The following is a 443,728-nucleotide window of genomic DNA, read 5'->3' as shown; positions in this document are numbered from 1 at the left end:
CTACACGGCGAACCGCGGGATGCGCGAGTTGCGGACCGAGATCGCCGACCACGTCCAGCGCTACGACCTCGACTACGACCCGGACGAGGAGATTCTCGTGACGACCGGCGCGAGCGAGGCGCTCGACGTCGCGATGCGGGCGTTCGTCGACCCCGGTGACCGAGTCGCCGTCCACCAACCGTCGTACATCTCGTACGTGCCGGGCGTCGTCTTCGCCGGCGGCCAACCGCTAGCGGTGCCGACGCGTCCGGAGAACGACTTCGCGCTGACCTACGAGGACTTGGCGAACGCGGGAGCCGGAGACGCGGAGGCGCTGATGCTTTGCTACCCGAACAACCCGACCGGCGCGACGATGAGTCGCTCGGAACTCGAAGCCGTCGCGGAGTTCGCCGTCGAACACGACCTCACGGTGCTCTCCGACGAGATCTACGCCGCGCTCACGTACGAGGGCGAACACACCTCCATCGCGACGCTGCCGGGGATGCGCGAGCGAACGGTCGTCTTCAACGGCTTCTCGAAAGCCTACGCAATGACGGGACTTCGACTCGGCTACGCGCTGGGACCGCCGGAGGCGATCCGGGCGATGAACCGTATCCACCAGTATTCGATGCTCTCGGCGCCGACGACGGCTCAATACGCCGCGCTCGAAGCGCTGCAGTCGTGCGGCGATGAAGTCGTCGAGATGCGTGACCAGTACGACCGTCGCCGCCGGTTCGTCCTCTCACGGTTCGACGAGATGGGGCTGGACTGCTTCGAGGCTCGCGGCGCGTTCTACGCCTTCCCGCACTGCGGCGGCGACGACGAACGGTTCGCCGAGGAACTCCTCCGACAGGAAGACGTCGCCGTCGTCCCTGGCAGCGTCTTCGGCGTCGGCGGCGAGGGTCACCTCCGCATCTCCTACGCAACCGGTCTCGACGAACTCCGGACGGCGATGAACCGCATCGAGCGGTTCGTCGACGGTCGATGACGGCCTCATAAACTACCCTTTGCGATACGAACTATCGTTCGGACGTCCACGATTCGGAGGGCAGAGAGTTACAGGCCTACTAGTCAGAAGCGAGTGGTCGGAGGCGAATCGTCTGGTGACATCCTCCCCGTCGTAAACGACGGGGCTTCCCACACGGTGGGAATGCCAGTTAGTCGTCACTGGCAGTGGGTTCCGACTCTTGAAACGTTGTGAGTGTCATCTGCGAGGGGGTCCCGCTCTGCTCACACTGAGTCGTGGCGGTGTCACAACCGCTCCCGTCCTGTGGCGAGTCATTGCCTGTCTGTTTCCACGGCAGGCTCTCTCCCCACGGGTCTACGCGACGTGCGATGTTCGCACTCGCGTTAATATCTGCTTATAACGTCGATACGTGGCACTCTGGGTTCTTGCACTTGAACTCGGCTTGTCGAGGGCGATACCCGATGTGCTTGCACGAGTGGCACGTCTGCGAGGTGTACTGCGGGTGGACGTACCGAACCGGAATCCCCTCATCCTTCGCCTTATCCTCGATACGTCCCTGCAAGCGAGCGAACGCCCACGAGTGCAGGCGTCGATTCATATACTTCCCGTAGTCCAGCGACTCGCGGATATAAGCCAAATCCTCCATCACGATGACGGGGTTCTCGAATCGCTTGGCGTATTCGACGGACTCACGAGACGCCTTCTCGATAATGTCTGTGAGTCGGTTCTGGTAGTACGAGAAGCGTTCCTCGATACGCCACTCTGAAGCGTCTCGCTCTTGGAGTCGCTTGAGCGGCGTGAACATCTCTTTGCGGATTCGCTTGGCTCCTTTCCCGTTGATTAACAGTGGTTTCGTGGGAGTGTCGTGCTGGAGGGCACAGCTCGTGACCAACATCGACTCACCAATATCGAATCCAACCCGAGTCGGGTTCTCAGGAAGTTCAGAGGTGGCCTCGATTTCGTATTCGACGGTGACGTGGAGCGTCCACGTCTTTCGGTGTTTCTGCAAGCGAAGTTCGCCCACTTTGGTACTCGATTCCTCATCGAGCATCTCGTCCCACATTTCTTGCTGATCTGGATTCAGTCGGAGTGGTATCCAGAAGTTGGTTCCGCGACCGGGTTGCGGAACATTCCAACAGATTTCGTATTCACGCGAGGAGTCACAGTCGAACTTCCCGGCTCGATTAACAAACCTAAGCAGATGTTCGTCGTCCAACTCTTTGGCGTTGTACGTCTTGTGGAGTTTCGGGACGTAGGATTTGAGGGCGTCTTTCGCTTGATACGGCAGGTTGTACGGTGTCACCACGTCGTTGGTGGCGCTCATCGTCGTACAGTGTTGCTCGAAGGCGTCTTCGAGTGCGTCTCGGTATTCAGACAGTGTTTGCTGGAGGCGTTGCTCTTTGTACCGCGTGGGTGGTGCGAGTGTGGCTTCCAGTGTTTTATTCGCTGTCTGGGCCGTTGGCATTGTAGCCTTCGGATTCGAGTGCTTTGCGAAGGAGTTCAGGGTACGCGCGGGAGTGGCGTATCCCGTGATCGCGGGCGTATTGCTTCACGGCTTCGTGAAGTGGCCCGCCTCGCTCCATATCGAAATCGGCTCTCATCCACAAAAACGTAAGAAATTACGTAAGTTAATAATCACGGTCGGCATTCGGGCCGAGCATCAGAACGTGGTTAGTTCAGCAGTTGTCAGATTCCCTTCCGCCCTAAAGGGCGGGATTCCCTCCTTGCAGGAAGATGGATCGATGGCTCGTCCCGTCAATCGCGTCGAGAGGTACTCAGCGCCACAGGCGCATCCCGATGACGACGGTGAGCACGAGCGAAGCCAGTGAGAGAACGGCGGCGATCTCTCCGTCGCCGTCGAACTGAGTCGTCCCCACCGCGACGAGAAATGCGACGAAAAACCCCAGCGAGATGAGTCGTCGAAGTTTGTACTCGCGGAGGGCTTTCCGCTCGCGTGGAGTGAGGTCCATACCCTCGGGTCCCCGCCGGCAACACATCATTTTTCCGACTACCCCGCGAGTAGCGTCGGGAGTTTGCAGCCTCGTGCGTCTTCGCGTCACGCTCGCGAGAGACGGTGAGTCGACCATTCGCTCGCTCGCGCTTTTCGTCGCCGCGTCGGCACACTGGCGCCGGTGTCGAGTAGAGTACGAGAAAACGCTGCCACGTCGAGCGGTGCGAGTGTCGCCGGGTGAAACGGTGTGCGTCCCGCGTTCGGCAGGAGTAGAGTCGGCTTCGTTCCCCGGCGTTCTGCTTCACCGTCTGTTGGTTTCCCCGAAGTCTTTTCAGCAGGATATCTATACAGATGTATGGATATATTTCCAGACATATTTCCAGATAGGTTGGTGGTGAGTATAGACAGCGCGACCGTCTGACGGAGCTTTATATGCAGTTCCACGGAAACACCGCGCATGAAACGGGCAGTGACGATGTGGAGCGAATCCGGCGGCGTCGGCAAGACGACGATGGCGACGAACACGGCCGCCGCCCTCGGACGACGGAACGCGGACGTTCTCGTCGTCGACCTGGACCCGCAGCTCGGCAGCTTGACCGACCACGTCGGCTTCGGCGACCTGAAGACGACCGACGACGACCACCTCGGCGACGTGCTCCTCGACCAGGACCGGGACGCGAGCGAACTCGTCGTCGACGCGGGCGACTTCGATTTGGTTCCCTCCCACGAAGGACTGGCGAACATCGAGAGCGAGATGGCCGCGCGGAGCACGTCGCTCCGGGAGTTCCAGTTGCGCTCGTCGCTGGCACCGCTGGCGAGCGAGTACGATTACTTCGTCGTCGACCCGCCGGCGACGCTGAACGTCCTCGTCGACAACGCGCTCGTCGCCGCTCGCGACGTGCTCATCCCCATCGAGTTAACGCGGAAAGGGAGCGTCTCCATCGACGGACTGGAGGACACGCTCGACAGCATGGAGCGCGGCTTTCGGACGTTCGACGAGTCGTTCGCGCTCGGCATCCTCGCCGTCGTCCCCAACGAGGTCGGTGACTCGAATATCTACCGGGAGGTCCGCGAGGAGTTGGAGACAGCGGGCAAACCCGTCACACCGTTCGGCATCCGCAAGCGCGACGTGCTGAAGGAGGCGTGGCGCAACCACATGAGCGTCTTCGAGTTCGCCGACAGCGCGGAGACCAGAGACCTCCGCCCGTACGAGGAGGACCTCCTCGACCAGTTCGACACCGTCGCCCGTATCGTCGAGCGCGGGAGCGTCGAGGCGGCCACGGAGGTGGCGCAATGACGAAAGACGATCGCTACGGCGCAGCCGGCGACACCTACGGCGACGTACCGACGCCCGAGGCGGCCGAAAACGGGACGGGGGAGTCGACAAACGGAGAGGCTGCCGACCGTGACCGTGACCGCGACCGAGCGTCCGAGAGCGACTCGACCGAGGGAGACGCGGCGGAGACGAACGGCACCGCTGCACTCCCGTTCATCTTCGCCCGTCGGACGGTGAAAGCCGACCGCGACGCGCTGCCCGTCTACGTCAGGCCGACGACGGCGGAGCGACTCGACGCGCTCGAACGCGACCTCGACGACCGGTTCGACGGCGACGACGTGATGTCGCTCGACGTGCGCGAGGCGGTCGTCACGGCCGGACTCAGAAATATCGACGACGTCGTCGACGTGATGGAACAGTGGGGGTACGGGCGGCGGTAGTCGAGGCGAAAGTCGCCGGTAGCCGCGGAACCGAGGTCGAACTCGTTACTCGTTGCGGAACCGTCTTGCGTTTCTCGTCGACTCGTTGCTACTCCTCGTTGAACTCGTCGAAACCGAACGCGTCCTCGCGGCCGAGGTCGCGGTACATGCCGACGAAACTGTCGTGGTCGCCGAGTTGGAGTTGCTCGTCGAGTTTCGACTGGAGTTCGGTAAGTCGCTCGCTGAGTTGTCGGTACTCCGCGGTCCCTGCGAGGGTCGACTCGTCCTTCTCGGCTTCCAGTACCGCTTTCTTCGAAGCGAGCGCGAACAGTTCGCGGACGCCGTCGTCGTAGCTACTGCGCATGAGCAGGTTCGAGACGGTTCCCTGTAGCGACTCGCGCGTGACCGGTTTGACGAGGTAGTCGTCGAACCCCATCTCGAGGATGTCGAAGTCGGGTTCGACGGCGGTCACCATCGCCACGCGGCAGTCGATGTCGCGCTCTCTGACGGCGCTGAGTACTTCGTCTCCCGATAGGCCCGGCATCCGTCTGTCGAGGAGGACGACGTCGACCGCTCCGTCCAACTCGGAGAGAGCCTCGTGGCCGCCGTACGCGGTCCGGACGCGGTACTCGTCGTCCAACCACGCCGCGTAGAGGTTCGCGAGGTCCGGTTCGTCTTCGACGACGAGGACTAACGGCGGTTCGTCGGTCATCTGTCTCTCCCTGCTGCCCGGCAAACGCCCATATCACCCTTTTGGCGGACGACGCTATATCAAGATACCTCTTGTGGGCGAAATAGCAGCATCAAAAATGTGAGTAATTTGATCATTGGTGCCTACGTCAACGCTTCGACGGTCAGGCGAATCGCCTCCACGTCTTCGATGACCGCACCCCACCCGCCGACGGTTCGCGTCTCCCCGTCGACGGCGATAGTGAGTGCGGTTTCGCCGGCCAGTTGCGACAGCGGCGGTTCGCCGTTCGTCGAACTCCCCGCGTACGAGACGTCGACGAGCGTCCCGGCGAACGACACCGCCTCCCCGCTCTCGGTGTCGAAGCCTTCGACGGCGACGCGAACCGTCGTGCCATCTTCGAGCAGCGGTTCAATCTCGCGGACGAAACGTCTGATGTCGGCGTAGACGAGCGGCGGTTCGGTCGGCCGCGCGTCGTACATCGGTTCCCACACCTCCCAGAGGCAGGTCTGAAAGTACCAGTGGAAGACATAGGTGAGCGTGTAGTCGTCGACGAGGACGCCGTACCGGTTGACCGACCGTGCGTGCGGGGTGAAGCAGGTCTCGTTTCGGTCGACGAGCACGATGAACGGGGCCGGGAGTCGCCGGTGTCTGACCTCGGTGGCGATGCCGTCGTACGCTCTCGTATCCGGCAGTTCGTCGGCGGTCGTCCCCGAGTCGCTGTGTATCGAGACGCTGACGATCGCGCCGTTGTCGTACGCCGTCGCGAGCGCAGGTCGGAGTCGTCGGAACTGTTCGGCCGTCGCCGACACCTGAACCTCCGTCTCCGCCTCGCGGACGATGTCGCAGGCGCGGTCGAACACCGTCTCGAACCGCTTGACAATGCTGACCATGTGGCCGTCGACGGCCGGTTGCTCCCAGCGTTCCTCGATTTCGGCGGCCGCGGCGGTGAACCGCTCGGCCTTGCCGCGAAGGGACGTGAGCACCGCCTGCGGTTCGTTCGCGCGCGCGTGCAGGCTATCCTGTTCGTACGTCTCGATGTAGCCTTTCGCTTCGAGGTCGCGGAGCACGTCGTAGATACGGGCGGTCGGCACCGAACACGCGTCGGCGAGTTCGGTCGCGCTGGCCGACCCTAACCGAAGCAGCGCCGTGTACGCGTCGGCCTGGTACGGCGATAGCTCCGCGTCTTCGAGCGCACGACGTAACTCCGCGGTGTCCATCAGAATCGAATCGACAACATAACGATTAATAACTGTTCCTTCCGTCCCGTCGGCTGGCTATCAGAACGGCTGGTCTCGGAGTGACGTTCGCGGGGGAGGCCAGTGACGAAGGGGGTCAGTCAACGTGTAGAATCAGTTAACGAGGAGAAGATAGTGAGCCGGCGTCGCGAACCGAGAACGCCGACGATAGGGAGCCAGCGGAGGACGCCGACGAAGAGAGTCCGCGAGAGAAGGTCGTCGGGCGCTTACTCCTGCGGGCTGTAGTTCGGCGCCTCGTCGGTAATCATCACGTCGTGGGGGTGGCCCTCGGTCTGTCCGGCCGACGAGACGCGGACGAACCGGGCGCGCTCTTTGAACACGGGGATCGTCTCCGCGCCGACGTAGCCCATCCCGGACTTCATGCCGCCGACGAGCTGGTGGAGTTCGGAGGCGAGCGTCCCCTTGTACGGAGTGGCGGCCTCAACGCCCTCGGGAACGAACTCCTCGTCCTCGTCGGCGTCTTTGAGGTAGCGGTCGCCGCCGCCCGAGCGCATCGCGCCGACGCTACCCATGCCGCGGTACTGTTTGTACTTCTTGCCGTTCATTGTGATGACGCGGCCGGGCGCTTCCTTGGTACCCGCGAAGTAGGAGCCGAGCATCACGGCGTCGGCACCGGCGGCGATCGCTTTGATGGCGTCACCGGAGTAGCGAATCCCGCCGTCGGCGATAACCGGGACGTTCTCTCTGCTTGCGACGTCGGCGACTTCGGCGACGGCCGTAATCTGGGGCATCCCCGATCCGGTGACGACGCGTGTCGTACAGATGGACCCCGGTCCGATGCCGACTTTCACGCCGTCGGCGAAGTCGACGACGGCCTCGGCGGCCTCACGCGTGCCGATGTTGCCGACGACGACGTCGGCGTCGACTTCGGCTTTGATGTCGCGGGCGCTGTCGATGACGTTGAGGTTGTGCGCGTGTGCGCAGTCGATGAACAGCACGTCCGCCCCGGCGTCGTCGGCGGCGACAGCCCGGTCGGTCTCGAACGGACCGACGGCGACGCCGACGACGAGTCGTCCTTCGTCGTCGCGAGCAGCGTATTCGTGCTCGCGGCGCTGGAGGATACCCTGCATCGTGACCAGTCCGACGAGACGGTCGTTCTCGTCGACGATGGGGACGCGCTCTATCTTGTAGTCGTACATCAGTTCGAGCGCCTCGCGGGCAGTCACGTCCTCGCCGGCGGTAATGACCTCGTCGGTCATCGCCTCACGGACCTCGTCGCGCTCGCCGACCTCCAGATACGGGCGGATGTCAGTGCCGGAGATGATGCCGAGCACCTCGTCGTCGTCGTCGACGACGGGTGCGCCGCTGACGCCTTCGGCCTCCATCATTGCGTCGACCTCGCGCACCGTCTGCTCGGGGCTCGCGGTGACGACGTTCTCGCGGCGGATGACGAGTTCGTCCGCGCGTTTGACGCGCTCGATTTCGGCGACCATCGCCTCGACGGGCATGTTGCGGTGCAGCACGCCGAGACCGCCCTCGCGGGCCATCCCGATGGCCATCCCGCTCTCGGTGACGGTGTCCATCGCCGCCGAGAGGACGGGAATGTTGAGTTCGACGCGTTTGGAGACGCGCGTCGCCACGTCGGCGTCGTCGGGTTCGACGCGACTCTCCATCGGTCGGAGCAGCACGTCGTCGAACGTCAGCGCCTCCGGTACTCGTAGTTTCTCCGAGAACGTGTCGTCGGGAACGTCGTTCGCCATGTAAGGGGTCCCGGCCGTCCGGACAAAAACGTTGCGAGATAGCATCCTCTTGTGGATGTTTCACAGTCGACGAGCATCGAATAACCACGATTATGAACAAAATTCGGGCGGCGGAACCGTCGCCCAGATTCGACCGGGTCGGTGCAATATTCGCCTCAGACGCAGCAGTTCGATGTGGATACTACAGCGTAGCGAGTAACTATTCGTCAAATCGTAGGCTGCATTTATAAATTAGGCTGCGAGTACGCTGGCGTATGCCCTCGCTTCCCACACAACACTTAATACTTCTGTCCGAATTAGTTCAGCTATGAACTCCGAGAGTTCAGCCGCACTGCGCACTGCCGGTCGACCAGACTGCGACTCCGGCACCCTCTTTACAGCAATGTGGCTCACAATTAAATCGGGGTTTGTAGGTGGGGGACGACCGTGGTGGTCCGCGTCCTCGGGCTTGCGCTCGTATCACCGGTTGGCCGAAGGTGACGGCCGTTAGTCTCAGATGAGTGTCTCAAAGCACCCGATTGCGCTGCGCCTAGAGCAGCAGGTCGGCGGCGCGACGCGCCTCCTCGCGACGGTGATGGCGCTGCCGCTCGTCGACGGTATCTTCCCCGCGCTCGTGTTAGCGGGGGCGCTGACGACGACGACCGCCAGCGGCGCGACCGCCTTCTCGCCGGTGGGAATCGTCGAAACCGGTTTGCTCATTTTCGGCGGGTCGGCGACGATGGCGGTCATCCTCGCCGAGATGGACGGCACGCCGCGCGAACAGGTCAAATCCGTCCTCCTGTTGGGAGCGATACTGATTCCGCTAGCGGCGGTTGAAGCGGCCCTCGCCGGAACTATCGAGAGCCTCCTCAACATCGCCATCTTCGAGCGGTTCGCCGGACTAGTCATCATCGCCATCGCGGCGAAGACCGCGAGCGCCGAAGTCGGTAAGTATCTGCCGGGACCGGCGGTCATCATCGGTCTCGGTCTCGTGGCAAGTTTCGACCCTGCCGGCGCGCAGTTGGTCGTTGACCTCGACCCCGTGACCGTGTTAGCGGGCGCGGCCGCCGCGGGCGTCGGCGTCGCCTTCGCGCTCGGTGTTGCGCTGTTCGGCGACCAACTGCGCGGCAAGGTCGACATCGACCTGTTCCGCTTCGGAAGTTCGGTCGCGCTGGCGATGCTGGCGCTGACGGTGCTCGGCATCATGAACACCCAGTACCCCGTCGCACTCGGCGTGCTCTGCGTAACGGCGGTGTTCTCCTACGACCCTGGCGGGTCCGACGACGCCGACGTAGTCGACACCGCCGAGACGCCCGACGCCGCGGGGACCGCCGGTGCGGTCCCCGACGGCGGCGACGACTCGCAGTCGGCCGGCGACATCCCGCAGTCGGCGGTGCGCCGCGCGGACGAGGAGGAAGAGGACTCCGGCCCGGCGTACGGCTACCCGGGCGAGGACGACTCGCGCGCCCCGTGGCTCTGAGCGCCGGCAGTCGTCGCGGCGATTAATCCGCGTTCGCGTTCGTTTTCATCGCTGCCACCACCAGAGCCCGACGTTGAGGAGGACGCCTGCCGCCAGCAACCCGAAGTTCACCGGATTCGAGTCGTAGTAGACGAGATCAAGGCCGAGCGACTGCTCGAAGACGGGCCAGAACGGTTCTATCGGCTGTGAGATATCCGGTGCGGAGAGGATGTCGCCGACCAGATGGCTTGCAGCGGCGACGAGCACCGCCAACCCGGCGAACGTCGCCGGAGCGTCGAGCGCGTCGGCGGTTCGCGACAGCGAGTCGCTGGCAGCGAGTCGCGGCAGGAGCGTCCGACCCAGACACGGGCCGAGGACGACGCTCGCGATACCGACGAACAGCAGCGTGTGCGTGACGCCGTGGTGCTGGACAGTCTGTAACGAGGCTCTCAGATAGAGGTCGACGTCTGGCAACATTCCGAACGGGAGTCCGAGCGCGACGAACAGCAGCGCCGACTCTCGGTCGACGAGCAACCAAGCCGGTGCGAGCGCGATCAGCGCGATGCCGAGATGGCCACTAACGTCTACCATAGGAAACGATTCAATCTACAGACCGGTAAGTCTCGGGGCAGACATCCGAGACGGTGCGGTCGACGAAGACAGAGAACTTAGGTGGATTCGTCGTCTGGTGTAGGTATGACAAATCGCGTCGTCGAAGGACGTATGGTGACTGCCGAGCGTCTCGCCGAACTCATCGAGGGTGAGCGTCCGATGGAGGCCGACAGCATCGACGACGCCGACTTCGACTGTCCGGAGTGTGGCGGCAACGTTCTCAGCGTCGGCTACATGCCGAGCGTCACCGAGTTCGTCACCGGTTACAAGTGTCAGGACTGCGAGTGGGCCGACGACGATCGGTAACTGAATCGAAACCCCTTTAGTGGTTTTGCGACAATGAAGTGACGAGGGGTCGTGGCCAAGCCAGGCATGGCGACTGACTCCAGAGGCAACGCCCGGGACGAAACTCCAGACTGATATACTGAGCGGCCGACTGATCATCGGTTCGCGACGACGACCCTCTGGAGTTCCGAGGCGGACCGGAGATATCAGTCGATCGGGGGTTCAAATCCCTCCGACCCCATTTGATATAAAAGTAAACCGGCGGCGTTTGCCGGTTCTTTTCCCTCATCACAACACCTCTAGCTTCGGGGGTGTTCCGTAGATGTCTGGTCGCGAGACCTACATCTGCGAGTCCTGTTCAGTTCGAATCGTCGAACGGGAGCCTCCGCGAACTGACCTCTGTCCTGTTTGTCGTACTGGCGGTGATCCAGCACACTATCCTCCGATTTCCGAGGTCAGAGGTGATTTCCTGTGACGTCGACCGTCGGCTGGCGGCTCGTCGAGTACCGCTGCGGTTCTTGCAAGCAGTGGTGCCTCCTCGATCACCGTGAATCGGCGGCGAAGTACCACGAGTGCCTCGACTGTCATCGAGTTCCCGAACTCGACCAGGAGATCGTCGACCATCGGCGCACGTCTCTCCTTTGGGCACATCTTGCTGCTGCCGAACAAACCACCGCAAGGTCCGGAGAAGCGGCGACCGTCTTGCCCGCGCCGAGCGCCCCGAGGCGCGGGAGGTCGCCGGTCGCCGGAAGCGGCCCCTCGCGGGTCGACCCGGAAGCCGGACCGCAGCGGGAGACCGGCGGTTGGTCTCCCGCAACGAGCGGCGGTGCGGTAGGCGGTGCGGTTCGTCCGGACGGTGGTCGACGTGACTAGCGTCGACGCCGGAACTCCCACCGTTTGCGATGAGTTCCAACCGGGGGTTGGCCCTTGGCCTTCCAAGGAGACTAACTCTGTAACCCCCGTTTTCGGTGGATTTCGTGTCTAGCGAGACAGCGGGTGGCGGGGTCGACGCGACCAGCGGGAGCGTCGATAGTCGCACGACCGACGGGAGTGCGACTACACTCGCTGTCGACGATGCCGTTTCGTCCCTCGAACTCGAAGAGCGGGTTCATGAGAGGGTTCTGGAGTTCATCGAGGAGTATCCCGAATTGGCTGACCTTCCGCTTTCGCGTACGCACGGTCGGAAACTCCGCCGTATCGTAACTGAAGCAGAGTGGCGTGATGCAACCGTTGAGCCTGTCGAACCGCATGAAGACTCGTTCGAGGTAACCGAGCTGGCCGAACGTTCGGCGTCGACGTGGTCAGACGCGCTTTCTGCGTTCCTCACAGCTCACACCCGCTACAGGGGACTACTCGCGCGTTTTTCAAACGATAGTGGTGACCAAATCGAGATCCCTCTAACTGATGCGTGGGGCGAAGAATATTCGAAGAAACAGTACGCCCGCGCGCTCGCACTTCAACGACAGATGGCTGGCGGTGAGAGGCCGTCTGGTGGTAAATCCGTAGCCGCATGGGAAAACGCTGCGACCGCGATGGTGACTCTGACAGGTTCGTCAGTTCCGGATGGGTCTCGACTGCCTCCGGTCGACTTTCTGGATTCGCTCCACGATTCCTTTTCATACAACGGTGTGCGTGATACTCTGCGGAATACGATGGAATACCATCTCGGTCTCGACGCTGATGAGTGGGGATACTGGCTTCAAGCAGAACCACACGGTGTCGGTGGCGATGGCGGGATGAATGCTTGCTATACGCATCTCCACGTCGGGATCTACTTCGATGCTGGTCAGCTCGAAATCCATCGTGTCGAGAAGGAACTTCGACGTGTCGTCGAGAAGCACGTCGGAGTCTGCGAATACGCGAACGAATCGGCTCACCGTGATGCAATTTCGGTCAACGAATCAGTCGAGAACATGGGTTCGTACCTCGCGACCTACATGGGCGGCTATACTGAGGAGCTTTTAGAGAAGCCAGTTGAATACCTCGCTTGGGGTGCAGTCTACTGGTCAGCTGCTCGACGCCGGACGTCGCGCTCGCAACTGCTGAACGACGCGATTGCAGCTGATGCCTGCCAGCAACGCGCTGAATACGAAGGCGCGAATCAGTCTGACGATCATGGTGATTCCGTGGTCTGGAACGACGCGAACGGCCTCGACGTAGTCTGTGAGTGCTGTGGTTCCGGGTGGATGATCGACCAGACACGTCTCGACGAGCCGATACCGGATGCAGATGTTGCTGATGCTGTTGCCGATGGAGGCTCTGACGAGGCCAATCTTACACTCTCCCAACGCTGGCCGTCTGCGACTGCTGCTGCTGCGGTCGGCGAGACGACCCTTCGGGCCAAAATTCGCTCGCGCGTTGAATCGTGGTTAGAACATCACCCTGACGAACAACCATCCGTTCCTCGTCTACTCGGAGATCTCTCCCTCGACCCGGTGCGACATCGGGCTATCGTCAACGACGTACTCCAAGGTGTCCAACCGAAGCAAGAATCGTTCCGCCGTACCTCGCTCGATAGCGAGTGGCAATTAGAGGCTATCGTCGACCGCGACGGCAAAGAACATCAACCCGGTGGCGGTGGCATCGACATGGCTACGCTTCATCTTCCTGTCGACGAGTTTGCGGATGAGATTCCCGTCGACGGTCACACTGTCACCCATTGGCGCTGTCCAAAGTGCAATCTCTACGTCCACAACAAGACGGTCGACCAAATTGCGGGTCACCTCGTCGAAGGGCATGGTCTTCGTGACCCGACTGAAAATGGGTGGAACAGCTACGTTGAACCTCTCAGTCGAGGAATTTGAGCGAGAGAGGTCGCTGAGTCTATTGGGTGTTCTTGGGGGGCAGTCACTCTGTTTCAACTTCTGCGTCTGCTTCGTTGTCCGTATCGTATTCAAATTCCTCTATACTCTGTCCGTTCGGCACAATTTCATCATATGGAATTGTTCTGACTGACTCTGCTAAGGAAAGTCGTTTTAGAAGCATACGTTCTGAAAGCCCCCTACCTGCATGTTTATCGATTATTTCAACCTCATCGTTGGAATTGAAGCCGATCTCGAAAACGTTGTACTTCTCCTCGTCAATATGATAGAACACAGCATCAGTACTGTACTCTCGATTGATTTCTAAGAAACGCTCCCCGTTGGCGAACGCTGAAACTTCTTCAGCAGAAATATTAGAACTAATCTCCCGATATACATCGTAAGATAATGGATTATTTTTGCGCTGATACCACCACTTTCGAACTTGGTCTATACGCTCACAAGCTCTCGTCGGGATACTGAGGATGAATTTTTGAGATCTTCCTTTCCGTTCCCAGTCGAGAAGGTCTTTAAGCTCTTCAGCTTCATCTGAAATACGCTCGCCTCGGTCAAGGTACATATGAGACCGATTTTTCTGCAGAACAAGACTTCGACTTCGGTCCCACAATTCGATTATCTCGTTCATCTTCTCTACTATCTCCGCTGTAGCGTTCTGGTGCGTTCTATGTTCTTTCAATCGCTCTGTGTACTTCTCCATCTCTTCGTCAGTACGTCTCTTCGCCTCTTTTCCTGGACGTACCCCTGAATAGTGCCACGCTTCTTTGATACCGTTGACCGCCCGCTCAACTTCGTCATACCACTCCTTTGTTTCCTGTTTTCGTTTTCGCCACTCTTGGTACTCGAATAACGTTCCTCTCAAGATGAGATAGCCAATAGACGGAAGAAGCCCGATTCCGATGCCGATGAGGAAACTAACCCAGTCAACCATTGTTAGTGAAAACAGTTCGTAGAGATGTGTGGTTCACTCGTGACTTTGTAGTATTCTTCCCAGATTCGCCGAGGCGTGACTTTACCATCGATTCGGTCGATGAGATCGTTGAGCGAGTATTTCTCACCTTCACTCTCGACTATTCGTCCAATGTGACGTTCGAATAGATTCTCTGCTTCATCGTGCTTACCTGCACTTCTATCCGCTGCATGGCCGCAATCATCGTTCGGACACGCCCAGATATTCTTGGATTGGCTTGAGCGAGAGTAACTCGGGTTCCGCCGACGCTGTGGAATCGATGCTTCGAAAGTGTCCTTCTTCATCGGTGTCTGGCACTTTGGGCAAATCGGCTTGTAAGGGAGGTCGTAGTCTACGAGTTGCCCTCTCGATAGTGTAGCTGTTCCTTTCCAGGCGATGCCGTCTTTCTGGATACAACCTTCAATTGCATCCACTCGTTCAGCATCAGTCGTCTCTGAGCCGGCTCGCAGATACCAGCCGAGGGTGAATCCGAGTGTTAGTATCCCTACTCGACTCATCCAGGTGAAGATGAAATCAAGTGGAAGCCAACCAACGAAATCGGTGAGTAGAGGCAGGTAGAAGCTTCCAATCGAAGGGACACCTACGAACAAAATAGTGAGTATAATCGAGATTTTTGTACCTCGTTCCATTGAGAGGAGACAGTAATTCTGGTTTTATGTAGTTACTGGATAGGCTACTGTTAGGAATCGATTTATATACGATTCAGAAGCTCGAACTGTGAATCTTCACCCGGAGACCGACAGCACCGACTGCGACACCGCCATAAATCAGTAAGTCGAGCGGGCCGAGAAATCCTGCTCGTATGAACAACGGAAGAGCGATAGCAATTCCGATAACGACACCTGCAAGGTAGCCGAAGGACCAAAATCGAGATGCATCGACTGTCATCACCGCAGAGAATATTGAGGCAGGAATAACCCACCAGAACAATCCTCGTGGGAGGAGTCCTGCTTCGACTAGGATTGGAACACCCTTACCGATGAGTACGGCTACGATTACGGTCTGGGCAATCATCCCGACTCCTCGTTCGTATCCGTGCTCCAATCCTGGCATCTTATCAATCGATTGAACTTGTGCCAAAAAGAGTGTTTCCCTAATAACAAAAGTTCTGCGAAGAATCATATCTGTAACGGCGAGGTTGAGTGACCGACTTGCTCTGTATTCAGTACGGCCTCACCAATTTATCACTGATTGAGGGTTTCAACAGAGCCAGTGGAAGACATGCGTTCCACATCCCTGAGTAGTCGTGGTTCGACAGAGCTGCAGTCCTCCGGTTTCTACTTTCACTACGTTTCATCTGAGGTATACGTTCGAACCGGACATTTCGGATATTGTATGGCAACTGAAAAGCCTGTCTCGTTCGACGACCTCGAACCAATCGAAGACTCGAACGACGACTACGACGACGGAGAAGAGCTAATCAGATTCGAAGTTGGTGAGCCGGTACTCGGTGTTATCGTCGAGATCGAGCGCGACCTCGGTCCGAATTCAAACAGCATGGTTCATCTGGCTCGCGACGGTCAGCTCGACGACCGGATCAAATTCTGGTCGAACGGACAAATCGACCGGAAAATCCGGGACGCTGGTCTCGGAAACGGTGACTGGCTCGGAGTCTGCAAGCTCTCTGAGACGGACACGTTCGAGAACGACGACGGAGAAGAAGTGGAGTACCACCTCTTCGACGTTCGCGCACCTGGAGGAAACTAATGGCCTCCGCTCGACGACAGATGTCGAACACCCTCGGCAACTACGCACATCTGCGGACGGTGCCTGCGTTCATTGGCATCTTCTTCGCCGTTGCCTCGCTGTACTCGTTCGGCGGCATCTCGTCGGTAGAACTCGTCTGGCTGGAGTACACGCTCACCACGCAGCACGCCTCCCTCGGTTCGCTCGGCGCCTACGTCCTTGCGTTCGCATCCTCGGACACGAAGTCGTTCGACCGCTACGAGGACTGGGAAAAGGTCGCTATCACTGCTGGTCCGGCTGTCATCCTCGGCAACCAGTACGTCGGAATGTTCGCCGATGCGGTTGCCGACTCGACCGCACTCGCTGTGATCGCGTTCATCGCCACTATCGTCTCGTGGGGAGTGGCTGTCCGATGAACAGACACACCACCGTTCGCGGACCGTCCGGTCTCTACCGCGAGTGCTGCGGCACTCGCTTCCCCTACGACGTGAATCAGTGTCCGAACTGTGAACAACTCGTCCCGGAGGCGCGATTCTGATGCGCGGTCGCATCACGGTCGCGCTCGCTGCGCTGCTGCTCCTGCTTGTCGGCGGCTTCGCCATCGGTGGCGTCGCCGCCGAAGTGACCGAACTGCACAACGAGACGCACGCCGTCAACAACGACACCACGGAGATGTACATCGACGTGATGAACACCACCTACGACGACAACGGCACGGCCGTCACGGGTGACGTGACCGTCACGTACACCGGCATCGACGCCAACGGCACCGAGACAGAACTCGGAACCTCGACCGTCTCCGCTGGCGAGAACGACACGGTGACCGACACGCTCGCTGTCGACGGCTCGGCCTACGAAGAGGTCCGAATCACTGTCGACGGTGAGTCGGCCGAACTCATCGAGTCCGGTGTTATCGGACGGATGGGCACCGGAGGTGGCTTCCTGCCTGAGGGCGACTTCGCCGGTATTCCGTACTGGTTCATCGGTGTTCTCGCACTAATCGGCGGCTGGTTCTACTTGGACGAATAACCATGCCACAAAACCAAACCGAAGAGTCGCCTGATCGGCGCGGCGGTCGCGCCGATGATTCGCGCAGCGAATCTACAGCGACTCCGATCACATCACGACTCAACCGACGGACCTTCCTCAAGGGCGTGGGGGTAACCTCCGGTGCTGCTCTCGTCGGCACTGGCTCTATGGCTCTTGACGATGGTCCTGTCCAAGAGGCCGACGCATTCGTATGTGGCGGCGTCTGTGTCGCTGCTGGCGCAGTCGGCGTCGCCGCACTCGGTGGCCTCGCCATCGGCGCTGCAACCGGGTGGGCGCTGCGCGAGTACGAAGTGCTTGGCTCGAACCCGCCGCCCGAAGGCCTCACAGCGGACACGCTCCGCGCGAAGGCCTACGACACTGCCAACGTCCGGCAGAGCACGAACGCCTCGACGTTCGTCGACAACCGCAACATCATCCAAGGCATCGAGCACGCCGCGTATGGCGATGCGAAGATGGCCGCTATCGACGCGCTGAATCAAGAACTGTCACAGTCGGCAGTCCAAGACGCTGCTGTGGCTGCTGTCAACGAGTACGAACTCACTGTCAAGAGGAACTTCCTCAAGACGTGGAACGAGTCGGTCAACGAACTCATGTCCATCCACGCGATGGCCTCTGAGCACTCTGGCTTCCGGTCCGACGCTGCCGACCTCATCCACGGTGGCAACCACAGTACGTACCACTTCAACCAGCCTGTCGAGAACAGCTACAACATCACGCCTGAAGGTGACTCGTTCACCATTCAGACGCTCGAACAGGGCACTGGCTCCGACACGCTGTACCAATGGGACCCGTTCTTCGAGGACACTGGGCAGTACACGAACAACCACGTCGTCGTCGATGGTGGTAGTGCTGGCAACGTCACCTACCTCCAACACGCCGACTGGAAACCTGTCTACGACGACATAGACGCTAAGTTCACCAGCGTCCGAGACGGTATCATCCTCTGGGTTGATACCGTCTACTCACAAGTAGAAGCAGGCGAACTCGACCCTGCTGAACTGCTCACGCCGCGAGAACTCGCGGCGATGACCTCGGACGACGAGGAGTTCAATCAGGCTATCGCTGACCTAATGGCGCTGAACGTAGCTGTCGACCTCGACCGCGAGGCGCGCGTCTACTTCAGCCAAATCGGCGCGACCCTCGACGGCGTTATCGCTACCACCGCTGAGACGACGCTACAAACGGGTAGCGTCGACCCGTCCGCCGACTCTCACTCGTACTTCTTCACCTACGACGCCTCGGAGGCTGAAGGTACGTGGAGTGCGTTCGAGTCTTCCATCGACGCCGGAACCGTCACGTTCACACAGGAGCCGTACTCCGACGTGGACTTCCACATCAGCACGACTGATGGGGAGACGGCAACCGTCACTGCAACCGCTTTCACCAACACCGGTACTGGCTTCGAGGCCGACCTCTCGAACCAATTGGACACCGCCACAACGAGCGTCGACGAGGTGACGTTCGATGCTGGCGTCGACGAGACGACCTACGTCACGGTGCAACTCGTCGACACGTTCGAAATTCTGACCTTCGTCGACTCCGGCGGCGTCGAGCACGACTCCGCCGAGTACACGAAGTCGCAACCGCACGACGACTCGAACTACATCACGAAAGAAGAGTGGAAAGCTCAGGAAGAGCGACACTCCGAACTCATCGAGAAGTTCGAGGAGAGCCAGTCCGGGGGCTCCGCCACTGAAGGGGCCTCGGACTTCCTGAGCGAGAAAATCATGGGAATCCCTATCATCGGATGGGGCGCAGGCGCGCTCGCGCTCGGCGCTGCTGCGAAGAACAGATAACCAGAGCGTACAACCACATAAAACCACAGTTTTTCCTGCTGCTCGTTTTCGTAGCGACAGCTCTGTCGCCTGCGACGGCGCTAGCACAAGAAGCCAACAATTCCTCGGCGGCCGCCGAAGCCGCCGCTGAGGCACTCGACTCGTACAGCACAGACAAACCCGCTGAACCAATCGACTCCGAAACCCGCGTCCTCGACAAGTCCTACAAAAATGGCCGCCTCATCATGGTCATCGAGTCCGACAAGGCTCAATTCGTAACCGTCGTCGACGCCGTGGCCGTGATGCAAGGACAGTCAACACCGAAGCACCGCGTTCCGCTCCGCGAGGGACTGAACCGCGTCGAGGTGCCTGTGGTCTCCGACGACGGCACCGTCGCGGCGACCGTCGACACCGGTCCGCGCATCAAGGGCGTCGTCCTCGAACATAACCCACCGCTCATATCGGGTCCGTTCACACAGTCTGACGTACAACTCGCTGCCGTTGCTGGCGCTTGCTCGGTCGCAATAGTCAGCATCATCGTGGTCTTCCGAACGATCTCCGGGCGCTCCGAATCTCCTGAAAGGTTGAGTGGTCCACGATGAATGACCCTATTAGGCGTTCTGAGCGACCCTCGAAATTCGAGCTACTGCTCGACTTCGTTAAGGCTCGCTTCTGGTCCATCGCAGCTGTAATCGTTATCCTCGTCCTCGGGGCGATGTACTTTGAGTTCGATCCGGTGGTTCCTCGGTGGGCGAAGCTGTTCCTCGTCACAGCACTGCTCATCTCTCCTCTCGGTGTCATCGTCGGCAGCTACATCACTGGACTGCTGTACGACCCGAACTACGTCTACCTCCTCGACGTTGATGCAGCTCGATTCGACGGCGCGCTCTACCAGTTCCCATACGAGTCCTTCATCGAAATCGAGGTTCTGGATGGGAAGCTCGACGACGTGGCCTCGAACCTCTATATCGGCAAAAACGTCGATATCGAAGCGATGACGGTCGAAGGGACGTGGCGCGGTTCGATGACCGACCGTGAACTCCTCACAGCGGTCACGAAGATATGGGAGTTTCGCTACCTCCTCGAACCTGACGCTCGCGAAGGTTTCAAGCTCAATACCTCTCTGTGGGGTATCGTCCGCTCGGCCACCGTCGACACGACGCTGCACGTTATCGACACGTTCGAGAAAGGCTCGCTTCCTGACGAAGGACATGGTATCGAGCAAGCCGTCGACCGTGTACTCGAAGAGTACGACGTTGACCGCTCCGTCCAAGAGGAGATGAAAGACGTCGGCCTCGACCCCGAAGAGGTCGACCTCACTCCTCCCGACGAAGACGCAGATTCGGCTGTTCCTCCGGAACCTTCCGAGCAGGTCGTTGCCAACGGTGAGTCGGCATGACTGACGAGAGACTTCTTACGGCAGCGAAACTGTACGAGCAGGTCGCCGGTGATCTCGACGGCGACCCTCGTCTCCAGCCTCACGCTGGTCTTCCTGTCCCTCCCGATGTCTCTCGTTCGCTGTCGTTCGTCGAGGCGGTGCTTGCTGAAGGCTCCGAGGAGTATGACCTCCCATCGTCCTTCGGCCAAACCGAACTCGGTGAGATTGTCGACTCGACCCTTCGCACCGACGTTGCTCGCGAAGCGGTCGTTAATGAACACGCAACGGCGATGTCCTACCTCGTCGGTGTGACCGAGCAAGACCTCGACGGCTCCGCGCTCCGGCTCCCGCTGCGCATCGTCGAACAGCTCGAAAACAGCGACGCGCCGGCGTTCGTTACCGGAACCGGGAACCCGAACAGCGGGAAGACCAACCTCATGTCGCTGCTCACCGAGTTGCGTGACGCGACCGTCGACGACCTCCTGGTAATCTCGAACTCGCGCAGCTGGTCTCGAACTGATCTCGTCGTAACTGGAGCGCACGACCTCGCCTGCTCACTGATCGAGCATCGGGACCGACCGAAGTTCGTCTTCGTCGACGAAGGCTCGACGCACTTCGACGCCCGGACGAATCGTCGAGAGGTCGCGGTCCAGTTCACACCGCTGGCGAAACGCTTCGCGAAAATCGGCGTCGACGTGTTCGGCACCGTCGGCCATACGGGGAAAGACCTTCATCCCGAACTGAAGCGACTCACGACGCTGGCCTACTACAAACTGGATAAGAAGACGGTCGACTTCTTCGAGGAGTGGCCTGCCGACGCCGATCATCCTGTCGGTCGACTGTTCTCTGGGTCGGTCGAAAACCTCGAACCGTCTGAATCGGAGCCAGACCCGAACGACGCAGCGCCGTGGCGGTGGGACCTCCGAGCGGACGTCTTCTCGCGTGACCTCGACTGGCCCGATCTCCTAGACGAGCTGCGCGACCTCGGTCCTGACCTCGAAAACTGATCTTCCTTTTCCTCTCAAAAACTACTGCCGACCCACCCAGCCGGCCACCCGAATCCCTCCTTGTGAGGGTGAGGTGGCCGGCGGTGGAATTATCGACTATTCTTTCTCATTTCATATCCACGGATTGTGTGACCTATCTGGTCAAGATTGGTATCTTTTGAAGAGAATTCGTATGATTTGTTTGGCGTATGTACTCGGAGAACAGCTCTACGGAGGAGGAATCCATATCCGAGTACCACAATTCCGTAAATGAACCCAGGGATTCCAAGCACAAAAAATAGTGCAGAGAACACACCAGCATCAGGTATCTCGCCGAAAATAGCACCAAGGACAATCAATAACAAACTCCCAGCTGCGATTCCAATTCCCATCATTAAGTATCGTTTTGGATACGAGGGGCTTGTGTACTCAATTGAGTTCACACCATTGAGCGAAATATCTGTTACATCTTTTCCCCGGACGTAAACAACGCGGTGTGGTGTGCAGGCTAGGGTACCTTCTTTACTATCAGATATTGCATCAACACTGTCGAATGCAGTGACGCTGGCAGTGGCTGACTCGTTTTTTACCAGGTAGTCATTCAGTTCCATAGATTCTATCTAAAAAGAATGTACAATAAAACTACGTGTACTCTGTGTTAAATTCCTATAGACTGCTTTTAGACCCAGAGAGCGAGTTGGCTGCTCTTCAAATTCTACTTACAGTCCGATATACGTGGATTAATAGTACCGTAGTTCTTCGACCCCAGTATGTCTACTCAGAGTCAACTTGACGGAAAGCTCTCCGATATCGAGGAGGTGACTGTTTTTTATCGTCCTGTTCAGTCTCGTGAAAGGCTCCGAGAACCCGATCAACAGAGTATCGATTCGCAGTCTGAATTGGTTGATGTCCAAGAACTAGTCAATTATATTAAAGATAAGAAATTGGACTATCCGATGCCACTTAAGGATTCCAACATGAATGAGATGACTAGTGATCGTGTCCGTTCTATATTTGAAAGCGATGCAGCAGACCACTATGTCAAAGATTTACTTGGTCTCTTTTGTTCAACACTAGAAGGTCGTCAAAAGTCGAAGGACAAATTTGCTATGTTAGTCTATTTGGGAGACCAGTATTTACTGGCTCACTCTCGTGCAAAACGGGGGATGTCTCTTCGAGAAGGAGACGGTGAAGAGGAGAACGAAAGTCCTAATGAAATTAAGCTTATAAAGCGGTTTTTAGATGTTGACAATATTCTGAGTGCGGCGTTGTTTGAACAAAAGGCTAGGGCAGTACAGTTTGCTCACTTCACTGACTCTGGTTCAGACTCATTTCGAGGCTTCCTCGGTGTAAACGAACACCAATTGAATTATCGTCGTAAGACTATACAAATTCTCTGCTACTATCGTGGTCGGAGAGAGTATAGTTGTAAATTTGAGTTCACAAATGACGAATTCAGCGACAAATGGCTTCGTGATGATGAAATCGAATTTTCTGGCAATAAGCTCCATATCTCTACGGACGGCAACCACGACCGTCCACATGAGGTAAAAGAAATTCGGTGGGGCAACAACACCTACGAATCAATTGAGAGCTTCAAGAGTGACTTCAAACAAGAGTCACTTGGGTTAGATATTGACGAGGACAAATATGACAATCTCCATAGCTATCCTTCCGAAGACGGTAGCCAGCTTTCGGTATACGACGCAACAGAGGTAATAGACCATCAACGATCAGTAGAAGTTGTGAAGAAAGATGGGGAAAGAGAACTCCAAAAGAAGAGCCAAACTCCAGACAATCTTCATGTGATTTATTCGAGCTCTCATATTCGATTAGATAGTTCGTTTGCTGACGATATATTCACAGATATTGTAAATCAAAATGAGATCCAAATCTATCACCCATCTACTTCTCCAGCAGCTCAAGCGCTTACTATTGGAAAGGTCACGTTTCTGAATATCGACCGAGAGAAGGTTTCGTCAGAACGTATTCGGTTCCTTGAAGAAACATACATGCACGCATTGAACCGCACTGGTGAAACGGTTCGTAAATGCCTTTTGACCTCTATGATGCATGTGCTAAGAGAATCAGCAGAACCATCGCTGGGCAACGCATTGAGCCAGATAATTAATATTTATACGGGAAATCCCTCAGATGGAGCCACAGTTAGTACCAAAGAAAATGAAGGGATTCCATTAATAGAATACAAAAACAAGCTGCATCTTGAAGGTGATGACCCTGCTGCAAAAATAATTTCTGAAATAGAAACGGAGGATGGAAAAGGAGTTGACACGAAAGTCATCCTATGGGGTTTCACTGAGCAAAGTCGAGTTGTTGACGGATTTAGTTCTCAATCTTGGAATGATGATCGGATCTCTAACATTGAAAATGTCGTACGACAGAGATTACAGGACATCGATTTAGAACATAAGGAGTTCATGATGCAACCGATCCCCTTAGACACTTCTGGAGAGCGGATGGCGATTACGGGGGTGTACTTCTAATGGTTTCCCTTGAATTACCAGTAGGTAAGTTTTCACGCGCACTTAATTCTGTAAATGCATTAGTGGATACTGCGCCGGTCTTATTCTCTGAAGACGGATTTTACATTGAGACGGTAGACGAAGCAAATGTAGCTGCGGTGACAATGTGTCTTCAACCTGACGCATTTGATTATTACAATGCAGATGGTTTGGAGGTTCATCTGGATATTGAACAGCTAACTCAAATATTACAGAAATTTGATGCTGATCAGCAAGTTACAATTGAATACAAAAAAGAGGATGGTCGATTCGAGGTGAGTATCGAGAGTTTCACCTTTGATCTCAGTCTCATACACCCCGAAAGTGTACGAGGTGGTCAAAAGGCGGGTGAAATTGAACCTCCAGCCGAAATCGTCATTGATTCTAGTGAAATCAGAAAAGCAGTTCGCTTGGCGGATATGTTTTCTGACGAGCTTATCATGGGCGTCGATGAAAAGAGAGGCGTGTTTTACATAAATGCAATCGGAGATTCAGATAGTATGGCCGTGTCATTCTCTGAGGGTGATAAGGAAGTGACGAAAGTCACACCCTCAAAAGCACATTCTATATATTCTCGGTCATATCTATCACAAATAACCAAGAACATTCCTGCTACTGAACACCTATCGATTAAGCTGGGGCAGGAATATCCTGCAAAAATAACATTTGAAATTGCGGATATGAATGGCCATGTTACGTATGGCCTTGCGCCCCGCTTCCGATGATATTACTTCCCAACATAGTATCTTTTCAGGCTTGCTGCATTACTCGGTAGAATTTATTAATTGATTCTATTCAATTCAAATCTCTATCTAAATTAGAAACATCCAGTTCCCCATCAAGGTACTTTTTCCCATCTTCCGTAATCGTGTAGACCCCGTTCCCCAGATTTCTGGCTAGTCCCGATTCGACCAGGTGATCGCGAAGACGGCGGCCAATGTACTCAGCTCCAAACCGTACGCGGCCGTCTTCTGCCATCTTGGATGGTGGATGTGGGCCTTCCTCTGAAAGAAATTCTAAGATACGGTCATCTGCTCGTACCATCCAATCCGCATCTAATCTCATTAACCTCAGTTCATGCCTAAGCGCGGTATATCCCACGACAATCTCACACTTGACCAATTGAACATTAATCTGAGTAGTACAGAGCAAACTATTAGTAGGTCTAACCTTACGATAGACCTATCGGAAGCTACCTGCTGAACTGACTATCGTCAATAACAGTAGAATCGGCGGGCCGGTGGTGTGACACCGGATCCGCAGTAGCCTCCGTAACCACACTACGGAAGCATGTTCGCAAACACTCTGTGGGGTCTTGAACCCCGCCCAAGAGACGACGAACCGCCTACCGACTGCCCGGCTTGGTCGACGATCTTGAATAAACTAGATAGTCCGGCTCAGACCATGAGTTTCACTTTCGGAAGAACGGCCACTTTCACTCTACACCCATGGCTGAGCTATAATACATCCACGCCAGAATGTCTCGTAACGCTAACGGTCTATCACGAACGCGCAGATCCTGGCAGATGCAGCGCGTTCGTGGACGACCGTGGCTCCCAAATGGAAGCCATGACACGATACGAAAACGGCCGATGTAAGCGTAGCGGACGGACCGAATCTAATGTGTACAATTCCGCTTGTACACAGTACGCCCGCAGTGGGGCTCTGTGAGCCGAAAACGCGAACTCTCACCCCGCGAAGCGCGTGATCGGTTCCTCGCTCGACGCCAGCAGCGCCAGACAGAGAAAACTGTCCGGAGTTACAGGAACCGACTTACCCGCTTCGTCCACTGGGCGGAGAGCGAGGGCATCGAATCGATGTCCGAACTCTCGGGGTGGGACCTCGACGAGTACCAGGCGTACCGCGAAGCGCAGGGTGTCGCGCCCGCGACGCTGAAGGGCCAGCTCATGGCACTGAAGCAGCTGCTCGATTACTGCGTTCGTATCGAGGTCGTCGACGAGGAGATCGCCGACAAACTCGAGATTCCGAAACTTACACCCGAAGAGGAAACCAGCGACAAGAACCTCGCGAGTGAAGAGGCGTTGTCGCTGCTCACGTTCTACCGAGAGTCGCACCAATTCTACGCGACGCCCGAACACACCTTCCTCGAAGTTGCCTGGCACACCGGCGCGCGGATCAGCGGGCTACGCGCTCTCGACCTCGGTGACTTCGACCCGGACCAGCAGTCGCTCGAATTCCATCACCGGCCACCAAAGACCGGACTGAAGAACAAGAAATCGGGAGAGCGCGTCGTCGGTATCAACGCGACGGTCGTGAGCGTTCTTCAGACGTACATCGCACGCGAACGCTTCGACAAGCGCGACGACGATGGCCGCGAACCCTTGTTCTCCTGTCGGCAGGGTCGACCCTCGGACAGTACTATTCGAGCGTGGAGTTACCGGGGAACGCAGCCGTGCGTCTATCGCGATTGTCCTCACGGTAACGAGCGGCGGAGCTGCGAGTTTACTCACCGGAACCATGCGAGTAAGTGCCCGTCCTCGAGGTCGCCTCACGCAATTCGGACTGGCTCGATCACCTGGCAGTTGGACGTCGGGATTCCGATCGAGTTGGTCGCCGAGCGCGTGAACGCGACGCCGCAGACAATCCGCCGATATTACGACAAAGCAGACGAGCAGGAGCGTTTCCGCCTTCGACGGCGTGAGCTATCGACAAATCTCGATATCGAGAATGATGACAATGAGTAACACGGAAATTCGAAATCGGCTAGAACAGGGGCAGAGGTGCTGTAACGCCAGAATTTCACGGGCCCCTCCGACCCCATCAATTTCTCGCGACACTCACCTCGGAGCGCTGCACGGGTACGTGACTTACGTCCCCGAGGCGACCCACCGCTTGCCGGTTGTCGACTGTTACGAAGCGGGAGAGTCGCGTAGGGACCTGTGCGAGAGAGCTCTGCCGTCGAGAACTTCAATCAATGCTGAAGAACCGGGCGGCGTAGTCGGGTTCGCCTCGCCGCGGCGTCACCACGACGAACGACTCCGGCGACATCTTCACGAGCCTCGTGGGAAGTTGTCGGAGATGCGGCGACCACCCGATGCCGCCCTCCCGGGCTTTCAACGGTATCACGAGGACGTCCCCCTCGGCGTCACGCAGCCAACTCCAGAGCGCCTCCCAGTCGCCGACGGAGGTCATGGTCACCTCCATCTGGGGGTCGACGAGATTTATCAGCGGTTCGTACTTCCGGGCCGGCGGCCAGGCTCCGTCTGCGATAACTTCGAGCCCGACGCCGAGATTCTCGGCGAGGCGTTTGACGAGGTAGACGCTCTCGGAGAACTCCTCGTGGTGGCCGATGCTCGGCGGTAAAATCAGCAGAATTCGCGACGTCGTGTTTATCGGCCTACCGGGTCGGGAGATGAGCACCGGGTCGGTCGTCCGTCGGCGAACTTGGTTCGCTGTTCCCCAATCAAAGGCATCGGTTGCGAGTGGTCCCGACCGATACCGATCACTGTACGACAGTTATCCTTTCGTGACGCCGAATCCCGAAACAGGTTCGAGCCACCGGCTACGGCTCGACTTCGGCAATGACAGAAAAGAAGGTTTACATATAGGGAAACGTAGGCGTCTCCATGGACGGGAGGAAGCGGCGATGAGCGACCGACCCAGAGGCGAACCGTACCAGTACACCGGACCCTGCCCGGTCGACGGCTGTGAGGAGCAGTTCGTCGGCATGGGCGTCCCCCACCTTCGACAACACGTCCGCGAGATACACGGTCCGCTCGCCGTACACGAGCAGGTTCCCGAACTCGAACTCGTGCGAGGAACCGAGGCCCAACACCGCCACCGCGAACGCAAGTAACCTACCCGCTGCGACCCCCGAACCCACCCGAGCGTCGCTTCCTCCCTCGATTTTCACTCCGAGGATCCCGCTCTCTCCCACCGTTTCCCCTCGACGTATCCACCGCGACGTTTCACGCCACGAGCGTCGCCGACCAACGTCAACCGACGCCGAGCGACGCGGACCAACTTCGGCCGACCTTCGAGCGGGTCACCGTGTGTCCGCGCTCGCCTCACCGACGAGCGAGTCGAGGAACACGCCGATGCGCGCACTCGTCTCGGCCCACGTCGGGTGGGCGTCGTACGTCGCCAACGCGGCCAGTCCCATCCGTGCGAGGCGCTCGCGGTTCCGACAGAGCGGGACGACCACGTCGGTGAGCTCCGTGGAGTCGGTCGGGTCGACCAGATAGCCGTTCGTCGCGTCGGCGACGAGTTCACTCGCCCCGCCCGATCCGGAGGCGACGACCGGTAGCCCGAATCCCATCGCCTCGACGTAGGCGATGCCGAACCCCTCGTGCGTCGACGGCATCGCGAACAGGTGACTGCGTTCGTACAGCGTCGCCAGCGCCGCGTCGTCTAGCCGCCCGGTAAACTCCACCCTGTCGCCGATCGCGAGTCGGTCGACGGCGCTCCGAAGCGCGGCGACGTACTCCGGGTCAGCGGTGAGGTTTCCGGCGACGACGAGTTCCCACGGCTTTCGGACCCGAGCCAACCCCGCCACCAGCGTCTCGACGTTCTTGCGTCTCGTGACGTTGCCGACGCAGACGACTCGGAGCGGACCGTCGTTCGCGCGTTCGCGGACACGAGCCGGCGAAACCGCCGTCCCGAATCGGTCGCCCGCCGGGTAGGCGACGACTGACGGCTTCTCGCCGCCGACGAGGCGCGAGACGGCCCGACGCGTCGTCTCGCTGTTGCAGACGAACGCGTCGACAGACCGGAGGTACGCCCGTTCGAGACGCCGCACGAACGCGTTCCGCCACGGCGCGCGCGGTTCGTCGCTGCGGAGGTGGTGGACGACGGCGATTACAGGGGCGTCGATGTCGAGTCGGCGGTTGAGCCACGGCAGCGACGGGTGGCAGAGTTCGTCCTGCACCAGCACGTCGAGGTCGGCCGACCGGAGGCGACGGCGGAGCGACCTGTTCAGATTATCCGCCGTCGAGCGGAGATACCCCCGTTCGGGTAGCGAGAAGACGACCACCTCGTCGCCGCGCTCGCGGAGGTGGTCGGTGACTCGCCGGTCGTAGAGGAATCCGCCGGAGCGTTCGTCGAGGTCGCCGTAGACGAGAAAGCCGACGCGCATTCAGAGCGCCGTCTCGTAGGCCGCCGACGCCTCCTCGTTTTCCCACATCGTCACGCGAACCCGTTCGGGACCGTCGAGCGTCGCCTCGTCGACGACCTCCTCGCAGACGATGCGGGCAAACCGCTCGACGCTCGGGTTCGCTCCCTCGAACTCGGGCAGGTCGTTCAGCGTCGCGTCGCGGTAGCGGTCGACGACCGGTTCCAGCGCGGATTTCACCTCGTCGATGTCAACCAGATAGCCGTACTCGTTAAGCGTCGGCCCCTCGAAGCGCAGCTCCGCGCGGAACCGGTGGGAGTGTCGCTCACCCTCCGGTCCGGGGTCGGGCACCGTCAGAAAGTGTTGGGCGATGAACGACCGACGGACGGTTACCGAGTACATACCCCTGTCAAGGGCTGCCGTACGTAAAGAGGATGCCCACGGCGTCCGACGACTCCGAATCGAGCAACTCGTAGGCGCGCTCGGCCTCGTCGACAGGGACGCGGTGAGTGAGCAGGCGCTCGACGTCGAGTTCGGCGAGGCGGTCCCACGCCACGTCGAGGCGGCGGTCGCTGTCCCACCGACCGCGGAGCGACGGATCGAGCGTGCTCACCTGGCTGTTCTGTAGCCGAATGCGGCTGCGGTGAAACCGCCCGCCGAGGTCGAGCGTCGCCGGTTTCGTCCCGTACCACGACCCGACGACGACGCGGCCGTCGTACCCCGTCACCGCGATTGCGGTGTCCAGCGCCGCCGGATTCCCGGAGAGCTCGAACGTAAGGTCCGCGCCGTCGCCGACCGCCCGGCCGCGAGACTCGTCGCCCGTAGGCTCCGAGGGGTCGAAACGCTCGCGAATCTCGTCGGGCGGGAGGCTCTCGTCGGCACCAAACTCCAGCGAGAGCTCCCGCCTTCGGGCGATACCGTCGACGGTGACGAGTTCGCAGAGCGGGAACGACGAGAGGACGGCCGTCGTCAACAACCCGACTACCCCCTGGCCGAAGACGACGACGCGCTCGCCGACCAATGGACGGCCGTCCATCGCGAAGTTGACCGCCGTCTCGACGTTCGGGAGGAGCGTCGCCGCCGCTGCCGAGCAGCCATCCGGGACCGGGTGGAGTTCGTCCGGCGAGGTGCAGAAGTGACTCTCGTGGGGGTTGAACCCGAACACGCGGCGATCCGCCCACTCGTCGTCGACGGCGTCGCCGACGGCGGCGACGGTCCCCACGGCGGAGTAGCCGTACCGGAGCGGATAGTCGAGTGAGCCGCCGAGCGCGCCGATGCTCTCGTCGGCGTCGAGGTCGTTCGGGGCTTCTCCCCGGTAGATGAGCAGCTCCGTCCCGGGGCTGATAGCCGAGTACTCCGTCTTGACGAGTACCTCGTCGGCATCGGGAACCGGGAGTTCGGACTCCGTGACGCGAACTTCGCGCGGGGACGTGAACGTCACGGAGCGGGCGGGCATGGGTCGTTTAGTCGTCGCTGACGTGCGCCGGCGCGGCCTCGAACTCGACTGTCGTCCCCCGGTGACGGCAGTCTTCGAGCGCGTGTTTGGCCGCGAATCCGGCGATGTGGGCGCTCTCGCCTGCGCCGACGCCGACTTTCAGTTCGACGCCGACCTCCGACTCGACGTGGTCGACGGCGTTTCGGTACTCGCTCTCGGAGAGCGTGGGGCAGACGGAGATGATGTTGTCTCCGCCGACGAAGAAGGAGAGCGCACCGTGTGCCTCGCGCATGTGACGCATCAGGCTGGCGTACCCCTGCTCTATCTGGATGAACGAGTCGAACTCGTTGAGTCGGTCGGTGTACTTACCGGTGGCGTCGTTCACGTCGAAGTGGGCGATGTGCAGGTCGTCCGCGCCGCTCCCTTCGTGGAACTCGCCGCCGAGCACCTCCCTGCGATCGCCGTCTTGGGCGCTCCCGGCGAGTTGAATCTCCTCGGTCGCCCGTTCGAGCGCGGCGACCGGCACTTCGTCGACGCCGACGCCGAGGCTCAGGGTGACGGGGTATCGGTTCCGAATCGACTCCTGCAGGAGTTCGTGGTCGGTCCGGTCGAGACCGTTCGTCACCGCGACCATGTTGTCGAAGCGCGTGAAGAAGACGTAACCGTCGCGGCTCCCGACGAACTGCGCGAGGTCGGCAAAGAGGCGAGATTGCAGCGTCTGGAGGTCCATCTCCCGTCGCGGTTCGGGGGTGACCGTCCAGGGTCCGTAGTTGTCTATCTGAATCAGAGTCAACTGCGTTTTCGTCACGGTAGCTGATACGAAGGGGGCAGGCTACATTGTTCTTTGGTTCCGAAGTCGGCTCTCGGCGCGTCAGCCCCGCTCTCTGGAGGGTTCGGCGGCTGTCGTCATCGCCGGGTTCAACACCGCGGACGACTTACGGCGAACGATGGAGTTTCGCGGCGCAGTACTCGACGTAGACGGGACGGTCCTCAGGGGTAACGAGCGGATACCGGGGGCGACAACGGGACTCGACGCGCTCGACCGGGCGGGCGTCGACCGCGTCTTCTTCTCGAACAACCCGACGAAAGCGCCGCCTGCGTACGCTGATCGGTTCGCCCGCGCCGGCATCGACGTTTCCCCCGACGAGGTGCTCACCTCGGGGACGGCGACGACGGCGTACCTCGAAGCCGAACACGCCGACGCCGCGCTGTTCCTCGTCGGCGACCCCGGACTCGAAGCGCAGTTCGCGGACGCTGAGCTGACCGTCACTGACGACCCCGTAGCGGCCGACGCCGTCGTCGTCTCGATTGATCGCGATTTTCACTACGACGACCTCGTGGCGGCGATGGTCGCGCTCGAAGACGAGTCGGTGCCGTTTCTCAGCACCGACCCCGACATGACGATTCCGGCGGTCGACCGCGATCTGCCGGGGTCCGGAGCGATGACCCACGCCGTTTCGGGCGTCTCCGGCCGGTCGCCCGACGCGACGCTCGGTAAACCCTCGGCGCACGCCCGCCGCCTGGCGCTCGACCGCCTCGGTCACGGCGCCGACCGGTGTCTGGTCGTCGGCGACAGACTCGACACCGATATCGCGCTCGGCGCGTCGGCAGGGATGACGACGGTGCTCGTCAAAACGGGTATCGCCGACGACCGCGCGCTCGCCGACTCGCCGATCGAGCCCGACTACGTCCTCGACTCGTTCGCCCACATCGAGCGCGTACTGGACGCTGGGTGATCCCCTGATTCGGCGCTCAGACGTGGTCTTCGAACTCGGCCCCACAGTCCGGACACGCGACGACGGGCCGGTCCGCCTCGCCCAGCACGACGCGCATCTCCTCGTGACCGCACGCCGGACACGGTCGAGGCGAGTACGCAGCGTCGCAGTCCGGACAGACGAGACCGGGTTCGCCCTCGACGCTCCCGAGACGCAAGTCGTCGCGACCGCACTCGCGACACCGAAGCGGCACTCGAATGTTGTCGCTCTCGCGGGGCGCTCCGAGGGCCAGCACGACGAGCTCGTCGCTCGAATCGTTTTTTCCCGACTGGAACTCGTCCGGCGCGAACCGAATCGCCTCGTCTTCCGCGACGATCACCTCGCCGTCCAACGTCTCGAACGTCGCCTCGCCCGCCGTGACGACGAAGATCTCCTCCTGGTCGGCGTGCGCGTGGAGACCGCCGGGCAACCCGCCTCCCGGCGGGACCCGGTAGCGATTGAGCGCGACGCCGGTCGTCGCCAACGCGGCGGACAGGTCGCGACGACGAGTCCCGTCGTCGAAGACGGTCGGGTCGACGTCGTCGACGGTGATTCGCTTCATACGTTCGGCGTCGGTCCGTGCGCCCTCCTATTTTTCGGGGTTGAGACGCCGCCGTCAACTGGCCGAACGAATCTGGGAATCCGACGAAACGTTATCACTGTGTGTGAAGAACTCTCACACACCATGTCAGGCAAGAAACTACTCATGATAGTGGGCGACTTCGGCGAGGACCTCGAGATAATGGTGCCGTTTCAGGCGCTGCAGATGGTGGGTCACGAGGTGGACGCCGTCTGCCCGGAGAAGGAGGCCGGCGACCGAATCAAGACCGCGGTCCACGACTTCCGCGGCGACCAGACGTATCTCGAGGAGCGCGGCCACGACTTCGCGCTCAACGCAACGTTCGACGACGTCAGTCCCGAGAAATACGACGGACTCGTCGTCCCCGGCGGCCGTGCGCCGGAGTATCTCCGGACGTACGACGCGGTGCTGGAGTACGTGCGGCACTTCTTCGAGGAAAACAAGCCCGTCGCGTCGCTCTGTCACGGCCCGCAGATTCTCGCCGCCGCGGGCGTCCTCGATGGCTACGAGATGACCTCGTACCCCGCCGTGCGCGCCGAGTGCGAAGCCGCCGGCTGCGCGTGGGTCGACGAGGTGACCACCGACGGCAACCTCGTCACCGGCCACGACTGGTCGGACCACCCCGAGTGGCTCTCGCAGTTCCTCGACGTGCTCGGGACGAGCGTCGACCACGAACCGGCCTCCGTCGCGGCCGACGACTGACCGCCAAATCAGGAGGCGTGTGAACACGCATCACTATTTTATAGGAGAGCGACGAAAAGCGAGTATGGAAGGCGACGACAGTCCCTACCGTTTCCGCGACGAGCGGACGACGACTCCCGTGTACGACCCCGAAGAGCGCGAGACGGTCATCGTCGACGGTCGAGCGATGAGCTACCGAAGCTATCGTCGACAGTAGCCCCTCCCGAACCTCCAGTACGCCAAAGAATCAGAGTCGAGGAGCGCGCGCTCAGAACGCGCCGTCGTTGACCGCGATGTCGGCGTGAAGTTCCTCGCGGAGCGCCGCGTGGACGTGACAGATGTCCTCTGCGCGCGAGACGACTTCGTCGACCTCGTCGCCGAGGTCGGCTTCGACGTGGATGTCGAAGCGAATCGCGGTGAGGTCGTCGTCCTCGTCGAGGTCAGCCTCCGCGTCGATCTGGAGTTTTCCGAGGTCGTCGAAGCCGCGCTGAGAGCCGCCGACACGGAACGCGGGCAGGAAACACGACGCGTAGTCCGCGACGAGCACCGAGTTCGGGTCCGGTCCCTGTTCGCCCGTTGCGTCGATGGAGAGTTCGAAGTCGCCGACTTCGCTCGTACTCGCGTAACCTTCTTCGCTGACCGTGGTCGTCTGGATGTCCGTCATACGTACCGAGCGTGGAACTGGAACGTCCTAAAGATTGCTTCATCGGTGACCAAATGACAGCGTGTTTCCCCGGAAATAATCGCGTGTTTGTCCTCGCCAACGGGTCGACGGATCCGCGCTGGGACGGAGGACTCGCCGGTCGAACCGACGCTGGTCGAACTGGCCCCGGATGTGGAGGCGACGCGACTCCACCGCCGCGGGTTAGACTGATTCGCCTTCGATGGTCGTCTCCGCGTGGAGGTTCTCCTTCAGCGCGTCGTGGACCTTGCAGAGTTCGAAAGCACGCTCAAGGATTTCCTCGCCCTGGCCATCTTCGAGCGCCGGTTCGACGCGGACGTCGAAGGCGACCGATTCGAGCTTGTCGTCGTCGTTCAACTCCCCGATCACGTCGATCTCGATGCGCCCGAGGTCGACGTCCCGCTGGCGCCCCCCGACGCGCAGCGCCGGGACGAAGCAGGACGCGTACGCGGCGAGCAGGCTCTCGAGCGTGTCGGGGGCCTCCTCGCCGTTCGAGTCGATATCCACCTCGAACTCCCGTATCTGACTGGTCGCGCTGTACCCTTCCTCGGAAACGGTGTGTACTTCTTTCGCCATACACCTTTCTCAACCACTGCCGGCCACAAAAATGGTCGTTTCAGTGGGTTGAAAGACGCAAAATCTGAACAATCGTGGAAGCCGACCGACCCCGGCGGTTCAGTACCCTTCTTCGAGCGTGAACGTCTCGTCCGCTTTGGGGATTTGGACCTCGACGTCGGAACCCGTCGCTTCGACCTCGCGGCGGAAGTCGTCTGGGTCCTGCTCGATGGGCGGAAACGTGTCGTAGTGCATCGGGTAGGCGTAGTCGACGTCCAGCCAGTCGACGGCGATGGCAGCCTGCCACGGCCCCATCGTGAAGTGGTCGCCGATGGGCAGCGCCGCGGCGTCCGGTTCGAGGTACGGGCCGATGACGTCGCGCATCTCGGTCATCAGACCAGTGTCGCCCGCGTGGTAGAACGTCGTCGACTTCTCGTCGGACACCTGCGTCGGGTTCGTATCCGAGATGATGAAGCCGCCAGGCATTCCGACGTCGTACTCGTAGCCGGTGTTGACGCCGTTTGTGTGGTCGGCGCGGTGCATCGTCACGTAGGCGTCGCCGCACTCGACGGTGCCGCCGATGTTCATCCCCATGCCGCCGACGGCGTCCTCGAAGCCCAGCTCCTCTTTTGCGTAGGAGACGAGTTCCGGCACCGCGACGAGCGTCGCGTCGGAGAACTCGCCCGCGTGGCCGATGTGGTCGGCGTGGCCGTGCGTCAACAGCACGTAGTCGGGGTCGTCGACGTCCGACGGGTCGAGCGACGTCTTCGGGTTGTCGAAGAACGGGTCGATGAGCAGGCCGGTCTCGCCGACGGTGACGTACCAACATGAGTGTCCGTGCCAAGTGAGTTCCATAGCGTGTCGTTCTACGGAGCAGTTACGCATAAAAATACGTCCGGCGGTCGGATTCGCTGGCGGCAAAAGGTCAAAAAGCGCCCGAGCGCTTCCGCTGAGCGCTACAGAATCCGAAGCTCTCGGGGCGTCTCGGTCAGCACCTCGGCCCCCGATTCGGTCAACAACACGTCGTCTTCGACCCTGACGCCGCCGACGCCGTCGACGTAGACGCCGGGTTCGACGGTGAACGCGTTGCCGACGGCGAGCGTCGCCTCGTTGCCCTCGACCAGATACGGCGGTTCGTGGCCCTCCAACCCGAGGCCGTGGCCGAGGCGGTGCGGGAAGTACTCGCCGTAGCCGGCGTCGTCGATGACCTGTCGTGCGGCGCGGTCGAGTTCCTCATACGCGACGCCCTCGGCGACCGCCTCGCGCCCGGCGCGGGCGGCCTCCCGGACGACCTCGTAGATGTCGCGGCACTCCTCGCCCGGGTCGCCGACGGCGACGGTGCGGGTGATGTCCGAGAAGTAGCCGTCGACGCGGACGCCGAAATCTATCATCACGAGGTCTCCGTCTTCGATTTGCGAGCCGCCGGTGTTGGCGTGCGGGAACGCGGTTCGCTCGCCGACGGTGACGATACCGCCGCTGTAGGTGTCGGCGTCGCTGTCGATGACACGCTTCTCGATGGCGCGCTCAACGTCGCGTTCGCTCATGCCGACCTCGATATCCCCGAACGTCTCCTGCAGGACGCGGTCGGTGATGCGCGCTGCCGTCCGCATCGACTCGCGTTCGGATTCGTCCTTGTGGGCGCGCAGCGCCGCCGCGGCGGGTTCGAGGTCGCGTATCGACTCGGGGTCGTGGTAGTTCGTGAGCAGATTGTACTCCAGAACCCGAGTCGACCGAAATTCGACGGCGGCTTCACCGGAGAGGTCGCAGTCGGCGGCGAGTCGGTCGAACGCTTCGCTCGCCGCCCGCGTCGGGTCCGTCGCGTCGCCGTAGGTGTAGAACGGCACGTCGGCGCCGAGGGCGTCGGCGACGCGGTCGGTCTCCAGTTTCGGAAGGACGGCCGCCGGCCCGTCCGTTCGCGAGAGAAACAGCAGCGTCGGGCGCTCGCTCTGATGCATCGACAGTCCCGAGAGATAGCGAAGCGTCTCGCTGGGTGCAACGTACGCCGTGTCGACCGAGTCGGGAAGTTTCTCGAACAGCGCCGACCGTCGGTCGGCGTATCGCTCTGTCATGCGTGAGCGAGGCGGACGACGCCTACTAAGTGTATGGCTCCCGGCGGTCGGCTACGGATTGTGGTCGGTCACCTCGACGACGACGGCGTCCTCGACGTACTCCTCGTCGCCGTCCTTGCGGAGTTGTACCGTCTCACCGGGGAGTCCACTGTCGGGTTCGGCGACGTCTCTGGGCACCGAGACGGCGGTGACGCCCTCGAACGTGAGCGCACGCCGTAACACCGTCCGGTCGCCGTACTCGACGGACTCCCAGTCTTCGTCCTTGGTCGCGTCGAGTTCCTCGCCGAAGTACGACTCGGCGTCCGTGTCCGTGCTCTCGCCGCCGACAGTTTCGGTAGCGTCCGACTCCCGATACTGATGCAGGTAGACCAGCATAGGCGACTGTCAACGAGCAGCATGATAGTCGCTGGGGCGAGGATACTTCGCCCGTCCGTGTCGCCGCCTCGCAAAGAACTAAGCGCCGAGCTACACACGCTCATCCATGCATCACGTCCGATTTCGCGACCCGGCAGGAGCGGTTCGAACCGGCGAGTGGCACGACGACAAGGTAACGTTCTGCGGCGAGACGTACGCGCTCGACGACGTCGAGATTCTCCCACCGTGCGAACCGTCGAAAATCGTCTGCATCGGTCGCAACTACGCCGACCACGCGGCCGAACACGGCGCGGATGTCCCCGACAGACCGATGCTCTTCCTGAAAGGTCCTAACACCGTCGCCGGCCACGGTGACACGGTGACGCTTCCGGCCGGGAAACAGCGCCTCGACTGGGAGGCCGAACTGGGCGTCGTCATCGGCGAGCAATGCCGGAACGTCGCCGCCGAGGACGCGATGGACGTCGTCGCCGGGTTCACCTGCTTCAACGACATCTCGAATCGCGACGACCAGCGTCAGGAGCAAAACTGGATACGCGGCAAGGCGTTCGACGGCAGCGCGCCGATGGGGCCGGTGCTCGCCGACCCGGAACACGTCCCCGACGACGCCCGCGTGACGCTCCGCGTCAACGGCGAGACGAAGCAGGACGGCAGCCGAGACCAGATGGTGTTCGACGTACCGACGCTCGTCGAGGAGATAACGACGTACCTGACGCTCGAACCGGGCGACATCATCGCGACCGGAACGCCGGAGGGCGTCGGCCCGCTCTCGGACGGCGACCGCGTCGAAGTGGAGATAGAGGGAATCGGCACGCTCGAACACGGCGTTCGGATCCCGTAGATAGCGAGCAGACGGCGCATCGATTCGCTCGTGAGGGGCACGCCGTTCTCCCGCCTCGACCCCGTCACGGCGTTCTTCAGTTCACGAGGGTAGGTGGTCCCGTTCTCGGTCATAAACCTTCGAGGTCGGCGTCACGGACGTGTACTCCATCTCCGGACGCGGGGCCGCCTCTCGCCCGTTGTAAGCACCCTTAAGACCCGCCACAAACACGTACCGAACATGGAACCACGGGACCTCTCCGCGAACTCACCGTACGTCCCCGGCCGGGGAATCGAGGAGGTCGCCCGCGAACTCGGTCTCGACCCCGACGACCTGGTGAAACTCTCGTCGAACGAGAACCCACACGGGCCGAGTCCCGACGCGGTCGCGGCGGTCGAAGCGGCCGCTTCGGAGCTCGACGTCTACCCGACCACCTCGCACGCGGACCTCACCGAGAAACTGGCGACGAAGTGGGACGTCACACCTGAACAGGTGTGGGTCAGCCCCGGCGCGGACGGCGCTATCGACTATCTTCACCGCGCGACGCTCGACCCCGACGACGAGATTCTCGTCCCCGAACCAGGTTTCGCCTACTACTCGATGAGCGCGCGGTACGTCCACGGCGGGTCGTCTACGTACGGCCTCTCGAAGGACGACGACTTCGCGCAGACGGCAGAGGGCATACTCGACGCCTACGACGGCGAACGCGTCGTCTACCTCACTTCGCCTCACAACCCGACCGGCTCGGAGTTCCCGCGCGAGGAACTCCTCTCGTTACTCGACGCGGTCGACGACAACACGCTCGTCGTCGTCGACGAAGCGTACGGCGAGTACGCCGAACAACCCAGCGCCGTCGACCTGCTGGACGACCACGACAATCTCGCTATCCTACGCACGTTCTCGAAAGCGTACGGCCTCGCCGGACTCCGCATCGGCTACGCCGTCGTTCCCGAGGCGTGGGCCAGCGCGTACGCGCGAGTCAACACCCCGTTCGCCGCGAACGAACTCGCCTGCCGCGCGGCGCTCGCCGCCCTCGACGACGACGAGCACGTCGAGAGATCCCTCGAGAGCGCCCGGTGGGCGCGCGAATATTTGTACGAGAACCTCGACGCGCCGACGTGGGAGAGCGCCGGGAACTTCGTCCTCGCCGAGGTCGGTGACGGAACCGCCGTCGCCGACGCCTGCCAGCGCGAGGGTGTCATCGTCCGCGACTGTTCGAGTTTCGGGCTTCCCGCCTGCATCCGCATCTCCTGCGGCACGGAAGAACAGACCGAGCGCGCGGTGGAGACGCTCAACCGCGTCCTCGCGGAGGTCACGGCGTGAGAGTCGTCGTCACCGGCACGCCCGGCACCGGCAAGACGAGCGCGACAGCGCTGCTCGAAGACGAGTTCGCCGTCGCGCATCTCAACGACGAGGTTCGTGACCGGGAGTTCTGGACCGAGCGCGACGAGGAACGCGACTCGCTCGTCGTCGGCGTAGAGCAGTTAGAGTCGTGGGTCGACGAGGAGTACGGCGCTGCCGGGGGAGAAAACGAGACCACCGTCGTTGTCGAATCACACCTCGCGCACCTCCTGCCCGCCGACCGGGTGGTCGTCCTCCGCTGTCGTCCGGACGTGCTCGAATCCCGCATCCTCGACCGCGGCGAGAACGAGGCGAAAGCCGCCGAAAATAGGGAGAGCGAAGCGCTCGACGTAATCCTCGCCGAAGCGGTCGAGGAACACGGCGTCGACGCTGTCTACGAAGTCGAGACGACGGACCGGTCGCCCGAGGCCGTCGCCGACGCGATTCGCGCCGTCATCGCCGGGGAACGGGAGCCGTCGGCCGGGACGGTCGACTATCTGGAGTACCTATGACGCTCGACCAACTGCGGCCCGTCGCCGACCGACTGCTCGACCCCGTCGTCTCGGGCGCGAACAGGCTCGGACTGACGCCCGACGGCGTGAGCGTCATCGCCTTCGGGTTCGCCGTCGCCGCCGGCGGGGCGTTCTGGGTCGCGTCGGCGGAGTCCCGACTATGGTACGCTCTCGGGGCGCTGTTCGTCTTCGTCAACGGCTGGCTCGACCTGCTGGACGGGGCGCTCGCCCGCGAGCAGGGCGTGGCTTCCTCCGGCGGTGACCTGCTGGACCACGTGCTCGACCGCTACGCCGACATCGCCGTACTGGTCGGGATGGCGGCGGGTATCGGTCGCTACGATCTCGGTCTCGCCGCGGTGACGGGCGTGCTGATGACCTCGTACCTCGGCACGCAGATTCAGGCGGTCGGACTCGGCCGCCAGTACGGCGGCCTGCTGGGCCGCGCGGACCGCCTCGCGCTCGTCGGCGTCGTCGGCGTCGTCGCCGCCGTCGTCCCCGGACCGCTGGTCGCGGGACTCTCAGCTGTCGGCCTGCTGCTCGCGCTGTTCGCCATCGTCGGTCACTTCACCGCGCTCCAGCGCTTCTGGGGTGCGTGGTCGGACCTCGACTGAGTCCGTTCGCTCGGCCACTCGGCCATCGAAGCGTTCGGACTGCTCGGGCCGCTCGACCGTTTTCTGGGGGAAAATCGCGGGTCGACTCGCCGCGGCCTCGTCGTGTATTTTATACCACGTCGTCGTCTACGGGGGCGTATGCCACAGTGCGAGATGTGCGGTGCCGAACAGGCATCGCTCACAACCACGAAAGTCGAAGGTGCCGAACTCCAGCTCTGTGAGAACTGCAAGGGGTTCGGGACCGAGGTCCGCACTGAGTCGACGAGTTCTGCCTCGACGAAGTACTCCACCTCGTCGAGCGGAAAGTCGTCCTCGTCCAGTTCGTCCTCCACCTCCTCGTCCTCGTCCGGCGGGTCGCGCCGGCGCCGCCGCGACATGTTCGACGATATGGACGAGATCGCCGGCGACTACGACGACCGCATCCGGCAGGCCCGCGAGGCCGACGGCCTGAGCCAAGAAGATCTCGCGAAGAAACTCAATGAGAAGGCGAGTCTCATCCGGAAACTCGAACGCGGCGACATCCTCCCCAGCGACAGCGTGCGGAAGAAACTCGAACGTAAGCTCGACATCTCGCTCACGGAGGGCGGGAGCGACGAGGACGCCGAGTGGTCCGGCGGCGGGTCGACGACGACGACGCTCGGCGACGTCGTCAAGCGGAAAGACTGAGCGACGACCCGAACGACTCGTTTTCTTCGCTGTTTCGACGCGACAGCGTGCCGCTATCCGGAGAGTTATGCGCTCTCCCTGTTCTCTGTCCACGCATGCCACGGGAGGAGTTCACACTCGGGGCGGCCCAGATAGAACCGGTCTACCACGATAAGGAAGGGACGCTGGAGAAGACCTGTCGGTGGATCGAGCGCGCCGGTCGGGAGGACGTCGACCTGCTCGTCTTCCCGGAGACGTACTTTCCGGGCTACCCCTACTGGCGCGGGAGCGTCTCGATACCGCGCTGGACGGACCTCGTCGTTGACCTGGCGAAGAACAGTCTCGCGGCGGCGGACGAGGCGACAGAGGTGCTCGGCGATGCGATTCGGGAGGCCGACCTCCACGTCGTCCTCGGGACCAACGAGACCGACGACCGACCCGGGAGCGGGACGCTCTACAACTCGCTGTTCTTCTTCGACCGAGACGGGGCGCTCGTCAGGCGGCACCGGAAACTGATGCCGACGCACGCCGAGCGCGCAATCTGGGGCCGAGGCGACCCGTCGAGCCTCGCGACCCACGAGACGGACCTCGGTCGCGTCGGCGGTCTCATCTGCTACGAGAACCACATGACGCTGTCGAAGGCGGCGCTGACGGCGATGGGCGAGGAGATCCACGCCGCCGTCTGGCCCGGCTTCTGGACGATGGACGGCCACCCCGGCGACAAGACGCGGGCGGAGTCCGCCGAGGCGCGCGACACCTGCGACATCTACCCCGCCGTCCGCGAGTACGCCTTCGAGACGCAGTCGTTCGTCGCCTCCTGCTCGGCGTACATGAGCGACGACGCCGTGGAGGAGTTCGGTGCCGAGGAGCTCGGCTTCAACGTCGCCGCCGGCGGGAGCATGCTCGTCAACCCGGCGGGAATCGTGAAGGCCGGCCCGGCCGTCGGCGAGGAGACGCTGCTGACGGCCGAGTTCAGCCGCGACGAGCGCCGCACGACGAAGGCGTACTTCGACGCGATGGGCCACTACACCCGCTGGGACGCCGTCCGACTGGAGGTCGACGACCGGACGTTCGACCCAATCAGCCGAGCGGACGACGGTTCCCCTCGATCGACGGACGACCGCGGGGCTCGGCGAACGCTCTCGCCGGCGGCGGCCGAGCGAATCGCCACCGAGTACGACGTCTCCGTGGACGCCGTCGAGGCTGTCGCCGAGGCGGTTCGCGACGACAGTTGGTGAGAACGGGGCGACGGGAGGGCCACCTGGCGAGGGCGCTCAGACGTCGGGGTTTCGGTGACCGTGTCCGAGGACGAGCGCCACCAGGTTGAGCACGAGCAGCCCGACGAACAGCAACGTTCGCTCTCCCTCCAAGCCGCCGATCACGATGGCGATGAGCGGGAGGGGGAGCACGACCGCCACCCAGAAGGCGACGAGTTGGACCGCCGGCTGGACGTCTCGAAGTATCTCTCCGACCGGTTGGAGGGTAGTTCTAGCACTCATCCGCTGCACCTCGACATGTGACCTGCGATACGGTCTCCGAGCCTATAGCTATACAGCGCTTACTCCGCGTAAGCAGCGGATACTCGTTCGGTAGTCAGTAGACACACCCCCGACAGTTAGCGGTACAGCAGTCTGGTAGTTCGTGATTCGGCTGTCGGTAGTTCGCGAGTCAGCCGTTCGGTAGTTCGCGGCTCGCTCGTCCGACGTGCCGACCGTCGGACGGTCCGCCCACCAGTCTCGCCGTGAGCAAGCGCCGAGAGCGGGCACGCCCCGACGACGAGTCGATATGGCCAACCTATTTGCGGCCTCCGACCCCTCTCTCGGTATGTTCATCCTGGTGAACCTGAAGGCGTATCCGTGTGACCCGGTCGAAGTAGCGTCGGCCGCCCGCGACGTCGCCGACGACTCCGGCGTCCGCATCGCCGTCGCGCCGCAGGCGGCGCACCTCGCGCGCGTCGCCGAGACCGACGTGGAGACGTGGGCCCAGCACGTCAGCCCCGTCGAGTACGGCAGCCACACCGGTAGCACGCTCGCGGAGGCCGCCGCGGAGGCCGGCGCGACCGGGACGCTGGTCAACCACTCGGAGAACCGCCTCAAACTCGCCGACATCGACGCCTCGATGCAGGCGGCCGACCGGGCGAACCTCGACACCATCGTCTGCGCGAACAACCCGAGACAGTCCGGCGCGGTCGCGGCTCTGGGTCCGGACGCCGTCGCCGTCGAACCGCCGGAGCTCATCGGCGGCGACGTGTCGGTCAGCAGCGCCGACCCCGACATCGTTCGCGACGCCGTCGACGCGGTGACCGCCGTCGACGACAGTGTCGACCTGTTCTGCGGCGCGGGCGTCTCTAGCGGCGACGACGTCACCGCCGCCGCCGAGTTGGGTGCGGAGGGGATCCTGCTCGCCAGCGGCGTCGCGAAGGCCGAGGACCCGCGGGCGGCGCTCGAAGATATAGTCTCGCAACTGTGAGGGCCGCCTAGACGGACGTCTCCGAGCGGCGACGGTTCGTTACCGTCGGTCGGGCAGTCGTCAGTCGATTATCTCCGCGTCGTCGGTCGGCGCCATCTCTTCGTCGGTCGACGCCGCCTCATTGTCGGTTGGTCTCGTCTCATCGTCAGTCGACGCCGCGTCGACATCGGCTTTTGTCTCGTCGTCCGTAGCGCCCCGGCTCACTTCCGAGTCGGCGGCGCCCGACTCCGCGCCGTTCTCGACAATTTCGGCGTCCTCGACCACCTGTCCCACGTCGGACAACGTAGTCGCCGACGACACCGCCTCCTCCGGTTCGCGTTCTCTCCCAGCGTCTCGCTCGCCGTTCGCGTCCTCGACCGTCGACTTGTCGTCCGGAATCGACTCGGCGCGACGGTCGGACTCACCGCTCCCGCCGGGGTGACTGAGAGAGAGGTCCGCGAACGACGATTCGACGGCGGCGACGGTGGCGGCGAACTCGCCGTCGGCGAGGCGGTCGGCGTACTCGTCGCGGACGAGTTCGGGGAGCGTGTACCGGTAGCGCCCCCGGCCGACGTGCTCGATGAACCCCGCCTGCCGGAGCGCCCGGTTCCGGCCGTAGGCGAGCTGTTGGTCGCCGGAGTGGCCCGCGCCAACGTGGGCGTCGACGGGCGTGCTGAGGTCCTTCGCCCGGTAGTGCGCGAGCATCTCGCGCGTCACGTCGTCCAGCGAGTCGACGACCTCGCGGAGTTCGTCGACGATGGCCCGACGAGAGCCACTGCGGGAGTCCGATCCCTCGTCGCCGGCGGCGGGTTCCCGTGTCGTCGACGTCTCCGCCGTCGTTTCGGCCGTTTTCGTCGATTCAGTCGGGTCAGTCGGGTCAGCCAATTCTGTCGTTTCGTCGCAAGCGTTCTCCATCTCGACGTACCCGCCTCCAGTCGTCGCCTGACCCGACGGCGAGGACGCCTCTCCGTTCTCCGCCTCGGCGACTGCGTCCGCCTCGACCGGTCCCACCATTTCCGGCGTCACGCCGGATTCGTACTCGCCGAGCGCCGCCTGTCCGTGTTCGGGGCGGGCGAGATTTCGCCCCTCGCCGCCTCGGTACGGCGCTTCGGCTTTCTGCAGCAGCGCCTGCGCGAACTGGTCGGCCATCCGACTCAGGTCCTGTGCCTCCTCCAGTTCCGATTTCAGACGCCGAATCTCGGCATCTTTCTTCTCTAACTCCTGTCTGAGATCGGCGATGGTGCTCTCTCTCTGGGCCTCTTCGTCGGAGATGTCGCGCAGTTCCGAGACGAGGTCGCCGCTCACCGATTTGAGTTCCGGGCGCTCGAAGTCGTCGAGACCGGGCGTCGCCCCCGCGTCGAACGTCTGCTTGCGGCGGAACTGCACTCGACGAAGGGTCTCGCTCCAGTCGGTCATCAGAAACGCCTCGCCGTCGTTCATGCTCTCGATGGCGTCGGCGTACTCCTTGCCGAGGATACGCCCGACGACTTTCGTGTCGTTGCCCCACGTGAGTCGGTGCCACACCAGCCAGTCGCACTGGGTGATGTAGTCCTTCTTCACGTCGGCGGGACGCTGGCTTATGCCGACGATGCCGAGGCCGTGTTTCCGTCCGCGCTTGCCGATCTTGATAAGCATCTTTCCCGCCTCGCCCATCCCGCCCTTCTCGGGGATGTACTCGTGACACTCCTCGACGAGCATCAGGAAGGGCTTCTTCAGCTTCTTCTCCTTCGCGAAGAGTTGTCGCGCCGTCTGCAGCACCATCTCGTCGGCGTCGGCCTCGTCGAGGTAGCCCGAGACGTCGAGGATGATGGGGACGTTCTGTTCGAGCGCTAGCGTCGCTATCTTCTCGGCGTGTTCGGGGCTGACGACGATGTCGCACTCCTCGTCGGCACCGGCGTGGAGGATCTCGTACTCCTCTTTGAGACCGTAGTACTCGCCGTCGGTGTCGACGATGAGGACGGGAAACTGCGAGTCGAGCAGTTTCTCGATGACGACGCTCGCGGTGTTCGACTTCCCCGACCCCGATTTGCCGGTGATGAACCCACGACCGGTCAGAATCTCGACCGCCGGCAGTCGTACGGTCGTCCCCGGTTCGGCGTCGTCGGTCCCGCCCGGACCCGCGCTCACATCCGCGACGGTGATGGTTTCTTCGTCCGTCATGTGCTCGTTGGTGGCTACTCTGAGGCCGGCACCATAGTTCCTGCTGTCGTTGCACTCTCCCGCGTCAGTCCGACGCCCGTTCGACCGTCTGCAGCGAGAACCCCCAACCGGTCGCGCGCTGTTCGTGGTCGTCGAAGACGAACTCGCCGCTCGTGAGCGACCCGCCGTCGATCTCTGCGCTGCGCGTCTCACGCAGCGTCGTTCCGTTAGCGAGGCGGAGCGTCGCCTCGAACGAGATGTCGACGGCGAACTCGTGTTCGTTTCTGATGACGTAGTTGATAGACACCTCCTCGCCCGGTTCGTCGCCGACGCCGGTGGTGGCCGTGTGTACGTCTATCTTCTCGCGGAGGTTCTCCGGTTCCGGCGTGGGTTCGGGAGTTGCGGTGGGCTCCGGCGCCGTCTCGGTTGCAGTCGTCGTCTCATCGTCGATTCTCTCCGTCTCTGTCTCAGACTCCCCGTCTCCTATCGGCGTATCCGAGGCCTGGTCCGTCTCCGCGCCTTGCGACGACGACTCCGCGGACGTCTCGTTCCCCGTCCCCGTCTCACCTCGGTTCGTCACCCCGTCTTCCTCTCTCTCGCCGACTGCGGCGTCGTCGTCACTACTCAGATACACGAACGACGCCGCGGTCCACCCGAGAGTGACCCCCGCGACGAGGCCGAGGAGCCCTCGTCTGTTCATGATTCGATTGAGAAATGATCGCAAATAAGAGTACCGAGTTCTATCATATCACTGTCTACTCGACTACTCGAACTCGGTCAACGACGCTTGACCGTCCGTCGACTCCGGTTGGTCCTCGACGGCGTCGGCGTCTTTCCGCCGGGTCGAGCGGGCGCGATTTTCCGCCCAGTCGCTCAGCATCGGTCCGGATTGAGCGTCGTCTGTGGTCGGGTCAGCCGTCGCAACGTTGCCCTTCGCGGAGTCGCCCTTTGAGGGATTGCCCTTCGCGGAATCGTCCCCCACGGAATCGTCCGACGTGGAGTCGCTCGGCGTTGACGACGCGGTCACCTCCCCGACTGCATCGTCGTCTGCCTGTTCCCACCCGTCGAGGCTGGCCTGATCGCTGTCGTCGAAATCGAGATTCGAGACGCGGACGCCCAGTTTTCGCACGCGGGCGTCGGCGAACTCCGTCAACAACTCTAACGCCACCGACTCGACGAGTTCGGGGTCGTCGACCGGACCCGGCAGCGACTTCGCGCGGGTGTTCACCTCGAACGGCGGTTGGACGACTTTGATACCGATGGTCCGGTAGAGCGCGCCGCGACTGCGCGCGCGTTCGGCCACGTCCGCCGCCAGCGTCCGCACTTTCTCCCGGGCGGCCTCCGTCTCCGAGGTAGGTTCGGTGAACGCCGACTCTCTGGAGAGACTCTTCGGAAGCCCCGTCGGCGTCACCGCCCTGTCGTCGTCGCCGCGCGCGCGGCGGTACAGTTCGCGGCCGCGCTCTCCGAACCTGTCGCCGAGCGCCCGCGGGTCCGCCGCCGCCAGATCGCCCGCGGTGTCGATATCCATCTCGCGGAGTTCGTGCGCGGTGACGGGACCGACGCCGTGGACTTCCTCGATGTCGAGCGGGTCGAGAAACGCTCGAACCTCGTCAGGTCGGACGACGACGAGACCGTCCGGCTTGTCGTGGTCGCTGGCAACCTTGGCGACACTCATGTTCGGGCCGACGCCGACGCTGGCGGTGACGCCCACTTCGCGGTCGATTCGCTGTTTGACGTGGCGGGCGTAGCCCTCCGCGAGGGTTCTGTCACCACTGCTGACGGTCTCCCACCCGGTTCGCTCGGTCACGTCGAGGTACGCCTCGTCGATGCTCACCTCGCGGACCACGTCGGCGCAATCGTGCAGAATCTCCTTGACCTGCGCGCTCACCTCCTTGTAGAACTCCATGTCGACCGACCGGTAGTAGCCGACGGCCGGGATCTCGGGGTCCGCGGGCTCGCCGTCGTCGTCGAGTTCGACGTCCTCGGAGCGGGGGAGCGCGTCGAGCGCCCCCGTGATGGGTTGGGCGCTGCCGACGCCGTGTTCGCGGGCTTCGTAACTCGCAGTGGCGACGGCGCCGTGACCCTCGCCGGGTTCGTACCCCATCCCGACGACGACCGGTTTGCCCTCCAGTTCCGGCTCTTTGAGGCGCTCGCACGACGCGTAGAAGCAGTCCATGTCGACGTGGAGGACGATGCGCTCCTCGGCGTCTCGCTTCGCGCCGGGCAGCGTCTCACCGCTCATTGCCTCTGGGTTGGCGTCGGGGTGTTCTTAGTGTTTCCCAACCGGAGTGAAAATGATTCGCGTCCGAACGTTCATATCAGTGTGAGAACGAACGGAACGTATGGTCGGCGAACAATTCGTGACCGGCGGCGTGTTGTTCGTCGCGGGGGCAGTCATCCTCTGGGTGGGTCACTACATCGTCTTCGGCGACGGCGACGAACAGTTCACGGACGCTCGCTCGAAGTCCGCGACCGACGAGCGAACGGCGCGTCTGGCGGGCGGGCTGTCGCTGTTCGTCGGCGTCGTAACCGTAGTGTACGGGGTTCTCGCCGCGACGAGCGGGTTGAACGCGGTGCTGTGGGCGGGCTATGGGATGACGGTCGTTCTCGGGTCCGTTGGCGTCGCCGCTCTCGCTGGGTTCGGCCGCCGCTACTGAACTGCCATCACTTCAACCGCTCTTGGAGGAACGAGGGGTGGGCGGCGGTGACGCCGTCGATACTCAGAATCTTGTCGCTGATGACATCGCCGAGCGATCCGCCGTCCTTCGCTCGGACCTCGGCCATCAGCATGTGGTCGCCCGACGAGGTGTACAACGCTTCGACGGCGTCGAGATCTTTCATCGCGCGCGTGGCTTCGACGTAGCGTTCGCTCTCGACGTCGATGCCGACGAGCGCGATGGACTGCCCGGAGAGTTTCTTCGGGTCGACGTCGGCGGAGTAACCGACGATGACGCCGCTGTCCTCCAGTTTTCGGATGTACTTTCGGACCGTCGGTTTCGACACCTCCGCTCGTTCGGCAATATCGGCGTAGGAGGCTTGCGCATCCTGCTCAAGTACGGCGAGGATGCGGTCCTCCGTAGATGTGGCTCCCATACGCGTTTCTTTCGGTTCACAGCAAAAATATGTTGCGAACGCGAAATCAGTTCTTCGTGAAGCGAAATATCGGACGCGAAGGCGTTCGCTCCGGAGGTGTAGTGCAAAAAATTGGGCGCAAACGACGCTGCGGTCGCTTACTTGTGCTTGTCGAGGAAGTTATCGTACGAGCGCTCCCACTCGTAGCTGTCGTCGAAGTAGCGCTCCGCCAGCGGTTCCTCGGGCATCTCGCCGATCTGCTGTTTCTCCTGCTGGTAGGACGGGCGGTCGCTGTCGACGTAGTAGCGACCGGTGAGGACGGTGCCCTCGTGGAGGGCGTCCTCGGTCTCGTGCATCATCTCGGACGCCTCGCGGCGGTCCGAAACGTCGAAGTCGTAGTCGTCGGAGTCCTGGATGTCGACGTACGGAACGTACTGTCGGGCGTCCTTGTTCCACGTCGGACACTGTGTGAGGAAGTCGACGTGCGAGAAGCCGTCGTGCTCCATCGCCTCGACGATGATGTCTTTCGCCTGGTTCGGGTTGACCGCGGCGGTGCGCGCGATGTACGACGCACCGGAGGTCAGCGACAGCGACAGCGGCCGAAGCGGCTGCTTGGCGCTGCCGTGCGGCTGGGTCTTCGACTTGTGACCCATCGGGCTCGTCGGCGAGGTCTGGCCCTTCGTGAGGCCGAAGATCTCGTTGTTGAACACGATGTAGGTCATGTCGTGGTTCTCGCGGGCGCTGTGCATGAAGTGGTTGCCGCCGATACCGTAGCCGTCACCGTCGCCGCCGGCGGCGACGACCTGCAGGCCGGGGTTGGCGAGCTTCGCCGCGCGAGCGACCGGCAGCGAGCGGCCGTGGATGGTGTGGAAGCCGTAGCTCTCGAAGTAGCTGTTGAGCTTCCCCGAGCAGCCGATGCCTGTGACGAGCAGCATCTCGTCGGGCGATTTACCGAGTTCCGCGGCCGCGCCCTTCAGCGCCTTCAAGACGCCGAAGTCACCACAGCCGGGACACCACGTCGCCTGCGGTTCGAGACCGGGCGTGTAGTCGTTACGGTCGATTTCTTTGCCTTCTCCGATTGCGCTGAATGCACTCATGATTAGTCACCCGCTGCTGGGACGTACTTGGTTCGCGTGTGAGGATGTTCGTCGTCCTCGACGATGTTCACCTCGAAGCCCTCGACGATGTCTTGGGGCTCGAAGGGGTTACCGTTGTACTTCAGGAGGCTCGAGAGCTTGTCGCCGTAGCGTCCGATCTCCTTCTGGGTCAGTCCGCGGAACTGCGCGGAGGCGTTCATCTCGACGACGAGCACCTCGTCGACGCTCTCGATGAACTCCGTCACCTGGTCGACCGGGTACGGCGCCATCTCGCTGACGCCGAGCATCTTCACCGAGTGACCCGCGTCGTTGAGACGGTCGACGGCTTCTTCGACGGTGCCCTGCTGGCTGCCGAAGGTGAGGAAGCCGTACTGGGCGTCCTCCTCGCCGTACACCGTGTTGTTGACGCCGTCGCCGTCAAGCTCCTCGCGGATAGCTTCGAGTTTGCGCATCCGCTTGTTCATCTGGAACACACGGTTCTCGGGGGACTCGCTGATGTGTCCCTCCGGCATGTGTTCGTTACCGGTGGCGAGGAAGCGGCCGCCCTTCTGTCCGGGAATCGACCGCGGCGCGACGCCGTTGTCCTCGGGCGTGTCGTATCTGAACCGGGAGAATTTGCCGGACTCGTCGTGCGGCGCGTCCTCGATTTCGGCCTCCGTCAGCGTCGACCCGAGAGACGGGTTGGGTTCCTCGTCGAAGTGGCTCGCCGGGACGTTCACGAGTTCGCCGCCGAGCTTCTGGTCGTAGAGCACGATGCTCGGAATCTGGTACTCGTAGGCGATCTGGAACGCCTTGCGCGTCTGCGTGTACGCCTCGGCGACCGTGCCGGGCGCGAAAACGATGCGGTGGGAGTCGCCCTGCGAGGTGTACAGGACGTGTTCGAGGTCGCCCTGTTCGGGTTTCGTCGGCATCCCGGTCGACGGACCGGCGCGCATCGCCTCGATGAGGACGACGGGCGTCTCGGTCATCTCCGCGAGGCCGAGCGGTTCGGACATCAGCGCGAAGCCGCCGCCGGACGACCCGGACATAGCTTTCACGCCCGCGTGGCTCGCGCCGAGCGCGAGCGCCGCCGCCGCGATCTCGTCTTCGACCTGCTCGGAGATGCCGCCGAGTTCGGGCAGGTTCTGCGACATGATGGTGAACACCTCGGTCCACGGCGTCATCGGGTAGCCCGCGATGAAGCGGCACCCCTCGTCGATGGCGCCGTAGGCGATGGCGTCCGATCCGGACATGAGCACCTGCTCTTCGTCGTGTTCGCCCGACGGAATCTTCACGTCGTGGGCGTCCACGTCGTACTCCTCTTCGACCATGTCATACGCCTCGTGGAGAATCTCGAGGTTCGGTTCGAGAATCTTCTCCGGCATCGCGTCGGTCATCAGCTCCTCGATCCACTCGAGGTCGATGCCCGCGAGCGCGCAGGTCGCGCCGACGCCGGCGGTGTTGCGCATGACCTCGCGACCGTGTTCGCGAGCCATCGTGCGCAGGTCGAGGTCGTAGACGTGCCAGTCGTTCTCCTCGACTCGCTCGTCGAAGTCCTCGATTTCGGAGGCGTCGAGCAGGCCGGAGTCGTAGATGATGACGCCGCCCTCGCGGAGTTCGTCGAGGTTCTCCGAGAGCGGTTTGATCTCCTCGTTACCGTAGTAGGCGTTCTGCTGCGGGTTGCGGGCGAACGAGTCGCCCAGCGCAAGCAGGAAGTTGTAGCCGTCCCCGCGGGACTTGACGGGGTCGGCCGAGGCCCGAATCTCCGTGTACGTGTGACCGCCGCGAATCCGCGACGGGTAGTGTCGATGCGTGAAAACGTTGAGGCCCGAGCGCATCAGGGCCTTCGCGAAGTTCTGGCTCGTCGAGGCGATCCCGTCCCCGGACCCCCCTGCGATTCGCCAGATAAGTTCGTCGTTAGTCATATTTGAGTCCTGGCCCGTGTCGGGCCGCCAGTGTGCGATTGTAGCCATCTACCAAGTAAAGTCTTTGCTATAGGTTGTCATAGAATGATTATGAAGAATTGCCGAATCGCACGGCGCTCGCCCAAATTTACGTCGTTTACTACTACGAACCGAGTTCCTCGTTTACAAATGTATTCGACGAACGGGCCGATAAATTTTCTATCAGTACCGAGTTAGTCTCATTTCTAGACGAATGTCGAGACCGTTACTCGTTCTGCGGACTGCTCGGGTGGTAGTCGGTGTCGTACTCGCCAACCTGCCCGTCCAACCGGTCCGGATTAATCCGACCCGCCAAGAGCATGAAGTCCAGCACGGTCACCCAGAGCATCGCCTCAACGACGGGCACCGCCCGCGGCGGCAACACGGGGTCGTGGCGGCCGACGACCTGCACCTGCTTCTCCTCGCCGGTCTCCCAGTCGACGGTCGTCTGCTCCTTCGGAATCGACGTGGGCGCGTGCCACGTCGCCTCGCCGTAGATGGGTTGGCCCGTGGTGATGCCGCCCTGCAGACCGCCGTGTTTGTTGCCGACCGGCACCGGGTCGCCGTCGTCGTCGAACTCCCAGTCCTCGTTTCGGTCGTGGCCGGTCCACTCGCTGGCCTCCTTGCCGAGACCGTACTCGACGCTCGTCGTCGCCGGAATCGAGAACATCGCCCGACCGAGTCGGGAGGGGAACGACTCGAAGCGCGGCGCGCCGAGTCCGCGGGGAACGCCGCGCGCTTCGAAGTAGATGCTCCCGCCGATGGAGTCACCCGCTTTCTGATACTCGTCGATGAGTTCGCGCATCTCCTCTGCCGTCTCGGTGTGCGCGCAGCGGACCTCGTTCTCCTCTGCGTGTTCGAGCATCTCCTCGAACGTCACCTCGGGCGCTTCGACGTCGCCGATTTTGTTGACGTGCGCTTTGATCCGGACATCGTACTCGGACTGGTCGAGCACCTGTCGGGCGACCGCGCCCGCGGCGACCCAGTTCACCGTCTCGCGCGCGGAGGAGCGCCCGCCGCCGCCCCAGTTGCGCGTGCCGAACTTCGCCGAGTAGGTGAAGTCGCCGTGGGAGGGACGTGGCGCGGTGACGAACGGTTCGTACTTGCCAGAGCGCGCGTCCTTGTTCTCGATGGTCATGCCGATGGGCGTGCCCGTCGTATATCCATCTTGAAGTCCGCTGTGGATGGACACCTCGTCGGGTTCGCCGCGACTCGTCGTGATCATCGACTGGCCGGGTTTCCGCCGGTCGAGTTCGCGCTGAATCTTCTCCTCGTCGAGTTCGACGCCCGCCGGACAGCCGCTGACGACGACGCCCATCGCGTCGCCGTGGCTCTCCCCGTAGGTCGAAAACTGGAACAGTCGCCCGAAGCCGTTGCCGTTCATTACCGGAGCGTCGGTGTCGCGGCCATTTAGTGTTTGTAGAAAGGCGCAAGCGTGGCGACGGGAACGAGCGGCGGAAAGCGGGGGACGATCGACAGCGAGGGACGACCGACGGCAAGGGACGGCCGGCGGAGAGGAACGACCGGGGCAAACGGCGGCTACGAACGACGACGAATCAACGGCATGCTCATCCCGTCATGGACTGAACTCTCTCGCATGACCGAGACTGAACCCGCCGACGCCGCCGACTCTCTCAACTCCGCAGACGCATCCGCCGTCTCACTGCGCACGCGACTCCGAGAGACGTTCTGGCGCAGACACTCGAACCCGTGGAGTGCAGGAACGCGCTTCGTCGTCACCCCAGTGTTGATGTACGCAATCTACCACCGAAAGTGGCGACTGCTCGCGGCCGTCGTCGCCTTCACCACCGTCAACCCGGTGCTGTTCGGCGAACCCGAGCGCACCGACAACTGGTTCAGCGAAGTCGTCCTCGCCGAAGAGGCGTGGCTCGGCGAGGGGAAGGGAACGACGGGCTTCGGTTACCCGAACGTCCTGAACGCGGTGAACGCCGTCTCTGGAGTTTTGGCGCTCGTCTCGGCTATTCGACGAAAGCCCGTCGGGACCGTCGTCGGTACCGCGGGAATACTCGTGTTCAAAACGTGGTGGGTCGAGGCGATTCGGCGGCGGACGGGCGTCAGCGAGCGCTAAGTCGGCGGTTCCGCGCGCTTCTGGCGCCGGGGGTTGACGTCGTACTCGGCCGAACGTTTTTGTACGGAAACGGGGCCAGACCGTCCGTGCTCTAAGGAATCGCCGCGAACCGGCCGAGGCGGGTCCACGGCGTACCGGTTCACGTCAGTCGACGCGCCGTCTATTAGCCAACTCGACCGCGTAGCGCACCGACCAGTTCACCCAGCGTGTTGCACTACTCCCGCAACCGCACGTCCGCACCGAGTTCGGTGAACACGTCGAAGAACGCCGGGAACGACACATCGACGTGCTCGGCCCCCCGAACACGAGTGGTCCCGTCGGCGACGAGTCCGGCCACTGACAGCGCCATGACGATGCGGTGGTCGTGGTAGCCTTCGACCGTCGCACCCGTGAGCGACGATTCTCCGCCCTTCACCGTCAGCACGTCCCGCTCTTCTTCGACGACTGCGCCCATCTCGGTCAGTTCGTCGGCCATCGCGCTCACTCGGTCGGTCTCCTTGTAGCGGACGTGCTCGCAGTTCTCGATGCGCGTCTCGCCGTCCGCAACCGCGCCGAGCGTCGCGATAGTCGGCAGGAGGTCGGGCGTGTCGCCCACGTCGACGGTGACGCCCGAGAGCGCCGATTTCCGGACCGTGATGTGGCCGTTCTCGCGGTCCCAGCCGATATCCGCGCCCATCTGCTCGAGAACGTCGACGATGGCAGCGTCGCCCTGTGCGCTCGGGTACGCGCCCTCGACGACGACCTCGTGGTTCTCGTCGGCGGCGGCGGCGCCTGCAGCGAGGAGATAGGAAATAGATGAGAAGTCGCCGGGGACGCGGTACTCGCCGCCGACGGGGTCGTAGGACTGCCCGGCCGCGACCGAAAATCCGCCCTCGGTCGCCTCGGCATCGACACCGAACCTCCGCAATACTTCGAGCGTGATGTCGACGTACGGCGCGGATTTCAGTTGGGTTTCGAGTTCGATATCGATTCCTTCCTCGGTCACTGCTCCCGCCATCAGCAGCGCCGAGATGTACTGCGACGAGACGTCGCCGGGAATCGACACCTCGCCTCCCGAAATCGGCCCCTTCAGGACGAGCGGCGCTTGGCCGTTGCCGCGGGTGCTCTCGGCGCGGCCGCCGAGGTCGGACACGGCGGCGAGAAGCGGTCCCTGCGGCCGCGAGCGGAGCGACGAGTCGCCCGTCAACACGGTGATGCCGTCGGCGAGCGCCGCGCACGCGGTAACGAGGCGCATCGTCGTGCCGCTGTTCGCGCAGTCGACCACGTCGTCGGCTACACCGGGTCGGCCGCCGAAGCCGTCGATTTCGAGTCGGCTGTCGACGCGCGTCACGTCGCCGCCAAAGGCGTCGACGGCGCGCATCGTCGCCTTCGTGTCGGCGCTGACGAGGGGATCGTAGACGGTCGCCCCGTCGCTGTAGCCGGCGGCGAGAATCGCCCGATGCGTGTAGCTCTTCGACGGCGGTGCGCGGGCCGTGCCGCGCACCCGAGATTCCGAGAGTTCCGCGTCCATACCGCGGTGTCCGTGCGAGCGGGTATCAGCGTACCGAAGGCGGTGACATTCCGCATCGGGTGCGCCGGCCGTCGCCGTCACCGACGCTCGCCTCGCTCTCGCGCCCTCCGGCGCTCACGCGCGCTTCCGGGAAGCCAACCGATTTACCGTCGCGGCGTCCCACCGAAACCATGGAACCCGATCTCTCATCGCTCGCCGAGCACCTCGAAACCGAGGGCTTCGACGGCTACCTTCTCGACGCCGACAGCGCCGACTCCAATCAGTTGTACCTCTCGGACTTCGACGCGCCCGACCCGTTCGTGACGGTGTTCTCGCCCGAGGAGACGCGCCTCCTCGTCAGCGGGTTGGAGTACGGCCGCGCGAAGAAGGAGAGCCGCGCCGACGCCGTCTTCCGCCTCGAAGAGTACGACTTCCGAAGTCGACTCGCCGAGTACGGCCCCAGAGAAGGCCGCGCGCGAACTATCGCCGCATTCCTCGCCGACGCGGGCGTCGAATCCGTCCTCGCGCCCGAACGTTTCCCGCTCGGCACCGCCGACGGTCTCCGCGAACGGGGACTCGACGTGACGGCCGAGAGCCGCGACGTGCTCGGCGACATCCGCGCGGTGAAGACCGACGAGGAAGTCGACAACGTCCGCGCCGCCCAGAAGGCGAACGAGGCTGCGATGAAAGCGGCGGAAGACCTCATCCGCGCCGCCGAGATCGACGACGACGGCGCGCTGGTCTACGAGGGCGAACCACTCACGAGCGAGCGTGTCCAGCAGGAGATCGAAATCACGCTCCTGCGTGAAGGCTGCGCGCTCGACGAGACCATCGTGGCCTGCGGCGAGAACGCCGCCGACCCGCACGACCGCGGCAGCGGCCCACTGTCGGCGAACGAGTCTATCATCGTCGACATCTTCCCGCGGAGCAAGGCGACGAAGTACCACGCCGACATGACGCGGACGTTCGTCAAGGGCGAACCCTCTGAGGAGATCCGCGAGTGGTTCGAGATAACCGAGGAAGCCAAAGCGGCCGCCTTCGACGCACTCGAACCCGGTGCGACGGGCAAGGACGTACACGACGCCGTCTGCGACGTGTACGAGGCCGCCGGGCACGCGACGTTCCGGAGCGACCCGACGACCGAGACCGGATTCATCCACAGCACCGGCCACGGCGTCGGTCTCGACGTCCACGAGGACCCGCGACTCAGCAGCGACGGCGGGGAACTGAAACCCGGTCACGTCGTCACCATCGAACCCGGTCTCTACGACCCGTCGGTCGGCGGCGTCCGAATCGAGGACATCGCCGTCGTCACCAAGGACGGCTACGAGAACTTCACCGACTACCCCGTCGAACTCGTCGTCGACTGAGTTCGAACGGATTGAAGTCAGTTAGATAGAAATTCATTCAAACAGAATAGTTATTAATTGCCGCATTTACCGACAGGTATGAGACACATTGGACTGAAAGTTCGGATGGTCGTCGCGGGGACGGTTCTGTTCGGTTTCTACGCGGCGTTCGCGGGGTTCCTGTTCCAGATTGGGTTCGGTCTCCCAATCGTGCTCGCCGGAAGCGTGCTGTTCGTCGGCGTGCAGTACGTGGTGGGGAAGAAAATCGCGCTCTGGAGCGTCGACGCCGAGGAGATGTCCGAGGCGGAGTATTCGGAGATACACAGGGCCGTCGAGCATCTCAGCGAGGAGATGGGAATCACCAAACCTCGACTGATGGTCGGGCAGATGGGCGTCCCGAACGCCTTCGCCGTCGGACGGTGCGGCGCGGGCGTAGTCGTCGTCTCGGAGACGCTGATGGACCTCTTAGAACAGGACGAACTGGAAGGCGTGTTGGCGCACGAACTCGCGCACATCAAGAACCGCGACGTGGTGATGCTGCTGATCGGACAGAGCGTCGCGTCGATGCTCGGCTTGACCGTGTACTGGGTCGTCGTGCTCTTCGAGGACGGAATCGCCTCCATCGTACTCGGTTGGATTGCGAGCCTCATCGTCGAACTGGCCGTCATGGTATTCGTTCTCGCTATCTCGCGGGCACGCGAGTACGCCGCCGACAGCGACGCCGCCGAGTACACCGGCAATCCGGAGGCGCTCGCGCGGGCGCTCTCGAAACTCGCCTCCGTCGGCCGGCACGAGCGGGCACCGGACGTGAGCGACAACATGAGCGCGCTGTGCATCTTCGGTGGGAAACGCGGCGTGCTCTCGTCGCTGTTCTCGACGCACCCACCGATGGAGAAGCGCATCGAACGCCTCGCGCCCGAGCTGTCGAACTGAGTGTATCGAGTGAACTGACCGACGAGTGACGGAGAACCCTCTGTCACCGCCGTCGAGACGCTACGCTGGGCTAGTCTTTCCGCTCGTAGCTCGAATCGAACAGCTGCGCCGACGTCGGACCGGGATTGGTCCCCTCCACGACAGCGTACTGCGAGAAGTCGGAGACGCCTGCCTCGCGGAGCAACTGCTCGTCATAGAACTCGTTGCCCGTGCACTCCGCCGGGTCGCGCGTCACGAGTTCGAGCATCGCGTCGACGACGACCTGCGGCGTGCGCCAGTCTTCCGGCTGACCGAGGTTGAAGTGCCGCGTCGCCTCCGTCTCGATGGCCGAAACGGGCCAGACGCTGTTGACGGCGACGCCGTCGCTCCGGAGTTCGTCGGCGAGTGAGCGCGCGAGGAACGTCATCCCGTACTTCGAGAGCGCGTAGGCGGCTTTCCCCGGCGACGGCTCCATCGTCGCCGGCGGCGAGTTCATCACGACGTGGGCGTGGTCGCTCTCGCGGAGGTGCGGGAGCGCCGCGCGTGTCGTCACGTACGCTCCGCGAGCGTTGACGTCCATCAGCAGGTCGAAGCGATTCGCGGGAATCTCGTCGAAGCCGCCGAACTGAATCGCGCCCGCGTTGTTGATAACGAGGTCGAGCCCCCCGAACTCGTCGACGGTACGTTCGATGGCCGACTCAACGCTCGACTCGTCGCGCACGTCGAGTTGGACGGCGATCGAGTCGCCGCCGCGCTCACGTATCTCCTCGGTCGTCTGCGTGACAGTGCCGGGGAGACGTTCGTGTTCGTCCATTGTCTTGCCCGTCGAGACGACGGCGGCACCGGCGTCGGCGAAAGCGAGTGCCATCGCCTTGCCGATGCCGCGGCTGGTTCCGGTGATGAACGCGACGCGCCCTTCGAGCGGTTTCTCGGTCATAGCTCACGTTCTCGCGGCCGGACCTTGGCTCTTGGTGTCACTTCCCGCTACGACGGCTCGGCGTCCGGCCGCATCGCTACCCCCGACCGCAGCTCTTCGAGCGTTCCGTCCTCGCGCCACCGGTCGACGACCTGCCGAAGTCCCTTCCGGTACGTCGGGTGCGTCGGCTCCCAGCCGGTCGCCTCGCGAAACGGGTCGTTCGACGTGGGCATTGAAGTGGTGAGCTGCGAGACGGTCTCCGAACCGACGGCCGCTCGCGCGACCCACGCGGGCACCGAAAGCGGTCTCGGCGCGTCGAGGTAGTCGGCGAACGTCCGCAGAAACTCGTGCATTGACACGGGTTCGTCGTCGACGACGTGCCAGATTCCGTCCACCTCCGCCTCGGCGGCGGCGACGAACGCGCTCGCGGCGTCATCGGCGTGAATCGGCGCGACGACCACCTTGCCGCGTCCGAGCGGTCCGCGTCCGACCGCCGGGAGTCGCCGACGTAGGAGTCGCTCGGCGTACTGTCGAGTGTGCGCTGCGTCCGGCGCGTAGAAGACGCCGCAGCGCAGCACCGAGGTCGAAAACGACGCGTCGTCGCTCGCGGCCATTGCGATCTGTTCGGCGTCGACGGCCGACTGCGTGAGTCGCGTCGGCTGCGGCGGCGACGACTCGTCGAACGGGTCGCCTCGCGAGGTGGCCGCCACCCAGACGATACTCTGTTGGACGTAGCGCTCGGCACCGACCGACGCTGCGGCGGTCGTGAGCGCGCGGGTTCCCTCGCGGCGGACGCGGTCGTTTCGCTCCCACGCCTCGTCGCTCGGTCGCGGGTCGGTCGGAATCGCAGTCGCCGCGTGGACGACTACGTCGGCACCTTCGGCCGCGAGTGCGAGCGAGTCCGCATCGAAGAGGTCGCCTCGATACGGTTCGCCGCCGCGGTCGGCGACGAGCTCGTCGCCCTCGGCGTCCCGTGTCAGTCCGACCACCTCGTGTCCGCTCTCGGTGAACTGCGAGACGAGCCGTTGCCCCAACACGCCTGTCGCACCGGCTACGAATACGCGCATAGGAGTGGGGCCGAACGCACAGGCAAAAATGTTGCTCGAATTACAGGCTGTCGCCTGAAATTCCGCTATCAGAACCCACTTGCGCCGGTACCGACAATCCTCGGCGTGAACTGGCGCTACCGGAACACGGTGCTCGTCCTCTGTACGCTCGCGTTCTTCGCGACCATGGTCGCGCGCCTCGCCATCAGTCCGGTCGTCCCCGCCATCACCGACGAGTTCGGGGTGTCGAACGGGGCGGTCGGTCTCGCGCTCGCCGGGATGTGGGCCGCGTACGCGACGATGCAGTTTCCGAGCGGCGTCCTCGGCGACCGGTTCGGCGAGCGCCGCGTCATCCTCGCGGCCGTCGGTCTCACCGCAGTGGCGAGCCTCTTCCTCGCCGTTTCGCCGTCGTTTCCGACGTTCGCGCTGTTCACTGTCGCGCTCGGCGCGGGGGCGGGGTTGCACTACAGCGTCGCCACGACGTTCATCTCCAAGCAGTTCTCGAACATTGGTCGCGCCATCGGCGTCCACGTCGCCGGCGGACCGCTGGCGGGACTTTCGGTTCCGGTCATCGCCGCGCTCGTCGCCGCGCGCTACGACTGGCGCACCGCGATGTTACTCGGCGCCGTCGCCGCGATTCCGGTGTTTCTGCTGTTCGAGCGCCGCGTCGCCCCGACGACGCCCGAGCGCCCCGAGCAACCGATGCACGAGCGGTTCGCGCTCGCACCGCTTTTCGAACTGCTCTCTCGGCCCGAGATCGTCTATACCACCATCCTCGCCGTCGCCGGCGCGTTCACGTGGCAGGCGACGGCGTCGTTCCTGCCGACGTTTCTCGTCGCGTACCACGACCTCTCGACGGCGACGGCGAGCGCGCTGTTCTCTTTGTACTTCGTCGTCCACGGCGCGACACAACCGGTGATGGGATACCTCTCGGACCGATTCGACCGCGATGCCGCCGCCTCGCTGTCGATGGGCCTCGGCGTGCTCGGCTACGCCACGCTCGTTGAGGGGTCGACGCTCCCCGTCTTCGCTCTCGGCGCGTGCATGGTCGGCGTGGCGATGAGTTGGGGCGCGCCGATTCAGTCGCGCTTCATCGACAAACTCTCCGCCGACGAGCGCGGCGCGGGGTTCGGCCTCGTCCGGACGGTGTACATGCTGTTGGGCGCGACGGGGAGTCTCGTCGTGGGCGCACTCTCGGACGCGGCGGGGTGGGCCGTCGCCGTCGGCCTGCTCGTCGCCGTGATGGCTCTCGGCTTCTCCGTGCTCGCGGTAAATCGGGCGCTGAAGTTGGGGCTGTGAGGGCGGGATTCGCGAAAAAGAGTGGTCAGCCGATTCGCTGAGGCGGTGGTCCGTTCAGGTCAGAATCCGTCGCGATAGTGAGCGAGACGACCAGTAGGACGACGCCGGTCCCGACCCCGAACGCTATCCAGAGGGCGTGCGTACCCGCGAGAAACGGGCTGACGAACGCGACGACGGCCAACAGGGCAAATACGGTCGCTCCGAGCTTTCGCCGTCTGGCGTCCTCGGCTCTCGTGTCTCTCATACCGTAAAGGTCTCTCACGTATGTAATAAGGGTTACTCGGATAACAGGTTCGCGTTCAGTACAGACGGCATCGAACGCCTTTTGCGACGCCGCTGGCAACGAACTCGCAATGAAACTGCTCATCGTCGGTGCCGGGTCGATGGGTCGATGGGTCGCCGACACCCTCTCGGCGGAGGTGGCGTTCGCCGACATCGACTCCGAGGCGGCCGAGGCGGCGGCGACGGCCCACGGCGGCCGCGTCGTCATCGCCAATACCGACGAACGGTTCGACGCCGTCTGCCTCGCCGTCCCCATCTCGGCCGTCGAGGCGGCCGCCGCCCAGTTCGCACCGAACGCCGACAGCGCCGTCTTCGACGTGACCGGGTCGATGGCCGGACCGCTCGCGGCGCTACGCGAGCACGCCCCCGACCGCGAACGCGCGAGCTACCACCCCTTATTCGCCCCAGAGAACGCACCGGGCAACGTCGCCGCCGTCATCGACGATGGCGGACCGACGCTCGACCGTCTCGCCTCGGCGTTCGCGGCCGCCGGAAACAACGTCTTCGAGACGACTGCCGACGAACACGACGAGGCGATGCAGACGGTGCAGGCCGGTGCGCACGCCGCGGTGCTCGCCTACGCGCTCGCCGCCGACGACGTGCGCGACGAGTTCGCGACGCCCGTCTCCGCTGCGCTGGACGACGTCGTCGACACGGTCACCGGCGGCACCCCCCGCGTGTACGCGGAGATTCAGGAGACGTTCGAAGGCGCGTCGAGCGTCGCCGAGGCGGCCACCCGCGTCGCCGACGCCGACGGCGAGGCGTTCGAACGGCTGTACCGGGAAGCGGGCCGACATCGGGTGGCAGACCTCGCCGAAACGCTCGACGGAGCGGAGGAGAACTCGGCCGAGCGCGCGTCGAACGGCGGTGACGAGCGATGACCGAGCGCGAGGCCGTCGTCTCGAACGCGAAGTACCTCCGGAACGTCCGACCCATCGACCCCGAGGAGATCGCCGAGTACGTCGAAGGTTACCCGCACCCGGCCGTCGTCAAGCAGACGCTCCGCGAGGAGGCGTTCGACCTCGGTCTGGTCGAACAGGACAACGGCACGTTCGTCCCCGTCGACAACGCGCCCGTCCCAGCCCGCGACTGGCGGCCGAAGGCGATCCCCGAGAGCTACTCCTTTGCGGTCGAGGACCTGCTCGTCGAGCGCTACGGCGCGAACTGGCACACGGGAGCGTCTGGAGACGAACTCCGCGAGGCCGTTCGCCGGCTGAAAGAGGACTACTACTACCAGAACGACGTCGAGTACGACGAGACGGCGGCGCTCGGGTACGCCGTCTACCACCTCGCCGACTACTACGCCGAGGTGGGCTACGTGCTTGCCGACCTCGCCGAGAACGGTCTGCTGCCGAGGAAACTCCGCGTCGTCGACGTGGGCGCGGGCGTCGGTGGCCCGGCGCTCGGCATGCACGACTACCTCCCCGACGACAGTCTCGTCGACTACCACGCGCTCGAACCGAGTCCCGCCGCCAACGTGCTCGACCGACTGCTCGGCGAGACGCGAGAGAACTTCCGGACGACGATTCACCGCGAGACGGCCGAGGCGTTCGACGTCGACGCGCTCGGCGAGGCCGACCTCGTGCTGTTTGGCAACGTGCTCAGCGAACTCGACGACCCCGTTTCGGTCGTGCGGCGGTATCTCGACGCGCTGGCCGACGACGGGTCGGTCGTCGCGCTCGCGCCCGCCGATCGCAACACGAGCATCGGGCTCCGGGAAGTCGAACGCGCCGTCGAATCCGAGACAGGCGCGACCGTCTACTCGCCGACGCTGCGCCTGTGGCCGGGCATGACGCCCTCCGACCGCGGGTGGTCGTTCGACGTGCGCCCCAACGTCGAGATGCCGGCGTTCCAGCGCCGACTCGACGAAGGCGGCGAGGGCGACGGCACGTTCGCGAAAACGTCGGTGCAGTTCTCCTACAGCGTCCTCCGAAAGGACCGAAAACGCCGCGTCGACTTGCGCGCCGACCGGAGTCGCCACGCGCGGATGGCCGACATGGAGAACCACGTCACCGACCGCATCGACCTCCTGGCGGTGAAACTCAGCCAAAATCTCGCCGACGGCGAGGACAGAAACCCCGTGTTCAAGATCGGTGACGGCAGCCAGTCGGTCGACCACTACGCCGTGCTGACGCGGGAGTCGACGCTGAACCGCGAGCTCTCGGAAGCCGAGTACGGCGCGATTCTCGGCTTCGAGAACGTGCTCTGCCTGTGGAACGACGACGAAGCGGCGTACAACCTCGTCGTCGACGCGGAGACGGTCGTCGAAATCGTCGCGCCCTGACCGCGAGCGGACGAAGAGACGCTGACGACCCGGCGCGCTCGCCCTCTCAGTCGAGGTTCTCCAGCGCCGTCTCGATTGGGTCGTCGCCGGCAAGAATCTCGAACGTCTTTCCGCGGGTGTTCTCGACTTCGAACGCGGTCGCGAGCGTCTCCGCGACGTGGTCTCTGGTGATTTCGCCGCGTTCGTCGAGTTTGTCGCTCGCGTCGATTCTCCCCGTTCCCTCCTCGTTCGTCAGCGCTCCCGAACGACGGTGTATTCGAGGTCGCTCTCGCGGAGGTAGCGGTCGGCCGCCGCCTTGGCCTCCAGGTAGTCGCGGAGTTCGCCGGGGCTCGACTCGGGGTCGTCGGCGTTCATCGCGCTGAGCATCACGTAGCGCGACGCGCCGAACTCCTCGGCGGCGTCTATCGTCCGAATCGCCCCGTCTCGGTCGACGCCCTCGACGTCCTCGCCGCTGGAGCCGCAGCGAACAGCACTCCGTCGCAGCCGCAGACCGCACGCTCCACGTCGTCGTCGTCCCGGAGCTCGGCCACTACCGCCTCGACGCCGTACGCCTCCATCTCGGGGACCTGCCCCTCGTCCCGAACCATCGCCCTCACCTCATGATCGCTCTCGCTCAGCAGGTCGGTGACGCGCGTTCCGACTCCCCCGTGAGAGCCTGCGATGAGTATTCGCACGGGGGAGACGACGGTCCGCAGTTGCAAAGAATCGGCCCTGTCGACGCGGTTAGACGTTCGCCGATTCCGCTCGTTCGACCACCGATCGAACCCCGCCGTAGGCGACGACGGCGAGGACAACGTTGCCGGCAACGACGGCGGTCACGGTCGCGTCGGCGCTCCCGATGGCGAGGCGCGCGACGACGTTCGTCGGGCTCAGGGGGGAAAGCGTCGCCCCGGCGAAGGCGACGAGCAGCCCGAGCGAGTAGAGCAGTTGTGCGGTCCGCCGCTCTTCGGTGAGAAGCGAGACGACGACGCCGAGCCCCGACGCGAGCACCGCCAGCGCGGCGACGAGCGCGAGTAGCTGTTCGATCCCCGAGACGGCCGTCCCGTTGAGCGAGATCACCGCGAGCCACAGCACCGCCTGCGCGGGGGCGAGACCCGCCGCCACCAGCAGTTTGCCGTCGACGATGTCGGTCAACGACAGCGGCGCGACGCGGAGAAGTTCGAGCGTGCCGCGCTCGAACTCCTCGGTCACTGAGTCGACGACGAGCGTCCTCCCCGCCCCGTTCGGCCCGACGACGCCGAATATTTCCCCCTCGCCGACCTCGAACGAACTCCCCTCGACGGCGACGAACCCGCCGTACTCCTTTCTGAGGTCCTCGACTGTTATCACGAACGAGTCGAAGCACAACGACGTGATAAAATTATTGAGTGTTTCGGGAGACTTCTATCATCGGACTTGCTGCAGCTAAGATACGTTACAGGCGATTGGCCGGCAGAATATGTCGAGTTGTTCACTCGTGCGACCCTTTACTACGGTAAACGTCGTGGTGGACGGTGTGGGATACGGCGAGAACCTGACGCCGCGCTCGACGCTGCTCATCACCGGAGCGATCGCGCTCGTCTGCTTCGCAGCGGCGGCTATCCTCTCGGTGTTGGGGCCGGGGTTGCTCGGAACGACGGTGCTCGTCGGCGTGTTCGCCGTGCTCGGCGTCGCGATACTGGCCGGCGGAGTCGCCGGGGCGATGTACCTGGTCGTTTTCGCAGAGTGAGAACCGGATAGCCGCGTCCGCTCGCGTTCAGTCGTCGTCTCGGTCCTGCTCGCTTCGATTCCCGCCACGTCGCCAGACGTCGTCCGCGGAGACGCCGTTCGGTGCCGTGTGGCTCACGTCTTTCATCGTTCGTTTCTTTCCGTCTCGTGCGTCGGTGCTCCGTGACATCTTGCGCCACGGTAGCCAGTCACCCGTCTTAACGCTTTCCAGGAGGAAATAATAACACTCAATACCATACTTATGTCCTTATATCGACTCCTACTGTCGCGATAGTCTGACGCTAACGGCCCGATGACGGGGCTTTCCGACCGGTGGTCGAAGGGAGGCCGTGACCCGAAGCGAGGCGACGGTCCGATGAACGCCGGACGGGTTTCGCCTCGTCGTCAGTCGCGTTGTCGACGCCCCTGCCGACCGGGTGTGGAGCCTGCTCGTCGAGACGCGTCACTGACCCGACTGGGGACCGACCGTCGCGGCGGTCGACCCCCAGGACGCGCGGATTCGGGCGGGGACGACCGGAACCTCCGCGTCGCCGCTCTCGGCGTTCGGGTACCGTTCGAGGTGGAGTCGTTCGACGCCGACGAGGGGAGAGGGCGGTACCGCTGGACGTGGCGCGTCGCGGGCGTTCCGGCGATCGGCCACCGCCTCGAACCGATCTGCGAGAATCGATGTCGCGTCGGCTTCGAGATACCGCTCGTCGGTGCCGGCTACTGCGTCGTCTGCGCGAGCGCGCTGCGACGAATCGAGCGACTCGTCGTCTGAGTGAACGTGGGGCGGAGACTCACGGCGGTCGTTCGAGCGAGAACCGCTCGTCGGTCGTCGCGTACTGACTGCCCGACAGACGGCCAACGGCGTCGAGGTTCGTCACGTCCATCTTCCCGTCGGTGAGCAGTTCGTCGGCGACGTGGGCGTGGACGACTTCGCCGAGTATCATCGTCGACCGGCCCACTTCCTGGGCGTCGTAGAGGCGGCACTCGAAGGCGACTTTCGCGTCGGCGACCCGGGCGACGTCGACGGTAGTTGCCTCTACCTTCTCTAACTTCGCGTGATCGAATTCGCTGTTGCCGCGTTCGAGCGTCGCGCTCGTCTCGTTCATCGCCTCCGCGAGGTTGCGGGTGACGATGTGGACGACGAACTCCTCGGTGGCGAGGACGTTCTCTGTCGTGTCTTTTCTGTCTTCGCCGACGCCGACCGGCGAGAACATCACGACCGGCGGGTCGGGCGTGACGACGTTGAAGAAACTGTACGGTGCGAGGTTGTCGACGCCGTCCTCGCTGCGACTGCTCACCCACGCGATGGGGCGCGGGACCACTGAACCGGCGAGCAACCGATAGGGAGAGCCGAACGCGTCGGGAGCGCCCTCCATTCAATCGCCCCCGTAGCCCTTCTCGAACGGGTCGATTTCGCCGCTTCCGGGTTCGTCCTCGTCGTAGGTGAAGCCCGGTCCCATCGTGGCGAGTTCAAAGACGAGGCCGTCGGGGTCGGTAAAGTAGATGCTCTCGAAGTACGTCCGGTTTTTCATCTGCGAGACGCGCACCCCGTGGTCGACGAGGTGTTCGCGCCACTCTTCGAGGGTTTTTCTGTCCTCGACGCCGAAGGCGAAGTGGTGGCTCGCCCCCGGGCCGGGGACGCCGCGCGAGTCGGGGTACTCGAAGTAGGTGACGTTCGTTCCCGGCTCTCCTTCCGGCGTCGAGGAGAAGTAGTAGTGCGGCGTCCCCGGGTCGTCGTAGTTCTGGGTCATCTTCACCGTGTGCCAGCCGAGGACGTCCTCGTAGAACGCCTTGGTCTCCTCTATGTCGGTGCAGATATTCGTCACGTGGTGCAGTCCGGTGGTCGGTGGTGCGTCGGTCATTGGTGGTTTGTTAGGGTGAAGCTCGGTTAACGGTACTGGCGATTCGGGGTCGTTCAGAGCGCGTACGGCCACGATCCGACCGCGCCGAGCGCGAGGAACACGAGCGCGCCGCCGAGCATGGCGACGTTCTTCAGAAAGTTTATCATCTCGTTCTGCTGTTGCCCCTCGGGCGCGGCCCAGAAGTCGTGCATCAACGGCGTCGTCACGAGCAGGAAGACGACGAGCGCCCCGGCGGCGAGCGTCGGGAGCAAGCCGACGGCGATGCCGATGCCGCCGAACAGCAACATCCCCCCCGTGAACGGGACGGCCAGTCCGGGCGCGGGAACGCCCTTGGCCTGCGCGTAGCCGACCATCTGGTCGCCGTTGAGGAAGTGGTTCAGCCCGTTGAACGCGAGTACCGCGCCGAAGAGGACGCGGCCGAGAAGGAACGCAAGTCCCGCGGCGGCCCCGTCGAAGGCGACGGCGCTCTGCAGCAGCGTCATCGGTTGCCCTCCGGCATCTCGCCGATGTCGGTCAGTGAACGGTCCGCCGTTTCTGCTATCGTGGTGAAACGTGGTTGCATCACGTTACCTGGTGTTTGATACGAACCTATATATCCGTTCGCGGACATAGACGTGACCAGGTAACACCGATGTCATCCCAACTCGACACCGAGAAGCCGCTGGCGGTCTGTCCGGTCATCGACTCGCTCGAACAGATCGGCTCGCAGTGGCGACTCATCGTTCTGCACGACCTCCAAGAGGGAGAGAAGCGGTTCAACGAACTGAAACGCTCGACCGACGCGAGTTCGCGCACGCTCTCGCGCGTGCTCGACGACCTCCGCGAGATGGGGTTCGTCGACCGTCGACTGGAGGAAGACGCGCCGGTGGCGACGTACTACAGTCTCACCCCGAAGGGACAGTCGCTCTGCCCGGTGTTCGAGGAAATAGAGTCGTGGGCCGACGAGTGGCTCGCCGCTGACGCCGAGTCGCCGGCGCAGTGACGGCGGGTGAGTGACGCGACGAAGAACGAGGGTGACCGCCGTCCCGTTCTCTCGACACGTCCAAATCCGAGCAGTCCCAACGACGCGTATGTACACGGGCAAAATCGAGAAACCGTGTTGCCTCTGCGGTACGCCGGAGACCGTCACCCGACTCGACCTCCCGCCGCGAGCGGTGACGCTGATGCGGAACGGCGGCCCAATCGCGTGGCGCGACATCGTCGGCGAGGTGTCGATTCACTTCTGCGCCTCCGACTGGGAGACGGTGACCGACCTCGTGTCGAATCGGTATGAGTCCGCTGCCCCGCTGTAACGTCGCCTACGCCTCCTTCGACCTGCGGGAGGATTTCGAGGCATTGTTGAACGCGACGCGCGACGAACCCGACCAGACCGAAACCGAGCGCCGACTGCTCGCGAAGAGCGACCGCGCGCTGGCCGACGACGACGCCGAGCCGCGGGCGGTCGTCGAGGCGAAAGTCGTCCAGTGGGCGCTCGAAGATCTCGGCGTCGCCCTCTCCTGACGGCGACCGACTTCCGATTTTAGAGCCGCCGTCTGACGATATCGTCAGTATCGACGACTGTGATGTATTACCAAAATATTAAATTACTTGAAGAAACAATCTCGGTAAAGAGAGGCGTATCATGGATCACACCGTACTCGTCGTCGACGACGACCCGGACATCGCGCACGGTCACGCCGAGCGCCTGCGGAGCCGGTATCGCGTGCTGGCCGCCACGAGCGGGACCGAGGCACTCGACCTCGCCGACGAAGCCGACGCGGTGTTGCTCGACCGCCGAATGCCCGGCATGTCGGGCGACGAGGTGCTCGCCGCGCTGTACGAGCGCGAAAACCCGCCGCAGGTCGCGATGGTGACGGCCGTCGACCCCACCACAGAGGTCGCGGAGATGCCGTTCGACGAGTATCTCATCAAACCCGTCCGTCGCGACGACCTCTTCGCGACGGTCGAGAGCCTGCTGACCCGTGCGACGTACGACTCGCAGTTACAGGAGTTCTTCGCCGTCGCCTCGAAGGTCGCGCTTTTGGAGACGGAACACGACGCCCGACAACTGGAGTCGGATTCGAACTACCAGCTTCTCCAACGCCGTCTCGCGAAACTGCGGCGACAGACGACCGATCAGTTGGAGGAACTCGGTGCGGAGAGCTACGCCGTCGCCCTCGGTCCGACCGACACCTCGTAACGTTCCTTTCGTCCCGTCGGTCGCTACTCCGTCCGTACGTCGAGCGTCGCGCCCTCGTCGTTGTACGCGGTGACGGTCCACCCGTGGGCGTCGGCGATACGGGCGACGATGCCGAGACCGGTCCCGGAGCCGTTGCCGGTGGTGTGGCCCCACTCGAACAGGCGTGCATCCTCCGGAAAGCCCGGCCCGTCGTCGGCGACGGCAAAGCCCTGCAGCGTCTCGGTGACGCGGACGGTGACGTTGCGCCCGCCGTGGCGGACGGCGTTTCGGAACACGTTCTCCAGAAACAGCGCCAGCAACAAGGGGTCGGCCTCGAGCGAGCGATCGGTCTCCACGAGCAGTTCGGCGTCGTCGGCGTCGACGCGCTCCCACGCCTCCGTCGCTACGTCTTCGAGGTCGACCGTCTCCGGGGAGGCGGTGCCGCGGCCGACCGCTTCGGCCTCCTCGGCCAGTCGACGCAGACGCTTCAGCACGGCGTCGAGTTGCACCACGTCGTCGTCGGCGTCCACCGATTCGGCCACGAAGTCAAGTTTCATCAACTGATTGCCGAGTTCATGGCTGATCGTCGACCCGTACGCGCCGAGCGAATCCACGGACGTCGACTCGGGCACGTCGTTCGTAGCGGCGTCGAGGAGCGCACGCCGGACCCGCGTCGTCGCCTGCGAGGCGTCGGCCGGAACCTGCTCGACGCCTGGCGGAAGCGCGGCCGTCTCGTCGCTCACGAACAGTCCCGGCGCGGTCGAACGCGCCCGGGCCAGCGAGAAAATCTCCGACGGCGACGTCAGCAGCGCCCCGTCGTCGACGACGACGAAACAGCCGACGGTGTCGTCGAGCGCCGCGAGCGCCGACGGGGCGTCGTCGACGATTTCGACGCCGGCGGCCGACCCCCGGAGCGCCTCCGCGAACCGGTCGGCGACCCCGTCACGATCGAGGACGACGACTCGACGGACGTCGGTCCCGGTCTGCGCGAGCGGCACTGTCATCTATAGTGACGTTACGCTCAGTGGATATATCTCTTGTCACTCAGGCTAACCAAATCATTTACCCCCGAGAGAGAACGGGAGGTATGTCACTGAGAGCGGTGATAGACGGCGTCGAAAGTCGGGAGAAGACGTTGACGGTGTTCGACCCCCCGTCTTCAGCCGTCGTCGACGAACTGGCGGAGTACTTCGCCTCCCAGCGGGTGACGGTTCGCGAGGGTAGCGCGACCGTCGGGCCGGAGGGGTTTGCGGTGCTGAGCGAGGGCGACGACGTACTCACCGCCGTCGACCTGGCGTCGTTGACGATGCCGGTGCGGCACGACGTCGGTGAGCGAACCGCCTTCAGCGCGCTTCTCGAACATCTCGACAGGACGACGTTCGCGTCGTACGACGTCGGGCAGATGCTGGCCGCATCGAGGGAGATAGAGGACCGCGCCTGGCGGTCGAAGAAGGGAACGCTCCGCGCCGGGTTCCAGCGCGTCGAAGCGCTCGAAGCCCAGTCGGAGGTGTACCGTCGACTCGGGGGCACTGAACTCGACGTCCACGTCTACGTCGCCTCGGGCGACTCGATAGCCGAGATCGACGGCGTGACGCCGCACATCGTCGACAGCGCGGAGATCGCGAACTCGTGGTTCGTCGCGTACGACGGCGGCGACGTCGCCAGCGACAAGTGCGCGCTCCTGGCCGAAGAGCGCGGTGACCGGCGGTTCTACGGCTTCTGGACCTACGACTCGTCCATCGTCGACGCAATACTCGACTACCTTGGTACGCAGTACGCCGCGGCTTCGTAGTGCCGTTCGTGACGGATCACTAGCAAAGATCGAGCGGTTCGACCCCACGAGAAAACGTAAAGGCTGACACACCACTGCGGAATCTCGTGGACTTCCCTGACACACCACCCTTTCAGGTCGCGAAATCAGGCGAGCGTTTCTGGGAATGCCTTCCGCTCGCCTACTCTGTATCTGTCACGCTACGTGTATCAGCGATTTGGCTAAGAATTTAGTGTGACTGAGGTATCAATAGAGACGTTTGTGGCCGCTTTGGTCGACTCACCGTGCTTCGTCGGACGAACGGCCCCTAGAGGCGTCCTCCGGCGAGTAATCTCGTCTCCAAAACGTATCACCAGATCTCATCTGTCCTGACCGACGGCCATGCCCCTCGAACGAACCACGAACGAGTTTGTAGAAATTTACAACCACTTATGTAGTCTCGGCGAATACCGTCGGCGTAGTCAGTCGGCCATCCGCGCCGACACCGACCGAGTCGCCCGGAACCGGTCGGACGTCGCCGTCCGGGCACCACTCTACACATGCGCAGAAAGGCACTCAGCGTTCTTCTCGTTCTCGCACTGCTCACGACGCCAGCGACGGTGTCAGCCATCGAAGATCCGCGGTTCGAGGTGTACGTCCCCGAACCCACGCTCACGCCGGGCGCACAGTCGAACCTCTCAGTCCAACTCGTCAACGACGCGAACGACGTGGACGAACAGGTCCGGAACGCCCGTAACGTCAAAGCGACGTTGAACTCCGGCGGAACTCCCATCTCCGTCAAGTCCGGCACGCGCCTCGTCGGCACGATGCAGGACGGGCAACCGGCGACCCTCGACTTCAGAATCGGCGTCCCCAGCGACATCGAGTCGGGGACGTACGACCTCGAACTCGAACTGACCTACGAGTACGACAACGACGAGCGGACGACCGACACCGTCGACGTGACCGTCCGCGTCGACGACCGCGCGCGCTTCGTCGTCACCGACACCGAGACGGACGCGCCTGCCGGCGGCAGCGGGACGATGAACGTCACGATGCGCAACGTCGGCGATAGCGTCGCCCGAAACGCCTCGGTGACGGTGCAGACGGCGAGCGCCGACGTCCGTTTCGGCGAGAGCGAGTCCGCCAGTCGATTCGTCGAACAGTGGGAACCCGGCGAGACCCGGACGCTACAGTACGACGTGAACGTCGCGAACAACGCGAACCCGGAGCCGTACACGATGCGCGCGACCACCGAGTACGAGAACGGAAACGGCGAGAGCGCCGAGACGTCGCCCGTCTCCTTTGGCGTGACGCCGCTTCCCGAGCAGTCGTTCGCTCTCGAAAACGTCGAAGGCTCGCTGTACGTCGGCGAGGAGGGAACGCTGTCGGGCGAACTGGTCAACACTGGCGAGACGCCCGCCCGCAACGTCGTCCTCGTCTTCGAGAGCCAGAACTCGAACGTCAATCCCGTCGAGACGGAGTATGCCGTCGGCACGCTCGACCCGGGTGAGCGCGCCGAGTTCGACTTTTCGACGGAAGTAACCGACAACGCCGACGCCGGGCCGCGGCAGTTCTCGCTCGAAGCGAAGTACCGCAACGCCGACGGTACCCAGCACACGAGCGATCCGCTCGACGTGCGCGTCGAAATCGGCGAGCAACGAGACGAGTTCGACCTCGAAGGCGTCAACGCGACGTTCGCGGCGGGCGAGAGCGGCGAACTCGTCGTCGAGGTGACGAACGAACGCGACGAACCGCTCCGCGAGATCTCGGCGAAGATATTCCCGGACTCGCCCATCTCCGCCGACAGCAGCGAGGCGTACGTCGACGAACTCGCGCCCGGCGAGAGCGCGGAACTCGTCTTCGGCGTCAGCGTCGGCGGCGACGCGCTGGCGAAGACGTACCCCGTCCAGATGGACTTCCGGTACGAGGACGCCTCCGGCGACAGCCAACTGTCGGACACGTACCAACTGCCCGTCGAGGTGACCGGCGACGACGGCGGTAACGTCTCGCTGACGCTCCTCGGCGTCGGCGCTGTCGCCGTTCTCGGCGTCGGCGCGGTACTGTACCGCCGACGCAACGGCGGCGTCTGAGCATGGCGCTGGACCACCAGCGCGCCATCGACTGGGTGGACGAGCGCATCGTCGAGCGGTCGGGACGCGTCGTCGTCCTGTTTCTCGTCCTGACGCTCGTCTTCACCGCCGGTCTCGGCAACGTCTCGACGGAGTCGGGCACCGAGCAGTTCGCCGAGGACATCCCGGCGAACCGGGCGCTCGAAGACATCAACCGCGAGTTCGGCGCGCCGTTCGAGAGCGAACCCGGGTCGACGCAGTTGATACAGCGCGGCCAGAACGTGCTGTCGAAACCGGCGCTGTTGGAGATGCTGCGCACGCAGGAGGCGCTCGAAGAGCGCACCGGCCTCCGCGTCTCGTCGACGAGCAGCGCCGCAACGGTCGTCGCGCAGTCGCTCGACCCCGAAGCGACGACGCTCGACGCGCAGATAACCGCCGTCGAGCGGGCGTCGCCCAGCGAGATTCGGGCGGCCGTCCGCGCGAACGCCGACAACCCGGGCTTCACGGGTACCCTGAGCAACGACTTCAACCGCCGGTCGGCGTCGGCGTCGGCGACCATTGGCGTCGTCCGACACGACATCCCCGGCTACGAGTCCGCGGCCGCCGGGCAGGGCGGATCGAGTCCGCTCACGCCGATCCAACGGCAGACCCAGCACGTGGTCGCGGCGACGAGCGACGACATCACCGTCTTCGGCAGCGGCGTCACCGCCGACGAGTTCGGGTCGGTCATCACCGACTCGCTTCTCATCGTCACGCCCGCGGCGGTCATCTTCATCGTCTTCTTCCTCGTCGTCGCCTACCGCGACCTCATCGACCTGCTCTTGGGAGGGCTGTCGCTGTTCATGACCATCATCTGGACGTTCGGCTTCCTCGGTCTCGCCGGCATCCCGTTCAGCCAGATGATGATCGCGGTGCCGCCGCTTTTGCTCGCGGTCGGCATCGACTTCGGCATCCACGCCATCAACCGCTACCGCGAGGACAGACAGGACGGCCACGACATCGACGGCGCGATGCAACTGGCGACCGACCAGTTGCTCGTCGCCTTCTTCATCGTCACCGGGACGACGGTCATCGGCTTTCTCTCGAATCTGGCCTCTGACCTTGCGCCGATTCAGGACTTCGGTATCGTAGCCGCCGTCGGCATTGTGTTCACGTTCCTCATCTTCGGCATCTTCCTCCCGGCGGCGAAGGTGTGGATCGACCGCCGCCGCGACGGCTGGCCGATTCCGACGTTCAGCGAGACGCCGCTCGGTCAGGAAGGCTCGCGCCTCGGCGAGGCGCTCCGCGGCGGCGTCGTCGTCGCCGGGAAGGCTCCGGCGCTGTTCTTACTCGCTGTCGTACTCCTTAGCGCGGGTGCAGGCGCGTACGCGACGGGCGTCGACACGAGTTTCTCGCAGGAGGATTTCCTCCCGCCCGAGGAGACGCCCGCCTACCTCGACGCACTTCCAGAACCGTTCGCGCCGTCGGAGTACTCCGTCGTCGCGACGCTGAACTTCCTCGAGGAGAAGTTCGAGACGACTCAGGGCGGCAGCGCGACCGTCTTCTGGGAGACGAACATGGAACGGGACACGGCGCTCGAAGAGATTCACCGCGCCGGCGACGACCCGCCGGACTCGTTCGTCCACTCGGGCGGGCGCGCGGACTCCGAGAGCATCGTGACGGTCATCCGGTCGCAGACCGCCCGAGACCCCGAATTCCGGGCCGTAGTCGACCGCAACGACGCCGACGGCAACGGCGTCCCCGACCGGAACCTCGGCGACGTGTACGACGCACTGTTGAACACTCCCGCGCGGAGTCAAGCGGTCGATTACCTCTCCGAGGACCGCCGGAGCACCCGCATCACCTACTCGACGAAAGCCAGCGCCAGCCAGAACGCGGTGACCGAAGACGCCCGAGCAGTCGCCGACAAGTTCCGAGGCGGTGACGACGCCGCTGTCGCGACGGGCGACATCGTCGTCTTCAAAGCAGTGTCGGACCTCATCCTCCAGTCGGCGATCTCGAGTCTCGCGCTTGCACTCGGCGCAACGGTGGTGTTCCTCGTGCTCGTCTACTGGCTCGTCGAGGGCTACCCGTCGCTCGGCGTCGCCAACACCGTCCCCATCGGCGTCGCCGTCGCGCTCATCGCGGGCACGATGCGCCTCCTCGACATCTCGTTCAACGCGTTCACGGCGACGATTCTCGCCATCACCATCGGTCTCGGCATCGACTACTCGGTCCACGTTGTCCACCGGTTCGTCGACGAGCGGCGGACACACTCGCTGTTTACGGCGCTCGACCGGACCGTTCGCGGGACGGGCGGCGCGCTCGCGGGGAGCATGCTCACGACGACGTTCGGTATCGGCGTGCTCGTGCTCTCGTTGCTGAGCGTCCTCGGACAGTTCGGCGTGCTGACGGCGCTCAGCATCGCGTACTCCTTCTTCGTCTCGCTGCTCGTCCTCCCGTCGGTGCTCGTGCTCTGGGACCGCTATCAGGGCAACGACCCGGCGGTTCCGATCGGGCACGGAACGGCACAATCCGAAGCGAAACAGTCGAAAAGACGGGCGGCGAGGTGGGAACGATGAACAGCGACGGACCCGACGAACGCGACGTCGAGGAGGCGCTCGAACGCCTCGGCCTCTCGAACTACGAGGCGCGGGTCTTCGTCGCGCTCCACCGGCTCGGCACCGGCACGGCGAAGGACATCCACGAACTCGCGGGCGTCCCGCGCTCGCAAGTGTACGGCGCGGCGGAGGATCTCGAAGCGCGTGGTCTCGTCGAACTCCAGCAGTCGACGCCGAAGCGGTACCGCCCGGTCAGCCTCGACGCGGCCAAGGAACTGCTGACCGTCCGCCTCGAACGCGAACGGGACCGCGCGTTCGACGCCCTCGCGGAACTCCGAAGCGAGGAGCACGGCGAGGAGACCCGCGATGACGTGTGGACCGTCCGGGGGCGCAAACCCATCGACGACCGAACCGTCGACCTGATTCGTCGCGCGGAGTCGCAGGTCGTCTTCGGCGGCGATTCGGTCGACATCGTCGGCGACGACGTGACCGCGGCGCTCCGAGAACGCGCTGCCGCCGGTCTCGAGGTCCACGTCGTCAGCGCCAGCGCGGCTGTTCGCGAACGGTTCGAAGACGACGACATCGGCGTCGCCGCACCGCCGGCGGACGCACCTGGCGACTTCACCGGGAGAGTCGTGCTGGCCGACGACGACATCTTTCTCCTCTCCGTGCTGTACGAGGGCGACGGCGACGACCCGCCCGAGGAGACGGCCATCTGGAGCGCCGGCACCGCGATGGCGGCGGTGTTGACCCGAGCTGCCGGCAGCGGTATCGACGCGCTCATTGGCAGAGACGGGTCGTAGACTCCACAGCGGTTCCTCCGCCACCGCCGCCTCGTTCGAGACGTATTCGCTCGTCATTCTGTCCGAAAACCAAACGTTTCTGGTCGGCGGCGGCGACGTACCGGCCGCGATGAACGACGACGATGCGAGTACCGTCTTCGGTCGAGAACGAACTCCCGTGACGGAGGGTAGCTACCGCGCTGACGCGCGCCGCCAGCTCCGCGGAGCCGTCACCGCTTGAGGTGTTCCGAACACGCTCCAGCGCTCGGCGGTACGGGTTCGCGCTCGCACCGCTGTCAGCAGCGGCGCTCTGGGGGGGCATGTACGTCGTCTCGAAGTGGACGTTCGCGGCGATACCGCCGGTGACGCTCGGGTTTCTACGCGTCGCGCTCGGCGCACTCGTCCTGTTCGCTGTCGCCAAGAGCCGAGGCGTCCGCGTCGAGCGCGAGGACTACGGCCGGTTCATCGTCCTCGGCGGGTGGGTGGCGCTCACCATCGCCACGCAGTTCGTCGGCACCGAACTGACGAACGCGAGTCAGGGGTCGTTGCTCACCGTTCTGACGCCCGTCTTCACCGTCGCGCTCGGGGTCTCGGTGCTGGACGAACGGCTGACGGCGAAGAAGTCGCTCGGCATGGCACTGGCCGTCGTCGGGACGCTTTTCGTCGTCGCCGGACAGTACCGCCTCTCGGACCTCGCCGCCGGAAATCTCGCGGGTCTCGCCGCGCTCGTCGCCGCGAGCGTCGCGTGGGCGGGCTACACCGTCTGGGGTGTGCCGGTCGTCCGCCGCTACTCGGCGCTGACGGCGGCGACGTACGCGACGGTGGCCGCGACGCCGATGCTCGCGCTGCTCTCGGCCGCGGAACTCGTCGCCGGCGGCGTCCCCGCTGACGCGTTCGCGCCGTCGCTCCCGACGCTCGGTGCCGTCGTCTACCTCGGCGTTGCGGCGACGGCGGCGGCGTGGTATCTGTGGTACAAGGGACTGGAGTACGTCGGCGCCGGAACTGTCGCCGTCTTCTTCTTCGCGCAACCGGTCGTCGGTGCGGCGCTCGGTGCGGTGCTTCTAGGCGAACGCGTCGGCCCGGCGTTTCTCGTCGGGGGCCTCGTGATGGCTGTCGGCGTCACCGTCGTCAGCACAGCCCGGGCCTGAGTCGGGGGAGACCCCGGTTTTCGAATGTTCGTGCGAGAGCGCGTTCCTGTGGCCCGAATTCGGCGATTTCGACTCGCTCGTGACGTCGCGGCGGCATCGCAAGCGGGAGTCAGAACAGGACGACGCGCGCCAGTTTCGACCCGCCGAACGCGAGGAGGATGATGGCGGTGATGAACCCGCCGGTGGCGACGAGCAGCGAGAGCGGTTCGAGCGTCGGTCCGCCGAAGAACGGCCCGCGAACGATGAGAAAGCCGGTTGCGAGCGTGGCGCCGAGTCCGACGGCGGTCAGAAGCGCCCACGGAATCGCGGCGACTCTCACGGCATGCCTCCGTCGAGTCGCGGACGAGGGCGGTTCCGTGCGCGTCGACGACGCGCCGACGGCGGTTCGAGATGCATCGAAACGGCCCTCACGCGGGCGAGATATGAAGTTTACCCTCGGATCAGGATGCCGCGCCCGTTCCGGGGGAGTGGATGGCCGGCCGAGGAGATAGGCTTCCCGTGACAGCGAATGGCCGCCGGGAGTCCCCGCCGCTGCCGGGCGTCCTCGACTGCCGACGACCGCCGGTTCCGGACCGTTACCGTCTGACCTCGAATCCGTCGACGCCCTCCGGTTCCTCGTACTCCGCGTCCACGCTCTCGACCTCTGCGGCGGGGCTGCCGCTCTCGCACCACTCGACCATCGATTCGACGAGCGCCGGCGGTCCCTCGAACACCGCTTCGACCCGGCCGTCGTCGAGGTTTCGGACCCAGCCGTCGACGCCCTGTTCGCGCGCCGTATCGCGGGTGTTTGCGCGGTAGAAGACGCCCTGTACGCGACCGGAGACGAAGACGTGAGCGCGAGTCCGTTCGGTGTCGTTCGGTGTGTCGCTCATGGGGTGTCGTTCGACCGCGACGAGGAAAAAGTAGGGGCGCGCGCGAGAGGGTTATCGTCAGTTACCGTCAGTCGGGCGTGCATCGCGTCGAATCGGGACCATCTAAGTACACCGACTGATACCTCCGAGTATGGAACTGTTCGGAACCGCCGGAATCCGCGGAAGCGCGACCGAGCGCGTGACGCCAGAACTCGCCCTCGCCGTCGGCCGCGCGGTCGGCCGCGACGGACGTGAGTTCGTCGTCGCCCGCGACGGTCGGGTGACCGGACCGGCACTCGCGTCCGCCGTCGAGGCGGGACTGTTGTCTGCCGGTGCCGACGTCCGGCGTGCCGGAATGCTGCCGACACCTGCGCTCGCGTTCGCCTCGCGGGGTCGGCGCGGCGTGATGCTCACGGCGTCGCACAACCCGCCGACCGACAACGGCATCAAGGTGTTCGACGACGGCGTCGAGTACGACCGGACGGCCGAGCGCGCGGTCGAAGAACGCGTCGCCGCCGACGACGGGTCCAGCGCGTGGAACGAGTGGGGCGTCAGCGAGAACGAGGCAGCGCTGTCGACGTACCGAAACGCAGTCGTCGACTACGCGCGCGGCCACGGTGCGCCGCTTTCGGGCCTCCGCGTCGCCGTCGACTGCGGCAACGGGATGGCGGGTCTCGCCACCCCGCAGGTGCTCCGCTCCCTCGGCGCGACCGTCATCACACTGAACGCGAACGTCGACGGGCACTTCCCCGGCCGCGAGAGCAAGCCGACCCCGGAGTCGCTTCGGGACCTCCGGACGTTCGTCGCCGACGCCGCCGAAGAAGACGAACCGTTCGCCTTCGGCATCGGTCACGACGGCGACGCCGACCGAATCGTCGTCGTCGCGCCTGACGGCGAGGTGATCCACGAGGACACCGTCGTTGCGATTCTCGCCGAGCACTACGTCCGGACCGTCGAGAGCGACGACCCGGTGGTCGTGACGACGCCGAACGCCTCCGCCCGCATCGACGAGCGCGTCCGCGAGGCCGGCGGGCGGGTCGAACGCGTCCGCCTCGGCGCGCTCCACGAAGGCATCGCAGCGGTCGAGAACGCGGGCGGCGACGTTGTCTTCGCCGCCGAACCGTGGAAACACATCCACACCCAGTTCGGCGGGTGGATAGACGGCATCGCCTCCGCCGCCGTCGTCAGCCGTCTCGTCGCCGACGCGGGTCTCGACGCGCTCCGCGCTCCCGTCACCGAGCGACCCTATCGAAAAGTGAGCGTCGACTGCCCCGACGGGGCCAAACGCGAGACGATGGCGACGCTGGAGCGGACGCTCCCCGACGCTTTCCCCGAGGCGGACGTCGACACCGAGTACGGTGTCCGACTGGAGTTCCCGGACGGGTCGTGGCTGCTCGTCCGCCCGAGCGGTACGGAGCCGTACGTCCGCCTCTACGCCGAAAGCGACGACGTGGGCTCGCTCGTCGCCGACGCTGCCGCTGTCATCGAAAACGCCGTCGAGTCGGCGAACAACTGAGTCCGGAACGGCGGCCACCTGGCCCGAACGACGGGGGGTAGGCGGCCGTTCAGGTCAAACGACGCCTTTATGCCAATTTCCCTGCCATCTCCGTCCAGACGTAACCATGAATGTGGATAGACGGACTCTTATCAAGGCGACGGGTGCGGCAGGAATCGCGGGACTGGCCGGATGTACCGGCGGCCCGACGGAGGACGGAAACGGTGGGACCAACGACACCGGTGGCAACGGTAGCGACGACTCGGGCAACGAGTCGACCGACGGGGGCGCAGAAGCCTCCGGTAGCGCCGACGTGAACGTCGGGATGGTGTACGCGACAGGCGGTCTGGGCGACGGGTCGTTCAACGACCAGGCGCAGACCGGCGTAAAGCAGGCCGCCGACGAGTACAGCGTCACGCACGACGACGTCCAGCCGAGCGAAGTGACGGAGTTCCAGACGTTCCAGCAGCAGTTCGCCCAGGGCGGCGAGTACGACCTCATCTGCTGCATCGGCTTCCTGCAGGCGGAGGCGCTCGCGGAGAACGCGCCGGACTACCCCGAGCAGAACTTCATGATCGTCGACAGCGTTGTCGAGGAGCCGAACGTCGCGAGCTACGTGTTCGGCGAGAACGAGGGCTCGTTCCTCGTCGGCCAACTGGCCGGGCTGTTGACCCAGCAGGAGTTCAGCGCGGGCGCCGGCGAGACGAGCCCCGACCAGGCGAAAGTCGGGTTCGTCGGCGGCGTCGAGGGCGACCTCATCGGCAAGTTCGAGGCGGGCTACCGCGCAGGCGTCGCGGAGGTCAGCCAGGACATCGAGGTGCAGGTCAGCTACGTCGGCAACTTCAACGACACCCAAGCGGGCAACGAGGCGGCGACGGCGATGTACAACGACGGCGTTGACATCGTCTACCACGCGGCCGGCAACGCCGGCAGAGGCGTGTTCGAGGCCGCTCAGGATGCTGGGAAGTTCGCCATCGGCGTCGACAAGGACCAGTCGGTGACCGAGTCCGGCTACGCGGACGTCATCCTCGCGAGCATGGTCAAGCGCGTCGACACCGCCGTCTACACCTCCATCGAGAGCGTCGTCAACGCCGAGTTCGAGGGCGGCAGTGTCACGACGCTCGGTCTCGAACAGGAGGGCGTCGCGGCCGTCTACGGCGACGAGATCGGCGACGACATCCCCGAGGACGTGACGTCATCCGTCTCCGAGTCGCGGCAGGCCATCATCGACGGCAACATCTCGGTGCCTGTCGACCCCTCGAATCTGTAACTCGGTCCAGTCGCCCCGAGTACATATTCGAAATCTGAACAATCCACAAAACCACGCTCTTAAGCGCACACTCACCAAGCCACCACCAATGGAACCGGCCGTCCATCTCGACGGAATCACGAAACGTTTCCCCGGCGTCGTCGCCAACGACGACGTCGATTTGGTCGTCGAGCGGGGGTCGGTTCACGCCCTTCTCGGCGAGAACGGCGCAGGGAAGACGACGCTGATGAACGTTCTCTACGGACTGTACGAACCGACCAAAGGGGACGTGTACGTCAACGGCGACGGACTCGAACCGGCGGACGACGGAGTGCCCAGCCGATACGCCGACGCCCCTCGGCAGTTCGACTCGCCGGGCGACGCCATCGACGCAGGCGTCGGCATGATTCACCAGCACTTCATGCTGGTCGGCCCGATGACCGTCACCGAGAACATCACCCTCGGCAACGAACCCCGGAAGTGGGGCGGGTTGGCCGTCGACGGCGAGCGCGCCCGCCGGGAAGTGGTCGACCTTTGCGACCGCTATGGCTTCGACGTCGGCCCCGACGCCACCATCGCCGATGTGAGCGTCGGCGTCCAACAGCGCGTCGAGATTCTGAAGGCGCTCTACCGCGGTGCGGACGTGCTCATCCTCGACGAACCGACGGCAGTGCTCACGCCGCAGGAAGTCGACGACCTCTTCGCCGTCTTCGACGAACTCACCGCCCAAGGAAAGACTATCATCTTCATCACGCACAAACTGGGCGAGGCGATGCACGCCGCCGACGACGTCACCGTCCTCCGCGACGGGAGGAACGTCGGCACCGTCGCCGCCGACGACGTGACCCGCGAACAGCTCGCAGAGATGATGGTCGGTCGCGAGGTACTCCAGACCGTCGAGAAACCGCCGGTCGAACGCGGCGACTCGGTGCTCACCGTTGACCGCGTCTCCGCGGAGGACGAACGCGGGGTCGAGGCCGTCTCAGACGTCTCCTTCTCGGTTCACGAGGGGGAGGTGTTCGGCATCGCGGGCGTCGACGGCAACGGGCAGTCCGAACTCGTCGAAACCATCACCGGCCTTCGAGAACCGACGACCGGGAGCGTCGCCTTTGAGCGCGAGGATATCACGGAGTGGCCGCGGCAACGTCGCATCGACCGCGGGATGGCGTACATCCCCGAGGACCGCCACGAGCGCGGCCTCGTGATGAAGTTCGACCTTACGGAGAACGGCCTCCTCGGCAGTCAACACAGCCGGCCGTTCGCCGAGAGCGGGCGCATCGAGTGGGGTCGAGCCCGCGACCACGCGCAGGACATCATCGACGAGTACGACGTGCGTCCCCCGAACCGTGACGCGAAGGCGGCTTCTTTCTCCGGCGGCAACCAGCAGAAGTTCATCGTCGGCCGCGAGTTCGAGCGCGACCCCTCGCTCGTCGTTGCTACCCACCCGACCCGCGGCGTCGACATAGGTTCAACCGAGTTCATCCACGACCGTCTGCTCGAACTCCGCTCGGCCGGAAAAGCCGTTCTCCTCGTCTCCTCGAAGTTAGAGGAGGTTCAGGGCATCTCCGACCGCCTCGCGGTGATGCACGACGGTGAGATAATGGACGTGGTCGACCCCGAGACGGTCACCGAGGAGGAGATCGGCCTGCTGATGGCCGGCGAACAGCTCCCCGAGGAGTCGTCGGCAACGAGCCTACGCGACGATGCCGCCGGGACCGAGACGACGGCCGGTGGCGAAGACGCGGGCGTCACCGCCAGGGGTGAGAAACGGTGAGCGCCGGAGACTGGCGGGCGCGCGGGCGGAGCGCGCTCGAACGACTCGTCCGCGCCTCGGCGTTCGAGCGGGTGCTCATCAGCACCGCTGCGCTCGTCCTCTCGATGTTCGTCGGCGTGCTCATCATCCTCGCCGCCGGGCGGATGACGACGTGTACGACGGCGGCGACGACCTTCTTCGGCGTCGGCTTCTGTTACGACCCGTTCGCCGTCTACGACAGCCTCTTCTTGGGCGCGCTCGGCGACCCCATCAACCCGCTGTTCCGGCCGCTCGAAGGCCAGATTCGGCCGCCGTTCCGCGAGGGGTGGACACCGCTGAACAGCCAGATGGCGGTCACGCTCCGGGAGACGACGATTCTCATCTTCACGGGTCTCGGCGTCGCGCTCGCGTTCCGCGCGGGCATCTTCAACATCGGGATGCAGGGCCAGTTGGTCGTCGGCGCGCTGGCGACGGCGCTCACCGTTCTCTGGACCTCCTCGCTGTTCTCGGGTTTCGTCGGAACGCTCGTGCTCGTCCCGCTCGGCCTCGCCGTCGGCGCGCTCGCCGGGGGTCTGTTCGCCGCGATACCCGGCGCGTTGAAAGCGTACGCGGACGCCAACGAGGTCATCACGACCATCATGCTGAACTTCGTCGCGACAAGCGTCGCGCTGTTTCTGGTGGCGGGTCCGTTCAAAGACCCCGAGAGCCCGGCCAACGAGTCGGTCGGTCTCCCCGAGTTCGCCACCATCCCGCCGGTGCTGTACGAACCCCGCGACGACTTCTCGCTCGTCGCGCTCGGCATCGCGCTCGTGCTCGTCGGGGCGGCGTACTACCTGCTCGAACACACCTCGTTCGGCTACGACATCCGGACGAGCGGGATCCAGCCCGAAGCCGCCGAGTACGGGGGCGTCGACGCCGCTCGGACGATCGTCTCCAGCATGACGCTGTCGGGCGCTATCGGCGGCGTCGGCGGCGCGATGTACGTGCTCATGATTCTCGGCAACTACCAGACCGGCGTCCCGGCGTACGGCTTCGACGGCATCACCGTCTCGATCCTGGCGGGTAACAACCCGCTCGGCGTCGGCTTCGCGGCGCTGCTGTTCGGCATTCTGAAAAGCGGCTCCATCATCGTCGACGTGAGCACCGACGTGCCGCCGCAGCTCGTCGGCGTACTCCGCGGGCTCATCATTCTCTTCGTCGCGATGCCGGAGTTCTTCCGCCTCGTCGGCGGGAAGTTCGTCGTCGACGGGAGCGACGAGCAGGCGGTGGCGACGGATGGGGGAGTGGACGCGGGACGGACGACCGACGACGCGGCCTCGGGTTTCGGAGGTGAGTCCGATGAGTAACGCGACGCTCGACCGGAGTTCGAACCTCTCGACGCGACGCCTCGCGGGAATCGTCGTGCTCGTCGGCGCCGCAATCTTCGTGCTCTGGGGTCTCGTCGCGCCGGGATCGACGCCGGGGCGCGTCCTCCGCGTCATGTTCACGAAAAGCGCGCTCTCAGCGACGCTGCGGCTCTCCGTACCCATCGCCTTCGCGGCGCTCGGCGGCATCTTCGCCGAGAAGAGCGGCGTCATCAACATCGGTCTCGAAGGGCTGCTCATCATCTCGGCGTTCGTCGGCGTCTACGCGACGGACGTCACGGGCGACATCTGGCTCGGACTCCTCGTCGGCGTCGTCGCGAGCGTGCTCCTCGCAGCCTTGTTCGCCGTCGTCTGCATCGAGTTCCGTGCCGACCAGATCATCGCGGGCCTCGCGGTGTGGCTCATCGCGCTCGGCCTCGCCCCGTTCGCCTCGCAGGTCATCTACGGCGGCCCGAACACCGCCAGCGTCGCGACGTTCGAGACCATCACGGTGCCTGGTCTCGCGAGAATCCCGTTCTTCGGCGCGCTGTTCGACGCGACGCCGATGGTCTACCTGATGTTCGTCGCCACCGCGGCGTCGTGGTACACGCTGAACCGCACGTCGTTCGGTCGGTGGGTCGTCGCCAGCGGCGAGAACCCGCAGGCGCTCGACACCGCGGGCGTCGACGTGAACCGCGTCCGCTACGCGGCGGTCCTCATCTCCGGGTTGCTCGCGGGTGTCGGCGGCGCGGCTTTGTCGCTCAGCCTCGGCCAGTTCGTCGGCAACGGCCAGACGATGGTAAACGGAAAGGGATTCATCGCCATCGTCGCCTACCTGTTCGGCAACTACAACCCGGTCGGGGCGCTCCTATCGACGTTCCTCTTCGCGGGACTAGACGCACTCCAACTGCGCCTGCAGGCGGCGGCCATCATCGCCGTCCCGCAGTCGCTCGTGCGGACGATTCCGTACATCGCGGTCATAATCGTCCTCGCGCTGTTCGGGAAGACCCGGCTGCCCGAAGCGGCGGGCGAGCACTACGAGTCGGGCGAGGACCGGTAGTCGACGGCGCCGGCAGATCCGGATTCGCACACCGGAAAAATGTCTCGTCGACGCGACGGCTCACTCCGTCGTGAGAAGCGCCTCCAACACCGTCTCGACGAACAACTCGGGAGCGGTGCTCAACGCCTCGTGGCCCACCCCCGGGAGCGTGACGATTCGGGTGTTCGGCACCACCTTGTCGACGAGCGCGGTCGCCTGCTTCATAAACAGCGGCCCGTCACCACCGGACAAAAGCAGCGTCGGGACCGTGAACTCCGCGAAGCGGTCGGGGTCGAAGCGGTAGGCGTCGACGGCGCGAACCTCGCGCGGAACCGTGTGAGCCGCCTCGATTGCCACCTCCCACTCGGGGCTGGCTTTCAGCGACTCGATCTCCGTCCGCGACTCGCCGGCGACCTCGCGCAGAAACAGCGTGAGCGCACCCTCGCGGTCGCCGTCGTCGAACAACGCTTCGATGCGGGCGACGGTTTCCTCGTCGGTGAGCGTCTCGCCTTCCTCGGGAATCGGCGGCTCGTAGAGGACCAGTCGCTCGAGGTTGTCGGTGAGTAGCGCAGCTTCGAGCGAGCAGAGCGCGCCCAAGGAGTGGCCGACGAGGACGACGGGTTCGCCTATCGAGTCGACAACCGCCGCGACGTCCTCGAACTCCCGTTCGAGCGCGTAGTCGACCGCGTCTCCGCTCTCGCCGCGGCCGCGTCGGTCGAGCGCGTACACGGTGAACCGTTCGGCGAAGTCTGAGAGCACCAGCTGCCAGTCGGCGTGCGTCCCAAGCGGCGCGGTTCCGTGGACCAACACGAGCGGCGGTCCCTCGCCGGTTCGTTCGTACGCGATCTCCGTTCTGTCTCTCGACGCGACGCGGTTCATCGCGTATCTCCGACCGCTGCGTCCGGCGCGACGTTCTGATTCAACTGAAACAGGTTCTCCGGGTCGTACTCGGCCTTTATCTCGATCAACCGGTCGTAGTTGTCGCCGAACAGCAGCCGTGCGGGGTCCTCGCCGAAGCCGGGGAAGTTGCCGTACGCCCCCGACGCGACGGTCATCTCCCGGAGTTCGGCGAGTCCGTTCCGCGCCCACGCGACGTTCACGTCGTCCGTCTCCGAGTCCTCCCAGTTCGCCTCGAACGTTATCAGGTAGGCGTCGTCGCGGTGCCAGAAGGCCGTCTCCTCGGGAGCCACATCGGAGATGGCGCCGCCGAGGTGCCAGATATCGACCGTCGACAGCGGCGACGGACTCTCGTCGCCGTAGCGGACGACGAGGTCGAGTACGCCGTCGGTGAGTTCAGAGACGTAACTGGCCTTCCAGTAGTACCGAAGACCGTCCGGGTAGTCCTCGTCAAGCAGCGACTGCAGCGCCGTGTACGCCATCGTATCGCTAAAATCGACGAGGGGTTCGGCAACGGTCCGGAGTGCCTCGAACTCGGCTTCGGCGTCCTCGGTCGGCCCGTCGTAACAGCCGAGGAAGACCACCGCCGACTCGCCCCACGCGCTCTCCGGGAACTCGTCGAGTACCGGCACCGTCGCGTAGAAGGGGAGGACGCTCGCTCTGCGGTCGGCCCCGGCGGCGTACTCGCGGAAGGCTCGAAGCGCCTCGACGGCGGCGTCGCCGCGGTGCCAAACGAAGAGACCGAACACCTCCGGGCCGACTTCGTCGAGTTCGTACTCGAACGACGTGACGACCCCGAAGTTGCCGCCGCCGCCGCGAACGGCCCAGAACAGGTCCGGGTTCACCGTCTCGCTCGCGGTCCGAACGAGTCCGTCGGCGGTGACGATCTCGACCGATGTGAGGTTGTCCAGAGAGAGGCCGTACTTCCGCCGGAGGTGACCTACGCCGCCGTTGAGCGTGAGACCCGCGATGCCGGTCTCGGAGACGACGCCGAGCGCCGTCGCGAGGCCGAACAGTTGCGTCTCGCGGTCGACGTCGCCGAGCGTCGCGCCGCCCTGCGCGCGAACCCGGCGGTCGTCGGGGTCGACGAACACGCCGTTCATCGCCGAGAGGTCGACGACGATGCCGTCGTCGCAGACGGCGTTGCCCGCGACGTTGTGACCGCCGCCGCGGACCGCCAGCGGGAGGTCGTGCTCGCGGGCGAACTGCACCGCTTCGACGACGTCGGCCGTGCCGGAACAGCGGGCGATGAGCGCCGGGAACCGGTCTATCATCCCATTCCAGATCCGCCGCGCCTCGTCGTACCCCTCGTCCGACGGGAGGAGCACGTCGCCGCCGAACGCGTCGACAAACTCGACGAGGGCCTTCGAATCGAGCGTCGCAGCTCGGTCGTCTGTGGGTTGTCGTCCTTGTGAAGACATGGCAAGGAAAGTACGCCTCCGGAGTGAATAATGGCGTATTCTTGGTCGGTGTGTAAGTCGTTTCGTCGATAGGGTAATTCGTGTGTACGTGTGAGCGTGACGAACCGACGAAACTCACGCAGACGGGTATATTGTCGCCGTCCAGAGGACAGATTTGGGAATAAAGAGTTTTGCTCCCGCCTACGAGACTCACGCGTAATGACTACGCACGAGTACGACGTCGTCGTCGTCGGCGCGGGAACCGCCGGTTGCTACGCCGCCGCGACGGCGTCGAACGCGGGTCTCGACGTCGTCGTCGTCGAGCGGAAGGACGAGGAGGAGGCGGGCCACATCGCCTGCGGCGACGCGCTGAAGGGTGCCGACGCGTTCCCCGAGTCGATCCCGAAGGAGCAGATCCAGCCCGCGTTCACCAACACGGGTGTCGACCACGGCCGCTTCGAGATTCCGAGCCACGAGACGGTGCTGGAAATTCCCGTGCCCGGCGAACTCGCGGTTATCGACCGCTGGGAGTACGGCCGCCTGCTCATCGAAGGCGCCGAAAACGCAGGCGTCGAGTTCCACTACGACATCGTGGTTCAGGACGTGACGCAGGACGCGGACGGCACCGTGACGGGCGTCCGCGGCAAGCGGAAGGGCGACATCGTCGAGTACGAAGCCGACGTCACCGTCGACGCGGCGGGCTCGCTGTCGTACCTGCAGGACGCCGCCGACCTCTCGGACGCGACGTTCGACACGAACGTCAACTACTCGCAGTTCTGCTCGGCGTACCGTGAAATCGTCGAGGTGGAGGAACCCGTCGAGTGGGACGACGCGCTCGTGTTCAAGCCGACGAAGCGCGCGGCGGGCTACCTCTGGTACTTCCCGCGCACCTCGACGACCATCAACGCGGGGTTGGGCTTCCAGATGAACGAACAGCCGATGAAACTCGTCGAGGACCTCAAGCAGGACCTCCGCGCGCGCCCCGAGTTCGAGGGCGCGACGGTCACCGACAAACTCGGCGCGGCGCTGCCCACCCGACGACCGTACGACTCGGCCACCGCGCCGGGGTTCATCGCCGCCGGCGACGCCGCGGGCCACGTCAACCCGACCACAGGTGGGGGAATCGCCGGGGCCGCTTACGCCGGGAAGTACGCCGCCGAGCAGGCCGTCCGCGCCATCGAGGCGGGCGACGTGAGCGAGGACGCGCTCTGGCACTACAACGAGCGCGTGATGGACCACTTCGGCGCCCGCTACGCCGGTCTCGACGTGTACAACATCCTCTCGACGGCCGTCGACGTCGACGAACTGATGGGACTGTTGGCGGCGCTCCCGGGGGAGAAACTCGCCGAGGCGCTCTACTCGGGGAAGACTTCGATGAGTCCGCTTCTGATGGCCCAGACCGGGTTCAAGAGCCTCGGCTACTGGCGGGAGATAAAGACGTTCTATCAGACGAAGCGACTCGCCGAGAAATTGATGACCCACTACGACCGCTACCCGACGCGACCGGGCGCGCTCGCCGGGTGGCAGACCCACCGCGATAACCTGATGGACCGCATCTACGAGACGACCGGGGCGGAGCCCAAATACTAGCTCCTTTTGCGCTGCGGGCCGCTGCGCGGCCCTCGGCAAAAGCTGCACCAAAAGCACTCCTCCCTCGCTTCGGCCTCCGGCCTCCGCTCGGTCATCGGCCGAAAATCGCAGAGCGGTTTTCGGGCACATCAGACCGCAAGTCTGAGGGCGGCCCGCTCACTCGTTTCACTCGTTCGCGGTACGACTCATTAGGGAACAACCGCACCGCATCTGCTCTTGCCTCAACCGTTACCTTTCTGGCGGTTGCCACGACCGTATGAGCCAGACGGTTCTCATCACGGGCTGTTCGTCCGGTATCGGACGCGCGACCGCAGAGCGGTTCCTCGACGGCGGGTGGACGGTGTACGCGACGGCGCGCGACCTCGGCGAAATCGAAAACCTCGACGCGCGGGGCTGTCGTACGCTCGAACTCGATGTCACCGACAACGAGGAAGTCGAGCGCGCGGTTGACCGGGTGTTCGACGAGCAGGGGCACCTCGACTGTCTCGTCAATAACGCGGGCTACGGGCAGTTCGGACCAGTCGAGGACGTGCCGATGGACGGCGTGGTTGAGCAGTTCGACGTCAACACGTTCGGACCGCTCCGGTTGATTCGCGCGGCGGTCCCGCGGATGCGCGAGCGGGGACGCGGCACCGTCGTCAACGTCACCGCAGGCGTCGGCGGCCTCACGGTGCCTGGACTCGGTATCTACACCGGTTCGAAGTACGGCCTCGAATCGGTGACCGACGCGCTCCGTCAGGAGACGGGACAGTTCGGCGTCGACGTGGTGACCGTCGAACCCGGAATCGTCGCGACCGACTTCTACGACCGCGTGCTGGAGGAGGTCGCGGAGGCGGACCGCTCCCCTGCGTACGCCGACCTCTACCGCGTGCTCGACGAGATTTCACTGGTCAAGACGAAGCCGCCCGGCGTCAACTCGCCCGAGCGAGTCGCCGACCGAATCCACGACGTTGCGACCGCCGAGAATCCGAAGCCGGTGTACCGCGTCGGTCCCAGCGCGAAACTCGGGACGCTCGCCGGTTTTCTCGTTCGCGGCCGCGTTCGCGACGCCGCGTCCCGGGTTGGACTCCGAGTGCTTTCGAGCGACCCGGCGATACGCGCCCTCCGGTGGTGGCGAAAACGACGGTCGGAATAGCGGCGGTTGGAGTAGCGGCGAAGGGGCGCTTCGGGCGACGACGCGCCGCTCACTCCTCCCAGTCGCGGGGCATCTCGGCGACCGTGTTCTGGAGATACCGCATCGCGGTGGCGATAGCCATCAGCCCGCTCATGAGCGCCTGTTGGCTCGCGCCGTCGGGGTAGATACGGTGTTCGAGTTGGATGGAGTGGGCCTCGGCGAGCGGGCAGGAAACCCCTTCTTCGTCGAGGAAGGTGTAGAACCCCGGCGTCGCCGCCAGAACCGGTCCGAACCGCGTGAGCAACTCTTCGCGCTGCTCGTCGTTCTCGACGAGTCCCCGCACGTCGTCGGTGTCGAAGGCGTTATTGCCGACCAACCGAATCGGCCCCCACGTCTCCTCCTTGATGACGTGCAAGGGGAGCCGCGAGAGTTCTACCTGAAAGTTGAACTCGCTCTCGTCGCTGGAGACGCGCTGGACGTCGCGGACGACTTGGTCGTCCAACCACGAGCGGACTTGGTCGGAACTGATGTGCCTCGTCATACGGTGCAGGCCACGGGAAGGCGGAAAAGGATTCGTCTCAGTCATCAGCCGCGCCGAAATTCCAATCATCCGAACAAAACGCCGACGCTGCACGTCTCGACGTTCGATTCTCGAACCCTGCCGCCCCCAGCACTATCCGTTTGGGCGTCGTGGTTTCCCTATGACGTACCGAACCACTATCGGTTGGTCGCTGCTCTCCTCCGGCCTCGTCACGCTGCTGCTCGCGTATCTCCCCGGAGATTCGTTGTGGTACGGAATCGCGCTCCTCGTCCTCGGAATCGTGACGTTGGTCGTCAGGCGATAGCGGAGTTGCGACGACCTACGGCCGCGTCGCCGCGATTTCGAGAATCGAGTCGGTGAGCACCTCGATACCCAACCCGAGGTCGTCCTCGTTCACGTCGAACGTCCGCGTATGGTGGCCGCCGGGGTGGTCGGTGCCGACGCCGACGTAGGCGGCCTTCCCGCCGTTGTCTTGGACTTTCTGCATGAGGAACGTCGCGTCCTCGCTGCCGCCGAGCGCGTCGCGTTCGACCAGCGAGGTGACGCCGCTGTTCTCGCTGGCGACGGTGGAGACGACGTCGACGAGCGCGTCGTCGCTCGTCGCGCTCGGCGCTTCACCCTCCGTCTTCAGCGACACCTCGCAGCCGTGCATCTCCGCCGCTGCCTCCATCACGCGGTAGGCTTTCTCCTGCATGTACTCCATCAACTCGGTCGTCTCGCCCCGGACCTCGCCGTCGATGAAGGCCTCTTCGGGGATGATGTTCGTCGCGGTGCCGCCGCCGACGAGACCCGCGTTGATTCGGGTCGAGCCGTCGGCGTGGCGGGGAATCGCGTAGAGGTTCTGAATCGCGGCCGCCATCGCCTGCACCGCGTTGTCGCCCTCCTCCGGACGCGCCCCCGCGTGGGCGGGGTGGCCCGTGAACTCCGCGCGGAAGTGGTGGACGGCCAGGAACCCGTCGACGCCCGCGACGATTTCGCCGGAGGGATGGTCGAGACCGATGTGGACGGCCAGGAGGTAGTCCACGTCGTCGAGGTGGCCGCTCTCGGCCATCGGTCCCCCACCCGAGACGATCTCCTCGCTGGGTTGGAAGAACACCTTCAACGTCCCCGAGAAGTCGCTGGCGGTGACCGCGTCGAGGACGCCGAGACCGATGGTCGCGTGGGCGTCGTGGCCGCAAGCGTGCATGAACCCCTCGTGCTCGGAGCGGAAGCCGCCCGAGACCGGCGCGTGGTCGTCCTCGTCGGCCTCGGTGATGGGTAACGCGTCGATGTCGACGCGGAGCGCGACGGTCGGTCCCTCGCCCTTTTCGACGACGGCGACGGCGCCGGTGTAGCCGCCCTCCAGCTTTTCGAGTACGTCCTCGCGTGCACCGGCTTCGCGGGCCCGCTCGAACCACTCGTCGAGTTCCGCGTCGTCCGGGACGCCGGGACGGTCGTCGGCCAGCGCCTCCTTTCCGACGTACAGCGCGTCGAGGTCGCGCTTCTCCAGTTCGTCGACGATGCGGGCGGTGGTGTAGAACTCGCGCCACGCGGGTTCGGGATGTCGGTGCAGGTCGCGGCGGAGCGCGACGAGGTCGTCTGTCGTCTGACTCATATCTCGGTGATGGCGATGCCGATGCATAAAGCCGGACAAGGGGGCAACCATCGGGGTCGGTCGTCCGCCGATCGGGAGGCAACGGCCTACGGAGTCGACGTGGTGGCCGTATACTGTCGGCTGTCCGTCTCTTAAACTGCGTATCAGCCAACGAGATGTCAAATACTGTCGAAATTATCCGTGTCTGAACCGGACGAACGCTCGGCGAGTCGTGTGGATTTATTATAATTCATCCCGCCATGAGCGAACGTGAAACCGTATGGGAACTGATCGCGAACCGCCGGAGGATCCGGAGCGACCGGTCGACGGGTCGGACGGCGAGGACTACGAAGACGAGGTCGAAGAGGAGTTGGCCGAGGCCCAGCGCGCCCGCACGGAGTCGCGCATCGAGTTCTACGGCGGCCCGATCTCGAGTACCGTTCCGCTGGGACTGTTCGTCGTGTGGGCAATCTTCCAGAGCGGCGTGCTTCGAATCGGAGACACGACCGGTCTCGTCGCCGGCATGCTCGTCTCGCTCGTTGTCGGCATGTTCCTCGCGAAGGGCTCGTGGGCGAAGTACGCCAACACCATCTTCGAGGGGATGACCCAGCGCGTGGCCGCGACGGCCATCGTCGCGTGGCTCTGGGCGGGGATGTTCGCCGAGACGATACAGACCGGCGGGTTCGTCGACGGACTCGTCTGGGCCGCGCAGACGCTCGGCGTCGGCGCGTCGCTGTTCCCGGCCATCACGTTCGTTCTCGCCGCGCTGCTCGCGACCGGCATCGGCACCGGCTACGGCACCACCATCGCCTTCACGGCGCTGTTCTTCCCGGCCGGCCTGCTCGTCGGCGCAAACCCCGTGTTGATGTTCGGGTCGATTCTCTCAGGGGCGGTGTTCGGCGACAACCTCGCGCCGGTGTCGGACACGACCATCGTCAGCGCCGTCACGCAGGACGCCGACATCGGCGGCGTCGTCGCCTCGCGGTTCAAGTACGCTATCGTCGCCGCGGTGTTCGCGTTCGCCGGCTACGTCGTCGCCGGGTCGATGCTGCCCGGTCTCGACCTCGGTCCGGGGGCCGCGGAGATTCTCGGCGAGCAGAGCAACCCGTTCGGTCTCGTCCACCTCGTCTCGATGGGCGTCGTCATCTTCACGGCGGTACAGGGTCGCCACATCGTCGAGGCAATCTCGTGGGGCATTGTCGTCGCCTTCGTGTTCAACGTGACGCTCGGTCTCGCGGCGACGAGCGACATGATCAACTTCGCCGCCCCGGAGAATCTTGGCATCGCGCAGGCACTATCGGTGCTGCCGTTCGTGACGCTCGTCCCGTCCGACGAGGCCGGCGTGGGCGGGAGCCTGTACGCGGGGGCGGAAGGGTTCTTCCCGCTCATCGTGCTGACGCTGCTCATCGTCGCCGGCGCTCAGATCATGATCCGCGGCGGCGGCTTCCAGGCGATACAGGACTGGCTGCTCGACACTGTCGCGACCTCCGTGCGCCGCGCGGAGACGACGATGGTGCTCGGCACCGCGCTCGTCAACGCGCTCATCACCATCAACACGGCCGCCGAAATCGCCATCGCGCCGTACATCGCGCGCCTCGGCGAGCGGTTCAACATCAACGGCTACCGGCGCGCGAACATCCTCGACGCGAACACCTCGGCGCTCGGATACATCTTCCCGTGGTCCGGCGGGGTGCTCGTCGGCTACGCCGTCCTGCAGGGGATGCCCGAGCAGTACGAGTGGTTCACCCAGTCGATGGTCGTCAACCCCATCGAGGTGTGGCCGTTCGTCTTCCACGGCTGGCTGCTGCTGTTCGTGTTCCTCTTCGCGGCGCTCACCGGCTTCGGACGAGAGTACACGACCGACCGCGAAACCGAGGAGGTGGCTCGCGTATGAGCCTCCTAGGCAAATACCTGAAAGGATGGGGGCTCCGGACGACCCACCCGACGTTCGAGGCGGGTCAAGAGCTCTCGGCGTTTCTCACGGGCTACGAAGACGGCGTCGCCGTCGCCCGCATCGGCGACACGCGCATCCGCGTCCCCGACGCGCCGAGCGGGATGGTCGACAGCCGCGTCCGACTCCGAGTCACGTCGTTCGATTCGAGCGAACACGTCGGCGAGGCGGAGTTCGTAGAGAAGGTCGGCGACAGCGCGTTCTGAGCGCGCCATCGTCGGTGACTCGCCGAGTCGTTTCGTCGGGTCGGCGGTCGACGGTGTTTCTGCGTTTCTACCGCTGCCGGTGGCCGAGCGGTTTCTTCTGTTCGATTTCGATTTCGACGTGGACGCTGTCGGGGAACTGGCGTTCGGCGACGCTGCGGGCGATCTGGTCTGCGCCGTGGATTTCGAGGCGACGCGTGTACATCGTGTACGACCACGGCGAAAACTCCCGGCCGCGCCCCAACGTCCGGTACTGCGGGACGCTGAGTCGTTCCGGTGGCGACGAGTGCGGTCCTTTGCACTCCGCGCCTTTCCGTTCGAGCATCCGTTTGAGCTCCGAGACCACGTCGTCGAGCACGGTCCGGTCTCCACTTTCGAAAGTGAGCTTGGTTACAAAAGTCATGAGCTGAGGGGTTACTCTCTCTTTCACACGCGGAACGGTAAAAACGCATCTACAGGACACGCACTTCGTGACTGTCACACACGCACAACTGGCGTCGGGGGCGACGCGTCGTCCGGAAACGACGAGTTGCTTATAAAGGACAGTGCGTTTCCGCAGAAATCGCGGCACCGAGGGTCGCCTGTGCGATACTGCGCCGACTCCTCCGATATTCTCTTAACATGGGATGGTCTACGTGAGTGCAATGACGGTCGAAGCGGTCAGTGCTGGAGCCATCCTCTTCCGCGACACCCGCGGCCGACGGGAGTATCTGCTCCTGAAGAGCCGACCCGGGGACTGGGAGTTCCCGAAAGGCGGGGTCGAAGGCGATGAGGAACTACAGCAGACGGCGATCAGAGAGATCGGAGAGGAGGCGGGCATCGACGACTTCCGCCTCGTCGACGGGTTCCGTAGAGAGTACGACTACGTGTTCGAAGCCGGTGGCAAGACCATCCACAAGACGGTCCACCTGTTCATCGCGCGCTCCTTCGAGGCGAGCGCCGAACTGTCGAGCGAACACCGCGACCTGCAGTGGCGCGACTACGAGCAGGCTATCAACACCATCACGCAAGACGGCCCGCGCGAGATTCTCGAGGAGGCACACAACTACCTCAACGAACTCGCCGACGAGAACGGCGACGACCCCGGGCGGCGATACCTCGCCTGAGGCGGGCGTCGTCGCGTATCGCAACACGAATAGCGACTGCGCTCGCACGTCGCCCCCGTGAGCTATCCGGCCGACTCGGAGTTCGTCTTCGAACTGCTGACCTGCCGGTGGGCCGAGCGCGCGTGGCCGCCCGACGGCGACAGAACATCAGCGCTCGTCGTCGCGCGACAACTCGGTACGAAGCGGCGCCGCTGGGACACTGTCGTCGTCGAGGCCGACCCCGAGGGGCTGGCCGCGCGCGCGGCGTTCGGCGCGGACGAACTCGACTCCGACCTGCTGCACGTCGTCCGACATGCTCCCGCCGAGTGGACCTGGTACCGCGACACGCTGCCACACCCGGGCTACCCGTGGCGCTACGTCCTCGCCGCGATTCACCGCGCCGCCGCCCGCGGCGTCGTCGAAAAGCGACGAAACGGAAGACGGATCGAGATTCGCCGAATCGCACCCTACCCCGACTGGGTTCGGCGCATCGTCGCCGTCGAGAACAAACCGGATCTGGACGCCAGCGCCGCGCGAGCGCTCTCGGGACAGTTAGAACACGACGTGGAGGCGGCGTTGGCCGACGAGGTGTGGCTGGCGACGGCGACGACCGGAGCGGCGGTCGAACCGGCGCTGCTCGAAGATATCCCCGTCGACGTCGGCATCCTCGCGCTCGACTTCTCCGAGGGCGTCACCGCCGACGCGGGCGAGGTGGCGTGGTACCCGAGTTCGCTGTCGCCGGAGACCGATGAGAGCGGTGAGACCGACGAGACCGACGACCGCACCGACCGCGTGGAGACGCGCCTGCGACTCGCCGAGCGGGCGTACGGCCGCGGCTGGCGGTCGTACCACGAGACGATGCGACCGGACTGCCGGTTCTTCGAACTTCGGCGCGCGGGCGACGCGCTCCTCCCGTGGTGCGCGGCGAAGAAACGCCATCAGACCGCCGCCGAGTGTTCGGGGTCGTGCACCTCGTTCCAACCCGAACCCCCGCAGTGGCGGACGAAAGGGTGGCCCGTCGAAGGAGGGCCGGGAAAGGGAATCAAACGACTGCTCGAACGGCGACGCGAACGCGTCCGCGAGCGGTCGGCCTCCGAGTGAGCGTCGGTGCCGACGACGCGGCCGTCGCGTCGAGCACTGAGCGCCGACTCGGCGCGACGCCGCTCACGCCGGGTCGTCGTCGATTCGGCCGAACGCGTGCCACGTGCCGGGGTCGCCGCCGTCGACGCAGACCCACCCCATCGGCCCGCCCGGCGACGGCTCCACGTTCCGGATGCGACTCCCGGCGTCGAAGCGCCCCTCGGTCGGCGGCGCGCGACCGGGAAACATCAGCGTCACGTCGGCGCAGTCGGAGTCGACGCGAACGTCGGCGTGCGGCAGTTGCCCCTCGACGTCGCTCGACCCCGAGAGCACCGTCGCCCGCTCGAAGCCGTCGGCGTCGTTGTCGCGGAAACGGAGTTCCTCGCAGTTGTCGAGTCGGTAGCCGACGTCGCCCCCGTCGCCGACGACGTCGGTGTCCCGAAAGAACGCGCGCCGGACGCCGAGCAGTTCGACGCCGCGGGCGACCCGCCGGCAGTCGTTGCCGTCGAGTCGGTGGTCGAAACCGCCCCGGAGGCGGATGCCGCACCGCGACTCCGAGCGGCCTTCGAGGGTGTTGCCCGCCACTCGTATCCGGGCGGTCGGGACGGGGTCAGAGACGGCGAGAACGCCGACCTCGAACCCGAACAGTTCGTTCGCCGTGACCGCGACGTTGCGGCCGCCGCGGACGACGAACCCGACGCCTGCGACGTTGCGACAGACGTTGTCGGTGACGGTGACGCCGTCGCCGCGCTCGACGACGACGCCCGACGGTTCGTGGACCGGCCGACCCACGAGGCTCCCGTCCTCGCGACCTTCGTTCGATCCGTCGTCGCCTGTTCGGGGTTCGCCCCGCTCCTCGCCCGCGAGTCCGACGTCGTAGACGTAGTTGTCGGCAACCTCACCCGACGCCCGGCGGAGCGCGATGCCGGCCCCGCCGACGCGTTCGATGGTATTGTCGGAGACGCTGACGCCCTCGGCGACGGCCTCGTCGACGGAAGAATCGACCTCCTTCGACGCTCCATGGCCGCCGGGGTGGACGGTGATGCCGTCGCCGCCGTGGTTCCGGACCGTGTTGTTCTCGACAGAGATGTTTCGGTAGCGACCGTCGAGACGGATGCCCGTCGACGTCGGGGTTCCCTCGACGATGTTGCCGCTCACGCGCACGTCGTGCCAGTCGGTGCCGTCGTCGCCGAGGATGCCCACGTCGGTGCAGCGGCGAATTTTGTTCTGTTCGACCGAGAGGTCATGGCCGCCGCTTCGGTGGAGGTGGACGCCGCGCGTGCAGTCCTCGGCGACGTTGTGAACGATAGCGACGTTCTCGTTGGCCGACCCGTCGACGACGGCGTTTTCGACCGGTCCCTCCGGCGGGGCGACGACGAGGCCGCCGTACTCGGTGAGGTTGTCCGCCTGGTAGGCGGCCGACCGGAGGCCGACGGCGTAGCAGTTTCGCACGAGTACGTCTTTGCCGCCCGCAACGTCGACGAGGTGCCACCGGAGTCGCTCGCCGCGGCAGTCGCGGACGGTGACGTCTTCGGCGTGGGCAACGCCGATGCCGTTCCCCCTCGCGGGGTCGGCGGTGGTAAGCGTCAATCCGTCGACGACGACGTGTCTGACCGGGTCGCCGCCACCGTAGCTTCGGGGGACGAGCGCCGTCGCGTCGGGGTCTGGCGGGTCGAACAGCAGCGTCGCGCCGTGTCCGGCGACGACCAGATTCGACCCGTACAGCAGGGACCGACGGTGGCGGTACGTCCCCGGCGGGAGCGAGACGGTGCCGCCGCCGCGGTCGGCGACCGCGTCGAGCGCGGTCTGCAGCGCGGGTCCGTCGTCGGCCTCGCCGTCGCCGACCGCGCCGAACGCCGTAACGTCGACCGGCTCCGCGGGACGGTCGTCTTCGGGTGCGTCGGTCTCCGTGTTCGGACTGCCGGAGCCATCGGAGCCACCAGAGCGACCGCCATCGTCGCCGTCGTCTTCCATGAGAACGAGTAACGGTCGGCTGGTCGGAGAACGTTTCGGCGAGCCACTGGTAGAGACGGGTTTCGAGGGAGGTACTAGCGTCGATTTCGGCGTCGGTCGCGACGAGGTTAGACCACTTCCACGTCGACGTCGTCGCGTTCGACGATGAGTTTGAACGTCGGCACGGTCCGGTAGACAACCTCGACGACGCCCTTCCGCTTCAGGCTCTGGAGCGCGCGGCGAACGTCGGCGGCCTCGGGGTCGACGTCGAACGTCTCGCGAAGTTTGTTCAGCACGCTGACGACGCTCTCGGAGCGTTCGTTCGGCCCGGCGACGACCTCGAACACTTGCGACTCCAGTTCTGGGACGCGAAGAGTGCTCGGCGCGCCCTCGTCGCGGTCGTCCTCGACCGGCGGTTCGATGCCGAGCAGCTCCGCGGCCTCCGTCGTCGCCCGGATGAGGCTGTTCTCGTCGCGGTAGTAGTACTCCTTGAGCGTGCCTTCGAGGTAGCGGTGGACCTCGCTGCCGCTGTCGAGGTCCCAGCGGTCCTGCAGTTCTTTGTTCTTCGTCGGTTGGAGTTTCACCACGTCCGCCAACCGCTCTTTGTCCTCGTCCGAGAGGGTCATTGCCCGGGTGTTGGGGGAGGGAGGATATCGGTGTTCTGGAGTGCGGCGACCGACCGTGGGGCGTCGGAACGTACCGTGGTCGTACTCCCACTGAGAACGAGCGCCGTCGTGCTATCGACCGCGGGGCGAACGATTATCCCGGATCGGTGTGACTCTGGCCTATGGCGGAAACCGTACTCCTCGACATCGACGCCGACGACGTGGCGACCATCACCGTCAACCGACCGGACCGGCTTAACGCGCTCAACGTCGAGACGCTCGAAGCGCTCGAAGACGCCCTCGACGAGGCCGAGGCGGCCGACGCGCACGTCGTCGTCCTCACCGGCGCGGGTGAGAAAGCGTTCGTCGCGGGGGCAGACATCTCGTACATGAAGGAACTCTCGGTGCCGGAGGCGCAGGCCTACGCCGAACTCGGCCACCACGTCGCCGAGCGCCTCGAAACGTTCCCCGCGCCCGTCATCGCCGCGATCAACGGATACGCCTTCGGCGGCGGCTGCGAACTCGCGCTCGCCTGCGACCTCCGCGTCGCGTCCGAACGGGCGGTCATCGGGCAGACCGAGATCGATCTCGGCATCACGCCCGGCTGGGGCGGGAGCCAGCGACTGCCGCGACTCGTCGGCGACGAACTCGCCCGGCGGATGATCTTCTTCGGCGACCGAATCGACGCCACCGACGCCCACGAACACGGTCTCGTCGGGGAAGTCGTCGCCCACGACGAACTCGACGACGTCGTCTCCGAACACGCCGCCGACCTCGCCGCGAAACCGAAGTTCGCGCTACAGACGGCCAAGGAGACGATCAACGCCGTCCACGAGGAACCGCAGGGCGCTGGTCTCGTCTACGAGCGCCGGGCGTGGAGCGGACTGTTCGGCACCCACGACCAGCGCGAGGGGATGGACGCGTTTCTCGACAAGCGCGACCCCGAGTTCGAGTAGTTTTTTGTCTTTGTCTGAGTGTCTCTAAAACAGTAATTTCGTTCGTTTAGCACAGTCATTACAATGGTATATACATCCGTTGACCGGGCTATGAACCCGCTGGCGACTATCTTCGACCGACTCACCAACGGCGAGGTGACCGGCGGGCCGTACGAGTGTCAGGGGTGCGGCGAGACGTACCCGGTCGAGTATCACGTCTGTCCATGCTGCGGCGGTTACTCCGTCGAGAGCGAGTACGACCCGGTCGCCGAGTTCCGCGACGACCCAACCGAGTGACGGCGTCAAGTGTCGAGGCACGACTCCCTCGCGAGCGTCGAGGAGTCCGACCGCCGTCGCCGTCGGTCAGCGCTCGGGACCCTCATCGGGACTGACAGTGGAGCTATGTGTTCGGCAGCCGATACACTACGTATGAGCGACACCGTCAAGCTAAGCCGCGTCGACACGGAGTTCGACCAACTGTCCTACCCGATCTCCCGAGACGAGGCGGCCGCGGAGTATACCGACACGACCGTCACGTTCGCCGACGGGCAGGCGAACCTCGGCGAACTCGTGTCCGAGACGCGAAGCGAGACGTACCGAAGTCCCGAGGAACTCTCCGAGGAACTGTACAACACGCTCCCCGTCGAAGCGCTCGGCGAACCGAGGCAGTCCGACGGCGACGCCTGAAAACTGACGGACGCGCGGAGGCAGGGGAGACCCAGTCCAGTGGTTTCGGCGTCGAATCCCGACGTTTAAGTAGCCAAGTACGCTGGTATCACTCCTATGGAGTTCTGCGACGAATGCGGTTCGATGATGCAGACGCAAGGCGACAACTGGGTCTGTACGAAGTGCGGCCACGAAAAACTACGCGACGAGGCCAAAGAGCAGGCGATGGTGACGACGCAAGCTCAAGAGGAGTCGGAAATTATCGAGTCCGAGGGCGGCACGAGCGGCCTGCCGACGACGACGGCGCACTGCCCCGACTGCGGCAACGACACCGCCTACTGGTACATGCAGCAGATTCGCTCGGCCGACGAGTCCGAGACGCGCTTTTTCGTCTGTACCGAGTGCGAGCACAAGTGGCGCGAAGACGACCACTGAGCGATGAGCGTGCCCCCGCCGACGGTCCCCGAAGACCGTCTCGGCGGGTGGGTGCTGTCCGAATCGAGCGTCGACCGCCCGTTCGACGCGGGTCTCGTCCGGGCGACGGCTCACACCGCCGTCTACGAGGACGCGGCGTTGCACGAGCATCTCGCCGAACGCACCGGACGGGACCGAATCCGACGCTTCTTCTTCGCGAGTCGACTTTTACTCGAGCCGCGCCCGCCCGCGTCGCGGACGCTTTGGCGTCTCGTCGCCGACCGTTCGATGGCAGGGTTCGAGGACGAACTCCGCGAACGCGGCTTTCTCGCCGTCGAGAGAACCGAGGAGCGTCGGTTCGACGTTCGGGGGACCGAGGCGCGGCTCGCGCGCTACGACGCCCGCTCACGGGCCGGTGAGGCGGTCGTCTCCGTGCGGGGGTGGCTCGCGGTCTGGCCGACCGACGCCCGCGGCGAGTTCCTGCTCGCCGGCGGCGCGTATCCCACAAGCGTCGTCGAATCACCGCGGGACGAGGAGGACACGCGGTCGAGTGACGAGAACGCGCCGTCGGGCGACGGAGACGGGCCGAGCGCCGACTCGGCAGCGTCGCTGACCGGGGCCTTCGACCCCAACCGATTCAGAGAAGAGCTGTTCGCGTTGATTCGGGCGACTCAGTGAACTGCGGGGGTGACGGGGCTACGGACGCGTCCTGCGGAGCAGCGCCAACGCTGCGCCGCCGAGCGAGAGTCGGGCGGGGGCGACGCCGAGTTTACGCGAGAGGTAGCCTGGTCGGACGCCCGGACCGAGGCGGGCGATGCTCACGCCGTCGACGCGCACGTCGACGGTCACGTCCGCGGCGCGAACGTCCGCGCCGAACTGATCGGTCGGCAGTCGCTTCGTCCCCTGCAGGAGCGCGAACGCCCCACCGAGCGACGGGGTATCGACGACGACGAGGTCGCCGAAGCCGACGACGCGGATATCCTCGTCCTCGATGGTGAGCGTCAGTTCGGCCGTGACGTCCAGCGGGCGGCGGGTGCCGGTCACTCGTCCGGTTCGCGGGTGCTGATGCGGAGCGTCCCGTCGAGTCGCCAGTGGGCGTGTTCGGCGTCCTCGCCGGTCTTGCTCGGCACGTCGACTTCCATCTCCTCGAACTCGTAGGTAATCTCCGCGCCTCGTCCGGTCAGTCGCTCGTAGAGACCGATCGCGAGTTCTGGCCACGTCCGCGTTTCGCCGATATCTGACATTTCGTCGGTGCTCATGGTACGGAGTCCTGTAAGAGGGCTGTAGACTTAGTGGTTCTGCGGCCGGAGGAAGTTCGGAACCTGTCTCCGTTCTCAAAGGCAACCGAGGGCGACTTCGCTACTCGTTGCGCGCGAACGTCAGGTAGCCCGTGTGTCCGACGCCCGCCGTCGACGGCCGCGACCCGCGGTCGCCGAAGTCCATCCGCCGCTGGATGGTTTCGAGCGTTTCGACGCCCGAGAGACCGACTTCGCGGGCGGTTCGCACCGTCTCTCGGGAATTCTCGACGAACGGCGAGTAGACGGCGACGAATCCGCCGGAGACGAGCAGGTCTGGCGCGCGGGCGACGACATCGGGCGCGTCGCCGGTGTCGAGCGTTAGGAGGTCGAATCCGGAGAGCGAATCGAGTTCCTGCGTCAGGTCGCCGGTTCGCACGTCGACGCGGTCGGAAACGCCGGCGAGGTCCATGTTCTCGCGGGCGACGTCGGCGAAGCCGGGGTCACGCTCGAACGTCGTGACTTCCGCGCCGAGGCGGGCGAGATACGCCGAGAGCACGCCCGTTCCGGTTCCGGCGTCGAGCACGCGGTCGCCCGCTGCCGCGCCGGTGTGGCCGACGATGAGACCGACGTCGCGTGGCATCATCGGTGCGCCGGTGCGCTCGAAGTGGTTGAACAGGTCGGGACCACGCGGGGCGCGGACGAGGAACTCCTCGCTGAGATGCGTCTCCAGCACGTCGCCCGGCGAGACGTCCTCGGGGACGGTGAGCACGCCGAGGTCCGTCTGCAGTTCGTCACCGGGGCCGCGAAGATACTCGCGGTCGCCGTGGACGAGGAGTATCACTCCAGGCGCGAGATCGCCGAGGCGAGGTCACCGTTTTCGGCTTCGAGCGCCTCTCGGGCCTCCTCCTCGCTCGCGCCGGCGCGCGTCGCGACGATTTCGACGTCCGAGTCGGGGATCTCCTCGCCGTCCGCCTCACCGCCCGCCTCGCCCGCTGCGTCGACGTCCACGGTATCCTCGGAACGGGCGCCGCTCGCACCTGCGGTGTCACCCGGGCCAAGCGCTCGGGACTCGGGTTCGCCGACGATCTGGTACGTCTGCTGTCCCTGTGCGTCCATCTGCGTCACCTGCGCGTCGCTGAAGACGAGTTCTTCGTCTGCTGTTCGGATGATGACCTCCTCGGCGTCGATTTCGGAGACGTCGATGCCCATCTGCTTCATCATCTGCTTCATCTTCCGCGGGTTCATACCGCCGCCACCAAACATACCCGGAGCGTCGTGGCGGGCGGGCAAAAACGTGGCGAACGCCAGCGAGAACGCGGGGACTGCGCGGGCGAGCGGCGACGACTGTCTCCGCCACGTCGCATCGACCGTCTACGTGACGGCGCGCCGACTCTCTCACCACCTAACTTCTTGGATCCTCCGCCCCTCCTCCGTCCATGTACGTCGCCGACCGGACGTGGCCGGAACTCGGAGAGTACGTCGCCAAACAGTCGCTCGCGGTCGTGCCGCTCGGTTCGACCGAGCAGCATGGGCCACACCTCCCGCTCGCGACCGACCACCTCATCGCCGAGTCGCTGGCGCGCGCGGCGACGGAACGGACGGGCCACCTCTGCACGCCGACGATTGATATCGGCGTCAGCCCCCACCACCGCCAGTTCCACGGGACGATGTGGGTCGACCCGCCCGCCTTCCGCGACTACGTCGAGAGCCTCACGCGCAACCTGACGTACCACGGCATCGACCGGGTCGTCTACGTCAACGCCCACGGCGGCAACACCGTCCACTTGCGCGAGGTAGGGCGTCGTCTCCGCGACGACGGCGCGGGTTACGCCATCGAGTGGATGTGGGACGAGTCGATTCCGGATCTCGTGAGCGATCTGTTCGAGCACAACGGCCCCCACGGCGGGCCGAAGGAGACGGCGATGATTATGCACATCGCCCGTGAGTTGGTTCGTGACGACGAACTCGAATCGGCGCGCGGCGGCGGCGTGCGGAGTCTGGCCGACGCCAACCCCCGAAAGTTCGGCGCACGCACCTTCTACGACGCGGCCGACAATACCGAAAACGGCGTGCTCGGCGACCAGACGGACGCGACGCCGGAGAAAGGTGCGGAACTGTTCGAGGCGGCGACTGACCAACTCGTCCGCCTGTTGGAGTGGCTCGACGCGCAGCCGTTCGAGGCGCTGCTGCCGAAACCGCACGTCGACCCGCAACCGGGGAGTCGTCGCTGACGTTACGGTTCTGAACACTGTCGTATTTCAAACAGTGATAACGAGGGAAACGTTGAGATGCTCGGAGAACGACTGGGCGGACGATGCCCGACTCACGTCGCCGGACGTTTCTGCGAGCCAGCGGCGTCGCCCTCCTCGCCGCGGTCGCTGGCTGCGGCGACAGCCTCGCCGAAGACGAGATACAGCCCTCCAGCGGCGAACCGACCGCGGACGCCGCGTCGACGGCTACCGACGCTCCGACCGACGCTTCGACCGACGCTTCGACCGACGGCCCGGCGTCGACCGACGGCGGCGCGAACCTCCGCGTCATCCACGCGGTTCCCGACGCGCCGAACTTCGACGTGGTCATCTTCGGCGACGCAGCGTTGAAAGACGAAACGTTTCGGCAGGTGAGCCAGTACCTCTACCTCGGCGCCGAGCAGACCGATCTAAAACTCGTCGCCACCGGTGGCGCGGGCAATGTCCTGTTCGACGAGTCGCTCGATTTGGACGTCGCGAGTTACACCGGCGTCGCCCTTGGCGAACAAGGCTCCGACACCAACAGGGACCTCCAGTTTCGGCTGTTCGAGGAGAACCTCTCGCTTCCCGACGAGGGGAGCGCCCGCCTCCGGTTCGTCAACGCCGCCCCCGACAGCAGCGGCCTGCAGGTCGTCGCCGCCGACGGCGACGAGACGGTGTTCGACGGAGTCGGCTACGGAAGGGCCGCGACCACGACGCTCTCGGCCGGGATGCACCAACTCGAAGTCCGCCCGGCGGACGGCGGCGACGCGGTGACGACGACCGAGGTGAGACTCGACAGTCGCGGCGTCTACTCCGCCTTCGGGATGGGATACGTGGACCCGAGCGACGCTCCGACGGACGCGCCGTTCGAGGTCACGCTCACCGAAGACGGCGATTGAGAAACAGCGAGTGGAGGGACGAGTCGTCTCGCATCGGCGCTGTCGGCCCGAGATTACGGCGTTTTGATGTAGGCGTACCCCTCGCCAGCCTGCAGTTTCGTTAGTTCGCCGACGCCGGAGGGAACCGTCTCGACGCCGTCGACGAGGTCGTCTTCCGTCGCGCTGAACCGTTCCATCGAGTTCTCACAGGCGCAAATTGACACCCCTTGGTCGAGGAGTTCGCGCAGTTTCTCTGCGTGTTCGGTCTGTTCTTCGAGGACGAGTTTGAACCCGGAGCCGTTGACGAGGAGGACGACGTCGTCGAGGTCGACGGTGTCGTCGGCGAGGAGGTTTCTCACGTTTCCGAGTGCGTGTTCCTGGTGCGATTCGTCGGCGGTGAAGTGAAAGACGGTGCTCATGGTCGGGTCAGGAGTTTCGGTTTCTGTCTCTGGTTTGTCGGGCGATTCGGTCGGGTCGGGCGTCGGCGACGCGGCGTCGCCGTTTGACGCCGGGGTGTCGGAAGCGCCGCCGACGCAGCCCGCGAGCGCGAGGCCGGTGCCGACGCCGGCGAGTTCGAGGACTCGTCTCCGGGTGTGCTCCGAATCCATCTCGGTCGACCGAACCTGCGGTGAGGCCTTTATTACCGAGGTGCTAAGCGGGCGGTCGGCGAACGGGTGCGTCTCTCGAACGCTTAAGGTACCGCCTATCTTCATCTTCGACTATGTTCGACCCCGACGATTTGGAGCGGATTCGCTCCGCGAAAGAGGAGTGGGAGGAGGAGACGCTTCGGCCGACACTGGAGCGGTTCGGGGAGCGCGAGGAGACGTTCACGACGGACACCGGGGGCAACGAGGTCGACCGCCTCTACACGCCCGACGACATCGCCGACACCGACTACGTCGACGACATCGGCTTCCCCGGCGAGAAACCGTACACGCGCGGCGTCTACCCGACGATGCACCGGGGACGGCTGTGGACGATGCGGCAGTACGCCGGCTTCGGCACCGCCGCCGAGACGAACGACCGCTACCAGTATCTCATCGACAACGGTCAGACCGGTCTCTCGGTGGCGTTCGACCTGCCGACGCAGATGGGCTACGACTCCGACGCCGAGATGGCCGCGGGCGAAGTTGGCAAATCCGGCGTCGCCATTGACTCGCTGCGCGACATGGAGACACTGTTCGAGGGTATCCCGCTGGACGAAGTCTCGACCAGCATGACCATCAACGCGCCCGCGGCGGTCCTGCTGGGGATGTACGTCGCCGTCGGCGACCAGCAGGGCGTCGACCGCGACCAACTTCGCGGAACGATCCAGAACGACATCATGAAGGAGTACGTCGCGCGCAACCTCTACATCTACCCGCCGGAGCAGTCGATGCGGCTCATCACCGACATCTTCGAGTTCTGCGCGTCCGAGACGCCGAAGTTCAACACCATCTCCATCTCGGGCTACCACATCCGCGAGGCAGGGTCGACTGCCGCCCAAGAGGTAGCGTTCACGCTCGGTAACGGCATCGAGTACGTCCAGGCCGCCATCGACGCCGGACTCGACGTCGACGAGTTCGCGCCGCAACTGTCGTTCTTCTTCAACGCGCACAACAACGTTCTGGAGGAGGTCGCGAAGTTCCGCGCCGCCCGCCGCATGTGGGCGAAGATCATGGAGGAGCGCTTCGGTGCGGAGAACCCCAAGTCGAAACAGCTGAAGTTCCACACCCAGACCGGCGGGTCGACGCTGACCGCCCAACAGGTGGAAAACAACATCGTCCGCGTCTCGTACCAGGCGCTCGCGGCCGTCCTCGGCGGCACGCAGAGCCTCCACACCAACGGGAAGGACGAGGCGCTGTCGCTACCGACCGAGGAGAGCGTCCGCACCGCGTTGCGCACCCAACAGATTCTCGCCCACGAGTCGGGCGCGGCGGACACTATCGACCCCCTTGCCGGGAGCTACTACGTCGAGGCACTCACCGACGAGGTCGAGGCCGACGCCTTCGAGATCCTCGACGAGGTCGACGAACGCGGCGGGATGCTCGACGCGGTGAAAGAGCAGTGGGTCCAACGGCAGATTCAGGAGGTCGCCTACGAGCGCCAGCGCGAGATCGAAGCAGGCGAGCGCATCATCGTCGGCGTCAACGAGTATCAGGTCGACGAGGAGGCGCACGTCGATATCGAGGAGGTGTCCGAGGAGGACGAGAAGCGACAGGTCGAGTCGCTCGAAGCGCTGAAGGCGGACCGCGACACCGAGGCCGTCGAGGACGCACTCGGCGCGATCCGCGATGCCGCCCACGGCGACGCTAACCTCCTGCCGCTCATCGTCGACGCGGTGAAAGTGTATGCGACGGTCGGCGAGATCTGTAACGTCCTCCGCGACGAGTTCGACGAGTACCACCCAAGTAGCGCAGTCTGAGTCCGTTCGTCGACGACAACAGTCAGAAAGTCGTCGCGAACGGGACCTCCGCTGAGACGGTCTCCGTGTTCCGGAGTGGTTCCTCGGAGGATACTCCTACAGAAACATAATAAATCCCACATAGTTACTTCCCGCTCCACGCTGTCTCACTCGGTGTGAAACTCTCATCGAGTCGACGAGAGCTGCTCCGGACGGCTCTCTCGGGGACAGTGATGGGTGCGGTCGGTACGGCGGTGACGACCGAGACCGCCGAGTCGGTATCGACCGACCGATCTCTCGGCGAGACGGCCGGCACGTCGAAACCGGCACAGACGGGAGCGATTCCCGACTCGGTCGGAGTCGAAACGATCGCGGAGGGGTTCGAAATTCCGCTGGACATCGCGTTCGTCCCTAGTTCCGACCAGCGATACGTCGCCGAGCAGCGGGGCCTCGTCTGGGTCACCGAGTCCGGGAGCGTGCGGGACGAACCGCTGCTCGACCTTCGGGACACCGTCGAGGCCGGCGGGGAGAAAGGACTGCTCGGTCTCGCGCTCCACCCGAACTTCGCCGAGAACCGCCGTTTGTTCGTCCGCTACAGCGCGCCGCGCCGACAGAACACGCCGCAGAGCTACAGCCACACGTTCGTCCTCTCGGAGTTCGCCGTGAGTGCCGACAGCAGAACCGCGGACCGCGGTTCCGAGCGCACTGTCCTCGAAATTCCCGAACCGCAACCGAACCACAACGCCGGCGATCTGACGTTCGGACCTGACGGCTACCTCTACGTGACCGTCGGCGACGGCGGAAACGGCTGGGATTTGGGACTTGGCCACGTCGACGACTGGTACGGAGCCGTCCCCGGCGGCAACGCCCAGGACGTGCGTCGCAACCTCCTCGGGAGCATTCTCCGCATCGACGTCGACGGTCGCGAGGGCGGCAAGCCGTACGCGATTCCAGACGACAACCCGCTGGTCGGTCGCCCTGGTCTCGACGAACACTACGCGTGGGGCTTTCGGAACCCGTGGCGACTCTCGTTCGACGGGGACGACCTGTTCGTCGGCGACGTCGGCGAGAGCGAGTACGAGGAGGTGAGCCTAGTCGAGAAGGGCGGCAACTACGGGTGGAACGTGAAGGAGGGGACCCACTGCTTCGCGGCGGACTCCTGTCCGGACCGGACGCCCGAGTCGGTGCGCGGCGGCGAACCGCTCGTCGATCCGATAATCGAGTACTCGCACTCGGGCGGGCCGCTCAGCGGCAACTCCGTCATCGGCGGCTACGTCTACCGCGGGTCGGCACTCCCGCAGTTGCAGGGCGCGTACGTCTTCGGCGACTTGGACGCCAGCGGCCGACTGTTCGTCGCGAGACGACCCGAAGATCAGGGGATGTGGCCGACGCGCGTCGTTGACGCGGTCGGTGCGGGGAGCGAGACCCTCAGCCGCATCTTCTCGTTCGGCCGCAGTCCGTCGGGCGAACTGTACGTGCTCGGCGGAACGTTCGACGGCGGTGCACTCTACCGAATCGTCCCCACGGACGGGTGAGAGACCGAACACCGGAGAAGCCGGATGTTCAGCGCTTCTCGGGATTGACAAGGTGGTACAGCGGTTCGATAGTTCGTTCGGCGTCGTCTCCGACGAGTACCTCGTGCATCACTTCGCGGTGTTCACGGTCGATTTCGTGCGGCGACTCCTCGAACGCCTCGAACACCTCCTCGATGTCGTCGGCTTCCATGTAGTAGACGAGATAATCGCCGTCTTCTGCGTGCTCGACGAACGCGGCCTCCGCGTGCATCCCCTCGTGCTGGAGCGTTTCGAGCGCCTCGTCCTCGCGCGCCCGTATCTCGTCGGTCCACTCGCGGAGTCGGTCGGTTTTCCCGGGTCGAATCCGACTCTTCGTCAGTATCACTTCGCTCGTCCCGCTCATGTTGTCCGAAGACAGGTTCACACGATTCGGTGATAAGTGAAATCATCTGACATCTGTCGATTCCGACGTAGAGACGTAACACACCGATTCCGGCGTGAGACCTAACATACCGACTTCGGATTCAACCCCAACTCGCCCAGCGCGTCGGCGTAGTCGTCGTACACCAACCGAATCACGTACTCCGCCGTCGCCCGCGCGCGCTCCCACTCCTCGTCAGTTTCGCAGGTTTCCTCCAGAAGTTCCAAGCCGCGGTCGAGGGTGTCCCGCGTCTCGCCTTTCAGGTCCCGGAAGAGGTCCGCGCGTTTCTCGTCGGCCTCGTTGACGAAGAAGCCGATAATCTGGGTGTGTGTCCGAAGCGAGAGCAGCGACCGGCCGACCATCCCACCTGCGACGCGCGAGACGGTGTCGTCGCGTCCGCGGAGGTAGCCGTGCATCGGACCGGCGTCGGCATCGGTCGCGTCTTCGAGCGTCTCGTCTGGGCTGCCGTCCATTGCGGCAACGACGCGCTCGTGGTGGTCGGCCTCCTGCTCGGCCACCGCCTCGAACGCCTCGCGCGCCGCGTCGGACACCTCGTCGTCGGCCCACGACGAGAACGTCCCGTAGGCGGCGGCCTCGCTCCCGGCGGCGACGCGGAGGACCGACTCGGCGTCCAACTCCGCGTCGGTCAGCGCGACGAGCAGTTGGCTCGACCCCAATCGGTCGAGTTCGGTTCGCTTCGACGTTTCCACCGTCTCGCGGAACTTCGTGGCGTCCATGGGAGTCGTGACGGCGGCCCGCGAGTTCAACGTTGCTCCCGTCGTGCTACGCGACACCTCGTCCTTCCCGCCATCTTGTCCTCTCCGTCTCCTCTCCGCCGCGGACTTTTGACCTCCCGCAGCGTAGTTCGAGCTATGAGTTCCGACGAAATCGCCCTCTCTCCGTCGTCGCTGGCCGAGACGCTCCGCGCCGGTGAGCGAGTCCGGGTACTGGACGTGCGCAACCGCGACGAGTCCGACCAGTGGCCGCTCGGCGGCGGCGACGTCGAGACGACGCACCTCCCGTACATGAAATTCGTCCAGGCGCAGGCGAAAGACGAAATCGGGGACCTCGCGGCCGAGTTCGACGATGGCGAGCGGGTCGTCGTCATCTGCGGACGCGGCGAGTCGAGCGCGACGGTGGCCGAGGCGCTCCGCGAGCACGGCCTCGACGCAGTGAACCTCGAAGACGGGATGCGCGGCTGGGCGCGGGCGTACCACGCCGAGGAACTCGACGCCGACGCGGACGGCGCGACGGTAATCCAGTACCAGCGACCAGCGAGCGGCTGTCTCGCGTACCTCGTCGTCTCCGGAGACGAAGCTGCCGTTATCGATCCGCTCCGCACGTTCGCCGACCGCTACGTCGAGGACGCCCGCGACCGCGCCGCAGAGCTACGGTACGCGCTTGATACCCACGTCCACGCCGACCACGTCAGCGGCGTTCGCGAGGTGGCCGACCGGAGCGACGCGGTCCGGGTCGTACCCGAAGGAGCGACCGACCGCGGACTCGCGTTCGACGCCGAACTGGTCGGCGATAGCGACGAACTCACCGTCGGCGACGCGACGCTCGAAGCGATGCACGTACCGGGGCACACGACCGAGATGACCGCTTACCGGGTCGGGAAGGTCCTCATTGACGGCGACCTGCTGTTCTCCGAGAGTGTTGCCCGGCCCGACCTCGAACGTGGCGACGACGGGGCCGAGGAGATGGCGCGACAGCTACACCGGACGCTCCACGAGCGAGTGCTCGCGCTGCCCGACGAGACGGTGGTCGCGCCCGGCCACTACGGTGACGACGCCGACCCCGAAGAAGACGGCACGTACACTGCGACGCTCGGCGAACTGAGAGACCGATTGGACGCACTGTCGATGGAGGAAGACGCGTTCGTCGATTACGCGCTGTCGGCGATGCCGCCGCGACCGAACAACTTCGAGGAGATAATCGAAACGAACCTCGGTCGCGGTTCGGTCGACGACGACGAGGCGTTCGAGTTGGAACTCGGCCCGAACAACTGCGCGGCGACGGCGGACTGACGGAGACGACGGAGTGAGGGCGACCCCGAACTGACGGTGTCGGCGCTCGGCAGGCGAGAGAAAGCGAGAGAAGAGGTACTCAGTCGTCGTCGGCCGCGGCCGCATCGCCGGTCGCCTGCGCGTCGCTTTCGATGCTCGGCGGGTACTTCCCGCGGTCGAGTTTCAGGTCGCTCTGCGGGCGGGCCATGCAGGTGAGCGCGTACCGCTCGGCCTCCTCCTCGGTGAGTCCGCGCGCGGCGGGCTGAGTGACCTCGCCTTCGACGATCTCGGCCGAACACGCCAGACACATCCCGACGCGGCAGGAGTACTCCTGTGCGATTCCCTCGTCGATACAGGCTTTCAGGATGGTCTGCTTGTCGGAGACTTCGATGCTCTCGCCGGTGCCAACGAACTCGACGGTGTACTCGGTCATACTCAGCGGTACGAAAACCCCGGAGAAAACTCTTTATGGTGGATACTGTTGCCTCCGAAAGGACGGATAACTGTCTAGGGGTACGTTTTTCCTGACACGCCCCTCTCGTACAGCGTGATGGCACCGATTCGCCGCGTCGTACTCGACCTGTTGAAACCCTACGAACCACCGACCGACCAACTGGCGTCCGAGCTCGCAGGACTCGACGGAATCGACGGGGTGAACGCGAAACTCGTCGAGACCGATCAGGAGGTACAGAATCTGAAGCTGACGGTGGAGGGCGGCCACATCGACTACGAACGCCTCGAATCGACCATCTACGACCTCGGGGGTTCAATACACTCTATCGACGAAGTCGCCGCGGGCGAGTACATCGTCGAAGAGAGCGAGACGCCGCAGGACTGATCGATGGCCGAGCGCAGTTCGCGGCTCGGGACGTTTCTCGAACGGGCGAGCGACCCGATTTCGCGCCGGTACTTCATCTCGAACGGATTCGATGGGACGTTGACGGCCATCGGCGTCGTCATCGGGGCGTTTCTCTCGGGCATCCCGGAGGGAGTTACGGTCGCGAAAATCGGCGTCGGCGCGACGATCGGACTCGGCACCTCCGGCGCCTGGAGTGTCTGGGAGATAGAGCGCGCCGAGAAGCGAATCGAACGACAGGAGTTGGAGGACGCAATGCTGCGCGACCTCGGCGATACGCGCGTCGAGTCCGAACAGGACGCCGCCCGACTGGCGAACGCGACGATGAGCGTGCTCGGTCCCGTGCTCGGGTCGGTGCTGCCGCTCACGCCGTTCCTACTCGAAGGAATCGCGTTCACGATGGCGCAGGCAACCGCGGCGGCGGTGGTCGTCGGGGTCGCGCTCCTGTTCACCTTCGGCGCGTACCTCGGGTCGATCTCGAAACAGCGGTGGTTCGTCGCCGGCGCGCGGATGGGCGTGGCCGGTCTCGTCGTCGCGATGCTGAACTTTGTGCTCCCCGGATGATACGTCGAAAACGAGTACGGCGCTCGAAAGTGGCCGTGTGATTGCCGGGGCCTCGTGCGCCGGCGGGCCTGTGGCGAACCCGCCGACGTGTCCGACAATCGGTATTCGATTCGGCCGTCGCCGACATAGCCGATTTGCTTGTTACTACCTGTAGTCGTCGCACTGTCGGTCGAATCGGTTGCGCCCTTTGCGAGGGCGACGTCCGTTCCGAACGGGTTTCGCGTGCTGATCGCTCGACAATCGGGTTCGGAGAAGGTGGTGTGTCAGGTGTGCCAGCAGAGGCCCGACGCGCAGATTTGCGCGGTCCGGGGCTTCTGTAGCAACAACTGGGTATTAGATAGGACAATGATAAACGTTTCTAAATGTCTTCCTCGATAGAATGTTTGCGCGACGGAGTCGCAAACGACCGTCTCGCGTCGCTCCGGAGTACTCGGGTCGTAAATCCGCTTTCGAGGAACTGATCTGAAGAGTCCGATTCAGGGGGAGAGTACTGAACCGGGGGTGACGCATCCGTGACGCGAACCATGCAAGCTCTCGGACGAACGCCGTCGACGTACCAGGGGGACTGCGCGTCGGCGCGGCGACCGTCCATGCCAGGATGCAAATTATCGAAGAACCCCCTCCCCCAAAGTAACGTGCAGCCAAATGGCGGACAAGATGGTATTTCCCGCCGTTCGACCGCCGTCATGGGCATCGTAATCGACGTGGGGCACCGGTTACGCTACGATTGTCTCCCCGTAGGGACGGCGTGTTCAGCCCCTCGACGGTGACCGTCCTGTCGGTTACAACCCGTCCGGAATGGCACTGTTCGTATGAGTGATTCGTCGCCGGACGAACGCGACGCGCGACAGTCGTACTCGAACTGCGACTGTCTGGGAAACAGTTATGCGTGAGAGGTGCATCCGTCTTCCCGGTTACCGGCGTAGCTGGGCGCTGTTCGCGTCCGGACGTTCCACAGAGTCCGACGGCGTCTGTACGCCGTCGACTGCGCGCGGTGACCATGCCTCTGACACCGGAACCGGCATCCGCCACGGCGGCCGGTTCCGTGCGCATACAACACTCACAGAGCCGCGCTCGGGTCTCGAGTCGAGCGGTGTTGCGCCAGTACGCAGCGCACGCCGACGCTACTCGTCGTGCTCGGAGTGTCTAGCGGTGAGAACCGGAGCGTCTGAGCTCCGAACGACGCGTTCGGTGACGCTACCGAGGAGATACCGGTTCCATCCGCGACGGCCGTGAGTGGCCATCACGACGAGGTCGACGTCGTGGTCGTCGGCGTAGTCGACGATGATGTCCGGCGGTGACCCTGCCTCGACGGTGGCGAGAGCGTCGACACCGGTCTCGGCCGCGCGCGACCGAAGGCGTTCGACGGCGGCCTCTCCCTCCGCTTCGAGCGTCGACAGCACGGCGTCGGCTCCGAGGTCTATCGTCGCGAGTGTCCGCGTGTCGACGACGTAGAGGACGTGTAACTCGGCGTCGAACGTCTCGGCGAGTTCGAGTGCGTGCGGAAGGGCCGATTCCGCTGCGTCGCTTCCGTCTGTCGGGAGGAGGATTCGGTCATACATACGAGAGAGTATGGAGACGAGTGATTAGAACTCTCGCCCGATGGACGTGACGGTCACGCCGAGCGGAGCGACGCGACCGCTTCCTCGCACCGCTTGAGCGCCTCGTACCGCTCCGTCTCGTCGAGCGACGCCGTCTCGGCGGTTCGCCACCCCTCACCGTCGGCGTCGAACACGAGCGCCTTCACCCACGACTCCGTCGCCAACAGCAGCGCCTCCGTCGGGCCGCCCTCGTCGACGGCGATGGCTAATTCCACGGCGTCGGCGCGGTTCAACGCCGCGAGTTCGGCCTCCGAGAGCGGACGCGCCGGCAGCGAATCGAGTATCGACATACGACGCGCTACGCCGGTCGGCTTGTTGACGGTTGCGAAGGGCCTCCGGTCGCGTCCGCGCGGCGATCGAAGCTGAGCGACGAGAACCCGAAAGGCTTCTACCCCACGGTGCGGCAGGAATGGACATGAATCCTCGCGACGACGCCGCCTTCACCCGGTTCGACCGAGCGACTCTCGCCGTCGTCGGTCTCGCGGTCGTCGCTCTCGTCGCCCGCCTCGTCGGTCTCGGGGCCAGAGCGTTCCACTGGGACGAGGCGCGAGTCGGCTACTGGACGCTTCGCTACCTCGACTCAGGCGCGTTCGAGTACCGTCCCGTTGCCGGCGGGACGTTCCTTCCGCTCGTGAACCGCCACGTGTTCGCGCTCCTCGGCGCAAACGACTTCACCGGTCGCCTCGTCGTCGCCCTCGTCGGCGGGCTGCTCCCGCTCGTCGCGCTCCTCTACCGAAGCCGTCTCCGCGATGACGAGACGGTCGCGTTCGCGCTCGTCCTCGCCGTCGAACCGGTGTTGCTCTACTACTCCCGGTTCGCCCGCGGCGAGGTACTTCTCGCCGCGTTCGCGTTGCTCGCTGTCGGCTGCTTCCTCCGGGTCGTCGACGGTGGGCGTCGCCGGTATCTCTACGTCAGCGTCGGCGCGGTCGGTCTCGCGCTCGCCACCTCGGGGTTCGCCGTCGTCACGCTGTTCTGTTGGGCGTTCGCGGCGTTTCTGACGTTCGACCATCTCCGCGTCCGCGGCGACGCGAACCCGGTCGAGACGGCCGAACGCGCGTGGCGCGCGCTCGTCTCGTGGGCGACGCCGCTCGCGCGCTCGCTGTTCGTTCTACTCGGCGTGCTGTTCTTCTTCTACGCGCCCCGTGCGGGCGACTCCGGCGATGTCGGTCTCTGGAACCTCACGACGCTTCCGACGACCGTCGAATCGGCGTTTCTCGGCTCGTTCCGGAAGTTCTGGGCCGTCCGAATCGACTACCGGCGGACGAACGGGCACGAACTGCTCCCGTACCTTGCTGACTACGGCGAACTGCTGGCGGCGGTGTCGCTGCCGGTGTTGGCGCTGGCCGCCGGCGCGTTCTTCTACGACCGGTATCTGACGGGGGGTCGGCGACCGCTGCTCCACTTCTTCGCCTTCTGGGCGGGCGTCTCGCTTCTCCTCGTTCCGACGCTCGCAGAACAGTTCGCCCCGTGGCTCGTCGTCCACACTGTCGTCGCGCTGACGCTCCCGGCAGCGCTCGGTGCGGCCGCGCTCGCCCGGGTCGCACGAATCGGACTTGCGCGCGACCAAGCGGCCCGTGTCGGGGCGGTCGCACTCGTCTCGATGGTTCTGCTGGCCCACGTCGGCGGCGTCGCCGCTACGAACGCCTACGGGCCGCCGGGACCCAACGACCGCCTCGCTCAGTACGCACAGCCCTCGCAGCCGCTCGAACCGATGCTCGAAAACGCTTCCGCGGCGATGGAGCGCACAGAGGGTCCGGATGTCGTCTACGTCGGCGAGGCGTTCTACACCTCCAGCGCCGACGGCGACTTGCAACCGCCGGTCTCCGACGCGTGGGGCAATCGCCTCCCGTTGCCGTGGTACTTCGAGCGCCTCGGCGCGCAACAGACGAGCGTCGCCGCGCCGAGCGACCTGGAGACAGTTACCGGAACACCCGCCGTCGTCGTCGTCGACACCGAGAACCGGAGTCAGGTCGCGCGGCAACTGGAGGGGTACGAGTCAACGGGCTACGAACTCGGTCTGTGGAACCGCGAAGTGTTCGTCTTCGTGCTACAGTGAGCGGCCGGACGTCTCCGCAGTCTCACACGTCCTCGAGGGTGACGGACGCACTGCTGGCAAGTACGTGAATGATTTTGCGGCGGTCGCGTCACCGCCGTCGAGAACGCGAGAGGTCGTTTCGGATTGCAGACTGTTCAGCGGAAGCCCATTGCTTCGATCTGTTCCTGATATCGGTTGCGGATGGTGACTTCGGTCACCTGCGCGACGTCGGCGACTTCGCGCTGGGTCTTCTTCTCGTTGCACAGCAGTGACGCCGCGTAGATGGCGGCGGCGGCGAATCCAGTCGGCGACTTCCCCGAGAGCAGACCCTGCTCGGCGGAGACATCGATGATTTCGGTCGCTTTCGCCTGCACTTCCTCGGAGAGGTCGAGCGCGGAGGCGAACCGCGGGACGAACTGCTTGGGGTCGACGGGTTTCAGTTCGAGCCCGAGCTCCTGGGAGATGTAGCGATACGTTCGTCCGATCTCTTTCTGCGGTACGCGGGATACTTCGGCAACTTCGTCGAGGCTTCGCGGAATTCCTTCCTGTCGGCAGGCGGCGTACAGCGCGCTCGTGGCGACGCCCTCGATGGAACGGCCGCGGATGAGATCCTCGTTGAGCGCACGGCGGTAGATGACCGACGCGACTTCGCGAACCGAGCGCGGGACGCCGAGTGCGGAGGCCATCCGGTCGATCTCGGAGAGCGCGAACTGGAGGTTGCGCTCGCCCGCGTCCTTGGTACGGATGCGCTCCTGCCACTTGCGCAATCGGTGCATCTGACTACGTTTTTCGGACGAGAGCGAACGCCCGTAGGCGTCCTTGTCCTTCCAGTCAATCGTCGTCGTCAGTCCCCGGTCGTGCATCGTCTCGGTGATTGGTGCACCGACACGAGACTTCGACTGGCGCTCGGAGTGGTTGAACGCCCGCCACTCCGGACCCCGGTCGATAGAGCGCTCGTCGATGACGAGACCACAGTCGTCGCAGACGAGTTCACCCTGATCCGCGTCCGTGATAACATCAGTAGAACTACATTCCGGACACTCCAGGGACTCGTCCGACGTCTGTTCCGCTTGCTGCTCTCGCTGACGCTGCCGACTCGGACGTTCCATAAAAAGCTTGTGGGCAACGGAAGGTTTAAACCTTTGTAACAGATTTCTGACTGACAAGAACTCACAAGGCGACGCCTGCTCCCATGTTTGACTATTTATGTATGGGATGTGTAAATTCGGGTGGCCGCTCACTCACCTGTAATTGAGTCTGAAATTCCAGTTCGAAATAGTTCAACAGGGAGATCCGGCGCCGTCGACGCGACGGGAGTCTCGTAGTCGACAGGCGCCGGATTCGAGGGGAGTGGGGGCTGGAGCGTGTGACCCCCGTGAGACGTTATGTCAGCATCGGACATTAGTGTTCGTGACACCCGTCCGAACCGACACGTCTGCGGTACTCTTCGCGTCCACAGTATGAGTACTGCGCATTTACAAAGATTTTTGTATAACCAAAAGGTATCCCGACGTAGCATGAGTACCACCCGTTCGCGGAACGTCCAGCAGGCAGTCGACGGCTGTCGTCCGGCCGACGTCACTCCGGTTCGTCTCGACGCGACGACGCTTGATTCGACCGCGCCGTCGTACCTCCGAGACCTGAAGGCCAAGTTGGGCGACGAAGGCTACCAACCGGCGACGCTCGCCGTCGAGGCGCGTTTCGACGAGGACTGCTCGCTAGCGACTCAACAGGAAGTCGACCGACTTCGCAACCACATCCGCGCCGCCGCGTTCCTCGGCGCCGGCCGCCTCGACGTCGTCGTCGACGAGGTGTGCGCGACTGAGAAAGTCGAACCCGCGCTGGCCGCGCTTCGCGAACGCGCCGACCGCGAGGGCGTCACGCTTACGCTCTCGGGTAGCGCTACTCTCGGCTGATGGGAGACAGGCGCGCGTTGGAGACGCGACTCGCGGTCGTCGCCGGGTTCGAGAATCCGCAGGCTCGCCTCGAACAGTACCCGACGCCGCCGGACATCGCGGCGCACGTCGTCCACCTCGCAGATTTACAGGGCGACATCGACGGGCGTACGGTCGTCGACCTCGGCACTGGAACGGGGATGTTGGCGCTCGGCGCGGCGCTTCGCGGCCCCGCTCGCGTCGTCGGCGTCGAACTCGACGCCGAGGCGCTCTCCACCGCCCGCGACAACGAACAACGCGTCGGGACGACGACGCCGATTCACTGGCTCCGCGGGGACGCGACGCGCGCGCCGCTCTGCGACCGGACCGTCGACGGGTCGGGAACGACGGTGCTCATGAACCCGCCGTTCGGCGCGCAGCACGGCCGCCGCGGGGCCGACAGAGCGTTTCTTCGGACGGCTTCCGAACTCGCCGACGTCTCGTACTCGATCCACAATCAGGGGAGCAGGGAGTTCGTCGAGTCTTTCGCCGAAGACGAGGGCGGAGAGGTCACGCACGCCTTCGGCGCGACGCTGACGCTGGACCGCCAATTCGAGTTCCACGAGGAGGAGACGAAAGACCTCGACACCGAGGTGTTTCGGATTCGGTGGACCTGAGCGCGAGTTGCTGACTCCTTTCCGCCGACGAACCTACTGATACCGTTCCTTCGCCGCGACCCGCACCCGCGTCCCGTTCGTCGTCGCGTACAGCTTTCCGCCGCGGTTCGTGAACTCGACACCTCTGAGCGTCACCGATTCGTTTAGCCGAGGCACCGGCGCGGAGACGGTGTCGTTCTCCGGACCGACGACGAGGCGGAAGCCCTCCTCTTCCGCCGCGATGGAGACGTTCTGTCCGGCGACCACCGGTTCGGCCGTCGCGGGCGGCGACGCGTACACCGGCGTCACGTTACCGTCGACTACGAGCGTCACCCGATAGCTGGCGTTGCTGCCGACGAGCGACCACCCGGTTCGGTTGGCGACGACCGTCTCGCGCCAGCCGACGCCGCCGACGCGGACCGCCGACCGCCCGTCGAACGCGAGTCGCCCTTTCGACACCTCCCTCGTCCAGATGTTGCGGCCGGGGTTGCGGACAACGACGCCGGAGGTGGTGACGCTCGTTGACTCGCCGAACCCTTCGAGTTCGAGCACCGACACCATCCCGTTGGTCACGTTCTCGGCGTACGTCACCTCGTAGCCGCGGACCTGCACCGACTCGCCGGGCAGTTCCTCGCCCGCCGTCGTGACCATGTTGACTGCGACGGCCGGGCCGGTTATCGACGCTGCGCCGACGAGCAACAGCGCAACGGCGACCTGTCTTCCGGTTACCGCGCGGAGACCGCCGCGTCCGCGCCCTCCACTGCCCGCTTCTCCGTCTCCGCCGTTCCGCAGCCGCCTCCCCGACCCATCGCCGAGGATGTCAGCGGTGCGGTCGCGCACCGACGCGCCGACTTGATCGAAAAGTGGCCGATCGCCTGCGCTGGCGGCCGCCGTCACGAGCGTCGCCAGGAGGAAGACGAGTGCGAGACCCGCGGCCCGATAAAGGACGTAACTGTCGGCGCCGCGGTACCAGTACACCGCCCAGAGCGACTGCGAGACCGAAAAGAACAGGACGCCCGTCCAGAGTCTGAGCGCGGCGGGGCGGTCGTCGCCGCGGCGTTCGACCAGCCACAGCGCCAGCAGCGCACCGGTGAGCAGGCCGATGGCGTGCCCCTGAATCGCTATCTGCGCCCACCACGGCGAGACGAACGCCTCTCGCGAGGATGCGACGGTGGTCGGGTCGAAAAGCGAGTCGTAGAGGAGGTCAACGACGCTGCTGGCCGAGAGCGCCAGTACGGTGGTGAGGGGGTAGTAGACGAGCGCGAACCCGGCGAACGCGAAGACGACGCCGGAGAAGCCGATGATGGGACCGACCGAAAACAGCGCGGTGAGCACGCCGACGACACCGACGGCGGCGGGAAAGACGAGAAACGCCCGTACTCGCGGGTCCGAACCCCAGTCGGAGAGAGCCGTCTCGCGCCCGCTTCGCGGGTAGTGACCCCACGTGTACTCAACGAGGGGCGCGAGCGTGAGCGTCCCGACAAGATTCCCGATCAGGTGGCCCGCCCCCGAGTGCGAGAACGCGGCGGTGAGTATTCCCGTCGGATAGAGGTACGACCACGCCCGGAACGGGACGACGACGGGTCGGTACCAGTAATCGAACCCGCCCTGCACGAACAGGTAGACTGCGAGGACGAACAGCGTCGAGACGAGCGTCCCCCACGGCACGCCGTAGAGCAGACGCGAACGGAGCGCGACGACCCGCTGCGCTCGCCGGTCGTCGAGGCGCCACGCGACGAACAGACAAACGGCGGCGACGGCGACGAGCGCGAGTTGGGAGAGGGGGAGCCACGGCGGAACCGCGAACATACCGGCACCAGGGCGGGGCGGAGTATCAAACCTGATGCTTGGGCGGCGACACGTCCGCCGTCCGCCGCTCCCCCTCAGAGCGACCGCAGTTCCGTCTGTGGGTCGACGATCCACTCCGTCCCTTCGTCGGTGATTTCGACCATCTCCTCCTGGCCGACGTAGCCCCACTCGGTGTCGACGCCCAACTCCATCGTGTAAATCTCGCCGACGCGAACGTCTCCGCGCGGTGCGTCGCCGTAGCGGTCCCAGAGCGGTCCGAGGAGCGTCCCCCCGTCGTGGGCGGCGCGACCGACCTGGTGACCGAAGGCGTGGTCGAAGGCGGGCCATCCGGCGTCGGTCAGCGCCTCGCGTGCCGCGGCGTCGACTTCGTGACCCCGTACGCCCGCTCGAAGCACCTCGCGTCCGGCGTCGATGGCCGCGCGAACGTCTTCGAACGCCGACTGGAGACCGTCGGGGACGTCGCCGCGGACGTACAGTCGCTGGATGTCCGCCGAGTAGCCGTCTCGGCGGACGCCGAAGTCGACGTGCAGCAGTTCGTTTTCCGGCACTTCGAGGTCGCCCGGGAGCGTGTGGCCGACTTCGCTCGCGCCGCCCGCGTGGACGGTTGGACAGTACTCCCAACTCCACGCGCTGCCGAGGCCCCGGTCGGTCATCCGCTCGTGCATCCAGATTACTATCTGCGATTCGGTCCACGAGGGGGCCCACGCGTCGACCATCGCGGCAAGCAGTTCCTCGGTTGTCTCGGCGGCGGCGTAGATGCGCTCGCGCTCGGTTGGCGACTTCAGTCCGCGGACCTCGCGAACGATGTCACCTGCGCTTACGAAGTCGTAGTCGTCGCCGACGGCGTCCCGCAGCCGGAGGTAGAGACCGTGCGTGAGACCGTCGGCGACGTTGTCGTCGAGGTCGAAGTTGATGGCGATCGTCCCGGCGTCGGCCGCGACCGTTTCGAGTGCCTTCTCGAGCGGAGGCATGAATGACTCGTCGTACGGGTAGACGTCGTGGACGCCGAGTCGCTCGGCGTTCGGCGCGTCGTGGCGACCGAGGACGACGGCCGACTTCTCGGGACCGACGACGACGGCGGTTGGCCAGACCACGTCGAAGCCTAAAACGTAGGGAAGACAGGGTTCGTGGACTTCGTCGGTCTCGCGACAGAAGGTGATCCAGCAGTCGGCGTCGCTCTGGGCAACGGCAGCGTGCGCTTGCTCGACTTTCCCTGCGATGAGCGCTTGGTCCATGGCCGTCGCTCGCACGGGAGAACGATAGTCGTTCGCGTGGCGGAACGGATTATATCTTGGACTCGGCGTCGTCGGCGAGTTCCTCCATTCGCTTGCCGACGCGGCCCGCGTTGGAGAACTCGTCGTCGCTCATCGCGCTGGCCAGCGCGTTGCCGAGCACGAAGACGGCGTGTTTGTGCTCACTCTTGGATTTGTGGACGTGCGAGGGTTCGACGCTCAGTTCGTCGTAGGGATCGAACAGCGACGAGTCGACGTCCTCCTGCGAGCGGAAGTACTCCATGATGATCACCATCTGTTCGTGCAGTTCGAGCAAGTCGTCCTTGTGCATGGGCACCCGTAGGAACGTTGCTGTTTTAAGGATTATTGCGGCGTTCTGCCACACTGACACGGCAGACTTAGAAGACGTACTCGTCCTCGTGGCCCATCATGCCGTCGTCTTCGAAGCCCGGTTCGTCGGTGTCCATCGGCCCGCTCGTCTTGTAGGCTTTCATGCCCGTCGAGAGCAGTTCTTCGACCGCCTCCTCGCGGTTGACGAACTCGCCCTGTTCGACGAGTTGCGCGATCTGCATCTCGATGTGCTCGGGGATGTTCAGCTTTACTTTCGGCATTTATCGACCGAGGGTTTGGATACGCCGTATTTAAAGTTGACGCCGTTCACGGGAGGCGAGGACGAATCGTGTTACGGTATCCCACGAACATAATTACGGAACTCGCGAACGTCAGTTCAGGTTTCGCGTAGCTATCAGCGGAGCTATTTAAACCCACGGGTCGAGTCGATAACCATAGGTGAGTGGCGACCAAACGGATGCTATGTCCGAGAACGTCACCGGACTTCACGAAGAGTTCAGCGGGGAGCGACTCCCGCCCGGCCAGCGCAAGACCGAGCGATTCCCGGTGCTCTCGAAGAGCGGCACGCCGTCGTGGGACCCCTCGTCGTGGCAGTTCGACGTGTGGGGCGCGGTGGACGAGCAGTTGCAGTTCTCCTACGACGAGTTCAAGGAACTGCCGTCGGAGACCCAGATTCAAGACTTCCACTGCGTTACCGGGTGGAGCAAGTTCGACTGCGAGTTCACCGGCGTGACATTCCCGACGCTGGCAAAGTTGGCTGGCGTCGACGACGACGCGGTCCACGTGATGTTTCACGCGCTCGACGGCTACACGACGAACCTCTCTCTAGACGAATGCATGCGCGAGGAGGTGCTGTTCGTCTACGAGTACGACGGCGAACCGCTCCCGGCGGACCACGGCGGTCCCCTCCGCGTCGTCACCCCGCACAAGTACGCCTACAAGGGCGCGAAGTGGGTCGAGGGCGTCGAGTTCCTCACCGAACCCGAGCGCGGCTACTGGGAGAAGCGCGGCTACTCGAACACGGCGAACCCGTGGGACGAGGAGCGGTACAGCTAATCACGCGGTTTAGTTGAGATATTAGTCCGGCGACGGTTTTGTGAGGCCGTACTGAATAGAAAGCGCGTATCGGTCTCTGACTCGGCATCGATGTGAGCTAATCGAATCATTCAAAGATCGCCCGCTCAAAGTCGTCACTACCACATTGACAACTTCCATCAGTCCCAACTGGACGGTAACTACTATTCCCTGTCTCTTCCGCCGGATAGATGTTCCCGCAGTTGACGCACTTGGTTATGACAGTTGGTTCTCCTCCTGGTTTTGAATCTTCCTTCGTCATTTTTCTTACTGGATTAGGGCTACGTTAGTTGCTTTCAGAGCAACCTCTGCTCGGTTGTTACTCACATTATCACAACAAGAGAAGTAGTTTTCTGACAGCGGACCTCGCACGCCTACTTCGCGGTTGGCTCAGCGCCAAAAAGACGAAATTCATGAGGTATCCGTGAGAGATACATCCGTTGTATTCAGCACGTTACACCTGTCATAGTCTAAATTTCAACGAAGACAGCCACGTGACTCGCCGCGAGCGAGACCGAAGACCGAGCGAACGGACCGAGGAATGAACGGAGAGAGCGAAGCCGTCCGCGCAGCGTAAAGGTCGACGACGAAAGGTGGGGTTCAAAACCCTCGCGTCCTAACCGGGAGTAGATGAACCCGGCGCAGCGCGACCAGCAGGTGACGGCGTCGCACGCGGACGCGACGCTCGTGAGCCGGTCCTGCGAGGTTCCGGACGTTTCGTTTCGGGCTTTCCTCGCCGACCAGAACGCCCCGCGAGTCCACTGGGCCTCACCCAACGGACTCGAGCTCGTCGGCGGCGGCGCGGCCGCCCACCTCACCGCGTCGGGACGCGACCGCTTCGACCGCCTCCGCGACGAGGCCGACGCCGTCTTCGCCGACGTGGACCACGAGGGCCCAGCGGCGACGCGCCCGCGGATGCTCGGCGGTCTCTCGTTCAACGCCGACCACGAGGAGACGCCGCCATGGGCCGGTTTCGCGGCGGCGACGTTCGTCCTTCCGCGCGTGCAGTTGACCCGCGGCGACGACGCGACGTGGCTGACGGTCGCCGAGTACAATCCGGACGCGACGCCAGAGACGGCCGAGGCGTCCCTGGAGACGGCGCGCGACTCGCTCTCTGAACTCCCGATGATGCGTCCGAGCGGCGGGTCGCCCGGCGTCGTCGACCGACAGTGGCGCACGTCCAAAGCCGAGTGGACGACGCAGGTCGAGCGCGTCACCAAACGCATCCAGTCGGGCGACTTGCTGAAAGTCGTGCTGGCGACGGCGCTCGACCTCGAACTGGCCGAGGCGGTCGACATCCCCGACGTGCTCGAACGACTACGCCGGACGTACCCCGAATGTTACCGGTTCCTCGTTCAGCCGACCGACGAGGCGGCGTTCTTCGGTCCGCCGCCGGAGCGCCTCGTCAAATGTGACGGTCGAATCGTCGAGACGGAGGCGCTCGCGGGATCGATGCCGCGGGGCGAGACGCCCGAGGACGACGCCGACTACGCCGCCTCGCTGCTGGAGAGCGAGAAACTCCAGCACGAACAGCAACTCGTCGCCGACACCATCTGCGAAAAGTTGGAGCGCTTCGGCGACGTGACCGCCCGCAACAAGCGCATCCGCAAACTGAGCAACATCCAACACCTCCAGACGCCGATTTCGGCGAGGCTCGACGGCGACACGCACGTCCTCTCGCTGGTCGAAGCGCTGCATCCGACGCCCGCCGTCGGCGGCCTGCCGCTAGAGGCGGCGCTGGAGACGATTCGCCAGACTGAGTCGTTCGACCGCGGCTGGTACGCCTCGCCCGTCGGCTGGTTCGACGGTGACGGCGACGGCGAGTTCGCCGTCGGCATCCGCTCGGGCGTCGCTGGGGGGATGCAGGCGACGCTGTTCGCGGGCAACGGCATTGTCGGCGACAGCGACCCCGAGGCCGAATGGGAGGAGCTCCAGCCGAAAGTGCGGCCGATTCTCGACGAGTTAGAGCGGTAGTTGACCGGCAGGGTGTCGAGAGATCCAGTTCTCCGATTCGCCCGCCGACGTGTCGCTACTCGTCGTCGCCGACGACCGCCTGGTCGGACTCCGACGGCGTGTAGTCCCACTTGTCGTACTCGTCGGCAAACTCGGCGTAGTAGTCCGCCTTCCGGCGGAGGCGCGGGACGATCTCCCGCAGGGTGTACCCCTCGCGTCGGAGGCGACGGACGAGGTGGAGAATCTCGTGGTCTAACTGGTCCTTCGAGTCGATATCGTACTGTTCGACGAGCGCGTTTTCGTCGTTCACGGTCGCCCGTTGACGCGGTCCGTTATAGGCTTCTTGAGGGGCAGCGGCGACGACCCCGGACCGTCGGGCCGACTCCGGACCGACTCGAAGCTATCACGCCGCCTATTTGACGGCGCGTGCCAACGTCCAAGCAATGACCGCGCCGAACCGAAACACGCTGTGGGCGCGAGCGCTCGCCGACGAACTCGCCGAGGCGGGCGTCTCCGCCGTCTGCATCGCGCCGGGGAGTCGCTCGACCCCGCTGACGGTCGCGTTCGCCCGACACGACGACATCCACGTCTTCTCGCACCTCGACGAACGCTCGGCGGCATACTTCGCGCTCGGCCGGGCGCGTCGAACCGGCGACGTGACCCCGCTCGTCTGTACCTCCGGTACCGCCGCCGCGAACTTCCACCCAGCCGTCATTGAGGCGTCGCAAGCGCGCGTGCCGATGCTCGTGTTGACCGCCGACCGCCCACCGGAGCTCCGCGACTCCGGCGCGAATCAGACCATCGATCAGGAGAAGCTCTACGGCGACTCCGTCCGGTGGTACAAGGACCTCCCCGAACCCGAGGCGACGGACCGAAAACTCCGCGGCCTCCGCACGACGGCGCACCGCGCGCTCGCGAAGGCGACCGGCACCCCCTCGGGACCGGTCCATCTCAACGTTCCGTTCCGCAAGCCGCTCGAACCCGTTCCGGTCGACGGCGACGTGCCCCCAGACCTCTCGCCGCTCGCCGCCGATGGTCGAGACAGCCGCGGCGGACGCAGCGGCGCGTACGTCCAGACGACTCGCGGAGTGCCGCAGTTGGACGACCGGGAACTCCAGCAGGTTGCGGAGGCGCTCTCGGCCGAACGCGGTCTCGTCGTCGCCGGTCCCGCCGACCCCCCGGGTGTCGACCCGGAGGCGATGGCCGTCTTCGCACACGGCACCGGATTTCCGGTGCTCGCTGACCCGCTTTCGGGCCTCCGGTTCGGCGGCCACGTCCGCACGACGCCCGTCGTCGGCGGCTACGACGGCTTCCTCGCCGACGAGGCCGTCGCCGACTGGCCCGATCCCGAAGTCGTGCTCCGAATCGGGGCGTCGCCGACCTCGAAACCGCTCAGAAAGTACCTCGCGCGGACCGACGCCCGGCAGTTGGTCGTCGACCCCGCCGCCGAGTGGCGCGAGGCCGAGTTCGCGGCCTCGGACCTCGTCGTCGCCGACCCCTCGCGCCTCGCGGCGCACGTCGCTCGCCTCGTCTCCGGTCCCGACAGTTCGGCGTGGCGCGACCGGTGGCTCTCGGCCGACCGCGAGCACTGGGCGGCGGTCGACGAGACGGACGACCCGTTTGAGGGCCGGATTCTCGCCGACGTGGTCGATCTAGCGCCCGACCCGTTGACGCTGTTCGTCTCCAACAGTATGCCCGTTCGCGACCTCGACCGCTTCGCCCGGCCCTCCGAGGAGAACGTCACCGCGCTCGGCAACCGCGGCGCGTCGGGCATCGAAGGTATCATCTCGACGGCGCTCGGTGCGGGTAGCGCGACGACCGACCCACTGACGCTCGTCGTCGGCGACCTCGCGTACTACCACGACATGAACGGGTTGCTGGCGCTCGGGCGATGTGACGTGGACGCGACGGTTGTCCTCGTCAACAACGACGGCGGCGGCATCTTCCACATGCTCCCCATCGAGCAGTACGACCCGCCGTTCACCTCGCAGTTCAAGACGCCACACGGTCTCGACTTCGAGGCGACCGGCGACCTCTACGACCTCGAGTTCGAGTGCGTCGACGGTCGAGACGCGTTCCGCGAGGCGTACGCGGAGTCCGTCGCGAACAGCGGCACGCAGGTCATCGAGATGCAGACCGACGCTGAGGAAAGTCATCGGACTCGCGAGGCGCTCCACGAGCGCGTCGTCGAACGGGTCGCGGAACTCGACTGACGACCCGCACCGTCGAACTTTTGACGAGTCCGCGAGAGCCTCGGGTTAATGCCCTCCGACGCGTGGAAAGTCCCGACGTGGCTGCTCGTTGCTGCCGTCTTCGCCTACTCGATAATTATCGTCCAACGGCCGCTCTTAGGAGTGTTCGCGGCCACCATCGTCTACTTCGCCGGCTGATTCGTCGGCGAGTTCCTCTCCGCCGGAACGCTCTCCAGTGCGTTCTCGTCGACTCGCGCCGCCGTCACGGCCGCCCTCACCGTACTGATACTAGCGTACTCATTGATAATCACCCAAGAGATTATGCTCGGCGTCCTGACGACGGGACTGGTAGTCGCCGTCGCGTCGCTGACGAGTCCGACAGGGCCGCTCGCGACGCTGCGCGAACGGTAAGCGGCTACGATTACGAGCGGAGTTTTAGGTGCTCCGAGCCGAATGTTTCGCGTATGGCCCCCCAGCGTCGCGGCACCGATCCGTCGACCGAGCAACGACAGCTCCGCCCGCGCGAGGAGTCGGACGGACTCGGTCGCGTCTTGGAAGACCTCTTCTCCGGCGGCGGCGCGGTAGCCTTGTTGACGATTCCCGCCATGTTCTGGGTGCTCTCGGTCACGGCTAGACAGAGCCTTCTCGCCGCTGCCGCCGTCGTCTTCGTCTTCGGCGTCGCCTTCGTCTCGCTCGCCGTGTCGGTGAGCGCGTTCCGCGGCGATTGGTTCGGCGTCGGTCCGGCGTGGCCGCCGCGCTCGTACGCGCTGGCTGGCATTCGCGTCGTCGGGTACAACGTCGCGCTCTGGGCGGCGACCAACCTCGCACTCCTCCCGGCGATCCCGGAGGGGCCGCGCGTCGGCGTCGGGGCGGTCTCCGGCAATCTCGTCGGCGTCGGCGTCGCCGCCGTCGTCCCGGTCGTCGCCACCGCGGCGCTGCTCAGGCTCTGTCACGCGATTCACCGGTTCAGGACGGCGGAGGGCTACGGCTGAACCGCGTCGGAGCGGAACCGACCTTTACCACCCGCGGCACCGTTGTCTCCTCCGATGGTGGAATCCAGTGAGTACGCCGAGCGGCGTGACACGTCCGTCACGGTCGACTCTGTCGACGAAGACGGCGCGCCGGAGGTGAACGTCGGCGTTCTGGTCGCTCACTCGTCGGGCGTCGAGGCGGGCCGCTTGCAGAATTTCGCCCGTGAGGTCGTCGACCGGGCGCAAGAGACGCTGGAACGGGCGACCGGCGCATCGTGGCGGTTCCACGACGAGCACCCGATTCGGCTTCCGAACGACGAGGCGCGCCGACCGTCGGATTTCCTCGACGCGGCGACGCGGGCGATGGTCGACGGTCCGTACGACGCGATGTTCGTCGTCACCGATGCCCCCGTCGTTTCTCGTCGTCGAAAGGAGGTCCCCGGACTGACGTCGCCCGTCAGTCGGGTCGCGGTCGCCTCCTCGCGCCGGCTTGTGAAGAGTACGCGCGGGGAACCGCTGCGCGAGTTGGACGACCCGACGGTGGTCACCAACGGGGCGACTCTGCTCTTGCATCTGTTCGGTCACGTACTTGACCTCGACCACCGCGAAGACTCCGTCATGGCCCCCTTCGACTTCGATCCGGACCGGCGGGACCTCCCGAGCTTCGCCCCCGACCGTCGACCGACGCTACGCGCTCACGCAAAGCGGATGAGCGACGAGGAGGAGCTCCGTCGGGGGGTCGCCGGGCGGCTTCGACTGTACGCCTCCAGCCTCCTCACAAACCCTTCCCGAGTGGGACGGTCGCTAGTTCGGAACCGAGCACCGCTGTTACCGCTGTCGCTGCCGGGGTTGGCAACGGCGGCGGTCACACCGACGCTCATCCTCGTGTTCAGCGCCGAGGCGTGGGACGTCGGTATCCACCTCTCGGACGGCGTTGCCGCCCTGTTTGCGGCGGTGAGCATCGTCGCCGCTGCGACGTACCTGATGTCGGTGCACAACCTCGCCTTTCCCCGAAAGGAGCGGAACGTCCTCACACGGCACATGGCGCTCACGAACGTCGTCGTCTACCTCACGCTCGTGACGGCCGTCGCCGGGTTGTTCCTGTTCGTCGGAGCGCTGATGCTCACGATAGAGCTGCTGGTCTTCCCGCAGAATCTCATCCAGACGTGGCCCAGTCTCGAAGCTCCGACGGTCTCGCTGCTCGACCTCGTCCGCACGGCGAGCTTCATCAGCACTCTCGGCGTCGTCACGGGCGCGCTCGCGGGTGGACTCGAGAGCAGGACGGTCGTCCGTCACCTGGCGCTGTTTCTCGACCGGCCGTGAGAGTGATCGTGGTGTCCGGACCGTCCGACGGGAATCTTTTTGGACGCTCCACTCGCGCCTCCGATATGGTTTCGGAGCTTTTCGACCCCGAGCGCTGGGAGCAGGTCACCACCGACTTCTCGGACGTCACCTACCACCGCGCCGTCGACGCGCCTGTCGTCCGCATCGCCTTCGACCGCCCCGAGGTTCGCAACGCCTTCCGTCCGGGGACGGTCGACGAACTCCACGCGGCGCTCGACCACGCCCGCAAGCAGGCCGACGTGGGCTGCGTCCTCCTGACGGGTAACGGTCCCTCGGAGAAGGACGGCGGCTGGGCGTTCTGCTCCGGCGGCGACCAGTCGGTCCGCGGCGGCTCCGGCTACGAGTACCGCGGCGACGACGAGGCAGCCGAAGACGACGACCCCGCGGTGAAGACGGCGAAGGCGGGTCGACTGCACATCCTCGAAGTCCAGCGGCTCATCCGCTTCATGCCGAAGCCCGTCATCGCCGTCGTTCCCGGGTGGGCCGTCGGCGGCGGCCACTCGCTGCACGTCGTCTGCGACCTGACGCTGGCCTCCGAGGAGCACGCGAAGTTCCTCCAGACCGACCCTGACGTGGCGTCGTTCGACGGCGGCTTTGGCTCCGCGTACCTCGCCCGGCAGGTCGGCCAGAAGAAAGCCCGCGAGATCTTCTTCCGTGGGAAGACCTACTCGGCCGAGGAGGCCGTCGAGATGGGGATGGCGAACGAGGCGATTCCGCACGCGGAGTTAGAGGACGTCGCCTTCGAGTGGGCCGAGGAGATAACGAGCAAGAGTCCGATGGCAATTCGGATGCTGAAGTTCGCGTTCAACGCCGTCGACGACGGGATAGTCGGCCAGCAGATCTTTGCGGGGGAGGCGACGCGACTCGGCTACATGACCGACGAGGCGAAGGAAGGAAGAGACGCGTTCTTAGAGAAGCGGAAGCCGGACTTCGGCCAGTTCCCCTGGCACTACTAACGCACTTTTTTAGCGGGTGGCGTCGAGCGCCTTCGGCGCGCTCAACCCCCGCCAATCGTCGAACAACCAGCGCTCGAAGAGGAGAACGAGATTTCCCGAGAGGTCGCCGACCCGACATGCCAAATTTGACGACACCCTAGCTCCGAGACGAAGCCAATGAGTACGCAGAACATCTCGCGCCGGAAGGCGTGGGTCATCGCGGCGCGGCCGCAGACGCTCCCGGCCGCCGCCGCGCCGGTCGTCGTCGGCGTCGGGTTCGCGCTCCACGACTCGGTGTTCGCCTTCTGGCCCGCCGTCGCCGCGCTCGTCGGCGCGGCGCTCATCCAGATCGGAACGAACTTCGCGAACGACTACTACGACGCGGTTCAGGGCGCGGACACCGAAAATCGGGAGGGGTTCACCCGTGTGACGGCGGGCGGCCTCATCGCACCCGAGGAGGTGAAGCGGGCGATGTATCTCACCTTCGCCGTCGCCATTCTCTTGGGCACCTATCTCGTCTACGTGGGCGGCGTCCCCATCCTCGTCATCGGCCTGCTCTCGGTCGCCAGCGGCATCGCCTACACCGGCGGCCCGTACCCGCTCGGCTACCACGGGTTGGGCGACGTCTTCGTCTTCGTCTTCTTCGGTCTCGTCGCCGTTACGGGGACGTACTACGTCCAGGCCGTCTCCATTCTCTCGGACCCGCTTACGGTGGGGATTCCCGCCGGGACCGTTCCGCTCGAGGTGATTATCGCCTCGCTGCCCATCGCGGCCATCTCGACGAACATCCTCGTCGTCAACAATATCCGCGACAGGGAGGAGGACGCGACGACGGGCAAGCGGACGCTCGCCGTCCGCTACGGCTACGGCTTCGCGCGGGCGGAGTACGTCGCAATGCTCGTCCTCGCGTATGCCGTTCCGGTGTACTTCGCCGCCGTCGAGAGCTTCTCGTGGACGGCTCTCCTCCCGCTTCTGACGTTCCCGCTCGCGGTGCGAGTCACGAAAACCGTCGCCACGGAGACGAAGGGCGAGAAACTGAACCCGGCGTTGGAGCGGACAGGAAAGCTGCTGGCGGCGTACGCCGTCTTATTCGCCGTCGGCGTGGTTCTCGGGACAGTGGTCTGAGATGCGGCGCGCGAAACTCGAACTCGAACCGTTTTCGCTACGCCTGAAAAAGCCGCTCGGAACCGCGAAGGGCGAGATTGGCGAGCGCTGGGGGTTCCTCGTCGGGGTCGAGACCGACGACGGTGTACGCGGCATCGGCGAGGCAACGCCGCTTCCGGGATGGACCGAGTCGTACGAGGAGTGCCGCGCCCGGTTGGAGGAGATGCGGGACACCGCAGGCAAGGGACGCGAATTCGACACGGAGACGCTCGGGTCGGCGGCCCGCCACGCGGTGAATCTCGCGAGGATGGACGCAGAGGCTCGCGCGAAGGGTATGGCGCTGCACGAGCGGCTCGCCGATCGCTTCGGGACGAGGCGCGACGGCGTCGACCGATCGACGACCGTCCCCGTCAACGCCACCGTCGGCGATGGCTCGGTCGACGAAACCGTCTCTGCGGCCGAAACGGCCGTCGAAAACGGCTTCGACTGCCTCAAGCTGAAAGTCGGCGCGAGGGCGTTTGAGGAGGACGAGAAACGGCTCCGGGCGGTGCGTGACGCCGTCGGCGACGACGTGGTTCTCAGAGCCGACGCCAACGGCGCGTGGGAGCGCGAGACGGCGAGTGCGGCCGTCGACCTGCTTTCTGCGCTCGGCTTCGCGTACATCGAACAACCGCTCGCGGCCCGCGACCTGAGCGGTCACGCCGAGTTGAGAGACCGCGGCGTCGGCATCGCGCTCGACGAGACGCTGTACGACTCGTCGGTGTCGCTCCCGCTGAACCTCCGCAAGCACGCCGACGCGGTGATTCTCAAGCCGATGGCGCTCGGCGGACCGGGACCGACGCTGTCGCTCGCGCGATATCTCCGGCGAAGCGACGTCGCGCCCGTCGTCACGACCACCGTCGACGCCGCTGTCGCCCGCGCCGCCGCCGTCCACGTCGCCGTCGCGATTCCTGAGGTTCCGCCGTGCGGTCTCGCCACCGGCGACCTGCTCGCGGAGGACCTCGTCGACGACCCGGTACCGGTGACCGACGGCGAAATTGCGGTTCCCGAAGGACCGGGTATCGCCGGCAACGCGCTCGACTGTTTGCTCTGGGACTGAGCGAAAACGAGAGACGATCGCCACCCGATGCAGTTCATCATCGTTGTTCGAAACAAACCTTTTAGCGACAGCCTACATGGGATGAGATGGCACATGACAAATTTAGTCACAAACATCGCGGAGACCGTCGAGGAACATCCTGACAACCTCGCGATGAGCTTCAAAGGCACCGACCTGAGCTATCGAGAGCTCTGGGGGCAGACCGGGGCCTTCGCCTCCGGACTCGCGGATTCGGGCGTCGGCGAAGGCGACCGGGTCGCCATCTACCTCCCGAACCTCCCGCAGTTCGTCGTCGCGTTCCACGGCACGCTCCGAGCGGGGGGCGTCGTCGTCCCGATGAACCCACAGTACAAGGCCCGCGAAATCGGCCACCTCTTGGCCGACAGCGGCGCGAAAGTCGTCGTCGCCCTCTCCGACCTCGTCCCGTTCGTCGAGGAGGTCAAAGACGAGACTGACGTCGAACACGTCGTCGGCGTCGGCGGCGAGACGGCGGACGCGACGTCGTTCGAGGCGTTCTGCGGCGACCCCGAGTTCGAGACGGTCGACCGCGACGACGACGCCGAGGCAGTCCAGCCGTACACGTCGGGGACGACTGGTCAACCGAAGGGCGTCCTCCTCACCCACCACAACCTCGCGTCGAACGCCGAGCAGTCCATCGCCATCATCCCCGACGGCATCCGCGACGACGACAAGCAACTGGGCGTACTGCCGCTGTTCCACATCTACGGCATGACCGTCGTGATGAACGCGACGCTGTTCGGCGGCGGCGCGTACTACCCGCTGCCGTCGTGGGACGCCCAGGAGGCGATGTCGCTCGTCGCCGACGAGGACCTCACGCTGATGCACGGCGTGCCCGCGATGTACAACGACGTGATAAACCAGCCGAACGCCGAGGAGTTCGACCTCTCGTCGCTGCGCCTCTGCGGCGTCGGCGGCGCGGGCATCCCCGCCGAAGTTCTCAGGAGATTCGAGGAACTCTACCCGGTGAAGATTTTCGAGGGCTACGGCCTCACCGAGACCAGTCCCGTCACCCACTTCAACACGCCCACGGAGGGTCGTCGCGTGGGCAGCATCGGCAAGACGCTTCCCGGCGTCGACGCGCGCATCGTCACCGAGGAGTTCGAGTTCGTCGACCCCATTTCCGAGGGGCCCGTCGACGAGGACGAAGTCGATTTGGACGAGATCACGGGCGAACTCGTCGTCAGCGGCCCGAACGTGATGAAGGGGTACTACAACCTCCCCGGGGCGAACGCGGAAGCGTTCACCGAGCGAGATGGGACGCGCTGGTTCCACACAGGCGACATCGGTTACCACGACGAGGACGGCTTCTTCTACGTCGTCGACCGCGAGAAGCACATGATCAACACCGCGGGCTACAACGTCTACCCGCGGGAGGTTGAGGAGTTGCTGTTCGAACACGACGCCGTCGCCGCCGCCGCCGTCGTCGGCATCCCGGACGACCGCCGCGGCGAGACCGTCAAGGCGTTTATCGTCCGCGCGCCCGGCGCGGAGGTGACCGCCGACGAGATTCGGGAGTACTGTCTGTCGAACCTCGCCGAGTACAAACACCCCCGCGAGGTCGAGTTCGTCGACGAACTCCCGCGGACGACGACAGGGAAGGTCCAGAAGTTTGAACTCGTCGGCGACGCGGAGACTGAAGCATCGGATGACTGACGGCGATACAGGCGACGAGAGCGGTGCCGACGCTGACGCCGACAACTACGACACCGACGCTGGCGACGACACCGAGCCCGTCATCCTCGACAGGGACGAAGAGACGGGCGTCGCCACCATCACGCTGAACAACCCCGGCCTCCGCAACGCGCTCACCGCCGACGTCGCCGACGGCATCGTCGACGCCCTCGACGAACTGGAGGGAACCGACACCCGCTGCGTCGTCGTCACCGGGTCGGAGGGGTCGTTCTCGGCGGGCGGCGACGTGAACGCGATGATGGAACTGCAGTCGGGCGAGTGGAGCCTCGACGAAGCCGTTCGGCACATCATCCAGAACACGGGTCGGTGCGTCCAGCGACTCGCCGAGTGCGAGTTTCCGACCGTGGCGAAGATCGAGGGTGTCGCCGTCGGCGCGGGCGCGAACGTCGCCATCGCCTGCGACGTGCAGCTGATGAGCGGGGAGGCCCGGATGGGGTTCGGGTTTCGTCAGGTGGGTCTCGCCGTCGACTCCGGCACCTCCTACCTGCTTCCTCGAATCGTCGGCGACAACGTGGCAAAGGAACTCGTCTTCACCGGCGAGTTGCTCGACGCGGATCGGGCGCTGGAGTTGGGTCTGGTCAACCACGTCTACGCCGACGAGGCGTTCGACGAGCGGGTCGATGCGTTCGTCGAGAAAATCGCGACGGGACCGACCGTCGCCCTTCGAACCTCGAAACGGCTTCTCGACCAGGGGCGGGAGCTATCGCTCTTGTCGGCCATCGCCAACGAGGCGGCCGCCCAGTCGGCAGTGTTCGAGACGGCCGACCACACCGAGGGCGTCGAATCGTTCGTCGGAAAGCGGTCGCCCGAGTTCCGCGGCGAGTAGGAGTTGAACGGTTACGGCGCTCATGACTGTTCACGGCATTCCGCGGCTTACGACGCTCACGACGGTTCACGGCGCCGTACCGCAACTCACAGCGCCTTCTTCATCTGCCCGAGCGAGACGTTGAGAGCGCCGCGGACGAACGGCATCGGGTCGTCAGCGCTGAAGTAGTCGATGTTCCGGTGTCTCGGGCGGTACATCGACTTGGCCATCTCGGTGACGGTCGTCGTGAGCGTCGGCGGGTCGACGAACGACTCCCCGTCGGCGAGGACGCTCGTCAGGTGAGCGATTTCGCCGCGGAGCAGGTGGGTGGCCACGTCCTCCTCGTACGGCTCCTCAGCGTCGACGGAGACGGGTTCGCCATTGGCCGTCTGCCAGAAGTACAGCGGGAAGTCGGCTCCGGCGCGAACCGAACAGGGAAGCGACACCCAGACGCGCGGGTTTATCTCCATCAGCGTGAACTCGCCGCTGTCGACGTCGCGTTTGAACTGGACGGAAGCGAACCCGTGCCAGTCGAGTTCGTCCAACAGCGCGCACCCAGCCCGCTCCAACTCGGGGATGCGGACCGTGCGCCGATAGACGCTCGTCCCTCCGGCGTAGCTCCAGCCGCGGAGCTGGTGTTTCTGACACGTCGCCACGGGTTCTCCGTCGTCGTAGAGCGCCCATAGCGCGTACTCGTTGCCGTCGACGAACTCCTGGGCGATGGGGTCGTGGCGCATCTCGCCGCGAATCGATCCGACGTCGGGTTCGGTTCCCGCCTCGAGATACCGCGTCGAACCCGAATCGAGCAGTTTCCGCGGCGGAACCGACGGTTCGTACTCGTGGGTGAGCACCGCGTATCGACCCTTGGCGATGCGGTTTTCGCTCCAGTCGTCGACCTCGCTCAACAGTTGCGTTTCCGGGGTGCTCACGCCCGCGCCGTCGGCGATGTCGACGAGGCGTCGACGGTCGTGGACCGCTCGAAGTTGCTCGAACGACGGCCACAGCGTCGAGACATGTTCGGCGAACGCCTCGCGGCGTCTCGCCAGCGCGAACACGTCGGCTTCCCGCATCGGAACGAGCGTCCGCACGTCCGGTCGTTCGGCGAGCGACAGCAACGCGTCCTCGTAACCCCGGAGGTCCTCGGCGGGGTCGGGAACGACGTGACTCTCGGCGCTGTAGCGAGAGGAGAAACCCGAAGCCGTCGGACGCTCCGAAACCGTAATCGGTCTGACGCCGTGACGGCCGAGCGACCTTACGAAGCTCACACAGCTCGGCGCGCTAACCGCGGGGACAACCACCGACGCCGTTCCCGGTTCGGAGGTGCTCATGCCGTGAGTGACACGGCGGAGTTATTCAAACTCGGTATACCCCGCTACGGGGAACTATTCACCAAAAAATCACATTCCGGCGGTAGGTGCCGGCGACCGATGGGTCGGTCGAACGTGTCGGCTCCCGCCCCCCGCCGACTGCTCACCGACCACTCATCACGTTCGTCGACCCGCAGTCGGGACAGCGCGTCATCTCACCCAACCGCGGTACCTCGATTTGGTCCCACTGCTCGCTGCCGGGCGGAGCCTCGAATCCACAGTTGAGACATCGCGAGTGCGCAGTCAGGTCGGATGTTTCGGATTCCATGTGCCGTGATACCGTACGTATCGAAGTGGCAAAATCGTTCGGTGGTTCCGGGTGTCGAGGCGCGAGAACCGTGACGATACAGAGCGAGCCGCGACGGCGCGCGAACTAAGCCCGTCGGACCCCGAGAGGACGTATGGCAGAGTCGAGAGAAACGACCGGTCGGATATTGCTGGCGCTCGCCGCGTTCGCAGTGTTCATGACGATTCTCGGTATCGCCGTCGTCTGGGCGATGAGCTACGGGCCGCTCTGAGCGGGCAGTGGGACGTGTACGGCGGGCGAGCGTCGAAACTCACTCGTCGCCGTACGTGACGCCCTCGCGGGCGTCGGCGCGCTTGCGGCGCACCGCGGCGGCGGCGTTACTCGCGTCGTAGCCGAAGAACACGTCGTTCGCGTACGCTTCTGCGACTTCCGTCGCGTGGATGAGGTCGTCGACGTCGACGTTGACAGCGTAGAGTTCGATGGAGAACTGCGTCCCCTCGCCGTCGCCTTCACCCGACGGTGGCGAGGTACCGTCGGGCGTCCAGTTCAGCCGACTCTGGAACCCCTTGGCGATGGTTTCGAGCCAGTAGGTCGTCCCGTAGTGGATGTCGTACAGGGGGACGACGAACTCGTCGACGTGTTCCTCCAAGGCCTCGATGTCGAGACCGGCGCGCGTGTACAGATGGCCCGGATACGGGTCCGGATAGAGGGTGAGATACGTCCGACCGGGAATGCGCTCGGCGGCGTCGGCGACGAACTCGGTGATGACCGACGCGCGCCACGCGAACCAGTCGTCTAACTCGCTATCTCGCGGGCGATGCCTGCTCGATTCTTCGGCGGAACGCTGTTCCGCCCACTCGTCGAAGAGTCGCTCGCAGCGCTCGCAGTGACAGTAGCCCTCGCGGGGAAAGCCCACGTCGTCGAGGCGCACGTCGGCGTTCTCGGCTGCGCAGTCCTCGATGATCTCGAGCAAGCCCTCGCGGTACTTCTCGTTGGTCGGGCAGATGTACGCCCAGTCGAAGTACGTCCGGTCGCGGGTGGCGGGCTCACCGTCCTCGTTCAGCGGGACGAGTTCGGGCGTCTCGTCGGCGGCGGCGTTGTCGCCGAAACACGAGACCATGTTGACTGCGTTCGAGAGCGGCGCGGCCGCGCGACCGGTGACGTCTTTGACCTCGTAGAACCCGGCGTCGAAATCCGGCCACTCGACTTCCTCGGCGTTGCGCGTGACGACCCCGTACATGCCCGTCGGTTGGCGACGGCCCGCCCTAAGTCGTTCGCTCCGGGCATCGACCCACAGCGCGGTACGACAGCGCCACCGACAGTCCCGAGCGTCCGCGAAAACGCTCATCTCCGTGTGCGATCTACTGACACCCTGCGAACGAGGTGACGAAGATGGCACAGCGAACCGAGGAACGAGAGCGGCGAAACGAGACGACCGTCAGGCGATTCTTCGACGAACTGGTAGTCGAGGGCAACTACGATATCGCGGACGAGGTGCTGACGGAGACCTACGTCCGCCACGAGATGGGACCGAACCCCGAACTGACGGGGCGCGAGGCGTTCACGGCGTTCATCGAGGGGTTGAGAGGCGGGTTCAGCGACGTGCGCGTCGACATCGACGAACTGCTCGTCGTCGACGACTACGTGGTCGTTCGGGCGACAGAGCGGGGCACCCACGACGGCGAGTTCGCGGGTCTTCCGCCGACGGGCGAGCAGTTCGAGGTGGGTGGTATCGTCATCCACCGACTCGAAGACGGGAAAATCGCCGAGACGTACGCCTGCTGGGACATGCTCGGCATGCTCCGACAACTCGGCGTCGACCCGCTGGCGGCGTAACGATGGTCGACGCGAGCCGACGGCGTCGGTCGGCGAAGAAACTCGACGCAGTCGCTCGGCGGACGAGAAGAGAAAAACGGTGGCCGGGCGAGGCTTACGCCTCGACTTCGACTTCGACGGGCTCTGCGCCGCCGGATGCGAGGACGTAGACGAGCGTCATCATCGCCAGTACGAGTACGAGTTTTGCCTTTCCGGACATGGCCTCGGATACAGTGGGGGGGTACAAAGGTATTGTGACCAAATCCGGCGTATCCATCCTCTATCTACGGGTTCGGATGCTCTCGAACGACCGTGTTCGGTCGAATCGCCGTCTCCGCGTTACGTCTGCACGTCGAGGTGGTCGGCAATACCGTCGCGGATGATGCTGTCGCAGTAGGCGCAACGTACCCCGTCGTCGACCACGGTGAACTTCGAGGCGATGGGTTCGCCGTCGTTGGTGATGCAGTTGCGGTTCGGACACGAGAGCAACCCGACGACGCCGTCGGGGCGGTCGACGCGGCTCTTCTCGACGACGTCGTAGTCGCGGATGATGTTGATGCTCGCCTCCGGCGCGATGAGCGACAGCACCTCGACCTCCGACTGGCTCAATTCGCGGTCTTCGACCTTCACCACGTCCTTGCGGCCGAGGCGGTCGCTCGGGACGTTCATCCCGATGCTGACGCCCTCGCCCTCGGAACCGTCGATGCCGAGGATGGCGAGGACGTTCAACGCCTGCCCGGCGGCGACGTGGTCGATGACGGTGCCGTTTCGGATCTTCGAGACGCGGAGTTCGTGGTCGCTCATCGTCCACCCTCCGTGGCCCGCGTCAGCAGTCCGTCCAGCAGCGCCATCCGAACCGGAATTCCGTTGTGCGCCTGCTCGAAGTATGTCGCGTACTGCGTCTCGTCCACCTCGGGCGCGATCTCGTCGACGCGCGGCAGCGGGTGCATCACGCTCAGGTCGTCGCGGGCGGCGTCGAGCGTCTCGCTGTCGATTCGGTACTGCCCGGCGACGGCGCGGTACTCGTTCTCGTCGGGGAAACGCTCGCGCTGGATGCGCGTGACGTAGAGCACGTCGAGTTCGGGCAGCACCTCGTCGAGGTCGGTGTGTTCGCGGACCTGCGCGCCCGCCTCGTGGAGGTCGAATCGGACGTTCCGCGGCAGTCGGAGGCTCTCGGGGCTGATGAAGTGCTGGCGGACGTCGAAGTTCGTCAGCGCGTGCGCGAGCGAGTGCACTGTCCGGCCGTACTTGAGGTCGCCCATAATCCCCACCGAGAGGTCGTCCAACCCCGCCCGTTCGCGGATGGTGTAGAGGTCCAACAGCGTCTGACTCGGATGTTGGCCCGCGCCGTCGCCCGCGTTCACGAGCGGGACATCGACGAACTCCGAGGCCATCTTCGCCGCGCCCTCCGACGGGTGCCGAAGCACGATGGCGTCTGCGTAGCCCTCGACGACGCGGACTGTGTCGGCGAGCGTCTCGCCCTTCTTGACCGACGACGACTCGACGGTTCCCATGTCGACGGTGGTGCCGCCGAGGCGTTTCATCGCGGTGTCGAAGCTCATCTTCGTGCGCGTGCTCGGTTCGAAAAAGCAGAGCGCGAGCACCGCTCCCGCGTGCCGCTGACGGTAGGCCGCCGGGTCGGCGTCGATGGCCGCCGCCCGGTCGAGCACCGCCTCGATACGCTCCCGTGATAAGTTCGCCGCGGAGATGAGGTGGTCCTGACGCATCACGTACGAGCGGGTAGTGCAGCGACTTGAATCAACCGGGAGCGTGGTGTCCAGAACTATACAGTGTCGTGCAACTGAGAGCGAACGTCACCAGCGACGATGGAGGCGATTCAGTAGTTGCGGAGTCGGTCCGATTCGCTGTCGTCGTACTCGGTTCGTCGCCCGCTATCGGCGCCGTCGACACCGTCGTCTAGAATTCGGTCGAGTCGCCGCTCGAACTCCCGTTCGGAGAGTTCGCCGGCGGCGTAGCGTCGTTTTAGCATCTCGACGGGGTCTTCTCTCGGGCCTCTCGGCGCGAACCGCGAGGAGAGGTTCAGCGCCGCGGCCCAGTCGTTGCGAGCCTCCGCCCTGGCGGCGACTGCGCGGAGGCGTTCGCTCCGCGGGAGGCGCGCGCGCCGGGCGAGCGACCAGAGGAACAGGAATCCGAGGACGACGGTCGACACGGTGAGCACGACGGCGCCGGCGGCCCACGGAAACACCGCGGCCGCGAACGCGCCGAGCGGTTGGCCGAGCGACGCGAGGGCGACGAGCGCACCGAGACCGACGACGCCGAGAAGCGAGACGCTGACGACGACGAGGGCGAGGAAGGTGATGCCGAAGCTGTGGCGGCGAAGCCACGAGACGGGACCGGGCATAGGTCTCCGTAAGTCACGGTCGATGGTATATGCTACGGCCCGAGACCGAAACGAGAAGTCGGAACTCGTGACCGTCTACGGCCAGTTGCCGCCCTGTTCGTAGGCGTCGACGACGCGCTGGATGGCTACGACGTACGCCGCGGTTCGGAAGTTCGGCACGTCGTTGGACTCGTAGGCGTCGACGAGGTCTTCGAAGGCGTTGACGATGACCGTCTCCAGTTCGTCGTTGACGCGCTCCTCCGACCAGTGGAAGCGCTGACGGTTCTGGACCCACTCGAAGTACGAGACGGTGACGCCGCCCGCGTTCGCCAGAATGTCGGGGAGGACGGCCACGTCGCGCTCGGTGAGCACGTCGTCGGCCTCGGGAGTGAGCGGTCCGTTGGCCGCCTCGACGACGACGTCGGCCCGCACGTCGTGAGCGAGGTCGCCGTCGATGGCGTTTTCCAGCGCGGCGGGGACGAGGAGGTCGACGTCGAGCGTCAGCAGGTCCTCGTTGCTCATCTCCTCGGTCACACCGTCGAAGCCGCTGAGACTGCCCGTCTCGGCTTTATACTCCTTGGCCTCGCGCGCGTCGAAGCCGTCGGGGTTGTAAATCGCACCGCTGGAGTCGGAGGCGGCGACGACGTTCGCGCCGAGATCCTCGATGAGGTACGCCGCGATGGAACCGGCGTTACCGTAGCCCTGTACCGCGACCGTCGCGCCCTCCATCTCCTTGCCGAGGTAGTCGAACGCTTCTCGGGCGGTGAGCATCGTTGAGCGACCGGTCGCTTCGACGCGCCCCTCGCTGCCGCCGGAGTCGAGCGCTTTCCCGGTGATGACGCCGGGAGCGGTCGTGTTCTCCAGCGTTTCGTAGGTGTCCTTTATCCAGTTCATCTCCCGCTGGCCGGTGTTGACGTCGGGTGCGGGGATGTCCTTGTCCTCGCCAATGAACGGACGGAGTTCTTTGGCGAACGAGCGGGTGATGCGTTCGAGTTCGCTCTCGGTGTACTGGTCGGGGTCGATGACGATGCCACCCTTCCCGCCACCGTACGGAATGTCGACGACGGCGGTTTTGTAGACCATCCAGCCGGAGAGCGCCTTCACCTCGTCGCGCGAGACGCCCGGGTGGTAGCGAATCCCGCCTTTGTACGGCCCGCGGTCGCCGTTGAACTGCGAGCGGTACGCGCGAAACACTTCGAGATGGCCGTCGTCCATCTTCACCGAGAGGTTCGTCTCCAGCACGCGCTCGGGGTTTTTCAGCCGTTCGTGCACGTCCGGCGACACGTCCAGATACGCGGCCGCGTCGTCAATTTGCTCCTGTAGACTCTCGAATGGGTTTGCCTCCTCGGACATATGTTGTGACACACGTCTCGGAGGGCGATTAAAGCTTGCCGAAGCAACAGCAATCACCACCGGTGAGCGCGCTTATAACTCGCCCGCGGCCTCCGCCCGCGCTAATATGCGCTCGGCCTGCGTTACCAGCGGCCCGTCTATCATCTCGCCGTCGACCTGGAAGACGCCGCGGCCCTCGTCGTCGGCCTCCTCTTTCGCCGCGACGACCTTCTGCGCCCATTCGATCCGCTCGTCGCTCGGCGTGAACGCGTCGTTTATCACCGAAACCTGCGCGGGGTGGATGGCCATCTTCCCGTCGTATCCGAGCGTCGTCGCGTACGCTGTCTCCTTGGCGAGTCCCTCCGAGTCTCGGAAGTCGGTGTACACCATGTCGATGGCGTCGATACCCGCCGCGGCGGCGGCGATGACGACGTGTTGGCGGGCGTAGAGCACTTCCGTCGCCTCCTCGGTTCGCGTCGCCCCCACGTCCGCGGCGAGGTCCTCCGCGCCGAACAGCAGCGCGTCTGTCGCGGCGGCGGCCGCGATTTCGGCGGCCGAGAGCACCCCGGCCGCGTTCTCGACGAGTGCGAGAACCGGCAGGTCGCGGCCGTGTTCGGCCAATACGGCCGCGGCTTCGTCAACGTCCGACGCTGCGCCCACCTTGGGGAGCATCACCGCGTCAAGGCGGACGTCGTCGGCACCAAGAATCACGTCGAGGTCGGTCGTCGGGTCGACCAACCTCACGCACACCTCGGCGTCAGGGTCGAACTCGCGGTCGGAGAGCACGTCGTGGATCTCCTCGCGGGCGCCGTCCTTTCGTTCCGGCGAGACGGCGTCTTCGAGGTCAAAAACGACGGTGTCGGCGTCGCTCGTCGGCGCTTTCCGCATGAGTTCCGGACGGTCGCCCGGCGAGAAGAGGACGCTGCGTCGGGTCATAGTCGGACCGACGCGCGGCGGCGGTTTAACTTTCGGCGGTTCGGGTCGAACCGGAGACGGAGAATCGGATCGCGAGCGTTTCCTACGGCCAGAGTCCGCGGGCTTCGTGCGCCTCGGCGACGCGCGTGAGCGCCACGATGTACGCGGCGTCGCGCCACGTGACGTTCCGCTCGTCGACCTCTGCGCGGACCGCGTTCCACGCTTTCAGCATCTCCTGTTCGAGCTCCTCGTTGACGCGTTCGAGCGGCCACGCGCGGCGGTTGATGTCTTGGAGCCACTCGAAGTAGGAGACGGTTACCCCGCCGGCGTTCGCAAGAATGTCCGGAATCACGGGAATTCCGCGCTCCTCGAAAACGGTGTCCGCGGCCGACGTGGTCGGACCGTTCGCACCCTCAACGATCATCTCCGCCTGCACGTCGTTAGCATTGTCGGCGGTGAGAACGTTGCCGACGGCGGCGGGGATGAGGATGTCCACGTCGAGTTCCAGCAGGTCGCTGTTGCTCAGCGTCTCGGGGGCGTCGTAGCCCGAGACCATGCCGGGTTGTTCGTCGTGGCCCTCCACGTCCTTCGTGTCGAGACCGTCAGGGTCGTAGATGGCGCCGTCAACGTCGCTGACGGCGACGATCTTCGCACCCCGGTCGTCGAGGAAGCGCGCCGCGTTCGCGCCGACGCTGCCGAACCCTTGAACGGCGACAGTCGTCTCCGCGGGGTCCCAGCCGTAGTAGTTGATGGCCTCGCGGGTGATGATACCGACGCTGCGTCCGGGCGACTCCTCGCGGCCGTACGACCCGCCGATGGACGGCGGTTTACCGGTGACGACGCCCGGCGTCGTCTCGCCCTCCTGCATCGAGTAGGCGTCCATGAACCACGCCATCGTCTGCGGGTCCGTCCCCATGTCCGGGGCGGGGATGTCGTGCATCGGGCCGATGATGTCGCGGAGTTCCTCGGCGAAGCGCCGCGTGAGTCGCTCCTTTTCCTTCTCGCTGAGCGTCTTCGGGTCGACAACGATGCCGCCTTTGCCGCCGCCGAAGGGGATGTCCATCACGGCACACTTCCAGGTCATCCACATCGAGAGACCGACGCACTCCTCGGCGCTCACGTCAGGGTGGTAGCGCAGACCGCCTTTGAACGGCCCGCGGACGCTGTCGTGCTGCGCGCGGTAGCCGGTGAACACCGTCAGTTCGCCGGAGTCTCGGCGGAGCGGGACCGACACCTGGTGAACCTTGTCGGGGTACGACAGGCGCTCGATGATGCCCGAGTCGACGTCGACGTGCGCTGCCGCTCGCTCTAACTGTCGTCGGGCGGTCTGAACCGCCGACACCGATTCCTCCTCGACTTTCGATGTGCCTTTAGCTGCCATAGATGACTCTCTCGTGACTGTGTGTCGCAATCGCACAGTTCCGGTTCGACCGGTCCGGAGCGTTTGCCGTCGGGAGGCGCCTCCGGAGCATTCGTCTGGGGTTCCCCTCCGACCACCATAATAGTTGTTAATGTCTTTTGGTCAGGTCAGATTTTGCGAGGCGGCGAGCACGGAGCGTCAGCATCGACCGGTAAGATTTTGCGCCGACCGGGTGACGCCGCGAGCATGACCGGACGCTACTACGAGGAGTTCGAGGTGGGCGAGACCATCGAACACGAGACGCGTCGAACGGTGAGCGAGAGCGACAACCAGCGGTTCTGCGACATGACGATGAACCAGCAACCGCTCCATCTGGACGAAGCGTTCGCCGCCGACACCCAGTTCGGCGAGCGCCTCGTCAACGGTCTCTACACGATGAGCCTCGCCGTCGGCGTCTCGATCCCCGAAACCACCGACGGTACTATCGTCGCGAACCTCTCGTACGACGATGTCTCCCATCCCGCGCCGGTGTTCCACGGCGACACCATCCGCGCGCAGTCGACGGTGACAGAGAAGCGCGAGACGAGCGACGGCGAGCGTGGCGTCGTCACGATGCACGTCGAGGCGTTCGTCGTCGGCGACGGGCAGCGAGAGGAGGAGTTGGTCTGCGAGTTCGACCGGACGGTGCTGTCGCTGAAGCGCCCCGAGTAAGGCGAGTAGCGGGGTCGACGAGAGCAGTGGCGAACAGGCGGCCGCGTGGAATCGCCGCGGTCGGATGGCCGCTCACCCGCCTCGCCCGAACCGCGGTGACGGTCACGTCACGAGCGGAAGTGGTTCCGTTTTCGTTCAAAAAGGTGCGGACCGGGAAACGAGAGACGGAGTAGAGCCTTCAGAGCAGCGAGACGATGAGCGAACTGTTGATGCCGACGGCGACCCACGTCGGCAGCGAGAGGCCGGCGGGGACGACGAAGCGGTACAGCGCCGGGAGAATCTTCCACCCGACGTAGGCGACGGCGAGCGAGAACGTCTTGAGGAGGAGCATCGCCTCGACGACGCCGACCGTCTCCATCAGCGTCCGCGCAAGCGGGTTCATCTCCGCCAGTCCGAGTGAAAGACCGTACGCCGTGAGCGCCACGTCGAGGGCAAACCCGAGAAGCGCGAACGCCCAGAGATGGAGTTCAAACTGTGCGAGCGTCGCTACCGGTAAGTATCCCGCGGCGGTTCCGTTCGCTCCGACGCCCCCGAGACTGTTTACGTCCTCTTGACTCATATCGGCGGAGACGCGGGTACGACTCTTGGTAATCCGCAGCGTACTCGCTCCAAACGAGTCGCTACCCGTTCGGTAAGGAAGCGAAACAGTCGGGGAGAACTACCGAACGGGTCGCCTACGCGGCTGTGTTCGGCGGTAAGCCGAGATTACAGCACCGTGCCGTGCTTCTTGTCCGGAAGGTCCTTCTGGATGTCGGCGTAGAACTCGAACCGGTTGGCGAGTTCCCGTCTGAGGTCGCTCGGCGGAACGATCTCGTCGACGACGACTTCGCTCGCCATGCGGTGGATGTCGATGTCCCGGCGGTACTCCTCGCGGAGTTCCTCGGTCCGCTGCTTGCGTTCTTCGGGGTCTTCGATGGCGTCGAGTTTGTTCCGGTAAACGGCGTTGATGGCCGCCTCGGGACCCATAATACCGATTTCGCCCGACGGGAGGCCGATGACGCTCTCGGGGTCGTAAGCGGGGCCGCCCATCGCGTAGATGCCCGCGCCGTACGCTTTGCGGACGACGACGGTCTGTTTCGGTACGGTCGCCGACGACGTCGCGTAGATGAACTTCTTGCCCTTTTCAAGGATCGCGTCCTTCTCGACCTGCGACCCGGCCATGAAGCCCGGCGTGTCGCAGAGGTAGAGCAGCGGAATCTCGTAGGCGTCGCAGGTCCAGATGAACTCGGCGGCCTTCTCTGCGGCGTCGGGGAAGATAGCCCCCGAGCGCTCGGTCGGTTGATTCGCGACGACGCCGACCGGTCGACCGTCGATGCGGACGAACGCGGTGACGATTTCGGGACCGTACGCCGGTTTTAGCTCGAACACCGACTCCGCGTCGGCGACGCGCTCTATCAGGTCGAGCACGTCGTAGGCGCGGTTCGGAGACTCAGGGATGAGTTCGTCGATGCCGTCGGGACTGAATTTGGGCGGGTTGGGTTCGCTCCGCGGCGGCTTCTCGCCCGCCTTGTTCGGCAGGTACGTCATGAGGTCGGAGACGAGTTCCCGGGCGTGTTCCTCGTTGCGGGCGACGAGGTCGGCGCTGCCGGAGTGTTTCGCGTGCACCTCGGGACCGCCGAGCTCCTGCATCGAGATCTCCTCGCCGGTGACCATCTTCACCATCCGCGGCGACGCGATGGCCATCGCCGACATCTCCTCGACCATGATAGTGAAGTCGGCGAACACCGGCGTGTACGCCGCCCCGGCGATGCAGGGTCCGTAGAGCACGCAGATCTGGGGAACGTACCCAGAGAGCATCGAGTGGTTGTAGTAGTACTTCCCGATGCCCTCGCGGTTGGCGAAGAAGCCCGACTGCTGGTCGATGCGGCCGCCCGAGGAGTCCATCAGGTAGAGGACGGGTTTGCCGCTCTTGAGCGCGCGCTGCTGCATCCGGAGGAACTTCTCGACGCCGAGGCGGGCCATGCTCCCCGCCTTGACGGTGAAGTCGTTCGCCATGAAGTGGAGGTCGCGGCCCTCGAACTCGGCCGCGCCCGTCAGCAGGCCGTCGCCGGGCAGACGATTGCCTGGGTCTTCCTCTTCGATCTCGGGGCTGTCGGGGTGCCACTCGTCGAAGGCGGCGAACTTGCCGTCCTCGAACTTCAGTTCACAGTCTTCGCCGCCGAACCAGAGGTCGAGTCGGTCGCGGACGAACAGTTTCCCCTGCTCGGGCAGTCGATCCTTGTACTTCTCGGGACCACCGCCGAGGATGTCCTCGATTTCGGCGCGCAGCGCCGCCTCCCGCTCTCCGGGTTCGAGGTCGTCTTCGATGGGGTATGCGTCGGCCGGGGTCGTCGCCTCGGCGACCGGGTCGTCGCCGTCGCCGACGTGGACCGCTACGTCGGTTCGGAGGTGCGTCGCCAGCGCTCGGGCGATAGCGTTCGCTTCGTCGTCGCTCGCGCCGTCGCCGATGCGGACTTTCATACGCACGACTGCGCGAGGCGGTCGCAAATTGTTTTCCATGTAGAATCGGCTTGGCACCTCGAGAAACGAGTTCCCCCTTCGAGAGCCGAGAGCAACCGCTCAGGTGACGAACTCGAATCGCGCGCCGCCGCTGTCGCTCTCGGTGATGACGACCTCCCACCCGTGCGCCTCCGCGATCTCGGTCACGATGGTGAGTCCGAACCCCGTCCCGGACTCGTTCGTCGAGTAGCCGTACTCCAACACCGCGTCGCGTTCGTCCTCGGGGATTCCCGGCCCGTCGTCGGCGACGTAGAACCCGTTCGGAGACGCACCGGAGCGGACGGTGACCGTCTCTCCGCCGTGTTCGACGGCATTCCGAAAGAGGTTCTCGAACAGTTCGCGCAGTCGAGCTTCGTCGGCTTCGACGGTACAGCCCTCGGAGACCCTGAGCGTCGCGTTCTCCGTCGCGACGTAGCCCCACGCACGTTCGGCGGCGGTGCGCAGGTCGACCGGTTCGGGGTCGTCGACGACCCGACCGTGCCGCGCCAGCGAGAGCAGGTCGTCGATGAGACCGTCCATCCGGTCGATGGCGCGCTCCATCACGTCGAAATGCTCGTCGTCGCCGGTTTCGCGCGCGAGTTCGAGGTAGCCGTCGACGACGTTCAGTGGGTTTCGCAGGTCGTGAGAGACGACGCACGCGAACGCTTCGAGTCGCTCGTTCTGGCGACTCAGCGCCCGCTCGCGCTCGATCCGCTCCGTGATGTCGCGGACGATGCCGACGGAGCCGTCGAACTGGCCGTCTTCGTCGGTCAGCACCGAGAGGTTGTCCTCGTAGCGCCGTCGCTCCCCGTCGGCGTTCTCGATTTCGAACTCGAAGCGCCCCGAGAATCGATCCTCGTCGACGAGCAGTGACGCGATCACCTGTCGACCGCGCGCGATGGCGTCCTCGCTCATGTACTCGCTGATGTGTACGCCGACGGAGTCTTCCACCGAGTCGCCGGTCTGTTCGGTGTGGGCGTCGTTCACCATCCGGATGTACCCTTCCCGGTCAAGCACGTACGTCGCGTCGGGTATCGTCTGCACCACGGTCCGGTACTGTTCGAGTTCGCGCTCGCGCTCGCGGCGTTCGCTCACGTCCCTGGCGATACCGCACGCGCCGACCAGGTCGCCGCCGTCGTCGATCATACGGACCGCGCGCACCTCAAAGGGGACGAGATCGCCCGACTTCGTCAACAGGTCGCCGTCGAACGTCACCGTCCCCTCTCGGAACAGCCTCCGCATCTTCTGTTCGACGCACGCGTCGTCGTCCGGGAAGAACGCCGCCGCGGACATCCCGTCGAGTTCCGAGTCCTCGTATCCGGTTATCTCGCTCAACCGACCGTTCCAGCGGGTGAGTCGGCCCTCGTCGTCGACGACGAAGAACACGTCGTCGAGCGCGTCGAGGGCGGCGTCCGTAAACTGTTTCTCGCGTTCGAGCGCTTGCCGGGCGCGTCTGAACTCCGTCACGTCGTTCAGCACGATTTGAGCGGCGTCTTCGCCCTCGAACGTGACGGGTGCCGTCGCCAAGACGGCGTACAACGGTCGTCCGTCGAGGTCGCGGAGCTGCAGTTCGCTCGGCGGGGCGACGGCCCGCTGCTCGAAGACCCGGCGACTCCGCTCGCGGGCGCGGTCGAGGTCCGACTCGTCGGTCAACTCGAATATCGACCGGCCGACAAGGTCGCACGTGCTCTCGGCGGCGAAGTACTCGGCGGCTGCCTCGTTGGCGTAGACGATGGTGCTGTCTTCGGTGTAGATGCCGATGGGCGACGGCGACGTCTCGACGAGCTGTCGGTACCGCTCCTCGCTGCGGTCGAGCGCGCGTTCGGCGTGGTGCTGCGAGACGTAGTTCGCCACCCGGTTCGCGAGCAACTCGAACTGCTCGGCTCCACCTTTCTTGCGGATGTAGTCGGTGACGCCCGCCGAAATCGCCCGACTCGCGAGTTTCTCGCTTCCCCTCGCGGTGAAGAGAACGAACGGAAGCGTCTCGTACCGTTCTCTGACCGCCTCCAGCAGTTCGAGACCGTCCATCCCCGGCATCTCGAAGTCGCTGACGACGCCGTGGAACGTCTCCCCTTCGAGCGTGTCGAGGGCGGTCGGCCCGTCCGGCGCAGTGATGACGGAGAGTCCCTGCCGTTCGAGGTGTGCCGTCGTCAGTGCGCGAAAACTCGCGTCGTCGTCAACGCAGAGTACGCGTGCCGAACGGCTGTCGCTCATGCCGCGCACTGTGTCGTAGTGATATTAATACGTTCCGGACAGGTTCGCCGAGAACAATTGCCGGCCTGTCAGGACTGCGACCCACGGGGCGCGTCGGCGCCGACCCGCGCTTACGAGGAGGGCATCGACTGTGCTTACGAAGAGGGCGCCGACTGTGCTTACGAGGAGAGTGCCGACTCCAATCGCTCGACGAGTTCTGCGTTGCCGACGTACACCGGCACGCGTTGGTGGAGGTCGGTCGGTTCGACGGTCATCAGCGACCGTGTTCCGTCCGTCGACGCGCCGCCGGCGCTCTCGATGATGTAGCCGATAGGCGTCCCCTCGAACTGGAGGCGGAGTTTCCCGTTTGGCGCCGAGTTCAGTGCGGGGTAGGCGAACACGCCGCCGTAGGTGAGCACCTGGTTGATGTCGCCGATCATCGCGCCGCCGTAGCGGAGTTTCAGCGACTCGTCGGACTCCACGTCGCGGGCGTACGACTCGAACGCGTCGGTCCAGTCGGGAACCCGGCCGCCGAAGCCGTAGACTGTCGGGTCGTCAGGCAGCGTGACGTTCTCGCGGACCGCTTCGAGTTCGCCGTCGTCGACAACGTACTCGGATACTTCGCCCTCGACGGCGGCGATAAGTGTCGTGATGGGTCCGTAGAGGACGTACGCGGCCGCGACAAGGTTCTTCCCGCGCGCGGGTAGCGGCGCGTCGTAGACGCCCACGATGGTGCCCATCGTGTTGTTCGACTTCAGGTTTGACGAGCCGTCGAGGGGGTCGACGGCGACGGAGAGTCCCTCGCCGACCTCGATGACAGACTCGCGCTCCTCGCTCGCGTACTCGCCGACGCTGTCGAGACCGCCGAGTCGTTCCACGAGCAACTCGTCGGCGTACACGTCGGCGGCCATCGGCGTCTCGCCGCTGGGGTTCTCGATGGCGCTCTTCTGTCTGCGACCCGGTAGCGATTCGCGAACCGTCGGGGCGAGGTCGGCGAGAGTTTCGAGAATCTCGCGAACCGTCTCGCTCGTCGTCTCGTCCGCGTCGGCGTCCGTCTCCGCGTCTGCGTTCGTTTTTCCGTCGGTAGGCCGTTCCATCAGTCGTCGGAGGCGGCGGCGGGGTTCTGGCTGGTTGACGACATGAGACCGAGCGCGTCGTCGGCTGTCGCGTCCTCAAAGATGACGGCTTCGAGCGCGTCAAGCAGCTCCGTAGGGTTCTCGCGCTGGAAGACGTTACGCCCGACCGCGAGGCCCGACGCGCCGGCGCGCATCGCCGTCTCGACCGTCGTGAGGAAGTCGCGGTCGGACGTCTTCGACCCGCCGCTCATCACGACTTTCGACCCGGCGGCGGACTCGCAGGCCCACTGCATCGCCTCGGCCGACCCCGGATATTTCACTTTCGTGATGTCCGCGCCGAGTTCCAGCCCCAGTCGCGCGGCGTACGAGATGGTGCCGGCGGCGGTGTCGTTCTTCAGTCCCTGCCCGCGCGGGTACGACCACATGACGACGCCCATGTTGTGCTCGCGGGCGGCCTCGTGGGCCTCGCGGAACTCCTCTACCATCTCTATCTCGTGGTTCGACCCGCCGTAGACGGTGAAGCCGATGGCGTCCGCGCCGAGTTCGGCGGCGTAGTCGACGCTGCAGTTCACCGCGCTGTTCGGTTCGCCCATCCAGAGGTTCGACGTGCCGTTGAGTTTCAACAGGAGGTTCACGTCGTCCTCGTAGGAGGGGTAGTAGCCCTCCGCGAGACCCTTCTGGACCGCCAGTGCCGTCACGGCGTCGTGGGTCGCGACGTCGAACACCGTCTCGGGGTCGCTCGATTCCGGCACGTCCTCGAAGTCCACCGGACCGTGCTCCAAGCCGTGGTCGTAGGCGAGAATCAGCGCTCTGTCGTCCCGTGTGATGGCTGCATCTGCCGATGGAATCATCGGTTCAAAATCCGGTGAACTGCTATATAAATCATTGGTCCGAGTTCGACTCCGGAGAAAACGCGTGTAATCGCCCGAGAGCGACGAAAATCGATCCTCAGCTCTGCCCATAGGAACGGGTGACTTACTACTCTATGAGTAAATAGTTACTCGCGGTGGCGGAGCGCCTCGGCGTGCCACCGGCGAACGACCGTCACGTCCAGTTCGAGCACGTCGGCGACGTGGTCGGGGTTCGCCGTCGTGAGGCTCCGAACCGACGTAATTCCGGCCTCGGCGAGCATCGCGGCGTCGTCGTCGTCCACGCAGTCGAGGACGGTGAGCGGCGTCGGACTGCTGCGCGCGCGCCACGCGGCCTCGGCCGCCGTCGAGTCGCCGCTTCCGTCCGTCTCCGCCGCGTCGGCCGCCGAGGACGAGTCGGCGGTCGGCGACGCCCCGTGAGACCACTCGTCGTCCGGGTCGCTCTCCGGTGCCTCCTGAGACTCCCAGTCGCCGGAACTCGCGGCGACCCACGCTCGCTCGGCGTCGCCGAGGCCCCTGACCTGTGCCGACCGCCGTTCGAGGTCCCGCCCGCTGGACTCGAACGACCACGACAGCGAGTGCGAGCGGCGGATGCGCGCAGCGACGCCCGGATTGACGCCCGCCTCGACCAACTCCGTGTAGGAGACGCGCTTTCGCTGCACGTCGTCAGCGGTCATATCGGCGTCTCGGAGCACCGTCGCGGTCGCTGGTCCGACGTGGTGGAGCGCGGTGAGGTCTCCGACGTTACCCTTCTCTTGACTGTCCGGCACACCAATCAATCATCTCTTTCTGTATCGTCACTTCAACGTTTCTGTAGCTGTCGGTCGAGTGGAACGAAACGCGGATCCGGTCGATTCTACTCGATTCCAGTCGGTGCTCGTCAGTGTTTGCCGATTCACGTCGCCGCGAGCGCGTCGGGTTCGTCCGTTCCAGTCGCTTTCACCGGTCCCACCGACGCTCCGCTACTCTTAGGTAACTCCCCGGAGCAGACGGGACTATGCGGAACGTAGATGACATTCGGACGGTCGGCGTCGTCGGCGCGGGAACGATGGGAAACGGCATCGCCCAGGTCGCCGCCACAGCGGGCTACGACGTGGTGATGCGCGACCTGAAACAGGAGTTCCTCGACCGCGGCTTCTCGGCCATCGAGGACAGTCTCTCGCAGTTCGTCTCGAAAGAGAAACTCGATTCGGACGAAGCCGAGGCGATTCAGGGTCGTATCACCGGCACCACAAAGTTAGGAGAGCTCGCCGACTGCGATCTCGTCGTCGAAGCGGCCGTCGAGAACATGGAGATCAAACAGGATATCTTCGCCGACCTCGACGAAGTCGTTGACGAGGACGTGGTGCTGGCGACGAACACCTCCACCCTGTCGATTACGACCATCGCGAGCGCCACCGACCGCCCGGAGCTCGTCGTCGGCCTCCACTTCATGAACCCCGTCCCGATCATGACCGGCGTCGAGGTGGTCCGCGGCGAGAAGACGGACGCCGACGTGCTCGACTTCGCCCACGAGTTCTCCGAGGATCTCGGCAAGGAGACGTGGGAGTCCGACGACAAACCGGGCTTCGTCACCAACCGTATCCTGATGCCGTGGCTCAACGAGGGAATCCGCGCCTACGACGAGGGCGTCGCCTCCAAGGAGGACATCGACAAGGGGATGAAACTCGGAACGAACGTCCCGATGGGTCCGCTCCAGTTGGCCGACCACATCGGTCTCGACATCTGTCTTGACGCCAGCGAGACGCTGTTCGAGGAGCTCGGCGACCGCTACAAACCCGCCTATCTGTTGAAGCGGAAGGTCGACGCCGGCGACCTCGGCAAAAAGACGGGCAAAGGCTTCTACGAGTACTGAAGGCGCTCAGACACGGTCGGCGGTCGCGTCGTCGCGTTCGTTCGATACGTCGCGCTCGTCCGAACCGCCCTGCGCGCCGTCGACGCGCTGCCCCCAGAATCCCTCGTACTTCGTGACGCCCACGTCGCCTTCGACCCGCGTCTGACAGGAGAGTCTAAGCCCCGAGTCGAGGCTGTGCGGCGGCAGCGAAAGTCTGCGGCGTTCCTGACTCCTCATCTCGCTTACGTCGCCGTCCGCTTCGACGGCGCACGTCCCGCACGTCGCGTGACCCCGGCAGTTCAGTTGCTGTGCGCGCCCGTTGTGCGGCGACAGTCCGGCCGCCAGCAACACGTCGCGGAGTACTGTCCCCTTCTCGCACTCGATTTCTCGTCCGCGGAACTGTACGGTAGGCATAGCAGATGTATGTACTGTGTGAACAAGTATCTATCACTCTCGCAGACTCGTCGTCGACTTCGACGGACGGACCAATCCTGACTTGGTGGCCCGATTCCTAGCGTCCGGCGATGAACCGACTGCGCGGTCTTCGATTCGCGGCGGTCGACCTTCTCGCGGGCGTAATCTGCGTCGCCCGCGTCTCCCGCGTCGGTAAACGTAGCGCGGGTGTCCTCTGATGCGTCGCCGGACGCTCGCCGCCCTCGTCGTTCTCTCGCTTTCACTCGTCGCCGTCGCGGGCGTCGCGCTGACCGACGGCGGGCCCGAGTTGCGCGAACAGTGGATGAGCGACACCGCACGCGACACGTTAGCGAACCACCACGCCGTCGGTGCGGACGGAGATGTCGTCGTCGCGCCGGTGAGCGTCCCGGAGCGCGACGGCGTCCCGCTCGGCGAGTGTTCGCTTGTCCGCCTCGACGACAACGGCGAGACGCGCTGGCGCTACACCGTCCCCGAGGCGAACTGCACGCCGCATGCGCTGACCGAACCCGTCGTCGCCGACCTGACGGGCGACGACTCGCCCGAAGTCGCCGTCGTCACCACCGAGGAAGCGCTCGTCGTCTTCGATGCCGACGGCGCCGAGCGGTACCGCGTTCCGATGGACACCTACGGCTACGGCGCTCCCACGGTGGGCGATTTGACCGGCGACGGCGACTCCGAACTGGTCGCCAGCGACATCGCCGGCGGCGCAGTCGTTGTCGACGGCGAAACCGGCGACGTGCTGTGGCGCGCGGATCTCGGTGCGTCGACGTTCCCGACGCCCGTCGTCGCTGACGTCGACGGCGACGGCGCGAACGAGACGCTGTTCGGAACGAGCGACGGTCCGGTTCTGCTTGACGCCGACGGAAACGTCGAGTGGCGCGGCGGTGGTGAGGGCGGGGGTGTCGCGTCGATGGCGGTCGGCGAGGCGGACGGCGAGGCGAATAGCGACGCGGTCGACATCTTCGTCGGCACGAGCGGCGAAGTCACAGCTCTCGACGGCCGGAACGGAAGCGAGCGGTGGAGCGTCACGTTCGACGGCAACCCGCGCGTCGGTGCGGTCGGCAACGGCGACGACGACAGCGACGCCGAGGTGTACGCGACGCTCACCGACGGGCGCGTCGTCGCATTCGACGCGGACAGCAGCGACACCGAGTGGGAAGCGACGGTTTCGACCGGCGAGGCCGCCCAGCATCCCGCGCCGAAACTCGGCGACCTCGACGGCGACGGCGCTCCGGAACTCGTCGCGCTCACCAACGAGGGTTCGGTGTCGGTTCTCGACCCCACCTCCGGCGAGACGCTCGCGACGTACGAACGCGACGTGCCGGCGTGGGTTTATCCGACGCTCTCCGATATCGACGGCGACGGAGACGACGAGATTCTCGTCCGCTACGGTGACGGACGGGTCGCGGCGCTGGAGTACGCGACCGACTGACCTCGTGACCGCCGTGCCGACGAACCGCGCGGGTTTTCACTGCACTGTCCCACCGTCGAGTATGCGAAGGCTCTCTGGCTGCGCGTCGTCGCACATCACCGGCGTTTTCGCCGCCGTCATCGTCGGCCTCGTCGCCGTCTCGCTGCTGTCGACGCCGGTCGCGGCCCACCAGGTGGCGACGCGCTTCGAGTCGCCGATTCCGCTCTCGCTGCTGTTTCTCGGCGCGGGGGCGACGGTCGGACTGACGGCCGCAGTTCTCGCAGGCCGGAAGAGACGTCCGTCGGCGAAGGGGACCGGACGTGTCGAAACGTCACCGGCCGGTCGTTCCGTGTCGACGCTCGCGGCCGTTCCGTCGACCCCCGCGAAACTCGTTCGCGCCGTCGCGGGCGGAGGCTTCTTCCTCGCAATCGTCGCGGCACTGGTCCACGGCGCGATCGGGCCGAGCGCACCGTCGACGAACTTCGCGACGCTGTTCGTCTGGCCGGTGTGGTTCAAGGGAGTCGCGCTCGTCTCCGTCGTCGTCGGGTCCCCGTGGGGGACGCTCTCGCCGTGGCGGAACCTCTATCGCCTCCTCTGCCGGCTCGAAGGCGGTGAAGTGCGACTCCGAGCGTATCCGGAGCAACTCGGCGAATGGCCCGCAGTCGTCGGCTTTCTGCTCCTCGTCGGCGTCGCCGAGAACCTGACCGTGATACCGTCGCGGCCGTCGCTGACCGCGGCGCTGGTCGCGGGCTACGCGCTCACAATGCTCGCCGGCGGCGTCGTCTTCGGTTTGACGTGGTTCGACCGCGCGGACCCGCTGTCGATTCTCTACCGACTGCTCGGTCGAGTCGCGCCGCTCCGCACGGTCCGCGCTGAGGACGAGGGCAGTGGCGGGAACGGGGAGTGGCAGGTCGTCGCTCGCCCGCCGTGGCGCGGCTGTCTGTCCCCCGTTTCGATCGCAGAAGCCGCGTTCGTCGTCGCCGCGGTCTACACGGTGAGCTTCGACGGCTTCTCCGCCTCACCGGAGTATCAGGCGATCTTCTACAGCCTACGCGACGTGACCGGTCTGGGTCCCGAGGCGAGTTTGACGCTATACTTCGTCGGTCTCGCGGGGTTTCTCGCCGCCTTCGCCACCGTCGCTCGCGTCGTCTCGGCGTATGTCGGCAACGAAGGCGACCACGGCGACTCGCATCACACGTCGGCGACGGCGTTCGCGGCGACGCTTCTGCCCATCGCGGCCGCCTACGAGGTGGCGCACAACTACGGCTACGCGCTCACTGGCCTCGGGGCGTTGCCGAGCGCCGTCGGCGCGGAGACAGTCGATCCGCTGTTTTGGCTCACTTTGCCCGCATTCTGGCTGACGCAGGTCGCCCTGGTCGTCCTCGGCCACGTCGTCGCAGTCGTCGCCGCCGACGCTGTCTCCCGGCGCGTCGCGGGCGATAGTCGGTCGGCGCTCGCGGCCCACGCGCCGCTGGCGACGCTCATGGTCGGCTACACGGTGCTGTCGCTGTGGATCATCTCGCGGCCGGTTGCCGTTTGAAAACGCATTTGTCGTAGCGTTGGTATGTAGGGAACATCACGCGAATGGTGTTTGGCAACCCCGCCTGTCCGAAGTGTGGAAGTAGACTGGTGCTGAGGAAGCGAACCGGCGGCACATACTTCGGAAATAAGCGTATCTACCGCTGTTACCGATGCCTCCAGGCGTTCACCCATGCCGACGGAGATACTGACTCCGACTCCGAGTCAGCCGACAGAGAGCGATAACCGGAAATTCACAGTCCCGGAACCTCGCCGGTCGGCGTCGGCAGCACCCGCAGGCGGCGCGGCGGCACGAGGAAGTTTCCGCGGTTCTTCACGAAGATGTACTCCAGGATGCCGTTGTTCACGCGCTGGCGGATCGCGGGTTCGTCGGTGAGGTCGGTCCCGTTCATCGCCTCTCGCACCTCCTCAAAGTCGGTGATTCGTCGCTGCAGCGACGGGAAGTGGAGGCTCGCCTCGTTCTCGTCGGTCGACTCGAAGTGCCGTCGCAGCAGGCGGACGTTTCCCTCGTCGTCGCGGTTGGCGCGGGCGGCCTTCTGGGCGTGGCCGACCCGACCGTACTGTTGCGCGTGCTCGCGGACACTCTCGATTATCTCCGGGGTGACGCCGCTGTCGTCGCCGAGGTTGTCGCCGATACCCTCGACGAGGCCGCGTTCGGCGTGTGCGGGGCTGAACATCTCGGCCACCCGGTCGTCGAACTCCTGCTCGACGTACCAGTCGTCGAGGCGCTGGCGAAGTTTCGAGACGTGTTTCGTCGTCGCGCCCGCGAACGGACCGTCGGGGATGGTGACGTACTCCTCTGAGGCCTGATTCTTCGCGAACCCGGCTTTGAATCCCATGAACAGCGGCGACTCCTCGGGAACCGGGTCGTCGTCGGGGATGCCTGCCACGTCCTGTTTCTCGGCGGGCATGCCTTTGCCGATGAACCCCGTTCGCCGGGAGTCAACCGAGAACGCGGCGGAAAGCGGCGTCTCGATCGTCACCTCGTTGGCAGTGTCTCGTTCTCCCGTCAGCGCTTCCTCGGCCTCTATCAGCGCGTCGGCGCGGTCGCTGGCGAGGTGCAACAGCGCGTCCTGTCGGTCGAATTCAGGAGTTTCGAACGGCGAGAGCCGTCGCGGTTCCGGCAGGTCGACGTTCTCGGGAAGCGGGTCGACGAAGCGCGAGAAGTACGCCGGCGAGTAGGCGAGCGAGTAAATCAGCCCCCGGTTGCTCCGCTCGTAGGCGCGGTCCAGCGTCGACAGCGCCTCCTCCACCGCGCGCCGGTCGTCGGACGTCGGCGTGCCCTCGCGGTCGAGCGTAAGGTACAGAAGCGTCTGATGCCGTGGGAGTTCGACGTTCTCCGCGCCGTCGCGCGTGAGCAGGTCGTCCCACGCGTGCTGTCGCGCCGGGAGCGTTGAGGGGTCGGAGACGCCCTCTGGGACGGGTTCGTCGGTGAGGTCGAGACAGGCCGAGAGCGCGCCCGCGCCGCCGACGGCGACGGCGGCTTTCAGCACGTCTCTGCGACTCCACTCGTCGGTCCCCGGACTCATCGTCGTCGCTAGGTCCGTTCCGGGGATAGGGGTTCTGGTGCGGCCGTCGAACGCGGGCAAGAACGGACGCGCTGGGTATGGCGTTCGACGCACACACCAATCAGCACATAACCGTCGACGCGTAATCTCGGGGAGACAGAGATGCACTCGTTCTCAGCACACGCCGCGCCGACGATGAGCGCCCCGGAGGTGGCTGCCGTCGTGTTGGCAGGGTTCAGTTCGACGCTCATCGTCGCCGTCGGTCTCATCGCGCTGCTGCGCCGGCAGTCGCGCTCGCACACGCTCGTCGTGCTGGCGCTCGCGGCGCTGCTCGCGCGAAGCGGCGTCGCGATTTTGACTATCGGCGGCGTCATCCCGTTCGCCTCTCACCACGCCATCGAACACGCGCTCGACTTCGTCATGGTCGCGCTGGTCATCGCCGCGGTGTACTACGCGCGGAGCATCGAGCAGGCCGCGCCCGCGGGTGATCGGTAACGATGAGCGCGACGCGCAACCGCATCGCGGCGCACGTCCAGCACAACCCGGGCGTCCACTTCAACGAACTCGTCCGAGCGCTGGACCTCGCACCCGGACAGGTCCAGTACCACCTCCGCCGACTCGGCCGCGACGAGCGGGTCGCGGAAACGCACCTGTACGGGAAGACCCACTACTACCCGGCGACGTTCGACGAGTGGGAACGCGGCGTACTGGCGCTGGTGCGTCGGGAGACGGCCCGCGACGTGCTCGGCGTCCTCCTCGAACACGGCGAGGCGACGCCCGCGGAGGTCGCGGAGGAGGTCGGGATCGCCAGGAGCACGCTCTCGTGGCACACGAAGCGGCTCGAAGAGCAGTCGGTCGTCGAGAAGCAATACGATAGCCGCGGTCGCGTGACGCTCGCGCTGGCGCGTCCCGAAGCGACCACCCGACTGCTCGCGTCGGTGTCACCGTCGCTGCCCGAGCGGTTCGTCGACCGGTTCACGCGCCTCGTCGACGGCCTGCTCGAACAGTGACGGCGACCGTCGCACGCGAACCCAACGCTTCGAGAACCGGACCAGAACCCGTAACTGTCGGACTCGCCTAGTCACTCTCATGAGACGGCGGACCCTCCTCGGTGCAGTCGGCACTGGCCTCGCGGGCTCGCTCGCCGGTTGTACGAGCCTCCTCGACACGACGACGAGTCGCGAACCGCCGCTCGTCGAGAACCGCCCGCGGGCGTCCTACGTTCCCACCCACCAGGAGGGGATGAAGATGGTCGGCATGGCGGACGCAGGGGACCTCAAAGTCGGGGTGATGTACAGTTACGCCCACCGCTTCTGGACCGTACAGGGGCAGGAGACCGAGCGGATCGACGTCGGACGCAACGACGCGATTCACCTGATGGTGAACGTCTGGGACCCCGAGAGCGGTCAGGTCGTTCCGGCTACGGGCGTCACCGTCGAGACGAGTGACGGCGACGAATACCGCGAAGAGGAGGTCGTCTACGAGATGCTCTCCCAGCGGATGGGCTTTCACTACGGCGACAACTGGCCGCTCCCAGGCGACGGGACGTACACCCTTCGCGTCGACGTCGGCGGTGTGAACCTCCGACGGTTCGGCGCGTTCGAGGGGAAGTTCGCGGAACCCGCGACGGCCGAACTGGAGTTCGAGTACAGCGAGCGCAAGCGAAACGACATCCCGTACACGATACTCGAAGAGAAGCAGGGCGACCCCGGTGCGCTCCCGGTGATGGAGATGCAGATGCCGAACGGGATGGCGATGCCCGTCGGCAGAGCGCCCGAACCGGACTCGCTGCCGGGCGAGTCGTTCGGGTCGGAGATGAGCGGCGACGCCGTCTTCGTCGCCATCGCTGTCTCCGCTGGCCGGTTCGGCGACCAGCCCTACCTCCTCGTCTCGCCGCGGACGCCGCTCAACGGACTGGTGATTCCGAGCATGGGGCTCTCCGCGACGGTCGGCGGTACCGACGTCTCGCTCGAACCGGCGCTGGACCCCAAGATCGGCTTCCACTACGGCGCGAACGTCGATGGACTGTCGGCTGACGACGACCTCGAACTCGTCGTCGACACGCCGCCGCAGTCGGCGCGCCACGAGGGGTTCGAGACGGCGTTCCTCGATATGCCGCCGATGACGTTCTGAGGCGCGAGCGGACAGAGACAGGGCTTTCCCGATTCGGTTCGAATGACAGATATGAACGACTCGGCGCGACGTGACCGAATCACGCTCGCGCTCTCGGTGTGGGCGGTGTTGGTGTCGCAGGTTCTCCTCTACCCGGGCGTCTCCGACCTCGTGCGCGCACTCGGCGGCGCAGGCGACCTCGACGCCGGCATGTGGTTTCTCGTCGCGGAGTACGCGGCGTTCGTCGTCTTCGCCGGACTGTGGGGAGCGCTCAGCGACGCCACGGGGCGGCGTGTCCCCCTCATCGTCGTCGGCGCGCTCGGCGGCGCGGCCTGCTATCTTTTCCTCACACTCGTCCCGACGCTCGGCGTCGGCTTCAGCGGCGTACTCCTAGTCCGCGTCGTCGGCGGCGCGTTCACCATCGGCGCGTTCTCGCTGTCGATGACGATGCTGATGGACCTCGGCGGCGGCAACGGCCGCAACATGGGCGCGGCGGGCATCGCCATCGGCCTCGGCGCGGCCGTCGGCTCGGTCGTCGGCGGTCGCCTCTCGACTGCCGACCCGCTCGCGCCGGTGTACGGCGCGGCGGCACTGCTCGGTCTCGTCGCGCTGCTGACCGCGACGGTGACGGACCGCTCGCCCGGCGCGAAACGAAGCGAGAGTCGCGGTGACGACGACCGCACCGGAGCACGGGAGATCCTCGGAAAGATCGTCGACCGCCCGGCGTTGCGGATTCCGTACGCGTTCGGCTTCATCGACCGCCTCACAGCGGGCTTCTTCTCGCTCGTCGGCATCTACTACTTCCGCGACGTGTTCGGCCTCGACGCGTTCGGAGCGGGGCTCGTGCTCGCGATGTTCTTTGGGCCGTTCGCGCTCCTGCAGTATCCGATGGGCGTGCTCTCGGACCGCATCGGACGCTTCCTCCCCGTCGTCGTCGGCTCCATCCTCTACGGTCTCTCGATAATCGTCGTCGGCGCGTCGCCGTCGCTACCGCTGGCGGCGGGGACGATGGTGCTCGTCGGCGTGTTTGGGGCTTTGGTCTCCCCGGCGACGATGGCTCTCGTCACCGACGTCGCCGCGGAGGACGAACGAGGAGCAGCGATGGGCGGATTCAACATCTTCGGCAGTCTCGGCTTCCTGACCGGCTTCCTGCTCGGCGGGTCCTCCGCCGAACTGCTCGGCTACTTCGAGGCGTTCGTCGTCGTCGGCTTCACCGAAATCGGTATCGCGCTCGTCGCGTCGCGGGCGGTACGACGGCTGGTAGCGGACGGTGGGTCAGTCGCTACACCGGTAGTCGGCGAGGCCGACGACTGAGATTCCTCGTTTCTTACGCCGCGTCTTCGACTCGAATCCGGTGTCCGGGCGACGTTCGCTCCGCCGGGTCGACGCGCGCGCCGAGGAACGTTTTGACCGTCGTCTGCGGGACGTAGCCGATTTCGGCCATCACCTCGACGTCGCCGCCAGTGTCGGCGCTCGCGACGATGCGCTCCATGCCGAAGATATTCGCTGCCGCAGGGCTGATGGGGGTCGCCAGTCGCTGGAGTGCCGTGTATACCCTCACCGGCGTGTAGACGGGCCGAACCGGCCGACCGAGCACCTCGCTGTAGACATCCACGACTTCGTTCCACGACAGCGACTCCGGACCGCCAACGTGTACTGTCGCGTTCTCGGCGACCGGGTTGCCCACGCAGACGGCGACGAACGTGGCCACGTCGTCGATGGAGACAAAGGCGTGGCGCGTCGACCCGTCGCCGGGGACGAGCGCTCGCCCACGTCGTTCGACGAGTCGGCCGGTCAGTCGCCGGAACGCGCGGGTGAACCAGAACGGCCGGTTCATCAGCGACTGTTCGGCCCCGCGCGTCGGAATCGAACTCCCGATGAGTGCCAACCAACTGTCCATGAACAGCGACGGTCGGACGATAGTGTGCGTGAGTCTGCTCTCGCGGAGTCGGCGCTCGTTCATCCGCTTGTAGGTGAACGACGGCACCTCGTCGTCCAACGGCGTCTCCGGCGTTGAAATGTAGATGAAACGGTCGACCCGGTGGCGCTCGGCCGCCTCGATGAGCGTTCTGTATCCCAGGTCGTCGACCATCTCGAACGTCGACCCGTCGCGCGGGGCGACCGCGTTCGCCGTCGCGACGACCGTCTCGACGCCGTCGACGGCGCGGTCGACGCTCATCGGGTCGCGCAGGTCGCCGTAGGCGAACTCGACGTTCGGCCCGACCAGATGCCCGTACGCCGACGCCGGGCGGACGAACGCCCTTACTCGGTGGCCGTCGTCGACCAGTTCTTGGACGATTGCGGTTCCTAGCTCACCGGTTGCACCGACAACGAGTATCATACCGGTTAGGAGGCGTCGCGAGGATATCTCGGTTTTTACGGCTTCTCGCGACCGTGCGTGCCGTCAGAGCGTCGCCGGCGTCGGAAGAGCCAGCGGTTCGGTTACTCGTGGCCCGAGACGCGAACGGGCCGGTACGGCTCTTCGAGATACTCGATCTCACTCGAACTCAGGTCGATGTCTAGCGCCTCGACGGCGTCTTCGAGGTGCTCGACGTTCGTCGTGCCAACGATGGGCGCGTCCACCCACTCCTTGTGGAACAGCCACGCCAGCCCGATCTGGGCCATCTTCACACCCTTCTCGTCTGCGAGTTCCTGCACGCGCTCGTTGACTTCGCGGCCGCCGCCCTCCAGATACGGGTGGCCGTGCGCGAGGCTGTCGGTCTCGCCGCGTTTGGTCGAGCGGGCCTCCTCGTGCGGGCGGGCGAGCCAGCCGCGCGCCAGCGGCGACCACGGGATGACGCCGACGTTCTCCTTCTCGCAGAGCGGCAGCATCTCGCGCTCCTCCTCGCGGTAGAGCAGATTGTAGTGGTTTTGCATCGTCACGAAGCGGTCGTAGCCGAGCAGGTCGCTTGCGTACAGTGCCTCCGAGAACTGGTGCGTCCACATCGAACTCGCGCCGAAGTAGCGAATCTTCCCGCGTCGGACCGCGTCGTCGAGCGCCGCCAGCGTCTGGTCGATAGGCGTGTCGTCGTCCCAGCGGTGCGTCTGGTAGAGGTCGATGGTGTCCATCCCCAGACGTTCGAGCGACGCGTCGAGCTGCTGTTCGATGGCTTTCCGCGACAGTCCGCCCGAATTCGGGTCGTCCTCGTCCATCGGGAAGTAACCCTTCGTGGCGACGACGGCCTGGTCGCGGCGGCCCTCCAGCGCCTTGCCCAGGATGCGCTCGGACTCGCCGTTCGAGTACATGTTCGCCGTGTCGAAGAAGTTGATACCGAGGTCGATGGCCCGGTCGACCAGCTCCAGTCCGGCCTCCTCGTCCAACACCCACTCGCGCCAGTCGCTTGTACCGAAACTCATGCAACCGAGGCAGATTCGCGAGACGGTCATCCCCGTGTCGCCGAGGGTGGTGTACTCCATGCGAGAGACTCTCTGGGAAGGGACAAAAAGCCACGCGAAAGGGCGCGAACCGCCTGAAGAGCTATCCGTGCTGACTCCTACTCCTCCTTCGGGCGCGAGTCGAACCACGCGCCCGGTCGCGGCTCTCGTGACTGACGCTCTGGCCGTGGCTCTCCCTCGACGACCCGCAGACTACGCCGACCCGAATGATTATCCGGGATGATTGCGACGTGGCCTGCATGGTACTCTCATACGATGACGAACTGGCTTCGTTCGAGTGGAACATCCCCGCCGACTACAACCTCCCGGCGGTCGTCGAGTCGCACGCCGACTCGTTCGGCAACCGAGTAGCCCTCCACTTTCTGAGCAAGGAGCGTCGAGAAGAACGAACCTACGCCGACCTGCGCGACGACATGAACCGTTTCGCGAACGCGCTGGTGGAACTGGGCGTCGGCGAGGGTGACCGGGTGATGCACCTCCTGCCGCGACATCCCGACGTATTCGCCATCCAGTTGGGCGCGCTCAAGCGCGGCGCGCTTCTCGTCCCCTGTTCGTCGATGCTGAAGCCGAAAGACCTCCAGTTCCGCGCGAACGACTGCGAGGCGACGACCGTCGTCGCGCACGCCGACCTCACCGAGATGGTCGACCCCGTCGTCGAAGACTCGCCGCTGGAGAATCTCGTCTGCGTCGACGGCGAGAGAGACGGCTGGCAGTCGTTCTCGGATCTGCTCTCCGGGCAGTCGACCGACCACGACGGTCCCGACCTCTCCGCGGAGGATCCGATGTCAATCAACTACACCTCCGGGACGACGGGCCAGCCGAAACCCGTGCTCCACAAGCACCGGTGGATGCGCTGCTTTGAGCTCGTCAACGCGCCGTACTGGTGGGGCGTCACCGCCGACTCGGACATGGAAGACGAGTTGCTGTGGGCGACCACGGGCACCGGGTGGGCGAAGTGGTTCTGGAGCCCCGTCGGCGTCGGCGTGACGACGGGGGCGACGCAATTGCTGTACGACGGCGAGTTCGACCCCGACCGGTTCCTCGGAATCATGGCCGACGAGGGCGTCACCCGCCTCTGCGCCGTCCCGACGCAGTACCGGATGTTCACGCAGACGAATCTGGGGGAGTACGATGTGGAACTGAAGGCCGCGCTGTCGGCGGGTGAACCGCTGAACCGTGAACCCATCGAGATGATAGACGACGCTTTCGGCGTGACGCCCCGCGACGGCTACGGCCAGACCGAGACCGTCGCGTTGGTGACCAATTATCCGGGAATCGACGTGAAACCCGGCGCAATGGGCAAGCCGACGCCGGGGCTCGGCACCACGATAATCGACGACGACGACGAGGAGGTCGGCGTCGGCGAAATCGGCGAAATCGCCGTTCCCGTCGACTGCCCGGGCATCTTCGACGGCTACTACGAGAAGCCGAGCCTCGACGAGAAGACGTTCGCGGGCGAGTACTACCGGACGGGGGACCTGGCCTCCCGCGACGAGGACGGCTATTTCTTCTTCGAGGGCCGCGCCGACGACATCATCCTCTCGGCGGGCTACCGCATCGGCCCGTTCGAGGTGGAGGACGCGCTCGTGTCGCACCCCGCGGTCGCCGAGGCCGCCGCCGTCGGCAGCCCGCACGAGAAACGCGGCAACGTCGTGAAGGCGTACGTCATCCTCGCAGACGGCTACGAAGGTGATGACGAGTTGGTCGACGAGATTCAAGAGTTCATGAAGGAGGAGACGGCCCCGTACAAGTACCCGCGCCGCGTGGAGTTCGTCGACGAACTCCCGAAGACGTCGAGCGGGAAGATTCGGCGCATCGAACTCAGAGAGCGGGAAGAGCAGATGTTCGGCGAGTAACCGCGCTCAGTCGTTCAATTCGGTTCTCCGTTTCCGAGGTACACGAAGGCGGCGACGAGTCCAGCAATCACCAGCGATGCGGCGAGAACCGGAACGAGCCAGCCGAGTTCGAGCACCTCGATGGTGAGGAGGACGGCGATGTAGCAGAGTAGCACCGTCTGGAGGGTATCGGACATATCTGTGCCAACTCGGAGACTTATAAAAAAGCGTTTCGTGGCACTCATTGGGAAACTGTGTCAACGAGAACGAGTCGCGCAGAAGTCGCATCCGCGCCGCGACCCTTCGCGAACGCGGCGCGGTAAGCTGACTGTAGTCGCGTCCGTGACAGCGTGCTACGGCGTCGGTAGGGTGCATGCCCGACGTCCGCCGAACGTGAGCCGCGAATCGACGCGGCACATGATAGCACACCACCAAGGAACATAATCGTATCTATCGAACAGCGCAGTCTGTCGGATGCGGCGAAACCGGAACCGAAGAACGGATTACGTCGGGTCGTCGTCGTCCCGTCTGTCGGTTCGGCGATTGTCGGGGGCGTTCGTCGGCGTCAGAGTCGTTCGAGGTTCACCGCACGCGGTCCTTTCTCCGCCGTTTCGATGTCGAACTCGACTTCTTGACCTTCTTCGAGGTCAGGGCCGTCGATATCTTCCATGTGGAAGAACACGTCCTCGTCGGAGTCGTCAGTCTCGATGAAGCCGTAGCCGCCGGTGTCATTGAAGAACACAACCGTTCCAGTCGCCATCGTATATTAACGGACGCGAACGCCTTCAATAAGGTTTGTGTCGTCAGCCGTTGCAGTTTGTCACCGGCAGTGAGGGGATTGCCGTCCGTGTCACAACGGAGACGAACGATTAGCGCAGGAACCCGAGCAGCCGATACTCCTCGTCGGGTTCGTACCGGCGGAACAGGAGGCTGTTCGTCAGCACGGAGACGCTGGAGACGGCCATCGCCGCCGCCGCGAGGACGGGTTGCAGGAGGCCGAGCGACGCCAGCGGAATCATCGCCGTGTTGTAGCCGAGCGCCCAGAAGAGGTTCTGCTTGATCTTCGAGAGCGTCCCCTCCGAGACGCGCATCGCCCGGACCACGTCCACCGGGTCGTCGCGCATCAGCGTTACGTCAGCGGCTTCGATGGCCACGTCGGTGCCGCTGCCGAGCGCCGTGCCGACGAACGCGGCCGCGAGTGCAGGCGCGTCGTTGACGCCGTCGCCGACCATCATCACGCGACGGCCGTCGGCCTGAATCGACTCGACCTCGTCGGCCTTCTCGTCCGGTAGCACCTCCGCGCGGACGTTGTCGGGGTCGATGCCGACGCGCTCGGCGACGGCACGGGCGGTGCGCTCGTTGTCGCCGGTGAGCATGAACACGGAGACGCTGCGGTCGCGGAGCGTCGAGACGGCTTCATCGGCCGACCCCTTTACCTCGTCGGCGACGGCGAGGACGCCGAGCAACTCACCGTCGAGGGCGACGAGAATCGCAGTCTTTCCGTCGGATTCGAGGTCGGCCATGACATCGGCCGCGGGTTCGGGGTCCACGTCGTACTCGCGCAGCAGGTCGGGTTTGCCGACGACGGCGGTACCGCGGTCGATGCGGGCGCGGACACCCTTCCCGGCGACGTTCTGGAACGCGGCGGGGTCGGAGATCTCGATACCTCGCTCCTTCGCGCCGTCGACGACGGCCTCGGCGATGGGGTGTTCGCTCCCCGCCTCGGCGGCGGCGGCGACTTCGAGGAGGAGGCGCTCGTTGACCTCGGACTCGACGGCCGCGCCCACGCTCGTGCCCGAACCCGCGCCGTCGGCGCGAACGTCGTCACCCGTCGGTCTGTCCGCGTCGCCCGCTCCGTCGGCCGTCGGCGAGACGACGACGGCGTCGGTCAGGCGCATCTCACCCTTCGTGAGCGTCCCCGTCTTGTCGAAGACTACGGTGTCGACGTCGCGGACGCGTTCGAGCACGTCGCCGCCCTTGAACAGGATGCCGTGCTTCGCACCGATGGTCGTCCCGACCATCGTCGCCGCGGGCGTTGCGAGGCCCAGCGCGCACGGGCAGGCGATGAGCACTGCCGACGCGAAGACGACGACGGCGAACTCGAACGTCGAGAGCGCCGCGGGACCGCCGCCGACGAGACCCCACAGCGGTAGCGAGGTGACGAGGCCCGAGAGCGTCTCCGGGAACAGGTACCAGACGACGCTCCAGAGGACGGCGTTAGCGATGACCGCCGGGACGAAGTAGGCGCTGATGCGGTCGGCGAGGCTCTGAATCTCGGGCTGGCGGCTCTGGGCGTCGCGCACCATCTGCACGATCTGTTGCAGCGCCGTCTCCGAGCCGACTTTCGTCGTGCGGACGTACAGCAGACCGTTCTCGTTGATGGTGGAGCCGACGACTTCGTCGCCCGGCGACTTCTCGACGGGGACGGACTCGCCGGTGACGTTCGACTCGTCGACGGCGCTTGAGCCCTCGACGACGACGCCGTCGGTCGGCACCTTCTCGCCCGGCCGGACCTTCATCACGTCGCCTTTCTCGACGTCTTCGAGGGGCACTTCGCGCTCGTTCTCGAACGTCTGCCCATCTTCGGTCTCTACCTCGTCGACGACGATGGCGTCGTCGGCCTCGAGTTCGAGTAGTTGGCGGATGGCTTCACCTGCTTGCCCCTTCGAGCGGGCTTCGAGATAGTTGCCGAGCGTGATGAACACGAGGATGAGCGCCGCGCTCTCGAAGTAGAGTTGGCCTACGTCGAGGAGGCCGAAGAGCACGACGACGCTGTACAGATAGGCCGTCGTCGACCCGAGCGCGATGAGCACGTCCATGTTCGCCGTGCGGTTCTTCACGAGCGCCTTGTAGGAGTTGACGTAGAACTCCTTGCCGAGGAAGTACTGGACGGGCGTTGCGAGCAGGAGCGCTATCCAGCCCATCTCGACGCCGAGAATCGACTCGGGCACCGGCAAGCCGACGAGGTGACCCATCATCAAGATAGAAAGGGGAATCGCCAGCGCCGCGCCGAACACCGTCAGGTTGCGTTGGTGGCGAAGTTCAGCTTTCCTGGCGTTCTCACGCCGGTCGCCCTCGCTCTCGCTTTCCTCACCGTCGCTCGCGTCCTCGCGCACCGGCGAGTAGCCCGCGTCCTCGATGGCGTCGTAGATATCCGAGCGCGACACCGCCTCGGGGTTGTACCGGACCGTCGCCTCGTCGGTGGCGTAGTTGGCGTCAACGGCGAGAACGCCGGGCAGGCCGCCGACGGCGCTCTCGACGGTCTGAACGCAGTTCGAGCACGTCATGTCCGTGATGCCGACGTTCACCTCCTCGCCGACGGGGTCGTAGCCCGACCGTTCGATGGCGTCGTACACCTCCGAGAGACTCACCCGCTCTGGGTCGTACTCGACGGTCCCCTCGTCGGTGGCGTAGTTGACGTTCACCTCCCTCACGCCGTCGAGTTCCTCGACGGCCGACGTGACGGTGGACGAGCAGTTCGCGCAGCTCATCCCCCTGACCTCGATTCGCACCCGTTGCATGTGGCTCACTGTCTGACTATACGTACTCCGCACTCATGCGGGTTGTGCATTCGATTCGAAGGTAAGATTCCCGTTTCACTTCGAAGCCAAACCGGAATCACACGTCGCTTTGGATCCGGTCGAACCGCTCGTCGAAGTTCGATAGGCAGGAGTCGCAGCAGAAGTGGTACAGTTCCCCGTCGAAGCGGGCGGACTCGCCTTCGCTCGTGACGGTGTTGCCGCACTCGACGCAGGAGAGCGCGAGCTCCGCCTCGCCGAGTCCGGGCGTCCACTCGTCGGAGACGACGAGGCTCGCGTCGATGCCGCGGACGTCGTCAAGGTCGACAACAGTGTCAAGAAACGCCGTCACATCGCCCTCGCGTATCGGCGCGCGGAAGACGACGCGGGCGTCGGCGGTCCGGAAGACGTGGTCGACGCTGTCGACCGCCGTCAGCGCCACGGCGACATCCTGTACGGCGGCGGGCCGTACGTCCAGTTCGACGAGCATCGGCGTCCCCTCACGCAGCAGCGAGCGGTCCACGTCGAGCGTGAATCGACGGATGACGCCGATTTCGCGCAGTCGGTCAACGCGGTCGGAGACGGCGGGCGCGGAGAGACCGACGCGATCGGCGATGTCGCTGTACGGCCGCCGGGCGTCGTCGAGCAGGAGGCGCAGAATCTGCCGGTCGGTGTCGTCGAGCGTGCGCATAGACGGCAGTTCGGTGCGGAGACACAAGTGAGTTCTGCTCACGCTTTTGATTCGAAGGTGTTTGTCCACGGAAGACCCGACTTCGAAAGGGAAAGGTGGAAGAGTCGATAGCGAGTACACTGAACCATGACGACGACACTCACCGTCGAAGGGATGAGCTGTGATGGGTGCGAGCAGAGCGTCGTAGCGGCGCTCGAAAGCGTCGGGGGCGTCAAGAGCGCAACCGCCGACCACGAATCGAACACCGCGAACGTTGAGGGCGACGCCGACCCGCTGGACCTCGTCGTCGCGGTCAACGACGCGGGCTACGAGGCGCAGGCGTAGGCGCGCGGTTCGGATTCACTCCTCTCGCGGTTGTCGTCCGAGCGAGTGAAAATCGTCGTTCGGGCGCATGTCGGCGAACATCGCCATCCGGTTCGAGAGGTTGAACATCGACGTGACCGCGCCGATGTCCCAAATCGCTTCCTCGGTGTAGCCAACCTCGCGTAGCTTCTCGAAATCAACCTCGTCGACCTCAGCGGGGCGTTCGGTGAGTTTCACCGCCACGTCGAGCATCGCCATCCGTTTCTCGCTCACGTCCGCCGTGCGGTAGTTGGCGACGAGTTGGTCCGCCAGCAGCGGATCCTTCGCGTAGATTCGAACGAGCGCGCCGTGGGCGACGTTGCAGTAGTAGCAGTGGTTGACGCCGGAGACGGCGACGATGATCATCTCGACTTCCTCGCGCTCTAGCGCCGTGTCGTCGACGAGCGCGTCGTGGTACTCGAAGAAGGCTCTGAAGTGCGAGGGTTTGTATGCGAAGGCGGAGAACACGTTCGGAGTGAAGCCCGCGCGTTCGGACTCCGCCGAGATTCGCTCGCGGAGGTCCTCGGGCAACTCCTCGAAGTCGGGAACCGGAAATCGGCGCATCGCGTCGTCCTCGAGCGTGGGTGTCGAATCGTCGCTCATACCCGCGGATTCGGCGAGACCGTACTTAATCGTGCGTCCCTGAACACGGCGAAAACGTCTCGTTCAGACCAGTCCCAGCACGGTGCTGACCCAGGCCGCGGTGACGAACACGCCGAGGACGAACAGGCCGTAGTTCCAACCCGAGCTATCAGCCGTCGTCAGCGACAGCGAGTATCCCTTCCCCGACAACGGCCAGAGGAAGTTGACACCCATCGGCGTGAGCGCGTCGCCGACGAGGTGGCCGACGACGGTCAGAAAGCCGACGGCGAATGCAAAAACGGCGAGGCCGACGCTCGCGTCGCCGAGCGAGACGGCGACGGAACCGAACGAATCCGTCACTACCGCGGCGACGCCCCAGAACAGGCTGCCGACGAGCGCCGCGAACAGCAGCGTGTGCGTTGGTCCGCGGTGGGCGATGCCCGGGAGTCTGTGGTCCACGTCGGGGAGCATCGAGAGCCAGAGCATCGTCGCGCCGAGGACGAACGCGGGGGCCGTCACCCCCGCGCCGACGAGCGCGTAGCCGATGGGCGCGAAGACGAGCAGCGAGACGCCGTAGTGGCCCGTACGGAGCATGGCACGCCGTTTCGGCTCCGGATGTAAAACCCGTCCGTTTTCCGTTGTTTCACCGACAGCAACCATTATCACGGGTGGTTGCTATGTCGGCGCATGTTCGGAGCACTCGCCGCGTCGCTTGACGGGTTACCGGCGTGGCAGGCGACGGCGCTCGTCGTCGGCGCGTCGCTTCTCGCCGCGTTCGTTCTGGAGTTCGTCGTGCTTCGGTTCGCTCGCCGACTCGTCGCCGGGACCGAGACGAGGTTCGACAACGTCCTCGTCGAAGAACTCCGCCCGCCGCTCGTCGTCACGGCCGCGCTCGCCGGCGTCTATCTGCTGACGCAGCTCCCGGCGGTCACCCAGGCCGTCCTCTTCACGCCCGAGGACCTCGCGACGTTCTTCGGCAGGCCGTCGCTCTCGGTCATCCTCCTCGTCTGGGCGTACGCCCTGAATCGGGTGGTCAATCGCGTCGTCGAGGGGATGAACGAACAGGGGTCACGCTTCGACTTCGCCCCCGTCTTCTCGAACGTCTGGACGCTCGTCGTCCTCGTCGGCACCGTCGCGGCGATTCTGTCGCTGTGGGAAATAAGCGTCGAACCGCTGCTCGGCGCGGCGGGTATCGCGGGTATCGCCGTCGGCTTCGCGGCCAAAGATACGGTCGCGAACTTCTTCGGCGGCATCGCGCTCTACTTCGACGACACGTACAAAATCGGCGACTTCGTTGTCCTCGACAGCGGCGAGAAGGGGACGGTGGTGAAAGTCGGCGTCCGATCGACGACGCTTCTGACCCGCGACGAGGTACTCGTCACGGTGCCGAACTCGGTGTTGAACGCCGCGAAAATCGTCAACCAGTCTGCGCCGCAGCACCGAAAACGCGTCCGCGTCCCCGTCGGCGTCGGCTACGGAACCGACATCGACGAGTTCGAGGCGCTCGTCGTCGACATCGCCCAGGAGGAGTCGCTGGTGTTAGATTCGCCGAAACCGCGGATGCGCTTTCGCCGGTTCGGCGACTCCGCGCTGGAGTACGAACTGCTCTGCTGGGTTCGAAGTCCGACGCAGGAGGCGCGGGCGACGCATAATCTCAACCGCGCAGTGTATAAGACGCTCGGCACCGAAGGGATAGAAATCCCGTTCCCGAAGCGAGACGTGACGGTCGAGTACGCCGCGGAAGCGAAGCCGAAGTCGACTTCAACGGCCGCTGTCGAGCGCGTCGCCGACGGTGGGACCAGGGAGACAGTCGACCCGTCGACAGGCGACGACCGCCCGGAGAGTTAACTCTCCTGACTTCCTTCTTCGAGTATTGTGGACTTCGTCGTCGCGTCCGTCGCCTCGTCAACCATCGCCGAACTCGTGCTCCAACTCGGACCGGTAGAGGCGCTAATTTCGACGTTCGGCCCGTTCGTCATCCCCGTGTTGATGTTTGTCGTCGGGATGATCGGCTACCTGATTCTGGTTGCGCTCGGGCGGGCGGGGTTGGTGAACGGAGGCGGCCGGCGCTGAGCGTCGGAGTGCGAGCGCAACGCAGGGGTCGACGAGCGTCATCCCGTCGCGAGAGTTGAAGTACGATGGCGGGACCATCCGCACCCGTGACCTGACGAACGGTCGCGGGGGAGTCAAGGCGGGTGCGCGGCGCGCTCCTCCGCGACGCGGATTCGCGCGGCCTGTTCGCCAAACGGTACCCGAGAGCCGTCTCAGTTCACGCCCCTCGGTTCAGTTCCACGGCGCGCTATCGGGGTCGATAACACGCTTCTGCCGGTCGATACCGTCTATCGTCGCCAGATCCTCCTCGTCCAGCTCTAGCTCCTGCGCGGCGAAGTTCTCGGCGACGTGTTCGCCCGTCGACTTCGGAATCGGGACGATGGCGTCCTGGGCAATCGACCACGCGAGGCAGACTTGCGCGACGCTCGCGTCGTGCTTTTCGGCGACCTCGACGAGTTCTGGTTCGTCGAATATCTTCCCGCGTCCGAGCGGCGTGTACGCGACGAGCGAGTAGCCGTGCTCGCGGGCGTCGGCGCGCAGTTCCTCCTGCGGGAGCAGCGGGTGACACTCAACTTGGTGGGCCGCAATGGGCGAGTCGAGAATCTCGCGCGCTTCGTCCAGCAGTTTGGGGGTGAAGTTACTCACGCCGACGTGGTCGGTCACTCCCTCTTCGCGCAGTTCGTCGAAGACGGGTAGCGTCGCCTCCGCGTCGTAGGCGTGCGTCGGCCAGTGGACGTAGAGCAGGTCGACCGAGTCGACGCCGAGTCGGTCGAGGCTCTTTCGCGCCGTCTCGCGCACGTCGTCGGGCGCGAGGTTCTTGGGATGAATCTTCGTCGCCAGAATCACGTCCTCGCGGTCCACGTCGCTCTGTCGAATCCCGGTCCCGACCGGTTCCTCGTTGTCGTACATCTGGGCGGTGTCGACGTGGCGGTAGCCGATATCGAGCGCCGCGGCGACTGTCGTTGCGCACTCTTCGATGTCGTCGTTACCGGAGGTGCCAAGTCCCAACAGTGGCAAGTCGAGCGTCATGCTCGTCTCGACGGGAGCGACGCAAAAAGAGGTGGGGAAGGCGGCAGGCGGGGCGTTCGAGACGATTCGATTCGAGCGTCGCTCAGTCGGCTTTCGTCGTCGCCGTCTCGTCGCTTCGGACGAACCGGTCGTAGGCGGAGGCGAACTCCTCGTCGGACTCGGCGGCCTCCTCCCACGATTCGAGACCGCGCTCGGCGCGGGTTCCCTCGATAGTGTTGTCGAGGACGAACGCGATGAGGCCGCCCACGGCCATCCCGGTGCTGCCGACGACGTACAGCACGTCGCCGACGAGTTTCGTCCCGAGGATGGGACCGACGAGCGCGACGTTCTGCATTCCCTGCCGGAACGCTTCCGCGCCACTGACGTCGGGGTTCGCAGCAGCGACGTTGCCCATGTACGCCGGAATCGCGAGTCCGGCGAACAGCGCGAAGCCGACGATGAAGACGTTTCGCGAGGAGTTGAGGTCGACGTACTCCAGATTCGAGAGGCCGACGGCGACGATCTGGCCGAACATCGCGAGGAACAGCCCGCCGACGATGGGGCCGGGAATCGTCGCGACGAGTTGGCCGAAGTAGCCGACGAAGCCGACGACGAGCATCATCGCCGCGCCGACTTGCACGACGTAGCGCGAGGCGACGCCCGTGATGCCGATAGCGCCGATGTTCTCCGAGTAGGAGGTCGAACCGCCGGCACCCATCACCCCGGCGAAGACGTTCATGATGCCCTCCATCCCGATGCCGTGGTTGATGCGCTTCTCGCTGGGCGCGCCGAGACCCGAGAGACGAGCGACGGCGTGGTAGTCGCCGAAGCTCTCAACCATCGACGCGGCGACGCCCGCGAGCATCCCGACGACGAACGAGAGCGTCAACTGCGGGATACCGAAGACGAGCGACCATCCGACGACGGGGACGGTGAGCGCGACGGTGTTCGCGCCGCCGGCCATCCCCCACTGGAAGGGATGAATCGGCATGAACGCGGGTGCGGCGAGCACCTCGCCGAGCGGCACGAAGCCGGGCATTCCGGCCTGATAGACGCCGACAACGCTCAACGCGGCGGCGACGACGTACGCCGTGACGACGCCCAGGAGAACGGGAAAGAGTTTGAAGATGCGAGCGGAGCTGTCGAGATACTGCGAGAAGAGGACGATGAGACCGAGCGTCAGCCCCAACAGCCACCAGTCGTTGGTCGCGGCGGTGATCTGAGGGACGTTGAACAGCGAGAGACCGATAAGCGCGATGGTCGGCGCGATGACCACCGGCGAGACGAACCGCCGAAGGCGGCCGAACAATCCGAAGTAGCCGACGACGATTTCGGCCAGCGAGGCGGCGATGATGGCCCCCTGTAGCTGCAGCAGTGCGACCTGCCAGTCCGCGCCGGGCGGATTACCCGTCTTCGCGACGGCGATGACCGCCAGCGCGGGCGCGAGCATCGAGAACGGCGCGCCCTGTACGATGGGATAGCGGTTGCCGAACGTCGTCTGCGCCAGCGTCGCGATGCCGGAGACGACGAAGAACGTCCCGACGAAGCGCGGGATGAGCGAATCTGGGATACCGAGTGCGGCCGCCAGAATCAGCGGCACGGCGATGTTCGCACCGACCATCGTAAGATAGTGCTGTAGCCCGAGAAAGAGGGATTCGCCCAGCGGTGGTTTGTCTTCGATACCGTACTCCACGAAGTCCGACTCTGTTCGTTTACCCGTCATGGTGCCCCTACCATTGGCGCAAACAAGTCGGCGTTCGGTACTTATGCGGTCCGCTTTCGTTGCGACAGTGACAACGAAACACGATTCGAGAGGGACGCTCGGCGACGACACACCCGGCGTCGACACGCCCTCGACGAAAAGCACTTATCGGTCGGAGAGACTGTCTCTGTACGTGATTTCTGACCGCTGGCTCTACGGCTGGGCGACGGGATACGCCGCCGTCGGCGCGGCGTCGCTTCTGATTCCCCTCTACGCCCTGGAACTCGGCGCCGGCGCGACGCTCGTCGGCTTGATGGCCTCGACTGCGGCGTTCTCCGGGGTCCCGGGCGCGATTCTCTGGGGCAAAATCGCGAGCGAAACCGGCCGTAAGCGACCGTTCGTCCAGGTCGCACTGGTGGCGACGGCGGGCGTGCTCGCGATTTTGCCGCTCGCCTCGACGCCGTGGGTCGTGCTCGCGCTCAACGCCGCGCTATGGTTCGCGGTGTCGGCGGCCGCACCCGTGTTGAACCTCATCGTCGTCGAGGGCGTCCCCGCCGACAGGTGGGAGCGCCGCTTCGGACTCCTGAACCACTACCAGGGGTATGGCTGGCTCGCCGGCCTGCTCGCGGGTGCCGGGTGGACCGCCGTCGCGCCGCGATTCGTCGACCTCTCACCCCTGGGTGCCCAGCGCGCGTTCTTCCTCCTCAGCGCGCTCGCGGCCGCGACGGGATTTGTCGCCGTCCGGGTCTGGTACCCCGACCGACGATATCGGCTGGGAAGTTCGAGAAGGCGTACCACGACCTGCCGCACCGCCGAGGCTGGGGCGCCGGTCGGTACGTTCGCGCGGTGCCGTTCGGCCCAAGTAGACTCTACTGGTCGCTGCGTTCGGTGAACCTCGACGCCGTCACCGACCGCTTTCCGTCGCAGTTGGTCCGCTACCTCGCGGCGGTGACGCTCTGCTTCGTCGCGTTCTCGGTGTTCTTCGGGCCGCTCCCGGCGTATCTCACCGACGCGGGCTACGCGACCGGTGAGATATTCGCGCTGTTCGTCCTCTCGAGCGTCGGGTCGGCGGTGTTATACGTCCGCGCCGGGGAGATGGCTGCTGAGCACGACATCCACCTCCTGCAGTCGGGGGCGCTGACGACGCGCGCCGCCTGTTTTCCGCTAGTCGCGCTCGTCGGTCTCGCCGTGCCGGGAACGACGCGACTCGTCGTCGCGGGTGTGCTGTTCGCGCTCGTCGGCTTCACGTGGGCGGTCATCTCGGTGACGGCAACCGGCCTCGTCTCGCGCCTCGCGTCCGAATCGGTTCGCGGCGACGCCTTCGGCGTCTACGCGGCGCTCGCGGGCGTCGGTGGCGGGGTCGGGAGCGCGCTCGGCGGTGCGCTCGCCGACGGAATCGGGTACGTCTACACGTTCGGCGCGGCGGGTGTCCTCGTTCTAATCGGCGTCGCGGCCGTTCTCGCTTCGCGGCGACGACTCACGCCTCGGCTCTGAGCGCCGGTGTCGGCTCAGAGTTCGGCTTGTTCGTTCCTGAACTCGGCGACCGACGCTCTGCTCGGGAGTGCCGTCATCGCGCCGGGTTCGGTCGTCGTCACCGCAGCGACGGCGTTGGCGAACGCGAGCGCTTCGGCGAGCGACTCACCCTCCGATAACGCTGCAACGACGCCCGCGGTGAACGCGTCGCCCGCGCCGGTCGTGTCGACCGGGTCGACGACGTAGCCCTCGTGGGTCGCTTCCGCCTCCTCGTCGTCGGTCCACGGCGCGTTGGGCGTCGCGTAGGCGTACGCCCCCGCGTCGCCGAGCGTGATGACCGCCGTGTGTGGACCGTACGTACAGATCTCGCGCGCCAGTTCTGCAGCGTCGCCGGTGAGTCCCGCTTCGTGGAGGTCTTCGGGCGTCGCCTTCACCACGTCGGCGAGTGCGAACCCCTTCCGCACCGACTCGCGGTAGGAGAACTCGCTCCACCGCTCGGGGCGGGCGTTCGGGTCGAACGAGACGGTGACGTCCGCCTCCCCGGCGCGTTCGAGCAGGTCGAGGACGGCGGTCCGAGAGGGGTCGGTGTCAAGCGAGAGCACGTCGGCGTGGAGCCAGCCGAACTCCGCGAGGGCGGCGTCGTCGACGGTGCCGGGTTCGAGTCGGGCGTCGGCGGCCACGTCGCGGTAGAAGCTGAACTCCCTGTCGGCGTCGTCGCCGAGACTGACGAACGCGAGCGTCGTCTTCCCGTTCGGGTCGCGTTCGACGTACTCACCGGAGAGTCCTTGTTCGTCGAGGAACTCGGCGAGGTAGTCGCCGAACGGGTCGGTTCCGAGGCGGGTCCAGAAGGAGATGGGCGCGTCGAGGTGCGACAGCGCGACGGCGACGTTCGCTGGCGCGCCGCCGGGTCGTCGGGAGAACGACTCGACCGACGCGAGGCGACCCGACGAGTCGGGGATGAAGTCGATGAGCGTCTCGCCGGTGACGAGGATCCGTGTCATACGCGACGGTATGCGAGCGGCTACCATCAATCCGGACGGTTCCGTTACGGTTTCGCTGTGATTCGGGGACCGTCGGAGATGCTACTCAGCGCTCAGCGAGCAGTGCGTCGAGCTGGTGCTTGCTCGTCTTGATGTAGTCGAAACCGAACGTGAACACTTCGAGCGAGAGCGTCCCTCGCCACTCGTCAGGGAACGCGCCCAGGATTTGATCGAAGTCGAGGTTCCCCGCGCCGAACGGCAGATGTTCGTCCGCGGCCTGCCGTGTGTCGTTGAGGTGGACGTGGCTGATTCGGTCGGCGTGTTCCTCGACGAACGCCGCGATGCCGCCGGAGTCGCGACCGTCCATCCGTGCGTGTCCGGTGTCGAGCGTCATCGACGCCTCCGTCTCGGCGAGCAGTTGGGGAAACTCGTGGGTTCGGAAGATGCTTCTGGGTATGTTCTCGGCGCAGACCTCGAACCCGCGCTCGTCCGCGTGCGCGACGAGTTCGCGTATCGAGTCGAGCGCGTTGTTCCGCAGCGACGAGCGGTCCCACGCGGGCGACCACGCGTCGGTCGTCGGGTGGAGGACGCCCTTCTCCGCACCGAGCGCCGCGGCGGCGTCGATGGCGGCTTTCTGCTCGGCGACCGTGCCCGCCCGAACGTGTTCGAACGGCGACCCCACGTCGATACCGCCGAACGGCAGGTGGACCAGCAGGTCGAGGTCCCGGTCGGCGAGCGCCCCCCGAATTTCGTCGGCCCGGTCGTCGAGGCGGCGCCGCTCGGCGTCGCCGTCCATCATCACCTCTACGAAGTCGAACTCGTACTCGGCGGCCGCCTCGATAGCCGCGTCGAGGTCCATACTCATCTGGGTGACGAACCCAGTTCGGGCGTCCATGGCGTATCTCGGGCCGCGAACGGTTTAGGTGGTTCCCCGAGCGGGAGGTTTTTTCGCCCGCCTCGACCCTCGTTCGAACTATGACGCGCGACCCCCTCGACGGGTTCGACGCCGACCTCGTATCGAGCGTCGCCGCCGACCACGAGACGACGCCCGAGCGACTGTCCGAACTGGTCGCCCGACACCAACGGTCGGTCCGCGACCTCCCCGGCGTCGACGACATCGTCTACGAGTGGCGCAAGGCGTTCGCGGAGAATCCGGTCGTCGAGCGGCAGACGGAACGCTATCTGCTCTCGGTACCGTCGCACGTCTGGCCGGAGTTCGCGTCGGCGCTGTCGCTGTCGGACACCGAGTTGGCGGCGTTGCAGGCGGTTCACGCCGCACAGATGCGGGTTGACGTGGGCGAGGATACCGACGTGAACAATGTCAGAGACGACGGCGACGACAGAGAAATCGCCGGAAACGATGACGGCGGCGACGACCCGATGATACTCGTTCGACCCTGATAGGGCGCGAACCCGTGACACACCACCGAACGATTCAGTAGCGCGCGCCGAGAGCCTCACCTATGCCCGGACCGATCTTTCTCCGAGGCGAACGCGTCGAACTTCGGACCGTCGAAAAGGGAGACGTCGACTTCCTGCAGCGACTCGTCAACGACCCGGAGGTGTGGTCGACGCTCGGAGCCTCGCGGCCGAAGAACCGCCAGCAGGAGACGGAGTGGCTGGAGTCCGTCGGCGACGACGGCGACGACCAGTTTCTCGTCTGCGTCGACGGCGATCCGGTCGGCGTGGTCGGAATGCAGTCGAACGAGACATGGGGGAACGCCGAACTCGGCTACATGATAACGCCGGAGGCGTGGGGCAACGGCTACTGCACCGACGCCGTCCGGACGGTGGCGCGCTACGCGTTCGAGGAGCGCCGGATGCACAAAGTCGTCGCCGAGGCGTACGACCACAACGTTGGCTCGCAGCGTGTGCTCGAAAAAGCCGGGTTCACGCTCGAAGGAACGCACCGAGAAGAGGCGTACGTCGGCGGCGAGTATCGCGACTTGCTGCACTACGGACTGCTCGAAGACGAGTTCGAGGCGTGAGGGCGACGCGCGTTAGAACGCCGGACCCGACACCCTGGTCGACCGCTGCGGTTAGTCCTCGGATCGAGACACGCTGCCGACGGTTTCTTCGCATTCCTCGTTCTCAGTGTCTCTCTCGCATTCCTCGCTCTCCGGCGTCGCCCCGCGGAGGCGAAGCGTGGCAACGGTTCCCCGCGGATCGTTCTCGGCGAATCCGAGGTCGCCGTCGGCCTCGGTGGCGATCCAACTCGCGAGCCAGAGACCGACGCCGCTGCCGTGTTCGAGCGGCGTCTCGACGCCCGATTCGAGCACGCTCCGCTCTACGTCCGGGATGCCGGGACCGTCGTCGGCGACGGAGACCTCGACGATCGTCCCGCTGTCGTCGACGACAGTAGTTTCGACGCCGACGTCGACTGTGGGTGACTCCTGGTCGCTGTGTTCGACCGCGTTCTCAAGGAGGTTTCCGATGGCGACGCGGATCCGGTCGTCGCCGCGAACCCAGTGCTCGCCGGAGGCGCTGGCGGAGAACGTCGCATCGGGGTGGTTTCGGCGCGCGGCGGCGAGCTCCTCGTTGACCAGTCTCGCGACATCGACTGCACCGAACTCCTCGGGCGCTCGGTTGAGCGTCCGGTCGACAAACCGCGTACGGTCGGCGAGATCGACGAGTGACGCCGCCCGGTGGTGAATCTTCCGCGCGTACTCGTGCACCTCCGGCGCGCTCGGGTTCTCGCGGAGCAAGTCGGCGTACCCGAGGACGACGTTCATGTCGTTTCGCAAGTCGTGCCGGAGCACGCGGTTCAACACGCGGAGTCGTTGCTCGTACTGCTGACGCTCAGTCACGTCACGTGCGCTGATGACGATACCCTCCACCGCCGGGTCGTCGAGCAGGCTGACGCCGACGGCCTCGAACGTCCGCCAGGTGCCGTCGACGTGGCGGTACCGGTACTCGGCGCGCTCGGGGGTACCGGACGCCATCGCGCGCTGCAGCACCGTCATCGCCTGCTCGCGGTCGTCGGGGTGGATGTAGTCGAACGGATGTTCGTGGACGTGTTCGCTGGGCTCGTAGCCCATCACCGCCTCCATTGAGGGGCTGACGTACTCGAAGTTCGCCGCCGCGTCGAGCACGACGACGATGTCGTGGGAGTTCTCGATGAGCGCACGGAACTGTCGCTCGGCGTGGCGGCGTTCGGTGATGTCACGGAAGACGAGAATCGCGCTTCCGTTCGGCCCGTCCGCCGCCGCCGTCGCGTCGAGGATTCGACGCTCGGTTCCGTCGTCGACGACGAGTTCGACGTGGTCCTCGTCGTCGTCGAGTAGCGAGAGCACCGCCGACGCCCTCGGGAGGACGGTTGCCGCGGGCACGCCGACGGGAGTACGCTCGAATCCGAGCGCACTGCAGGCCGCGCGGTTCATCTCGACGACGTGACGGTCGGGGTCGAGAATGACGATGCCGTCGTCGAGTCGCTCGAACAGGTGCGAGTGCGCGCCGGGGACCACGTCCAGGAGGCGATACCGAAGCAGTGCGAGGAGGATGAGACCGTTGTTCAGCCAGAACGTCATCGGCGTGAAGTCGAGCGCGGGACCGATGTCGAGAACCGTCGGCAGGGCGCTCACGAGCGGGATGAGCGCCGCCAGCACCAGCACGACCACCTGTTTGCGGTAGACGCCCTTCGACCGCACGAAAAGTCGGGCGAGCAGCGCGAGCGCCACCGCGTTCAACAGGAACGAGTAGAGAACGTGCGCGGTGTACAGCGGGCCGGGGACCAGCGCAAGCGTGGTGTATCCGGCCGCTGCTTCGACGACGGTGTCGCGGACGAGGAGCGAACTCCCGGTCGTGGCGAATCCGACGACGACGAGCGGTTCGACCGCGAGCGCAGCGGTGAGTTCGCGCGTCCCGAACCGCTCGTGCCCCGCGTAGGCGAGGACGAAGACGAACCAAAGCGTCGAGACGAGCGCCGTACAGGCGAGCACGAGTCGGAACCACGGCACCATCTCGGACCGCGTCGGCGCCAGAAGGAGTGCGGCGTACGAAACCGCCCAGACGGTCCCCGTCGCCGACAGCGCCGCGAACGGGTACCGAACCCTCCCCGAGTAGCCGTCCGCGGCGCTCGAAACCGCGACAGCGACGAGCGTACATACAGCTCCGGAGAGCAGCAGCAGCGCGATGGGAGCGGTGAGGGAGACCATCTGCGTTCTGTTCGAAGCGCGAAACTTCGGTTTCAGCTACTCGATGAGGAACTATAATATAAAATCCACTGGTCGACGATCGAACCGTTACGTCGGCGGGTCGACCCCGTTCAGAGACCGAGTTGCCGACCGAGAACGAGGTGCTGAATCTCGCTCGTCCCCTCGCCGATCTCCATCAGTTTCGCGTCGCGGTAGAACCGCTGCGGCGCGAAGTCCTCGGTGTAGCCGTAGCCGCCGAGCACCTGCACGGCGTCCTCCGCGACCTCGCGGGCCGCCTCGCTGGCGTCGAGTTTCGCCAGCGCCGACTCCGTGGTCACCGACTCGCCCGCGTCGTAACGGACGGCCGCCTTGTGGGTCAGCAGGCGTGCCCGCTCGGTCTTGCGGTACATGTCGACGACCTTGTCGCGAATGGCGTCGAACTTCGAGATTGGCTGGCCGAACTGCTCGCGTTCGCCCGAGTACTGCTTCGCCGCCTCGTAGGCTCCCTGCGCGAGACCCGTCGAGAGCGCGGCGATGGAGATTCGTCCGCCGTCCAGCGTCTTCATGGTTTGCTTCCAGCCTTCACCCTCCTCACCGAGCAGGCGGTCCTCCGGGATGCGTACGTCGTCGAGCGAAATCTCGCAGGTCGGCGAGCAGTTCAAGCCCATCTTGTCCCAGACGGTCGTCACCTCGAAGCCGTCATCCTCCTCGGGGTCAACGATGAACGTCGAGATGCCGTCGTAGCCCTCGCCGGGGTCGGTAACGGCTTTCACGAGGACGCTCCCGGCGACAGAAGCGTTCGTGATGAACTGCTTCGTGCCGTTGAGGACGTACTCGTCGCCCTCCTTCACGGCCATCGTGTCCATGTCGCTGGCGTCGCTCCCGCTGCCGGGTTCGGTGAGCGCCCACGCGGCCATTGCCTCGCCCGACGCCAACGGGGTGAGCCAGCGCTCCTTCTGCTCGTCGGTGCCGAACATCTCGATGGGTTTCGACCCGAGCGAGACGTGCGCGGCGTAGGAGAGGCCGATGCCGCCGGAGACGCGGCCGAGTTCCTCGGTGACGAGCGCGTACATCAGCTGGTCGCCGCCGAGACCGCCGTACTCCTCGGAGATGGGGACGCCCATCATGTCGAGTTCACCGAGTTCCTCAAACACCTCCGCGGGGAAGCGGTGTTCGTTCTCGACCTCCTGGGCGATGGGGGCGATCTCCTCCTCGCAGAACTCCCGGACGCTGTCGCGAATCATCCGGTGCTCCGCAGAGAGTTCGAAGTCCATACCGACGACTCCGGGGAGACGAGTGATAAAGTCAGCGAACGACCGTGAGGAATTCGAAAGCGTCGTCGGTACTGTCCGTCTCGCTGTCGTTTCGCCGACGCACGGGGTGTCACTTATTGCGTTTGCCTGCGTTTCACACGCCGATGGAACTCCGCCGTCTGGTCCGCGGCCGAATCGACTGGGACCGCCTCGAAGGAGTCGTTTACGCGCTCGCGGAGCGACTCGACCGAGAGGAGGTCCACGTCCGGTTTCTCGACGCGGACAACTGGTTGTCGACGCCGCTCGTGTTGGACGACGAGTGGTTCGTCAAGATAATCAGTCGGCAGAACTCGCTCGTCCACGCGCTGTTCACCACGGGACGGAACCTCGGCGCGTTCTCCAGCGGCACCGAGGGCTTTTTCGAACATTTCGGCACGCCGTACCAGATGGCCGAACACGAACTGGAGGCGACAAAACGGATGCGCGAGATCGGCATCAACGCACCGGAGCCGGTCGAAGCGCTCGAAATCGATGGCTTCGGGGTCGTCATCCTCGAGTACCTCCCCGAGTTCCGGTCGCTCGACGAGTTGGACCGCGAACGGGAGCGGGAACTGGCGCCGGACCTGTTCGCTGCGCTGAAGACGCTACACGACAACAGCCTCGCCCACGGCGACCTGCGCAGCGAAAACGTGCTCATCCTTGACGGCGAACTCTACTTCATCGACGCGACGAGCGTCCGCGAGGACGGCCGCGAGGACGCCCGGTCGTACGACATCGCCTGCGGACTGGCCGCGCTGGAACCGCTCATCGGCCCGTCGGCGACCGTCGGCTCCGCGCTCTCGGCGTACTCGACGGAGGACGTGCTCGCGGCGCTGGAGTTTCTCGACTTCGTCAACATCCGCCCCGACCACGACTTCGACGCCGCGGCGGTCAAAGGCGAGATCGAAAAACGCGCGTCGTAACCGTCGCTACCGTTCTCTGCGACGCTCGACGGCGACCCGAAGTAGTCCGCTCGAAGTAGTCCGCCCGTGGGCGATTACTCCTCCTCGATCTCTATCTTCACCGGGTCGCGCTCGAGACCGTCCGAGTCCGAGGACTCCGCCATCGATTCGAGGTGGTCTTCGACCATCTCGACGTTCTTCACGTTCGCCTTCCACACCGCGTCGAACAGCGTTCCGAGGACCGGAATCGAGCCGACGACGGTGTCGACGGTGACGTTGGCGATCATCCGGAGAAGTTTGTTCAGCGGGACGCCGAGGTTCGCCGCTTCGGCGACGATGTACACCGACAGACCCGCGGAGACGAGGTCACCGGCGACCGGCAGGACGCCGAGGATGGGGTCGGCCCCGATTCGGTAGCCGATACCCGGAACTCTCACCGACTCGTCTAGGAACGTGGCGACCGCCCGGATCCGTTTCAGCGCGGGTTCGTCCAGCGAGTCGGGCGCGTCTTCGAGGGAGTGCTCGTCCATGTATCCACGGTGGGCGTCCAAACGTATGACGGCTGTGCCTGTTCACTCGCCCACGGGTCGGCGGAGCGGACGGTTCGACACGGAAGTCGGTTGTCAGCCGACCTTTCGAAGAGGACGCGGCGACGCTTCCCGTGACCGGGTGTCTTTTAAGTACCCCCGTCGCAAATTTTGTCACCGTATGAGTCAACAGACGGGCGGTATCTACCAGCAGTACATCGCCGGAGAATGGACCGACGGCGAGGGAGAGGAGACGTTCGAGAGCACGAACCCGGCGACGGGCGAGACGCTCGGCGAGTTCCGACGCGGCACCGAGGCGGACGTGGACCGCGCGCTCGAAGCCGCCGAGGAGGCGTTCGACGAGTGGCGCGACCTCTCGCACATCAAACGCGCGGAGTACCTGTGGGACATCTACCACGAACTCCGTGAGCGCACCGACGAACTCGGCGAAATCGTCACCAAAGAGTGCGGCAAGGAGATAAGCGAAGGGAAAGCCGACGTCGTCGAGGCCGCGCACATGGTCGAGTGGGCCGCCGGCGACGCTCGCCACCCGAAAGGCGACGTGGTTCCCTCCGAGATTCCGAGCAAAGACGCCTACATGCGCCGCAAGCCCCGCGGCGTCATCGGCTGTATCACGCCGTGGAACTTCCCCGTGGCCATCCCGTTCTGGCACATGGCCGTCGCGCTCGTCGAGGGCAACACGGTCGTCTGGAAACCCGCCGAGCAGACGCCGTGGTGCGGCCAGGTCATCGCAGAGATGTTCGAGGACGCCGGTATCCCCGAGGGCGTGTTCAACATGGTGCAGGGCTTCGGCGACGCCGGCGCGGCCATCGTCGAGGATCCGCGCGTCGATACCGTCCTCTTCACCGGCAGCGCGGAGGTCGGCCAGGAGATTGCCTCGAAAGTCGGCGGCGAACCGGGCAAACTCGTTGCCGCCGAGATGGGCGGCAAGAACAACATCGTCATCACCGAGAACGCTGACCTCGACACGGCCGTTCACTCCGCCGTGATGTCCTCGTTCAAGACGACCGGTCAGCGCTGCGTCTCCTCCGAGCGCCTCGTCGTCCACGCCGACGTCTACGACGAGTTCAAGGAGCGCTTCGTCGACATCGCCGAGGACATCGCCGTCGGCGACCCGCTCAGCGAGGACACGTTCATGGGACCGCTCATCGAACCCGAACACAAGGAGAAGGTCTCGAAGTACAACGAGTTAGCCAAAGAGGAGGGCGCCAACGTCCTCGTCGACCGCACGGAACTCGACGAGAGCGAGATTCCAGAGGGCCACGAGGACGGCAACTGGATCGGTCCGTTCGTCTACGAGGCGGACCCCTACGACGACCTGCGCTGCACGCACGAGGAAGTGTTCGGTCCCCACGTCGCGCTATTGAAGTACGACGGCGACATCAAGGAGGCCGTCGAGATTCAGAACGACACCGAGTACGGTCTCGCCGGCGCCATCATCTCCGAGGACTACCGCCAGATCAACCACTTCCGCGACTACGCGGAGGTCGGTCTCGCTTACGGCAACCTGCCGTGCATCGGCGCAGAGGTCCACCTGCCGTTCGGCGGCGTCAAGAAGTCCGGTAACGGCTACCCCTCGGCCCGCGAGATCATCGAAGCCGTCACCGAGCGCACCGCGTGGACGCTCAACAACTCCTACGACATCGAGATGGCGCAGGGGCTGTCGGCGGACATCAAGACGAAAGACGAGTGAGTAACCCGCGACTGACGTCGCGGTGAGAGTCGGAGACAGTCGTCTCCGGGACGACGATTTTTCCCGCCGTCGCGACGTGGTCGGAGAGTCGGTCGCGGATTTATGGTCCCGCCGGCCGAACGTCCGGCTAGCCCCTACCGAGTGACTCGGTTGATACACCGTGGCCAGTACCACCATCTCAGACAGGGAGAACCGTCGTTTGAACCGAACGTCGCGGCGCCTCGCGGGCGTCGCCGCGTTCCTCGGGACGCTCCTCGTCACTGCGAGCCTGCTCCGGCGGGCGCTCAGCGACGTGACCGCCGGCGGCGACGTGGTGTTCGACGTACAGAACACGGTCTTCGTCGTCGACCAGGGGTTACTCGTCGCGGGTATCCTGCTGCTTCTCGTCGCGCTCGTCGGGTTCGTACTGTATCACGAAGAGGCGAAGGGCGCTTACTGGTGGCTCGGCGTGCTCGGCACCGGAAGCGGGATGGCGCTCAGTCTCGTCAGCGCCGGCGTGCAGGTTGTTTTCGACATGCTCGGAATGGCGACGCTCACACAGTACGCCGCCTACGGCTTTCTCGCCGGGAACGTCGCGTTCATCGGCGCGTCGCTGCCGCTCGGCGTCGCGCTTCTGTTGAGCGGGTGGGCGAAGGCGCCCGAACTCCGCGTCGCGGGTCTCGCGTTCGCCGGAACCGGTCCGTCGATATCGCAGGGGGCCATCTTCTACGGTCTCAACGGTCTCTTCGGCGGACTGCTGTTCGTCGGCGCGTACGCGACGGCGTGGCTGCTGGTGGCGTACAACCTGCTCCGCGCCGACAGCTGAACGCCTCTGGCGGGTGCGTTCCGCGACCGATTCGACGACCGACTTCCGAGCCGACGTCGGGGACTGACGACAGTCGGTCGGCGCGAACCGACCGTCGAAGTATCACTTTTGTGTTGGCCGCCGTACGCGACGTATGCACGTCCACGACTACTTCGACGACCTGACGCGGCGCGACTGGGACACCGGGACAGACGGACCTGACGGAACCGTCCGATTCGCCGTCGTCGGCGTCGGTGGATTCGCCCGTAAGGCGGCGCTCCCCGCCATCGCCGACGGCGACTACGCCGAGGCGACGGTGCTCGTCACCGGGTCGCCCGGAGACGTCGAGGACATCACCGAGGAACACGGTATCGAGCGCGTTCTCACATACGAGGAGTACCACGACGGCGCGGCGACGGACGCATACGACGCCGTCTACGTCGTCACGCCGAACGCGCTCCACCCCGAAGCCATCGAGACCGCGGCGGGGCAGGGGAAAGCGGTTCTCTCCGAAAAGCCGTTAGCGGCGACTGTCGAGGGAGCAAAGCGCGCCGTCGCCGCGTGCGAGGACGCGAACGTGCCGCTGATGACCGCCTACCGGATGCAGTTCGACCCGGTCGTGCGCCGACTCCGCGAGCTTGTTGGTGAGGGCGGCGTGGGCGACCCGCTCCAACTGCACGGCGGGTTCGCCTTCGAAGTGCTGGGCGGGAGTCGAGGACCGGACCAGTGGCGGCTCGACGCCGACCTCGCGGGCGGGGGCGCGCTGATGGACGTGGGCGTCTACCCGCTGAACACGGCGCGCTACCTCGTCGACGCCGACCCGGTGGCGGTCACCGCGACGACGCGCGGCGAGGGCGTCTTCGCCGACGTGGACGAACAGATCGCGTTCCAACTGGAGTTTCCCGACGGCGTCACCGCCTCCTTCACCGCCGGGTTCTCCGGCTACCGGGAGAGCCACCTCTCGATTCGGGGGACCGAGGGCAGGGTCGAACTCTCCGACTCCGCGTTCGGCACCGAAGACGCGCGCCGAGTGAGCGTCTACCGCGACGACGTTCGCGCGGTGGTCGACGGCCCGGAGACGAGCGAGATTCGCGAGGAGTTCGATTACTTCGCGCACGCGGTGCTCACGGGAGGGGAAATCGCTCCGGACGGCGAGGAGGGACTGCGGGACGTGCAGGTGACGGCCGCGGCGTACGAGGCCGCCGAGAGCGGCGAACGCGTCGAGATACGGTACTCGCGGGAGTAAATTCGAAGCGACGTACTCGCGAGTCGGCGCTCGGGGGCGAAGAGAACGGTTGGCGAAGGCGAGGTGGGAGCGCTCCCCACCGGGCGAGGGGGAGCGATGCGACGATGGCCGCAGTGGACCCCTCACTGCAGCGTGGTGCGGCGGTTGATTTGTGCCGAGTCATCGACGAGAAAAGCGTCGATATCGTCGGCGAATTCGGCTAAGGTGTGCGTCTCAATAAAGGCATCGACACGGTGAACGTATCGTGGTATCGTGGACCGTGGTAGTGTTACCGCCGGTCGGCGAGTGCGGGAAACTCCTCGCGGACCCGCGTCACCTCGTCGGGGTCGAGGTCAGCAGTGACGTGCGCCGGATCGTCGCCCGTGCCGGCTAGCGGATTCCCCCACGGGTCGTAGACGGCCGAGCGGCCGAGCAGCGTCGCCGACTCGAAAGTCCCGACGCCGTTTATCGCGCCGAGATACCAGAGGTTCTCGATGGCTCGCGCCCTCGTCAGCGTCTGCCAGTGCTCCACGCGGGGGTAGGGCCACGCGCTCGGTACCAGAAGTAGCGTGACGCCCGAGTCGACGAGTCTGCGAGTCAGTTCGGGAAAGCGGAGGTCGTAACAGGTGCAGGTGCCGACGGTGAAGCCGTCGAACTCGACCGGTTCGAGTTGCTCTCCCGCCGTGAGCAGGCGGGATTCGGCGGACTCGTAGCCGAACAGGTGGTGTTTCCGGTACGTCGTCTGGAGCGCGCCGTCGCGGTCGAAGAACGTCGTCGTGTTCGCCAGTCCGGTGTCGTCCGGGACATCGTAGCCCGCGTCGGCGCTCGCTCCGAGGTCCTCGACGTGGCTACCGGCCAACAGTCCCACGTCGTTGTCGGCGGCGATGTCGCGGAGGCGGCCGAACGTCGGCCCGTCGAGTCCTTCGGCCACTCGCGCGTACGACTCGAACGCGAAGTAGCCGACGGCGAACAGTTCGGGGAGCGCGACGAGGTCCGCACCGTCCGCCGCCGCGGCTTCGACGGCGGATTCGGCGTCGTCGAGCGCCGTGTCCACGCTTCCGGCGTCCTGCTCCAGTTGGGCGAGGGTGAGGCGCATCGGTCAGCGCTCCACCTCGGCCATCTCGCGACGAAGCGCGCGCTCTAAGTTGTCCAGTTCGCGATCGAGGTTCCGTTTGAAGAAGCGCTCGACGCCCGGCAGACTGCCGTCGACGACGAACTCGTTGACGAGGCGACAGCCGTCTTCGGTCTCTTTGATGGTGTGTTCGCCGGTGACGCGGAGCGCGTGCGAGCGGCCGACGAACTTCACGTACCGCGGCGGGTCGCGCGCGACGTCCTCCGTTTCGACGGGGACCGTCGACCTAATGACGGGGATGGGGAGCGCGACGCGCCACGTCGCCTTCCGGTCGTCGGTCGGGTCGACCTCGTACTCCTCAACGACGCTTATCGCGCCCGCTCGTTTCTCTGGGTCGGCGATGAACGCCCACACGTCTTCAGGGGGCCGATCGAACTCGAAGGTCCGCGTAACCCGGACAGTCATGTGTGTATCTCTGGAGGAGAGGGCAAAAATCCGTGGATTAGCTGCGCGTGACACGCCACGTCGTCGAGCGCGCTCGGCCCCACTTTTCGATTTCGACGTCTTCGGACTTCTCGGCGAGCCGCGGCAGTCGTGACCCGACCTGCTTCGCCGAGAGACCGATGGCTTCGGCGATGTTCTTCGCCCGGAAGTACCGCTCACCGCGAGTGACGCTCTCCCGGAGGTACGCGATAATCCGCTGTTCCTCGTCGGTGTACTCGGTCATTTACGCCCTAGCTTAGGGTCTGACGATATTAACGGTTACTTGGTCGGTCGAGCGACTCGCGATCAGTCTGCGTACACCTGCACGGCGACGACGGCCAGCGACGCGGCGACCATCGCGCCGGCGAAGCCCCACGCTTTCGTCAACTGTCCGGGTCCGCCGAGCATCACCGCCGCACTGACGAGTGTGAGCACGGAAAACACCATCGCGATACCGATGCCCATGTCGGTCTGAGACGTCTGCGTTACCATATCACCCGGTTCGGCGGTGCGTACTTAATTTATTCGACAGCGGGTGCGTCAGTTCGTGAGACCGCCGACCGGATCGCTCGTAGTCACACAGCATAAGAGGTTTCGCTGAGTTGGCGCGCTCATGGATCTGAGCGGGCTTCGGGCGCTAGCGCTAGGGAGTCGCCTCCGCGTCGCGGCGACGGCGATAGTGGCACTCGCCGTCGTCGTTGTCGGGGCCGTCGCGCTCGGTGTCGTCGGGACGCCGAGCGTCGTCGACATCGACAACCGGTTCGCGGGCGTCAACAACGAGACGACGACCATCGAGACGAACATGACGGTGAACAATCCGAACCCGATCGGCGTCCACATCGCCGACCTCACCGTCGACTACCAGGTGTCGATGAACGACGTTCGGATGGCCGGCGGGAGTCGCGAGGGCATCCGAGTCGACCGCGGCAACACGACGCTCGATTTCCGGACGCAGATGCGAAACGAGAAGATCCCCGCGTGGTGGGCGAGTCACATCGAGAACGACGAACGGACCACCCTTCGCATCGACGCGGACGCCCACTGGTCGACGGTCAACCGAACGTTCGACGCGCCGACCGTCGAACGCGAGATAGAGACCGATCTCATCTCCTCGTTCAACTCCTCGGAGACGCGGCCGGTCGACGCAAACCAGCCGGTCGTCTCGGACCCCGTCGCCTACATCAACCAGACGAACGCGACGTGGGGCAACGTGAACGAGTCGCAGACGCCGCTCGACCTCACGTTCGTCACGTATAATCCGAAATCGTACCCCGTCGCCGTAACGGAGGTCGGCTACACGATCACGATGAACGACGTGCAGGTCGGCGAAGGATCGACCGACCGTGAGTATGTCATGCAACCGAAGCGGACGCAGGCCATCGAGACCAGAGCGTTCATCGACAACAGTCGACTCGACGAGTGGTGGGTAACCCACCTCCAGCGAAACGAGGTCACCGAACTGCGAATCGACTTTTACGCGGTCATCCGGGTGACCAGCGGGACGACCGTCAGGGTGCCGCTGGACGCGATTACCTACACCGAGACCATCGAGACCGACATGTTCGACAACAAGCCGGACGGCGAGAGCGCGACCGACTCCTCGGCCACCGACGACTCGACCGGCGGCGGGAACTCGACCCGGACCGCCGACGGGACGGCGACGGCTACGACGACAGCCGGCGCGGACACTGCGGCCCCGAGCGGCACGTCCACTGCGACGGAGACGCCCGGCGGAAACGAAACGACGGACGGCGGCGGATTGTTGTCGGAAACCGGACTGTTCTCGTAGCCGGATACCGGACTGTTCTCGCAGACCGAACTCCGCCCGCGGCCAAACCTGCGCACGTCGACAACGTTTTTACCCCGTCCGTTCATGAATCGGGTACATGCAACGGAGTACCCAGTCTCCTGGTCGAGTTCTTCTCCCGCGATGAGAACGCCGTATCCGTGACGAGCGACGACGAATCGATTTTGCTGCGCATCGGCGACCGCACGTGCGAACTGTCGAGAGCCGACGCCGCGAAACTGCAAGACACCATCGGGAACGCGCTGACCGAGAAGCGCGAGTTCTTCCGCACTGCGGGCGAGTACCGCGACGACGGCAGTTACGTCGTCTCGCGTCGCGGCGCGGACTCCGCGGGCAACGCGAAAGTGTTCGAGAGCTTCGAGGCGCTGCGCCGGCTGTACGACCGCCTGCCCCGCGAGTTCACCGCTGAGGACGTGGGCAGGACCGGTATCACCGGGTCGCGCCGCCACATGCTGATTCGGCACTTCGGCGAACATCCGGCGTTCGACTGTCGAATCGTCCACAGAAATCCGCTGACCGCCGAGCAGACCGAGACCGACGCCGCAGACGCCCCTGTCGACGACGCACCGACAGAGATGGACGCGACGGCCGACTGAGCGGACGAGACGCCGACTGAGCAGACCAGACGCCGTCTTTCGAGTCAGAACAAAAAACCGAGAGGACCGAATAGAGTTCGCACCGCTGAGCGTCGCCGCTCAGGAGATGGTGACGTGGTCGGACTTCTCGTTGAGCGAGAGATTCGCCGCTATTTCGGCGTTTCGCATCGCGTACTGCGCCGTCTGCTGGAGGCTGACGAGCACTTCGCGGATGCGCAGCAGTTCCTCGTTCGAGACCTCCGGAATCTCCGAGAGGATGTCCTGTTCGCGGTCGGTGAGTTCGCGGAACTGCTCTCTGACCTCGATGGTGAGGTCGTAGTCGCGATCGACGACCGACTGGACAGCCTTCGCCGTGATGTCGTCTATCTGGTCCGTGAACTCGCGGATGCGCCGCATCGTCGCCGAGTCGACGTCGATGGTGTGGCCCTCCGTGTTCAGGACGATTTCGGCGATGTCCTCAGCGTTGTCGGCGGTGAGTTCGAGGTTCTTCGCAACCGAGCGGTAGCCGATGAGCGGGAAGCCGGATTCGAGGCCGACGGCGCGACAGAGGTTCGGGTTCTGGTAGGCCGTGAAGATGAGGCGAAGCAGGAGGACGAAAATCTTGTTCGCCTGTCGCTCGCGATTGAGCGCCCGCTCTGCGAGGTCGGGATTGCCGTGCGCCAGCGCTTTAACCGCTTCGCCGCGCATCGTGCTGCCGGTGTTTTCGAGGCGTTCGAGCAGGTTGTCGAGGGTGAAGTCCTCTGGGTCGACCGAACACCGGATGGCGATGCGCTCGGGCGTCTCCTCGATGACCCCGAGACCCATCAACTGCGTCTCGGCTTTGTAGACGGCGTTGATGTGCTCGCTACTGAGCGCGCCCTCCGACTTCTCGACGTGAATCACGCGCCGCCCGAGCACGTACTGGGCGACGATGGCGCGTTCGAGACCGTCCGCGTCGAGGTTGTCGGCGTGGATAACCGCCTCCGAATCCTCCGTCGACGCTGATTCGGGGAGGACGGTGAGCGTCCCTTTACCGCCCATCCGAATCGACACCTCGTCGCCTTTGTTCACGCCGTGTTCTTTCGCCCACTCCGCCGGGAGCGTCATCGCCAGCGTCGAGGGGCCGAGTCGCTGGACTTTCCGCGTCTCCATGGCACTCAGTATCCCTTCTATGACCTTAATCTTCACTATAGGGGGATAATACATCATAAATCGGGAGAATTCATCGCTAGGTCACTACGGATGCACGGCTCCGCGGATACGGAGCGAGGTGGTCGAAACGGGGAGACGGGGCGAGAGAGACGAAGACGGAACGTGATTAAGAGTAACAAAGGGTGAGACGAGGAGGCGGAAACGGCGACGACGTTCAGACCACCTTCATCATCCGGCGCTCGAACCGGCCGACGCGGACTTTCGTCCACCCGCGCAGTTGTTCGTCGAGTTCGGGGTTGTCGGTGTCGACGCGGAGGACGGAGATATCGTCGAGTTTCGAGCGGGAGGCAACGATTTCGACCGAACACCGCCCGATGACCGCGGGCGATAGCTGCGGGTTGCCGCGGCCGAAGACGAACCCCTGTCCGCCGATGGGCGAGACGACGATGACGTTCTCCTCGCAAAGTGCGTCGAGAATCTCCGACTCGCTGCCGTCGCGGACGATTACCTCACCATCTCGCCACACGTCGACGCCGATGGCCGACCCCTCGAACCCCAGGGCTCCCTTCACCGCGCCGACGGTGGAACCGGGACCGAGCACGTAGGTGACGCTCGATTCCACGTCGGCGGCGACGCCCTCGGCGAGCGCCTCGACGGTGCCGCCGCCCAACTGCTTCGAGGATTGGAGGTCGTCGGCGACTGGGACCGTGGCGACGGCTCGGAGTTCGGGGTGTACTTTGCCCTCGCGGTAGTCGTCCTCGTCGATGTCCATAACCTCGCGGCGCTCGGTGCGCTCGAAGGAGGCGACGATACCGGCGGCGTCCTCCGGCGAGACGGCGAACACCGACGAGTACACCTTCACGCCCGCGGGGACGCCGAGCATCGGCGTTCGACTCTCCAACTCCGCGAGCGCCTCGGCGACGTCGGCAGCGGTGCCGTCGCCGCCGACGAAGAGGACGAGGTCGACGCCGGCGGCGACGAACGCCTCAACGGCGCGCCGAGTATCGTCGGCTGTCGTTTCTGGCCCCTCCGGCGCACCGACGACTTCGGGGTCGAACCCGGCGTCGCGGGCGGCATCTTCGCCCATCTCGCCGCCGTAGACGACGAGTTCCGCGTCGTGGATCCGATCGGCCAGTTCGGTCAGTGCGCGCCTCGCTCGGGCGGGCGCGCGCGCCTCAGCCCCCCGGGCGCGCGCTTCGGCGACCTTTCCGTCCGTCCCTTTCAGTCCGACTCGTCCGCCCATCCCAGCGATAGGGTTGACGACGACGCCGATTCGCATAGCCGAACACTGCGGCGGCGGCGGCAAAAGCCCGCCGACTCGGCGGCCGTCGGGAGCGCCGCGGGCGCGTGGGGGACGCGACTCTCCGGAGACTTCTGGTCGAAACGATCTCCAGTTAGCGCTATCGCCGATCGAAAGCTCCCCGGTGGAAACTGTACGGGGCAGTGTCGCGACGAGGAACCGAGTGCAGCGGCGATATCGGCGGAGGATGGGGTATGTGCGGAGTGTGCGGAGTATCCCGAGTATGCGGTGTGTGCGTGCGATTTCAGCGGGTCGATTCGGACGTCTGGTCGAAGACGACCACGGTACCGTCGCTGGTGATCAGCACTTCGTAGCCGGAGAGTCCGAACGCGACCGACGCCGCCGACTGTCTGACGAACAGCGCGTCGAGCGCGTCGGGGTCGACGAACCGATACAGTTGCTGCATCTCGCAGGGGTCGACGCCCTGGGCCTCCGCGACGGCCACCGCAGCGGCGGTGCTCGGCGGCGTCGACTCGTCCCACGACGCGACGTTCACCGCACCCTCCGGTAGTGGCGTCGCTCGGTCAACCATAGACGTAGCTCATTAGAGGAGTGCAATTCAACTTTTGCATGTCGTCGTGCGCCATCGTTCGTATCGTCCGGTGCGCCGAGCTGTGGCCTCGGGGCGATACTGACTGATGCGAACCGTCAACAGTTAAACGACCTGCCTGATAACGCGCACCCATGTACGTACTCGCGTCGGGTCAGTCGCTCCCGGCCGCCGAAACCGGTGGCGTCGTTCTCCTGTTGAGCCTGCTCATCACTGTCGGCTGGTTGCTCTACCTCTACCGCTGAGCCGACCTGGGAGGTGCGACTTACGGACCGACGACGTCGGCGCACCCGCGGAGCCACTCGGCCGCCTCCTTCGCCGTCTCCGGGTCGGCGGCACTGATTTTCACGCGGACGCCGTCACCCGGATGGCTGCCGACGGCGACGCCGAAGCGCCGCTGGAGTTCCAGTAGCCTGTCGGCGAGCGCGCTCTCGGGCTCGTCGACGAGAACGCGCTCGACATGCGTCTCGGTTCCCGAAAACTCGTCTTCGACGCGCTCGAACATCGCTTTCATCTCGGCGGGCACCCCGGGGAGAACGTACACCGACTCGACGACGGCCCCCGGAGCGACGCCCTCGTCGTTCGGGAGGAAACGCGCTCCGGGGGGGAGTTCGACTGTTCGCGAGTCGCCGTCGTCGGCGGCGTAGCCGCCGCGTTCGGCCAGCCACGCCGACGCCTCTGCGTGCGGTTTCAACGGTTTACCGACCGCCGCCGCGACGCCCTCCATCGTAACGTCGTCGTGCGTCGGTCCGAGTCCGCCGGTGACGACCACCGCGTCGTACGCCGCCAGCGACTCGTTGACGACCTGCGCGATGTCGGCGAGTCGGTCGGGGACCGTCGTCACGCGTTCGACCGTCGTGCCTCGCGCGGCGAGCCGTTCGCCGAGCCACGCCGCGTTCGTGTTCACCGTGTCGCCGACGAGCAGTTCGTCGCCGACGCTGACGATTGCGGTTCGCATCGACCGAACAAGGGGCGGCGCGACGAAAAGCGCCGCGTTCCCCCGACCGGGTTACCGCGACTGTCGCTCCGTCGCTCCATCGTTCCGTCACTCCGTCGCCTATCGCGCTATCGACGACTCACCGCATTCCCGGCGGCGGGCCGCGGTCGGAGTCGTCCGAGACGTCGACGTCGAGACCGAGTTCTTGGCGCTGCCGTCGGAGTTTCTCTATCTGGCGACGGTAGTAGAGACCGCCGACGAGCGCGACGATTGCCGAAATGCCGACGATACCGCCGAAGATGTACAGGTCGCGCTGGAGGTAGTACTGCACCGAGATTACGTCGCGCTCCACGTCGTCCCAGTAGAGGTGGACGCGGCCGTCAATCTCGCTCCGCCGGTCGGTGTTTGGCGTCGTGCCGCTCAGGATGGGGACGTCGAGACGGCGGTCCTCCGGGAGGACAATCTCGTACGACCCTTTCACGAACGTCGGGAGCGAGAACTGTTTCGGCGAGCTCTGTCCGGTGAACGCCAGCTGTCCGGCTTCGTCGCTCGGCGCGTCCGCCGGCGGCGTGACGACGACGGCGTCCCTGCGTTCCTCGATGGTGCCGCCGCGCGCGACGAGCGTCGTCCCGTTGATGACGCTTCCGTTCGGGTAGCGATACCGGACCGCTTCGACGTACAGGGGGTTCTCGCTGCCGAGGCCGTCGTTCCGGTACAGACGTAGCTCCTCGCCCTCGAAGCGGTAGACCGCCTGGTACGTCGCCTGCTCGGAGATGTTGATGTGCACGTCGGCGTCAGCGTTCCACTCGTACTCGCCGGAGACGTTCCCGTCAAGGCGGCCCTCGGGAATCTCGTTGTCGCCGAAGAAGCCGAGACAGCCCGATGTGGCCAGAAGCAAGACGACGGCGACGGACGCGAGGACGAGTCGACGGTTCATGGGATGACGCAGCGGAGCTCCGACGGGAGGTACGACCCGATACTGGCCAGAAGCCCCGGCGGGTCGGTACCCTCCGCGCAGATGATGCTCTGTTCGAGGAGGCCGAGTCGCTCGACGGTGATGATGTCGTTGGCGTGCCCAGCGCGGTTCACCGTCGCGCGGACCTCGCCGCGGGTGGCGCTGTTGACGTTGACGCGCCCCGCGCCACGTCGCCAGTCGTACAACTGGTCGCGCGTCTCGTCGGCAATGCGCGACGGATCGTCGTCGCCGCCGTAGACGAAAGTGAGGCGCTGGTGCTGGACGAGTCCGAACCGTTCGCGTATCTGGGCGGGGCTCCCTCGTCCGAGACCGATCTCGTCGGTCGGGATGCGAATCTCCTCGCCCGCGTCGAGGACGAAGCCGTCATCGTCCCACGATTCGAGCGTTCCGATGTACGTTTCACCCGCGTCGAGATGCGTCGGGATTTCGCCCCACTCCTCACGGAGCGCGTTGCGGGCGACCGTCTCGTCGTCGCCCTCGACGGTGACCGCGACGAACTCGTCGTGGCGGACGCCGACGGTGAACTCCATGTCAAGCGAGCCGATTTCGTTTTCGACGAGCGACCGGAGGCTGTCGAGCGTTCGCTCGCGGGCGTCGCCCTCGACGTAACATTTGGTTGCGAGAACGACCATCAGCTAGTCACGTCGACGTTCAACTCCTCGCGGAGTTCGTCGACTCGTCGGTCCATCGATTCGACGAGGCGGTTGTTCTCCATCGATTCGAGGGGCGACCCGCACTCGGGGCACTCGAACCCGAAATCCATCGCCTCGCCGAACTCGAAGCGAATCGAGCAGACCTCACAGAGGTAGAACTCGTGGGTTCGTTCGTACTCTTGGCGCTCTTCGAGCGCGTCGAGCAGGCGGTACATCTCCTCTTCGAGGTTCTCGGGGATGTTGTCGTACTCGAACGTCCAGAGGTAGGTGAGCCATCCGGAGTCCTCGTCGCGGACGCGGCGGTACGTCGCGAGGTCGTTCTCGTAGAGGATGAACAGCGCCCGGCGAACGTCGTTGAGTTCGAGACCAAGTTCCTCCGCGAGTTCCTCATCGGTGACCTCGCCGTCCGGCGGCGCGGCGGCGACGGGCATCCCCGTCGGCCCGACCAACTCGTGGAGGTACTTCTGAATGACAGGGTTTCCCAGCAGGTCCTCAAAAGCCATTATTCTACCAGTTTATCCCAGAATCGTTTAAAAGCACCGGATAGCGGCGTCGAGCGGGACTGTCAGGTCCGCCGCCGCCGGAGCGCGACGGACGTAGCTTTTTGTACGGAAACAGGACGATTCGACGTCGTGAGCTAACCGCCGTCCGCGGTCGGTCGAGGCGGGTGTACAGTGCGCCGCCGCGGATACCTCGAAAGCGCCGTCTGTTCGCCATTCGGTCCGCTCGGAGCGGCCGTCAGGTCGTTTCGGGGGCCGCTCTTGACGGCCGCAACACGCTCACTCCACTTCCTCGACGCGCTTGCCCGTCTCCATCGGCACGACCTCCCTGTCGGCGTCCTCCCACTTCCGGTCGAGTTCTCGGCCCTCGAACAGTCGGTCGAGGAACACCGCCAGCGCTGCCACCTCCGAGTGCGGTTGGCTCGTCACCCCGACGTTGTAGTCGGCGTAGTCGTACACCTCGAACGGCACCTTCTCCGCGCCGACGATGACAAGAAGCGGCCCCTCGCCGTGCGCCGCTTTCACGTCTTCTTCCACGTCCTGGACGCGCTCGCCGTACATCGTCAGGTGGACGACCGTCCCCTCCCAGTCGCGGATGATATCGCGGTAGGAGTCGACGACCTCGACCTCGAACGGACCGCCGAAGCGACTCGTGATGTCGGTCACCGTCGCTTCGGACTGGTTCGCGTCGCCGACGAGGAGCGCGCGGTCCGCGCCGAGCGCCCGCGCCGTCAACCCGATGTGCGTCGTCATCCGGTCGTCCCGGCCCGGTCGGTGGCCGAGACGCAGGACGACGACCTCGGATTCGCCTTGCATGCTCTGTCCGAAGAGAGGCCACGGTTAGGGGGTTTCGGAAGCCAACGGTGAACGCCGAGGCTCTGCACCTCGACCGTCTGGGACTCCTGCGGCATCTACGGACAGTCTCTCGCGGCGCGCGAGTAACCACAATCGACTTACTGTCGTCTCCGGAGGGTGAAGTATGGACCTCGTAGACAAACGAGTCGTCGTCACCGGCGGGGCGGGTCTTGTCGGGTCGCACTTGGCCGCTAGACTGTCGGCCGAGAACGATGTAGTCGTCGCCGACGACCTCTCGAAAGGAACCGAGTCGCGCGTCCCCGACAGCGTCGAGTTCGTCCGCGCGGATATGCGCGAACCGTCCGATGTGGCCGAGGTAATCACCGAAGACGTGGAGATCGTCTTCCACCTCGCGGCGTACACCGACACGAACTACGAGGACCCCCGAAAGCTGTTCGAGGAGAACACCGAGATGACGTACAACGTCCTCGAACGGATGGACGACGTCGGCGTCGACAGCGTCGCGTTCACGTCTTCGTCGACTATCTACGGCGAGGCCCCGCGACCGACGCCCGAGGATTACGCGCCCATCGAACCCATCAGCGCATACGGTGCGAGCAAACTGGCCGACGAGGCGCTGATGTCGACGTACGCGCATTCGCACGGCTTCACCGCGTGGGTGTTCCGCTTCGCCAACATCGTCGGCCCGAAGCAGCGCGGCAACGTCATCCCGGACTTCATCGAGAAACTGCTCGACGATCCCGAGACGCTCACCATCCTCGGCGACGGCCGCCAGGAAAAGTCCTATCTGTACGTCGACGACTGCGTCGACGCCATCTGCCACGTCGTCGAGAACGCCAATCAGTCGATGAACACCTACAATCTGGGAACACGGACGACCACCTCGGTGAACCGCATCGCCGACATTGTCGCCGACGTGATGGGCCTCGACCCCGACTACGAGTACACCGGCGGCGAGCGCGGCTGGAAAGGCGACGTGCCGAAGATGCGACTCTCCATCGAGAAGCTCTCGGCGCTCGGGTGGGAACCGCCGACGGCCAGCGATGAGGCGGTCGAACGCGCTGCGGGCGAACTGTACGAGGAGCTCCGCGCCGAGCGCGAGTCGTAATCAGGCCGGCACCGAAAACTGCGTCTCCGCCTCCGCGTCGGCGTCCGCGGCCGCAAGTTCGCCGACGGCGACGTAGCCGCCCGGTTCTGGGTCGTCCCAGACGCCCTCGAACGTTGTCGACTCGCCAGGGGCGAGCGTCTCGCTGCCGAGCATCTGCGCGAACATCCGACCGTCGCTCCAGCGCCACTGTTCCTCTTCTCCCTCCACGTCGACGACGAGGAACTCCGCGCGTCTCGCGTCGCGAAACGAGAGCGTCACCTCCTCAGTCCCTTGGTTTTCGACCTTCAGTTCGAAGTCGACACGGTCCACTTCCGGTTTCGCCGTGAGTGTCGCAGTAAGCATATGTGAGGTACGAGAAAGTGAGGAATAACTGTCTGGGTCTGTCAGACTCTACAGGTCGTCGGAGGAGTCGAGACCGAGCGCCGCCGCGGTGTCGAGCAGTCCGGCACCCTGTTCGTTCGACGCGAGACCGATGTCCTCGGCCGTCGAGATCAGGCGGTCGCGGGCTTCGACGTTCGTGTAGCCGTTCGCCATCAGTTGCGCGCCGGCACCGGCGACGTGCGGGCACGCCATCGACGTGCCGGAGAACACGTCGTAGCCACCGCCGGGGACGGTCGACTCGACGTCGACGCCGGGGGCGGCGATCTCGACCTCCGACCCGGTCGAGGAGAAATTGGCCAACGCGTCGTTGCTGTCGGTGGCGCTCACGGCGACGACTTCCGAGTAGGCGGCTGGGTAGCCGACGCAGTCGCTACACGGCCCGTCGTTGCCAGCGGCGGCGACGAGGAACACACCGCGGTCGTAGGCGTACGTACAGGCGTCTTTGACCGTCTGCGACCCGCTGGACGCGCCGAGGCTCATGCTGGCGATATCCCAGCCCTGGTCGGCCGTATACTCGATGCCCGCCGCGATGTCGGAGAACGACCCGCTGCCGCGCTTGTCGAGCACTTTCACCGCGTGTAGCGTCGCCTCCGTGCTGACGCCGACGACACCCTCGTCGTTGTCGACGGCGTCGGCGGTTCCGGCGCAGTGGGTGCCGTGGTCGTTGTCGTCGTCCCACGGTTCGCTGTACGAGCCCCTCGCCGAGACGAACGCCTTTCCCTTCCCGAGATTCGCCTGCAGGTCGGGATGGTTCGAATCGATACCGGTGTCGAGGATGGCGACGTCCGCGCCAGCGCCGGTCTCGCCGTTAGCGTGCGCGACCTCCGCATCGACGCGGTCGATCCCGTACGGCAGCGACTGCGCGAACGCGTGCATCTGGCCGTTCGCCTCGACGTACCGAACGTCGCCGCGGTTTTGCAGGCCTTTCACTGCGTGTTCGTCGACGCGGATGGTCATCGCGTCGAAGTTGAACCGGCGGACGACGGAGGAGGCGGCGTTCTCAGCCGCTCGCTTCCCGCTCTTGTCCCGATAACCGACGTTCACTTCGACGAGGTTGTCGTTGCCCTTCGCCGTCGCGAGTCCGGTTAAACCGCCGACGCCGACCGCTACGCCAGTCGTCTTCAGCACGTTACGTCGAGTTACACCCGTGGTATCATCTACCATTGCAGCCGCCCAAACGCATTAATCTATTTTAAACATTCATGAATAGAAGAATTTTGCCGGTAAATTTCACCATTGTATTAGTAATCTACAACAGTATATTTCACCGACCGTATTTCAATCGTCTTCGCCGTCGAGGTCTAACGCGGCGGCGACGTTCAACAGACCGGCACCCTGTCTTGTCTGTCCGAGACCGAGGTCGTCGGCGGTCTCGATGAGTCGCTCGCGCGTCTCCGACGCCGTGAGACCCGTCGAGACCAGTAGCGCCGCCGCCCCGGCGACGTGCGGGCACGCCATCGACGTTCCCGACTGCGTTCTGTAGCCGCCCGGAACCGTTGAACGGACGTTCGCGCCCGGCGCGGCGATGTCGACACGCGGTCCCGTCGAGGAGAAGGGGGCGAGCGCGCCGTTCCGGTCGACGGCGCTAACCGCTAGCACCGTCGGGAGCGTCGCCGGGAACCCGACCGTGTTCGGACGCGACCGTCCGTTGCCCGCGGCGGCGACGAGGAGTACGCCCTCGTCGGCGGCGTAGCGACAGGCGTCGCGGACGAGGTTCGTCGGTCGCTGCGACCCGAAGCTGAGACTCGCCACGTCCCACCTTCGGTCGGCGACGTGTTCGATGCCTGCGGCGATGTCCGAAATCAGTCCGACACCGGCGCAGTACAGCACTTTCACCGCATGCAACGTCACCTCGGGAGCGACGCCGACGACGCCTTCGTCGTTGTCGACGGCGGCGACGATGCCCGCGCAGTGCGTGCCGTGGTTCTGGTCGTCGTCCCAGTCGGTCCTGCAGGCGTTCTCGTTTCCGGCGACACGGCAGAGTCGCGGCCGTCCGCGACAGTTGACGAACGCGCGCCCTGCGCCGAGATTCTCGCGGAGATCCGGGTGGTCGGAGTCGACGCCGGAGTCGACGATAGCCACGTCGACGCCCTCGCCCGTGATTCCCGCCTCGCGAGCGAGCAGCGCGCCGACTTGGGAGATACCGTAGGGAACAGACTGCGCAGGCGACTGCTGATACGCTCGCATCGTGCCGTTGGTCTCCACGTACCGTATCTCGGGTCGTCGACGAAGCGTCTCGACGGCAGTACGCGGCAGCTCGACCGTCAGCGCGTCGAACGCGAACCGTCGAACCACCCGGTCGGCGACGCGCCGAACGATGTCGGTATCTCCGTCGACGCCGACGTTCACCTGAACGCTGTCGCCGGTGCGGTCCGTCGCTCCCCGGACGTCCGTTGCCGCGAGTCCAGTCGCTGCCCCGCCGCCGACCGATCGGAGCACGGTTCGACGCGTCGCCGCTGACTGTGTCGGCATCTTCGGGACGTTCGGGCCAGCGACCCTTATCTGTAATTTCGATCGGCGCGACTGTCGCGGCAGACGCTCTCTCAGTCGTATCGAACGGTCGCGTGCGAGCAAACGTCGCCTACGGCTGCCGCGACGGAGTCGTCGCGGAGGGACGGAGTCGCCGCCGGTGAACGGAGCCATCGGCCGAAGGACGGAATCTCGCCGAGGGACGACCCGCGCCGTCGAAAGAGACGCTTTTACCGTCGGAACGGATACTGCAGGTGTGCAAGTCGTCGGCTACGATTCACTCGACGGAGGGCTCTATCTTGCGCCGAGCGAGGAGACGAGGCTCGGCGACGGCAAGGCGACGGACCCGTCCGAGGTCGAGTACCTCTCGCTCGACGCCGGCGACGAACTCGCGTACCGACTCGGCATGCGACACTGCGCTGGAACCGTCGCCGAGGAGGGGCACTACGCCTGCGAGAACGACGCCGCGCCGTACTGCGAGTACCACCGGAGCACGTGGGTCTGCGCCCGCTGTACGGGCACCTGCCTGAAAGACGAGATGGACTGCTTCGACGACCACGCCGTCTACCTCGCGGCGTTCGCGCCCGACGTGTTCAAAGTCGGCGTCACCAAGGAGTGGCGACTCGACACGCGGCTTCGAGAACAGGGTGCCGACAGGGCCGCCCACCTCCGGACCGTCGACAACGGCCGCGTCGCCCGCGAACTCGAATCCGAACTCGCCCGCGAGTTGACCGACCGGGTGCGCGTCCCGACGAAGCGTGCGGGCCTCCACCGACGGGTCGACGCCGACGCGTGGGAGTCGCTACTCGCGGAGTTCGACCCGCTCGACACCTTCGAGTTCGACTACGGCTTCTCGCTCGACAGTCGACCGATGGACGAGACTATCGCCGCCGGGCGCGTCGTCGGAACGAAAGGTCGGTTACTCGTCCTCGACAACGCGGGGACGACGTACGCCGTCGACATGCGCGACCTCGTTGGCTACGAACTCCGCGAGGGCAAGAGCGACCGAAATCTGCAGTCGAGTCTCGGCGCGTTCGGGTGACGGGCGAGCCGGCAACCCGAGGGACGAGAATCGGATCGTTCCCGAGTATGTCCCACCGAGAGTAATGTGTGGGAACGTCTAACACGTCGCTGCGCGAATCCACTTCCAGAGGGAGTGGCGACGATGACCTTGGCGACGGTTCCGCGGTACGACAGCGAGCAGGTGTCCGAGTGGGGCGAACGCGCGGTAGTGGTCGGAGCGGGCATCGCGGGACTACTCGCGGCGCGCGTCCTCGCCGACGGGTTCGCGGAGGTGGTGGTCGTCGAACGAGACTCGCTCCCAGACGAACCTGTCGCCCGGCGCGGAGTACCGCAGGCGCGCCACGTCCACGTTCTCCTGAAAGGCGGTGAGTCGACGATAGAAGACCTCTTTCCGGGCTACGGCGAAGAAATGCTCTCCGCGGGCGGCGTCGTGTTCGACGGCTCCCGAGACGTACACTTCTACCTCGAAGGTGACTACCTCGCCGACGGCCCGCAGCGCATCCCGCAGTACGGGGCGACTCGCTCGCTGTACGAACAGTTACTCCGCCGTCGCGTTGCTGGCCTCGACGGCGTCGAGTTCCAACCGAACTGCCGCGTCGTCGACTACCGACTCGACGGCCCGGGGACCACCGTAAGGGGCGTCACCGTCGAAGACGAAGCGTCCGGCAGAATGGAACTCGCCACCGATCTGGTGGTCGACGCTTCCGGTCGGACGAGTCGAACGCCGGCGTGGCTGGAACGCGCCGGCTACGAGTCGCCCCCCGTGGACGAGGTGTATATCGACCTCGCGTACAGCACAACCCTCGTCAACCGACCGCCGGCCGAACGTCGCTCGTACGTCGTCGCAGCCTCGCCGGCGTGCCCTCGTGGGTCAGGTATGGTCCCTATCGAGGACGACCAGTGGTTGGTGACGCTGTACGGCGTCCACGGCAACCGTCCCCCGACGAACTTCGAGGAGTTCGAGTCGTTCGCCGCGACGCTTCCAGTCTCGGACGTGGAGAAACTGCTCGCCGACCACGACCAGACCGCCGAGGAGGTGGTCCAGTATCGGTTCCCCTCGAACGTCAGACGCCGGTACGAGGATCTCGACCGATTCCCCGACGGCCTCGTCGTCGTCGGCGACGCGATTGCGAGTTTCAATCCGATATACGCGCAGGGAATGTCGGTAGCGTCGCTGGAGGCGGTGCTTCTGCACCACGCGCTTGCGGCGGGCGGCCGCGACGACCTCGCCCGGCGATTCTTCGGGCGCACAGAGGAACTCGTCGACATCGCGTGGATGATGGCCGTCGGCGGCGACTTCCAGTTCCCGGAGACAGCGGGTCCGAAACCTCGGGGCACAGACCTCGTCGGTCGGTATCTCTCCCGGTTGTTTCGTAGGAGCCACACCGACGGCGTGTTGCGGGATGCCCACTTCCGCGTGATGATGATGGAACAACCGCCGACGACGCTGTTTCGGCCCGCAATCGCGTGGCGCGTACTCAAGCCGACCGGCGGCGTTCCGAACTACCGTCGAAAGATGCCGAGAATCCGAGAATTTCCGTATCTCAAACGATGATTTGTGCCTCCGCCGCGCTTATATCGACTCCTCGTGAGCTCCGAGTATGCGCCGTCGCTCCCTCCTCTCGGCCCTCCCCGCGGTCCTCGCAGGCTGTACCGTTCGCGGAACACAGTTAGGAAACAACGTGACCCGCGACGACGCCGAGGACGGCTGTCCCGGTTTTCACGACCGCACCGACGAACTCGTCTGCGCCGGAACGAGCGTCGAAGGAATCGAATTCGCCGCGAGCGGTGATCTCCTGTCGCTCGACGAAAACAGGGCAGGCCTTGAATTCGAGTTGATGAATCGCTCTGAGCAGCCGTTCTCCTGTAATCCGTACGCCTGGGCCGTGTACCGGAAGAACGGTCTGCTGTGGAAACACGTCGTTCCCGACGCAGTACTGCTGCCGTTGCTGACTGTAGGCCCCGGCGACTCGCTTCGCTGGCGACTGCGCAATGCGAGCGATGAGACTGGAGACACCGACAGCGACGAGACTGACGACGGGAGTCGGGGGACGGGGGTCCCTGACGACGAGGAACGGGTTTACCCGGCGAGCGCAGACCTCAAACCCGGCACGTATGCGTTCTCGTTTTCCGGGAACCTCGGCGAGTCGCCGATGGCACGACACCTCTCGTCGAACGGGACCGAACCCGAGTCCGAACGCGACGCGCCGCCTCGAACGCGAGTCGAGTGTGTCGCCACGTTCGTCGCCGAGTGAGCTACCAGAGCTGAAGAAACCGCCAGACGCCGCCGCTCCGTCGCCCGAGTGCCAACGCTTTTCGGCGTGGGGTGCGAACGCGAAGCTATGCCAGAAGACGAACCCGACGAGCCGACGGAGTCCGAGGACGTGAACATCGAAGCCGAGGAGAACGCCGACGCCGAATCCGGCGACGAGGAGGAGAAATCGTTCCGCGAGCGCGTCGAGGAGATTCGAGAGCGGCGCGCGAAGGAACGAGAAGAACGCGGCGAGGAGGGTGAGGACCCGATGGCCGAGATGATGGGCGGCGGCGGACCGGGCGGTCCCGGCGGCATGGGTGGCGGCGGCAACCCGTTCGCACAGATGATGAGCGGCATGATGGGCGGCGGACCGGGCGGTCCCGGCGGCATGGGCGGCGGTCCGGGCGGCCGACCCGAGGAGAGCGGCAACGACAACGAGGCGCTCGTCCGCGAGGTGCGCCAACTGCGCGACGAGGTCCGCGACCAGACGCGACAGCTCCAGCGCATCGCCGACGCGCTCGAAGACCGGTAAGTCGATCAGAAGTCGACCGACTGTCGGCTCCGATTTTCTCGTTAAGCTCCGCTACCGGTGACCGCGTCGTACACGTCCGCGAGTCGGTCGACGGCGTGTTCGACGCTCAGCGACTCGCGCCGGTCGAGACAGCGACGTTCGAGCTCCGCCGTCTCGTCGAGCGTCCGCTCGATAGCCGCTCGAAAGCCCTCGGTGTCGCCGAGGTCGTAGTGGTAGCCAGTGACGCCCTCCTCGATGGTGTTGGAGAGCGCCCCGCGGTCGACGCCGACGACGGGGGTCCCGCAGGCGTTCGCTTCGAGCGCGACCAGCCCTTGCGTCTCGACGGGACTCGGGAAGAGAAACGCGTCGAGCGAACTGTAGAACGCCGGGAGCTCCTCGCGGTCGAGGAATCCGAGGAACCGGGCGTCGACGCCGCGCTCTCGCGCCGTCGCTTCGAGATGCTCGCGCGCGGGACCGTCGCCGCCGAAGACGACGGTCGCGTCGAGTCCCGCGGCGGCGTCGATGATGTCGCTGAGACATTTCTCGTAGCCGTGTCGTCCCGTGTAGCCGACGAGAGTGTCCGAGTCCGAGAGACCGTGCCGGTCGCGGAACGCCGTCGCGTCGACGGGGCGGAACCGGTCGACGTCGACGCCGTTGGGGACGACGCTGATCCCCACGTCGTCGCCGACTCGGCTCCGAAGGTCGTCGCGGGTCGCCTCGCTCGGGACGACGACGGCTGCCGCGTGGCCGAGGAACCACCGCTCGTACGACTCCGAGAGGCGTTCGATGCCGTCTTCGAGTCGCCGGCGCGAGGTGAGATACGAGGCGTACTCGCTGCTCGGGGTGTGGTAGGAGACGACGAACGGCAACCCCTCGCGGCGGGCGAGGCGCAGGCCGCCGAGACCGAGCGCGAACGGCGTGTGCGCGTGGACGACGTCGACGTTCCGCACCGCACGGGGGACGCGAGGGAGACCGAAGCGGAAGCCGTCGTAGAAGGGAAAGGGGAGACTGCGGATGGGGTACTCCCCGTTCTCCGGTTCGTACCCGTCGGCGTCGGGGTAGACCACGTCCATCCGACCGCCACGGGCCTGCCAGCGATCCCGCCACGAGTGGACGGTGTAGGTGACGCCGTTGACGGTAGGCAGGTAGGTGTCGGTGAACGCGACGACCGAGTGCATTGTCACGAGATTCGAAGACTCGGGGTTAAGTCGTTTTGACTTTCCGCCCCGGTCGGCGTTCCGTTCGGAGGTCGTCGGCCTCAGACGCGGCCCGCCGACACGTCCTCATACGCCTCGACGAGTTGCTCACCGACGCGGTCGAGTCCGTGTTCTTCGGCCGTCTTTCTGGCATTTTTGCCGAGTCGCTCCCTGAGGTCGGGGTCCGCGGCGAGGCGGTCGAGCGCCGCTTCGAACTCCTCACGCGTCGAACAGAGCAGGCAGTCGTGGCCGTCGGTATAGAACTCGCGGAAGACGGGGATGTCGCGGAGCACGACTGCCTTCCCGCAGGCCATCGCTTCGAGGACGACCAATCCCTGGTTCTCGACTTTCGTCGGGAAACAGAAGATGTCGCCCGCCGCGAACGCGCCGCGCTTGTCGTCGACCCAGCCCGAGAACGTGAGATTTTGCGGAGGGTTCTGCGTCCAGTGCCGGACCGTCGACGACGCGTGCGGCCCCTCGTCGTACGTGCCGAACCAGACGAACTCGTACTCTGTCGCCTGCGCGAGTTCGCAGAAGGTGGTGAGTCCCTTGCGCTCGAAGACGCTGCCGACGGCGAAGACGACCGGTCCCGAGAGGTCGTAGCGCTCGCGGTACTCCTCGCAGAGGGCCTCGTGGCCTTCGAGGGAGTCGAGGTCGACGCCGTTGCTCATCGGGCGGACGGGCGCGTCGACCGGGTAGGATTCGAGGACTTCCTTGGTGTACTCGCTCGGACAGAGCACGAGGTCGGCCTGCGAGTAGAACCACTTGAGGTAGCGGCCGAGCGGTTTCGCGGCGAGTGTCGACCCGCGAAAGCTCTCGGCGAAATCCTCGCGCGTTACGTGCGCGTGGAGGACCAGTGGCCGGTCGTTGCGCTCGGCGTGGCGGGCGACGGCGACGCTGCCGGGACCGATGAGGTTGCAGTGCGCCACGTCGTAGTTCGCGAACGCACGTCGTCCGCGGAGCGCCTCGACGGCGGCCCACGCCGGGTGGTCACCGCGCCACGGCGACGTCACGACCTCGACGTCGGTTCGTTCGAGGGCGGCCCGCTGCTGGTCGGTCGCGGTCCCGATGCCGCTCCGGTCGAGTTCGGAGGCGAGTTCGAGATAGTTGAGGACGCGCATGCTCGTCGGTTCCCCGGAGACCGCATTAGTGTACGGGGATTCGCCGCCGCAGGCGAGCGAAGACGGCCAACCCGCCGCGCTTCGCAACATCTATTGGCGCGTCGCGAACCATCTTCACGAGTGACGACGATCGCCGAGGAGCGCATCGCGCGGTTACACGAACTCGCTTGCGAAGCGACGAAAGAACGCGAGTTCGACCGCTCCCGCGAGTACGTCCGCCTCGCCCGCCGCCTCGACGAGCGACATCGGTGCGGGCTGCCCCGCCAGTTCAAACGTTTCTCCTGCGACGCCTGCGACGTCTACCTCGTTCCGGGCGTCAACGCCCGCGTCCGCCTGCAGGACGGACACGTGGTGATTCGCTGCGACTGCGGCCACATCGACCGCTACCCGTACCGCGACTGAGCGTTCGCCTGCGGCTGTATTCGCTCCTCGGCGCTCGCCCCTCCGACTGGTATCGACGGCAGGTAACGCCGGTCGGTAACTAAAGGTTCAAACCGCGTCGCTTGCTACGACGGGACAGATGGTAGACAACGAGTTACGCGAGCAGGCTCACGACGTCGACGTGACGGTCTGGGTCGGCAAGAGCGGTATCGAAGCGGTCACCGACGAGTTACGCGACCAACTCGGCGACCGGAAACTGGTGAAAGTGAAGTTCCTCCGAGCGGCCCGCGGCGGCAGTTCGACCGAGGAACTCGCCGACGAACTCGCCGAGGCGGTGAACGCCACGCTCGTCGAGACACGCGGGAACACAGCGGTCTTCCACTGATGGTAATCGTGCTGCAGGCGGGCGAAGTCGTCCCGAAAGGTCCGATAGCGAAGTTCCTCGTCAACTCGCTCGGGTTCGACAGCAACGTCGCGACGGCGAACGCTATCGACGCGGCGATGATGTTCGTCGTCGTCTTCGCGGCAGTGTATCTCGCTGGGCGACTCCTCGTCATGCCGCTCGTGGGGCGTCTGCTGGACACACGGGGACTGGAAGAACACGCCCAGAAGCCGCTCCGTAAACTGCTGGGCGTCGTCGTCGTCTTCGTCGCCGTCGGCGTCGCGTTCGCCGCCGCCGGGTTCGGGAACATCCTCACCGCGCTAGCGACCATCGGGGCGGCGGCGACGCTCGCCATCGGGTTCGCGATGCAGGACGTCATCGCCAACTTCGTCGCGGGCGTGTTCATCTTCACCGACAAACCGTTCCGCATCGGTGACTGGATAGAGTGGGATGACAACTCCGGCATCGTCGAGGACATCAGCTTCCGCGTCACCCGCGTCCGGACGTTCGACAACGAACTCCTGACCGTGCCGAACTCCCACCTCACCGACGGCGTCATCAAGAACCCCGTCGCGAAGAACAAACTCCGCCTGCAGGTGCCGTTCGGCATCGGCTACGACGACGACATCGAGAAAGCGACGGAGATCATCCTCGAAGAGGCGAAGAAGCGCGACGACATCCTCGCCAACCCCGAACCGTCGGTCCGCCTGACGGAACTCGGCGACTCGGCGGTCGTGCTAAACTCGCGCATCTGGATCTCGCAGCCGAGTCGTTCGGACTTCGTGAGGACGCGCGGCGAGTACGTGACGGACGTGAAACAGCGGTTCGACGCCGAGGGAATCAGCATCCCGTTCCCGAACCGCACTCTCACAGGATCGATCGACATCGAAGGGCTGGACCGCGTGATGTCCCGCGCCGACGACTGAGCGACGCCGGATATCTTTTTTATCGGTCGACCGACCCGAGGACGATGTCGAGACTGCCGAGCGCCGCGACAAGGTCCGGGACGTACTCGCCGTTGGCCATCTCGGGTAGCGAGTGGAGGTTGTTGAAGCAGGGGCTCCGTATCTTGAACCGCGCGGGCGAGTCGGTGCCGTCTGCGCGGATGTAGATGCCCATCTCGCCCTTCGCCGCTTCGACCGCCTTGTACGTTTCCGTGTCGTCGTTGGGGCGCAAGGTCCGCGGCACGTTCGACTGGATGGTTCGTTCCTCCTCGGGCCAGTCTTCGAGGATATCGATACACTGGCCGACGATCTTCGCCGACTCCTCGACCTCGCGGAGGCGAACGAGTAACCGTGCGTAGTTGTCGCAGCCGTCCTCGACCGCAACGTTCCAGTCGAGTTCCGAGTAGTAGCCGTAGGGGTCGTCACGGCGCAGGTCGTAATCGATGCCGGAGGCGCGGGCGACGGGGCCGGTGACGCCGTAGTCCTTGGCGACCTCGGGTGGCAACACGCCGGTGCCGACGGTGCGCGACTGCAGAATCTCGTTGCCGGTGATGAGGTCGTGGTACTCTTCGAGCGTCGGGGGGAGCTCTTCGAGGAAATCCCTGACGTTCTCGAAGAACTCCTCGCGCGGTTCGGGGAGATCCCAGACGACGCCCCCCAGCCGGAAGTAGTAGAACATCATCCGCTGGCCGGTGAGGTCTTCGAGGATGTTCTGGACCTTCTCCCGGTCGCGGACGGCGTACATGAAAATGGCCGTGAAGTCGCCGTACACGTCCAGTGCGAACGTCCCGACGGCGAGGAAGTGGCCGAGCATCCGGCCTAGTTCGACCGACATAGTCCGGAGCACGTCCGCGTACTCGGGCACGTCGATATCTGCCAAATCTTCGATGGCCCGCGCGACGGCCCATTCGTTCGGGATATTGGCGGTGTAGTCCCAGCGGTCCGAGTACGGGATTATCTGGTAGCGGTAGGTGCCTTGCTGACACATCTGCTCCTCGCAGCGATGCAGATAGCCGATGTCGGGATCCACGTCGGCGACCTGCTCACCGTCGAGCGTACACTTGAGGTGCAGCACCCCGTGAGTCGCTGGATGATGCGGGCCGATGTTGAGAAACATCGTATCCGAGTCCTGGTCGCCGCGGTGGTCGTCCCGAAGGGGGTTCGCGTGCTCGCGCAAGGCGACGATTTGCGGTCGCTCCTGGTCGTAATCGAGCGCCAGCGGATGACCCTGCCACGTCTCGGGGAGGAGGATGCGCCGGAGGTCGGGGTGGCCCTCGTACTCGATACCGATGAGGTCGTACGCCTCGCGTTCGTGCCAGTCCGCGGTCCGAAACACGGGTTCGGCCGACTGGCTCACCGGACGGTCCGTCGGCGTCGGAACGACGATGCTCACTTCGTCGGTCGGGTCGGCGTACTTCTTCAGGTGGTAGATGGACTCGTAGCGGTCGACGTACTCTTGGGCGGAGAGACAGGAGAGGTGGTCAAATCCGGCCTCCTCCTTCAGCGTCGAGAGCACGTCTTGGACGGCGTCTGGTCGGACGACGAACGCCGGAGCGTTCTTGTGGTCGTCGCGCTCGACGACGCGGTCGCCGAGCAGGTCGGCGAGCGCTTCCTCACGAGTCTGCTCGACGGCTGGCGTCGTCGCCTCGGACTCCGCTCCTTCGGACTCTTCGAGGCTCACGCGGACGCACCACCGCTCACCGCGGGTGTGTCTCCGCTGTGTCGTTCGGTTCGGCTCTCGGCGCGTCGGTCCGAACGTGTCGGCGTTGGTAGGTGGTCGTCTGGTAGCATCGGTTATCTCCCAGTAGCGACGAACTGTCGTGACGGTCCGGAGCGCGGTGAACTGCCTGACGGGTCGTCGGTTCCTTACTGAGAGTCCGCCGCGACCGCTGAAAAGAATTGTCAGAAGATAGTGGGAAACTCGCCCGTGGTGAATAGACATGCTGGTCTGAGTGTGTTCTATGAGAGAAGGACACGCGAAAGTCGTGTTATCGAAAGCGTCTCACTCCGTGTCGGTCGTCGCCGGAGAACGATTTTCTCGTCGTCGCTCACTTACGAGTCGTCTGCTTCGGAACTTCGATCACCTCTGCGGCCGTCGAATTCTCACCGTCTGGGTTGCCACCGTCGGCATTCGTCTGTGGCGACGGAGCCGACGGCTTCAGTCCAGCAACTGCGCGGCGATGGTGTTGCGCAGGATCTCGCTCGTCCCTTCGTAAATTTCGTTGAGTTTCGCGTCGCGGTAGTAGCGCTCGGCGGCGAAATCCTTCGTGTAGCCGTAGCCGCCGTGAATCTGGATGCCCTCGTTGGCCACCTCGCGGCTGATTTCGCTGGCGTACAGCTTCGCCTGCGCGGCCTCCTTGATGAAGTTCTCGCCGCGAATCTTCTTGTCCGCCGCCCGGTGCATCAGCAGTTTGGCTGCCTGAATCTTCGTGTCCATGTCGGCCAGTTTGTGTTGGATGGACTGGAAGCGGGCGATCTGCTGGTCGAACTGCTCACGTTCTTGGGAGTAACGGAGTGCGTCGTCGAGCGCGGCGCGAGCGATGCCGATGGAGCGCGCTGCGATGGTGATGCGACCGCCGTTGAGCGTCTTTAGCGCGTGGACGAAGCCGTCGCCCTCCTCGCCGAGCAGGCGGGTTTCGGGGATGCGCATGTCGTCGAAGCGGAGTTCGGCGGTCGGACAGCCCTTGTCGCCGAGTTTGTGCTCGGTGCCTTCGACGACGAAGCCGTCGTCCTCCTCGGGGCGGACGACGAACGAACTGATTCCCTTGTTGTCCGCTTCGGGGTCCGTCTTGGCGAACAGCGTGACCGTGTCGGCGACGGAGCCGTTCGAAATCCAGAGTTTTCCGCCGTTGACGACGTACTCGTCGCCGTCTTTCTCTGCTGTCGTCGTCATCGACGGAACGTCGCTGCCGGCTCCCGCCTCCGAGAGCGCGAACGCGCCGATGTCCTCGCCCGTGTTGAGCGGCGTGAGGTACTCCTGCTTCTGGTCCTCGTTGCCGAACGCGTAGACCATGTTACCTGCGAGGCTAGTGTGAGCGGCGACGATGGTGCCGAGACCACCGCTGCCGCGCGAGATCTCTTCGAGACCGATGGCGTAGGAGTGGTAGTCGAGACCCGCACCGCCGTACTTCTCGGGGAAAGGCATCCCCATCAGTCCGAGTTCGGCCATCTCGGAGACGAGGTCGGCGGGGAACTCGTCGGTTTCGTCGATGTCGGCGGCGACGGGACGGATCTCCTCGTCGACGAACTCCGCGACCATATCCCGAATCTGCTTCTGCTCGGCCGAGAGCTGGAAGTCCATGCTGCGGTCTTTCACCGTCTTCCGTTTAGGTTTTCCGGGTGGGCGCCGCGACGGAGGCGAATTCGAAGAAAGTGCCACGAGGCTTTTTATGTCTCCTGCCGTAAACACGGATACTTCGGATGCCTGAAGACGCAGATGCCCGCCCGCCCGGGAACGACGCAGACTTGCAGTGGTGTCACGACGCCGTCCAAGGCGTCTCGCGGACGTTCGCACTCACCGTGCGCGTCCTCGACGAGCCGATGTCATCGTACATCTGTCTCGGCTACCTCGTCTGCCGTATCGCCGATACCGTCGAAGACGCAGAGCACATCCCCGCAGACGAGCAGTCCCGACTGCTCCACCTGTACGATGCCACGCTCAACCCGACAGACGAGACGAGTATCGAACAGTTCACCGAGGCCGTTGAGCCTTGGTTACCCGCCCCGGAGGCTCGAAACGACGATTGGGAGGTCGTCGCCGAGTCGCCGCGGGTGTTCCGCACGTTCGAGTCGCTCCCCGAGGATGTTCGGGAGGCAGTGACGCCGCCGGCCCGCGAACTCGTGCAGGGAATGGCGATGTTCGTCGAACGCTACGCCGACACCGACGGTCTCCGCATCCAGTCGCGTGAGGAACTCGAAGAGTACTGCTACTACGCCGCCGGAACCGTCGGCAACCTCATCACCAACCTCGTCACCCGCGGCGACATCGACTCCGAGCGCCGCAAGCGCCTCTACAACACCGCCGAGGAGTTCGGCCTCCTCCTCCAACTCGTCAACATCTCCAAAGACGTCTACGACGACTACACCGAGGAGAACAACGTCTACCTCCCGGCGGAGTGGCTCGAAGACGAGGGCATCGCGCAGGATAACGTGGTCGACCCCGCGAACAAAGCGGGGGCGACGACGGTCGTCCGCCGAACGGCCAACCACGCCCGGTCGTTCCTCGACGACGCGCAGACGTACCTCGAAACGGTGCCGACGACCGACGGCAACACACTCGCTGCGTGGGCGATCCCGTTCCTCCTGGCCGTCGGCACGCTCCGCGAACTGTCGGCCAACCCCGAGGACGCGCTCACCGGCCGCGGCGTGAAGGTGTCTCGACAGGAGGTGTTCGCCGTCGTCGGCGCGATGACGAGCGGGGGACGCGAGTCGCTTGCCGAGCTCCGCGAGGCAATCTCGCGCGCGCCGTACCACCGCGTCGCCCAGCAAGCAGACTGACGCCCGACTCCGAGACGCCCGACTCTGAGACGCGCGTTCCTGCGCGGACGACTTCCGGGACGTTTAACCCGCAGTCGCGCACGCCTTCTGGCATGAAAGCCACCGCCCGAGCACACCCGATTCAGGGGCTCGTGAAGTACCACGGGATGCGCGACCCGGAACTCCGACTCCCGTACCACGACAGCATCAGCGTCTGCACCGCCCCGTCGAACACGACGACGACCATCGAGTTCGACCCCGACGCGAACGACGACCTGTTTCTCATCGACGGCGAGGAAGTCGACGGTCGCGGCGCAGAGCGGATTCAGGCCGTCGTCGACCACGTCCGCGAGTTGGCCGACCTCGAGCACGCCGTCCGCTTCGAGAGCGAGAACAACTTCCCCTCGAACGTCGGCTTCGGCTCTTCTTCGTCGGGGTTCGCCGCCGCGGCGATGGCGCTTTCGGAGGCCGCTGGACTCGACCTCACGCGGCCGGAAATCTCGACTATCGCCCGCCGCGGTTCCTCCTCGGCGGCCCGCGCCGTCACGGGCGCGTTCTCCCAACTGTACACGGGGTTGAACGACGAGGACTGCCGCTCCGAGCGCATCGTAAGCGACCTCGAAGACGACCTCCGTATCGTCGCGGGACTGGTTCCCGCGTACAAAGAGACCGAGCAGGCGCACGAGGAGGCCGCAGAGAGCCACATGTTTCAGGCGCGGATGGCGCACATCCACGGCCAGATCGCGGAGATGCGCGACGCGCTCCGCGACGCCGACTTCGACCGCACCTTCGAGTTGGCCGAGCACGACTCGCTGTCGCTGACGGCGACGACGATGACCGGTCCCTCGGGGTGGGTGTACTGGCAACCGGAGACCATCGCCATCTTCAACGCCGTCCGCGAACTTCGAGAGGAGGGCGTCCCGGTCTACTTCTCGACCGACACCGGCGCGAGCGTCTACGTCAACACGAAGGACGCGTACGTCGACGAAGTCGAGGCCGCCGTCGCCGACTGCGGCGTCGAGACGATGGTCTGGGAAGTCGGCGGCCCCGCCGAGATTCTCCCCGACTCCGACGCGCTGTTCTGAGAGGGACCGATCGACTTCGTCCGAACACCGCCTCGTACCGGCGTTGCAATTAGAGGAGGTGTGTCCCGGTTCGGTATCCCAGTCTGACGACCCGATAACGTGTCAAACAGTCGTTGGATTCGACAATCGACCTGCTAACCCTACGAAGCCTCGTCCGCGACACCATCGGAAAGTGTGAATAGTGATAGCAAACAACATTCGGCTGGGTTTCGATGCGTTCGACGGGACCGACTGGGAGGGACCACGACCACGACCACGACCACGTTCACGAAATCCAGAGGAGACCATGGTATCAGACCAGATGCGAGCGGAGATAGAAGCGTATCTCGGACAGGTGCCGAGTTGGCTCGACGCGCTTTCAGAGCCTGCAGCCGACCATAGCTGGGGAGTCGTACGTGACCTCGAACTTGGCGAGACCGAACTGCCGAATCGTGAAAAGGCGCTCGTCGCGCTCGGGGCCGCCGCCGCGATGAACTGTCCGTACTGCATCCACTTCCACGCCGAAGAGGCAAGATTAGAGGGAGTCGAAGAGAGAGGCCGCAACGAGGCCGTAAACGTCGCCGCCAACGTTCGATACTTCTCGACTATCCTTCACGGGGCGGAAGTCGACCTCGACGAGTTCAGACACGAGACGAGCGAAATCGTCGGATACATCGAAGAGCAGGGTGCGGAAGCGGCCGATGCCGACTGACCTGGCTACGCCACATTCTCTTTTTTCCGATAGTCGCAGATTTCGGGCGGAGAGTCACCTCTTTCGTCTCGGTTTGATGTATCCGTGATAACACGAGGGTCGAACAGGAGAGCGAGAGAATGGGATAAACAAGAGAGGAGACGGTCGTAGTCGACGCCGAGACGGCTGTTATCTGGAACACGCGTAACCCGTCAGACGAACCGCTCGCGCCGACGGGTCAGTCGGCCGGGTCTGAAGTAGTGATTGCATTTCGGACACTGGACGTTTGCGCGAACGTACTCGGGTACCTCGAAGCGGTTCTTGCACTCGGCGCAGCGAACGATCATTGGCTCATGTTACCGTGACGAACGGGAAATAACGGTTGGTCCGTATACGTGAAAGTCAGTTGTTACTGTGCGAAACGGGTACAATCTGGCGGCGAGACGGACGAATCAGCCGCAACGAACGTCGCGGACGGCCCACATCCTCATTGTCTCGTGGCTCTAACCCCCGGCTATGAGAGTCGCCGTACTCGGTGCCGGTTACGCCGGTCTGGCCCTCGCGCAACGTCTCGAAACGCGTCTGCCCTCCGCCGTCGACGTCGTCGTCGTCGACGAATCGCCGACGCATCTCGTCCAACACGAACTCCACCGCGTGATTCGCCGCCCTTCCGTCGCCGACGCTATCACGCTTCCGCTGCGCAACGTACTGGACCACGCGGAGATCGTTACCGAACGCGTCGACCGAGTCGACGCCGAGGCGGGCCTCGCGACGCTCGCCGACGGGACGGAACTCGACTACGACTACGGCGCGGTCTGTCTCGGCGCGCAGACCAACTTCTACGACCTCCCGGGCGTCGAGGAACACGCACTCCCGTTGAAACGCGTCCGCCACGCCGAGGCGATTCGCGAGCGGTTCCTCGACGTCTGCGAGTCCGGCGGCACCGCCGTCGTCGGCGGCGCGGGTCTCTCCGGCGTGCAGACGGCGGGCGAACTCGCCGCGCTCGTACAGGAACGCGACGCCGCCGACCGCGTCGACGTCGTCCTGCTCGAACAGTTCGACAGCGTCGCGCCCACCTTCCCCGAGAACTTCCAGCGGGCGGTCCGAGACGAACTGGAGGCCCGCGACGTAGATATTCGGACGAACACGCCGGTCCGGCGCGTGGATGCCGACGCCGTCGAACTGGCCGACGGCGACCTCTCGTACGACCTGTTCGTCTGGACCGGCGGCATCCGCGGCGCTGACGCGATGAGTGGCGAGCGCCCGGTCGTCCGCAACGACCTCCGGCTCACCGATCGGACGTTCGTCGTCGGCGACGCCGCTCGCGCCGTCGACGTCGACGGCGAGGCCGTCCCCGCCAGCGCATCCGCGGCGATTCGAGAAGCCGGGACGGTAGCGAGAAACCTCGAGCAGCTCGTAACTCACCGACTCGACGGCGACGGCTCCTGCTTCGAACCGCGGATGAAACCGTACCGCTTCGAGGTGCCGGGGTGGATCGTCTCCGTCGGCGACGGCGCGGTGGCGCAGGTCGGCCCGAAGGTGGTCACCGGGGCGGCGGCGAAGGCGATGAAAACGACCGTCGGCGCGGGGTATCTCGGGTCGGTGAGAGCGGCCGAGAAAGCCGCCGAACTGGTCGACGAAGAACTGAACGCGTAGTCCGTGGGGTTCCACTCGCCGGTTCTCCGACCTCCCGCGACGAAGGTTCAAGTACGGAGGCGGGACCACCCACCCGCGTGTTCTGACGACCGATCGCGAGCGAACAGCGGGTGTGCGACCGACCGCTCGCGGCCGCCAACCCTCGAACCGGTCGCCTGTTAGTCAGCGTTTCAGCGCCGTCACCTCCGGAAAGCGGCGACTCCGGTAGCCCGCGACGGCGACCGACTAACTACGACTCTACCGCTTCGATCAGTTCTCGGACCCGCGTCTCGTCTACGGGGTTCGTCGTCTCCCCGCCCCGTTTGAGTGCTGTCCCTATGATGATTCCGTCGGCGACGTCGAGCAGGTCGGAGACGTTCTCTACGGTCGTCCCGCTCCCGACGACGACGGGCGCGTCGAGAGCTAGTTCGTCGCGGCGAGCGACCACCTCACCGAGGGCTTCGCGGTCGACCGCTTCGCCGGTGCCGACGCCGGAGACGACGACGCCGTCAGCGAGTCCGCGATCAAGCGTCTCGGCGACGACTTCGTCCATTTCGCGGGGCGTTACCGGCGCGGAGTGTTTGACGTCGATGTCAGCGAGGACGGCCACGTCGGTGTCCAGTCGGTCGCGGAGACGCATCGTCTCGTGCGCTCGGCCGGTGACGACACCCTGGTCGGTCACCCGCGCGCCGGTGTGGACGTTCACGCGGACGAACGACGCGCCGGTTGCAGCGGCGACAGAGAGCGCCGCCGCCGCGTCGTTGCGCAGGACGTTGACGCCGACGGGAACCGACACGGCCCCGCGAACAGCGCCGACGAGCGCCGTCATCGACGCGACGGTGTGTTTCGGCACATCGTCGGGGTGAAACGGCGCGTCGCCGAAGTTTTCGACCATCACGGCGTCGACACCACCGGATTCGAGCGCCGCAGCGTCGCGTAGCGCGCGTTCTCGGAGTTCGGCGCGGTCGCCCGCGAACTCGGGCGCTCCGGGGAGCGGCGGGAGGTGAACCATCCCGACGACGGGTGCGTCCAGCGAGAGGAAGTCGTTCATACGGGTCGCTCGCGGGAGCAGCAAAAAGGTGCGACGGATTCGGTTCGACCAGTCCGGCGGCGCGGAGAACCGACGCGTATAATCCGTCGTTCAAGAGATGACCGTATTATGACCGAGACGATTCGATGCGAGGAGAACGCCTTCACCGCAGTCTGCGAACGGCTGCCGGAGATAGCGCTTCTGGACAATCAGGAGCTAATGCGTGCGACCGCCGCCGCGTTCTTCGAGGGACACGAAGACTACTTCTGGACCGCGCCCGCCGCGTCGAGTTACGCGCACCACAACCTCTACTGCTGCGCCGAACGCGGACTCTGGATTCACACGAAGATGGTGTTCGCCGCGTTCGAGCGCCTCGTCGACTCGTACCTCGAACAAGGTCTTCTCACCGAGACGGAACGGGATCTCGGTCGGGCGGCGTGTCTCCTCCACGACGTGAAGAAGTACGGCGAAATGTACGAGGAGGGCGACCACGCCGACCGCGACCACGACGTGCAGGCGGCCGACTGGCTTCGCGCGGAGACGGAGCTCGATTCGCGTGTCGCCGACGCTGTGGAGCGACACATGGGCCCCTGGTACAACGGTCCCGAACCGGAGACGCCGCTCCAGCAACTCGTCCACCTCGCGGACATGACCGCGTCGACGAAGAACGCCACCGTCGGCGTGTTCCAGCCGCACGAGAAGATTCGGTCGCAGTACCCCTCGATTGCGGAAGCGACGTTCTGAGACCGTCAGACGCCGTTTCGCATCCGAAGTACCGTCCTACGTCACGCCGCCGTCTTGCCGGTCGAATCGTTCGTACGCTTCTTCGTCCAGCAGCGTTCGGAGTTCGGCGACGACCTCCCACACGTCCACGTGGCTGGTGTACAACGGCGCGGGACAGACGCGGACGACGTTCGGCGGACGGAAGTCGACGACGACGCCGCGCTCCTTCAGGGCGAGACTCAGCCGATAGGCTTCGGGGTGTTCGACGGCGACGTGGCCGCCGCGTCGGTCCGGTTCCCGGGGCGTGCCGACGTCGCAGTCGTAGCCCGCGTCCGCGAGCGCGTCGACGAGTTCCACGAGGTAGCCCGTGAGCGAGAGCGACTTCTCGCGAACGGTCCCGATACCGGCCTCCTCGAACATCCGAAGCGAGCCTTCCAGCGGCGCGGCGCTGAGCATCGGTACCGTCCCGATCTGCCACGCGCCCGCGTCGTCGGCGGGGGTGAACGTGAGGTTCATGTCGAACTGCGTCTCCTTGTCGTGGCCCCACCACCCGGCGAGCGCCGGCGTCGTCCCGAAGTGGTCTCGGTTGACGTACAGTCCCGCAATCGCGCCGGGACCCGCGTTCAGATACTTGTAGCCGCACCAGACGGCGAAGTCGACGCCGACACCCGAGAGGTCGTGGTCGACCGCGCCGACCGAGTGCGCGAGGTCGAACCCGGCGAGGACGTCGCGATCGTGCGCCGCCTCGGTGATTCGCTCGACGTCGAGCAGCTGCCCGCTGCGGTAGAGCACCGACGGGAGGAAGACGATGCCCGGGTCGTGGTCGTCCATGGCGGCGACGACGTCGTCCTCGTCGATGGTTCGTCCGTCTCGGCTCTCGACGGCCACGAGGTGCTCGTCGGGGTCGTAGCCACGCTGGCGCAGTTGGGCGCGAATCGCGTAGTGGTCGGTCGGAAAGTCGAGGTCGTCGACCAACACTGTCGGCAAGTCTACGACGTCGAGGAACGTGCCGACGAGCGTGTGGATGTTCACCGTCGTCGAATTAGCGACGACGACTTCCGTCTCGTCGGCCCCGACGAGCGGCGCGGTCATCGACCCGAGTCGCTCGGCGTAGCTGAACCACGGTTCGTCGGCGTCGGTCCAGCCGCGAATCGCGAGTTCGCGCCACTCGTCGACGACGCGTTGGAGGCTTCGTTCGGCGTCCTCGGAGAGGGGACCGAGCGAGTTGCCGTCCATGTAGTGGCCGTCGGGAATCTCGAAGCGGTCGGCGAACTCGGCCAGCGGATCGGTACGGTCCAACTCGCGGGCCGCCTTGCAGGGCGGGAAGTCGCTCATGGCCGACACTGTGCGGCGGCGACCATAGAGATGGGCGATGCGGAAAGCCGGCATAGCGGAATGACGGCATCGTTTTACTCGCCGCGTTCGCACGTCCCGTATGTCCGATCTCGGGAAGATCGACCCCGACTTCTTCGACGAGTATCTGTATCCGCGCCTCGGCGCGACCCGCGACGACGTGGCGCTCGGCCCGAAACACGGTGTCGACTTCGGGATGCTCGACGTGGACGGTACCGCCGTCGTGCTCGCCACCGATCCCCTCTCCGTCCTCTCGGAACTCGGCTTCGACCGCGCCGGTCGGTTCGCGCTGCACATCGTCCTCTCGGACGTCGCGGTGTCAGGCCTTCCGCCGTCGCACCTCACCATCAGTTTCTCGTTGCCGCCGGAGATGACGAACGAGCAGTTCGCCGAACTCTGGGCGGCCATAGACGACGAGGCGCGGGAGTTGGGAATCAGCATCGTCACGGGCCACACTGCGCGCTACACTGGTTGTTCGTTCCCGTGGGTCGGCGCGGCGACGGCGCTGGCGGTCGGCGACCGCGACGACGTGATTCGCCCCGACGGCGCGCGCCCCGGCGACCGAGTGCTCGTCACGAAGGGGCCTGCAGTCGAGGCGACGGGGTTGCTCACGACGCTGTTCGGCGACCGGATGGAACTCCCAAAAGCGACGCTCGCCGACGCCCGAGAACGGCTGGACGAGACGCGAACGGTGCGCGACGCCCGCGCCGTCACAGAGGCGGGCGGCGTGACCGCGATGCACGACGCGACGGAGGGCGGGCTACAAGGAGCCCTGTGCGAAGTCGCCGAAAGCGCGTGCGTCCGCATCGACGCCGAGCGCGACGCGGTTCCGCTGCGGCCGGGCATCGCCGAAACCTGCGAGTACCTCGACATCGAACCGTGGCACGCGACGAGTTCGGGGACGCTCGTGGTGACAGTCTCGGACTCCGCCGTCGACGACGTGATCTCGGCGCTCGAAGCGCGCGGAACGCCCGTCGGCGTCGCCGGAACCGTGTCGGAGGGGTCGGGCGTCTACCTCGACGGAGAGCGAGCCGAACATCCGCGGGTCGACCCGTCGTGGGCCGTGTACGAGGCGTTCGCCGAAGGCGAGTCCGACTGAACTGAGGCTGGAGGGCGTCGACTGAGACCAGAGGGGCGCGGCCGACGGCGAGGTTGCCGCGACACCCACCGTTATACTCCGGCGACGAATCTCCGGAGATTGAATGGATATCCGCCGCGTCGTCTCCCTCATTTTCCTCTGGCAACTGGCCGCGAGCGTCTGTTACTACGCCGTCTTCGCGGCGACGCCCTTCTTCCGCGACCAGTTCGGCCTCTCGGGGACGGCCGTCGGTCTCGTCGTGACGTCGCTGACGCTCGGCTACGCGGTTTTTCTGCTCCCGCTGGGCGCGCTCACCGACCGCTTCGGCGAACGGCGGACCTTGACGGTCGGTCTGCTCGGCCTCTCGGTCGGCGCGGTGCTCGTCGCGGGCGCGTGGTCGTACGCCACGCTGCTCGTCGGCGCGTTCCTGCTCGGGTCGCTGTACGGGACGGCGATGCCGGGGACGAACAAGGCGATATTCGACAGCGTCCCGACGAGCCGACAGAACCTCGCCGTTGGCGTGAAGCAGGTGGGCGTGACGGCCGGAAGTGGGGTGAGCGCGCTGCTCGTCACGGGTATCGCGGGGGTGCTCTTCTGGGAGGCCGGATTCTACGTTGCCGCGGCGAGCGGTTTCGCCGTCGCCGTCGCCTTCTGGCTCGCTTACCGCGGTGCCGAGACCGACGGCGACGCCAAGTTTCCGAGCTTCCGACGACTGCTCCGTAACCGGCCGTACCGCTCGCTCACGGTGGCGGGCGCGTTCCTCGGCGCGGGGCTGTTCACGACGACCGGCTACACGATTCTCTACGTCGAAGAGTCCGTCGGCGCGTCCGTCGCCGTCGGCGGCCTCGTGCTCGCTGCGCTTCAGGTGTCCGGCAGCGTCGGGCGCGTCGTCACGGGCTGGCTGAGCGACGCGCTCTCTGGCGACCCTCGCCGACGTATCGCGAAGATTCTGCTCGTGCAGACAGTGGCGAGCGCTGCGCTGTTCGTCGTCGTCGCCTTCGTCGACACGACGGTCGCCGCGGCGGTGGCGTTCGTCGTGCTCGGTTTCTTCGTGCTCGGATTCACCGGCGTCTACTACTCCTGCATGGCGACGGTCGTCTCCGCGGAGGAGATGGGCGGGGCGACCGGCGGCGGACAGTTGGCGCTCACCTCGGGCGCGCTCGTCGCGCCGCCGGCGTTCGGCTATCTCGCGGACACCTTCGGCTACCGGACGAGTTGGCTCATGCTCGGCGGACTCGCGCTCGTCGCGACCGTGTTCGTCGTGCAGGTCATCCGGACCGAACCGCCGGCAGACGTCGTCGCCGCCGCAGACTGAGCCGGGAGGGTGACGGGACGACCAGAGTTCCGATTACAGACCCCGTTTGCGGAAAAACGCTATTTCACTGGCGCGTGACCCTCGGCCGATGCCGTATCTCGCGCTCGATACCACCTACGAACCGACTGCCGACGAACGACGCGCCTGCACGGAGTCGCTGACGCGGCTCTACACGGAAGAGATGGCCACGACCACGGGCCACGTCGCCGTCGCCGTCAGAAAGCACCCTCCGGCGGCGATGTCGCTCGGCCGCGCCGTCGACGGGCCGATAGCGGTGTTGAACGCGGATATCCGACGGGGACGGTCGTTCGAGCGCCGACGGACGTTCGCGCTCTCAGTCGTCGACTGGCTGGAAGCGGAGTGGGACGTTCCGCGACTGAACGTGAAGGTCGTCTTCACCGAACACGACGGGCACGACCTGATGGGTGCCGACCGCGTCGGCGGCGAGTGGTCGCCCGAAGAGGAGACGTAACAATACGGTAGCGACGCCGTCAGAGCCGCTCGACGAGTTCGACGACGTAGCCGTCGGGGTCCTCGACGAAGGCGACCCGGCGGTCGATCCGCTCTATCGTCGTCGGTTCGGTCACGACCGGCGGGTCGCTGCGGTCGACAAGACGCTCGAACGCCTCGTCGGTGCTGTCGACGCCGACGGCGAGGTGGTCGAAGCCGCCGCCGGGACCGGTCGCGTCGTCGCCCTCGGGATCGTACTTGAACTGGAAATCGCAGTGTTCGCCGCCGACGTAGACGTTACGAACGCCATCTTTCGTGAACTCCCAGTTCCGTTCGAGACCGAGACCGTCGACGTAGAACGCGACCGTCGCGTCGATGTCGGACACCCGGAGCGCCGTGTGGATAATGTCGTTCGTCACGGCAGAGGGTCCCGCGTCGCTCGCATAAGCGTTCCCGTCGCTGCGACCCCCGCCGCGGACGAATAGTTAATAACCGATTGTTCACGATTCAGGGGTCATGTATCGCATTCTCATGCCAGTCGACGGCGACGACAACCGGTTCGACGCCCAGTTTCGGACGCTCAGGGAGTTCCCCGGACGCGACGACCTCGCGGTGACGGTGCTCCACGTCCACGAGGAGATCGACGCCCCGGCGGACGAGGCCGGGCGGTCGATAATCGACGCCGTCAACGAGGACATCGAGTCGCTGCAGGGCGTCCCCGAGACGGTCGGGCGCGCGGTCTCCGAACTCGAAGCGCTCGGCGTTCCGACCGACTCGGCGACGACGCGGGGCGACCCCGTCAAGACGATTCTCGACGCCGCCGCCGAACTCGACGCGGACGCGATACTCGTCGCCGCCAGGAAGCGCAGCCCGGTCGGCAAAGCGGTGTTCGGCAGCATCACCCAAGGCGTCATCCTCGACGGAGACCGACCGGTCTTCGTCGCGAACTGACCGTGGACCTCGGACTCGACAGCCAGCGCGCACTGCTGTTCGCTGCGAGCAAGGGACTCGGCCGCGCCGCTGCGGCGGAACTCGCCTGCGAGGGAGCGCGGGTGGCCATTGCCTCGCGCGACCCCGACAACCTCGCCGACGCCCGCGACCACCTCGTCGAGGCCGCCGGCGGCGACACTGCGGCGGTGGAAACCTTCACCTGCGACCTCGCCGACCCGACGGCCATCGAGGAGACGGTCGCCACCGCCGTCGACGCGTTCGGGGGTCTCGACGTGCTCGTGACGAACCACGGCGGCCCGCCCGTCCAGTCCATCGCGGAGACCGACGTGGAGACGCTCGACCGCACCTACGAGCGCGTCCTCCGGAGCACCGTGGTCGCGCTCCGCGCCGCGCTCCCGCACCTCGCCGACGGCGACGGGGGGTCGGTCGTCAACGTCGTCTCCGCGACCGCCGCCGAACCGCTGCCCGGCGACGTGTTACAGGCGGCGTTCCGGCCGGGCATCTACGCCCTCTCGAAGAGCCTCGCGAACGAGTACGGACCTGAGGGCGTCCGCGTCAACTGCGTCTGCCCCCGCGGCATCGTCACCGACCGACTGGACGAGAAGATTCGCCTGCTCGCCGAAAGAGATGACATCTCGGTCGCGGAGACCGGCGAGCGCCGCGCTGCCGAACTGCCGGTGGGAGCCCTCGGCGAACCGCCGTCGTTCGGCCGAGCCGTCGCCTTTCTCGCGTCGCCCGCGGCCGACTACGTCACCGGCGAGACGCTCGCGCTCGACGGCGGCTGGCTCGGGGGGATGTCGCCGTGAGCACCGACCGAACTGACGTCAGTACGGCCGCCGAACGGCTCGCGGCGCACGCGCTCGACGCCGAGTTCTCCGACCTCTCCGCGGACGTTCGAGCGGCCGTCGGAAAGTATCTCGCCGACTGGACTGGCCTCGTCGTCGGCGGGGCGTCGCTCGCGGAATCCTCGGATAGCATCTCGGCGGCCGTCGACGCGCTCGCCGGGGGTCGGCGACCGACCGGCGACGGCGAAGTCGCTTCCCACGTGGGTTCTCCGGGAGACGGCCTCGCGACGGACCTCTCGTCGGGTGCGCGACTCGCCCCGGACCGCGCCGCGCTCGCCAACGGCACCTACGCGCACAGCCTCGACTTCGACGACACGCACCGGGCGTCCTCGCTTCACCCCGGTGCGCCGGTCGTCTCGGCCGCGCTGGCCGTCGGCGAGGCCGAGGGCGCGAACGGCGAGGAACTGGCGACAGCCATCGTCGTCGGCTACGACGTGGCCTGCGCGCTCGGGCGAGCGGTCAACCCCGACGCTCACTACGGACGGGGGTTTCACATCACGGCGACCTGCGGGACGTTCGGCGCGACGGCCGCGGCGGGGCGTCTCCGCGGCCTCTCGCAGAACGAACTCGCGTCGGCGTTCGGCGTCAACGGGAGTCAGGCCGCCGGGTTGCTGCAGTTCCTCGAAAACGGCGCGTGGAACAAGCGGCTCCACCCCGGCCTCGCGGCCTCGCGGGCCGTCGTCGCCGCCGAACTCGCGGCGAGCGGCTTCCGCGGCGCGGCCGCGCCTCTCGAGGGCGACAACGGCTTCTTCGCCGGGTACACCGAGGACGCGGAGCCGGAACGCCTCGTCGACCTCGAACCGGGGCGCGCGCTTCTCCGGACGGCGCTGAAACCGTACCCCTGCTGTCGATACACCCATGCAGCAATCGACGGCCTGCTTGACCTGGCCGATGCGGTCGACCCCGCCGACGTGACGGCCGTGCGCGTCGACCTCCCGGCGTCGGGCGTGACGCTCACCGGCGACCCCATCGACGCAAAGCGGCGGCCGTCGAACTTCGTCGACTGCCAGTTCAGCATGCCGTTCGCCGCCGCGCTCGTGCTCACGGAAGGGGATGCGGGGCTGTCGGCGTTTCTGGACGCGCAGGACAGACTCGACGACCCCGAACTCCGCCGTCTGATGGACGCGACGACGGTGACCACGACCGACCGCACTCGATTGCGGTTCCCCGAAACGTGGGCCGCGGGCGTCGAAGTCGAAACCGAGTCGGGAACGCACGAACGATTCGTCGAGCACGCTCGAGGTGAACCCGAGTGCCCGCTCTCCGAGGAGGCGGTCGCGCGGAAGTTCGAGGAACTCGCCACCGCGGCCGACTGCGACCCCGAGGCAGCGACGGCGGCGCTCGAGGCTTGCCGCGAACTGGGACGGAGCGGCGACGCGCCGTACGACGCCCTGCGCGCGCTGAGCGGGTGAGCGGGCGACTCGTCCGACACCGCTCCGAAACAGTCCCGCCGTCGCCGTCGTCTCCGGTCGTTGAGAAGTGGCAGGAATCGTATCCCACCCGCACGTTTATGCTCGGTTCACGGACTTGCACGAACGATGGTGAATTACTTCGAGCGCGAACTGGCGCTCACGCCGACGCAGCGGGCCGTTCGCGACGAGGTGCGTGAGGTCTGTCGCCGGTTCGACGACGCCTACTGGCGCGAACACGACGCCGAGGGGGCGTACCCCCATGAGTTCGTCGACGCGCTCGCCGCCGAGGGGTGGCTCGGCGTGCTCCTCCCCGAGGAGTACGGGGGGAAGGGGTACGGAACCGAGGAGGCCGTGGCGATGATGCACGAGATCGCCGCCAGCGGCGCGGGCTTCAGCGGCGCGCAGAGCGTTCACGCCGCCATCTACAACTCCGCGCCGCTGGTCAAGTACGGCAGCGACGAGCTCAAGGAGGGACTGCTCCCCCGCGTCGCCGACGGCAACGCGTGGATCCAGTGTTTCAGCCTCACCGAACCGGAGGCGGGGTCGGACTCGACGGCGATGACGACGCGGGCCGTCCGCGCCTCCGCCGAGGAGACCCCGGCTGACCCCCGAGACGCAGACGCGTCTCGGGAGGGCGACGAGTACGTCGTCAACGGCGAGAAGCTCTGGACCTCCCGAATCGACGTGAGCGACTACCTTGTGCTCGCCGCCCGGACGACGCCCCGCGAGGAGGTCGAGAAGAAGACCGAGGGCGTCTCGCTGTTCCTCGTCGACATCGAGCGCGGCGTCGAGGAGGGGAGCATCGTTCTCGAAGAGATAGAGAAGACGGTCAGCGGCGTCGTCAGCTCCTTCCGCGTCACCTACGACGACCTCCGCATCCCGGCGGGGAACCTCATCGGCGAGGAGGGCCGCGGCTTCTACCACGTCCTCGACGGACTCAACGAGGAGCGCCTCGTCATCGCCGCCGAGGCAGTAGGACTCGGCGAACTCGCGCTCGAAAAGGGCGTCGCCTACGCCCGTGACCGCGAGGTGTTCGGCCGGCCCGTCGGACAGAATCAAGGCATCCAACACCCGCTGGCGGCCGCCTTCACCCGGGTGCAGGCCGCCAAGCAGTTCACCTTCGACGCGGCAACGCACACCGGCGACGAGGACCGAAAGGCCGTCGGCGCGTGGGCGAACACGGCGAAGTATCTCGCCGCGGAAGCGGCGTTCGAGGCCGCGGACGCGGCCGTTCAGGCACACGGCGGCCGCGGCGTCGCCCGCGAGTACGACGTGGAGCGATACTTCCGGGAGGCACGGCTCACGCGCCTCGTCCCCATCACGCAGGAACTCGCGCTGAACTACCTCGGGGAGAACGTGCTCGACCTCCCCCGGTCGTACTGAGACCGACAGCGAACACACCGAAACCAACCAATGACAGACGAACTCACCGATTCGACGCACGAACCGACGCCGACGACCGACCTCACGCCGGCAACCGACGGCGGAGTTGACGAGGATGAAACGACCGACACGCGCCTCGTCGAGGGCTGGCAGGGCCGCTACTACGAGGACTTCACCGTCGGCGATGTCTACAAGCACCCGTTCGGCCGCACCGTCACCGAGACGGACAACGTCTGGATGACGAACGTCACGATGAACCTCAACCCGATGCACTTCAACGAGGCGTACGCCGCTCAAACGGAGTTCGGCGAGCGGCTCGTCGACGGCACGTTCGTCATCGCGCTCGCCGTCGGGATGAGCGTCATCGACGTCTCCGTCAACGCTACCGCGAACCTCGGCTACGACCGGATTCGCCACCACGCGCCCGTGTACCACGGCGACACCATCTTCGCCGAGAGCGAGGTGCTGGAGAAGCGCAAGAGCTCTTCGCGCGACCACGTCGGCATCGTCACCACGGAACTGCGGGCGTACAACCAGGAGGGCACGAAGGTGCTGTCGATGGAGCGCACGCCGATGGTGCTGAAGCGCGAGTACGCCCAGCCGAGCGCCGCGCAGCCGCCGGGGTGGCCCGAGGGCATCGGCACGCAGCCGGAGAACCCCGAACCCGACGACGGGTCGGGCGGCGAATGACCCGCGACCGCATCGCCGACGGCCTCCCGGTCGTCTCGGCCGAGGCGGCCGCCGAACACGTCGGCAGCGACGATACGGTGCTCGTCAGCGGCTTCGGCGGCGTAGGCTACCCCAAACGCGTCCTCGTCGCGGCCGCCGAGGGCGACCGCGAGATGTCGCTGACGGTCGTCTCCGGCGGCGGCGTCGGCGGCGAGGTCGACGACGTGCTCATCGAGGCGGGGAAACTCGCCCGTCGCTACCCGTTCCAGACGCGGCGCGCCTCCCGCGAGGCCATCAATGAGCGGCGCGTCGAGTTCCACGACCGCCACATCTCCCGGCTCGGCGACGAGGTGCGCCTCGGTCACCTCGGCCACCCCGACGTGGCGGTCATCGAAGCCGTCACCGTCGGCGAGGACTGGCTCGTTCCCTCGACCTCCATCGGCCACACGCCGTCGTTCGTCTCAGCCGCCGACCGTCTCGTCGTGGAGGTCAACAGCGCCCAGCCGCGGGCGCTCGAACGCGTCCACGACGTCTACCAGCGCGACCTCCCGCCGAACCGCGACCCGATTCCGGTGTCGGAACCGACCGAGCGCGTCGGATCGGCGCGCGTCGAGTTCGACCCCGAGAAACTCGTCGCGGTCGTCGAGACCGACCGGGCGGACGACCCCTACGAGTTCCGCGACCCCACCGACGCGGACCTCGCCATCGCCGACGAACTCGGCACGTTCCTGGAGGCAGAACTGGAGCGCGACCCGACGCTCGCGGAGGCCGTCCACCTCCAGTTCGGCGTCGGCAGCCTCGGCAACGCCCTCATGGGCGAGCTCTCGAGCATCGACTTCGGCGACCGAGAGGTCGTCTACTTCGGCGAGGTGTTCCAGGACGGACTTCTGGACGCGCTCGACGAGGGATTGCTCTCGGGGGCGAGCGCGACGTCTCTCGCGCTGTCGCTGGAGGGCCAAGAGCGGCTGTTCGAGGAGATCGACCGCTACGCCGACGACGTGGTGCTGCGCCCGGCGGACGTCTCGAACAACCCGGCGCTCATCGAGCAGTTCGGCGTCGTGGGCGTCAACAGCGCGGTGGACGTCGACCTCTACGGTAACGCAAACGCCACGCATATCGGCGGCACGCAGGTCGTCAACGGTATCGGCGGCGGCGGTGACTTCAACCGAAACTGCCGACTGGGGATCATCGCGCTCCCGTCGACGGCGGGCGGCGACGACATCTCGCGAATCGTCCCCAAGGTGTCGCACGTCGACCACACCGAACACGATCACTCCGTCGTCGTCACCGAGTACGGCGTCGCGGACCTCCGCGGGGCGAGTCCGGCCGAGCGGATGGACGCGCTCGTCGAGGTGGCCCACCCCGACTTCCGCGAGCGCCTCCGCGCGTACCGCGACCGAGCGCTCGAACGCGACGGGCACGTCCCCTTCGACGCCGACGCCGCGAACTCGTGGCTCGAGTGACATGACGGTTCACTCGGAAGCGAAGAAATCGCGGCCGTTGACGGGGTGAAATCCCCGAAGAAACTGACGAGGACGGCAGGCTTAAATAAAGGAACAATAATTTACGTTCCGCATGACTGACGACCAGCGTATCAACAGACGTGACGTACTCAAAGGGGCGACAACCCTCGGTGTAATCGGTGTCGCCGGCTGTACCGATATCGGCGGCGGCGGTGGCGGTGACGGGAGCGGAGACGGAGAGAGCTACGAGATCGTCATCGGCGGGACGTCGTCCGGAAGTTCCACGCAGCAGGCCGGGCAGGCGCTGGCACGGGCGGCGAGTCAGCACAGCGACATCCTCGACATCTCGGTGCAGGTGACCGACGGGTGGACGGCGAACCTCTACGAGTTCGACGGTGGGAACCTCTCGAGCATCGGTGTCGACAACAACTCGCTGTCGAAGGCGATGAACGAGGAGGGACCGTTCGCAGACGACCCTGTCGACAGCATGCCGATGCAGGGGTTCATCTTCACCAGCCTCGAGATCTACTGGGTCGCGATGGAGGGGTCGGGTATCGAGTCGACGGCCGACCTCGCGGAGGGCGGCTACACTATCTATCCCATCCAACCCGGCTTCGGTACGCGACTGCTGACCGAGGAGGTCATCCGGACAGCGGGTCTCTGGGAGCAGAACGACATCCTCAACCTCGACACGAGCGACATTGCCGGTGCCGTCGAAGAAGGCAGAGCCGACGCACTCTGTATCTACGGCGCCAACGGGAAGGAACTCTCGAGTTGGGTGCAAGAGGTCGACGTGCGCAGCAACGGCGAGCTCTACGCCATCGAGGTCGACGACAACTTCCGACAGGCCATCGAGGACACCCCCGGCGCGCTCCTCACCGAGTTCGAACCGTACGGCTGGGAGCAGGACGTGACGCGGGTGACCGACAAAGTCACCTCATGGGCGCTCGCCGGTCAGTGGGCGTTCGGTCCCGATGTCCCGGCGGGAGCGACCAAGGAGGTCGCTCGCCTCTCAAGCGAACACTGGGAGGCCATCCAGGAGTCGGACCCGACCGCGCTCGACCACTCCGGCGTCGAGTCGATGACGCAGGCGGTGATTCCGGACCTCGAAGTCCACCCCGGCGTCGCCGAATACTGGGAGGAGAACGACGTCTGGAACGACGAGTGGACGAAGGGCGAAACGAACGAATAGCCTCGTAACAACCCGTTTTTGAACATCTCAGGAACAATGCATACACACGAAAACGACGACCAGCGGCAGTGCGGAGAATCGACAGAGAGCGTCGGAGGTGACGTCGTGTGAGCGGGGCGAACGTCAGCGGCGCCGAACCGAGTACCGAAAACAAAATCGACCAGGAGCAACCGGGCGACGCCGAGTTGCTGTCGATGCGCAACGTCTTCATCCTATTTTCGGTCCTCTTCTGGGGCGTGGTCATCTGGTACGCCTACAGCCAGATGATGCCGCGCGGACAGTACGGCGTCCTCTTCCTCGGCGGAATCCTCGAACTGTACATCTTCATGGAGATTATGTCGCTTGCGGGCGGCGGACGGGAGCGGTTCGGCGCGGACCTGAAACGCGCGTTCAGCCGCGAGAACCTCGTCGACACGGTTCCGTTGTCAATCTCGTCGGTCGTCGTCGCCGGGACCTGTGGCTACCTGTTCGTCAACTACCAGGCGGTCGCCATCGACCGCGCCGGGCGCGCACTGCCGAACGAGTACGTCATGGCCGCGGCGTTCAGTATCGTCATCATCTACCTCACGTGGCGGTCGTTCGGCCAGACGTTCCTCATCGTCGTCCTCGCCGGCTTCGCCTACGGCTACTTCGGGATGTACGCCCCCGGACCGCTCGAACACGGCGGTCTCGGCATCGAGCGCATCCTACGGACGGTCGTCATCAGCGTCGATGGCTTCTTCGGGTTCCTGACGCGACTCGTCGCGGCGTGGATCGCGCTGTTCCTCCTCTACGCCGGCTTCCTGAAGGCGTACGGCGCGTTCGACCTCATCATGCGGATCGCGTTCCGCTCCGCGCGGTACATCGACTCCGGCATCGCACAGACCGCGGTGCTCTCGAGTGCGGTCATCGGCTCCGTCAACGGGAGCCAGACCGCGAACGCGGGGATGACCGGTTCGTTTACCATCCCGCTGATGAAGCGAAACGGCATGAAACCAGAGACTGCGGGCGCCATTGAGGCGGTCGCGTCGACGGCTGGACAGGTGCTCCCGCCGGTGATGGGCGCGGGCGCGTTCATCATGGCCTCGCTCATCACGGGGATCACCTACGCGGACGTCATCGTCGCCGGACTGATTCCGGCGGTCATCCTCTGCGTGACCATCTTCGTGGCGGTCCACTACGTCTCCGTCCCCCAGCTCGACAACACCGATCCCGAGCGACTCATCTCCGAGCCGATGCCCCGCGCCGAGTTCCTCACGGAGGTAGTGAAGTACGGCCTCCCGCTCGCCATCCTCATCTACCTGCTGGGCATCATCCAGGTGACGGTGATGACTGCGGCGCTGTGGACGGCCACCGCGATGCTGCTCACCGGCACGCTCATCCCCATCGTGCAGGCCGCAGTCGGCGTGGCCGACGAGACTCCGGTTGAAGCAGTCCTGCGCGTCGTCTGGGAGACGCTCAACGGTGCACGCGAGGGTGTCATCGTGCTCGCACCGGTGACCATCATCCTCGCAGCCATCAACGGTGTCGTCGACATCCTCACCACGACGGGTGTCCCGACGGCCATCTCGCTCACGCTGATGGACCTCTCCGGCGGCGTGTTGCTGTTCGCCGCCATCCTCGCGATGATCATCTGTATCGTCCTCGGACTGGGGATGCCGACGACGGCGTCCTACACCATCGTCGCGCTGCTCATCGCGCCGACGCTGACCAACCAGTTCTTCCTACCCGAACTCGCCAGCAACTTCTTCGTCTTCTACGCAGCTATCCTCGCGGGACTCACGCCGCCTATCGCGACCTGTGTCGCGGTGGCGTGCGGGATCGCGGGCGGCGACTTCTGGAAGAGTTGCGTGGAGGCGATCAAAATCTCCGCGCCGCTGTTCGTGCTCCCGTTCGTGTTCGTCTATCACCCCGAGATCGTCTCCTCGGAGTTCGACTCGCTGTCGCTCACGTCCGGGGCGCTCGCGCTGCTCGGCGCGGTGGCCATCATCCACGGCATCAACTACCGGTTCGCGTTCGGGCGACCCATTACTCTCGGCGCGCGCATCGCGTTCTTCGCGACTGGCGTGCTCGCGATGCTTCACCCCTCGCGGACCGTGCAGTTTGCCGCCGTCGGCGCCGCTATCTTGATGTATGTCGTCCAGTCGAGCGTCGGGCGACCGAAACCCATCGCGACGATTCGCTCGGTGTTCGGACTCTCGGGGCGCTCTGCACCGAAGGCCGGACAGACGGACCGCGAGTAAACGCTCGCCTCTTACTCCCTTTCTCCCGACTTCCGTTCGAGCGCGCTGCGAACGTCTTCCGCCACCGCATCCATCGCCTCGTCGGCGACGTCCACGTCGTCGGTCAAGCTGAGAAAACCGTGGATCATCGCGGGGTAGTGGCGGCGTTCGACGGCGACGCCGGCCTCCGAGAGTCGTTCGGCGTACGCGACTCCTTCGTCGCACAACGGGTCGAACCCGGCGGTGACCACCGTCGTCGGCGGGAGCCCAGAGAGGTCCGACGCCCGAATCGGCGCGGCGAAGGGGTTGTACGCGTCGACTGGACTGCGGAGATACTGCTCCCAGAACCAGCGAACGTCGCGCGCGGAGAGCAGATACCCCTCGGCGTTCTCGACGTACGAGTCGCGCTCGAAGTTCCGCTCTATCATCGGGTAGAGAAGCGTCTGGTGGGCGAGTTCGGGTCCGTCGAACGCTCGGACGCGAAGCGCCGTCACGGCGGCCAGATTCCCGCCCGCGCTGGTTCCGGCGACCCCGACAGAGCCGGCGTCGCCGTCGAACGTCTCCGCGTTGGCGGCGGCCCACTCGACGGCGGCGTAAGCGTCGTCGACGGCGGCGGGAAACGGATGCTCCGGCGCGAGGCGGTAGTCGACGGAGACGACGAGACAGTTCGCGCGCCGAGCGAACGCGCGGCAGACGCCGTCGATGGAGTCGAGCGTCCCGAGCGTCCACCCGCCACCGTGGTAGTAGACGAGCGTCGGGAACGGTCCCTCCCCGTCCGGTCGGTAGACGCGTATCGGTACCTCCCCGTCGGGACCCTCGAACGCCAGGTCGCGGACGAACTCGATGCCGTCGTCGTTCGGCGGCCCCTCGGGCGTGAAGAGGTCGTCCTCGACGCGTCTGGCGCAGTCGACCGACATCGTGCGCCACTCGGGGACGCCCAGTCGCTCGATACCGTCGACGACGGCTTCGGCCTGCGGGTCGAGCGCGCCTCGTCTCTCTCGCATACCTCGCGCTCGCGGGCGGCGCTCTTAGTCGTCGGGGTATCTTAGTCGTCGGAGTATCACGTCGAAAAAGCCGAAACAGGGAGCGTTACCGGCTCGGGAGACCGCGCTGCGCCGCCGCCGCGATGATGAACACCGCGAACAGGGCGACGACGAGCCACTGGCCGGTCTGAGACGTCAAGGCGTCGGCGACGACCCCTAAGAGGTCGAAGCCGACGGCCTGTCCGAGTGCGAACAGCAGCAAGACGAAGCCGATGATCGCGAGACCGCTCCGAAGAGCCGCCTCCGCGAACCACGACGACATGCGTTCGAACGCACCCGGTCGCTCCGTCCGTCGTTCGGTAGTCGCTGACGCGCGGGCGTCGGCCGAGTCGTCGGCCGTCGCTCGGTTGTCGGCGGTGCCGGACTGACGAGCGTCACTTCGTCCGTCTCCGCTATTTCGTGCTTGGGGCATGTTGGTTCCCCGGTCGGTGGAGACTCCGGAGAGGCAATAGTATGCACAACTTAACCGAGGGTCAGGTATCGGGTAGTGTCATCGTCACCGAACGATGCGTTCGGCATCGAAAGAGCTACACAGGCGCTCTCGGAGACGGGAACATCGAATGAACGGTTCCGACCCGACCGAAGTGCTCGCTTCGGCGTCCGGCTTTCGTCCCGTCGACGCGCCGTACGTCGGCGCAACGCTGTGGATTCTGGGCACGCTGCTGGCGGGCTACGAGCTATTCGTCCATCAGTTGCGATATCCGGCGCTGTGGGGCGTCTCTATCGTACTGTTGGTTTTTTCGGTCGTCGTCCTCGGGCAGTATCTGTTCCGAGCGCGGTACTGAGCCGAGAGTCGTCGGGCTTTCGATGTCGACGTGGATGACTCCCCGAGGAGTCGGTCGGTTCCGGTGAGTTCGCCCCCTCTGACAGGATTCGACCGGCTTGGTACGATGAGGACGAGACGACACGGTCGGTACTGAATCGTCAGTGCGCGAGTCCGTCCAAGCAGGCTTGTCAGCTCCCGACCGAGGCGGACACCGCGGAGTCGAGAGTATAATAGCTTGAAATCTGTACCGAAGCGCGTGTCTGAACCGATGTCAACGGTACGGAGTGGTCGCCGCCGAGTGTTCGTCCCGGCGTTTCGGGTACGAAGCAGCCTGATTGCTCGTCTGCTGGGTGCATGAACAGTGACGAAAGCTGTCCTCGTCACGGGAGCGACGGGAACCGTCGGTCGACACGTCGTCAGTACGCTTTCGGACCGACCCGCGACTGTGCGCGTCGGTCTCCGCAACCCCGATGCTTCGTCGAGACGTGTGCCGGAGACTGCCGATGTCGTGGAGTTCGACTTCGAAAAACCCGAGGCGTGGGGGTCGACGCTGGCTAACGTTGACGGCCTCTTCCTCGTCCGCCCACCCACCGTCGATGCAGAAACCGTCGGGAGGTTCGCAGAGGCGGCCGCCCGTGTCGGCGTCGCCCACATTGTATACCTCTCGACGCTTGGTGCAGAGAGGAACGTGCTCATTCCGCATCACCGGATCGAGAAGCGAATCATGGCGACGGAAGCCGACTATACGCTCCTCCGAGCGTCGTTCTTCATGCAGAACTTCCTCGAAGTTCACCGAGCCGATATCGTCGAACATAACCAAATTTTCGTACCCGCTGGCGACGGGAAGACCAGCTTCGTCGACGCACGCGACCTGGGCGAGGCCGGCGCGACCGTGTTGACCGAACGCGGACACGAAAACCACGCCTACGATCTCACTGGGTCCGAAGCTGTAGGCTACACGGAGGTGGCTGCCGTCTTCACTCGCGTACTCGATAGGCAGATTACGTATCCGAAGCCGTCTCTGTTGGAATTCGGAGTACGGATGCGACGGCGTGGGAACTCACTGGCGTTCATCGCGCTCATGGGTGGCATCTACACCACCGCACGTCTCGGATTAGCCGCTCGCGTGACTGACGATACGAGCCGGATTCTTGGTCGGGAGCCGCGAAAGATGAGGACGTTCGTCGAAGAGTACGCGGACGAATTTCGAGCCGATTCGGAGACTCCCGACCAGGACTGAACGCGACTGGGAATCGAACACGAACGAACTCCGGGCGAATGCTACAAGCGGCGCTGCGGGATTGTGAACTACGCCTGAGAACCTGCGCTTCGCGCAGAACCTCGGTCTCGTTCAAATCCTTCGCGATACTCTCGTCAGTCACCCACGTAGTTCGCGACAGAATTCGATGGGCGCTGCAGGATTTGAACCCACGGCAACTTGGTCCGAAGCCAAGCACTCTGTCCAGACTGAGCTAAGCGCCCTTCACGATAACCGAACACCGGGTGAGATTTAAATTCCGTGGTTTGACGTCGCGCCCACTCCGCGCGATTTATCATCGCCGGTGAAGCAGACCCTGCTATGTCTCTCGGCGAACGCCTCCGCGGTCTGCTCGATCTCACCCGACCGGGCAACACGATTGCGGCGGCGTTGCTGACGGCGACCGGCGCGTTCATCGCCACCCCGGACGCGATACTCGGCGGCCAGAGGGCAGCGTTGGCGGCGGTCGCGGCGACGGCCTGCGCGACCGCGGCAGGCAACGCGGTCAACGACTACTTCGACCACGAAATCGACCGAATCAATCGCCCCGACCGGGCGATTCCGCGCGGTGCCGTCTCCCCCGGCGGCGCGCTCGCGTTCAGCGTCGCGCTGTTTCTCGGCGCGGTTGTCTCGGCGGTAGTGCTGCCGCCGCTCGCCATCGCTATCGCGGTGACGAACCTGCTGGCGCTGGTCGCGTACACGAAACTGTTCAAAGGGCTCCCCGGCGTCGGCAACGCCGTCGTCGCGTATCTCACCGGTAGCACGTTCCTGTTCGGCGCGGCGGCTGTGGGCGACCCCGCCGACGCGTTCGTCCTGTTTCTCCTCGCGGCCGTCGCTACGTTCACCCGCGAAATCGTCAAAGACGTGGAGGACGTCGACGGCGACCGGGAGGAGGGGCTGCGGACACTCCCCATCGTCGTCGGTGAGAGGCGGGCGCTGTGGGTCGGCGTCGCCACGATGGCAGTCGCGATCCTCGTGAGTCCGGTTCCGTACGTCTACGGCACGCTCGGCATCGTCTACCTCGTGTTGGTGGTTCCCGCCGATGCGGTGATGCTCGGCGCGGCCGTCCAGTCGTTCCGCGACCCGGCCGCCGGACAACGGCGGTTGAAAATCGGGATGTTTCTGGCTGCGGGGGCGTTTCTCGCCGGTCGAGCGACGACGTTACTGTGAGCCAAAGGGAGATGCTACCTAATCAAAAAGAATAATATCGGGACACTATATGGTCAGATCACCCTATGACTCCGGGTGAGGCATTGTGCCACGCTGACCGCTATCCTCGACCAGTGCACTTGGTGGTGAGCAGCGCGCATGTATGACCTCTCACCCGTCCTCGACGAGCAGGTCGAACCGGGAACGAACCTTCTCGTCTCCGGTCCGCCGCTCACCGGAAAGCGAACGATTGCGTTGGACATCCTCGCATCCGGAGCCAGTGCCGGCGACGGCTGCATCTTCGTAACGACGAAAGACAGCGCCACGCGCGTTCTCGAAGAGTTCGGCGAGCGAATCGCCTACGACGACCGTCCAGTCGCCGTCGTCGACTGCGTCACCCGGCAGCGCGGCGTCGGCGACGCGCGGGACGACGACCGGGTGAAGTACACCTCGTCGCCGGTCGACATGACGGGCATCGGTATCAAGCTCTCGGAGTTTCTCCAGGCGTTCTACGCCGAGCAGAACGTCGCGCGGAACCGCATCGCAGTCCACTCGCTCTCGACGCTTCTGATGTACTCGAACCTTCAGACGGTGTTTCGCTTCCTCCACGTCTTTACGGGACGAATTCAGAGCGTCGACGGTCTGGGACTGTTCTGCATGGACTCGACGGTCCACGACGACCGAACGCAGAACACGCTCAAACAGCTTTTCGACGGCATCGTCACGACCAGCGAGGACGCGCCGCCGACGCTTCGTCTCTGAACCCCACAGTTCGAATCACCGCCCGCCGCCAAGGCTTTTGCTCGCAGCCTCCCACGTCTAGGTATGCCAATCACCGACGACGACGGACTGCGAAAGCTACTCAACTACGACACCGTAGCGGTCGTCGGCTGTTCGTCGACGCCCGGAAAAGCCGCCCACGACATCCCGGCGTACCTCCAAGAACGCGAGTACGACGTGATTCCGGTCAACCCCTACGCCGACGAGATTCTCGGCCGGGAGGCGTACGACTCGATAGGTAACGTCGAGGAGGAAATCGACCTCGTGGACGTGTTTCGCCCGAGCGAGGAAGTCGCGGGCATCGTCAACGAAGTCGTCGCCCGCAAGAAGGAGCGCGGCGACGTGAAAGCGATCTGGCTCCAGCTCGGAATCAGCGACGACGAGGCCGCCGCCCGCGCGGAGGAAGCCGGACTCGAAATCACGCAAGACCACTGTATGAAAGTCGAACACGGTCGGCTGATGGACTGACTCGGTGCGGACAACAGGAAGACAGGCGGAAACGCGGCACTCTTCTTTCCGTCGCAACTACCGAGCAGTATGAGACTGTTCGAGTCGTTGCCCGACCGGGCGCTGACCGACGCCGAACTGCGAGCGCTCCGCGAGAGCGACACCATCACCGAGGCGGCCCCGATGGCGCTCGTCGCGCAGGAACCCAGAATCAGACTGCTCGCGCTCCAGAACGAGGAGACGCTGTACGGACTCGGCTACGACCCCGAGGAGGGGTGGACCGTCGTCACCGAGCGCCCGGCGGACGACCCGAAAGACCTCGAAGCCGTCCGGGACGTCCTCCGCGGGTGGGCCGATGGCGTCTATCGGGACGCCACGCACGTCGACTGACGTTCGACTACGAACGCGAGGAAACTACTACCGCAGAAGCGCTACGAACGGTAGAAGGCGATGAAAGCACGGACTCAGAACGAGAACGGAATGGCGTGCCGAACGCCGAGCGGTATCACTCAAATCGAACGACAGTCTCCTTCGGTAGTTGGAATGGTGAAGTAGAACGTGGATCCCTCGTCGGGTTCGGACTCGACCCAGATTTCGCCGCCGTGACGTTCGACGATTTTCTCGCAGAGCGACAGTCCGATCCCAGTTCCGGGGTACTCGTCTTGGGTGTGAAATCGCTGGAAGATATCGAAGATGGCCTCAGTCTGCTCGGGTCTCATTCCGATACCGTTGTCAGTTACTCTGAGCTCCCACTCTCCATCGTTTCGCTCGGCACCGATCTCGATCTGCGGCGGATCCTCGTCGCAGTACTCGATCGCGTTCGAGATCAGGTTCTGGAACACCTGCGCTAGCTGCTTGCGGTCGGCGGTAATCGTCGGGAGTGATTTCACATCGATCTCCGCGTTGCTCTCTTCGATCCGCACCTGGAGGCTCCGGAGTCGGCGACGACGTCTCGAATCTCGTCCCGGATTAGCTCGCGCTTGTCCCGACCGACCGCGGTCTCGCGGTCGAGACTGAAGTACCGCTCGACCGTCGCGTCGATCCACGCGACGTCGAAGTCGGCGTCGAGGACGAAGACGCCGACATCAGCGGTGTCGAGGACGGTCCCGAGGGGGGCGAGACTCTCGATGGCGGGGGGCGGACACGAGTCATTCCCGACGTCCGTCGTGCCGGATGTCGTCTCGAGCGCCGCATCCTGGAAGGGTCGCCACCACACCCGTCCGTTCCCACCGACTTTCTTGGTAGCAAGTCGACCCTGGTCGACGAGGCGTTCCAAACGTTCGTACGTAGTCCGTCGACCGAGACCGAGGTGTTCCGCCACCTCGGTCGTCGTCTTCGGAGGCCCGCCGCTGTCGAAGAGTGTGAGTGTTTCCCGAAGTGCCTCGGTCAACGGGTTGCGTTCCATTACCCTGTAGCGGGCCACTCTAACTTATTAACCCTCCGCTGTTAGAGGGGTTCTCTTCGTCAGAAATTCTGTGGTCTGGTATTTATCTCAGCAACGGTAGTCGACAACGAACTAGAGAACGACTTTGTAATAGATACACTCTCTCGACCCATACAAAAACACGCGAAATTACGTATTCAATTTTCCCACTCCTCGAAGGATCCGTAGACGCGTTTCGAGAGATAGCGCTCGCTGGAGTCCGGAAACACCGTCACCACGGTGTCGTACGGCGCGTCGATTTCGCCCGCCGCGATGGCTTCGGCCACGTCACGCGCGACGAGGCTGTTGGCGGCCGCGCTGGAGGCGACGAGGTGACCCTCCTCGGCGGCGAGTCGCTGCATCTCCGCGTGGATGTCGCAGTCGGCGACGGCGACCACGTCGTCGACGAGTTCCGGGTCGAACAGTTCGTTCGTCGTCGGGTCGTGTGTGCCGATTCCCTCGGTCTTGTACTCGCCTTCCTCGGCCTCTTTCCCCGTGAGCGTCCGGTAGAGCGACCCCTGCGGTTCGACGGCGACGACGTGGGTGTCCGGATGCCGCTCTCGGCCGTAGCGCGCCATCCCCATCAGCGTCCCCGCCGTCCCACAGCCGGCGACGATTGCACCGACCTCGTCGTCGAGCGCCTCGTACACCTCCGGACCCGTCGTCTCGTAGTGCGCCTCCGTGTTCAGCGGGTTCGAGAACTGCTGGGGGACGACGGCGTCGTCCAACTCCTCGGCGAGTTCGTGGGCGCGGTCGATGGCGCGGCCCATCCCGTCCTCGCTGGGCGTGTTGACGACTTCTGCGCCGAGCGCACGCATCAACTGCTGCTTCTCGACGCTGAAGCGCTCGGGGACGACGAAGACGGCGTTCAAATCTAGCTGCCCGGCGGCGACGGCGATACCGATGCCGGTGTTGCCCGCCGTCGGTTCGATGACCGTGCCGCCGGGGGCGACGTCGCCGCGTTCGAGCATCCGTTCGAGCATGTACTTCCCGATGCGGTCCTTGACGCTCGCGCCAGGGTTGAACGACTCCAGTTTGGCGTAAACGGGCACCGCTTCGGGGGCGGCGTGCACCGAGACGAGCGGCGTCTCGGCGATGGCGTCCAGCACCGAGTCGAGCGGGGCGGCGTGGGTGGTCATGCGCTGGCAAAAGTTGCCCCCGGACCTTAGTGTTACCATCGCCCGCGACGCGGTGGCGAAAATGAGAACCGGTGGGCTACGCGCCGTCCGTCGTGGTCGGGGCGCCGTCTTCGTGGGCTGACGAATCGTCGGAGACCGCCTCACCGTCTTCCGACCGTTCGCTGTCGGCGGTGCTCGCCTCGGCGTCGGCCGCTTCGTCTTCGGCCTCGGCGATGTGCGCCTCGGCGGTCACCGCGTCCACGTCGATATCCTGTGCCTCCGCGACGGCTTCGAGGAGCGCGCGCTGTTCGGCAACCTCCGCCTCCAGCGTCGAAACGCGGTTGTTCGTCTCCGCGACCGTGTCCTGCATCGCCTTCATCTGCTCGCGGACCTCGTTCAGTCGTTTGTACACATCCTCGCCCATATCGGCGACTTTCTGCAGCGTCCGTGCCGTATTTCCGAGTCCCATAGGGGGTCATACGTCCGCTGCTTTGTGTGCGTTCCGACTCTGTGTCGAAACGCTTGGTGTGTCGGCTCGAACGGCAGTGTCAACTCGCACGACGTCGACTCACACGGTGGTGTCGACTCGAACGGCAGCGGCTACTCACGCGGCGCTTCGCCGATCGCCAAACCGACAGCGAACGGAGGGCTTTTGCGGCCGCCGCGTGAGTGTCCGACATGGATAGGCCTCGCATCCTCTTGACGAACGACGACGGCATCGAGAGCGTCGGGTTCGTCGCGCTGTACGACGCGCTCTCGGAGGTGGCCGACGTGACCGCCGTCGCCCCCGCCGACGACCAGAGCGCCGTCGGTCGGAAGATGTCTCACCGCGTCGACGTGACCGAACACGAACTGGGCTACGCCATCGAGGGGACGCCCGCCGACTGTACGGTCGTGGGTCTCGAATCTCTCTGCCCCGACGTGGACATGGTCGTCGCCGGGTGCAACAAGGGCGCGAACCTCGGAGCGTACGTTCTCGGGCGCTCCGGGACCGTCAGCGCCGCCGTCGAAGCCGCCTTCTTCGACGTGCCCGCCATCGCCGTCTCGCTGTACATTCCCGCCGGCGAAGTGCCGTGGGAGGAGGCCGCAACGGACACCGAAGACTTTCGGGAGGCGACGGACGCCACCACCTACCTCGTCGAGAGAGCCTTCGACGCGGGCGTCTTCGAGCACGCGGAGTACCTCAATGTCAACGCACCGCTGCCGGACGACGGTCCCGCGCCGATGCAGGTGACGCGCCCGTCGACGATGTACGAGATGACCGCCGAACACGACGCGGAGAACGGGCACATCACGCTCACCGACCGCGTCTGGACGCGAATGCGAAACGACGACATTCCGGACCCCGACGGCACCGACCGCCGCGCCATCGTCGACGGCAAAATCAGCGTGTCGCCGCTGACCGCGCCGCACACGACCGAACACCACGAATCGCTCGACGGGCTGGCCGAGTCGTATCGGCAGTAGCTTCGTCGGTTCTCTCGACGCTCTGATTCTCGACGCTACACCGCGGTACTCCGTTCCAGAGCACTACGGTACTCTGTTTCGGAGGTACGGCCGAACTAATCGGCGTCTTGCACCCCAACGACCGCCTACGCGGACTCGTCTCTGACCGTCTCGATGTGGCGGCCGACGCGTTCGAGTCCTTCTTCCAGTTCGTCAGTGTGCAGGCCGAAGCCGAGGCGGAATCTGTCGGGGTACCCGAACACGTCGCCCGGCGCGAGGACGACGCTCTCGGCTTCGAAGACCGACCGACAGAACGCCTCGCCGCCCTCGAACCCCTCCGGAACCGTCGGAAACGCGTTGACGCCAACCGGTTCGAACCACTCCAACTCGTACTCGTCGACGAACGCCGCGACGCGCTCTCGATTCTGTTTCGCGTGTTCGCGGTTCTCGCGCAGAATCTCGGCTTCCTGTTCGCCGAGCGCCTGCTTGGCGACGTGCTGGCCGAGCATCGGCGGCGAGATGGTGGTGTAATCTTTCCACTTTCGGACTGCGTCGGCAAGTTCGGGTTCGGCGACAGTCCATCCGACACGCGCACCCGCCAGTCCGTAGGATTTCGAGACGCCGGCGGTCGAGATCGCCCGCGGGCCGAGCGCGGCGGCGGGAGCGTGCGGGTCGTCGACGAGCATCCGGTACACCTCGTCGACGAGCAGGTAGGCGTCGTTTTCCGCCGTGAGGTCGTACAGTGCCTCCATCGTCTCCGGACCGAGATACTTCCCCGTCGGGTTGCTGGGGTTCGTCAACACCAGCAGTCGCGTCTCGGGGCGAATTGCGTCGGCAACGGCGTCGACGGAGAGGTCCCAGTTCGGCGGTTCCGTTCGAACCTCGGTCATCGAGCCGATCGATTCGGGGACGCTCTTTAGCGACTGGTACGTCGGCGAGACGACGACGGCGTGGTCTCCGGCATCCAACAACGCCATGAACGTGAGGTAGTCCGCCTCCTGGGTGCCGCAGGTGAGCACGACCTCGTCGGCCGTCCGACCGTACCGCTCGCCGATTTCGGCTCTGAACTCGGGATCGCCGTCCGTCGGGATGACGTAGCCCAGTTCGCCGACGTCGAGGTCGAACCGGTCGACCGGAAGACTCCGGACGCCGCTCTCGGCGAGCATCAGGTCCGCACTCGGTTCGTACTCGTCGAGCCAACGCTCCAACTCGAACGGTGGGAGTTCCATGCGCGTGAGACGGAGAGGCCGATGTTACCTGTTCTGGTCGCACTCGCGGGCGTCTCGCATCGCCCATCAGCCCCACCCGAACCGGGAGCGCGGTGCGCTGGGCGGTACGCGTCGCGCTCGACGGTGCCAAGACTCAAGAATTATAGGTGGAGGAGCGCGTCTACGGGACCATGAATCGGACTTTCGTCGAGTTGTTGCGGCGCAACTCTGAACACGCTAGCGAGTTCGAGAACCGGTTCGATGACGTGCAGGACTCCCAGCATCCGAACGCAGTCACCGTCTCCTGTTCGGACTCGCGCGTCCTCCAGGACCACGTCTGGGGCAACGAGAACCCGGGAGAGCTGTTCACCTGTAGCAACATCGGAAACCGCGTCGTGCAGCGAAGCGACGCCGGAGAAGTGGTGTCCGGCGACGTCCTGTATCCGGTCGAACACACCGGAACGGAGATCGTCGTCGTGATGGGACACACAGGTTGCGGGGCCGTCACGGCGACGTACGACGCGTTGACCGACGGCGTCTCTGACGCCGCCGGTATCGAACACTGTCTCAGTCTCCTGAAACCCCGCCTCGAAGCGGGCATCGACGCGCTCCCCTCGGACGTGGACCGCGCGGGAGCCATAAATCGACTGGTCGAGTACAACGTCGACAGACAGGTCGAGTGCCTCGTCGAGAGCGACGACGTTCCGAAGCACGTCGACGTCGTCGGCGTCGTCTACGACTTTCAGGACGTGTACTCGGGGCGTCGCGGGGAGGTCCACGTCGTCAACGTCGGCGGCGAGACGAGCGTCGAGAAACTGCGGGACGACTACCCGGAAATCGAGTCGCGAATCGACCGACTCTGGGAGTACTGACACGGACCGGACGGCAGAACGACTATCTTCGTTTACGGGGACGAAGCGCAAAGAACCGGGCGCTGTTCTATCAGGGAGCTTCGCTCCCCGACCGGGGCGCCTGAACCGAAACTGTCCGCCACGCTGAAAGGACGAACAGCTATATCAGGGGTGTGCCTATCTTTACCATGATGCCGAAAACCGCGAGTGGACCGCTCGACGACATCGCGTTCCTCGCGCGGTCGGAACACCGCGTTACCGCACTCGACGCAGTAGCCGACCGCCCGAGGAGCCGTGCCGACCTCCGAGCGAAGACCGGGGCGTCGTCGTCGACTATCGGACGGACGTTACGTGCGTTCGAAGAGCGTAGCTGGATTCGCAAAAATAAAAACCGATACGAAGCGACGGAACTCGGCGTGTTCGTCGCGGCGGGAATGCGAGAGCTGGTCGGTCGATTCGAAACCGAACGCAAACTCCGCGACGCCTGGCAGTGGCTTCCGGACGAAGTGGGTAGTTTCACCATCGAGATGGCTTCCGACGCAGTCGTGACGGTCGCGAAGGCCGACGCTCCGTACTGTCCAGTCAACCGATTCGCGTCGCTGCTGCGAGAGACGGAGCGGTTTCGGTTCGTCGGCTTCGACATAGCCTTGCTCGAACCCTGTAAGGACGAACTTCGTCGGCGAATCGTCGACGGAATGCACACGGAGATTATCGACCCGCCGAACGTCGCCAAGTACATCCTCTCGACCTATCGAGAGCATTGCTCCGCACCCCTCGAGAGCGACAACCTCGCGGTTCGAGTACACGACGAGTTACCGCCTTACGGCATCAGTCTCTTCGACGACCGAATCGCCATCAGTTGCTACAACCAAGACAGCGGGATCGTCCGAGTATTGATCGATACCGACTCACCGGAGGCACGCGAGTGGGCGGAATCGACCTTCGAGTACTACCGACGCGAGGCCCGCCCCCTCGGTCTCGAACTGGTTGCGGAGTGACCACGCCGTCGCGAGCGGTGCCGAAACCGCGGTGCGTCTCGGTGCGTCTCGGCACATTCCCTTGCCGTTCTTCGCCCAACTCCGTTCAGTGACCAGTCACCGACTTGCAAGCGGTGATCGCTGTTCAGCGTCTGCAAGGGAGCCAGCGACTGCACGGAGTTCACTAGATGCCTACATATCTCCTCGTACTGTGCCTTCTATCGCCGGGAGACGAGACAAACGATGGATACCGAACGAGTAACGGACGAGAGTACGACAGCGTTGCAAGTAGCGTGCGATACGGAAGTTTCGGGGTGCGTCTTCCTCATGCGAACGGAGGAAAACGACAGAGACCGACTGCTGCAGATCACGCGCGACCACGTCAGAGAACAGCACGGAAAGGAGTACAGCCTCGACGAGATCGAACAACGGCACGTAACCGAGGTCGAGGTCTGAACCGGGAGATGGACGACACCGTCAAACCATGAGCGTAGACCAAGCAACCGCAGAGCAGCACGGAACCGACTACGAACTCGGCCGCGGGGCGCGAACCGGATCTCTGCTGATGGCGCTCGCAGGCGTCGCTTTCGTCGGCTACGGAGTAGTGTTCCTCGCGAGGACGTTCTTCGGCACAGGCTTCGAACTCGGTGTCGCGACCCTCAATGGGATCACACCGGCCGACCTTGACGCCGTCGACCCGGCCGTCATGCACTACATCAACCACCTGCACGTCGCCACCGCGGCGTTCATCATCACCACCGGCATCGCCATCGCGGCACTGGCGTGGTACGGGGTTCGATCGGGCCTGCTGTGGGCGTGGGCGACGGCAGTCGTCGCGGCCGTACTCGGACTGGCGCTCGCGCTGCCGATGCACTACATGGATCTCTTCACGCACAACTGGGTAACGCATCTGGGGCCGATCTACCTCGCGTCGGTGGTGTTCGTAGTGGGGGCAGTCGTGGCGTACCGGGGTCTGCAGTCCGAACCCCGGTTGGTGGATTCCGAGGGGGAGACGAGACCGTAGCACTCGCTGCGGGAAGCGACTTTTCGACTCGGGGACGGTGCGACCGATAGCCGCGCCCGGCGCTCCTGACACTACGGCTCAGAACAGGCCGACAATGAACCCCCCGCCCATGAGGACGAGAACCGTGGCGGAGAACGCCGGGAGGTACGGCGTGTACCGCTCGACAGTCTCCTCGTGGTGCTGGTAGCCCGCGATCAACAGCATCGTCAGTCCGACGATACCGACGACGACGGTGATGGCGTACGCGCTCATCAGTTCGAGGCAGTGAGTCGACCCGGCACAGAGCGCGATAATCTCGAACTCCTCTTCGTGTGCGAAGCCGAGGACGAACGCGAACCACGCGATACCGAGAAGCCCGCGGTCGGCGGCCTCGTCGGGGTTGACGCGCGAGTGAGAGTGGCCACCGACGAACGGAACGAACCCCTTCAGTCGGGCGATGAGTCCACCGCCGTGGTGGTGGGACTGGCCGTGGTGGTGGGAATGACCGTGGACGTGTGCGTCGTCGTGCGAGAGTTCGTGATCGTCGTCGTTTGAGTGTCCGTGTTTGTGCTTGTACTCGTGCGGGGTTCCGTGCTCACCAGCGTGAGAGTGCCGGCAGTGATGGTCTGAACCGTCTCTCTGGTCGTCACGGTGACTCCCGTGAGAATGGCCGTGGAAGTACTCGCGGACGCCGAGCGCGACGAGCAAGACGCCGGCTGCGATACTGACCGGCCCGTTGATTTGGATGCCACCGAGTATCGTGATGGGTTCGTTGACCTGCGTGAGGTTGAAGTACGACTTCGCGTAGAAGAACGCCCCGACCATCGCGATGCTGCTGACGAGGTGGCCGAGACCGAGGATGACGCTCGCCGCGAAGCCGTACAGCCACTTGTTCGCTTGGTCGAGCGCGTACGACGCGGCGACGGGCCATCCGTGCCCCGGTTCGATACCGTGGACGGCACCTAGTGCGATCGCGCCGAGGAGCGGTCCGAGCGCTTCGTTGTGTAACATCTCGGTACCGAACTGTCGGCCAAGGGGGTCGATAACGGTTGTTACTACCGAAACAGGTGAATCGTCATACAGGAGAAACCTTGTTGAGCCGTGACGAGCCAGTGTACGTATGCGAACAAGCTTCAGCATCCCCGACGACGTCGTCGAAGAGTTCGACCGGGTGTGGCGGGAGCAGGAACTCGAAAACCGGTCTCGGGCGGTCAGAGAAGCGATGCTGGAGTACATCGAGGCTCACTCCCGACTCGAAGAGACGACCGGGGAAGTCGTCGCGCTCGTCGCCTTCGACTACCGTCACCACGACGTGATAGGGGAACTCCACGCCGTCCAGCACGAGTATCAGGACGTCATCCTTAACACGAGTCACACCCACCAGGGGGAGTGGTGTCTCGAATCGCTGTTCTGTCGGGGGTCGGCCGAGCGGGTTCGCGAGCTGACCTACCGACTCCGCGATTTCGACGGCGTGCGTCGAGTGAAGCTGATGGTGATTCGCGATAGCGTCGAATGAGCTACCTTCTTCGTCGTAGCGGTTCGTTTGTGCACTCGTTTTCGATCTCATTGATCGAGCGACAATCGAAAGAGCAACTTTCGAATGATGTATTCGTCCAGCAGCCGTCAATAGGGGGCCTGAAACGGCCGAATTCGGCTACCTGCTCTCGCGCTGCTCGACCTTGTTCAACTCGATGAGCAACCGGAAAATCGCCTTCACGAGATTCGCGTCCACCTCGAACGTCTCGGCGTTCTCGCCGGCGCGCTCCATCACCTTGTCCTCCTGAGCCTCGTCCGTCGTCGGGAGGTCCCGTTCGGCTTTCACCTGCGCGATGGTGTCGGCGACGTACGTTCGGCGGGCGATGAGTTCGACGAGTTCGCGGTCGATATCCTCTATCTCCTCGCGGAGTTCGTCGAGACTCATCTCGTCGGGTTGCAGTCGGTGCTGGTCTGTCTCTGTGAGTTCGTCAGTCATGGATGCGTGCTCCGTCAGTTCGCGTTTCGGTCAGCAGCGTCTCGCCGGGGCGTTTGTCCCACCGCTTTCGGACGCCGTCGAGCGCCTCCGCACCGCCGACGGCGACGACGCTCGGTCCGGTGCCCGACAACGAGACGCCCGCCGCGTCCGGGAGCGCCTCTATCGCTGGTTCGGCCGAGAAGCCGAGCGCCGCCGAGAAGGCGAAGCCGTTGACGGTCATCGCCTCGGCGTACCGCCCCGCGAGCGCGAGGTCCGCCACCGTCTCGGCGACGGAGGCGACGCGGGTACACCGCTCGGCGTCGGCGTCGGCGCTGTAGGCGCGCTCCGGCGGCGTCCACACCAGCACGTTCCACCCGACTTCGTCGCGGACGAGCAGTTCGTCCTCGCGGTTGTCGGTGACGGTGACGCCGCCGAGCATGCTGGCGGAAGCGTCGTCGAACGCGCCGGTCACCGTCACGCCCGCGTCGCGGGCCGCTTCGACGCCCATCCGACAGGCGTTGAGGCGAGTCACGACGGGTTCGTCGCGTTCGTCGGCGTCTCCGAGCGGGTCGTCGCCCTCGCCGTCGACGACTTCGACGCCGAGCGCGGAGAGCGTCGCCAACACGGTAGCGTTGGCGGCGGCGCTGGAACTCTTGAGTCCAGCGGCCATCGGCACGTCGCTTTCGGTGCGGACGACGCCGCCTTCCCCGTCGCCGAAGCGTTCGACGCAGTGTTCGACGCAGCGTTCGACGAGTCGCGTGTCGGCGTCGGGATCCTCGGCGACTTCGCCGCGAACGGTGCCCGAGTCGTCGAGTTCGATGGACGCGCGCGTCTCGGCGTCAATGGCGAACGCCGAACCGACACCCGTCGCGAGCGCGTTCAGAACGGTTCCCGCCCCGAGGGCGGACGCGCGGCCGTGCATAGCGGGAGGCGGCGACCCGCCACATTAGGTGTGACGGTCGATGCCGATTTCGCTTCTATCCTACCGGAACCCGTCGTCGAGACGCGACGCTTTTGCCCGCCCCCTCTCTACGTCGGGTATGAGCGCGCGCAACGACGTCGCGCCGAGCACGCTCGGCGTCGAACTCCTCGACATCGGCGTCGAGGTCGAGTATCTCGACGGTCGAACGACGCTGTACCGCGGCGTCCCGCAGAAACACAGCGGCCCGCTCCGAACCGGACCGGGCAAGGAGACGCACGTCCTCGTCACCGACCCCACCGAGACCGAGGGAGTGATGATGTACGTCAACGACCTGAAAACGCACGACGAGATCCTCGATGACAGCGGCGTCGGCCGAATCATCCTCGACGACGGCGACGAGGAGGAACTGTTCCCCGGCGTTGTCGTCCGCCGCGTCGGCGGGATGCGCACCGAAGTCGACGCCGATCCGGAGGTGACCCGCGGCCGCGTCTTCGTCTTCGTTGAGGACGACTGGGGCGAACAGAGCTTCGAGTTAGTGTCGGAGGAGTAGTTCGACCCCGCAACCGAGGGCGCGGCGGTTCACTGGAGGTACGATGGGTCCTCGGCGTCGCAGTTGCCCTCGTGCTGTTTCGCGTCCGCCTCGTTCTCGAAGAGGAGTCCGCACTCCTCGCACTCGTACCACGTCATGTCGTCGCGTTCTGTCGTGGCGACCATACTGTGAATAAAGGTAGCAGCCGACAAATGTGTTACCCGGCGGAGGGTCGAGGCAGGACGCCGTGGCGACATGACATTGCCCACTTCCGCAGCAACGCCGTCGCCGGCCGCCCGTGAGGAAGCGTAAAGAGCCGTCACTGCAAAGGCGGTGACATGAGCGACGACTCGGGCGTCGAACTCACGGTCCGCGCCGCCGAGAAGCGCGACGCCGGCCGTGGCATCGCCCGCCTCCCCGACTCCGCTCGACGCACGCTCGGCGTTCTCAGCGGCGACACCGTCGTCATCGAAGGCGAACGCGAGACGGTCGCGAAAGTGTGGCCCGCCGGACCGACCGCCCCCGCCGGAACCGTCCAGGTCGACGCCGACACTCGGACCAACGCCGGCGCGAAAGTCGGCGAGAGCGTTCGGGTGCGAAAAGTTCCTGTCGAGACGGCCCGCTCCGTGACCATCATCGTCTCCGCGAGCGTCGGCACCGACGACGAAGACCTCCTCCGGCGCATTCTCAAGCGCGCGCTGCTGGACCGCCCCCTGCTGCAAGGCGAGCAGGTCCACATCGAACAGCTCGGCGACGCGCCGTTCGTCGTGAGCGAAACGACCCCCGACGGGACCGTCCGCATCGCCGACTCCACGACGGTTCGTGTCGACGTCGAGAAGGGCGACGGCAGCGGAAGCCGAGTGTACAGTCCCTCCGAGCGAGACGGAGGGCAGACGGCCGGCGGCGACACAAGTGAAAACACTGGTGCCGGTGTCGGCACGAGTGCCGGTTCCGGTCCCGGTCCCGCCAAACCGGCGACGGGAATCAACTACGAAGATATCGGCGGGCTCGACGAGGAACTCGAACTCGTCCGCGAGATGATCGAACTGCCCCTGTCGGAACCGGAGGTGTTCACTCGACTCGGCGTCGAACCGCCGAAGGGCGTCCTCCTGTACGGGCCGCCGGGAACGGGCAAGACGCTCATCGCGAAAGCCGTCGCCAACGAGGTGGACGCGCACTTCGTCACCATCTCCGGGCCGGAGATCATGTCGAAGTACAAGGGCGAGTCCGAGGAGCGCCTCCGCGAGACGTTCGAGGAGGCCCGCGACAACTCCCCGGCAATCGTCTTCTTCGACGAAATTGACTCCATCGCCCCCAAGCGCGACGAGGGCGGCGACGTGGAGGACCGCATTGTCGGCCAACTGCTCTCGCTGATGGACGGTCTCGAAGCCAGAGGCGAAGTCATCGTCATCGGCGCGACCAACCGCGTCGACGATTTGGACCCCGCGCTTCGCCGCGGCGGGCGCTTCGACCGCGAGATCGAAATCGGCGTCCCCGGCGAGGCGGGACGGCGCGAGATTCTTGACGTCCACACGCGGAACATGCCGCTGGCCGACGACGTGGACCTCGACCGCATCGCGTCGCGGACCCACGGCTTCGTCGGCGCGGACCTCGAATCGCTCGGCAAGGAGGCGGCGATGACCGCGCTGCGTCGCTCGCGAGAGGGGACGGAGCCGATTGCACTCGAGGAACTCGAAATCACCCGCGCGGACTTCGAGGGCGCGATGGCCGCCGTCGACCCGAGCGCGATGCGCGAGTACGTCGCCGAGACGCCGACGACGACGTTCGAGAACGTCGGCGGTCTCGACGAGGCAAAGGACGTGCTCGAACGCGCGGTGACGTGGCCGCTGACGTACGCTCCGCTGTTCGAGGCCGCGAACACCGCGCCGCCGTCGGGCGTCCTCCTGTACGGGCCGCCGGGAACGGGCAAGACGCTGCTGGCGCGGGCTATCGCGGGCGAGAGCGGCGTCAACTTCATCCACGTCGCTGGGCCAGAGTTGCTGGATAGGTACGTCGGCGAGAGCGAGAAATCCGTTCGTGAGGTGTTCGAGCGGGCGAGACAGGCCGCCCCGGCCATCGTCTTCTTCGACGAGATAGATGCCATCGCGGGCGACCGAGACATGGCCGGCGGCGACTCCGGCGTCGGCGAGCGCGTCGTCTCGCAACTGCTGACCGAACTCGACCGCCTCAGCGACAACCCCAACCTGGTCGTCCTGTCGGCAACGAACCGCCGCGACTCGCTGGACCCGGCGCTACTCCGACCGGGGCGACTAGAGTCGCACGTCGAGGTGCCCGCACCCGACGAGGTGGGTCGCCGAGCGATTCTCGACGTACACGTCCGCGACAAACCGCTCGACGGCGAAATCGACCTCGACGACGTCGTCTCGCGGATGGACGGCTTCACCGGCGCGGATATCGCGGCGGTCTGTCGCGAGGCGACACTCTTGGCCATCCGTGATGTGGCCGAGCGCTACGACGGGCCGGAGGCGAACGAACACACCGGCGAAGTGCTCGTCACGCAGGAGCACTTCGACGCGGCGCTGGAGACGGTCGAACCGACGCTCGGGTGAGCGTCTGGGTCATCTCCTCTTTTCGAGAACCGCCCTGTAGTAGGCCTCGTCGATGTCTCTGAGAACTCCGGCGACGCGCCACCGCGTCCCGACGGTCGCATCGACGAGTCGCTCCGAGGAGAACAGCAGAAACGAGAGCGTCCGACCGACTTCTCGCACGGTCTCGTCACCGCGATCGTTTTCGCTCCTGTGGTACTCGACGTGGAACGCCCGACGCGCGACGCCGCGCCGGGGGTCCGGTCGATGACCGAAGAACGACTCCGAGTCGAGGCGGGTCGGGTCGTAGTTGTCGACGACGGCGACGCCCGACTCGTCGGTGACGGTCGCGAGGTCTGAGAGGAAGGCGCGGACGCCCGCGAACGACCCCGCAAGACCGAGTTGCGTCCCGTTGAGAAGCACGGACCGAAAGCGGTTCCGCGGGAAGTCGAGCGCGAACATGTCCGTCACGCGAACGTCGTCGACGCCGCCGTCGCGGGCGGCTTCGACCGCCCCCGGACTCACGTCGACGGCGACGACTTCCCGATCGTCCTGTAGGTACAGTGCGTGTTGGCCCGCGCCGCAACCAAGGTCGAGAACCGGACCGTCGAGCGAGTCGAGAAGCGACTTCCAGCTATTGGACCAGTCTGCGGGTGACGAGAAGTAGTGTTCCTCGATGCGGCCGTCCGTTCGCGCCGCACCGTCGACGTAACGACAGACGCCTCGGAGGCCGCCCCGACGGTAGTCGAGCATCGCGTGTCCGAGCGGGTCTGCTTCGACTGACGGGGCGTCGCTCTCTACCGATTTACTTCCGTGTCTCGAATCGTGTTCCGTCACAGTCCGTCACATGCTCACAGTTGTAATAACTCTGTAACGAGACTCGGTATCGACTCGCGAGGGCGTTTCTGAGGAGTTGCGTCCGCCGTCGCTTATTTGTGAGTGGCTCTCACAGAGGAGGTATGAGTGAGGGCTTGCTCACGGAGAAAGCACAAGACAGACTCGCGACGACGTGTCGAACCGCCGTCGGCGACAGCCTCCGATCGGTCACCTACTTCAGCCGATTCGACTACGAGCAAGTGTATCTCCGCAGCGACTTGCAGCAGGACGCCGACCTAAGTTCGTTCATCGGCAACGAGTGGCACGATTTCAAGACGACGCAGGACGCCTACCACAACTCGGAGTTGGGCGAGTACCGCTACACGATTCGCGTCTTCGACAACGGCTTTCTCGTCCGCATCACCACCGAGGACACCGGAGTGTTCGTCACCACCGACGGCATCACGATGAAGGACTTCCAGTCACTCGCGGCGGCCGTCGAACCCGTTCTCGAAGACTGGTCCTGAGGCGGCTACGCGGCCTCCAGCCACGGTTGCCGCGGTCTGGTCCCGTTCGACCAGTTCGCGAGCCTGAAAAGTAACTAATATTTCTTGAACGGGCAACTACTCTACCGTGCTAGATAGTGGCACGAACACGCGAGACGAGCAACAAAAACCCGAGTCGGAGTCTGAGGTCAGTCCCAGAACGACTGCGTCCGGGCGTACTGACGCTCTTGGGCGAGGATATCCCGGTAAAAATCGTCCTCGTCCTCGCGGAGTTTCGCGATGATGCGTGCGGCGTTGTGCGGGCCGACGCCGCGGGCGGCCATCGCGACGACGGCGCGCTTGCCGTGACTCTGGACGAGACTCGCCGACCGGTACGCCCGCCGCGTCATCTTCTCCTGTTCGTCGTCTTTGTCGTTCGAGCGAACCGCTTTCACGACTTCGTCGGCCCACGGGTTCAGCGAGGCGATGCGCGTCGACCCGCAGTCTGGACACTCCGGTCGCTCGGCGACGCGTCGGACCTTCGTCTTCCGCTGCCACTCGGTACAGTGCAGACAGAAGAGGATGACGCGGTCGTTTCGGATGCGCTCTCGAATCGCTTCGATGACGCTCGCGTCGGCGTTCTCGGGGACGAGGAACTCCCGGCCGCTCGACCGCCCGGCGACGCCAACGGGCGTGCGCTCGCGGGCGACGGCGAGTTCGATCTCGCCCGATTCGATTCGGCGGAGCACCTCGGTCGCGCCTGGAACGTCTAAATCCCGGTGGAACACCTCTCTGACCGCTTCGTCGTAGACGGATGTGTCTTCGAGCGCCGCCAGGAGCCGATCGGCGCCGAAGCGGTTGTTCCCTTGGTATCGTTTGAGCGCGCCGAACTTCGCGGCGACCTGCGCGAGCGTGAACTTGAGCGCGTCCGAGTTCTTCAGCGCGAGTTCTAACAGCGCCTCAACGTGGTCGGGGTCCGTCGACTCCAGCACCTCGACGAACTCCGGCGCCCGAACTTTCGGCGGTACCTCGAACTCGATGCGGTACGGGCTGACCTCCATGCCGACCGACGACCCGGTTCGCTGGCCGACGAGCGCCGACAGCAGTCGTCCGAGCGTCTCGTTGACCTGGTGGCCGAAGCAGGCGTTGACGACGACGCTCCGACCCTGTCCCTCAACGACGATTCGGTCGGCCGTCGGCAGCGGTTCGCCCGTCTCAGCGTGGCGGTCGAGCAGCGTCAGCGCCTCCGTCATAGTGCGTTCGTCGGTCGGGTAGCGGGCGAGGAACTCTCGGGCGACCGACTCGACCGAGGCCCCCGACTCGAACTGCGGCCCGGCGACGCCGCGCATCTCGCCGACCTCCCGAGCGACGGCCATCGGCACCGGAATCTCGCGGCCGGTCCACGAGGGAACTTCGCCTGCCGGATTCTCGATGGGCGCGACGTTCACCCGCGCCTCCTCGTCGTCGATGTCGTTGATTCGCCACATCTCGCCACGCTGGATGAACACCTCGCCGGGTTGCGCGAAGTTGACGACGAACCGCTCGTCGAGCGTCCCGATCTGCTTTCGAGAGCTCATGTCGTGGACCTCGTACGTCTCCTGGTCGGGGATCATCGAGAGGTTCGCGTAGAAGTACTGCCACGTGCCCCCCGACTTCTCCAGCAGGTCCTTCTCCTCGTCGACCCAGAGCAGGCGGTTGCCCGAGAGTTCGCGGACGACCTGTCGGAACTGCTCTTCCTCCAACTCGCGAAACGGGTACGCCCGGCGGACGAGTTCGTACGCGCCGCGGGCGCTCACCTCGCCGGTGTCCATCACGATTCCGACGATTTGGTTCGCCAGCACGTCGAGACTGCCGTGGTGGATCTCGGCGGGTTCGACGTCGCCGTCGACGGCGCGGCGGGCGATGGCCAGCGCCTCGAAGGTGTCGTCGGGGTCGTTCGTGACGATAGTGCCACGGGAGACGGCGTCTCGGCGGTGTCCCGCCCGGCCGACGCGCTGGAGCAGGCGGGCGACTTCGCGCGGACTGCCGTACTGGACGACGTGGTCGACGCGGCCCACGTCGATGCCGAGTTCCATCGACGACGTGCAGATGAGGCCGTCGATGTCGCCAGCTTTGAACCGGTCTTCGATGTCGATTCTGGCCTCTTTCGAGAGCGACCCGTGGTGGACGCCAACGTTCTCGCCGAGCGCGTTGAATCGGGAACCGAGCGCTTCGGCAGTCTGGCGCGTGTTGACGAAGACGAGCGTCGACTCGTGGTCGCGGACTAAATCCCGAATCGTCCGGACGTGGCTCGCGATTTCGGCGTCGGTTGCGAGTTTTCCCGCGAGGCGCTCGTCCTCGGGCGTCACCTCGGGGTGCGTCACCGTGAACTCGACTTTGCTCCCGACGTCGACTTCGACGATCTCGAAGTCGCGGTCGCCGGGGTCCGCCGCCGGGCCGACGCCGACGAGGAACTTCGCGACCTCCTCGGGGGAGCCGACGGTCGCCGAGAGACCGATTCGCTGGAACGGTCCCGCCACCTCCCGGAGTCGTTCGAGACCGACGGTGAGTTGCGCGCCGCGCTTCGAGGAGGCGAGTTCGTGAACCTCGTCGACGACGACGTGCTCAACGTCCGACAACGCCTTCCTGAGCTTCTTCCCCGTCAGCATGGCTTGCAGCGTCTCGGGCGTCGTCACCAGCACGTCCGGCGGGTTATCGGCCTGTTTTCCGCGCTGGTACTGCGTCGTGTCGCCGTGGCGGACCTGGATGTCGAGGTCCAGCGTCTCTCCCCACCAGTCGAGGCGCTCGCGCATGTCGCGGTTGAGCGCCCGAAGCGGCGTGATGTACAGCGCGGAGATGCCGAACGGTTTCTCGTCGCGCTCGACGATCGAATCGAACACCGGGAGCATCGCCGTCTCGGTCTTGCCAGTCCCGGTGGGCGCGATGACGAGCGCGTTCTTTCCGGCGGCCAGCGGCGGAAGCGCCCGACGCTGCGGCTCAGTGGGCGTGGTGAAGCCGCGTTCGGAGAGGGCCTCACGCACGGTGTCGCCGAGTGCGGTGAAGGCCCGAACTCCGGTCGCGGCCTCCGACTCAGACATTGACCAGATTAGCGGTGCGAGGGGGTTAAGGCCTGCGCTTGTGGAGGAATCCGGCCTCGCTCACACCGACCGATAGTCGCCTAACCGCGTTCCATCGAGCAGATACAACTCACCCGACGCCAACCCCTCCGGCAGAAACGGCGAGAGGAACTCCTGTCCCTCGACGTTCACCCACGTCCCGCCCGACCTGTCGTTGAACACCGGGAAGACGACGAGTTCCGGGTCGGCCCAGTCGAACGTCGCGGAGTTGTCAACATCAACGCCGAACTGTTCGGCGAACACCTCACAGCAGAGCGGACCGCGGAGCCACGCCGGTTCGACGCGGCTTCCGCCGACCGAATCCTGCAGTTTCACGGTGACGTGTTCGTGGCCCATGCAGATGGTTTCAGCGCCCAGTACCTCCCGATTCGGCCACGTGTGGCCGTGAAGGAATCCGACGTTCCCCATCCGCGCCCCGTCGCCGGGCGTCGCGTCGATCCGCTCGGCGAACGCGTCGGCGACGCCGCCGTCGTGGTTCCCGGTAACGAGCGTCAGCGGCACGCCGCGTGAATCGAGCGCGTCGAACAGCGCTTCCAGTTCCTCGCGTTCGTCGCCCTTCGGGTCGCCGATTCGGTGGCCGATGTCGCCGAGGACGACGACCCGGTCGGCGTCGGTCCGGTCGAGGAGCGACAGCAGTCGGTCGCGGCGGGCGTCGGCGTTGCTCGCGAGTTCGACGCCGCGCTCGTAGCGGAGTCCGGCCTCGATGCCGGCGTGGAAGTCGGCGACGACGAGCGCCCGTTCGTCGCCGAGGTCGGCGGTCGCCGCCGGTTCGCCCGGCACGGGTTCGACCGCGGGTCGCGCCATTAGATGGCTTTCAGCTTCCCGTCGGCGGGTTCGTAACACTGCCCGCTCATCAGCGCGTCCTGAATTGCGTCCTCGACGTTGCCGGGGTCGGCGCCGTACTCGTCGACGACGGCGGCGACGACTTTCTCGCGGTCCGCGCCGTCGCCGTCGTCGAGGTCCGACATGGCGTCGACGGCAGCGGCTTTGAGGTCCGCCTCGTCCATCGGTTCGCTCGACTCGTCGTCTGGTTCGTCGCCCTGAGTAGCGTCTGCGGCGTCTGTGGCTTCGGCGTCTGCGGTGTCGACATCTTCGGTCTCCGGATCGGTTGCCTCGGCCGGTTCGGCGGCAACGGTCTCGGTCGACTCCGCGCTGTCGTCGACGACCGAGTCAGTCGTCTCGGCGGTAGTCGTCTCTGGGTCGGCCGGTTCGTCCGACGCCTCGGCGGAGTCGTCGTCCATCGGGACATCGATGTCCGCGTCGCCGGGGTCTTCGACCTCTGCGCCGCTCGTGAACTCCGTGCCGAACTCCTCCTCGACCTCCTGGCGCTCGTCCTCGTCGAGTTCGTACATCCCGTCGTCGAAGTCGTCGAGACCGCCATCTCCCGGTTCGTCTGCGTCTTCGGTCGACGTCTCCGCCGTTCCGGCGGGCCCGGAGGCGTCGTCTGTCGCCTCGTCGAAATCGCCGAGTGTATCGGTGTCGCTCGTTCCGGTGTCGCTCACCTCGGAGTCGAGGACTGTCTCGGCCGAAACATCTTCAGTTTCCGTCTCGGTCTCCGTCTCCTGCCTGTCCGGGGCGACCGCTTCGGCGGGTTCTGCGGCGGTGTCGGACGCTGATTCGTCGGCGTCGACCATCGACTCGGTCGACGCCGCAGCGGTCGACTCCTCGGCGACGGGTTCGGTATCGGAGCCGGTTTCGGTGCTGGCGTCGGTGCCGGTATCGGCGCCGGTGGTCGCTTCGAGGGTCTCTGCGGATTCGGCCTCGGCTTCCTCGGTTTCGGTAACCTCGGGAGTTTCGACGCCCTCCTCGGCTTCGACCTCGTCGGTCTCGTCGACCGCAGGCTCGGCGGCGTCAGTCTCGACGGCCGAGAGGTCGGGACGCTCGACGCCCGCCGGAAGCGGACCGAGTTCCGTCGCCTCGCCCTCCGCGGGACCGACGGTCAGCGGTCGAACCTCGTCGCGGTCGCCCGCGACGACCTCTAGCGCGTCGACGGCCAGTTGGCGGACGGCTTCGAGGTACGCCGTCGTCGTTCCGTAGTGATCGATAGCGCGCGGGATGCCCGCGGCGAGCGTCTCGTCGACGCCGGCGGCGAGCAGCACGCGTTCGAGGTCGTCGCCGCGTCGGTCGTCGGTGAGCGCGGCGTCGAACGCGGCGACGCGGCGCAGCGTCGCCTCGGCGGTCGAGACGACCCAGCGGTCGCGCGTGTCGGCGTCGACGGCGTTGACACTCTCGGGACGGACGGACGTGAACACCCGGTCGGAGTCCTCCGGTTCGAAGGTGCGCGCCTTGCCGGTCAGTGCGACGAACTCGGGCGGCGTCGTCCGGTCGATAAACGCCATCGCCTCCGGTTGGTACTGTCCGGCGTAGGTGACGAACGCGCCCGTGGGATCGGCGACGCGTCCGCGGAGCACGTCCTCGTTGACCTGCTCGACTTCGGTCATCACGCCGACGGCGAACAGGCGGTTGACCCGCGCGCCGGTGGGCGTGACGACGTAGTTCGGCGCGCGCTCCTCGTCGCTCTCGGAGTACGACATCGAGGCGTCGTCGTACTCGGCGGCGAACAGGCGGTAGGCGACCTCGCGGCGCCCCGGGGCGTCGGCGCTCATCGCGCCACCTCCTCGTCGTCGGCCGACGAGTTCGCGGTCGAGAGGTCCGCGAGCAGCGTCCGGGCGCGCTCGGCCGGGTCGTCGTCGGTCGCCTCGAACTCGCTGGCGTCGAGGTTCGCGCCGTACTCGTCGACCGAGAGGTTCCCGCGGACGCGATGTTCGAGGCCGACGAGCTTCTCTCGGATGTCGTCGGCGACGACCTCCTTGTCCATCGCGTCTCGGGCTGCCTGTTTCGCGTCCTCGATACTGCCGCCGTACACCTCGCTCGTCGCCTCGGCGTCGAGGACGACGGTGACAGTGTCGGTGCCGTCGTCGAGAATCGCCTTCACACGGAGGTCGTCCTCGCCGTCGACGTTGCCGTGACTGCGGCACTGGCCGTTCTGGACGACGCGGCCGCACTCCGGACAGCGTTCGATGAGGCCGGAGCCGTCGCGGACGGCGATGACGTTGCCGACGAGTTCGACGTCGAACATGCCGCCGGCGTCGACGGCTTCGTCGATGGGCAGGCGGGGGGCGGCGTCTCTGACTTCGACCGAGTCGGCCAGTTCGGTGACGGTGGTGAACTCCGAGAGGTTCACGGAGGGGACGCCGCGGAACTCGCGGATGTACACGTCCTCGATGCGGAGGCTCGCGCCTTCGACGACCTCCTCGCGGGGGTTCCAGTCGGTGAACGGGAGTCGGGCGGTCTGGTCGGCGAGGACGCCCGAGAGAATCTCGGTCTCGCCGTCACGGCCGTCGATAGTCCGGTTCTCGACTTCGAGCACTCGGACTTCGACGTTGCGGCCGCGGTCTCCCGGTTCGAGCGCCAGGAGGGTGGCGTCGCCGCCGACGTCGTAGTCGGTCTCGACCGTCTCCGACGCCACCGCAACGCTGCTACTCTCGCCGAGGTTCAGTTCGGGTTTGCCGTCCCACTCGCGGACGTTCGCGTTGCCGATTGTGATACTGTCGCCCGCCTCGAACCCGAAGTCGGTCCACGCCGTGTACGAGATTTTGCCGGACTCGTCGGCGAGTTCGCCCTCGCGAATCGTCTGGTTCTCGCCCTGATAGCGGATCGAGCGGGTTCCAACGGTGAGCACCTTCGCGGTGACGGTGACGCTCCCGTCCTCGGGGGTGACATCGGCGACGTTCTTGGAGGTCGGCGTCGCGCCGCCCCCGCCGCTTCCGCCGTACTTCCGGCGAACGCTCTGTTTGGCTTCCTCGATGGGGACGCTGTACTGTAGCAGGTTCTCCAAGTCGCGTGTGACCTCCTCTTTGTCGACGCCGAGAGCGGAGGCGAGCTCCTCGGCATGGTCGTCTACTTGCATCGGACGGGGTTTCGACCCGCTGTGTTAAAAAGCGTTGCACGCGCGGGCGCGAGAGAGGTGCGTGCCGCGACGAACGAATCGACGCACTCCACGAACGACCCGGCACGCGGACAAACGTCTAAGTAACGTCGCTGAGAGTGTTGGGCATGGACAAATTCACCTTCGAGACGAAGATCGACGAAGACGGCGACACGACGATAGACGTGGTCGGTAACAGAGCCATCGCCGTTGTCGTCCGGTCGGCCTCCGGCGAGCGCATCTACCTGCCGCCCGAGGGGTTCGACCGACAGCGGCAAGACGACAGCCCGTATCAGTCGCGCGATAGCCCGTACCAGAGCTCCGGCGACAGTCCGTATCAGAGCAGCGCCGACAGCGATAGCCCCTATCAGAGCAGCGCCGACAGTCCGTACCAGCGGAGCAGCGCGCCGAAGAAGAAGGGCGTCTCGTTAACCACCGACGGGCTGCGGATTAGGCATCCCGAACCCGTCACGCACGTCGAACTCTATCGCGGCGACTGAACGCGGTTTCTACGCTATCTTTCGGTAGTAGTCGGACGTCTCCTCGACGACCTCGTCCCAGCCGCGACGCTCGTATTGCGGGGGTTCGTCGCGCGAGAGCGCCTCCTCGATGCCCTCGGCGATGGAGTCCGAGTCCGGTTCGACCTCGACGAGGCAGTCGTCGGGGAGGATTTCGGCGACGCCGCACTCGGTGGCGACGACGTGCGTCCCCACCTCCAGCGCCTCGGTGATGGTGATGCCGAACGGTTCGGCGAGCGACGGCGAGACGAACACGTCTGCGGAGGCGTAGTAGTCGCCGAGCGCCTCCTCGGGCACGTAGCCGGCGAATATCACCTGATCTTCGACGCCGAGCAGTTCGGCGAACCGCTTCAGTTGGTCGGTCAGGTGGCCCTTCCCGCCGATGACGAGCGTCACTTCGGAGTCGCGGAGCTTCTTGATGGCGTACAGCAGGTGTGCGATGCCCTTCTGGTCGGTGTGTCGACCGACGTACAACAGCATCGGGCCGTCGATTCCCAACTCTTCCTTGTAGTCGCGCCCGGTCGTCTCCGGCGTCGAGAAGCCGTTGTGGATGACCGTCGACTCGCCGCCGTACTCCTCTTTCAGGTTGCGTGCGAGGAGGTGGCTCACCGACAACAGGTGGTCGGAACGGTCGGTGACGCGGCGTTCGGTCTCGAGTTCGCGCTGCGGCGGGTCGATGTTGCGGTCCGACGAGAGCGAATGGAACGTCGTGACCCACGTCACGTCGGCCTGTTGTTTCGCGCGCGACGCCGGGCCGTAACCGAACCAGTCGTGCGTGTGGACGACGTCGAACTCGGGCGCGCGTTCGGCGAACCGTTTGCTGATACGACCGATTCGCGTGACGATGTCGCCGTCGCCGGTCGGCACGCCGACGATGTTCTCGCGGCCTTCGGGCGCGTACTCCGCCGGGAGCATCAGTTCGGCTTCGATATCCGTCTCTTCGAGACCGTCGAACAGCGCGCCGACGTGCGTGTCCAGACCGCCCGCGACGTTCGGTGGGAAGCCCCAACCCAGCATGAGAACGCGTGGTGGCATTGTCCACGATTCTCGGAGACAACACTTAGTGTTTTGCTGAAACCCCCTGTCGACGTTCCAACGGGTTCGAGCAAACGCCGACACGAGCATCGAAAGGAGCATCCCGTCCGCCAACGAGTCGCGTGACATGCACGTTGTGGTCAACGCGGCGACGAGTGTCGACGGCAAACTCTCCTCGCGACGACGCGAACAGGTCGTCATCAGCGGCGAGGACGATTTCGACCGCGTCGACCGACTCCGCACGGACAGCGACGCTGTGATGGTCGGCGTTGGAACAGTGCTCGCCGACGACCCGCACCTCACGCTCGACGCCGAACGCAGACGGACCGCGCGGCGTAAGGAGGGGCGCGCCGAGAATCCGGCCCGCGTCGTCGCCGACTCCCGCGCGCGCACGCCGCTCGACGCTCGAATCCTCGACGACGAGGCCGACACCTACCTGCTCGTCTCCGAGTCCGCACCCGCGGACCGCCTGGACGCCCTGCGCGCTCGCAGCGCGAACGTCATCGTCGCCGGAGACGAACGAGTCGACGTTTCGGCAGCGTTCGAGGCGCTCGAACGGGAGGGTGTGGCCCGACTAATGGTCGAAGGTGGCGGCGAACTCATCTTCTCACTGTTCGAGGAAGCACTCGTCGACGAACTCTCCGTCTACGTCGGGTCGAAGATAATTGGCGGCCGCGACGCCCCGACGCTCGCCGACGGCGAAGGGTTCGTCGATGAGTTTCCTGCGCTCGCGCTCGAGGAGATGGAACGAGTCGACGACGGCGTGCTGCTGCGATACTCCGTACCGTGAGTGCTCTGTACGTGCCCTGTGAACGTCTGTTTCTCTGTCGTGTGAACGTTTGGTACTCCGTCTGTGAGCGCTTGCTACAGTGGCTCACGACGGTATTGCAGGAGTCGAGACACACTGCTCAACGCTTATCAGCGACGAACGACTAACTCGAAGTACATGAGCACTCCAAAGAATGCGGAACAACCAGTGTACGTCGAAGACGAATCCCACCTCGAATCGCTCGTCGCGGAGAACGACGTCGTCGTCGTCGACTACTACGCCGACTGGTGCGGTCCGTGTAAGATGCTCGAACCGACGCTCGAAGAACTGGCCGCCGAGACGGACGCCGTCGTCGCGAAACTCGATATCGACGAGCACCAGCAACTCGCCCAGTCCGCGGGCGTGCGGAGCGTTCCGACGCTGGAGTTCTACGCGAACGGCGAGGCCGCCGAGCGAGTCGTCGGCGTCCAGGAGAAGTCGGCGCTCGAATCGCTGATTTCGCAGCTTTCGTCCTAAACGAATACTCGCGCTTCTACGTCCGCTCGAACGTCCCGAACGCCGCGACGAGTTCGTCGTGCGCGGTACCGTTCGAAGCCACCAACCCCTCGGAGTCGTGTCGCCACCGCTCGCCGGTCAGGTCGGTCACCCTCCCTCCCGCTCGGCGAATGAGATACACCCCTGCAATCGTATCCCACGGGGAGAGATCGACCGTCGACACGGCGGCGTCCAACTCGCCGCTCGCGACCATCGACAGCGTCGTCTGTCCGCTTCCGACCCGGCGCAAGTCGCCGAACTCTGTGATTATCGTCCGCGAGACGCGAGCGAGCGCCTGGCGCTCCGCTTGGCTCAAGCCGAACACGGGGTCGATGGTGAACGTCTCCGGTGCGGTAGTGTCACTGACGCGAACCGAGTCGTCGTTTCGCTGCGCGCCTTGAGAGGTCGCGACGTATCTGTCGTCGATCGCCGGGAGGTAGTTCGCCGCGGCCACCGGCTCGCCGTCTTCGACGAGTGCGATGCTCGTCGCCCACCGTCTGTTGCCGGCGATGTAGTTGTTCGTCCCGTCGATGGGGTCGATGACCCACGCGATGCCGTTCTCGGGGACATGCTTCGCCGCGTCGTCCTCCTCGCCGACGATGTCGTCCTCAGGGAATCGTTCGGCGATTCGGTCGACGATACGTCGTTGCACCGCTCGGTCGACTGCCGTGACGACGTCCATTGGACCGGCTTTCGTCTCGACGGAGAGCTCCTGTCGGAACGAATCGAGCGCTAGTTCGCCGCCTTCGTGCGCGACGTCGACCACCAGTCGTTGACGCGCTTCGAGGTCGTCCATAGTCTTCCCTCGAAAGCGACACTGAAAGCGTTACGCGATTTTACGGAACGTGACGCGGTGACCGGAGCGACTGCCGTGTTCGTCGGACAATTTCGACGCCGCGGACTCGCTCGCGGTAAGATGCTCGGTTCGGCAATTGCGACAGACGACGTGGTACGTCTGTTTGTTCATCTTGGACGCGAAAACGAAACAACGGGATATAGTTATCCGTCTCTTTTCCGAGTTCTGGGTGACCCTGTGGCCACAGTGCTGATAGATTACCGGCACTCCCGTTCAGAACGGAACGTCGGAGAAATCGTCGTCCGGAGTCGTCTCGAACCCACCCATTCCCGTGGAGGCGTGAACGGCGTTGATCTCGTCGAACTCGGACACCATCCGACTCTTCAGCGCTTGGACGGTCATCGGCGAGATGCCGCACCCCGAGCAGGCACCGCCGAGGGCGACCCACACTTCGCCGGTCTCCTCGTCGATAGCTTCGATGGCGGCGCTGCCGCCGTGCATCTGAATCTGCGGGAAGTTGCGCATCATGAACAGTTCGATGCGATCTTCGAGGCTCTTTTCGGCGTCAACAGTGCTCATGCCGAGAGAGAAGTGGTGGGGAGATATAGCGTTTCGTACCTCGTTCTTGAAGCCAGATGTTCAGAAATCGATGTAGTCAGACATACTTAAGTAGGCGTTTCAACACAAGGGTGGACCACTTTGAAAGAGTGTACATAGAACAGAGATGAAGATATTATATACAAAAAGCGTAGAAAGTAATAGTGCGGTTAATACTATGATTAGATAACCACCATCAGCCTGTGCTTTTTTCATCATCGAAAACCCATCGAAGCAGTAGGATACGAATGATTTCCAATATACTTCTCACTATAATTCATTCTTTGTTTATTATAGGCGAAAATCGTGATTAGACCCGAAACAAGAAGTAAGGCTACTCGCATCCCAAGATTGGAGAGAATCACTAAGCCTGCTGTATGTGCTATTGTATAAGCCAATACACCAAGGAATCGAAGGAACATGAACGCACCAATAATACTCCCTATCATGAGGAGCAACTTGGCGTCTTGATAGCTCTGAAGTGCATCGAATGTAAACGGACCCTGAGACTGGTAATATTGCAATTCTACGAGAACCTGTTTAAACGGGTTACCCAATCCTTTCCAGAGGCCTCAAAAGAAAGCCCCACAGTACAGTGTGCCACTGATGAATGCCCTCTATTTCTTTGATATTCATATACTGACACTATTTCAAGATACTTAATAATATTTTATATTCTTCTGTTATCGTCTGGAATTTGACTTACTCCGTAAGAAATTGTCGCATAATCCGTACAAACACGATATTCATCGTTTTCCAGAACACCGCTATTGAAACCAATTGTCGGGGAGTCCTTTTAACCCCGGAGGGAGTATCCCGTGGTATGATTTCGCTTGACGACGCCGTGACGGCCCGACTCGAATCCCACGGTGCGCGCTTCGAGGTACTCATCGACCCCGACGCCGCACTCGCGATGAAACGCGGCGAGTTCGACGGCGAACTGGAGGAGGTCATCGCCGCTGAGGACGTCTTCGAGGACGCCTCTCGCGGCGATAGACCCGCCGAGGAGGACCTCGAGAAGGTCTTCGGGACAACCGACCCGATGGAGATAATTCCCGAGGTCGTCGAACGCGGCGAGATTCAGATTACCGCCGAACAACGCCGCGAGATGCAGGAGCAGAAGCGACGCCAACTCATCAACCGCATCGCGCGCAACGCGGTCAACCCGCAGATGGACGACGCGCCGCACCCGCCCGAACGCATCGAGCGCGCGCTCGAAGAGGCCGGATTCCGCGTCGACCCGATGGAACCCGTCGAGACGCAGGTCGACGACGCGCTCGAAGCGCTTCGACCAGTGATTCCGATTCGCTTTGCCGAGGTGACTATCGCGGTCAACATTCCCGCACAGTACGCCGGGAGCGCACAGGCGCGCGTCCGGCAGTTCGGCGACTTAGAGCGCGAGGAGTGGCAGAACGACGGGTCGTGGGTCGGCGTGATGACGTTCCCTGCCGGGATGCAGAACGATTTCTACGACCTCGTCAACGAACACACCAGCGGCGAAGCCGAGACGCGGATAATCAAAGACAAAGACGACCTGAAGACGAGATAGGAGCGTCGAATCTCCCTTCAGCCGTCTGATTTCACCCCAACTTGTTTCGTCTACTTCGTAGTACTCCCGGTATGAGCTTTGCAGATGAAAGGTCGGGAGCTGGCGATACGCCGATCAGCAACCGAGTGATTCGGTATCTGTTCTTGGACGCGAATCGGACGGCGATTGCTTTCGCGCTGTGGCTCCTCGCGTTCGGTCTCATCTACGGACTCGGTCTCGCCGGTATCATCGGGGTCAGCAAAAGTAGCCCTGTCAGCGCGCTGCTTCGAGCCGTCGTCTCGGGACTGTTCACGATGGTCACGGTCGTCATCACCATCAACCAACTCATCCTCTCTAGGGTGTTCGGGGAGCCCGGCGACCTCCTCGATCGCATGAACGAGTCCATAGAGTTCCGTGAGGATATCGCGGACCGGACGGGCGTCACCGAACTGCCGACCGATCCCGGAGCGTTTCTCCGAATTGTCGCCAAGGCAGTCCGAAACCGAAGCGAGGCCCTTACCGACGCTATGTCGGCGGAAACGGACGAGGCGACGGTCAAAGACGTGGAGCGATACGTCGAACGCGTTCGGCCGCTCGTCGACCACATCGTCGACGAACTCGGCGACGACCCGGATACGTACGCCGTGCTCTCGACGGTATTGTTCCACGACTTCTCGGAGACCATCGCGGCTGGTCACGACATCCAGCGGAAACACCGAGAGATGCTCCCGGAGGAGGCGAACAAAGCGCTGAGTGACCTCGTCGAACTGTTCAAGAGCATCAGTGTCATGCGACAGTACCTGAAGACGCTGTACATCCAGCAGGAACTGTCTCGCGTGTCGCGGCAAGTGCTATATCTCGGATTTCCGGCGCTAGTCGTCCTCGGCATCGCACTACTGGTGTACGCCCGCGCCAGCGGCACGATCGTCTCAGGGAACCGACTGCTACTGCTCGTCACGTTCGCGTTCTCGGCGTCGCTCGCCCCGCTCGCCGTCCTTCTGTCGTACGTGACTCGGTTCGCGACTATCGCTCGCCAGAGTACGTCGGTCGGTCCGTTCGTGCCCAAAGAAGAAGCGATCGACTGAGTCCTGAAAGGCTGGTTAACGCGCGGGAAAGTGCCGTGAAACGGGCTACCGGCTGAAAGTGAAAAGAAGGCGAACGACTACCCCTTCTTGAAGCCGACGAGGAACCCGCCGGTGAATCCGGCGGAGATGGAGAGCGTCGACAGAATCGTCATTACCCAGTCCGGCGGCGCACCCGTCGTGGCACTCTCCCCGGTCTTCAGCAGGCCGGCGGTGAGTCGATCCCAATCGACCGTGAGAATCCCGCGTGATTCGAGAAATTTGAACAGCGCGAGTTCGAGACCGACGAGGACAGCGATGATCTTCGCGACTTTCTTCGCCGCGAAACCGACGATGGCTCCGATGATAGTGCCAGTTCCGGCTTCCACCGCGAGTTGTTGCACGTCCAGTTCTAACATGGATGACTGTCCTCACAACTAACTTATTACCTTTGTGGATATGTGTCGGCTCGACGAAGTGAGCGCAACTCCGTTCCGAGGACGATAACCGACCCCCCGACCCAGGAAAGTTCAAAAGTACGCACGACATACACTCGAACATGCGAACCGAGGTGGAGAGCACCCATCCCTGAAGACGGGACCGCCGTGGTCGCAAAGCGCGTCGACTCCGGGAGTGCGGACCTCAGCGAGATAACGGAACTGGCGCGCGCGGCCGGGTACAGAGTGGTCGGTGAACTCACACAGAGCCGCGAGGAGGACCCCGCCTACGAGTTCGGCGAAGGGAAGGTTGACGAACTCGCCGCGTTAGTCCGCCGTAGCGACGCGGAGACGGTCATTATCGACAACCGGTTGGGACCGTACCAGACGTACAACATCGGCCAGAAACTGCCCGAAGGTGTCGAAGTCGTCGACCGGTTCACGCTCATCCTCGACATCTTCGGCCAGCGCGCCCAGACTCGAAAAGCACAGTTGCAGGTCGAACTCGCCGAACTCAGGTACGAACTCCCGCGCGCGGAGGCGAAGGCGAGTCTCGCGAAGCGCGACGAGCGACCCGGGTTCATGGGTCTCGGCGAGTACGACGAGAGTCGCGAACGGGACATCAAGGCCCAAATCGCGAACATCAAGCGCGAACTCGACGCCATCGCCGACAAAGAGGAGACGCGTCGCGAGCAACGCCGCGAGTCCGGGTTCGATCTCGTCGCGCTCGCGGGGTACACGAACGCCGGGAAGTCGACGCTACTCCGGCGTCTGGCCGCCGAACTCGACGTCGACGAGAACGAAGATTTACACCCGGACTTGGACGCGACAGCCGAGTCCGAGGACCGTCTGTTCACGACGCTCGGAACGACGACACGCCGGGCAGAGACGGGCAAGCGAAATGTCCTCCTGACCGACACCGTCGGCTTCATCTCGAACCTCCCGCACTGGCTGGTCGAGTCGTTCAAGTCGACGCTCGATTCGGTGTACCGCGCCGACCTCGTACTGTTGGTCGTCGACGCCTCCGAACCCGTCGAGGAGATGCGCGAAAAACTCGTGACGAGCCACGACACCCTGTACGAACGCAATGAAGCACCCATCGTGACCGTCCTAAACAAAATCGACCGAGTCGACAACGACGAACTCGAAGAGAAGAAGGCGGCGCTGACCGCGCTCGCGCCGAGCCCCGTCGCCGTGTCGGGGAAGACGGGCGAGAATGTCGAGGAACTCAAAGCGCGCGTCGAAGCCGAACTCCCCCCGTGGGAGCACGAGCGGCTGATGATGCCCCTCGTCGACGAGACGATGAGCGTCGTCTCGTGGATTCACGACCACGGTCACGTCGAGACCGAAGAGTACGACGACGAGCACGTGCTCGTCGAGTTCGAGGCGCGCCCCGCAATCGTCGAGCAGGCGCGGGCGAAGGCCGCCGACTTGACGGCCGTAGAGTCGACGTAAGCGACTCGACGTAGTCGACTCATTTGACCGCTTTTTCGTCTCTGTCGTTCGCACCGCTGAAACGGAGCTTTATTGTCGCGGCTTCCCCTCGATTGTCGGGGACAATGCTACTCTCTGGAACCGTCGTCGTCGACGCGGAGACCGTCATCGAGAACGGAGCCGTCGTCGTCGACGGCGACCGCATCACGGCCGTCGGCGAGCGTTCGGAGCTCCTCGACCGCTATCCGGACCGCGAACGGCGGTCGTACGACGTGCTGCTGCCAGGTCTCGTCGGAGGCCACATCCACTCGGTGCAGTCGCTCGGCCGTGGCATCGCAGACGACACCTCCCTCCTCGACTGGCTGTTCGACCACGTGCTCCCGATGGAGGCGAACCTCGACGCCGACGGGATGCGCACCGCTGCGGAACTCGGCTACCTCGAACTCGTCGAGTCGGGAACGACGACCGCCATCGACCACCTCTCGGTCCGCCACGCCGAGGAGGCGTTCGAGGCCGCCGGCGAGGTCGGCATCCGTGGGCGAATCGGCAAAGTGCTCATGGACAAAGACTCGCCGCTGGGACTTGTCGAAGATACGCAGGCCGCCCTCGACGAGACGGAGGAACTCATCCAGAGATATCACGGCTCGTTCGGCAACCGCATCCGCTACGCGGTGACGCCGCGCTTCGCCGTCAGTTGCACCGAGGAATGTCTTCGCGGCGCGCGCGAACTCGCCGACCGCTACGACGGCGTCAGAATCCACACCCACGCCAGCGAGAACCGCGACGAAATCGCCACCGTCGAACGCGAGACCGGGATGCGCAACATCCACTGGCTCGACGAGGTCGGACTGACCGGCGAGGATGTCATTCTCGCGCACTGCGTCCACACCGACGAATCCGAACGCGAGGTCCTCGCCGACACCGGCACGCACGTCACCTACTGCCCGTCGTCGAACATGAAACTCGCCTCGGGTATCGCCCCTATCGTCGACTACCTCGACCGGGGGATCAACGTCGCGCTCGGCAACGACGGTCCGCCCTGCAACAACACGCTCGACGCATTCACCGAGATGCGGCAGGCGAGTCTCCTCCAGAAGGTGCAGACGCTCGACCCGACGACGACCCCTGCAGGAGTCATCTTCGAGATGGCGACCCGAAACGGCGCGAAGGCCGCCGGATTCGAGCGGGTTGGAAAACTCGAAGCAGGCTGGAAAGCCGACGTCGTCGGCCTCACGACGGACCTCACACGCGCGACGCCACTGCACGACGTGCTCTCCCATCTCGTCTTCTCAGCGCACGGCGACGACGTGCAGTTCACGATGGTCGACGGCGAGATTCTGTACGAGGACGGCGAACACGTCCGCGCCGACGCCGACGAAATCAGAGAGAGAGCCAGAGAGTACGACATCGCCGAAGAGCGTCGCGGGCACGAGCACCCGGCGTAGTCGCACCTTCGACAGGAAGCGCTCTGCCGACCGATGCCTCCTCCGAGCGTTTAAATCCGAGAACGGGACCACTGCGGTCCGTGCGCTGAGCAGCGCCGCGATTCGGGCGAGGCGGGAGTACGGCGCCCCGGTCGCGGAGCGGTCGGAAGTACGGTACGCCGTCTGTTCGCCCTCGTTCCTTCGACCTACTCCAGCGTCCGCTTCTCCTTCGAGACGACGGATACTTCCTGAATCGAGGTTCCGGGATACTGGCCGTCGTCGTCCTTCTCGGCGGCTTTCACCATATCCCAAACGACGTTCAGTCCGGTGGTGACGCCTTCGAGCGCCTCCATCTCGCAACCGGTCTTCCCGGTAGTTTCGACGGCGACGGAGAGCACTACTCGGTCGTCTCGCACGTCGAACTCGGTGTCGACGTTCGTGATGGGGATCTGGTGACACATCGGAATCGTTTCCCACGTGTGTTTGACCGCCTGAACTGCGCCGACGCGGGCCGTCGCCAGCACGTCTCCCTTCTCGATTTCGTCGACCCGAATGGCGTCGAGAGTGGATTCGCTCAACCGTATCTCGCCTCGCGCCTCCGCGCGCCGGGCCGTATCCGGTTTCGCGCCGACGTCGACCATCTGGACGTTACCTCTTTCGTCGGTGTGAGTCAACTGCGAGCGACCGCCTTCAACGTCGGAATCAGTGCCGGTGTTGCTCTCAGCGTGAGAGTCGCTGTCGGCGCCGCTCTTGGCGTCCGATTCGGCGTCGTCAGGGTTGGTGTGGTCTGCGGGGTCGCCGGAGTCGTCAGTGTCGACCGGTCCGGTGTGGTCGGCGGGTCCAGTTGGTCGTCGTTCTTCGGTCATACTCCTTCAACCTCGCCGCCGCGGTTCATCGCTTTCGGTAACTGGTCGGCGAGGTCCGTCGCGACGAGTCCGTAGCCGCGCTCTTCGGCGACGACGTCCCCGGCGCGACCGTTCGCCCACGCGGCGACGCTCGCGGCTTCGAAGGGGTCTTGCGTCGCCGCGAGCGCGCCTGTGACGCCGGCAAGTACGTCGCCCGTGCCGCCGACAGTCATCCCTGCGTTGCCGGTTCGGCTAACGCGCGTCCGCTTGCCGTCGGAAATCACGTCGTGCGCTCCCTTCACGAGGAGCGTCTGTCCCAGTTCGGCGGCGAACTCCTCGACCAACTCGGCGCGCGCCTCCCAGTTGTCGGCCGTCTCGCCGCCCATCTTCTGCAACTCGCCTTGGTGCGGCGTGCAGACGAGCGTCGCGTCGGTGTCCACCTTAGGGACGACCTGCAGCGCGTCGGCGTCGACGACGGCGGTTCCGTCGAACCCCGAGAGGAACTGCCGGACGGCGTCGAGCGTCTCGTCCGCGCCGCCGAGTCCGGGTCCTAGCACGACGGCGTCTTTGCTCTCGGCCCGACCGAGCAGTTCGTCGATGTGCGCCGGTCGGAGACGATTGCCGTCGAGGTCGTGGACGATGAAGTTCTCGCTGTAGCCGCGGACCGCGTCGGCGACGTTCTCGGGGCACACGACGTTGACGAGGTCGGCGCCCGCCCTGAGCACCGCTCGCGCAGACAGCGCGGGCGCGCCGGAGAACGGCCCGCCGCCGATGACGAGTACGTCGCCGTTGTCTCCCTTGTGGCTCTCCGGGTCCCGGACGAGGACGTTCAAGTCGCCGGGACCGACGAACCGCTCTGCAGCCGCCGGGATGCCGATATCAGCGACGGTGACCGTCGCGTCGAGACCGCCGAGTCCGGGTTTGTCGTCGTGAAACGTTACGACGTGGTCGGTGTCGACGGCGACGCCCGCGGAGTCGCCGGTATCGGCGTCGACACCGGAGGGAACGTCGACGGCGAGCACCGTCGCGTCGGCGTCGTTTATTGCTTTCGCGGCCGACGCCTCGGGGTCGCGGAGCGCGCCCGTGACGCCGGTGCCGAGCATCGCGTCGACGACGAGGTCCGGGTCGCCGAGTTCCAGCGCCTTGGAGTCGCGAACGACTCTCGCGTCGAACTCGGCGTTTCCAAGCGCCTCCCAGTTCTCGCGGGCGATATCGGTCGAAATCGTCTCCGGACGGCCGAGCAGGTGGACCGTCACGTCGTACTCCTTCAGAAATCGAGCGGCGACGAACGCGTCGCCGCCGTTGTTACCGCGTCCGGCGACGATGCTCACCGACGCGCCGTCGTCGACGAGCGAGCGAACCTCGCGAGCGATGGCGTTCCCGCTCGACTCCATCAGTTGCTTTCGCGGAACGCCGAGCGCCTCCGCGTTCTCGTCGACGGCGGCCATTCGACGGGACGTTATCATACGGTGATATTCGAAACCACAGGCGAAAAGCGATAGGGTTGACTCGGCGGCGTCGCCGAGCCGACGAGAGGTACCGAAGAGACCTGACGAGCAGCGACGCGCGTCGAAGAAGACCGAAAGACGTCGAAGAACGCCGAAAGCGTCCGATTCCGCAACGTTTGAACCGTCGCCCGACGAATGCCGCGGCAGTGACACGCCGCCTCTTCGGGACGCTCTGCGGACTCGTCCTCCTCGTCAACTTCGGGCGGACGGCGTTCGCCCCTCTCGTCGAACCGCTGCAGGCGGCGTTCGGCGTCGGTCCAGCGGCTATCGGACTCGTCACGTCGCTCGTCTGGTTCGGCACGGCCGTCCCCCGGATTCCGGTCGGCTACCTCCTCACGCGCATCCCTCGCCACCGCGTCGTGTTGGGAACCGGCGTGTTGCTTGCCGTCGCCGCCGCGTTCACCGCGACGGCGACGTCGCTGCTCGCGCTCCAACTCGGCGCGTTCGCCATCGGTATCGCCTCCGGCGCGTACTTCGTTGCCGCGGTTCCACTCGTCGGCGAACTGTACCCCGACGCCGTCGGGCGGGCCGTCGGTATCCACGGCACTGCGAGTCAGGTCGCTGCCGTCATCGCTGCCCCTGTCGTCGTGACGCTCTTAGCCGCCGGCGAGTGGCGTCACGTGTTCTGGCTGCTGGCCGTGTGCGCGTCACTGCTCACCGTCGTCCTCTTGGCGGTCGTTCGTGCGCGGGGGACGGTTCCGTCGTCGGCCGGAGACGACCGAAACTTCCGCGAGGCGCTGTCGCACTGGCGCGTCATCGTCACCGGCGTGGCGATGGTCGGCGTCGCGGGCTTCGCGTGGCAGGGACTGTTCAACTTCTACGTCCCGTACCTCACCGCGACGAAGGGGTTCACGCCAGCGCAGGCGAGCACGATGCTGACCGTCGTCTTCGCCGCCGGCGTCCCGGCGTTCTGGTTCAGCGGGCGTCTCGCCGACCGCCTCCCGCATCTCCCCTACGTCCTCGGAATCGTCGCCGCGTTCGGCGCGTGTCTGTTCGCGCTGACGGCTGTGTCGGGTTTTCTCCCGGTGTTGGTCGTGACGGCGGCGTTGGGCTACGTCGTCCACAGCCTGTTTCCGGCGCTCGATACGTACATGCTCGGCGCGCTTCCGGCGAGAAACCGCGGCAGCGCCTACGCCGTCTACAGCGGCGTCGCCCTCCTCATCGAGTCGGGTGGCAGCGGAACCGTCGGCTTCCTCACGGGCGCGGACGTTCCGTTCGACGCCGTGTTCCGACTGTTCACCGTCGTCCTCGCGGCCGAGTTCGCCGTCCTGCTCGCGCTCTACGTCGCAGGACGGCTTCCGAAGGGGCGTGGGAGCCTCGACGCGGTCGCCGACTGACGGATTCGTTCCGGAGTGGCTGACTATCGGGCAAATTGTAGATAACGAGACGGACGCAGGACGTAATCTGTCGAAGGGTTTACTAACCCGTCCATGGAATGTGAATCCATGTCAGGACTGCTCCCGTCCGACAGAGACGCAGAGCGTGAGGCGCGACCCCCTCGCGTCCTGTGGCTCGACGACGACGACGCGGAGCAACTCATCTCGTCGCTCTCCTCGGAGAACGCTCGGTCGATTCTCACCGAACTGTACGAGCGAGACGCGACGGCCTCGGAGTTGTCCGACGCCGTCGACACCTCGCTGCAGAACGTCCGGCACCACCTCGGAAACTTACAGGACGCTGGACTGGTCGAGATCGTCGGCACGGAGTACTCGGTGAAAGGCCGCGAGATGAACGTGTACGCGCCCGCCGACGGCCCGCTCGTCGTCTGCGCTGGACAGGAAGACGACCGCGCGTCAGTGCTCGACTCGTTGCGGAAGTTCGTCGGCGTCGCCGCGCTGCTGGCGGTCGGGACGCTGCTCGTTCAGTGGCTCTTCGGCGCGGCGACGACCGTCACCGACCTCGGCGGGCCGGGAACCGCCCCGCGCGTCGGCGACAGTGTCGGCAACGGCGTCGCCCCGGTTCTCGGCCAACTCTCGCCGGGTCTCGCGTTCCTCGCAGGCGGCGTTATCGTCCTCGCGGCGGTGCTGGCGTGGGAGGCTGTCGAACGGTGAACCGATCCGACCGAGCCGACAGCACGCCTGCGACGAGGTATCCGTAGGAGTCGATGGGAGCGATGAGCCGGCGCCTCGTAACGTGTGTCGTGGTCGTCTGCGTGCTCGTCGCGACGTCGAGCGCACCGCTGACCGGTTCTGTCGCCGCGACGGTGCCGCTACTGCCGGAACCCGACTTGACGACGCCCGCCCCATACGGACAGGTGAGTCGAGCCGGCGGGCACATCGTCGCGGCAGAACGCGTCCACGACCGGGGAATCACCGGCGGCGGCGTCGCCGTCGGCGTCATCGGCACGTCGTTCGAACCCGAAGGGTCGTCGATTCAAGAGCAGGTCGCCGGTCACCGCCGTGCGTCCGAGCAAGGCAGACACGGGGAGGTCGCTGTCGGTCCGCGGCGAGTCGACAGTCGCCACGACACCGCCGTCGCCGCCGTCGTCGCCGAAACGGCACCGGAAACCGAGCTGTATCTCGCCGCCGTCGGCGACAATCCCACGCCCGAAGAGTACGAGGCAGCAGTCGAGTGGCTAGTGGCGAACGACGTGACCGTCGTCGTCGACGCCGGGAGCTACTTCGCGTCGAACCCCGCGACGAACGAGCGGATAACCGCCGTCGCGGAGCGCGCCGCCGCAAACGGCACCGTCTTCGTCACGTCGGCGGGCAACTACGCGAACAACCAGTGGGTCGGCGCGGGACCCTCGGATGGGTGGGTGAACTTCTCGAACGAGTCGCAGGGGAACCGATTGGCCGGCGGCAACGTCACCGGCGGAGCGGTCTCGCTGCGTCTCTCGTGGAACACGTCCGCCGACTACGACCTCTACCTATACCGCGATCGCGAGAGCGGTCCGGACCCCGTCGTCGCTAAATCCGTCCGCCGCCAGAACTCCTCGAACGCCTCAAACGACTCCGTCCAATCGTGGGAAGCCATCGACGCCTCGGTTCCGCCCGGACAGTACTACGTCGCCATCGACGCCTACAACGGGTCGAACGAGAGTCAACTCAGACTGCTGTCGAGTCGCCAGTCGCTGGACAACGCCGTCGCCAACGGAAGCGTCGTGGCGCCGGCGACGGGCGAACGCGTCATCGCCGTCGGCGCTGTCGACGTCGAGAGCGGTCGAGTGACGGGCTACAGCTCCCGGAGCGACGCGTTCGTCGACGTGTGGGGACCCGCCAGCGTTCGAACCGAGTCCGGGTCGCTCGAAGGAACGTCCGCCGCCGCGCCCTACGTCGCCGGAACGGTGGCGCTCGTCGCGTCGGCGTCGTGCGAGGAGCGAATTCGCTCCGAGGAGATGGTCGAACTGCTTCGGGCGTCGGCGGCTGACGGGAGTCAGCACCGACCCGGGTCGGTCGTCGCCGTCGACGCAATCGAGCGGGTTGAGGCGAACAACGGAACCGCCGTCTGCGACGCGGCGGAGTAATGTCTCGGAGTGACGCGTTCGCCAACATCTCTCCCGCGACGAAGCCGACGGCTTCTGCCCTCGACTTTATTCGCGAAGACGGGACCACTCCAAGACACCGTGTCGACACCGAACCCGCGGAGTTCCTCCGACACCGATAAGCGTCCGCCCCGGCGAAAGTCGGACGTGACCTGGCGCGAGGTGTTCGGACACGACGAGCCGTATCCAGAGCAGGCAGACGGTATCGAAACCGCCACCGAGACGGCCGACGACGGCGGCTTCACCGTCGTCGAAGGCGCCTGCGGGACTGGCAAGACGATGCTCGCGCTGACCGCCGGTATCGACCGGGTGCGCGACCCCGACTCGCCGTACGAGCGCGTCGTCGTCCTCACCAGCGTCAAACAGCAACTCCGGCAGTTCGAAGACGACCTCCGGACGATCAACGCGAACCTCCCCGACGAGTGGCGACCAGTCTCGGGACTGACGCTCGTCGGCAAATCAGACGTCTGCCCGTACAGCAGAGAGCGCGCCGCGGGCGTCGATGACTCGAACGTCTACGAGCGCTGCGAGGGCCTCCGCGAGCGGACCAGAAACCTTGCCGCAGAGAGCGGCCCGACGACCGCCGCGGCGCTGACCGGCGAGGCCCGACGGGCCCAGACCGGTCTCGCCGACACCGGCGCCGGCGGCCCCTCATACCTCAAAACGGCCGGCGAACCGACGCCGTATCTCCCCGAGATGCCCAAGCACGGCGACTCCGAGTTCTGCCCCTTCTACGCGCAGTTTCTCGACGACCTTCCCGAGGACGGCGAGCCGGTCGAGGCGGTGCCGTTCGACTTCGAGGACGCCGGATTGTTGGAACCGACCGACCTCGTCTCGCTCTCCGCGGGGTTCGGCACTTGCCCGCACTCGACGATGGGCGCGGTGCTCCCGCACGTCGAGGTCGTCCTCGGCAACTACTACCACGCGTTCGACTCGACGACGGTGGCGACGTTCACTGGCCCCTTGATCGACGAGACGACGTTTCTCGTCTGCGACGAGGCGCACATGCTCGAACCGCGCGTCCGGGACCTGGTAAGTTCCGGCATCGGCGACCGAAGCCTCCGCGACGCCGAAAACGAGGTGACGCGCGTCATCCAGCCCGTCGAGTTCGACGAGGCGGGCAGAGAGATGCGCGGGTCGTCGGCCGACGCGGACCTCGTCCGCGGCGAACTGAAGAAGAGCGACGTGACCCTCCGCGAACTGAAGGAGACGCGCGACTTTTTCCGCGACCTGCGCGAGGAACTCGACCGCCGAGTGACCGCCCACCTCGACAGCGAGACGCCGGATTGGCGGGCAGACCTCACCCGACTGGAAGATGCGGAAATTCCGCTCCGAGACCCCGAGAAACCCGCCGTCGACGAAATAAGCGATTGGGCCGAAGAAGCGGGGTACGACGGCGGGACGTGGGTGCGCGCCGAGACCGTCGGGGCCGTCGTCGGCCGCATCCTGAACTCCGCCGAGGAGGACGACAAACGCCGCGCCGCGCCGGGCGTCGGCCGCGTTCTCGGCGAGTGGTACCGCTACGACCACGAGCGCTACTTCCGCGAACTCGAACTGGAGCGGACGTGGGACGAGATGGAACCGCCGGACTCGTGGCGGCGCGCGTACAACGCGCGCCTCGCGCTCTACAACTGCGTTCCGTCGGACGCCATCGGCGACCGCCTCGCCGAGTTCGGCGGCGGCGTACTGATGAGCGCAACGCTCGCGCCGATGGACATCTTTCGAACGGTCTCGGGACTCGACGCGCTCGCGGAGTCGGGACGGCCAGTCGAGGAGCGAACCTACGGACTGACGTTCCCCGAGGAGAACCGCGCGAGTTTCGCCGTCGACGCGCCGAAGTTCACCTACGCGAACCGCGGCGCGCCGGGCGAGGAGAACCCGACGCGGCAGGCGTACGAGGACGCCGTCTCGTCGGTGGCGCAGTCGCCGGGCAACGTCCTCGTCGGGATGCCGAGTTACGGCGAGGCCGAGTGGATGGCGGGTGTGCTCGAACGGCGCGTCGATAAACCCGTGCTACTGGACGAGTCCAGCGACGACGGGACGACCGAGTCGCTGAAGGCGGAGTTCTTCGGCGGCGACGGGAAAGTGCTCGTCACCAGTCTCCGCGGGACGCTGACCGAGGGCGTCGACTACCGCGGGGACCGCCTCTCGGCGGCCGTCGTCTGCGGCGTTCCCCTCATCAACACCTCGAGCCCGCGGACGAAGGCGGTGAAGACGGCGTACGACCGCGCGTTCGACGGTTCGGGCTTCGAGACGGCGCTGACGGTGCCGGCAGTCAGAAAGGCGCGACAGGCTGTCGGCCGCGTCATCCGCGGCAGCGACGAGGTCGGCGTGCGCGTCCTCGTCGACGCGCGTTACGCGCGCGAGTCGTGGAACGGCGTGCGGGAGTACTTCCCCGAGTACGAACGCGAGGAGTTTCAGCCCGTCAGCCCGGACATGCTCGGGTTCGGACTGGAGCGGTTCTGGTCGAACCGATAAGTCGGCGTTCGCAGTCGGCGCAAGGCGCTCAGCCGGCGTAGCCGTCGCGGCAGTCGTCGTCGCAGAAGTGGCGATGTTGAACGGTACCGTCTTCGACCCGCGTGACGACGCGGTGCGTCGGCGACCGGACGATTTTCTCGCCGCAGGTGGCACACTCGGGGGCGTTCTCCTCGTCTACGTCGTCGCCGAGCGACGAAGTGGGGTCGACCATGTCGTCGCTGTAAGCGACCCGGGCACTTTACTGCTCTCGTAGTAACTCCTTTCGCCGAGGTCCGAAACCGACCCGCGAGTTCGTCTCATCCGCTCGACGGGTGGGTGACCGTCTGCTCGGTACGCGGCGTCGGGTCGTCGACGACGCGAACGTGCCCGTCTGGCCACCGCGTGACGAGGCGCGTCGGCCTCGCCTCGCCGAGACCGAAGTGAGCGACGGGTTCCGACTGGTTGTGCCCGCCGCTGCCGGCGTCGACGAGTCGTGACTGGACGCCGTCGCTCGTCTCCAGCGTCACGCTCGCGCCGCGAGCGGGCGCACCCGCCTCGGTGAGGGGACGAACTCTGAGCCAGTCGTTGTCGTTCGGCGCGCGGAAGAGAGAGAGCGGTTGGGCCCCCGCCTCGCCGTGGACGACGAGCAGTTCGAGCGTCCCGTCGCCGTCGAAGTCGGCGACGGTCGCGCTCGTTCCCAACCCTCGCGGTTCGGACGCGTCGCCCGCGCTGACCCGCCTCCAAGTGTCGTCGCTCCGTCTGAACAACCGGTTCGGTGCGCCGAGCGCGTTGACGAACAGTTCGAGCGCCCCGTCGTTGTCGAAGTCGGCGGCGACGACGGATCGCGTCCGGGTCGGCTGTGCGAGTTCGGGCGGCGCGACGTCGCGGAACCGGTCGCCGGTTCGAGCGAACAGGCGCGCCGGGCCTTCCCAGTTGCCGCAGACGAACTCGCCGGTCGGCTCCGCACCGCTCCCGACGAACGAGAGACAGCGGGTGTCGCAGGTGGCATCAGCGACGCCGCTTTCGGCGGCCACGTCGGTGAACCGGCCGTCGTCGTTTCTGAGGAGGCGGTTCGGGCCGCGCTCTGTCGCCGCGAACACATCCATCCGCTCGGTGACGAACGGGCCGCTCGCGAGCGCGCGAACGTCCGCTTCGACGTCCAGCCCGACGGATTCGGCCATGTCGGTTACCTCGCGGTTGTCGCCGAGTTCGTAACACCGCATCGGCGACCCGTCGCCGGCGACGAGCATCCCGTAGCGGCCGGTTCCGTGGCGGTCGACGGCCGCGACAGACCAGCCGTCGCGTCGGTTGCTCCGGCCCGCGTTCACGTCGAGCGAGAACGCGTCGACCCACTCGGTGTCGTTGCAGTCGAAGAGGCGGTCGAAGGCCCCGCCCGTCCGGCCATGGCTGCCCGCGTTCTGGACGTACACCTCCTCGCGGCCGTCGCCGTCTAAGTCGGCGGCTGCAACGGCGATTCCGCGCCGCCGCCTGTCGGCGATGATGCCGGTAGCGATGTCGACGAGCGCGCCGTCGTCTCCTTGCTCTCGGTCCCATCGGAGGAGCTTGTTCGCGCCACTACTGGAGGTGACGTACGTGAGCGGTCCCCGCGGACCGACGGTGACCGCAGCGCCGTACCCCTTGAACGAGGGGTTGGCGGCGAGTAACTCCGAACGCTCCTCGAACACACCTGTTCCAGTCGACCCGACTATAAGAGTAGACGGTCTCGGGTGTCGTCGTCAGATTCAAATTCGCCGCCGTCTTCGGCTTCGGGTCGCCGAGCGGGGACCGGTGCGTCGCTCTCGGTCACCGCAGCACGCCGTCGAAAATCTCTCGCACGCGAGCGCTCGGTCCCATCGCCTCGAGTTCACTTTCGACGTCTATCTCGCCGACAGCGGCGGCGATTTCGGGGCGGCGGCGCAGCGTCGCTGCGTGGTAGAGATACGAGAGGCGCAGGAGCCACCGCGCGTCGTCGACGTCCGCGTCGGTCCGGAGTCGGAACGTCGTCCACCCCGAGTCGGGGACGACGTGGTGCTCGCCCGTTCGACCCTCGTCGACGAGCGCATCGCGGAGACGCTTCGGGTAGTTGATGTCGAGGATTCCGAATCGGTGGACGTGGCCGATTTCTCGCGGGCCGAGCGTGAACTCGCTGCCGTCGAAGCGGTGCGGGTTGACTTCGATACCGGGCCACGTCGAGGCGTCAGCAGTGACTCGGTCGACGAGTTGCTCGTGGGCGGGTGTGATAGAACTCATACCTCTTGTACGGGGGCAGCGGAGATAACCCACTCGCGGTGTGGTGACACTCATCGAGGACGCGGCATCGAGTACCTGCTTCCGAACAGAGATAGAGAGTCGGGTCGGCAGGACGCCGACACCGAGGACTGCAAAGCACGAAAACGCCGGATTCTCGTCCCATGAGAAACGCTCGGGGAGACTCACTACCGGTATAGCGTACTATAGAGCGGTCTTAGCAGCAGTCATGTACTCGGCTGTGGGAGTTCTTCTCACCCGGTTACGGGACGACTCTCCATGAGCCTGCCTACGAGCGACGACCTGTCCGACGTTCCTCCCGCACACGACTACCAGATGGACGGCCGCGCGTTCGACCTCCACAGCGTCACCGTCCGGTACGAGAACGGTCCGGACCGCTGTACGATATACCCCAGAGACACGCCCGCAGAAGAGCGGGTGACCGTCTGGCTCACCGCAGACCGCAGCGCGTTCGTCGGTCTCGAATCAATGCGGTAACTCGCCGACGCCGCTACTCGCCGCGCCAGCGCGCGTCCGACAGCGTCTGTTGACCCGCCTCCTCGCCGACGGCCGCCGCGAAACACAGACCAGATACCGAACCGTCAGGAACTGAGCGTCGTCACCGTCTCGGAGATGACCTCCACACCGATGGTCAAGCTTCGTTCGTCGACATCGAACCTGCTCGAGTGATGTGGTGCAGGGTGGTCGGTACCGATAATCGCGTACGAGACCGTCCCACCCTGTTCCTCGACGGTCTTCATGAGGTAGGTGGCGTCCTCGCTCGCTCCGAATTCACTCGTCTCCGTAACGTTCATGACAGAACTATGTTCCCGTGCAACGTCGGCGATAGTCCTGCTAAACTCGGGATCGCTGTCGGCTCGTGGCGCTTCGCCCGTGACCTCGAATTCGCTGACGCAGGAGTGCATTTCGGCGGCCGCGTCGATGATCCGTTCTGTCTCCACACGCAGGAACTGGAGGAGTTCGTTCGTTTCCCCTCGGACCTCCCCTTCGATACGCACCTCCTCCGCGATGATGTTCGGCGCAGTTCCACCGTCGATACGGCCGACGTTGATTCGGGTCACTCCGTTGGTGTGACGGGATATCGAGTACAAGTTCTGGACGGCTGTTGACGCTGATTGCATGGCGTTCCGCCCCTGATTCGGATTCTTACCCGAGTGGGCGGACTCACCGTGGAATCGAGCTTCGAAGTTCGCGACGGCGAGTGGTTTCACGATCCCACCGACGACTTCTCCTGTCGGGTGACCCAGACCGACGTGGAGCCCGAGGAAATAGTCGATGTCATCGGTGTGCTGAGAGAGCGCCATCGGTTTTCCACCGCCGGCGCGCTCCTCGGCAGGCTGGAAGATGAGCTTAAACGTCCCGTCAAACTCGTCGCTCCGATTCACGGCTTCGAGCACTCCGAGCCCTATCGTGATATGCGCGTCGTGGCCACAGGCATGCATCACGCCTTCGTTCGTCGATCGGAACTCCTCGACAGAGGGCAGGTGTTCCGAATCGTTCGCTTCCCGTTGGGGGATCCCGTCGATATCAACACGGAGAGCGACCGTAGGGCCGTCAGTCCCCTTCTCGAGGACCGCGATAGCCCCTGTGTGTCCGCCATCTGTCAATTCCAAGACGTCCGGCCGTGCTCCGGCGTCTGCGGCACTGTCGTACCACTCCTGGAGCGTCGCGCTGTCCGGGACGGCCATCCGATGTTCACTCGCGTACGCCTCCTCTCCGATATAGAGCTGGTCGACGCCGATTCGTTCTACCTCGTCGACTATGCGACTCGTCGTATAGTACTCACACCATGCGGGCTCCGGGTACCGGTGGAACTGCCGGCGAAGCTTACGCAACCGGTCCCGAACGAACTCATCACTCATCGTCGAGTTCCCCAGCGTCGGCGTCGATGTCGAACGCCCAATCTAACTTCTCTTTGGAGATGTTTCGGCCAGAGAGTTGGAGGACGACAGTTTTCCCGGCGATTTCGTCGGCTAATGCCAACGCTCCCGCGACACTCGCGGCCCCAGCACCCTCGAGGAGGATGTGCTCTCGTTCGACCATGGTCCGGACGGCCCTCCATATCGCTTCGTCCGAAACGGTCAACATGTCTGTTAGCTTCTCACTGAGAATCTCGGAGGTCAACGCGAACGGCACGCGCGACTGGAGCCCCTCCGCGAGGGTGTCCGCACTCGGCTGGGGATCGAGGTGCCCCTCGTTCCACGCTCGGTACATCGCGTTCGCGTTAGAGGACTGGACACCAACGACGTCCGCGTCCGCCACGTCACCGACGGTCAGACAGTACCCTGACGCACTGCTCCCCCCGCCAATGGGACAGATGACGGTGTCGACATCCGGAAGGTCGTCGAGAACTTCCAATCCCGCCGTACCGACGCCGGCGATGAGAAGTGGTTCGTTGGCCGAGTGGACGTACCGATACCCGTGCTCGCTTGCCTGTTGCTCGGCCCACTCTCGGGCGTCGTCATAGTCACGTCCCTCCCTGTGAACCTCCGCTCCGAATCGCTCGATCGCCTCGACTTTGTCCTCGTTCGGATCCCCGGGAACTGCAATCACGGCAGGGATATCGAACGTCTGCCCGGCATATGCGATGGACTGGCCATGGTTCCCCGTACTCGCCGCTATCAGGCCACGGTCGTGGAATTCGGGGTCGAGTTGGGAGCACAGATTGAGCCCCCCTCGAACTTTAAAGGCGCCCGTCGGGAGGGTATCGTCTCTCTTCAGATACACGTCTGCGTCCAGTTCGCTAGAGAGGTACTGGCTTCGGACGAGAGGAGTCTTTGGGAGGTGGTGGTCGGTGACTTGTCGTGCTCTGAAGACGTCCACGAGCGTTGGAGGTGTGAGATCGTGATAGGGAAACACCGTCGTTTCGTCCGGTGATTCTACTGGCTCATACGCTGTCATGCTTGAGATTGGTCCACACGATTCATAATTGTTCTCCTCGTCTCACGTCCTGTCGTAATCAGTTTATGTCGTACCTCGGAGCTGGCTTCGGCCCTTCAGTGGCTCCAGTCGACGGTGCCCAGACTACGACTTTTGGTGGTGGGAACTCCAACGACGGGAACGGTCGTCTTCCGTCCATATCATCTCTCTCCCCTCGACCGTACCAACTCTCCCGTTTTGACCCGCTCCCGCGACCGCGCCCTCTTTCGAGTTCGACCGTCACTCCCGCCAGCGCGCGTCCGACAGCGTCTGCTGCACCGCCTCCTCGCCCACGGCCGCGGCGAGTGTCTCGAATCCCTGTCGCTCGACGTTGTTCTTCGCGTTCGCGACGAGTCGCGAGACGATGAACTCCGGCGTCGACTTACCGATCGTTCCGAACCGCGGTTGGTAGTCGACGCGGAGTTCGAGGTCGGGCGTCAGTCCCTCCGCGAAGATGCCGTCGATGCGCGCCGCGGCAGGTAACGGGCTCAGGTCCTCCGCGAGGTGCGTGACGTAGACGCCGACCGCGTTTCGGTCGACGGTCAGTCCGACGAGCCCACCCAGTAAATCCGCTGCCCGGCCGGGTTCGGTGATGGCCTCGAACTCGTCGACGAGCATCAGCGTCCGTCCCTCCCCGGACAGCGGCGGCACGATGGATTTGAGCGTCGATTCGAGCACACCGGCGTTGAAACTCGCGTGCCGACGGTGGAAGACGACGGTGTCGAAGTCGCCGACCTGTGCGCGACTCGCCGGGACGGGGAGGCCCATCGCGGCCAACAGCGCCACCTGACAGAGCGTTTCGAGCAGCGTCGTCTTCCCGCCGGAGTTCGCGCCCGTCAGGACGGTTACGCGCTCGTCGGCGGGCGGTTGCGGCTCCGACGAGAGCGTGTGGTGACCCACCGCGTACGTCACCGATTGCACGTCGTCGTCCAGAAAGAGGTGTCGCGCGTCGACGGCGGCGACGCCGAAGGGTCCATCGTCGCCGCCCAGCTCCGGACGGACGAGGTCGTGCGCGTCGGCGAACCGCGCCAGCGAGAGCGCGAACGCGCTGTCTTCGACCGCGCTCACGGCGGCGTCGATGTCGTCGCGGGCGGTCTCGATACTCTCGCGGAGTTCCGCGGCGACGGTCTCCTTGCGCTCGTCGACCTGTTCGCGGAGATCAGCGGTGAGCGTCCGGAGCGTGGTGCTGACGAAGTCGGCGGCGTCGACGGGGTCGTCGGCCGCCGCGCCGAGCACGTCTTCGCGCGAGAGTTCCGTCTCGGCGGCGACGTAGTCGGCCACCGCGTGCTCGAAGTCGTCGAGGCGGCGTGTGCCCGCCTCGCGGACCGTCTCCAGAAGGTCGAACGCGCCGGATTCGAGGCGCTCCGCGGCCGCCAACTGGTCCCGGAGGCGGTCGAGTTTCTTGTCGGCGCCTTCGAGCACGTCGTCGCCGTCGACGTAGCCGAGCGCCCCCACGGCCTCCGAGAGCGCGCCCTCGTCGACGTCTGCCAGCGCGGCGAACGGTCCCGCGTCGAGACCAATGTCGCGAAGCGCGAGCGCCGCTTCCACGGCGGCGCGTTCGGTTCCGCCCGCCTCGTCGTAGGTGGTGAACGCCGCGAGAACCTCGTCCCGTTCGTCGGCGTTCAATGCAGCCCACGCTTCGCGGGCGGCCTCTATCTTGTCGAGTCGCGCGTCGCGGGCGGAGCGCTCCGGCAGCGGCGTGAGCACGCGGATTCGGTCGCCCGCGTGACGCGTCACGGCGTGTTCGCCTGCCAGCGAGAGTAGCTCGTCGTAGACCGAGCGCGCGTCTCTCGTTCCGAGCGTCGCCATCCCGGCGTCGCCTTTGGCCCGCCGGAGGATGCGCGTTGCGCGTCCGGCGGGGATGCCTGCTTCGGTCAGCGCTCGCACGTCGGCGGATTCGATGGCCTCGACGGCGGCGTCGACGCCGAGCGTCCGCTGCAATCTGTCGCTCGTCTTCGGTCCGACCCCCCAGTACTCCTGCAGTCGCATGGTCGTGGCTGACGCGGGTGCGTCTTAGTGGTACTCGTTCGGCGCCGAGGAGAGGACGATCTAGAACCGGCGAGAGTCGGAGAAAACACGAGTCACTCGAACGAGACTGCCGAGCGAGTCGTCGTCTCGCCCGACACCGAGAGCGAGGCGAGAATGTGAGCCAGCGTCGACACTGCCTCCTCGTGGTCGGCCCGCGACGCCTGCAGCGACATCGGCGTGACGCCGATGTCGCGGTACGGCTCGAAGTCCGCCCGGGTCGCGTCGCCGCGCCGGATGTACTCCTGGCCAAGGAGGACGAGCAGGGAGTGGAACTGGACGAGTTCCTGCTTTTTCATAACGCCCGTTCTTGGGGCCGAAGCGGTGTAAGCGCCACGGTGAGCCGAATGTGAGCGTCACGGTCGCCGCGACTACAGTTAGATTTCCGGGGAGATTTCTGTATGGGTTTCTGTATAGCTCGATAGAATACGTCGTCCGATCGACTTAGCGGTTCCACCCGCCGTCGAACGACTCGAACCGTTCGAGGTCGTGGCCGTACAGCACGTCCGCGTCGTGGCGACGCTGGAGTTCCTTGACGAGTTGGAGGCTGTCGAACCAGTCGCGGTCGCTCCACAGTAGGCCCGGACCCAACGGCACCTCGTCAGTGTAGTTGGCGTCGACGTAACACTCGTCACCGGCGACGAGCACTGTCTCGTCGGGGAGGTCGATTTTCGCGCCCATCACGCCGGGGGTGTGACCGGGCAGGTGGAGGAGTTCGAAGTCGTCAAACAGCGTCGTCCGGTGGCGGTGGACTATCTCCCAGTTCAGATCGTGGTCGAAGTCCGAGGCGAGGTAGGCGACGGAGCCTTCCGTCGTCTTCGCGCTGTAGTAGGCGAACTTCAGTTCCTCCTCGTGGACGTAGACGGGGACGTCGGTGTCCGCGAAGTTGCGGAGGCCGCCCGCGTGGTCGAGGTGCAGGTGGCTCATCACGACGGCGTCGACGTCGCCGAGGTCGTAGCCCGCGGCGTCGAGGTCGGATTCGAGGTCGTGGTCGGCGGCGTCGTAATGTTCGAACGCGCCGTACAGTGGCGCGGGCCAGTAGCCGTCGGCCGCCTCCGGGTGCGACCCGGTGTCCCACAGCACCGTCGCCTCCGGGTGGTCGACGACGGCGCTCCAGACGACGAACTCCGCGATATCGTGGTCGGGGTCGGGGTTCTCGGCGCTGGCCATCGCGTAGCCGTCGACGACGTAGTTCATGTCTGCGCGGACACGTCCGCGGTCGAGCAAGTGGATGCTGGCGTCAACCATACCGCATCTTGGGTCGGGCGAGCGATAACTGTTCAGCACGCCGAGAGATGCGACGAGCAAAGTCCTCACACCTCGAATAGTAGGTATGGACGAACCGACCGTGGCGGAGGAGTGGCCCGACCGCCCACTGAGCGGCGACGAAGCGCGCGGGTTGCTGGACGACGAGACCCGCGTCGTCCACGTGATGGACCACGACCCGGCGACCCGCGGCGTCGTACTCAGAGACGACGACCCAGGCCCGGACGAGGCGATTATCGAAATCGTACTCGAAACCGACGACGAGTACCGCATGTACAGCTACACCCGCGACAACGACGGGGCGCGCTGGATGAATTACGGCACTGAGCGAAAGGGAACCAACGGGGCGGAGCCGATGCGTGCGACGCTGGAGAGCTACCGGGTGCTCGCCTCGAAGGACGAGTGAGGAGTCGCGAAGCGCGCGGCAAATCGCGGAAACGCGGGCCGCCACCGAATCGTTCAGGAGGAGCGCCGGAGAACCGGCCGACGTGCGAACCCCATCGTTGGACGCCGTGCGCGGCTTTCGTCGGCCGGTTTATCTCGTCTCGCTCGGCCAACTTGTCAACCTGTTCGGCTCCGGTCTCGTCTACCCGTTCGCGACGGTTCACTTCCACCTCGAGGTCGGCATCTCGCTCGGCGTCGTCGGCTTCGGTCTCCTCCTCAACAACGTCGCCACCGCGGTCGGCACCGCAGTCGGCGGGTTCGCCGCCGACCGAATCGGCCGCAAGCCTGTGATGGTGACGAGCATGGCGCTGTCGACGCTGACCCTCGCCGCCTACGCCGCGGTGACGAACGCGGCCGGTTTCGTCGCCGTTGCGACGGCCGCCGGACTGACGCTCGGTCTCTTTCCGCCCGCGAGTCAGGCGATGATAGCCGATTTGACCGACGGGAGCGAACGCGACAGAGCCTTCGCGCTCCTGAAGGTCGCCAACAACGCCGGGTTCGGTCTCGGATTCGTCGTGGGCGGCGTCCTCTACACCATCGCGCAGTTGGCCGTCTTCGTCGCCGACGGACTCACCTGCGGCGTCGTCGCAGTGTTGCTCTGGGCGACGCTGCCGCGGGTTCGACGCGGCGACGACGGAACGAGTTCGGAGACCACCGCGGCGTCCTCACTGGCGTCGGCGCTGTCGGACTGGCGACGCGCTGTCACGCGACCGCGAATTGTCTTTCTCGCGCTTCTCAACGTCGGCTTCGCGGTAATGTACGCACAGATGCAGGCGACGGTCCCCGTTGTCGCTACCGAGACGCTCGGCCTTACGTCGGCCGAACTTGGGACGCTCTACGTGCTCAACCCGATAGTCATCGTCACGCTCCAGTTGCCGCTCGTCGCCGCCGTCGCCGACTGGCGACGGACCCGGGGACTGGTCGTCTCGGCGGGTTTCTGGGCGGCGGCGATGCTCGCCGTCTGGGTCGTTGCGCTCGGCCCCGTCGTCGGCGCGTCAATTCCGGTCGCTGCAGGCGTCGCACTCGTCGGCACGTTTCTCGTGCTCCGGACGCTCGGCGAGATTCTACACTCGCCGCTTGTCTCCTCGCTCGCCAGCGACATCTCCTCCGAGGCCAAGCGCGGGACAGGTCTCTCGCTCGTCGAAATCGCCAAACGGCTCGGCTTCGGTATCGGCGCAGCTCTCGGCGGCGCGTTCTTCGATCTGGGGATCGAGGTCTGGCTGTGGCCGACGCTCGCGCTCGGATGCGTCGGTCTCGCCGTCGGCGTGCTGGCGCTGGAGCGTCGCGTGACGCCCGCCGAGAACGGGGCGGCGCGAGCGGCGACGGCGGACTGAGCCGCGAAACCGCGTTCAGTCGACGAATCGGAGTTCGATTTCGATGTCGAGAAACCGGCCCACGTCCTCGACTTCGTCTCGGAGCGGCACTTCGAGGTCGGGGTCGAACGGCTCGAACGGGTCGACGACGGCTGCCGTCGTCGCTCGCGAGCGGTCGAGTCGCCATGTTCCGGTGACGTGGCCGTCGACGACGAGCGTCGGACGGATGATGCCCGCACCCGGCCAGACGCGCGATTCGTGTTCTCTCGGTATCGGGCGGTTCTCCTTCTCGTAGCCGAGCAGGTAGGAATCGTAGCCAGGGACGAGTCGGACGCGGTCGGCCGCGTCGGCCGCACCGCGCGAATCGGTCGAGTTCGTCGGCTTCGTCGCCGACTCGTACGCTTCGAGGTCGTCAGTGAGCATCGCGGCTTGCGTTCCGTCGACGGTTACCTCGGTCGTTTCGTCGGCGACGAGGCCCCACGCGAGCTTCACATCGCGCACGTACAGCCCCGACCACGCCGCGAAATCGTCCATCGACGCGGGCTGGAACGCCCGGAGGTAGCGGCGGGCGAGTTCGACGAGCGCGTCCTGCCTGTCCGGCGGGTCGTCGAACTGCACCCACTCGTCGAGCAGGTCGTAGGCCGTCTGTCCCTCCTTGGGCGCGACTTCGCAGAGAATCCCGAGCAGCGCGGCGCGGCGGACCAGATGATACGGCGCTTGACTTTCGGAGTCGACGCCGACGCCGCTTTCGCGGAGGACGCGAGCGATCTCCTCGCGGGTGAGCGGTCCTTCCTCGCGGAGTGCGTCGCGGATCACCTCCATCGCGCGGTCGATTGCGGCCTCGTCGAGACCCATCGCTTCGAGTCGTTTCGGCTCCGGTCCCCGGGAGACGAACGTCGACCCGAATATCGGGAGCAACAGCGCGAGATCCGAAGCGGCGACGAGGTGGAGCGCTCCGCGAATGCACCACGTCCTGACGACCGACCGCTCCTCGTACAGCGCGCGTTCGAGGTCCGCCTTGGTCAGCGTGCTACTTCGTGCGCGCACGCCGAGTGCGGCCGCCGGTTTCTCTTGGGCCTGGATGCCGGAGACGGCGGTGAGAAGGTTCGAGACGGTCGTCTGGTCGTCTGTGCGCGGCACGAGACGCTGCGAGCGGAGGCGGTAGCGGGCGGCGGTGGCGGCGGTGAGTTCGGGTGACACGGTCGGTTCCATCGTCGGACCGTCGGCAAGACGGTCGACGCGCTCGGAAACGTCGCCGACGTGTCTAAGGATTTTGTCGCGTTCGCTGGTAGGTGACTCCCGACGGAGAGTGTGACGGGCGAGAAGGCGGAGCGAACTCGCTTACTTCGACTGCCGGTAGATGAGGTTGCGCTGTATCTCGTTCGCGCCCTCGTAGATGACCGGGATGCGCACGTCGCGGTAGACGCGGGCGATGCGGCGGTCGGTGAGAATAGAGCGCCCACCGTGCAGCTGCATCCCGCGTTCTGCGCAGAAGTTCGCGACTTCGGTCGACTTCGTTTTAGTTGCCGCTGCCCAGAAGCCGGCGTTCTCGCCGTCTTGAACTTTCTGGGCGGCGCGCCAGTTGAGCGCGCGGGCGGCCTCGAACTCCATGCGCATGTCGGCGAGGATGTGCTGGACGGCCTGGAACTCCGAGACGTTGCGGCCGAACGCCTCGCGGTCGTGGACGAACGACCACGCCTCCTCGATGGCCGCCGCGGCGAGGCCGAGACCGTGACCGCCGACGGCGACGCGGCCGTGGTTGAAAAAGTCCGCGAGCATGTAGAAGCCGCCGCCCTCGCTGCCGATGAGGTTCTCCTCGGGCACGACGCAGTCGTCGAAGACGATGTGGCCTTGTTTGGAGGCGCGCATCCCCATCTTCTCGGGGATGTGCTCGGCCTCGTAGCCGTCGGTGTCGGTCTCGACGATGAACATCGAGTAGTTCGAGTAGCGGTCCTCGGCGTCGCCGGTTTTCGCGTAGACGGTGAGCCAGTCGGCTTCGACAGCGTTGCCAACCCAGTACTTCTCGCCGTTGAGCGCGTAGCCCTCGTCGACTTTTTTGGCCGTGGTCGTCATCCCCGCCATGTCCGACCCGGTGTCGGGTTCGGAGACGGCGAGCCCCGAAATCTGCTCACACTCGGCGACCGGTCGGAGGTACTCCTCCTTCTGTTCTTCGCTGCCGTAGTGTTCGACGATTTCGCAGCCGAAACTCGCGAGCATGAGCGTGAGACCGATACCGGCGTCGGCGCGGTAGAACTCCTCGGCCAGCGCAAGTACTTGGTACATGTCGTACCCTTTGCCGCCGTACTCCTCGCCGATGTCTTGGGCGATGAGTCCCGCCTCCTGCCCCGCCTCCAGAACCTCCCACGGGTAGTCGCCCGCCCGGAAGTACTCCTCGGCGTTCGGTTCGATCTGTTCCTCGGCGAACTCCCGGGCCGCCTGCTTGACCTCGCAGGCGTGCTCCGGGACGATAGTGTCGTCCAGAAGGTCCATGGTGACACCTCTGTGGCACGTGGTAAAATAGCTCGTGGAACGGTAACTAACGTGCGTGAGGTTTACTCTGCACGTCTGCGTAGAACCGTTTATCCGGCGAAACGGGTGGTTCCAAACGTTGTCGCGTCGAGAACCGCCGAACCGACCCGGAGTAAACGTCGCGTTGGTGGTTTCCGCATCTGTCAGCGCTCTCGGCGGTTCGCCACCCCGAACTCAGCGGTCGTCGGTCGACGACTCTCGTGACTCGTCGACGCCGACGACGTCGTCGGCGTCGCCAGTATCGTCGGCCTCGTCAGCGTCGTCGATGGTATTGCGGTCGGCTTCGTCAGAGGGTTCGAGCGCGTCGTCGGCCGGCGAGTCGTCTTCGGGGGAATCTTCGGTCGACTCGGCTTCTTCGACCACGTCTCCGACGTGGTCGGCTCCGTCGTCGGCCGACTCCGCCAGCTCGGCTGATACTCGCGTCGCTTCGGCGTCGGTGGTAGCCTCGTCTTCTGCCGTGCCCTCCGGTTCGCTAAGTTCGCGCGTCGGTTCCGACGACTCGGCGTCCTCGATGCGGACGCCGTCGTCCAACCGGTCTCGGAGCGCCGCCCGGTCGACGGTCCCCGAGACCGTTCGGGGGAGTTCGTGGTCGAACTCGATAGTCCGTGGGAGTTTGAACCCCGCGAGCCGCTCCCGACAGAACGATTCGACTTCCTCGACGGTGAGATTGGGATTCTTCGGGACGAGAAGCGCCGCGACCCGTTCGCCCCACTCGTCGTCGGGGACGCCGACAACGGCGGCGTCGGCGACGTCGGGGTGTGAGCGGAGCGTCTCGACGATTTCGCCGGGGTCGACGTTCTCGCCGCCGGTGATGATGCGGTCGTCGAGGCGGTTGAGCACGTAGACGCGACCCTCCTCGTCGCGGTAACCGACGTCGCCGGTGTGGAGTCCGTTCGGGCCGAACGCCGCCTCCGTGGCCTCCTCGTCGTCGTAGTAGCCCGGCGAGACGGTCGGGCCGTCGACGACCAACTCGCCGACTTCGTTCGGCGGAAGTTCGGCGCCGTCCTCGTTGACGACGGTCAGTTGCGTCCAGTAGAGCGGGCGACCGACCGTCCCGGGGTTGTCGAACGCCTCCTGCGGGCGGGCGGTCGCTATCTGCGAAGCCGTCTCGGTCATCCCGTACGTCGGATGCACCGGGACGGAGTAGTCGCGGCAGCGCTTGACGAGCGACCGCGGGGCCGGCGCGCCGCCGAGGAGGACGACTCGCAGCGAGTCGGCGAGCGTCCCGCGCGTGTCGAGCATCTGCGTGAGCATCGTCGGGACGAGCGAGACGCACGTGATGTCGTACTGCCCGACGTCGTCGGCGGTCGACCCGGGTTCGTACTCCTCGCGGAGGACAACGGTGATGCCGTAGAGCGGACCGCGCAGAATCGGACCGATGCCGCCCATGTGGTACAGCGACAGCGGCACCAACCAGCGGTCGTCTGGCGAGATGCCGAGGTGGAACGCGGAGGCGACGGCGCTCGACAGCACGTTCCCCATCTCGAGGACGACGGCTTTCGGGTCGCCGGTCGTTCCCGACGTGAACAGCACCAGAAGCGGGTCCGAGCGCTCCCACTCGGCGGGGACGAACGATTCGGCGGTCACGTCTTTGAACGACTCGACGGCGCTCGTCTGCGGTTCGTCGACCGAGACGAGCGGGACCGCCGCTGCGGTCTCTCCGTCCGCTCCGGTCCCTTCGGCGTGCTCGACCGCTTCGACGGCCGTCTCCTCGGTCGTCTCACCGCAGACGAGCGCTGTCAGGTCGGCGCGGTCTATCTGCGGGCCGAGTTCGGCGGCGGTGAGGCGGTCGTTCAGGGGGACGAGCGTCGCACCGAGTCGCATCGAGGCGTGGACGAACAGCACGTACGCCACCCGACTGTCCATGAGGACGCCGAGGTGGTCGTCCGGTTCGACGCCGAGGGCGGCGAGGCGGCCCGCCGTCTCCTCGACGGCGGCGTCGAGTTCGGCGACGGTCCACTCGGCCCCCGAATCGGCGACGACGAGCGCCGTCGCCGTCGGGGACGTCTGTGCCCGGTGCGAGAGCCAATCGCGCATACCTCCGGATGGCAGTCGGAGCACAACTGTCTTTGCATCGGCATCTCCCGACGGTATCGGCTGTCGTAACCGGCTGTACAGCTTAGACGAACGTCGAGGTGTCGGAGAATAAAACGCGTCTCCCGCTCAGTGCTCGACGAACTCGACGAGGACGCCGCCGGTCGATTTCGGATGCAAGAAGGCGACTTGATGTCCCCACGCACCGGGTCTCGGTTTCTCGTCGATGAGTTCGACGCCCGCCGCTTTGGCCGTTTCGAGCGCCGACTCGATGTCCTCCGTCGCGAGGGCGAAGTGATGGAGTCCGGGTCCGGTGTTGTCGAGATAGCGCGCGATAGCGCCGTCGGCGTGCGGTTCGAGGAGTTCGAAGTAGCCGTCGTCGAGTTCGAGAAAGACGACGGTCATCCCGTCGAACTCCTCGCGGTGGGCCTCTGGGGCGTCGAACAACTCTCCGAACAACTCCGCGAGCGCGTCGGCGTCGGGGGTGGCGACGCCAGCGTGATCGAACTGCATACCCGGGCTTCGTCGGGTGAAAAGATAAATCCCCGAACGACAGCTCGGGGAGATTGTAACTCTCCAGAAGTGATATGACCGCAGGTCGCGAAATCACCGAGACGCTCGGTGTCGTCCGCGAAAACACGGTCCGCGCCCGCAACATCGGCCGCGACATCACCCAAGGTCTGCGAAACGTGGTCGGCGGAGAACTGAAAGGCTACACCGAACTGATGTCCGACGCCCGCGAGGAGGCTCTCGAATGGAAGCAGAAGCCGAGGAATTGGGCGCGGATGCCGTCGTAAACGTGCGGTTCGTCACCTCCAACATCGCCCAGAGCGGGGCGGAGTTGCTGGCGTACGGGACCGCCGTTAAATTCGACTGAACCAGAGCGTCGAATTTCGAAAAGGTCCGCCGTTACTTCCCGAACACGCGCGAGACATTGCGGGCGACGCGCCATCCCGCGTCGCGGACCCAGCCCGGGAGGTGACCGCCGAGAACGAGCGCTCGACCCTGCATCCCGACGGGATAGCGCTCGCGCGGTTTCGGCGCGCTGGCAGCGCGAACGATGGTCTTTACCGCCTCGTCGGCGTCGCCGCCGAGGTCGGCGAGGTCCGGCAACCAGTAGTCGAGCATCCGGTAGAGGTCGGCGTACCGGCCGCCCTCGGCGACTCGGTCGTCGAGTTCCGAGAAGAGGTCGTCGACGAACCCAGTGCCGATGACGCCGGGTTCGACGAGTATCGCGTCGACGCCGAACGGTTCGAGTTCGGCGCGGAGCGCCTCCGTCCAGCCCTCGACGGCGAACTTCGAGGCGGTGTAGGCGGCCATCCCCGGCAGCGGGTAGCGACCGACGACGCTCGACAGATTCACGACGCGCCCGATCTCGGAGTCGCGGAGGTGCGGGAGAGCGGCTCTGGTCAAGCGGTGCATCCCGACGACGTTCACCTCGAAGAGGTCGGAGACGTCCCCGGCGTCGGTCTCCTCGACGGCCCCGAGGTGGCCGACGCCGGCGTTGTTGACAACGCAGTCGAGACGGCCCGCCTCCTTGGCGACGTCGTCGACGACCGACCCCGCCTCGGCGTCGGTCACGTCGAGGACGGCCGTCTCGCAGCCCTCGTCTTCGAGCGGTTCGAGCGCATCCTCGTCGAGACCCGTTGCGTAGACGGTCCAGTCGGCGTCCGCGAACGCTCGCGCCGCCCGTCGTCCGGTACCCTCGTCGCAACCGGTGATGAGTACAACCCGTGTCACGGCTTCCGATACTCACGTGTAGCACATAAATCGGGCGCGCGGTGGCACCGCGTGCAACTGGGCGATGCGTCGCGGGTGAGCGTGCGACTCTCATCGACGACGACTCACCAGTTCGACCCGCGCCGACGAACCGCTTTGTGAGTGGGCGTAATAGCCGAAGTATGGCACACGTCGAAACCATCTTCGTCACCGCTGAGGACAGCGCCCCGATGGAAGAACTCGACAGCGTCGACGCCGTCGAGGGAGGACTCAGCGGCGACCGCTACCAGACGGGGCGCGGCTACTACTCGCCGTACGACGTCTGCGAGGTGACGCTCATCGAAGCCGAGGCTATCGACGAGATTCGCGAGGAGTTCGGCATCGACCTGACAGACGGCCGCCACCGCCGAAACGTCGTCACCCGCGATGTCGAGGTCCACGACCTGCTGCACTCGACGTTCCGCGTCGGCGACGCTCTCCTCCGCGGGACGCGTCCCCGGCCGCCCTGCGCGCACGTCGAGCAAGTGGCGGACGAGGAAGGCGTCGCGCAGGCGCTGAAGAACCGACGCGGCGGCATCTGCGCCGACGTCGTCGAACCGGGGACGATCCGCGCCGGCGACGAACTCGAAATCGTCGAGGAGGACCCGCAGATGATGGGTCGGAAGATAGCCGAGCGGTTGGGGCTGTAAAGACCGCTGTGGGAGCGACGGGCGAGTGCGAGACTACGGGAAGATGCTCTCCGGCAGGTACGCCGTGACAGTCCAGTTAGGCGCGTCGACGACTTCGCTTATCTTCAGATCGACGGCCGCCGAGCAGAGGATGTACGCCTCCCCGCGCGTCAGGCCGCGCTCGTCGTGCAGGTGGTCTATCATGTGCCGGACCGCCTTCCTCGTCGCCTCCATCAGGTCGCTGTCGATGCCCGTCGTCCCGTACATCCGCTCGTCCTGCCCCGTCGGGGTGAACGGGCCGTCGGTCTCGAACTGCGGCTGTTCGATGTTCGTGTCCTTTCGCACGTCGAAGCGCGCGGTCACGAACATCGGTGCCTCGATGCCCGTGACGCACACCTCGCCGTCGCCCTGCGCAGCGTGGCAGTCCGCCGTCGAGAAGAGGCCGCCCTCGGTCTCGACGGGGAGGTACACCGTCGACCCAGTGGTTATGTGTTTGACGTCCATGTTACCGCCGGTGTCTCTCGGCGGGAGCGTGTCGTGTTCGCCCGGTGCGCCCGGCGCGACGCCGATGATTCCGGGGAACATATCGAGTGGAATCTCGATGCCGTTGACGAACTCGGCCGTCTCCTCGCCAAGGTCCCAGATGTACAGACCCGGCTCCTCGAACTCGTCGGGGAGAAGTCCGAGACCCATCTCGCCGGGCAAGTAGCCGGTGAAGCCCCAGCCCTTGTGCTCGAACTCCAGCAGTTCGACGGCGAGCACGTCGCCGGGTTCGGCGCCTTCGACGGCAACAGGCCCGGTCAGCGGGTGGATTGGGTCGAAATTCGCGTTGGCGAGATCCTCGGCCGTCGAGTCTTTCGTCACCTGTCCGTCGAGCGCGTCGCGGCACTCGAACCGAATCACGTCGCCGGGTTCGACGGTCAGTACCGGATCGATTTCGTTGTCCCAAACGTGGTGGACGTTCACGTCGTCGTCGCTCAGTTCGTAGTCGACAGCGTACTCACTCCGAGACATACGGTATCATGGACCTATGAGAGTAAATATTCCCCGTCGCTCGCGACCGATGTGCGACGGCGTCGATACAGCAGATACAGGGTTTCCGGACGTACACTAATACGGACGGGCGTCGTTAGAAGCACAACAGATGTCGGAGCAACTCGACCGAGCGGCCGACGAACTCGTCGCTCAGTTCGGCGAAGGCGGACGTATAGTCGGCGCGACAGCGCCCGGCCGCGTCAACCTCGTCGGCGGCCACACCGACTACAACGACGGCTTCGTCCTTCCAGCGGCTATCGACCGCCGCACCGCCGTCGCCGCGCGCGCTCGCGACGACGAGACAATTCGCGTCTATTCGGCGGATTTCGCCGAGGCGGCGACGTTCGAACTCTCGAAACTTGACCCGCCCGACGCCGCCGAGTGGGTCGATTACGTGAAGGGCGTCGTCGCAGAACTCCGGGCGGTCGACGGAGGAGAGGCGGTCCGCGGCGCGGAGCTCGCCATCGTCGGCGATGTCCCTCGCGGGGCCGGACTCTCTTCCTCAGCGGCGCTAGAACTCGCCGTCGGCGGCGCGCTCGTGACCGCGTTCGAGTTGGACGTTGACCGCCGGAGCCTCGCCGATCTCGCGTGGCGCGCCGAGACCGAGTTCGTCGGTCTCGACTGCGGCATCATGGACCAGTACGCCGTCGCACTCTGTGAGGCCGACGCCGCGCTGTTTCTGGACTGCCGGGACCGCTCGACCGAACTCGTCCCCTTCGACGGCGACCGCGCTCGCATCGTCGCGGTGGACACGAACGTCGAACACGAACTCGTCGACTCGGCGTACAACGACCGGGTTCGGGAGTGCGCTCGGGGCGTCGACCTGCTGGACGACCGACTCGACGCCGAAATCGGGTCGCTCCGGGACGTCTCTCCGGCGGCGCTCAACGCCCACGCCGACGCACTTCCCGAGACGATCCGTCGCCGCTGTCGACACGTCGTCTCCGAAAACGAGCGCGTTCGACGCGCCGCCGCGGCGCTCCGGGAGGGCGATTTTACCGCCGTCGGCGAGTTGATGTTCGACTCTCACGAGAGCCTGCGCGGCGACTACGAGGTTAGCTGTGCGGAACTGGATCTGGTCGTCGATGTCGCCCGCGAAACCGAGGGCGTCTACGGCGCGCGACTCACCGGCGCGGGGTTCGGCGGCTCTGTCGTCTCGCTCGTCGCGCCGGAGGCCGTCGCCGAGTTCGAGGCGGCGATTCGACGGGAGTATCCCGAGCGGACCGGCGTCGAACCGGATATCTACGACTGCGACGTCGTCGGCGGGTACGCGGTGGAACGGTGACCGAACCCACGAATCGGGTGACTCACAGGCGTCTTGGATGTCGTATCGACGTTTGAACCGTATATAAGCCAGCTACTGCGCGAAAACGGACGGCTCAGACGTACCAGAAGCAAATTTTCTCGTCGTGTGAACGCCTTTCGCGCCGGCGGTATGACGAGGCTACGCCTCGTCAAACAGCTCTTCGCCGTCGACCATGCGCTCTTCGACGACGTCCATGTCGAGCGTCAGGCCGAGACCGGGCTTCTCGGGGATCTCGATGTAGCCGTTCTCGATGACGTCTTCCTGCACCAAATCCTCCCACCAGCCGAGTTCGTAGGAGTGGTATTCGACGGCCAACGAGTTCGGGATGGACGCGCCCACGTGCGCGGAGGCCATCGTCGCGACGGGTGAGGCGACATTGTGCATCGCCACGGGTACGTAGTACGTGTCAGCCAGGTCTGCGATCTTGCGCGTCTCTCGCATGCCGCCGACCTTCGGCATATCCGGTGCGATGATGTCGACGCCCATCGACTCGAGCAGTTGGCGGTGACCGTGCTTGCGGTAGACGTTCTCGCCGGCGGTGATGGGCGTCGAGGTGAACTGCGTCACCTCGCGCTGGACGTCGTGGTTCTCCGGTGGTACGGGGTCTTCGAGCCACCAGACGTCGTACTCCTCGATAGCCTTCGCGAGGCGCTTGGCGCTACCTCCGGAAAACGTCCAGTGGCAGTCGAACGCGACGTCGGCGCGGTCCTTGACGCGCTTGGTCACCTTCTCGACGATTTCGGCCTTGTGGCGGATCTCGCCCGGTCGGAGGTGGCGGTTCGCGCGGTCCTTCTCGTGGCCCGAGGGGACGTCGAGATCGAACTTCAGCGCGTCGTAGCCGAGTTCCTCGACGACGCGCTCGGCCTCGTCGGCGCACGCCTCGGGGTCGGCCTCGTCTTCGGTGTGGCAGTCGCAGTAGACACGGACCTCGTCGCGGTACTTCCCGCCGAGCAGCTGGTAGGCGGGCACGTCGAGAATCTTGCCCGCGAGGTCGTGCAACGCGATTTCGATGCCCGAGATGGCCGTGACGGTGACGCCGGCGATGGAGCCTTCGCCGGACATCTTCTGGACAAGGTGCTCGAAGAGCCGGTCGATGTCGAGCGGGTTCTCGCCGACGAGGAACGGTCGCATCCGCTCGATGAGTTCAGGGACGCCCGCGCCCCAGTACGCCTCACCGGTGCCGACGACGCCCGCGTCGGTGTAGATTCGGACGAGCGTCCACGGGAAGTTCCCGTTGATCATCGTCGTCTGCACGTCGGTGATCTCCACGTCGCGGCCGCCGCCGCGCTCGTTGGAGAGCCCCATCGTCTCCGAAGAGAGGTTTCGCATCGTGTACTCCGCGTTCGGGTCGTGGAGCTCCGCGTAGTTTTTCACCATGGCTACTACTTTACTCTCAGCGTAGTAAAACTTTTTATGGACGAAACGCTCGTCCGCTTCTCAGTCGGAGGATTGCGCCGAAGCTGCTTGTAACTACTGGCTGCCTCGGTCACGACAGTCGTTGTCGTTCTCGTATTGGTGGCTGTCGATGACGAGGGCGAGAATACGCCCCTTGGGCGGGTTAGGCACCGCTCTCACCTTCTCACCCGGTTCGACAGTCGTAGTAGTGTTGTGCATCGATTCCTGACCTGTTCCAGTGACGACCGTCACCTCCTTCGTCTCGAACTCGCCGTCGACAAAGGCGTTACCGCAGCCCGTGAACTGCATCGAGAGGGACGAAGGGCCTTCGTCCGGTACGCACGTCACGCGGATCGAGCGCGTCAGTTCGACGGACGTGTCGTCGGTCTCACCCACAATCGTGAGCGCCACCATCTCCGTGGTCGACTCCTCGCACTCCGCGACGGCAGTCACGTCGACGGCTTCGCCCGGTCCTACGGCATCGGTCGGGTGTCTCCTTGGACGGAAGTACCTACAGTATCGCCGAAGCGGGTGACGAGACGCGTCGCTACGAGGTGACGGAGTCCGTCGTCGTTGCGAACGAGCGAGGACCGCTCTGGTCGGCGGGCGGACCGCTGCTCCTCGTGCTCTCGTTGGTTGGCCTCTCGGGCGTTCTCGCCGCCCCGGCGGTTCGGATACGCCGACATCACGGCGGCGGAGCGGCGGCGACTGGCGTACCTCGACGAGCGCTTGGAGTTCGAGGAGTGGATCTCGACCGTTCGACTTCCGTCGTCGGCGCGGGAGAAACCGAGGGCCGAGGCCTCCTCGTTGGGCGACCTCGTTGACATCGCCATCGACACCCAGAACGCGGTCCTGGCCGACCCCGACGAAGAGGCGTACTACGTCGTCGGCGACGAGTACCTGTACGCGTAGGTGGCACCGAGCGAACAGGACTCCTCGGACGGCGCAGATTCGTCGCTCGGGAGTCTCGACGAGACGAGTACGAACGGTGACACTAGATCGGTAAAATCTGCGGACTCAGACGGCGACAGCGACGGTGTCACCGTCGGCGACGGCGATACGTAACCGTTCGATCGGCCGTCGGCGCGACAGGCGGCGAGCGTACAGTCGAGGTGAGATCGTTATTCGACGAGGCAGTCGGGTACGTCGGCGACGGTGCGATGTCGCTCGACGAACCTCTACGCGTCGTTTTTCCGGTGTCGAAGCTCCGGTGGGAGTCCGGCGCGTCCGAGTCGCTGTCGGCGACCGTGTAAGGTGTGTACCGCCGCGGACGCGACGAGAAGAAGCCCGGGAACGAGCGCGCCGACCAGCGCCGGAATCGCCCCGAACGGCGGTACTCCACCGACGACCGCCCCTGCGAAGGAGAGCGAGAACGCGCCCAACAGGAGATAGTAGACGCTCCATGGGATGTCGTTTCCCGGAACGATCTCCAGATACACGTGGAGGTCGGAGGCCTCGGTCGTCGTGGTGATAGTTCCTCGGTCGCGGTCGTATTCGACGATGCCCGTGTCGTGCATCTTCGGGAGGTGCGACTGCTGGAGCGCGTTGTACACCCGTCGACGCTCCTCGGAGGAGACCGCCGACGGAGACTGACCCGTCTCCCACGCCGCGACCTGTCGAGCGAGGTCGCCGAGTTCGACCGACCCCTCCTCCTGTAAAAGCGCGTGAATAGCGTATCGACGCCGCCGGTTGCTCAGCGTCTCGAAGACGTCTTCGCGCGACAGTGAGAACTCCTTCTCGTCCACTTCGATGACACCCATCGAAGAGCAGTCACTAACGGGGATATTTAAAATTTCCTACTGAAATTGAGCGTATCCCACCGCCGAGTCGAATCTATCCGAACGAATGCGTGCTCGTTCTGGGTGCGACAGACGACGCTCAGGCCGAGCCAGTGGTCGCTTCTCTGACCTCCTGAACAAGCGTATACCGTGTCGCCGACTATCCGAGCATCAGACGGAGGTTGTAGACGGTCGTGAACGCGCCGACGATTGCCAGCGCCACCGGCGGTGCGTAGTACCAGAGTCTGTCGCCGTCGCGCATGGCGTCGATGCTGAGCGCGAGACACGCGAATAACGCGATTAGTTTCAGCCCGACGAGACCGCTCTGACCGAACTGGGCGACGGCCCACCGCAGAACCGGATTCCCCTCTATCACGGTCGGGCTGTAGTTCATCAGCGCGATGGTCGTGACGGTGTCACCGACGCCGTAGCCGGCCGCGGCGAGAAACCAGAGATTCGAGAACTCCCGCTCGTCGAACGGCGTCCCCTCAAACGAGAGCCGGTCGCCGGGGGCGAACGACGACTGTGAGGGACGTAACCGCATCGTGACAATACGATACGCATCTTAAACATAGTATTTTCGTTATCAAAGAGTGTTCATTTTCTGTGAGTGTAGTGCGATTCAACCCGCCATCGGGTCACTCGGTTCGCTCCGAATAGCCTCGAAGCGCCCTGATGCACCCTGATTCGCCCCGACGCGACTCACCCCAGTTTTGCGAGCAAGTTGAGGACGTGAATCGTCCGGAGCATCTCTGCCGACCGACCCCTGTCGAACACCAGTTCGTCGGTCTCCATCACATGCCCCAACACGTCGCGGGAGGAGTGATCCGGGGCGGCGGCGAGTCCGGCATCTTCCTCGGCGGCCCACCGCATCACTCGGAGGTCGGATTTGCTGTCGCCCATCACGAGGACGAACGGGTCGTCGACGCCGAGCACGTCGAGCGCGGACTCGACGCCCGCAGCCTTGTTGAGTTCGAGCGATCCGACTTCGGCGGCGTCGGCGTGGTAGTAGGCGACGTCGATGCGGTCGAACCGGTCGGCGACGACCGGGGGTACGTCTTCGAGCGACAGTTCCGGAGCCGCGTGTTCGGACTCGAGCACCTCGCGGATCTCGTTGTCCGCGTCGGCGTAGTACGCCCGCGCCCACGACGGACTGCGTCCGGTCGCGTCACCGGAATCGGCGTCAGCAGTGTCAGTGTCGTCAGCGTCAGCGATTTCGGCGGCGTCGAGCGAGTTGACGACGGCTTCGTCGACCAGATCGAGCAGGTAGACGAGCGCTTCGTCGATGATCGCCGCGGCCTGATTGCTGCCGGTCTCGAAGTTCGGCTTGAGCGTGACGTTGAACTCGTTGCCCTGCAGATGAACCGAGCGCCGCAGTTCGTCGGCGGCGTTGGGCAGCACTCGCGAGCGAATCTCCTCGAACACCGACTGAATCTCGGGGTCGAGATTCTCGTACAGCAGGCGCTTCGTGTCCGACCCATGCCCCGGCGTGAACACGCCGGTGCCGGCCTCGTAGACGATGCTCACGTCGCCGGAGTGGACGAGTTCGTTGCCGAGCCCCTGAATCGTGAAACCCTTGACGTTCTCCAGCGTCTGGCCGGTGCAGATGACGATGGGGACGCCCGAATCGTGGAACTCGGTGAGCATGTGCAGCGTGTCGCGCGGAATCTCGTTGTCCGTGCGCCCCGCCGAGCGGAGCGTCTCGTCGACGTCCAGCACGAGCGCGTTCACCGCCCGACCGTACTTCGAGTGCAGGTCCAACGCGGTGAACGCCTGTTCGCGGTTCGCGCGCGCGGCGACTTCAGCATACGTCGCACCCATCGCGAACGCCGACCGAATCTCGTCTTTTCGCTCCTCCAGTTCGTCGTTCGCCTCTTGCCAGTGGTCGAGTGCGACGCGCGAGTCGACCGGCGGGAAGACATCGACGAAGTCCTGATACTCCCGCAGCGACTTCGTGTCGAACTCGTCGTACAGTCGATACAGCAGGTCGTACCGCTCCATACTCCGAGAGGGTAGGCCGACGTGATAAGCGCGGCGACAGAAAAACGGCCGTCTCGACGGTGTTCGAGGGGGAGTCGCGCCGGGACACAACGCTGATACCGGCGGTGTGCTAATCGTTGGGTATGCAGAACTGGACCGACAGCATCGTCGGCGAGCGGATGACCGTCGACCGGGAGTTCAACCAGCGAATCCGTGACTCGGCGTTCACGAGTCAGGAGTGGGGACTCGTCATGACCGCCACCGAGTTCGAAATCGAGAACGCCGACGACCCCGAGAACGCGCGCATCGTCGCCAACACGGAGAAAGTCCCGCAGATAATCCCCGAACTGGAGAACGTGCGCTCGCAGATGCAGTCGATGGGCGGCGCACCCGAGGGGAGTAACCGCGGCAGCGGCGGCGGTATCTTCGACTCGATAAAGGGCGCGCTCGGCCTCGGCGGCGGCAGCAGCGGCGTCGACCAGGAACAGCTCGAACGCGCCGAGCGACTCACGCAGGAGTACGCCGATGAACTGCAGTCGCATCTCGAACAGAAAGGCAAGTGGCAGCAGGTCTGCGTCGCTTACCAGGAGTGAGCGGGGGGACGAAGTGGCGGGGCTACGGAGACGGCGTCCGCCGCGTTAGATCTCGTCGCCGCTGTGAAACATCGTCAGTTCGCCCGCTTCGTAGATGTTGATGAGTTCGTTGACTATCTCGTCGTACTCCTCGTCCTCCTCGCGGAGGCTGTCGAGTCGACTGACGGTGTCGTCGTCGAGGTGTATCTCCGGCATGGTTCTCTCTTCACGCGCCACGGTCTTAAGCACCGACCACGGACCCGGTGGAGTCGTCGGGGAGGCTCGCGACGAACCACAACTCTCCCGACCGACTCACGGAAAAAGTCGCGTCTCAGGAGAACAGGCGCTTCAGACGGGCGAACAGCCCCTTGTTCGGGTCGCCGCCTATCTGGTCCGGGTTCGGCGTGTCCGCCTGCACCGCGTCGTCCGGGCCGTCGGTCGTCGCCACGGTGCTCTCCTCTCTCGCACCGGCGCTGGTCGCCTCGTCGGAGGCGGCAGCGGTCTCGACGTTGGATTTCCCGGCCGCGGCCGCTGCTCCGTCGCCCGTACCGCTCTCCTCGACGCCCGCGGCCGTCTGCGCCTCCTCGATGAGCCCTTCTGGGTCGTTAACGGCATCTTTGATCGTTCCCTTCACCAGCGGTTTCTCCGCGAAACGGTCGCGGTTGACCGAGGTGTCGGCGGCGATGATGACAGCGTCGGCCTCGTGAATCTGCTCCGCGGAGAGTTCGTTCTCTGCGCCCATCGCGCCTTGAATCTCGACTTTGATGTCGTGGCCGAGGCGTTCTGCGGTCTGTTCTAAGTTCTCTGCGCCCATCTGACTGTGTGCGATTCCGGTCGGACAGGACGTGACTGCGACGAGTTTCATGATTTTGTGTTCTCTATTGTGTCAGTTATCAGCTGTTCTACTTCACGTTTCGTGCTAGCACGGAGCGTTCGCTCCGCGAGCGCCGACGCCGCTTCTCCGTCCGTCTCCGCAACGTTCGCCTTCACGTCGGGAATCGTGACGGCACTCATACTCAGTTCGTCGAGGCCGAGGCCGACGAGCAGTTCGGTGAGGTCGGGATCTCCCGCCATCTCGCCGCACATGCCGACCCACGCGTCGGTTCCTTCGGCGCCTTCGACGGTTCGCGCGATGGCGCGGAGCACCGCCGGATGTCGGGGGTCGTGCAGTTCAGAGACGCGCTCGTTGCCCCGTGAAGCGGCCATCACGTACTGCGTGAGGTCGTTCGTCCCGATGGACAGAAACTCCGTGCGGGCGGCGAACTCGTCGGCCATGAACGCCGCCGACGGCGTCTCTATCATCAGGCCGAACTCCGGAGTCTCGTGGGCGACACCCTCGCTCTCGAGGTCGGCGGCAACCGAGTCGAGCGCCTCGCGCGCTTCCTCGAACTCCTCGACGGTCGCGACCATCGGTACCATCACCGCGAGGTCGCCTGCGCCGTCGGCCGCCGCACGCAGCAGCGCCCGCAGTTGCGTCTCGAAGAGGCCGGCGTCGACGCCGAGCGAGCGCCGAACGCCGCGCTCGCCGAGGAACGGGTTCTCCTCCTCGGGGAGTTCGAGGTACGGGATGGGTTTGTCGCCGCCGACGTCGAGCGTCCGGACGACGACGCGGCCCTCCGGAAACGCGTCGAGTGCGTCGACGTACGCCTCGTACTGCTCGTCCTCGTCGGGCGGCGACTCGCGTTCAAGAAAGAGGAACTCGGTCCGGTAGAGACCGATACCGTCGGCCCCCTGCTCGACCGCGCCCGCCAGTTCGGCCGGTTGGCCGACGTTCGCCGCGACCTCGATGGGTTCGCCGTCGCTGGTCGCGACCGGTTCGGGGCGAACCTCGGCGCGATCGGTGTCGGCGGCCGCCGCGCGCGTCTCCTCGGTCGGGTCGAGAATCACGTCACCGGTGTCGCCGTCGACGACGACTGCCGTGCCTTCCTCGACGGCGAACAAGTCGTCGCCGACGCCGACGACCGCCGGAAGCGCGAGCGACCGCGCGAAGATGGCGGCGTGCGACGTTCGGCCGCCCGTCGCGGTGACGAACCCCGAGACCACCTCGGGGTCGAGTTGCGCCGTGTCGCTCGGGGTGAGCCGCTCGGCGAAGACGACGCTCCCCTCGGGCAGCGCCGAGAGGTCGGTCCGCTCGCCGCCGACGAGTAGGCGGACGAGTCGGTCGCGGATGTCCCGGAGGTCGTCGGCGCGTTCGGTCATCCGACCTTCCATCCCTTCGAACTGCTCGATGGGTCCAGCGAAGCCCTTGCGGACGGCGTGTTCCGCGGGGAGTCCGGCGTCGAGTTGGTCGCCGACGGCGTCCCCAATCTGGGGGTCGTCGAGGAACTGGAGGTGGGCGTCGAAGACGGCGGCTTCCTCGTCGCCGACGCGCTCGCGGGCGCGTTCGCGCTCGGTCTCCAACTCCTCGCGGGCGGTGTCTCTCGCCTCCTCGAAGCGTTCGCGCTCGGCCGCCGGGTCGACGGCGTCCGATTCCGGCGGGTCGTCGAGTTCGAGCGCCTCGCCGGGCCGGTACCAGACGACGCTGCCGACGCCCGACAGCGGCGTCGCGCCGACGCCGGAGAGTGTTCGTTCGCTCACGGTCACTCCTCGGAGTCCCCTGCCTCGGGCGTCGAGAGAACTTCTTCGAGCGCGTCGAGCGCCGCCTCGGCGTCGTCGCCCTCCGCGACGAGGCGCACTTCGTCGCTGTGGGCCGCGCCGAGGCTCGTCACCGCGAGCATGCTCCCCGCGTTCACCGGCCCGCCGTCGGACCCGACTTTTTCGATAGTGACCTCGGCGTCGTGCTCGTTCGCCGCCTGCACGAACTGCGAGGCCGGACGGGCGTGTAGTCCCGCTTCCGGAACGATAGTAACGGTCCGCTCCATCACGCCATCGCCTCCTTCATCACCGACTGGACCTCCGCGGGCGTCTCGGCGTCGTAGAGGCCCTCCCGTACCTCGTCGTGCATGAGCGAACGCGAGAGGCTGCTCAGGATGGCGAGGTGTTCGTCGCCGCCGCTCTCGGGGACGAGAATCATGAACACGAGGTGCGCCGGTTCGTCGTCCATCGACTCGAAGTCGACGCCCGCGTCCGACCGAGTGAACGCTACCGACGGCCGACCGACGGCGTCGGTTTTCGCATGCGGGATGCCGATTCCTTTGCCGACGCCGGTCGTCGTCTCCTCTTCTCGCTGGAGCAATGCCGCGAGCACGGCGTCTCTGTTCTCGACGCGCCCGGCATCGGCGACAATATCGAGGAGGTACTCGATGCACGCCTCCTTCTCCGTCGGCGGGTCGTTCAACGATATCAGTTCGGCCGGAATCAGACGGTCGATGTCGTTTGGATCCATCGTAGTGTGTACGGTACGCAGTGAAAGTTTATTTTTGGTCAGTCGGAGGTCTGCGGACTCTTTTCGAGTTGCTCGCTCGTCTGCCGAACGTCGGCGACGGTGGTCTCGAAGTCCGGCTTGATGGCCGTCGCGATTACTGCGGTGACGAGCGCGCCGAGCGCAATACAGCCGAGGAACAGCAGCGGGCTGTTCGACAGCGGGACGACGAAGATGCCGCCGTGGGGCGCGCGGACGGTGACGCCGAGACCCATCGACGCCGCACCGGCGACGGCGCTTCCGGCGATGATGCTCGGAATTACCCGGAGCGGGTCGGCCGCGGCGTACGGAATCGCCCCCTCGGTGATGAACGAGAGACCGAGCGGCACGGCGCTCTTGGCGTTCTCGTACATTTCGGCGGTGTACTTCTGCGGCGCGATGAAGTTTGACAGCGCGAGTCCGAGCGGCGGGGTCATCCCCGCAATCATTACAGCGGCCATCGGCGCGTAGATGCCCTCGCTGATGAGGCCCACCGAAAAGACGTAGGCGACCTTGTTGACCGGGCCGCCCATGTCGAACGCCATCATCGCGCCGAGAATCGCGCCGACGAGCAGCGCCTGACTCCCCTGGAGCCCTTCGAGCGTCGCCGTCAGCTCGGCGTTGGCGATGGCGACGGGGACGCCGAGGACGAAGATGACGACGGGCACGAGCACGGCCATCGTCGCCACCGGGATGATGAGCACCGGCATCATCGGTTCGATGAACCCCGGCACGTCTCGCTGCTTGAACCACCGCGCGACGTAGCCCGCCAGGAACCCGGCGACCAGCGCGCCGAGGTAGCCTGCACCGGCTTCGCCACCGCCGAGACCGATAACGTTGCCCGCGGCGACGAGAACCTCTCCTTGCTGAATGATGTACGCCAGGAGGAATCCCGGCGCTAACCCGGGCCTGTCGGCGATGGCGTAGGCGATGTACGCGCCCAGAATAGGCACCATAATGGTGAGACCCGCGCTGCCGATTTGCGCGAGGAACCAACCTATTGACCCGGTCTCGTCGAAGACGCCTTCGACGGTCACACCCCCGGGCAACGACGCGACGGCATACCCCAGCGCCAGGAAGATGCCGCCGATGGTGACGAACGGAATCATGAACGATACGCCGGTCATCAGGTCCTCTTTGACCGAGGTGACGTGCGAGCGAAGCGCGCGTTCTGTGGAATCTCGTGCTGACATGGCTCTTACCCTCACGATTGTTACTGTAACTGTTCAAAAATAGTTTCGGATAGGTTCGTTTGTTTTCGTTTTATTCCGATATAATTACGTGACGACAGCGTCGTCTCGCGACGGCGTTCACAACAGACTGAGAGATACCTGTTCGATACGCTCCGAAACGTCCTTGAACGTCGGAACTCGGGTTCCCGAGACGGCGACGACCGCCGCCGCGACGGCGATTCCGGTTTTGATCGCCTCTGGTTCGGAAGCACCGCGAGCGAACGCCGACAGCACGCCTGACAGCAACGCATCCCCCGCGCCGACAGTGTCGACGACCGACGTATCCAGCGCCGACGCGTGGTACGCCCCGTTGTCGGAGACGAGGATCGCCCCGTCGCCGCCGAGGGAGGCGACGACGCGTTCGTACCGTCCGTTCCGCCCGTCTCGGAGTCGCTCGGCCGCGTCGAGACACTGTTCGACGGTGTCGACCGGCGCGTCGGCGGCGACGGCGAGTTCCTCGCGGTTCGGCTTGCAGAGCGCGTAGTCGGCGTTCAGCCGACGAAGCAGCGGTCCGTCGACGTCGACGACGGTGTCCCACGCGCCGGAGTCGGCGATACGGTCGACCGTCTCCGAACCCGTCCCCGGCGGGAGACTCCCGGCGACGACCACCGTCTCAGGGTCGTGTCGGACGACGGTGTCGACGGCGGCGTCGACGGAGGACGCGGACACCCGGGGACCGCTCTGGTTCACCTTGAACTCGCCGTTCGACGCGAGAATCGTCGTGTTGAGTCGGGTCACGCCGTCGATTTTGACGAAGTCGGTCGCGAGATCGGTGTCGCGGAGCCGACGTTCGAGAAACGCGCCGAAGGCGTCGCCGAGAAACCCCGTCGCGAGCGTCTCCGTCTCCAGCGCGTTAAGGTACTTCGAGACGTTGATTCCCTTTCCGCCGGGGTCGTACCGCGCGGCGTCGGTGCGGGTCACCTGCTCGGGCTCCAGCGGTTCGTCGACGGTGAGCGTGTGGTCCAGCGCGGGGTTCGGTGTCACCGTGAGAATCACGCGGACACCACCTCCAGCGCGAGTCCGGCCCCGTCGAACGCGTCGCGAGCCTCGTTCGGGATATCGCCCGCGGTGACGAACAGGTCCACGTCCGAGAGGTCGGCGAACTGCACGAAACTCCGCTTGCCGACTTTCGTCGCGTCGGCGACGAGGACGACCCGCTCGGCCCGCTCGACCATCAGTTCCTTCATCCGCGCTTCGTCCTCGTTCGGCGTCGTCAGCCCCGACTCCGGCGAGACGCCGTTCGTTCCTAGAAAGAGCACGTCGAAGTTCATGCGGTTCATGAACGACTCCGCCGTCGGACCGACGAGCGCGCGGGTCCGCTTTCGGAGCGTGCCGCCGGTGAGTTTCACCTCGGTTTCGGACTCGCCGAGTTCGACGGCCAACCGCGGCGCGTTCGTCACCGCCAGAAACGAACCGTCCCGCGGCGTCCGGCGCGCCACCTCCATCGTCGTCGTCCCGGCGTCGAAGAACGCCACCTGCCCGTCGACGAGTTCCTCGGCGGCCCGCCGGCCGATAGCGATCTTCTGCTCGAGGTTCTGCACCTCGCGCTGGCCGTATGTCTGCTCACGGCCGACCGTCGTCGCCGGGACCGCCCCGCCGTGGGAGCGCTCGACCATCCCTTCCTGTTCGAGTTGGCGTAGGTCGCGGCGTATCGTCGCCTTCGAGTACTCCAGCGTCGACGCGAGCTCTTCGACCGACCGTCCGTCGGACTCGGTCACTAGTTCGACGATTCTCCGTTTTCGCTCCGCGGGTAGCATCTCGAGGTCCCTCCCGTTTGTGACTGTTTTTCTTCGGCCATAATTGTTTATGTGGATTCTCGCTCGGGAGTACAGAGTCCGAACTCACGAGGCGCCGAGAGAGACGGAACAGAAACGACGGGTACCTCGCCGCGCTTAGAGCCGGTCGACGACGGCGGCCGTCACGTCCTCCGTAGACGCGTCGCCGCCGAGGTCCGGCGTCCGCGGGCCGTCTTCGAGGACGCTTTCGACGGCCGACCGGACGTTCGCTCCGGTTTCGTCGTGGTCGAGGTGTTCGAGCAGCATCGCCGCCGAAAAGAGCGTCGCTGAGGGGTTGGCGACGCCCTCACCCGCGATGTCGGGCGCGGTGCCGTGGACCGGTTCGAAGAGCGCGCGCTGGGGACCGACGTTCGCTGACGGCAGGAGGCCGAGACCGCCGACGAGACCCGCCGCGAGGTCCGAGAGCACGTCGCCCGCGAGGTTGGGACAAACGACCACGTCGAACTGCTTCGGATCGAGACAGACGCGGGTCGCGAACGCGTCCATCAACACCTCGTCGGTGTCGACGCCGCGCTCGTCGGCGACCGAGAGCACGGCCTCGCGGAACCGGCCGTCGGTCTCGCGCATCACGTTCGCCTTGTGTGCGACAGTGAAGCCGTCGTGGTTGTCGGTGGAGACGAACTCGCAGGCGTACTTGGCGAGTCGCCTCGACGCAGAGTCGGTGACGACTCGGGTGAGCGTCGATAGGTCGTCCGAGAGGCGGTCCTCGTGACCTGCGTAGACCCCCTCGGTGTTCTCTCTGAGGAAGACGAGGTCCGTCTCCGATCGGAGCGCGTCGACGCCGGGGTACGCCTTCGCCGGGCGGACGTTGACGAACGAGTGGACCGCTCTCCGAAGCGGGAGGATGACGTCCGCGGCCGTCTCGCCCGCCGCGCCGAACAGCGTCGCGTCCGCGGAGGCGACGAGGTCGTACGTTTCTCGGGGCAGGGCCTCGCCTGTCTCCTCTTTCACCCGGTCGCCCGCCTCGGCTTCGACAAACTCGAACTCGCCGACCTCCTCGAGCACGCGTACGGCCGCCGGAACGACCTCCTGACCGATGCCGTCGCCGGGGATGACGACGATTTCGTCGGTCATTGTCGACCCTCCTCGGTCGGCGCGCTCGCCGCTTCAGTCATCGCTCTCCACGTACGGAAGCGACTGGGCGGTCTCCCGAACCGCGTTCCTGTTCGACTTCATCAGCGCGGTGGTGTCCCAGACGCCCTCGACGAGCGCCTTCCGCTGGGCGTCGTCCACCTCCAAGTCGACGACGGTGTCGCCGTAGGTGACCGTCTCGTTTTCGACGTTGACGTCGATGTCGCCGTCGGGGTTCTCGTCGATCCACGCCTGCAGGTCGGCGACGGTCTCCGAGTCGGCGGTGACCGTCGGGATGCCGAGCGCGAGGCAGTTGCCCGCGAAGATTTCGGCGAACGACTCGCCGACGAGGGCGTCGATACCCCAGCGCATCAACGCCTGCGGGGCGTGTTCTCGGGAGGACCCGCAGCCGAAGTTGGCGTTGACGACCAGCACCGAGGAGTCGCGGAAGCGGTCCTCGTTGAACGGGTGCTCCTTGGGTTCGTCGTCGTCGCCGAACCGCTGGTCGAAAAAGGAGAACTGGCCGAGACCGTCGAACGTGACGACCTTCATGAACCGCGCCGGAATTATCTGGTCGGTGTCGATGTCGTTGCCGCGGACGGGGACGCCGGTGCCGGAGACGTGGCGGACCGTGTCGGCCGGTCCGTCGGCGTTTTCCTCACCTGCACTCATACCGTCGTCACCTCCGAGAGGTTCCGCACGTCGGTAACTTTCCCTTCGAGCGCCGCTGCCGCGACCATCTGCGGGTTCATCAGGACAGTACGGCCGTCTTTGCTCCCCTGTCGCCCGATGAAGTTGCGGTTCGACGAGGAAGCACAGGCTTCGTCGCCCTCCAGTTGGTCCTCGTTCATCCCGAGACACATTGAACACCCGGCGTTGCGCCAGTCGAAGCCAGCCTCGCGGAATACGTCGGCGAGTTCCTCCTTCTCCGCCTGCTTCTGGACGCGCTGGCTGCCGGGGACGACCATCGCGCGAACGTCCGGGTGAACCTGCTGTCCTTCAACGATTTTCGCCGCGCGGCGCAGGTCGGGCAGTCGGGCGTTCGTACACGACCCGAGGAACGCCACGTCGATCTCGTAGCCTTCCATCGTGTCGCCGGGTTCGACGCCCATATGCTCCTGCGACATTCTGGCGGTCTCGCGCTTCTCCTCGGGGAGTTCCTCGGGGGCGGGAATCGGCTGGGTGACGCCGACGCCCTGCCCGGGGGTGGTGCCCCACGTGACGACCGGTTCGAGTTCGTCGCCGTCGACGACGACCACGTCGTCGTACTCGGCATCGTCGTCGGAGCGAATCGACTTCCAGTACGGTTTGAGTTCCTCGAATCGCTCGGGGTCGTCCGCGAACTCGTCGGTCTCCGCGAGCCACTCGTAGGTGGTCTCGTCGGGGTTGACGTAGCCCGCGCGCGCGCCGCCTTCGATGGACATGTTGCAGATGCTCATCCGGCCCTCCATGTCGAGGCGCTCGACCGCCTCTCCGGCGTACTCGTACACGTAACCGACACCGCCGTCGGTACCGAGTCGGCGGATGACTTCGAGGATGACGTCCTTGGCTTCGACGCCCTCGGCGAGTTCGCCAGTGACCTCGATTTTGCGCACCTTCTGTTTCTCCATGGCGACGCAGCCTGTCGCGAGCACGTCGCGAATCTGGCTCGTGCCGATGCCGAACGCGAGCGCCCCGAACGCGCCGTGCGTCGAGGTGTGGCTGTCGCCGCAGACGATGGTCTTGCCGGGCTGTGTGATGCCCTGCTCCGGTCCGATGACGTGGACGATGCCCTGATTGCCGCTAGTCGGGTCCGAAAAGTCGATACCCGCCTCGCGGACGTTCTCCTCTAGTTCGGCCATCATCTCCTCGGCGGCGTCGTCGCCGTACGGGCGCGACTGATCCGCCGTAGGGACGATGTGGTCGACCGTCGCGTGGGTGAGTTCGGGGTAGGCGACCTCCATGTCGCGCTCGCGCAGCATGCCGAACGCCTGCGGACTCGTCACCTCGTGGATGAGGTGGAGACCGACGAACAACTGTGTCTGTCCGGTCGGCAACTCCGCGATGGCGTGGCGGTCCCACACCTCGTCGTACAGCGTTCCCTCACTCATCTACCGATGCACCCGTACTCTCTCTATCGTCGCGTACTGCTTGCCGTTCGTTGCCCCCGCGCGCCCACACTTCCGACACGTCCTCACCGTGTCGGGGCGTGTGGTCCACGTCGCGCATCGTTCCGCGTCGGGCGCGCTCACTTCGCTCACCGCCGTCGGCCATCGCCGGCCCGCGCTGGAACACCGCGCCGAACGTCTCACTCGTGTGCGGATGGGTGTGGCTCACGGCGGCCATCGTCGTTTTCTCGTCTTCGTCGTTCACTTCTCGTCGGTCTCGTCGGTTTCGTTCGCTCATGCTTTCACCCGCGATTTCTCGTCTTCGTCCTCGTCGGTCGTCTCGCTCGATTCCTCCGCCCACGCGAACAGGCCCCGAAGCTCCTCGCCGACCGCCTCGATGTCGTGGCTCTTCTCGGCCTCGCGCAGTTGCTGGTAGCTCGGCCGTCCGGCCTGGTTCTCGACGATCCACTCGCGGGCGAACGTGCCGTTCTGGACCTGTTCGAGCACCTCCTCCATCCGCTCGCGGGCGTGGTCGTCGACGATCGCGTCGCCGCGGGTCAGTCCGCCGAACTCGGCGGTGTCGGAGACCGAGTCCCACATTCCGCCGAGCCCACCTTCGTACATGAGGTCGACGATGAGTTTCAGCTCGTTCAGGCACTCGAAGTACGCCATCTCGGGGCTGTAGCCCGCGTCGACAAGCGTCTCGTAGCCCGTCTTCACGAGCGAGGTGACGCCGCCGCAGAGGACGGCCTGCTCGCCGAACAGGTCGGTTTCGGTCTCCTCGCGGAACGTCGTCTCGACGACGCCCGCGCGCGTGCAACCGATGGCTTTCGCGTACGCCAGCGCCTCGCCTTTCGCCTCGCCCGTCGTATCCTGGTAGACCGCGACGAGACCCGGCGTCCCCTGGTTGGCCTGGTAGTTACGGCGGACGAGGTGGCCCGGCGACTTCGGCGCGACCATCGTCACGTCGATCTCCTCCGACGGCTGAATCTGGTTGTAGTGGATGTTGAAGCCGTGGGCGAACTGGAGCGTGTCGCCGGGTTCGAGTTCGTCCTCGATGACCTCGTACACCGCCGGCTGGACCGTGTCGGGAACCAGTACGGAGATGACGTCGGCGGCGGCGGCCGCCTCTACCGGCGTCTCCACCTCCAGTCCGTCGTCCTCCGCCACCGCGCGGGACGAGGAGCCCTCGCGCAGACCGACGACCACGTTGACGCCGCTGTCGGCGAGGTTCTGCGCGTGGGCGTGGCCCTGGCTGCCGTAGCCGAGGACGGCTACCGTCTTGTCGTCGAGGTGCGTTGCGTCCGCGTCGTCGTCGTAGTAGATCGTCGCGTTGAGTTCGTCTGTCATGGTTGGTGTGTCAGTTGTCTTCCGCGTCGGTTTCGTCGCGGTACGTCGAATTCTTGGGTTCGGTGGAGTGGCCAGGTTCCTCGCCGGGCGTCGTCGGCGTGTCGCCGCGGGCGAGCGCCGTCTGGCCCGTCCGCGCGATCTCGATGATGCCGAACTGCCGGAACGCGTCGACGGCGTCGTCTATCTTCTGCTGGTCGCCCGTTATCTGGACCGTGATGGTTCGCGGCCCGGCGTCCAGCGTCTCGCCCTCGTACATCTGAGTGATGGCGTGGACCTTGTCGGGTTCGTCGCCCCGTACTTTCAGGAGGACGAGTTCGGCGCGCACGGCGTCGCCGTCGAGTTCGCCCACCTGGATGACGGGTTTGAGCTTCCCCAGTTGCTTTTTTACCTGGTCGATGCCGGCGTCGGTCTCCTCGACGACGAGCGTGATTCGCGCGTGGCCGTCGACCGTCGTCTTGCCGACGGTGAGGCTCTCGATGTTGAACTGCCGCCGGGAGAATAGCCCCGAGACGCGCGAGAGCACGCCCGGTTCGTGTTCGACCAGCGCGGAGACGACGGCCGTTCGGTAGCGTGGTTCAGCTTCAACCTCCGGATCGATGCGGACGCCGTGGGCGTTGCGTCGACCGTCGGGGTGCGGTCTCTCGTCGGGCGCGGGACCCGGCATGCCGGGTCCGTCGAACTCGTACCCGGGGGCGTCGGCCGATTCGTCGCCGCTCATAGCTGGTCCTCCGAGAGGGCGAACTTGCCGTTTGCGCCGCCGCTTGCGACCATCGGGTAGACGTTCTCCGTCGGATCGATTCGGAAGTCGATCACAGACGGCCCGTTGTAGGCCAGCGCGCCCTCGATGGCGTCGGCGGCCTCGTCGTAGTTCTCGGCGCTGAAGCCGCGCGCGCCGAACGCCTCCGCGAGTTTGGCGAAGTCGGGACACCAGTCGTACTCGGCGGCCATCCGGCGGCCGTCGAAGAAGGCGTCCTGCCACTGCCGGACCATCCCGATGTACTCGTTGTTCAGGACGGCGACGGTGATGTCGAGTTCCTCGCGGACGGCGACCGACAGCTCCTGAATCGTCATCAAAAAGGAGCCGTCGCCGTCGACGCAGACCACGTCTCTGTCCGGCGCGGCGAGTTTCGCGCCGATGGCCGCGGGGAGACCGTAGCCCATCGTGCCGAGACCGTGCGAGGAGACCCACGTCCGCGGGTTCGTGAACGTCCAGAACTGCGCGGCCCACATCTGGTGCTGGCCGACGCCCGTGGTGACGATGGTGTCGTCGGGGGTCGCCTCGTCGAGCGCCTCGACGACGAACTGCGGTTTCAGCGGTTTGTCTTCGGGCGTCTCGTACGCCAGCGGGTACTCCTCCTTCCACGTCTGACACTGCTGTCGCCACTCGCGGGCGTCCGGCGACTGGCCGACTTCGTCGGCAAACTGTTCGAGGACGGCTTTCGCGTCGCCGACGACCGGGTAGTCCGCGTGGACGTTCTTCGAGATTTCGGCCTCGTCGACGTCGACGTGGACGACCTCGGCCTCGGGGGCGAAGGTGTCGACGCCGCCGGTGAGTCGGTCGTCGAACCGGCAGCCGACGGCGACGAGCAGGTCGCAGTGCGTGACCGCCATGTTCGCGTAACCGGTGCCGTGCATCCCTGCCCACGACAGGCAGAGCTCGTGGTCCTCGGGCATCGACCCGATGGCGGGCATCGTCGTGACGACGGGAATGCCGTTGTCGACGGCAAACGCTCGGGCTTCTTCGGTCGCATTCGCCTTGACGACGCCGCCGCCGAACAGCAGCAACGGTTTCTCCGCGCGCTCGATGGCGCGGGCGGCCGTCTTCACCGATTCAATCTCGGCGTCCGTCGGCGGCGTCGTCGTCTCGGGGGGTTTGGCCGGACCGGGTTCGCGATCAGTCTCGGCCATTGTCGTGTCCTTCGGCAGGTCGACCAGCGTCGGTCCCGGTCGTCCCTCCGCGGCGAGCGCGAACGCCTCGCCCACCGTGTCGCCGACGGTGTCGGCGTCGCTCGCGAAGTAGTTGTGCTTCGTGATGGGCGCGGTGACGCCGGTGGTGTCGGTCTCCTGGAACGCGTCGGAGCCGACCATCGTCGACGGGACCTGTCCCGTCAGCGCGAGCATGGCGTCCGAATCCATGTCGGCGTCGGCGATACCGGTGACGAGGTTCGTCGCGCCTGGGCCTGACGTGGCCAGACAGACGCCGGGGTCGCCCCGGACGACGCCATAGGCGTCGGCGGCGTGCGCCGCCCCCTGTTCGTGGGCCATCGTTACGTGGTGGATGTCGGAGTCGTACAGCGCGTCGTAGATGGGCATGATGGCCCCGCCCTGCACGCCGAACGCGGCTTCGACGCCCGCGTTTTCGAGCGCGCGAACGACCGACGACGCGCCGGTGGTGACCGGCGTCCGTTTCCCGTCGGTCTCCGTCGCCGCGTCCGTCGTCTCGTCGGTCGTCGCGGCGGTCTGTTGTTCGCTCATGCTGTGCTTCCTCTTCGGTCTCGGTCGTGTGTGGGTGGTCGGTACGGTCGCATCGGTGGTGTGCGTGTGGCTCGGTGTCGCGGAGCGCACGCGGTGACCGCGCGGCTCCTTCTCGAAAACGGTGCGAAACGGGGTCGGAAGAGGGGGTGGTGAGGGGCTAGGCGGCCCCTACAATAATGAGCGACCGGACGACAGTGCTGTCGCCGCGGGGCGACGGCTCGGGGGCCGTCGCGGACATGCGGCGCGTGACTGACTGTCGCATCTCGTTCACCTGCTATCGCCGGTCGGTAAAAACCCTTTCGTGCCGTGCAAACGTTGCCCGGACGAGTCGCTCTCGCACGGGAGGGTGCTCGGACCCCGTGGCGGGATGGTGTCCAGACCCCGCGGAGCGAGGTGGGAACGCAAGCTGTCCCGGGCGCACGGTTCGTCGCCGAGTGGTACACCCGTGGCTCGCCGGAGCCTGCGACGCCGCGCCGGAACATCAGGCCTGGACCTCCTCCGGTTCCTCGACGCCCGTGTCGCGGGCGAACTGTTCCAGCACGCTCATCGTGACGCGGCCGCCGTCCGCGCCGTAGTCCTTGATGCGGCGGGTTATCTGGCGGACTTCGGCGTCCGTCGGCGAGTAGCCCGCGTCCTCCAGTCGTTTCCGGACCGAGTGCGTGCCGGTGTGTTTGCCCAGCACGAACTCGCGTTTCGCGCCGACCATCTCCGGCGTCATCACGCCGGGTTCGAAGGTGTCGGCGTTCTCGATGACGCCCGCTGCGTGGATGCCGCTCTCGTGCGAGAAGGCGTTCCGTCCGACAACCGGTTTGTTCGCCGGCACCGGGATGTCCGACTTCTCCTCGACGATGCGGGAGAGTTCGGTGATGCGCGTGGTGTCGACGCCGGTGTCGACGCCGTAGATACTCTCGGCGGCCATGACGACCTCCTCAAAGGCGGCGTTGCCGGCGCGTTCGCCGATGCCGTTGACCGACACCTGCGCCTGCGTCGCGCCCGCCTCGAACCCCGCCATCGCGTTGGCGCTGGCGAGGCCGAAGTCGTCGTGTGTGTGGACGTCGATGCGCGCGTCGGTGTGCTCTTTGATGGATCCGATGAGGTCGCCGAAGCGCGTCGGCGTCGCCACCCCACACGTGTCGGGGACGTTGATCCAGTCGACGTCCGCCTCGGTGACGGCCTCGATGATCTCGTAGAGGAACGCCTCGTCGGTCCGCGTGGCGTCCATCGGCGAGAACATCGCGTCGACGCCCGCCTCCTTCACTCGTTCGACCGATGCGACCGCTCGCTCGACCGCCTCATTGCGGGAGGCGTGCATCGAGTCCTGTAGCTGTACGTCACTGGTGCTGACGAACACGTGGACCATGTCGACACCGGCGTCCAGCGCGGCTTCCACGTCGCCGTCGACGACGCGGGCGAGCCCGCAGGTCGTCGTCTCCGTCGCGGCCGCGATGTCGCGGACCGCCTCGAACTCCGCGTCGGAGTTGACAGGGAACCCAGCCTCGACGACGTGAGTGCCCATCGCGTCGAGAATCGACGCAATCTCCCGCTTGTCGTCGTAGCTGAACGAGGTACGCGGCGACTGCTCGCCGTCGCGCAGGGTGGTGTCGAACAGTCGTACCGTCTCGATTTCAGATTCGCAGTTCAGTGTGCCGTCGAAGAACTCGACCCGCCGGGGTATCCGACGTGTCCTCCGTGTCATTGTGAGACATCGTGTCCCGTGCTCGGGGTGACCACATATATAAACCTGTCCCTCCGACAGATTCGCAGTGCGGCGAGGGGGACACGAACGTTCGTGAACGATCATCGAATCGTACGACAGCAACGTCCTATTATTCATTGGGTGTCCTTATATTCAACAGTAGAGTTGGAGGGGAGCTACAGGCGAGCGTCACGCGAAACGGACCGAAAACGGTGGCAGATCACCGTGCTAACGAGTCGCGCGCGGATCGTCACGACGAGTGACGAAAACTGGACACTCGTTCGGAACGGGACTCCAGTTGGCGACGCAGGTGACCGATCGGTCACAGAGAATCGGAGCCGAGCGCGCCCGGGAGTGAGAGCGAGGCGCACGGAGAAGGCGAGGATTTTTCTCACCCTCGCGCAAGTGGCGCAGTATGAGCGAGTTCGACCTCGACCTGCGAAACGCCGAATCCCACATCGAGAACGCCGAGATCCGCGGCGACGTGGTTCTCGGCGTTCTCGACGGGTCGACCGAACCGGCCGAGTGGGTCCGAAATGTCAGAGAAGGAAACGTGCTGGTGTTGTCAGTACACGGCGACCTAAACAAACTCGCTGCCGGGTTCGCCCGCGAGGTCAAGGACATGGGAGGCCAACTGATGCACTTCCGGAAGTTCCTCGTCGTCAGTCCGCCGGGCGTCGACATCGACACGGACCGACTGCGGTGAGAAACGCGACAAGCAGGTGGCGAGACGTGACGGACGGGTAGCGGGGCGCGACACTCACTCGAAGCGCCGCGTCTCGACGCCGCACTCCGCACAGGAGAGGACGTACACCGTCCGCCCAGCGTCTTCGACCGCCTCGTACGTTCGGTCGGTCGCGTCGCCGCAGGCCGGACACTCCTCCTCGATAACCGCGCCGTCGGCGTCTTTCGGCGCGCCGACGGCGACGAATCTGCAGGGTTCCTCACCCGCGGCGACGGCGCGGTTCGGCGCGCCTCTCGGAACGAAGAACGCCTCGTCCGTCCCAACCCGGAACTCGCCGTCGGGCGTCTCGACGCGGAGTTCGCCCGAGAGCACGTAGAACAGTTCCTCGTGATCGGGATGGCGATGGTACCCCCACGGGATCTGCTCGCCCGGTTCGGCGGTGAAGACGTTGAAACCGAACTCGGTCGCGCCGACCGCCTCGTCTATCTCCTTCTTCTCGCGTGTCGGGTTCGGCGTGTTCGGCACCGACTCCACGGACACCTTGCGGTACTCGGGCATGGAACGGGGATTCAGGCCCCTCGCCCTTACGTCCGCGGACCGCGGCAGAACCGACTGGCTACGCGTCGGTCCCGGTTCGTCACCCGAACGACGCGTCGGTGTCGGCAGGGACGAACGTCAGCACGTGCCCGTCTGGATCGCGGAGTCGTCGCTCATCGGCGGCGTCGGTGGCCAGTGACTCACAGGCGAACTCGGAGAACGTCGCCGCGGTCGCTTGGGGGTCGTCGACGGCGAGACCCAACTCCACGTGGACGCCGCCGCGCGCGTCGGCGAGTCCCAACTGCGGTTCCCACAGTTCGAGGTCGAATGGGCGATAAGGCGAGTCTTCGCGAGGCTCGGCCGGTCCACGGAGGCGAACACGCCGCCGGTCGTCGCCGCGGTCGACCTCCTCGAAGCCGAGTTCGGCGTACCGTCGCTCCGCGGCGTCGAGGTCGGTCACTTCGAGGACGACCTCGAAGATACCCGTCAGCGACGGCGGGGAAGCGTCGGCGGCGGCGGAAGCGTCATCCCCACCCCCCTCGCCGTCGGTGCCGCCGATCTCGACGCAGTGGTCGTCGGGGTCGTCGACGTACAGCGACCGGTACGACCCGAACTGCACCTCCTCGGGCTGTAACTCCGCGAGGCGGTCCAGCCACCGGTCGTACTCCTCGCCGGGCGCCGAGAACGCGAAGTGGGTGTGGAGTCCGCCGCGCGGGACGCCCGTCGGACGGCAAATTCGCAGGTCGACGGGACCGACGGGGTAGACGAGCGTCCGCTCTGAGGCGCGCTCTGGATCGAGACCGAGGCGGTCGCCGTAGAACGACCGCGCGCGGTCGAGGTACTTCACTTCCAGCCCGAGGTGTGCGAGACCGACCAGCATGGACTGACGGTACGCTCGTGGGCGTCAAGAGGGCGTCGCCGAATCGGAACGCGTCGAGGAGCGAACGTCAGGGGCGGACGCCGAGAGAGACCGTCGCCGAAAGCGACTACGCGTCGTCCTCGGGACGGAGTTCGTCGATGAGATACTGAAAGAGCGCGTCGCGGAGTTCGTCGGGCGCGTCGTCCTCGTCGAGCGTCACCCAGCGGACGCGCGCGCCCTGCAGCGCCGAGAGCACGAGCGTCGCGACGGCGTCGGGGTCGACCTCGCGGAACGTCCCCTGTTCGACGCCGTCGGCGACGATGTCGACGAACAGGTCGTGGATGGCGGCGTCGTTGGTCGCCAACTGCTCGCGGAACGCCTCGTTGTGAGGCGCCTGTGCCCGAAGTTCCAAGAGCGTCGTCTGAAACGCCTTGTGCGCCTCGCGGTCAGGACCGAACAGTAGCATGTCGACAAGCGTCGTCAGGCGGTCCAGCGGGTCTGACTCCTCGTCAAGCGCGAGGCGCTCGTCGAGTTGTGCCAGCATGTAGTCGAGCAGCGCGACGAGCAGTTCGTCTTTGGTGTCGTAGTGGTAGTGCAGAAGCGACTTGCTCTTGTCGAACTCGTCGGCGATTTTCTGCATCGTCAGGCCGGCGTAGCCGTGCTTGGTCAGCGCGGTGAACGTTGCCTTCATGATGGCGTCGCGCGTCGGTCTGTCCGTCGTCTCGGTGTCACCCATCGCTCGGTTTGACTCGTCGAACGCGGCGCTTATACCTTCTGTCTATCGCCGGCGACTCGGGAGTCTCGGTCAGTTCTCGTCGTCGGCGACGGCGACTCGCTCGGCGCACCACGGGCAGAACTCCATCCCGGCCTCGAACTCCTTGCCGCAGTTGGGGCAGTTCACCGTCGCGTCGGCGGTCGAATCCGCGGCGGTAGCGCCGACAGCGTCGGCGGCCGAGGTCCCGGTTCCTGCCTCGGCTTCGGCGTCTCTCAGCGACCGAACGCCGACGAGGTACGCGTCGACGGCGCTCGCCGTGGCGACGACCGAGAGCAAAAGCAACTCTTCGAGCACCGCCGACGGAATCGGCGTCTGCGGGGGCGCGAACAGTCCGCCCTGCGCGAACGACGCGTTGACGAAGTCGAGCGTCTCCGGGGAGACGAACACCTGCCCGACGACGATGACGAGAAGTAGCCACGCCGCCGCGCGCCGCCACCGTCGCAGGTAGATATGTCCGAGACCGGTGACGGTCAACCCGAGCAACCCGGCGACGAGCGGCTTCAGCCGTCGGAGATTGACCATAGATGAGAAAATCGACAGTCGAACTTGAACGTTCTGCTCGGTAACAACGAGGCCCCGGAGTTGTCCCGGAGCGATCTTGGAGCGATCCCGGAGCGATTCTGGAGCGACCCGAAAGCCGAAGACAGCGGCCGAGCGAGCCGACGACGCCTCCTCGGAGCGTCATTTATCCGTCTTCCGCCCCAACGAGAAACCATGCCGATGAAAGGCGGCCGCGAGGACCTCCGCGAGATAGACCGGTGGGACCACGGCGTCGGGTGGATCGCTCACCCCCACGAGGAGATGCAGCGGGCGAGTCACGCGCTGGAGCTCGACGGCGATGTGTGGGTCGTCGACCCCGTGGACGCCGACGGCGTCGACGACCTGCTCGATGACCTCGGCGACGTGGCCGGCGTCGTCGTCGGTCTCGACCGCCACAAACGCGACGCCGCAACGCTCGCATGCCGACACGGCGTCTCGGTGTACGTCCCCGACTGGATGAGCGGCGTCGCGAAGAAACTGAACGCCGACGTAGAGCGGTTCGGCCGCGAACTCGGCGACACCGGCGTTCGGGCGCTCACCGTCCGCGACTCAACGGTGCCACCATGGCAGGAGGTCGGCCTGTACGACGAGTCCAGCGGGACGCTCGTCGTCCCCGAGTCGCTCGGAACGGCCCCGTTCTTCCTCGCCGAGGGCGAACGCCTCGGCGTCCATCCGATGATTCGTCTGTTCCCGCCGACGCGTCCGCTGTCGAGTTTCAATCCCGAGCGGATTCTCGTGGGTCACGGAGCGGGCCTCCACGAAAACGCCCGTGGCGCGCTCGCCGACGCGCTGGAGAACTCGCGGAGGCGGACGCCGTCGCTGTACGGCAAGACGCTGAAGATGATGGTCTCCGGTTGACACCGGGACAGCGACCCCGAGCGACCGCCCGCGTCGAGTCAACGAGGTTATACCACCGCACCCAGAACGCCCGCGCGTGGTCTACGTAACCCGCGGGTTGGTCGAGGTGCTCTTGGACCTCGCCGAGGACGCCGAACCGGAACGGACGAACGTCGTGTTGGCGACAACGCCCGCCGACGAGTTCGAGGCGAACCTCGGACTGGCGCCCGAGACGCCCGTGCTGACGCATTTCTACCTGCCCGACGCCGGCCGGTCGGTCAACGCCATCTTCGGCGTCGACCTCGCGACGCCCGCGGGTCGGGGTCGCGCACGGTTTATCAGCCATCCACAGGGGAAGCTCGAAGTGACGAAGCGCGACGACCTCGCCGGGGTCGTGCTCGTCGCCGTCCCACCCTGGGAGGACGAGTCGCTCGCGGCGTTCGACCGGACGGGGACGCGACTCGAACTGTCGATTCTCGACGGCGAACCGCCGAAAGAGTCGTTGACGTGAGGCGCGGGGACCGAGCCACGCGAGAAACAGAACCGTCGCGTCCGCGGAGAGAGGCGAGACGCGAGAGGACGCGGCGCTATTTTAGATAACCGAGGTCGGTCAGTTGGTCGGCGATCTCCTCGAACTCGGCCTCGGTGAGTTGGCCCTGTCGCTGGTGTTGGATGACGATACTCCGGAGCAGGAACCGGACGAGGTCGCTCGTACTGGAGAAACTCGTCCCTTCGATGGTCTCGTCGACGCGTTCGGCGAGTTCCTTCGGAATGGAGACGGTCGTGTACTCCGTCATACGCACCATCAGGGACGGCGGTCGGATAAAGACGCTGACTGTCGCCGGGGTTTTTGTCCTTCGAGTCCCAACAGCGCTCAATGGCAGCGCGGCCCCCACAACGCGATGACTCCGAACCAGACCAGATCGAGTTCGGCATCGCCGCTCTCGACGCGCGGCTCTCGAACGCTGGAGTAGAGTTCCCGGCGACGAGCGACGAACTCGTCGAGTCAATCGACGCCACCGAGATCCCCTGCGACGCGTCGGGGAACACGCTCTCGCTCTCGGAGGCGCTTAGCCGGGTACACCAGGACCGCTTCGAGAACAAGATGGAACTCCTCGACAAACTCCACCCGGTGTTCGAGGAGGAACGGGCGGCCGTCGGCAAGAGCGTCTTCGGTCGCCTCCGCGCGCTGGTTCCGTTCTGAGGGACCCGTTACCGTCTCTGTTTCTGCGTTCGCTTAGCCGGCGACGCGTCCGACTCCCCGTCGTCGAGTTCCTCGATTCGGCGGAGCTGTTCGCGGTGGAAGGTAAGAATCATGTCCGCCAGCACGCCGAAGATGAGCAGTTGGACGCCAAAGAGGATGCCCGCGGCCGCGCCGAGGGCGATGACCTCGTGGGAGGTCCGGGGCGGGACGAACCACTCGAAAGCGACGTAAAAGGCCATGACGACGCCGGTGAGCGTCGAGAGCGTACCGATGCTGCCGAAGTAAAACAGCGGGTTGTTCGTCTTCGCGCGGCGGTACAGTTCGAGGAAGATGACGCTGCCGTCGCGGAACGGGCGGAGGTTCGTGTCCGACCCGTCCGGCCGGGGGTGGTAGGTAACCGGTACGACCGCCGTCGGCACGTTCCGCTTCGCACACTCGATAGACATTTCGGTCTCAATGCCGAAGCCGTCGGCGGTGAGGTTGAGTCGCTCGAACGACTCGCGAGTGAACGCGCGGTAACCGCTGAGGATGTCGACGAAGTTCTCCCCGTGGATGTAGGCGAACGCGCGGTTGACGATGCGGTTACCGAGTTTGTTCAACCTCGTCATCGCGCCCGAGCGCATGTCGGCGAAGCGGTTGCCGACGACGTGCTCGTAGCCGCGGTTGAGCGGTTCGAGCATCGCAGCGGCGTCGCTCGGCGGGTTCGTTCCGTCGCCGTCGGCCATCAGCACGTACGGCGCGTCGATGTACTGCATCGCCTCGCGGATCGCTTGCCCCTTTCCCGTCCCCGTCTGCGTCTCGACGCGCGCACCGCACTGGCGGGCGATGTCGCGCGTGCCGTCCGTCGAGTTGCCGTCGATGACGAGGATGTCGGAAAACCCCTCCGCGCGGTATCCGTCGACGACCTCGCCGATAGTCTCGGCCTCGTCGTACGTCGGAATGAGCACACAGACGTCGGCACGGTCCATTTCGAGATGACCTGTGTGAGGGTCGTATAAAAACGCTTCCTCCTGTTTCGGCGTCGGCGACCGAGTTCGAAAACCACATCGCGGGGATTTTTGTCGCCGCGTCGGATATCGGCAGCTATGAAGCGTCTCGCCCGGCTCTCCGGCTTGTTGTTCTTCCTCGCCGGTCTGCCGTACGCGCTGTTCCTGCTACTGTTGGGACTCGTCCGACCGGAGGGGTCGCCCGCCGAGAAGCGCCCGAGAGAACCGACGGTCAGCGTCATCCTCCCGACGTACAACGAGGAGCGAATCGTCGAGAACAAACTCGAAGATATCCTGTCGCTCGACTACCCGATGGAGAAAGTCGAAGTCGTCGTCGTCGATTCGAGCGACGACGCGACGCCCGAACTCGTCGAGGCGTTCTTCGATGAGCGCGACGCGCCGACGCTGACGCTATTGCGCGAGGAGGAGCGCCGCGGACTGGCAATCGCGCTCAACGAGGCGTACGCGGCGGCGACGAATGAGGTAGTCGTCAAGACCGACTGCGACTCGAAAATCGCGCCCGACGCGCTCCGCGAGGCAGTGGCGAACCTCGCCGACCCCGAGGTGCAGGGCGTGACCGGCCGCAACGTCGACGTGCTCGGCGGCAGCGAGGTCGAGGAGGGGTACCGCGACGTTCAGGCGCGGATTCAGACGCTGGAGTCGCATCTCGACTCGACGCTCATCTTCCACGGCCCGTTCTCGGCGTTCGAGCGCGACGCTATCGTCCCTATCGACGAGGACTCCATCGCCGACGACACGGAGTTGGCGCTGAAGATCCGCAAGAACGGGGGCCGAGTCGTCTTCGACCCGGCGATACAGTACATGGAGGCGTCGCACTCGGCGTTCCGAAAGCGACGAAAGCAGAAGGACCGCCGCGCGATGGGCCTCATCCGTCTGCTCTCGCGCAACCGTGACGCGCTGTTCAACCACGGACTGTACGGCTGGGTCGTCCTCCCGTTCAACTGGTGTTTCATGGTGATTTCGCCGTGGGCGCTGGCCGGCGGCATCGTCCTCTTCACGCTCGCACTGGCGGCGTTCGGTGGTCCGCTCGCACTCGCGATTCCGGCGCTTCTTCTGACCGTTGTCGCGCTGGGGTCGGCGGAGCGACTCGGCCCGGCGCAGCCGGCGTACGCGCTGTTCGACACGCAGATCTCGCTGTGGTGGGCTAGCGTCAGGCTTCTGCAGGGCGAAGGCGGTCCCATCTGGGAGGTAGACGCCGAACTGCGGGAGGCGTACGAGTGAACCCGAGCGCCGAGTCGGCGCCGCGGCGACTGCGAGGGAAACGGCGAACGCGCCTCGAGTGAGCCGACGATGCAGGTTCTCCAAGTCACGCACCGATACCCACCCCGAGCGGGCGGCGTCGAGACGCACGTCCGGCGAGTGAGCGAGGAACTTGCCGCTCGCGGTCACGTCGTCACCGTCGTCACCGCCGACGCCGGGTCCGGCGTGTCGCGGCACGAGCGCCGAAACGGCGTCCAAATCCGTCGTTGCCGCGGTGTCGCCCCCGGCGGCGCGTTCCACCTCGCGCCAAGCGTCGCGCGGGTCGTCGCCAACGTGGGCGCGAACGCCGACGTGGTTCACGCGCACAACTACCACTCGTTTCCGCTCGCGCTGGCGGCACTGGGCGTCGGGTCGCGCCCGTTCGTCGCCACGCCGCACTACCATGGATCCAGCGCCGATGGCCTCCGCGACCGACTGCTCGGACTGTACCGACCGGTCGGCGGGCAGGCGCTTCGCCGCGCCGACGCCGTCGTCGCGGTCAGTGAGTGGGAGCGAGAACAGTTGAAACGGGATTTCAGCGTCAACGCGACGGTGATTCCGAACGGACTCGACGTCGCGCGGTTCGAGGACGCGACGCCCCTCGAGCGCTCCCGGCCGTATCTCCTCGCAGTCGGCCGACTCGTCGAGTACAAGGGCGTCCAGTACGCGATTCGCGCGCTCGCGTCGCTACCGGAGTACGACCTGCTCGTCGCCGGAAGCGGCCCGTATCGGACTGAACTGGAGACGCTCGCGCGCGAGAGCGGCGTCTCCGACCGCGTCGAGTTTCTTGGGTACGTCGACGACGGGGAGTTGCCGAGGCTCTACGCGGGCGCGGCGGCGCACCTCACGCTGTCGACGCACGAGGCGTACGGGATGACGGTCGCCGAGTCGCTCGCAGCCGGGACGCCCGCGCTCGTCAGGGAGGCGGGCGCGCTCGTCGACTGGACCGACCGGCCGGACTGCCTCGGCGTCTCGCGGGTCGACACCGAGACGGTGGCCGACGCGGTCAGGACGGTGGTGGAGTTCGACGCGCCCGCGACGCCGCTGCCGACGTGGAGCGAGGTGGTCGACGCGCTCGAGAGAAAGTACCGTGCGCTTTTATCCTCCGACGCGGAGGGTCGGCCATGAACGTCCTCCTCGTCACCGTCGACTCGCTGCGGGCCGATCGGGTGGACGACCGGGTGATGCCGTTCGCCCGGTCGTTCGCCGACGGCGCGCTGGAGTTCGCCGACTGCGTCGCCAACGGGCCGTCGACGCCGGCGTCGTTCCCGGCGATTCACGCCAGTCGCCACTTCGCGAGCATCGAAGGGCTGGGCATCCCCGAGTCGAGAGACTCGTCGCAAGCAACGCGAAGCGGTGGTGTGGTGACGCTCGCCGAGCGACTCCGCGACGCGGGGTACGCCACCGCGGGCTTCACGGACAACCACTTCGCCAGCGGCAGTTACCACTACGACCGCGGCTTCGACCTGATGCACGACGCCAGCGGCTCCGCCGAAGCGGGCAAACTCAAACAGTTCGTCCAGTCGAACCTCGACAAAGACGGTCCCCTGTTCCGGATCATCGAACGCGTCTACAACCGCGTCGACGCCGCGATGGCAACGGCCTCAGGCGGCGACGCTAGCGAGTACGAGCGCGCCGAGTCGCTCAACCGACGCTTCCTCGACTGGGTTGACTTGCTCTCCGACGACCGACCGTGGTTCGCGTGGCTTCACTACATGGACGTCCACCACCCCTACGAGGCGCCCGACGAGTACCAGCGACGGTTTCTCGACGCGCCGCGCAGCGTCGCCGACTGCCGCCGGCTCTCGCGGAAGGGGACGCACCACCCAGAGGAGATGACCGACAACGAGTGGGAGACAGTTCGCCGCCTCTACGACGCCGAGTGTGCCTACGCCGACGACCAGTTCGAGACGCTCGTCGGCGCGTTAGAGGAGCGGGGGGTACGAGACGAGACGGTCGTCTGTCTCACCGCCGACCACGGCGAACTCGTCGGTGAGCACGGCCACGCTGGCCACCCCCCCGAGTTCTGGGAGGGCGTCGTCCGCGTGCCGTTCGTCCTCGACGGCGTCGCTAACGAAGACGAATCAGCGTACGAGAGCGGAACCGTCGACGGCCAGATTCGACTGCTCGACACTGCGCCGACGCTCGCGGACGCGGTAGGCGTCGACGCCCCGACGGCGTGGCAGGGCGAGTCGGCGCTCGAACTCGCGCGGGGCGAGGTCGACGCCCGCGAGTACGCTTTCGGCGACGTGGGCCGACAGGTCGACTACGGGCGCTGCTACGCTCGGCGCGCCGACGGGTGGAAACTGCTCCGCCACGTCGACGACGGCGAGTTCTTCTTCAACGTCCGCGAGACGCCCGACGAGCGACCCGAGGACGACCGCCGCAAGTCGAACCCGACGGAGTACGAGGCGCTGAGCGCGGCGCTCGACGACCACCGCGAGCGGATGCGTCGCCTCCGCAGCGACGACGTCGCCGTCGACGAGGACGACGAGATGGTCGAGAAACACCTGCGGGATTTGGGGTACATGGAATGACGCTGGGCGACTGGGTCTCGGACACCGGAGATAGAGTCCGAGACGACGGCATCGCGGGCCTCCGCGAGAGCGGCTACGAACTGTACCTAGGAGGATTGCGCCGCGTTAACGAGTTATACCCCGCGGGCACGAACGTCTACGACCGCGAGTGGGACGCGCTCGTCCTCCTCGACGCCTGTCGCGTCGATCTGATGCGAGAGGTCGCTGACGAGTATGCCTTCTTGAACCGTCCCGACGAACTGGTCTCCGTCGGCAGTTCCTCTATCGAGTGGATGGAGCGGACGTTCACCGATGACCACCGCGAGGAGATGCGCCGGACGGCGTATGTCACCGGCAACCCGTTCAGTCACCGGGTGCTCTCCGAAAGCGACCTCCTGCGACTCGACGACGTGTGGCGCTACGCGTGGGACGACGACGCCGGGACGATTCCGGCGCGCCCCATCACGGACCGCGCCATCGCGGCGGGTCGAGAGACGGACGCCGACCGACTCGTCGTCCACTACATGCAACCGCACTTCCCGTCGGTTCCGGACCCCCTCGGCGGCGGGATGAACAGCGAGACGCTTGGCGAGGGCGCCGGGTGGGACTCACCGTGGGACCGACTTCGACGCGGCGAACTCACCGAAGAACGAGTGTTGGAGAGCTACCGGGAGAACCTCCGCTACGTACTGGACGACGTTGAACTCCTCCTCGAAAACCTCGACGCCGAGCGGGTCGTCGTCAGCGCCGACCACGGCAACGCGAAGGGCGAGTGGGGCGTCTACGGTCACCCGAAGGTACCGTTGTCCTCGGTTCGGCGGGTGCCGTGGTACGAGACGACTGCTGAGGACGAGAAGACGCACGAACCGACGACCGAGCGAAACGTCGAGCGCGGGGATATTGAGGAGAAACTGGGCGCGCTTGGCTATCTCTAATCTGTCGAAGGTTTCGAGCGCAGACGACTCTCAGTCGATGTACCCAAGGTTCGTGAGGCGCTCCTGCACGTCGCTCATACCGTCACCATCGTCGCCGTCGTCAGCGCCCGCCGAGACGGTGACGCCTTTCCGGTCGCGGAGGTGCGCCCTGAGCACCGCTTCGAGCTCCTCGGGGTGGTCGCCCCAGCGGTCCTCCCGTTCGAGCGGGTCGTCCGGGCGGTAGTAGGCGTGCCATCCCGTGTCAGGGTGGTGGAGCACCTTCCACTCGTCGCCGACCGCTGCCGCTCGGGCGTCGCCCTCGCCCGCTAAGTTCTCGACGACGACCAAATCACGCTTCTCGCGCTCGTCGCCGAGCAGCGACGGCCGGTCTGCGAGGCATTCGTCGCTCCCGGCGATGTCTAGAATCGTGCTTCCGAGGTCGAGGAGCGTGTGTGGGCCGTCGACGCGGCCCGTCTCGCCGACGTTGCGCATCACGAGCGGGACGCGTGTGAGCGTGTCGTACATCCGCTGGGAGGAGTGGCCGTACTCGCCGTGCTCGCCGAGTTCGTCGCCGTGGTCGCTGTGGACGACGAGCGCCGCGTCGTCGTTGCCCGTCTCCTCCAAGAGGCCGTCCAACTTCCGGAGGAACGCGTCTGCGTGGCGTATCTCGTTGTCGTAGGCGTTGACGATGGCCGGGCGTCTGTCGCCGGTGCGTTCGGGGTACCGCCGCATAACGTAGTTCCAGAAGTGCGCGCCGCGGAAGCCCGGTTGGTCCCATTCGCGGTGCTCCGGCGGCGCGCACCACGGGTGGTGCGTATCGACGAGTAGCACCCAGAAGAACCACGGTTCGGGCGCCTCTCTAACGAACTGCTCCACCTCGTCCCACATCTGCTCCCACTCGACGTACGACGGCGTCTTGAGCACGATATTTCGCCCGTGGACGACCGCGCCGCCGACGCCGAGGCGACGCAGCGTCGGCAGCACCCGCTCTTTCTTCACTCGGTTCCACCGCCGCGCGGAGTCGGAGTCGCCGTCGGACTCGGTGACGACGTTGTCCTTGTAGACGTCCCACCCGCGGTCCCAGCCGTAAAAGCGGCTCATGAGCGCGTTCGAGTGGACCGCGCCGGTGTAGTAACCGGCCTCGGAGAGCGCCTCGGAGAGGAAACGCCGGTCGGCGTTAGCCGCCTTCCAGTCCGCGGGTTCGATAGACTGCTGGGTCGCGTCGGCGTGCGCACCGGTGAACGCGCCGGTGAAACTCGTGATGGTGCCAACGCCCGGAACCTGGGCGTCCTCGAAGACGAGACCGTCTTCTGCGACGCTCGTCAGAAACGGGGCGGTCTCCCGCTCGTAACCGTGCGAGGAGAGGTGGTCGGCGCGGACGCTGTCCCAGGAGACGAGGAGGATGTTCGGGCGGTCGGACATATGCCATTAGCATCACCATCTCGTTTGAATTTTGTGGGTCCTAGCGACGCCGAGCGGTGAATCGGCGTTCACCGGGCGTCAGTCGATGTAGCCCAAATCTCGAAGCGTCTCCTCTACCTCCCCTCCCGCCGTCTCTCCGCCGCCGGTCGTCGCCGTCTCCGGTCCCTCCTCGACGCCCCGTTGCTGGGGTTCGCCGACGAGGATGGCCCGCTGGACCTCTCCGTCGACGTCGGCGGGGACGGGCGCACCGAACCAGTGGAGGATGGTCGGCGCGAGGTCGTAGAGGCTGCAGTCGAACCGCCCGGAGCCGAAGCCGTCGCCCCACGCGCCGAAGACGCCCTGTCGCCGGTGGGTCGCCAGCCACTCGGTCCGCTCGCCGAAGACCCGGCCGCCGATTGCTTCGGGGGCGTCGACGCCCGTCGCGTACTCGACGACGAGGTCCGGCGCGCGGTGTAACTCGCCCGAGTAAATCTCGTCGGGTTCGTGGACCGCCGCTGCGACGGGGTCACCGTTGGGCGTCTCCAGCGAGGAAAGTGCCTCGGTCAGCGACTTTCGGTACGACGCGCGCGCAGCGTCGCTCTCGAAGGCGGCGTCGTTGAGGTAGATGGGACCGCGGCCGAGCGAAATCGCCTTCGTCTCCGCCCAGTCGACGGGGGCGTCCTGAATCGCGACGCGACCGCTCTCGCTGGGGAAGAAGCGCTGCATCGACTCGGGAATCAGAGCCTGCGCGAGGTTGACGAGGCCGAGTCGGGCGACCGTGCGCTTGAGACGCTCGCGCGTGATGCCGACGGTGGCGAGCGCGTTCCGCCCGCCCGCGTCGCCGACAACGAGGTCGCCGCGATCGGCGAGCCACTGATTGACGAGGAACGTCTCGTCGATTTCGGCGAAGCCGTGGTCGCTCATCAGGAACACCGCTTCGGTGTCCTCGCGGTCGAGAAGTGCCGTGAGTCGCCGGTCGATGCGCTCGTACAGTTCGCGAATTTTCTCGGGCCGGTCCCAGAGCCGGTGTTGGACCGTGTCGGTGACGAAGACGGTGAGGTGGACGAGGCCGCAGCCCTTCTCGTCGGCGAACCACTCTGCGGCGTCGAAGCGCTGGTCGGCGAGCGTCTTCGCCTCCGAAATCAGCTCCTCCGGCGTCGCCTCGTCGAGGACGAGGTCGGGTTTGGTCCGATACTCGGGGACTGCGTCCAGCAGCTCCGATTTGAGCGAGTTCGGTTTCGTGAACTCGCCGTGCTCGGAAGCGGGACTCCCCGCGACGGTCAACACGCCGTCGTCGGTTTTCGGCGGATGGGTCGTCGGCATGTTAACGACGGCGGGGGTGACCCCCTCGTCGGACAGCACGTCCCAGTACTCCCGCGAGCGGAAGTTCGAGGAATCGTTCGTCGTTATCGACCGCGACTCGCGGTCGAAGCCGAACCACTCGTAGACGCCGAGCTTACCGGGGTTCTTGCCGGTCGAGTAACATTTCCACGCGGGGAAGGTGATGGGCGGGAGGGTGCTCTCCAAGTTCCCGGTGACGCCCTCGTCGACGATGCGGGCCAGTCCCGGGAAGTCGCCCGCGTCGATGCCGTCGCGGAGCAGCGACCAGTCGGCCCCGTCGAGTCCGACGACGTAGACGGTCATGTCCGGGCTATCGGCGTAGCCGCGTTAAAGTGCTTCGAGAACGCCGTCGAACGCCTCGGCGAACGCCGCCTTCCGCCTCTCGGCGTCGAACGTCGCGCCGCGCATGAGCGCACGCGATGAGAGCACTCGGCGCTCTGAGCTGTCGCATCCGAAGTAGGCGACGACGCCCGCCGCGAGCGCCGCCGGCGACGGGTCGACAACGAGTTCGGGCGAAAGCGCCCCTGCCTCCGAGCGCGTCCCCGTCGTCTCGGTGACCAGCGGCGGCAGTCCGGCGCGCATCGCTTCGAGTACGCTGACGGGGAACGTGTCCATCCGCGACGGCTGGACGTAGAGCGAGGCGGGCGCGAGGGCGTCGCCCAGATTCTCGACGTAACCGCGGACCTCGACGCCGGGCGTCTCGGCGTACGATTCGGGGTGACCGCCGCCGACGACGTGGAGTTCCGCGTCGGGGACCGACTCGCGGACCGTTGGCCACGCCTCGACGAGCATGTCGACGCCCTTGTAGCGCCACGGGCGGCCGACGGTGACGGCGACGTTGTCGTCGAGCGCCGGCGTCACGTTGCCGAGCGCGTCGTACACCTCCGGTTGGACATACGGGTGCGCGACTTCGATGGGCGTGTTGGGACCGACGATAGGTCGGGTGAACTCCGCCGCAAATTCGGAGACGGCGACGACGCCGTCGATAAAGCGCGACCCGACCGCGCTGATAGCCGGTTTCCCGAACCGGCCGACGAGCGATTTGAACCCCGAACTCCCCTCGAACTCCGGGTTACCGAGACTGTAGAGACCGTGGTCAGCGCAGAGGTAGACGAGTTTCGAGCGTCGGATTGCGCGGTGTGCGAGCGCCGCGTACAGGGGGCGCGATCCTTCGACCAGATACGCGTCGTATTCGGGGTAGCGAAGCCCGTTGTACACGTCGCCGACGACGCTGTCGGAGAGCGACCCGAGCGAGTGCCGCTGGAAATCGACGAGGTCGGCGCCGATGGCCTCGGCGAACCCCCGGTGAGCGGGGTGGGGGTCCTGATACAGCATTGCGACCCGTGCGGTCCGTCGGTTCACGGGAGAAGCGGCGAGCGAGAGCCGTATAAATCCGCTGGAGTCGGACACGCGGACGAAGCGGAACGGGGGTACACGAAGCCGAAGTCGAGGACGACGCCGAAGCCGAACACGCGAAGGATGCAGAATCCTGACACGCAAGCGATATTGCAGTCGCTTCGGAAACGGCCGTTATGGACTCCCCGACGGACGCGTCCTCGACGGGCGCGCTTTCGACGGACGCACCCGTGCCGAACGTGCTCCTCGTCATCTGCGACACGCTGCGTGTCGACGCGCTCTCCTGTTACGCCGCCGACGCGCCGCCGACGCCGAACCTCGACCGCCTCGCCGCCGAGGGAACGACGTTCGACAACGCGTTCGCCGTCGGGTCGTGGACGCCGCCGTCGCACGGCGCGCTGTTCACGGGTCGGTACCCCTCCGAGACGGGGTTCGCCGGGGCGTGGCCGACGCTGTCAGACGACGAGACGGTTCTGGCCGAGCGGTTCGCCGAGGTGGGCTACGCGACCATCGGGATTCCCGGCCCGTCGAAGATGGGTTCGCCGGTCGGTCTCGACCGGGGGTTCGACGAGTACTACGAGGTGTACGAGGAGATGGCGGCGCGGCCGTCGCTGCCGTACCTCCGCCAACTGCTCACGGACGGGTTCGTCCGCCGCGACCTGTTCCGACTCGCCACCCGCGGCAACGACTACTACACGGAGATCAAACTGGAGAAACTCCGCCGGTTCGTCGCCGACGCCGACGCGCCGTGGTTCGCGATGGCGAACCTCACTACGGTTCACGCGCCGTACTGGGTGCCGAAGCCGTACATGTGCGAGGAGACGCCGGAACTCAGTCGTCCGTTCTTTCCGCTCCTCGAAGAGTTTCTGCCGTCGACGGTGCGGTTCGACCGCGACGACGTGCGACCCGAACGGCTGTTCGCGGCGGCCGACGGCGCGTCGGCGACGAGCATCGCGATGCGGCAGTACGAGACCGGCGAGTATCTCACGGAGGCGGAGCACTCGGTGCTCCGGGCGTGGTACCGCGCCTGCGTCCGGTATCTGGACGCCCGACTCGGCGCGCTGTTCGACTGGCTCGACGAGACGGGGCGCCGCGAAGAGACCCACGTCGTGCTCACCTCCGACCACGGCGAGTGTTTCGGCGACCACCGGACGATGTACCACGGCTACTTCCTGCACGACGAACTGCTCCGCGTCCCGCTCGTCCTGAGCGGCCCGGAGGTTCCCGCCGGGGAGCGTCGCTCGGACCTGGTCTCGCTCGTGGACCTCTTCGACACGCTCTGCGACCTCGCGGGCGTCCCGGCGCCCGAGGCGACGAGCGGGCGGTCGCTGTTCGCCGATGGCGCGAGCGACGCGAGCGACGCGGATACAGTGGATGCCGCACGCGGCGCGGTGTTCGCCGAGACGGCGGTCATGGACGAACGCGACCGGGAGGCGGCCTCGGATGTGTCGGCGGAGACACTCGCGGCGTTTGAGACTGGCAAGAAGTCGATTCGGACGGTGACGCACCGCCTCGAACGCCGGTCGGACGGTAGCGAACGACTGTACGACGTGCGGACGGGCGATGAGATCGACGAACCGGAGGTGGCCGACTCGCTCCGCGAACGACTAGTCGGGACGCTCGGCGAGGAGTTCGTCGTCGATGTCGACGACGAACGCGAGTACAGCGCGGGCGTCGAGCGGAACCTCCGCGAACTCGGCTACCTGGAGTGAGGTCGCCGTCGACCAGCGGTCGACCGAGGGCCGCGTCCGAAAACGACCAGATAGGGAGCGTTTTAACCACCAAGCCTGTGCGCAAAAGCATGCGTACCCTGTTGGTCGGACTCGACGCCGCCTGTCTCCCCGTTCTTCGACCGCTGTTCGACGACGGGGAGCTGCCGACGCTCCGCGAGACGTTCGAGGAGGGCGCGACCGCGCCGCTGGAGTCGCAGATTCCGCCCTGGACCGCGAGCGCGTGGCCGTCGCTGTACACTGGGAAGAACCCGGGCAAGCACGGCGTCTTCGACTTTCTCTCCTTCGACGGCTACGAGTGGGACATCGTCAACTCGACGGACGTGAAGGCGCGGACCGTCTGGGAGTACGCCGACGAGGCGGGCCTGACGAGCGTCGTCGTCAACGCCCCGGTCACCGACCCACCCCGGGAGTTCGACGGCGCGCTCGTGCCGGGCTATCTGGCGACCGAGAAGCCGCGCTGTCACCCCGAGGGAATTCTGGAGGACATCGAGGACGAGGTCGGTCCGTACCGCGTCTACGCCGAGCGAGAGACCGACGAGCGCCGCAGCGACGAGGCGAAGTTCCGCGACTACGTCGAACTGACGCACCTCCGCGGGCGGACGTTCTGCTACCTCGCCGACCGGTTCGACCCCGAGTTCGGTTTCGTCCAGTTCCAGAAGACCGACGCCGTCTTCCACGACTTCCCCGGCGACCAAGCGAAGGTTCGAGACATCTACCGCGCTGTCGACGAGGAACTCGCCGAGATTCTCGACGCCTGCGACCCCGACACGGTCGTCGTCGCCAGCGACCACGGGATGGGCGAGTACGACGGCTACGAGTTCCGCGTCAACCAGTTCCTGAAAGAACAGGGTCGAGTCGTCACCGTCCGCGGCGGACAGGACGTGCCGTCGTGGTTCCAGATAAAGGACAGCGAACTGACCGACGAGTCCGGCGGGGACGAGAGCCGCGACAAGCAACTGCTCTCGGCGGTCGCGGCCGCGGCGGCGCGGGCGGGACTGACGTACCAGCGCGGTAAGGCGATTCTCGACCGCTTCGGAATCGCGGAGTTCGTCGGCCGCCACGTTCCTGTCTCAGTTGTATTCGCCGCCAGTGAGTCCGTCGACTTTGCTGCCTCGGAGGCGTACCTCCGGTCGCCCTCGGAGTTGGGCGTCCGACTGAACGTCGAGGGAAGAGAGCCGAACGGCGCGGTGGCCGAAGAGGAGTACGACGCCGTTCGCGAGGCGCTGATGGACGAGTTGCGCGCGGCAGAGACGCCCGAAGGAACCCCGGTGTTCGACCGCGTCGTTCTGCGGGAGGAACTGTTCGAGGGGCCCTATGCGGACGAAGCCGTCGACATCGTCACTGTGCCGACCGAGTTCGAGCACTCGCTGTCGGCGCTCGTCGGCGAGCAGTTCGGCGACCCCGAATCGTGGAACCACAAACTCGACGGTGTCGTCTCGGTGTCCGGTGAGGGCGTCGACGCCGACGCCGACCTCTCGGAGGCCCACCTGTTCGACGTCGCGCCGACGGTGTTGACGACATTGGGCGTCGCACCGGACGTCGAGATGGACGGCTCGGTACTCTCCTGTGTATCTGGACCAAAGCCCGAGACTTATCCCGAATTCAACGTTGGCGGGCGAGCGCGAACCGACGACGAAGACGTCGAGAGTCGACTCGCTGACTTGGGGTATCTAGAGTAGTTTCAGAACAGTTCAAGCAATGAGACTGGCAGAACACTACTTGTTCTCTGTCAGAGAACTGCTCTGTGTGTTCCTGCTCGACTCACGCCGAACCAGACTCGCCCTCGTCGTACTCGGGATCCTCCTCTGCTGCCTCCCGTTCATCTTCGCAGGAGGAACGTTGGCAGCGTGTAGTGAACCTCCCTCCGTGTTTGACTATCGGATTTCTGAGATACAGTTTCCGACGCTGGAGATGTTTTGGTATGATGGTTGTAATGGGCGCAATAGTTCAGCCTTCCCGATAGTCGTCGGTGTCGGATTGATACTCACAACGCTTGTAAATGTGGTGAGAGCCTCCCGCGGGGATAGCTGAGTGATGGCTCCGCCCGATAGACCGAACGTCTTTTGGTCGGAACCGACATCGCTTCCGGCATGATTGTCCTCGGTTTGGACGGCGCGACCCACTCGCTGATTCGACCGTGGGTCGAAGCGGGACACCTGCCGACGTTCGCCCGTCTCTACGAGGAGAGCGTTCACGGCGACCTCGAGAGCACGATTCCGGAGATCACGGTTCCGGCGTGGCCCGCCTTCGCCACCGGGCGGAACCCTGAACGACTCGACGTGTACGGCTTCACCCATTTCAACCGCGAGACGCGCGAGTTGGACCTCAGCCACGACGAGTACGTCCCCGGAAAGATGTGGGACGCCGTCGACGACCAGGGCGGCCGCTGCGTCGTGTTCAACATCCCCGGGTCGTACCCGTGGCAGGCCATCGACGGCACGATAATCGCCGCCGCACCCGAGTACAAGGAGAGTTACAGCTACCCCGAGGACCGCTGGGACGAACTGGAGTCGGTCGTCGGCGGGTACAAACTCCGCAACGACGCGACGCCCGGAAGCCAGCGCTACGTCGAACAGAGTCTCTCGCTCGTCGACAAACGCTTCGACGGCTTCGAGCACTTCATTGAGGAGGAACAGCCCGAGTTGGCAGTGGGACTCGTCCGCGCGACCGACCGGGTCGCCCACCACTACTGGTCGGCCGAACCCAAGGACTCCAATCCGCTGTTCGAGGTGTACCGCCGAGTCGACGAGCGCCTCGGTGAGTTCCTCGACGCCCACGACGACGAGGACATCGTCGTGATGAGCGACCACGGGTTCGAGGCGGTGACGCGGAAGTTCGCGCCGAACTACGTACTATCGCGGGCGGGGTTCGTCCACCTCCACGAGAGAGGTGACGAGAAGAAACGAGCGCTCGGCAAACTCCGCGACGCCGCCAGCGACGCGCTCGGCCGGGTCGGTCTGCTGACGCTCGCACGCAACGTCGTCCCCGAGAGCTACGTAGCCGACCTTCCGACCGGGTCGACGCTCGGCCTCGACAACGCCATCAGCCTCGGTCGAATCGACTGGGAGCGAACCCGCGCCGTCGCCGACGTGGGCCAGAAGACGACGATGGTGTACGCGCTCACCGACGATCCCGAGGTGCGGTCGGAAATCGTCACAGATGTTCGAAGAAAACTCACTGAAGCGGCCGACGAGGTCGGTCTCAACGTGCGGTTCGTCGAACTCGAACGCGGCGGCCCGCACACGCCGGACCTCGCGATGGTCATCGAGACGCCCGAAGTACACGCTTCCTCGCGGTTCGACGTGGACTCGCCGCTGTTCGACGTCTCGACGAGCGGCCACGCTCGCAACGGCATCTTCTTCGCGCGCGGCCCGTCGTTCCGCACCGGGACCGTCGAGGGCGCCGCCATCACCGACATCGCGCCGACGGTGTTGCACGCGCTCGGACGAACGGTCCCAAAATCGACCGACGGTGACGTGCTAGACGTGTTCGCGCTGGATATCGATGCCGCCGAGCGTGCCCCCGAGTACTACGACTTCGTCGGCAAGCGCGCGGTCAGCGAGGGCGGCGTCGCCGGCGACGACGAGCGCGAGACCGAGGTCAAATCCCGCCTCCGAGAACTCGGCTACCTCGAATAATGAAGGTCGGCGCGGAGGTGTCGAAGCGGTTCGTCGCGAACGTCTTCGGAACCGTCGCCGGGTTCGCCGGGACGGTGTACTTTACGCAGGAACTCGGCGCGCCCGGACTCGGCGTCTACGCCATCTTCACGAGTTTCCAGATGGCGATGGCGACGCTCGTGACGTTCGGCCTGTTCAGCGCCGTCACCAAGCGGGTGAGCGAGGGCGAGAATCAGGCGAAACACTTCACGAGCGGGGTGCTCATCGTCCTCGTCGGCACGACCCTTTCGGCTGTCGCGTTCGCGGCGGCCGCGCCGCTCGTCAACGGCATCCTCGACGTCGAGGCCGCGCTATTGGTCCCCTTAGGGGTTCTCTCGTGGAGCCTCATGCGATTGACCGGTGCGTTCCTCGAAGGGAAAGGTCGCGTCGCGCTGGCGGGCTTCCTCGAAAACGGACGCTACGTCGTCATCGTCGGCATCCAGACCGCGCTGCTGCTCGCCGGGCACGGCGTGTACGCGCTGCTGTGGGGTCTCGTCCTCGGACAGTTGACGACGTTCCTCGTGGCGTATCTCGGCTACGCCCGGGTGATTCCTGCCTTTCCGTCGACCGAACTCGTCGGCGACTTTCTGGCGTTCTCGAAGTACACGTACGTACAGTCGCTCGGGTCGCAGTTGTTCAAGCAGGCCGACTACATTGTCCTCGGACAGCTGTTCGGCACCGGCGCGGCCGGACTGTACAAGATTTCGTTCACCTTGACCGAGGCGGCGATGCTGTTCTCCTCGGCGCTGTCGAACGTGTCGTACCCGGAGTTCTCCCGCCTCGAAGCGAACGACCGCACCGAACGAATCCGCGAACTGCTCGCGAAGTCGGTGACGTACGCCGGGCTGTTCGCGATTCCGGCGCTCGGCGGCGGACTCGTCGTCGGTAACGATCTGCTCAGAGTCGTCTACGGCGTCAACGCCGGAGTCGTCTCGCTCGGCGGCCTAGGCGTAGTCGGCGTCGGCAACCTCCTCATCGCCGTCCTCGCGCTGGCGAACCTCTCGAACGGCTATCGGAGCGTGCTCGAGTCGTACTTCCTCGGGACGAACCGTCCACGAATTAGCGCGCTGAGTTCGGTCGTCCTCATCGCGACGTACGCCGTCCTCGTCGTTCCCCTCGCCGTCGCCGGCGGCCCCATCGGGTTGGGGGTCGTGACGACCGTCAGTTTCGGCGGAAGCTGTCTGTTCCTCTGGCGGAAACTCGACTACCGACCGGCGCGGGAGGTAGCGAAGGACATCGGGAGCCAGTTGGCGGCGACAGTGGCGATGATGGCGGTCGTCGCGGCGCTGTACGCGGTTCTCGGCGGAGTCTCCGGCCCCCTCTCTCTGTGTCTGCTGCTCGGCGTCGGCGGAGTGGCGTACTTCGCGTCGTTGCTCGTCGTGAACGGACGGCTCAGAAACGACGCCTGGTGGGTCGTCCGGGACCTGACCGGTGAGATGCGGTGATGGGCAGCTGTCGACGCAGTGGCTGTTGACACGGTGACCGTTGTGCGGTGGCTGTCGACGCAGTGACCGTTGCACAGTGGCTGTTGGGCGCTGGCGGTCGACGAACGCCGAGGGAGTACCCGCGGCCGTCGTTCTGAGCGAAAGCCGACAGCTCCGGCGGAACCGCACGACGGCTGTATCCCGTCCCCCGGTCGTTTCCACGGCCGCAGCCGTGGATAGATGACAAGGCTTATGCGGGTTTTGCCAGTCCTTTCGGCCAATGAGTCATCGAACAGAGAGCGTCGAGGAGACAGAGGACTCCTACCTCGACTATCTCGAAGACTGGTACCACGTCCCTGCCCTCCTCGGGGTCGTCGCCGTGATGTTCTACATACGGATGCAGGGCTACGGCAACTACATCACCGAGGACGGTACCGTCATCTTCTCGGGCAACGACGCCTGGTACCACCTCCGCGAAGTCGAGTACACCGTCCGACACTGGCCCTTCACCATGCCGTTCGACCCGTGGACCTACTTCCCCTACGGAACCTACCAGGGGCAGTTCGGGACACTATACGACCAGATCGTCGCGACCGCCGCCCTGATAGCCGGTCTCGGCAGTCCCAGCGACCAACTCGTCGCGCAGACGCTGCTCGTCGCACCCGCCGTCTTCGGCGCGCTGACCGCGATTCCGGTCTACTACATCGGCAAGCGCCTCGGCGGTCGGTTCGCCGGACTGTTCGGCGCGGTCATCCTGATGCTGCTACCGGGGTCGTTCCTCCAGCGGTCGCTCGTCGGCGTCTCCGACCACAACGGCGTCGAGCCGTTCTTCATGGCCATCGCCATCCTCGCGTTCATGCTCGCGTTCGCCGTCGCCGAGCGCGAGAAGCCCATCTGGGAACTCGTCGCCGAGCGCGACGTCGACGCCCTCCGCTCGCCGCTGAAGTGGTCCGCGCTCGCCGGCGTCGCCCTCTCGCTGTATATGTGGGTCTGGCCGCCGGGCGTCCTGCTCGTCGGCGTCGTCGGCCTGTTCCTCGTAGTGAAGACGGTGAGCGACACCGTCAACGACGAGTCGCCCGAACCCATCGCCTTCGCGGGCGCGGTGTCGATGGGCGTCACGACGCTCTTGATGACCGTCCGCATCGACACGTTCGAGTTCAGCGCGACGCAGTACTCGCTCATCCAACCGGTGCTCGCGTTCGCCGTCGGCGCGGGCTGCGTGTTTCTCGCGTGGCTGGCCCGCGAGTGGGAGTCGCGCGACCTCTCGGTCTCGCTGTACCCCGTCGCGGTCGGCGGCGCTATCGCCGTCTCGCTCGGCCTCATGGCCGTCGTCCTCCCCGACGCCTTCCAACAGCTGACGAACAACTTCAATCGGATTCTCGGCTTCAGCGCCGGGGCACGAACCCGAACCATCAGCGAGGCCCAGCCGTTCCTCGACCCGAACACCCTCGCGCAGTTCGGGACGACGGCGACGATGCAACTGCTGAGCGAGTACGGATTTGCCATCTTCACCGGCGTCGCCGCGGCGACGTGGATGCTCGCGAAACCGCTGCTCCGCGGCGGCAACACGCGCAAGGTCGGCTACGTCGCCGGCTCAGTCGCCGTTGTTGGCCTCATCTACCTCGTTCCGACGGCTCCGAAAGCCATCGGCGGTGCGCTCGGCATCGACCACGCCCTCCTAGGTCTCATCGTCGTCTTTGGTCTCATCGTCGGCGGGACGCTTTTGACGAGTTACCGGTCCGAACACCTCCTCGTCGTCGTCTGGGCCGCGTTCATGACCGCCGCGGCGTTCACGCAACTGCGCTTCAACTACTACCTCGCGCTGGTCGTCGTCGTGATGAACGCGTACCTGCTCGGCGAGATTCTCGGCTACCTCGGTCTCCGGAAATCCATCACCCGCGTCGCCGACAACGTCGAGGGGTATCAGGTGCTCGTAGTGGCGACGGTCGTCATGCTCGTCATCGCGCCGGTGCTGCTGTTCCCGATAGGCGGCGGGTCGACGGCGACGGCCCAACAGATCGGCGCCGCTAATCAACCGGGCGCGTACACCCAGTGGGACGACAGCCTCGACTGGATGGCGAACAACACGCCCCAGGAAGGCAACTACGGCGGCGCGGGCAACGCCGACGAACTCGGCTACTACGAGCGATTCGAGCGGCCCGCCGACGGCGACTACAACTACCCGGAGGGCACGTACGGCGTCATGTCGTGGTGGGACTACGGTCACTGGATAACGCTCGGCAGCGAGCGGATTCCGAACGCGAACCCGTTCCAGCAGGGCGCGACCGCGGCCGCGAACTTCCTGCTCGCGCCAAGCGAGCAGCAGTCCGAGGAGGTGTTGGCCGACCTGAGCTCCGAAGGTAACCAGACCCGCTACGTGATGATCGACTGGGAGATGGTGTCGACGAGCCAGAAGTTCAGCGCGCCAGTGGTGTTCTACGACGAGAACGAGAGCCTCTCGCAGGCGGACTTCTACCAGCGCATCTACGCGGAAGGGTTCACGACGAGTTTCCTCCTCAAGGACCAGCGCTACTACGACAGCACGATGGTCCGCCTCTACGAGTACCACGGCAGCGCGATGGACCCGCAACCGTTCGTCGTCGACTGGGAACCGACGCCCGCCGTGAACCAGCAGACCGGCGAGGAGGTCACGGTCCCGACGCCCGTCGGCGAGGGCGAGAACGCGACGCTGCTGCGGACGTTCGACAACATGAGCGCCGCCCGCGAGTTCGCCGAGGAGGACGGCACCGCCCAGGTCGGCGGCGTCGGTCCGTACCCCGAAGAGCGCGTCGAGGCGATGGAACACTACCGCCTCGTGAAGGTCAGCGAGTCGTCAGCGACGCAGTCGCGGTCGTACCTTCAGGAACTGTTCAGTACGTCGCAGGTGACCCAGCTCGACAGCCAGTACCTGACGCAGACGCCGCCGAGCTGGGTCAAGACGTTCGAGCGCGTCCCTGGCGCGACGGTGGAAGGCAGCGGTGCGCCCGCCAACAGCGAAGTTCGCGCGGCGGTCGAGATGCGGATGGGAACGACGAACGAGACGTTTACCTACGTCCAGTACGCCGAGACGGACGCGAACGGCAACTTCGAGTTGACGTTGCCGTACTCGACGACCGGCTACGACGAGACGGGCGACGAGTACACGAACGTCAGCGTCCGTGCGACCGGTCCGTACTACGTCAGCACGCAACCGACGGAGAACGAGTCGGGTGAGCAGGTCATCTACGACGGAACGGTCGAGGTCTCCGACGCGAAAGTCGTCGGTGAGGACGACAGCGCGACGCAGGTCGAACTGACCGAGTCGCCGCTGCAAACCGACGCCGGCAACGAGTCGGGTGACGAGACGGCCGGAAACGAGACGGCCGGAGACGATCCGTTCGGTAACGAGAGCGCCAGTGACGGGTCCGGCAACGAGACCGGAAACTCGTCGACGAGCGATTCGTCGAATTCCTCGAACGACGCCGGTAACGAGACGGACGACCAGAGCGCGCTCGTCGCACCCGACGCCGCGACCGTTCGCGGAGCGACGACCGCACTGGTGACCGCTCCGGCGGCGGTGTGGAGCTAGCTCGATGGCCGACGGAGAGACGCTATCCGACGTGAACACGGTGTCCGGCGGTCTCCGGGGGTGGCTGGGCATCTACCTCAGAGGCATCTGTATGGGCGCCGCGGACGCGGTTCCCGGTGTCTCCGGCGGCACCATCGCGCTCATCACCGGCATCTACGAACGGCTCATCGACGCGGTGACGGCCATCGACGCCGACAACATGTTCCGCGTGCTCCGTGGCGTCACCGGCGACACCGGGGACGCGTTCGCGTCGCTGCGGGAGATGGACACGGCGTTTCTCGTGACGCTCGGGTTCGGCATTATGACGGCCATCGTCACCATCACAAGTCTCGTCGAAGTCGCCGTCGAGACGGTGCCCGCGCCGACGTTCGGGTTCTTCTTCGGACTCATCGCGGCGTCGGCGCTGGTCCTCATCACCGAGGTGTCCGTCGACACGCATGGGCGGATGGCCGCGTCTATCGTCGGATTCGCCCTCGCGTTCGTCGTCTCCGGCGAAGCGCAGTCGGCGCTCGGGCACAGCCCGGCCGTGACGTTCGTCGCCGGCGCCATCGCCATCAGCGCGATGATTCTCCCCGGCATCTCGGGGTCGCTCCTGCTGCTCATCCTCGGGCAGTACTTCTACATGACCGACACGCTCTCGACGTTCAGAGACGGCGTGTTCGGTTTGCTCGGCGGCGGGAGCATCGACGCGCTCGCCGGCCCGTTCGTCACCATCGTCACGTTCTGTTCGGGCGCACTCGTCGGTCTGTTCACCGTCGCCCACGCCGTCGACTGGGCGCTCGAACACTACCGCGAGGCGACGTTCGCGTTCCTCATCGCGCTCATCTTCGGCGCGCTCCGAGCGCCCGTCTCTCAGCTCTCGACGAACCTCGCAGAGCACGGGGGGTCGTGGACGACCGAGGTACTTGCCGTCTTCGCCGCCGCGGCGCTGGTCGGCGGTGCGCTCGTCGTCGCCGTGGACCGCTACGCCGGTATCGACCTCGACTGAAACGGAGTTTTTTCGGCGCGACTGCGGCGACTCAAACGGATACGGTACCGCGTTCAGACGGACGCGATACAGAGGAACGTCTCGAGTCGCGACTCGGCGCGGTCGACCGCGAATCCGGCATCTTCGAGCGACGACGCTGCGTCGCTGACGCCGTAGCGCTCGTCCGTCGGCGGACCGTCCGCGCCGTCGCCCGTCTTGCTCCAATCGACGACGACCACGCACCCACCGGGCCGGAGGACACGCGCGAGTTCCGCGAGCGACTCCGCGCTTGCGAACTCGTGGTAGGTCATCGTCGAGAACGCCGCGTCGAGGTCGTCGTCTCCGAACGGGAGCGACGCCACGTCGGCGACGACGGTCTCGACAGTCTCGGGGAGTCCTTTCTCGCGGTAGATGTCGTGCATCGCCTCCTGCACGTCGACGGCGTAGAGGTGACCGACGTGCGGGGCCACGTCGTCGGTGTAGAAACCGGTGCCGCTGCCGAGGTCCGCGACGGTCATCTCGGGGTGAGGACGGAGCGCCGCGAGCAGTTCCTCAGCCGAGAGGTGGCGGTAGCGACTCTCGTCCTCCAAAGCGTCGGCGCGGTCGACGTCGTACGTGTGAAAGCCCATGGCGGCCCGTTCGCGCGGTGACGTAAGGAAGGTGTCGGGTGGAGCGAGACACGTGGGACAGGCGACCGACGGACGGCCGAACGGGGACCGGCGAGCGAAACACCGAACTGTCCCGCCCGAGAGTCGAACCCGCGAACGTCAGAGAGGCAACGCTGGACGACGCCGCCGCGGTCGCCGACATCGCCCGTGGGTCGTGGCACGCGGCGTACGACGACCTGCTCTCGCCGTCCGTCGTCGACGAGACGGTCGACGCGTGGTACGACCCGGCAGACCTCCGCGACCAACTCGACCGCAACAGGATCGGCGGCGTCTACGTCGCCGAAATCGAGGGCGAACTCACCGGCTTTGCGCACGTCTACGACGGCGACGACGAGCGAATCGGCCGGGGCGAGAACGAACTCGGAGGGGCGAACGCGCCCGCCGAACTGGAACTGGGCCGCCTGTACGTCCGCGAAGCCTACTGGGGTCGCGGCGTCGGGACGGCGCTCGTCGAACGGGCGGCGGCGGAGCTCGCCGCCGAGGGCGTCGAGCGTCTTCGCGCAGTTGTGTTCGCCGACAACGAGGTCGGACGGGCGTTCTACGACGCGCGTGGATTCGAGGTGCGCGGGGAGCGAACGGAGAAGTTCGCCGGCGACGCGTACGACGAACTCGTCGTAGTCGCCGCCGTCGACGACCTGCGGGCGGAGTGAGCGCTCGTCAGTCGTCCGACTACTGCAGTTCGTCCAGTTGCACCGTCTCGTCGAGGACGAGGCGCGGTCCCGCGCCGGTCTTCAAGAACTGTTCGGCGTCGGCGAGCGTTCGTTCGCCCGCCTCGGAGTCGAAGGCCGCGCGCATCGCGTCGGTGTCCTCGAAGTACAGTTCGAGCACGCCGTCGTACTCGGTTCGCTCGGGGTCTTTCGGCACCGACGTGACGTACTTGCGGAGGCCGGGCATCTCCTCGGCGATGGGACTGTGTTCGTTCAGCCAGTAGTCGACGAACTCGTCGTGGCTCATCCCGTCTCGGCGCACCAACAGTTCTACCAGTTTAATCATACGAGACCCTCTCGGAGAGGCGACTTGCCCTTATCGGTTACAGTCCTCCCGGAGCCGCCGACTCGCCGTCCGAGAGGCCCCGGTCGGTCGCGGGAAACCGCCGCCGAAAGCGACGCTCTCGGCGGATTGATAGATGCTTGTCTCCAACGGGAGTACGCTTAACTCGCTCGGCGCGCTTCCGACACGTATGAGCAGTGGTGTTCGACTCCGCCGACCGACAGACCGAACCTGTGAGCGCTGCGGCCGCCGCGAGGTATGGAACGACGAGAGCGAATCGTGGCGCGTGGCCCGCGACGCCGAAGAGCCGCAGGCCGGGAGCGTCCACTGCATCCACGAGTGGGACATCAACGGTAACTTCCTCCCCATCGAAGGCTAACCCGAATCGAACTATGCCTACCGCCTACATCACCGCCCCCGAGAGCGACGCCTCGGCGCTCGCGCGGACGCTCGTCGACGAGCGACTGGCCGCCTGCGTCAACCAACTCCCCTGCGCCTCGACGTACCGCTGGGAGGGTGAGGTTGTGGACGAAGACGAAGCGCTGCTGTTGGCGAAGACGACCGACGAGGGGTACGACGAACTCCGGGACCGGGTGCTCGAACTCCACCCGCACGAGACGCCCTGCATCGAGCGGTTCGACGAGGACGACGTGCTAGAGTCGTTCGCGGCGTGGCGCGCGGGCGCGGTCGGCGGAGACGAGGAGTAGACGACCGACAAGTAGTAATCAACCAGTTACCGAAGCGACTTCAGCACCGAGAGCGTCCCATCGCTGTAGCTCTCCTCAATGACGGTTCCGGCGGCGGCGCGTGCCCGGTCGTCGGCGTTGGCGACGGCGTACGACTCGTCGACCAACTCGAACGTCGAGACGTCGTTCTCGCTGTCACCGACGGCGACGAACGTCGTCGGGTCGAGCGAGAGCGTCTCGCAGACTGCTTTCAGACCTTTGGCCTTCGAGACGCCCGGCGACTTCACGTGGTAGGCGTAACCGGTGTCGACCACCTCCATCCCGTACTCGTCGGCGACCGCTCGCAGGAGCGCTTCATCGGCGTCGATGTTGACCGCGATCTCCGTCTCGCGCCAGCGGTTCGCGGTGTCGGCTCTTCCCCAGCCGAGGTCGCCGCCGCGGGCGACGAACTCGTCGGAGACGGCGGCGGCGCTCTCGCGGTCGCTGGTGAACGTCACCTCGTCGGCCGCGTAGACGACACCACCGTTCTCAGCGACAACGGTCTCGGGAATGCCGACGAAGTGACACAGCGCAACCGGGTAGGGAAACGACTTCCCAGTGGCGAGGACGACCGGCGCGTCCCAGTCTCGGAGCACGTCGAAGAGTCGCGGGTCGACCGAGCCGTCCGAGCGAGTGAGCGTCCCGTCGATGTCGAGCGCAAGCGGCGGAGCCATACCGGATGTTCGTCGTCGGGGCGATAAATCTCGCCCTCTCACGAGCGAGGGCGGGCAGTCGAAAACGGCGAGACGTTCCGGACGACGGACGCACGGAGACCGCGGGGATACCGATCCGGCGGACTTTCGACGCGTCGACGCTCGGAGACGGACCCCTCAGCGAGGAAAGCTTTTGGCCCTTTTTCACCATTGATACCACGAACCATGAAGAAACTCATCAACGACCCGGCAGACTACGTAGACGAGATGCTCGACGGAATGATCGCGGCCCACCCCGACCGCGTCCGACGACTCGACGGAACGAAGGTGCTCGTCCGCGCGGACGCGCCGGTCGAGGGCAAAGTCGGCATCGTCTCCGGCGGCGGCAGCGGTCACGAACCGACACACGCGGGCTACCTCGGCAACGGGATGCTCGATGGCGCGGCGGCGGGCGAGGTGTTCACCTCGCCGACGGCCGACCAACTGGAGGAGATGGTCCGCGCCTGCGACAGCGGCGAGGGCGTTCTCTGCGTCGTCAAAAACTACGAGGGCGACGTGATGAACTTCGAGACGGCCGGCGAGATGGCCGAGATAGAGGACGTGGAGGTAGCGGAGGTCGTCGTCGACGACGACGTCGCTGTCGAGGACTCGCTGTACACGAGCGGTCGTCGCGGCGTCTGCGGCACCATCTTCGTCCACAAAATTGCAGGCGCGAAAGCCGCCGCGGGCGGCGACCTGGAGGAAGTTCGAACGGTCGCAGAGAAGGTCGTCGACAACGTCGGTACGATGGGGATGGCGCTCACCTCCTGCGTGACGCCCGAGAAGGGCGAACCGACGTTCGACCTCGGCGACGACGAGATCGAACTCGGCATCGGTATCCACGGCGAACCGGGCGTCGAACGGACCGACGTGATGAGCGCCGACGAGGTCGCCGACCGACTCACCGAGCAGGTGCTCGACGACCTCGACGTCGGCGACGGCGACGAGGTCGCCACCATCGTCAACGGGATGGGCGGCACGCCTCTCTCCGAACTCTACATCGTCAACCGCCGGGTTCAGGAGATTCTCGGTGACCGCGGCCTCGAGACGTGGGACGCGTGGGTCGGCGACTACATGACGTCGCTCGACATGATGGGTTGTTCGGTCACCGTGCTCCGTCTGGACGACGAACTGAAAGAACTGCTCGGCGCGCCCGCGGACACCCTCGCGCTCAAGCGTACGGACTAAGCGCGCGATCAGCCGACCACCCGACCGTTTTTAAGCTGTGATGCGGCTAGACCGCCCGTGTACTGACGATTCGCCGCGCGACGTTTCGCGGAGTACGACACCGCGTCGCGCGGAAGCGGCCATCGGTCGTGTCGTCTGTTCGCTATCAACTACGGAGTGACGACTGCCGAGCGACGCAAACACTTTGCGCCGCGCGGTCCGTGTATCGGTATGGTAGACGCGGAGATTCAGCGAGAGGCCGTTCTGGCGGCCGTAGAGAACGTCGCTGCGCGCATCGCCGACGAAAAGTCGCATCTGACTGACCTCGACTCGGCCATCGGCGACGCCGACCACGGGGCGAACATGAACCGAGGCTTTCAGGCCGTCGTCGAGGCCGTCGACGGCGACGAGGTCGACGACATGGAACCCGACGAACTCGTCAAGTTAGTGGGTAAGACCATCATCTCGAACGTCGGCGGGGCGGCGGGACCGTTGTACGGCGGTTCGACGATGCTCGCCAGCACGGAGCTCGAAGACGGCATTACCGCCGAGACGAGCGTGGCGTTCGCGGAGACGTATCTCCAGAAGGTCCAGGACCGAGGGAAAGCCGAGATCGGCGCGAAGACGATGGTCGACGCCCTCGTTCCGGCGGTCCACACGTACAAGAAATCCATCGAGCAGGACGACCTGCCGCCGTTGACCGCGCTCTCGAAAGCGGTCGACGCCTGCGAACGCGGCGTCCGATACACGGTGCCGCTTCGAGCGCGAAAAGGTCGCGCGTCGTACCTCGACTGGCGCTCCGTCGGTCACCAGGACCCCGGCGCGACGAGCACGCTCTACATCCTGGAGGAACTCCTCGACACGGCCGAGGAGTATCTCGACGGCGAAGTAGTGCGAGACGCCCGGTCGCCGGACGTGCCGGACGAATCCCCCGAGGAAACCGCCGACGAGTCGCTCGGCGGAGAGGACGAGTAGATGGTCGGACTCGTCGTCGTCTCCCACAGCGAGAAAGCCGCGGAGGGTATCTGCGAGATCGCCGCACAGATGGGCGGCGACGACGCCCGAATCGAAGCCGCCGGAGGCGACCCCGACGGCGAAATCGGGACGAGCGTCGACCGAATCGAAGCCGCCATCGACGACGCTGACGACGGTGACGGCGTCGTCGTCCTCGTCGACCTCGGGAGCGCCGTGATGAACACCGAACTCGCGGTGGAGATGGGCGACGCGAACGTGCGAATCGCCGACGCGCCGATACTTGAGGGGGCGCTCAACGCCGCCGTCGAGGCGAGCGGGTCGAAGGCGACGCTCGATTCGGTCGCCGAGTCCGCCGAGGAAGCCCGCGACTACCGAAAGCTGAACTGACGGACGAGACCTATCGGCTTCGAGGCACCTCCGAGGATTTTCGCGGCGTGACGCCAGCTTCGGAGCGTGACGTGTCGGTTCGAGTTTCGTCGCAAGCGCAGTCAGTTTTGGTGTCTGTCCGTGAGAGTCGTGTTTCGGTGTATGTCCGTGAGAGTCGGAAAACCGTTTATCTCACTACTCGTCGACCATTGTTCGAAGGCAGACGGGCACCTCCGCGGCGAGGTTATCGGGAACAACTCAGACCGATACTACCAGATATGACAACAATTGCAGAACTACGTATTTCGGCCGAACAGTTCGCGCTCGAGGAACTCTTCGAGCGCTATCCGGGCGTCTGCGTCGACGTTCTCCGAACTGCGGCACACGACACGGCGAGCCCCGCTTCACTCCTGTGGTTCGACCACAGCGACTCCACGGACGTCGAACCCGCGCTCGCCGCGGACGAATCCGTCGAGGCGGCGACGCTGCTGGCGGATTTGAACGGCAAATGGCTCTATCAGGTCGAGTGGACGGCGTCGGTTCGAGAGACGCTCGCGACGTTACTAGAGAGTTCGACGTTGCTCGGCGCGTCGGCCAAGGAGAGTCAGTGGCGTTTTCGGACGCTGTTTCCGCGACACGAACAACTGGCGACCGCACACGACCGCTGGGAGTCTCACGGCCTCTCGATAACCGTCGAACGAATCTCGGAGCTCGACGAGACGTTCGGGCGCAGCGAGTTCACACTTACCGACGAGCAGCGGGAAGCGTTCGTCATTGCTCACCAGCGCGGCTACTTCAAGGTCCCGCGGGACGTGACGCTTACCGAACTCGCCGACGAAATCGGCATCACCCAGCAGGCGCTCTCCGAGCGCCTCCGCCGAGCGCACAACTCGCTGGCCGAGAGCACGCTTCACCTCGCGGAGATCACCGAGAACGAAGCCGAACCGCTGGGAAGAGGGTGAGGCGAGGTCGTGAGAGCAGACGCGCCTCTCGGGGCGTCGCCGCTCTAGAACCGAAAGTCAGCCGTCGACGAAGCGTCGAGAACAGTCGAAACGAGAGAAAGCGGCTCGCGGTCGGGATTTAGAGCCCGAGGGTCGGCATGTAGGCCGACCCAGCGAGTACGCCGATGATGTGGAGTACGGCGATCAGGAGCGTGGTGAAGACGATAGCGGCGGCCGGCGGGTCCCAGTGGGTGTCGCCGTGGGCGTAGAACACCCGCTGGAACAGTTCGCCGAACAGCGCGGAGATGAGACCGAACAGCGCACCGACGAGGATCGCGAGCACGCCGGCGCTTTCGGGCGAGGCGCTGCCGACGAACGCCCACGCACCTGCGCTCCCGAGGAGCGTGATGTGGTGGGTGACGGGGATCTTCTCGACGCCGCAGTTCAGGAAGAGAAGACTCGCTGCGCTGATACCGAAGCCGAGGAACGGCAGACCGGTCACAGCCCAGATGAACGCGCCGAGCGTCCCGGCGGTCAGACCGATGGCCGCGACGCCGCTCCATTTGTACTGCTGGGGAAGCCACGGTTCGACGGCGAAGCGTTGCTTGGTCACCGTGCCACCGTCGGTCACGGCTTCCGAGCCGTCACCACCCGCGGCGGATTCGCCCATCACGCGCATCTCCTCGCGCTCGAACGGCGACATGTCGAGAACGCCGTCGCCGCGGACTTTCCCGATGAGGTCGTAGCCGAACGCGAGACGGTGCAGCAGCGCGGAGAGGACGACCCCCATCGCGATACCGTCCCACGGGAGCAGCAGTTGCCCCGACAGCGTCTGAATCCAGTAGCCGACGACGCCGAAGACAGCACCGACAGCGAGCACGTCGGGTCGCGTCCCGAGCGCCGCGGCGATGTTCTTCGCCTCGTGATAGTCGAAGCCGAAATCCATGTACCCGCGGTCGGCGGCGTACGCGGCCGCCGCCGCGCCGCCGGCGAAGCTGATGGCAGGCGAGAACACCGGACCGAACGCGATGAGGCCGGTGATGTCGGCGGCGTCGGGGTTCAAGTACTCGGCGGTCTGGCCGTAGACGACCATGAAGCCGGTGAAGATGAAAGCGGGCAACGCACCGAGCGCTGCGCCGAACGCACCGCCCGCCAGCGCGGCGAGCAGCATCATCGGGTCGAACAGCGCGCCGAAGTCGATCTGAAGAACGGCTGTCGACATCGCTGTCATCTCTACTCACTCCCGTCGCGCGCCCAGTCGAGTGAACGCTTGACCGCCTCTTGCCAGCGTTCGTGGCGTCCCTCGACGTTCTTGCCGTCCTCGGCGTCGAACTCGCGGTCGACCTGCCAGTTGTCGCGGAGTTCGTCGACCGTCTCCCAGTAGCCGACGGCGAGTCCTGCGGCGTACGCGGAGCCAAGCGCCGTCGTCTCGTCGACCTGTGGGCGGACGATGGTCGACTCGACGATGTTCGCCTGCAGCTGGCAGAGGAAGTTGTTCTTCACCGCGCCGCCGTCGACGCGGAGGTCGGTCATCTCGATACCGGAGTCGGCCTCCATCGCGTCGGCGACGTCTTTCGTCTGGAACGCGATGGATTCGAGCGCTGCGCGGACGATGTGTTCGCGGCGCGTCCCGCGCGTCATCCCGACGATGGTACCGCGGGCGCGGCCGTCCCAGTGCGGCGCGCCGAGACCCGTGAACGCCGGAACGAAGTAGACGCCGTCCGTCGACTCGACGCTCCGTGCGAGCGTCTCGCTCTCGGAGGCGTTCGAGATGAGTTGCATGTCTTCGAGCCACTCGATCGCGGCGCCGGTGACGAAGATTGCCCCTTCGAGGGCGTACTGCACCGGTTGGCCCGAGCGCTGGAATCCGACGGTCGTGAGCAAGCCGTGTTCGCTCTCGACGGCCTCCTCGCCCGTGTTCATCAGCATGAACGAACCCGTGCCGTAGGTGTTCTTCGCGTCGCCCTCGTCGAAACACGTCTGACCGAACAGCGCCGCCTGCTGGTCGCCGAGCGCGCCCGCGACGGGCACCTCGCTCCCGAGGAACCCCTCCGAGTCGGTCGTTCCGTAGAGGTTCTCGTCGCTCGACGGGCGAACTTCCGGCAGCATCGCTATCGGGACGTCGAACTCCTCGCAGAGCTCCTCGTCCCAGTCCATCTCGTGGATGTCGAACAGCATCGTCCGCGACGCGTTCGTCACGTCGGTGATGTGGTTCCCCGTCAGTTTGTAGATGAGCCACGTGTCGATCGTGCCGAACAGCACCTCGCCGTCCTCGGCGCGCTCGCGAACGTCGGCCGGTCGTGCGCGTTGCATCTTCATCGGGTCGGCGTTATCGAGCAACCACTCCGCCTTCGTCGCCGAGAAGTACGCGTCGGCCTCCAGACCGGTCTTCCCGCGAATCCACTCGACTTTGTCCTCGGCCTCGAGTTGCTCGACGCGGTCGGTCGTCCGGCGGTCCTGCCAGACGATTGCGTTGTGGACCGGCGTTCCCGTGTCGGCGTCCCACAGCAGCGTCGTCTCGCGCTGATTCGTGATGCCGATAGCCTCCAGTTGGTCGGCCGTCAGATCGGCGTCCTGGAGCGCAGTCGTCATCACCGACTGCGTCTTCTCCCAAATCTCGGTCGGGTCGTGTTCGACCCACCCCGGTTCGGGGTATATCTGTTCGTGTTTCTCGTACGCGCTTGTGACGACGCGTCCGCCGTGGTCGAAGACCATGAATCGCGTTCCCGTCGTCCCTTGATCGATAGCGCCAACGTACGTCTCTGTTGCCATATTGTGTTCACCCTCACGTGTGTCGGACGTAGTCCGCGCTTTACGCTAGCGTGCTAGCGCCCCACACCACAATGAAAAACCGCGAAAGAAGATGATAAACGTTACTCACTTTTGAACCTCGTAGTCGGACTGAGCACCTTCGTAACGTGATATTGCAGACGACAGTCAATTATTCAGTTTATATGTCCCGTAGTTCAACGATCAAACCGTTCCGCGTTTCGGATAATCCGGTTCAGCGGAGGTAGAGTGAAGTCTCCGCAAACCCTCGTCCAAGTGAACCAATGACGGACTCACCCCACGTGCTCGTCGTCGGGGGCGGGTCGACCGGTACGGGCATCGCGCGCGACCTCGCGATGCGCGGCCTCGACGTCACCCTCGTCGAACGAGGCAACCTGACCCACGGAACTACGGGCCGCATGCACGGTCTCCTCCACAGCGGCGGCCGATACGCCGTCTCCGACCAGGCCAGCGCCACTGAATGCATCGAGGAGAACCGCGTCCTCCGCGACATCGCCGCGCATTGCGTCGAGATGACCGGCGGCCTCTTCGTCCAGAAACCCGACGACCCCGACGATTACTTCCAAGAAAAGCTCGACGGCTGTCGCGAGTGTGGTATCCCCGCAGAAGAACTCACCGCCGACGAAGCCAGAGAGATCGAACCCTACCTCGCCAAAGATATCGAGCGCGCTATCAAAGTCCCCGACGGCGCTATCGACCCGTTCCGCCTCTGCGTCGCCAACGCCGCCAGCGCCCAAGAGTACGGCGCGCGCATCGAAACCCACGCCGAAGTCATCGACGTGCTCGTTGAGTCAGGAGAGGTCGTCGGCGTCGAGGTCAAACACGACTCGGGGCCGGGCAAGCGCGTCCACCGAACTCCGGGATCGACCGAGAAGATCCACGCCGACTACGTCGTCAACGCCTCGGGCGCGTGGGCCGGCCAAATCGGCGAGATGGCCGGCGTCGAAGTCGCCGTCCGCCCCTCGAAAGGCGTCATGACCATCATGAACACCCGCCAGGTCGACACCGTCGTCAACCGCTGTCGACCGAAGGGCGACGCCGACATCATCGTCCCCCACGAGACGACGGCGATCCTGGGCACCACCGACGAAGAAGTCGACGACCCCGACGACTACCCCGAAGAGCAGTGGGAGGTCGACCTCATGATCGACACGCTCTCCGAATTGGTTCCGATTCTCAAGGAAGCCCGCACCATCCGCTCCTTTTGGGGCGTCCGGCCGCTGTACGAACCGCCGGGGACCGGCACCACCGACCCGACCGACATCACGCGCGACTTCTTCCTGCTCGACCACGACGACCGCGACGACCTGCCGGGGATGACCAGCATCGTCGGTGGCAAGTTCACCACCTACCGGATGATGGCCGAGAAGATCTCCGACCACGTCTGCGAGCAGTTCGGCATCGACGCTACCTGCCGCACGGCGGACGAGCCGCTTCCGGGCAGCGAGGACTTCTCCGTGCTTCGCGACTACATGGACGAGTTCGGTCTCCGCTCGCCTATCGCCCGCCGCAGCGTCCAGCGACTCGGCTCGCGCGCCGACGAAGTACTCAAAACCGCCGAGCCCAATCCGGTTGTCTGCGACTGCGAGGCGGTCACCCGCGCCGAAATCCAAGACGCTATCGAGCAGTCGGGGTCGGACCTCAACGCCGTCCGCATCCGTACGCGCGCGTCGATGGGCAACTGCCAGGGCGGCTTCTGCTGTCACCGAATGGCGAACGAACTCTACCCCGAGTACGGCGAACCGACGGCGAGAGAGGCGCTCGACGAACTATTTCAGGAGCGCTGGAAGGGCGAACGACACGCGCTCTGGGGCGAACAGCTCTCGCAAGCCATGCTCAATTACGCGCTCCACGCGACGACGATGAACCGCGACGGCGACCCGGCGGCGACGGACGAAGCCGTCGATTTCGCCGCCTTCGACGGCGGCGTCGTCGGCGTCGAGGAAAGCGAGTCGGGGCGTTCGAGCGCGACGGCCGCCGACGGGGGAACCGTTGGCGACGGCCAACGGGGTGAGCGCTGATGCCGATTCGAGAAGACGTGGTCGTCGTCGGCGGCGGTCTCGCCGGGTCGGTGGCGGCGCTCGCAGCCGCCGAGACGGGCGCGAGCGTCCGACTCGTCTCCTACAAGAAGAGCACGTTGCGCTTCGCGAGCGGCCTCGTTGACGTACTGGGTTACCCGAACAGCGACGGTCCCGTTTCAAATCCATACGCCGCACTCTCGTCACTGCCCGACGACCATCCCTATTCACTCGTCGGCGAAGAGGCGATACGCGACGGTCTCTCGCTATTCGACGAGGTGACGGGCGACGGCTACCGCGGCGGCCACACCGACGCGAACGCACTCATCCCGACCTACGGCGGCACCGTCAAACCGACCGCGCGCTACCCCGACGCAGCGGCGGCGGGCGTCGCCAGCGACGCGCGCCCGATGCTCGTCGTCGGCTTCCGCTCGCTGACGGAGTTCGACGCCCGACTCGTTTCCGACCATCTCTCGGCGGCGGGCGTTCCCTTCGACGTCCGCGGCGCAGAGCTCTCGTTCCCCAAGGAGTTCCGGGCGGACGCGAAGATCACCAGATTCGCGAAGGCGCTCGACGCCGACGAGGAGGTTCGTTTCGCGGGCCGGTCGGTGGGCGCGCGCGAGGCGCTTGCCGAAACCGTGAAACCGCGTCTCAAACGCGCAGAGCGCGTCGGTTTCCCGTCGATGCTCGGCGACGACCGCGCCGCCGAGGTGCGCGCGGACCTCGAATCTCATCTCGGCGCGGACGTGTTCGAGATTCCGATGGGGCCGCCGAGCCTCCCCGGACTCAGACTCGAAGACGCGCTCTTCTCCGCGCTCGACGACGCCGGCGTCCGCATCAGTTCCGGCAACCCGGTCGTCGATTGGGTGGGCGACGGCGGGCGAATCGCCGCCGTACACGTCGACCGCAACGGGGCGCGGGTGCCGTACCACGCCGACGAGTTCGTGCTCGCGACCGGCGGTCTCGTCGGCAAAGGCATCGACTCCGACCGCGACGGCGTCCGGGAACCCATCTTCGACTCGTACGTCCCGCACTCGTCGGACCGCTACAACTGGTTCGACGAGAACGCCTTCGGCGAGCATCCGTTCGCGAAGTTCGGCGTCGTCGTCGACGACGAAATGCGCGTGTTGGACGGCGACGGCGACCGCCAGTTCGCGAACCTGCGGGCGGCAGGCGCGGTCGTCGGCGGCGCCGACGGCGCGGCCGAGAAATCGAGCAGCGGCATCTCCCTCGCGACCGGCGTCGTCGCCGGGCGAGGCGCAGGAGCGAGTATCTAATCGAATTCATGAGCGACGCAGAACAACCAGACAGTAACCCGAACGTAGCACAGGACGACTTCGAACCGGTGCAGGTGTTCCCCGAAGCCGACGAGATGGATCTCCGCCCCGGCGCGGACAACTGTTACAAGTGCACGACCTGCGACTCGGCGTGTCCGGTCGCCGAAGTCGACGACGAGTTCCCCGGTCCCAAATTTCAGGGTCCCGAGCAGTGGCGACTCAAACGTAAGGGCGACGAGGACATCGACGCGTCGGTGATGGACTGTTCGAACTGCATGCGCTGCGACAACGCCTGCCCCTCGTCGGTCCCGCTGAGTCAGATGCACAACACCGCGCGAGGCGAGTTCGTTGACGAGCAGATGGAGAAACTCTCCCGCGAGTACATTCGTAATCGTATCCTCGCGAACTACCGCACGATGGCCGAACTCGGGAGTACGGTTCCGCGGCTGACGAACTTCGTGATGGATCTCGGTATTACCCAGCAGTTCAACGAGAAGGTCCTCGGTATCACCTCGGAGCGCGAGTTCCCCGAGTTCGCCACTCAAACGTTCAGGGAGTGGTGGGACGAACGCGGCGGGCCGCAGGTCAGAGACGAGGAGAAACGGGTGGCGTACTTCCACGGCTGTTACTCGAACTACAATACGCCCGAAGTCGGCAAGGCGATGGTTCGCGTGTTCGAATCGTTCGGCTACGAAGTTGTCGTGCCGAAACAGCGCTGTTCGGGCACGCCGATGTTCGCCAACGGGATGCTCGCCGACGCCAAACGAGCGGCGGGCATCAACGTCGAGAACTTCTCAGGCCTGATCGCCGACGGCTACGACGTCATCGCTTCCTGTACGTCGTGTTCTATGTCGCTGAAGCAGGAGTACCCCGAACTCTTCGATTTGGACGGCATCGAAGACGTCTCGGCACACACCTACGAGGCGATGGAGTACCTTCGCATCCACGAGGATTTGGAGGGCGCGCTCGCCGACAGCGAGGTCTCCGAACAATCATATGCGTACCACGCGCCGTGTCACGCGCGCAATCAGGGTCTCGACCGCCAAGCGGTGGAGTTGTTCCGCGATTTGGACGGCATCACCATCGAGGACGTCGGGTCGTCGTGTTCGGGCATTTCGGGCACCTACGGCTGGAAGGAGGAGAAGTACGAGAAGTCGATGAAAATCGGTGAGGAGATGTTCGATCACATGAGTCACGCCTCCGGCGACGTGGGGATGACCGAGTGTCCGACCTGCTCGATGCAGATGGAACACGGCACCGGTTACGAGATTCGCCACCCGCTGCAGGTCCTCGAAGAAGCCCTCGTCTGAGCGGCGACACGACGGAGTATTCACTCGACGCCGCCGACCGGTCTCGGTATGTCCGAAGGCGACACGGAGCCGAGGAGACGGCCGCCGTCGACGAACTTCTCGAGGATATCGGGTCGCTCGAAGCGAGCGTTCAAACGCTCGACGAGCACAGGCGAGTTCGCAGGGCGACGGAAGCGGCACGGCGACTGGCTCGAACGAACCCATCGGCCGTATTCGGACGGGTCGTAAAGGGTTCGGCCGGGGTGACGTGGCCGAAGCGCTCCTCGGGAACGTTCTCTTCGGTATCCCGATGCTCGTCGAGGACGGCACGTTGGACGTTGGCCGGTTCGTCGCCGGCCACCCGGCGTTTCTCGATGGGACGCTCCTCGTCACGGTAGGGCTCGTCATCGGCATCATCTACGTCGCGAACATCCAGGACGTCCGTATCACGAACCCCATCCTCGGCGTGATCCCGCGACGACTGGTCGGCGTGCTCGGCACCTCGTTTCTGACGGCGCCCGTCCCGATGACCGTCTGGGGGCGCGTCAGTTGGACTGAGCCGACGGTCGCGTTCGTCCCGATGGCTATCGGGGCAGCGCTCGGCGACATCCTTCCGGGGACCTGACGGCGATCCGACGAGACTGAGGTCGAGTCCGCGGGCGAATCTCCCCCGCGGAGGGCTTTTCCACGTCGGGTCCTAACACCCGAACTGAGAGCGGGCGAGCGACTCGCCCGACGACTATGACTATCCAAACTGAAGTCCTCATCATCGGCGGTGGAGCAACGGGTGTGGGAATCGCACGCGACCTCGCGATGCGGAGCGTCGACGTGGTCGTCGCCGAACGCGGCGGTCTCGCCAGCGGTACCTCCGGGCGGTCGCACGGCTTACTGCACAGCGGAGCTCGATACGCGGAGGCCGACGAACTCGGCGCGGAGGAGTGTATCCGCGAGAATCGTATTCTCCGTGACATCGCGGGCCACTGTATTCGCGATACGGGCGGGTTTTTCGTCCAACTCCCCGAAGACGACCCGGAGTTCTTCGAGGAAAAATTAGCCGCATGCGAAGACATCGGCATCGAAGCCGAACTGCTCGACAGCGTGAAAGCTCAGGAGGAGGTGCCGGGACTCGCACCCGACGCGGAACGGGTGATGAAGGTACCCGACGGCGTCGTCTACGCCTCGCGTCTCGTCGCCGCCAACGCGGCGAGCGCGGCCGACCACGGCGCGGAGGTGCTCACGCACGCGCCGGTCACCGACATCCGTGTCGAGGACGGGCGAGCGACGGGGGCGGCGCTCGGCGGCGACGTGGACGAGGACGTCGAGGCGGAGTACGTTGTCAACGCCGCCGGAACGTGGGCCGGCGAATGCGCCGAACTCGCGGGCGTCGACGTGGAGATGCGCCCGACGAAGGGCGTGATGGTTTCGGTCGACTACCCCGGACTCGGCCCGGTACTCAATCGCTGCCGACCCCCGGCCGACGGCGATATTATCGTCCCCCACGAGACGCAAGCAGTCTTGGGGACGACCAGCATCGAAGTCGATGACCCCGACGAGTTCGACGAAGAACACTGGGAGGTCCAGAAGATGATCGAGGAGTGCTCGAAGATGCTGCCGGACGTGGCGACGAGCGAGATTCTCCGCACGTGGTGGGGCGTCCGCCCGCTGTACGCGCCCGACGAGGCCGAGCGCGAGACGATGGACGGTGGCGAGGGCAACGCCCGCGGCATCTCGCGCGGGTTCTTCCTGCTCGACCACGAGACGTACGGCGTCGCAAACTTCGCGAGCATCGTCGGCGGGAAACTGACGACGTACCGGATGATGGCCGAGGCGGCGGCGGACCACGTCTGCGAGGCGCTCGGCGTCGACGAACCGTGCCGCACCGCCGAGGAGCGGCTGCCGGGCGTCGACGACGAGCGGGCGGTAGACGAGTTCGTCGCCGAGTACGACGCGCGCTCGCCGACGGACGAGGACGTGCTGACGGCAGACTGAGACGCGACCGTCTCAGTTTAGTTTCGCTCTCGAAGGGTACGCTTCGAGGCCGCGTTTTCGCCGTCGCTTCCGCGGCGAGTGACTTCGTCGGTGTCCAGCAACTTGTCTAACCGGCGCTCGAATTCCTCGTCGGAGAGTTCTCCAGCCGCGTACTTGCGCTTTAGAATCTCCAACGGGTCAGTGTCGGCGGCGCGCGTAGCCGCCGGCGTTGACGGCGAGCCCGACCGACCGTACTCCTCCGGCGAGTCGACGTTGCCGATGAGCGAGAGGTACACCGGCCATAGCGTCAGTACCGTCAGCAACGCGGCGACGACGCCGACGCCCGCCGCGAGCACTCCCGTGAGAAACCAGACGAAGCCGAAGGAAGCTAGTCCGAAGATTGCGAGTAGGAACGCGCCGCCGGAGAGAGCGCCCGTCACCGATGCGAGGAGGAGGCGGCCGAGCATCCCGTCGGGCGTGTAGTGTTCGACGAGTCGGTGCGACTGACGGAGGGTCGACTGTTCGGGCGGGTCGCCAACCATACAGCGAGATAACAGATAAGCTGTAAAACAGTTCTGGAACTGTCTATCGGGAATTTACGGAGGGTACGCGCCGCTCAGTCGTCCTGCGCCGAGGCGGACTGCTCGGCGACGCGGGCGATTCCGATAGTCACCTCGACGCCCTCGACGTCCCACTCCTCGCGGAGATCGAAGTCGGCGTCGGCGTCGACGAACTCGCTGGTCCGCGTCTCCTCGGCGATGAACTCGCGGTTCTCGTCGACGAATCCGGCGACGCGGTCGTCGGCGACGTCGACGTGCGCGCGGATGCGCTCCTCGACGTCGAGGTCGAGTTGCTTGCGCATCTCCTGGATTCTGCGAACAACGTCGCGGGCGTAGCCCTCGGACTCGATGTCGTCGGTCAGACGGGTGTCGACGTACACCGTCCCGCTCTCGAACTCGGCCGCCGAGAGGTACTCGGGCGGTTCGGCGTGGAACTCGACCATCTCCTCGTCGAGTTCGTACGTCTCGCCGTCGACGTCGACGGCGAGGCCACCGTCACGAGTGAGTTCGTCGCGGGACGCACCCTGCACCGCGCTCATGATCTGTTGGGCGTCGCCGCCGAACGCCGGGCCGATGACGCTCATCTGCGGGTCGGCGGTCTCGACGAGTTCATCGAAGCCGTCGACGACTTCGAGCGACTGGCTGTTGACGCGCTCCAGGAGGAGCGATTCGAGCGAGCGAACCGAGTCGGCCACCTCGTCGGCCGTCGTCTCGACGACGACGCGCTGGACGGGCCAGCGGAGTTTCCGGCCGCCCTGCTGGCGGGCGTTCGCCGCCGCCTCCTCCACTCTCCGGAGGACGTCCATGTCGGCCTCCAGTTTCGGCTGGTGGAACTGGTCGTCGACCTCGGGTGCCGAGAGCATGTGGACCGTCGTCTCGCTCCCGTCGAGATGCTGGTACATCTCCTCGGCGAGGTACGGCGTGAACGGCGCGATGAAGCGCACCGTTTCCAGGAGCACCGTCGAGAGCGTGGCGTACGCGCCGCGTTTGGAGTCGGAGTCCTCCTCCTCCCACATCCGTTCGCGGATCGATTTCACGTAGAACCGCGAGACGTCGCCGACGACGAACTCGAGCAGTTCGTTCAGCGCGTCGTGGACGCGGTAGTCGGCCCACGCCTTGTCGACGTTCGATTTAACCGACTGCAAGCGCGAGAGCACCCACTCGTCGACGACGGTGAGTTCGCCGTCGCTCAGGTCGGCCTCGGCGGGGTCGTAGCCGTCGAGGCGCATGTACGGCAGCGGGAAGCGGAACACGTTCCAGAGAATGTTGAGCGTCGACTGCATGTCGGCGAGTCCCTCCCACTCGAACGAGAGGTCGACACCCTGCTGGTCGTGGCTCAGCAGGTACGCGCGCAGCGGGTCGCGACCCGCGCGCTCGATAGCCTCCGCGGGCGTGACGATGTTGCCGACGGATTTCGACATTTTTCTTCCATCTTTGTCGTTGGCGAACCCGTGCATCAGCACCTCCTTGTATGGGATCTCGCCGACGGCGGCGGTTCCCATCCCGAGCTGCGACCAGAACCACCCGCGGGTCTGGTCGTGGGCCTCGACGATGAAGTCCGCGGGCCACAGTTCCTCGTGAGCGGCCTCGTTACCGGGGAAGTCGAGCGTCCCCCACGAGGCGACCGAGGAGTCGATCCACACGTCGAACACGTCGGGGACGCGTTCGTACGTCGTGCCGTCCTCGGTGATGGTCAGCGGGTCCACCGAGGGTCGATGCAGGTCGACCTCCTCGGGATTCACATCTTGGTCGACGCGCTCGGCGAGTTCCTCGCGCGTGCCGACGACGATGAGCTCGTCGGGGTCCGGTGTGGCGTTCCCCTGCGGCACCCAGATGGGCAGCGGGATGCCCCAGTAGCGCTGCCGTGAGATGTTCCAGTCGGGGGCGTCCTCGACGAAGTTGCGGAAGCGACTGTCGCGCGCCCACTGCGGGTGCCACTCGGAGTCCTCGATGTTGTCGAGGAGTTCGTCTTTGACGTCGGTGATGGTGATAAACCACTGGTCGGTGGCGAGGAAGATGATGTCCGTGTCGCAGCGCCAACACTGCCCGTAGCGGTGGCGGTGTCGCCCCGAGGCGAACAGCAGATTCTTGGAGTCGAGGTCCTCAATGATCTGGTCATTGGCGTCGCGGACGAACATCCCCTCGTACTTGCCTGCCGCTTCGGCGAAGTCGCCGTTGCCGCGGACCGGCGAGAACACGTCGAGTCCCAACTCTTGGCCGCGTTCGAAGTCCTCCTGCCCGTGGCCGGGCGCGGAGTGGACGAGACCCGTCCGGTCGGCTTCGACGTAGTCGGCGGTGTACACCTCTCCCGCGCCCTCGAAGTCGGCGTGGTCGGGCACTTCCTCGGCGAGCGGGTGGTCGTACTCCCAGCCGACCATCTCCTCGCCGGTGACCTCGTCGACGACTTTGTACTCCTCGTAGCGACCCTCTTTGAGGGCCTCCTCGACGACGGGTTCGGCGAGGTAGAGCACCTCGCTCTCGCCGTCTCGCTCGGCGCGCACGCCCACGTAGGTCATCTCGTCGTCGACAGCGACGAACGTGTTTGCGGGGATGGTCCACGGCGTCGTCGTCCAGATGACGAGGTTGCCCTCTCTCCCCTTCAGCGGGAACTTGACGTAGATGCTGGGAGACTCGATCTCGTGGTACTCGACCTCGTTGTCGGCGATGGCCGTCTCACAGCGCGGGCACTGGTTGATGGAGCGCTTGCCCTGACTGAGCAGGCCGTTCTCGTGGACCTGCTTGAACGCCCACCACCCGGACTCCATGTACTCTGGCGAGAGCGTCTTGTACGGGTTCTCCCAGTCCATCCAGACGCCGATAGACTGGAAGTCCTCGTCCATGTTCTCTCTGTTGCGCTCGGCGAACTCCTTGCACTCCTCGATGAACGCTTCCATCCCGTACTCCTCGATGTCGCGCTTGGAGTCGAAGCCGAGTTCCTGTTCGACTTTCACCTCGATGGGGAGGCCGTGCATGTCGTAGCCCGGCCGGTCGGTGACGCGGTGGCCCTCCATCCGCTTGCGGCGGATGATGGCGTCTTTCAGGGTCTTGTTCCACGCCGTTCCGAGGTGCATCTGTCCGGAGGTGTACGGCGGGCCGTCGACGAAGAAGAAGGATGGGTCGTCGGCGTGCGCCTCCTTCGTCGCCTCGTAGGCGTCCGTGTCGTCCCAGTGCGCCTGCGCCGAGGACTCCACGTCCTCCGGGGCGTACTGGTCTGCGACGTCTTCCATATAGGGTGCTGTCGCCCGGCGTATATCAAAACGGTGGTCCCGTGTGTGCGGTTGTGAGACGGGTCACGCGCGGGAGGCGCACAGTAATCGCACAGTCGTCACACGACCGTCGCGCAGTCGCTCACCGTCGAACGACGTTCGGCACTTCCGGACTCCCGTTTTTCGTCTCCAGATACACGTCCCAGACGAGGTCCGACAGGAGATGGCCGTAGAGGACGACGGCCGTCAGGAGTGCGAGCGCCGGACTCACGAGCGCGAGCACCGGAATCACGACGCCGACGATGACGACGTGGCTGAGCAGTCGTCGCAGCGTCCCGACCTCGCCGTCGTCGAAGATGTCGTCCTGTCCGGCGAAAACGCGCGTCGGAGTTCGGAGGCAGTCGCGGGCGGCGCGCCAACTCCCGGTGTTGACGCGGGCGACGAGAAAATGGTCGAAGTCGATGCCGACGCCGATAACCGCCGAGTACGCGAGGACGAACCACAGCGGAAGCGACGAGTCGGCGACAAAGACGAACAGTGCGCCGAGCGCCAGCGAGATGACGAGATGGTGTTTGGAGTAGATGACGAGTCACCTGTCGTGTGAGTCACGCGGAGAGGTGATTAATCCGGCGGCGGGCGCTCGAATCGACCGAAACGATCGGCCGACATCGATGCCGTCAGTCGAAATCTGGCAGATCGTCGGGCGCTTCGAACTCCGCCTCCCAGTCGACGTAGTCGTCTTTCAGCACGTCGCAGACGATCTGCCCCAGTTCCGTGAGTCCGGCGTTGATCGAGGAGACTGCCGACCAGCTGCCGAGGTCCGGATGAATCTCTCGCTCCTTCCAGTCCTCGGGGATGCCCGGGGCGTGGTACCCGACTCGGTCGGCGAAGTCGTCCCAGAAGAAGTCGAACCGCCCGACGAGTCCGAGGTCTTCGACGATTCGCCATTCCGACTCGCTGACTTCGGTCGTTTCGGCCCACTGCTCGAACGACTCCGCCCACGCGCCCGATTCGAGGAACTCGCCGAGTTCGTCGCGGCGGTAGTCGTCGTCCGCGATGACCTCGGCGTCGTCGTACTCGCTCGGGTCGACGGCGGACAGTTCCGGCGGGTCGGGGGTTGAAACGTCGAGTGCCATGGTTCGTGCGTCGCGGGCGAGAGAGAAAAGTACCGCGACGGGTGCCGTCTCGGTGAGTGACCGTTTCGGTGAGTGACCGTTTCGGTGAGCCTCTCCTTCTCGCGGCGATCACCGCGAGAGCGCGAACGGACTCTCCATCGTCTCCGGCGGGGGCGTAGACAGACCATCTGATCGGCGGCCGAAAGCATACGCGCAGCAAGTATTGGGGTCCGAGAGTCCCAAGGGAAGTCGGTGTCAGGGCTTAACAAGGATGGCTCTAACGTGTCGGTATGAGACGAGAGCAAACGCGCCGCGCGGTGCTCGGGGCGCTCGGCACGGCGGTCGCCGGGTCCGTCGCCGGTTGCGGGACGACCGCTCCGAAAGCGTCGTCCCGGCAGAACGAGACGACGAATACGACCGAGGCGACCGCACAGCAGACGTGGTCGGAGAGTCCGTACACGCGTGTGTACCGCGACGTCCGGGACTCGGTGGTGCTCGTTCGCGTCGGCGGACCCGGCGGGGGCGGTCAGGGCTCTGGATTCGTCTACGACGTCGAAGGCGGCGGCGACGGCGACGACAGCGACGACAGCGACGATGGCGGGGGCGATAGCGGGAGTGGCGGCGACGGTAGCGACGGCAAGTCGTCCGAACAGGAGCCGTCAGACGAGCGGTACGTCGTGACGAACCAGCACGTCGTCGCCGGTGCCGACCGGATCCGAATACAGTTTCGCGAAGGCGAATGGCGGCCGGCCGAACTCGTCGGCGCGGACGTGTACAGCGACCTTGCGGTGCTGCGCGTCCGGAACGTGCCGGGGTACGCGACGCCGCTTTCGGTGGCGGAGCGCGACGGCCCGGTCGGGACGGAAGTCGTCGCCATCGGGTCGCCGTTCGGTCTCGGCGGGTCGGCGTCGGCGGGCATCATCAGCGGCCAGAACCGCTCACTGACGGCGGCGTCGGGCTTCACCGTCCCCGGCTCGGTCCAGACCGACGCGGCGGTGAACCCGGGCAACAGCGGCGGGCCGCTCGTGAACCTCGACGGAACCGTTGTCGGCGTCGTCAGCGCGGGCGGCGGTGACAATATCGCGTTCGCCGTCTCCGCGGCGCTGGTGCGCCGCGTCGTCCCCGCGCTCGTCGAGACCGGCGACTACCGCCACGCGTTCATGGGCGTCCGCCTCGCGGCCGTTACGCCGCCGATAGCGACGGCTAACGACCTCGACGTCGTACGGGGCGTGCTCGTCGTCGGCGTTGTTCCGGGCGGACCGTCGGCGGGGACGCTCCGCGGAAGCGACGGCGAGGAGGCCGTCGGCAGCACGCGCGTCCCGGTGGGAGGCGACGTGATCGTCGCGCTCGACGGCACTCGAATCGGCTCTCAGAGCGACCTCGCGACGTATCTCGCCATCGAGACGAGTCCCGGCGACGACCTCGACGTGACGATTCTGCGCGACGGCGAGCGACAGACGGTGACGGTGACGCTCGGTGCGCGTCCGGAGCAGTAGCGACGGCACATCCGGAGCGTCGTCGAACCCGAATCTACTTTCACTCGCACGCCAAGTCGGTACGCACCCGTGACGACAGAGAAGGAGAGAATGCTTCGTGGCGATCCCTACGACCCGTTCGACCCGCAACTCGTCGAGGAACGAAACCGCGCGCGGTCGCTCACCCGCTGGTACAACGATACCGAGGAGACCGAGGCGGAGACGCGTCGGGCGCTGCTGTCGGAACTGTTCGGCGCCGTCGGTGAGAACGCCTTCGTCGAACCGCCGTTTCGTTGCGACTACGGCGCACAGATCCACGTTGGCAATGGCTTCTTCGCCAACTTCGGCTGCGTGATGCTGGACGTCTGCGAGATACGCTTCGGGTCGCACTGCCTGCTCGGGCCAGGCGCCCACGTTTATACGGCGACGCACCCACTCGACGCCGAAGCGCGACGTGAGGGCGTCGAGTTCGGCGACCCCGTCACCGTCGGGGACGACGTGTGGATCGGCGGGCAGGCGGTGCTCAACCCCGGCGTCTCGGTGGGAGACCGCGCCGTCGTCGCCGCCGGGTCAGTGGTCACCAAAGACGTGCCCGCAGACGTCGTCGTCGGCGGCAACCCGGCGCGCGTGCTGAAGGAACTGGAAGAACCATAACAACGGTCGCGAACGATACGTCGCCACGTTCATCCGGTCACCCCTCGAAACGGAGAGACATGACCGACCTGATGGAGACGTACATCGAGAACCGCCATCTCATCCAGCCGAACGACACGAACAACTACGACATGGCCCACGGCGGCAACGTCCTGAAGTGGATGGACACCGACGGGGCGCTGTCGGCGATGCGATTTGCGGGTCAGACCTGCGTAACTGCCCGAATGGAGCAGGTCAACTTCGTCCAACCCATCCCGCGCGGCGACACGGCGCTGATACAGGCGTACGTCTACAAAGCCGGCGAGACGAGCATCCGCGTCCGTATCAAGGCGTTCCGCGAGAATCCACAGACCGGCGAGACGGAACTGACCACGGAGTCGCTTTTCGTCTACGTCGCCATCGACGAGGGGCACAAGCCGTCGCCGGTTCCGGAGTTGACCGCCGAAAGCGAGGAGGGAGAGCGCCTCCGCGAGCGGGCGCTGGCAGCGGAGGCGGAACTGGCGAACGGGCGGTAACCGCAGTTTCAGGCTATTTCACTCCGATTTAATGATAGACGTCACCATCGAGAGATGAGAGATGCAATAACCCCGACTCCGAGGCGAAAACAACAGAGAAGCGAGTGTACCGACTACTCTGCGAGCGATATTTCGTAGTCGTCTGCTGCCGTCACACGCTCCCACCCGAGCCACGACATTTCGAACAACCACGTCTCTCCGGCGGGAATATCCGTTACATTCGTCCATTCATCGCCGAGTACGATTCCGCCCTCGTCATATATTTTTCCGATGACTTCGAGGTAGCTCACGTTGTCGCCGGTTCCATTTTCAATCTGTCCACTGATGATTACCTCATCTTCGCCGACCTTCATCTCGGAATCGAGGAGTTCCAGTCCGTCACCGACGGGAATTGGTGGTTCGCGGTCATACTCTCCTTCCAACTCGTACGCGGCTACCTCTTCAGCACTGGTACCCAGATACGAGACGCGGGCAGCCCACGTCTCACCAGCGCCGAACGATTGAAGATACGCACTACTGTTGTCCATGTAGTGATCGTCGCCGTCTACCAGTTAGCCGTGAGTTCGATGGAACCAGATGCAGCGTCGCCGGTGTTCTCGACAGTCGCCGAGACGTAGACATCGGTAGAGTAGTCGCCTTCTTCAACGACAAGTTCTTCATTAGTGATGTCGAGCGACGCTTCACCCGACGGTTCCGGGGTCGCCGTTTCGGTCTCGGACTGATCGGTTTGCTGGCTTTCTTCTGTTGACGATTGACTGTCTTCGGCAGTATCAGTTGGTCGGTTCCCCTCACCTTCGACTTCGTTTGAACTCGTATCCGGGCAACCGGCAATCAGAGATGAACCAGTAAGGCCTGCAGCAGCGAGATATCGACGACGGCTCCACACATCTTGTGACATGGCTGACTAGATGATTGGCAACATAAAGAATAAATGACAATTATCACGAAATGACGAGCGAATAGGGAGGTTTGTAATTTTGTATGGAACTCTAGTTGAAATAATTGTCATTGATAGCAGAAGTCGATTGCCGAAAGCGACTATCTGGTGGCGTCAAGTATCGTCGAAGACGAGAATCCGACAGTCGATGCGGACTGCCAGCGTGATAGTATCGTTCGACCGGGCATCGAAGAAGTACCCTCTATTTGCCGTTATATCCCCAATATCTCGCTTAGATTGCTGTTTTAACCTTCAGTTCCCGATTGGTTTATCCCCCGTAGCCGACTGTATAGCCATCAGCATGTCTTGGGATGCCGAGACTGACGAACCGCGGACGCCCGAGGAGCGTGCCCGGAAACTCCAGCGGTACGAGTCGATTATCGATACGGTCGGCGACGGAATATACCACCTGGATCTCTCCGGGCGCTTCGTCGACGTGAACGACGTCCTCCTCGACGTCACGGGCTACTCGCGCGAGGTGCTCATCGGCGAAAGCGTCTCGATACTGCTGGACGACGACGACATCTCGCAGTTCGCCTCGGATATTCTCGACCTCCTCCGCGAACCGGCGGTCGACGTGCGGACGCGAGAGATAACCGTCCGCGTTCGTGACGGGCGGAAGATTCCGGTCGAGGTTCGGTTCGGTCTCCTCGAAGAGGACGGTGAGGTGGTCGGGACGGTGGGCATCGTCCGCGACATCACGGAGCGCCACGAACGGGAAAAACAACTGCGGCGCGAGCGTGACCTGTTGGAGAACGTCCTCGAAACGAGTCCCGTCATCATCGGCGTCTTCGACGCCGAGAGCCGCGAACTCGTTCGGGCGAACGACGCGGCCGTCGAGGTTCTCGGTGCCCGCGAGCGAACACCCGAGTTAGGGTACTCGGCGGGGGAAATCCCCGTGTACGACGAGACGGGAGAGCCCATCCCTCGCGAGGAGCGACCCTACGCATGGGCGCTCGAGAGGGGCGAACCGGTCTACGACTGGCAGGCGCAGATGGAGCATCCCGATGGCGAGCGGCGGTGGTACTCGATCAACGCCATGCCGCTTTTCGACGACGATACCGTCGAGCAGGTCGTGGTCGTCGGCGACGACATCACGCAGCTGAAGCGACAGGCCGAGTGGCTCCGTCGCGAACGCGACGAACTTCAGTCCGAACTCGACGAGGTGTTCGCCCGCGTTACGGACGCGTTCTACGGACTCGACGCCAACTGGACGTTCACGTACGTCAACGACCAGGCCGAGTCGCTGCTGGCGCGATCGGCCAACGAACTCGTCGGATCGAACGTCTGGGAGGAGTTCCCCGAGGCGGTCGAGATGGCGTTTAGAACCGAGTACGAGCGCGCGATGCGAACCCAACGACCCGTCTCCTTCGAGGAGTACTACCCGCCGTTGTCGACGTGGTTCGAGGTGCGAGCGTATCCGTCGAAGACGGGGCTTTCGGTCTACTTTCAGGACGTAACCGAGCGTAAAGGGCGCGAATCCGAGCTCGAACGCTACGAAACCATCGTCGAGACGGTCGGCGACGTCGTCTACGTCGTCGACGAGAACCAGCGGTTCATCCTGGTCAACCGAGCGGCCGAAGAGTTGTCGGGCATCCCGCGCGAGCGGATCATCGGGAGATCGGTCGCCGAGTTCATCGGCGAGGAAGCCGCGACGCAGGCCGACGAACTCGCCTCCGCGCTCCCGCACGACGGACTGAACGTCGCCACCGGCGAGTTCGAGTTGGGGACCGTCGACGGTCGACAGATTCCAATAGAGGCGCGGTTCACCCGTCTCCCAACCGACCACGGACCGGCCGATCGGGTGGGCGTGGCTCGGGACATCACCGAGCGGAAGGCACGGGAGCGCGAGCTCGAACTGTACGAAACCATCGTCGAGACGGTCGACGACGGTATCTACGCCGTCGACTCCGACGCGCGGTTCGTGTTCGTGAACGACTCCTTTTGCAAGTTGACCGGCTACGACCGTGAGGAGTTGCTCGGCGCGCACGCCGCGACCGTCCACGACGCCAAAATCACGCCGCGCGCCGAACGGATGGCGACGGAGATAAGGGCGAACGAACGCGAGGACGCGACCATCGAACTGGAAATTCGGCGAAAGGACGGCGAACACGTACCCGTCGAGAGTCGACTGGGTCCGTTTCCGATGGAGAACGGCATCGGTCGGTGCGGCGTCGTCCGCGACGTCACCGAGCAAATCGAGCACCAGCGGGAACTACAGGCACAGATCCGCCAGCAACAGGTCGTCACCGACCTCGGCCAGCAGGCGCTCGCCGAGCGCGACCTCGACGCGCTGATGGCGACGGTCGTCGACGGCGTCGCCGACACGCTCGAGATGGACTACTGCAAAGTGTTGGAGCTACACCCCGAGCGTGAAGAGCTACTCCTCCGGGCGGGCGTCGGCTGGTACGACGGTCTCGTCGGCGTCGCGACCGTCGAAACGAGGGGAAAATCACAGGCGGGGTACACACTGCTTTCGGACGAACCAGTGGTCGTCGAGGACCTCGACGCCGAGACGCGCTTCACGGGGCCCGACCTCCTTTTCGATCACAACGTCACGAGCGGCATGAGCGTCATCATCGGCCCGCCTGACGACCCGTGGGGAATTTTGGGCACGCACGACACCGAGCGTCGAGAGTTCGCACAGAACGACGTGAACTTCCTGCAGAGTGTCGCGAACGTCCTCGCGACGGCAATCGAGCGCGCCGAGTACGAGCGGGCGATGGAGGAGAGCGAGCGACGCTACCGGACGCTCGCGGAGCACTTCCCCAATGGCGGCGTCGCGCTCTTCGACGAGGAACTCCGGTACACCCTCCTCGAAGGGGCTATCGTCGACGAGTACGAGGTATCGAAAGAACGGCTGCTGGGAACCGACGTCGGCGATCTTTCCCCGAACCGCGAGATGCGCGACCGAGTGAGGCAGTACTGCCGGAACGCGCTCGACGGCGAAACGACGCGCTACGAGTTCGAGTGGAACGACCGCGCGTTTCGGGCGTGGGCGGTCCCCGTCGTCGGCGAGAGCGGCGAGCCGTTCGCTGGCATGCTCGTGACCCAGGAGATCACCGACCTGCGCGAGCGCGAGCGAGCGCTCGAACAGCAACGCGAGCGCCTCGCCGCGCTCAATAACCTGAACGCGGTCGCCCGCGAGATAACCGAAGCGGTCATCAACCAGTCTACGCGCGAGGAGATCGAACGGACGGTGTGCGAAGCGCTCGCCTCCTCCGACTCGTACCTCTTTTCGTGGATCGGCGACGTGGACACCGAAACGAACACGGTCCACCTCCGCGAGGAAGCAGGCGTCGAAGGGTATCTCAGCGACGTCACGATCTCGATTGCGTCCGACGGTTCGGTAGGACCGACGGCGCGGGCAGTACAGACCAAACAGACGCAGGTCACGCAGGATATCGTCTCGGACGTCGACTACGCCCAGTGGCGCGAACGCGCGAAAGCCTACGGCTATCGCTCGTCGGCCGCGATTCCGATCGTCTACGAGGGAAGCCTGTACGGTGTACTGAACGTGTACGCGGCGCGGCCGAGGGCGTTCTCCGCGGAGGAGAGCGAAGTGCTGACTCGACTCGGCGAAGTAATCGGACACGCAATCACCGCCATCGGCCGCAAACACGCGCTCACGAGCGACCAGGTGATCGAAGTCGGCTTCGAGATCAACGACGTTTTCGACGAACTCGACCTCCAGACCGAGGCGGCCGGCGAGATCACGCTCGACCAGGCCGTCCCCATCGGCGGCGGCGAGTATCTGGTCTACGGAACGGTGGACGGAGACGACCTCGACGTCGTGAGAGAAATCGTCGAACGAGTGCCTCACTGGGACTCCGTCCGCGTGCTGAGCGAGGGGTTCGGCAGAACGAAGTTCGAACTCCGCCTCTCCGAGCCGCCGGTACTCTCGGCCATCGCGTCGCTGGGGGGGTACGTCAAACGCGCCAGAATCGAGAACGGCGACTACTACATGGGGATCCAGCTCCCGGTCACGGCGGACGTTCGGGAGTTCGTAGAAACCGTCCAGACGGCGTATCCGTCGGCGGTGTTGCGCTCCCAGCGTCAGGTCACGCGCACCGACGACAGCCCGAATAAGGCCAAAAACGCCTTTCAGAGGGACTTAACCGACCGGCAGCGGGCCGCACTGGAGTCGGCGTACTACGCCGGGTTCTTCGAGTGGCCCCGAGAGAGTACTGGAAGGGAGGTCGCCGAGTCGCTCGGGGTCTCGGCACCGACGTTCTCCCAGCACCTTCGGAAGGCCGAAAACAGGATATTCGGGGCGCTGTTCGCCGATAGCACCGTGTTCTGAGCATCGTCGGACTCGACACGGAGCGAGACTGAAAAAGGCCGCCGCCGAGAATACGAGCGGCTAGAACTCGTCGTCGTCGGGCGAGAGATCGATAGCCGAGGGCGGTCGACCGGCGGCGTCGAGAATCTCGTCGGAGACGAAAATCGGACAGTCGACGCGGACCGCCAGCGCGATGGCGTCGCTCGGGCGAGCGTCGAAGACGTAGCTCACGGGTTCGCCGTCCTCGTAGCGCTCGGCGTCGAGTTTCGCGTAGAACGTCCCGTCGGTGAGGTCGTCGATACGGACGCCGTCGATGGCGCCGCCGAACTCGGTCACCATCTCGACCAACAGGTCGTGAGTCAGCGGTCGCTCGAACGGTTCACCGGCGAGACCGAGGCGGATGGTCTGTGCCTGGTCAGCCGTGACGAATATCGGAAGGACCTCTTCGCGGGCGCGGAGGACGACGGCGGGGACGTTCGTCCCGTCGGAGCCGACGCCGACGCCGATGCCCTCCACTTCGGCAGTATGCTCCATGCTCACACGTTCGTCGTGGAGGGTAAATAGCTACCTGCGACCCGCAAATCGCGCGAACAGACAGGCGGCGCGGAGAGAGTATCGAAGGGGAAGATGACGACGGTTGATACGTCGGTTGGCGTTGCGTCCGGACGCTCAGCGCCGAGCGTACCAGAGCGCGAACCCGAGCGCGAGGACAGCGACGCCGCCGAGGAAGAAGGCCAGCCCGGGCGGGAACGGTTGCGACGCTGCCGTCGACGCCGTCGTCTCCGCGGCGGAGGTGGCGAGTTCGGCGCTCCCGCCGTCTCCGGAGGCCGACTGCGTGACGAACGGGAGTCGACCGGTGACGACGATCTGGACGACGAGGCTGACGGCCGCGAGGATACCGACGCTCGCCAGCAGGCGTTTCAGTGCGGTTTTCAGGCCGGCGCTCTCGGACTCGCGCCCGGCGAAGACCACGAGGGGGCGGTCCGACGGCGCGTAGACGTTCATCTCGCGGCCTTTCTCGGAGTAGACGGTGTCGACGACGCCGACGAGGCCGGCGTCCTCCAGTTTCCGGAGGTGGTACTGGACGTTCTGCAATGACGAGTCGACCCTCGACGCGAGACCGGAGGGCGTGTCAGGTTCGTCGTGGAGTTTCGAGAGCAGCGTTCGGGCGGTGTCGGAGGAGAGCGCCGACAGCAGGTCGTCGGCGTCTTCGCTGTCGACGCCGATGACGCGGGGTTCCGCCTCGTCGGCGGCGGAGGTGTCGGGCGCGGAGGGCAACAGTTTCGCCATATCGAGAGAGTACCCACCGGTGAACAAAACCGTTTTTGTCAGCAGACCGGGGCTACTCGACGACGACGACCCGCAGGTCGTTGACGTTCGTCCCCGTCGGGCCGGTCTCGACGATAGCGTCGCGGGCGTCGAGGTACGTGAGCGCGTCATTGTCCGCGAGGGCCGCGTGCGCGGCGGCCACATCGTCGACGGTTTCGGCGTCGACGACGGCACCGGCGACCTCGGTCCCGCCGTCTCGGCCGTCGGTATCGACGCTCGCGAGGACGACTTCGGTCTCGCCACGCCACGCCGTCGCAAACTCGATTGCGGCCGAGAGCGCGAACTCCTGGTTCGGCCCGCCGGTGCCGTCGCCGCGAACCGTCACTGTCGTCTCGCCGCCCGAGAGCACCACTGCCGGGGGGGACACCGGGTTTCCGGTGAAAATTGCTTCTTCGGCGACTGCGGCGTGCGTCTTCGCCGCTTCCCGCGACTCGCCTCGAACTCGCGAAGAGAGGATACAGGTGCCATACCCTCTCGATTCAGCTTCGTTTCTGGCGGCGTCAAGGGAACTGAAGTTGCTCGCGAGCACGACGTTTCGGACGTGGTCGAACACCGGGTCGTCCGCTCGGGGCGTCTCTTCGAGTCCGCCCGTCGCACCGCGTTCGCCCGTTGCACCGCGTTCGAGTCGGTCGCGGACCGCTGCGGGCGCGTCGACGTCGTACCGATTCAGCACGTCGAGGGCGTCGGCGTAACTCGTCTCGTCGGGCGCGGTGGGTCCGCTGGCGATGACGCTCAGGTCGTCGCCGACGACGTCGCTGAGGACGAGTCCGACCACCGTCGCGGGCGCTGCAGCGCGGGCGAGGCGTCCGCCCTTGATGGCTGAGAGGTGCTTGCGGACGGAGTTCATCTCGTCGATAGTCGCCCCGCTGTCGAGCAGCGCGTCCGTCGTCCGCTGGAGATCGGTGAGGCTCACGTCTCCGGCGGGGGCGGCGAGGAGCGCGCTCCCGCCGCCGGTGACGACGGCGAGGACGAGCGTCCGCTCGTCGGCCGCCCCGGCGAGTTCGAGCAGCCGTTTCGTGCCCGTGACGCCGCGTTCGCTCGGGACGGGGTGGTCGCCGACGACGACCGAAACCTGAGTGAGTTCGGCGGCGTCGGGGACGACGACCACGCCGTCGGAGATGCGGTCGCCGAGGACTCCTTCGAGCGCGCGGGCGACGCCGACGCCCGCTTTCCCGCCGCCGAGGACGACGACGTCGTCGAACTCCCGGAGGTCGTAGCTCTCGTCGGCGATCCATAGCTCGTTACCGTCGAGCGTCACCGCGTCGGCGACGACACGTTCGGGGTTCGCGGCGTCGATTCCGGCGTCGAGACAGGCGAGCGCCGTCTCGCGGGCCTCGGTGCCGCCGAGTTCGGCGGCGTTGCGGACGAAGGTCATACCGGAACGTCGCGCGGGGGTGATAAAAACGTGGGTGAGCGGGGAAGACCGAACGGGACCGAACCGAGATGCCACCCGTCGAATCGCACGGGAGATTCGTTCACGAGTCCGACACTGATAACAGGGGTGAACTTGTAGCGGAGGGCGATGAGTAACAGAGCGGAGTCCGCCCCCACAGAGGGAAGCGTGCGCGTCGTCGGGACGGCGCACGTCTCCGCCGAGAGCGTCCGCGAGGTCGAAGAGACCATCGACGCCGAGCGGCCCGACGTGGTTGCCGTCGAACTCGATGAGGGGCGCTACCGGCAGATGCAGGGCGAGACGCCCGACGATATCGACCCCAGCGAGTTGCTGCAGGGGAACACGGTCTTTCAGTTCATCGCCTACTGGATGCTCTCGTACGTGCAGGCGCAGATGGGCGACCGGTTCGACGTGAAACCGGGCGCGGACATGCTCGCGGCCGTCGAGACGGCCGAGGAACTCGGCATCGACGTGGCGCTCGTCGACCGCGACATCCAGACGACCATCCAGCGCTTCTGGGCGCGGATGGGGTTCATCGAGAAACTCAGGATGGCGGGCGGCCTCGCCTTCGGCGTCACCGACGCCCGCGTTGTCGGTCTCATGCTCGGCCTGCTGGCCGGTGTCGTCGCCGGACCGTTCATCGCGCTGTTCGGTGGCTTCCTCGGTATTACGGACGCGATTCTCGTCCGCGCGGGCGGCAGCGCACTCCTGGCCGTCGTTTCGGGCGTTGCTATCTCGTGGGTCGCCTCCCTTCTCGTCGGCGACGGCGACGATATCGTCGCGGGCATCGCGGGCGGCCTCGCCGTCGGCCTGCTCGGCGGCGCGACGCTCGGTCTCGCGGACCCGTTCGTTCGGTCGACGTTCAACGGTCTGACGGTGCAGATACTCGGAAGCCTCGCCATCGGTATCTCCGGGGGCGTCGTCGTCGGCCTGCTCGCCGGCTTCGTCGCGGCCGCAACGGGGCTGGACCGCGGCGAGGAGATGGAGGACCTCGACATGTCGGAACTCACGGATACCGACGTGGTGACGGTGATGATGGAGGAGTTCCGCGCCTTCAGCCCTGGCGGGGCCGAGGCGCTCATCGACGAGCGCGACGCCTACCTTGCGCACAACCTCGTCGCGCTCCGAAACCAACGTAAACGCGTCGTCGCCGTCGTCGGCGCTGGCCACAGAGAGGGCATCGAGAACTATCTCCGGAATCCGGAGACGCTGCCGCCGATGGAGTCACTGACGGGCGTCGCGAAGAAGCGGGGCATCCCGTGGATGAAGATTATCGGCGCGCTCGTCTCCGTCGGCTTCGTCGCCTTTTTCATCCTCCTGGCGATGGCGGGCGTCCAAAACGGCTTCCTGCTGCGGCTGTTCGGCGCGTGGTTCCTCGTCAACGGCATCTTCGCCGCCAGCCTCGCCAAGCTGGCAGGGGCGCGGTGGTCGTCGGCGACCGTCGGCGGCCTGGTCGCGTGGATGACCTCGGTCAACCCGCTGCTCGCGCCGGGGTGGTTCACCGGCTACATGGAACTGCGCCACACCGCGGTGAACGTTGCCGATATCGGCCGACTGAACGAACTCCTGACGGACGAGGAGACGCCGCTGGGCGAACTGCTGGGCCAGATGTTCGACGTACCGCTGTTTCGGCTCATCATGGTCGTCGCGATGACGAACATCGGGAGCATCGTCGCCAGCCTGCTGTTCGTGACGTACATCCTGCCGCTGTTCGGCGCGGAACTCGGCGGCGTGGACGCCGTTACGCGCCTGATGCTCGATGGCGCGCGTAACAGCGCCGAACTCATCTGGGGGGTGCTGACGTGAACCTCACCTTCAGCGGCCGCGAGATACGTGATCTGGCCGTCGCGTGGGTGGCGCTCGGGGTCGCCTTCGCGCTCTTTTTCGCCGGTGGCGACCCCTTCGCGCTCCTCGAACGGGGGCTCGTCTCCGGACTCCTCGTCAGCCTCCTGACCGCCGGCGTCGGCTTCCTCCTCCACGAACTGGGGCACAAGGTCGTCGCCGTCCACTACGGGCAGGTCGCCGAGTTCCGCGCCGACTACAGTATGTTGGTCTTGGCGCTTCTGAGCGCGTTCCTCGGCTTCATCTTCGCCGCGCCGGGGGCGGTTCACCACCGCGGGATGCTGACCGAACGACAGCACGGCCTCATCGCGCTGGCGGGACCGGCCGTCAACGTCGTGCTGGCGCTGCTGTTTCTGCCGCTCGTCTTCGTCGTCCCCTCGGGCGGATTCCTCGCCGAAGTCGCGAACCTGGGCGTGATAATCAACCTCTTCTTGGCCGCGTTCAACATGATCCCGTTCGGCCCGCTCGACGGCCGGAAGGTGTTCGGTTGGAGCAAGATCGTCTACGTCGTCTTCACCGTACCGACAGTGACTGTGACGGCGTTTATCTTCATCTTCTGAAGAGGGTTCGGCCGCCGGCGGAGACCCCCCGACTGCGGCCCGGAGAACGACTTTACGCGTGGCTTCGGTAGGTCGTGTATGGAGAGTGTGAACCCGGCTACCGGTGAGCAACTGGAGACGTACGACTCCCACACCGACGAGGAGGTCGACGAGTTCCTCGACCGCGCCGCCGGCACCGCCGACTCGTGGCAGGAGACCAGCTTCGCCGAGCGGCAGGCGCTATTGAACGAGGCCGCCGACGTTCTCCGGGAGAACGAGGACCGCTACGCGCAGTTGATGACCGAGGAGATGGGAAAGCCCATCGCGCAGTCGCACTCCGAGGTGCAGAAGTGCGCCTGGGTCTGCGAATACTACGCCGAGCGCGCCGAAGAGCACTTGCAGGACGAGGTCATCGGCACGAAGCCGAACGCCCACGCGTTCGTGAGCTACGATCCACTGGGCGTCGTGCTGGCCGTGATGCCGTGGAACTTCCCCTTCTGGCAGGTGTTCCGCTTCGCCGCGCCGAATCTCGCGGCCGGCAACGTCGGTCTGCTGAAGCACGCCTCGAACGTCCCCGGCTGCGCGAAGGCTATCGAGGAAGTGTTCCGCGAAGCGGGCTTCCCCGAGGGCGCGTTCACCAGCCTGCTCGTCGGCTCGGATACGGTCGACGACGTCATCGGCGACGACCGCGTCGCCGCGGTCACGCTCACCGGGAGCGAGGGGGCGGGTCGGTCGGTCGGCGAGAGCGCCGGCAAGCACCTCAAGCCCTCGGTGCTCGAACTCGGCGGGAGCGACCCGTTCGTCGTCCTCGAGGACGCGCCGCTCGATCAGGCTGCGGAGACGGGTGCGTGGGCCCGCGTGCAGAACTCCGGGCAGTCCTGCATCGCCGCCAAGCGCTTCATTGTCGTCGAGGAGGTGTACGACGAGTTCGTCGAGCGGTTCGTCGAGGAGGTGGAGTCGCTCACGGTGGGCGACCCGACCGACGAGGAGACCGAAGTCGGGCCACAGGCCCGGGAGGACCTCGTCGAGGTCCTCCACGAGCAGGTGCAGGAGACGGTCGACGCCGGTGCCGAGGTGCAGACCGGCGGCGAACCGATGGACCGCGAGGGGGCGTTCTACCCGCCGACCGTCCTCACCGACGTGCCCAAGGATTCGACCGGAGCCACCGAGGAGATCTTCGGCCCCGTCGCGACGGTCTTTCAGGTGCCCGACGAGGAGGCGGCGATCCGCCTCGCCAACGACGTGAAGTTCGGACTCGCTTCGAGCGTCTGGACGGAGGACCTCGAACGCGGCGAGCGCGTCGCCCGCCGACTAGAGGCGGGCATGGCGTTCGTCAACGAGATGGAGAAATCCGACCCCCGCGTCCCCTTCGGCGGCGTGAAGAACTCCGGTTACGGTCGCGAACTGAGCCGACACGGCATCCGCGAGTTCGTCAACGCAAAGACGATTTGGGTCCAGCACGGCGCAGGCGAGCGCGATCTGGTGGAGTGATTCGGCGGATGAAGGCTGCCGACCTCCTCGTACGCTGTCTGGAGGCGGAAGGCGTCGACGATGTCTTCGGCGTCCCGGGTGAGGAACTGGAGGACGTGCTGTTCGCGCTTCGAGACTCGTCGATACGATTCATCCCGGTGCGGCACGAACAGGGCGCGGCGTTCATGGCCGATGTCCACGGGCGCTTGACCGGCGATGCAGGCGTCTGTCTCGCCACACTCGGCCCGGGCGCGACGAACCTCATCACGGGCGTCGCCGACGCCCACCTCGACAAATCGCCGCTCGTCGCTATCACCGGACAGGGCGGCCGCGAGCGACTGCACAAGGAGAGCCATCAGGCGCTCGACGTCGTCCACACGTTCGAGGCCGTCGTGAAGTGGAACACGCAACTGAACGACACCGAGATAATTAACGAGTCGGTCAGGAAGGCGTTCAAACTCGCCGAGTACGAAAAACCGGGTGCGACGCACCTCGAGTTCCCCGAAGACGTGGCCGCCGAACCCGTCGACTACGAACCGCTGACGGTCCGCGACAGAGTTCGCCGTCCCGACCCGAATATGGCATCAGTCGAACGCGCGGCGGACCTGCTCGCCGCAGCAGAGAAGCCTATCGTCCTCGCCGGAAACGGCGCGGTTCGAGCGAACGCCGCGGATCGCCTCCGCTCGTTCGTCGAGGCGACGGATGTGCCCGTCGTCGCGACGTACATGGGCAAAGGCGCGGTGTCGGACCGAAGCGCCCACTCGCTGATGACGCTCGACTCCGGGCCGGACGGCGAGACGGAGTCGGTGATGGAGCGCGCAGACTGCGTCGTCGCCGTCGGCTACGACATCGCCGAGCACGACCCGAAGCGCTGGAACCCGAACGACGATACACGGGTCGTCCACGTAGACCACGAACCCGCCGAGGTGTACCAACACTACAATCCAGATGTAGAAATCGTCGCGGACATCTCGATGGCACTGAAGCGTCTCGAAGAGACGGTCGACGAGACGTGGGGCACGTGGTGCGCCGACGTGCACGAAGACGTGCTCACCCACGCGCTGGACACGCCCGACGACTCCGACCCGTTCTCCGTCGCGGGCGTCCTGCCGTACCTCCGAGATGCGATGGCCGACGAGGACGTGCTCATCTCCGACGTCGGGAACCACAAGATGGCGATCGCAAAGCGATTCCCGGTGTTCGAACCGAACACCTGCATCATCTCGAACGGCCTCGCGAGCATGGGTATCGGCGTCCCCGGCGGCGTCGCCGCCGACCTGGCGCTCGACTCGAACGTCGTCGTCGGCACCGGCGACGGCGGCTTCCTGATGAACGCCGCCGAACTTGAGACGGCGACGCGTCTCGGTCTCGGCTTTACCGTCTTGGTGTTCAACGACGACGACTACGGACTCATCTCGGCGAAACAGCGCGAACACACCGGCGACGCGTTCGGAACGGATCTCACCAATCCCGACTTCGTCGCCTTCGCGGAGAGCTTCGGCGTCGACGGCTACCGAACCGAGTCGTGGGCGGAGCTGCGGGACGTTCTCGACTCGGTGGTCGGCAGCGACGAGATGGCGCTCGTTGAGGTTCCGCTGGGGAGGTGACGCGGTCGAACGCGACCGAACCCGAGCGCGTCCGCGTCACCGCCTGTAGTTGTGCCCGACGACGAGCGCGAGCACGTTCACACCGACGAGGGCGGCGAGCACCAGCGAGCGGTCGCCGGCCAACCCGTCGACGAGGAGCGCGAGCTGGCAGAACGGCAGTGCGACCGCCAGCCAGAAGGCGGCGAAACGGATCGCCGAGACGACGACGGCGCGAACCGTGGGGCCGAACTGAACGTCTGCGGGGCGAGTGATACGGCGGTCGGCAGTTGAAGGCGCACTTGCCATGGACTGCGTTCTATTCGACTCCTTCTGTGCGTATATAAGCATAAGTTCGTTCTACACCGTTCTGAAAAGTTGTCGATGCCTACCGGACCGTGGGAATAACTCGCATGCCGAAGTCGGGCCGCCCGCTCGCGGTCTGGTCAAGTTTTCGCGCCCGCTGCCGACGCGACGTTTAGGCGGTGCCAACCTCGCTGTCACCGCTGTTAGGCGGCGTCAACCGACGGAGTTGGCTCGGCTTATCACAGAAGCGGGCCGACACGCAGTTCCGTTACGGACCGCGTACCGCGGGGAAGGCGACCCGCGAGCGGTGGGCTTTTGAGGAGTCACCGCGCCGGTTCGCGCATGGGAGACGACGAACTCACGTACTCCGAGGCGGGCGTCGACATCGAGGCGAGCGAGGCAGCGACGGCCGCGCTCGTGTCGGCCGTCGGCGACAGCGAGGGCGACTACGCCGGACTACTCGATATCGGCGACCGGTATCTCGCGCTGGCGACCGACGGCGTCGGGACGAAACTGCTCGTCGCCGAGGCGCTCGGCGACTACTCGACGGTCGGTATCGACTGCATCGCGATGAACGCGAACGACCTCGTCGCCGCCGGCGTGCGGCCGGTCGCGTTCGTCGACTACCTCGCCGTCGACGAACCCGACGAGACGTTCGCCGAACAGGTGGGTGAGGGTCTCGCCGCCGGTGCCGAGGAGGCGAACGTCGAACTCGTCGGCGGCGAGACAGCGGTAATGCCTGAAGTCATCAACGGACTCGATCTCGCGGGCACGTGCGCGGGGCTGGCGGCGAAAGACGACATCTTCGAGGGGTGCGCCGAACCGGGCGACGCGCTCGTCGGCTTTCGCTCGTCGGGCATCCACTCGAACGGCCTGACGCTCGCGCGGACGGCCGCGACGAGGAACCACGAGTACGACGACGCCTTCCCAGGCGACGGCTACGAGACAGTCGGCGAGGCGCTGTTGGAACCGACGCGGCTCTACACAGACCTGCTCGACCCGATGCGCGAACACGGCGTCCGCGGCGCGGCGCACGTCACCGGCGGCGGGTGGACGAACCTCGAACGCCTCGGCGAGAATCGGTACGTCGTCGACGACGCGTTCGACCCGCAACCCGTCTTCGAGTTCGTCCAGTCGGAGGGCAACGTCTCCGACGAGGAGATGCACCGGACGTTCAACATGGGCACCGGGTTCGTCGCCGCGCTTGACCCCGGGAATGCCAAGGCGCTTGCCGAGGCGACCGAGGGGCGCGTCGTCGGCCGCGTCGAAGACGGCGACGGTGTCTCGATTCGCGGACTGGAACTGTAGTCAGGAGGCCGTACGCGACGCTCGAAGGGGAGAACAGATGGCGAACAGACGACGAACCGAGAACCCCCGGACGCGCAGCGGGTTCACCGTGCACCCGCCTCGACCACGCTGCGCCGACTCGTCAGGTCACGCGGCGGAGTGGTTCCGTCTTCTTACAAAAAGATCCGGAGAGCGAGAGGGGAATCGTTGATTCCTACGACAGTTGCGCAGCCACGTCCGCCTCGGTGATGATGCCGACCGTCTCGCCGCCCTCCGTGACCATCACGGCTTTGTAATGGTCCAACAGGTTCCGGACTTCGTCGACGGTGGCGTCGCGGGCGACGGTCGGGAACGACTCGCTCATCAGTTCGCTCACCGGTTTCTCGCCGACGTTGTCGCCGCCGTGAATCACGTCCGACTGGCTGATCGAGCCGACGGGAATTCCGGACTGGAGGACCGGCAGTTGCGAGTACGCCTCGTCTTCCATCGCGCCGATAGCCGCGCGGACGGAGTCGTCGGGCGCGACGCTGATGACCGTCTCGTTCATGATGTCGGCGGCGCGGAGGACGTCGCCTTCGGCCTCGTCGAGCGCCTCGACGATGCGGCGGAGCGTCGACAGACGGGGGTCGACGTCGCCGCCTTCGATGCGAGCGATGAGCGGTTGTGAGACGCCTGCGGCGTCCGCCAGCGCGCTCTGGGTCAACCCGAGCGCGTTTCTGCGTTCGCGCAGGTCCTGCGGCGTCGGAAGTTCCATATCCGCTGATAACCAGCGGTTATTGAAAAGGTTTCGGCTGCCCGCGCCGCCGCTCGCGAGTGTATCGGGTGGAGAGGAAAATCGGGAGCGCCAGCGCTACTCGTCTTCTTCTTCCGTCTCGACGATTTCGATGACCGAGAGCGGCACGTCGCGGAGTGCGCCGCCGACTTCGCTCTTGGCGATGCGGGCGGCGTGTTTCTCGCCTTCGGCGTTGAAGACGTCGATTTCGAGGAGCAGACCGACGAGCGCCGTGTTGGCCGCGATGAACGCGGAGTCGAACGGTTCGCCGCAGGCCGGACACGGTGTCGCGCCGACTTCGACTTCGACGTACTCCTTGTTCTGTTGGTTGAGGCGTTTGCCCGCCTCGCTGACGGCGACGCCGATGGCGTCGTCGATGTCTTTCACGTCGCGCACGAGCCAGGCCGCCTCCATAGCTACGAGGTAGTTGCTCATACCGGTAGGTGGGGACAGGGGGTTTCGTGTCTTGTGATTCGGTCGTGGCCAGAATTCGGCGATATGTATCGGCAGACGGACCGTACAGCGGTGCGCGGAACGGGTCGGACGCGCCCCCTCACACCACAGCGGATTATCTCCGTAAGTTATGTGTGAGACAGCGGTTGGCCACGCACGGTATCCGTCGTGGTTGCCAAAAAATCCAGTTTGCTTGGTGTGAATACAAATGTGGTTTAATCGCAAGCGGGCGTCGAGTTCGTCGGATGAGAGAACCGAGAAAGTTTATATACTGCTACGGCGGACCCCGGAGTAGGCAATGTTCGCATCGCTGTCCCGTATCAGCCTGTTCGCCCTGTACCACCTGACGCTCGCGCTGGGCATCGCGCTCCTCCCGCTCACGCTTGTCGTCCGACAGTTTGGCGTCCGTCTGCCCGTCGGCCGCCTCGTCGAAATCGTCGGCACCGCCTACGAGAACGCCGCCGCACAGTAACTCCGAAGACCGTCGTTTTGCCGTACTCGCTCGGCCAGCGGCGGCGCCGTCGTGCGATCTATAATCGCTTCGACGGCGGCGGCAACGAGTAACCGAAGGGGTGCATTTATCTGCGCGGCCGCGCAAGTGGAGGTAATGCGTCCACCGACACAGGATTTCTCTGGGAGCGATAGTCCCCTCGACGGTGACCGTTCGAGCGTGTTCGGGCCGGAACTCGGCGAATTCCCGAACGCCGGGCAGTCGTCGGAACCGCGAGAGGGAGAGATGAAAACCGGGACGACGACCGTCGGTCTCGAAACCGAAGACGGCGTCGTCCTCGCGACGGACATGCGCGCCAGCGCCGGCTACATGGTGGCGAGCAAAGACGTCCAGAAGGTCGAAGAGATTCACCCGACGGGCGCGCTCACCATCGCCGGGTCGGTGTCGGCCGCGCAGTCGCTCATCGCCTCACTCCGCGCGGAGACGCGCCTCTACGAGGCCCGCCGCGGCGAAGAGATGAGCATGACCGCGCTGTCGACGCTCGTCGGTAACTTCCTCCGCTCGGGCGGCTTCTTCATCGTCAGCCCCATCCTCGGCGGCGTCGACTCGGAGGGCTCGCACATCTACAGCATCGACCCCGCGGGCGGCACGACCGAAGAGGAGTACACCGTCAGTGGCTCCGGTTCGCAGTACGCCCTCGGTGTGCTCGAACAGGAGTACGACAACAGCCTCTCGATCGACGACGCGAAGAACGTTGCGACGCGCGCCATCAAGAGCGCCGTTGAGCGCGACCTCGCCTCCGGCAACGGCATCAACATAGCCGTCGTCACCAAGGAGGGCGTCGACATCGAGCGTCACAAAGACATCGACGCGCTGCTGTAAGCGGCGGGTCGCCGCCGCTCCGACGCGGACCGGGACGCGCGAACCTACGCCTCGCTCGCGATGTCTGGTCTGCCGATTTCTGACCTTCGGGAGTTCTCTCCGCAAGTGCCGCTGTTTTCGACTGATGTGCGGCGACAACGGGATCCCCGGCGACTTTCGCACTCGAGATTCGAATGCGAGTGTTCACAACGCTTTCAGTTCGTCGCGGCGTCCTCCACCGCTTCTCTCGTCTCCGAGACGAGGTCGTCGAAGTCCGGGTTCTCACCGTCGCGAACCCACCGGTACGTCACAATTCCCTCGGTGTCGACGACGAAGATACTGCGCTGAGCGACCTCTATCATCGCGTACATGTCGTCGAGCACCACGTCGTAGGCATGAATGACGTCGTGGTTCCAGTCCGAGAGCATCGGGAAGTTCAGCTCCTCTTCCCGTATCCAGATGTTCTGTGAGAACGGGAGATCAACGCTGACCCCGTACACCCGTGCGTCGAGTTCGTCGAACCACTCCATCGAATCTCGAAACGCGCACATCTCCGCCGTGCACCCACTGGTGAACGCCGCTGGGTAGAACGCGAGGACTGTCGGCCCGTCGTCGACGACGTCGGCGAGTGTGAACGGTTCGACGTCGTTGTACGTCTCCCCGCCGGCCTTCGGCACCGTGAAATCGGGCGCTTTGTCTCCGATATCGACCATATCGAGCAGTCGACTCGACCGATAATCACGGTTTCCCCGCTATCGGTGTGCGTAAAAGCGAGGGTAGCACGCGTCGGGACGCGCTACGCCCAGTCGGCGAACGTTCCTTCCAGCAGCGTCTCCTCCTGCGCCTTGATGTACGTCCGCTGCATTCCGGTGATAGCGTCGGCCAGCGACGCGCCGTCGTCGAGTCGCTTTCGGACCTCGCGGCGCTTCCACGTCGCGGGTGTCTCCATCGCATCGACGCGCCAGCGAAGCGGTGCGATGTAGCGTTCGGCCTCCGTCTCCGAGAAGCCCGAGACTTCGAGACCGTGGCGGGCGTGGGCCAACAGGTCCTCGTACAGTTCGACCGGGTTCGTCGTCTCCTGGCCGTCGTTCGTGATCCAGCGCTGGCCGCTGTCGAGACCCATCCGCGTCGCGGCGGTGAAGTTTTCGCGCGCCTGCTCCCAGTCGAGCGACAGCACGGGGTGTTCGCGCCGCGGAAGCGCCTCCATCAGACCTGCAAAAGCCGCCTGGAAGGCGATGGAGTCGCGCACCGTCGGCTGAGCGGGAATCGGGCGGAACTCGATGCGGGCGTTCGCCGCCGAGCGCGTCGGCCCGTCGAACACCGGGCGAACCCACCGCCAGTACGTGCCGTGTTTCGTCCGCAGCGTCGCGAACGCGTCGTCGAAGCGGTCGCCGCGCTCGACGGGCATCGGCACGAGCGTCGAGTCCTCGACGACTCTGTCGACGGCCTGCTCAACGGAGTTCAGATCTTCGGGGAACGCCACCTTGTCGTCGTCGTCGTCGTTCAACACCGACTCGAAGACGGCGATGCGGTGTTCGTCCCACGCGTCGTCGAGGATGGTCTTGGCGTCGACGCCCTCCTCGTAGAGGTCCGGCGGGAAGAACGGCGAGTTGACGCCGAGCGCCAGAAGCGGTCCGGCGATGCGGAGCGCGTAGTTGTGGTAGACGGGGAGGTCGTCGGCGTGGGCGACCTGGTAGTGCGGTTGGATGGAGGTGATGAGGCTCTCGGGCATTACCGTGTCGGCTGTCATCTCGACGTTCGGCGCGTCGACGGAGAAGAAGTCGGCGGACTCCTCCGTGTTCGCCATCGCGTGGTACCGGACGGAGTCGCTCATGTTGGTGGCGATTCGAACGTCGTCGTCGACGACGCTGTCGGCGAGGTAGCTCCTGGCCGTCTCGCCCGTCGGCGGGATCGTCCACATCGCGTCGCTGACGAGGCGCATCCCCTCGGCGGCGGTGCAGTCGAGCGCCGCCGCCAGTCGCGCCTGCACCTCCGACTCCTGTGCGCGGATGCCGTACGGCCCGAACGGTTGCGGACTCGTCGACATCTCGGCGTTGTGTAGGCCGAGTTCCTTCTCGAAGCCGATGAGTTCGAGCAGTCGACGCGGGACGCGCATCAGGGAGTTTACGTCGTCGGTCGACCCCGTCCACCGGCCGTCTGCGACGGCGTAGAACTCGTACTCGAAGCCGACGATGGACTGGTAGTTGTCGAACGTGCCCGCGTCCAACTCCTCCTTGACGAGTTCCCCGTCGGCCGCGGCCTGTGCGCGGAACTCGTCGGTGTCAACGTTGAGTACATCCGACACGCGTTCCGCGAACGTCTTCTCCATACCGCCTCATGCGCGAGGAGTATCTAAAAGTGCGGCGGCATCGGCCGATTAGTACGGGCTGTCGACGACGTGTAACTCGGAGTCGGTGATGGGACTGGCCCACTCCTCGTCGTACGGAAGGTAGGTGACCGTGAACGACCACTCCGACTCAGCGGCGAGGTTCGTCGTGCTCGCGTAGTTGGAGGTGAGCACCGTCGTCTCGTCGGCGTAGAACTTCGACTCGGCTTTGAGGTAGTCGAACTGTTCCTCGCCGACGTTCCGGAGCTGCCCGGTCAGTTCCGCCTCGACGCCGTCGGTGTCGAGTTGGCTTTCGAGAAGGTCGATTCCCTCCGGAACGCGCGGCAGTGGGTCGACCTGAAACGCCGCTTCGAGTTCGTGTGAGGCCACGTCCGACCCGTCGTCGTAGTACGGGATGTACGCCTTCCACCTCTCGCCCGGGTTCAGACCGATGAGGTACTCCGTGGCGACGTCAAGCGGGTTATCGTCCTCGTCGAAAAAGCGGGCGGTCACACGGATACCGCCCGAGGGGGAGGGACCGACGTTCTCCATCATCGCCAGGACGGCCGCGGATTTACGGTACTGCTCCTGCGTCGTGACGAGTTCATGCGAATTGACGACGATGTCGGGGCTGTCGTCGGCGTCGTCACTCCCGCCGCTGTCGTTACCCGAGAGCGCGTCGATGACGCCGCTTTCGGTCTCAGTCGGATCGTCGGTTGTCGTGTCGACGGTTCGCGTGTCGCGACTCGTACAACCACCGATTCCCACGAGTGCGCCGCTCGCAAGCGTGAGGAACCGCCTCCGATGCATACGTGAAGTAAAGAGAGTGCAACATAAGAACGCTCCTACTTTCTTCCTCAGAATAATGTATAATACCTTATCACATTCGTGGGGCGCGCTACCTATCGAGTCGACGAAACGTGCAGACCGCGGATTTCTCGAACAGTGTCGACGGTGGAGTCGGCGGAGTCGGCGAGACGGGATAGTTAAACCGGGGAGACGAGTATCCACCAGCGATGGAGTTCGCGGCGTTTGCAGACCGGATGGCAGCTATCGAGGCGGAGTCGGCGGACCTCGAAACCGTCTCGCTGCTGGCGGAGACGTTCGGCGAGGCGGAGTCGGAACTGGCGGTGGTCGCGCGGTTTGTTCAGGGTCGCGTCTTTCCGGCGTGGCAGTCGGCGACGCTCGACGTCGGCCCGAACCTCTGCTACGAGGCTATCGCCCGCGCCGCCGGGCCGAACGTCGACGCCTCGGACGTCGAGACGAAACTCGCCGAAGTCGGCGAAATCGGAACCGTCGCCGCCAGCTACGAGTTCGGCGGGCAACGGGGACTCGCGGCGTTCGGTTCGGGCGGGCCGACCGACCTGAGCGTCGCCGAGGTGGACGGAAAACTGCGCACGCTCGCGGCAGCGGAAGGGTCCGGCAGCCGAGACCGGAAACTTGACACGCTGTTCGGCTTGTTCAACCGGACGACGCCGGAGGAGGCGCGCTACCTCGCGCGCATCGTCCTCTCGGAGATGCGCATCGGCGTCGGCGAAGGCGCCGTTCGAGACGCGATTGCGGAGGCGTTCGAGGTGCCCGTCGAGACCGTCGAGCGCGCGATTCAGGTGTCGAACGACTACGGCCACGTCGCCGAAGTCGCCCGCGACGAGGGCGTCTCCGCGAGTAGCGCGGAACAGAGTTCCGCGGACCATTCGAGCGGGCAGAGCCCGCGAGAAGACAACGCAAGCGGAGGCTCGTCACATGCGAAGCGAAGCGACGGCGTCGGCGGACTGGACGCGATGGGACTCGAAGTCGGGCGACCCGTCCAGGCGATGCTCGCGCAGGCGGGGACTGTCACCGACGCCCTCGACGAGTGGGAGGAGGCGGCTGTCGAGACGAAGTACGACGGCGCGCGAGTCCAGATCCACCGCGAACCGAACGACGTGTCGGTGTTCTCCCGTAACATGGAGGACGTGACGGATGCGCTCCCCGAAATCGTCGAGTTCGTCGAGGCGTCGGTCGACGCGCCCGCGATTCTCGACGGCGAGGTCGTCGCCGTTGACGACGACGGCGACCCGCTTCCGTTCCAGGAGGTGCTCCGGCGCTTCCGCCGCAAACACGACGTCGAGCGGATGCGCGAGGAGGTGACGCTCCGCCTGCACACCTTCGACTGCCTGCACGCCGACGGCGACGACTTGCTCGAAGAACCTCTCGTCGACCGCCACGCGCGGCTCACCGGCGTTCTCGACGGTGACGACGCCGAATCGGCCGTTTCGACGCTGCTTTGCTCGGCCGACGCCGACGAGATAGCCGACGTCGAAGCCGACGCGCTCGAGGCGGGTCACGAGGGAATCATGCTCAAAGATCCCGAGTCGACGTACTCGCCGGGGCGGCGCGGGCGGAACTGGCTGAAGCGAAAACCGGGCGTGGAGACGCTGGACCTCGTCGTAACGGGCGCAGAGTGGGGCGAGGGACGGCGCGCGAAGTTCCTCGGGACGTTTCTGCTCTCGGCGCGAGATGAGGACGAGGAGTTCCACACGCTCGGGAAGGTCGCCACCGGCATCACCGACGAGAAACTCGCCGAGTTGACCGAGCGACTCGAACCCGAGATCCTCTCACAGGACGGTCGCGAGGTTGATATTCGGCCCTCGACGGTGTTCGAGGTCGGCTACGAGGAGATTCAGCGTTCGCCGACGTACTCCTCAGGATACGCGCTCCGGTTCCCGCGCTTTCTCTCGGTGCGCGAGGACAAGACGCCGGAGAGCGCCGACTCGCTCTCCCGGGTCGAGCGGTTGGCCGAGTCGCAGTAGCGGCAAGTCGCTGTAGCGGCCGGTGGTCGGTCGCGACTCCGCCGGGGAAGCAGTCGGTCGGAGGGACGCCCACTGAACCACGGTCTTCGGAAACGTGCCTACCGGAGCAACGTTTGACTACGTGCAGAGTGCACTGTCGGTATGGACACGAGCGCCCAACTCTACGAGTCGGAGGCGACGGGATGGAAACGCGGCCTGTACGAGGATGTGAAGGGAACGTTCCGCGCCCCGTTCGTCAACTGGATCTTTCGGACGGCGATGGCGAATGAACCGGCGCTGCTGCGCTACGCGTGGGGACAGGTCAACCCCGTCTTCGGGACCCGCGCGTTCGGCGAGTTCGCGACCGCCTACCGCGACGAGATACTCTCGGTCGACACGGAGTTCGACCTCCCGTCGTACCGCCGCGAGACGCTCGGTGTCCGCCCCCCCGAGTACCGCGAACTCCGGGGGCAACTCGCAACGTTCGACGTCGTCGCGCCGCGACTGCTGGTGTTGTTCGAGCTGATGGACCGGGCGCTTCACGACGAACCCGTCGGCGTAGAGCCGGACGAGTCCCGGTCGGCGACCGAACCGCTGCCGTCGTGGCTCGACCGCGGCCGGGGCGCCCCGCCGACGATGGTCGGTGCCGACGACGTTCCCGACCAGTTGGACGACACGCTCGATTCGCTTCGGAGGTACCACGGTCTCGACGACTCGCTGCCGAGCATCTACCGGTGTCTCGCGCAGTGGCCGGAGTACCTCTCGACGGCGTGGCGCGACCTCGAACCCGTCCTCGAATCCGAGGCGTTCGCCGACGCACGCGCCGGTGGCGACGAACGAGTCGGGGCGTTCGTCGACGCGACGCCGTACCGTCCGCGACTCGACTCGGAGACGCTTCGAAAGCTGGGCTTCGAGAGCGAGAGCATCGAGGGGATGCAGTCGCTGTTTGCCGGATTCAACGACGACCCGGTTCGAAGCGTCGTCGCGACACTCCCCGTCTGGGCGGCGACGGTCGACGCCGGGGGCGAGCGGACGCTGCACTGAAAGTCGCTGTGGACGCCAGGGTATCGGTGTCCGGTCACAGCGCCTGCGAAGACGTGCGAGATTTATCCCGGCGCGGTTCGACTCACACGGTATGACGATCCGACACGACGGTCTCTCGGTAGAGTGGCTCGGCTACGCGACGGTCAGGATCGAGACGCCGGACGGCTTCGTCGTCTACCTCGATCCCGGTCGCTACGGCGTCCTCGACGGCTACGACGCCAAGGATGGGGATTTAGTCTGCGTCTCGCACATCCACCACTACGACTCCGACGGCATCGAGCGCGTCGCCAAGGAGGACGCGACGGTCGTCGCCTACGGCGGCATCGACGTCGACGACACCGACCGCGACGTGACGCCGCTGTCGGAACTCGACTACGAGGTAGTGGCCCTCGGGCAGGAGGACCGCTTCTCGGCCGAGGGCGCGGACGTGTGGACGCTCCCGGCGTACAACGAACCCGACGGTCCCCACACCCGTGACGACGGCGAACCCTACCATCCGGAGGGGTTCGGCGTCGGCTACCTCCTGTCGGTGGGCGGTCGAACCGTCTTCTGGCCGGGTGACTCCGACGTGCTCGAGGGCCACGAGCAATTGGAGGTGTCGCTGTTTCTGCCGCCCATCGGCGGCGCGTTCACAATGGATCGCGAGGAAGCCGCCGGTCTCGCGGAGACGCTTGACCCCGACCTCGTCTTACCCATCCACTACGACACCTTCGAGGCGCTGGAGACCGATTCGAGCGCGTTCGCCGCCGACGTCGCCTCGCGCGGCGTCCCGGTGGTCCTGGACGAACGGTGAACCCGATGAGGAACCGAATCGACTACGGCCACCTGAACGGGCGACTGCCGTACTACCGCGTCGGCGACGGACCGCGACGCCTCGTCGTCTTTCCAGGCCTGCGCGACGCGCTGTGGGGGCGCGACTCGTCGCGTCTGCTCGCCGAGTACCTCGCCCGATACCGCTACCGCGAGTTCACCGACGAGTACACCATCTGGGTGCTCAGTCGGCCGCGCGGCCTCCCAGCGGGCCACACGACGCGCGACATGGCCGCCGACTACGCGGAGGCGCTCGATGACATCGGTTCCGCCTCGATTATGGGCCACTCGATGGGCGGTCTGGTCGCCCAGCACTTCGCCGCCGACTACCCCGAGTTGACGCGACGAGTCGTCCTCGGGTCCAGCGGCTGTTACGTCGGGAGAGAGGGCGCGGAGACACTCGGCCGGTGGCACTCGTGGGCCGAGCGAAACGAGTGGCGCGAGATACAGCTCGACGGCGTCGCCGTGACGTACTCCGGCTACCGGTCGCTTCTGTATCCGCCGCTTCTGGGCGCACTCGGTCAGCGGTTGCGCCCGGAACCGACCGTCGATTCGGACGTCGGCGTCTCGTGTCGCGCCTGTTTGAACCACGACGCGCGCCGACGCCTCGTCGACATCGACGTACCGACGCTCGTCATCGGCGGCGCGCACGACCACTTCTTCCCCGAAGAGATACTGCGGGAAACTGCGGCCGGAATCCCGAACGCCCGCGTCGCCGTGCTTGGCGGCGTCGGTCACGGCGCGTTCGAGGAGCGAAAGGCCTCGGTCGACGCGACGATACGGGCGTTTCTCGGCGACCGAACCGAACCGATGGCTAGACTCGACTGACTCGTCGGATCGCCTCACGTAAATTACTTGTTTCGCGGATGTCGATTTTCGAACATGGTCCTCGACTCGTCGACGCCGAACTTCTGCGCGAACTGCGGAGCGTCTCTCTCCGCGGGGGCGTCGTTCTGCTCGCAGTGTGGTTCGGGCGTCTCCTCCTCGGCCGGTTCCGGCGCGGACACGACACTCTCACCCTTCCGTCAGCGGGTCCACGAGTACACCGTCCACGGCTGGGAAGTAGAGCACGATTACGGCGACCGGGTCGTCGTCAAGAAGCGCGGCTTCGGCTCGATCCCGGTTCACGTCCTGCTGTTTCTGTTCACCGGCGGCGTCGGCAACGCCGTCTACGCGTGGTACCGCTACTCGCCCGGCGCGTCGCGGGCGGAACTCCGAGCCGACGGCACCGAACGGTGGGTCGACGGCCAGTCGTCGAGCCGTTCGAAGTTCGGCGTCGACCTCGCGACGGCGGGCGGCGTCGTCGTCGGATTCTTCCTCGTCTGGGCGGCGGCGGTCGCCGCCGTACAGGGCGTCCTCTCGGGGTTCGTCGTCGCGTCGCTCGTCGCCCTCGTCGTCGGCCTGTTCGTGATTCGGCGACGCTCGGCGGCGACGAAGCGGCGCTCGCCGACCGCGTTCGGTCGCAAGCGCGTCGTCGACACCGAACCCATCGACGAGGGCGAGCGCTGCGTCGTCTGCGGCGAGCGCGCTCGCGACGGTGTGACGCGGACGTTCGCCGACAAGACGTACCTCGCCTGGTTTCCGGTCAAGACCCACGACGAGGGGTCGAACAGTTACTGTCGGCGGTGCGCGGTCGACGACTCCCACGCCGACGAGGGCGAGCGAGAACTGGACGAACTCCGCGAGTCGGCCTGAGGTCGGAGTCGCTTCGACGCCGCGCGAGCCTCGCTTCGAGGCCGGCCGCAGCTTCACCTCGATTCTACGTGGATGAGCCAGACGCCGACGAGGACGAGCGCGCCGCCGACGAACGTCGTCGGCGGGAGGGGTTCGTCGAGCAGCAGAACCCCGAGGACGACGGCGACGATGGGTTCGACCGTGCTGACGAGGCCGGCCCGAGAGGCGCCGATGCGCCGGATTCCGCCGAAGAACGTCACGACAGGGACGACGGTCGCGAGCACGGCGATACCGACGACCGTGAACCACCCGGAAGGCGTCGCTGGCAGCGCCAGCGACCCAGTGGTTGTCCCGTAGGCGAAAAACGACACCGCGGCCGCGGGGAGGACGTGTCCGGCGAGCACGAGACCGTCGGTATCGGCGAGTGCGACCCGACTGACGACGATGTAGCCGGAGTAGACGACCGCCGATCCGAGCACGATGGCGATGCCGACCGACGAGACGCCGACGGGGTCGACGCCGGCGACGAGTGCGACGCCGCCGAGGACGAGCGGGAGGGCGACGAGTCGTCGCTGCGTCAGCGGCTCGCCGAGAAACAGCGCCGAGAGGACGAGCACGAACGCCGGGTACGTGTATAGCACCAGCGTCGTCACGCCCGCGGTGAGGTATTCGAGCCCCCAGAAGAACAGCGCGCTCTGGCCCGTGTAGCCGACCAGTCCGAGCGCGACGGCGACGAACAGGAGTCGCCCGCGGAGTCGGAGTCGCTCGGACGCGCCGGCCCGGCGTCGACGAGCGACGAGAACGGCCCAGACGAGAAGCGTCGCCAGCGCGAAGCGCAGCGCGAGCACCGACGGCACGTTCAGCCCGGCGGCGAAGGCGAGTTCCCCGAGAACCGCCAGCGTGCCGAAGCCGACGGCGGAGACGACGACGAGCACCATCCCGACCCTCTCGGAGCTACGGTCCCGGTCGCCGTGCGAATCCATCGTCTCACTGTTCGTGAGAATCCACAGAAGCATCTACCGATACGGCGTCGGTGCTATCTCGCCGTCGGGGGTGCCGTCGAATTCCGTCGAACTCGGTCGAATCCGTCGAGTCCGAACGAATTCCGCTGAGTTCAAGCGAATCCCGGCGAATCCCGGCGAACCCCGCCGCGTTCGATGAACGACAGCCTACAGGACACCCATCTCGCCGAGTCGCTCGGGGAGGTAGGTGTCGGTGACGAAGTCCAGCCCACGCGAAGCGAGCGCCTGCTGTTCAGCCTTCTTGCCGATGTCGAGCTGGAGCTCTATCTGCTCGGTCCAGTACTCCGTCTGGAACCGCGGGTCGTCCAACTCGCTCTGCAGCGCGTTGACGTCGGAGTCCGAGAGTGGGTCGGTCGGCAGGTCGTAGTCGACGATGTCCTGCGGCTGGATGCCGACGAATTTGGCTTCGGGCGTCGCAAGATACTCCGAGAGGTGCGCGGACTTGATGGAACCGTACGCCACGGAGCCGTAGATGCGGTACGACCATGGGTCGCCGTCGGTGAAGACCACGACGGGTAAGTCGAGTTCGTCGTGGAGGCGTTTCGTGATGCGGCGGGTCGCGCGGGCGGGTTGGCCCTTCAGGTGGACGACCATCGCGCCGTGCTCCTCGTCGAAGCCGTTCTCGACGAGGCGGTCGCGCATCCCACCGGTCTCCACGCAGAGGATGAACTCGATGTCGTGGTCGAGGAACTCGATGGTGTCCGGGTTGTTCGGAATCTGGTAGCCGCCCTCGCCGACGTCCTGCTGGCAGTGAATCTCGCGTTCGCCGCGTCGCGTCTGCTCGCGAATCTCGAGCGGTCCCATCAGGGTCGCCCCGGACTCCTCGGGGCGCATGTGGAAGTCCTCGCGGGTGACCTTCGAGACGATTTCGAGGTCCTCGACCAACTGGTTCGACTCGTCCTGGTCGTTGAAACCTGCCTCCTCGGAGTCCCACGACTCCGAGAGGTAGTACAACTCACGCAGCGTCGATGAGCGGTCTTCCTCCAACTGCTGGGCGAGGAAGTCGATGGTGTAGACGGCCTTGAGCAGTTTCCGCGCACCGCGAACGCTGTTGGCGCTTCGGGTGCTGGTGCGGTCGCCGTACACCCAGACCTTGCTCTCCTCGTCGTACTCGATGTTGCTCTTTGTTCGGGTGGGCAGTTTCATCTCCGGAATCTGCCCGCCCGCGAACTGGTCGTAGAACTCCGCTGCGAGGTCGATGAGACGCTCGCGGGCTTTCTCGTCTTGAATATCCGTGTTTGAACTCATATCAGGCGTTCACCGTGAGTCGTTCCGCGTCGATCCCTTCGACGTTGATGTCGAACGATGCGTCCGAACCGACCGTGTACGTGAGCGTCGCCGTCTCGCCCGACGGCACCGACGGCTTCCACTGGACGAACCACTCGTCGTCGAGGTCGACGACGGTCGCCTCGCCGTTGAGACCCTGCGGTTCGACCGAGACGATGTCGGTGATGTCCAACTCCTCGCTGCGGTCGGAGTAGTTGCGGACGCTGAGCGTCACCTCGTCGTCGTTGACGCGGCGCTCAACGCTCACGTTGTTCATGATGCGGGCCATCGCGCCGTCGATGTTCGGGCGTTCTCGCCCGGTAACCTCCGACACCTTGTCGGCCATCTCGGGGAGAATCTTCCCGAGGACGTTCTGCTTCTGGCGGCGCTGCTGCATCGAGCGCCGCTTCTTCAAGTAGGATTTCAGTTCGCGGGCGGCCTCGCGGATGGCGAGTTCTATCTCGTCTTCGATGGCCGGGATGTTCGCCAGCGCGTCCTTCGACTCGCTCGTGAACGGGACGTTCGTCGAGGCGACGTGGATCATGATGACCGCGGGACCGTTCGGCATCCCGCTGCCGCCGGGTTGGTCCAACCCGTAGTTTCGCCAGCCGATCTGTTTGACCACGTCCGTCGTCGCGCACGCGCCGCGCTGGTAGACGAGCGGGACGCGGTTGGCGAAGCGGAGCAGGTCGACGCTCCCCTCGGCGGCGAGTTCGCCACCGTAGGCGATGCCAGCCTCGACGATGAACGGATCGCCGCCGTGAACCTCCGCGTCACGGGTCGCCGCCGCGTAGAAGTCGGCGTCGTACTCCTTTCGGAGCCCCGCCTCGACCAGTTCAGCGGTGATGGGCGAGAGGCACTCCGTCGGCGGCGCGAGGATGTCGGTCACGCGCATCGCTTCGAGCAGGTCGCTCGCGGCGTCGCGGTCGTCCGCCACATCGCGAACCGGCGGCGTTTCGTCGGGAACCGTCCGCATCGATTTCCAGAGCGCCTCCGTGACGTTCTCGCGGGCTTTCTCGCCGATAGTCGCATCGTCGTACTCGACGGTTGCGTCGGCGGCGTCGGCGACGAGCGCCCGGAGCGCTTTCTTCGAGAGGCGGTGCCGGTCGTCGTCGAGCGCGGCGAACTTTCGGGCGAGACGTTCGGCGAGGCCGTGGACCGTCGCATCGTCCTTCTGGGTGCTCGTCGCCCCGTCGACGGCGGCGTATAGCGACGGCGTCAGCGACGACTCGACGCCGTCGTCTGCCTCGTCGTGGCGGGTCAGTTCGGCCCACGCCGCGGCGACTGCCTTCTCGCGGACCGTCTTGCCGAACGTTTTGCCAGTCTCCTCTTGTACTGTCTCGGCGACGTTGTCGACGATGTCGACGAGTTCGTGATGGCTCGTCCGCTCGCGGGAGGTCAGCACTTCGGCGACGCCGGACGCGAACTGCGTCGTCGCCTCCGGACCCTTACCGGAGACGGCGTCGGCGACGGCGGTTTCGAGTTCGTCCGCGTCGGCGACGGCGGGCCACGCCATCTCGCGGCCGTAGTGGTTGTCGCGGAAGTTGTCGAGCACTTTCCCCGCCGTCTTCTGGCCGACGCGGGTGAACTCCTCCTGGAGAAAGCCCGACAGCGAGTACGAGTCCGTCGCGCCGAGCATCTTCAGGAGTGTTCCGAGTTCGACGCCGTGGGGGTGCGGGCGAATCTCCTCGGTCTTGGCGGGGAGTTGGTCGGTCGCCCGCTCGAACTTCAGCGGCGCGTCGAGACCCGGTTCGCGGAGTTCGAATCGCGCGTGGGGGTTGACGACCGCCGTGTGCTTGATGTAGTCGTGCAGTTGCTGGCGGGCGCGCATGTTCGCCTCCATCTCCAGTTCGATGCGCGTGCCGTGGGGACGGTCCCACGAGGTGTCCCGGGATTCGCGTATCTCGGGTTCGTTCTTGTCGGTGTCGACGACGAGTTCGAAGTATCGCGCGTCGGCACTTCCTTGCGTTCGGGAGGTGATTTTGGCGGGCTTGCCGCTCGTCAACTGCGAGTAGAGGACGGCCGCGGAGATACCGATACCCTGCTGGCCGCGCGACTGCTCGCGGGCGTGAAAGCGAGAGCCGTAGAGCAGTTTCCCGAACACCTTCGGGACCTGCTCTTTGGTGATGCCCGGTCCGTTGTCTTCGACGATCAGGCGGTAGTAGTCGTCGACCTCCGCGATTTCGACGTAGATGTCGGGGGCGATTTCGGCTTCTTCGGTGGCGTCGAGCGCGTTGTCGACGGCCTCCTTGACGGCGGTGACCAACCCTCTGGCCCCGCTGTCGAAGCCGAGCATGTGTTTGTTCTTCTCGAAGAACTCGGCGATGGAAATCGACCGCTGGTTCTCGGCCAGCTCGTCGGCGATTCCCGCCTCGTCGCCGAGTGTCGACTGAAACGAGGTCATTCTGTGAACGCTGATATCAACGGGACGCTTAAAACGTGTTCGGGACCGGGGTGAAAGTGAAAACTTACCGAGTTGGCTGTTGACACACCGAGTCGTTAGCTCTACAGAAAGACTCGAAATCAGATTGGTACGACAATCGAAGAGTCCGATGTCCCGGCTGATACCCTGGGGGTTGCGTGCTCGAAAACCCGCTCTACGGGAACGAGCGCCAACCGACCGACAGAACCAGGACGCGTCGACGTACCGGCCGCCGGATGGCCGTGAAACGCCGGGAGAACGGCGTCGTTCGCGACTCTCCCGAGTCGCCGTCGCTCGCCTCTTGGGTCTATTCGGTCTCCGCGCGCCCGCGCGTACGAGGGCTTTAAGGAGGGCGGTATCTTAGCTGAGGTAGATTCTATGTCCCAAGACAGCGAGTACGGCGCCGGGCAAATTCAGGTCCTCGAAGGCCTGCAAGCTGTCCGGAAACGCCCGGCGATGTACATCGGCTCGACAGACGTTCGCGGACTCCATCATCTCGTCTACGAAGTCGTCGACAACTCCATCGACGAGGCCCTCGCGGGCTACTGTGACAGCATCGAGGTGACGATTCACGACGACGGCTCGGTGTCGGTCTCCGACAACGGCCGGGGCATCCCGGTCGACACCCACGAGCAGTACGAGCGCCCGGCCGTCGAGGTCATCATGACCATCCTCCACGCCGGCGGGAAGTTCGACAACAAGTCCTACCAAGTGTCGGGCGGCCTCCACGGCGTCGGCGTCTCCGTCGTCAACGCGCTCTCCCACTCGCTGGAGGTCGAAATCAAGCGCGACGGCGGCGTCTGGAGACACCGCTTCGACCACGGCGAACCCGAGGAGGGGAAGTTCGAGCGCGTCCGCGACCTCGACTCCGACGAGAACACGGGAACGACGATTCGTTTCTGGCCCGACTCGGACATCTTCGAGACGACGGAGTTCGACTTCTCCACGCTCGCGACCCGCCTCCGCGAACTGGCGTTTCTCAACTCCGGCGTCGAGATAACGCTCGCCGACGAGCTCTCCGAGGAGTCAGAGACGTTCTACTACGAAGGCGGCATCCGCGAGTTCGTGGAGTACCTCAACGAGACGAAGACCGCGCTCCACGACGACGTGGTCTACTTCGAAGACGAGGACCAGAACATCCAGGTCGAAGTCGCGATGCAGGCGACCGACGAGCTTCAGGGCTCGATTCACGCGTTCGCAAACAACATCAGCACTCGCGAGGGCGGCACCCACCTGACCGGGTTCAAGACGGCGCTCACGCGCGTCGTCAACGACTACGCGAGCAAGCAGGGCCTCATCGACGATCTGGACGAGAACCTCCGCGGCGAGGACGTTCGCGAAGGGCTGACCGCGGTTATCTCCGTCAAACACCCCGATCCGCAGTTCGAGGGGCAGACGAAGACCAAGTTGGGCAACTCCGAGGTCCGCGGCATCGTCGAGAGCGCAGTGCACAAACACCTCTCGACGTACTTCGAGGAGAACCCCGGTACGGCGCAGGGGATAATCCGCAAAGCCGCCGAGGCCGCCAAGGCCCGGAAAGCCGCCAAGAAGGCCGAGGAACTGACACGCCGCAAGAGCGCACTCGAATCGACCGCGCTCCCGGGCAAACTCGCCGACTGCCAGACGCGCGAACCCAGCGAGTCCGAACTGTTCCTCGTGGAGGGCGACTCCGCGGGTGGCAGCGCCAAGCAGGGTCGCGACCGGCACAATCAGGCGATTCTCCCCCTCCGCGGGAAGATTCTCAACGTCGAGAAACACCGCCTCGACCGCATCCTCGAGAACAACGAGGTGCGCGCGCTCATCACGGCCATCGGCGCGGGCATCGGCGAGGAGTTCGACGTCGAGAACGCCCGCTACCACAAGATCATCCTGATGACCGACGCCGACGTCGACGGCGCGCACATCCGGACCTTGCTCCTCACGCTCCTGTACCGTCACATGAAGCCGCTTCTGGAGGCGGGCTACGTCTACGCGGCGCAACCGCCGCTGTACCGCATCCGCTACCGCGGCGAGACGTACGACGCGATGACGGAAGCAGAACGCGAGCGCATCATCGAGGAGAAGTGCAACGGCAACCCGACGCGCATCCAGCGGTTCAAAGGACTCGGCGAGATGAACCCCGAACAGCTGTGGGAGACGACGATGGACCCCGACAAGCGCATTCTCAAGCAGATCACCATCGAGGACGCCGCCCAGGCCGACCGCATGTTTAACGTGCTGATGGGAGACGCCGTAGAGCCGCGAAAACAGTTCATCAAAGAACATGCCACCGACGCCGAGTGGGTGGACATCTAACTACTACGTATCCATAATATATGAGTTCAGAACTCCCGGACCCGGACGTGAACGCGGAGGCCGCGCGCGTCCAGACCGCACGCATCGAAGACGAGATGGAACAGTCGTACATCGACTACGCGATGTCCGTTATCGCCGGACGTGCCCTCCCGGACGTCCGCGACGGACTCAAACCCGTCCACCGTCGCATCCTCTACGCGATGCACGAGGCGGGCGTCACCTCGCGCTCCTCGCACCGAAAGAGTTCCTCCATCGTCGGCGAAACGATGGGTGATTACCACCCGCACGGCGACTCCGCCATCTACGACGCGCTCGCCCGCATGGCGCAGGACTTCTCCATGCGCTACCCGCTGGTCGACGGTCAGGGGAACTTCGGCTCCGTCGACGGCGACCCGCCGGCGGCGATGCGGTACACGGAGGCCCGCATGTCCGCCATCGCCGAGGAACTGCTCGCGGACATCGAGAAGGACACCGTCGACTACCGCGCGAACTACGACGACCGCCTGCAGGAACCCGACGTGCTTCCGGCGGCGTTCCCGAACTTGCTGGTGAACGGCTCCTCCGGCATCGCCGTCGGGATGTCCACCAACGTCCCGCCGCACAACCTTGCGGAGGTCATCGACGCGACGGTCCATCTCATCGACAACCCCGACTGCACCGTCGAGGACCTGATGGAGTACGTGAAGGGACCGGACTTCCCGACGGGCGCGAGCATCGTCGGCCGAAACGCCGTCCATCAAGCGTACAAGACGGGGCGGGGACGTATCCGCGTCCGCGCCGAGTTCGAGGTTGAAGACGACGAGCGCATCGTCATCACGGAGCTACCGTTCCAGCAGAACAAGGCGCGACTCGTCGAGCGCATCGCCAACAACGTCAACGAGGGGAAGATAGAGGGCGTCCGCGACCTGCGCGACGAGTCCGACCGCGACGGGATCCGCATCGTCGTCGAACTGAAGCGCGACGCCATGCCCGAGGTCGTCAAGAACCAACTGCTCGAACACCACCTCGAATCGACGTTCGGCGTCATCAACCTCGCGCTCGTCGACGGCGAACCGCGTGTGCTCACCCTCAAGGAGACGCTCGAAGAGTACGTCCGACACCGCCGCGAGGTCGTGCGCCGCCGCAGCGAGTACGACCTCGAGGAGGCCGAAGACCGAGCGCACATCCTCGAAGGCCGTCTGACCGCGCTCGAACACGTCGAGGAGGTCGTCGACCTCATCCGCGACTCCGAGAACCGCGACGACGCGAAGGAGGCGCTGATAGAGGCGTACGACTTCTCGGAGGCGCAGGTCGACCACATCGTCTCGATGCAGCTCGGGTCGCTGACCTCGATGGAGGCCGAGGCCATCGAAGAGGAGTACGAGGACGTGCAGGCGACCATCGAGCGTCTCAACGAGATTCTCGAGAACGAGTCCGAACTGCTCGGCGTCATCAAAGACGAACTCCGCGAGATAAAGGATGAGTACGGCGACGAGCGCCGGACAAGTTTCATCGAGGACACCGGAACCGTCACCCGCGAGGACCTCATTCCGCAGGATGACATGGTCGTCGTCGTCACCGAGGATGACTACATCAAGCGGATGCCCGCCGCCGACTTCCGCGCGCAGGGCCGCGGCGGGAAGGGGATCATCGGCACCGACCTCAAGGAGGGCGACCGGGTGTCGTCGGTGTTCTTCGCGAACACCCACGACTACCTGCTCGTCTTCACCACCCACGGGCAAGTGTACCAGCTCAAAACCTACCAGATACCGGAGATGGGCCGGACCGCCCGCGGAAAGTCCGCGGTGAACCTGCTAGACCTCGACGCCGACGAGGAGATTACGGCCGTCGTCAACACCGACGAGATGGACGACGACGAGTTCCTCACGATGGTCACCCGCGACGGCTACGCCAAGCGGACCGCCGTCGACGAGTTCGCGAACATCCTCTCGACGGGTATCCGCGCGATTCGCCTCGAAGACGGCGACGAACTCGTCGACGTGGAGGTGACAGACGGTGAGCGCGACCTCGTCGTCGCCACCGAAGGCGGCATGAGCATCCGCTTCGACGAGGACGAAGTCCGCGCGATGGGCCGCAGCGCCCGCGGCGTCCGCGGCATCCGCCTCACCGACGGCGACGTGGTCGCGGGCGTCGCCGCCGTCGATCCGAGCCAGCACGACTGGCTGCTCACGGTGACGCAGAACGGCTACGGCAAGCGCAGCGACCTCGAAGATTACCGCAAGCAGTCCCGAAACGGAAAGGGTCTCATCGACATCAAGACGAACGAGCGCAACGGGACGGTCTGCGCCATCGACGCCGTCGCCTCCGGCGACCACCTGCTGGTGATGAGCGAGGACGGTCAGATAATGCGCACCCGTGTCGACGACATCTCGAAGTACGGCCGCAACACGATGGGCGTCATCGTGATGGACTTAGTCGAGGGCGACTACGTCGCCGCCGTCGACGTGATTCCGGCCGCGAGCGTCGGCGACGACGCGGAGGACGAACTGGAAACCGTCACCCCAGAGACGGACGGAGGCGACGAGGTCGAAGCCGACGAGACCGACGACGACGACGCGGAGGACGAACTGGAAACCGTCACCCCAGAGACGGACGGAGGCGACGAGGTCGAAGCCGACGAGACCGACGACGACAACGGCGAGACAGACGTCGAGTAGTTCGTCTGCGAGTAGTCGACGAACCGGACGCGGACGACGGGGTTCTGTTCCGTCGCCGCTCGTATCTGTTGCTGTATCTCACCCGGGAGCGACGAGTACGGTCGATCGGTCAGCCGGACGACGGATACCGTCACCGTTTCGCGGTCGGCAAACCCGACCGGATATGCGTACTGCACGCTGACGCTCGTCGCTTGGAGGTTACTGTACTGCTCCTGTCCGAGCACCTCCTCGACCTGCTGATTCACCGTCTGCTGGTAGTTCATCTGCTGTGCCGTCCCAACGGTGACGACGCCGACCCCCGCGAGCAGGACCAGCGCCACGAGCGCGACGGCGGGCACGTTGACCGAATCGTTTTGCAAGTAATTGCGGAAGCTCTCGACGCTGGAGTGGTAGCCCAGAAACGACAGCGTGGCCACCATCGAGACGTCGATGGCGAGCACCGTCGCCACCAAGAGGAGCACGGTTCCGAGCGCGACCAACGGTGTGCCCCACGCGATGCCGATACCGACGACACCCGCCGCGGGGATGAGCGCCGCTGCGACCATCACGCCGATGAGCGACAGCGGCCCCTTCGTCGTGACGCCGAACGTCGCCGCGGCCCCAGCGGCGATGCCAACGAGGATGGCGACGGAACTGGGCGCGAGGCGGAGACTGACGAGTTCGATGCTCGCGGGGGCGAGCGTCGACGTGACGATCGAGAGTTCCTTCATCGCGAAGGCGGTGACGGTCGCGCCGACGATAGCGACGGCGAGGCCGAGCACCTGCTGGCGGACGCCGGCGACGGCCATCTCCCAGTTGTTCGTCGTCGCGCCGACCGTCGCGGTGAGTATCGGGCCCATGATGGGCGCGATGACCATCGACCCGACGACGATGGCGGGCGAGTCGATGAGCAACCCCGCCGTGGCGATGATAGCGCTGAGAAAGAGCATCCAGACGTAGGAGTAGTCGTCTCGACTCAGCGACTGCGCTTTCGACTGGAGTTCGAAGCCTGCGAGGGGAGTGAAATCCTGCGCGTAGCGCTTCTGCAGTCGGTCGACGTTCGGGGTCAACACCGCCTCCGTGCTTCCGACGACGGTGTAGGACTCCTGGTTCACTCCGGCGTCGTGGAGATCTTCGAGCACCTCCCGAACGCCGTCGGCCGGAACGGGGAACTGGAAGAGCACCTTCGCCTCTGTACCGCTGCCGTCGCTCGTGACGGCGTAGTCGACCTCTAACTCCGAGAGCGTCTCTTCGACCGCCGGGCGCTCCTCGGCGGGGACGAAGATGTGGACGTGTCGCACGTGGTAGGTACCGACGGACGACTGAAAAACGGGGTGTCTGTGTATTCAGGGTGCGTCGGTGGCGAACGCGAGTTCGACGGCACCGGGGAGGCCGAACGGCCGATTCCGAAGGGTGCTTCGGGGGCCGGGCGTCAGAGAATCGTCTTGCCCAGCGCGCTCGCAGCCAGTTCCGTCGCCAGCGCCGCCGTCTCGTTGTGTTCGTCGAGAATCGGGTTCACCTCGACGACTTCGAGCGACCGCAACGCCTCTGACTGGGCGACCGTCTCCAGCGCCGAGTGCGCCTCGCGGTAGCTGACGCCGCCGCGGACGGGCGTCCCGACGCCGGGGGCTTCCTTGGGATCGAGCCAGTCCATATCGAGGCTCACGTGGACGCCGTCGGTGCCCTCGGTGACCACGTCGAGCGCGTCGTCGACGACATCTGTGATGCCGCGTTCGTCGATGTCGGACATGGTAAAGGCAGTGAGGTCGGTGTTGCGGATGAGTTCGCGCTCGGCGTCGTCGAGGCTCCGGAGACCGACGAGCGCAACGTTCTCGGGACGGAGACCGTCGGCGTTGGCCCACTCGACGCCCCCGAAGTCGGCGACGCCGAGACCAGCCGCCAGCGGCATCCCGTGGACGTTACCGCTGGGCGTCGTCGTCGGCGTGTTGAGGTCGCCGTGGGCGTCGAACCAGATGGCCCCGATGTCGGCATCACGCGCGGAGCCGACGAGCGACCCGATGGCGACGGAGTGGTCGCCGCCGAGCACCAGCGGCGTCACGTCGTCTTCGAGCGCGGCGGCGACGTCGTCGGCGAGACGTACCGAAACTTCCTCGGTCTCGCGGAGGAACTTCGCGTGGCCCTTCGTCGGTTGGTTGACTTCCGGGTCGCGCTCTTCGGCGCGCGGAACCGGCAGGTCGCCCGCGTCCTCGGGGACGACGCCCGCATTCTCCAGTTGCTCGGCGAGTCCGGCGTAGCGAATCGCCGACGGACCCATGTCGACGCCGCGTCGATTCGCCCCGTAGTCGGTCGGTGCTCCGATGATTCGGACCGTTCGGGTCATACCCGAACGTTCGTGACCGAGCGGGTAGTGATTCCGGTTCCCGGTCGTCGACGTGACGAGGAGGCGACCAGAACGTTTCGCCGAATGCGACAGTCCGCCACGCTCAAGGCGAATACGCGTATCGATGTGGTAGATGCGGCTCATCAAGCTCCTCGTGAGCGAGGACACCAAACAGAGCGTCGTCGACGTTCTGGAGACCGAGAACATCGACTTCGTTGTCACGAAGGATGCGACGGAGCACGAAAACGACGTTCTCGTCGAGTTCCCGCTGCCGACGCAGGCGGTCGGATACGTCATCGACGAACTCCGCGACGCGGGCGTCGACGACAAGAAGTACACTGTCATCGCCAGCGCCGAGACAGCGAAGACCCGCAACTACCACGAACTCGAAGAGCGGTTCGTCGCCGGCGTCGAGGAGGACGACGCGGTGGCGCGCGAGGAGATTCGTGCGAAGGCGCTGGACATGCACCGGAGCAAGCTGACGTACTACTCGATGACGATGTTCAGCGCCATCGTCGCGGCGGCGGGACTGCTGATGGACTCGCCCGCCGTCGTCGTCGGCGCGATGGTCATCGCCCCGCAGGTCGGCTCCGCGCTCATCGCGGGCGTCGGCATCTCGCTGAACGACCGACGCATGATCCGTATCGGCTTCGCGCAGCAACTGTTCGGGTTCGGCGCGGCGATTCTCGGCGCGTTCGCGCTCGGACTCCTCCTCCAGTCGGGACAGATAGTCACCTCCGTCCTCGACGTGTCGACGGTCAGCCAGATAAGCAAACGAATTTCGCCGGGGTTGCTCTCGTTGCTCGTCGGCCTCTGCGCCGGAGCCGCCGGAGCGTTTGGTCTCGCGACGGCGCTGCCCGTCTCGCTCGTCGGCGTGATGATCGCCGCGGCGCTCATCCCCGCGGCGGCGGCCATCGGAATCGGGTTGGCGTGGGGGCTTCCAGGCGTCTACCTCGGCGCGAGCGTGCTGCTCGTCGCCAACGCGGTGGCGGTCAACGTCTCGGCGTTTCTCGTGCTCTGGTATCTCGGCTACCGACCCGACTCGTGGACCGAGAACACCCGCGAGACCAACGGCGGCGAGTCCGTCGCCGCCGCCGAGACGGACGGCCACGCCCAGTACGCCGCCGCCGCCGTCGCCCTGCTCGTCCTCGCGGGCATCTTCGTCGGGGCGGGCGGCCTCCTCGTCGGCCAGATCGCGTTCGACAACGACGTGAACACGGCCGTCGAAGACGTGCTCGAACAGGAGCAGTACGGCGAACTCGAACTCACGTCGATGCGGGCGGAGGTCGGAATGGTGCGCTACTTCGGGCAGACGCCCGAAATCACCGTCGTCGTGATGCGACCGGCCGACGAATCGTATCCGGATCTCGCGTCGACGATTCGCGAGCGAATTCGGCAGGAGACCGGATACGACGTCGCAGTCGCCGTGGAGTTCCGCGAGGGCCAGCGCGTCGGACACTCGGTGGCTGGACAGAAACGGGTCGACGGACGGTCGTCGTCCGCTCTCGCCTCGGTGCCGACTCCTTCGTCGCCGCCGCCCGCTTCAGTGACCCGCGCTCACTCGTCGAGGTAGGGCGCGCAAACGCGTCGGACGCCCTCCTCGAAGCCGATTGTCGGTTCCCAGCCGGTCTCCTCTCGCATCTTCGAGGCGTCGGCCATCGTGTCGTGGACGTACACGTCCAGCGGGTTCTCGACGTACTTCGGTTCGACGTCGGTACCGAGCACATCGTTTATCATCGACACCATCTCGTTGAAGTCGTAGCTCTCGCCGGTGCCGAGGTTGTAGACGCCCTGTAGTTCGTGGTCGGCGGCGAGTTCGAGCCCCCGGACGATGTCGTCGACGTGGGTAAAATCGCGGGTCTGCGAGCCGTCGCCGAACAGTTCGGGCCGCTCGCCGTTGGCGATCTTGTGCGCGAACTGCGCGACCGTGTTGGCGTACTGGCCTTTGTGTTCCTCCGCGCCGCCGAAGCCCTGGTACACCGAGAAGAAGCGCATCCCCGCCGTCGACATCTCGTAGTGGTTATGGAAGTACTCCGCGTACCGTTCGCGCGCGAGTTTCGAGGCCTCGTAGCCGGTTCGCGCCTCGACGCTCATGCTCTCGGGCGAGGGTTCGGTTCGACTGCCGTAGATGGAGGAGGTAGACGCGTAGACGACGGTGTTACAGCCGTCCTGTCGGGCCTGGTCGACAGTGTTGACGAACCCCTCGACATTGACGCGCGCGCCGTGGCGCGGGTTCTCCTCGTGCATCGCGTACGAGGAGAGCGCCGCGAGGTGGAACACGACGTCGACGTCCGTGGGGAGATCGTCGTCGAGAACGCTCGCCTCGACGAACTCAACGTCGTCGGAGAGGTTCTCCGGCGTCCCGAGATAGAGGTCGTCGACGGCCACCACGTCGTTGTCGACGGCGAGGTGGTTCGCGAGGTTCGATCCAATAAATCCGGCCCCGCCGGTGACGAGAACTCGCTCGTTCTGCATACCTATACGCCCCAGAGGCGCCGGTAAAGGCCTACCGGTTACCCTCAAGCGAGCTGAAAAGTTCGAGACAGAAACGGGCGGCCGTACGTCATCGAACGGACATTCTCCGAAGGGACAGTTACTCAGCCGAGAGCTTCGGCAGAATATTCATTGAAAAGCCCCCTATCCGTCGAATTTAAGAACATCAATTGCGAACGTTCGTTTATGTCGTCTATCGAACTCACCCCGAGTCAGAAACAGATACTCACGGCGCTAATAAATCTCTACCGTCAGGCCGAGGACGCAGTGAAGGGCGAAGATATCGCCGCGGAAGTAAACCGCAACCCCGGCACGATTCGTAACCAGATGCAGAGCCTGAAGGCGCTGCAGTTGGTCGAAGGCGTTCCGGGACCGAAGGGCGGCTACAAGCCGACGGCGAACGCCTACGAGGCACTCGACGTACAGGAGATGGACGAACCGGCGACGGTGCCGCTGTTCCACGAGGGCGAACGCGTCGAGAACGCCAACGTCGAGGAGATAGACCTCTCGAGCGTCCACCACCCCGAACTCTGCCGCGCGGAGATTCACCTGCAGGGGTCGGTTCGCAACTTCCACGAGGGCGACAGCGTCGTCGTCGGGCCGACGCCGCTATCGAAACTCGTCGTCGAGGGAACCGTCGACGGAAAGGACGACACGAGCAACATCCTCATCCTCCGCATCGACGACATGACCGCGCCGGCGGAGGAGCCGGAACACTAAACTGATTCGGGAAAAAGCCACGCTCTCGCGGTTCTTCGTTTTCTCTGTCTCTCCGGCACGTCGAGCCGAAGGGATGTCCGGCGCAACCGCTCTGCGGGGCGACGGAAGGGAAAAACAGCGACGGAAAGAGGAGGAAGCCCAGAGACGGAGACGACGCCGCGCGAGGCGTCCGGCTCCTACATGTCGTCCCAGGCGGTGACGGCGCGCTTGGCCGACGAGATATCGGCGATCCAGCGCGTCGCGACCGCTTTCTTGAGGATTTTCGCGCCGGTACCGCCGAACGTCTGGACGGGCACGCCCATCACGTCGTGGGCGACGGCCATGTCGCCGACGGAGACGAGCGTCCCTTTGTCCTTGTGCGTCCACGTCTTCAACGGCTGACCGCGGACGGATCGGGCGAGGTTCTCGCCCGCGACTTCCGCCGCCTGCCACGCCGCCTGCGCGGTGGGCGGCGCGACGTTGTCGTTACCCTGGTCGACGAGCGCCGAGTCGCCGATGGCGAAGACGCGCTCGTCGCTCGTCGCGAAGTCCGAGCCCGCGAAGATGCGGTTCGAGCGCTCGTCCTTGTCGATTTTCGCCTCTGCGACTTCCTTCTGGCCGGTGATGCCGCCGGTCCATATGAACACGTCGTAGTCAAGCTCCGTCTCGTCGCCGACGTAGATGGCCTCGTCGTCGACTTTCGAGATGAACTCGCCAGTCATGATCTCGATATCCTGGAGTTCGAGGCGCTTGCGGAGCGCACCCTGCAGCTCGGGGTCGTTACCGGGGAGCACCTCGTCCAGCCCTTCGACGAGTTTGATGTCGATGGGCGCGCGGTGTTTGTCGCGGAACTCCGCGATTTCGCCAGCGGCCTGAATGCCCGAGAGCCCCGCGCCGCCGACGATGACCTGGGCGGGTTCGCTGCGCGACGCTTCCTCGGAGGCGGCTTTGATTTGCTCGTGAATCTCGCGGGCGTCGTCGAGGCTCTTGAGCGTGAGCGAGAACTCCTCGAGTCCTTCGATGCCGTAGAAGGCGGTGGCGCTGCCGAGCGCCACGAGCAGGTAGTCGTACTCGACGGTTTCGTCGTCAGCGAGTTCGACGACGCGCTCTTCGACGTCGACGTTCTCAACGCGGCCCTTCACAAACTCCGTCTCCGGCGATTTGATGTCGTCGACGGGGACGGCGACTTTCGATTCGACGCTCGGGTCGCGGATGACCCGGTGGACCTCGTGGAGAACGAGGTGGTAGTCTCGATCCGAAATCCACGTGAGTTCTGCTTCGTCGTCTTCGATCTCGTCTTCGAACGCTTTCACCGCGCCGGCACCGGCGTACCCGGCGCCGAGAACGACGACCTTCTGAGTCATGCGTGTAGGTGCGAAGCCATGAGATAAAGGGGCTTTGGAACGAGAACGGCCCCGTCGCGACCGAGAACGCACGATTTTGGACTGCGTCACGGTTCTGTGACGGCGGTTGACCGTCACCGACTCAGGCAGTCACCGGCTCAGACAGTCACCGACTCACAGCGAGAGACCGGCGTGCCACGTCTCGACGCCAGCCTCTCGTTTCACCTCATCCATGCGCGCGAGGAGCGAGACGGCGAGACTGGCCGTCTCCGCCGCTCGCGACTCGCCTTCGGTCCGGAACTCGCCGGTGATGCGGTTCGCGTAGACCGAACAGACTGCGCCCGCGCGGAGACCGTAGACGTTCGCGATGGTCAACAACGCGCTCGCCTCCATCTCGATGTTCTTCACGTTCGCCGCCCGCAGTTCCTCGACGAGCGATTCGCTGCCCGCAGCGCGGAAACCGTCGAGACCCGGGCGCCCCTGCCCGGCGTAGAAGCTGTCGGCGCTCATCGTCAGTCCGACGTGGTAGTCGTAGCCGAGGCGCTCGGCGGCGGCGACGAGCGCGGAGACGACCTCGTGATCGGCGACCGCCGGGTAGTCCTCGCGGACGTACTCGGCGCTGGTTCCCTCCTGCCGCACCGCGCCGGAGGTGATGACGAGGTCGCCGACGTCCATCTCCGGCTGAATCGCGCCGCAGGAGCCGACGCGGACGTACGTGTCGACGCCGACGCGGGCGAGTTCCTCGACGGCGATGGCCGCGGACGGACTGCCGATACCCGTCGACGTGACCGAGATGGGCGTGCCGTCGTACGTACCCGTCGCCGTCCGGTACTCGCGGTGATGGGCGACTTCCTCGTACTCGTCCCACAGCGCGGTGATCTTGTCCACGCGCTCGGGGTTCCCGGGGAGCAACACGGCGTCGGCGACGTCGCCCTCGCCGACTTCAATGTGGTACTGCACCTCGTCGTTCGGGTCCTCGCTGGCGTCAGTGTCGGTCATACCCGCTCTGGGTGACGACGTAACAAATAATCCGAGGATAGCCAGTGTTCCGGCGAGACCGAGCCAGTCGTCGTTAGTCGTCGTTAGTCGGCGACGGTCGGCGACGGTCGTCGGTAGGTGGCGACGGTCGGCGACGTACTCACTCGGCGAATGAAAACGCCCGCGACGGCTCACCGACGTCCGTGGACGGCGTCGGCGACACGCGCTGGTGGGATGACAGACGATAGTATGGTATCGTTCCGCGGGCGTGTCGCCTGTTACCCGTTCACAGTATAAATCATTCGATTGATGCAGTATACAGGGGTGAAAAAGAAAACCGGTCGGGTCAGCGGTCGGCCGAGCGCTCGGCGTCAGAGAGCGTCCCTTCGGAGATGGTGTTCGGCAGCAGTTCGCCGAGCGTGTACTCGCTCGTCCGCTCGCCGCCCTCGTCGCAGACGACGACGAACGGCTCGTCGCAGAACTCCGAGAGCGTCTGCCGACACATGCCGCAGGGCGTGACGCCGTCGCGGACACCCGAGGTGACGGCGATGCGGTCGAACTCTCGGTAGCCATTCTTCACCGCCTCGGCGACGGCTACCTCCTCGGCGTGGAGACTGTTGCTGTAGTTCGCGTTCTCGATGTTGCACCCGACGAACACCGTGCCGTCGACCGTTCGCAGCGCGGCCCCGACGCGGTACTCCGAGTACGGGACGTGGGCGTTCGAGAGCACCTCGCGGGCCTTCTCGACGAGTTCGTCAGCCATGGACCTTCGAGGACGCACGCGACCGACATAATCGCTCCGCCAGCGGTTTCGGTGCCGGAACGGGTCTCAGGGCGGTCGGTCGTTCCGTCGGCGACGGGGTACCGCTCCGTCGCCTCCTCGACGCGACTCCTTCGACCCTGGTGAGAAAGAGTCTATAACCGACGCCTCCGAGTTCGACCGTGAACGAATCAGACCGCGGTCGTCGCATCCTCCTCGGCGTCGGTGGTATCGTTGTCCTCGTCGCGGGACTCATCGGCCTGTTCGTCGGCGAGAACAGCGCGGGTGCGTCTATCGACCTCCTCGGCGTCGCGACGCTTCCAGTGAGTCCGGTGACGATGGCCCTCTACGGCGCCGTTCTGGCGACGGTAGCGCTCTCCGCGCTGTTCGCCGCCGTCGAGTTCGTCTCGCGGCTAGAAAATCGAGACCGAGTGTAGTCGACGCGTCGAACGGAGCGCGGGCCTTTTGGGGGTCGGACACGGAGTTCGGGTATGGCCGCCACGACGAGCGACTCCGACTCCGACTCGCCGGACTCGACGCCGCTAACGGAGGAGAACACACCGCTGACGGAGGAGAAGGGGCGAAACCGAAAACGGGCCGCGCTCGCCGTCGCACCGTTTCTCGCCCTGGGCCTCTTCGACGTGGTGCTGTTGCTGTTTTGGGGCATCGAACCGCTGTGGGCGTTCGCCATCCTCCCGCCCATCCTCTTCTGTTCGGTGCTGGCGTGGATCGTCTTCAGCACCGACTTCCTTGACGACCGGACCTGAGAGGCGGAGTCGGTCCGCTCGTCATCGCCCCGTGTCGTACTTGTACGTCGCCGAGTCCGGGTCGATACCGAAGTCCTCGGCGCTCTCCTCTGGTTCCGCCGACTCCGGGTCCAACTCTGGTGCGGCTCGCTTGAACGCCTCTCGAGCCTCTGTCGACATCTCGAACGCCTCGACGGGCAGCGAGAGCGCCACCGCGTCGGGCATCACGCTATCGCGCTTGGCTTCGAGTCGCTCGCGAACCGCTGGGCGGAGGTTCTCCGACTCAACCGGTTCGAAACCGAACTGCACGAGATACCCCGGTTCGTCTGTGAAGCAGTACACCTGCTCGAACACCTCGTCGCCGGCGGTCTTCACGAGTCGTTCGACGACGTGCGCGCCGACGCCCTGTCCGCGCCACGCCTCCAGCACGCCGATACCTGTGAGTTCGCAGAAGTCGCCCTCGTCGTGTTTGTGGATACGGATGCGTCCGAACCCCGCGCGAGTGTTCGACGACTCGTCGACGGCGACGACGTAGTCGCGCGAGCGGAACGCGGCGTCGTCGAGTCCCATCGCCTCGATGTGGTCGAGTAACCAGACCTCGTCACGGTTCTTGGCGTCCCGCACGTACATGTTACCCGATAGTCACCGAGCGGGCAAAAGAATTTACGCAGCACTCAGCGTCCGCGAACGACAGCGTCCGAGTTCACATGTCGCGGACGACGACACGCGAACTGGTGACCTCTCGAACGTCCGACCCCGAGAGGGTGTAGGTGTCGTCGTCGACGTCGCCCCAGTTGAGTTCCGCTTTCAACCGGTCGGTGAGACTCGGCGACGGGTCGACGTGGATGACGTCACCTTCGACTTTCGCAACGATGCCGACTTCTCGGCCGCTCTCGTCGACGATATCTTTCCCTTGGTCGCTCTCGTCGAGGTGCGCCTCGGGGGCCTCCTCGTCGGCGGTACTCTGGTCGGTCCCGGCCTGCGCACCTTCGGTCGACTCGGTCGCCTCGCTGGTGAACGGTTCCGTCTCCTCGGTCTCGGTCGTGTCGGCCTGTTCGACCGCTTCCGAGCGGTTCTCCTCGGCGGCCGCCGTGCCTTCCGTCTCCGTCGGCGCTGCGGTCCCTCCGCCCATCTCGAGCTGGTCCAGACGCTCGGAGAGAGTGGTCGTGCGCGCCGCGGCCGTCTCTCTCTCGACGGCTTCCATGCCTTCGTACTCTCGGTCGACGATCTCGCGCTCGATGATTTCGGTGTCGAAGACGTCCGTTTCGAGGAGCTCCGTCTCCGAGAGGGTGTAGATGCCGCGCTTTCGCTCTTCGACCTCCTCTTGAACGACGAGCCGCTGGAACAGTTCGCTCTCGATGATGTCGCCCTCGATCACCTCGCTCTCGATGACGCCCGCCTCGACGATCTCGCTACCGACGGCTTCCGTCCCGATGATGTCGCTTTCGACGAGCGTCTGTTCGACGCCGCCGATGTCGACGCTCGCTTCCATCGTGTCGCTCTCGACGGTGTCGGTCTCCTCCAGTTCCGTGTCGACGACACGACTGTGGATAGTCATCCGTTGGAGTATCTCGTAGGTGTTCGTCCACACCTCCTCGATGGTCGCTTCGACCCGCGCTTCGTCGAGGAACGACGCCTCCACGAGTTCTCGACTGACGAGGTCGCGGTCGACGAGCGTCTCGCCGATAGTCTCGGTGTCGACGACGTTGCTCTCGATAGTGTCGTGTTCGACGATTTCGCGCTCGACGACTTTCGTCTCGGTGACCTCCGTCGTTACCGTCTCACCCTCGATCAACGCCTCTTCGACCTCCTCGTTGTCGAGAGCGGCCCGCCCGGCGATGTCGGAGCGTGTAACGAACTGCCACGGTTCGGCGTCGCCCTCGACCTCCTCTTCGGGGTACGCGAACGCCACGTTCTGCGACTCCAACGTCTCGAAGAACTCGTCCCACTCGCGTCGGTCGTGAGTGTCGTCTATCTCACTCTCTCGGACGAATCGGTAGTTTATCGCTCCGTCGTCGCGTTCCTCGTACACAGGAACGTATTCGCGTTCGTCGGCCCAGGTTCGAATGTGCTCTCGGTCCGTCGTGACGTTTCGTTCACGATCTGTCGGGTCGTCGGAGTTCGTCGGGTCGTTAGACATGTTTCGTCACCGTGTCTACGTACCACGACGAGACACTTAACAGATTGGTGACATTGGTTCGAATCCATGTATATGTGCGAGAATAGAGACTCCACCGGCAACGAAAGTAGGTTCAAAAATCTACTGCAACTTTACATATTCGATAGCTGATACGGGGATTCGAGCGCTCGAAGGGAACTAGGTCCCGACTGCGAGATTCTCGAACTGTCCGACGCAGCGCCCGACGAGAGAGCGGCCTCGCTCAGTTCTTCACAGACGATGGTGAGCAAGCTACTTGACGGCGGCAGTAAAAGGTGCGGACGATGGACACGCTCCCCGACACCGACGAGGTGGTTCACGAACCGACCGAGGCATTCGTCGAATCCACCAACGTCCACGCATTCATGCAGGAGTACGGAATAGAGGACTACGAGGAGCTTATCGCCCGTACGTGCGGCGAGGGAGACGGCGAAGGTGCCTCGGGCGTCGACTGGTTCTGGGACCTCCTCCCCGAGTATCTGGACATCGAGTTCTACAGCGACTACGACGCTGTCCGCGACGACGCCGACGGTCCGCAGTTCTCCCGATGGTACCCCGGCGGCACCATCAACGTCGCGCACAACACGCTCGACAAACACGCCGCCGTCGACTCCGAGACACGGGACAAAGTCGCCTGCATCTGGGAAGGCGAACCCGGCGACGTGCGCGAGGTGACCTACCTCGAACTTCACCGACAGGCGAACCGTGTCGCCAACGTGCTCGAAGAACGCGGCATCGAGACAGGCGACACGGTAGGACTCTACATGCCGATGGTGCCCGAAGTCATCTCGATTCTCTACGGCTGTTTCAAAGTCGGCGCTATCGCAGTTCCTATCTTCTCGGGGTTCGGCGTCGACGCGACGGCGACACGAATCGAAGACAGCGAGTGCTCGGTGCTCTTTACGGGCGACGGCTTCTACCGCCGCGGCAGCGAGGTGACGCTCAAGGACGCCGCCGACGAGGCCATCGAACAGGCCGGACACGTCGAGCACACCATCGTCTACGAGCGTCTCGGGAGCGAGGGCTCGCCGGACTCGTTCGATGGGGTTCCGTGGGACGACGAGCGCGACGAGTGGTGGCACGAAACGGTGGAGAGCGCCGACAACGAGTACGAGACGAAAGAACTGCCGAGCGAGCAGGAGTCGATGCTCCTCTATTCGTCGGGGACGACGGGCAAGCCGAAAGGCATCGTCCACACCCACGCGGGCGTGCTGATGCAGTGCGCCAAGGAGATCTACTTCGGCTTCGACCACAAGCCGTCGGACCGATTCTTCTGGGTTTCGGACATCGGCTGGATGATGGGCCCGTGGACGCTCATCGGAAACCACGCCTTCAGCGGCACCGTCTTCATGTACGAGGGTGCGCCGGACCACCCCGAACCCGACCGCTTCTGGTCGATGATCGACCGCCACGAGCTCTCGGTGTTCGGCATCTCGCCGACCGCGATTCGCGCGCTTCGAAAATATGGTGACGACTGGCTCGACGGCTACGACCTCTCCTCGCTGCGCCTGCTCGGATCGACTGGCGAACCATGGGACCCCGAGTCGTGGATGTGGTTCTACGAGAACGTCGGCAGCGAGGCGCCCATCATCAACATCTCCGGCGGCACCGAGATCTGCGGCTGCTTCCTCATGCCGATGCCGACACAGCCGCTGAAACCCTGCACCCTCGGCGGTCCGGGTCTCGGGATGAACGTCGACATCGTCGACGCGACGGGCGAGAGCATTGCCGACACCCACGAGCGCGGCTACCTCGTCGCGCGCGACTCCTGTCCGTCGATGACCAAGAGCCTCTGGGACGGCGACGAGCGCTACCTCCAGGAGTATTGGTCGCGCTTCGACGACATGTGGAACCACGGCGACTGGGCCCAGAAGGACGAGGACGGCTTCTGGTTCCTCCACGGCCGCGCCGACGACGTGCTCAACGTCGCCGGGCGGAAAGTCGGCCCCGCCGAAGTCGAGGGTGCGCTCATCGACCACGACGCGGTGAATCAGGCCGCCGCCGTCGGCGTCTCCGACGACACCAAAGGGACGGCGGTCATCGCCTACGTCGTCCTCGAAGATGGCGTCGAAGGAATCGACGACCTGCGCGCGGAACTCCGCGGCGTCGTCGGCGAGGAACTCGGAAAGCCGTTCCGCCCGCGCGAGGTGCTGTTCGTCGACGAGTTCCCGAAGACCCAGAGCGGGAAGATACTCCGCCGCGCCATCGCCTCGGTGTACGAGGGCGAAGAGCTCGGCGACATGAGCAGCATCGAGAACCCGGAGGCGCTGGAGAAGGTGAAGGCGGCGAAGTGAGGGGGTGAGAAAGACGAAGAACGCTCTAAACGCCGAGAAGCACCACGGAAAGCTTATTCTCTCACCCACGGTCGTCCTATTAGTCTATGAGCCCTCCACTGACACGTCGTCGTATGGGTCGACTCACGGCCGCCGCACTCGCATTCGGGTTGAGCGGGTGCGCCGGTCGGACGGATGCGACCAGAGACGAGAGTCTTGGAGAACCCAAAATCGAAACCTCGACCACGACACCGGAATCCGAAACGGACACGAACGTTGGACGCATCGTTCTCCTGAACTGGAATTCGACGGCGCACGAACTGGACGTCGTCGTCAAACGCTACTGAGAGGAAGTTCACCGACAAACGCACACAGTGAAAGCCGACGACAGAAAGACAATTCCCCTTCGAGAGCCGGGAAGCTACAGTATCACCGTCGGTCTCGGCGGAGAAACCGTCTCGTACCGCGAGTCGCTCACGGAGTCGAACCGCTGTCGGGAGAGGGAGCTCTCGGTCCGGGTGACAGCAGAAGGAACGCTGAAACGAGTCGTGACGGTGTGTCCGGAGTAGTTCAGTCCGCGTCGCAACCTGTCCGACACTCGGTGTCGCGACCGCCGTCAGTCAAGACTTTCGACGACCCGCCCGTCGGGAGCCGGGCCACGAACTCCGGCAACCAACCCTCGCTGTCCTCGGAGCCGAGAATCGCGAATCCGGCGAAGATGACGCCGAAGCCAGCGACGGTGGAGAGCGAAATCGATTCGCCGAGCAACGCCCACCCCCCGAGCGTCGCGACGACGGGGCTAACGTAGAAGACGAGGCTCGCCCGAATCGCGCCTACCTGGTCCAGCAGACCGAAGTAGGCGATGTAGGCCACCGCACCAGCGAACACGCTGACGTAGACGAGCGCGGCGAAGGCGGCGGGCGTCCACGACACCGCCGAGAGCGACTCGCCCGCGCCGAGGCTCATCCCGTGGACCATGAGCGCGCTCACCGGGAGCGCCCACGCAGTCCGGACGGTGCTCGACAAGGTGCCGTCGGCGCGGTGGATGAGCACGCTGCCGAGCGCCGCGCTCGCCGCACTGCCGAGGATGATGGCCTTGCCGACGACTCCGCCGCCGAGTAGGTTCTCGGGGTTGACGCCGACGACGAACGCCACGCCGAGGAGGCCGACGAGCACGCCGACGGTGCCGCGGCGGGAGAGTCGCTCGTCGGAGAGCAGAAACGCCGCGAGAAGCGGCGTGAAGATGGGCGAGAGGCTGAAGATGATGGAACCGACGGCGCTGGAGACGTACTGCTGGCCGACGAACAAGAGACCGTTCGCGAGGCCGATGGCGAGCACGCCGGTGGCGAGGATACCCGCAACGTCGCCGCGGGTCCGGGGAAGCAGGTCCTCGCGGGCCGTCGTGACCGCCGCGTAGCCGAGCAGCACCGCCGCCGCCACGTCGAAGCGGAGCGCGACGAACAGCAGCGGCGGGAAGTACGCCTGCCCAGCCTTCGCAGCGACGAACACGCCGCCGAAGAAGACGCTCGCGAGCGCGAAGAACGCGAGTGCACGCTTTTCGACCACTACGGCGACACCTCTGGCGTCGACGGTGCGACGGCCGCGGACCGATTGGCCTGTAGAGTGAAAGAAGTCCTCATCAACTGTGTAGAGGAGCGCAGGGTTTAAACATATATTCAGTAAATATTTCAAGGCAAGAAAGAACGCCGACGTTCATCGCTTTTTCACGTATTGAAAGATATTCACGGTGCGAAAACCACTTGTGTAACGCCGGCAAAGACCGCCCATGGAGTCGGCGCTCGAAGACATCGAATTTCTCGCCCTCTCGGCGAATCGCGTCGAGGTGCTCGACGCGCTCGCCGACGAACCGCACACGCGGCGCGCGCTCGAAGAGCGCACAGGCGCGTCGCAGCCGACGCTCGGCCGCATCCTCCACGATTTCGAGGACCGCAACTGGGTCGAGCAGTCGGGTCACGAGTACGCGGCGACGCCGACGGGGCGATTGGTCGCGGAGGGGTTTTCGGACCTCCACGAGATCGTCGAAACCGAGCAGCGACTGCGCGACGTGGCGAACTGGCTGCCAACCGAGACGATGACGTTCGACCTCCGACGACTTCGGAACGCGAACATCACGGTTCCCTCGCAGACCCGACCGAACGCGCCGGTGCAACGCGTCCTCGACCTGCTCCGAGACGGAAGCGACGTTAAAATCGTCTCGCACGCCTTCAACGAGCAGAGTATGAGCGTGGTTCAGCGGCGCGTCGCCGACGGCGAACAGTCGTTCGAGGGCGTCTTCTCGGCGAGCGCTATCGACGCCATCGCCGACGACTCGGCGCTCTGCGAGCGTCTCCGGGAGTTGGTCGACTTGTCCGGCGCGGAACTCCGCATTGTCGACGACGACGTTCCCGTGGCCGTCACCGTCGCCGACGACGTGGTGCATCTCTTTCTCCGCGACGGCGACGGGCTCCTGCAGGCGGCCGTCGACACCGACGACGACGCCGTGCTGTCGTGGGCGCGAGACGTTCACGACCAATACTGGAGCGACGCCCGGCCGCTCGACCCGGCCGACCTCGCCGAGTGAGTCTTTAGCCTTTGTACTCGCCGACGATCGTCTCTCGCATTGCCCGAACCGTCTCCAGATACTCCGCTTTCGAGCGCTTCTCCGCCTTCGCCGCACGAATCGCGGCCTGCTTTTCGGGGGCGGCCAGAAGGTCGACGACAAGCATCGCCGTCAGTTTCGCGGGAATCACGTACGCCATCTCCTCGTCCACGACTTCGAAGTCGCGGGCGTGGACGGCCCCCGAGAAGCCGCCGACGTAGGGGTGGATTCCGGGGATGATCTGTGTCACGTCGCCCATGTCGGTCGACCCGGTGAGGTGCGGTTTCCCCGGCGTGAGTGTCTCCTCGCCCAGCAGTTCCGAGACGTTCGCGTCGTACGTCGAGACCATAGTCTCGTCGGTGCGAAGCGGCATGTAGCCCGGGTAATCCTCGATTTCGACGTTCGCGCCGACGGCCATCGCACCCGATTCGAGTGCGCGGTTCGTCTTCTCGTTGGCGTCCTCGACGGCCTCGACGGTGCTCGCGCGGACGTACGACTCCATCTGCACGTCGCTCGGGACGACGTTGACACCGTCGCCGCCGTTGGTGACAATGGGGTGGACGCGGACGTGGTCGTCGTCGGCAAACGTCTCGCGGTTAGCGTGGACGGCGTTCATCCCGAGCATCGCCGCGTTGAGCGCGTTGACGCCCTCCTCGGGGGCAGCCCCCGCGTGCGACTCCTTGCCCTCGTAGGTGACGAACTTGCCGACGAAGCCGTTCGAGGAGAAATCGCTCGTGACGACGCGCTCGGGCGTGTCGCTCCCGGCGTGAATCATCATCGCGCAGTCCGCGTCGTCGAGGTGCCCGCGTCGGATGAGTTCCTGTTTGCCGCCGAGGAACTCCACTTCGCCGCTCTCGACCAGTTTTCGGCGGTAGCCTAGGTCGAGATACTCCTCGGCGGGCACGGCGATGAAGTCGATAGCGCCGTCGAGGTCCTCGGTGACGCCCGCCGCGGTGAGACCGTAGGCAGCACCGACCAAGTTCGCGAGTTGGGCGTGGTGGCCGCAGGCGTGACACGCGCCCGTTTGGGGGTTCGCCTTCGGATGTGCAGGGTTGACGAGCGCGTCGAGTTCGCCGAGAACCACGACCACGAACTCGCTCGCGTCGCTAGCTCCCAATCGGGCTTTCGCGCCGGTGACGGCGATGTTCTCCTCGACGTCGAGTCCCATCCCTTCGAGTTCGGCGACGACCTTGCGAGTCGTCTCGGTCTCTTTGAACCCGAGTTCCGGTTCGGCTTCGACGTTTTTCGCGAAGTCGACGATGTCGTCGGCGCGGGCGTCGATGGCCTCGACGGCCCGGCGTTTGCGGTCGGCTACGTCGGTCATACTCGGAGATTCCGCCCGACGAACGTAGCGTTTGGGTGTCCGGCAGTTCGCGCAGTCGTCCGCACTCGTCTGGAGAGAAACGAGACCGGCTGTCCCCTCAGTCGTCGCCGAAAACGGCCGAGCGAGCGGTCGTATCCGACCAGACGCCGGCGGTGAAGTCGACGGCGTCGTTCCACTTGCCGACGACCGTCGCGACCGAGAGGTCGCCGAAGACGTTCGTCATCGTCCGCATACGGTCGAGAAACGGGTCGACGCCCGCGACGAAGCCGACGATCTCCAGCGGGAGGCCGAGTTGGGTGAGGACGAGCGTCAGCATGATGAGGCCGGTACCGGGCACGCCCGCGGCGCCGATGCTCGCGAGGACGGCGATGACGACGACCGTGAGTTGCTGGCTGATCGAGAGCGTCACGCCCGCGAGGTTCGCCGCGAAGATGGCGACGACGCCCTGGTACATCGCCGTCCCGTCCATGTTGATGGTCGCGCCGAGCGGGAGCGAGAAGCCGTAGATTCCCTCGTCGATGCGGAGGTTGTCCTACGCGTCGGTCATCGACACGGGGAGCGTCCCGCTGCTCGAACGGATACTGAGCGCCGTGACGAGCACGTCTTTCACCCCGACGAGGAAGGCCACCGGCGACTGGCCGGCGAGCAGTCCGACGAAGAGACCGAGGTGGACGACGGCGATGTGAATCGCGCAGGCCAGCGCCACCGTCGCGATGAGCATCGCGAACAGGACGATGGCGTCGACGCCTGCTTCGCCGAAGACGGCCGCCATCAGCGCGAACACGCCGATAACACCGTACTCCATCACGCCCCAGACGAGTTTGAACATCGCCTCCGCGCCCGCTTCAGCGAGGTCGAAGAACGTCTCGACACCTCGCCGAACGGACTCCTCTTCGGCCGTCTCCTGCAGGAGTGCGAGCGTGAGGCCGAACACGACGACGAAGAAGATAGTCGGCAGCACGTCACCCGCGGCCATCTCGCCGAGTGGACTCTTCGGGACGATGTTGAGCAGGACACTTACGAGGTCCGGCGCCTCCGCGGTTTCGGCCTCACCGCCGGTCAGCGTCAGGCCGGTTCCGGGGTTGATCAGGTTCCCCACTGTGAGCCCGATGAGGACGGCGACTGCCGAGGTAACCGCGTAGAGCCCTACGACTTGGACCCCGACGCGGCCGAGTTGGCTCGGCGTGAGGTTTCGCACCCCCATCAGGAGCGTGAAGACGATGATGGGGATGATGAGCATGCTCAGCAGTCGGACGAAGAGATCGCCAAGCAGTTGGAGCCGCGTCGCCGGTTCTCCGACCACGAGTCCGAAAATCGAACCGAGGACGAACGCGGCGGCGATTCGATAGACGATAGGGACGACCCGATACCGTCGCCACGCGCGCGCTGTCGATGTCGTCACTCCCATGAACAAGATATGCGTCGTTATACCACAGTTTTTAGTTCCTCGATTGACGGAGAAAGACAAAAGCATGGAGCGACGTAACCGCTATGCGACTACGTCCGACGGATCGACGGCGACGGGTTCCGGAACGACGTCGACAGCATCAACCGCAGTGACGGCGATGTCGCCGGAGGACGTCGCTCCGTCGTCGCTGGGGAGAACTACCGTCCCGCCGACGAGAAGCGGGGCGACGACGCCCGCGACGATGACGCCGGGGTGCGAGAGCGACCCGCGGACGACGACGCGCGACGCGTCGGTCAGGTCGTAGTCGTTGACGACGCGCTCGGCGAGGGTCAGTAGTTCCGCGTGCGCGTACGTCGCGTCGTCGGCAACGAGCGCGGGCGTAGACGGCTCCACCTCGTACGGCGGAATCGCCGGGTTCTCGCTCCAGACCTCCGTCTCCCAGTGGGTCGTCGTCGGTCGTTTCGGGCAACCGCCGTAGACGACGAGTTTCGTCCCCGCTCTCGGGTCGAGTTCGTCCTCGCGCTCTGCGGTGGCGACGACGACGCGCGTCTCGTCCTCGCCGCGAGCCTCGAACCGAACCGGCGACCCGAGCAGCGCCGCACCGAAAAAGGCGAGCAGCGACTCCGGCGACGCGACCGGTTGGAGTTCGACGCGCCGCCCGGCGGCGACCCCGAGATGGCGAAAGACGTTCCCGGCTTTCCACGCCGTCGTACAGAAATCGTGGTAACTCATCGTTCGGTCGGCGGCCGGGAGGTGGACCGCCGGACGGTCGGTCCGCCGTTCGCGCGCGACGATCTCGCCGAGAGCGTTCACGGTCATCGTACGGAGAGACCGAAGAAAAACACACCGAGAGGAGGAGAGACGACGGACGACCGGTTCGAGTTTACCACTATGGCCACCGTTGATGGTAATGCAACTGCGTTCGATGCTAACATCCGTCGAGTAACTCAATTTGTCGTGAAGTAGATATAAACGGTTGTCTGATGGGTTACCACGTGAGGTTCTAACGAATGTCAATGAACGCAGTGGTTTACAAAGGGCCACACGAAGTCGCGGTCGAGGAAGTAGACGAACCGGAACTCGAACACCCGAACGACGTCGTTATCGACATTACGACGTCGGCCATCTGTGGTTCGGACCTCCACATGTACGAGGGTCGAACCTCCGCGGATCCGGGTATCGTCTTTGGCCACGAGAACATGGGGGTCGTCGAGCAAGTCGGCGACGGTGTGGACACGTTGGAAGAAGGAGACCGCATCGTCTTGCCGTTCAACGTCGCCTGCGGCTTCTGTCGGAACTGTGAGAACGGATACACCGGGTTCTGTACGAACGTCAACCCCGGCTTCGCGGGCGGGGCGTACGGCTACGTCGCGATGGGACCGTACAAGGGCGGACAGGCCGAGAAACTCCGCGTCCCGTACGCCGACTTCAACGCGCTAAAGCTCCCCGAGGGCGACGAACACGAGGATGCGTTCGCGCTTCTCGCCGACATCTTCCCGACTGGGTGGCACGGAACCCGACTCGCCGACCTCCAACCCGGCGAGTCCATCGCCATCTTCGGCGCGGGTCCGGTCGGCCTGATGGCGGCCTACAGCGCAAAGATTCAGGGCGCGTCCGAGATTTACGTCGTCGACCGAGTTCCGAGTCGCCTCGAACTCGCAGAGCAGCACTGCGACGCGATGCCCATCAACTTCGAGGACTCGGACCCCATCGAACAGATCAAGGACGCTCACGGCGGTGGAGTCGACAAGGGCGTCGACGCCGTCGGCTATCAGGCCATCGACCCAGAGACCGACGTCACCGACGACGCCTACGACCCGGCGCGGGAGAATCCGGCAGTCGTCCTCAATCAGCTCATTCAGACCGTCCGTCCGACGGGGAAACTCGGTATCCCCGGACTCTACGTCCCCTCGGACCCCGGTGCGCCTGACGAGATGGCCGCGCAGGGCCGCCTCGGCATCGACTTCGGGAAACTGTTCGAGAAGGGCATCGCGCTCGGCACCGGCCAGTGTAACGTCAAGCGGTACAACCGACAGCTACGTGACATGATAATCGAAGGTCGCGCCGACCCGACGTTCGTCGTCTCTCACCGCGTCGGCATCGACGAAGCGCCGGAGATGTACGAGCGGTTCGACAACCGCGAGGAAGGCGTCACGAAGGTGCTTCTGGAACCGTAAGGCGACGGACCGTCGAACTTCCTTCTTTTTTACGTGCGAACCCACACGTCGTGGTGGTTCTCTCTGAGGTGCGTCTGAAACGCCTGCACCATCTCCGGGTGCGACGTAGCGAGCATCGACCAGTTACAGTGGTCGCAGCGTCCAGTTATCACAGTCGGTGACTGACTCTCACGAGCTCCTACTTATCAATTTTCTTATTTCGTCGGGGCGAAAGCGTCACTAGTGGTAGATATAAACCTCAACGGGACGTACCTATCGTGACAATGTGCCAGTACTGTAACTACGCGATGGAGGGCTGGACGGAACTGCTGCAGTACGACGCCGTCTACCAAGACGCGGTCGGGAAGCAGAAGGCCGCGAACGCGAACTACGGGTTCGACGAGTCGTGGGACGAACTCCGCGAGGAGTTCGCCTGAGCGGAATCGAGCGAGTTCACTCGTCGACAGTCACCGCGAGTGGGAACGGGTCGTCGCGTGCCGCCGGTTCGGCGTGTTCGTGTTCGTCTAAAAGACAGTCGTCGAGTTCCGCCCGGAGTCGTTCCTCGTCCATCTCGCTCCCGATGAAGACGAGTCGCGTCCGCGGCGTATCCGCGTCGTCCCACTCGCCGATGGGACCTGCCTGTACCGACGGTCCCGCCTGGCTCAACCCCATCACGGACTCCTCGCGTCCGGCGAGCAGGAAGAAGCCTTTCGCGCGGACGATGCTGCCGTCCCAGTCTCGAAGCCACGCCTCGAAGCGTTGGGGGTGAAACGGCACCTCCGTGGCGTACACGAACGACGACACGCCGTGGGCCTCCGCGGCCGTCAAATCGCCGTGGTCGTGGCCGTCGTGGCTCTCGCCGCTCTTGTGGCCGCCTTCCCCGTCGTGGCCGTGGCCCGCTTCGTGCTCGGCGAGGCGGCGTTTCCAGCCGACGTTCCGTCGAGCCTCGTCCACGTCGAACCGGCCGGTGCCGAGGATTCGCTCGGGGTCGACCTCCGAGTGCGTCGTCCGGGTGAGGTCCGCGCGGGGTTGCAGTTCCCGAACCACCGCCTCGATGCGGTCGAGTTCGTCGTCGGGCACCATGTCGCACTTGTTCAACAGCAGCACGTCGCAGAACTCGATCTGGTCGACGAACACGTCGGCGAGCGGCCGGTCCACCGAGGCCGACTCCTTACGAGTCGTCGGATCGAACTCCTTCCAGAAGCCGTAGGCGTCGACGACCGAGACGGTGGTGTCTAGCCGATAGTAGTCGGTCGGGTCGACGTCGCTCTCGGGCGACCCTTCGACGAACGACCGCGCGACCGGCAGCGGTTCGCTGATACCCGACGACTCGACGAGCAGGTAGTCGAACGACCGCGTCTCCGCGAGTTTCGCTGTTTGTTCGAGCAGATCACCCTGCAGCTCGCAGCAGATGCAGCCATTCGAGAGGTCGAGGATACTCTCCTCGCTGTCGTTCCCGTCACTGCTGTCCGCTGCATCGGCGAGCAGTTCGGCGTCGACGTTCACCTCGCCCATGTCGTTAACGACGACGGCGACTTCCATGCCGCGTCGGTTCTGGAGGACGTGGTTGACGAGCGTCGTCTTCCCCGCACCGAGATAGCCGCTAACGACGGTGACCGGAATTCGGTCGGCGTCGGAGGTACTCATAGACTGTTAAACGGTACCGAGTAACGTAGCGTCTAGCACCGCCATCGGATGGTGACACTCACCTATGCGAACGAGACGGGACCGACGGCTCCGTTAGGGTGCGCCTGCGAGCACGAGCGTACTCGCCTCGTCACCGACCCGAATCTGCCGTGTCGCGTCCGGCGGGATACGGACGGTGTCGCCGGGTTCGAGCGTCACGTCGTCACCGTCGACGGTGCGGCGACGGTCACCGTCGACGAGCAGATAAATCTCCTCGTGACCTGTTCCTCGTGGTCGTGCTCCATCCCAGACCAGCCCGATTCGCAGTCGAGCACCGTCACGCCGAGGTCGTCGGCGTCGAGCGCGTCGCGGAGGAAGTACATCCCGTCGGCATTCGGTTCGACGTCTCGGTAGTTGACTTTCGAGTAGGACACACGGACGAATCGGCCGCCAGTTGGAAGAGAGTTTGTCGCGGGGGCTGGCCTCCGTCACCTTCGCTGTACCGCGAGCGAGTGAAACGAGCGACGAGGGATTTTGGTCCGAGAGCAGACGCGAAGCGTCTGCTAAGCCTTCGCGGCTTCGCCGCGAAGAGAGTTTTCACCGAGCGAGCAAAGCGAGCGCAGCATAAAAGGTCGGTCTAGAATGAATTTTTTATCTTCTCGAAGAAGCCTTCCTTCACGTCGACTTCCTCGCCGCCGGCCTCGGCGAACGCTTCCAGCGCCTCGCGCTGTTCTTTGCTCATCTGTTCGGGCGTCACGACTTGCACCTGCACGTAGAGGTCGCCCTCGCCGCGGCGGCGGAGTCGTGGCATCCCCTTCCCTTTGAGGCGGAACGTCTCGCCGCTCTGGGTTCCCTCGGGGATATCCATCTCGACGCTGCTCCCGAGCGTCGGAATCTCGACGGTCGCGCCGAACACCGCCTGCGGGAACGAGATGGGGTGCTGGTAGTGGAGGTCGTCGCCGTCGCGCTCGAAGTCGTCGTGCGGGCGAACCTGTACGTCGATGAGCAGATCGCCGTTCGGCCCGCGGTTCTCGCCGGGTGCGCCCTCGCGCTCCATCCGGAGGGTCTGCCCGTTCTGAATGCCCGCGGGCACGTCGACGGTGAGCGTCACCTCCTCGCGGACGACGCCGTCGCCGCTGCAGGTGGCGCAGGTCTCGTCGTACAGTTCGCCGTCGCCGCCGCAGCGCCGACAGGTCGTCGTCTGCTGGACGCGGCCGAACGGCGTCTGCGACACCTGCGTGACCTGTCCTTGCCCGTTGCACTCGGGGCAGGTCCGGGCGTCAGCGTCGGCGGGGTGTCCTTCGCCGTCGCAGTCCGAACAACGCTCGGGCCGCGTGATAGTCACCTGCTTCGAGACGCCCTCGTACACGTCTTCGAGGTCGAGCGTCAGGTTCGTCCGGAGGTTGCGACCCTGCCGCGGGCGGTTCTGTTGTCTGCGCCCGTTGCCGCCGGCGCCGCCGCCGAAGAACTGGTTGAAGATGTCCTCGAAGCCGCCTCCGCCGCCCGCGCCGCCGAAGGGGTTGCCGCCGCCGAAGCCGCCACCGCCGCCGCCGACGCCGCCGCGCTTCTGGGCCTCCTCGAACCGGTCGTGGCCCACCTGGTCGTACATCCGGCGCTTCTCGTCGTCGGTGAGCACCTCCTTGGCTTTCTTGACCTTCTTGAACTTCTCGTCGGCGTCTGGGTCGTCGCTCACGTCCGGGTGGTACTCGGCGGCTTTCTTCCGGTACGCCTGTTTTATCTCGTTCTCGTCGGCGTCGCGCGACACCCCGAGTACGTCGTAGAAGTCCTCGCTCATCAGTTATCTCTCGTTATTCGGGGAACTACTTGAACGGAATGGCTCGGCACGGAACGAGACGAGTGTCGTTCGGCGCGCGAAGGTCGAGTTACTGCTCGTCCTCGTCGTCTTGCACGTCCTCGAAGTCGGCGTCGACGTACTCGTCGCCGTCGCCCGACTCGTCGCCGCCCATGCCGCCGGGTCCTGCGCCGCCCGGACCGCTCGCGGCGCCGCCCGCGCCGCCGGGACCGGCCTGCGCCTGCTGCTGGTACATCTGCTTTCCGATCTCCTGAAGCTCTTGCGCGAGGTTCTCGGTCGCGTCCTCGAGTTCATCGGTGGAGGCGTCCTCGTCTTCGAGCGTCGCCTCGACGTCCTGGATGGCCGCCTCGATGTCGGCATAGAGGTCGTCGTCGATGTTCTCTTCGTTTTCGTCGAGCAGTTTCTCGGCGCGCTGGACCGCACCCTCGGCCTCGTTGCGGGCCTCAATACGCTCGCGGCGCTCCTTGTCCTCCTCGGCGTGCTGTTCGGCCTCCTGCTGCATCCTTTCGACCTCCTCGTCGGAGAGACCCGCGCCGCCTTCGATAGTGATGTCCTCCTTGTTGCCGGAGCCTTTGTCCTCGGCTTCGACGTTGACGATGCCGTTCTCGTCGATGTTGAACGTCACCTCGATCTGCGGCGTTCCGGCGGGCGCCGGCGGGATGCCTGTCAGTTGGAACTCGCCGAGCAGTTCGTTGTTCTGCGCCATCTCGCGCTCGCCCTGGAAGACGCGCACCTGCACCGAGGTCTGGTTGTCCGCCGCCGTGGTGAAGATTTTCGACTCCTCCGTCGGAATTGTCGTGTTCTTCTCGATGAGGCGCTCGAACAGGCCGCCTTTGACCTCGATACCGAGGCTGAGCGGCGTCACGTCGAGAAGTACGATGTCGTCGACTTCGCCGCCGAGAACGCCGCCCTGAATCGCCGCGCCCAGCGCGACGGCCTCGTCGGGGTTGACGTTCTTCTTCGGCTCTTGACCGACGAGCTCTTCGACTTTCTCCTGGACCTGCGGCATCCGCGTGCTGCCGCCGACGAGGATGACCTCGTCGATGTCGGACTTCGAGTAGCCGGCGTCCGAGAGCGCCTGCTCGGTCGGTTCGACGGTGCGGTCGATGAGGTCGGAGGTGAGACTCTCGAACTTCGCGCGGGTGAGCGACTGTTCGAGGTGGACCGGGCCGGAGTCCGTCGCCGTGACGAAGGGGAGGTTGATGTCGGTCTCCTTTCGCGAGGAGAGTTCGATTTTGGCCTCCTCCGCGGCGTCCTTCAGGCGCTGGAGCGCCTGTCGGTCCTCGCGGAGGTCGATGCCGTGGTCGTTTTTGAACTCCTGAGCGAGGTAGTCGATGATGGCTTCGTCCCAGTCGTCGCCGCCGAGGTCGTTGTCACCGTTCGTGGCGACGACCTCGTAAACGCCGCCGCCGAGGTCGAGGATAGAGACGTCGAAGGTACCACCGCCGAGGTCGTAGACGAGCACCGTCTGATCGGAGTCGTCGTCGAGACCGTACGCCATCGACGCCGCCGTCGGTTCGTTGATGATGCGCTCGACGTCGAAGCCAGCGATTTCGCCGGCGTCCTTCGTCGCCTGTCGCTGTCGGTCGTTGAAGTAGGCTGGCACCGTGATGACGGCCTTCTCCACGTCGTCGCCGAGGTACTCCTCGGCGTCGCGCTTGATCTTCTGGAGGATCATCGCCGAGATCTGCTCGGGCGTGTACTCCTCGCCGTCGACGTCGACGGTGAACTCCTCGTCGCCCATGTGGCGCTTGATGGAACGGAACGTCCGTTCCGGGTTCTGGATAGCCTGGTTCTTCGCCGGTTTACCGACGAGTCGCTCGTCGTCGGTGAACGCCACGACGGAGGGTGTCGTGCGGTCGCCCTCGGCGTTGACGATGATTTCGGGGTCGCCACCTTCCATCACCGCGAACGCGCTGTTCGTGGTACCGAGGTCGATACCGAGAATCTTGTTACTCGCCATTTGCCCACACCTACCGGTTTGCGCCGGTTAAAGGTTACTAGACTAAACGGCGGCCGCGACGAAAATACCCCGCTCCCCTCGTGCGATTTCGTCTCGGCGCGCCGAACGAGGTCGGCGGCTTTTTATCGACGCGCTTTCGGAGGAGACTGTCTCGGTGACCCCGGTCGTCGACTACTCGTCGCCCTTGCTTACGGTGACCTGCGCCGCACGAATCACCTTATCGGCCATCTCGTAGCCCGGCTGGTAGACGTCTGCGACGGTCCCCTCGGGGTGGTCGCTGTCGACGCGCATCATCACCTCGTGGCGCTGCGGGTCAACCGACTCGCCCGGGTCGGGTTCGATGGGTTCGACGTTCTCGTCGTCGAGGACGCGGTCGAACTCCTTGAGCGTCGACTCGACGCCGGGTCGGATGTCGGTTCCCTCGTCCTGGTCGAGCGCGCGCAGGAGGTTGTCGCGGACGCCGACGAGGCGCGAGACGAGATCCTCCGTCGCGCGCTCGCGGATGTCGTCCTGTCGCTTGTTCGCGCGCTTCTTGTAGTTCTGGAAGTCCGCCTGCGTGCGGCGGAGACCCGCCTCCAGTTCATCGACGCGGTCGTCTTTCTCGGCGAGTTCGGCCTCGAGTTCGTCGGTGCGGCTCTGTAATTCGCCGACTTCGGCGGCGAGTTCCTCGTCGTACTCGGCGACGCGTGCGGAGAGCGCGTCGCGCGTCGGTTCCTCCTCGGCGGATTCGCCGGCGTACTCGCCGCTTTCAGTCACTTCGGCGTCCGCCGTCGACGCGTCCGCAACCGATTTCTCGGTGTGCTCCTCGGTATCTTGCTCTACCGCTGACTCGTCGGGTGCGTCGTCGGTCATAGTCGGACTGTGCCGCTGGTTCGGCTTAAGGATTGCAGAAACAAACGGCGGTGGCGGAGGCAGGGGTGGATGCGGTCTGCGGTGCGGAGTGGTAGCAGCACCGGTCGTACCGCGAGCGAGTGAAACGAACGAGTGGGCCGAGGAACCCTCAAAGGCGCGTAGCGCCCGATGGGGTGACGCTGTGCTTTTGGTCGAGCTTTTGCCGAGGGCGCGCTTCGCGCGCCCGTAGTTCAAAAGGTCGTGGTTATTGATACATCCGCAGCGGCTGGGCCTGCGAACTCTCGTCTTCGGCGTTCCGAAGCCGCTGGGCGAGACGCTGCTTTGCCTCGCGAATCTCCTCGGCGTGGTTGACTAGGTCGTCGGTCGGAACGTCCAAGTCGGTGAGCGCGTTGAGCCCCTCGGTGACGACGACACGGGCCGCCTCCGGGTCGGGGAACTGCGGGTCCGACTCGACGACGAGACCCACGGCGGCCATGTCGTTCTCGACGGCGTGGTTCAGCAGCGCGCCGGTCGGCCCGGAGACGAGACCCATCTCCGAGGGGGCGTCGATGCCGGCGTCGTCGAGTCTCGCCGCCGCCGCACCGGTGCCGATTCCGTAGAGCTCCGGCGGCTCCTCGTCCTTGTCTCTCGGGAGACCGCTGATGTAGATGGGCATGAGTTGTTCCTCGTCGAACCAGTCGCCGAGGCAGTCGGCGAACTCTGTGGCGGCGCGCGGCGAGATGGGTACGTCGCTCTGGAGCACCAGCAGGTCCCGGTCGGCGTCGCCGTAGATTCGAACCGGCGGGTGGATGCCCCGGTCGTCGTCGCGGTAAACTGCGACCTTGGGGATGCTGTCGCAGTGGACGTTCGCGTAGTGGGTCATTTCGAACTCCTCAACGAGGTGGTCGGCGGCGATTTTGCCGACCAACCCGACGCCGGGAAGCCCCTCTACGAGCAGCGGTTCGTCGAACGCGAGGTCGTCCGCGAGCACGTTGATTCGCGCCATAGCCGGAGAGATGACGGCCACCGTTGTAAAACCGCACTGCGAGGGTGACGGCGTCTCGGTCGCGGACGGCCGTCACGAAGGTGCGTGCGCTCCGACCACGAATGCGCGCGCACTCCGAAACCGACAAACGCACCGCCGGGAAAGTCGACCGTATGAATCCCTTAGAGCGGTACGCGCCGCTCGTCGACGACGAGGAGGCGTTCTTCGCGGCCTGCGAGCGACCGCTTCCCTCCGTCGTCCGCGTGAACACCATCAAGACGACGCCCGCCCGCGCCCGCGAGGCGCTCGACGACGAGGGCGTCGGCTACGAACCGGCCGGTTGGCACAACGAAATTCTGAAACTCGACGGGCGAAGCCCCGGCACCACGTGGCCGTACTTCCACGGCTGGCTCCACGGTCAGGAGGAGGTGTCGGCGCTCCCGGCGCTTGCGGTCGACCCGCAACCGGGCGAGTTCGTCTGGGACGCCTGCGCCGCGCCGGGGAGCAAGACGACCCAACTCGCCGCGCTGATGGACGACACTGGTCTCCTCGTCGGCAACGACAACAACCTCGGGCGCCTCTCGGCGCTCCGGCACAACTCCGAGCGACTCGGCGTGACGAACCTCGCGGTGACGAACCAAGACGCGAGAAACTTCTCGCTCAAACCGTTCGGCTCCGACGCGTTCGACGGCGGCGAGAGGAGCGTCGACGACGATAACGCCGGGGCCGCGCGGGAGGCGCGAGAGGCGTTCGACCACGCGCTCGTCGACGCGCCCTGTTCCTGCGAGGGCACGGTCCGGAAGAATCCCGACGTGCTCGACCAGTGGACGATGGACCACGTCTACAGCGTCGCCGGCATCCAGAAAGGTATCCTCCGCCGGGCGGTTCAGGCGACGAAACCCGGCGGCACCGTCGTCTACTCCACCTGCACGTTCGCCCCGGAGGAGAACGAGGCCATCCTCGACCACGTCCTCTCGGAAGAGGACTGCCGGATGGTCGAGTTTGACTCGCCGCTCGACACGGTTCCGGGCGTCACCGAGTGGGAGGGCGACGAGTACCACCCCGACGTGACGAAGGCGCACCGCGTCTACCCCCACCACAACGACACAGGGGGCTTCTTCTGCGCGAAACTGGAGGTGGAGGCATGAGCGACGGGAGCGAGGGCGACGACGGCAGTGTCGGGACGAACGGCGACGAGGGTACGGAGACGCCGACGAACTCCGGCCAGCGGTTCGACCGCCTCCCCGCCACCGCCGACGAGCGCGTCGTTCCGGGTAGAGCGACGCGCGAGGAGGTCGTCGGTTGGTGGGAGGGGCGCTTCGACGTCCCGCCGGAGACGTTCGACGGCTTCACGTTCTGGGAGAAGGGCAAGGGGAAGATCTGGACGTTCCACGGCGACACCGTCGACCCGATACGCGTCGAAGGTCTCGGAATGGCGTTCCTCCGGACACGACAGGAGCACTGGAAGCCGACGACCAATGCGGTTCAGCGGTTCGGAACGAAGGCGACGAAGAACGTCGTGGAGCTCTCGGGCGAGGCGGCGAGGCGGTTCGCCGCGGGAGAGGACCAGGAAGTCGACTGGGACGGCGATTGGGGCTATCTCGTCGTCGCCCACGAACTCGTCGGCGAGACCGAACCGATGGGCGTCGGACTGTACCTGCACGGCGAACTCCGGTCGACGGTCCCGAAGGGGCGACAGGAGTCGCTTCCGACGCTCGACTGAGCGACTCTCAGATCAGCCGCGTTCGGTAGCCGTAAACCGTTGCTTCGGGGCGTCGGCGTACAGCGTCTCCACGTCCTCGCCGAGGCGGTCGAGCGCGCCGGTCGTCCCGCAGGCGACGCGGAACAGCGACACCGTGTCAAACACCGAGCCGAGCCAAACCGCGTCGTCGAAGAGGACGCCGAACCGGTGTCCCGTCGCCTCGAACGGGTAGGTGTCGTGCTCCCGACTGTCGAGACGCCACGCGACGTACACCGCGCCGCCGCCGGGCGGTCGCCACGGTTGGAACCACCCCCGAAACTCCCCCTTCCGACCGACGAGTTCGTGGTGGTGAATCTCGCCGGTGGCGGCGGCGTCCGGCGGAGCCAGAAACACCTCGCTGTCGAAGACTGTGGGTATCGCGCCGAGATGCGGCGAGCGCATCGACTCGGTGAGCGCGACGAGCTCCGAGCGAAGTCGGCTGGAGACGGCATCCGAGAGCGTCGCGGCGTACCGACGTGCCCCCGGTCGCTCGGGGAACGAACTGTACCCGAAACGGAGTTCGTCGCCCGAAACGCGGAACGTACCCAGTCGACCCAACACCGGCCCGACTCGCCACGCGACGTAGAGACCGCCGGTCCGGCCGGCCCACGGTTGTATCCCCCCCTCGTACTCGGCGTCGTCACCCCCGAAGGTGCAGGGAATCAGTTCGCCGCGTCGAGCGTTCTCGGTCGGCGCAGGTCCCACTGAGTCGGTCATATCGTCGGAACGCAGGCGAGCGGTAAGTGCTTTTTATCGGTTGATTGTCAACCACGAGCGTCGAGGCCGCCGAACGCGGCGACGACGACCGAAACCGAACCCGTCGAACCGCGTCACGTCGGCGGTTTCTCTCGGACGGAGACGGCGCGTCGATCGAGCAACGCGTCGAAAACCTTCTTCTCGGCTTTCCGGCGGTGTTGGTGGAACGTCGGCTGCGAGACGCCGAGCGACGCCGAGATGTCGTCGCCGGATTTCGCGGGGCCACTCGGAAAAAAGTCGGTTCGGTGGGCGCTCGGAGGGCTTCGGTCAACGTCGCTGCGGTCATGGCTCTCTACGAGGGTCGGTCGAATTCACACCCTCCGTCGACGGAGCCTCGATCACCGGTTGCTCCGACACGATTGGTCGAAAAACCGTCGACGACGAGAGTTCCGCGGAGAACGCTTCTGAGCGGTGTCCGGAGCGAGGGGAATACCTAACTGGTTATGCTCAGCGCTTACGCCCGGGTAGCTCTCTGTAACAGCTCAAGGGCATCTTCGGAACGATGCCGGAACAGGCTAATACATGGATCAACCCAAACGCGAAGTCGATCGATGGATCGCATCCGAGGGCTTGTCCGAAGGTGACCGGATCCGGGTGCTCGCCGCCGAACAGCGGCGACTCGTTCTCGACATCTTGACGGAGGAGACCGCGCCGGTTCGTCTCGAACAGTTGGCACAAACCGTTACCGAACGAAGCGCGAGCGTCGGTGGGTCGGACGCGAGCACCGTCGAGCGGACGAGCGTCAGCCTCTATCACTGCCACCTCCCGCTGATGGACGATTTAGGAGTAATTTCGTTCGACCGGGAGAGACTGCAGGTCGCGTTACTCCACACAGTCGCGTAATCGACCGGAGAAACCGGGTCGCTCACTCCTTGCGCCGAAGCGTCCCGCCGCTGAGTCCCTCCCAGGCCACCTCGTACCCAGCCTCCGAAAGCACCGAACTGGAGTCGGTGATGCCTTCGCTCGACAGCACCGATTCGGCGTCCCCAAGCGACATTCCCGGTTCAAGCGCCGCCGCGATATCCTCCAACACGTCGAAACGAATCAGCGTTCGACCGACTCGCCGGTGGTCGGGGAACTCGACGTCTTCGAGGGCAGCCTCACTCACGCCGTGCGCTTCGGCCAGCGCCTCGAAGGAGATAGCGTCGGCGTCCGGCCGTAACTCGGCAGGAAGCTCCGAGGCCGATTCCGTCACCAACCGTTTTTCGTAGCTCCTGAGTGCGTCGCGAACGTCTTTCAGGCGGACCGACCCCGAGTACGGAATCGCCCGGTGGTCGCGCGCCTCGATTCGTTCGCTGACGCCGAGACTCTCGTCGACGGCGACAAACATCTCTACCCCCTCGACCCCCTCTAGCTGCCCGAGTTTCTTCTCGACGTACTCGGGCGTCCAGAAGCCCATGATCTCGAAGTAGATGCGGAAGTCGGCGTACTTGTAGTCGAACGCGAAGTCGGGAATCATCACCCGGTACCCCGTTTCAAGCGGCTCGGGTTCGCGGACGAGGTCCCAGTCGAGGTCCAGCGCCGCGAAGCGGGCGGCGAAGTCGGCTTCGACGCCGCTGTCGTACGTCGGTTCGGCGACCGGTTCGACGCCCGGCACCGACACGTCCTCGTGCGTGAGCGTCATCTCGCGGTCAGTTCCCCGGTCGTCGACGGTCGCCGTGAGCGACCACTCCGACGCTTTGGCGACCGTCCGCAGCAGGCGCGCGAAGCCGGTTCCGTAGCGGCGGGTCCGCCGAAACAGCGCGTCGGGACCGGTGACGACGACTTCTCTGCCCTCCTCGGTTTTGTTAATCTCGTACATCAGTCGCCGTCGCTTCACCGCCGAGACGAGCGCCTTCGGGTCCGAACTCCGCACGCGGACTTCGGTGGCGTCGAAAAGGACGGTTTGAGCGAGCGAAAGATTGTACTGAGTGAGGAGTTCGTCGGGCGACCACCGCGAGTCGAACTCGGCAAGTCGCTGGTTCACGTCCCTGTCGGCGTACAGCGACGTTTCGACGTCGTCGCCGTCGACGCCCAACCGGTCGGCTGCCGCGTCGAGCGCCGCGGTTCGCTCCTCGTCGGTCGCGACGCCGCCGACGGCCTCGGCACTCTCGAAGGCGACGCGGCGGGCGCGCTCCGGCGGCAACGCGGCGTCGGTCTCGAACGTCGCCTCCCGGTCGGCGAGCGCGGCGAAGCCGCGGACGAGTTTGAAGTCGTCCGCCTCGGCTTCGAGGTCGTCCAGCGCGGTGGAGAGCGTCTCCCGACGCTCGCCGACGTGACGCTGATAGGTGCCGAGCACCGTCGCCGCCAGCGGACGCCGCGCCGAGTCGACGAACTGCGGGCGGTAGCCGCCGCCGCGGCGCGACACCCGGAGGAGGTCTTTCGTCAGCACAGGTGTCGTTTCGTCTCGGGTGATAAAAGCGCCGCGGGGTACGGGTCGGCGGAATCCGCCGACCCGACGCCACCGACGGAGGACAAGGCTCATACGCCCGCGCGCAGACGCTCGGCTATGAAGCGACGGACGCTCGTCACTGCGCTCCTCCCGGCGCTCTCGGCCGGGTGCCTCTCCTCGCTCCCGTCGGCGACCGGACCGCGCGGCCCGCCCGAGGAACCGACGACCGGCCCCGGTGAGGGGCCCGAGTACGACCCGCTCTCCGTCGAGACGTTCGACTTCGAGGGGACGGAGGAGGACGAACTGCGCGCGTTCGGGACCGTCAACAATCGAACGCCCGAGGAACGGACCGGGACCGTGAGCGTACGCGTCACCGTCGACGGCGAGGAGACCGTCGAGACGACGGAGGTGACGGTACCGGGCGATTCGACCGCGGAGTTCGAGACGGTCGTTCCGGTGTCGTTTGAGGCGTTCGAGCGAAACGGGCAGTTGCAGGTGACGGTCGAGGCGGCCGGATCCGGATGACCTAGCGTCGCCGCGCGGCCACCCGCTCCTCCGCAGTCTCGGCGCTCACGAGTTCGTACAGCGTCGCCATCTGTCCGTCGTCTTTCGGCCGCAGAATTCGCCCGAGTCGCTGGGTAAACTCGCGTTCGCTCCCGCTGCCCGAGAGGACGACGGCGACGTTCGCGTCCGGCACGTCGACGCCCTCGTCCAGAACGTTCGCGGTGACGACCCGCGAGTACGTGCCGTCGCGGAACCGTTGGAGGATTTCGCGGCGCTCGGGCGCGCCCGTCTCGTTCGTGATAGCCGGGAGCAAGAATCGCTCAGAGAGGCGGTAGACGAGGTCGGTGTGGGCGGTAAAGACGATGACGCGGTCCTCGCGGTGGCGGTCCAAGATGCGACCGAGTTCGCGCACCTTCTCGTCGGCGTTCATCATGATGTCGCGGGCGCGTTGTTTCGCGAGGAGGGCCTCGCGGGCGCGCGGGTCGTTTCCGGAGCGCTTGACTAGTCGCTGGTAGTCGCTGCCGCTTCGGAACGTAATGTTCGCCGTCCGGAGGTAGTCGACGAACGTTCCCTGTGCCTTTTCGTAGCGCTCGCGCTCCTCGTCCGTGAGTTCGACCTCGATACGTCGAATTGCGTAGTCGGCGAGGTGGTCGCCCGCCAACTCGTCGACCGACACGCTGTACACTCTGCTGCCGACCAGTTCCTCGACGACCTCGTGCGCGCCGTCGGGGCGCTCGAACGTCGCCGTCAGCCCCATCCGTGCGGGCGCGGCCAGGAGGCGGCCGATGTCGCGGTAGCCTTCGCCGCCGAGGTGGTGGACCTCGTCGAAGACGACGAAGCTGAACGCGCCGCCGATGTCGTCGGCGCGCAGGTACGCGGAGTCGTACGTCGAGACGGTAATCTCCTCCCGAGTCTGCTCGCCGCCACCGAACTGCCCGATCGGGACGTCGAACTCCGTTTCGAGTTCGCGCCGCCACTGTTCGAGCAGGTCGATTGTCGGAACGACGACGAGCGTCGGCACGCCGAGTTCGACCATCGCGGCGATGGCGACGACGGTTTTCCCGCTTCCAGTAGGAAGTTCCAGAATTCCGCGCCGGCTGTTCGACAACCACGCGTCGAGCGCGTCGCGCTGGTACTCGCGGAGGTCGTATGTGGTCGAGAGGTTAAGCGAAGCGTCGGGGAGCACCTGGTCGTCGCACCCGACACCGCATCCGTCGAGGACGCGCCGTAGTTGCGCGTAGCGGTACGCGGGTGCGCGGGCGACGCCGCTCCGCGGGTCGTCCTCGACGAACGGGAGCGACGGCACCGACTCGTCGGCATCGGCGTTGATGCGGATGGTGCCGTTCTCGTAGCGCAGCGTGACGGTCACTGCTCGACGGTTCGCGGGTGGAGAGTAAAGGCGCTCCGGAGGCGACTCCGCGCTCTCACCGTGGTAGAATCCGATGAGACAAGGGGCTCCGAGCCGACGTAGCGCGTATGGTAGACGAACTCGAATCGACGGTCGAAACGTTCCTCGAAGACGCTGACGACGTCCTCGGCGAGTACGAACAGGGTTACATGGACGCCGACGCCGCGCTGGGACTGCTGCAGTCGCACATCGAAGACCTCAGAGA

General features: G+C 65.2%; 451 protein-coding genes, 2 tRNA genes and 11 pseudogenes (2 of these 464 running past the window's edge). 229 read left to right on the top strand and 235 right to left on the bottom strand.

The annotated features are described in order from the left end of the window. Positions 1-967: the 3' portion of a pyridoxal phosphate-dependent aminotransferase gene (locus LAQ58_RS08550; RefSeq protein ID WP_224447030.1), read on the top strand. It extends 173 nt beyond the left edge of the window; only the last 967 of its 1,140 coding nucleotides appear in the window; its start codon lies off the left edge, out of view; the stop codon is at positions 965-967. A gap of 169 nt (positions 968-1,136) precedes the next feature. Here the strand turns inward: LAQ58_RS08550 and LAQ58_RS08545 are convergent. Together LAQ58_RS08545 and LAQ58_RS08540 are read right to left on the bottom strand one after the other, a co-directional pair. Next, a pseudogene (locus tag LAQ58_RS08545) lies at positions 1,137-2,411 on the bottom strand (RNA-guided endonuclease TnpB family protein). Positions 2,412-2,721: 310 nt separating this feature from the next. Continuing rightward, on the bottom strand, positions 2,722-2,916 hold the full coding sequence (locus LAQ58_RS08540; protein WP_224447029.1) for a hypothetical protein: 195 nt from the start codon (positions 2,914-2,916) through the stop codon (positions 2,722-2,724). A gap of 438 nt (positions 2,917-3,354) precedes the next feature. Here LAQ58_RS08540 and LAQ58_RS08535 point away from each other — a divergent pair, with 438 nt between their 5' ends. Next, a complete protein-coding gene (locus tag LAQ58_RS08535; protein ID WP_224447028.1) occupies positions 3,355-4,194 on the top strand; it encodes a ParA family protein in 840 nt (279 codons plus the stop codon). Continuing rightward, positions 4,191-4,613, top strand: coding sequence for a DUF7970 domain-containing protein (locus tag LAQ58_RS08530; protein WP_224447027.1), 423 nt, complete (start codon positions 4,191-4,193; stop codon positions 4,611-4,613). The genes LAQ58_RS08535 and LAQ58_RS08530 overlap by 4 nt, the downstream gene beginning before the upstream one ends. Positions 4,614-4,701: 88 nt before the next feature. On the opposite strand, the gene LAQ58_RS08525 is transcribed toward LAQ58_RS08530, so the two are convergent. The 3 genes from LAQ58_RS08525 to guaB all read right to left on the bottom strand — a co-directional run bounded on the left by LAQ58_RS08525 (position 4,702) and on the right by guaB (position 8,239). Beyond that, the gene (locus LAQ58_RS08525; protein WP_224447026.1) at positions 4,702-5,304 is read right to left on the bottom strand and encodes a HalX domain-containing protein; all 603 of its coding nucleotides are present in this window, start codon (positions 5,302-5,304) and stop codon (positions 4,702-4,704) included. Positions 5,305-5,426: 122 nt separating this feature from the next. Continuing rightward, positions 5,427-6,500 (bottom strand): TrmB family transcriptional regulator, encoded by a 1,074-nt coding sequence (locus tag LAQ58_RS08520; RefSeq protein WP_224447025.1) that lies wholly within the window; start codon positions 6,498-6,500, stop codon positions 5,427-5,429. A 245-nt stretch (positions 6,501-6,745) separates the two neighbouring features. Next, positions 6,746-8,239: an IMP dehydrogenase gene (gene guaB, locus LAQ58_RS08515; protein ID WP_224447024.1), complete on the bottom strand. Its 1,494-nt coding sequence runs from the start codon at positions 8,237-8,239 to the stop codon at positions 6,746-6,748. 307 nt (positions 8,240-8,546) lie between these two features. On the opposite strand from guaB, the gene LAQ58_RS19255 reads away from it, so the two are divergent. Both LAQ58_RS19255 and LAQ58_RS08510 read left to right on the top strand, forming a co-directional pair. Next, positions 8,547-8,729: a DUF8099 family protein gene (locus LAQ58_RS19255; protein WP_484494499.1), complete on the top strand. Its 183-nt coding sequence runs from the start codon at positions 8,547-8,549 to the stop codon at positions 8,727-8,729. A 6-nt stretch (positions 8,730-8,735) separates the two neighbouring features. Continuing rightward, the gene (locus LAQ58_RS08510; RefSeq protein WP_224447023.1) at positions 8,736-9,698 is read left to right on the top strand and encodes a DUF5794 domain-containing protein; all 963 of its coding nucleotides are present in this window, start codon (positions 8,736-8,738) and stop codon (positions 9,696-9,698) included. Positions 9,699-9,743: 45 nt separating this feature from the next. On the opposite strand, the gene LAQ58_RS08505 is transcribed toward LAQ58_RS08510, so the two are convergent. Then, positions 9,744-10,268, bottom strand: a complete 525-nt coding sequence (locus tag LAQ58_RS08505) for a metal-dependent hydrolase (protein ID WP_224447022.1) — start codon at positions 10,266-10,268, stop codon at positions 9,744-9,746. A 105-nt stretch (positions 10,269-10,373) separates the two neighbouring features. Between LAQ58_RS08505 and LAQ58_RS08500 the strand changes: the two genes are divergently transcribed. Together LAQ58_RS08500 and LAQ58_RS08495 are read left to right on the top strand one after the other, a co-directional pair. Next, positions 10,374-10,595 (top strand): DUF5795 family protein, encoded by a 222-nt coding sequence (locus LAQ58_RS08500; RefSeq protein WP_224447021.1) that lies wholly within the window; start codon positions 10,374-10,376, stop codon positions 10,593-10,595. A gap of 45 nt (positions 10,596-10,640) precedes the next feature. Next, a tRNA-Trp gene (locus tag LAQ58_RS08495) sits at positions 10,641-10,815 on the top strand. A gap of 194 nt (positions 10,816-11,009) precedes the next feature. Here LAQ58_RS08495 and LAQ58_RS08490 read toward each other — a convergent pair. Beyond that, the gene (locus LAQ58_RS08490; protein WP_224447020.1) at positions 11,010-11,198 is read right to left on the bottom strand and encodes a hypothetical protein; all 189 of its coding nucleotides are present in this window, start codon (positions 11,196-11,198) and stop codon (positions 11,010-11,012) included. Between the two features lie 353 nt (positions 11,199-11,551). On the opposite strand from LAQ58_RS08490, the gene LAQ58_RS08485 reads away from it, so the two are divergent. Next, the gene (locus tag LAQ58_RS08485; RefSeq protein WP_224447019.1) at positions 11,552-13,378 is read left to right on the top strand and encodes a hypothetical protein; all 1,827 of its coding nucleotides are present in this window, start codon (positions 11,552-11,554) and stop codon (positions 13,376-13,378) included. Positions 13,379-13,421: 43 nt separating this feature from the next. Here the strand turns inward: LAQ58_RS08485 and LAQ58_RS08480 are convergent, their stop codons facing one another. Then, positions 13,422-14,324, bottom strand: coding sequence for a hypothetical protein (locus LAQ58_RS08480; RefSeq protein ID WP_224447018.1), 903 nt, complete (start codon positions 14,322-14,324; stop codon positions 13,422-13,424). Between the two features lie 741 nt (positions 14,325-15,065). Next, positions 15,066-15,377 (bottom strand): hypothetical protein, encoded by a 312-nt coding sequence (locus LAQ58_RS08475; protein ID WP_224447017.1) that lies wholly within the window; start codon positions 15,375-15,377, stop codon positions 15,066-15,068. Between the two features lie 198 nt (positions 15,378-15,575). On the opposite strand from LAQ58_RS08475, the gene LAQ58_RS08470 reads away from it, so the two are divergent. From LAQ58_RS08470 to LAQ58_RS08440, 8 genes are all read left to right on the top strand, one after another. Beyond that, positions 15,576-16,070 (top strand): hypothetical protein, encoded by a 495-nt coding sequence (locus LAQ58_RS08470; RefSeq protein ID WP_224447016.1) that lies wholly within the window; start codon positions 15,576-15,578, stop codon positions 16,068-16,070. After that, positions 16,070-16,465 (top strand): DUF8023 family protein, encoded by a 396-nt coding sequence (locus tag LAQ58_RS08465; RefSeq protein WP_224447015.1) that lies wholly within the window; start codon positions 16,070-16,072, stop codon positions 16,463-16,465. The genes LAQ58_RS08470 and LAQ58_RS08465 overlap by 1 nt, the downstream gene beginning before the upstream one ends. Beyond that, the gene (locus tag LAQ58_RS18935) at positions 16,462-16,587 is read left to right on the top strand and encodes a hypothetical protein (RefSeq protein ID WP_255594717.1); all 126 of its coding nucleotides are present in this window, start codon (positions 16,462-16,464) and stop codon (positions 16,585-16,587) included. The genes LAQ58_RS08465 and LAQ58_RS18935 overlap by 4 nt, the downstream gene beginning before the upstream one ends. Continuing rightward, the gene (locus tag LAQ58_RS08460) at positions 16,587-17,078 is read left to right on the top strand and encodes a hypothetical protein (RefSeq protein WP_224447014.1); all 492 of its coding nucleotides are present in this window, start codon (positions 16,587-16,589) and stop codon (positions 17,076-17,078) included. Before LAQ58_RS18935 ends, LAQ58_RS08460 begins: the two co-directional genes overlap by 1 nt. 167 nt (positions 17,079-17,245) lie before the next feature. Beyond that, entirely contained in the window at positions 17,246-18,895 is a 1,650-nt protein-coding gene (locus LAQ58_RS08455; RefSeq protein ID WP_224447013.1) for an Env/VP5 family phage fusion protein, read from the top strand. After that, complete coding sequence (locus LAQ58_RS19250) at positions 18,847-19,476, top strand: DUF8063 family protein (protein ID WP_484494498.1); 630 nt, start codon at positions 18,847-18,849, stop codon at positions 19,474-19,476. The genes LAQ58_RS08455 and LAQ58_RS19250 overlap by 49 nt, the downstream gene beginning before the upstream one ends. Before the next feature lie 113 nt (positions 19,477-19,589). Continuing rightward, on the top strand, positions 19,590-20,273 hold the full coding sequence (locus tag LAQ58_RS08445) for a DUF8125 domain-containing protein (RefSeq protein WP_224447011.1): 684 nt from the start codon (positions 19,590-19,592) through the stop codon (positions 20,271-20,273). After that, the gene (locus tag LAQ58_RS08440; RefSeq protein ID WP_224447010.1) at positions 20,270-21,259 is read left to right on the top strand and encodes a hypothetical protein; all 990 of its coding nucleotides are present in this window, start codon (positions 20,270-20,272) and stop codon (positions 21,257-21,259) included. Before LAQ58_RS08445 ends, LAQ58_RS08440 begins: the two co-directional genes overlap by 4 nt. Positions 21,260-21,348: 89 nt before the next feature. Here LAQ58_RS08440 and LAQ58_RS08435 read toward each other — a convergent pair whose 3' ends face one another. Further along, entirely contained in the window at positions 21,349-21,849 is a 501-nt protein-coding gene (locus tag LAQ58_RS08435; protein WP_224447009.1) for a hypothetical protein, read from the bottom strand. A 159-nt stretch (positions 21,850-22,008) separates the two neighbouring features. Between LAQ58_RS08435 and LAQ58_RS08430 the strand changes: the two genes are divergently transcribed. After that, complete coding sequence (locus tag LAQ58_RS08430) at positions 22,009-23,742, top strand: hypothetical protein (RefSeq protein ID WP_224447008.1); 1,734 nt, start codon at positions 22,009-22,011, stop codon at positions 23,740-23,742. Beyond that, the gene (locus tag LAQ58_RS08425) at positions 23,742-24,485 is read left to right on the top strand and encodes a beta clamp domain-containing protein (RefSeq protein ID WP_224447007.1); all 744 of its coding nucleotides are present in this window, start codon (positions 23,742-23,744) and stop codon (positions 24,483-24,485) included. The genes LAQ58_RS08430 and LAQ58_RS08425 overlap by 1 nt, the downstream gene beginning before the upstream one ends. 70 nt (positions 24,486-24,555) lie before the next feature. Here LAQ58_RS08425 and LAQ58_RS08420 read toward each other — a convergent pair whose 3' ends face one another. Then, the gene (locus LAQ58_RS08420) at positions 24,556-24,825 is read right to left on the bottom strand and encodes a MarR family transcriptional regulator (protein WP_425490706.1); all 270 of its coding nucleotides are present in this window, start codon (positions 24,823-24,825) and stop codon (positions 24,556-24,558) included. 602 nt (positions 24,826-25,427) lie between these two features. On the opposite strand from LAQ58_RS08420, the gene LAQ58_RS08415 reads away from it, so the two are divergent. Then, a complete protein-coding gene (locus LAQ58_RS08415; protein WP_224447005.1) occupies positions 25,428-26,465 on the top strand; it encodes a tyrosine-type recombinase/integrase in 1,038 nt (345 codons plus the stop codon). A gap of 223 nt (positions 26,466-26,688) precedes the next feature. Here LAQ58_RS08415 and LAQ58_RS08410 read toward each other — a convergent pair whose 3' ends face one another. Then, positions 26,689-27,141: a hypothetical protein gene (locus tag LAQ58_RS08410; protein ID WP_224447004.1), complete on the bottom strand. Its 453-nt coding sequence runs from the start codon at positions 27,139-27,141 to the stop codon at positions 26,689-26,691. Between the two features lie 226 nt (positions 27,142-27,367). On the opposite strand from LAQ58_RS08410, the gene LAQ58_RS08405 reads away from it, so the two are divergent. Next, the gene (locus LAQ58_RS08405; RefSeq protein ID WP_224447003.1) at positions 27,368-27,577 is read left to right on the top strand and encodes a hypothetical protein; all 210 of its coding nucleotides are present in this window, start codon (positions 27,368-27,370) and stop codon (positions 27,575-27,577) included. A gap of 189 nt (positions 27,578-27,766) precedes the next feature. Here the strand turns inward: LAQ58_RS08405 and LAQ58_RS08400 are convergent, their stop codons facing one another. The 4 genes from LAQ58_RS08400 to LAQ58_RS08385 are packed head-to-tail and all read right to left on the bottom strand — an operon-like array spanning position 27,767 to position 31,074. After that, on the bottom strand, positions 27,767-28,855 hold the full coding sequence (locus LAQ58_RS08400; RefSeq protein ID WP_224447002.1) for a glycosyltransferase family 4 protein: 1,089 nt from the start codon (positions 28,853-28,855) through the stop codon (positions 27,767-27,769). Beyond that, positions 28,856-29,233 carry a 6-pyruvoyl trahydropterin synthase family protein gene (locus tag LAQ58_RS08395; RefSeq protein WP_224447001.1) on the bottom strand — a complete coding sequence of 126 codons (378 nt, stop codon included), beginning with the start codon at positions 29,231-29,233 and terminating at the stop codon, positions 28,856-28,858. It abuts the gene before it with no gap. A gap of 7 nt (positions 29,234-29,240) precedes the next feature. Then, positions 29,241-30,287 (bottom strand): zinc-dependent alcohol dehydrogenase, encoded by a 1,047-nt coding sequence (locus LAQ58_RS08390; RefSeq protein WP_224447000.1) that lies wholly within the window; start codon positions 30,285-30,287, stop codon positions 29,241-29,243. Positions 30,288-30,294: 7 nt separating this feature from the next. Then, positions 30,295-31,074 carry a GTP cyclohydrolase III gene (locus tag LAQ58_RS08385; RefSeq protein ID WP_224446999.1) on the bottom strand — a complete coding sequence of 260 codons (780 nt, stop codon included), beginning with the start codon at positions 31,072-31,074 and terminating at the stop codon, positions 30,295-30,297. 139 nt (positions 31,075-31,213) lie between these two features. On the opposite strand from LAQ58_RS08385, the gene LAQ58_RS08380 reads away from it, so the two are divergent. Further along, the gene (locus LAQ58_RS08380; protein WP_224446998.1) at positions 31,214-32,002 is read left to right on the top strand and encodes an HAD-IIA family hydrolase; all 789 of its coding nucleotides are present in this window, start codon (positions 31,214-31,216) and stop codon (positions 32,000-32,002) included. 16 nt (positions 32,003-32,018) lie between these two features. Here the strand turns inward: LAQ58_RS08380 and LAQ58_RS08375 are convergent, their stop codons facing one another. Further along, positions 32,019-32,582, bottom strand: coding sequence for a cupin domain-containing protein (locus tag LAQ58_RS08375; RefSeq protein ID WP_224446997.1), 564 nt, complete (start codon positions 32,580-32,582; stop codon positions 32,019-32,021). A 123-nt stretch (positions 32,583-32,705) separates the two neighbouring features. Here LAQ58_RS08375 and LAQ58_RS08370 point away from each other — a divergent pair, with 123 nt between their 5' ends. Together LAQ58_RS08370 and LAQ58_RS18930 are read left to right on the top strand one after the other, a co-directional pair. Next, entirely contained in the window at positions 32,706-33,302 is a 597-nt protein-coding gene (locus LAQ58_RS08370) for a DJ-1/PfpI family protein (RefSeq protein ID WP_224446996.1), read from the top strand. Positions 33,303-33,366: 64 nt separating this feature from the next. Further along, a complete protein-coding gene (locus LAQ58_RS18930) occupies positions 33,367-33,498 on the top strand; it encodes a hypothetical protein (RefSeq protein ID WP_255594707.1) in 132 nt (43 codons plus the stop codon). A gap of 51 nt (positions 33,499-33,549) precedes the next feature. Here LAQ58_RS18930 and LAQ58_RS08365 read toward each other — a convergent pair whose 3' ends face one another. The 5 genes from LAQ58_RS08365 to LAQ58_RS08345 form a co-directional block, all read right to left on the bottom strand. Next, complete coding sequence (locus tag LAQ58_RS08365) at positions 33,550-33,945, bottom strand: OsmC family protein (protein ID WP_224446995.1); 396 nt, start codon at positions 33,943-33,945, stop codon at positions 33,550-33,552. Between the two features lie 201 nt (positions 33,946-34,146). After that, positions 34,147-34,539, bottom strand: coding sequence for an OsmC family protein (locus LAQ58_RS08360; protein ID WP_224446994.1), 393 nt, complete (start codon positions 34,537-34,539; stop codon positions 34,147-34,149). Between the two features lie 99 nt (positions 34,540-34,638). After that, positions 34,639-35,373 (bottom strand): metal-dependent hydrolase, encoded by a 735-nt coding sequence (locus tag LAQ58_RS08355; RefSeq protein WP_224446993.1) that lies wholly within the window; start codon positions 35,371-35,373, stop codon positions 34,639-34,641. Between the two features lie 101 nt (positions 35,374-35,474). Then, positions 35,475-36,587 carry a M24 family metallopeptidase gene (locus tag LAQ58_RS08350; RefSeq protein WP_224446992.1) on the bottom strand — a complete coding sequence of 371 codons (1,113 nt, stop codon included), beginning with the start codon at positions 36,585-36,587 and terminating at the stop codon, positions 35,475-35,477. Positions 36,588-36,638: 51 nt separating this feature from the next. Continuing rightward, positions 36,639-36,962 carry a hypothetical protein gene (locus LAQ58_RS08345; RefSeq protein ID WP_224446991.1) on the bottom strand — a complete coding sequence of 108 codons (324 nt, stop codon included), beginning with the start codon at positions 36,960-36,962 and terminating at the stop codon, positions 36,639-36,641. 106 nt (positions 36,963-37,068) lie between these two features. Here LAQ58_RS08345 and LAQ58_RS08340 point away from each other — a divergent pair, with 106 nt between their 5' ends. From LAQ58_RS08340 to LAQ58_RS08315, 6 genes are all read left to right on the top strand, one after another. Continuing rightward, positions 37,069-37,800 (top strand): fumarylacetoacetate hydrolase family protein, encoded by a 732-nt coding sequence (locus tag LAQ58_RS08340; protein WP_224446990.1) that lies wholly within the window; start codon positions 37,069-37,071, stop codon positions 37,798-37,800. Between the two features lie 219 nt (positions 37,801-38,019). Continuing rightward, on the top strand, positions 38,020-39,102 hold the full coding sequence (hisC, locus tag LAQ58_RS08335) for a histidinol-phosphate transaminase (protein ID WP_224446989.1): 1,083 nt from the start codon (positions 38,020-38,022) through the stop codon (positions 39,100-39,102). Beyond that, positions 39,099-39,632, top strand: a complete 534-nt coding sequence (locus LAQ58_RS08330) for an adenylate kinase family protein (protein WP_224446988.1) — start codon at positions 39,099-39,101, stop codon at positions 39,630-39,632. Before hisC ends, LAQ58_RS08330 begins: the two co-directional genes overlap by 4 nt. Next, positions 39,629-40,243 carry a CDP-alcohol phosphatidyltransferase family protein gene (locus tag LAQ58_RS08325; protein ID WP_224446987.1) on the top strand — a complete coding sequence of 205 codons (615 nt, stop codon included), beginning with the start codon at positions 39,629-39,631 and terminating at the stop codon, positions 40,241-40,243. The genes LAQ58_RS08330 and LAQ58_RS08325 overlap by 4 nt, the downstream gene beginning before the upstream one ends. A 138-nt stretch (positions 40,244-40,381) precedes the next feature. After that, positions 40,382-40,909: a multiprotein bridging factor aMBF1 gene (locus LAQ58_RS08320; protein ID WP_224446986.1), complete on the top strand. Its 528-nt coding sequence runs from the start codon at positions 40,382-40,384 to the stop codon at positions 40,907-40,909. Positions 40,910-41,004: 95 nt separating this feature from the next. Continuing rightward, positions 41,005-42,126 (top strand): carbon-nitrogen hydrolase family protein, encoded by a 1,122-nt coding sequence (locus LAQ58_RS08315; RefSeq protein WP_224446985.1) that lies wholly within the window; start codon positions 41,005-41,007, stop codon positions 42,124-42,126. Between the two features lie 36 nt (positions 42,127-42,162). Here LAQ58_RS08315 and LAQ58_RS08310 read toward each other — a convergent pair whose 3' ends face one another. Continuing rightward, complete coding sequence (locus LAQ58_RS08310; protein WP_224446984.1) at positions 42,163-42,387, bottom strand: DUF8028 family protein; 225 nt, start codon at positions 42,385-42,387, stop codon at positions 42,163-42,165. A gap of 325 nt (positions 42,388-42,712) precedes the next feature. Here LAQ58_RS08310 and tpiA point away from each other — a divergent pair, with 325 nt between their 5' ends. Then, positions 42,713-43,357 (top strand): triose-phosphate isomerase, encoded by a 645-nt coding sequence (gene tpiA, locus LAQ58_RS08305; protein ID WP_224446983.1) that lies wholly within the window; start codon positions 42,713-42,715, stop codon positions 43,355-43,357. A 60-nt stretch (positions 43,358-43,417) separates the two neighbouring features. Here tpiA and LAQ58_RS08300 read toward each other — a convergent pair whose 3' ends face one another. The 3 genes from LAQ58_RS08300 to LAQ58_RS08290 form a co-directional block, all read right to left on the bottom strand. Further along, complete coding sequence (locus tag LAQ58_RS08300) at positions 43,418-45,496, bottom strand: helicase HerA domain-containing protein (RefSeq protein WP_224446982.1); 2,079 nt, start codon at positions 45,494-45,496, stop codon at positions 43,418-43,420. A gap of 64 nt (positions 45,497-45,560) precedes the next feature. Then, positions 45,561-46,175: a hypothetical protein gene (locus LAQ58_RS08295; protein WP_224446981.1), complete on the bottom strand. Its 615-nt coding sequence runs from the start codon at positions 46,173-46,175 to the stop codon at positions 45,561-45,563. Between the two features lie 63 nt (positions 46,176-46,238). Continuing rightward, a complete protein-coding gene (locus tag LAQ58_RS08290; protein WP_224450128.1) occupies positions 46,239-47,717 on the bottom strand; it encodes a DNA polymerase Y family protein in 1,479 nt (492 codons plus the stop codon). Positions 47,718-47,817: 100 nt separating this feature from the next. On the opposite strand from LAQ58_RS08290, the gene LAQ58_RS08285 reads away from it, so the two are divergent. Next, the gene (locus LAQ58_RS08285; RefSeq protein ID WP_224450127.1) at positions 47,818-48,132 is read left to right on the top strand and encodes a hypothetical protein; all 315 of its coding nucleotides are present in this window, start codon (positions 47,818-47,820) and stop codon (positions 48,130-48,132) included. Positions 48,133-48,139: 7 nt separating this feature from the next. Here LAQ58_RS08285 and lrpA1 read toward each other — a convergent pair whose 3' ends face one another. The 4 genes from lrpA1 to aroC all read right to left on the bottom strand — a co-directional run bounded on the left by lrpA1 (position 48,140) and on the right by aroC (position 52,950). Then, positions 48,140-48,568 (bottom strand): HTH-type transcriptional regulator LrpA1, encoded by a 429-nt coding sequence (gene lrpA1, locus LAQ58_RS08280; RefSeq protein WP_224450126.1) that lies wholly within the window; start codon positions 48,566-48,568, stop codon positions 48,140-48,142. Positions 48,569-48,705: 137 nt separating this feature from the next. After that, positions 48,706-49,644, bottom strand: a complete 939-nt coding sequence (locus LAQ58_RS08275) for a thiamine pyrophosphate-dependent enzyme (protein WP_224450125.1) — start codon at positions 49,642-49,644, stop codon at positions 48,706-48,708. A 2-nt stretch (positions 49,645-49,646) separates the two neighbouring features. Further along, complete coding sequence (locus LAQ58_RS08270) at positions 49,647-51,548, bottom strand: 2-oxoacid:acceptor oxidoreductase subunit alpha (RefSeq protein ID WP_224450124.1); 1,902 nt, start codon at positions 51,546-51,548, stop codon at positions 49,647-49,649. A 244-nt stretch (positions 51,549-51,792) separates the two neighbouring features. Then, positions 51,793-52,950 carry a chorismate synthase gene (aroC, locus tag LAQ58_RS08265; RefSeq protein ID WP_224450123.1) on the bottom strand — a complete coding sequence of 386 codons (1,158 nt, stop codon included), beginning with the start codon at positions 52,948-52,950 and terminating at the stop codon, positions 51,793-51,795. 213 nt (positions 52,951-53,163) lie between these two features. Between aroC and LAQ58_RS08260 the strand changes: the two genes are divergently transcribed. After that, positions 53,164-53,655, top strand: a complete 492-nt coding sequence (locus LAQ58_RS08260) for a DUF6653 family protein (RefSeq protein ID WP_224450122.1) — start codon at positions 53,164-53,166, stop codon at positions 53,653-53,655. A gap of 214 nt (positions 53,656-53,869) precedes the next feature. Here LAQ58_RS08260 and aroA read toward each other — a convergent pair whose 3' ends face one another. Beyond that, complete coding sequence (gene aroA, locus LAQ58_RS08255; protein ID WP_224450121.1) at positions 53,870-55,165, bottom strand: 3-phosphoshikimate 1-carboxyvinyltransferase; 1,296 nt, start codon at positions 55,163-55,165, stop codon at positions 53,870-53,872. Between the two features lie 170 nt (positions 55,166-55,335). Between aroA and LAQ58_RS08250 the strand changes: the two genes are divergently transcribed. Beyond that, a complete protein-coding gene (locus LAQ58_RS08250) occupies positions 55,336-56,514 on the top strand; it encodes a M24 family metallopeptidase (protein WP_224450120.1) in 1,179 nt (392 codons plus the stop codon). A 78-nt stretch (positions 56,515-56,592) separates the two neighbouring features. Next, positions 56,593-57,426, top strand: a complete 834-nt coding sequence (locus tag LAQ58_RS08245; RefSeq protein ID WP_224450119.1) for a M48 family metalloprotease — start codon at positions 56,593-56,595, stop codon at positions 57,424-57,426. Positions 57,427-57,496: 70 nt separating this feature from the next. Here the strand turns inward: LAQ58_RS08245 and LAQ58_RS08240 are convergent, their stop codons facing one another. Further along, complete coding sequence (locus LAQ58_RS08240) at positions 57,497-58,342, bottom strand: SDR family oxidoreductase (protein ID WP_224450118.1); 846 nt, start codon at positions 58,340-58,342, stop codon at positions 57,497-57,499. 47 nt (positions 58,343-58,389) lie between these two features. Beyond that, complete coding sequence (locus tag LAQ58_RS08235; RefSeq protein WP_224450117.1) at positions 58,390-59,388, bottom strand: NAD-dependent epimerase/dehydratase family protein; 999 nt, start codon at positions 59,386-59,388, stop codon at positions 58,390-58,392. Between the two features lie 105 nt (positions 59,389-59,493). Between LAQ58_RS08235 and LAQ58_RS08230 the strand changes: the two genes are divergently transcribed. Beyond that, positions 59,494-60,666 (top strand): MFS transporter, encoded by a 1,173-nt coding sequence (locus tag LAQ58_RS08230; RefSeq protein WP_224450116.1) that lies wholly within the window; start codon positions 59,494-59,496, stop codon positions 60,664-60,666. A 25-nt stretch (positions 60,667-60,691) separates the two neighbouring features. Here the strand turns inward: LAQ58_RS08230 and LAQ58_RS08225 are convergent, their stop codons facing one another. Beyond that, complete coding sequence (locus tag LAQ58_RS08225) at positions 60,692-60,910, bottom strand: hypothetical protein (RefSeq protein WP_224450115.1); 219 nt, start codon at positions 60,908-60,910, stop codon at positions 60,692-60,694. 109 nt (positions 60,911-61,019) lie between these two features. On the opposite strand from LAQ58_RS08225, the gene LAQ58_RS08220 reads away from it, so the two are divergent. Continuing rightward, complete coding sequence (locus LAQ58_RS08220) at positions 61,020-61,829, top strand: prephenate dehydrogenase/arogenate dehydrogenase family protein (protein ID WP_224450114.1); 810 nt, start codon at positions 61,020-61,022, stop codon at positions 61,827-61,829. Beyond that, entirely contained in the window at positions 61,826-63,232 is a 1,407-nt protein-coding gene (locus LAQ58_RS08215; RefSeq protein WP_224450113.1) for a small ribosomal subunit Rsm22 family protein, read from the top strand. The genes LAQ58_RS08220 and LAQ58_RS08215 overlap by 4 nt, the downstream gene beginning before the upstream one ends. Positions 63,233-63,278: 46 nt before the next feature. On the opposite strand, the pseudogene LAQ58_RS19075 reads toward LAQ58_RS08215, so the two are convergent. The 3 genes and pseudogenes from LAQ58_RS19075 to LAQ58_RS19070 form a co-directional block, all read right to left on the bottom strand. Further along, positions 63,279-63,906: pseudogene (locus LAQ58_RS19075) on the bottom strand (SDR family oxidoreductase). 49 nt (positions 63,907-63,955) lie between these two features. Next, positions 63,956-64,423, bottom strand: a complete 468-nt coding sequence (locus LAQ58_RS08205) for a hypothetical protein (RefSeq protein ID WP_425490705.1) — start codon at positions 64,421-64,423, stop codon at positions 63,956-63,958. 15 nt (positions 64,424-64,438) lie between these two features. After that, positions 64,439-64,561, bottom strand: a pseudogene (locus tag LAQ58_RS19070) (ABC transporter ATP-binding protein); the annotation flags it as partial. A gap of 166 nt (positions 64,562-64,727) precedes the next feature. Between LAQ58_RS19070 and LAQ58_RS08200 the strand changes: the two are divergent. Further along, complete coding sequence (locus LAQ58_RS08200; protein WP_224450111.1) at positions 64,728-64,940, top strand: hypothetical protein; 213 nt, start codon at positions 64,728-64,730, stop codon at positions 64,938-64,940. A gap of 27 nt (positions 64,941-64,967) precedes the next feature. Here the strand turns inward: LAQ58_RS08200 and LAQ58_RS08195 are convergent, their stop codons facing one another. Beyond that, a complete protein-coding gene (locus LAQ58_RS08195; protein WP_224450110.1) occupies positions 64,968-65,108 on the bottom strand; it encodes a DUF7989 family protein in 141 nt (46 codons plus the stop codon). A gap of 249 nt (positions 65,109-65,357) precedes the next feature. Here LAQ58_RS08195 and LAQ58_RS08190 point away from each other — a divergent pair, with 249 nt between their 5' ends. Continuing rightward, positions 65,358-65,699, top strand: a complete 342-nt coding sequence (locus tag LAQ58_RS08190; RefSeq protein ID WP_317988545.1) for a polyketide cyclase — start codon at positions 65,358-65,360, stop codon at positions 65,697-65,699. A gap of 19 nt (positions 65,700-65,718) precedes the next feature. Here the strand turns inward: LAQ58_RS08190 and LAQ58_RS08185 are convergent, their stop codons facing one another. The 3 genes from LAQ58_RS08185 to LAQ58_RS08175 are packed head-to-tail and all read right to left on the bottom strand — an operon-like array spanning position 65,719 to position 67,262. Beyond that, on the bottom strand, positions 65,719-66,303 hold the full coding sequence (locus LAQ58_RS08185; RefSeq protein WP_224450109.1) for a flavin reductase family protein: 585 nt from the start codon (positions 66,301-66,303) through the stop codon (positions 65,719-65,721). Further along, positions 66,304-66,789, bottom strand: coding sequence for a VOC family protein (locus LAQ58_RS08180; RefSeq protein WP_224450108.1), 486 nt, complete (start codon positions 66,787-66,789; stop codon positions 66,304-66,306). Between the two features lie 53 nt (positions 66,790-66,842). After that, positions 66,843-67,262, bottom strand: a complete 420-nt coding sequence (locus LAQ58_RS08175) for a DoxX family protein (RefSeq protein WP_425490704.1) — start codon at positions 67,260-67,262, stop codon at positions 66,843-66,845. A 158-nt stretch (positions 67,263-67,420) separates the two neighbouring features. On the opposite strand from LAQ58_RS08175, the gene LAQ58_RS08170 reads away from it, so the two are divergent. The 3 genes and pseudogenes from LAQ58_RS08170 (at position 67,421) to LAQ58_RS08160 (ending at position 68,968) form a co-directional block, all read left to right on the top strand. Next, on the top strand, positions 67,421-67,771 hold the full coding sequence (locus LAQ58_RS08170) for a winged helix-turn-helix transcriptional regulator (protein ID WP_224450106.1): 351 nt from the start codon (positions 67,421-67,423) through the stop codon (positions 67,769-67,771). Positions 67,772-67,859: 88 nt separating this feature from the next. Continuing rightward, positions 67,860-68,289: pseudogene (locus tag LAQ58_RS08165) on the top strand (DUF7960 family protein). A gap of 121 nt (positions 68,290-68,410) precedes the next feature. Next, positions 68,411-68,968, top strand: a complete 558-nt coding sequence (locus tag LAQ58_RS08160; RefSeq protein WP_224450105.1) for a response regulator — start codon at positions 68,411-68,413, stop codon at positions 68,966-68,968. Between the two features lie 23 nt (positions 68,969-68,991). Here the strand turns inward: LAQ58_RS08160 and LAQ58_RS08155 are convergent, their stop codons facing one another. Then, positions 68,992-69,951: a sensor histidine kinase gene (locus tag LAQ58_RS08155; protein ID WP_224450104.1), complete on the bottom strand. Its 960-nt coding sequence runs from the start codon at positions 69,949-69,951 to the stop codon at positions 68,992-68,994. Positions 69,952-70,034: 83 nt separating this feature from the next. On the opposite strand from LAQ58_RS08155, the gene LAQ58_RS08150 reads away from it, so the two are divergent. The 5 genes from LAQ58_RS08150 to LAQ58_RS08130 all read left to right on the top strand — a co-directional run bounded on the left by LAQ58_RS08150 (position 70,035) and on the right by LAQ58_RS08130 (position 77,239). Then, the gene (locus tag LAQ58_RS08150; RefSeq protein WP_224450103.1) at positions 70,035-70,739 is read left to right on the top strand and encodes a DICT sensory domain-containing protein; all 705 of its coding nucleotides are present in this window, start codon (positions 70,035-70,037) and stop codon (positions 70,737-70,739) included. 518 nt (positions 70,740-71,257) lie between these two features. After that, positions 71,258-72,790, top strand: a complete 1,533-nt coding sequence (locus LAQ58_RS08145) for a COG1361 S-layer family protein (protein WP_224450102.1) — start codon at positions 71,258-71,260, stop codon at positions 72,788-72,790. A gap of 2 nt (positions 72,791-72,792) precedes the next feature. After that, entirely contained in the window at positions 72,793-75,330 is a 2,538-nt protein-coding gene (locus tag LAQ58_RS08140; RefSeq protein WP_224450101.1) for an efflux RND transporter permease subunit, read from the top strand. Beyond that, positions 75,327-76,112 carry a TrmB family transcriptional regulator gene (locus LAQ58_RS08135; RefSeq protein WP_224450100.1) on the top strand — a complete coding sequence of 262 codons (786 nt, stop codon included), beginning with the start codon at positions 75,327-75,329 and terminating at the stop codon, positions 76,110-76,112. The genes LAQ58_RS08140 and LAQ58_RS08135 overlap by 4 nt, the downstream gene beginning before the upstream one ends. 221 nt (positions 76,113-76,333) lie before the next feature. After that, the gene (locus LAQ58_RS08130) at positions 76,334-77,239 is read left to right on the top strand and encodes a DMT family transporter (protein ID WP_224450099.1); all 906 of its coding nucleotides are present in this window, start codon (positions 76,334-76,336) and stop codon (positions 77,237-77,239) included. Between the two features lie 109 nt (positions 77,240-77,348). Here LAQ58_RS08130 and LAQ58_RS08125 read toward each other — a convergent pair whose 3' ends face one another. Both LAQ58_RS08125 and LAQ58_RS08120 read right to left on the bottom strand, forming a co-directional pair. Continuing rightward, positions 77,349-77,558, bottom strand: coding sequence for a DUF8132 family protein (locus LAQ58_RS08125; protein WP_224450098.1), 210 nt, complete (start codon positions 77,556-77,558; stop codon positions 77,349-77,351). 256 nt (positions 77,559-77,814) lie between these two features. Then, positions 77,815-78,111 carry an acylphosphatase gene (locus LAQ58_RS08120; RefSeq protein WP_224450097.1) on the bottom strand — a complete coding sequence of 99 codons (297 nt, stop codon included), beginning with the start codon at positions 78,109-78,111 and terminating at the stop codon, positions 77,815-77,817. A gap of 130 nt (positions 78,112-78,241) precedes the next feature. On the opposite strand from LAQ58_RS08120, the gene LAQ58_RS08115 reads away from it, so the two are divergent. The 5 genes from LAQ58_RS08115 to LAQ58_RS08095 all read left to right on the top strand — a co-directional run bounded on the left by LAQ58_RS08115 (position 78,242) and on the right by LAQ58_RS08095 (position 84,990). Further along, positions 78,242-79,606: a phosphopentomutase/phosphoglucosamine mutase gene (locus tag LAQ58_RS08115; RefSeq protein ID WP_224450096.1), complete on the top strand. Its 1,365-nt coding sequence runs from the start codon at positions 78,242-78,244 to the stop codon at positions 79,604-79,606. A gap of 106 nt (positions 79,607-79,712) precedes the next feature. Next, complete coding sequence (locus LAQ58_RS08110) at positions 79,713-80,855, top strand: BMP family lipoprotein (protein ID WP_425490701.1); 1,143 nt, start codon at positions 79,713-79,715, stop codon at positions 80,853-80,855. A gap of 88 nt (positions 80,856-80,943) precedes the next feature. Then, the gene (locus LAQ58_RS08105) at positions 80,944-82,608 is read left to right on the top strand and encodes an ABC transporter ATP-binding protein (protein WP_224450094.1); all 1,665 of its coding nucleotides are present in this window, start codon (positions 80,944-80,946) and stop codon (positions 82,606-82,608) included. Next, positions 82,605-83,933 carry an ABC transporter permease gene (locus LAQ58_RS08100; protein ID WP_224450093.1) on the top strand — a complete coding sequence of 443 codons (1,329 nt, stop codon included), beginning with the start codon at positions 82,605-82,607 and terminating at the stop codon, positions 83,931-83,933. Before LAQ58_RS08105 ends, LAQ58_RS08100 begins: the two co-directional genes overlap by 4 nt. Continuing rightward, positions 83,926-84,990: an ABC transporter permease gene (locus tag LAQ58_RS08095; protein WP_224450092.1), complete on the top strand. Its 1,065-nt coding sequence runs from the start codon at positions 83,926-83,928 to the stop codon at positions 84,988-84,990. Before LAQ58_RS08100 ends, LAQ58_RS08095 begins: the two co-directional genes overlap by 8 nt. A gap of 60 nt (positions 84,991-85,050) precedes the next feature. Here the strand turns inward: LAQ58_RS08095 and LAQ58_RS08090 are convergent, their stop codons facing one another. Next, positions 85,051-85,848 (bottom strand): alpha/beta fold hydrolase, encoded by a 798-nt coding sequence (locus LAQ58_RS08090; protein ID WP_224450091.1) that lies wholly within the window; start codon positions 85,846-85,848, stop codon positions 85,051-85,053. Then, positions 85,845-87,287 carry an FAD-binding oxidoreductase gene (locus tag LAQ58_RS08085; protein ID WP_224450090.1) on the bottom strand — a complete coding sequence of 481 codons (1,443 nt, stop codon included), beginning with the start codon at positions 87,285-87,287 and terminating at the stop codon, positions 85,845-85,847. The genes LAQ58_RS08090 and LAQ58_RS08085 overlap by 4 nt, the downstream gene beginning before the upstream one ends. 198 nt (positions 87,288-87,485) lie before the next feature. On the opposite strand from LAQ58_RS08085, the gene LAQ58_RS08080 reads away from it, so the two are divergent. Further along, on the top strand, positions 87,486-88,856 hold the full coding sequence (locus tag LAQ58_RS08080) for a geranylgeranyl reductase family protein (RefSeq protein WP_224450089.1): 1,371 nt from the start codon (positions 87,486-87,488) through the stop codon (positions 88,854-88,856). 256 nt (positions 88,857-89,112) lie between these two features. Continuing rightward, entirely contained in the window at positions 89,113-89,991 is an 879-nt protein-coding gene (locus LAQ58_RS08075) for an SDR family oxidoreductase (RefSeq protein WP_224450088.1), read from the top strand. A gap of 49 nt (positions 89,992-90,040) precedes the next feature. Here the strand turns inward: LAQ58_RS08075 and LAQ58_RS08070 are convergent, their stop codons facing one another. Continuing rightward, on the bottom strand, positions 90,041-90,511 hold the full coding sequence (locus LAQ58_RS08070) for a hypothetical protein (protein WP_224450087.1): 471 nt from the start codon (positions 90,509-90,511) through the stop codon (positions 90,041-90,043). A 160-nt stretch (positions 90,512-90,671) separates the two neighbouring features. Here LAQ58_RS08070 and LAQ58_RS08065 point away from each other — a divergent pair, with 160 nt between their 5' ends. Further along, a complete protein-coding gene (locus LAQ58_RS08065; protein ID WP_224450086.1) occupies positions 90,672-90,815 on the top strand; it encodes a hypothetical protein in 144 nt (47 codons plus the stop codon). Positions 90,816-90,830: 15 nt separating this feature from the next. On the opposite strand, the gene LAQ58_RS08060 is transcribed toward LAQ58_RS08065, so the two are convergent. Then, positions 90,831-92,105: an amidohydrolase gene (locus LAQ58_RS08060; protein WP_224450085.1), complete on the bottom strand. Its 1,275-nt coding sequence runs from the start codon at positions 92,103-92,105 to the stop codon at positions 90,831-90,833. 259 nt (positions 92,106-92,364) lie between these two features. Here LAQ58_RS08060 and LAQ58_RS08055 point away from each other — a divergent pair, with 259 nt between their 5' ends. Both LAQ58_RS08055 and LAQ58_RS08050 read left to right on the top strand, forming a co-directional pair. Beyond that, the gene (locus LAQ58_RS08055) at positions 92,365-93,978 is read left to right on the top strand and encodes a Na+/H+ antiporter NhaC family protein (RefSeq protein ID WP_224450084.1); all 1,614 of its coding nucleotides are present in this window, start codon (positions 92,365-92,367) and stop codon (positions 93,976-93,978) included. After that, positions 93,975-94,241, top strand: a complete 267-nt coding sequence (locus tag LAQ58_RS08050) for a DUF7513 family protein (protein ID WP_224450083.1) — start codon at positions 93,975-93,977, stop codon at positions 94,239-94,241. The genes LAQ58_RS08055 and LAQ58_RS08050 overlap by 4 nt, the downstream gene beginning before the upstream one ends. A gap of 67 nt (positions 94,242-94,308) precedes the next feature. Here LAQ58_RS08050 and LAQ58_RS08045 read toward each other — a convergent pair whose 3' ends face one another. Beyond that, positions 94,309-94,641 (bottom strand): uS10/mL48 family ribosomal protein, encoded by a 333-nt coding sequence (locus tag LAQ58_RS08045; RefSeq protein WP_224450082.1) that lies wholly within the window; start codon positions 94,639-94,641, stop codon positions 94,309-94,311. Between the two features lie 241 nt (positions 94,642-94,882). Here LAQ58_RS08045 and LAQ58_RS08040 point away from each other — a divergent pair, with 241 nt between their 5' ends. Both LAQ58_RS08040 and LAQ58_RS08035 read left to right on the top strand, forming a co-directional pair. Beyond that, positions 94,883-95,344 carry a bis(5'-nucleosyl)-tetraphosphatase gene (locus LAQ58_RS08040; protein ID WP_224450081.1) on the top strand — a complete coding sequence of 154 codons (462 nt, stop codon included), beginning with the start codon at positions 94,883-94,885 and terminating at the stop codon, positions 95,342-95,344. A gap of 57 nt (positions 95,345-95,401) precedes the next feature. Then, positions 95,402-96,424: a DUF5787 family protein gene (locus tag LAQ58_RS08035; protein ID WP_224450080.1), complete on the top strand. Its 1,023-nt coding sequence runs from the start codon at positions 95,402-95,404 to the stop codon at positions 96,422-96,424. Positions 96,425-96,487: 63 nt separating this feature from the next. Here LAQ58_RS08035 and LAQ58_RS08030 read toward each other — a convergent pair whose 3' ends face one another. Both LAQ58_RS08030 and LAQ58_RS08025 read right to left on the bottom strand, forming a co-directional pair. Continuing rightward, entirely contained in the window at positions 96,488-98,377 is a 1,890-nt protein-coding gene (locus LAQ58_RS08030; RefSeq protein ID WP_224450079.1) for a right-handed parallel beta-helix repeat-containing protein, read from the bottom strand. 107 nt (positions 98,378-98,484) lie between these two features. After that, a complete protein-coding gene (locus LAQ58_RS08025; protein ID WP_224450078.1) occupies positions 98,485-98,982 on the bottom strand; it encodes a DUF5797 family protein in 498 nt (165 codons plus the stop codon). 161 nt (positions 98,983-99,143) lie between these two features. On the opposite strand from LAQ58_RS08025, the gene LAQ58_RS08020 reads away from it, so the two are divergent. The 5 genes from LAQ58_RS08020 (at position 99,144) to LAQ58_RS08000 (ending at position 101,654) form a co-directional block, all read left to right on the top strand. After that, on the top strand, positions 99,144-99,917 hold the full coding sequence (locus LAQ58_RS08020; RefSeq protein ID WP_224450077.1) for an enoyl-CoA hydratase/isomerase family protein: 774 nt from the start codon (positions 99,144-99,146) through the stop codon (positions 99,915-99,917). Positions 99,918-99,980: 63 nt separating this feature from the next. Continuing rightward, complete coding sequence (locus LAQ58_RS08015; RefSeq protein WP_224450076.1) at positions 99,981-100,193, top strand: hypothetical protein; 213 nt, start codon at positions 99,981-99,983, stop codon at positions 100,191-100,193. A 132-nt stretch (positions 100,194-100,325) separates the two neighbouring features. After that, complete coding sequence (locus LAQ58_RS08010) at positions 100,326-100,583, top strand: DUF5789 family protein (protein WP_224450075.1); 258 nt, start codon at positions 100,326-100,328, stop codon at positions 100,581-100,583. 96 nt (positions 100,584-100,679) lie between these two features. Continuing rightward, positions 100,680-100,997: a transcription factor S gene (locus tag LAQ58_RS08005; protein WP_224450074.1), complete on the top strand. Its 318-nt coding sequence runs from the start codon at positions 100,680-100,682 to the stop codon at positions 100,995-100,997. Positions 100,998-101,000: 3 nt separating this feature from the next. Further along, the gene (locus LAQ58_RS08000) at positions 101,001-101,654 is read left to right on the top strand and encodes a DUF6517 family protein (RefSeq protein WP_224450073.1); all 654 of its coding nucleotides are present in this window, start codon (positions 101,001-101,003) and stop codon (positions 101,652-101,654) included. Between the two features lie 18 nt (positions 101,655-101,672). Here LAQ58_RS08000 and LAQ58_RS07995 read toward each other — a convergent pair whose 3' ends face one another. The 4 genes from LAQ58_RS07995 to LAQ58_RS07980 all read right to left on the bottom strand — a co-directional run bounded on the left by LAQ58_RS07995 (position 101,673) and on the right by LAQ58_RS07980 (position 103,477). Continuing rightward, complete coding sequence (locus tag LAQ58_RS07995) at positions 101,673-102,020, bottom strand: peptide ABC transporter ATP-binding protein (RefSeq protein WP_224450072.1); 348 nt, start codon at positions 102,018-102,020, stop codon at positions 101,673-101,675. After that, positions 102,017-102,235 carry a hypothetical protein gene (locus LAQ58_RS07990; protein ID WP_224450071.1) on the bottom strand — a complete coding sequence of 73 codons (219 nt, stop codon included), beginning with the start codon at positions 102,233-102,235 and terminating at the stop codon, positions 102,017-102,019. The genes LAQ58_RS07995 and LAQ58_RS07990 overlap by 4 nt, the downstream gene beginning before the upstream one ends. A 100-nt stretch (positions 102,236-102,335) precedes the next feature. Further along, on the bottom strand, positions 102,336-103,055 hold the full coding sequence (locus LAQ58_RS07985) for a methyltransferase domain-containing protein (protein WP_224450070.1): 720 nt from the start codon (positions 103,053-103,055) through the stop codon (positions 102,336-102,338). Next, on the bottom strand, positions 103,052-103,477 hold the full coding sequence (locus LAQ58_RS07980) for a nascent polypeptide-associated complex protein (protein WP_224450069.1): 426 nt from the start codon (positions 103,475-103,477) through the stop codon (positions 103,052-103,054). Before LAQ58_RS07980 ends, LAQ58_RS07985 begins: the two co-directional genes overlap by 4 nt. 173 nt (positions 103,478-103,650) lie before the next feature. Between LAQ58_RS07980 and LAQ58_RS07975 the strand changes: the two genes are divergently transcribed. Further along, positions 103,651-104,445, top strand: coding sequence for a creatininase family protein (locus LAQ58_RS07975; RefSeq protein ID WP_224450068.1), 795 nt, complete (start codon positions 103,651-103,653; stop codon positions 104,443-104,445). 83 nt (positions 104,446-104,528) lie between these two features. Then, positions 104,529-105,344, top strand: coding sequence for a DUF4397 domain-containing protein (locus LAQ58_RS07970; protein ID WP_224450067.1), 816 nt, complete (start codon positions 104,529-104,531; stop codon positions 105,342-105,344). A 53-nt stretch (positions 105,345-105,397) separates the two neighbouring features. Here LAQ58_RS07970 and LAQ58_RS07965 read toward each other — a convergent pair whose 3' ends face one another. Further along, a complete protein-coding gene (locus tag LAQ58_RS07965; protein ID WP_224450066.1) occupies positions 105,398-106,036 on the bottom strand; it encodes a DsrE family protein in 639 nt (212 codons plus the stop codon). An 8-nt stretch (positions 106,037-106,044) separates the two neighbouring features. Here LAQ58_RS07965 and LAQ58_RS07960 point away from each other — a divergent pair, with 8 nt between their 5' ends. Both LAQ58_RS07960 and LAQ58_RS07955 read left to right on the top strand, forming a co-directional pair. Then, the gene (locus tag LAQ58_RS07960) at positions 106,045-107,727 is read left to right on the top strand and encodes an acyl-CoA mutase large subunit family protein (RefSeq protein WP_224450065.1); all 1,683 of its coding nucleotides are present in this window, start codon (positions 106,045-106,047) and stop codon (positions 107,725-107,727) included. Positions 107,728-107,939: 212 nt separating this feature from the next. Next, positions 107,940-109,241 (top strand): PQQ-dependent sugar dehydrogenase, encoded by a 1,302-nt coding sequence (locus LAQ58_RS07955; protein WP_425490703.1) that lies wholly within the window; start codon positions 107,940-107,942, stop codon positions 109,239-109,241. 28 nt (positions 109,242-109,269) lie between these two features. On the opposite strand, the gene LAQ58_RS07950 is transcribed toward LAQ58_RS07955, so the two are convergent. Both LAQ58_RS07950 and LAQ58_RS07945 read right to left on the bottom strand, forming a co-directional pair. Then, on the bottom strand, positions 109,270-109,623 hold the full coding sequence (locus tag LAQ58_RS07950; RefSeq protein WP_224450063.1) for a DUF6176 family protein: 354 nt from the start codon (positions 109,621-109,623) through the stop codon (positions 109,270-109,272). 101 nt (positions 109,624-109,724) lie between these two features. Next, the gene (locus tag LAQ58_RS07945) at positions 109,725-110,378 is read right to left on the bottom strand and encodes a rubrerythrin family protein (protein WP_224450062.1); all 654 of its coding nucleotides are present in this window, start codon (positions 110,376-110,378) and stop codon (positions 109,725-109,727) included. A 135-nt stretch (positions 110,379-110,513) separates the two neighbouring features. On the opposite strand from LAQ58_RS07945, the gene LAQ58_RS07940 reads away from it, so the two are divergent. Then, positions 110,514-111,671: an MBL fold metallo-hydrolase gene (locus LAQ58_RS07940; protein ID WP_224450061.1), complete on the top strand. Its 1,158-nt coding sequence runs from the start codon at positions 110,514-110,516 to the stop codon at positions 111,669-111,671. A 79-nt stretch (positions 111,672-111,750) separates the two neighbouring features. Here LAQ58_RS07940 and LAQ58_RS07935 read toward each other — a convergent pair whose 3' ends face one another. Further along, a complete protein-coding gene (locus LAQ58_RS07935) occupies positions 111,751-112,083 on the bottom strand; it encodes a 2Fe-2S iron-sulfur cluster-binding protein (RefSeq protein WP_224450060.1) in 333 nt (110 codons plus the stop codon). 117 nt (positions 112,084-112,200) lie between these two features. Here LAQ58_RS07935 and LAQ58_RS07930 point away from each other — a divergent pair, with 117 nt between their 5' ends. After that, positions 112,201-112,488, top strand: coding sequence for a DUF211 domain-containing protein (locus tag LAQ58_RS07930; protein ID WP_224450059.1), 288 nt, complete (start codon positions 112,201-112,203; stop codon positions 112,486-112,488). Positions 112,489-112,491: 3 nt separating this feature from the next. After that, complete coding sequence (locus LAQ58_RS07925; protein WP_224450058.1) at positions 112,492-113,070, top strand: VIT1/CCC1 transporter family protein; 579 nt, start codon at positions 112,492-112,494, stop codon at positions 113,068-113,070. A 1,124-nt stretch (positions 113,071-114,194) separates the two neighbouring features. On the opposite strand, the gene LAQ58_RS07920 is transcribed toward LAQ58_RS07925, so the two are convergent. Further along, positions 114,195-114,632: a universal stress protein gene (locus LAQ58_RS07920; protein ID WP_224450057.1), complete on the bottom strand. Its 438-nt coding sequence runs from the start codon at positions 114,630-114,632 to the stop codon at positions 114,195-114,197. A gap of 53 nt (positions 114,633-114,685) precedes the next feature. After that, on the bottom strand, positions 114,686-114,961 hold the full coding sequence (locus LAQ58_RS07915) for a DUF7964 domain-containing protein (RefSeq protein WP_224450056.1): 276 nt from the start codon (positions 114,959-114,961) through the stop codon (positions 114,686-114,688). Between the two features lie 125 nt (positions 114,962-115,086). On the opposite strand from LAQ58_RS07915, the gene LAQ58_RS07910 reads away from it, so the two are divergent. Then, the gene (locus LAQ58_RS07910; protein ID WP_224450055.1) at positions 115,087-116,727 is read left to right on the top strand and encodes a flippase activity-associated protein Agl23; all 1,641 of its coding nucleotides are present in this window, start codon (positions 115,087-115,089) and stop codon (positions 116,725-116,727) included. A 134-nt stretch (positions 116,728-116,861) separates the two neighbouring features. Here LAQ58_RS07910 and LAQ58_RS07905 read toward each other — a convergent pair whose 3' ends face one another. After that, positions 116,862-117,815 carry a transcription initiation factor IIB gene (locus tag LAQ58_RS07905; RefSeq protein WP_224450054.1) on the bottom strand — a complete coding sequence of 318 codons (954 nt, stop codon included), beginning with the start codon at positions 117,813-117,815 and terminating at the stop codon, positions 116,862-116,864. Positions 117,816-118,223: 408 nt separating this feature from the next. Between LAQ58_RS07905 and LAQ58_RS07900 the strand changes: the two genes are divergently transcribed. Then, entirely contained in the window at positions 118,224-118,622 is a 399-nt protein-coding gene (locus tag LAQ58_RS07900; protein WP_224450053.1) for a DUF7961 family protein, read from the top strand. After that, positions 118,622-119,257, top strand: a complete 636-nt coding sequence (locus LAQ58_RS07895; protein WP_224450052.1) for an METTL5 family protein — start codon at positions 118,622-118,624, stop codon at positions 119,255-119,257. The genes LAQ58_RS07900 and LAQ58_RS07895 overlap by 1 nt, the downstream gene beginning before the upstream one ends. A gap of 33 nt (positions 119,258-119,290) precedes the next feature. On the opposite strand, the gene LAQ58_RS07890 is transcribed toward LAQ58_RS07895, so the two are convergent. From LAQ58_RS07890 to LAQ58_RS07875, 4 genes are all read right to left on the bottom strand, one after another. Beyond that, positions 119,291-121,045 carry a rhomboid family intramembrane serine protease gene (locus LAQ58_RS07890; RefSeq protein ID WP_224450051.1) on the bottom strand — a complete coding sequence of 585 codons (1,755 nt, stop codon included), beginning with the start codon at positions 121,043-121,045 and terminating at the stop codon, positions 119,291-119,293. Positions 121,046-121,119: 74 nt separating this feature from the next. Beyond that, positions 121,120-122,280 (bottom strand): M24 family metallopeptidase, encoded by a 1,161-nt coding sequence (locus LAQ58_RS07885; RefSeq protein ID WP_224450050.1) that lies wholly within the window; start codon positions 122,278-122,280, stop codon positions 121,120-121,122. 49 nt (positions 122,281-122,329) lie between these two features. Next, the gene (locus LAQ58_RS07880) at positions 122,330-122,608 is read right to left on the bottom strand and encodes a UPF0058 family protein (RefSeq protein ID WP_224450049.1); all 279 of its coding nucleotides are present in this window, start codon (positions 122,606-122,608) and stop codon (positions 122,330-122,332) included. A 67-nt stretch (positions 122,609-122,675) separates the two neighbouring features. Then, complete coding sequence (locus LAQ58_RS07875; protein WP_224450048.1) at positions 122,676-122,888, bottom strand: DUF7120 family protein; 213 nt, start codon at positions 122,886-122,888, stop codon at positions 122,676-122,678. A 202-nt stretch (positions 122,889-123,090) separates the two neighbouring features. Here LAQ58_RS07875 and LAQ58_RS07870 point away from each other — a divergent pair, with 202 nt between their 5' ends. Together LAQ58_RS07870 and LAQ58_RS07865 are read left to right on the top strand one after the other, a co-directional pair. After that, complete coding sequence (locus LAQ58_RS07870; protein ID WP_224450141.1) at positions 123,091-123,684, top strand: sulfite oxidase-like oxidoreductase; 594 nt, start codon at positions 123,091-123,093, stop codon at positions 123,682-123,684. 648 nt (positions 123,685-124,332) lie between these two features. After that, on the top strand, positions 124,333-125,676 hold the full coding sequence (locus tag LAQ58_RS07865) for an isochorismate synthase (protein WP_224450047.1): 1,344 nt from the start codon (positions 124,333-124,335) through the stop codon (positions 125,674-125,676). Between the two features lie 55 nt (positions 125,677-125,731). Here LAQ58_RS07865 and LAQ58_RS07860 read toward each other — a convergent pair whose 3' ends face one another. After that, the gene (locus LAQ58_RS07860) at positions 125,732-125,965 is read right to left on the bottom strand and encodes a hypothetical protein (protein ID WP_224450046.1); all 234 of its coding nucleotides are present in this window, start codon (positions 125,963-125,965) and stop codon (positions 125,732-125,734) included. A 133-nt stretch (positions 125,966-126,098) separates the two neighbouring features. On the opposite strand from LAQ58_RS07860, the gene menD reads away from it, so the two are divergent. From menD to LAQ58_RS07820, 9 genes are all read left to right on the top strand, one after another. Next, a complete protein-coding gene (menD, locus tag LAQ58_RS07855) occupies positions 126,099-127,868 on the top strand; it encodes a 2-succinyl-5-enolpyruvyl-6-hydroxy-3-cyclohexene-1-carboxylic-acid synthase (RefSeq protein WP_224450045.1) in 1,770 nt (589 codons plus the stop codon). Positions 127,869-127,916: 48 nt separating this feature from the next. Continuing rightward, the gene (locus tag LAQ58_RS18915) at positions 127,917-128,045 is read left to right on the top strand and encodes a hypothetical protein (RefSeq protein WP_255595049.1); all 129 of its coding nucleotides are present in this window, start codon (positions 127,917-127,919) and stop codon (positions 128,043-128,045) included. 266 nt (positions 128,046-128,311) lie between these two features. Then, positions 128,312-128,839, top strand: coding sequence for a DUF8215 family protein (locus LAQ58_RS07850; protein WP_224450044.1), 528 nt, complete (start codon positions 128,312-128,314; stop codon positions 128,837-128,839). Positions 128,840-128,893: 54 nt separating this feature from the next. After that, positions 128,894-130,141: a hypothetical protein gene (locus LAQ58_RS07845; RefSeq protein ID WP_224450043.1), complete on the top strand. Its 1,248-nt coding sequence runs from the start codon at positions 128,894-128,896 to the stop codon at positions 130,139-130,141. Positions 130,142-130,206: 65 nt separating this feature from the next. Next, entirely contained in the window at positions 130,207-131,118 is a 912-nt protein-coding gene (locus LAQ58_RS07840; protein ID WP_224450042.1) for a 1,4-dihydroxy-2-naphthoyl-CoA synthase, read from the top strand. 156 nt (positions 131,119-131,274) lie between these two features. Beyond that, positions 131,275-132,222 (top strand): 1,4-dihydroxy-2-naphthoate polyprenyltransferase, encoded by a 948-nt coding sequence (locus LAQ58_RS07835; protein ID WP_224450041.1) that lies wholly within the window; start codon positions 131,275-131,277, stop codon positions 132,220-132,222. A gap of 1 nt (position 132,223) precedes the next feature. After that, complete coding sequence (locus LAQ58_RS07830) at positions 132,224-133,300, top strand: mandelate racemase/muconate lactonizing enzyme family protein (protein WP_224450040.1); 1,077 nt, start codon at positions 132,224-132,226, stop codon at positions 133,298-133,300. Positions 133,301-133,393: 93 nt separating this feature from the next. Beyond that, a complete protein-coding gene (locus LAQ58_RS07825; protein WP_224450039.1) occupies positions 133,394-134,974 on the top strand; it encodes a long-chain-fatty-acid--CoA ligase in 1,581 nt (526 codons plus the stop codon). Continuing rightward, positions 134,967-135,839, top strand: coding sequence for an enoyl-CoA hydratase/isomerase family protein (locus LAQ58_RS07820; protein WP_224450038.1), 873 nt, complete (start codon positions 134,967-134,969; stop codon positions 135,837-135,839). Before LAQ58_RS07825 ends, LAQ58_RS07820 begins: the two co-directional genes overlap by 8 nt. An 86-nt stretch (positions 135,840-135,925) precedes the next feature. Here LAQ58_RS07820 and LAQ58_RS07815 read toward each other — a convergent pair whose 3' ends face one another. The 3 genes from LAQ58_RS07815 to LAQ58_RS07805 form a co-directional block, all read right to left on the bottom strand. After that, positions 135,926-137,083, bottom strand: coding sequence for a carboxylate--amine ligase (locus tag LAQ58_RS07815; protein WP_224450037.1), 1,158 nt, complete (start codon positions 137,081-137,083; stop codon positions 135,926-135,928). 205 nt (positions 137,084-137,288) lie between these two features. Then, a complete protein-coding gene (locus LAQ58_RS07810) occupies positions 137,289-137,453 on the bottom strand; it encodes a hypothetical protein (RefSeq protein ID WP_224450036.1) in 165 nt (54 codons plus the stop codon). 289 nt (positions 137,454-137,742) lie between these two features. After that, positions 137,743-138,672 carry an alpha-amylase family protein gene (locus LAQ58_RS07805; protein WP_224450035.1) on the bottom strand — a complete coding sequence of 310 codons (930 nt, stop codon included), beginning with the start codon at positions 138,670-138,672 and terminating at the stop codon, positions 137,743-137,745. Positions 138,673-138,824: 152 nt separating this feature from the next. Here LAQ58_RS07805 and LAQ58_RS07800 point away from each other — a divergent pair, with 152 nt between their 5' ends. Beyond that, complete coding sequence (locus LAQ58_RS07800) at positions 138,825-139,268, top strand: ester cyclase (RefSeq protein WP_224450034.1); 444 nt, start codon at positions 138,825-138,827, stop codon at positions 139,266-139,268. A 318-nt stretch (positions 139,269-139,586) separates the two neighbouring features. Here the strand turns inward: LAQ58_RS07800 and pyrI are convergent, their stop codons facing one another. From pyrI to gdhB, 6 genes are all read right to left on the bottom strand, one after another. Further along, positions 139,587-140,051, bottom strand: a complete 465-nt coding sequence (gene pyrI, locus LAQ58_RS07795) for an aspartate carbamoyltransferase regulatory subunit (RefSeq protein ID WP_224450033.1) — start codon at positions 140,049-140,051, stop codon at positions 139,587-139,589. Continuing rightward, positions 140,048-140,974, bottom strand: a complete 927-nt coding sequence (pyrB, locus tag LAQ58_RS07790; RefSeq protein WP_224450032.1) for an aspartate carbamoyltransferase — start codon at positions 140,972-140,974, stop codon at positions 140,048-140,050. Before pyrB ends, pyrI begins: the two co-directional genes overlap by 4 nt. A gap of 110 nt (positions 140,975-141,084) precedes the next feature. Continuing rightward, entirely contained in the window at positions 141,085-141,609 is a 525-nt protein-coding gene (locus LAQ58_RS07785; RefSeq protein WP_224450031.1) for an SHOCT domain-containing protein, read from the bottom strand. Positions 141,610-141,684: 75 nt separating this feature from the next. After that, on the bottom strand, positions 141,685-142,941 hold the full coding sequence (locus tag LAQ58_RS07780; RefSeq protein ID WP_224450030.1) for a Glu/Leu/Phe/Val family dehydrogenase: 1,257 nt from the start codon (positions 142,939-142,941) through the stop codon (positions 141,685-141,687). Between the two features lie 72 nt (positions 142,942-143,013). Further along, on the bottom strand, positions 143,014-143,856 hold the full coding sequence (locus LAQ58_RS07775) for an HpcH/HpaI aldolase/citrate lyase family protein (RefSeq protein ID WP_224450029.1): 843 nt from the start codon (positions 143,854-143,856) through the stop codon (positions 143,014-143,016). A gap of 82 nt (positions 143,857-143,938) precedes the next feature. Next, positions 143,939-145,216: a glutamate dehydrogenase GdhB gene (gdhB, locus tag LAQ58_RS07770; protein ID WP_224450028.1), complete on the bottom strand. Its 1,278-nt coding sequence runs from the start codon at positions 145,214-145,216 to the stop codon at positions 143,939-143,941. Positions 145,217-145,441: 225 nt separating this feature from the next. Here gdhB and LAQ58_RS07765 point away from each other — a divergent pair, with 225 nt between their 5' ends. Next, a complete protein-coding gene (locus LAQ58_RS07765) occupies positions 145,442-145,906 on the top strand; it encodes a MaoC family dehydratase (RefSeq protein ID WP_224450027.1) in 465 nt (154 codons plus the stop codon). Positions 145,907-146,084: 178 nt separating this feature from the next. On the opposite strand, the gene LAQ58_RS07760 is transcribed toward LAQ58_RS07765, so the two are convergent. The 6 genes from LAQ58_RS07760 to LAQ58_RS07735 all read right to left on the bottom strand — a co-directional run bounded on the left by LAQ58_RS07760 (position 146,085) and on the right by LAQ58_RS07735 (position 153,292). Continuing rightward, positions 146,085-146,465 carry a DUF5658 family protein gene (locus tag LAQ58_RS07760; RefSeq protein WP_224450026.1) on the bottom strand — a complete coding sequence of 127 codons (381 nt, stop codon included), beginning with the start codon at positions 146,463-146,465 and terminating at the stop codon, positions 146,085-146,087. Between the two features lie 146 nt (positions 146,466-146,611). Then, positions 146,612-148,366: an acyl-CoA carboxylase subunit beta gene (locus tag LAQ58_RS07755; protein WP_224450025.1), complete on the bottom strand. Its 1,755-nt coding sequence runs from the start codon at positions 148,364-148,366 to the stop codon at positions 146,612-146,614. Between the two features lie 99 nt (positions 148,367-148,465). Next, complete coding sequence (locus LAQ58_RS07750; RefSeq protein WP_224450024.1) at positions 148,466-150,598, bottom strand: response regulator; 2,133 nt, start codon at positions 150,596-150,598, stop codon at positions 148,466-148,468. Positions 150,599-150,756: 158 nt separating this feature from the next. Next, complete coding sequence (locus LAQ58_RS07745) at positions 150,757-151,674, bottom strand: class 1 fructose-bisphosphatase (protein WP_224450023.1); 918 nt, start codon at positions 151,672-151,674, stop codon at positions 150,757-150,759. Next, the gene (locus LAQ58_RS07740; protein WP_224450022.1) at positions 151,674-152,504 is read right to left on the bottom strand and encodes a class I fructose-bisphosphate aldolase; all 831 of its coding nucleotides are present in this window, start codon (positions 152,502-152,504) and stop codon (positions 151,674-151,676) included. Before LAQ58_RS07740 ends, LAQ58_RS07745 begins: the two co-directional genes overlap by 1 nt. 146 nt (positions 152,505-152,650) lie before the next feature. Further along, positions 152,651-153,292, bottom strand: coding sequence for a DUF7409 domain-containing protein (locus tag LAQ58_RS07735; protein WP_224450021.1), 642 nt, complete (start codon positions 153,290-153,292; stop codon positions 152,651-152,653). Between the two features lie 227 nt (positions 153,293-153,519). On the opposite strand from LAQ58_RS07735, the gene LAQ58_RS07730 reads away from it, so the two are divergent. Further along, positions 153,520-154,377, top strand: coding sequence for a 3-hydroxyacyl-CoA dehydrogenase family protein (locus LAQ58_RS07730; RefSeq protein ID WP_224450020.1), 858 nt, complete (start codon positions 153,520-153,522; stop codon positions 154,375-154,377). Between the two features lie 6 nt (positions 154,378-154,383). Here LAQ58_RS07730 and LAQ58_RS07725 read toward each other — a convergent pair whose 3' ends face one another. Beyond that, entirely contained in the window at positions 154,384-154,770 is a 387-nt protein-coding gene (locus LAQ58_RS07725; RefSeq protein WP_224450019.1) for a 2Fe-2S iron-sulfur cluster-binding protein, read from the bottom strand. 217 nt (positions 154,771-154,987) lie between these two features. On the opposite strand from LAQ58_RS07725, the gene LAQ58_RS07720 reads away from it, so the two are divergent. Beyond that, a complete protein-coding gene (locus LAQ58_RS07720) occupies positions 154,988-156,223 on the top strand; it encodes an outer membrane protein assembly factor BamB family protein (protein WP_224450018.1) in 1,236 nt (411 codons plus the stop codon). A gap of 61 nt (positions 156,224-156,284) precedes the next feature. Continuing rightward, positions 156,285-157,742, top strand: a complete 1,458-nt coding sequence (locus LAQ58_RS07715) for a hypothetical protein (RefSeq protein ID WP_224450017.1) — start codon at positions 156,285-156,287, stop codon at positions 157,740-157,742. 232 nt (positions 157,743-157,974) lie between these two features. Here LAQ58_RS07715 and LAQ58_RS07710 read toward each other — a convergent pair whose 3' ends face one another. Next, positions 157,975-159,270, bottom strand: coding sequence for a DUF7405 family protein (locus LAQ58_RS07710; protein WP_224450016.1), 1,296 nt, complete (start codon positions 159,268-159,270; stop codon positions 157,975-157,977). Positions 159,271-159,411: 141 nt separating this feature from the next. Between LAQ58_RS07710 and LAQ58_RS07705 the strand changes: the two genes are divergently transcribed. The 4 genes from LAQ58_RS07705 to LAQ58_RS07690 all read left to right on the top strand — a co-directional run bounded on the left by LAQ58_RS07705 (position 159,412) and on the right by LAQ58_RS07690 (position 162,675). Then, positions 159,412-159,744 carry a DUF7471 family protein gene (locus LAQ58_RS07705; protein ID WP_224450015.1) on the top strand — a complete coding sequence of 111 codons (333 nt, stop codon included), beginning with the start codon at positions 159,412-159,414 and terminating at the stop codon, positions 159,742-159,744. Positions 159,745-159,746: 2 nt separating this feature from the next. Further along, on the top strand, positions 159,747-160,259 hold the full coding sequence (locus LAQ58_RS07700; protein WP_224450014.1) for a winged helix-turn-helix transcriptional regulator: 513 nt from the start codon (positions 159,747-159,749) through the stop codon (positions 160,257-160,259). A 79-nt stretch (positions 160,260-160,338) separates the two neighbouring features. Next, positions 160,339-161,382, top strand: a complete 1,044-nt coding sequence (locus tag LAQ58_RS07695; protein ID WP_224450013.1) for an iron transporter — start codon at positions 160,339-160,341, stop codon at positions 161,380-161,382. A 51-nt stretch (positions 161,383-161,433) separates the two neighbouring features. Beyond that, positions 161,434-162,675 (top strand): MFS transporter, encoded by a 1,242-nt coding sequence (locus LAQ58_RS07690; RefSeq protein ID WP_224450012.1) that lies wholly within the window; start codon positions 161,434-161,436, stop codon positions 162,673-162,675. Between the two features lie 13 nt (positions 162,676-162,688). Here the strand turns inward: LAQ58_RS07690 and LAQ58_RS07685 are convergent, their stop codons facing one another. Together LAQ58_RS07685 and LAQ58_RS07680 are read right to left on the bottom strand one after the other, a co-directional pair. After that, positions 162,689-163,702, bottom strand: a complete 1,014-nt coding sequence (locus LAQ58_RS07685) for an SDR family oxidoreductase (RefSeq protein WP_224450011.1) — start codon at positions 163,700-163,702, stop codon at positions 162,689-162,691. Positions 163,703-163,803: 101 nt separating this feature from the next. After that, a complete protein-coding gene (locus LAQ58_RS07680; RefSeq protein ID WP_224450010.1) occupies positions 163,804-164,778 on the bottom strand; it encodes an aldo/keto reductase in 975 nt (324 codons plus the stop codon). Between the two features lie 218 nt (positions 164,779-164,996). On the opposite strand from LAQ58_RS07680, the gene LAQ58_RS07675 reads away from it, so the two are divergent. Next, complete coding sequence (locus LAQ58_RS07675) at positions 164,997-166,613, top strand: acetate--CoA ligase (RefSeq protein WP_224450009.1); 1,617 nt, start codon at positions 164,997-164,999, stop codon at positions 166,611-166,613. A gap of 14 nt (positions 166,614-166,627) precedes the next feature. Here the strand turns inward: LAQ58_RS07675 and LAQ58_RS07670 are convergent, their stop codons facing one another. The 4 genes from LAQ58_RS07670 to LAQ58_RS07655 form a co-directional block, all read right to left on the bottom strand. Next, positions 166,628-166,789 (bottom strand): hypothetical protein, encoded by a 162-nt coding sequence (locus LAQ58_RS07670; protein WP_224450008.1) that lies wholly within the window; start codon positions 166,787-166,789, stop codon positions 166,628-166,630. A gap of 368 nt (positions 166,790-167,157) precedes the next feature. Further along, positions 167,158-167,352 carry a cold-shock protein gene (locus tag LAQ58_RS07665; RefSeq protein ID WP_224450007.1) on the bottom strand — a complete coding sequence of 65 codons (195 nt, stop codon included), beginning with the start codon at positions 167,350-167,352 and terminating at the stop codon, positions 167,158-167,160. A 109-nt stretch (positions 167,353-167,461) separates the two neighbouring features. Then, entirely contained in the window at positions 167,462-170,113 is a 2,652-nt protein-coding gene (locus tag LAQ58_RS07660; RefSeq protein WP_224450140.1) for a heavy metal translocating P-type ATPase, read from the bottom strand. 97 nt (positions 170,114-170,210) lie between these two features. Further along, positions 170,211-170,801 (bottom strand): winged helix-turn-helix transcriptional regulator, encoded by a 591-nt coding sequence (locus tag LAQ58_RS07655; RefSeq protein ID WP_224450006.1) that lies wholly within the window; start codon positions 170,799-170,801, stop codon positions 170,211-170,213. Between the two features lie 126 nt (positions 170,802-170,927). On the opposite strand from LAQ58_RS07655, the gene LAQ58_RS07650 reads away from it, so the two are divergent. Further along, the gene (locus tag LAQ58_RS07650; RefSeq protein WP_224450005.1) at positions 170,928-171,125 is read left to right on the top strand and encodes a heavy-metal-associated domain-containing protein; all 198 of its coding nucleotides are present in this window, start codon (positions 170,928-170,930) and stop codon (positions 171,123-171,125) included. A gap of 15 nt (positions 171,126-171,140) precedes the next feature. On the opposite strand, the gene LAQ58_RS07645 is transcribed toward LAQ58_RS07650, so the two are convergent. After that, entirely contained in the window at positions 171,141-171,746 is a 606-nt protein-coding gene (locus LAQ58_RS07645; protein WP_224450004.1) for a peroxidase-related enzyme, read from the bottom strand. 63 nt (positions 171,747-171,809) lie between these two features. After that, positions 171,810-172,319 (bottom strand): metal-dependent hydrolase, encoded by a 510-nt coding sequence (locus LAQ58_RS07640; protein ID WP_224450003.1) that lies wholly within the window; start codon positions 172,317-172,319, stop codon positions 171,810-171,812. Positions 172,320-172,412: 93 nt separating this feature from the next. On the opposite strand from LAQ58_RS07640, the gene LAQ58_RS07635 reads away from it, so the two are divergent. Both LAQ58_RS07635 and LAQ58_RS07630 read left to right on the top strand, forming a co-directional pair. Beyond that, on the top strand, positions 172,413-173,573 hold the full coding sequence (locus tag LAQ58_RS07635) for a mechanosensitive ion channel family protein (protein ID WP_224450002.1): 1,161 nt from the start codon (positions 172,413-172,415) through the stop codon (positions 173,571-173,573). 27 nt (positions 173,574-173,600) lie between these two features. Further along, a complete protein-coding gene (locus LAQ58_RS07630; RefSeq protein WP_224450226.1) occupies positions 173,601-173,798 on the top strand; it encodes a hypothetical protein in 198 nt (65 codons plus the stop codon). A gap of 210 nt (positions 173,799-174,008) precedes the next feature. On the opposite strand, the gene LAQ58_RS07625 is transcribed toward LAQ58_RS07630, so the two are convergent. Then, complete coding sequence (locus LAQ58_RS07625; RefSeq protein WP_224450001.1) at positions 174,009-174,806, bottom strand: aldo/keto reductase; 798 nt, start codon at positions 174,804-174,806, stop codon at positions 174,009-174,011. A gap of 82 nt (positions 174,807-174,888) precedes the next feature. Next, a complete protein-coding gene (locus LAQ58_RS07620) occupies positions 174,889-176,508 on the bottom strand; it encodes a uracil-xanthine permease family protein (protein ID WP_224450000.1) in 1,620 nt (539 codons plus the stop codon). A gap of 172 nt (positions 176,509-176,680) precedes the next feature. On the opposite strand from LAQ58_RS07620, the gene LAQ58_RS07615 reads away from it, so the two are divergent. Both LAQ58_RS07615 and LAQ58_RS07610 read left to right on the top strand, forming a co-directional pair. After that, a complete protein-coding gene (locus tag LAQ58_RS07615; RefSeq protein ID WP_224449999.1) occupies positions 176,681-177,379 on the top strand; it encodes an MFS transporter in 699 nt (232 codons plus the stop codon). Then, entirely contained in the window at positions 177,376-177,981 is a 606-nt protein-coding gene (locus LAQ58_RS07610; RefSeq protein ID WP_224449998.1) for an MFS transporter, read from the top strand. Before LAQ58_RS07615 ends, LAQ58_RS07610 begins: the two co-directional genes overlap by 4 nt. Positions 177,982-177,995: 14 nt before the next feature. Here LAQ58_RS07610 and LAQ58_RS07605 read toward each other — a convergent pair whose 3' ends face one another. Beyond that, positions 177,996-178,961, bottom strand: a complete 966-nt coding sequence (locus tag LAQ58_RS07605) for a carbohydrate kinase family protein (RefSeq protein WP_224449997.1) — start codon at positions 178,959-178,961, stop codon at positions 177,996-177,998. 85 nt (positions 178,962-179,046) lie between these two features. After that, a complete protein-coding gene (locus LAQ58_RS07600) occupies positions 179,047-179,835 on the bottom strand; it encodes a sugar phosphate isomerase/epimerase family protein (protein ID WP_224449996.1) in 789 nt (262 codons plus the stop codon). A gap of 80 nt (positions 179,836-179,915) precedes the next feature. Here LAQ58_RS07600 and LAQ58_RS07595 point away from each other — a divergent pair, with 80 nt between their 5' ends. Both LAQ58_RS07595 and LAQ58_RS07590 read left to right on the top strand, forming a co-directional pair. Further along, entirely contained in the window at positions 179,916-180,341 is a 426-nt protein-coding gene (locus LAQ58_RS07595) for a DUF8048 family protein (RefSeq protein WP_224449995.1), read from the top strand. Between the two features lie 62 nt (positions 180,342-180,403). Next, the gene (locus LAQ58_RS07590) at positions 180,404-180,928 is read left to right on the top strand and encodes a GNAT family N-acetyltransferase (protein WP_224449994.1); all 525 of its coding nucleotides are present in this window, start codon (positions 180,404-180,406) and stop codon (positions 180,926-180,928) included. A gap of 51 nt (positions 180,929-180,979) precedes the next feature. Here LAQ58_RS07590 and LAQ58_RS07585 read toward each other — a convergent pair whose 3' ends face one another. Together LAQ58_RS07585 and LAQ58_RS07580 are read right to left on the bottom strand one after the other, a co-directional pair. After that, on the bottom strand, positions 180,980-183,094 hold the full coding sequence (locus tag LAQ58_RS07585; RefSeq protein ID WP_224449993.1) for a histidine kinase N-terminal 7TM domain-containing protein: 2,115 nt from the start codon (positions 183,092-183,094) through the stop codon (positions 180,980-180,982). Positions 183,095-183,204: 110 nt separating this feature from the next. Next, positions 183,205-184,347, bottom strand: coding sequence for an acyl-CoA dehydrogenase family protein (locus LAQ58_RS07580; RefSeq protein ID WP_224449992.1), 1,143 nt, complete (start codon positions 184,345-184,347; stop codon positions 183,205-183,207). A 143-nt stretch (positions 184,348-184,490) separates the two neighbouring features. Between LAQ58_RS07580 and LAQ58_RS07575 the strand changes: the two genes are divergently transcribed. After that, positions 184,491-185,288, top strand: a complete 798-nt coding sequence (locus LAQ58_RS07575) for an RIO1 family regulatory kinase/ATPase domain-containing protein (protein WP_224449991.1) — start codon at positions 184,491-184,493, stop codon at positions 185,286-185,288. Between the two features lie 74 nt (positions 185,289-185,362). Here LAQ58_RS07575 and LAQ58_RS07570 read toward each other — a convergent pair whose 3' ends face one another. After that, complete coding sequence (locus tag LAQ58_RS07570) at positions 185,363-185,797, bottom strand: DUF4112 domain-containing protein (RefSeq protein ID WP_224449990.1); 435 nt, start codon at positions 185,795-185,797, stop codon at positions 185,363-185,365. A gap of 178 nt (positions 185,798-185,975) precedes the next feature. Here LAQ58_RS07570 and LAQ58_RS07565 point away from each other — a divergent pair, with 178 nt between their 5' ends. The 3 genes from LAQ58_RS07565 to gfo6 all read left to right on the top strand — a co-directional run bounded on the left by LAQ58_RS07565 (position 185,976) and on the right by gfo6 (position 189,538). Continuing rightward, entirely contained in the window at positions 185,976-187,508 is a 1,533-nt protein-coding gene (locus tag LAQ58_RS07565; RefSeq protein WP_224449989.1) for an aldehyde dehydrogenase family protein, read from the top strand. A 199-nt stretch (positions 187,509-187,707) separates the two neighbouring features. Next, complete coding sequence (locus LAQ58_RS07560) at positions 187,708-188,313, top strand: hypothetical protein (protein ID WP_224449988.1); 606 nt, start codon at positions 187,708-187,710, stop codon at positions 188,311-188,313. Positions 188,314-188,446: 133 nt separating this feature from the next. Continuing rightward, positions 188,447-189,538, top strand: coding sequence for a D-xylose 1-dehydrogenase Gfo6 (gene gfo6 / locus LAQ58_RS07555; RefSeq protein ID WP_224449987.1), 1,092 nt, complete (start codon positions 188,447-188,449; stop codon positions 189,536-189,538). 268 nt (positions 189,539-189,806) lie between these two features. Here gfo6 and LAQ58_RS07550 read toward each other — a convergent pair whose 3' ends face one another. From LAQ58_RS07550 to LAQ58_RS07535, 4 genes are all read right to left on the bottom strand, one after another. Then, positions 189,807-190,613 carry a nitrilase-related carbon-nitrogen hydrolase gene (locus LAQ58_RS07550; protein ID WP_224449986.1) on the bottom strand — a complete coding sequence of 269 codons (807 nt, stop codon included), beginning with the start codon at positions 190,611-190,613 and terminating at the stop codon, positions 189,807-189,809. A gap of 3 nt (positions 190,614-190,616) precedes the next feature. Then, a complete protein-coding gene (locus LAQ58_RS07545) occupies positions 190,617-191,054 on the bottom strand; it encodes an SRPBCC family protein (protein WP_224449985.1) in 438 nt (145 codons plus the stop codon). A 37-nt stretch (positions 191,055-191,091) separates the two neighbouring features. Then, positions 191,092-191,316, bottom strand: a complete 225-nt coding sequence (locus tag LAQ58_RS07540) for a DUF7123 family protein (RefSeq protein ID WP_058581661.1) — start codon at positions 191,314-191,316, stop codon at positions 191,092-191,094. A 62-nt stretch (positions 191,317-191,378) separates the two neighbouring features. Then, entirely contained in the window at positions 191,379-191,564 is a 186-nt protein-coding gene (locus LAQ58_RS07535) for a DUF7525 family protein (protein ID WP_224449984.1), read from the bottom strand. A 121-nt stretch (positions 191,565-191,685) separates the two neighbouring features. On the opposite strand from LAQ58_RS07535, the gene LAQ58_RS07530 reads away from it, so the two are divergent. Then, positions 191,686-192,861: an LEA/WHy family protein gene (locus LAQ58_RS07530; protein WP_224449983.1), complete on the top strand. Its 1,176-nt coding sequence runs from the start codon at positions 191,686-191,688 to the stop codon at positions 192,859-192,861. A gap of 212 nt (positions 192,862-193,073) precedes the next feature. Beyond that, the gene (locus LAQ58_RS07525) at positions 193,074-193,475 is read left to right on the top strand and encodes a DUF7528 family protein (protein WP_224450139.1); all 402 of its coding nucleotides are present in this window, start codon (positions 193,074-193,076) and stop codon (positions 193,473-193,475) included. Between the two features lie 99 nt (positions 193,476-193,574). On the opposite strand, the gene LAQ58_RS07520 is transcribed toward LAQ58_RS07525, so the two are convergent. From LAQ58_RS07520 to LAQ58_RS07485, 8 genes are all read right to left on the bottom strand, one after another. Continuing rightward, entirely contained in the window at positions 193,575-194,606 is a 1,032-nt protein-coding gene (locus LAQ58_RS07520; RefSeq protein WP_224449982.1) for a phosphate signaling complex PhoU family protein, read from the bottom strand. Between the two features lie 214 nt (positions 194,607-194,820). Further along, positions 194,821-195,885: an ATP-NAD kinase family protein gene (locus LAQ58_RS07515; RefSeq protein WP_224449981.1), complete on the bottom strand. Its 1,065-nt coding sequence runs from the start codon at positions 195,883-195,885 to the stop codon at positions 194,821-194,823. Positions 195,886-196,150: 265 nt separating this feature from the next. Then, positions 196,151-196,438, bottom strand: coding sequence for a HalOD1 output domain-containing protein (locus tag LAQ58_RS07510; protein WP_224449980.1), 288 nt, complete (start codon positions 196,436-196,438; stop codon positions 196,151-196,153). Positions 196,439-196,721: 283 nt separating this feature from the next. Then, complete coding sequence (locus tag LAQ58_RS07505; protein ID WP_224449979.1) at positions 196,722-197,414, bottom strand: competence/damage-inducible protein A; 693 nt, start codon at positions 197,412-197,414, stop codon at positions 196,722-196,724. A gap of 118 nt (positions 197,415-197,532) precedes the next feature. Next, a complete protein-coding gene (locus LAQ58_RS07500; RefSeq protein ID WP_224449978.1) occupies positions 197,533-198,330 on the bottom strand; it encodes a DUF5803 family protein in 798 nt (265 codons plus the stop codon). Continuing rightward, positions 198,327-199,001, bottom strand: a complete 675-nt coding sequence (locus LAQ58_RS07495; protein ID WP_224449977.1) for a DUF2110 family protein — start codon at positions 198,999-199,001, stop codon at positions 198,327-198,329. The genes LAQ58_RS07500 and LAQ58_RS07495 overlap by 4 nt, the downstream gene beginning before the upstream one ends. After that, positions 199,001-199,525: a transcription factor gene (locus LAQ58_RS07490; protein ID WP_224449976.1), complete on the bottom strand. Its 525-nt coding sequence runs from the start codon at positions 199,523-199,525 to the stop codon at positions 199,001-199,003. The genes LAQ58_RS07495 and LAQ58_RS07490 overlap by 1 nt, the downstream gene beginning before the upstream one ends. Before the next feature lie 276 nt (positions 199,526-199,801). Beyond that, positions 199,802-200,338 carry a tRNA (cytidine(56)-2'-O)-methyltransferase gene (locus LAQ58_RS07485; RefSeq protein ID WP_224449975.1) on the bottom strand — a complete coding sequence of 179 codons (537 nt, stop codon included), beginning with the start codon at positions 200,336-200,338 and terminating at the stop codon, positions 199,802-199,804. A 163-nt stretch (positions 200,339-200,501) separates the two neighbouring features. On the opposite strand from LAQ58_RS07485, the gene LAQ58_RS07480 reads away from it, so the two are divergent. Next, complete coding sequence (locus tag LAQ58_RS07480; RefSeq protein ID WP_224449974.1) at positions 200,502-201,446, top strand: NAD-dependent epimerase/dehydratase family protein; 945 nt, start codon at positions 200,502-200,504, stop codon at positions 201,444-201,446. On the opposite strand, the gene LAQ58_RS07475 is transcribed toward LAQ58_RS07480, so the two are convergent. The 3 genes from LAQ58_RS07475 to LAQ58_RS07465 all read right to left on the bottom strand — a co-directional run bounded on the left by LAQ58_RS07475 (position 201,447) and on the right by LAQ58_RS07465 (position 204,299). Continuing rightward, on the bottom strand, positions 201,447-201,788 hold the full coding sequence (locus LAQ58_RS07475; RefSeq protein ID WP_224449973.1) for a BsuPI-related putative proteinase inhibitor: 342 nt from the start codon (positions 201,786-201,788) through the stop codon (positions 201,447-201,449). A gap of 48 nt (positions 201,789-201,836) precedes the next feature. Next, positions 201,837-202,991: a S8 family peptidase gene (locus LAQ58_RS07470; protein WP_224449972.1), complete on the bottom strand. Its 1,155-nt coding sequence runs from the start codon at positions 202,989-202,991 to the stop codon at positions 201,837-201,839. A 114-nt stretch (positions 202,992-203,105) separates the two neighbouring features. After that, the gene (locus LAQ58_RS07465; protein ID WP_224449971.1) at positions 203,106-204,299 is read right to left on the bottom strand and encodes a S8 family peptidase; all 1,194 of its coding nucleotides are present in this window, start codon (positions 204,297-204,299) and stop codon (positions 203,106-203,108) included. A 253-nt stretch (positions 204,300-204,552) separates the two neighbouring features. Here LAQ58_RS07465 and LAQ58_RS07460 point away from each other — a divergent pair, with 253 nt between their 5' ends. The 4 genes from LAQ58_RS07460 to LAQ58_RS07445 all read left to right on the top strand — a co-directional run bounded on the left by LAQ58_RS07460 (position 204,553) and on the right by LAQ58_RS07445 (position 208,105). Beyond that, positions 204,553-205,338: a DUF2797 domain-containing protein gene (locus LAQ58_RS07460; protein WP_224449970.1), complete on the top strand. Its 786-nt coding sequence runs from the start codon at positions 204,553-204,555 to the stop codon at positions 205,336-205,338. A gap of 123 nt (positions 205,339-205,461) precedes the next feature. Continuing rightward, a complete protein-coding gene (locus LAQ58_RS07455) occupies positions 205,462-206,874 on the top strand; it encodes an NAD(P)/FAD-dependent oxidoreductase (RefSeq protein WP_224449969.1) in 1,413 nt (470 codons plus the stop codon). A 46-nt stretch (positions 206,875-206,920) separates the two neighbouring features. Further along, positions 206,921-207,574: a hypothetical protein gene (locus LAQ58_RS07450; protein WP_224449968.1), complete on the top strand. Its 654-nt coding sequence runs from the start codon at positions 206,921-206,923 to the stop codon at positions 207,572-207,574. Positions 207,575-207,661: 87 nt separating this feature from the next. Beyond that, on the top strand, positions 207,662-208,105 hold the full coding sequence (locus LAQ58_RS07445) for a hypothetical protein (protein ID WP_224449967.1): 444 nt from the start codon (positions 207,662-207,664) through the stop codon (positions 208,103-208,105). Positions 208,106-208,146: 41 nt separating this feature from the next. Here LAQ58_RS07445 and LAQ58_RS07440 read toward each other — a convergent pair whose 3' ends face one another. Both LAQ58_RS07440 and LAQ58_RS07435 read right to left on the bottom strand, forming a co-directional pair. Then, on the bottom strand, positions 208,147-209,262 hold the full coding sequence (locus LAQ58_RS07440; protein ID WP_224449966.1) for a glycosyltransferase: 1,116 nt from the start codon (positions 209,260-209,262) through the stop codon (positions 208,147-208,149). Positions 209,263-209,342: 80 nt separating this feature from the next. Beyond that, on the bottom strand, positions 209,343-210,401 hold the full coding sequence (locus tag LAQ58_RS07435; protein ID WP_224449965.1) for a glycosyltransferase family 4 protein: 1,059 nt from the start codon (positions 210,399-210,401) through the stop codon (positions 209,343-209,345). On the opposite strand from LAQ58_RS07435, the gene LAQ58_RS18910 reads away from it, so the two are divergent. From LAQ58_RS18910 to LAQ58_RS07420, 4 genes are all read left to right on the top strand, one after another. Continuing rightward, the gene (locus LAQ58_RS18910) at positions 210,400-210,525 is read left to right on the top strand and encodes a hypothetical protein (RefSeq protein ID WP_255595040.1); all 126 of its coding nucleotides are present in this window, start codon (positions 210,400-210,402) and stop codon (positions 210,523-210,525) included. The genes LAQ58_RS07435 and LAQ58_RS18910 overlap by 2 nt on opposite strands. Continuing rightward, positions 210,522-210,803 carry a ribonuclease P protein component 4 gene (locus LAQ58_RS07430; RefSeq protein WP_224449964.1) on the top strand — a complete coding sequence of 94 codons (282 nt, stop codon included), beginning with the start codon at positions 210,522-210,524 and terminating at the stop codon, positions 210,801-210,803. Before LAQ58_RS18910 ends, LAQ58_RS07430 begins: the two co-directional genes overlap by 4 nt. A 118-nt stretch (positions 210,804-210,921) precedes the next feature. After that, positions 210,922-211,167, top strand: coding sequence for a YhbY family RNA-binding protein (locus LAQ58_RS07425; RefSeq protein WP_224449963.1), 246 nt, complete (start codon positions 210,922-210,924; stop codon positions 211,165-211,167). Next, positions 211,167-212,090, top strand: a complete 924-nt coding sequence (locus LAQ58_RS07420; protein ID WP_224449962.1) for a mechanosensitive ion channel family protein — start codon at positions 211,167-211,169, stop codon at positions 212,088-212,090. Before LAQ58_RS07425 ends, LAQ58_RS07420 begins: the two co-directional genes overlap by 1 nt. Before the next feature lie 19 nt (positions 212,091-212,109). Here the strand turns inward: LAQ58_RS07420 and LAQ58_RS07415 are convergent, their stop codons facing one another. Next, positions 212,110-213,789: an NADH-quinone oxidoreductase subunit D gene (locus LAQ58_RS07415; protein WP_224449961.1), complete on the bottom strand. Its 1,680-nt coding sequence runs from the start codon at positions 213,787-213,789 to the stop codon at positions 212,110-212,112. Between the two features lie 477 nt (positions 213,790-214,266). After that, on the bottom strand, positions 214,267-215,409 hold the full coding sequence (locus LAQ58_RS07410; RefSeq protein WP_224449960.1) for an acyl-CoA dehydrogenase: 1,143 nt from the start codon (positions 215,407-215,409) through the stop codon (positions 214,267-214,269). 119 nt (positions 215,410-215,528) lie between these two features. On the opposite strand from LAQ58_RS07410, the gene LAQ58_RS07405 reads away from it, so the two are divergent. From LAQ58_RS07405 to LAQ58_RS07395, 3 genes are all read left to right on the top strand, one after another. After that, complete coding sequence (locus LAQ58_RS07405) at positions 215,529-216,605, top strand: phytoene/squalene synthase family protein (RefSeq protein ID WP_224449959.1); 1,077 nt, start codon at positions 215,529-215,531, stop codon at positions 216,603-216,605. 92 nt (positions 216,606-216,697) lie between these two features. Then, positions 216,698-217,669: a phosphomevalonate decarboxylase MvaD gene (mvaD, locus tag LAQ58_RS07400; RefSeq protein ID WP_224449958.1), complete on the top strand. Its 972-nt coding sequence runs from the start codon at positions 216,698-216,700 to the stop codon at positions 217,667-217,669. 286 nt (positions 217,670-217,955) lie between these two features. After that, positions 217,956-218,360 (top strand): carboxymuconolactone decarboxylase family protein, encoded by a 405-nt coding sequence (locus tag LAQ58_RS07395; RefSeq protein ID WP_224449957.1) that lies wholly within the window; start codon positions 217,956-217,958, stop codon positions 218,358-218,360. A gap of 191 nt (positions 218,361-218,551) precedes the next feature. On the opposite strand, the gene LAQ58_RS07390 is transcribed toward LAQ58_RS07395, so the two are convergent. Beyond that, on the bottom strand, positions 218,552-218,686 hold the full coding sequence (locus tag LAQ58_RS07390; RefSeq protein WP_117591248.1) for a zinc-ribbon domain-containing protein: 135 nt from the start codon (positions 218,684-218,686) through the stop codon (positions 218,552-218,554). 169 nt (positions 218,687-218,855) lie between these two features. Between LAQ58_RS07390 and LAQ58_RS07385 the strand changes: the two genes are divergently transcribed. Continuing rightward, positions 218,856-219,995 carry an NAD(P)/FAD-dependent oxidoreductase gene (locus LAQ58_RS07385; protein WP_224449956.1) on the top strand — a complete coding sequence of 380 codons (1,140 nt, stop codon included), beginning with the start codon at positions 218,856-218,858 and terminating at the stop codon, positions 219,993-219,995. A 229-nt stretch (positions 219,996-220,224) separates the two neighbouring features. On the opposite strand, the gene LAQ58_RS07380 is transcribed toward LAQ58_RS07385, so the two are convergent. Next, on the bottom strand, positions 220,225-221,025 hold the full coding sequence (locus tag LAQ58_RS07380; RefSeq protein ID WP_224449955.1) for a BtpA/SgcQ family protein: 801 nt from the start codon (positions 221,023-221,025) through the stop codon (positions 220,225-220,227). A 108-nt stretch (positions 221,026-221,133) separates the two neighbouring features. Here LAQ58_RS07380 and LAQ58_RS07375 point away from each other — a divergent pair, with 108 nt between their 5' ends. Continuing rightward, positions 221,134-221,748 (top strand): HD domain-containing protein, encoded by a 615-nt coding sequence (locus tag LAQ58_RS07375; protein WP_224449954.1) that lies wholly within the window; start codon positions 221,134-221,136, stop codon positions 221,746-221,748. Positions 221,749-221,784: 36 nt separating this feature from the next. Here the strand turns inward: LAQ58_RS07375 and kynU are convergent, their stop codons facing one another. Continuing rightward, positions 221,785-223,062 (bottom strand): kynureninase, encoded by a 1,278-nt coding sequence (gene kynU / locus LAQ58_RS07370; protein WP_224449953.1) that lies wholly within the window; start codon positions 223,060-223,062, stop codon positions 221,785-221,787. 100 nt (positions 223,063-223,162) lie between these two features. On the opposite strand from kynU, the gene LAQ58_RS07365 reads away from it, so the two are divergent. From LAQ58_RS07365 to LAQ58_RS07355, 3 genes are all read left to right on the top strand, one after another. After that, a complete protein-coding gene (locus tag LAQ58_RS07365; RefSeq protein ID WP_224449952.1) occupies positions 223,163-224,179 on the top strand; it encodes an AIR synthase family protein in 1,017 nt (338 codons plus the stop codon). 103 nt (positions 224,180-224,282) lie between these two features. After that, positions 224,283-225,473: an MFS transporter gene (locus tag LAQ58_RS07360; protein WP_224449951.1), complete on the top strand. Its 1,191-nt coding sequence runs from the start codon at positions 224,283-224,285 to the stop codon at positions 225,471-225,473. Positions 225,474-225,561: 88 nt separating this feature from the next. Beyond that, the gene (locus LAQ58_RS07355; protein WP_224449950.1) at positions 225,562-225,945 is read left to right on the top strand and encodes a tautomerase; all 384 of its coding nucleotides are present in this window, start codon (positions 225,562-225,564) and stop codon (positions 225,943-225,945) included. A gap of 19 nt (positions 225,946-225,964) precedes the next feature. Here LAQ58_RS07355 and LAQ58_RS07350 read toward each other — a convergent pair whose 3' ends face one another. After that, positions 225,965-226,342, bottom strand: coding sequence for a VOC family protein (locus tag LAQ58_RS07350; protein ID WP_224449949.1), 378 nt, complete (start codon positions 226,340-226,342; stop codon positions 225,965-225,967). A 97-nt stretch (positions 226,343-226,439) separates the two neighbouring features. On the opposite strand from LAQ58_RS07350, the gene LAQ58_RS07345 reads away from it, so the two are divergent. The 8 genes from LAQ58_RS07345 (at position 226,440) to LAQ58_RS07310 (ending at position 236,060) form a co-directional block, all read left to right on the top strand. Next, entirely contained in the window at positions 226,440-226,874 is a 435-nt protein-coding gene (locus LAQ58_RS07345) for a universal stress protein (RefSeq protein ID WP_224449948.1), read from the top strand. 2 nt (positions 226,875-226,876) lie between these two features. Continuing rightward, positions 226,877-227,680: an SDR family NAD(P)-dependent oxidoreductase gene (locus LAQ58_RS07340; RefSeq protein ID WP_224449947.1), complete on the top strand. Its 804-nt coding sequence runs from the start codon at positions 226,877-226,879 to the stop codon at positions 227,678-227,680. Continuing rightward, entirely contained in the window at positions 227,677-229,131 is a 1,455-nt protein-coding gene (locus LAQ58_RS07335) for an MmgE/PrpD family protein (protein ID WP_224449946.1), read from the top strand. Before LAQ58_RS07340 ends, LAQ58_RS07335 begins: the two co-directional genes overlap by 4 nt. A 126-nt stretch (positions 229,132-229,257) precedes the next feature. Then, on the top strand, positions 229,258-230,514 hold the full coding sequence (locus tag LAQ58_RS07330) for an acyl-CoA dehydrogenase family protein (protein WP_224449945.1): 1,257 nt from the start codon (positions 229,258-229,260) through the stop codon (positions 230,512-230,514). A gap of 30 nt (positions 230,515-230,544) precedes the next feature. After that, positions 230,545-231,204, top strand: coding sequence for a MaoC family dehydratase (locus tag LAQ58_RS07325; protein WP_224449944.1), 660 nt, complete (start codon positions 230,545-230,547; stop codon positions 231,202-231,204). After that, positions 231,201-232,646, top strand: a complete 1,446-nt coding sequence (locus LAQ58_RS07320) for an acetyl-CoA hydrolase/transferase C-terminal domain-containing protein (protein WP_224449943.1) — start codon at positions 231,201-231,203, stop codon at positions 232,644-232,646. Before LAQ58_RS07325 ends, LAQ58_RS07320 begins: the two co-directional genes overlap by 4 nt. A 112-nt stretch (positions 232,647-232,758) precedes the next feature. Beyond that, on the top strand, positions 232,759-233,838 hold the full coding sequence (locus LAQ58_RS07315) for a TAXI family TRAP transporter solute-binding subunit (RefSeq protein WP_224449942.1): 1,080 nt from the start codon (positions 232,759-232,761) through the stop codon (positions 233,836-233,838). A 194-nt stretch (positions 233,839-234,032) separates the two neighbouring features. After that, positions 234,033-236,060, top strand: a complete 2,028-nt coding sequence (locus tag LAQ58_RS07310; protein WP_425490702.1) for a TRAP transporter permease — start codon at positions 234,033-234,035, stop codon at positions 236,058-236,060. 11 nt (positions 236,061-236,071) lie between these two features. Here LAQ58_RS07310 and LAQ58_RS07305 read toward each other — a convergent pair whose 3' ends face one another. After that, complete coding sequence (locus tag LAQ58_RS07305) at positions 236,072-237,043, bottom strand: alpha/beta hydrolase (protein ID WP_224449940.1); 972 nt, start codon at positions 237,041-237,043, stop codon at positions 236,072-236,074. 85 nt (positions 237,044-237,128) lie between these two features. After that, the gene (locus tag LAQ58_RS07300) at positions 237,129-237,494 is read right to left on the bottom strand and encodes a hypothetical protein (RefSeq protein WP_224449939.1); all 366 of its coding nucleotides are present in this window, start codon (positions 237,492-237,494) and stop codon (positions 237,129-237,131) included. Positions 237,495-237,642: 148 nt separating this feature from the next. On the opposite strand from LAQ58_RS07300, the gene LAQ58_RS07295 reads away from it, so the two are divergent. Both LAQ58_RS07295 and LAQ58_RS07290 read left to right on the top strand, forming a co-directional pair. Further along, a complete protein-coding gene (locus tag LAQ58_RS07295) occupies positions 237,643-237,867 on the top strand; it encodes a hypothetical protein (protein WP_224449938.1) in 225 nt (74 codons plus the stop codon). Between the two features lie 342 nt (positions 237,868-238,209). Further along, positions 238,210-239,088 (top strand): SDR family oxidoreductase, encoded by an 879-nt coding sequence (locus LAQ58_RS07290; RefSeq protein ID WP_224449937.1) that lies wholly within the window; start codon positions 238,210-238,212, stop codon positions 239,086-239,088. Between the two features lie 167 nt (positions 239,089-239,255). Here LAQ58_RS07290 and LAQ58_RS07285 read toward each other — a convergent pair. Continuing rightward, positions 239,256-239,330, bottom strand: a tRNA-Arg gene (locus LAQ58_RS07285). Between the two features lie 97 nt (positions 239,331-239,427). Here LAQ58_RS07285 and LAQ58_RS07280 point away from each other — a divergent pair. The 4 genes from LAQ58_RS07280 (at position 239,428) to LAQ58_RS07265 (ending at position 241,872) form a co-directional block, all read left to right on the top strand. Next, positions 239,428-240,276 (top strand): geranylgeranylglycerol-phosphate geranylgeranyltransferase, encoded by an 849-nt coding sequence (locus LAQ58_RS07280; protein ID WP_224449936.1) that lies wholly within the window; start codon positions 239,428-239,430, stop codon positions 240,274-240,276. Between the two features lie 138 nt (positions 240,277-240,414). Next, complete coding sequence (locus LAQ58_RS07275; RefSeq protein ID WP_224449935.1) at positions 240,415-241,017, top strand: RAD55 family ATPase; 603 nt, start codon at positions 240,415-240,417, stop codon at positions 241,015-241,017. A 63-nt stretch (positions 241,018-241,080) separates the two neighbouring features. Then, positions 241,081-241,503 (top strand): CoA-binding protein, encoded by a 423-nt coding sequence (locus LAQ58_RS07270; RefSeq protein WP_224449934.1) that lies wholly within the window; start codon positions 241,081-241,083, stop codon positions 241,501-241,503. A 69-nt stretch (positions 241,504-241,572) separates the two neighbouring features. Further along, positions 241,573-241,872 (top strand): DUF7964 domain-containing protein, encoded by a 300-nt coding sequence (locus tag LAQ58_RS07265; protein WP_224449933.1) that lies wholly within the window; start codon positions 241,573-241,575, stop codon positions 241,870-241,872. 119 nt (positions 241,873-241,991) lie between these two features. Here the strand turns inward: LAQ58_RS07265 and LAQ58_RS07260 are convergent, their stop codons facing one another. The 4 genes from LAQ58_RS07260 to LAQ58_RS07245 form a co-directional block, all read right to left on the bottom strand. Next, positions 241,992-242,372: a sensor histidine kinase gene (locus LAQ58_RS07260; protein WP_224449932.1), complete on the bottom strand. Its 381-nt coding sequence runs from the start codon at positions 242,370-242,372 to the stop codon at positions 241,992-241,994. Beyond that, a complete protein-coding gene (locus tag LAQ58_RS07255) occupies positions 242,369-242,758 on the bottom strand; it encodes a PAS domain-containing protein (protein ID WP_224449931.1) in 390 nt (129 codons plus the stop codon). Before LAQ58_RS07255 ends, LAQ58_RS07260 begins: the two co-directional genes overlap by 4 nt. A gap of 305 nt (positions 242,759-243,063) precedes the next feature. Continuing rightward, the gene (locus LAQ58_RS07250) at positions 243,064-244,044 is read right to left on the bottom strand and encodes a PLP-dependent cysteine synthase family protein (protein ID WP_224449930.1); all 981 of its coding nucleotides are present in this window, start codon (positions 244,042-244,044) and stop codon (positions 243,064-243,066) included. 76 nt (positions 244,045-244,120) lie between these two features. Next, complete coding sequence (locus tag LAQ58_RS07245; RefSeq protein ID WP_224449929.1) at positions 244,121-244,492, bottom strand: DUF5798 family protein; 372 nt, start codon at positions 244,490-244,492, stop codon at positions 244,121-244,123. 209 nt (positions 244,493-244,701) lie between these two features. Here LAQ58_RS07245 and surE point away from each other — a divergent pair, with 209 nt between their 5' ends. Further along, positions 244,702-245,490, top strand: a complete 789-nt coding sequence (gene surE / locus LAQ58_RS07240; protein WP_224449928.1) for a 5'/3'-nucleotidase SurE — start codon at positions 244,702-244,704, stop codon at positions 245,488-245,490. A gap of 125 nt (positions 245,491-245,615) precedes the next feature. On the opposite strand, the gene LAQ58_RS07235 is transcribed toward surE, so the two are convergent. Beyond that, entirely contained in the window at positions 245,616-246,698 is a 1,083-nt protein-coding gene (locus tag LAQ58_RS07235) for an aminotransferase class I/II-fold pyridoxal phosphate-dependent enzyme (protein WP_224449927.1), read from the bottom strand. 170 nt (positions 246,699-246,868) lie between these two features. On the opposite strand from LAQ58_RS07235, the gene LAQ58_RS07230 reads away from it, so the two are divergent. From LAQ58_RS07230 to LAQ58_RS07220, 4 genes are all read left to right on the top strand, one after another. Then, complete coding sequence (locus LAQ58_RS07230) at positions 246,869-247,549, top strand: carbonic anhydrase (protein WP_224449926.1); 681 nt, start codon at positions 246,869-246,871, stop codon at positions 247,547-247,549. A 167-nt stretch (positions 247,550-247,716) separates the two neighbouring features. Next, positions 247,717-248,526: a helix-turn-helix transcriptional regulator gene (locus LAQ58_RS07225; RefSeq protein WP_224449925.1), complete on the top strand. Its 810-nt coding sequence runs from the start codon at positions 247,717-247,719 to the stop codon at positions 248,524-248,526. 222 nt (positions 248,527-248,748) lie between these two features. Beyond that, positions 248,749-248,961, top strand: coding sequence for a hypothetical protein (locus LAQ58_RS19065; protein ID WP_425490697.1), 213 nt, complete (start codon positions 248,749-248,751; stop codon positions 248,959-248,961). Positions 248,962-248,989: 28 nt separating this feature from the next. Then, on the top strand, positions 248,990-249,529 hold the full coding sequence (locus LAQ58_RS07220; RefSeq protein ID WP_224449924.1) for a hypothetical protein: 540 nt from the start codon (positions 248,990-248,992) through the stop codon (positions 249,527-249,529). A gap of 78 nt (positions 249,530-249,607) precedes the next feature. Here LAQ58_RS07220 and LAQ58_RS07215 read toward each other — a convergent pair whose 3' ends face one another. After that, positions 249,608-250,519: a sulfite exporter TauE/SafE family protein gene (locus tag LAQ58_RS07215; protein WP_224449923.1), complete on the bottom strand. Its 912-nt coding sequence runs from the start codon at positions 250,517-250,519 to the stop codon at positions 249,608-249,610. Positions 250,520-250,628: 109 nt separating this feature from the next. Between LAQ58_RS07215 and LAQ58_RS07210 the strand changes: the two genes are divergently transcribed. Further along, entirely contained in the window at positions 250,629-251,024 is a 396-nt protein-coding gene (locus LAQ58_RS07210; RefSeq protein WP_224449922.1) for a CopG family ribbon-helix-helix protein, read from the top strand. A gap of 138 nt (positions 251,025-251,162) precedes the next feature. Here the strand turns inward: LAQ58_RS07210 and LAQ58_RS07205 are convergent, their stop codons facing one another. After that, complete coding sequence (locus LAQ58_RS07205) at positions 251,163-251,480, bottom strand: chorismate mutase (RefSeq protein WP_224449921.1); 318 nt, start codon at positions 251,478-251,480, stop codon at positions 251,163-251,165. Beyond that, positions 251,473-252,381 carry a shikimate kinase gene (locus LAQ58_RS07200; RefSeq protein WP_224449920.1) on the bottom strand — a complete coding sequence of 303 codons (909 nt, stop codon included), beginning with the start codon at positions 252,379-252,381 and terminating at the stop codon, positions 251,473-251,475. The genes LAQ58_RS07205 and LAQ58_RS07200 overlap by 8 nt, the downstream gene beginning before the upstream one ends. A 118-nt stretch (positions 252,382-252,499) precedes the next feature. Here LAQ58_RS07200 and LAQ58_RS07195 point away from each other — a divergent pair, with 118 nt between their 5' ends. Then, entirely contained in the window at positions 252,500-252,931 is a 432-nt protein-coding gene (locus LAQ58_RS07195) for a DUF5796 family protein (RefSeq protein WP_224449919.1), read from the top strand. A 29-nt stretch (positions 252,932-252,960) separates the two neighbouring features. Here the strand turns inward: LAQ58_RS07195 and LAQ58_RS18900 are convergent, their stop codons facing one another. Further along, positions 252,961-253,095: a DUF7128 family protein gene (locus LAQ58_RS18900; protein ID WP_255595036.1), complete on the bottom strand. Its 135-nt coding sequence runs from the start codon at positions 253,093-253,095 to the stop codon at positions 252,961-252,963. A 153-nt stretch (positions 253,096-253,248) separates the two neighbouring features. Here LAQ58_RS18900 and LAQ58_RS07190 point away from each other — a divergent pair, with 153 nt between their 5' ends. Continuing rightward, on the top strand, positions 253,249-255,480 hold the full coding sequence (locus tag LAQ58_RS07190) for an AAA family ATPase (RefSeq protein WP_224449918.1): 2,232 nt from the start codon (positions 253,249-253,251) through the stop codon (positions 255,478-255,480). Between the two features lie 9 nt (positions 255,481-255,489). Here the strand turns inward: LAQ58_RS07190 and LAQ58_RS07185 are convergent, their stop codons facing one another. Next, positions 255,490-256,293: a methyltransferase domain-containing protein gene (locus LAQ58_RS07185; protein WP_224449917.1), complete on the bottom strand. Its 804-nt coding sequence runs from the start codon at positions 256,291-256,293 to the stop codon at positions 255,490-255,492. Positions 256,294-256,415: 122 nt separating this feature from the next. Between LAQ58_RS07185 and LAQ58_RS07180 the strand changes: the two genes are divergently transcribed. Next, positions 256,416-256,799, top strand: coding sequence for a DUF7522 family protein (locus tag LAQ58_RS07180; protein WP_224449916.1), 384 nt, complete (start codon positions 256,416-256,418; stop codon positions 256,797-256,799). Between the two features lie 167 nt (positions 256,800-256,966). On the opposite strand, the gene LAQ58_RS07175 is transcribed toward LAQ58_RS07180, so the two are convergent. The 4 genes from LAQ58_RS07175 to LAQ58_RS07160 are packed head-to-tail and all read right to left on the bottom strand — an operon-like array spanning position 256,967 to position 263,783. Continuing rightward, positions 256,967-259,834 carry a DEAD/DEAH box helicase gene (locus LAQ58_RS07175; protein ID WP_224449915.1) on the bottom strand — a complete coding sequence of 956 codons (2,868 nt, stop codon included), beginning with the start codon at positions 259,832-259,834 and terminating at the stop codon, positions 256,967-256,969. Between the two features lie 60 nt (positions 259,835-259,894). Next, complete coding sequence (locus tag LAQ58_RS07170; RefSeq protein WP_224449914.1) at positions 259,895-260,677, bottom strand: metallophosphoesterase; 783 nt, start codon at positions 260,675-260,677, stop codon at positions 259,895-259,897. Beyond that, the gene (locus LAQ58_RS07165; protein WP_224449913.1) at positions 260,677-262,479 is read right to left on the bottom strand and encodes a hypothetical protein; all 1,803 of its coding nucleotides are present in this window, start codon (positions 262,477-262,479) and stop codon (positions 260,677-260,679) included. The genes LAQ58_RS07170 and LAQ58_RS07165 overlap by 1 nt, the downstream gene beginning before the upstream one ends. Continuing rightward, positions 262,476-263,783: a Single-stranded DNA binding protein gene (locus LAQ58_RS07160; protein ID WP_224449912.1), complete on the bottom strand. Its 1,308-nt coding sequence runs from the start codon at positions 263,781-263,783 to the stop codon at positions 262,476-262,478. The genes LAQ58_RS07165 and LAQ58_RS07160 overlap by 4 nt, the downstream gene beginning before the upstream one ends. A gap of 146 nt (positions 263,784-263,929) precedes the next feature. On the opposite strand from LAQ58_RS07160, the gene LAQ58_RS07155 reads away from it, so the two are divergent. After that, positions 263,930-264,301, top strand: coding sequence for a DUF7510 family protein (locus tag LAQ58_RS07155; RefSeq protein WP_224449911.1), 372 nt, complete (start codon positions 263,930-263,932; stop codon positions 264,299-264,301). A gap of 9 nt (positions 264,302-264,310) precedes the next feature. Here LAQ58_RS07155 and LAQ58_RS07150 read toward each other — a convergent pair whose 3' ends face one another. Further along, positions 264,311-265,336: a glycosyltransferase family 4 protein gene (locus tag LAQ58_RS07150; protein WP_224450138.1), complete on the bottom strand. Its 1,026-nt coding sequence runs from the start codon at positions 265,334-265,336 to the stop codon at positions 264,311-264,313. Between the two features lie 145 nt (positions 265,337-265,481). Here LAQ58_RS07150 and LAQ58_RS07145 point away from each other — a divergent pair, with 145 nt between their 5' ends. Next, the gene (locus LAQ58_RS07145; protein ID WP_224449910.1) at positions 265,482-266,144 is read left to right on the top strand and encodes a 2,5-diamino-6-(ribosylamino)-4(3H)-pyrimidinone 5'-phosphate reductase; all 663 of its coding nucleotides are present in this window, start codon (positions 265,482-265,484) and stop codon (positions 266,142-266,144) included. 156 nt (positions 266,145-266,300) lie between these two features. Beyond that, positions 266,301-266,639 (top strand): thioredoxin, encoded by a 339-nt coding sequence (gene trxA, locus LAQ58_RS07140; RefSeq protein ID WP_224449909.1) that lies wholly within the window; start codon positions 266,301-266,303, stop codon positions 266,637-266,639. Positions 266,640-266,655: 16 nt separating this feature from the next. On the opposite strand, the gene LAQ58_RS07135 is transcribed toward trxA, so the two are convergent. Continuing rightward, positions 266,656-267,453, bottom strand: coding sequence for an inositol monophosphatase family protein (locus tag LAQ58_RS07135; RefSeq protein ID WP_224449908.1), 798 nt, complete (start codon positions 267,451-267,453; stop codon positions 266,656-266,658). A 273-nt stretch (positions 267,454-267,726) separates the two neighbouring features. After that, positions 267,727-268,032 (bottom strand): NifU family protein, encoded by a 306-nt coding sequence (locus tag LAQ58_RS07130; protein WP_224449907.1) that lies wholly within the window; start codon positions 268,030-268,032, stop codon positions 267,727-267,729. A gap of 841 nt (positions 268,033-268,873) precedes the next feature. Between LAQ58_RS07130 and LAQ58_RS07125 the strand changes: the two genes are divergently transcribed. Continuing rightward, positions 268,874-269,599 (top strand): ribosome assembly factor SBDS, encoded by a 726-nt coding sequence (locus tag LAQ58_RS07125; RefSeq protein ID WP_224449906.1) that lies wholly within the window; start codon positions 268,874-268,876, stop codon positions 269,597-269,599. 71 nt (positions 269,600-269,670) lie between these two features. Next, positions 269,671-270,663, top strand: a complete 993-nt coding sequence (locus LAQ58_RS07120) for a DUF7972 family membrane protein (protein WP_224449905.1) — start codon at positions 269,671-269,673, stop codon at positions 270,661-270,663. Positions 270,664-270,740: 77 nt separating this feature from the next. Here LAQ58_RS07120 and LAQ58_RS07115 read toward each other — a convergent pair whose 3' ends face one another. Next, positions 270,741-271,058, bottom strand: coding sequence for an FUN14 domain-containing protein (locus LAQ58_RS07115; RefSeq protein WP_224449904.1), 318 nt, complete (start codon positions 271,056-271,058; stop codon positions 270,741-270,743). Positions 271,059-271,244: 186 nt separating this feature from the next. Between LAQ58_RS07115 and hflX the strand changes: the two genes are divergently transcribed. Together hflX and LAQ58_RS07105 are read left to right on the top strand one after the other, a co-directional pair. Beyond that, on the top strand, positions 271,245-272,531 hold the full coding sequence (hflX, locus tag LAQ58_RS07110) for a GTPase HflX (RefSeq protein ID WP_317988544.1): 1,287 nt from the start codon (positions 271,245-271,247) through the stop codon (positions 272,529-272,531). 104 nt (positions 272,532-272,635) lie between these two features. Continuing rightward, entirely contained in the window at positions 272,636-273,955 is a 1,320-nt protein-coding gene (locus LAQ58_RS07105; protein WP_224449903.1) for a 5'-deoxyadenosine deaminase, read from the top strand. Positions 273,956-274,140: 185 nt separating this feature from the next. Here LAQ58_RS07105 and moaC read toward each other — a convergent pair whose 3' ends face one another. Next, on the bottom strand, positions 274,141-274,800 hold the full coding sequence (moaC, locus tag LAQ58_RS07100; RefSeq protein WP_425490696.1) for a cyclic pyranopterin monophosphate synthase MoaC: 660 nt from the start codon (positions 274,798-274,800) through the stop codon (positions 274,141-274,143). Beyond that, positions 274,797-276,245 carry an NAD(P)H-hydrate dehydratase gene (locus LAQ58_RS07095; RefSeq protein WP_224449902.1) on the bottom strand — a complete coding sequence of 483 codons (1,449 nt, stop codon included), beginning with the start codon at positions 276,243-276,245 and terminating at the stop codon, positions 274,797-274,799. Before LAQ58_RS07095 ends, moaC begins: the two co-directional genes overlap by 4 nt. 188 nt (positions 276,246-276,433) lie before the next feature. Here LAQ58_RS07095 and LAQ58_RS07090 point away from each other — a divergent pair, with 188 nt between their 5' ends. The 4 genes from LAQ58_RS07090 (at position 276,434) to LAQ58_RS07075 (ending at position 282,249) form a co-directional block, all read left to right on the top strand. Then, the gene (locus LAQ58_RS07090) at positions 276,434-277,624 is read left to right on the top strand and encodes an MFS transporter (RefSeq protein ID WP_224449901.1); all 1,191 of its coding nucleotides are present in this window, start codon (positions 276,434-276,436) and stop codon (positions 277,622-277,624) included. Between the two features lie 108 nt (positions 277,625-277,732). Further along, complete coding sequence (locus tag LAQ58_RS07085; RefSeq protein ID WP_224449900.1) at positions 277,733-278,338, top strand: ArsR/SmtB family transcription factor; 606 nt, start codon at positions 277,733-277,735, stop codon at positions 278,336-278,338. A gap of 62 nt (positions 278,339-278,400) precedes the next feature. Next, positions 278,401-279,753 carry a S8 family serine peptidase gene (locus LAQ58_RS07080; RefSeq protein WP_224449899.1) on the top strand — a complete coding sequence of 451 codons (1,353 nt, stop codon included), beginning with the start codon at positions 278,401-278,403 and terminating at the stop codon, positions 279,751-279,753. Positions 279,754-279,918: 165 nt separating this feature from the next. Further along, a complete protein-coding gene (locus LAQ58_RS07075; protein ID WP_224449898.1) occupies positions 279,919-282,249 on the top strand; it encodes an ATP-dependent DNA helicase in 2,331 nt (776 codons plus the stop codon). Between the two features lie 28 nt (positions 282,250-282,277). On the opposite strand, the gene LAQ58_RS07070 is transcribed toward LAQ58_RS07075, so the two are convergent. From LAQ58_RS07070 to LAQ58_RS07060, 3 genes are all read right to left on the bottom strand, one after another. Then, positions 282,278-282,460 carry a DUF7576 family protein gene (locus LAQ58_RS07070; protein WP_224449897.1) on the bottom strand — a complete coding sequence of 61 codons (183 nt, stop codon included), beginning with the start codon at positions 282,458-282,460 and terminating at the stop codon, positions 282,278-282,280. Between the two features lie 85 nt (positions 282,461-282,545). Continuing rightward, positions 282,546-283,913, bottom strand: coding sequence for a CRTAC1 family protein (locus LAQ58_RS07065; RefSeq protein WP_224449896.1), 1,368 nt, complete (start codon positions 283,911-283,913; stop codon positions 282,546-282,548). Between the two features lie 118 nt (positions 283,914-284,031). Beyond that, the gene (locus LAQ58_RS07060; protein ID WP_224449895.1) at positions 284,032-284,478 is read right to left on the bottom strand and encodes a luciferase domain-containing protein; all 447 of its coding nucleotides are present in this window, start codon (positions 284,476-284,478) and stop codon (positions 284,032-284,034) included. 276 nt (positions 284,479-284,754) lie between these two features. Between LAQ58_RS07060 and LAQ58_RS07055 the strand changes: the two genes are divergently transcribed. Then, a complete protein-coding gene (locus LAQ58_RS07055; protein ID WP_224449894.1) occupies positions 284,755-284,973 on the top strand; it encodes a DUF7511 domain-containing protein in 219 nt (72 codons plus the stop codon). 104 nt (positions 284,974-285,077) lie between these two features. Here LAQ58_RS07055 and LAQ58_RS07050 read toward each other — a convergent pair whose 3' ends face one another. The 5 genes from LAQ58_RS07050 to LAQ58_RS07030 all read right to left on the bottom strand — a co-directional run bounded on the left by LAQ58_RS07050 (position 285,078) and on the right by LAQ58_RS07030 (position 290,688). Then, on the bottom strand, positions 285,078-286,358 hold the full coding sequence (locus LAQ58_RS07050) for an amidohydrolase (protein ID WP_224449893.1): 1,281 nt from the start codon (positions 286,356-286,358) through the stop codon (positions 285,078-285,080). Then, the gene (locus LAQ58_RS07045; protein WP_224449892.1) at positions 286,351-287,397 is read right to left on the bottom strand and encodes a threonine ammonia-lyase; all 1,047 of its coding nucleotides are present in this window, start codon (positions 287,395-287,397) and stop codon (positions 286,351-286,353) included. Before LAQ58_RS07045 ends, LAQ58_RS07050 begins: the two co-directional genes overlap by 8 nt. 258 nt (positions 287,398-287,655) lie before the next feature. Then, complete coding sequence (locus LAQ58_RS07040) at positions 287,656-289,404, bottom strand: DNA mismatch repair protein (RefSeq protein WP_224449891.1); 1,749 nt, start codon at positions 289,402-289,404, stop codon at positions 287,656-287,658. Positions 289,405-289,496: 92 nt separating this feature from the next. After that, positions 289,497-289,739 (bottom strand): UPF0058 family protein, encoded by a 243-nt coding sequence (locus LAQ58_RS07035; protein WP_224449890.1) that lies wholly within the window; start codon positions 289,737-289,739, stop codon positions 289,497-289,499. A gap of 145 nt (positions 289,740-289,884) precedes the next feature. Further along, positions 289,885-290,688: an N-acyl homoserine lactonase family protein gene (locus LAQ58_RS07030; protein ID WP_224449889.1), complete on the bottom strand. Its 804-nt coding sequence runs from the start codon at positions 290,686-290,688 to the stop codon at positions 289,885-289,887. A gap of 85 nt (positions 290,689-290,773) precedes the next feature. Here LAQ58_RS07030 and LAQ58_RS07025 point away from each other — a divergent pair, with 85 nt between their 5' ends. Both LAQ58_RS07025 and LAQ58_RS07020 read left to right on the top strand, forming a co-directional pair. After that, positions 290,774-291,112 carry a hypothetical protein gene (locus LAQ58_RS07025; RefSeq protein WP_224449888.1) on the top strand — a complete coding sequence of 113 codons (339 nt, stop codon included), beginning with the start codon at positions 290,774-290,776 and terminating at the stop codon, positions 291,110-291,112. An 82-nt stretch (positions 291,113-291,194) separates the two neighbouring features. Beyond that, positions 291,195-292,484, top strand: coding sequence for an MFS transporter (locus tag LAQ58_RS07020; RefSeq protein WP_224449887.1), 1,290 nt, complete (start codon positions 291,195-291,197; stop codon positions 292,482-292,484). 15 nt (positions 292,485-292,499) lie between these two features. Here LAQ58_RS07020 and LAQ58_RS07015 read toward each other — a convergent pair whose 3' ends face one another. From LAQ58_RS07015 to mce, 4 genes are all read right to left on the bottom strand, one after another. After that, positions 292,500-293,675: a winged helix DNA-binding domain-containing protein gene (locus LAQ58_RS07015; RefSeq protein WP_224449886.1), complete on the bottom strand. Its 1,176-nt coding sequence runs from the start codon at positions 293,673-293,675 to the stop codon at positions 292,500-292,502. A gap of 129 nt (positions 293,676-293,804) precedes the next feature. Further along, positions 293,805-294,953: an acyl-CoA dehydrogenase family protein gene (locus LAQ58_RS07010; protein ID WP_224449885.1), complete on the bottom strand. Its 1,149-nt coding sequence runs from the start codon at positions 294,951-294,953 to the stop codon at positions 293,805-293,807. A 213-nt stretch (positions 294,954-295,166) separates the two neighbouring features. After that, a complete protein-coding gene (gene menE, locus LAQ58_RS07005; protein ID WP_317988543.1) occupies positions 295,167-297,029 on the bottom strand; it encodes an o-succinylbenzoate--CoA ligase in 1,863 nt (620 codons plus the stop codon). A 126-nt stretch (positions 297,030-297,155) separates the two neighbouring features. Next, positions 297,156-297,539, bottom strand: coding sequence for a methylmalonyl-CoA epimerase (gene mce / locus LAQ58_RS07000; protein WP_224449884.1), 384 nt, complete (start codon positions 297,537-297,539; stop codon positions 297,156-297,158). A gap of 74 nt (positions 297,540-297,613) precedes the next feature. On the opposite strand from mce, the pseudogene LAQ58_RS06995 reads away from it, so the two are divergent. Continuing rightward, positions 297,614-297,903, top strand: a pseudogene (locus tag LAQ58_RS06995) (YbjQ family protein). 32 nt (positions 297,904-297,935) lie between these two features. Here LAQ58_RS06995 and LAQ58_RS06990 read toward each other — a convergent pair. Next, entirely contained in the window at positions 297,936-298,766 is an 831-nt protein-coding gene (locus LAQ58_RS06990; protein ID WP_224449883.1) for an SDR family oxidoreductase, read from the bottom strand. Positions 298,767-298,927: 161 nt separating this feature from the next. On the opposite strand from LAQ58_RS06990, the gene LAQ58_RS06985 reads away from it, so the two are divergent. After that, positions 298,928-299,434, top strand: a complete 507-nt coding sequence (locus LAQ58_RS06985; RefSeq protein ID WP_224449882.1) for an MOSC domain-containing protein — start codon at positions 298,928-298,930, stop codon at positions 299,432-299,434. 33 nt (positions 299,435-299,467) lie between these two features. Here LAQ58_RS06985 and LAQ58_RS06980 read toward each other — a convergent pair whose 3' ends face one another. Further along, on the bottom strand, positions 299,468-300,427 hold the full coding sequence (locus LAQ58_RS06980) for an acetamidase/formamidase family protein (RefSeq protein WP_224449881.1): 960 nt from the start codon (positions 300,425-300,427) through the stop codon (positions 299,468-299,470). 130 nt (positions 300,428-300,557) lie between these two features. On the opposite strand from LAQ58_RS06980, the gene galK reads away from it, so the two are divergent. Beyond that, positions 300,558-301,733: a galactokinase gene (gene galK, locus LAQ58_RS06975; protein WP_224449880.1), complete on the top strand. Its 1,176-nt coding sequence runs from the start codon at positions 300,558-300,560 to the stop codon at positions 301,731-301,733. A 159-nt stretch (positions 301,734-301,892) separates the two neighbouring features. Here galK and LAQ58_RS06970 read toward each other — a convergent pair whose 3' ends face one another. Then, on the bottom strand, positions 301,893-303,131 hold the full coding sequence (locus LAQ58_RS06970; protein WP_224449879.1) for a mandelate racemase/muconate lactonizing enzyme family protein: 1,239 nt from the start codon (positions 303,129-303,131) through the stop codon (positions 301,893-301,895). Between the two features lie 93 nt (positions 303,132-303,224). Then, positions 303,225-303,602: a hypothetical protein gene (locus LAQ58_RS06965; RefSeq protein WP_224449878.1), complete on the bottom strand. Its 378-nt coding sequence runs from the start codon at positions 303,600-303,602 to the stop codon at positions 303,225-303,227. Between the two features lie 183 nt (positions 303,603-303,785). On the opposite strand from LAQ58_RS06965, the gene LAQ58_RS06960 reads away from it, so the two are divergent. Together LAQ58_RS06960 and LAQ58_RS06955 are read left to right on the top strand one after the other, a co-directional pair. Further along, on the top strand, positions 303,786-304,061 hold the full coding sequence (locus LAQ58_RS06960; protein ID WP_224449877.1) for a DUF5305 family protein: 276 nt from the start codon (positions 303,786-303,788) through the stop codon (positions 304,059-304,061). After that, a complete protein-coding gene (locus tag LAQ58_RS06955) occupies positions 304,062-304,214 on the top strand; it encodes a hypothetical protein (RefSeq protein WP_224449876.1) in 153 nt (50 codons plus the stop codon). It abuts the gene before it with no gap. Positions 304,215-304,327: 113 nt separating this feature from the next. On the opposite strand, the gene LAQ58_RS06950 is transcribed toward LAQ58_RS06955, so the two are convergent. From LAQ58_RS06950 to LAQ58_RS06940, 3 genes are all read right to left on the bottom strand, one after another. Continuing rightward, positions 304,328-304,909 (bottom strand): DUF7344 domain-containing protein, encoded by a 582-nt coding sequence (locus LAQ58_RS06950; RefSeq protein WP_224449875.1) that lies wholly within the window; start codon positions 304,907-304,909, stop codon positions 304,328-304,330. A gap of 178 nt (positions 304,910-305,087) precedes the next feature. Next, positions 305,088-305,471, bottom strand: coding sequence for a DUF5658 family protein (locus tag LAQ58_RS06945; RefSeq protein ID WP_224449874.1), 384 nt, complete (start codon positions 305,469-305,471; stop codon positions 305,088-305,090). A gap of 158 nt (positions 305,472-305,629) precedes the next feature. Beyond that, a complete protein-coding gene (locus LAQ58_RS06940) occupies positions 305,630-306,928 on the bottom strand; it encodes an HAD family hydrolase (RefSeq protein ID WP_224449873.1) in 1,299 nt (432 codons plus the stop codon). Positions 306,929-307,050: 122 nt separating this feature from the next. Here LAQ58_RS06940 and LAQ58_RS06935 point away from each other — a divergent pair, with 122 nt between their 5' ends. Next, positions 307,051-307,500 carry a DUF5799 family protein gene (locus tag LAQ58_RS06935; RefSeq protein WP_224449872.1) on the top strand — a complete coding sequence of 150 codons (450 nt, stop codon included), beginning with the start codon at positions 307,051-307,053 and terminating at the stop codon, positions 307,498-307,500. 45 nt (positions 307,501-307,545) lie between these two features. Here LAQ58_RS06935 and LAQ58_RS06930 read toward each other — a convergent pair whose 3' ends face one another. From LAQ58_RS06930 to LAQ58_RS06855, 16 genes are all read right to left on the bottom strand, one after another. Further along, positions 307,546-307,695: a DUF7557 family protein gene (locus LAQ58_RS06930; protein ID WP_224449871.1), complete on the bottom strand. Its 150-nt coding sequence runs from the start codon at positions 307,693-307,695 to the stop codon at positions 307,546-307,548. Between the two features lie 115 nt (positions 307,696-307,810). Beyond that, positions 307,811-308,344 carry a PTS fructose transporter subunit IIB gene (locus LAQ58_RS06925; protein ID WP_224449870.1) on the bottom strand — a complete coding sequence of 178 codons (534 nt, stop codon included), beginning with the start codon at positions 308,342-308,344 and terminating at the stop codon, positions 307,811-307,813. Beyond that, on the bottom strand, positions 308,341-310,056 hold the full coding sequence (ptsP, locus tag LAQ58_RS06920; RefSeq protein WP_224449869.1) for a phosphoenolpyruvate--protein phosphotransferase: 1,716 nt from the start codon (positions 310,054-310,056) through the stop codon (positions 308,341-308,343). The genes LAQ58_RS06925 and ptsP overlap by 4 nt, the downstream gene beginning before the upstream one ends. Positions 310,057-310,058: 2 nt before the next feature. Then, positions 310,059-310,340: a phosphocarrier protein HPr gene (gene ptsH1, locus LAQ58_RS06915; protein WP_224449868.1), complete on the bottom strand. Its 282-nt coding sequence runs from the start codon at positions 310,338-310,340 to the stop codon at positions 310,059-310,061. Further along, positions 310,340-310,804 (bottom strand): PTS sugar transporter subunit IIA, encoded by a 465-nt coding sequence (locus LAQ58_RS06910; RefSeq protein ID WP_224449867.1) that lies wholly within the window; start codon positions 310,802-310,804, stop codon positions 310,340-310,342. The genes ptsH1 and LAQ58_RS06910 overlap by 1 nt, the downstream gene beginning before the upstream one ends. Positions 310,805-310,842: 38 nt before the next feature. After that, entirely contained in the window at positions 310,843-312,012 is a 1,170-nt protein-coding gene (locus LAQ58_RS06905; RefSeq protein ID WP_224449866.1) for a PTS fructose transporter subunit IIC, read from the bottom strand. A 117-nt stretch (positions 312,013-312,129) separates the two neighbouring features. Continuing rightward, complete coding sequence (gene pfkB / locus LAQ58_RS06900; protein WP_224449865.1) at positions 312,130-313,047, bottom strand: 1-phosphofructokinase; 918 nt, start codon at positions 313,045-313,047, stop codon at positions 312,130-312,132. Next, complete coding sequence (glpR, locus tag LAQ58_RS06895) at positions 313,044-313,808, bottom strand: HTH-type transcriptional regulator GlpR (protein ID WP_224449864.1); 765 nt, start codon at positions 313,806-313,808, stop codon at positions 313,044-313,046. Before glpR ends, pfkB begins: the two co-directional genes overlap by 4 nt. Before the next feature lie 135 nt (positions 313,809-313,943). Further along, the gene (gene leuB / locus LAQ58_RS06890; protein WP_224449863.1) at positions 313,944-314,921 is read right to left on the bottom strand and encodes a 3-isopropylmalate dehydrogenase; all 978 of its coding nucleotides are present in this window, start codon (positions 314,919-314,921) and stop codon (positions 313,944-313,946) included. Between the two features lie 33 nt (positions 314,922-314,954). Continuing rightward, positions 314,955-315,590: a 3-isopropylmalate dehydratase small subunit gene (gene leuD / locus LAQ58_RS06885; protein WP_224449862.1), complete on the bottom strand. Its 636-nt coding sequence runs from the start codon at positions 315,588-315,590 to the stop codon at positions 314,955-314,957. Next, the gene (leuC, locus tag LAQ58_RS06880) at positions 315,587-317,008 is read right to left on the bottom strand and encodes a 3-isopropylmalate dehydratase large subunit (protein ID WP_224449861.1); all 1,422 of its coding nucleotides are present in this window, start codon (positions 317,006-317,008) and stop codon (positions 315,587-315,589) included. The genes leuD and leuC overlap by 4 nt, the downstream gene beginning before the upstream one ends. Then, positions 317,001-317,303: a DUF7989 family protein gene (locus LAQ58_RS06875; protein WP_425490695.1), complete on the bottom strand. Its 303-nt coding sequence runs from the start codon at positions 317,301-317,303 to the stop codon at positions 317,001-317,003. The genes leuC and LAQ58_RS06875 overlap by 8 nt, the downstream gene beginning before the upstream one ends. Next, complete coding sequence (ilvC, locus tag LAQ58_RS06870) at positions 317,300-318,355, bottom strand: ketol-acid reductoisomerase (protein WP_224449860.1); 1,056 nt, start codon at positions 318,353-318,355, stop codon at positions 317,300-317,302. The genes LAQ58_RS06875 and ilvC overlap by 4 nt, the downstream gene beginning before the upstream one ends. Before the next feature lie 10 nt (positions 318,356-318,365). Continuing rightward, positions 318,366-319,073, bottom strand: a complete 708-nt coding sequence (gene ilvN / locus LAQ58_RS06865) for an acetolactate synthase small subunit (protein WP_224449859.1) — start codon at positions 319,071-319,073, stop codon at positions 318,366-318,368. After that, positions 319,070-320,830: a biosynthetic-type acetolactate synthase large subunit gene (gene ilvB, locus LAQ58_RS06860; protein WP_224449858.1), complete on the bottom strand. Its 1,761-nt coding sequence runs from the start codon at positions 320,828-320,830 to the stop codon at positions 319,070-319,072. Before ilvB ends, ilvN begins: the two co-directional genes overlap by 4 nt. A gap of 481 nt (positions 320,831-321,311) precedes the next feature. Continuing rightward, entirely contained in the window at positions 321,312-322,526 is a 1,215-nt protein-coding gene (locus LAQ58_RS06855) for a LeuA family protein (RefSeq protein WP_224449857.1), read from the bottom strand. Between the two features lie 415 nt (positions 322,527-322,941). Between LAQ58_RS06855 and LAQ58_RS06850 the strand changes: the two genes are divergently transcribed. Then, the gene (locus LAQ58_RS06850; RefSeq protein WP_224449856.1) at positions 322,942-323,232 is read left to right on the top strand and encodes a DUF5779 family protein; all 291 of its coding nucleotides are present in this window, start codon (positions 322,942-322,944) and stop codon (positions 323,230-323,232) included. A gap of 54 nt (positions 323,233-323,286) precedes the next feature. Here LAQ58_RS06850 and LAQ58_RS06845 read toward each other — a convergent pair whose 3' ends face one another. The 4 genes from LAQ58_RS06845 to LAQ58_RS06830 all read right to left on the bottom strand — a co-directional run bounded on the left by LAQ58_RS06845 (position 323,287) and on the right by LAQ58_RS06830 (position 325,904). Next, positions 323,287-323,769 carry a cupin domain-containing protein gene (locus LAQ58_RS06845; protein ID WP_224449855.1) on the bottom strand — a complete coding sequence of 161 codons (483 nt, stop codon included), beginning with the start codon at positions 323,767-323,769 and terminating at the stop codon, positions 323,287-323,289. A gap of 79 nt (positions 323,770-323,848) precedes the next feature. Continuing rightward, complete coding sequence (locus LAQ58_RS06840; protein ID WP_224449854.1) at positions 323,849-324,628, bottom strand: VOC family protein; 780 nt, start codon at positions 324,626-324,628, stop codon at positions 323,849-323,851. Between the two features lie 106 nt (positions 324,629-324,734). After that, positions 324,735-325,343: a TetR/AcrR family transcriptional regulator gene (locus tag LAQ58_RS06835; RefSeq protein WP_224449853.1), complete on the bottom strand. Its 609-nt coding sequence runs from the start codon at positions 325,341-325,343 to the stop codon at positions 324,735-324,737. 69 nt (positions 325,344-325,412) lie between these two features. Further along, positions 325,413-325,904: a zinc ribbon domain-containing protein gene (locus LAQ58_RS06830; protein ID WP_224449852.1), complete on the bottom strand. Its 492-nt coding sequence runs from the start codon at positions 325,902-325,904 to the stop codon at positions 325,413-325,415. A gap of 192 nt (positions 325,905-326,096) precedes the next feature. Between LAQ58_RS06830 and LAQ58_RS06825 the strand changes: the two genes are divergently transcribed. Both LAQ58_RS06825 and LAQ58_RS06820 read left to right on the top strand, forming a co-directional pair. Beyond that, entirely contained in the window at positions 326,097-326,780 is a 684-nt protein-coding gene (locus tag LAQ58_RS06825) for a hypothetical protein (protein ID WP_224449851.1), read from the top strand. Positions 326,781-326,841: 61 nt separating this feature from the next. Further along, a pseudogene (locus LAQ58_RS06820) lies at positions 326,842-327,270 on the top strand (JAB/MPN domain protein-containing protein); the annotation flags it as partial. 76 nt (positions 327,271-327,346) lie between these two features. On the opposite strand, the gene LAQ58_RS06815 reads toward LAQ58_RS06820, so the two are convergent. Continuing rightward, the gene (locus LAQ58_RS06815) at positions 327,347-327,556 is read right to left on the bottom strand and encodes a ribbon-helix-helix domain-containing protein (protein WP_224449850.1); all 210 of its coding nucleotides are present in this window, start codon (positions 327,554-327,556) and stop codon (positions 327,347-327,349) included. Positions 327,557-327,636: 80 nt separating this feature from the next. On the opposite strand from LAQ58_RS06815, the gene LAQ58_RS06810 reads away from it, so the two are divergent. Further along, complete coding sequence (locus LAQ58_RS06810; protein ID WP_224449849.1) at positions 327,637-327,963, top strand: hypothetical protein; 327 nt, start codon at positions 327,637-327,639, stop codon at positions 327,961-327,963. 8 nt (positions 327,964-327,971) lie between these two features. On the opposite strand, the gene aglJ is transcribed toward LAQ58_RS06810, so the two are convergent. Then, entirely contained in the window at positions 327,972-328,931 is a 960-nt protein-coding gene (aglJ, locus tag LAQ58_RS06805) for an S-layer glycoprotein N-glycosyltransferase AglJ (protein ID WP_224449848.1), read from the bottom strand. Positions 328,932-329,048: 117 nt separating this feature from the next. Here aglJ and LAQ58_RS06800 point away from each other — a divergent pair, with 117 nt between their 5' ends. From LAQ58_RS06800 to LAQ58_RS06785, 4 genes are all read left to right on the top strand, one after another. Then, a complete protein-coding gene (locus tag LAQ58_RS06800; protein ID WP_224449847.1) occupies positions 329,049-330,191 on the top strand; it encodes a glycosyltransferase in 1,143 nt (380 codons plus the stop codon). A gap of 69 nt (positions 330,192-330,260) precedes the next feature. Then, entirely contained in the window at positions 330,261-331,337 is a 1,077-nt protein-coding gene (locus tag LAQ58_RS06795) for a glycosyltransferase family 4 protein (RefSeq protein ID WP_224449846.1), read from the top strand. Then, complete coding sequence (locus LAQ58_RS06790; RefSeq protein WP_224449845.1) at positions 331,334-332,746, top strand: sulfatase family protein; 1,413 nt, start codon at positions 331,334-331,336, stop codon at positions 332,744-332,746. Before LAQ58_RS06795 ends, LAQ58_RS06790 begins: the two co-directional genes overlap by 4 nt. Next, positions 332,743-333,660: an LTA synthase family protein gene (locus LAQ58_RS06785; protein ID WP_224449844.1), complete on the top strand. Its 918-nt coding sequence runs from the start codon at positions 332,743-332,745 to the stop codon at positions 333,658-333,660. Before LAQ58_RS06790 ends, LAQ58_RS06785 begins: the two co-directional genes overlap by 4 nt. 30 nt (positions 333,661-333,690) lie before the next feature. Here LAQ58_RS06785 and LAQ58_RS06780 read toward each other — a convergent pair whose 3' ends face one another. The 3 genes from LAQ58_RS06780 to LAQ58_RS06770 all read right to left on the bottom strand — a co-directional run bounded on the left by LAQ58_RS06780 (position 333,691) and on the right by LAQ58_RS06770 (position 337,743). Next, positions 333,691-335,061, bottom strand: a complete 1,371-nt coding sequence (locus LAQ58_RS06780; RefSeq protein WP_224449843.1) for a sulfatase family protein — start codon at positions 335,059-335,061, stop codon at positions 333,691-333,693. A 78-nt stretch (positions 335,062-335,139) separates the two neighbouring features. After that, on the bottom strand, positions 335,140-336,684 hold the full coding sequence (locus tag LAQ58_RS06775) for an alkaline phosphatase family protein (RefSeq protein ID WP_224449842.1): 1,545 nt from the start codon (positions 336,682-336,684) through the stop codon (positions 335,140-335,142). Between the two features lie 24 nt (positions 336,685-336,708). Beyond that, positions 336,709-337,743 (bottom strand): glycosyltransferase family 4 protein, encoded by a 1,035-nt coding sequence (locus LAQ58_RS06770; protein ID WP_224449841.1) that lies wholly within the window; start codon positions 337,741-337,743, stop codon positions 336,709-336,711. A gap of 170 nt (positions 337,744-337,913) precedes the next feature. Here LAQ58_RS06770 and LAQ58_RS06765 point away from each other — a divergent pair, with 170 nt between their 5' ends. From LAQ58_RS06765 to LAQ58_RS06740, 6 genes are all read left to right on the top strand, one after another. Then, positions 337,914-339,449, top strand: coding sequence for a sulfatase (locus LAQ58_RS06765; protein ID WP_224449840.1), 1,536 nt, complete (start codon positions 337,914-337,916; stop codon positions 339,447-339,449). An 89-nt stretch (positions 339,450-339,538) separates the two neighbouring features. After that, positions 339,539-341,149: an alkaline phosphatase family protein gene (locus tag LAQ58_RS06760; RefSeq protein ID WP_224449839.1), complete on the top strand. Its 1,611-nt coding sequence runs from the start codon at positions 339,539-339,541 to the stop codon at positions 341,147-341,149. 411 nt (positions 341,150-341,560) lie between these two features. After that, positions 341,561-343,108 (top strand): alkaline phosphatase family protein, encoded by a 1,548-nt coding sequence (locus tag LAQ58_RS06755; RefSeq protein WP_224449838.1) that lies wholly within the window; start codon positions 341,561-341,563, stop codon positions 343,106-343,108. Continuing rightward, entirely contained in the window at positions 343,108-344,571 is a 1,464-nt protein-coding gene (locus LAQ58_RS06750) for an oligosaccharide flippase family protein (RefSeq protein ID WP_224449837.1), read from the top strand. The genes LAQ58_RS06755 and LAQ58_RS06750 overlap by 1 nt, the downstream gene beginning before the upstream one ends. A 259-nt stretch (positions 344,572-344,830) precedes the next feature. Next, positions 344,831-348,118, top strand: coding sequence for an oligosaccharyl transferase, archaeosortase A system-associated (locus LAQ58_RS06745; protein ID WP_224449836.1), 3,288 nt, complete (start codon positions 344,831-344,833; stop codon positions 348,116-348,118). Between the two features lie 4 nt (positions 348,119-348,122). Then, on the top strand, positions 348,123-349,106 hold the full coding sequence (locus LAQ58_RS06740; RefSeq protein ID WP_224449835.1) for a DUF368 domain-containing protein: 984 nt from the start codon (positions 348,123-348,125) through the stop codon (positions 349,104-349,106). Between the two features lie 53 nt (positions 349,107-349,159). Here the strand turns inward: LAQ58_RS06740 and LAQ58_RS06735 are convergent, their stop codons facing one another. After that, on the bottom strand, positions 349,160-349,714 hold the full coding sequence (locus LAQ58_RS06735; protein WP_224449834.1) for a class I SAM-dependent methyltransferase: 555 nt from the start codon (positions 349,712-349,714) through the stop codon (positions 349,160-349,162). 38 nt (positions 349,715-349,752) lie between these two features. Here LAQ58_RS06735 and LAQ58_RS06730 point away from each other — a divergent pair, with 38 nt between their 5' ends. Then, positions 349,753-350,403: a GNAT family N-acetyltransferase gene (locus tag LAQ58_RS06730; RefSeq protein ID WP_224449833.1), complete on the top strand. Its 651-nt coding sequence runs from the start codon at positions 349,753-349,755 to the stop codon at positions 350,401-350,403. A 19-nt stretch (positions 350,404-350,422) separates the two neighbouring features. Here the strand turns inward: LAQ58_RS06730 and LAQ58_RS06725 are convergent, their stop codons facing one another. Then, positions 350,423-350,746, bottom strand: a complete 324-nt coding sequence (locus LAQ58_RS06725) for an EthD family reductase (protein ID WP_224449832.1) — start codon at positions 350,744-350,746, stop codon at positions 350,423-350,425. A 187-nt stretch (positions 350,747-350,933) separates the two neighbouring features. Here LAQ58_RS06725 and LAQ58_RS06720 point away from each other — a divergent pair, with 187 nt between their 5' ends. Continuing rightward, positions 350,934-351,122 carry an HEWD family protein gene (locus LAQ58_RS06720; RefSeq protein WP_224449831.1) on the top strand — a complete coding sequence of 63 codons (189 nt, stop codon included), beginning with the start codon at positions 350,934-350,936 and terminating at the stop codon, positions 351,120-351,122. A gap of 13 nt (positions 351,123-351,135) precedes the next feature. After that, positions 351,136-351,450, top strand: a complete 315-nt coding sequence (gene cutA, locus LAQ58_RS06715; protein WP_224449830.1) for a divalent-cation tolerance protein CutA — start codon at positions 351,136-351,138, stop codon at positions 351,448-351,450. A gap of 26 nt (positions 351,451-351,476) precedes the next feature. On the opposite strand, the gene LAQ58_RS06710 is transcribed toward cutA, so the two are convergent. Beyond that, complete coding sequence (locus LAQ58_RS06710; protein ID WP_224449829.1) at positions 351,477-352,142, bottom strand: phosphoglycolate phosphatase; 666 nt, start codon at positions 352,140-352,142, stop codon at positions 351,477-351,479. Positions 352,143-352,346: 204 nt separating this feature from the next. On the opposite strand from LAQ58_RS06710, the gene dhaK reads away from it, so the two are divergent. From dhaK to LAQ58_RS06690, 4 genes are all read left to right on the top strand, one after another. Beyond that, positions 352,347-353,348 (top strand): dihydroxyacetone kinase subunit DhaK, encoded by a 1,002-nt coding sequence (dhaK, locus tag LAQ58_RS06705; RefSeq protein WP_224449828.1) that lies wholly within the window; start codon positions 352,347-352,349, stop codon positions 353,346-353,348. Between the two features lie 210 nt (positions 353,349-353,558). Further along, positions 353,559-354,302, top strand: a complete 744-nt coding sequence (dhaL, locus tag LAQ58_RS06700; protein ID WP_224449827.1) for a dihydroxyacetone kinase subunit DhaL — start codon at positions 353,559-353,561, stop codon at positions 354,300-354,302. Next, positions 354,303-354,689, top strand: coding sequence for a dihydroxyacetone kinase phosphoryl donor subunit DhaM (gene dhaM, locus LAQ58_RS06695; protein ID WP_224449826.1), 387 nt, complete (start codon positions 354,303-354,305; stop codon positions 354,687-354,689). Between the two features lie 257 nt (positions 354,690-354,946). Continuing rightward, on the top strand, positions 354,947-355,630 hold the full coding sequence (locus tag LAQ58_RS06690; RefSeq protein ID WP_224449825.1) for a helix-turn-helix domain-containing protein: 684 nt from the start codon (positions 354,947-354,949) through the stop codon (positions 355,628-355,630). 118 nt (positions 355,631-355,748) lie between these two features. Here the strand turns inward: LAQ58_RS06690 and LAQ58_RS06685 are convergent, their stop codons facing one another. Beyond that, positions 355,749-356,831, bottom strand: a complete 1,083-nt coding sequence (locus tag LAQ58_RS06685; protein WP_224449824.1) for a DUF7973 family transport facilitator — start codon at positions 356,829-356,831, stop codon at positions 355,749-355,751. An 11-nt stretch (positions 356,832-356,842) separates the two neighbouring features. Further along, positions 356,843-358,381: a glycerol kinase GlpK gene (gene glpK, locus LAQ58_RS06680; RefSeq protein ID WP_224449823.1), complete on the bottom strand. Its 1,539-nt coding sequence runs from the start codon at positions 358,379-358,381 to the stop codon at positions 356,843-356,845. Positions 358,382-358,662: 281 nt separating this feature from the next. On the opposite strand from glpK, the gene glpA reads away from it, so the two are divergent. From glpA to LAQ58_RS06655, 5 genes are all read left to right on the top strand, one after another. Continuing rightward, positions 358,663-360,420, top strand: a complete 1,758-nt coding sequence (glpA, locus tag LAQ58_RS06675) for an anaerobic glycerol-3-phosphate dehydrogenase subunit GlpA (RefSeq protein WP_224449822.1) — start codon at positions 358,663-358,665, stop codon at positions 360,418-360,420. After that, a complete protein-coding gene (glpB, locus tag LAQ58_RS06670; protein ID WP_224449821.1) occupies positions 360,420-361,694 on the top strand; it encodes a glycerol-3-phosphate dehydrogenase subunit GlpB in 1,275 nt (424 codons plus the stop codon). Before glpA ends, glpB begins: the two co-directional genes overlap by 1 nt. Before the next feature lie 8 nt (positions 361,695-361,702). Continuing rightward, positions 361,703-363,004: an anaerobic glycerol-3-phosphate dehydrogenase subunit C gene (locus LAQ58_RS06665; RefSeq protein ID WP_224449820.1), complete on the top strand. Its 1,302-nt coding sequence runs from the start codon at positions 361,703-361,705 to the stop codon at positions 363,002-363,004. Between the two features lie 247 nt (positions 363,005-363,251). Next, positions 363,252-363,608, top strand: a complete 357-nt coding sequence (locus LAQ58_RS06660) for a hypothetical protein (RefSeq protein WP_224449819.1) — start codon at positions 363,252-363,254, stop codon at positions 363,606-363,608. 116 nt (positions 363,609-363,724) lie between these two features. Continuing rightward, on the top strand, positions 363,725-364,972 hold the full coding sequence (locus tag LAQ58_RS06655; protein WP_224449818.1) for an FAD-dependent oxidoreductase: 1,248 nt from the start codon (positions 363,725-363,727) through the stop codon (positions 364,970-364,972). Positions 364,973-364,989: 17 nt separating this feature from the next. Here LAQ58_RS06655 and LAQ58_RS06650 read toward each other — a convergent pair whose 3' ends face one another. From LAQ58_RS06650 to LAQ58_RS06640, 3 genes are all read right to left on the bottom strand, one after another. After that, a complete protein-coding gene (locus LAQ58_RS06650) occupies positions 364,990-365,493 on the bottom strand; it encodes an SHOCT domain-containing protein (protein ID WP_224449817.1) in 504 nt (167 codons plus the stop codon). Between the two features lie 74 nt (positions 365,494-365,567). Beyond that, positions 365,568-368,738, bottom strand: a complete 3,171-nt coding sequence (ileS, locus tag LAQ58_RS06645; RefSeq protein ID WP_224449816.1) for an isoleucine--tRNA ligase — start codon at positions 368,736-368,738, stop codon at positions 365,568-365,570. Positions 368,739-368,859: 121 nt separating this feature from the next. Beyond that, a complete protein-coding gene (locus tag LAQ58_RS06640) occupies positions 368,860-369,009 on the bottom strand; it encodes a hypothetical protein (RefSeq protein WP_224449815.1) in 150 nt (49 codons plus the stop codon). Positions 369,010-369,027: 18 nt separating this feature from the next. Here LAQ58_RS06640 and LAQ58_RS06635 point away from each other — a divergent pair, with 18 nt between their 5' ends. Next, entirely contained in the window at positions 369,028-369,321 is a 294-nt protein-coding gene (locus LAQ58_RS06635; RefSeq protein ID WP_224449814.1) for a hypothetical protein, read from the top strand. Positions 369,322-369,394: 73 nt separating this feature from the next. Here LAQ58_RS06635 and LAQ58_RS06630 read toward each other — a convergent pair whose 3' ends face one another. Then, entirely contained in the window at positions 369,395-369,853 is a 459-nt protein-coding gene (locus tag LAQ58_RS06630) for a DUF7992 family protein (protein ID WP_224449813.1), read from the bottom strand. Positions 369,854-370,122: 269 nt separating this feature from the next. Between LAQ58_RS06630 and LAQ58_RS06625 the strand changes: the two genes are divergently transcribed. The 3 genes from LAQ58_RS06625 (at position 370,123) to LAQ58_RS06615 (ending at position 372,476) form a co-directional block, all read left to right on the top strand. After that, positions 370,123-371,328 carry a S1C family serine protease gene (locus tag LAQ58_RS06625; RefSeq protein ID WP_224449812.1) on the top strand — a complete coding sequence of 402 codons (1,206 nt, stop codon included), beginning with the start codon at positions 370,123-370,125 and terminating at the stop codon, positions 371,326-371,328. Between the two features lie 69 nt (positions 371,329-371,397). Further along, positions 371,398-371,961, top strand: a complete 564-nt coding sequence (locus tag LAQ58_RS06620; protein WP_224449811.1) for a sugar O-acetyltransferase — start codon at positions 371,398-371,400, stop codon at positions 371,959-371,961. Positions 371,962-372,020: 59 nt separating this feature from the next. Beyond that, positions 372,021-372,476, top strand: a complete 456-nt coding sequence (locus tag LAQ58_RS06615; protein WP_224449810.1) for an acyl-CoA thioesterase — start codon at positions 372,021-372,023, stop codon at positions 372,474-372,476. Between the two features lie 113 nt (positions 372,477-372,589). Here the strand turns inward: LAQ58_RS06615 and LAQ58_RS06610 are convergent, their stop codons facing one another. Together LAQ58_RS06610 and LAQ58_RS06605 are read right to left on the bottom strand one after the other, a co-directional pair. Beyond that, a complete protein-coding gene (locus tag LAQ58_RS06610) occupies positions 372,590-373,003 on the bottom strand; it encodes an FxLYD domain-containing protein (RefSeq protein ID WP_255595025.1) in 414 nt (137 codons plus the stop codon). Positions 373,004-373,020: 17 nt separating this feature from the next. Further along, complete coding sequence (locus LAQ58_RS06605; protein ID WP_224449809.1) at positions 373,021-373,374, bottom strand: hypothetical protein; 354 nt, start codon at positions 373,372-373,374, stop codon at positions 373,021-373,023. A gap of 340 nt (positions 373,375-373,714) precedes the next feature. On the opposite strand from LAQ58_RS06605, the gene LAQ58_RS06600 reads away from it, so the two are divergent. Then, positions 373,715-377,716 carry a PAS domain S-box protein gene (locus LAQ58_RS06600; RefSeq protein WP_224449808.1) on the top strand — a complete coding sequence of 1,334 codons (4,002 nt, stop codon included), beginning with the start codon at positions 373,715-373,717 and terminating at the stop codon, positions 377,714-377,716. A 60-nt stretch (positions 377,717-377,776) separates the two neighbouring features. Here the strand turns inward: LAQ58_RS06600 and LAQ58_RS06595 are convergent, their stop codons facing one another. The 3 genes from LAQ58_RS06595 to LAQ58_RS06585 all read right to left on the bottom strand — a co-directional run bounded on the left by LAQ58_RS06595 (position 377,777) and on the right by LAQ58_RS06585 (position 380,399). Then, a complete protein-coding gene (locus LAQ58_RS06595; protein ID WP_224449807.1) occupies positions 377,777-378,229 on the bottom strand; it encodes a bifunctional nuclease family protein in 453 nt (150 codons plus the stop codon). Between the two features lie 135 nt (positions 378,230-378,364). Further along, a complete protein-coding gene (locus tag LAQ58_RS06590; protein ID WP_224449806.1) occupies positions 378,365-378,985 on the bottom strand; it encodes an ArsR/SmtB family transcription factor in 621 nt (206 codons plus the stop codon). Between the two features lie 52 nt (positions 378,986-379,037). Then, a complete protein-coding gene (locus tag LAQ58_RS06585) occupies positions 379,038-380,399 on the bottom strand; it encodes a glycerate kinase type-2 family protein (protein WP_224449805.1) in 1,362 nt (453 codons plus the stop codon). A gap of 147 nt (positions 380,400-380,546) precedes the next feature. Between LAQ58_RS06585 and LAQ58_RS06580 the strand changes: the two genes are divergently transcribed. From LAQ58_RS06580 to LAQ58_RS06565, 4 genes are all read left to right on the top strand, one after another. Beyond that, on the top strand, positions 380,547-382,223 hold the full coding sequence (locus LAQ58_RS06580; RefSeq protein ID WP_224449804.1) for a TraB/GumN family protein: 1,677 nt from the start codon (positions 380,547-380,549) through the stop codon (positions 382,221-382,223). Continuing rightward, a complete protein-coding gene (locus LAQ58_RS06575; RefSeq protein WP_224449803.1) occupies positions 382,220-382,819 on the top strand; it encodes a zinc metalloprotease in 600 nt (199 codons plus the stop codon). The genes LAQ58_RS06580 and LAQ58_RS06575 overlap by 4 nt, the downstream gene beginning before the upstream one ends. A 78-nt stretch (positions 382,820-382,897) precedes the next feature. After that, entirely contained in the window at positions 382,898-384,289 is a 1,392-nt protein-coding gene (locus tag LAQ58_RS06570; protein WP_224449802.1) for an NAD-dependent succinate-semialdehyde dehydrogenase, read from the top strand. A gap of 8 nt (positions 384,290-384,297) precedes the next feature. Further along, on the top strand, positions 384,298-385,875 hold the full coding sequence (locus LAQ58_RS06565; protein WP_224449801.1) for an acetolactate synthase large subunit: 1,578 nt from the start codon (positions 384,298-384,300) through the stop codon (positions 385,873-385,875). 36 nt (positions 385,876-385,911) lie between these two features. Here the strand turns inward: LAQ58_RS06565 and LAQ58_RS06560 are convergent, their stop codons facing one another. Further along, positions 385,912-386,160 (bottom strand): DUF8028 family protein, encoded by a 249-nt coding sequence (locus LAQ58_RS06560; protein ID WP_224449800.1) that lies wholly within the window; start codon positions 386,158-386,160, stop codon positions 385,912-385,914. Positions 386,161-386,499: 339 nt separating this feature from the next. On the opposite strand from LAQ58_RS06560, the gene purM reads away from it, so the two are divergent. Further along, entirely contained in the window at positions 386,500-387,465 is a 966-nt protein-coding gene (gene purM / locus LAQ58_RS06555) for a phosphoribosylformylglycinamidine cyclo-ligase (RefSeq protein WP_224449799.1), read from the top strand. 193 nt (positions 387,466-387,658) lie between these two features. On the opposite strand, the gene LAQ58_RS06550 is transcribed toward purM, so the two are convergent. Together LAQ58_RS06550 and LAQ58_RS06545 are read right to left on the bottom strand one after the other, a co-directional pair. Beyond that, positions 387,659-388,198 carry a CBS domain-containing protein gene (locus LAQ58_RS06550; RefSeq protein WP_224449798.1) on the bottom strand — a complete coding sequence of 180 codons (540 nt, stop codon included), beginning with the start codon at positions 388,196-388,198 and terminating at the stop codon, positions 387,659-387,661. 96 nt (positions 388,199-388,294) lie between these two features. Next, positions 388,295-388,651, bottom strand: coding sequence for a DUF555 domain-containing protein (locus tag LAQ58_RS06545; protein WP_224449797.1), 357 nt, complete (start codon positions 388,649-388,651; stop codon positions 388,295-388,297). A gap of 316 nt (positions 388,652-388,967) precedes the next feature. Here LAQ58_RS06545 and LAQ58_RS06540 point away from each other — a divergent pair, with 316 nt between their 5' ends. Both LAQ58_RS06540 and psmB read left to right on the top strand, forming a co-directional pair. Continuing rightward, positions 388,968-389,141: a hypothetical protein gene (locus LAQ58_RS06540; protein WP_224449796.1), complete on the top strand. Its 174-nt coding sequence runs from the start codon at positions 388,968-388,970 to the stop codon at positions 389,139-389,141. 135 nt (positions 389,142-389,276) lie between these two features. Continuing rightward, positions 389,277-390,002 carry an archaeal proteasome endopeptidase complex subunit beta gene (psmB, locus tag LAQ58_RS06535; RefSeq protein ID WP_224449795.1) on the top strand — a complete coding sequence of 242 codons (726 nt, stop codon included), beginning with the start codon at positions 389,277-389,279 and terminating at the stop codon, positions 390,000-390,002. A gap of 194 nt (positions 390,003-390,196) precedes the next feature. Here the strand turns inward: psmB and LAQ58_RS06530 are convergent, their stop codons facing one another. The 3 genes from LAQ58_RS06530 to LAQ58_RS06520 all read right to left on the bottom strand — a co-directional run bounded on the left by LAQ58_RS06530 (position 390,197) and on the right by LAQ58_RS06520 (position 393,117). Beyond that, entirely contained in the window at positions 390,197-390,694 is a 498-nt protein-coding gene (locus LAQ58_RS06530; protein ID WP_224449794.1) for a redoxin domain-containing protein, read from the bottom strand. 83 nt (positions 390,695-390,777) lie between these two features. Continuing rightward, positions 390,778-392,310, bottom strand: coding sequence for a glutamate-cysteine ligase family protein (locus tag LAQ58_RS06525; RefSeq protein WP_224449793.1), 1,533 nt, complete (start codon positions 392,308-392,310; stop codon positions 390,778-390,780). 48 nt (positions 392,311-392,358) lie between these two features. Continuing rightward, positions 392,359-393,117 (bottom strand): FxLYD domain-containing protein, encoded by a 759-nt coding sequence (locus LAQ58_RS06520; RefSeq protein WP_224449792.1) that lies wholly within the window; start codon positions 393,115-393,117, stop codon positions 392,359-392,361. Between the two features lie 206 nt (positions 393,118-393,323). Between LAQ58_RS06520 and LAQ58_RS19060 the strand changes: the two are divergent. The 6 genes and pseudogenes from LAQ58_RS19060 to LAQ58_RS06495 all read left to right on the top strand — a co-directional run. After that, positions 393,324-393,956 (top strand): annotated as a pseudogene (locus LAQ58_RS19060) (DNA ligase); the annotation flags it as partial. Positions 393,957-394,076: 120 nt separating this feature from the next. Further along, positions 394,077-395,099, top strand: a pseudogene (locus LAQ58_RS19055) (ATP-dependent DNA ligase); the annotation flags it as partial. Between the two features lie 141 nt (positions 395,100-395,240). Continuing rightward, positions 395,241-396,122 (top strand): halocarboxylic acid dehydrogenase DehI family protein, encoded by an 882-nt coding sequence (locus LAQ58_RS06510; RefSeq protein WP_224449790.1) that lies wholly within the window; start codon positions 395,241-395,243, stop codon positions 396,120-396,122. A 91-nt stretch (positions 396,123-396,213) separates the two neighbouring features. Further along, positions 396,214-396,915: an MBL fold metallo-hydrolase gene (locus LAQ58_RS06505; RefSeq protein ID WP_224449789.1), complete on the top strand. Its 702-nt coding sequence runs from the start codon at positions 396,214-396,216 to the stop codon at positions 396,913-396,915. A gap of 5 nt (positions 396,916-396,920) precedes the next feature. Continuing rightward, positions 396,921-397,760 (top strand): alpha/beta fold hydrolase, encoded by an 840-nt coding sequence (locus LAQ58_RS06500; RefSeq protein WP_224449788.1) that lies wholly within the window; start codon positions 396,921-396,923, stop codon positions 397,758-397,760. A gap of 54 nt (positions 397,761-397,814) precedes the next feature. Beyond that, positions 397,815-398,627 (top strand): zinc ribbon domain-containing protein, encoded by an 813-nt coding sequence (locus LAQ58_RS06495; protein ID WP_224449787.1) that lies wholly within the window; start codon positions 397,815-397,817, stop codon positions 398,625-398,627. A 53-nt stretch (positions 398,628-398,680) separates the two neighbouring features. On the opposite strand, the gene LAQ58_RS06490 is transcribed toward LAQ58_RS06495, so the two are convergent. The 3 genes from LAQ58_RS06490 to LAQ58_RS06480 form a co-directional block, all read right to left on the bottom strand. Then, on the bottom strand, positions 398,681-399,622 hold the full coding sequence (locus LAQ58_RS06490; RefSeq protein ID WP_224449786.1) for a DMT family transporter: 942 nt from the start codon (positions 399,620-399,622) through the stop codon (positions 398,681-398,683). A 153-nt stretch (positions 399,623-399,775) separates the two neighbouring features. Next, a complete protein-coding gene (locus LAQ58_RS06485; protein ID WP_224449785.1) occupies positions 399,776-400,876 on the bottom strand; it encodes a DNA topoisomerase IV subunit A in 1,101 nt (366 codons plus the stop codon). A 1-nt stretch (position 400,877) separates the two neighbouring features. Next, positions 400,878-403,298: a DNA topoisomerase VI subunit B gene (locus LAQ58_RS06480; RefSeq protein WP_224449784.1), complete on the bottom strand. Its 2,421-nt coding sequence runs from the start codon at positions 403,296-403,298 to the stop codon at positions 400,878-400,880. 396 nt (positions 403,299-403,694) lie between these two features. Here LAQ58_RS06480 and gyrB point away from each other — a divergent pair, with 396 nt between their 5' ends. Together gyrB and gyrA are read left to right on the top strand one after the other, a co-directional pair. Then, positions 403,695-405,611, top strand: a complete 1,917-nt coding sequence (gene gyrB, locus LAQ58_RS06475; protein WP_224449783.1) for a DNA topoisomerase (ATP-hydrolyzing) subunit B — start codon at positions 403,695-403,697, stop codon at positions 405,609-405,611. Positions 405,612-405,631: 20 nt separating this feature from the next. Next, complete coding sequence (gyrA, locus tag LAQ58_RS06470; RefSeq protein WP_224449782.1) at positions 405,632-408,268, top strand: DNA gyrase subunit A; 2,637 nt, start codon at positions 405,632-405,634, stop codon at positions 408,266-408,268. Between the two features lie 440 nt (positions 408,269-408,708). On the opposite strand, the pseudogene LAQ58_RS06465 reads toward gyrA, so the two are convergent. Both LAQ58_RS06465 and rocF read right to left on the bottom strand, forming a co-directional pair. Then, a pseudogene (locus LAQ58_RS06465) lies at positions 408,709-409,125 on the bottom strand (DUF389 domain-containing protein); the annotation flags it as partial. Positions 409,126-409,679: 554 nt separating this feature from the next. Next, positions 409,680-410,588, bottom strand: a complete 909-nt coding sequence (gene rocF / locus LAQ58_RS06460) for an arginase (protein WP_224449781.1) — start codon at positions 410,586-410,588, stop codon at positions 409,680-409,682. A 133-nt stretch (positions 410,589-410,721) separates the two neighbouring features. Between rocF and LAQ58_RS06455 the strand changes: the two genes are divergently transcribed. Beyond that, complete coding sequence (locus LAQ58_RS06455; RefSeq protein WP_224449780.1) at positions 410,722-412,161, top strand: DUF389 domain-containing protein; 1,440 nt, start codon at positions 410,722-410,724, stop codon at positions 412,159-412,161. On the opposite strand, the gene LAQ58_RS06450 is transcribed toward LAQ58_RS06455, so the two are convergent. After that, positions 412,146-413,063 (bottom strand): NAD-dependent epimerase/dehydratase family protein, encoded by a 918-nt coding sequence (locus LAQ58_RS06450; protein ID WP_224449779.1) that lies wholly within the window; start codon positions 413,061-413,063, stop codon positions 412,146-412,148. The genes LAQ58_RS06455 and LAQ58_RS06450 overlap by 16 nt on opposite strands. Before the next feature lie 204 nt (positions 413,064-413,267). On the opposite strand from LAQ58_RS06450, the gene LAQ58_RS06445 reads away from it, so the two are divergent. Then, positions 413,268-413,801: an Rrf2 family transcriptional regulator gene (locus LAQ58_RS06445; RefSeq protein WP_224449778.1), complete on the top strand. Its 534-nt coding sequence runs from the start codon at positions 413,268-413,270 to the stop codon at positions 413,799-413,801. Between the two features lie 176 nt (positions 413,802-413,977). Here the strand turns inward: LAQ58_RS06445 and LAQ58_RS06440 are convergent, their stop codons facing one another. The 3 genes from LAQ58_RS06440 to cdd all read right to left on the bottom strand — a co-directional run bounded on the left by LAQ58_RS06440 (position 413,978) and on the right by cdd (position 416,864). Next, complete coding sequence (locus LAQ58_RS06440; protein WP_224449777.1) at positions 413,978-415,144, bottom strand: NAD(P)/FAD-dependent oxidoreductase; 1,167 nt, start codon at positions 415,142-415,144, stop codon at positions 413,978-413,980. A gap of 153 nt (positions 415,145-415,297) precedes the next feature. Next, positions 415,298-416,122 (bottom strand): nucleoside phosphorylase, encoded by an 825-nt coding sequence (locus tag LAQ58_RS06435; protein WP_224449776.1) that lies wholly within the window; start codon positions 416,120-416,122, stop codon positions 415,298-415,300. A gap of 325 nt (positions 416,123-416,447) precedes the next feature. Beyond that, positions 416,448-416,864, bottom strand: coding sequence for a cytidine deaminase (gene cdd, locus LAQ58_RS06430; RefSeq protein WP_224449775.1), 417 nt, complete (start codon positions 416,862-416,864; stop codon positions 416,448-416,450). Positions 416,865-417,043: 179 nt separating this feature from the next. Here cdd and LAQ58_RS06425 point away from each other — a divergent pair, with 179 nt between their 5' ends. Together LAQ58_RS06425 and LAQ58_RS06420 are read left to right on the top strand one after the other, a co-directional pair. Further along, entirely contained in the window at positions 417,044-417,298 is a 255-nt protein-coding gene (locus tag LAQ58_RS06425) for a DUF7520 family protein (RefSeq protein WP_224449774.1), read from the top strand. 54 nt (positions 417,299-417,352) lie between these two features. Beyond that, positions 417,353-417,628, top strand: a complete 276-nt coding sequence (locus LAQ58_RS06420; protein WP_224449773.1) for a DUF8142 family protein — start codon at positions 417,353-417,355, stop codon at positions 417,626-417,628. A gap of 21 nt (positions 417,629-417,649) precedes the next feature. On the opposite strand, the gene LAQ58_RS06415 is transcribed toward LAQ58_RS06420, so the two are convergent. Beyond that, positions 417,650-418,237, bottom strand: coding sequence for a GNAT family N-acetyltransferase (locus tag LAQ58_RS06415; RefSeq protein ID WP_224449772.1), 588 nt, complete (start codon positions 418,235-418,237; stop codon positions 417,650-417,652). Positions 418,238-418,310: 73 nt separating this feature from the next. After that, on the bottom strand, positions 418,311-419,747 hold the full coding sequence (locus LAQ58_RS06410) for a hypothetical protein (RefSeq protein ID WP_224449771.1): 1,437 nt from the start codon (positions 419,745-419,747) through the stop codon (positions 418,311-418,313). Between the two features lie 302 nt (positions 419,748-420,049). Between LAQ58_RS06410 and LAQ58_RS06405 the strand changes: the two genes are divergently transcribed. The 3 genes from LAQ58_RS06405 to LAQ58_RS06395 all read left to right on the top strand — a co-directional run bounded on the left by LAQ58_RS06405 (position 420,050) and on the right by LAQ58_RS06395 (position 422,607). Further along, entirely contained in the window at positions 420,050-422,059 is a 2,010-nt protein-coding gene (locus tag LAQ58_RS06405; protein WP_224449770.1) for an AMP-binding protein, read from the top strand. Between the two features lie 113 nt (positions 422,060-422,172). Continuing rightward, the gene (locus LAQ58_RS06400) at positions 422,173-422,385 is read left to right on the top strand and encodes a hypothetical protein (protein WP_224449769.1); all 213 of its coding nucleotides are present in this window, start codon (positions 422,173-422,175) and stop codon (positions 422,383-422,385) included. A gap of 27 nt (positions 422,386-422,412) precedes the next feature. Beyond that, positions 422,413-422,607 carry a hypothetical protein gene (locus tag LAQ58_RS06395; protein WP_224449768.1) on the top strand — a complete coding sequence of 65 codons (195 nt, stop codon included), beginning with the start codon at positions 422,413-422,415 and terminating at the stop codon, positions 422,605-422,607. A 1-nt stretch (position 422,608) separates the two neighbouring features. Here the strand turns inward: LAQ58_RS06395 and LAQ58_RS06390 are convergent, their stop codons facing one another. Then, the gene (locus LAQ58_RS06390) at positions 422,609-423,604 is read right to left on the bottom strand and encodes a DMT family transporter (RefSeq protein ID WP_224449767.1); all 996 of its coding nucleotides are present in this window, start codon (positions 423,602-423,604) and stop codon (positions 422,609-422,611) included. Positions 423,605-423,824: 220 nt separating this feature from the next. Here LAQ58_RS06390 and LAQ58_RS06385 point away from each other — a divergent pair, with 220 nt between their 5' ends. Further along, positions 423,825-424,619 carry a helix-turn-helix transcriptional regulator gene (locus LAQ58_RS06385; RefSeq protein WP_224449766.1) on the top strand — a complete coding sequence of 265 codons (795 nt, stop codon included), beginning with the start codon at positions 423,825-423,827 and terminating at the stop codon, positions 424,617-424,619. 4 nt (positions 424,620-424,623) lie between these two features. On the opposite strand, the gene LAQ58_RS06380 is transcribed toward LAQ58_RS06385, so the two are convergent. From LAQ58_RS06380 to LAQ58_RS06370, 3 genes and pseudogenes are all read right to left on the bottom strand, one after another. Further along, positions 424,624-425,961, bottom strand: coding sequence for an amidohydrolase (locus LAQ58_RS06380; protein ID WP_224449765.1), 1,338 nt, complete (start codon positions 425,959-425,961; stop codon positions 424,624-424,626). A 97-nt stretch (positions 425,962-426,058) separates the two neighbouring features. Beyond that, positions 426,059-427,369, bottom strand: a pseudogene (locus LAQ58_RS06375) (dicarboxylate/amino acid:cation symporter). An 81-nt stretch (positions 427,370-427,450) separates the two neighbouring features. Beyond that, complete coding sequence (locus LAQ58_RS06370) at positions 427,451-428,188, bottom strand: class I adenylate-forming enzyme family protein (protein ID WP_224449764.1); 738 nt, start codon at positions 428,186-428,188, stop codon at positions 427,451-427,453. A 197-nt stretch (positions 428,189-428,385) separates the two neighbouring features. Here LAQ58_RS06370 and LAQ58_RS06365 point away from each other — a divergent pair, with 197 nt between their 5' ends. Continuing rightward, positions 428,386-429,546, top strand: a complete 1,161-nt coding sequence (locus LAQ58_RS06365; RefSeq protein WP_224449763.1) for a glutathione-independent formaldehyde dehydrogenase — start codon at positions 428,386-428,388, stop codon at positions 429,544-429,546. Between the two features lie 29 nt (positions 429,547-429,575). On the opposite strand, the gene LAQ58_RS18895 is transcribed toward LAQ58_RS06365, so the two are convergent. After that, on the bottom strand, positions 429,576-429,698 hold the full coding sequence (locus tag LAQ58_RS18895) for a hypothetical protein (RefSeq protein ID WP_255595024.1): 123 nt from the start codon (positions 429,696-429,698) through the stop codon (positions 429,576-429,578). Positions 429,699-429,809: 111 nt separating this feature from the next. Between LAQ58_RS18895 and LAQ58_RS06360 the strand changes: the two genes are divergently transcribed. Continuing rightward, on the top strand, positions 429,810-429,962 hold the full coding sequence (locus tag LAQ58_RS06360) for a hypothetical protein (RefSeq protein ID WP_224449762.1): 153 nt from the start codon (positions 429,810-429,812) through the stop codon (positions 429,960-429,962). Between the two features lie 16 nt (positions 429,963-429,978). On the opposite strand, the gene LAQ58_RS06355 is transcribed toward LAQ58_RS06360, so the two are convergent. The 6 genes and pseudogenes from LAQ58_RS06355 to LAQ58_RS06330 form a co-directional block, all read right to left on the bottom strand. Beyond that, complete coding sequence (locus LAQ58_RS06355) at positions 429,979-431,172, bottom strand: CobW family GTP-binding protein (RefSeq protein WP_224449761.1); 1,194 nt, start codon at positions 431,170-431,172, stop codon at positions 429,979-429,981. 93 nt (positions 431,173-431,265) lie between these two features. Next, positions 431,266-431,585 (bottom strand): annotated as a pseudogene (locus LAQ58_RS06350) (cupin domain-containing protein). A 203-nt stretch (positions 431,586-431,788) separates the two neighbouring features. Further along, a complete protein-coding gene (dnaJ, locus tag LAQ58_RS06345; protein ID WP_224449760.1) occupies positions 431,789-432,946 on the bottom strand; it encodes a molecular chaperone DnaJ in 1,158 nt (385 codons plus the stop codon). Positions 432,947-433,034: 88 nt separating this feature from the next. Next, positions 433,035-434,927, bottom strand: a complete 1,893-nt coding sequence (gene dnaK / locus LAQ58_RS06340) for a molecular chaperone DnaK (RefSeq protein WP_224449759.1) — start codon at positions 434,925-434,927, stop codon at positions 433,035-433,037. Between the two features lie 171 nt (positions 434,928-435,098). Next, the gene (locus LAQ58_RS06335; RefSeq protein WP_224449758.1) at positions 435,099-435,779 is read right to left on the bottom strand and encodes a nucleotide exchange factor GrpE; all 681 of its coding nucleotides are present in this window, start codon (positions 435,777-435,779) and stop codon (positions 435,099-435,101) included. Between the two features lie 244 nt (positions 435,780-436,023). Further along, positions 436,024-436,764 carry a proteasome assembly chaperone family protein gene (locus tag LAQ58_RS06330; protein WP_224449757.1) on the bottom strand — a complete coding sequence of 247 codons (741 nt, stop codon included), beginning with the start codon at positions 436,762-436,764 and terminating at the stop codon, positions 436,024-436,026. A gap of 152 nt (positions 436,765-436,916) precedes the next feature. On the opposite strand from LAQ58_RS06330, the gene LAQ58_RS06325 reads away from it, so the two are divergent. Then, positions 436,917-437,891: an RsmB/NOP family class I SAM-dependent RNA methyltransferase gene (locus LAQ58_RS06325; protein ID WP_224449756.1), complete on the top strand. Its 975-nt coding sequence runs from the start codon at positions 436,917-436,919 to the stop codon at positions 437,889-437,891. Next, positions 437,888-438,466: a DUF7122 family protein gene (locus LAQ58_RS06320; RefSeq protein WP_224449755.1), complete on the top strand. Its 579-nt coding sequence runs from the start codon at positions 437,888-437,890 to the stop codon at positions 438,464-438,466. Before LAQ58_RS06325 ends, LAQ58_RS06320 begins: the two co-directional genes overlap by 4 nt. 12 nt (positions 438,467-438,478) lie before the next feature. Here LAQ58_RS06320 and LAQ58_RS06315 read toward each other — a convergent pair whose 3' ends face one another. Both LAQ58_RS06315 and LAQ58_RS19050 read right to left on the bottom strand, forming a co-directional pair. Then, on the bottom strand, positions 438,479-439,201 hold the full coding sequence (locus tag LAQ58_RS06315; RefSeq protein WP_224449754.1) for a hypothetical protein: 723 nt from the start codon (positions 439,199-439,201) through the stop codon (positions 438,479-438,481). Positions 439,202-439,314: 113 nt separating this feature from the next. After that, positions 439,315-439,440 (bottom strand): helix-turn-helix domain-containing protein, encoded by a 126-nt coding sequence (locus LAQ58_RS19050; RefSeq protein ID WP_224450132.1) that lies wholly within the window; start codon positions 439,438-439,440, stop codon positions 439,315-439,317. A 322-nt stretch (positions 439,441-439,762) separates the two neighbouring features. Here LAQ58_RS19050 and LAQ58_RS06305 point away from each other — a divergent pair, with 322 nt between their 5' ends. Further along, complete coding sequence (locus tag LAQ58_RS06305; RefSeq protein WP_224449753.1) at positions 439,763-440,083, top strand: DUF7344 domain-containing protein; 321 nt, start codon at positions 439,763-439,765, stop codon at positions 440,081-440,083. 22 nt (positions 440,084-440,105) lie between these two features. On the opposite strand, the gene LAQ58_RS06300 is transcribed toward LAQ58_RS06305, so the two are convergent. Then, positions 440,106-441,611: a DUF790 family protein gene (locus LAQ58_RS06300; protein WP_224449752.1), complete on the bottom strand. Its 1,506-nt coding sequence runs from the start codon at positions 441,609-441,611 to the stop codon at positions 440,106-440,108. A 117-nt stretch (positions 441,612-441,728) separates the two neighbouring features. On the opposite strand from LAQ58_RS06300, the gene LAQ58_RS06295 reads away from it, so the two are divergent. Then, positions 441,729-442,136, top strand: coding sequence for a transcriptional initiation protein Tat (locus LAQ58_RS06295; protein WP_224449751.1), 408 nt, complete (start codon positions 441,729-441,731; stop codon positions 442,134-442,136). A 1-nt stretch (position 442,137) separates the two neighbouring features. Here the strand turns inward: LAQ58_RS06295 and LAQ58_RS06290 are convergent, their stop codons facing one another. After that, a complete protein-coding gene (locus tag LAQ58_RS06290) occupies positions 442,138-443,484 on the bottom strand; it encodes a DEAD/DEAH box helicase family protein (protein ID WP_224449750.1) in 1,347 nt (448 codons plus the stop codon). A gap of 107 nt (positions 443,485-443,591) precedes the next feature. Between LAQ58_RS06290 and LAQ58_RS06285 the strand changes: the two genes are divergently transcribed. Beyond that, positions 443,592-443,728, top strand: the 5' portion of a protein-coding gene (locus tag LAQ58_RS06285; protein ID WP_224449749.1) for a hypothetical protein. Its footprint extends 16 nt past the window's final position; the window shows 137 of its 153 coding nt (coding positions 1-137); the start codon lies at positions 443,592-443,594; its stop codon lies off the right edge, out of view.

It is taken from the genome of Haloprofundus salilacus (assembly GCF_020150815.1).
Taxonomy (GTDB): domain Archaea; phylum Halobacteriota; class Halobacteria; order Halobacteriales; family Haloferacaceae; genus Haloprofundus; species Haloprofundus salilacus.
This window is presented reverse-complemented; position numbering and strand designations above follow the sequence as displayed.

Excerpts from the sequence above, each read along its gene's own strand:
- LAQ58_RS08250 (WP_224450120.1), top strand. The coding sequence starts at position 55,336 with ATGGAACCCGATCTCTCATCGCTCGCCGAGCACCTCGAAACCGAGGGC.
- LAQ58_RS06765 (WP_224449840.1), top strand. The coding sequence starts at position 337,914 with ATGGACTCCCCGACGGACGCGTCCTCGACGGGCGCGCTTTCGACGGAC.
- LAQ58_RS06410 (WP_224449771.1), bottom strand. The coding sequence starts at position 419,747 with ATGTCTAACGACCCGACGAACTCCGACGACCCGACAGATCGTGAACGA.
- LAQ58_RS06750 (WP_224449837.1), top strand. The coding sequence starts at position 343,108 with ATGAAGGTCGGCGCGGAGGTGTCGAAGCGGTTCGTCGCGAACGTCTTC.
- LAQ58_RS06655 (WP_224449818.1), top strand. The coding sequence starts at position 363,725 with ATGACTATCCAAACTGAAGTCCTCATCATCGGCGGTGGAGCAACGGGT.
- LAQ58_RS08040 (WP_224450081.1), top strand. The coding sequence starts at position 94,883 with ATGACGGTCGAAGCGGTCAGTGCTGGAGCCATCCTCTTCCGCGACACC.
- purM (WP_224449799.1), top strand. The coding sequence starts at position 386,500 with ATGGGAGACGACGAACTCACGTACTCCGAGGCGGGCGTCGACATCGAG.
- LAQ58_RS06580 (WP_224449804.1), top strand. The coding sequence starts at position 380,547 with ATGAGTAACAGAGCGGAGTCCGCCCCCACAGAGGGAAGCGTGCGCGTC.
- LAQ58_RS07825 (WP_224450039.1), top strand. The coding sequence starts at position 133,394 with ATGACAAATTTAGTCACAAACATCGCGGAGACCGTCGAGGAACATCCT.
- LAQ58_RS08015 (WP_224450076.1), top strand. The coding sequence starts at position 99,981 with ATGGTATATACATCCGTTGACCGGGCTATGAACCCGCTGGCGACTATC.
- LAQ58_RS08535 (WP_224447028.1), top strand. The coding sequence starts at position 3,355 with ATGAAACGGGCAGTGACGATGTGGAGCGAATCCGGCGGCGTCGGCAAG.
- LAQ58_RS08085 (WP_224450090.1), bottom strand. The coding sequence starts at position 87,287 with ATGTCTTCACAAGGACGACAACCCACAGACGACCGAGCTGCGACGCTC.
- LAQ58_RS08460 (WP_224447014.1), top strand. The coding sequence starts at position 16,587 with ATGCGCGGTCGCATCACGGTCGCGCTCGCTGCGCTGCTGCTCCTGCTT.
- LAQ58_RS07315 (WP_224449942.1), top strand. The coding sequence starts at position 232,759 with ATGACTGACGACCAGCGTATCAACAGACGTGACGTACTCAAAGGGGCG.
- LAQ58_RS07425 (WP_224449963.1), top strand. The coding sequence starts at position 210,922 with ATGGTAGACAACGAGTTACGCGAGCAGGCTCACGACGTCGACGTGACG.
- LAQ58_RS07930 (WP_224450059.1), top strand. The coding sequence starts at position 112,201 with ATGGCACCGATTCGCCGCGTCGTACTCGACCTGTTGAAACCCTACGAA.
- LAQ58_RS07035 (WP_224449890.1), bottom strand. The coding sequence starts at position 289,739 with ATGAAAAAGCAGGAACTCGTCCAGTTCCACTCCCTGCTCGTCCTCCTT.
- LAQ58_RS07875 (WP_224450048.1), bottom strand. The coding sequence starts at position 122,888 with ATGCCGAAAGTAAAGCTGAACATCCCCGAGCACATCGAGATGCAGATC.
- LAQ58_RS07605 (WP_224449997.1), bottom strand. The coding sequence starts at position 178,961 with ATGACACGGATCCTCGTCACCGGCGAGACGCTCATCGACTTCATCCCC.
- LAQ58_RS06440 (WP_224449777.1), bottom strand. The coding sequence starts at position 415,144 with ATGACTCAGAAGGTCGTCGTTCTCGGCGCCGGGTACGCCGGTGCCGGC.
- LAQ58_RS08105 (WP_224450094.1), top strand. The coding sequence starts at position 80,944 with ATGGAACCGGCCGTCCATCTCGACGGAATCACGAAACGTTTCCCCGGC.
- LAQ58_RS06590 (WP_224449806.1), bottom strand. The coding sequence starts at position 378,985 with ATGGCGAAACTGTTGCCCTCCGCGCCCGACACCTCCGCCGCCGACGAG.
- LAQ58_RS06630 (WP_224449813.1), bottom strand. The coding sequence starts at position 369,853 with ATGGCACTCGACGTTTCAACCCCCGACCCGCCGGAACTGTCCGCCGTC.
- LAQ58_RS06875 (WP_425490695.1), bottom strand. The coding sequence starts at position 317,303 with ATGAGCGAACGAAACCGACGAGACCGACGAGAAGTGAACGACGAAGAC.
- LAQ58_RS07900 (WP_224450053.1), top strand. The coding sequence starts at position 118,224 with ATGAGTACCACCCGTTCGCGGAACGTCCAGCAGGCAGTCGACGGCTGT.
- LAQ58_RS08185 (WP_224450109.1), bottom strand. The coding sequence starts at position 66,303 with ATGGAGGGCGCTCCCGACGCGTTCGGCTCTCCCTATCGGTTGCTCGCC.
- LAQ58_RS08360 (WP_224446994.1), bottom strand. The coding sequence starts at position 34,539 with ATGGCGAAAGAAGTACACACCGTTTCCGAGGAAGGGTACAGCGCGACC.
- LAQ58_RS08530 (WP_224447027.1), top strand. The coding sequence starts at position 4,191 with ATGACGAAAGACGATCGCTACGGCGCAGCCGGCGACACCTACGGCGAC.
- glpR (WP_224449864.1), bottom strand. The coding sequence starts at position 313,808 with ATGCTACCCGCGGAGCGAAAACGGAGAATCGTCGAACTAGTGACCGAG.
- LAQ58_RS07935 (WP_224450060.1), bottom strand. The coding sequence starts at position 112,083 with ATGACCGAGTACACCGTCGAGTTCGTTGGCACCGGCGAGAGCATCGAA.
- LAQ58_RS08030 (WP_224450079.1), bottom strand. The coding sequence starts at position 98,377 with ATGGAAGACGACGGCGACGATGGCGGTCGCTCTGGTGGCTCCGATGGC.
- LAQ58_RS06530 (WP_224449794.1), bottom strand. The coding sequence starts at position 390,694 with ATGGTCGATATCGGAGACAAAGCGCCCGATTTCACGGTGCCGAAGGCC.
- LAQ58_RS07915 (WP_224450056.1), bottom strand. The coding sequence starts at position 114,961 with ATGTCGATACTCGATTCGCTGCCGGCGCGTCCGCTCTCGGAGGCCGAA.
- LAQ58_RS07070 (WP_224449897.1), bottom strand. The coding sequence starts at position 282,460 with ATGGTCGACCCCACTTCGTCGCTCGGCGACGACGTAGACGAGGAGAAC.
- LAQ58_RS06525 (WP_224449793.1), bottom strand. The coding sequence starts at position 392,310 with ATGGAGAAGACGTTCGCGGAACGCGTGTCGGATGTACTCAACGTTGAC.
- LAQ58_RS06320 (WP_224449755.1), top strand. The coding sequence starts at position 437,888 with ATGAGCGACGGGAGCGAGGGCGACGACGGCAGTGTCGGGACGAACGGC.
- LAQ58_RS07245 (WP_224449929.1), bottom strand. The coding sequence starts at position 244,492 with ATGGGACTCGGAAATACGGCACGGACGCTGCAGAAAGTCGCCGATATG.
- LAQ58_RS07880 (WP_224450049.1), bottom strand. The coding sequence starts at position 122,608 with ATGCACAAGGACGACTTGCTCGAACTGCACGAACAGATGGTGATCATC.
- LAQ58_RS07050 (WP_224449893.1), bottom strand. The coding sequence starts at position 286,358 with ATGAGTGATGAGTTCGTTCGGGACCGGTTGCGTAAGCTTCGCCGGCAG.
- LAQ58_RS07220 (WP_224449924.1), top strand. The coding sequence starts at position 248,990 with ATGAGCGTAGACCAAGCAACCGCAGAGCAGCACGGAACCGACTACGAA.
- LAQ58_RS07760 (WP_224450026.1), bottom strand. The coding sequence starts at position 146,465 with ATGAGTCAAGAGGACGTAAACAGTCTCGGGGGCGTCGGAGCGAACGGA.
- LAQ58_RS18930 (WP_255594707.1), top strand. The coding sequence starts at position 33,367 with ATGGAAGGCGACGACAGTCCCTACCGTTTCCGCGACGAGCGGACGACG.
- LAQ58_RS07205 (WP_224449921.1), bottom strand. The coding sequence starts at position 251,480 with ATGACTGACGAACTCACAGAGACAGACCAGCACCGACTGCAACCCGAC.
- LAQ58_RS08375 (WP_224446997.1), bottom strand. The coding sequence starts at position 32,582 with ATGAAGCGAATCACCGTCGACGACGTCGACCCGACCGTCTTCGACGAC.
- LAQ58_RS07275 (WP_224449935.1), top strand. The coding sequence starts at position 240,415 with ATGTATGACCTCTCACCCGTCCTCGACGAGCAGGTCGAACCGGGAACG.
- LAQ58_RS06910 (WP_224449867.1), bottom strand. The coding sequence starts at position 310,804 with ATGGATCCAAACGACATCGACCGTCTGATTCCGGCCGAACTGATATCG.
- dnaK (WP_224449759.1), bottom strand. The coding sequence starts at position 434,927 with ATGGCGAGTAACAAGATTCTCGGTATCGACCTCGGTACCACGAACAGC.
- LAQ58_RS08295 (WP_224446981.1), bottom strand. The coding sequence starts at position 46,175 with ATGAACAGACGAGGGCTCCTCGGCCTCGTCGCGGGGGTCACTCTCGGG.
- LAQ58_RS07360 (WP_224449951.1), top strand. The coding sequence starts at position 224,283 with ATGGATATCCGCCGCGTCGTCTCCCTCATTTTCCTCTGGCAACTGGCC.
- LAQ58_RS07765 (WP_224450027.1), top strand. The coding sequence starts at position 145,442 with ATGACCGGACGCTACTACGAGGAGTTCGAGGTGGGCGAGACCATCGAA.
- LAQ58_RS06760 (WP_224449839.1), top strand. The coding sequence starts at position 339,539 with ATGCGTACCCTGTTGGTCGGACTCGACGCCGCCTGTCTCCCCGTTCTT.
- glpK (WP_224449823.1), bottom strand. The coding sequence starts at position 358,381 with ATGGCAACAGAGACGTACGTTGGCGCTATCGATCAAGGGACGACGGGA.
- LAQ58_RS07365 (WP_224449952.1), top strand. The coding sequence starts at position 223,163 with ATGTCCGATCTCGGGAAGATCGACCCCGACTTCTTCGACGAGTATCTG.
- LAQ58_RS07015 (WP_224449886.1), bottom strand. The coding sequence starts at position 293,675 with ATGGAACCGACCGTGTCACCCGAACTCACCGCCGCCACCGCCGCCCGC.
- aroC (WP_224450123.1), bottom strand. The coding sequence starts at position 52,950 with ATGAACGGCAACGGCTTCGGGCGACTGTTCCAGTTTTCGACCTACGGG.
- LAQ58_RS07840 (WP_224450042.1), top strand. The coding sequence starts at position 130,207 with ATGGTTTCGGAGCTTTTCGACCCCGAGCGCTGGGAGCAGGTCACCACC.
- LAQ58_RS07380 (WP_224449955.1), bottom strand. The coding sequence starts at position 221,025 with ATGAACGACTTCCTCTCGCTGGACGCACCCGTCGTCGGGATGGTTCAC.
- gyrA (WP_224449782.1), top strand. The coding sequence starts at position 405,632 with ATGAGTTCAGAACTCCCGGACCCGGACGTGAACGCGGAGGCCGCGCGC.
- LAQ58_RS06785 (WP_224449844.1), top strand. The coding sequence starts at position 332,743 with ATGACGCTGGGCGACTGGGTCTCGGACACCGGAGATAGAGTCCGAGAC.
- LAQ58_RS08420 (WP_425490706.1), bottom strand. The coding sequence starts at position 24,825 with ATGAGATTAGATGCGGATTGGATGGTACGAGCAGATGACCGTATCTTA.
- LAQ58_RS06790 (WP_224449845.1), top strand. The coding sequence starts at position 331,334 with ATGAACGTCCTCCTCGTCACCGTCGACTCGCTGCGGGCCGATCGGGTG.
- LAQ58_RS07305 (WP_224449940.1), bottom strand. The coding sequence starts at position 237,043 with ATGCGAGAGAGACGAGGCGCGCTCGACCCGCAGGCCGAAGCCGTCGTC.
- LAQ58_RS07155 (WP_224449911.1), top strand. The coding sequence starts at position 263,930 with ATGGACAAATTCACCTTCGAGACGAAGATCGACGAAGACGGCGACACG.
- LAQ58_RS07595 (WP_224449995.1), top strand. The coding sequence starts at position 179,916 with ATGACGCGCGACCCCCTCGACGGGTTCGACGCCGACCTCGTATCGAGC.
- LAQ58_RS07300 (WP_224449939.1), bottom strand. The coding sequence starts at position 237,494 with ATGCCCCAAGCACGAAATAGCGGAGACGGACGAAGTGACGCTCGTCAG.
- LAQ58_RS06435 (WP_224449776.1), bottom strand. The coding sequence starts at position 416,122 with ATGACCGACACTGACGCCAGCGAGGACCCGAACGACGAGGTGCAGTAC.
- LAQ58_RS06385 (WP_224449766.1), top strand. The coding sequence starts at position 423,825 with ATGGAGTCGGCGCTCGAAGACATCGAATTTCTCGCCCTCTCGGCGAAT.
- surE (WP_224449928.1), top strand. The coding sequence starts at position 244,702 with ATGGATAGGCCTCGCATCCTCTTGACGAACGACGACGGCATCGAGAGC.
- LAQ58_RS06850 (WP_224449856.1), top strand. The coding sequence starts at position 322,942 with ATGAGCGAGTTCGACCTCGACCTGCGAAACGCCGAATCCCACATCGAG.
- trxA (WP_224449909.1), top strand. The coding sequence starts at position 266,301 with ATGAGCACTCCAAAGAATGCGGAACAACCAGTGTACGTCGAAGACGAA.
- LAQ58_RS08080 (WP_224450089.1), top strand. The coding sequence starts at position 87,486 with ATGACTACGCACGAGTACGACGTCGTCGTCGTCGGCGCGGGAACCGCC.
- LAQ58_RS07830 (WP_224450040.1), top strand. The coding sequence starts at position 132,224 with ATGCGGCGCGCGAAACTCGAACTCGAACCGTTTTCGCTACGCCTGAAA.
- LAQ58_RS08235 (WP_224450117.1), bottom strand. The coding sequence starts at position 59,388 with ATGCGCGTATTCGTAGCCGGTGCGACAGGCGTGTTGGGGCAACGGCTC.
- LAQ58_RS08005 (WP_224450074.1), top strand. The coding sequence starts at position 100,680 with ATGGAGTTCTGCGACGAATGCGGTTCGATGATGCAGACGCAAGGCGAC.
- LAQ58_RS06510 (WP_224449790.1), top strand. The coding sequence starts at position 395,241 with ATGGACACGAGCGCCCAACTCTACGAGTCGGAGGCGACGGGATGGAAA.
- LAQ58_RS07800 (WP_224450034.1), top strand. The coding sequence starts at position 138,825 with ATGGCACAGCGAACCGAGGAACGAGAGCGGCGAAACGAGACGACCGTC.
- LAQ58_RS06505 (WP_224449789.1), top strand. The coding sequence starts at position 396,214 with ATGACGATCCGACACGACGGTCTCTCGGTAGAGTGGCTCGGCTACGCG.
- LAQ58_RS08240 (WP_224450118.1), bottom strand. The coding sequence starts at position 58,342 with ATGACCGAGAAACCGCTCGAAGGGCGCGTCGCGTTCATCACCGGAACC.
- pyrI (WP_224450033.1), bottom strand. The coding sequence starts at position 140,051 with ATGAGCGACCACGAACTCCGCGTCTCGAAGATCCGAAACGGCACCGTC.
- LAQ58_RS08400 (WP_224447002.1), bottom strand. The coding sequence starts at position 28,855 with ATGCGCGTCGGCTTTCTCGTCTACGGCGACCTCGACGAACGCTCCGGC.
- LAQ58_RS06815 (WP_224449850.1), bottom strand. The coding sequence starts at position 327,556 with ATGACGGAGTACACGACCGTCTCCATTCCGAAGGAACTCGCCGAACGC.
- LAQ58_RS06950 (WP_224449875.1), bottom strand. The coding sequence starts at position 304,909 with ATGGGTGTCATCGAAGTGGACGAGAAGGAGTTCTCACTGTCGCGCGAA.
- dhaM (WP_224449826.1), top strand. The coding sequence starts at position 354,303 with ATGGTCGGACTCGTCGTCGTCTCCCACAGCGAGAAAGCCGCGGAGGGT.
- LAQ58_RS08045 (WP_224450082.1), bottom strand. The coding sequence starts at position 94,641 with ATGACTTTTGTAACCAAGCTCACTTTCGAAAGTGGAGACCGGACCGTG.
- LAQ58_RS07500 (WP_224449978.1), bottom strand. The coding sequence starts at position 198,330 with ATGAACCGTCGACTCGTCCTCGCGTCCGTCGCCGTCGTCTTGCTTCTG.
- LAQ58_RS08115 (WP_224450096.1), top strand. The coding sequence starts at position 78,242 with ATGGAACTGTTCGGAACCGCCGGAATCCGCGGAAGCGCGACCGAGCGC.
- LAQ58_RS07975 (WP_224450068.1), top strand. The coding sequence starts at position 103,651 with ATGTACGTCGCCGACCGGACGTGGCCGGAACTCGGAGAGTACGTCGCC.
- LAQ58_RS07390 (WP_117591248.1), bottom strand. The coding sequence starts at position 218,686 with ATGATCGTTCGCTGCGCCGAGTGCAAGAACCGCTTCGAGGTACCCGAG.
- LAQ58_RS07420 (WP_224449962.1), top strand. The coding sequence starts at position 211,167 with ATGGTAATCGTGCTGCAGGCGGGCGAAGTCGTCCCGAAAGGTCCGATA.
- LAQ58_RS07010 (WP_224449885.1), bottom strand. The coding sequence starts at position 294,953 with ATGGACCTTCTGGACGACACTATCGTCCCGGAGCACGCCTGCGAGGTC.
- LAQ58_RS07080 (WP_224449899.1), top strand. The coding sequence starts at position 278,401 with ATGAGCCGGCGCCTCGTAACGTGTGTCGTGGTCGTCTGCGTGCTCGTC.
- mvaD (WP_224449958.1), top strand. The coding sequence starts at position 216,698 with ATGAAAGCCACCGCCCGAGCACACCCGATTCAGGGGCTCGTGAAGTAC.
- dnaJ (WP_224449760.1), bottom strand. The coding sequence starts at position 432,946 with ATGAGCGAGGACTTCTACGACGTACTCGGGGTGTCGCGCGACGCCGAC.
- LAQ58_RS07200 (WP_224449920.1), bottom strand. The coding sequence starts at position 252,381 with ATGCACGGCCGCGCGTCCGCCCTCGGGGCGGGAACCGTTCTGAACGCG.
- LAQ58_RS08110 (WP_425490701.1), top strand. The coding sequence starts at position 79,713 with ATGAATGTGGATAGACGGACTCTTATCAAGGCGACGGGTGCGGCAGGA.
- gfo6 (WP_224449987.1), top strand. The coding sequence starts at position 188,447 with ATGCACGTCCACGACTACTTCGACGACCTGACGCGGCGCGACTGGGAC.
- LAQ58_RS07990 (WP_224450071.1), bottom strand. The coding sequence starts at position 102,235 with ATGAGCACCGACGAAATGTCAGATATCGGCGAAACGCGGACGTGGCCA.
- LAQ58_RS08510 (WP_224447023.1), top strand. The coding sequence starts at position 8,736 with ATGAGTGTCTCAAAGCACCCGATTGCGCTGCGCCTAGAGCAGCAGGTC.
- LAQ58_RS07405 (WP_224449959.1), top strand. The coding sequence starts at position 215,529 with ATGCCTGAAGACGCAGATGCCCGCCCGCCCGGGAACGACGCAGACTTG.
- LAQ58_RS06795 (WP_224449846.1), top strand. The coding sequence starts at position 330,261 with ATGCAGGTTCTCCAAGTCACGCACCGATACCCACCCCGAGCGGGCGGC.
- LAQ58_RS08300 (WP_224446982.1), bottom strand. The coding sequence starts at position 45,496 with ATGACGGACGAAGAAACCATCACCGTCGCGGATGTGAGCGCGGGTCCG.
- LAQ58_RS06745 (WP_224449836.1), top strand. The coding sequence starts at position 344,831 with ATGAGTCATCGAACAGAGAGCGTCGAGGAGACAGAGGACTCCTACCTC.
- LAQ58_RS07885 (WP_224450050.1), bottom strand. The coding sequence starts at position 122,280 with ATGGACCAAGCGCTCATCGCAGGGAAAGTCGAGCAAGCGCACGCTGCC.
- LAQ58_RS06940 (WP_224449873.1), bottom strand. The coding sequence starts at position 306,928 with ATGGAGCGGTACGACCTGCTGTATCGACTGTACGACGAGTTCGACACG.
- LAQ58_RS07970 (WP_224450067.1), top strand. The coding sequence starts at position 104,529 with ATGCCCGACTCACGTCGCCGGACGTTTCTGCGAGCCAGCGGCGTCGCC.
- LAQ58_RS06330 (WP_224449757.1), bottom strand. The coding sequence starts at position 436,764 with ATGGCGCGAATCAACGTGCTCGCGGACGACCTCGCGTTCGACGAACCG.
- LAQ58_RS06985 (WP_224449882.1), top strand. The coding sequence starts at position 298,928 with ATGGCACACGTCGAAACCATCTTCGTCACCGCTGAGGACAGCGCCCCG.
- LAQ58_RS06755 (WP_224449838.1), top strand. The coding sequence starts at position 341,561 with ATGATTGTCCTCGGTTTGGACGGCGCGACCCACTCGCTGATTCGACCG.
- LAQ58_RS07295 (WP_224449938.1), top strand. The coding sequence starts at position 237,643 with ATGAACGGTTCCGACCCGACCGAAGTGCTCGCTTCGGCGTCCGGCTTT.
- LAQ58_RS06420 (WP_224449773.1), top strand. The coding sequence starts at position 417,353 with ATGGCCGCCACGACGAGCGACTCCGACTCCGACTCGCCGGACTCGACG.
- LAQ58_RS07270 (WP_224449934.1), top strand. The coding sequence starts at position 241,081 with ATGCCAATCACCGACGACGACGGACTGCGAAAGCTACTCAACTACGAC.
- LAQ58_RS07780 (WP_224450030.1), bottom strand. The coding sequence starts at position 142,941 with ATGTCCGAGGAGGCAAACCCATTCGAGAGTCTACAGGAGCAAATTGAC.
- LAQ58_RS06980 (WP_224449881.1), bottom strand. The coding sequence starts at position 300,427 with ATGTCTCGGAGTGAGTACGCTGTCGACTACGAACTGAGCGACGACGAC.
- LAQ58_RS07695 (WP_224450013.1), top strand. The coding sequence starts at position 160,339 with ATGAGACGGCGGACCCTCCTCGGTGCAGTCGGCACTGGCCTCGCGGGC.
- LAQ58_RS07055 (WP_224449894.1), top strand. The coding sequence starts at position 284,755 with ATGAGCCTGCCTACGAGCGACGACCTGTCCGACGTTCCTCCCGCACAC.
- LAQ58_RS07755 (WP_224450025.1), bottom strand. The coding sequence starts at position 148,366 with ATGAAAGTCCGCATCGGCGACGGCGCGAGCGACGACGAAGCGAACGCT.
- LAQ58_RS07545 (WP_224449985.1), bottom strand. The coding sequence starts at position 191,054 with ATGACTGTCCGGGTTACGCGGACCTTCGAGTTCGATCGGCCCCCTGAA.
- LAQ58_RS07510 (WP_224449980.1), bottom strand. The coding sequence starts at position 196,438 with ATGGTTGACCGAGCGACGCCACTACCGGAGGGTGCGGTGAACGTCGCG.
- LAQ58_RS07910 (WP_224450055.1), top strand. The coding sequence starts at position 115,087 with ATGAATCCTCGCGACGACGCCGCCTTCACCCGGTTCGACCGAGCGACT.
- gdhB (WP_224450028.1), bottom strand. The coding sequence starts at position 145,216 with ATGGCAGCTAAAGGCACATCGAAAGTCGAGGAGGAATCGGTGTCGGCG.
- LAQ58_RS07165 (WP_224449913.1), bottom strand. The coding sequence starts at position 262,479 with ATGAGCGCCGACGCCCCGGGGCGCCGCGAGGTCGCCTACCGCCTGTTC.
- LAQ58_RS07955 (WP_425490703.1), top strand. The coding sequence starts at position 107,940 with ATGGGTGCGGTCGGTACGGCGGTGACGACCGAGACCGCCGAGTCGGTA.
- LAQ58_RS07655 (WP_224450006.1), bottom strand. The coding sequence starts at position 170,801 with ATGCGCACGCTCGACGACACCGACCGGCAGATTCTGCGCCTCCTGCTC.
- LAQ58_RS07585 (WP_224449993.1), bottom strand. The coding sequence starts at position 183,094 with ATGGTCTCCCTCACCGCTCCCATCGCGCTGCTGCTGCTCTCCGGAGCT.
- LAQ58_RS06740 (WP_224449835.1), top strand. The coding sequence starts at position 348,123 with ATGGCCGACGGAGAGACGCTATCCGACGTGAACACGGTGTCCGGCGGT.
- LAQ58_RS06370 (WP_224449764.1), bottom strand. The coding sequence starts at position 428,188 with ATGACCGTGAACGCTCTCGGCGAGATCGTCGCGCGCGAACGGCGGACC.
- LAQ58_RS08055 (WP_224450084.1), top strand. The coding sequence starts at position 92,365 with ATGGGAACTGATCGCGAACCGCCGGAGGATCCGGAGCGACCGGTCGAC.
- LAQ58_RS06665 (WP_224449820.1), top strand. The coding sequence starts at position 361,703 with ATGAGCGACGCAGAACAACCAGACAGTAACCCGAACGTAGCACAGGAC.
- LAQ58_RS06415 (WP_224449772.1), bottom strand. The coding sequence starts at position 418,237 with ATGTACGTGCGGGACGCCAAGAACCGTGACGAGGTCTGGTTACTCGAC.
- LAQ58_RS08220 (WP_224450114.1), top strand. The coding sequence starts at position 61,020 with ATGAAACTGCTCATCGTCGGTGCCGGGTCGATGGGTCGATGGGTCGCC.
- LAQ58_RS07485 (WP_224449975.1), bottom strand. The coding sequence starts at position 200,338 with ATGCAAGGCGAATCCGAGGTCGTCGTCCTGCGTCTCGGCCACCGACCG.
- LAQ58_RS08480 (WP_224447018.1), bottom strand. The coding sequence starts at position 14,324 with ATGGTTGACTGGGTTAGTTTCCTCATCGGCATCGGAATCGGGCTTCTT.
- LAQ58_RS07385 (WP_224449956.1), top strand. The coding sequence starts at position 218,856 with ATGAGAGTCGCCGTACTCGGTGCCGGTTACGCCGGTCTGGCCCTCGCG.
- LAQ58_RS08465 (WP_224447015.1), top strand. The coding sequence starts at position 16,070 with ATGGCCTCCGCTCGACGACAGATGTCGAACACCCTCGGCAACTACGCA.
- ileS (WP_224449816.1), bottom strand. The coding sequence starts at position 368,738 with ATGGAAGACGTCGCAGACCAGTACGCCCCGGAGGACGTGGAGTCCTCG.
- LAQ58_RS08445 (WP_224447011.1), top strand. The coding sequence starts at position 19,590 with ATGTACTTTGAGTTCGATCCGGTGGTTCCTCGGTGGGCGAAGCTGTTC.
- LAQ58_RS07945 (WP_224450062.1), bottom strand. The coding sequence starts at position 110,378 with ATGGACGCCACGAAGTTCCGCGAGACGGTGGAAACGTCGAAGCGAACC.
- LAQ58_RS08430 (WP_224447008.1), top strand. The coding sequence starts at position 22,009 with ATGTCTACTCAGAGTCAACTTGACGGAAAGCTCTCCGATATCGAGGAG.
- LAQ58_RS07040 (WP_224449891.1), bottom strand. The coding sequence starts at position 289,404 with ATGCGACTGCAGGAGTACTGGGGGGTCGGACCGAAGACGAGCGACAGA.
- LAQ58_RS07865 (WP_224450047.1), top strand. The coding sequence starts at position 124,333 with ATGAACCCGGCGCAGCGCGACCAGCAGGTGACGGCGTCGCACGCGGAC.
- LAQ58_RS08160 (WP_224450105.1), top strand. The coding sequence starts at position 68,411 with ATGGATCACACCGTACTCGTCGTCGACGACGACCCGGACATCGCGCAC.
- LAQ58_RS06490 (WP_224449786.1), bottom strand. The coding sequence starts at position 399,622 with ATGCTTCTGTGGATTCTCACGAACAGTGAGACGATGGATTCGCACGGC.
- LAQ58_RS08455 (WP_224447013.1), top strand. The coding sequence starts at position 17,246 with ATGGCTCTTGACGATGGTCCTGTCCAAGAGGCCGACGCATTCGTATGT.
- LAQ58_RS07710 (WP_224450016.1), bottom strand. The coding sequence starts at position 159,270 with ATGAGTCCGGGGACCGACGAGTGGAGTCGCAGAGACGTGCTGAAAGCC.
- LAQ58_RS07675 (WP_224450009.1), top strand. The coding sequence starts at position 164,997 with ATGGTACTCTCATACGATGACGAACTGGCTTCGTTCGAGTGGAACATC.
- LAQ58_RS08490 (WP_224447020.1), bottom strand. The coding sequence starts at position 11,198 with ATGGTCGACGATCTCCTGGTCGAGTTCGGGAACTCGATGACAGTCGAG.
- LAQ58_RS08275 (WP_224450125.1), bottom strand. The coding sequence starts at position 49,644 with ATGAGTGCATTCAGCGCAATCGGAGAAGGCAAAGAAATCGACCGTAAC.
- dhaL (WP_224449827.1), top strand. The coding sequence starts at position 353,559 with ATGGTAGACGCGGAGATTCAGCGAGAGGCCGTTCTGGCGGCCGTAGAG.
- LAQ58_RS07310 (WP_425490702.1), top strand. The coding sequence starts at position 234,033 with ATGCGCAACGTCTTCATCCTATTTTCGGTCCTCTTCTGGGGCGTGGTC.
- psmB (WP_224449795.1), top strand. The coding sequence starts at position 389,277 with ATGCGTCCACCGACACAGGATTTCTCTGGGAGCGATAGTCCCCTCGAC.
- LAQ58_RS08050 (WP_224450083.1), top strand. The coding sequence starts at position 93,975 with ATGAGCCTCCTAGGCAAATACCTGAAAGGATGGGGGCTCCGGACGACC.
- LAQ58_RS06845 (WP_224449855.1), bottom strand. The coding sequence starts at position 323,769 with ATGCCCGAGTACCGCAAGGTGTCCGTGGAGTCGGTGCCGAACACGCCG.
- LAQ58_RS06925 (WP_224449870.1), bottom strand. The coding sequence starts at position 308,344 with ATGAAACTCGTCGCAGTCACGTCCTGTCCGACCGGAATCGCACACAGT.
- LAQ58_RS07895 (WP_224450052.1), top strand. The coding sequence starts at position 118,622 with ATGGGAGACAGGCGCGCGTTGGAGACGCGACTCGCGGTCGTCGCCGGG.
- LAQ58_RS07135 (WP_224449908.1), bottom strand. The coding sequence starts at position 267,453 with ATGGACGACCTCGAAGCGCGTCAACGACTGGTGGTCGACGTCGCGCAC.
- LAQ58_RS07905 (WP_224450054.1), bottom strand. The coding sequence starts at position 117,815 with ATGGAACGTCCGAGTCGGCAGCGTCAGCGAGAGCAGCAAGCGGAACAG.
- LAQ58_RS07280 (WP_224449936.1), top strand. The coding sequence starts at position 239,428 with ATGTCTCTCGGCGAACGCCTCCGCGGTCTGCTCGATCTCACCCGACCG.
- LAQ58_RS08170 (WP_224450106.1), top strand. The coding sequence starts at position 67,421 with ATGTCATCCCAACTCGACACCGAGAAGCCGCTGGCGGTCTGTCCGGTC.
- LAQ58_RS07775 (WP_224450029.1), bottom strand. The coding sequence starts at position 143,856 with ATGACCCGACGCAGCGTCCTCTTCTCGCCGGGCGACCGTCCGGAACTC.
- LAQ58_RS08315 (WP_224446985.1), top strand. The coding sequence starts at position 41,005 with ATGCCACGGGAGGAGTTCACACTCGGGGCGGCCCAGATAGAACCGGTC.
- LAQ58_RS06495 (WP_224449787.1), top strand. The coding sequence starts at position 397,815 with ATGGTCCTCGACTCGTCGACGCCGAACTTCTGCGCGAACTGCGGAGCG.
- LAQ58_RS06365 (WP_224449763.1), top strand. The coding sequence starts at position 428,386 with ATGAACGCAGTGGTTTACAAAGGGCCACACGAAGTCGCGGTCGAGGAA.
- LAQ58_RS06825 (WP_224449851.1), top strand. The coding sequence starts at position 326,097 with ATGCCGATGAAAGGCGGCCGCGAGGACCTCCGCGAGATAGACCGGTGG.
- LAQ58_RS08325 (WP_224446987.1), top strand. The coding sequence starts at position 39,629 with ATGACGCTCGACCAACTGCGGCCCGTCGCCGACCGACTGCTCGACCCC.
- LAQ58_RS08000 (WP_224450073.1), top strand. The coding sequence starts at position 101,001 with ATGAGCGTGCCCCCGCCGACGGTCCCCGAAGACCGTCTCGGCGGGTGG.
- LAQ58_RS06685 (WP_224449824.1), bottom strand. The coding sequence starts at position 356,831 with ATGTCGACAGCCGTTCTTCAGATCGACTTCGGCGCGCTGTTCGACCCG.
- rocF (WP_224449781.1), bottom strand. The coding sequence starts at position 410,588 with ATGACCCGAACGGTCCGAATCATCGGAGCACCGACCGACTACGGGGCG.
- LAQ58_RS07150 (WP_224450138.1), bottom strand. The coding sequence starts at position 265,336 with ATGCTGGGTTGGGGCTTCCCACCGAACGTCGCGGGCGGTCTGGACACG.
- LAQ58_RS08090 (WP_224450091.1), bottom strand. The coding sequence starts at position 85,848 with ATGAACCGCGTCGCGTCGAGAGACAGAACGGAGATCGCGTACGAACGA.
- LAQ58_RS07520 (WP_224449982.1), bottom strand. The coding sequence starts at position 194,606 with ATGGAGACGCGGAAAGTCCAGCGACTCGGCCCCTCGACGCTGGCGATG.
- guaB (WP_224447024.1), bottom strand. The coding sequence starts at position 8,239 with ATGGCGAACGACGTTCCCGACGACACGTTCTCGGAGAAACTACGAGTA.
- LAQ58_RS07870 (WP_224450141.1), top strand. The coding sequence starts at position 123,091 with ATGTCCGAGAACGTCACCGGACTTCACGAAGAGTTCAGCGGGGAGCGA.
- LAQ58_RS07950 (WP_224450063.1), bottom strand. The coding sequence starts at position 109,623 with ATGAGCGGGACGAGCGAAGTGATACTGACGAAGAGTCGGATTCGACCC.
- LAQ58_RS08225 (WP_224450115.1), bottom strand. The coding sequence starts at position 60,910 with ATGAGAGACACGAGAGCCGAGGACGCCAGACGGCGAAAGCTCGGAGCG.
- LAQ58_RS08065 (WP_224450086.1), top strand. The coding sequence starts at position 90,672 with ATGACGTACCGAACCACTATCGGTTGGTCGCTGCTCTCCTCCGGCCTC.
- LAQ58_RS06565 (WP_224449801.1), top strand. The coding sequence starts at position 384,298 with ATGAAGGCTGCCGACCTCCTCGTACGCTGTCTGGAGGCGGAAGGCGTC.
- menE (WP_317988543.1), bottom strand. The coding sequence starts at position 297,029 with ATGCGCGATTGGCTCTCGCACCGGGCACAGACGTCCCCGACGGCGACG.
- LAQ58_RS08095 (WP_224450092.1), top strand. The coding sequence starts at position 83,926 with ATGAGTAACGCGACGCTCGACCGGAGTTCGAACCTCTCGACGCGACGC.
- LAQ58_RS07600 (WP_224449996.1), bottom strand. The coding sequence starts at position 179,835 with ATGGACGCCCGAACTGGGTTCGTCACCCAGATGAGTATGGACCTCGAC.
- LAQ58_RS06355 (WP_224449761.1), bottom strand. The coding sequence starts at position 431,172 with ATGAGTACCTCCGACGCCGACCGAATTCCGGTCACCGTCGTTAGCGGC.
- LAQ58_RS18900 (WP_255595036.1), bottom strand. The coding sequence starts at position 253,095 with ATGGTCGCCACGACAGAACGCGACGACATGACGTGGTACGAGTGCGAG.
- LAQ58_RS08290 (WP_224450128.1), bottom strand. The coding sequence starts at position 47,717 with ATGAGCGGTGAGACGCTGCCCGGCGCGAAGCGAGACGCCGAGGAGCGC.
- LAQ58_RS06325 (WP_224449756.1), top strand. The coding sequence starts at position 436,917 with ATGAATCCCTTAGAGCGGTACGCGCCGCTCGTCGACGACGAGGAGGCG.
- LAQ58_RS07515 (WP_224449981.1), bottom strand. The coding sequence starts at position 195,885 with ATGCGAATCGGCGTCGTCGTCAACCCTATCGCTGGGATGGGCGGACGA.
- LAQ58_RS07475 (WP_224449973.1), bottom strand. The coding sequence starts at position 201,788 with ATGCTTACTGCGACACTCACGGCGAAACCGGAAGTGGACCGTGTCGAC.
- LAQ58_RS06775 (WP_224449842.1), bottom strand. The coding sequence starts at position 336,684 with ATGACCGTCTACGTCGTCGGACTCGACGGGGCCGACTGGTCGCTGCTC.
- LAQ58_RS06450 (WP_224449779.1), bottom strand. The coding sequence starts at position 413,063 with ATGCAGAACGAGCGAGTTCTCGTCACCGGCGGGGCCGGATTTATTGGA.
- LAQ58_RS08340 (WP_224446990.1), top strand. The coding sequence starts at position 37,069 with ATGCATCACGTCCGATTTCGCGACCCGGCAGGAGCGGTTCGAACCGGC.
- LAQ58_RS08260 (WP_224450122.1), top strand. The coding sequence starts at position 53,164 with ATGACCGAGACTGAACCCGCCGACGCCGCCGACTCTCTCAACTCCGCA.
- LAQ58_RS08075 (WP_224450088.1), top strand. The coding sequence starts at position 89,113 with ATGAGCCAGACGGTTCTCATCACGGGCTGTTCGTCCGGTATCGGACGC.
- LAQ58_RS06380 (WP_224449765.1), bottom strand. The coding sequence starts at position 425,961 with ATGACCGACGTAGCCGACCGCAAACGCCGGGCCGTCGAGGCCATCGAC.
- LAQ58_RS07410 (WP_224449960.1), bottom strand. The coding sequence starts at position 215,409 with ATGGACTTCCAGCTCTCGGCCGAGCAGAAGCAGATTCGGGATATGGTC.
- LAQ58_RS08525 (WP_224447026.1), bottom strand. The coding sequence starts at position 5,304 with ATGACCGACGAACCGCCGTTAGTCCTCGTCGTCGAAGACGAACCGGAC.
- LAQ58_RS07115 (WP_224449904.1), bottom strand. The coding sequence starts at position 271,058 with ATGTTAGAACTGGACGTGCAACAACTCGCGGTGGAAGCCGGAACTGGC.
- LAQ58_RS08425 (WP_224447007.1), top strand. The coding sequence starts at position 23,742 with ATGGTTTCCCTTGAATTACCAGTAGGTAAGTTTTCACGCGCACTTAAT.
- LAQ58_RS07685 (WP_224450011.1), bottom strand. The coding sequence starts at position 163,702 with ATGATACTCGTTGTCGGTGCAACCGGTGAGCTAGGAACCGCAATCGTC.
- LAQ58_RS07820 (WP_224450038.1), top strand. The coding sequence starts at position 134,967 with ATGACTGACGGCGATACAGGCGACGAGAGCGGTGCCGACGCTGACGCC.
- LAQ58_RS07740 (WP_224450022.1), bottom strand. The coding sequence starts at position 152,504 with ATGATTCCATCGGCAGATGCAGCCATCACACGGGACGACAGAGCGCTG.
- LAQ58_RS08540 (WP_224447029.1), bottom strand. The coding sequence starts at position 2,916 with ATGGACCTCACTCCACGCGAGCGGAAAGCCCTCCGCGAGTACAAACTT.
- LAQ58_RS08395 (WP_224447001.1), bottom strand. The coding sequence starts at position 29,233 with ATGTACTCGGTAACCGTCCGTCGGTCGTTCATCGCCCAACACTTTCTG.
- LAQ58_RS06720 (WP_224449831.1), top strand. The coding sequence starts at position 350,934 with ATGAGCAGTGGTGTTCGACTCCGCCGACCGACAGACCGAACCTGTGAG.
- galK (WP_224449880.1), top strand. The coding sequence starts at position 300,558 with ATGTCGGAGCAACTCGACCGAGCGGCCGACGAACTCGTCGCTCAGTTC.
- LAQ58_RS07920 (WP_224450057.1), bottom strand. The coding sequence starts at position 114,632 with ATGTATGACCGAATCCTCCTCCCGACAGACGGAAGCGACGCAGCGGAA.
- LAQ58_RS07745 (WP_224450023.1), bottom strand. The coding sequence starts at position 151,674 with ATGGAACGGCCTACCGACGGAAAAACGAACGCAGACGCGGAGACGGAC.
- LAQ58_RS07395 (WP_224449957.1), top strand. The coding sequence starts at position 217,956 with ATGGTATCAGACCAGATGCGAGCGGAGATAGAAGCGTATCTCGGACAG.
- LAQ58_RS06485 (WP_224449785.1), bottom strand. The coding sequence starts at position 400,876 with ATGAGTTCAAACACGGATATTCAAGACGAGAAAGCCCGCGAGCGTCTC.
- LAQ58_RS06545 (WP_224449797.1), bottom strand. The coding sequence starts at position 388,651 with ATGAGCAACTACCTCGTAGCTATGGAGGCGGCCTGGCTCGTGCGCGAC.
- LAQ58_RS07330 (WP_224449945.1), top strand. The coding sequence starts at position 229,258 with ATGGTGAATTACTTCGAGCGCGAACTGGCGCTCACGCCGACGCAGCGG.
- LAQ58_RS06455 (WP_224449780.1), top strand. The coding sequence starts at position 410,722 with ATGCGGCTCATCAAGCTCCTCGTGAGCGAGGACACCAAACAGAGCGTC.
- LAQ58_RS08475 (WP_224447017.1), bottom strand. The coding sequence starts at position 15,377 with ATGATTGCCCAGACCGTAATCGTAGCCGTACTCATCGGTAAGGGTGTT.
- LAQ58_RS08310 (WP_224446984.1), bottom strand. The coding sequence starts at position 42,387 with ATGAGTGCTAGAACTACCCTCCAACCGGTCGGAGAGATACTTCGAGAC.
- LAQ58_RS07030 (WP_224449889.1), bottom strand. The coding sequence starts at position 290,688 with ATGGTTGACGCCAGCATCCACTTGCTCGACCGCGGACGTGTCCGCGCA.
- LAQ58_RS07325 (WP_224449944.1), top strand. The coding sequence starts at position 230,545 with ATGACAGACGAACTCACCGATTCGACGCACGAACCGACGCCGACGACC.
- LAQ58_RS07725 (WP_224450019.1), bottom strand. The coding sequence starts at position 154,770 with ATGCCTACCGTACAGTTCCGCGGACGAGAAATCGAGTGCGAGAAGGGG.
- LAQ58_RS07105 (WP_224449903.1), top strand. The coding sequence starts at position 272,636 with ATGCTACTCTCTGGAACCGTCGTCGTCGACGCGGAGACCGTCATCGAG.
- LAQ58_RS19250 (WP_484494498.1), top strand. The coding sequence starts at position 18,847 with ATGGGGCGCAGGCGCGCTCGCGCTCGGCGCTGCTGCGAAGAACAGATA.
- LAQ58_RS06930 (WP_224449871.1), bottom strand. The coding sequence starts at position 307,695 with ATGCCGGAGATACACCTCGACGACGACACCGTCAGTCGACTCGACAGC.
- LAQ58_RS07620 (WP_224450000.1), bottom strand. The coding sequence starts at position 176,508 with ATGACGGGTAAACGAACAGAGTCGGACTTCGTGGAGTACGGTATCGAA.
- gyrB (WP_224449783.1), top strand. The coding sequence starts at position 403,695 with ATGTCCCAAGACAGCGAGTACGGCGCCGGGCAAATTCAGGTCCTCGAA.
- LAQ58_RS08320 (WP_224446986.1), top strand. The coding sequence starts at position 40,382 with ATGCCACAGTGCGAGATGTGCGGTGCCGAACAGGCATCGCTCACAACC.
- LAQ58_RS08010 (WP_224450075.1), top strand. The coding sequence starts at position 100,326 with ATGAGCGACACCGTCAAGCTAAGCCGCGTCGACACGGAGTTCGACCAA.
- LAQ58_RS07650 (WP_224450005.1), top strand. The coding sequence starts at position 170,928 with ATGACGACGACACTCACCGTCGAAGGGATGAGCTGTGATGGGTGCGAG.
- LAQ58_RS07850 (WP_224450044.1), top strand. The coding sequence starts at position 128,312 with ATGGCCCCCCAGCGTCGCGGCACCGATCCGTCGACCGAGCAACGACAG.
- LAQ58_RS08145 (WP_224450102.1), top strand. The coding sequence starts at position 71,258 with ATGCGCAGAAAGGCACTCAGCGTTCTTCTCGTTCTCGCACTGCTCACG.
- LAQ58_RS06725 (WP_224449832.1), bottom strand. The coding sequence starts at position 350,746 with ATGATTAAACTGGTAGAACTGTTGGTGCGCCGAGACGGGATGAGCCAC.
- LAQ58_RS07680 (WP_224450010.1), bottom strand. The coding sequence starts at position 164,778 with ATGGAGTACACCACCCTCGGCGACACGGGGATGACCGTCTCGCGAATC.
- LAQ58_RS07465 (WP_224449971.1), bottom strand. The coding sequence starts at position 204,299 with ATGCCGACACAGTCAGCGGCGACGCGTCGAACCGTGCTCCGATCGGTC.
- LAQ58_RS08355 (WP_224446993.1), bottom strand. The coding sequence starts at position 35,373 with ATGGAACTCACTTGGCACGGACACTCATGTTGGTACGTCACCGTCGGC.
- leuD (WP_224449862.1), bottom strand. The coding sequence starts at position 315,590 with ATGAGTGCAGGTGAGGAAAACGCCGACGGACCGGCCGACACGGTCCGC.
- LAQ58_RS06830 (WP_224449852.1), bottom strand. The coding sequence starts at position 325,904 with ATGGTCAATCTCCGACGGCTGAAGCCGCTCGTCGCCGGGTTGCTCGGG.
- LAQ58_RS06405 (WP_224449770.1), top strand. The coding sequence starts at position 420,050 with ATGGACACGCTCCCCGACACCGACGAGGTGGTTCACGAACCGACCGAG.
- LAQ58_RS07565 (WP_224449989.1), top strand. The coding sequence starts at position 185,976 with ATGAGTCAACAGACGGGCGGTATCTACCAGCAGTACATCGCCGGAGAA.
- LAQ58_RS07890 (WP_224450051.1), bottom strand. The coding sequence starts at position 121,045 with ATGTTCGCGGTTCCGCCGTGGCTCCCCCTCTCCCAACTCGCGCTCGTC.
- LAQ58_RS19255 (WP_484494499.1), top strand. The coding sequence starts at position 8,547 with ATGAACTCCGAGAGTTCAGCCGCACTGCGCACTGCCGGTCGACCAGAC.
- leuC (WP_224449861.1), bottom strand. The coding sequence starts at position 317,008 with ATGAGTGAGGGAACGCTGTACGACGAGGTGTGGGACCGCCACGCCATC.
- LAQ58_RS07470 (WP_224449972.1), bottom strand. The coding sequence starts at position 202,991 with ATGGTAGATGATACCACGGGTGTAACTCGACGTAACGTGCTGAAGACG.
- LAQ58_RS07805 (WP_224450035.1), bottom strand. The coding sequence starts at position 138,672 with ATGTACGGGGTCGTCACGCGCAACGCCGAGGAAGTCGAGTGGCCGGAT.
- LAQ58_RS07730 (WP_224450020.1), top strand. The coding sequence starts at position 153,520 with ATGCGGAACGTAGATGACATTCGGACGGTCGGCGTCGTCGGCGCGGGA.
- LAQ58_RS06615 (WP_224449810.1), top strand. The coding sequence starts at position 372,021 with ATGACCGACCTGATGGAGACGTACATCGAGAACCGCCATCTCATCCAG.
- LAQ58_RS07085 (WP_224449900.1), top strand. The coding sequence starts at position 277,733 with ATGTCAGGACTGCTCCCGTCCGACAGAGACGCAGAGCGTGAGGCGCGA.
- LAQ58_RS07965 (WP_224450066.1), bottom strand. The coding sequence starts at position 106,036 with ATGAAGATAGGCGGTACCTTAAGCGTTCGAGAGACGCACCCGTTCGCC.
- LAQ58_RS06855 (WP_224449857.1), bottom strand. The coding sequence starts at position 322,526 with ATGACACGGAGGACACGTCGGATACCCCGGCGGGTCGAGTTCTTCGAC.
- LAQ58_RS08060 (WP_224450085.1), bottom strand. The coding sequence starts at position 92,105 with ATGAGTCAGACGACAGACGACCTCGTCGCGCTCCGCCGCGACCTGCAC.
- LAQ58_RS07210 (WP_224449922.1), top strand. The coding sequence starts at position 250,629 with ATGCGAACAAGCTTCAGCATCCCCGACGACGTCGTCGAAGAGTTCGAC.
- LAQ58_RS08150 (WP_224450103.1), top strand. The coding sequence starts at position 70,035 with ATGTCACTGAGAGCGGTGATAGACGGCGTCGAAAGTCGGGAGAAGACG.
- LAQ58_RS08155 (WP_224450104.1), bottom strand. The coding sequence starts at position 69,951 with ATGACAGTGCCGCTCGCGCAGACCGGGACCGACGTCCGTCGAGTCGTC.
- LAQ58_RS06305 (WP_224449753.1), top strand. The coding sequence starts at position 439,763 with ATGGATCAACCCAAACGCGAAGTCGATCGATGGATCGCATCCGAGGGC.
- LAQ58_RS06445 (WP_224449778.1), top strand. The coding sequence starts at position 413,268 with ATGTCGTCTATCGAACTCACCCCGAGTCAGAAACAGATACTCACGGCG.
- LAQ58_RS07195 (WP_224449919.1), top strand. The coding sequence starts at position 252,500 with ATGAGCGCGCGCAACGACGTCGCGCCGAGCACGCTCGGCGTCGAACTC.
- LAQ58_RS07095 (WP_224449902.1), bottom strand. The coding sequence starts at position 276,245 with ATGATAACGTCCCGTCGAATGGCCGCCGTCGACGAGAACGCGGAGGCG.
- cutA (WP_224449830.1), top strand. The coding sequence starts at position 351,136 with ATGCCTACCGCCTACATCACCGCCCCCGAGAGCGACGCCTCGGCGCTC.
- LAQ58_RS07505 (WP_224449979.1), bottom strand. The coding sequence starts at position 197,414 with ATGCGAACCGCAATCGTCAGCGTCGGCGACGAACTGCTCGTCGGCGAC.
- LAQ58_RS07455 (WP_224449969.1), top strand. The coding sequence starts at position 205,462 with ATGACCTTGGCGACGGTTCCGCGGTACGACAGCGAGCAGGTGTCCGAG.
- LAQ58_RS07960 (WP_224450065.1), top strand. The coding sequence starts at position 106,045 with ATGTTCGACCCCGACGATTTGGAGCGGATTCGCTCCGCGAAAGAGGAG.
- pyrB (WP_224450032.1), bottom strand. The coding sequence starts at position 140,974 with ATGCGTCAGGACCACCTCATCTCCGCGGCGAACTTATCACGGGAGCGT.
- LAQ58_RS07230 (WP_224449926.1), top strand. The coding sequence starts at position 246,869 with ATGAATCGGACTTTCGTCGAGTTGTTGCGGCGCAACTCTGAACACGCT.
- LAQ58_RS06945 (WP_224449874.1), bottom strand. The coding sequence starts at position 305,471 with ATGCGGTTACGTCCCTCACAGTCGTCGTTCGCCCCCGGCGACCGGCTC.
- LAQ58_RS07225 (WP_224449925.1), top strand. The coding sequence starts at position 247,717 with ATGATGCCGAAAACCGCGAGTGGACCGCTCGACGACATCGCGTTCCTC.
- LAQ58_RS07045 (WP_224449892.1), bottom strand. The coding sequence starts at position 287,397 with ATGACAGCGTATGAGCCAGTAGAATCACCGGACGAAACGACGGTGTTT.
- lrpA1 (WP_224450126.1), bottom strand. The coding sequence starts at position 48,568 with ATGGGAGCCACATCTACGGAGGACCGCATCCTCGCCGTACTTGAGCAG.
- kynU (WP_224449953.1), bottom strand. The coding sequence starts at position 223,062 with ATGAGCGACTTCCCGCCCTGCAAGGCGGCCCGCGAGTTGGACCGTACC.
- dhaK (WP_224449828.1), top strand. The coding sequence starts at position 352,347 with ATGAAGAAACTCATCAACGACCCGGCAGACTACGTAGACGAGATGCTC.
- LAQ58_RS06780 (WP_224449843.1), bottom strand. The coding sequence starts at position 335,061 with ATGTCCGACCGCCCGAACATCCTCCTCGTCTCCTGGGACAGCGTCCGC.
- menD (WP_224450045.1), top strand. The coding sequence starts at position 126,099 with ATGACCGCGCCGAACCGAAACACGCTGTGGGCGCGAGCGCTCGCCGAC.
- LAQ58_RS08520 (WP_224447025.1), bottom strand. The coding sequence starts at position 6,500 with ATGGACACCGCGGAGTTACGTCGTGCGCTCGAAGACGCGGAGCTATCG.
- LAQ58_RS08140 (WP_224450101.1), top strand. The coding sequence starts at position 72,793 with ATGGCGCTGGACCACCAGCGCGCCATCGACTGGGTGGACGAGCGCATC.
- LAQ58_RS07635 (WP_224450002.1), top strand. The coding sequence starts at position 172,413 with ATGTTCGGAGCACTCGCCGCGTCGCTTGACGGGTTACCGGCGTGGCAG.
- LAQ58_RS18935 (WP_255594717.1), top strand. The coding sequence starts at position 16,462 with ATGAACAGACACACCACCGTTCGCGGACCGTCCGGTCTCTACCGCGAG.
- LAQ58_RS08270 (WP_224450124.1), bottom strand. The coding sequence starts at position 51,548 with ATGACTAACGACGAACTTATCTGGCGAATCGCAGGGGGGTCCGGGGAC.
- LAQ58_RS06550 (WP_224449798.1), bottom strand. The coding sequence starts at position 388,198 with ATGGAACTTCCGACGCCGCAGGACCTGCGCGAACGCAGAAACGCGCTC.
- LAQ58_RS08505 (WP_224447022.1), bottom strand. The coding sequence starts at position 10,268 with ATGGTAGACGTTAGTGGCCATCTCGGCATCGCGCTGATCGCGCTCGCA.
- moaC (WP_425490696.1), bottom strand. The coding sequence starts at position 274,800 with ATGACCGAAGAACGACGACCAACTGGACCCGCCGACCACACCGGACCG.
- LAQ58_RS08405 (WP_224447003.1), top strand. The coding sequence starts at position 27,368 with ATGAGCGACCGACCCAGAGGCGAACCGTACCAGTACACCGGACCCTGC.
- LAQ58_RS18910 (WP_255595040.1), top strand. The coding sequence starts at position 210,400 with ATGCTCGTCGGTTCCCCGGAGACCGCATTAGTGTACGGGGATTCGCCG.
- LAQ58_RS07170 (WP_224449914.1), bottom strand. The coding sequence starts at position 260,677 with ATGGCGCGACCCGCGGTCGAACCCGTGCCGGGCGAACCGGCGGCGACC.
- LAQ58_RS07845 (WP_224450043.1), top strand. The coding sequence starts at position 128,894 with ATGGTGGAATCCAGTGAGTACGCCGAGCGGCGTGACACGTCCGTCACG.
- LAQ58_RS06335 (WP_224449758.1), bottom strand. The coding sequence starts at position 435,779 with ATGACCGACGACGCACCCGACGAGTCAGCGGTAGAGCAAGATACCGAG.
- hisC (WP_224446989.1), top strand. The coding sequence starts at position 38,020 with ATGGAACCACGGGACCTCTCCGCGAACTCACCGTACGTCCCCGGCCGG.
- LAQ58_RS08370 (WP_224446996.1), top strand. The coding sequence starts at position 32,706 with ATGTCAGGCAAGAAACTACTCATGATAGTGGGCGACTTCGGCGAGGAC.
- LAQ58_RS07125 (WP_224449906.1), top strand. The coding sequence starts at position 268,874 with ATGATTTCGCTTGACGACGCCGTGACGGCCCGACTCGAATCCCACGGT.
- LAQ58_RS07435 (WP_224449965.1), bottom strand. The coding sequence starts at position 210,401 with ATGCGCGTCCTCAACTATCTCGAACTCGCCTCCGAACTCGACCGGAGC.
- LAQ58_RS07625 (WP_224450001.1), bottom strand. The coding sequence starts at position 174,806 with ATGACGCTCGACTTGCCACTGTTGGGACTTGGCACCTCCGGTAACGAC.
- LAQ58_RS07640 (WP_224450003.1), bottom strand. The coding sequence starts at position 172,319 with ATGCTCCGTACGGGCCACTACGGCGTCTCGCTGCTCGTCTTCGCGCCC.
- LAQ58_RS06690 (WP_224449825.1), top strand. The coding sequence starts at position 354,947 with ATGACAACAATTGCAGAACTACGTATTTCGGCCGAACAGTTCGCGCTC.
- LAQ58_RS06570 (WP_224449802.1), top strand. The coding sequence starts at position 382,898 with ATGGAGAGTGTGAACCCGGCTACCGGTGAGCAACTGGAGACGTACGAC.
- LAQ58_RS07570 (WP_224449990.1), bottom strand. The coding sequence starts at position 185,797 with ATGGACGAGCACTCCCTCGAAGACGCGCCCGACTCGCTGGACGAACCC.
- LAQ58_RS08215 (WP_224450113.1), top strand. The coding sequence starts at position 61,826 with ATGACCGAGCGCGAGGCCGTCGTCTCGAACGCGAAGTACCTCCGGAAC.
- LAQ58_RS06295 (WP_224449751.1), top strand. The coding sequence starts at position 441,729 with ATGAAGCGACGGACGCTCGTCACTGCGCTCCTCCCGGCGCTCTCGGCC.
- LAQ58_RS06970 (WP_224449879.1), bottom strand. The coding sequence starts at position 303,131 with ATGGTGAAAAACTACGCGGAGCTCCACGACCCGAACGCGGAGTACACG.
- LAQ58_RS06520 (WP_224449792.1), bottom strand. The coding sequence starts at position 393,117 with ATGCATCGGAGGCGGTTCCTCACGCTTGCGAGCGGCGCACTCGTGGGA.
- LAQ58_RS06605 (WP_224449809.1), bottom strand. The coding sequence starts at position 373,374 with ATGTCACAAGATGTGTGGAGCCGTCGTCGATATCTCGCTGCTGCAGGC.
- LAQ58_RS07810 (WP_224450036.1), bottom strand. The coding sequence starts at position 137,453 with ATGGAATCCGAAACATCCGACCTGACTGCGCACTCGCGATGTCTCAAC.
- LAQ58_RS07480 (WP_224449974.1), top strand. The coding sequence starts at position 200,502 with ATGGACCTCGTAGACAAACGAGTCGTCGTCACCGGCGGGGCGGGTCTT.
- LAQ58_RS06735 (WP_224449834.1), bottom strand. The coding sequence starts at position 349,714 with ATGGGCTTTCACACGTACGACGTCGACCGCGCCGACGCTTTGGAGGAC.
- LAQ58_RS06840 (WP_224449854.1), bottom strand. The coding sequence starts at position 324,628 with ATGCTGGTCGGTCTCGCACACCTCGGGCTGGAAGTGAAGTACCTCGAC.
- LAQ58_RS08440 (WP_224447010.1), top strand. The coding sequence starts at position 20,270 with ATGACTGACGAGAGACTTCTTACGGCAGCGAAACTGTACGAGCAGGTC.
- LAQ58_RS07235 (WP_224449927.1), bottom strand. The coding sequence starts at position 246,698 with ATGGAACTCCCACCGTTCGAGTTGGAGCGTTGGCTCGACGAGTACGAA.
- LAQ58_RS07660 (WP_224450140.1), bottom strand. The coding sequence starts at position 170,113 with ATGCAACGGGTGCGAATCGAGGTCAGGGGGATGAGCTGCGCGAACTGC.
- LAQ58_RS08285 (WP_224450127.1), top strand. The coding sequence starts at position 47,818 with ATGGTCGGCGAACAATTCGTGACCGGCGGCGTGTTGTTCGTCGCGGGG.
- LAQ58_RS08180 (WP_224450108.1), bottom strand. The coding sequence starts at position 66,789 with ATGACCGACGCACCACCGACCACCGGACTGCACCACGTGACGAATATC.
- LAQ58_RS07690 (WP_224450012.1), top strand. The coding sequence starts at position 161,434 with ATGAACGACTCGGCGCGACGTGACCGAATCACGCTCGCGCTCTCGGTG.
- LAQ58_RS07550 (WP_224449986.1), bottom strand. The coding sequence starts at position 190,613 with ATGCGCCTCACCCTCGCCCAACTGGAGCAGGACGCCGGAAGCGTGGAC.
- LAQ58_RS07025 (WP_224449888.1), top strand. The coding sequence starts at position 290,774 with ATGGACGAACCGACCGTGGCGGAGGAGTGGCCCGACCGCCCACTGAGC.
- LAQ58_RS07940 (WP_224450061.1), top strand. The coding sequence starts at position 110,514 with ATGAGTTCCGACGAAATCGCCCTCTCTCCGTCGTCGCTGGCCGAGACG.
- LAQ58_RS08435 (WP_224447009.1), bottom strand. The coding sequence starts at position 21,849 with ATGGAACTGAATGACTACCTGGTAAAAAACGAGTCAGCCACTGCCAGC.
- LAQ58_RS08345 (WP_224446991.1), bottom strand. The coding sequence starts at position 36,962 with ATGCTGGTCTACCTGCATCAGTATCGGGAGTCGGACGCTACCGAAACT.
- LAQ58_RS06905 (WP_224449866.1), bottom strand. The coding sequence starts at position 312,012 with ATGTCAGCACGAGATTCCACAGAACGCGCGCTTCGCTCGCACGTCACC.
- LAQ58_RS06650 (WP_224449817.1), bottom strand. The coding sequence starts at position 365,493 with ATGGTTGGCGACCCGCCCGAACAGTCGACCCTCCGTCAGTCGCACCGA.
- LAQ58_RS07535 (WP_224449984.1), bottom strand. The coding sequence starts at position 191,564 with ATGGTAACGCAGACGTCTCAGACCGACATGGGCATCGGTATCGCGATG.
- LAQ58_RS07060 (WP_224449895.1), bottom strand. The coding sequence starts at position 284,478 with ATGAGTTCTATCACACCCGCCCACGAGCAACTCGTCGACCGAGTCACT.
- LAQ58_RS08245 (WP_224450119.1), top strand. The coding sequence starts at position 56,593 with ATGAGACACATTGGACTGAAAGTTCGGATGGTCGTCGCGGGGACGGTT.
- LAQ58_RS07980 (WP_224450069.1), bottom strand. The coding sequence starts at position 103,477 with ATGTTTGGTGGCGGCGGTATGAACCCGCGGAAGATGAAGCAGATGATG.
- LAQ58_RS07590 (WP_224449994.1), top strand. The coding sequence starts at position 180,404 with ATGCCCGGACCGATCTTTCTCCGAGGCGAACGCGTCGAACTTCGGACC.
- LAQ58_RS07670 (WP_224450008.1), bottom strand. The coding sequence starts at position 166,789 with ATGTCCGATACCCTCCAGACGGTGCTACTCTGCTACATCGCCGTCCTC.
- LAQ58_RS07705 (WP_224450015.1), top strand. The coding sequence starts at position 159,412 with ATGCACTCGTTCTCAGCACACGCCGCGCCGACGATGAGCGCCCCGGAG.
- LAQ58_RS07250 (WP_224449930.1), bottom strand. The coding sequence starts at position 244,044 with ATGACCACCCACGCCGCCCCGCTCGACTCGGTGCTGGACGCCATCGCC.
- LAQ58_RS08025 (WP_224450078.1), bottom strand. The coding sequence starts at position 98,982 with ATGACCCTCTCGGACGAGGACAAAGAGCGGTTGGCGGACGTGGTGAAA.
- LAQ58_RS07665 (WP_224450007.1), bottom strand. The coding sequence starts at position 167,352 with ATGGCGACTGGAACGGTTGTGTTCTTCAATGACACCGGCGGCTACGGC.
- glpB (WP_224449821.1), top strand. The coding sequence starts at position 360,420 with ATGCCGATTCGAGAAGACGTGGTCGTCGTCGGCGGCGGTCTCGCCGGG.
- LAQ58_RS18915 (WP_255595049.1), top strand. The coding sequence starts at position 127,917 with ATGCCCTCCGACGCGTGGAAAGTCCCGACGTGGCTGCTCGTTGCTGCC.
- LAQ58_RS07490 (WP_224449976.1), bottom strand. The coding sequence starts at position 199,525 with ATGGCTTTTGAGGACCTGCTGGGAAACCCTGTCATTCAGAAGTACCTC.
- LAQ58_RS07925 (WP_224450058.1), top strand. The coding sequence starts at position 112,492 with ATGGCCGAGCGCAGTTCGCGGCTCGGGACGTTTCTCGAACGGGCGAGC.
- cdd (WP_224449775.1), bottom strand. The coding sequence starts at position 416,864 with ATGGCTGACGAACTCGTCGAGAAGGCCCGCGAGGTGCTCTCGAACGCC.
- leuB (WP_224449863.1), bottom strand. The coding sequence starts at position 314,921 with ATGACCGACGAAATCGTCGTCATCCCCGGCGACGGCATCGGTCAGGAG.
- LAQ58_RS08120 (WP_224450097.1), bottom strand. The coding sequence starts at position 78,111 with ATGAGCGACACACCGAACGACACCGAACGGACTCGCGCTCACGTCTTC.
- LAQ58_RS07580 (WP_224449992.1), bottom strand. The coding sequence starts at position 184,347 with ATGGACTTCGAACTCTCTGCGGAGCACCGGATGATTCGCGACAGCGTC.
- LAQ58_RS07130 (WP_224449907.1), bottom strand. The coding sequence starts at position 268,032 with ATGAGCACTGTTGACGCCGAAAAGAGCCTCGAAGATCGCATCGAACTG.
- LAQ58_RS08020 (WP_224450077.1), top strand. The coding sequence starts at position 99,144 with ATGGCGGAAACCGTACTCCTCGACATCGACGCCGACGACGTGGCGACC.
- LAQ58_RS07355 (WP_224449950.1), top strand. The coding sequence starts at position 225,562 with ATGCCGTATCTCGCGCTCGATACCACCTACGAACCGACTGCCGACGAA.
- LAQ58_RS07160 (WP_224449912.1), bottom strand. The coding sequence starts at position 263,783 with ATGCAAGTAGACGACCATGCCGAGGAGCTCGCCTCCGCTCTCGGCGTC.
- ilvC (WP_224449860.1), bottom strand. The coding sequence starts at position 318,355 with ATGACAGACGAACTCAACGCGACGATCTACTACGACGACGACGCGGAC.
- LAQ58_RS08350 (WP_224446992.1), bottom strand. The coding sequence starts at position 36,587 with ATGACAGAGCGATACGCCGACCGACGGTCGGCGCTGTTCGAGAAACTT.
- LAQ58_RS07495 (WP_224449977.1), bottom strand. The coding sequence starts at position 199,001 with ATGGTCGTTCTCGCAACCAAATGTTACGTCGAGGGCGACGCCCGCGAG.
- LAQ58_RS07750 (WP_224450024.1), bottom strand. The coding sequence starts at position 150,598 with ATGAGCGACAGCCGTTCGGCACGCGTACTCTGCGTTGACGACGACGCG.
- LAQ58_RS07440 (WP_224449966.1), bottom strand. The coding sequence starts at position 209,262 with ATGCACTCGGTCGTCGCGTTCACCGACACCTACCTGCCTACCGTCAAC.
- LAQ58_RS07720 (WP_224450018.1), top strand. The coding sequence starts at position 154,988 with ATGCGTCGCCGGACGCTCGCCGCCCTCGTCGTTCTCTCGCTTTCACTC.
- LAQ58_RS06595 (WP_224449807.1), bottom strand. The coding sequence starts at position 378,229 with ATGGAGCATACTGCCGAAGTGGAGGGCATCGGCGTCGGCGTCGGCTCC.
- LAQ58_RS06400 (WP_224449769.1), top strand. The coding sequence starts at position 422,173 with ATGGGTCGACTCACGGCCGCCGCACTCGCATTCGGGTTGAGCGGGTGC.
- LAQ58_RS07215 (WP_224449923.1), bottom strand. The coding sequence starts at position 250,519 with ATGTTACACAACGAAGCGCTCGGACCGCTCCTCGGCGCGATCGCACTA.
- LAQ58_RS06800 (WP_224449847.1), top strand. The coding sequence starts at position 329,049 with ATGAAGCGTCTCGCCCGGCTCTCCGGCTTGTTGTTCTTCCTCGCCGGT.
- tpiA (WP_224446983.1), top strand. The coding sequence starts at position 42,713 with ATGTTCATCCTGGTGAACCTGAAGGCGTATCCGTGTGACCCGGTCGAA.
- LAQ58_RS06360 (WP_224449762.1), top strand. The coding sequence starts at position 429,810 with ATGTGCCAGTACTGTAACTACGCGATGGAGGGCTGGACGGAACTGCTG.
- ptsH1 (WP_224449868.1), bottom strand. The coding sequence starts at position 310,340 with ATGGAGCGGACCGTTACTATCGTTCCGGAAGCGGGACTACACGCCCGT.
- LAQ58_RS08390 (WP_224447000.1), bottom strand. The coding sequence starts at position 30,287 with ATGCCCGCCCGCTCCGTGACGTTCACGTCCCCGCGCGAAGTTCGCGTC.
- LAQ58_RS08195 (WP_224450110.1), bottom strand. The coding sequence starts at position 65,108 with ATGTCACGGAGCACCGACGCACGAGACGGAAAGAAACGAACGATGAAA.
- LAQ58_RS08070 (WP_224450087.1), bottom strand. The coding sequence starts at position 90,511 with ATGACGAGGCACATCAGTTCCGACCAAGTCCGCTCGTGGTTGGACGAC.
- LAQ58_RS07450 (WP_224449968.1), top strand. The coding sequence starts at position 206,921 with ATGCGCCGTCGCTCCCTCCTCTCGGCCCTCCCCGCGGTCCTCGCAGGC.
- LAQ58_RS07715 (WP_224450017.1), top strand. The coding sequence starts at position 156,285 with ATGCGAAGGCTCTCTGGCTGCGCGTCGTCGCACATCACCGGCGTTTTC.
- LAQ58_RS06315 (WP_224449754.1), bottom strand. The coding sequence starts at position 439,201 with ATGACCGACTCAGTGGGACCTGCGCCGACCGAGAACGCTCGACGCGGC.
- LAQ58_RS08135 (WP_224450100.1), top strand. The coding sequence starts at position 75,327 with ATGAACAGCGACGGACCCGACGAACGCGACGTCGAGGAGGCGCTCGAA.
- LAQ58_RS06610 (WP_255595025.1), bottom strand. The coding sequence starts at position 373,003 with ATGGACAACAGTAGTGCGTATCTTCAATCGTTCGGCGCTGGTGAGACG.
- glpA (WP_224449822.1), top strand. The coding sequence starts at position 358,663 with ATGACGGACTCACCCCACGTGCTCGTCGTCGGGGGCGGGTCGACCGGT.
- LAQ58_RS07190 (WP_224449918.1), top strand. The coding sequence starts at position 253,249 with ATGAGCGACGACTCGGGCGTCGAACTCACGGTCCGCGCCGCCGAGAAG.
- LAQ58_RS08500 (WP_224447021.1), top strand. The coding sequence starts at position 10,374 with ATGACAAATCGCGTCGTCGAAGGACGTATGGTGACTGCCGAGCGTCTC.
- LAQ58_RS06480 (WP_224449784.1), bottom strand. The coding sequence starts at position 403,298 with ATGACCTCGTTTCAGTCGACACTCGGCGACGAGGCGGGAATCGCCGAC.
- LAQ58_RS07785 (WP_224450031.1), bottom strand. The coding sequence starts at position 141,609 with ATGCCCGGTCCCGTCTCGTGGCTTCGCCGCCACAGCTTCGGCATCACC.
- ilvB (WP_224449858.1), bottom strand. The coding sequence starts at position 320,830 with ATGAGCGAACAACAGACCGCCGCGACGACCGACGAGACGACGGACGCG.
- LAQ58_RS07835 (WP_224450041.1), top strand. The coding sequence starts at position 131,275 with ATGAGTACGCAGAACATCTCGCGCCGGAAGGCGTGGGTCATCGCGGCG.
- LAQ58_RS06585 (WP_224449805.1), bottom strand. The coding sequence starts at position 380,399 with ATGACCTTCGTCCGCAACGCCGCCGAACTCGGCGGCACCGAGGCCCGC.
- LAQ58_RS07120 (WP_224449905.1), top strand. The coding sequence starts at position 269,671 with ATGAGCTTTGCAGATGAAAGGTCGGGAGCTGGCGATACGCCGATCAGC.
- LAQ58_RS07575 (WP_224449991.1), top strand. The coding sequence starts at position 184,491 with ATGGAACTCCGCCGTCTGGTCCGCGGCCGAATCGACTGGGACCGCCTC.
- aglJ (WP_224449848.1), bottom strand. The coding sequence starts at position 328,931 with ATGGACCGTGCCGACGTCTGTGTGCTCATTCCGACGTACGACGAGGCC.
- LAQ58_RS08365 (WP_224446995.1), bottom strand. The coding sequence starts at position 33,945 with ATGACGGACATCCAGACGACCACGGTCAGCGAAGAAGGTTACGCGAGT.
- LAQ58_RS07180 (WP_224449916.1), top strand. The coding sequence starts at position 256,416 with ATGAGTGAGGGCTTGCTCACGGAGAAAGCACAAGACAGACTCGCGACG.
- LAQ58_RS07345 (WP_224449948.1), top strand. The coding sequence starts at position 226,440 with ATGTATCGCATTCTCATGCCAGTCGACGGCGACGACAACCGGTTCGAC.
- LAQ58_RS07175 (WP_224449915.1), bottom strand. The coding sequence starts at position 259,834 with ATGTCTGAGTCGGAGGCCGCGACCGGAGTTCGGGCCTTCACCGCACTC.
- LAQ58_RS07540 (WP_058581661.1), bottom strand. The coding sequence starts at position 191,316 with ATGACCGAGTACACCGACGAGGAACAGCGGATTATCGCGTACCTCCGG.
- LAQ58_RS06600 (WP_224449808.1), top strand. The coding sequence starts at position 373,715 with ATGTCTTGGGATGCCGAGACTGACGAACCGCGGACGCCCGAGGAGCGT.
- LAQ58_RS06935 (WP_224449872.1), top strand. The coding sequence starts at position 307,051 with ATGCAGAACTGGACCGACAGCATCGTCGGCGAGCGGATGACCGTCGAC.
- LAQ58_RS08380 (WP_224446998.1), top strand. The coding sequence starts at position 31,214 with ATGGAGTTTCGCGGCGCAGTACTCGACGTAGACGGGACGGTCCTCAGG.
- LAQ58_RS07375 (WP_224449954.1), top strand. The coding sequence starts at position 221,134 with ATGACCGAGACGATTCGATGCGAGGAGAACGCCTTCACCGCAGTCTGC.
- LAQ58_RS07145 (WP_224449910.1), top strand. The coding sequence starts at position 265,482 with ATGCACGTTGTGGTCAACGCGGCGACGAGTGTCGACGGCAAACTCTCC.
- LAQ58_RS07445 (WP_224449967.1), top strand. The coding sequence starts at position 207,662 with ATGCCAGAAGACGAACCCGACGAGCCGACGGAGTCCGAGGACGTGAAC.
- LAQ58_RS06835 (WP_224449853.1), bottom strand. The coding sequence starts at position 325,343 with ATGGGTGACACCGAGACGACGGACAGACCGACGCGCGACGCCATCATG.
- ilvN (WP_224449859.1), bottom strand. The coding sequence starts at position 319,073 with ATGAGCGGCGACGAATCGGCCGACGCCCCCGGGTACGAGTTCGACGGA.
- LAQ58_RS06500 (WP_224449788.1), top strand. The coding sequence starts at position 396,921 with ATGAGGAACCGAATCGACTACGGCCACCTGAACGGGCGACTGCCGTAC.
- LAQ58_RS07530 (WP_224449983.1), top strand. The coding sequence starts at position 191,686 with ATGGATCTGAGCGGGCTTCGGGCGCTAGCGCTAGGGAGTCGCCTCCGC.
- LAQ58_RS06560 (WP_224449800.1), bottom strand. The coding sequence starts at position 386,160 with ATGGCAAGTGCGCCTTCAACTGCCGACCGCCGTATCACTCGCCCCGCA.
- aroA (WP_224450121.1), bottom strand. The coding sequence starts at position 55,165 with ATGGACGCGGAACTCTCGGAATCTCGGGTGCGCGGCACGGCCCGCGCA.
- LAQ58_RS06810 (WP_224449849.1), top strand. The coding sequence starts at position 327,637 with ATGGCAGCGCGGCCCCCACAACGCGATGACTCCGAACCAGACCAGATC.
- LAQ58_RS06540 (WP_224449796.1), top strand. The coding sequence starts at position 388,968 with ATGTTCGCATCGCTGTCCCGTATCAGCCTGTTCGCCCTGTACCACCTG.
- LAQ58_RS06625 (WP_224449812.1), top strand. The coding sequence starts at position 370,123 with ATGAGACGAGAGCAAACGCGCCGCGCGGTGCTCGGGGCGCTCGGCACG.
- mce (WP_224449884.1), bottom strand. The coding sequence starts at position 297,539 with ATGCAGTTCGATCACGCTGGCGTCGCCACCCCCGACGCCGACGCGCTC.
- LAQ58_RS19065 (WP_425490697.1), top strand. The coding sequence starts at position 248,749 with ATGGATACCGAACGAGTAACGGACGAGAGTACGACAGCGTTGCAAGTA.
- LAQ58_RS07320 (WP_224449943.1), top strand. The coding sequence starts at position 231,201 with ATGACCCGCGACCGCATCGCCGACGGCCTCCCGGTCGTCTCGGCCGAG.
- LAQ58_RS07265 (WP_224449933.1), top strand. The coding sequence starts at position 241,573 with ATGAGACTGTTCGAGTCGTTGCCCGACCGGGCGCTGACCGACGCCGAA.
- LAQ58_RS07700 (WP_224450014.1), top strand. The coding sequence starts at position 159,747 with ATGAGCGCGACGCGCAACCGCATCGCGGCGCACGTCCAGCACAACCCG.
- LAQ58_RS07645 (WP_224450004.1), bottom strand. The coding sequence starts at position 171,746 with ATGAGCGACGATTCGACACCCACGCTCGAGGACGACGCGATGCGCCGA.
- LAQ58_RS06710 (WP_224449829.1), bottom strand. The coding sequence starts at position 352,142 with ATGGCTCCGCCGCTTGCGCTCGACATCGACGGGACGCTCACTCGCTCG.